The sequence below is a fragment of the Caulobacter sp. UC70_42 genome (assembly GCF_044056025.1).
Lineage (GTDB): Bacteria > Pseudomonadota > Alphaproteobacteria > Caulobacterales > Caulobacteraceae > Caulobacter.
The window spans coordinates 2,931,124-3,382,704 of sequence record NZ_CP171994.1 but is presented as its reverse complement, the minus strand read 5'-3'; the positions used below and the strand labels follow the sequence as shown (position 1 = coordinate 3,382,704).

At 67.8% G+C, this 451,581-nt stretch carries 372 protein-coding genes, 3 tRNA genes, 1 other RNA gene, 85 pseudogenes and 1 riboswitch (2 of these 462 cut by a window edge); of the genes and pseudogenes, 203 read left to right on the top strand and 258 right to left on the bottom strand.

Annotation, left to right across the window (positions count from 1 at the left end; all coding sequences use genetic code 11):
* From ACHMW8_RS16915 to ACHMW8_RS16875, 9 genes and pseudogenes are all read right to left on the bottom strand, one after another.
* Positions 1–455, bottom strand: the 5' portion of a protein-coding gene (locus ACHMW8_RS16915) for an RluA family pseudouridine synthase (RefSeq protein WP_125159645.1). The gene continues 361 nt to the left of window position 1, outside the view; only the first 455 of its 816 coding nucleotides appear in the window; the start codon lies at positions 453–455; its stop codon lies beyond the left edge, outside the window.
* Positions 452–1,754, bottom strand: a pseudogene (locus tag ACHMW8_RS16910) (replication-associated recombination protein A). Before ACHMW8_RS16910 ends, ACHMW8_RS16915 begins: the two are co-directional and overlap by 4 nt.
* A gap of 34 nt (positions 1,755–1,788) precedes the next feature.
* A pseudogene (locus tag ACHMW8_RS16905) lies at positions 1,789–3,226 on the bottom strand (DegQ family serine endoprotease).
* A gap of 79 nt (positions 3,227–3,305) precedes the next feature.
* Positions 3,306–4,557, bottom strand: a pseudogene (locus tag ACHMW8_RS16900) (TCR/Tet family MFS transporter).
* A complete protein-coding gene (locus ACHMW8_RS16895; protein WP_395443167.1) occupies positions 4,554–5,048 on the bottom strand; it encodes an SRPBCC domain-containing protein in 495 nt (164 codons plus the stop codon). The pseudogene ACHMW8_RS16900 and the gene ACHMW8_RS16895 overlap by 4 nt, the downstream one beginning before the upstream one ends.
* Positions 5,045–5,375 (bottom strand): annotated as a pseudogene (locus tag ACHMW8_RS16890) (ArsR/SmtB family transcription factor). The gene ACHMW8_RS16895 and the pseudogene ACHMW8_RS16890 overlap by 4 nt, the downstream one beginning before the upstream one ends.
* Positions 5,372–5,668 (bottom strand): MmcQ/YjbR family DNA-binding protein, encoded by a 297-nt coding sequence (locus ACHMW8_RS16885; protein WP_395443166.1) that lies wholly within the window; start codon positions 5,666–5,668, stop codon positions 5,372–5,374. The pseudogene ACHMW8_RS16890 and the gene ACHMW8_RS16885 overlap by 4 nt, the downstream one beginning before the upstream one ends.
* A 35-nt stretch (positions 5,669–5,703) precedes the next feature.
* A complete protein-coding gene (locus ACHMW8_RS16880; RefSeq protein ID WP_395443165.1) occupies positions 5,704–5,982 on the bottom strand; it encodes a VOC family protein in 279 nt (92 codons plus the stop codon).
* Between the two features lie 209 nt (positions 5,983–6,191).
* Entirely contained in the window at positions 6,192–7,379 is a 1,188-nt protein-coding gene (locus ACHMW8_RS16875) for an ectonucleotide pyrophosphatase/phosphodiesterase (RefSeq protein WP_395445998.1), read from the bottom strand.
* Between the two features lie 281 nt (positions 7,380–7,660).
* Here ACHMW8_RS16875 and ACHMW8_RS16870 point away from each other — a divergent pair.
* The 4 genes and pseudogenes from ACHMW8_RS16870 to ACHMW8_RS16855 all read left to right on the top strand — a co-directional run bounded on the left by ACHMW8_RS16870 (position 7,661) and on the right by ACHMW8_RS16855 (position 10,619).
* A pseudogene (locus ACHMW8_RS16870) lies at positions 7,661–8,573 on the top strand (ABC transporter ATP-binding protein).
* On the top strand, positions 8,573–9,400 hold the full coding sequence (locus ACHMW8_RS16865) for an ABC transporter permease (RefSeq protein ID WP_395443164.1): 828 nt from the start codon (positions 8,573–8,575) through the stop codon (positions 9,398–9,400). Before ACHMW8_RS16870 ends, ACHMW8_RS16865 begins: the two are co-directional and overlap by 1 nt.
* A gap of 2 nt (positions 9,401–9,402) precedes the next feature.
* Positions 9,403–9,948 carry a sugar O-acetyltransferase gene (locus ACHMW8_RS16860; RefSeq protein ID WP_395443163.1) on the top strand — a complete coding sequence of 182 codons (546 nt, stop codon included), beginning with the start codon at positions 9,403–9,405 and terminating at the stop codon, positions 9,946–9,948.
* 116 nt (positions 9,949–10,064) lie between these two features.
* Positions 10,065–10,619, top strand: coding sequence for a hypothetical protein (locus ACHMW8_RS16855; RefSeq protein WP_395443162.1), 555 nt, complete (start codon positions 10,065–10,067; stop codon positions 10,617–10,619).
* A 65-nt stretch (positions 10,620–10,684) separates the two neighbouring features.
* On the opposite strand, the gene rplQ is transcribed toward ACHMW8_RS16855, so the two are convergent.
* The 28 genes and pseudogenes from rplQ to ACHMW8_RS16715 form a co-directional block, all read right to left on the bottom strand.
* A complete protein-coding gene (rplQ, locus tag ACHMW8_RS16850; protein WP_125159657.1) occupies positions 10,685–11,098 on the bottom strand; it encodes a 50S ribosomal protein L17 in 414 nt (137 codons plus the stop codon).
* Positions 11,099–11,299: 201 nt separating this feature from the next.
* Complete coding sequence (locus ACHMW8_RS16845) at positions 11,300–12,316, bottom strand: DNA-directed RNA polymerase subunit alpha (protein ID WP_047413138.1); 1,017 nt, start codon at positions 12,314–12,316, stop codon at positions 11,300–11,302.
* A gap of 77 nt (positions 12,317–12,393) precedes the next feature.
* The gene (gene rpsK / locus ACHMW8_RS16840; protein ID WP_004616890.1) at positions 12,394–12,783 is read right to left on the bottom strand and encodes a 30S ribosomal protein S11; all 390 of its coding nucleotides are present in this window, start codon (positions 12,781–12,783) and stop codon (positions 12,394–12,396) included.
* A 12-nt stretch (positions 12,784–12,795) separates the two neighbouring features.
* Positions 12,796–13,164 (bottom strand): 30S ribosomal protein S13, encoded by a 369-nt coding sequence (rpsM, locus tag ACHMW8_RS16835; RefSeq protein WP_096032935.1) that lies wholly within the window; start codon positions 13,162–13,164, stop codon positions 12,796–12,798.
* A gap of 246 nt (positions 13,165–13,410) precedes the next feature.
* The gene (locus tag ACHMW8_RS16830; RefSeq protein WP_125159658.1) at positions 13,411–13,986 is read right to left on the bottom strand and encodes an adenylate kinase; all 576 of its coding nucleotides are present in this window, start codon (positions 13,984–13,986) and stop codon (positions 13,411–13,413) included.
* Between the two features lie 136 nt (positions 13,987–14,122).
* A complete protein-coding gene (gene secY, locus ACHMW8_RS16825; protein ID WP_125159659.1) occupies positions 14,123–15,478 on the bottom strand; it encodes a preprotein translocase subunit SecY in 1,356 nt (451 codons plus the stop codon).
* Between the two features lie 232 nt (positions 15,479–15,710).
* Positions 15,711–16,196 carry a 50S ribosomal protein L15 gene (gene rplO, locus ACHMW8_RS16820; protein WP_395443161.1) on the bottom strand — a complete coding sequence of 162 codons (486 nt, stop codon included), beginning with the start codon at positions 16,194–16,196 and terminating at the stop codon, positions 15,711–15,713.
* Between the two features lie 186 nt (positions 16,197–16,382).
* Complete coding sequence (gene rpmD, locus ACHMW8_RS16815) at positions 16,383–16,568, bottom strand: 50S ribosomal protein L30 (RefSeq protein ID WP_099579521.1); 186 nt, start codon at positions 16,566–16,568, stop codon at positions 16,383–16,385.
* 3 nt (positions 16,569–16,571) lie between these two features.
* Complete coding sequence (gene rpsE / locus ACHMW8_RS16810; protein WP_096051657.1) at positions 16,572–17,177, bottom strand: 30S ribosomal protein S5; 606 nt, start codon at positions 17,175–17,177, stop codon at positions 16,572–16,574.
* A gap of 10 nt (positions 17,178–17,187) precedes the next feature.
* Positions 17,188–17,538, bottom strand: a complete 351-nt coding sequence (gene rplR / locus ACHMW8_RS16805) for a 50S ribosomal protein L18 (protein ID WP_013078658.1) — start codon at positions 17,536–17,538, stop codon at positions 17,188–17,190.
* 3 nt (positions 17,539–17,541) lie between these two features.
* Positions 17,542–18,075 carry a 50S ribosomal protein L6 gene (rplF, locus tag ACHMW8_RS16800; protein WP_101719243.1) on the bottom strand — a complete coding sequence of 178 codons (534 nt, stop codon included), beginning with the start codon at positions 18,073–18,075 and terminating at the stop codon, positions 17,542–17,544.
* Between the two features lie 18 nt (positions 18,076–18,093).
* Complete coding sequence (gene rpsH, locus ACHMW8_RS16795; protein ID WP_099579526.1) at positions 18,094–18,492, bottom strand: 30S ribosomal protein S8; 399 nt, start codon at positions 18,490–18,492, stop codon at positions 18,094–18,096.
* Positions 18,493–18,502: 10 nt separating this feature from the next.
* Complete coding sequence (gene rpsN / locus ACHMW8_RS16790; RefSeq protein ID WP_047413112.1) at positions 18,503–18,808, bottom strand: 30S ribosomal protein S14; 306 nt, start codon at positions 18,806–18,808, stop codon at positions 18,503–18,505.
* 21 nt (positions 18,809–18,829) lie between these two features.
* Positions 18,830–19,387 carry a 50S ribosomal protein L5 gene (gene rplE / locus ACHMW8_RS16785; protein ID WP_125159661.1) on the bottom strand — a complete coding sequence of 186 codons (558 nt, stop codon included), beginning with the start codon at positions 19,385–19,387 and terminating at the stop codon, positions 18,830–18,832.
* Complete coding sequence (gene rplX, locus ACHMW8_RS16780; protein WP_125159662.1) at positions 19,380–19,694, bottom strand: 50S ribosomal protein L24; 315 nt, start codon at positions 19,692–19,694, stop codon at positions 19,380–19,382. The genes rplE and rplX overlap by 8 nt, the downstream gene beginning before the upstream one ends.
* On the bottom strand, positions 19,694–20,062 hold the full coding sequence (gene rplN / locus ACHMW8_RS16775; RefSeq protein WP_125159663.1) for a 50S ribosomal protein L14: 369 nt from the start codon (positions 20,060–20,062) through the stop codon (positions 19,694–19,696). Before rplN ends, rplX begins: the two co-directional genes overlap by 1 nt.
* Positions 20,063–20,079: 17 nt before the next feature.
* Positions 20,080–20,319 (bottom strand): 30S ribosomal protein S17, encoded by a 240-nt coding sequence (gene rpsQ, locus ACHMW8_RS16770; RefSeq protein ID WP_099579538.1) that lies wholly within the window; start codon positions 20,317–20,319, stop codon positions 20,080–20,082.
* Positions 20,320–20,329: 10 nt separating this feature from the next.
* Positions 20,330–20,521: a 50S ribosomal protein L29 gene (gene rpmC, locus ACHMW8_RS16765; RefSeq protein WP_047413099.1), complete on the bottom strand. Its 192-nt coding sequence runs from the start codon at positions 20,519–20,521 to the stop codon at positions 20,330–20,332.
* A gap of 5 nt (positions 20,522–20,526) precedes the next feature.
* The gene (rplP, locus tag ACHMW8_RS16760; RefSeq protein ID WP_125159664.1) at positions 20,527–20,958 is read right to left on the bottom strand and encodes a 50S ribosomal protein L16; all 432 of its coding nucleotides are present in this window, start codon (positions 20,956–20,958) and stop codon (positions 20,527–20,529) included.
* A 13-nt stretch (positions 20,959–20,971) separates the two neighbouring features.
* Positions 20,972–21,724: a 30S ribosomal protein S3 gene (gene rpsC / locus ACHMW8_RS16755; protein WP_125159665.1), complete on the bottom strand. Its 753-nt coding sequence runs from the start codon at positions 21,722–21,724 to the stop codon at positions 20,972–20,974.
* Positions 21,724–22,104, bottom strand: coding sequence for a 50S ribosomal protein L22 (gene rplV, locus ACHMW8_RS16750; protein WP_010919132.1), 381 nt, complete (start codon positions 22,102–22,104; stop codon positions 21,724–21,726). The genes rpsC and rplV overlap by 1 nt, the downstream gene beginning before the upstream one ends.
* A gap of 2 nt (positions 22,105–22,106) precedes the next feature.
* Positions 22,107–22,385 carry a 30S ribosomal protein S19 gene (gene rpsS / locus ACHMW8_RS16745; protein ID WP_125159666.1) on the bottom strand — a complete coding sequence of 93 codons (279 nt, stop codon included), beginning with the start codon at positions 22,383–22,385 and terminating at the stop codon, positions 22,107–22,109.
* 3 nt (positions 22,386–22,388) lie between these two features.
* Positions 22,389–23,228 carry a 50S ribosomal protein L2 gene (gene rplB, locus ACHMW8_RS16740; protein ID WP_125159667.1) on the bottom strand — a complete coding sequence of 280 codons (840 nt, stop codon included), beginning with the start codon at positions 23,226–23,228 and terminating at the stop codon, positions 22,389–22,391.
* A 4-nt stretch (positions 23,229–23,232) separates the two neighbouring features.
* On the bottom strand, positions 23,233–23,529 hold the full coding sequence (locus ACHMW8_RS16735; protein WP_004616934.1) for a 50S ribosomal protein L23: 297 nt from the start codon (positions 23,527–23,529) through the stop codon (positions 23,233–23,235).
* Positions 23,529–24,167, bottom strand: a complete 639-nt coding sequence (gene rplD, locus ACHMW8_RS16730) for a 50S ribosomal protein L4 (RefSeq protein ID WP_125159668.1) — start codon at positions 24,165–24,167, stop codon at positions 23,529–23,531. The genes ACHMW8_RS16735 and rplD overlap by 1 nt, the downstream gene beginning before the upstream one ends.
* Positions 24,167–24,935, bottom strand: a pseudogene (gene rplC, locus ACHMW8_RS16725) (50S ribosomal protein L3). The gene rplD and the pseudogene rplC overlap by 1 nt, the downstream one beginning before the upstream one ends.
* Positions 24,936–24,948: 13 nt before the next feature.
* A complete protein-coding gene (rpsJ, locus tag ACHMW8_RS16720; protein ID WP_004616952.1) occupies positions 24,949–25,257 on the bottom strand; it encodes a 30S ribosomal protein S10 in 309 nt (102 codons plus the stop codon).
* Positions 25,258–25,270: 13 nt separating this feature from the next.
* A complete protein-coding gene (locus ACHMW8_RS16715) occupies positions 25,271–25,474 on the bottom strand; it encodes a hypothetical protein (protein WP_125159670.1) in 204 nt (67 codons plus the stop codon).
* 404 nt (positions 25,475–25,878) lie between these two features.
* Here ACHMW8_RS16715 and ACHMW8_RS16710 point away from each other — a divergent pair, with 404 nt between their 5' ends.
* Positions 25,879–26,637, top strand: a complete 759-nt coding sequence (locus ACHMW8_RS16710; protein WP_395443160.1) for a hypothetical protein — start codon at positions 25,879–25,881, stop codon at positions 26,635–26,637.
* A gap of 93 nt (positions 26,638–26,730) precedes the next feature.
* Here ACHMW8_RS16710 and ACHMW8_RS16705 read toward each other — a convergent pair whose 3' ends face one another.
* The 5 genes from ACHMW8_RS16705 to ACHMW8_RS16685 all read right to left on the bottom strand — a co-directional run bounded on the left by ACHMW8_RS16705 (position 26,731) and on the right by ACHMW8_RS16685 (position 32,018).
* On the bottom strand, positions 26,731–27,573 hold the full coding sequence (locus ACHMW8_RS16705) for a GIN domain-containing protein (RefSeq protein ID WP_395443159.1): 843 nt from the start codon (positions 27,571–27,573) through the stop codon (positions 26,731–26,733).
* 112 nt (positions 27,574–27,685) lie between these two features.
* Positions 27,686–28,831 (bottom strand): GNAT family N-acetyltransferase, encoded by a 1,146-nt coding sequence (locus tag ACHMW8_RS16700; protein WP_395443158.1) that lies wholly within the window; start codon positions 28,829–28,831, stop codon positions 27,686–27,688.
* A 54-nt stretch (positions 28,832–28,885) separates the two neighbouring features.
* On the bottom strand, positions 28,886–31,204 hold the full coding sequence (locus ACHMW8_RS16695) for an FdhF/YdeP family oxidoreductase (protein ID WP_125159674.1): 2,319 nt from the start codon (positions 31,202–31,204) through the stop codon (positions 28,886–28,888).
* Positions 31,204–31,521 (bottom strand): formate dehydrogenase accessory sulfurtransferase FdhD, encoded by a 318-nt coding sequence (locus ACHMW8_RS16690; protein WP_395443157.1) that lies wholly within the window; start codon positions 31,519–31,521, stop codon positions 31,204–31,206. The genes ACHMW8_RS16695 and ACHMW8_RS16690 overlap by 1 nt, the downstream gene beginning before the upstream one ends.
* A gap of 35 nt (positions 31,522–31,556) precedes the next feature.
* Positions 31,557–32,018: a formate dehydrogenase accessory sulfurtransferase FdhD gene (locus tag ACHMW8_RS16685; protein WP_395443156.1), complete on the bottom strand. Its 462-nt coding sequence runs from the start codon at positions 32,016–32,018 to the stop codon at positions 31,557–31,559.
* 170 nt (positions 32,019–32,188) lie between these two features.
* Here ACHMW8_RS16685 and ACHMW8_RS16680 point away from each other — a divergent pair, with 170 nt between their 5' ends.
* Both ACHMW8_RS16680 and ACHMW8_RS16675 read left to right on the top strand, forming a co-directional pair.
* Positions 32,189–33,805 carry an FAD-dependent oxidoreductase gene (locus ACHMW8_RS16680; protein ID WP_395443155.1) on the top strand — a complete coding sequence of 539 codons (1,617 nt, stop codon included), beginning with the start codon at positions 32,189–32,191 and terminating at the stop codon, positions 33,803–33,805.
* Between the two features lie 13 nt (positions 33,806–33,818).
* Positions 33,819–34,124: a UBP-type zinc finger domain-containing protein gene (locus tag ACHMW8_RS16675; RefSeq protein ID WP_125159677.1), complete on the top strand. Its 306-nt coding sequence runs from the start codon at positions 33,819–33,821 to the stop codon at positions 34,122–34,124.
* Here the strand turns inward: ACHMW8_RS16675 and ACHMW8_RS16670 are convergent.
* From ACHMW8_RS16670 to ACHMW8_RS16655, 4 genes and pseudogenes are all read right to left on the bottom strand, one after another.
* Positions 34,121–34,747: a YdeI family protein gene (locus ACHMW8_RS16670; RefSeq protein ID WP_125159678.1), complete on the bottom strand. Its 627-nt coding sequence runs from the start codon at positions 34,745–34,747 to the stop codon at positions 34,121–34,123. The genes ACHMW8_RS16675 and ACHMW8_RS16670 overlap by 4 nt on opposite strands.
* A gap of 243 nt (positions 34,748–34,990) precedes the next feature.
* Positions 34,991–36,180: pseudogene (gene tuf / locus ACHMW8_RS16665) on the bottom strand (elongation factor Tu).
* Between the two features lie 52 nt (positions 36,181–36,232).
* Positions 36,233–36,306, bottom strand: a tRNA-Gly gene (locus ACHMW8_RS16660).
* Between the two features lie 107 nt (positions 36,307–36,413).
* Positions 36,414–36,498: transfer RNA gene (locus tag ACHMW8_RS16655), tRNA-Tyr, on the bottom strand.
* Between the two features lie 173 nt (positions 36,499–36,671).
* Between ACHMW8_RS16655 and rlmB the strand changes: the two genes are divergently transcribed.
* The 3 genes from rlmB to ACHMW8_RS16640 all read left to right on the top strand — a co-directional run bounded on the left by rlmB (position 36,672) and on the right by ACHMW8_RS16640 (position 40,096).
* Complete coding sequence (gene rlmB, locus ACHMW8_RS16650; protein WP_125156606.1) at positions 36,672–37,508, top strand: 23S rRNA (guanosine(2251)-2'-O)-methyltransferase RlmB; 837 nt, start codon at positions 36,672–36,674, stop codon at positions 37,506–37,508.
* Between the two features lie 107 nt (positions 37,509–37,615).
* Positions 37,616–39,238 carry a stalk-specific protein X gene (locus tag ACHMW8_RS16645; protein ID WP_395443154.1) on the top strand — a complete coding sequence of 541 codons (1,623 nt, stop codon included), beginning with the start codon at positions 37,616–37,618 and terminating at the stop codon, positions 39,236–39,238.
* 120 nt (positions 39,239–39,358) lie between these two features.
* Entirely contained in the window at positions 39,359–40,096 is a 738-nt protein-coding gene (locus ACHMW8_RS16640) for a TerC family protein (RefSeq protein WP_125156604.1), read from the top strand.
* 14 nt (positions 40,097–40,110) lie between these two features.
* Here the strand turns inward: ACHMW8_RS16640 and ACHMW8_RS16635 are convergent, their stop codons facing one another.
* From ACHMW8_RS16635 to ACHMW8_RS16625, 3 genes are read right to left on the bottom strand one after another with little or no spacing between them, the layout of a single operon-like run.
* The gene (locus ACHMW8_RS16635; RefSeq protein WP_395443153.1) at positions 40,111–40,536 is read right to left on the bottom strand and encodes a hypothetical protein; all 426 of its coding nucleotides are present in this window, start codon (positions 40,534–40,536) and stop codon (positions 40,111–40,113) included.
* Entirely contained in the window at positions 40,533–41,537 is a 1,005-nt protein-coding gene (locus ACHMW8_RS16630) for a phosphotransferase family protein (protein WP_395445997.1), read from the bottom strand. The genes ACHMW8_RS16635 and ACHMW8_RS16630 overlap by 4 nt, the downstream gene beginning before the upstream one ends.
* Positions 41,538–41,542: 5 nt before the next feature.
* Positions 41,543–42,649: a hypothetical protein gene (locus tag ACHMW8_RS16625; protein WP_395443152.1), complete on the bottom strand. Its 1,107-nt coding sequence runs from the start codon at positions 42,647–42,649 to the stop codon at positions 41,543–41,545.
* Positions 42,650–42,771: 122 nt separating this feature from the next.
* Here ACHMW8_RS16625 and ACHMW8_RS16620 point away from each other — a divergent pair, with 122 nt between their 5' ends.
* Positions 42,772–43,152, top strand: a complete 381-nt coding sequence (locus ACHMW8_RS16620) for a DUF423 domain-containing protein (RefSeq protein WP_395445996.1) — start codon at positions 42,772–42,774, stop codon at positions 43,150–43,152.
* Here the strand turns inward: ACHMW8_RS16620 and ACHMW8_RS16615 are convergent.
* On the bottom strand, positions 43,143–44,360 hold the full coding sequence (locus ACHMW8_RS16615; RefSeq protein WP_395443151.1) for a multidrug effflux MFS transporter: 1,218 nt from the start codon (positions 44,358–44,360) through the stop codon (positions 43,143–43,145). The genes ACHMW8_RS16620 and ACHMW8_RS16615 overlap by 10 nt on opposite strands.
* A 114-nt stretch (positions 44,361–44,474) precedes the next feature.
* On the opposite strand from ACHMW8_RS16615, the gene ACHMW8_RS16610 reads away from it, so the two are divergent.
* Positions 44,475–45,458, top strand: coding sequence for an alpha/beta fold hydrolase (locus tag ACHMW8_RS16610; RefSeq protein ID WP_395443150.1), 984 nt, complete (start codon positions 44,475–44,477; stop codon positions 45,456–45,458).
* Here the strand turns inward: ACHMW8_RS16610 and ACHMW8_RS16605 are convergent.
* Positions 45,455–45,715, bottom strand: coding sequence for a low temperature requirement protein A (locus ACHMW8_RS16605; RefSeq protein ID WP_125156599.1), 261 nt, complete (start codon positions 45,713–45,715; stop codon positions 45,455–45,457). The two genes, ACHMW8_RS16610 and ACHMW8_RS16605, sit on opposite strands and share 4 nt — an antisense overlap.
* Positions 45,716–45,893: 178 nt before the next feature.
* On the opposite strand from ACHMW8_RS16605, the gene pip reads away from it, so the two are divergent.
* Positions 45,894–46,883 carry a prolyl aminopeptidase gene (gene pip, locus ACHMW8_RS16600; RefSeq protein WP_395443149.1) on the top strand — a complete coding sequence of 330 codons (990 nt, stop codon included), beginning with the start codon at positions 45,894–45,896 and terminating at the stop codon, positions 46,881–46,883.
* 14 nt (positions 46,884–46,897) lie between these two features.
* Here the strand turns inward: pip and rodA are convergent, their stop codons facing one another.
* From rodA to ACHMW8_RS16570, 6 genes and pseudogenes are all read right to left on the bottom strand, one after another.
* The gene (rodA, locus tag ACHMW8_RS16595; RefSeq protein ID WP_125156597.1) at positions 46,898–48,055 is read right to left on the bottom strand and encodes a rod shape-determining protein RodA; all 1,158 of its coding nucleotides are present in this window, start codon (positions 48,053–48,055) and stop codon (positions 46,898–46,900) included.
* Positions 48,052–50,094 carry a penicillin-binding protein 2 gene (mrdA, locus tag ACHMW8_RS16590; protein ID WP_125156596.1) on the bottom strand — a complete coding sequence of 681 codons (2,043 nt, stop codon included), beginning with the start codon at positions 50,092–50,094 and terminating at the stop codon, positions 48,052–48,054. Before mrdA ends, rodA begins: the two co-directional genes overlap by 4 nt.
* Positions 50,095–50,098: 4 nt before the next feature.
* Positions 50,099–50,614 (bottom strand): hypothetical protein, encoded by a 516-nt coding sequence (locus ACHMW8_RS16585; protein ID WP_125156595.1) that lies wholly within the window; start codon positions 50,612–50,614, stop codon positions 50,099–50,101.
* Entirely contained in the window at positions 50,611–51,711 is a 1,101-nt protein-coding gene (gene mreC / locus ACHMW8_RS16580) for a rod shape-determining protein MreC (protein WP_395443148.1), read from the bottom strand. The genes ACHMW8_RS16585 and mreC overlap by 4 nt, the downstream gene beginning before the upstream one ends.
* Before the next feature lie 47 nt (positions 51,712–51,758).
* Positions 51,759–52,803, bottom strand: a pseudogene (locus ACHMW8_RS16575) (rod shape-determining protein).
* 341 nt (positions 52,804–53,144) lie between these two features.
* Complete coding sequence (locus ACHMW8_RS16570) at positions 53,145–54,023, bottom strand: DMT family transporter (protein WP_125156593.1); 879 nt, start codon at positions 54,021–54,023, stop codon at positions 53,145–53,147.
* Between the two features lie 126 nt (positions 54,024–54,149).
* Between ACHMW8_RS16570 and ACHMW8_RS16565 the strand changes: the two genes are divergently transcribed.
* Positions 54,150–54,641 carry a hypothetical protein gene (locus ACHMW8_RS16565; protein WP_395443147.1) on the top strand — a complete coding sequence of 164 codons (492 nt, stop codon included), beginning with the start codon at positions 54,150–54,152 and terminating at the stop codon, positions 54,639–54,641.
* Here ACHMW8_RS16565 and ACHMW8_RS16560 read toward each other — a convergent pair.
* The 3 genes from ACHMW8_RS16560 to ACHMW8_RS16550 form a co-directional block, all read right to left on the bottom strand.
* The gene (locus tag ACHMW8_RS16560; RefSeq protein ID WP_395443146.1) at positions 54,638–56,212 is read right to left on the bottom strand and encodes a 2-isopropylmalate synthase; all 1,575 of its coding nucleotides are present in this window, start codon (positions 56,210–56,212) and stop codon (positions 54,638–54,640) included. The two genes, ACHMW8_RS16565 and ACHMW8_RS16560, sit on opposite strands and share 4 nt — an antisense overlap.
* An 82-nt stretch (positions 56,213–56,294) precedes the next feature.
* Positions 56,295–56,351 (bottom strand): hypothetical protein, encoded by a 57-nt coding sequence (locus tag ACHMW8_RS16555; RefSeq protein WP_199170726.1) that lies wholly within the window; start codon positions 56,349–56,351, stop codon positions 56,295–56,297.
* Positions 56,352–56,446: 95 nt separating this feature from the next.
* Positions 56,447–58,417 (bottom strand): alkyl/aryl-sulfatase, encoded by a 1,971-nt coding sequence (locus ACHMW8_RS16550; protein WP_395443145.1) that lies wholly within the window; start codon positions 58,415–58,417, stop codon positions 56,447–56,449.
* A 49-nt stretch (positions 58,418–58,466) separates the two neighbouring features.
* Here ACHMW8_RS16550 and ACHMW8_RS16545 point away from each other — a divergent pair.
* Positions 58,467–58,649, top strand: a pseudogene (locus ACHMW8_RS16545) (TetR/AcrR family transcriptional regulator); the annotation flags it as partial.
* Positions 58,650–58,762: 113 nt separating this feature from the next.
* Here the strand turns inward: ACHMW8_RS16545 and ACHMW8_RS16540 are convergent.
* Both ACHMW8_RS16540 and ACHMW8_RS16535 read right to left on the bottom strand, forming a co-directional pair.
* On the bottom strand, positions 58,763–59,032 hold the full coding sequence (locus tag ACHMW8_RS16540; RefSeq protein WP_395446076.1) for a hypothetical protein: 270 nt from the start codon (positions 59,030–59,032) through the stop codon (positions 58,763–58,765).
* A gap of 60 nt (positions 59,033–59,092) precedes the next feature.
* A pseudogene (locus ACHMW8_RS16535) lies at positions 59,093–59,831 on the bottom strand (TVP38/TMEM64 family protein).
* Positions 59,832–60,057: 226 nt separating this feature from the next.
* Between ACHMW8_RS16535 and ACHMW8_RS16530 the strand changes: the two are divergent.
* Both ACHMW8_RS16530 and ACHMW8_RS16525 read left to right on the top strand, forming a co-directional pair.
* The gene (locus ACHMW8_RS16530) at positions 60,058–60,726 is read left to right on the top strand and encodes a ParA family protein (protein ID WP_125156587.1); all 669 of its coding nucleotides are present in this window, start codon (positions 60,058–60,060) and stop codon (positions 60,724–60,726) included.
* Between the two features lie 133 nt (positions 60,727–60,859).
* Positions 60,860–62,062 (top strand): pyridoxal phosphate-dependent aminotransferase, encoded by a 1,203-nt coding sequence (locus tag ACHMW8_RS16525; protein WP_395443144.1) that lies wholly within the window; start codon positions 60,860–60,862, stop codon positions 62,060–62,062.
* Between the two features lie 54 nt (positions 62,063–62,116).
* Here the strand turns inward: ACHMW8_RS16525 and ACHMW8_RS16520 are convergent, their stop codons facing one another.
* The 4 genes from ACHMW8_RS16520 to ACHMW8_RS16505 form a co-directional block, all read right to left on the bottom strand.
* A complete protein-coding gene (locus ACHMW8_RS16520; RefSeq protein ID WP_395443143.1) occupies positions 62,117–62,332 on the bottom strand; it encodes a helix-turn-helix transcriptional regulator in 216 nt (71 codons plus the stop codon).
* Entirely contained in the window at positions 62,325–62,777 is a 453-nt protein-coding gene (locus tag ACHMW8_RS16515) for a hypothetical protein (RefSeq protein ID WP_395443142.1), read from the bottom strand. Before ACHMW8_RS16515 ends, ACHMW8_RS16520 begins: the two co-directional genes overlap by 8 nt.
* 90 nt (positions 62,778–62,867) lie before the next feature.
* Positions 62,868–63,503 carry a glutathione S-transferase family protein gene (locus ACHMW8_RS16510; protein WP_395443141.1) on the bottom strand — a complete coding sequence of 212 codons (636 nt, stop codon included), beginning with the start codon at positions 63,501–63,503 and terminating at the stop codon, positions 62,868–62,870.
* A 110-nt stretch (positions 63,504–63,613) separates the two neighbouring features.
* Positions 63,614–63,850 carry a DUF2171 domain-containing protein gene (locus ACHMW8_RS16505; protein ID WP_125156584.1) on the bottom strand — a complete coding sequence of 79 codons (237 nt, stop codon included), beginning with the start codon at positions 63,848–63,850 and terminating at the stop codon, positions 63,614–63,616.
* A gap of 138 nt (positions 63,851–63,988) precedes the next feature.
* Here ACHMW8_RS16505 and ACHMW8_RS16500 point away from each other — a divergent pair, with 138 nt between their 5' ends.
* Genes ACHMW8_RS16500 through ACHMW8_RS16490 form a run of 3 tightly spaced genes read left to right on the top strand, consistent with a single transcriptional unit; the run spans position 63,989 to position 65,299 of the window.
* Complete coding sequence (locus ACHMW8_RS16500) at positions 63,989–64,891, top strand: DUF6807 family protein (RefSeq protein ID WP_395443140.1); 903 nt, start codon at positions 63,989–63,991, stop codon at positions 64,889–64,891.
* A 4-nt stretch (positions 64,892–64,895) separates the two neighbouring features.
* Complete coding sequence (locus tag ACHMW8_RS16495) at positions 64,896–65,072, top strand: DUF4169 family protein (RefSeq protein ID WP_125156583.1); 177 nt, start codon at positions 64,896–64,898, stop codon at positions 65,070–65,072.
* 17 nt (positions 65,073–65,089) lie between these two features.
* Positions 65,090–65,299, top strand: a complete 210-nt coding sequence (locus tag ACHMW8_RS16490; protein ID WP_395443139.1) for a ribbon-helix-helix domain-containing protein — start codon at positions 65,090–65,092, stop codon at positions 65,297–65,299.
* 93 nt (positions 65,300–65,392) lie between these two features.
* Here the strand turns inward: ACHMW8_RS16490 and ACHMW8_RS16485 are convergent, their stop codons facing one another.
* Positions 65,393–65,656 (bottom strand): hypothetical protein, encoded by a 264-nt coding sequence (locus ACHMW8_RS16485; RefSeq protein ID WP_395443138.1) that lies wholly within the window; start codon positions 65,654–65,656, stop codon positions 65,393–65,395.
* Between the two features lie 3 nt (positions 65,657–65,659).
* The gene (locus ACHMW8_RS16480) at positions 65,660–65,920 is read right to left on the bottom strand and encodes a hypothetical protein (RefSeq protein WP_395443137.1); all 261 of its coding nucleotides are present in this window, start codon (positions 65,918–65,920) and stop codon (positions 65,660–65,662) included.
* 93 nt (positions 65,921–66,013) lie between these two features.
* Between ACHMW8_RS16480 and ACHMW8_RS16475 the strand changes: the two are divergent.
* A pseudogene (locus ACHMW8_RS16475) lies at positions 66,014–68,441 on the top strand (UvrD-helicase domain-containing protein).
* Positions 68,442–68,689: 248 nt separating this feature from the next.
* Entirely contained in the window at positions 68,690–68,851 is a 162-nt protein-coding gene (locus ACHMW8_RS16470) for a hypothetical protein (protein WP_199743418.1), read from the top strand.
* Here ACHMW8_RS16470 and ACHMW8_RS16465 read toward each other — a convergent pair.
* Positions 68,848–69,824 (bottom strand): annotated as a pseudogene (locus ACHMW8_RS16465) (low temperature requirement protein A). The gene ACHMW8_RS16470 and the pseudogene ACHMW8_RS16465 overlap by 4 nt on opposite strands.
* Complete coding sequence (locus ACHMW8_RS16460; protein ID WP_395443136.1) at positions 69,767–70,012, bottom strand: low temperature requirement protein A; 246 nt, start codon at positions 70,010–70,012, stop codon at positions 69,767–69,769. The pseudogene ACHMW8_RS16465 and the gene ACHMW8_RS16460 overlap by 58 nt, the downstream one beginning before the upstream one ends.
* Positions 70,013–70,103: 91 nt before the next feature.
* On the opposite strand from ACHMW8_RS16460, the gene ACHMW8_RS16455 reads away from it, so the two are divergent.
* The 3 genes and pseudogenes from ACHMW8_RS16455 (at position 70,104) to ACHMW8_RS16445 (ending at position 73,365) form a co-directional block, all read left to right on the top strand.
* Positions 70,104–70,607, top strand: coding sequence for a hypothetical protein (locus ACHMW8_RS16455; RefSeq protein ID WP_395443135.1), 504 nt, complete (start codon positions 70,104–70,106; stop codon positions 70,605–70,607).
* Positions 70,608–70,646: 39 nt separating this feature from the next.
* Positions 70,647–71,513: a 50S ribosomal protein L11 methyltransferase gene (locus tag ACHMW8_RS16450; RefSeq protein WP_395443134.1), complete on the top strand. Its 867-nt coding sequence runs from the start codon at positions 70,647–70,649 to the stop codon at positions 71,511–71,513.
* Positions 71,514–71,552: 39 nt separating this feature from the next.
* Positions 71,553–73,365, top strand: a pseudogene (locus tag ACHMW8_RS16445) (aminopeptidase P family protein).
* 16 nt (positions 73,366–73,381) lie between these two features.
* On the opposite strand, the gene ACHMW8_RS16440 reads toward ACHMW8_RS16445, so the two are convergent.
* The 3 genes and pseudogenes from ACHMW8_RS16440 to ligA all read right to left on the bottom strand — a co-directional run bounded on the left by ACHMW8_RS16440 (position 73,382) and on the right by ligA (position 76,886).
* Positions 73,382–73,798 carry a DUF2147 domain-containing protein gene (locus tag ACHMW8_RS16440; protein ID WP_125156574.1) on the bottom strand — a complete coding sequence of 139 codons (417 nt, stop codon included), beginning with the start codon at positions 73,796–73,798 and terminating at the stop codon, positions 73,382–73,384.
* A gap of 124 nt (positions 73,799–73,922) precedes the next feature.
* Positions 73,923–74,558: a 3'-5' exonuclease gene (locus ACHMW8_RS16435; RefSeq protein WP_395443133.1), complete on the bottom strand. Its 636-nt coding sequence runs from the start codon at positions 74,556–74,558 to the stop codon at positions 73,923–73,925.
* Positions 74,534–76,886, bottom strand: a pseudogene (ligA, locus tag ACHMW8_RS16430) (NAD-dependent DNA ligase LigA). The gene ACHMW8_RS16435 and the pseudogene ligA overlap by 25 nt, the downstream one beginning before the upstream one ends.
* Positions 76,887–77,019: 133 nt before the next feature.
* On the opposite strand from ligA, the gene ACHMW8_RS16425 reads away from it, so the two are divergent.
* Entirely contained in the window at positions 77,020–78,135 is a 1,116-nt protein-coding gene (locus tag ACHMW8_RS16425; protein ID WP_395443132.1) for an acyltransferase family protein, read from the top strand.
* A gap of 108 nt (positions 78,136–78,243) precedes the next feature.
* On the opposite strand, the gene recN is transcribed toward ACHMW8_RS16425, so the two are convergent.
* The 3 genes and pseudogenes from recN to lpxC form a co-directional block, all read right to left on the bottom strand.
* Positions 78,244–79,941 (bottom strand): DNA repair protein RecN, encoded by a 1,698-nt coding sequence (gene recN / locus ACHMW8_RS16420; protein WP_125156570.1) that lies wholly within the window; start codon positions 79,939–79,941, stop codon positions 78,244–78,246.
* Between the two features lie 83 nt (positions 79,942–80,024).
* A pseudogene (locus tag ACHMW8_RS16415) lies at positions 80,025–80,953 on the bottom strand (outer membrane protein assembly factor BamD).
* A gap of 99 nt (positions 80,954–81,052) precedes the next feature.
* Positions 81,053–81,950 (bottom strand): annotated as a pseudogene (lpxC, locus tag ACHMW8_RS16410) (UDP-3-O-acyl-N-acetylglucosamine deacetylase).
* Positions 81,951–82,236: 286 nt separating this feature from the next.
* Here lpxC and ACHMW8_RS16405 point away from each other — a divergent pair.
* Entirely contained in the window at positions 82,237–84,342 is a 2,106-nt protein-coding gene (locus ACHMW8_RS16405; protein ID WP_395443131.1) for a prolyl oligopeptidase family serine peptidase, read from the top strand.
* 2 nt (positions 84,343–84,344) lie between these two features.
* Here ACHMW8_RS16405 and ACHMW8_RS16400 read toward each other — a convergent pair whose 3' ends face one another.
* Together ACHMW8_RS16400 and ACHMW8_RS16395 are read right to left on the bottom strand one after the other, a co-directional pair.
* Positions 84,345–85,058 carry a squalene/phytoene synthase family protein gene (locus tag ACHMW8_RS16400; protein WP_395443130.1) on the bottom strand — a complete coding sequence of 238 codons (714 nt, stop codon included), beginning with the start codon at positions 85,056–85,058 and terminating at the stop codon, positions 84,345–84,347.
* A 67-nt stretch (positions 85,059–85,125) separates the two neighbouring features.
* Positions 85,126–85,740 (bottom strand): urate hydroxylase PuuD, encoded by a 615-nt coding sequence (locus ACHMW8_RS16395; protein ID WP_395443129.1) that lies wholly within the window; start codon positions 85,738–85,740, stop codon positions 85,126–85,128.
* Positions 85,741–85,870: 130 nt separating this feature from the next.
* Between ACHMW8_RS16395 and ACHMW8_RS16390 the strand changes: the two genes are divergently transcribed.
* Positions 85,871–86,578 carry a hypothetical protein gene (locus ACHMW8_RS16390; RefSeq protein ID WP_395443128.1) on the top strand — a complete coding sequence of 236 codons (708 nt, stop codon included), beginning with the start codon at positions 85,871–85,873 and terminating at the stop codon, positions 86,576–86,578.
* On the opposite strand, the pseudogene ACHMW8_RS16385 reads toward ACHMW8_RS16390, so the two are convergent.
* The 4 genes and pseudogenes from ACHMW8_RS16385 to yajC form a co-directional block, all read right to left on the bottom strand.
* A pseudogene (locus tag ACHMW8_RS16385) lies at positions 86,575–86,929 on the bottom strand (Mth938-like domain-containing protein). The gene ACHMW8_RS16390 and the pseudogene ACHMW8_RS16385 sit on opposite strands and share 4 nt — an antisense overlap.
* Positions 86,929–87,876, bottom strand: a complete 948-nt coding sequence (gene secF / locus ACHMW8_RS16380; protein ID WP_125156562.1) for a protein translocase subunit SecF — start codon at positions 87,874–87,876, stop codon at positions 86,929–86,931. The pseudogene ACHMW8_RS16385 and the gene secF overlap by 1 nt, the downstream one beginning before the upstream one ends.
* Before the next feature lie 11 nt (positions 87,877–87,887).
* Positions 87,888–89,486, bottom strand: a pseudogene (gene secD, locus ACHMW8_RS16375) (protein translocase subunit SecD).
* Positions 89,487–89,543: 57 nt separating this feature from the next.
* Positions 89,544–89,849: a preprotein translocase subunit YajC gene (yajC, locus tag ACHMW8_RS16370; protein ID WP_125156560.1), complete on the bottom strand. Its 306-nt coding sequence runs from the start codon at positions 89,847–89,849 to the stop codon at positions 89,544–89,546.
* A 132-nt stretch (positions 89,850–89,981) separates the two neighbouring features.
* Here yajC and ACHMW8_RS16365 point away from each other — a divergent pair, with 132 nt between their 5' ends.
* From ACHMW8_RS16365 to ACHMW8_RS16355, 3 genes are all read left to right on the top strand, one after another.
* Entirely contained in the window at positions 89,982–90,833 is an 852-nt protein-coding gene (locus ACHMW8_RS16365) for an ATP-binding protein (protein ID WP_395443127.1), read from the top strand.
* A 95-nt stretch (positions 90,834–90,928) separates the two neighbouring features.
* Positions 90,929–91,315: a VOC family protein gene (locus tag ACHMW8_RS16360; protein WP_395443126.1), complete on the top strand. Its 387-nt coding sequence runs from the start codon at positions 90,929–90,931 to the stop codon at positions 91,313–91,315.
* Entirely contained in the window at positions 91,316–92,065 is a 750-nt protein-coding gene (locus ACHMW8_RS16355) for an AraC family transcriptional regulator (protein ID WP_395443125.1), read from the top strand.
* Between the two features lie 66 nt (positions 92,066–92,131).
* On the opposite strand, the gene ACHMW8_RS16350 is transcribed toward ACHMW8_RS16355, so the two are convergent.
* The 9 genes and pseudogenes from ACHMW8_RS16350 to tatA form a co-directional block, all read right to left on the bottom strand.
* On the bottom strand, positions 92,132–94,039 hold the full coding sequence (locus ACHMW8_RS16350; protein ID WP_395443124.1) for a LysM peptidoglycan-binding domain-containing protein: 1,908 nt from the start codon (positions 94,037–94,039) through the stop codon (positions 92,132–92,134).
* A 94-nt stretch (positions 94,040–94,133) separates the two neighbouring features.
* Entirely contained in the window at positions 94,134–94,802 is a 669-nt protein-coding gene (locus ACHMW8_RS16345) for a protein-L-isoaspartate(D-aspartate) O-methyltransferase (RefSeq protein WP_395443123.1), read from the bottom strand.
* Positions 94,799–95,593: a 5'/3'-nucleotidase SurE gene (surE, locus tag ACHMW8_RS16340; RefSeq protein ID WP_395443122.1), complete on the bottom strand. Its 795-nt coding sequence runs from the start codon at positions 95,591–95,593 to the stop codon at positions 94,799–94,801. Before surE ends, ACHMW8_RS16345 begins: the two co-directional genes overlap by 4 nt.
* A complete protein-coding gene (gene serS, locus ACHMW8_RS16335) occupies positions 95,590–96,885 on the bottom strand; it encodes a serine--tRNA ligase (protein WP_395443121.1) in 1,296 nt (431 codons plus the stop codon). Before serS ends, surE begins: the two co-directional genes overlap by 4 nt.
* A 275-nt stretch (positions 96,886–97,160) precedes the next feature.
* Positions 97,161–97,457, bottom strand: a complete 297-nt coding sequence (locus tag ACHMW8_RS16330) for a hypothetical protein (protein ID WP_395443120.1) — start codon at positions 97,455–97,457, stop codon at positions 97,161–97,163.
* Complete coding sequence (locus tag ACHMW8_RS16325; RefSeq protein WP_395443119.1) at positions 97,454–97,603, bottom strand: hypothetical protein; 150 nt, start codon at positions 97,601–97,603, stop codon at positions 97,454–97,456. Before ACHMW8_RS16325 ends, ACHMW8_RS16330 begins: the two co-directional genes overlap by 4 nt.
* A gap of 172 nt (positions 97,604–97,775) precedes the next feature.
* Positions 97,776–98,685 (bottom strand): annotated as a pseudogene (tatC, locus tag ACHMW8_RS16320) (twin-arginine translocase subunit TatC).
* A complete protein-coding gene (tatB, locus tag ACHMW8_RS16315; protein ID WP_395443118.1) occupies positions 98,682–99,290 on the bottom strand; it encodes a Sec-independent protein translocase protein TatB in 609 nt (202 codons plus the stop codon). Before tatB ends, tatC begins: the two are co-directional and overlap by 4 nt.
* A gap of 85 nt (positions 99,291–99,375) precedes the next feature.
* Positions 99,376–99,600 (bottom strand): twin-arginine translocase TatA/TatE family subunit, encoded by a 225-nt coding sequence (tatA, locus tag ACHMW8_RS16310; RefSeq protein WP_099579690.1) that lies wholly within the window; start codon positions 99,598–99,600, stop codon positions 99,376–99,378.
* Positions 99,601–99,881: 281 nt separating this feature from the next.
* Between tatA and ACHMW8_RS16305 the strand changes: the two genes are divergently transcribed.
* Entirely contained in the window at positions 99,882–100,193 is a 312-nt protein-coding gene (locus ACHMW8_RS16305; protein WP_395443117.1) for a hypothetical protein, read from the top strand.
* Here ACHMW8_RS16305 and scpB read toward each other — a convergent pair.
* From scpB to ACHMW8_RS16280, 5 genes and pseudogenes are all read right to left on the bottom strand, one after another.
* Positions 100,190–100,861, bottom strand: coding sequence for an SMC-Scp complex subunit ScpB (scpB, locus tag ACHMW8_RS16300; RefSeq protein WP_395443116.1), 672 nt, complete (start codon positions 100,859–100,861; stop codon positions 100,190–100,192). The two genes, ACHMW8_RS16305 and scpB, sit on opposite strands and share 4 nt — an antisense overlap.
* Positions 100,858–101,683, bottom strand: a pseudogene (locus tag ACHMW8_RS16295) (segregation and condensation protein A). Before ACHMW8_RS16295 ends, scpB begins: the two are co-directional and overlap by 4 nt.
* Positions 101,680–102,704 (bottom strand): annotated as a pseudogene (nagZ, locus tag ACHMW8_RS16290) (beta-N-acetylhexosaminidase). Before nagZ ends, ACHMW8_RS16295 begins: the two co-directional pseudogenes overlap by 4 nt.
* A gap of 12 nt (positions 102,705–102,716) precedes the next feature.
* Complete coding sequence (locus ACHMW8_RS16285) at positions 102,717–103,499, bottom strand: SPOR domain-containing protein (protein WP_395443115.1); 783 nt, start codon at positions 103,497–103,499, stop codon at positions 102,717–102,719.
* A gap of 180 nt (positions 103,500–103,679) precedes the next feature.
* Entirely contained in the window at positions 103,680–104,864 is a 1,185-nt protein-coding gene (locus tag ACHMW8_RS16280) for a deoxyguanosinetriphosphate triphosphohydrolase (protein ID WP_125156544.1), read from the bottom strand.
* Positions 104,865–104,952: 88 nt separating this feature from the next.
* On the opposite strand from ACHMW8_RS16280, the gene erpA reads away from it, so the two are divergent.
* Positions 104,953–105,285, top strand: coding sequence for an iron-sulfur cluster insertion protein ErpA (gene erpA, locus ACHMW8_RS16275; RefSeq protein ID WP_395443114.1), 333 nt, complete (start codon positions 104,953–104,955; stop codon positions 105,283–105,285).
* 56 nt (positions 105,286–105,341) lie between these two features.
* On the opposite strand, the gene ACHMW8_RS16270 is transcribed toward erpA, so the two are convergent.
* Positions 105,342–105,716 carry a hypothetical protein gene (locus ACHMW8_RS16270; protein ID WP_395443113.1) on the bottom strand — a complete coding sequence of 125 codons (375 nt, stop codon included), beginning with the start codon at positions 105,714–105,716 and terminating at the stop codon, positions 105,342–105,344.
* Here ACHMW8_RS16270 and xth point away from each other — a divergent pair.
* The 3 genes from xth to ACHMW8_RS16255 all read left to right on the top strand — a co-directional run bounded on the left by xth (position 105,716) and on the right by ACHMW8_RS16255 (position 109,561).
* The gene (xth, locus tag ACHMW8_RS16265; protein WP_395443112.1) at positions 105,716–106,504 is read left to right on the top strand and encodes an exodeoxyribonuclease III; all 789 of its coding nucleotides are present in this window, start codon (positions 105,716–105,718) and stop codon (positions 106,502–106,504) included. The genes ACHMW8_RS16270 and xth overlap by 1 nt on opposite strands.
* A 54-nt stretch (positions 106,505–106,558) precedes the next feature.
* Complete coding sequence (locus ACHMW8_RS16260; RefSeq protein ID WP_395443111.1) at positions 106,559–107,479, top strand: hypothetical protein; 921 nt, start codon at positions 106,559–106,561, stop codon at positions 107,477–107,479.
* A gap of 114 nt (positions 107,480–107,593) precedes the next feature.
* The gene (locus ACHMW8_RS16255) at positions 107,594–109,561 is read left to right on the top strand and encodes a potassium transporter Kup (protein ID WP_395443110.1); all 1,968 of its coding nucleotides are present in this window, start codon (positions 107,594–107,596) and stop codon (positions 109,559–109,561) included.
* Positions 109,562–109,568: 7 nt separating this feature from the next.
* On the opposite strand, the gene ACHMW8_RS16250 is transcribed toward ACHMW8_RS16255, so the two are convergent.
* Positions 109,569–110,504: a Gfo/Idh/MocA family protein gene (locus ACHMW8_RS16250; RefSeq protein WP_395443109.1), complete on the bottom strand. Its 936-nt coding sequence runs from the start codon at positions 110,502–110,504 to the stop codon at positions 109,569–109,571.
* Positions 110,505–110,619: 115 nt separating this feature from the next.
* Here ACHMW8_RS16250 and ACHMW8_RS16245 point away from each other — a divergent pair, with 115 nt between their 5' ends.
* The 4 genes and pseudogenes from ACHMW8_RS16245 (at position 110,620) to ACHMW8_RS16230 (ending at position 115,946) form a co-directional block, all read left to right on the top strand.
* Positions 110,620–111,669 (top strand): NADP-dependent oxidoreductase, encoded by a 1,050-nt coding sequence (locus ACHMW8_RS16245; protein ID WP_395443108.1) that lies wholly within the window; start codon positions 110,620–110,622, stop codon positions 111,667–111,669.
* A gap of 35 nt (positions 111,670–111,704) precedes the next feature.
* The gene (gene kdsA / locus ACHMW8_RS16240) at positions 111,705–112,556 is read left to right on the top strand and encodes a 3-deoxy-8-phosphooctulonate synthase (protein ID WP_395443107.1); all 852 of its coding nucleotides are present in this window, start codon (positions 111,705–111,707) and stop codon (positions 112,554–112,556) included.
* 369 nt (positions 112,557–112,925) lie between these two features.
* Positions 112,926–114,916 (top strand): annotated as a pseudogene (gene mdoH, locus ACHMW8_RS16235) (glucans biosynthesis glucosyltransferase MdoH).
* 132 nt (positions 114,917–115,048) lie between these two features.
* Positions 115,049–115,946: pseudogene (locus tag ACHMW8_RS16230) on the top strand (cobalamin biosynthesis protein CbiG).
* Here the strand turns inward: ACHMW8_RS16230 and ACHMW8_RS16225 are convergent.
* The gene (locus tag ACHMW8_RS16225; RefSeq protein ID WP_395445995.1) at positions 115,943–117,340 is read right to left on the bottom strand and encodes an MATE family efflux transporter; all 1,398 of its coding nucleotides are present in this window, start codon (positions 117,338–117,340) and stop codon (positions 115,943–115,945) included. The pseudogene ACHMW8_RS16230 and the gene ACHMW8_RS16225 overlap by 4 nt on opposite strands.
* A gap of 293 nt (positions 117,341–117,633) precedes the next feature.
* Between ACHMW8_RS16225 and ACHMW8_RS16220 the strand changes: the two genes are divergently transcribed.
* The 3 genes from ACHMW8_RS16220 to ACHMW8_RS16210 all read left to right on the top strand — a co-directional run bounded on the left by ACHMW8_RS16220 (position 117,634) and on the right by ACHMW8_RS16210 (position 120,027).
* On the top strand, positions 117,634–118,512 hold the full coding sequence (locus tag ACHMW8_RS16220; RefSeq protein WP_395443106.1) for an SDR family oxidoreductase: 879 nt from the start codon (positions 117,634–117,636) through the stop codon (positions 118,510–118,512).
* A 68-nt stretch (positions 118,513–118,580) separates the two neighbouring features.
* A complete protein-coding gene (locus tag ACHMW8_RS16215; protein WP_125156531.1) occupies positions 118,581–118,967 on the top strand; it encodes a VOC family protein in 387 nt (128 codons plus the stop codon).
* 7 nt (positions 118,968–118,974) lie between these two features.
* Complete coding sequence (locus ACHMW8_RS16210) at positions 118,975–120,027, top strand: ThuA domain-containing protein (protein WP_395445994.1); 1,053 nt, start codon at positions 118,975–118,977, stop codon at positions 120,025–120,027.
* Here ACHMW8_RS16210 and ACHMW8_RS16205 read toward each other — a convergent pair.
* From ACHMW8_RS16205 to ACHMW8_RS16195, 3 genes are all read right to left on the bottom strand, one after another.
* The gene (locus ACHMW8_RS16205; RefSeq protein ID WP_125156529.1) at positions 120,024–120,572 is read right to left on the bottom strand and encodes a DUF2239 family protein; all 549 of its coding nucleotides are present in this window, start codon (positions 120,570–120,572) and stop codon (positions 120,024–120,026) included. The genes ACHMW8_RS16210 and ACHMW8_RS16205 overlap by 4 nt on opposite strands.
* Positions 120,572–120,907 carry a GIY-YIG nuclease family protein gene (locus ACHMW8_RS16200; RefSeq protein ID WP_125156528.1) on the bottom strand — a complete coding sequence of 112 codons (336 nt, stop codon included), beginning with the start codon at positions 120,905–120,907 and terminating at the stop codon, positions 120,572–120,574. Before ACHMW8_RS16200 ends, ACHMW8_RS16205 begins: the two co-directional genes overlap by 1 nt.
* A 76-nt stretch (positions 120,908–120,983) precedes the next feature.
* The gene (locus ACHMW8_RS16195; protein WP_125156527.1) at positions 120,984–121,370 is read right to left on the bottom strand and encodes a hypothetical protein; all 387 of its coding nucleotides are present in this window, start codon (positions 121,368–121,370) and stop codon (positions 120,984–120,986) included.
* Positions 121,371–121,524: 154 nt separating this feature from the next.
* Between ACHMW8_RS16195 and ACHMW8_RS16190 the strand changes: the two genes are divergently transcribed.
* Positions 121,525–122,334, top strand: coding sequence for a tetratricopeptide repeat protein (locus ACHMW8_RS16190; protein WP_395443105.1), 810 nt, complete (start codon positions 121,525–121,527; stop codon positions 122,332–122,334).
* A gap of 65 nt (positions 122,335–122,399) precedes the next feature.
* Here the strand turns inward: ACHMW8_RS16190 and ACHMW8_RS16185 are convergent.
* The 5 genes and pseudogenes from ACHMW8_RS16185 to thiC form a co-directional block, all read right to left on the bottom strand.
* Positions 122,400–125,148: pseudogene (locus tag ACHMW8_RS16185) on the bottom strand (TonB-dependent receptor).
* Positions 125,149–125,480: 332 nt separating this feature from the next.
* Positions 125,481–125,834, bottom strand: coding sequence for a DUF1428 domain-containing protein (locus tag ACHMW8_RS16180; RefSeq protein ID WP_395443104.1), 354 nt, complete (start codon positions 125,832–125,834; stop codon positions 125,481–125,483).
* Positions 125,835–125,873: 39 nt separating this feature from the next.
* Positions 125,874–127,262: pseudogene (locus tag ACHMW8_RS16175) on the bottom strand (S41 family peptidase).
* A 157-nt stretch (positions 127,263–127,419) separates the two neighbouring features.
* Positions 127,420–128,394: an Acg family FMN-binding oxidoreductase gene (locus tag ACHMW8_RS16170; RefSeq protein ID WP_395443103.1), complete on the bottom strand. Its 975-nt coding sequence runs from the start codon at positions 128,392–128,394 to the stop codon at positions 127,420–127,422.
* A 70-nt stretch (positions 128,395–128,464) separates the two neighbouring features.
* A complete protein-coding gene (thiC, locus tag ACHMW8_RS16165; RefSeq protein ID WP_395443102.1) occupies positions 128,465–130,303 on the bottom strand; it encodes a phosphomethylpyrimidine synthase ThiC in 1,839 nt (612 codons plus the stop codon).
* A gap of 71 nt (positions 130,304–130,374) precedes the next feature.
* Positions 130,375–130,480: riboswitch (TPP riboswitch) on the bottom strand.
* Between the two features lie 140 nt (positions 130,481–130,620).
* On the opposite strand from thiC, the gene ACHMW8_RS16160 reads away from it, so the two are divergent.
* The gene (locus ACHMW8_RS16160; protein ID WP_395443101.1) at positions 130,621–131,373 is read left to right on the top strand and encodes an alpha/beta hydrolase; all 753 of its coding nucleotides are present in this window, start codon (positions 130,621–130,623) and stop codon (positions 131,371–131,373) included.
* Between the two features lie 68 nt (positions 131,374–131,441).
* Positions 131,442–131,963 (top strand): RidA family protein, encoded by a 522-nt coding sequence (locus ACHMW8_RS16155; RefSeq protein WP_395443100.1) that lies wholly within the window; start codon positions 131,442–131,444, stop codon positions 131,961–131,963.
* A gap of 3 nt (positions 131,964–131,966) precedes the next feature.
* On the opposite strand, the gene ACHMW8_RS16150 is transcribed toward ACHMW8_RS16155, so the two are convergent.
* Genes ACHMW8_RS16150 through ACHMW8_RS16140 form a run of 3 tightly spaced genes read right to left on the bottom strand, consistent with a single transcriptional unit; the run spans position 131,967 to position 133,794 of the window.
* On the bottom strand, positions 131,967–132,815 hold the full coding sequence (locus tag ACHMW8_RS16150; RefSeq protein ID WP_125156518.1) for a neutral zinc metallopeptidase: 849 nt from the start codon (positions 132,813–132,815) through the stop codon (positions 131,967–131,969).
* 11 nt (positions 132,816–132,826) lie between these two features.
* Entirely contained in the window at positions 132,827–133,192 is a 366-nt protein-coding gene (locus ACHMW8_RS16145) for a hypothetical protein (RefSeq protein WP_395443099.1), read from the bottom strand.
* A gap of 44 nt (positions 133,193–133,236) precedes the next feature.
* On the bottom strand, positions 133,237–133,794 hold the full coding sequence (locus ACHMW8_RS16140) for a tetratricopeptide repeat protein (protein ID WP_395443098.1): 558 nt from the start codon (positions 133,792–133,794) through the stop codon (positions 133,237–133,239).
* Positions 133,795–133,940: 146 nt separating this feature from the next.
* Between ACHMW8_RS16140 and ACHMW8_RS16135 the strand changes: the two are divergent.
* Both ACHMW8_RS16135 and ACHMW8_RS16130 read left to right on the top strand, forming a co-directional pair.
* Positions 133,941–134,936 (top strand): annotated as a pseudogene (locus ACHMW8_RS16135) (D-cysteine desulfhydrase); the annotation flags it as partial.
* The gene (locus tag ACHMW8_RS16130) at positions 134,922–135,632 is read left to right on the top strand and encodes an aspartate/glutamate racemase family protein (RefSeq protein WP_395445993.1); all 711 of its coding nucleotides are present in this window, start codon (positions 134,922–134,924) and stop codon (positions 135,630–135,632) included. The pseudogene ACHMW8_RS16135 and the gene ACHMW8_RS16130, both read left to right, overlap by 15 nt.
* Here the strand turns inward: ACHMW8_RS16130 and ACHMW8_RS16125 are convergent.
* Entirely contained in the window at positions 135,622–135,804 is a 183-nt protein-coding gene (locus tag ACHMW8_RS16125) for a hypothetical protein (protein ID WP_395443097.1), read from the bottom strand. The genes ACHMW8_RS16130 and ACHMW8_RS16125 overlap by 11 nt on opposite strands.
* 627 nt (positions 135,805–136,431) lie before the next feature.
* Between ACHMW8_RS16125 and ACHMW8_RS16120 the strand changes: the two genes are divergently transcribed.
* A complete protein-coding gene (locus ACHMW8_RS16120; RefSeq protein ID WP_395443096.1) occupies positions 136,432–138,069 on the top strand; it encodes a pectate lyase in 1,638 nt (545 codons plus the stop codon).
* Here the strand turns inward: ACHMW8_RS16120 and ACHMW8_RS16115 are convergent.
* From ACHMW8_RS16115 to ACHMW8_RS16100, 4 genes are all read right to left on the bottom strand, one after another.
* On the bottom strand, positions 138,066–138,647 hold the full coding sequence (locus tag ACHMW8_RS16115; RefSeq protein WP_395443095.1) for an SRPBCC family protein: 582 nt from the start codon (positions 138,645–138,647) through the stop codon (positions 138,066–138,068). The two genes, ACHMW8_RS16120 and ACHMW8_RS16115, sit on opposite strands and share 4 nt — an antisense overlap.
* A gap of 61 nt (positions 138,648–138,708) precedes the next feature.
* Positions 138,709–138,972, bottom strand: a complete 264-nt coding sequence (locus ACHMW8_RS16110; protein WP_125156510.1) for a DNA-binding transcriptional regulator — start codon at positions 138,970–138,972, stop codon at positions 138,709–138,711.
* Between the two features lie 88 nt (positions 138,973–139,060).
* Positions 139,061–141,889 (bottom strand): ATP-dependent DNA helicase, encoded by a 2,829-nt coding sequence (locus ACHMW8_RS16105; RefSeq protein ID WP_395443094.1) that lies wholly within the window; start codon positions 141,887–141,889, stop codon positions 139,061–139,063.
* Positions 141,890–141,949: 60 nt separating this feature from the next.
* Positions 141,950–142,852, bottom strand: a complete 903-nt coding sequence (locus tag ACHMW8_RS16100) for an SEL1-like repeat protein (protein ID WP_395443093.1) — start codon at positions 142,850–142,852, stop codon at positions 141,950–141,952.
* A 233-nt stretch (positions 142,853–143,085) separates the two neighbouring features.
* Here ACHMW8_RS16100 and ACHMW8_RS16095 point away from each other — a divergent pair, with 233 nt between their 5' ends.
* Positions 143,086–145,536, top strand: coding sequence for a ligase-associated DNA damage response DEXH box helicase (locus tag ACHMW8_RS16095; protein ID WP_395443092.1), 2,451 nt, complete (start codon positions 143,086–143,088; stop codon positions 145,534–145,536).
* Positions 145,533–146,241: pseudogene (pdeM, locus tag ACHMW8_RS16090) on the top strand (ligase-associated DNA damage response endonuclease PdeM). The gene ACHMW8_RS16095 and the pseudogene pdeM overlap by 4 nt, the downstream one beginning before the upstream one ends.
* Before the next feature lie 15 nt (positions 146,242–146,256).
* Here the strand turns inward: pdeM and ACHMW8_RS16085 are convergent.
* From ACHMW8_RS16085 to ACHMW8_RS16070, 4 genes and pseudogenes are all read right to left on the bottom strand, one after another.
* Entirely contained in the window at positions 146,257–146,718 is a 462-nt protein-coding gene (locus tag ACHMW8_RS16085) for a DUF3429 domain-containing protein (protein WP_395443091.1), read from the bottom strand.
* A 3-nt stretch (positions 146,719–146,721) separates the two neighbouring features.
* Entirely contained in the window at positions 146,722–147,510 is a 789-nt protein-coding gene (locus tag ACHMW8_RS16080; RefSeq protein ID WP_395445992.1) for a TIGR02186 family protein, read from the bottom strand.
* Positions 147,507–147,941, bottom strand: coding sequence for a sulfite exporter TauE/SafE family protein (locus tag ACHMW8_RS16075; protein WP_395445991.1), 435 nt, complete (start codon positions 147,939–147,941; stop codon positions 147,507–147,509). Before ACHMW8_RS16075 ends, ACHMW8_RS16080 begins: the two co-directional genes overlap by 4 nt.
* Positions 147,942–148,062: 121 nt before the next feature.
* Positions 148,063–148,320 (bottom strand): annotated as a pseudogene (locus ACHMW8_RS16070) (TSUP family transporter); the annotation flags it as partial.
* Here ACHMW8_RS16070 and ACHMW8_RS16065 point away from each other — a divergent pair.
* On the top strand, positions 148,223–148,423 hold the full coding sequence (locus ACHMW8_RS16065) for a hypothetical protein (protein WP_395446075.1): 201 nt from the start codon (positions 148,223–148,225) through the stop codon (positions 148,421–148,423). The pseudogene ACHMW8_RS16070 and the gene ACHMW8_RS16065 sit on opposite strands and share 98 nt — an antisense overlap.
* A gap of 82 nt (positions 148,424–148,505) precedes the next feature.
* Here the strand turns inward: ACHMW8_RS16065 and ACHMW8_RS16060 are convergent.
* A pseudogene (locus ACHMW8_RS16060) lies at positions 148,506–151,475 on the bottom strand (peptidoglycan-binding protein).
* A gap of 209 nt (positions 151,476–151,684) precedes the next feature.
* Here ACHMW8_RS16060 and ACHMW8_RS16055 point away from each other — a divergent pair.
* Positions 151,685–151,900 (top strand): hypothetical protein, encoded by a 216-nt coding sequence (locus ACHMW8_RS16055; RefSeq protein WP_395443090.1) that lies wholly within the window; start codon positions 151,685–151,687, stop codon positions 151,898–151,900.
* Here the strand turns inward: ACHMW8_RS16055 and ACHMW8_RS16050 are convergent.
* A pseudogene (locus ACHMW8_RS16050) lies at positions 151,897–153,562 on the bottom strand (phosphatidylglycerol lysyltransferase domain-containing protein). The gene ACHMW8_RS16055 and the pseudogene ACHMW8_RS16050 sit on opposite strands and share 4 nt — an antisense overlap.
* A 174-nt stretch (positions 153,563–153,736) precedes the next feature.
* On the opposite strand from ACHMW8_RS16050, the gene ACHMW8_RS16045 reads away from it, so the two are divergent.
* The 5 genes from ACHMW8_RS16045 (at position 153,737) to ACHMW8_RS16025 (ending at position 158,823) form a co-directional block, all read left to right on the top strand.
* A complete protein-coding gene (locus ACHMW8_RS16045; RefSeq protein ID WP_395443089.1) occupies positions 153,737–154,942 on the top strand; it encodes an acyl-CoA dehydrogenase family protein in 1,206 nt (401 codons plus the stop codon).
* A gap of 21 nt (positions 154,943–154,963) precedes the next feature.
* Positions 154,964–155,575: a 2-hydroxychromene-2-carboxylate isomerase gene (locus ACHMW8_RS16040; protein ID WP_395443088.1), complete on the top strand. Its 612-nt coding sequence runs from the start codon at positions 154,964–154,966 to the stop codon at positions 155,573–155,575.
* A complete protein-coding gene (locus tag ACHMW8_RS16035; protein WP_395443087.1) occupies positions 155,575–156,708 on the top strand; it encodes an acyl-CoA dehydrogenase family protein in 1,134 nt (377 codons plus the stop codon). The genes ACHMW8_RS16040 and ACHMW8_RS16035 overlap by 1 nt, the downstream gene beginning before the upstream one ends.
* A 132-nt stretch (positions 156,709–156,840) precedes the next feature.
* A complete protein-coding gene (locus ACHMW8_RS16030) occupies positions 156,841–157,515 on the top strand; it encodes an SH3 domain-containing protein (RefSeq protein WP_125156496.1) in 675 nt (224 codons plus the stop codon).
* Between the two features lie 621 nt (positions 157,516–158,136).
* A complete protein-coding gene (locus ACHMW8_RS16025) occupies positions 158,137–158,823 on the top strand; it encodes a Crp/Fnr family transcriptional regulator (protein ID WP_395443086.1) in 687 nt (228 codons plus the stop codon).
* Between the two features lie 6 nt (positions 158,824–158,829).
* Here the strand turns inward: ACHMW8_RS16025 and pyk are convergent.
* The 12 genes and pseudogenes from pyk to fliL all read right to left on the bottom strand — a co-directional run bounded on the left by pyk (position 158,830) and on the right by fliL (position 175,575).
* A pseudogene (pyk, locus tag ACHMW8_RS16020) lies at positions 158,830–160,260 on the bottom strand (pyruvate kinase).
* Positions 160,261–160,285: 25 nt separating this feature from the next.
* Positions 160,286–162,750, bottom strand: a pseudogene (locus tag ACHMW8_RS16015) (glycoside hydrolase family 3 protein).
* Positions 162,751–163,131: 381 nt separating this feature from the next.
* Positions 163,132–164,151: a LacI family DNA-binding transcriptional regulator gene (locus ACHMW8_RS16010; RefSeq protein WP_395443085.1), complete on the bottom strand. Its 1,020-nt coding sequence runs from the start codon at positions 164,149–164,151 to the stop codon at positions 163,132–163,134.
* A gap of 85 nt (positions 164,152–164,236) precedes the next feature.
* Positions 164,237–165,232 (bottom strand): glucokinase, encoded by a 996-nt coding sequence (gene glk / locus ACHMW8_RS16005; protein WP_125156491.1) that lies wholly within the window; start codon positions 165,230–165,232, stop codon positions 164,237–164,239.
* Between the two features lie 13 nt (positions 165,233–165,245).
* Positions 165,246–167,054: a phosphogluconate dehydratase gene (gene edd / locus ACHMW8_RS16000; RefSeq protein WP_395443084.1), complete on the bottom strand. Its 1,809-nt coding sequence runs from the start codon at positions 167,052–167,054 to the stop codon at positions 165,246–165,248.
* A gap of 5 nt (positions 167,055–167,059) precedes the next feature.
* Positions 167,060–167,767 carry a 6-phosphogluconolactonase gene (gene pgl / locus ACHMW8_RS15995; RefSeq protein WP_395443083.1) on the bottom strand — a complete coding sequence of 236 codons (708 nt, stop codon included), beginning with the start codon at positions 167,765–167,767 and terminating at the stop codon, positions 167,060–167,062.
* Between the two features lie 2 nt (positions 167,768–167,769).
* Positions 167,770–169,233 carry a glucose-6-phosphate dehydrogenase gene (zwf, locus tag ACHMW8_RS15990; protein ID WP_125156488.1) on the bottom strand — a complete coding sequence of 488 codons (1,464 nt, stop codon included), beginning with the start codon at positions 169,231–169,233 and terminating at the stop codon, positions 167,770–167,772.
* A 232-nt stretch (positions 169,234–169,465) separates the two neighbouring features.
* Positions 169,466–172,339 carry a tetratricopeptide repeat protein gene (locus ACHMW8_RS15985; RefSeq protein ID WP_395443082.1) on the bottom strand — a complete coding sequence of 958 codons (2,874 nt, stop codon included), beginning with the start codon at positions 172,337–172,339 and terminating at the stop codon, positions 169,466–169,468.
* Between the two features lie 9 nt (positions 172,340–172,348).
* Complete coding sequence (locus tag ACHMW8_RS15980) at positions 172,349–173,182, bottom strand: MotE family protein (RefSeq protein WP_125156486.1); 834 nt, start codon at positions 173,180–173,182, stop codon at positions 172,349–172,351.
* Entirely contained in the window at positions 173,179–173,784 is a 606-nt protein-coding gene (locus ACHMW8_RS15975; RefSeq protein ID WP_395443081.1) for a DUF6468 domain-containing protein, read from the bottom strand. The genes ACHMW8_RS15980 and ACHMW8_RS15975 overlap by 4 nt, the downstream gene beginning before the upstream one ends.
* A pseudogene (fliM, locus tag ACHMW8_RS15970) lies at positions 173,781–174,922 on the bottom strand (flagellar motor switch protein FliM). Before fliM ends, ACHMW8_RS15975 begins: the two are co-directional and overlap by 4 nt.
* 25 nt (positions 174,923–174,947) lie before the next feature.
* Positions 174,948–175,575: pseudogene (fliL, locus tag ACHMW8_RS15965) on the bottom strand (flagellar basal body-associated protein FliL).
* Between the two features lie 226 nt (positions 175,576–175,801).
* Here fliL and flgF point away from each other — a divergent pair.
* From flgF to ACHMW8_RS15940, 5 genes and pseudogenes are all read left to right on the top strand, one after another.
* A complete protein-coding gene (flgF, locus tag ACHMW8_RS15960; protein ID WP_395443080.1) occupies positions 175,802–176,539 on the top strand; it encodes a flagellar basal-body rod protein FlgF in 738 nt (245 codons plus the stop codon).
* 12 nt (positions 176,540–176,551) lie between these two features.
* Entirely contained in the window at positions 176,552–177,340 is a 789-nt protein-coding gene (gene flgG, locus ACHMW8_RS15955) for a flagellar basal-body rod protein FlgG (RefSeq protein WP_125156481.1), read from the top strand.
* A gap of 4 nt (positions 177,341–177,344) precedes the next feature.
* Entirely contained in the window at positions 177,345–178,124 is a 780-nt protein-coding gene (gene flgA / locus ACHMW8_RS15950) for a flagellar basal body P-ring formation chaperone FlgA (RefSeq protein WP_395443079.1), read from the top strand.
* Between the two features lie 15 nt (positions 178,125–178,139).
* Positions 178,140–178,875: pseudogene (flgH, locus tag ACHMW8_RS15945) on the top strand (flagellar basal body L-ring protein FlgH).
* Positions 178,876–179,015: 140 nt separating this feature from the next.
* Positions 179,016–179,483, top strand: coding sequence for a hypothetical protein (locus ACHMW8_RS15940; RefSeq protein ID WP_395443078.1), 468 nt, complete (start codon positions 179,016–179,018; stop codon positions 179,481–179,483).
* Here the strand turns inward: ACHMW8_RS15940 and dxs are convergent.
* The 6 genes and pseudogenes from dxs to ACHMW8_RS15910 form a co-directional block, all read right to left on the bottom strand.
* On the bottom strand, positions 179,480–181,402 hold the full coding sequence (gene dxs, locus ACHMW8_RS15935) for a 1-deoxy-D-xylulose-5-phosphate synthase (protein WP_395443077.1): 1,923 nt from the start codon (positions 181,400–181,402) through the stop codon (positions 179,480–179,482). The genes ACHMW8_RS15940 and dxs overlap by 4 nt on opposite strands.
* Before the next feature lie 17 nt (positions 181,403–181,419).
* Positions 181,420–182,319 (bottom strand): polyprenyl synthetase family protein, encoded by a 900-nt coding sequence (locus ACHMW8_RS15930; protein WP_125156476.1) that lies wholly within the window; start codon positions 182,317–182,319, stop codon positions 181,420–181,422.
* Between the two features lie 37 nt (positions 182,320–182,356).
* Positions 182,357–182,612, bottom strand: a pseudogene (locus ACHMW8_RS15925) (exodeoxyribonuclease VII small subunit).
* A 98-nt stretch (positions 182,613–182,710) separates the two neighbouring features.
* Positions 182,711–183,391, bottom strand: a complete 681-nt coding sequence (locus ACHMW8_RS15920; RefSeq protein ID WP_395443076.1) for a histidine phosphatase family protein — start codon at positions 183,389–183,391, stop codon at positions 182,711–182,713.
* Positions 183,366–184,287, bottom strand: a pseudogene (locus ACHMW8_RS15915) (histone deacetylase family protein). The gene ACHMW8_RS15920 and the pseudogene ACHMW8_RS15915 overlap by 26 nt, the downstream one beginning before the upstream one ends.
* Positions 184,288–184,290: 3 nt before the next feature.
* Positions 184,291–184,632 carry a helix-turn-helix domain-containing protein gene (locus tag ACHMW8_RS15910; RefSeq protein WP_125156473.1) on the bottom strand — a complete coding sequence of 114 codons (342 nt, stop codon included), beginning with the start codon at positions 184,630–184,632 and terminating at the stop codon, positions 184,291–184,293.
* A 120-nt stretch (positions 184,633–184,752) separates the two neighbouring features.
* Between ACHMW8_RS15910 and ACHMW8_RS15905 the strand changes: the two genes are divergently transcribed.
* From ACHMW8_RS15905 to ACHMW8_RS15895, 3 genes are all read left to right on the top strand, one after another.
* Positions 184,753–185,760 (top strand): zinc-binding alcohol dehydrogenase family protein, encoded by a 1,008-nt coding sequence (locus ACHMW8_RS15905; protein WP_125156472.1) that lies wholly within the window; start codon positions 184,753–184,755, stop codon positions 185,758–185,760.
* 32 nt (positions 185,761–185,792) lie between these two features.
* A complete protein-coding gene (locus ACHMW8_RS15900; RefSeq protein WP_395443075.1) occupies positions 185,793–186,329 on the top strand; it encodes a GNAT family N-acetyltransferase in 537 nt (178 codons plus the stop codon).
* 195 nt (positions 186,330–186,524) lie between these two features.
* Positions 186,525–187,703 carry a VWA domain-containing protein gene (locus tag ACHMW8_RS15895; protein ID WP_395443074.1) on the top strand — a complete coding sequence of 393 codons (1,179 nt, stop codon included), beginning with the start codon at positions 186,525–186,527 and terminating at the stop codon, positions 187,701–187,703.
* A gap of 1 nt (position 187,704) precedes the next feature.
* On the opposite strand, the gene ACHMW8_RS15890 is transcribed toward ACHMW8_RS15895, so the two are convergent.
* Together ACHMW8_RS15890 and ACHMW8_RS15885 are read right to left on the bottom strand one after the other, a co-directional pair.
* Entirely contained in the window at positions 187,705–189,099 is a 1,395-nt protein-coding gene (locus ACHMW8_RS15890) for a calcium-binding protein (RefSeq protein WP_395443073.1), read from the bottom strand.
* A gap of 11 nt (positions 189,100–189,110) precedes the next feature.
* Positions 189,111–189,458 carry a helix-turn-helix domain-containing protein gene (locus ACHMW8_RS15885; protein WP_125156468.1) on the bottom strand — a complete coding sequence of 116 codons (348 nt, stop codon included), beginning with the start codon at positions 189,456–189,458 and terminating at the stop codon, positions 189,111–189,113.
* 156 nt (positions 189,459–189,614) lie between these two features.
* Here ACHMW8_RS15885 and ACHMW8_RS15880 point away from each other — a divergent pair.
* The 7 genes and pseudogenes from ACHMW8_RS15880 (at position 189,615) to ACHMW8_RS15850 (ending at position 195,172) form a co-directional block, all read left to right on the top strand.
* Positions 189,615–190,587: pseudogene (locus ACHMW8_RS15880) on the top strand (glycosyltransferase family 2 protein).
* Positions 190,588–190,729: 142 nt separating this feature from the next.
* Positions 190,730–191,398, top strand: a complete 669-nt coding sequence (locus ACHMW8_RS15875; protein WP_125156466.1) for a TetR/AcrR family transcriptional regulator — start codon at positions 190,730–190,732, stop codon at positions 191,396–191,398.
* 98 nt (positions 191,399–191,496) lie between these two features.
* Entirely contained in the window at positions 191,497–192,321 is an 825-nt protein-coding gene (locus ACHMW8_RS15870) for a transglutaminase family protein (protein ID WP_395443072.1), read from the top strand.
* Positions 192,322–192,352: 31 nt separating this feature from the next.
* A complete protein-coding gene (locus ACHMW8_RS15865) occupies positions 192,353–192,499 on the top strand; it encodes a hypothetical protein (RefSeq protein ID WP_199743414.1) in 147 nt (48 codons plus the stop codon).
* 144 nt (positions 192,500–192,643) lie between these two features.
* Positions 192,644–193,483, top strand: a complete 840-nt coding sequence (locus ACHMW8_RS15860) for a hypothetical protein (protein WP_395443071.1) — start codon at positions 192,644–192,646, stop codon at positions 193,481–193,483.
* A gap of 268 nt (positions 193,484–193,751) precedes the next feature.
* Entirely contained in the window at positions 193,752–194,963 is a 1,212-nt protein-coding gene (locus ACHMW8_RS15855; RefSeq protein WP_395443070.1) for an MFS transporter, read from the top strand.
* Positions 194,960–195,172, top strand: coding sequence for a hypothetical protein (locus ACHMW8_RS15850; protein WP_395443069.1), 213 nt, complete (start codon positions 194,960–194,962; stop codon positions 195,170–195,172). Before ACHMW8_RS15855 ends, ACHMW8_RS15850 begins: the two co-directional genes overlap by 4 nt.
* Here the strand turns inward: ACHMW8_RS15850 and ACHMW8_RS15845 are convergent.
* The 5 genes and pseudogenes from ACHMW8_RS15845 to ACHMW8_RS15825 form a co-directional block, all read right to left on the bottom strand.
* Positions 195,169–195,459: a UvrB/UvrC motif-containing protein gene (locus ACHMW8_RS15845; protein ID WP_125156463.1), complete on the bottom strand. Its 291-nt coding sequence runs from the start codon at positions 195,457–195,459 to the stop codon at positions 195,169–195,171. The two genes, ACHMW8_RS15850 and ACHMW8_RS15845, sit on opposite strands and share 4 nt — an antisense overlap.
* Before the next feature lie 48 nt (positions 195,460–195,507).
* Positions 195,508–196,568 (bottom strand): annotated as a pseudogene (locus ACHMW8_RS15840) (Leu/Phe/Val dehydrogenase).
* Between the two features lie 59 nt (positions 196,569–196,627).
* A pseudogene (locus ACHMW8_RS15835) lies at positions 196,628–197,687 on the bottom strand (lysophospholipase).
* Positions 197,684–198,268: a uracil-DNA glycosylase family protein gene (locus ACHMW8_RS15830; protein WP_125156460.1), complete on the bottom strand. Its 585-nt coding sequence runs from the start codon at positions 198,266–198,268 to the stop codon at positions 197,684–197,686. Before ACHMW8_RS15830 ends, ACHMW8_RS15835 begins: the two are co-directional and overlap by 4 nt.
* Positions 198,269–198,308: 40 nt before the next feature.
* The gene (locus tag ACHMW8_RS15825; RefSeq protein ID WP_125156459.1) at positions 198,309–198,611 is read right to left on the bottom strand and encodes a DUF3253 domain-containing protein; all 303 of its coding nucleotides are present in this window, start codon (positions 198,609–198,611) and stop codon (positions 198,309–198,311) included.
* 121 nt (positions 198,612–198,732) lie between these two features.
* Here ACHMW8_RS15825 and ACHMW8_RS15820 point away from each other — a divergent pair, with 121 nt between their 5' ends.
* A complete protein-coding gene (locus ACHMW8_RS15820; protein ID WP_395443068.1) occupies positions 198,733–199,188 on the top strand; it encodes a PaaI family thioesterase in 456 nt (151 codons plus the stop codon).
* On the opposite strand, the gene ACHMW8_RS15815 is transcribed toward ACHMW8_RS15820, so the two are convergent.
* Together ACHMW8_RS15815 and ACHMW8_RS15810 are read right to left on the bottom strand one after the other, a co-directional pair.
* On the bottom strand, positions 199,172–199,810 hold the full coding sequence (locus ACHMW8_RS15815) for a glutathione S-transferase family protein (RefSeq protein WP_125156457.1): 639 nt from the start codon (positions 199,808–199,810) through the stop codon (positions 199,172–199,174). The two genes, ACHMW8_RS15820 and ACHMW8_RS15815, sit on opposite strands and share 17 nt — an antisense overlap.
* A gap of 68 nt (positions 199,811–199,878) precedes the next feature.
* A pseudogene (locus ACHMW8_RS15810) lies at positions 199,879–201,158 on the bottom strand (NupC/NupG family nucleoside CNT transporter).
* Between the two features lie 222 nt (positions 201,159–201,380).
* On the opposite strand from ACHMW8_RS15810, the gene ACHMW8_RS15805 reads away from it, so the two are divergent.
* Positions 201,381–201,593 (top strand): hypothetical protein, encoded by a 213-nt coding sequence (locus ACHMW8_RS15805; RefSeq protein ID WP_395443067.1) that lies wholly within the window; start codon positions 201,381–201,383, stop codon positions 201,591–201,593.
* Between the two features lie 83 nt (positions 201,594–201,676).
* On the opposite strand, the pseudogene ACHMW8_RS15800 reads toward ACHMW8_RS15805, so the two are convergent.
* The 3 genes and pseudogenes from ACHMW8_RS15800 to ACHMW8_RS15790 all read right to left on the bottom strand — a co-directional run.
* Positions 201,677–201,931, bottom strand: a pseudogene (locus ACHMW8_RS15800) (hypothetical protein); the annotation flags it as partial.
* 229 nt (positions 201,932–202,160) lie between these two features.
* A pseudogene (locus ACHMW8_RS15795) lies at positions 202,161–202,280 on the bottom strand (EF-hand domain-containing protein); the annotation flags it as partial.
* A gap of 197 nt (positions 202,281–202,477) precedes the next feature.
* The gene (locus ACHMW8_RS15790; protein WP_395443066.1) at positions 202,478–204,553 is read right to left on the bottom strand and encodes a S46 family peptidase; all 2,076 of its coding nucleotides are present in this window, start codon (positions 204,551–204,553) and stop codon (positions 202,478–202,480) included.
* 184 nt (positions 204,554–204,737) lie between these two features.
* Between ACHMW8_RS15790 and ACHMW8_RS15785 the strand changes: the two genes are divergently transcribed.
* From ACHMW8_RS15785 to ACHMW8_RS15775, 3 genes are read left to right on the top strand one after another with little or no spacing between them, the layout of a single operon-like run.
* Complete coding sequence (locus ACHMW8_RS15785) at positions 204,738–205,952, top strand: ABC transporter permease (protein ID WP_125156453.1); 1,215 nt, start codon at positions 204,738–204,740, stop codon at positions 205,950–205,952.
* A complete protein-coding gene (locus ACHMW8_RS15780) occupies positions 205,949–206,698 on the top strand; it encodes an ABC transporter ATP-binding protein (protein WP_395443065.1) in 750 nt (249 codons plus the stop codon). Before ACHMW8_RS15785 ends, ACHMW8_RS15780 begins: the two co-directional genes overlap by 4 nt.
* Before the next feature lie 20 nt (positions 206,699–206,718).
* On the top strand, positions 206,719–207,726 hold the full coding sequence (locus ACHMW8_RS15775; protein ID WP_395443064.1) for an HlyD family secretion protein: 1,008 nt from the start codon (positions 206,719–206,721) through the stop codon (positions 207,724–207,726).
* Between the two features lie 120 nt (positions 207,727–207,846).
* On the opposite strand, the gene ACHMW8_RS15770 is transcribed toward ACHMW8_RS15775, so the two are convergent.
* Positions 207,847–208,713, bottom strand: coding sequence for an SDR family oxidoreductase (locus ACHMW8_RS15770; protein ID WP_395443063.1), 867 nt, complete (start codon positions 208,711–208,713; stop codon positions 207,847–207,849).
* 94 nt (positions 208,714–208,807) lie between these two features.
* On the opposite strand from ACHMW8_RS15770, the gene ACHMW8_RS15765 reads away from it, so the two are divergent.
* The 3 genes and pseudogenes from ACHMW8_RS15765 to ACHMW8_RS15755 all read left to right on the top strand — a co-directional run bounded on the left by ACHMW8_RS15765 (position 208,808) and on the right by ACHMW8_RS15755 (position 212,259).
* Positions 208,808–209,644 carry a helix-turn-helix transcriptional regulator gene (locus ACHMW8_RS15765; RefSeq protein WP_395443062.1) on the top strand — a complete coding sequence of 279 codons (837 nt, stop codon included), beginning with the start codon at positions 208,808–208,810 and terminating at the stop codon, positions 209,642–209,644.
* Positions 209,645–209,825: 181 nt separating this feature from the next.
* Positions 209,826–210,730, top strand: a pseudogene (locus tag ACHMW8_RS15760) (SDR family NAD(P)-dependent oxidoreductase).
* Between the two features lie 230 nt (positions 210,731–210,960).
* The gene (locus ACHMW8_RS15755; RefSeq protein ID WP_395443061.1) at positions 210,961–212,259 is read left to right on the top strand and encodes an outer membrane protein transport protein; all 1,299 of its coding nucleotides are present in this window, start codon (positions 210,961–210,963) and stop codon (positions 212,257–212,259) included.
* 55 nt (positions 212,260–212,314) lie between these two features.
* Here ACHMW8_RS15755 and ACHMW8_RS15750 read toward each other — a convergent pair whose 3' ends face one another.
* The 3 genes and pseudogenes from ACHMW8_RS15750 to serB all read right to left on the bottom strand — a co-directional run bounded on the left by ACHMW8_RS15750 (position 212,315) and on the right by serB (position 215,075).
* Entirely contained in the window at positions 212,315–213,421 is a 1,107-nt protein-coding gene (locus ACHMW8_RS15750) for a P-loop NTPase (RefSeq protein WP_395443060.1), read from the bottom strand.
* A gap of 97 nt (positions 213,422–213,518) precedes the next feature.
* Positions 213,519–214,200, bottom strand: a pseudogene (locus ACHMW8_RS15745) (HAD family hydrolase).
* Positions 214,197–215,075: a phosphoserine phosphatase SerB gene (gene serB / locus ACHMW8_RS15740; protein ID WP_395443059.1), complete on the bottom strand. Its 879-nt coding sequence runs from the start codon at positions 215,073–215,075 to the stop codon at positions 214,197–214,199. The pseudogene ACHMW8_RS15745 and the gene serB overlap by 4 nt, the downstream one beginning before the upstream one ends.
* On the opposite strand from serB, the gene miaA reads away from it, so the two are divergent.
* Entirely contained in the window at positions 215,056–215,949 is an 894-nt protein-coding gene (gene miaA, locus ACHMW8_RS15735; protein ID WP_395443058.1) for a tRNA (adenosine(37)-N6)-dimethylallyltransferase MiaA, read from the top strand. The two genes, serB and miaA, sit on opposite strands and share 20 nt — an antisense overlap.
* A 22-nt stretch (positions 215,950–215,971) precedes the next feature.
* Positions 215,972–216,466, top strand: coding sequence for a CinA family protein (locus tag ACHMW8_RS15730; protein WP_395445990.1), 495 nt, complete (start codon positions 215,972–215,974; stop codon positions 216,464–216,466).
* On the opposite strand, the gene ACHMW8_RS15725 is transcribed toward ACHMW8_RS15730, so the two are convergent.
* Complete coding sequence (locus tag ACHMW8_RS15725) at positions 216,463–217,461, bottom strand: serine hydrolase domain-containing protein (protein ID WP_395443057.1); 999 nt, start codon at positions 217,459–217,461, stop codon at positions 216,463–216,465. The genes ACHMW8_RS15730 and ACHMW8_RS15725 overlap by 4 nt on opposite strands.
* A gap of 242 nt (positions 217,462–217,703) precedes the next feature.
* Between ACHMW8_RS15725 and ACHMW8_RS15720 the strand changes: the two genes are divergently transcribed.
* From ACHMW8_RS15720 to ACHMW8_RS15705, 4 genes and pseudogenes are all read left to right on the top strand, one after another.
* Complete coding sequence (locus ACHMW8_RS15720) at positions 217,704–217,751, top strand: hypothetical protein (protein ID WP_175582080.1); 48 nt, start codon at positions 217,704–217,706, stop codon at positions 217,749–217,751.
* A gap of 112 nt (positions 217,752–217,863) precedes the next feature.
* Positions 217,864–219,668, top strand: a pseudogene (locus tag ACHMW8_RS15715) (acetolactate synthase 3 large subunit).
* A gap of 26 nt (positions 219,669–219,694) precedes the next feature.
* Complete coding sequence (gene ilvN / locus ACHMW8_RS15710) at positions 219,695–220,252, top strand: acetolactate synthase small subunit (RefSeq protein ID WP_395443056.1); 558 nt, start codon at positions 219,695–219,697, stop codon at positions 220,250–220,252.
* 3 nt (positions 220,253–220,255) lie between these two features.
* Positions 220,256–221,092: a hypothetical protein gene (locus ACHMW8_RS15705; RefSeq protein WP_395443055.1), complete on the top strand. Its 837-nt coding sequence runs from the start codon at positions 220,256–220,258 to the stop codon at positions 221,090–221,092.
* On the opposite strand, the gene ACHMW8_RS15700 is transcribed toward ACHMW8_RS15705, so the two are convergent.
* Positions 221,070–221,729 (bottom strand): aquaporin, encoded by a 660-nt coding sequence (locus ACHMW8_RS15700; RefSeq protein ID WP_395443054.1) that lies wholly within the window; start codon positions 221,727–221,729, stop codon positions 221,070–221,072. The two genes, ACHMW8_RS15705 and ACHMW8_RS15700, sit on opposite strands and share 23 nt — an antisense overlap.
* Positions 221,730–221,822: 93 nt before the next feature.
* Complete coding sequence (locus ACHMW8_RS15695; protein WP_395443053.1) at positions 221,823–222,731, bottom strand: AraC family transcriptional regulator N-terminal domain-containing protein; 909 nt, start codon at positions 222,729–222,731, stop codon at positions 221,823–221,825.
* Positions 222,732–222,917: 186 nt separating this feature from the next.
* On the opposite strand from ACHMW8_RS15695, the gene ACHMW8_RS15690 reads away from it, so the two are divergent.
* The 8 genes and pseudogenes from ACHMW8_RS15690 to ACHMW8_RS15655 all read left to right on the top strand — a co-directional run bounded on the left by ACHMW8_RS15690 (position 222,918) and on the right by ACHMW8_RS15655 (position 228,328).
* Positions 222,918–223,073 (top strand): hypothetical protein, encoded by a 156-nt coding sequence (locus ACHMW8_RS15690; protein ID WP_199743412.1) that lies wholly within the window; start codon positions 222,918–222,920, stop codon positions 223,071–223,073.
* Positions 223,070–223,309: an Atu4866 domain-containing protein gene (locus ACHMW8_RS15685; protein WP_395443052.1), complete on the top strand. Its 240-nt coding sequence runs from the start codon at positions 223,070–223,072 to the stop codon at positions 223,307–223,309. Before ACHMW8_RS15690 ends, ACHMW8_RS15685 begins: the two co-directional genes overlap by 4 nt.
* A gap of 9 nt (positions 223,310–223,318) precedes the next feature.
* Positions 223,319–223,683, top strand: a transfer-messenger RNA (tmRNA) gene (ssrA, locus tag ACHMW8_RS15680).
* A 193-nt stretch (positions 223,684–223,876) separates the two neighbouring features.
* Positions 223,877–224,362, top strand: a complete 486-nt coding sequence (locus ACHMW8_RS15675) for an SspB family protein (RefSeq protein ID WP_395443051.1) — start codon at positions 223,877–223,879, stop codon at positions 224,360–224,362.
* A gap of 13 nt (positions 224,363–224,375) precedes the next feature.
* Positions 224,376–224,849, top strand: a complete 474-nt coding sequence (locus ACHMW8_RS15670) for a PaaI family thioesterase (protein ID WP_395443050.1) — start codon at positions 224,376–224,378, stop codon at positions 224,847–224,849.
* Between the two features lie 10 nt (positions 224,850–224,859).
* A pseudogene (locus ACHMW8_RS15665) lies at positions 224,860–225,634 on the top strand (C13 family peptidase).
* A 79-nt stretch (positions 225,635–225,713) separates the two neighbouring features.
* Positions 225,714–227,855: a serine hydrolase domain-containing protein gene (locus ACHMW8_RS15660; protein ID WP_395443049.1), complete on the top strand. Its 2,142-nt coding sequence runs from the start codon at positions 225,714–225,716 to the stop codon at positions 227,853–227,855.
* Positions 227,856–227,940: 85 nt separating this feature from the next.
* Positions 227,941–228,328, top strand: a pseudogene (locus ACHMW8_RS15655) (hypothetical protein).
* Here the strand turns inward: ACHMW8_RS15655 and ACHMW8_RS15650 are convergent.
* A pseudogene (locus ACHMW8_RS15650) lies at positions 228,299–228,685 on the bottom strand (RusA family crossover junction endodeoxyribonuclease); the annotation flags it as partial. The pseudogenes ACHMW8_RS15655 and ACHMW8_RS15650 sit on opposite strands and share 30 nt — an antisense overlap.
* Positions 228,686–228,719: 34 nt before the next feature.
* Entirely contained in the window at positions 228,720–229,259 is a 540-nt protein-coding gene (locus ACHMW8_RS15645; protein WP_395443048.1) for a DUF1697 domain-containing protein, read from the bottom strand.
* 86 nt (positions 229,260–229,345) lie between these two features.
* On the opposite strand from ACHMW8_RS15645, the pseudogene fumC reads away from it, so the two are divergent.
* The 5 genes and pseudogenes from fumC (at position 229,346) to ACHMW8_RS15620 (ending at position 232,411) form a co-directional block, all read left to right on the top strand.
* Positions 229,346–230,738 (top strand): annotated as a pseudogene (gene fumC, locus ACHMW8_RS15640) (class II fumarate hydratase).
* Between the two features lie 7 nt (positions 230,739–230,745).
* On the top strand, positions 230,746–231,198 hold the full coding sequence (locus ACHMW8_RS15635; RefSeq protein WP_395443047.1) for a GNAT family N-acetyltransferase: 453 nt from the start codon (positions 230,746–230,748) through the stop codon (positions 231,196–231,198).
* Between the two features lie 2 nt (positions 231,199–231,200).
* A complete protein-coding gene (locus ACHMW8_RS15630; RefSeq protein ID WP_395443046.1) occupies positions 231,201–231,785 on the top strand; it encodes a phytanoyl-CoA dioxygenase in 585 nt (194 codons plus the stop codon).
* A 74-nt stretch (positions 231,786–231,859) separates the two neighbouring features.
* On the top strand, positions 231,860–232,102 hold the full coding sequence (locus ACHMW8_RS15625; protein ID WP_125156426.1) for a type II toxin-antitoxin system CcdA family antitoxin: 243 nt from the start codon (positions 231,860–231,862) through the stop codon (positions 232,100–232,102).
* Positions 232,103–232,411: a CcdB family protein gene (locus ACHMW8_RS15620; RefSeq protein WP_395443045.1), complete on the top strand. Its 309-nt coding sequence runs from the start codon at positions 232,103–232,105 to the stop codon at positions 232,409–232,411. It abuts the gene before it with no gap.
* Here ACHMW8_RS15620 and ACHMW8_RS15615 read toward each other — a convergent pair.
* From ACHMW8_RS15615 to ACHMW8_RS15605, 3 genes are all read right to left on the bottom strand, one after another.
* On the bottom strand, positions 232,408–232,794 hold the full coding sequence (locus ACHMW8_RS15615) for a YccF domain-containing protein (protein ID WP_125156424.1): 387 nt from the start codon (positions 232,792–232,794) through the stop codon (positions 232,408–232,410). The two genes, ACHMW8_RS15620 and ACHMW8_RS15615, sit on opposite strands and share 4 nt — an antisense overlap.
* A 96-nt stretch (positions 232,795–232,890) precedes the next feature.
* A complete protein-coding gene (locus tag ACHMW8_RS15610) occupies positions 232,891–233,484 on the bottom strand; it encodes a hypothetical protein (RefSeq protein ID WP_395443044.1) in 594 nt (197 codons plus the stop codon).
* Positions 233,484–234,494: a polyprenyl synthetase family protein gene (locus ACHMW8_RS15605; protein ID WP_199743411.1), complete on the bottom strand. Its 1,011-nt coding sequence runs from the start codon at positions 234,492–234,494 to the stop codon at positions 233,484–233,486. Before ACHMW8_RS15605 ends, ACHMW8_RS15610 begins: the two co-directional genes overlap by 1 nt.
* Before the next feature lie 98 nt (positions 234,495–234,592).
* Here ACHMW8_RS15605 and ACHMW8_RS15600 point away from each other — a divergent pair.
* Positions 234,593–235,337 (top strand): annotated as a pseudogene (locus ACHMW8_RS15600) (tRNA1(Val) (adenine(37)-N6)-methyltransferase).
* Positions 235,338–235,343: 6 nt separating this feature from the next.
* On the opposite strand, the gene ACHMW8_RS15595 reads toward ACHMW8_RS15600, so the two are convergent.
* Positions 235,344–235,904 carry a nucleoside 2-deoxyribosyltransferase gene (locus tag ACHMW8_RS15595; RefSeq protein WP_125156420.1) on the bottom strand — a complete coding sequence of 187 codons (561 nt, stop codon included), beginning with the start codon at positions 235,902–235,904 and terminating at the stop codon, positions 235,344–235,346.
* 54 nt (positions 235,905–235,958) lie between these two features.
* Between ACHMW8_RS15595 and ACHMW8_RS15590 the strand changes: the two genes are divergently transcribed.
* Complete coding sequence (locus tag ACHMW8_RS15590) at positions 235,959–236,774, top strand: CAP domain-containing protein (protein ID WP_395443043.1); 816 nt, start codon at positions 235,959–235,961, stop codon at positions 236,772–236,774.
* Positions 236,775–236,793: 19 nt separating this feature from the next.
* Here ACHMW8_RS15590 and ACHMW8_RS15585 read toward each other — a convergent pair whose 3' ends face one another.
* From ACHMW8_RS15585 to ACHMW8_RS15565, 5 genes are all read right to left on the bottom strand, one after another.
* Positions 236,794–237,375 (bottom strand): YceI family protein, encoded by a 582-nt coding sequence (locus tag ACHMW8_RS15585; RefSeq protein ID WP_125156418.1) that lies wholly within the window; start codon positions 237,373–237,375, stop codon positions 236,794–236,796.
* Positions 237,376–237,484: 109 nt separating this feature from the next.
* On the bottom strand, positions 237,485–237,811 hold the full coding sequence (locus tag ACHMW8_RS15580) for an SRPBCC domain-containing protein (protein ID WP_395443042.1): 327 nt from the start codon (positions 237,809–237,811) through the stop codon (positions 237,485–237,487).
* A 134-nt stretch (positions 237,812–237,945) separates the two neighbouring features.
* The gene (locus ACHMW8_RS15575; RefSeq protein WP_395445989.1) at positions 237,946–238,305 is read right to left on the bottom strand and encodes an ArsR/SmtB family transcription factor; all 360 of its coding nucleotides are present in this window, start codon (positions 238,303–238,305) and stop codon (positions 237,946–237,948) included.
* A 103-nt stretch (positions 238,306–238,408) separates the two neighbouring features.
* On the bottom strand, positions 238,409–239,428 hold the full coding sequence (gene ilvC / locus ACHMW8_RS15570) for a ketol-acid reductoisomerase (protein ID WP_125156415.1): 1,020 nt from the start codon (positions 239,426–239,428) through the stop codon (positions 238,409–238,411).
* A gap of 253 nt (positions 239,429–239,681) precedes the next feature.
* Positions 239,682–240,548, bottom strand: coding sequence for an RcnB family protein (locus tag ACHMW8_RS15565; RefSeq protein WP_395443041.1), 867 nt, complete (start codon positions 240,546–240,548; stop codon positions 239,682–239,684).
* Positions 240,549–240,654: 106 nt separating this feature from the next.
* Here ACHMW8_RS15565 and ACHMW8_RS15560 point away from each other — a divergent pair.
* The 4 genes and pseudogenes from ACHMW8_RS15560 (at position 240,655) to ACHMW8_RS15545 (ending at position 243,712) form a co-directional block, all read left to right on the top strand.
* A pseudogene (locus ACHMW8_RS15560) lies at positions 240,655–241,216 on the top strand (DUF924 family protein).
* Between the two features lie 81 nt (positions 241,217–241,297).
* Positions 241,298–242,248 carry an SH3 domain-containing protein gene (locus ACHMW8_RS15555; protein ID WP_395443040.1) on the top strand — a complete coding sequence of 317 codons (951 nt, stop codon included), beginning with the start codon at positions 241,298–241,300 and terminating at the stop codon, positions 242,246–242,248.
* Between the two features lie 101 nt (positions 242,249–242,349).
* Positions 242,350–243,189: a thymidylate synthase gene (locus ACHMW8_RS15550; RefSeq protein ID WP_395443039.1), complete on the top strand. Its 840-nt coding sequence runs from the start codon at positions 242,350–242,352 to the stop codon at positions 243,187–243,189.
* A gap of 10 nt (positions 243,190–243,199) precedes the next feature.
* Entirely contained in the window at positions 243,200–243,712 is a 513-nt protein-coding gene (locus ACHMW8_RS15545; RefSeq protein WP_395443038.1) for a dihydrofolate reductase, read from the top strand.
* Here ACHMW8_RS15545 and ACHMW8_RS15540 read toward each other — a convergent pair.
* A complete protein-coding gene (locus ACHMW8_RS15540) occupies positions 243,709–244,134 on the bottom strand; it encodes a hypothetical protein (RefSeq protein ID WP_395443037.1) in 426 nt (141 codons plus the stop codon). The genes ACHMW8_RS15545 and ACHMW8_RS15540 overlap by 4 nt on opposite strands.
* 64 nt (positions 244,135–244,198) lie before the next feature.
* Positions 244,199–245,218: a hypothetical protein gene (locus ACHMW8_RS15535; protein WP_125156409.1), complete on the bottom strand. Its 1,020-nt coding sequence runs from the start codon at positions 245,216–245,218 to the stop codon at positions 244,199–244,201.
* Between the two features lie 348 nt (positions 245,219–245,566).
* On the opposite strand from ACHMW8_RS15535, the gene ACHMW8_RS15530 reads away from it, so the two are divergent.
* Positions 245,567–246,478 carry an SMP-30/gluconolactonase/LRE family protein gene (locus ACHMW8_RS15530; RefSeq protein ID WP_125156408.1) on the top strand — a complete coding sequence of 304 codons (912 nt, stop codon included), beginning with the start codon at positions 245,567–245,569 and terminating at the stop codon, positions 246,476–246,478.
* Between the two features lie 106 nt (positions 246,479–246,584).
* Positions 246,585–247,376, top strand: a complete 792-nt coding sequence (locus ACHMW8_RS15525) for an SDR family NAD(P)-dependent oxidoreductase (RefSeq protein ID WP_395443036.1) — start codon at positions 246,585–246,587, stop codon at positions 247,374–247,376.
* A 203-nt stretch (positions 247,377–247,579) separates the two neighbouring features.
* Here ACHMW8_RS15525 and ACHMW8_RS15520 read toward each other — a convergent pair whose 3' ends face one another.
* The 6 genes and pseudogenes from ACHMW8_RS15520 to ACHMW8_RS15495 form a co-directional block, all read right to left on the bottom strand.
* On the bottom strand, positions 247,580–248,671 hold the full coding sequence (locus tag ACHMW8_RS15520) for an NADH:flavin oxidoreductase (protein ID WP_125156406.1): 1,092 nt from the start codon (positions 248,669–248,671) through the stop codon (positions 247,580–247,582).
* 80 nt (positions 248,672–248,751) lie between these two features.
* Positions 248,752–249,963 carry an acyl-CoA dehydrogenase family protein gene (locus ACHMW8_RS15515; RefSeq protein ID WP_125156405.1) on the bottom strand — a complete coding sequence of 404 codons (1,212 nt, stop codon included), beginning with the start codon at positions 249,961–249,963 and terminating at the stop codon, positions 248,752–248,754.
* A 6-nt stretch (positions 249,964–249,969) separates the two neighbouring features.
* Positions 249,970–250,260 carry a putative quinol monooxygenase gene (locus ACHMW8_RS15510; protein ID WP_395443035.1) on the bottom strand — a complete coding sequence of 97 codons (291 nt, stop codon included), beginning with the start codon at positions 250,258–250,260 and terminating at the stop codon, positions 249,970–249,972.
* 242 nt (positions 250,261–250,502) lie between these two features.
* A complete protein-coding gene (locus ACHMW8_RS15505) occupies positions 250,503–251,624 on the bottom strand; it encodes an alpha/beta hydrolase-fold protein (RefSeq protein WP_395443034.1) in 1,122 nt (373 codons plus the stop codon).
* Positions 251,625–251,778: 154 nt separating this feature from the next.
* Entirely contained in the window at positions 251,779–252,093 is a 315-nt protein-coding gene (locus tag ACHMW8_RS15500) for a hypothetical protein (RefSeq protein WP_125156402.1), read from the bottom strand.
* Positions 252,094–252,192: 99 nt separating this feature from the next.
* A pseudogene (locus ACHMW8_RS15495) lies at positions 252,193–252,889 on the bottom strand (TerB family tellurite resistance protein).
* 270 nt (positions 252,890–253,159) lie between these two features.
* On the opposite strand from ACHMW8_RS15495, the gene ACHMW8_RS15490 reads away from it, so the two are divergent.
* Positions 253,160–254,005: a hypothetical protein gene (locus ACHMW8_RS15490; protein WP_395443033.1), complete on the top strand. Its 846-nt coding sequence runs from the start codon at positions 253,160–253,162 to the stop codon at positions 254,003–254,005.
* A gap of 89 nt (positions 254,006–254,094) precedes the next feature.
* Here the strand turns inward: ACHMW8_RS15490 and ACHMW8_RS15485 are convergent, their stop codons facing one another.
* The 10 genes and pseudogenes from ACHMW8_RS15485 to ACHMW8_RS15440 all read right to left on the bottom strand — a co-directional run bounded on the left by ACHMW8_RS15485 (position 254,095) and on the right by ACHMW8_RS15440 (position 263,873).
* Entirely contained in the window at positions 254,095–254,697 is a 603-nt protein-coding gene (locus ACHMW8_RS15485) for an EAL domain-containing protein (RefSeq protein WP_395445988.1), read from the bottom strand.
* A gap of 202 nt (positions 254,698–254,899) precedes the next feature.
* Positions 254,900–256,198, bottom strand: a pseudogene (locus tag ACHMW8_RS15480) (diguanylate cyclase domain-containing protein); the annotation flags it as partial.
* Between the two features lie 254 nt (positions 256,199–256,452).
* Complete coding sequence (locus tag ACHMW8_RS15475; protein WP_395445987.1) at positions 256,453–257,703, bottom strand: vitamin B12 dependent-methionine synthase activation domain-containing protein; 1,251 nt, start codon at positions 257,701–257,703, stop codon at positions 256,453–256,455.
* Between the two features lie 6 nt (positions 257,704–257,709).
* A pseudogene (locus tag ACHMW8_RS15470) lies at positions 257,710–259,121 on the bottom strand (dihydropteroate synthase); the annotation flags it as partial.
* 149 nt (positions 259,122–259,270) lie between these two features.
* Positions 259,271–260,347, bottom strand: a complete 1,077-nt coding sequence (locus ACHMW8_RS15465) for a homocysteine S-methyltransferase family protein (RefSeq protein ID WP_395443032.1) — start codon at positions 260,345–260,347, stop codon at positions 259,271–259,273.
* On the bottom strand, positions 260,344–261,219 hold the full coding sequence (gene blaCAU / locus ACHMW8_RS15460) for a CAU/MBL1b family subclass B3 metallo-beta-lactamase (protein WP_395443031.1): 876 nt from the start codon (positions 261,217–261,219) through the stop codon (positions 260,344–260,346). The genes ACHMW8_RS15465 and blaCAU overlap by 4 nt, the downstream gene beginning before the upstream one ends.
* Entirely contained in the window at positions 261,216–262,160 is a 945-nt protein-coding gene (metF, locus tag ACHMW8_RS15455) for a methylenetetrahydrofolate reductase [NAD(P)H] (protein WP_125156395.1), read from the bottom strand. The genes blaCAU and metF overlap by 4 nt, the downstream gene beginning before the upstream one ends.
* Entirely contained in the window at positions 262,157–263,134 is a 978-nt protein-coding gene (locus tag ACHMW8_RS15450) for a metalloregulator ArsR/SmtB family transcription factor (RefSeq protein ID WP_125156394.1), read from the bottom strand. The genes metF and ACHMW8_RS15450 overlap by 4 nt, the downstream gene beginning before the upstream one ends.
* A gap of 43 nt (positions 263,135–263,177) precedes the next feature.
* Positions 263,178–263,556: pseudogene (locus tag ACHMW8_RS15445) on the bottom strand (VOC family protein).
* Positions 263,556–263,873, bottom strand: coding sequence for a winged helix-turn-helix transcriptional regulator (locus ACHMW8_RS15440; RefSeq protein ID WP_395443030.1), 318 nt, complete (start codon positions 263,871–263,873; stop codon positions 263,556–263,558). Before ACHMW8_RS15440 ends, ACHMW8_RS15445 begins: the two are co-directional and overlap by 1 nt.
* Before the next feature lie 70 nt (positions 263,874–263,943).
* Between ACHMW8_RS15440 and ACHMW8_RS15435 the strand changes: the two are divergent.
* Positions 263,944–264,228: pseudogene (locus ACHMW8_RS15435) on the top strand (carboxymuconolactone decarboxylase family protein); the annotation flags it as partial.
* Positions 264,176–264,486 (top strand): annotated as a pseudogene (locus tag ACHMW8_RS15430) (hypothetical protein). The pseudogenes ACHMW8_RS15435 and ACHMW8_RS15430, both read left to right, overlap by 53 nt.
* Here ACHMW8_RS15430 and ACHMW8_RS15425 read toward each other — a convergent pair.
* A pseudogene (locus tag ACHMW8_RS15425) lies at positions 264,483–265,450 on the bottom strand (2-hydroxyacid dehydrogenase). The pseudogenes ACHMW8_RS15430 and ACHMW8_RS15425 sit on opposite strands and share 4 nt — an antisense overlap.
* A 285-nt stretch (positions 265,451–265,735) precedes the next feature.
* On the opposite strand from ACHMW8_RS15425, the gene ACHMW8_RS15420 reads away from it, so the two are divergent.
* Complete coding sequence (locus tag ACHMW8_RS15420; RefSeq protein WP_125156390.1) at positions 265,736–266,137, top strand: hypothetical protein; 402 nt, start codon at positions 265,736–265,738, stop codon at positions 266,135–266,137.
* A 36-nt stretch (positions 266,138–266,173) separates the two neighbouring features.
* Here ACHMW8_RS15420 and ACHMW8_RS15415 read toward each other — a convergent pair.
* From ACHMW8_RS15415 to ettA, 3 genes and pseudogenes are all read right to left on the bottom strand, one after another.
* Positions 266,174–266,644: pseudogene (locus ACHMW8_RS15415) on the bottom strand (hypothetical protein); the annotation flags it as partial.
* Positions 266,645–266,656: 12 nt separating this feature from the next.
* On the bottom strand, positions 266,657–272,086 hold the full coding sequence (locus ACHMW8_RS15410; RefSeq protein ID WP_395443029.1) for a hypothetical protein: 5,430 nt from the start codon (positions 272,084–272,086) through the stop codon (positions 266,657–266,659).
* Between the two features lie 149 nt (positions 272,087–272,235).
* Positions 272,236–273,904: pseudogene (ettA, locus tag ACHMW8_RS15405) on the bottom strand (energy-dependent translational throttle protein EttA).
* A gap of 241 nt (positions 273,905–274,145) precedes the next feature.
* Between ettA and ACHMW8_RS15400 the strand changes: the two are divergent.
* Together ACHMW8_RS15400 and lepB are read left to right on the top strand one after the other, a co-directional pair.
* Positions 274,146–276,542: a TonB-dependent receptor gene (locus ACHMW8_RS15400; RefSeq protein WP_395443028.1), complete on the top strand. Its 2,397-nt coding sequence runs from the start codon at positions 274,146–274,148 to the stop codon at positions 276,540–276,542.
* A 169-nt stretch (positions 276,543–276,711) separates the two neighbouring features.
* A complete protein-coding gene (gene lepB / locus ACHMW8_RS15395; RefSeq protein WP_395443027.1) occupies positions 276,712–277,485 on the top strand; it encodes a signal peptidase I in 774 nt (257 codons plus the stop codon).
* On the opposite strand, the gene ACHMW8_RS15390 is transcribed toward lepB, so the two are convergent.
* Positions 277,482–277,817 (bottom strand): hypothetical protein, encoded by a 336-nt coding sequence (locus ACHMW8_RS15390; protein ID WP_125156385.1) that lies wholly within the window; start codon positions 277,815–277,817, stop codon positions 277,482–277,484. The two genes, lepB and ACHMW8_RS15390, sit on opposite strands and share 4 nt — an antisense overlap.
* Before the next feature lie 374 nt (positions 277,818–278,191).
* Here ACHMW8_RS15390 and ACHMW8_RS15385 point away from each other — a divergent pair, with 374 nt between their 5' ends.
* The 8 genes and pseudogenes from ACHMW8_RS15385 to ACHMW8_RS15350 all read left to right on the top strand — a co-directional run bounded on the left by ACHMW8_RS15385 (position 278,192) and on the right by ACHMW8_RS15350 (position 287,480).
* Positions 278,192–279,355, top strand: coding sequence for an SGNH/GDSL hydrolase family protein (locus ACHMW8_RS15385; protein WP_395443026.1), 1,164 nt, complete (start codon positions 278,192–278,194; stop codon positions 279,353–279,355).
* A gap of 3 nt (positions 279,356–279,358) precedes the next feature.
* On the top strand, positions 279,359–280,237 hold the full coding sequence (locus ACHMW8_RS15380; RefSeq protein WP_125156383.1) for a polysaccharide deacetylase family protein: 879 nt from the start codon (positions 279,359–279,361) through the stop codon (positions 280,235–280,237).
* 65 nt (positions 280,238–280,302) lie between these two features.
* Positions 280,303–282,519, top strand: a complete 2,217-nt coding sequence (locus ACHMW8_RS15375) for a DPP IV N-terminal domain-containing protein (protein ID WP_395443025.1) — start codon at positions 280,303–280,305, stop codon at positions 282,517–282,519.
* A gap of 146 nt (positions 282,520–282,665) precedes the next feature.
* Positions 282,666–282,872 (top strand): hypothetical protein, encoded by a 207-nt coding sequence (locus ACHMW8_RS15370; RefSeq protein WP_125156381.1) that lies wholly within the window; start codon positions 282,666–282,668, stop codon positions 282,870–282,872.
* A 97-nt stretch (positions 282,873–282,969) separates the two neighbouring features.
* Positions 282,970–283,356 (top strand): BlaI/MecI/CopY family transcriptional regulator, encoded by a 387-nt coding sequence (locus ACHMW8_RS15365; RefSeq protein WP_395443024.1) that lies wholly within the window; start codon positions 282,970–282,972, stop codon positions 283,354–283,356.
* Positions 283,353–285,029: a M56 family metallopeptidase gene (locus tag ACHMW8_RS15360; protein WP_395443023.1), complete on the top strand. Its 1,677-nt coding sequence runs from the start codon at positions 283,353–283,355 to the stop codon at positions 285,027–285,029. Before ACHMW8_RS15365 ends, ACHMW8_RS15360 begins: the two co-directional genes overlap by 4 nt.
* Positions 285,030–285,094: 65 nt before the next feature.
* Positions 285,095–285,884: pseudogene (locus ACHMW8_RS15355) on the top strand (acyl-CoA thioesterase).
* Positions 285,884–287,480: pseudogene (locus tag ACHMW8_RS15350) on the top strand (amidase). Before ACHMW8_RS15355 ends, ACHMW8_RS15350 begins: the two co-directional pseudogenes overlap by 1 nt.
* Before the next feature lie 3 nt (positions 287,481–287,483).
* On the opposite strand, the gene ACHMW8_RS15345 reads toward ACHMW8_RS15350, so the two are convergent.
* The 6 genes and pseudogenes from ACHMW8_RS15345 to ACHMW8_RS15320 form a co-directional block, all read right to left on the bottom strand.
* Positions 287,484–287,663, bottom strand: coding sequence for a hypothetical protein (locus ACHMW8_RS15345; protein ID WP_125156376.1), 180 nt, complete (start codon positions 287,661–287,663; stop codon positions 287,484–287,486).
* Entirely contained in the window at positions 287,657–288,208 is a 552-nt protein-coding gene (locus tag ACHMW8_RS15340; protein ID WP_125156375.1) for a hypothetical protein, read from the bottom strand. The genes ACHMW8_RS15345 and ACHMW8_RS15340 overlap by 7 nt, the downstream gene beginning before the upstream one ends.
* Positions 288,205–289,603 (bottom strand): annotated as a pseudogene (locus ACHMW8_RS15335) (hypothetical protein). The gene ACHMW8_RS15340 and the pseudogene ACHMW8_RS15335 overlap by 4 nt, the downstream one beginning before the upstream one ends.
* Positions 289,512–291,143 (bottom strand): annotated as a pseudogene (locus ACHMW8_RS15330) (tetratricopeptide repeat protein); the annotation flags it as partial. The pseudogenes ACHMW8_RS15330 and ACHMW8_RS15335, both read right to left, overlap by 92 nt.
* Before the next feature lie 261 nt (positions 291,144–291,404).
* The gene (locus ACHMW8_RS15325; protein ID WP_395443022.1) at positions 291,405–292,628 is read right to left on the bottom strand and encodes an acyl-CoA dehydrogenase family protein; all 1,224 of its coding nucleotides are present in this window, start codon (positions 292,626–292,628) and stop codon (positions 291,405–291,407) included.
* A 15-nt stretch (positions 292,629–292,643) separates the two neighbouring features.
* Positions 292,644–293,759, bottom strand: a complete 1,116-nt coding sequence (locus tag ACHMW8_RS15320) for an acyl-CoA dehydrogenase family protein (protein WP_395443021.1) — start codon at positions 293,757–293,759, stop codon at positions 292,644–292,646.
* Between the two features lie 143 nt (positions 293,760–293,902).
* On the opposite strand from ACHMW8_RS15320, the gene ACHMW8_RS15315 reads away from it, so the two are divergent.
* Positions 293,903–294,454, top strand: coding sequence for a hypothetical protein (locus ACHMW8_RS15315; RefSeq protein ID WP_125156370.1), 552 nt, complete (start codon positions 293,903–293,905; stop codon positions 294,452–294,454).
* Here the strand turns inward: ACHMW8_RS15315 and ACHMW8_RS15310 are convergent, their stop codons facing one another.
* Both ACHMW8_RS15310 and ACHMW8_RS15305 read right to left on the bottom strand, forming a co-directional pair.
* On the bottom strand, positions 294,455–295,105 hold the full coding sequence (locus ACHMW8_RS15310) for an OmpW family protein (RefSeq protein ID WP_395443020.1): 651 nt from the start codon (positions 295,103–295,105) through the stop codon (positions 294,455–294,457).
* Between the two features lie 104 nt (positions 295,106–295,209).
* Entirely contained in the window at positions 295,210–296,118 is a 909-nt protein-coding gene (locus ACHMW8_RS15305; protein ID WP_395443019.1) for a lysostaphin resistance A-like protein, read from the bottom strand.
* Between the two features lie 105 nt (positions 296,119–296,223).
* Here ACHMW8_RS15305 and pepN point away from each other — a divergent pair, with 105 nt between their 5' ends.
* The 6 genes from pepN (at position 296,224) to ACHMW8_RS15275 (ending at position 305,587) form a co-directional block, all read left to right on the top strand.
* Complete coding sequence (gene pepN / locus ACHMW8_RS15300; protein WP_395443018.1) at positions 296,224–298,815, top strand: aminopeptidase N; 2,592 nt, start codon at positions 296,224–296,226, stop codon at positions 298,813–298,815.
* A gap of 213 nt (positions 298,816–299,028) precedes the next feature.
* A complete protein-coding gene (locus ACHMW8_RS15295; RefSeq protein ID WP_395443017.1) occupies positions 299,029–301,569 on the top strand; it encodes an ATP-binding protein in 2,541 nt (846 codons plus the stop codon).
* Positions 301,570–301,688: 119 nt separating this feature from the next.
* Entirely contained in the window at positions 301,689–303,854 is a 2,166-nt protein-coding gene (locus tag ACHMW8_RS15290; RefSeq protein WP_395443016.1) for a TonB-dependent receptor, read from the top strand.
* The gene (locus tag ACHMW8_RS15285; RefSeq protein ID WP_395443015.1) at positions 303,764–304,948 is read left to right on the top strand and encodes a PepSY-associated TM helix domain-containing protein; all 1,185 of its coding nucleotides are present in this window, start codon (positions 303,764–303,766) and stop codon (positions 304,946–304,948) included. The genes ACHMW8_RS15290 and ACHMW8_RS15285 overlap by 91 nt, the downstream gene beginning before the upstream one ends.
* Positions 304,945–305,130, top strand: coding sequence for a hypothetical protein (locus tag ACHMW8_RS15280; protein WP_233586482.1), 186 nt, complete (start codon positions 304,945–304,947; stop codon positions 305,128–305,130). The genes ACHMW8_RS15285 and ACHMW8_RS15280 overlap by 4 nt, the downstream gene beginning before the upstream one ends.
* A 130-nt stretch (positions 305,131–305,260) precedes the next feature.
* A complete protein-coding gene (locus ACHMW8_RS15275) occupies positions 305,261–305,587 on the top strand; it encodes a UrcA family protein (protein WP_125156362.1) in 327 nt (108 codons plus the stop codon).
* Here the strand turns inward: ACHMW8_RS15275 and ACHMW8_RS15270 are convergent, their stop codons facing one another.
* Positions 305,588–306,034, bottom strand: coding sequence for an NUDIX domain-containing protein (locus tag ACHMW8_RS15270; RefSeq protein ID WP_125156361.1), 447 nt, complete (start codon positions 306,032–306,034; stop codon positions 305,588–305,590).
* Positions 306,035–306,037: 3 nt separating this feature from the next.
* Positions 306,038–307,067, bottom strand: a pseudogene (locus ACHMW8_RS15265) (S1/P1 Nuclease).
* 376 nt (positions 307,068–307,443) lie between these two features.
* Between ACHMW8_RS15265 and ACHMW8_RS15260 the strand changes: the two are divergent.
* The 3 genes from ACHMW8_RS15260 (at position 307,444) to ACHMW8_RS15250 (ending at position 310,968) form a co-directional block, all read left to right on the top strand.
* The gene (locus ACHMW8_RS15260) at positions 307,444–307,965 is read left to right on the top strand and encodes a 3D domain-containing protein (RefSeq protein ID WP_125156359.1); all 522 of its coding nucleotides are present in this window, start codon (positions 307,444–307,446) and stop codon (positions 307,963–307,965) included.
* Between the two features lie 89 nt (positions 307,966–308,054).
* A complete protein-coding gene (locus ACHMW8_RS15255; protein ID WP_395443014.1) occupies positions 308,055–310,229 on the top strand; it encodes an acylase in 2,175 nt (724 codons plus the stop codon).
* 76 nt (positions 310,230–310,305) lie between these two features.
* The gene (locus ACHMW8_RS15250) at positions 310,306–310,968 is read left to right on the top strand and encodes a hypothetical protein (RefSeq protein ID WP_395443013.1); all 663 of its coding nucleotides are present in this window, start codon (positions 310,306–310,308) and stop codon (positions 310,966–310,968) included.
* A gap of 21 nt (positions 310,969–310,989) precedes the next feature.
* Here ACHMW8_RS15250 and ACHMW8_RS15245 read toward each other — a convergent pair whose 3' ends face one another.
* From ACHMW8_RS15245 to cobA, 5 genes and pseudogenes are all read right to left on the bottom strand, one after another.
* Positions 310,990–311,724: a phosphoadenylyl-sulfate reductase gene (locus ACHMW8_RS15245; protein WP_395443012.1), complete on the bottom strand. Its 735-nt coding sequence runs from the start codon at positions 311,722–311,724 to the stop codon at positions 310,990–310,992.
* Complete coding sequence (locus ACHMW8_RS15240; RefSeq protein ID WP_395443011.1) at positions 311,724–312,230, bottom strand: DUF934 domain-containing protein; 507 nt, start codon at positions 312,228–312,230, stop codon at positions 311,724–311,726. Before ACHMW8_RS15240 ends, ACHMW8_RS15245 begins: the two co-directional genes overlap by 1 nt.
* Positions 312,214–313,872: pseudogene (locus tag ACHMW8_RS15235) on the bottom strand (nitrite/sulfite reductase). The gene ACHMW8_RS15240 and the pseudogene ACHMW8_RS15235 overlap by 17 nt, the downstream one beginning before the upstream one ends.
* A 3-nt stretch (positions 313,873–313,875) precedes the next feature.
* Positions 313,876–314,241: a DUF2849 domain-containing protein gene (locus ACHMW8_RS15230; protein WP_125156354.1), complete on the bottom strand. Its 366-nt coding sequence runs from the start codon at positions 314,239–314,241 to the stop codon at positions 313,876–313,878.
* Positions 314,241–315,082, bottom strand: a pseudogene (gene cobA, locus ACHMW8_RS15225) (uroporphyrinogen-III C-methyltransferase). The gene ACHMW8_RS15230 and the pseudogene cobA overlap by 1 nt, the downstream one beginning before the upstream one ends.
* A 186-nt stretch (positions 315,083–315,268) precedes the next feature.
* On the opposite strand from cobA, the gene gcvA reads away from it, so the two are divergent.
* Together gcvA and ACHMW8_RS15215 are read left to right on the top strand one after the other, a co-directional pair.
* Complete coding sequence (gene gcvA, locus ACHMW8_RS15220; protein WP_125156353.1) at positions 315,269–316,225, top strand: transcriptional regulator GcvA; 957 nt, start codon at positions 315,269–315,271, stop codon at positions 316,223–316,225.
* A gap of 64 nt (positions 316,226–316,289) precedes the next feature.
* Entirely contained in the window at positions 316,290–316,619 is a 330-nt protein-coding gene (locus tag ACHMW8_RS15215; RefSeq protein WP_395443010.1) for a chorismate mutase, read from the top strand.
* Between the two features lie 37 nt (positions 316,620–316,656).
* On the opposite strand, the gene ACHMW8_RS15210 is transcribed toward ACHMW8_RS15215, so the two are convergent.
* On the bottom strand, positions 316,657–317,484 hold the full coding sequence (locus tag ACHMW8_RS15210; RefSeq protein WP_125156351.1) for a TIGR00266 family protein: 828 nt from the start codon (positions 317,482–317,484) through the stop codon (positions 316,657–316,659).
* A 453-nt stretch (positions 317,485–317,937) separates the two neighbouring features.
* Here ACHMW8_RS15210 and ACHMW8_RS15205 point away from each other — a divergent pair, with 453 nt between their 5' ends.
* The gene (locus ACHMW8_RS15205) at positions 317,938–318,198 is read left to right on the top strand and encodes a hypothetical protein (RefSeq protein WP_395443009.1); all 261 of its coding nucleotides are present in this window, start codon (positions 317,938–317,940) and stop codon (positions 318,196–318,198) included.
* The gene (locus tag ACHMW8_RS15200; RefSeq protein ID WP_395445986.1) at positions 318,185–321,025 is read left to right on the top strand and encodes a TonB-dependent receptor; all 2,841 of its coding nucleotides are present in this window, start codon (positions 318,185–318,187) and stop codon (positions 321,023–321,025) included. The genes ACHMW8_RS15205 and ACHMW8_RS15200 overlap by 14 nt, the downstream gene beginning before the upstream one ends.
* 63 nt (positions 321,026–321,088) lie before the next feature.
* Here ACHMW8_RS15200 and ACHMW8_RS15195 read toward each other — a convergent pair whose 3' ends face one another.
* Positions 321,089–321,427 (bottom strand): Hpt domain-containing protein, encoded by a 339-nt coding sequence (locus ACHMW8_RS15195; RefSeq protein WP_125156349.1) that lies wholly within the window; start codon positions 321,425–321,427, stop codon positions 321,089–321,091.
* 84 nt (positions 321,428–321,511) lie between these two features.
* Between ACHMW8_RS15195 and ACHMW8_RS15190 the strand changes: the two genes are divergently transcribed.
* The 11 genes and pseudogenes from ACHMW8_RS15190 (at position 321,512) to ACHMW8_RS15140 (ending at position 335,491) form a co-directional block, all read left to right on the top strand.
* A tRNA-Lys gene (locus ACHMW8_RS15190) sits at positions 321,512–321,587 on the top strand.
* 228 nt (positions 321,588–321,815) lie between these two features.
* Positions 321,816–323,069, top strand: a complete 1,254-nt coding sequence (locus tag ACHMW8_RS15185) for a M24 family metallopeptidase (RefSeq protein WP_395443008.1) — start codon at positions 321,816–321,818, stop codon at positions 323,067–323,069.
* Between the two features lie 211 nt (positions 323,070–323,280).
* A complete protein-coding gene (locus ACHMW8_RS15180; RefSeq protein ID WP_395443007.1) occupies positions 323,281–324,342 on the top strand; it encodes an efflux RND transporter periplasmic adaptor subunit in 1,062 nt (353 codons plus the stop codon).
* Complete coding sequence (locus tag ACHMW8_RS15175) at positions 324,339–324,536, top strand: hypothetical protein (RefSeq protein ID WP_395443006.1); 198 nt, start codon at positions 324,339–324,341, stop codon at positions 324,534–324,536. The genes ACHMW8_RS15180 and ACHMW8_RS15175 overlap by 4 nt, the downstream gene beginning before the upstream one ends.
* Before the next feature lie 15 nt (positions 324,537–324,551).
* Positions 324,552–326,945, top strand: a pseudogene (locus ACHMW8_RS15170) (efflux RND transporter permease subunit); the annotation flags it as partial.
* 91 nt (positions 326,946–327,036) lie between these two features.
* Positions 327,037–327,684, top strand: a complete 648-nt coding sequence (locus ACHMW8_RS15165) for an efflux RND transporter permease subunit (RefSeq protein WP_395443005.1) — start codon at positions 327,037–327,039, stop codon at positions 327,682–327,684.
* The gene (locus tag ACHMW8_RS15160; RefSeq protein WP_395443004.1) at positions 327,681–330,872 is read left to right on the top strand and encodes an efflux RND transporter permease subunit; all 3,192 of its coding nucleotides are present in this window, start codon (positions 327,681–327,683) and stop codon (positions 330,870–330,872) included. Before ACHMW8_RS15165 ends, ACHMW8_RS15160 begins: the two co-directional genes overlap by 4 nt.
* On the top strand, positions 330,869–332,290 hold the full coding sequence (locus ACHMW8_RS15155; RefSeq protein ID WP_395443003.1) for an efflux transporter outer membrane subunit: 1,422 nt from the start codon (positions 330,869–330,871) through the stop codon (positions 332,288–332,290). The genes ACHMW8_RS15160 and ACHMW8_RS15155 overlap by 4 nt, the downstream gene beginning before the upstream one ends.
* 68 nt (positions 332,291–332,358) lie before the next feature.
* Complete coding sequence (gene pcaF, locus ACHMW8_RS15150; RefSeq protein ID WP_395443002.1) at positions 332,359–333,558, top strand: 3-oxoadipyl-CoA thiolase; 1,200 nt, start codon at positions 332,359–332,361, stop codon at positions 333,556–333,558.
* Positions 333,558–334,721, top strand: coding sequence for an acyl-CoA dehydrogenase family protein (locus tag ACHMW8_RS15145; RefSeq protein ID WP_395443001.1), 1,164 nt, complete (start codon positions 333,558–333,560; stop codon positions 334,719–334,721). Before pcaF ends, ACHMW8_RS15145 begins: the two co-directional genes overlap by 1 nt.
* Positions 334,721–335,491 carry a hypothetical protein gene (locus ACHMW8_RS15140; RefSeq protein WP_125156341.1) on the top strand — a complete coding sequence of 257 codons (771 nt, stop codon included), beginning with the start codon at positions 334,721–334,723 and terminating at the stop codon, positions 335,489–335,491. The genes ACHMW8_RS15145 and ACHMW8_RS15140 overlap by 1 nt, the downstream gene beginning before the upstream one ends.
* Before the next feature lie 6 nt (positions 335,492–335,497).
* On the opposite strand, the pseudogene ACHMW8_RS15135 reads toward ACHMW8_RS15140, so the two are convergent.
* From ACHMW8_RS15135 to ACHMW8_RS15110, 6 genes and pseudogenes are all read right to left on the bottom strand, one after another.
* Positions 335,498–337,315 (bottom strand): annotated as a pseudogene (locus tag ACHMW8_RS15135) (FkbM family methyltransferase); the annotation flags it as partial.
* Between the two features lie 20 nt (positions 337,316–337,335).
* A pseudogene (locus ACHMW8_RS15130) lies at positions 337,336–339,355 on the bottom strand (N-acetylglucosamine transferase).
* A 166-nt stretch (positions 339,356–339,521) separates the two neighbouring features.
* The gene (locus tag ACHMW8_RS15125; protein WP_395443000.1) at positions 339,522–346,709 is read right to left on the bottom strand and encodes an ice nucleation protein; all 7,188 of its coding nucleotides are present in this window, start codon (positions 346,707–346,709) and stop codon (positions 339,522–339,524) included.
* Positions 346,710–347,305: 596 nt separating this feature from the next.
* Positions 347,306–349,609, bottom strand: coding sequence for a glycoside hydrolase family 3 N-terminal domain-containing protein (locus ACHMW8_RS15120; RefSeq protein WP_395442999.1), 2,304 nt, complete (start codon positions 349,607–349,609; stop codon positions 347,306–347,308).
* Between the two features lie 71 nt (positions 349,610–349,680).
* Complete coding sequence (locus ACHMW8_RS15115; RefSeq protein ID WP_395442998.1) at positions 349,681–351,024, bottom strand: dicarboxylate/amino acid:cation symporter; 1,344 nt, start codon at positions 351,022–351,024, stop codon at positions 349,681–349,683.
* Positions 351,025–351,131: 107 nt separating this feature from the next.
* Positions 351,132–351,926, bottom strand: a complete 795-nt coding sequence (locus ACHMW8_RS15110) for a DUF2306 domain-containing protein (RefSeq protein WP_395442997.1) — start codon at positions 351,924–351,926, stop codon at positions 351,132–351,134.
* 142 nt (positions 351,927–352,068) lie between these two features.
* On the opposite strand from ACHMW8_RS15110, the gene ACHMW8_RS15105 reads away from it, so the two are divergent.
* Complete coding sequence (locus tag ACHMW8_RS15105; protein ID WP_395442996.1) at positions 352,069–353,067, top strand: AraC family transcriptional regulator; 999 nt, start codon at positions 352,069–352,071, stop codon at positions 353,065–353,067.
* On the opposite strand, the gene ACHMW8_RS15100 is transcribed toward ACHMW8_RS15105, so the two are convergent.
* Together ACHMW8_RS15100 and ACHMW8_RS15095 are read right to left on the bottom strand one after the other, a co-directional pair.
* The gene (locus tag ACHMW8_RS15100; protein ID WP_125156334.1) at positions 353,064–354,185 is read right to left on the bottom strand and encodes an HlyD family secretion protein; all 1,122 of its coding nucleotides are present in this window, start codon (positions 354,183–354,185) and stop codon (positions 353,064–353,066) included. The two genes, ACHMW8_RS15105 and ACHMW8_RS15100, sit on opposite strands and share 4 nt — an antisense overlap.
* Positions 354,182–354,775, bottom strand: a complete 594-nt coding sequence (locus tag ACHMW8_RS15095) for a TetR/AcrR family transcriptional regulator (protein WP_395442995.1) — start codon at positions 354,773–354,775, stop codon at positions 354,182–354,184. Before ACHMW8_RS15095 ends, ACHMW8_RS15100 begins: the two co-directional genes overlap by 4 nt.
* A 65-nt stretch (positions 354,776–354,840) precedes the next feature.
* Between ACHMW8_RS15095 and ACHMW8_RS15090 the strand changes: the two genes are divergently transcribed.
* A complete protein-coding gene (locus tag ACHMW8_RS15090; RefSeq protein ID WP_395442994.1) occupies positions 354,841–356,430 on the top strand; it encodes a DHA2 family efflux MFS transporter permease subunit in 1,590 nt (529 codons plus the stop codon).
* A gap of 64 nt (positions 356,431–356,494) precedes the next feature.
* Here the strand turns inward: ACHMW8_RS15090 and ACHMW8_RS15085 are convergent, their stop codons facing one another.
* Positions 356,495–357,841 (bottom strand): sugar MFS transporter, encoded by a 1,347-nt coding sequence (locus tag ACHMW8_RS15085; RefSeq protein WP_395442993.1) that lies wholly within the window; start codon positions 357,839–357,841, stop codon positions 356,495–356,497.
* Positions 357,842–358,017: 176 nt separating this feature from the next.
* Here ACHMW8_RS15085 and ACHMW8_RS15080 point away from each other — a divergent pair, with 176 nt between their 5' ends.
* The gene (locus ACHMW8_RS15080; protein ID WP_158624647.1) at positions 358,018–358,185 is read left to right on the top strand and encodes a hypothetical protein; all 168 of its coding nucleotides are present in this window, start codon (positions 358,018–358,020) and stop codon (positions 358,183–358,185) included.
* On the opposite strand, the gene ACHMW8_RS15075 is transcribed toward ACHMW8_RS15080, so the two are convergent.
* Genes ACHMW8_RS15075 through ACHMW8_RS15065 form a run of 3 tightly spaced genes read right to left on the bottom strand, consistent with a single transcriptional unit; the run spans position 358,155 to position 362,025 of the window.
* A complete protein-coding gene (locus ACHMW8_RS15075) occupies positions 358,155–360,062 on the bottom strand; it encodes a hypothetical protein (protein WP_395442992.1) in 1,908 nt (635 codons plus the stop codon). The two genes, ACHMW8_RS15080 and ACHMW8_RS15075, sit on opposite strands and share 31 nt — an antisense overlap.
* A complete protein-coding gene (locus ACHMW8_RS15070; protein WP_395442991.1) occupies positions 360,059–360,523 on the bottom strand; it encodes a GtrA family protein in 465 nt (154 codons plus the stop codon). The genes ACHMW8_RS15075 and ACHMW8_RS15070 overlap by 4 nt, the downstream gene beginning before the upstream one ends.
* Before the next feature lie 2 nt (positions 360,524–360,525).
* A complete protein-coding gene (locus tag ACHMW8_RS15065; protein ID WP_395442990.1) occupies positions 360,526–362,025 on the bottom strand; it encodes an NAD(P)/FAD-dependent oxidoreductase in 1,500 nt (499 codons plus the stop codon).
* Between the two features lie 162 nt (positions 362,026–362,187).
* On the opposite strand from ACHMW8_RS15065, the gene ACHMW8_RS15060 reads away from it, so the two are divergent.
* The 5 genes from ACHMW8_RS15060 to ACHMW8_RS15040 all read left to right on the top strand — a co-directional run bounded on the left by ACHMW8_RS15060 (position 362,188) and on the right by ACHMW8_RS15040 (position 365,248).
* Positions 362,188–362,271: a hypothetical protein gene (locus ACHMW8_RS15060; RefSeq protein ID WP_125156646.1), complete on the top strand. Its 84-nt coding sequence runs from the start codon at positions 362,188–362,190 to the stop codon at positions 362,269–362,271.
* Positions 362,272–362,369: 98 nt separating this feature from the next.
* The gene (locus ACHMW8_RS15055) at positions 362,370–363,461 is read left to right on the top strand and encodes a 3-deoxy-7-phosphoheptulonate synthase (protein ID WP_395442989.1); all 1,092 of its coding nucleotides are present in this window, start codon (positions 362,370–362,372) and stop codon (positions 363,459–363,461) included.
* 110 nt (positions 363,462–363,571) lie between these two features.
* Complete coding sequence (locus ACHMW8_RS15050) at positions 363,572–364,063, top strand: hypothetical protein (RefSeq protein ID WP_395442988.1); 492 nt, start codon at positions 363,572–363,574, stop codon at positions 364,061–364,063.
* 21 nt (positions 364,064–364,084) lie between these two features.
* On the top strand, positions 364,085–364,546 hold the full coding sequence (locus ACHMW8_RS15045; RefSeq protein WP_395442987.1) for a hypothetical protein: 462 nt from the start codon (positions 364,085–364,087) through the stop codon (positions 364,544–364,546).
* Positions 364,547–364,645: 99 nt separating this feature from the next.
* A complete protein-coding gene (locus tag ACHMW8_RS15040) occupies positions 364,646–365,248 on the top strand; it encodes a glyoxalase superfamily protein (RefSeq protein ID WP_395442986.1) in 603 nt (200 codons plus the stop codon).
* Here ACHMW8_RS15040 and ACHMW8_RS15035 read toward each other — a convergent pair.
* A pseudogene (locus ACHMW8_RS15035) lies at positions 365,245–365,869 on the bottom strand (glutathione S-transferase family protein). The gene ACHMW8_RS15040 and the pseudogene ACHMW8_RS15035 sit on opposite strands and share 4 nt — an antisense overlap.
* 91 nt (positions 365,870–365,960) lie before the next feature.
* Here ACHMW8_RS15035 and ACHMW8_RS15030 point away from each other — a divergent pair.
* The 9 genes and pseudogenes from ACHMW8_RS15030 to ACHMW8_RS14990 all read left to right on the top strand — a co-directional run bounded on the left by ACHMW8_RS15030 (position 365,961) and on the right by ACHMW8_RS14990 (position 377,507).
* Positions 365,961–367,295 (top strand): MFS transporter, encoded by a 1,335-nt coding sequence (locus ACHMW8_RS15030; RefSeq protein ID WP_125156323.1) that lies wholly within the window; start codon positions 365,961–365,963, stop codon positions 367,293–367,295.
* A gap of 113 nt (positions 367,296–367,408) precedes the next feature.
* Complete coding sequence (locus ACHMW8_RS15025; RefSeq protein WP_395442985.1) at positions 367,409–368,911, top strand: spinster family MFS transporter; 1,503 nt, start codon at positions 367,409–367,411, stop codon at positions 368,909–368,911.
* Between the two features lie 53 nt (positions 368,912–368,964).
* Positions 368,965–370,275, top strand: coding sequence for an adenylosuccinate lyase (gene purB / locus ACHMW8_RS15020; RefSeq protein ID WP_125156321.1), 1,311 nt, complete (start codon positions 368,965–368,967; stop codon positions 370,273–370,275).
* Between the two features lie 2 nt (positions 370,276–370,277).
* A pseudogene (locus ACHMW8_RS15015) lies at positions 370,278–371,034 on the top strand (2OG-Fe(II) oxygenase).
* Positions 371,006–371,515 (top strand): DNA-deoxyinosine glycosylase, encoded by a 510-nt coding sequence (locus ACHMW8_RS15010; protein WP_125156319.1) that lies wholly within the window; start codon positions 371,006–371,008, stop codon positions 371,513–371,515. Before ACHMW8_RS15015 ends, ACHMW8_RS15010 begins: the two are co-directional and overlap by 29 nt.
* Positions 371,516–371,619: 104 nt before the next feature.
* Positions 371,620–373,614, top strand: coding sequence for a M13 family metallopeptidase (locus ACHMW8_RS15005; RefSeq protein WP_395442984.1), 1,995 nt, complete (start codon positions 371,620–371,622; stop codon positions 373,612–373,614).
* Between the two features lie 112 nt (positions 373,615–373,726).
* Positions 373,727–375,100 carry an ethanolamine ammonia-lyase subunit EutB gene (locus tag ACHMW8_RS15000; protein WP_395442983.1) on the top strand — a complete coding sequence of 458 codons (1,374 nt, stop codon included), beginning with the start codon at positions 373,727–373,729 and terminating at the stop codon, positions 375,098–375,100.
* A complete protein-coding gene (gene eutC, locus ACHMW8_RS14995; protein WP_395442982.1) occupies positions 375,097–375,903 on the top strand; it encodes an ethanolamine ammonia-lyase subunit EutC in 807 nt (268 codons plus the stop codon). Before ACHMW8_RS15000 ends, eutC begins: the two co-directional genes overlap by 4 nt.
* 110 nt (positions 375,904–376,013) lie before the next feature.
* A complete protein-coding gene (locus ACHMW8_RS14990; protein WP_125156315.1) occupies positions 376,014–377,507 on the top strand; it encodes an amino acid permease in 1,494 nt (497 codons plus the stop codon).
* A gap of 56 nt (positions 377,508–377,563) precedes the next feature.
* Here the strand turns inward: ACHMW8_RS14990 and ACHMW8_RS14985 are convergent, their stop codons facing one another.
* Positions 377,564–377,881: a DUF1476 domain-containing protein gene (locus tag ACHMW8_RS14985; protein ID WP_125156314.1), complete on the bottom strand. Its 318-nt coding sequence runs from the start codon at positions 377,879–377,881 to the stop codon at positions 377,564–377,566.
* A 404-nt stretch (positions 377,882–378,285) separates the two neighbouring features.
* On the opposite strand from ACHMW8_RS14985, the gene purC reads away from it, so the two are divergent.
* Both purC and purS read left to right on the top strand, forming a co-directional pair.
* A complete protein-coding gene (gene purC, locus ACHMW8_RS14980) occupies positions 378,286–379,044 on the top strand; it encodes a phosphoribosylaminoimidazolesuccinocarboxamide synthase (RefSeq protein WP_125156313.1) in 759 nt (252 codons plus the stop codon).
* Positions 379,045–379,097: 53 nt separating this feature from the next.
* Positions 379,098–379,337 carry a phosphoribosylformylglycinamidine synthase subunit PurS gene (purS, locus tag ACHMW8_RS14975; RefSeq protein WP_395442981.1) on the top strand — a complete coding sequence of 80 codons (240 nt, stop codon included), beginning with the start codon at positions 379,098–379,100 and terminating at the stop codon, positions 379,335–379,337.
* A 72-nt stretch (positions 379,338–379,409) separates the two neighbouring features.
* Here purS and ACHMW8_RS14970 read toward each other — a convergent pair.
* Positions 379,410–380,037, bottom strand: a pseudogene (locus tag ACHMW8_RS14970) (TetR/AcrR family transcriptional regulator).
* Positions 380,038–380,119: 82 nt separating this feature from the next.
* On the opposite strand from ACHMW8_RS14970, the gene ACHMW8_RS14965 reads away from it, so the two are divergent.
* From ACHMW8_RS14965 to ACHMW8_RS14940, 6 genes are all read left to right on the top strand, one after another.
* Positions 380,120–381,394: a cytochrome P450 gene (locus ACHMW8_RS14965; protein WP_395442980.1), complete on the top strand. Its 1,275-nt coding sequence runs from the start codon at positions 380,120–380,122 to the stop codon at positions 381,392–381,394.
* 10 nt (positions 381,395–381,404) lie between these two features.
* Positions 381,405–381,584 (top strand): rubredoxin, encoded by a 180-nt coding sequence (locus ACHMW8_RS14960; protein ID WP_125156309.1) that lies wholly within the window; start codon positions 381,405–381,407, stop codon positions 381,582–381,584.
* A gap of 79 nt (positions 381,585–381,663) precedes the next feature.
* Positions 381,664–382,149, top strand: coding sequence for a DUF3291 domain-containing protein (locus tag ACHMW8_RS14955; protein WP_395442979.1), 486 nt, complete (start codon positions 381,664–381,666; stop codon positions 382,147–382,149).
* 55 nt (positions 382,150–382,204) lie between these two features.
* Positions 382,205–382,867: a phosphoribosylformylglycinamidine synthase subunit PurQ gene (purQ, locus tag ACHMW8_RS14950; RefSeq protein ID WP_125156307.1), complete on the top strand. Its 663-nt coding sequence runs from the start codon at positions 382,205–382,207 to the stop codon at positions 382,865–382,867.
* Between the two features lie 150 nt (positions 382,868–383,017).
* The gene (locus ACHMW8_RS14945) at positions 383,018–384,892 is read left to right on the top strand and encodes a CocE/NonD family hydrolase (RefSeq protein WP_395442978.1); all 1,875 of its coding nucleotides are present in this window, start codon (positions 383,018–383,020) and stop codon (positions 384,890–384,892) included.
* A gap of 62 nt (positions 384,893–384,954) precedes the next feature.
* The gene (locus ACHMW8_RS14940) at positions 384,955–386,901 is read left to right on the top strand and encodes a CocE/NonD family hydrolase (RefSeq protein WP_395442977.1); all 1,947 of its coding nucleotides are present in this window, start codon (positions 384,955–384,957) and stop codon (positions 386,899–386,901) included.
* A 60-nt stretch (positions 386,902–386,961) separates the two neighbouring features.
* Here ACHMW8_RS14940 and ACHMW8_RS14935 read toward each other — a convergent pair whose 3' ends face one another.
* Entirely contained in the window at positions 386,962–387,156 is a 195-nt protein-coding gene (locus tag ACHMW8_RS14935; RefSeq protein WP_125156304.1) for a hypothetical protein, read from the bottom strand.
* 349 nt (positions 387,157–387,505) lie between these two features.
* Here ACHMW8_RS14935 and ACHMW8_RS14930 point away from each other — a divergent pair.
* The 3 genes and pseudogenes from ACHMW8_RS14930 to ACHMW8_RS14920 form a co-directional block, all read left to right on the top strand.
* A pseudogene (locus tag ACHMW8_RS14930) lies at positions 387,506–387,706 on the top strand (hypothetical protein); the annotation flags it as partial.
* A 118-nt stretch (positions 387,707–387,824) separates the two neighbouring features.
* Positions 387,825–390,032 carry a phosphoribosylformylglycinamidine synthase subunit PurL gene (purL, locus tag ACHMW8_RS14925; protein WP_395442976.1) on the top strand — a complete coding sequence of 736 codons (2,208 nt, stop codon included), beginning with the start codon at positions 387,825–387,827 and terminating at the stop codon, positions 390,030–390,032.
* A 17-nt stretch (positions 390,033–390,049) separates the two neighbouring features.
* Entirely contained in the window at positions 390,050–390,415 is a 366-nt protein-coding gene (locus ACHMW8_RS14920) for a hypothetical protein (RefSeq protein WP_395442975.1), read from the top strand.
* Positions 390,416–390,504: 89 nt separating this feature from the next.
* Here ACHMW8_RS14920 and ACHMW8_RS14915 read toward each other — a convergent pair.
* Positions 390,505–392,304, bottom strand: a pseudogene (locus tag ACHMW8_RS14915) (ATP-binding protein); the annotation flags it as partial.
* A gap of 118 nt (positions 392,305–392,422) precedes the next feature.
* The gene (locus ACHMW8_RS14910) at positions 392,423–393,343 is read right to left on the bottom strand and encodes a M20/M25/M40 family metallo-hydrolase (protein WP_395442974.1); all 921 of its coding nucleotides are present in this window, start codon (positions 393,341–393,343) and stop codon (positions 392,423–392,425) included.
* A 145-nt stretch (positions 393,344–393,488) separates the two neighbouring features.
* Here ACHMW8_RS14910 and ACHMW8_RS14905 point away from each other — a divergent pair, with 145 nt between their 5' ends.
* The 4 genes from ACHMW8_RS14905 to ACHMW8_RS14890 all read left to right on the top strand — a co-directional run bounded on the left by ACHMW8_RS14905 (position 393,489) and on the right by ACHMW8_RS14890 (position 395,453).
* A complete protein-coding gene (locus tag ACHMW8_RS14905) occupies positions 393,489–393,725 on the top strand; it encodes a BolA/IbaG family iron-sulfur metabolism protein (RefSeq protein ID WP_395442973.1) in 237 nt (78 codons plus the stop codon).
* A gap of 9 nt (positions 393,726–393,734) precedes the next feature.
* On the top strand, positions 393,735–394,625 hold the full coding sequence (locus ACHMW8_RS14900) for a hypothetical protein (RefSeq protein WP_395442972.1): 891 nt from the start codon (positions 393,735–393,737) through the stop codon (positions 394,623–394,625).
* Between the two features lie 70 nt (positions 394,626–394,695).
* Complete coding sequence (grxD, locus tag ACHMW8_RS14895) at positions 394,696–395,037, top strand: Grx4 family monothiol glutaredoxin (RefSeq protein WP_395442971.1); 342 nt, start codon at positions 394,696–394,698, stop codon at positions 395,035–395,037.
* Positions 395,034–395,453: a thioesterase family protein gene (locus ACHMW8_RS14890; RefSeq protein WP_125156297.1), complete on the top strand. Its 420-nt coding sequence runs from the start codon at positions 395,034–395,036 to the stop codon at positions 395,451–395,453. Before grxD ends, ACHMW8_RS14890 begins: the two co-directional genes overlap by 4 nt.
* 3 nt (positions 395,454–395,456) lie before the next feature.
* Here ACHMW8_RS14890 and ACHMW8_RS14885 read toward each other — a convergent pair whose 3' ends face one another.
* Both ACHMW8_RS14885 and ACHMW8_RS14880 read right to left on the bottom strand, forming a co-directional pair.
* The gene (locus ACHMW8_RS14885; RefSeq protein WP_395442970.1) at positions 395,457–395,684 is read right to left on the bottom strand and encodes a hypothetical protein; all 228 of its coding nucleotides are present in this window, start codon (positions 395,682–395,684) and stop codon (positions 395,457–395,459) included.
* A gap of 11 nt (positions 395,685–395,695) precedes the next feature.
* A complete protein-coding gene (locus ACHMW8_RS14880) occupies positions 395,696–396,034 on the bottom strand; it encodes a hypothetical protein (protein WP_233586470.1) in 339 nt (112 codons plus the stop codon).
* Positions 396,035–396,172: 138 nt separating this feature from the next.
* Between ACHMW8_RS14880 and ACHMW8_RS14875 the strand changes: the two genes are divergently transcribed.
* On the top strand, positions 396,173–397,315 hold the full coding sequence (locus ACHMW8_RS14875) for a serine hydrolase domain-containing protein (protein ID WP_395442969.1): 1,143 nt from the start codon (positions 396,173–396,175) through the stop codon (positions 397,313–397,315).
* Here ACHMW8_RS14875 and htpX read toward each other — a convergent pair.
* The 5 genes and pseudogenes from htpX to ACHMW8_RS14850 form a co-directional block, all read right to left on the bottom strand.
* A pseudogene (gene htpX, locus ACHMW8_RS14870) lies at positions 397,312–398,249 on the bottom strand (zinc metalloprotease HtpX). The gene ACHMW8_RS14875 and the pseudogene htpX sit on opposite strands and share 4 nt — an antisense overlap.
* A 16-nt stretch (positions 398,250–398,265) precedes the next feature.
* Positions 398,266–398,583: a zf-TFIIB domain-containing protein gene (locus ACHMW8_RS14865; protein ID WP_395442968.1), complete on the bottom strand. Its 318-nt coding sequence runs from the start codon at positions 398,581–398,583 to the stop codon at positions 398,266–398,268.
* A gap of 274 nt (positions 398,584–398,857) precedes the next feature.
* Entirely contained in the window at positions 398,858–399,475 is a 618-nt protein-coding gene (gene rpsD, locus ACHMW8_RS14860; RefSeq protein ID WP_395442967.1) for a 30S ribosomal protein S4, read from the bottom strand.
* A 154-nt stretch (positions 399,476–399,629) separates the two neighbouring features.
* Complete coding sequence (gene fghA / locus ACHMW8_RS14855) at positions 399,630–400,463, bottom strand: S-formylglutathione hydrolase (RefSeq protein ID WP_395442966.1); 834 nt, start codon at positions 400,461–400,463, stop codon at positions 399,630–399,632.
* A 129-nt stretch (positions 400,464–400,592) separates the two neighbouring features.
* Positions 400,593–401,702 carry an S-(hydroxymethyl)glutathione dehydrogenase/class III alcohol dehydrogenase gene (locus tag ACHMW8_RS14850; RefSeq protein WP_395442965.1) on the bottom strand — a complete coding sequence of 370 codons (1,110 nt, stop codon included), beginning with the start codon at positions 401,700–401,702 and terminating at the stop codon, positions 400,593–400,595.
* A gap of 115 nt (positions 401,703–401,817) precedes the next feature.
* Between ACHMW8_RS14850 and ACHMW8_RS14845 the strand changes: the two genes are divergently transcribed.
* On the top strand, positions 401,818–402,708 hold the full coding sequence (locus ACHMW8_RS14845) for a LysR substrate-binding domain-containing protein (RefSeq protein ID WP_395442964.1): 891 nt from the start codon (positions 401,818–401,820) through the stop codon (positions 402,706–402,708).
* Here the strand turns inward: ACHMW8_RS14845 and ACHMW8_RS14840 are convergent.
* From ACHMW8_RS14840 to ACHMW8_RS14830, 3 genes are all read right to left on the bottom strand, one after another.
* A complete protein-coding gene (locus ACHMW8_RS14840; protein WP_395442963.1) occupies positions 402,705–403,997 on the bottom strand; it encodes a DUF1254 domain-containing protein in 1,293 nt (430 codons plus the stop codon). The genes ACHMW8_RS14845 and ACHMW8_RS14840 overlap by 4 nt on opposite strands.
* Before the next feature lie 79 nt (positions 403,998–404,076).
* Positions 404,077–404,493, bottom strand: coding sequence for a host attachment protein (locus ACHMW8_RS14835; protein WP_395442962.1), 417 nt, complete (start codon positions 404,491–404,493; stop codon positions 404,077–404,079).
* Between the two features lie 90 nt (positions 404,494–404,583).
* Positions 404,584–405,390, bottom strand: coding sequence for an RNA methyltransferase (locus tag ACHMW8_RS14830; protein ID WP_395442961.1), 807 nt, complete (start codon positions 405,388–405,390; stop codon positions 404,584–404,586).
* A gap of 77 nt (positions 405,391–405,467) precedes the next feature.
* On the opposite strand from ACHMW8_RS14830, the gene ACHMW8_RS14825 reads away from it, so the two are divergent.
* The gene (locus tag ACHMW8_RS14825; protein WP_395442960.1) at positions 405,468–406,463 is read left to right on the top strand and encodes a serine hydrolase; all 996 of its coding nucleotides are present in this window, start codon (positions 405,468–405,470) and stop codon (positions 406,461–406,463) included.
* Here ACHMW8_RS14825 and ACHMW8_RS14820 read toward each other — a convergent pair.
* Positions 406,460–408,882: pseudogene (locus ACHMW8_RS14820) on the bottom strand (ATP-binding protein). The gene ACHMW8_RS14825 and the pseudogene ACHMW8_RS14820 sit on opposite strands and share 4 nt — an antisense overlap.
* A 325-nt stretch (positions 408,883–409,207) precedes the next feature.
* On the opposite strand from ACHMW8_RS14820, the pseudogene ACHMW8_RS14815 reads away from it, so the two are divergent.
* The 3 genes and pseudogenes from ACHMW8_RS14815 to ACHMW8_RS14805 all read left to right on the top strand — a co-directional run bounded on the left by ACHMW8_RS14815 (position 409,208) and on the right by ACHMW8_RS14805 (position 412,121).
* Positions 409,208–410,420 (top strand): annotated as a pseudogene (locus tag ACHMW8_RS14815) (NADP-dependent isocitrate dehydrogenase).
* Positions 410,421–410,584: 164 nt separating this feature from the next.
* Positions 410,585–411,165 (top strand): annotated as a pseudogene (locus ACHMW8_RS14810) (DUF2939 domain-containing protein).
* Between the two features lie 35 nt (positions 411,166–411,200).
* Positions 411,201–412,121: an AEC family transporter gene (locus tag ACHMW8_RS14805; protein WP_395445985.1), complete on the top strand. Its 921-nt coding sequence runs from the start codon at positions 411,201–411,203 to the stop codon at positions 412,119–412,121.
* A 28-nt stretch (positions 412,122–412,149) separates the two neighbouring features.
* Here ACHMW8_RS14805 and ACHMW8_RS14800 read toward each other — a convergent pair whose 3' ends face one another.
* The 3 genes from ACHMW8_RS14800 to recA form a co-directional block, all read right to left on the bottom strand.
* Positions 412,150–412,545, bottom strand: a complete 396-nt coding sequence (locus ACHMW8_RS14800) for a hypothetical protein (RefSeq protein ID WP_395442959.1) — start codon at positions 412,543–412,545, stop codon at positions 412,150–412,152.
* Between the two features lie 217 nt (positions 412,546–412,762).
* Positions 412,763–415,408: an alanine--tRNA ligase gene (alaS, locus tag ACHMW8_RS14795; RefSeq protein WP_395442958.1), complete on the bottom strand. Its 2,646-nt coding sequence runs from the start codon at positions 415,406–415,408 to the stop codon at positions 412,763–412,765.
* A gap of 380 nt (positions 415,409–415,788) precedes the next feature.
* Positions 415,789–416,859, bottom strand: coding sequence for a recombinase RecA (gene recA, locus ACHMW8_RS14790; protein WP_125156278.1), 1,071 nt, complete (start codon positions 416,857–416,859; stop codon positions 415,789–415,791).
* 278 nt (positions 416,860–417,137) lie between these two features.
* Here recA and ACHMW8_RS14785 point away from each other — a divergent pair, with 278 nt between their 5' ends.
* On the top strand, positions 417,138–418,745 hold the full coding sequence (locus ACHMW8_RS14785; RefSeq protein ID WP_395442957.1) for an EAL domain-containing protein: 1,608 nt from the start codon (positions 417,138–417,140) through the stop codon (positions 418,743–418,745).
* A gap of 57 nt (positions 418,746–418,802) precedes the next feature.
* On the opposite strand, the pseudogene ACHMW8_RS14780 reads toward ACHMW8_RS14785, so the two are convergent.
* Both ACHMW8_RS14780 and ACHMW8_RS14775 read right to left on the bottom strand, forming a co-directional pair.
* A pseudogene (locus ACHMW8_RS14780) lies at positions 418,803–420,625 on the bottom strand (DUF885 domain-containing protein).
* Positions 420,626–420,728: 103 nt separating this feature from the next.
* Complete coding sequence (locus ACHMW8_RS14775; protein ID WP_125156275.1) at positions 420,729–421,106, bottom strand: nuclear transport factor 2 family protein; 378 nt, start codon at positions 421,104–421,106, stop codon at positions 420,729–420,731.
* Positions 421,107–421,169: 63 nt separating this feature from the next.
* On the opposite strand from ACHMW8_RS14775, the gene ACHMW8_RS14770 reads away from it, so the two are divergent.
* The 5 genes from ACHMW8_RS14770 (at position 421,170) to ACHMW8_RS14750 (ending at position 424,947) form a co-directional block, all read left to right on the top strand.
* Positions 421,170–421,691 (top strand): GNAT family N-acetyltransferase, encoded by a 522-nt coding sequence (locus tag ACHMW8_RS14770; protein WP_395442956.1) that lies wholly within the window; start codon positions 421,170–421,172, stop codon positions 421,689–421,691.
* A gap of 101 nt (positions 421,692–421,792) precedes the next feature.
* A complete protein-coding gene (locus tag ACHMW8_RS14765; protein WP_395442955.1) occupies positions 421,793–423,412 on the top strand; it encodes an autotransporter domain-containing protein in 1,620 nt (539 codons plus the stop codon).
* A 138-nt stretch (positions 423,413–423,550) separates the two neighbouring features.
* Positions 423,551–423,862, top strand: coding sequence for a hypothetical protein (locus tag ACHMW8_RS14760; RefSeq protein ID WP_395442954.1), 312 nt, complete (start codon positions 423,551–423,553; stop codon positions 423,860–423,862).
* Between the two features lie 20 nt (positions 423,863–423,882).
* Positions 423,883–424,296: a response regulator transcription factor gene (locus ACHMW8_RS14755; RefSeq protein WP_125156271.1), complete on the top strand. Its 414-nt coding sequence runs from the start codon at positions 423,883–423,885 to the stop codon at positions 424,294–424,296.
* 117 nt (positions 424,297–424,413) lie between these two features.
* Positions 424,414–424,947, top strand: a complete 534-nt coding sequence (locus ACHMW8_RS14750) for a DUF4199 domain-containing protein (protein WP_395442953.1) — start codon at positions 424,414–424,416, stop codon at positions 424,945–424,947.
* 19 nt (positions 424,948–424,966) lie between these two features.
* On the opposite strand, the gene cckA is transcribed toward ACHMW8_RS14750, so the two are convergent.
* From cckA to ACHMW8_RS14715, 7 genes and pseudogenes are all read right to left on the bottom strand, one after another.
* Entirely contained in the window at positions 424,967–427,042 is a 2,076-nt protein-coding gene (cckA, locus tag ACHMW8_RS14745; RefSeq protein WP_125156269.1) for a cell cycle histidine kinase CckA, read from the bottom strand.
* 102 nt (positions 427,043–427,144) lie between these two features.
* Positions 427,145–428,255, bottom strand: a pseudogene (gene flhB, locus ACHMW8_RS14740) (flagellar biosynthesis protein FlhB).
* Between the two features lie 9 nt (positions 428,256–428,264).
* Complete coding sequence (fliR, locus tag ACHMW8_RS14735; RefSeq protein WP_125156267.1) at positions 428,265–429,020, bottom strand: flagellar biosynthetic protein FliR; 756 nt, start codon at positions 429,018–429,020, stop codon at positions 428,265–428,267.
* Between the two features lie 23 nt (positions 429,021–429,043).
* Positions 429,044–429,308: pseudogene (gene fliQ, locus ACHMW8_RS14730) on the bottom strand (flagellar biosynthesis protein FliQ).
* A 142-nt stretch (positions 429,309–429,450) separates the two neighbouring features.
* Positions 429,451–430,701, bottom strand: a complete 1,251-nt coding sequence (locus ACHMW8_RS14725) for a DUF418 domain-containing protein (RefSeq protein WP_395442952.1) — start codon at positions 430,699–430,701, stop codon at positions 429,451–429,453.
* 55 nt (positions 430,702–430,756) lie between these two features.
* Positions 430,757–431,110 (bottom strand): hypothetical protein, encoded by a 354-nt coding sequence (locus tag ACHMW8_RS14720; protein ID WP_395442951.1) that lies wholly within the window; start codon positions 431,108–431,110, stop codon positions 430,757–430,759.
* Between the two features lie 76 nt (positions 431,111–431,186).
* On the bottom strand, positions 431,187–432,560 hold the full coding sequence (locus ACHMW8_RS14715; RefSeq protein ID WP_125156264.1) for a hypothetical protein: 1,374 nt from the start codon (positions 432,558–432,560) through the stop codon (positions 431,187–431,189).
* Between the two features lie 381 nt (positions 432,561–432,941).
* On the opposite strand from ACHMW8_RS14715, the gene ACHMW8_RS14710 reads away from it, so the two are divergent.
* On the top strand, positions 432,942–433,421 hold the full coding sequence (locus ACHMW8_RS14710; protein ID WP_395442950.1) for a ribonuclease H: 480 nt from the start codon (positions 432,942–432,944) through the stop codon (positions 433,419–433,421).
* Here ACHMW8_RS14710 and ACHMW8_RS14705 read toward each other — a convergent pair.
* On the bottom strand, positions 433,418–433,768 hold the full coding sequence (locus ACHMW8_RS14705; protein WP_395442949.1) for a methylglyoxal synthase: 351 nt from the start codon (positions 433,766–433,768) through the stop codon (positions 433,418–433,420). The genes ACHMW8_RS14710 and ACHMW8_RS14705 overlap by 4 nt on opposite strands.
* A gap of 497 nt (positions 433,769–434,265) precedes the next feature.
* Between ACHMW8_RS14705 and ACHMW8_RS14700 the strand changes: the two genes are divergently transcribed.
* Positions 434,266–435,198 (top strand): pyridoxal phosphate-dependent aminotransferase, encoded by a 933-nt coding sequence (locus ACHMW8_RS14700; RefSeq protein ID WP_395445984.1) that lies wholly within the window; start codon positions 434,266–434,268, stop codon positions 435,196–435,198.
* A 42-nt stretch (positions 435,199–435,240) separates the two neighbouring features.
* Here ACHMW8_RS14700 and ACHMW8_RS14695 read toward each other — a convergent pair whose 3' ends face one another.
* The gene (locus tag ACHMW8_RS14695) at positions 435,241–436,704 is read right to left on the bottom strand and encodes an alpha/beta hydrolase (RefSeq protein WP_395442948.1); all 1,464 of its coding nucleotides are present in this window, start codon (positions 436,702–436,704) and stop codon (positions 435,241–435,243) included.
* Here ACHMW8_RS14695 and ACHMW8_RS14690 point away from each other — a divergent pair.
* On the top strand, positions 436,703–438,235 hold the full coding sequence (locus tag ACHMW8_RS14690; RefSeq protein ID WP_233586469.1) for a LytTR family DNA-binding domain-containing protein: 1,533 nt from the start codon (positions 436,703–436,705) through the stop codon (positions 438,233–438,235). The two genes, ACHMW8_RS14695 and ACHMW8_RS14690, sit on opposite strands and share 2 nt — an antisense overlap.
* Here ACHMW8_RS14690 and ACHMW8_RS14685 read toward each other — a convergent pair.
* Positions 438,232–439,830 carry a peptide chain release factor 3 gene (locus ACHMW8_RS14685; RefSeq protein ID WP_395442947.1) on the bottom strand — a complete coding sequence of 533 codons (1,599 nt, stop codon included), beginning with the start codon at positions 439,828–439,830 and terminating at the stop codon, positions 438,232–438,234. The two genes, ACHMW8_RS14690 and ACHMW8_RS14685, sit on opposite strands and share 4 nt — an antisense overlap.
* 339 nt (positions 439,831–440,169) lie before the next feature.
* Between ACHMW8_RS14685 and ACHMW8_RS14680 the strand changes: the two genes are divergently transcribed.
* Positions 440,170–440,307 carry a hypothetical protein gene (locus ACHMW8_RS14680; RefSeq protein WP_199743409.1) on the top strand — a complete coding sequence of 46 codons (138 nt, stop codon included), beginning with the start codon at positions 440,170–440,172 and terminating at the stop codon, positions 440,305–440,307.
* A gap of 3 nt (positions 440,308–440,310) precedes the next feature.
* On the opposite strand, the gene ACHMW8_RS14675 is transcribed toward ACHMW8_RS14680, so the two are convergent.
* Both ACHMW8_RS14675 and ACHMW8_RS14670 read right to left on the bottom strand, forming a co-directional pair.
* Positions 440,311–440,691, bottom strand: coding sequence for a hypothetical protein (locus ACHMW8_RS14675; protein ID WP_125156258.1), 381 nt, complete (start codon positions 440,689–440,691; stop codon positions 440,311–440,313).
* A gap of 146 nt (positions 440,692–440,837) precedes the next feature.
* Positions 440,838–441,167 carry a DUF1491 family protein gene (locus tag ACHMW8_RS14670; RefSeq protein WP_395442946.1) on the bottom strand — a complete coding sequence of 110 codons (330 nt, stop codon included), beginning with the start codon at positions 441,165–441,167 and terminating at the stop codon, positions 440,838–440,840.
* Positions 441,168–441,288: 121 nt separating this feature from the next.
* Here ACHMW8_RS14670 and ACHMW8_RS14665 point away from each other — a divergent pair.
* Positions 441,289–442,213 (top strand): annotated as a pseudogene (locus ACHMW8_RS14665) (hypothetical protein).
* Here the strand turns inward: ACHMW8_RS14665 and ACHMW8_RS14660 are convergent.
* Positions 442,214–443,965 carry a sensor histidine kinase gene (locus ACHMW8_RS14660; protein ID WP_395442945.1) on the bottom strand — a complete coding sequence of 584 codons (1,752 nt, stop codon included), beginning with the start codon at positions 443,963–443,965 and terminating at the stop codon, positions 442,214–442,216.
* 196 nt (positions 443,966–444,161) lie between these two features.
* Here ACHMW8_RS14660 and ACHMW8_RS14655 point away from each other — a divergent pair, with 196 nt between their 5' ends.
* From ACHMW8_RS14655 to ACHMW8_RS14635, 5 genes are all read left to right on the top strand, one after another.
* On the top strand, positions 444,162–444,956 hold the full coding sequence (locus ACHMW8_RS14655; RefSeq protein ID WP_395442944.1) for a sensor histidine kinase: 795 nt from the start codon (positions 444,162–444,164) through the stop codon (positions 444,954–444,956).
* Positions 444,957–444,999: 43 nt separating this feature from the next.
* Positions 445,000–445,440, top strand: coding sequence for a SufE family protein (locus ACHMW8_RS14650; RefSeq protein WP_395442943.1), 441 nt, complete (start codon positions 445,000–445,002; stop codon positions 445,438–445,440).
* A complete protein-coding gene (locus tag ACHMW8_RS14645) occupies positions 445,433–446,383 on the top strand; it encodes a rhodanese-related sulfurtransferase (RefSeq protein ID WP_395442942.1) in 951 nt (316 codons plus the stop codon). The genes ACHMW8_RS14650 and ACHMW8_RS14645 overlap by 8 nt, the downstream gene beginning before the upstream one ends.
* A 54-nt stretch (positions 446,384–446,437) precedes the next feature.
* Positions 446,438–446,887: a PA2169 family four-helix-bundle protein gene (locus tag ACHMW8_RS14640; RefSeq protein ID WP_125156251.1), complete on the top strand. Its 450-nt coding sequence runs from the start codon at positions 446,438–446,440 to the stop codon at positions 446,885–446,887.
* A gap of 84 nt (positions 446,888–446,971) precedes the next feature.
* Positions 446,972–447,274, top strand: coding sequence for an ArsR/SmtB family transcription factor (locus ACHMW8_RS14635; protein WP_395442941.1), 303 nt, complete (start codon positions 446,972–446,974; stop codon positions 447,272–447,274).
* 212 nt (positions 447,275–447,486) lie between these two features.
* Here the strand turns inward: ACHMW8_RS14635 and ACHMW8_RS14630 are convergent, their stop codons facing one another.
* Positions 447,487–448,194 (bottom strand): hypothetical protein, encoded by a 708-nt coding sequence (locus ACHMW8_RS14630; RefSeq protein WP_395442940.1) that lies wholly within the window; start codon positions 448,192–448,194, stop codon positions 447,487–447,489.
* 941 nt (positions 448,195–449,135) lie between these two features.
* Between ACHMW8_RS14630 and ACHMW8_RS14625 the strand changes: the two are divergent.
* A pseudogene (locus ACHMW8_RS14625) lies at positions 449,136–450,307 on the top strand (IS3 family transposase).
* Positions 450,308–450,611: 304 nt separating this feature from the next.
* Positions 450,612–451,361 carry a glucose 1-dehydrogenase gene (locus ACHMW8_RS14620; protein ID WP_395442939.1) on the top strand — a complete coding sequence of 250 codons (750 nt, stop codon included), beginning with the start codon at positions 450,612–450,614 and terminating at the stop codon, positions 451,359–451,361.
* 60 nt (positions 451,362–451,421) lie between these two features.
* On the opposite strand, the gene ACHMW8_RS14615 is transcribed toward ACHMW8_RS14620, so the two are convergent.
* Positions 451,422–451,581, bottom strand: the 3' portion of a protein-coding gene (locus ACHMW8_RS14615; protein ID WP_395445983.1) for a DUF6456 domain-containing protein. 509 nt of this gene lie beyond the right edge of the window; 160 of the gene's 669 nt are visible here — the last part of the coding sequence; its start codon lies beyond the right edge, outside the window — the gene reads right to left on this strand; it ends in the stop codon at positions 451,422–451,424.

Sequence of the window (451,581 nt, the reverse complement as noted above, 5' to 3'; positions counted from 1 at the left end):
CAGACCCGCATATAGGCCTCGCGGCCGATCGACTCGCGGCGCAACGGGCTGTCGATCATGCCGCCCTTGGGCTCGGGCGCGCCCGGCGCGACGATGGCCAGGTAGGACTTGCGGAAGCGCTTGGCCATCATGGCCTCGCCCAGGAAGGCCGCGCCCGGCTTGGTCTTGGCCGTCAGGATCACGCCCGAGGTGTCGCGGTCCAGCCGATGGATCAGGCGCGGTCGAGCCTTTCCCGGCTTGGCGAACGCCCACAGCAGGTCGTCCAGCGTATGGGCCTTGATCCGCCCGCCCTGGCTGGACAGGCCGGCGGGCTTATCCAGCACGATGATCGCCTCGTCCTCGTACAGCACCCATGACCGCGCCGCCTCGATCTCCTCGGGCGTCAGGGTGATCGGGCATTCGACGGCCTTGGGTTTGGCGACGCCGGGCGGACGGCGGAATTTCGGACTGCTCATTTGCCGTCCTTACGCACCTGGCTCCAGGCTTCCAAGCGCTCGCGCACCTTGGCTTCCGCGCCGACCGACTTGGGTTCGTAGAAACGCCGGCGCTCCATGCCGTCCGGGAAGTAGTTCTGGCCCGACACGCCGCCCTCGACATCGTGGTCGTAAGCGTAGCCATCGCCATAGCCCAGCGACTTCATCAGCTTGGTCGGCGCGTTGAGGATATGCGACGGCGGCATCAGGCTGCCGGTCTCCTTGGCCGCGCGACGGGCGGCCTTGTAGGCGTTGTAGACGGCGTTGGACTTGGGCGCCGAGGCCATGTGGACCACGGCCTGGGCCAGGGCCAGCTCGCCCTCGGGCGAGCCCAGGAAGTCGTAAGCGTCCTTGGCCGCCGTGGTCAGCAGCAGGCTGAGCGGATCGGCCGCGCCGATGTCCTCCGACGCCATCCGCACCAGGCGGCGGGCGATGAACAGCGGATCCTCGCCGCCCTCCAGCATCCGCGCCAGCCAGTAGAGGGCCGCGTCCGGATCGCTGCCGCGCACCGACTTATGCAGGGCCGAGATGAGGTTGTAGTGCTCCTCGCGGTCCTTGTCGTAGGCCGGACGGCGCTTCTGCAGGAACTGGCCCAGCTGCGTCGTGTTCAGCGGGCTGTCGGTCCCGATCGAGAACAGGGTCTCGGCCAGGGTCAGCAGGTAGCGGCCATCACCGTCGGCCATGGCGACCAGAAGTCGAACGCGCCTCGGCGTCGATCGGCAGCGGCCGGTTCTCGGCGACCTCGGCGCGTTGCAGCAACTGGTCCAGCGAGTCCTCGCCCAGGCGTTTCAGCACGAAGACCTGGCAGCGCGACAGCAGAGCGCCGTTCAGCTCGAACGAAGGGTTCTCGGTGGTGGCGCCGACCAGGGTGACGATCCCCTCCTCCACGAACGGCAGGAAGCCGTCCTGCTGGGCGCGGTTGAAGCGGTGGATCTCGTCGACGAACAGCAAGGTGCTCTGGCCGGCCGCGCGGCGCATGCGGGCCTGCTCGAAGACCTTCTTCAAGTCGGCGACGCCCGAGAAGACCGCCGAGATCTGCTGGAACTCGTAGCCGCCGGCCTTGGCCAGCAGGCGGGCGATGGTGGTCTTGCCGGTGCCGGGCGGGCCCCACAGGATCATCGAGGCCAGGCGATCGGCCGCGGCCATCCGGCCGATGGGGCCTTCGGGACCCAAGAGGTGTTGTTGGCCCACCACCTCGTCGAGGCTCTGGGGCCGCAGGCGGTCGGCCAGCGGCGCCGGCGCGTGGGGCGTCAGGCCGGCGGCCTGGAAGAGATCGGACATGCAACTCTTCTAGCAGGCCGCCGGGCGCAAGTCGTCAGCCCGAGAAGCGGGCCGTGATCCGCTGACCGTTGCGCTCGATCGTCACCACCCAGTTGCGGGTCGGCAGCTTCGCCGCGGCGTTGAGATCGGCCACCGTATTGACCGCGCGGCCATTGACCTCGCGGATGAAGTCACCCGGCTGCAGGCCGATATTGGCCGCGTAGCCGCCGCCGATCTTGGTCACCAGCACGCCCCTGCCAACGAACGGGTCGACGTCCAGGTCCTGGGCGACGGCCGGCGACAGGTTGACCACCGTGGCGCCGTTGAACGGGTTGGCGCCCGACAGGGTGCGCTCGTCGCGGGCGGGGGTCTCCGGCGCGGCCTCGGCGCGGACGGTGAGCGTCTGCTCGCGGTCGTTGCGATGGATCTGCATCGGCACGCGGTCGCCGACCTTGTGGGTGCCGATCGCGAAGGCGCCGCCGCCCTCGTCGTTCACCGCCCGGCCGTCGATCGACAGGATGACGTCGCCTTCCTTGAGGCCGGCGCGATCGGCCGACGAGCCGGGATAGACCTGAGCCACCAGCACGCCGCGCGGGGTGCTCATGCCCAGGCTCTTGGCGATGTCGCCGGTGACCGGCTGGCCCTTCACGCCCAGCCAGGGCCGCACGACGCTGTGGCCCCCGCCCAGGGCCGCCGAGACGACCTGGCGCACCACGGCCGCCGGGATGGCGAAGCCCACCCCGCTGGACGAGCCCGAGCGCGAGATGATGAAGGTGTTGATGCCGACCAGGTCGCCGTCCATGTCCACCAGCGGCCCGCCCGAATTGCCGGGATTGATGGCCGCGTCGGTCTGGATGTAGCTGCCGAAATTGGCCGCCCCGACGTCGGTCCGGGCCAGGGCCGAGACGATGCCGTTGGTCACGGTCTGCCCGAACTCCGAACGGATTGCCCAGCGCCAGGACGAGGTCGCCGACCTCCATCTGGTCCTGGTCGTCGATGGCCATGACGGGCAGCTTCTCGCCCTTGGTGTCGATCTTCAGCACGGCCAGGTCGGCGCGCGGATCGTCCAGCAGAACCGTGGCCGGGAACTCGCGACGGTCGGCCAGCTGGACGGTGATGTCGCTCATCCCGTCGATATTGTGGTGGTTGGTGATGATCACCCCGTCGGCGCGGACGATGGCGCCCGAGCCCAGCGAGCCCTGCACCTGGCTGCCGCCCTGGCCGCCGCCGCCCATGAAGAAGTCCCAGAAGGGATCGACGCGGCGTTGCACCACCCGGCGGCTGGCGACGTTGACGACCGCCGGGGCGGCCTTCTTCACCACCGGCGAGAACGACAGCTTCATCGACGCCGCGTCGGCCGGGGCGCGGCGGGTCGGCTGCGGCATGTCGGGGACGGGTCCGTTGCCGACCGATTGGGCGTTGGACGGCCCGGCCGGATTCGAGCAGGCGGCCAGGAGGACGACGACGGGCAGCAGGGCGCGAATGGTCTTCAAGAAAAGGCTCCTAACGTTCCTCGGGAACTCAGCCGAGCTTTCTGGCGAGTCTTAAGGCGTTTTGCGCGATGGTAAGGCTTCAGGCCGCCCGCGGTTCCGGCGCGGGCAGCGGTCGGGCCTTGGCGTAGGCTAGCACGCGGTCGAGGCCAGCATCAGCGCCGCGGCGATCAGCACCGGCAGGCCCGGCATGTGCAGGGTCGCGTCGTGGCGGATGGCGAACGCGAACGGAAACAGGAACAGCGGCGGCCCGATGATCGAGGCTATGCCCATCATCGCCGAATTGGCGCCTTGCAGCTGGCCCTGTTCGTCCGGCGCGACGCGGCGGGTCATCAGACCCTGCAGGCCCGGCTGGATCAGGCCCGACAGCGCGAACAGCGGCAGGCCGCACAGGTACAGCATTCCGGTCGGCGCCAGGGCGTAGATCATGAAGCCGGCGAAGCCGGAGAACAGGCCGATCATCAGCGCGCCGCGTTCGCCCACCGCCTTGACGACCCGCCCGACCACCAGGGCCTGGACGATTATGCTGGAAATGCCGCTGGCCATCAGGGTCAGGCCGATGGTCGCCGGCGACCAGCCGTAGCGGAAGCCCATATAGAGCACGAACACGCTGGGCAGGACGTTGTGGGCCAGCTGGAACAGGAAGCCGACGCCGGCCAACCCCAGCAGGCCCGGATGGCGGTTCAGCAGTTGCAGCGAGCCCACGGGATTGGCCTTCGTCCAGTCGAAGCGCGGCTGGCGGCGCTCGGGCGGCAGAGACTCAGGCAGGACGAAGAAGCCGTAGAGCCAGTTGCACAGCGCCAGTGCCGCGCAGACCAGGAACGGCGCCCGATGGTCGAACTGCCACAGCCAGCCGCCCAAGGCCGGACCAAAGGTGAAGCCGACGCCGAACGCCGCGCCCATCAGGCCGAAACCCTTGGCGCGGTTCTCCGGCGTGGTGACGTCGGCGACATAGGCCGAGGCGGTCGAGAAGCTGGCCGCCGTCATGCCGTTGAAGATCCGGCCGACGAACAGCCACCACAGGCTGGGCGCGAAGGCCATGAACAGGAAGTCGACGCCCAGGCCGAAGATCGACGTCAGGATCACGGGCCGGCGGCCGAAGCGGTCGGACATCAAACCCAGGATCGGCGAGCAGAAGAACTGCATCACGCCCAGACCGTGGCGAACAGGATGTTCCAGTCGGCCGCCACGGCCGTGTCGCCGCCGCCGAACTGCTTCACCAGGTTGGGCAGGACGGGGATCATCACGCCTAGCGACAGCACGTCCATGATCGCGGTGACGAAGATGAAGCCCAGCGCGGCCTGACGTTTGGCCCCGGTGATCGGTTGGTTCATGGATCGCCCTCCCCGGCCGCCCCTAGTTGGACGCTGTTCGTCCGGCTCGCAAGACCCGCCAGCAGCGCCCGCCACCATTCCCCATGCCGTTGCAGGAAGACGCGGTCCGGAAAGCCGTGCCGCGCCACGTGCGGGGCCGGCACGCTGTCCCAGCCCCGATGCTCGACGGTGACGCGAGTCCCCGCCTCCACCGCTTCGAACCGGACGTCGACCTCGGTGTCCATGCCCGGCGCGAAGGTCGCCTGCCGCCAGCCGAACACCAGGCGCGCGCCGCGCTCCCAGACCCGGACCTTGCCCACCTCGAACACCTTGCCGGTCGGCAGACGCTCCACCAGCCGACCGTCCTCGAAGGTCATGACGCCCGGCGAACGCGGGGTGAAGGAGAACAGGGCGTTGGGACGCCACCACAGAGCGATGTCGTCGGTGAAGGCGTCGAACACCACCTCCGGCGGGGCGGCGATGCGCAGGGCGACCAGGATCCTGGAGTTCACTTCGATCTGCCCTCGACGTGCGCCTTCAGGGCCGACAGCTGGTCGCCCCAGTGATCCTCGGCCGCCTCCAGCCAGGCCTTGAGCTGGTCCATCGGTTCGGCCCGCAGACGGTAGACCCGGACGCGGGCGTCGAACTCCGGATGGCTCTCCTCCACGAGGCCCGACTGGCGCAGGGCGCGCAGATGCCGAACTCATCGCCGGCGGCGTCAGGCCCAGACTTTCGGCCAGTTCTCCGGCCCGCCGGGGCCGTTCGCGCAGCAGGTCGACCGCCCTACGGCGGTGCGGGTCGGCAAGGGCCGCCAGGGTGCGGTCGAGCGCTTCGCTCAAGGCTGGGCGCCCAGCAGCTTCCTGGGCGCGACATTGCGCCAGGCGTCGTTCAGCGCGCCGCGCGCCGTGGCCTCGTCGCAGGCGGCCAGACGCAGACGCGTAGCCCCGCCCTTGCCCCAGCCGCCCGGCACGGGAACGAACACCTCGGGCTCAGCCGCGACGCGCATCTCCTGCTGATCCGACGTCAGCTTGACCATCGCCCAGGCCGCGTCGGGATTGCCCAGGGTCGCGAAGATCTTCCCGCACCGAAAGTCGACCGTACCCATGTGCGAGCTCTCGATCGCCTGGGGCATCGACAAGGCCAACCGACGAAAGTCCTCCGGCGTGATCATTCCGCGCCGACCGCGATCTTGAGGCCGCTGCGCTTTTCCATCTCGTCTGTCGAGACCGTCTCGACATCGGCCGAGACGGTCCAGATGTGCCCCTCGGGATCGCGGCAGCGATAGGTGCGCGCGCCGTAGAACTGGGTTTCGGGCGGCGCGATGATCTCGGCCCCGGCCGCCCTGGCCCGCTCGCAGTGGGCGTCGACGTCGGCGGCGATGTAGATGTGAACCGACTGGGTGTTCTTCCGCCCACCGAAGCCGGGCTGGCGTGGTGCTCGCTCCACTCGTTGCCGACCATGATCCGCGTGTCGGCATAGTCCATCTGCGAGTGGGCCAGATTGCCGTCGGCGTCCTCGATCAGCAGGGTCAAGTCGAAGCCGAACGCCTTTTCCAGAAAGGCGATCGCGGCCTTGGGATCGCGATAGACGACGGCCGAAACCAGGCCAGGGCGGGAGTCGGACATGACGGCGCTCCTTGCGATATGGGGCAATATTTAACGCATATCACAACTATCTCGGCAAGCCTCTTCAGAGCGCCTCGCCGCCATGGCTAGCGCAGCGCCTGACCGATCACCCTCAACGAACCGTCGCCCTTCTCGGGCTTCACGCCGGTCACCTTCGCCAGCAGCGGATAGACGTCGACATTGTCGAACACGGGCAGCACGACGCCCGGCCTGAACGAGGGGCCGTGGGCCACGAACACCGCGCGCATCCTGACGTCGTAGGGGTCGAAGCCGTGCGCCCCGCCGTCCTTGCCGTCCCACTTGCCGGGCTTCTTCCGAGCTTCCAGCGTCGTCGTGTACCAGCCGGTCTCCGACAGGCAGACGATAGCCGGCACGCGCCTGTTGCGGCCGTAGTGGAAACGGGGCCGGGATCCGTCCCTTCTTCCAGCAGGTCATGTGCGGCGGCGCGCCCTTGAGGAACGCCGCCTCGACCGCCTTGGCCTGGCCCGGCAGGGGCGAGAAGCTGGTCACCGCGCCGTTGGCGACAAGGTGGATCTTCGAGACGTCGATCAGGTCGTCCAGCACCACGCGATGAGCGGCCGGCAGCGGCGCCATGCCGTGATCGGCGACGATGATGAGGTCGGTCGTCTCGAAACGTCCCCGCGCCTTGAGCCCCTCGACCAGACGGCCGATGCAGCGGTCCAGTTCGACCAGCGCCGCCGTCAGCTCCGGCGAGTCCGGACCATAGTGGTGCCCCTCCGTATCGGCGGCGTCGAAATAGAGGGTGGCGAAAGCCAGCGGCGGGCCGTCGGCGCTGTCCACCCAGGCCAGCACCTGGTCGATCCGCGCGTCGTACGGCAGGTCGTGCTGATACTTCATCCAGTGGCTGGGCCGGACGCCGTCGATCGCCGTCTCCGAGCCCGGCCAGAACATGGCAGCGCTCTTCTTGCCCTGCTGCTCGGCCGAGACCCAGAACGGCTTGGCCTGGTTCCACCAGCGCGGGTCGTTGGCGGTCGGGCCGTTCATCACGAACTTGGGCCCGCCGATCACGACGTCCTCCATCTCGTTGCCGACCACGCCGTTGCGGTCGGGGCGCTTGCCGGTCACCAGGGTGTAGTGGTTGGGATAGGTCAGGCTGGGAAACGAGGGTCGCATGGACCCGCGCGCGCCGTCGTCGGCCAGGGCCTTCAGGTTCGGCGTCACGCCACGATCCAGATAGTCGGCGCGGAAACCGTCCATCGACACCAGAAGAGTCAGGTGCGGGGCCGTCTCGCGCGCCAGGACCGCCCCCGGCGGACGTCAGCGCCAGGCCTAGGGCGAAAACCAGGGACAGGACGCGGCGGACCAACATCGACGCACTCTCGAAACCGAAACAGGCCTCCTGATCGACGCAAGGGATTGCAGTCGTATGACAATCAGCGTTCGCCGACACCATGACCGCCTCTTAACTTGGCGGGGGCGAGCCGTCTCGCCATAGTCCCTTCGCCTGCCGACTCGTTTCGGCGCTCGGAACCCCCCGCATGTCGATCGCCCTCGAGGCCGACCGCCTCACCAAGACCTACGGGGCGGTGCGCGCCCTCGACGACTTCTCCATCGCCATTCCGGCCGGCGGCGTGTTCGGGGTGCTGGGTCCCAACGGCGCGGGCAAGAGCACCCTGTTTCGCATCGCGCTGGGCCTCGTGCGGCCCACCACCGGCTCGGCCCGGCTGTTCGGCGCCGCGCCCGGCGACATCACCGCCCTGCGCAAGGTCGGGGCGATGATCGAGACGCCGCGCTACCCCGCCTATCTGACCGGTCGCGACACCCTGAAGATGCTGGCCCTGGAGAGCGGGGCCAAGAACGCGGATGTCGACGGCTGGCTGGAGCGGGTCGGCATCGCCCATGCCGCCGACCGCTCGACCGCCGGCTATTCGGTCGGCATGAAGCAGCGCCTGGGCCTGGCGGCCGCCTTCTTCACCAAGCCCGAGCTCGTCATCCTGGACGAGCCGACCAGCGGCATGGACCCGGCCGGCATCCAGGAGATCCGGGCCCTGATCGTGGATCTGGCCAAGCGCGAGGGCGTCACCGTCATCCTGGCCAGCCACCAGCTGGACGAGGTGCGGCGCGTCTGCGAGCGCGTGGCCATCCTGTCCAAGGGCAAGGTCGTGGCCGAGGGCGGCGTGGCCGAACTGACCGCCGGCGAGGCCCGCCTGCGCATCACCGCCGCCTCACCCATCGCCCAGGTCCTGGGCGTGCTGGGCGCCAAGGGCGTCGCTGACGGCGCGGACGCGGCCCTGGCCGACATCCGCCGCGAGGAGGCCCCCCGCCCTGATCCGCGCCCTGGTCGAGGCCGGGGTCGAGATCACCGAGGCGCGCTGGCGCGACGCCGACCTGGAGGGCGTCTACCTCCGGACCCTCGAAACGGCCCAGCCGTCGAACGAAGGAGCGCTCTGATGCTCGCCGACGCCATCGCCGCCGAACGCTTCCGCCTGCTGCGCGACCGTTCGGCCCTGTTCTGGGGGTTCTGCTTCGCCCCGATCGTGGGCTTCCTGCTCAGCATCGGCGGCGACCTCTTCCTGCACTATGTGGTCAAGAAGCCGATGCCCGGCCTGGGGATCGGCCTGCTCGACCAGATGATCAAGGCCCTGCCGGGCGGGGCCTCGACCTTCGGGGCGCTGTTCCTGATGATCGGCGCAGCCGCCATCCTGGCCGGCGACTATCGCTGGGAGACCTGGCGCCTGCTGACCCCGCGCAACACCCGCCAGAACCTGCTGCTGGCCAAGCTGGTCGTGGTCGGCGAGGCGGTGTTCTGGAGCCTGGCCCTGACCGCCGTGCTGTCGGCCGCCGCGGCGGTGATCGGCGCGGGGATCAACGGCAAGGTCCTGGCCGTCTCGATGTTCGATCGCAACCTGTTCGACGTGCTCGGCGTCCTGGCCATCACCTGGCTTGAGGCCATGACCCTGGCGGCCCTGGCCGCCTGCATCGGGGTGCTCTCGCGCTCGACCATGGGCGTGGTCGTCGCCTGCCTGGGCGTCCGGTTCGTGCAGACCGTGCTGGCCAGCTCGCTACGGATGATGGAACAGGGCCAGTCGAGTTGGAAGCTGCTGGCCATCCCCGTCTATGACGCCGACCTGCTGCGCGCCAGCCTGCTCGAGCCGACCATGCTGGGCCAGACCGCCAGCTCGGCCGGCGCGGCCCTGGCCATGCTGGCGGTGTGGACGGCCCTCTTGACGACCGGCGCGGTGCTGCTGTTCCGCCGCCAGGACCTGACCAAGGAGTAGGCGTGAAGACCCAGAAGCAACGGATGCTGGCCGGCGAGCTCTATACCGTCGACGCCGAGCTGCAGGCCGACCAGCGCGTCGCCCAGAGCTGGATGGATCGCTACAACAGCGCCGGCCTCGACGAGCGCCCGATGCTGCTGGCCCAGGGCCTGGGCGCGGTCGGAGAGAACGTGGCCGTCCGCGCGCCGTTCTTCGTCGACTACGGCTACAACATCCGCCTGGGCGACGGCGTGTTCATGAACTTCAACTGCGTGATCCTGGACGTCGCCGAGGTCACCATCGGCGCGGCCACGGCCATCGGCCCGGGCGTGCAGATCCTGACCGCCGACCATCCGCGCGATCCGGCCCTGCGCCGCACGGGCCAGGAGTCCGGCAAGCCCATCCATATCGGCGCCAATGTCTGGATCGGCGGCGGCGCGATCATCCTGCCCGGCGTGACCATCGGCGACGACGCGGTGATCGGAGCCGGCGCGGTCGTGACGCGGGACGTGGCGGCCGGGGCGACGGTGGTGGGAAATCCGGCGCGGCCGGTGAAGCCGAAGGGCTAGCGGCGGAACTCCAAGATCCACCTCAAGACGCGGACTGCCATATCGCATCTCTAGAGGAGTCTATGCCATGGTGGCTGCAAGCTTTGCTACGCTTGGAAAACTCTATGAAGCTGCGCATGTCTCTGCTCGCCCTGATGAGCCTGTTTCTTCTCGCTGACCCTGCGCATGCCCGTTCGCTGGCGGCGCCAACCACCTCGAACGCCGAGATGACCCGCCTCTACAACGAGGACCAGAGCGATCGGGAGCCTGACGAAATAGATTGGGACAAGGTCACCGCTCGCGACGAACAGCGACGCTTGGCCACCCGCGCGTTGCTCACGGCCGGCGCTCTACACACGGCCGAAGACTACGAGCACGCCGCTTTCATCTTCCAGCACGGCTCGAAGGCGGACGACTACCTGCTGGCCCACACCCTGGCGATGGTGGCGGTCGGCAAGGGTGACAAGTCGTCTCTGTGGATCGCTAGCGCGACGCTCGACCGCTACCTGATGATGATCGGCAAACCGCAGGTTTACGGCACACAGTTCAGGGGCTCGATGGGCCAGGAGCCTTATGATCGTAACCTGGTCTCCGACGCCCTCCGCAGCGAACTTGGCGTCCCGGGCCTGGCCCGCCAAGCCGAGCAACTCGAAGCTCTGCGCGCGGCTCGGGCGGCGGCCGTCAAGCCCTGAGCGCAGAAACGAGAAAGGCCCCGGATCTCTCCGGGGCCTTCGCGTTCAGCTGGCGCTGAAAGATCTTAGTCTTCGGCGTCGTTGACGTAGACCGGACCCGAGTCCTTGCCCTTTTCCGAGACGTCGCGGTCGACGAACTCGATCACGGCCATGGCGGCGTTGTCGCCGTAGCGGTAGCCGGCCTTCAGGACGCGGATGTAGCCGCCCTGACGGTCCTTGTAGCGCGGGCCGAGGACCGCGAAGAGCTTGCCGACTTGTTCGACGTCGCGAACCGAGCTGATGGCCTGACGACGAGCGTGCAGGTCGCCGCGCTTGGCCAGGGTGACCAGCTTTTCGACGATCGGACGCAGTTCCTTGGCCTTGGGCAGGGTGGTGACGATCTGCTCGTGCTTGATCAGCGAAGCCGACATGTTGGCGAACATGGCGGTGCGGTGAGCCGAGGTGCGGCCGAGTTTGCGGTGGGCGTTACCGTGACGCATGTCTTAGTCTCCTGGGCATCGAGCCCGAGCGGCGCAAAATATGTCGAGCGCCTGATTGTCACCAATCCTGGTCCGTCCCGACCGGGTCAGAGCGAAGCGCCGGGGCCCTCGAACCGCGTGAGCGGCTTCAAAAGGCCCAGGCCGCCTCCCCTTCCGAGGAAGGAGAAGCGGCCCGGATTAAGCGCGGTGGCGAAGAGGTTCTTAGATTTGGTCTTCGAACTTCTTGGCCAGGTCTTCGATGTTCTCCGGCGGCCAGTTCGGCACGTCCATGCCGAGGTGCAGGCCCATGCCGGCGAGAACTTCCTTGATCTCGTTCAGCGACTTGCGGCCGAAGTTCGGGGTGCGGAGCATCTCGGCTTCGGTCTTCTGGATCAGGTCGCCGATGTAGACGATGTTGTCGTTCTTCAGGCAGTTGGCCGAACGGACCGACAGTTCCAGCTCGTCGACCTTCTTCAGCAGGGCCGGGTTGAACGGCAGTTCCGGCTTGGACTCGTCGGCCGACTTGGCCTTCGGTTCCTCGAAGGTGATGAAGATCTGCAGTTGGTCCTGCAGGATCCGGGCGGCGTAGGCCACGGCGTCCACCGGAGTGACAGCGCCGTTGGTTTCCACTTCCAGGACCAGCTTGTCATAGTCCAGCGACTGGCCTTGACGGGTCGGCTCGACGCGGTAGGCGACGCGCTTGACCGGCGAGTAGAGCGCGTCGACGGCGATGAGGCCGATCGGCGCGTCTTCCGGACGGTTGCGGTCGGCCGGGACGTAGCCCTTGCCGTTGTTGACCGTGAACTCCATCCGCACCGAAGCGCCGTCGTCCAGCGTGCAGAGCACGTGGTCGGGGTTCAGGATTTCGATGTCGGCCGGGGTTTCGATCTGACCGGCGGTCACCGGGCCGGGGCCCGTGGCGCGCAGGGTCATGCGCTTCGGGCCTTCGGCGTGCATCCGAACGGCCAGTTGCTTGATGTTCAGAACGATATCAACGACGTCCTCGCGGACGCCTTCGAGCGAGGAGAATTCGTGCACCACGCCATCGATCTGGATGGCGGTGACGGCGGCGCCTTGCAGCGACGAGAGCAGAACGCGACGCAGGGCGTTGCCGAGCGTCACACCGAAACCGCGCTCGAGGGGCTCGGCGACGATACGGGCCTTGCGGGTCGCATCGGCTCCGGTTTCGATCTGCGGCTTCTCAGGACGGATCAGCTCGTTCCAGTTTCTTTCGATCACGTGGTCGGGTCCCTTGAACGCGGCTCGCCGGCCGCGTTTTGCGCAGCCGGCGAAGGAGATTAGTGGTCTAAAAAGTACTAGACGCGACGGCGCTTGGGCGGACGGCAGCCGTTGTGCGGGATCGGCGTGACGTCGCGGATGGTCGTGATCGTCATGCCCGCGGCTTGCAGCGCGCGAAGAGCCGATTCACGGCCCGAACCCGGACCCGAAACGTTGACTTCCAGGGTCTTGACGCCGTGCTCGGCGGCCTTCTTGCCCGCGTCTTCCGCAGCCATCTGGGCGGCGTACGGCGTCGACTTGCGCGAACCCTTGAAGCCCATCATGCCGGCCGAGGACCACGAGATCGTGTTGCCTTGGGCGTCGGTGATGGTGATCATTGTGTTGTTGAACGAGGCGTTCACGTGCGCCACGCCCGAGGTGATGTTCTTGCGTTCGCGCTTTTTAACGCGACCCGGTTCCTTGGCCATCGTCAGGCTACCTTATTTCTTCTTGCCGGCGATCGGCTTGGCCGGACCCTTGCGGGTGCGAGCGTTCGTGTGGGTGCGCTGACCGCGGACCGGCAGGCCCTTACGGTGACGCAGGCCGCGATAGCAGGCCAGGTCCATCAGACGCTTGATGTTCATCGAGTTCTCGCGACGCAGGTCGCCCTCGACGGTGTAGTCACGGTCGATCGTCTCGCGGATCTGCAGGACTTCCGCGTCGGTCAATTGATTGACGCGACGGGCTTCCTCGATGCCCACCTTGGTGATGATCTCACGAGCCGACTTTTGGCCGATGCCGTGAATGTACTGAAGCGCGATCAAAACGCGCTTGTTCGTCGGGATGTTGACGCCTGCGATACGGGCCACGTCTAATGTTCTCCTAGTCACGCACTAAAGACGCGAACGGCGCGCCCGGCCGGGTCGGAGACCCAAACCGGCGCGCACGGATCGCGCCCTTTCGCGGAAGCGCCCCGTTATAGGGATCGTTTCGCTTCCGTCAACAACTGAATCCACCAGACATCCAGTGAATCAGGGCTTCTTTAAGCGACGACGCTCCGCGTGACGAATGTCACGCTACCTTTCGGTATTTGGAGCCTGTTTATCTCTGTCGGATCAACCGACCGAGACAGGCGCCAAGGCCTCGTCGATGGAACTGGCGACGGCTTCGACCGAACCCATTCCGTCCAGTTCCGTGAGCTTCCCCTGCCCTTCATAGTAAGGCAGCAGCGGCGCGGTCTGGGCATTGTACTGAGCCAGGCGAGTCACGAAGACTTCGGGATTGTCGTCCGGCCGTCCCTGTTCTTCGAACCGCTTCTTGATCCGCTCGATCAGGGCTGGCTCGTCTACCTTGAGTCGGAGAACAGAGTCGATCTTCTGTCCACGGGCCGCCAACATCTTATCCAGAGCTTGCGCCTGGGCGACCGTGCGCGGGAAACCGTCGAAGATCGCGCCGCCGGCCGCCTCGGCCTCGGGCAGACGATCCTCGATCAGCGCGATGACGATCTCGTCGGTGACCAGCTCGCCGCGGTCCAGCACGCCCTTCACCTTCAGGCCCAGCTCCGAGCCCGAGGCGATGGCGGCGCGCAGCATGTCGCCGGTCGAGAGCTGGACCATGCCACGCTCGGTGACCAGGCGCTTGGCCTGAGTGCCCTTCCCCGCCGCTGGCGGACCGAACAGGATCAAGTTCATGTAAGCCCCTTCGCGCGTCTGCCGAGTCTGCGCCCGGCTGATCTCCCGGAGCAGACCTAGAGCCCCGGGAAAGAAAACGGAAGCCGGTTTTGTGACAAACCGGCTTCCGACGCTTCCAATAAATTTGAAGCTCGGCTTAGCGGCTACGGCCGCCGCGCAGCTTCGACTTCTTGATGAGGCCCTCGTACTGGTGGGCCAGCAGGTGCGACTGGATCTGCGCCACGGTGTCCATGGTCACCGTCACGACGATCAGGATCGAGGTGCCGCCCAGGGCGAACTGGTTCGACTTGACCGCCATCATCACCAGCTCCGGCGCCACGCAGACGGCCGTGATGTAGGCCGCGCCGATCACCGTCAGGCGGGTCAGCACATAGTCCAGGTACTCGGCGGTGCGCTTGCCCGGGCGGATGCCGGGCAGGAAGCCGCCGTACTTGCGCAGGTTCTCGGCCGTCTCCTCGGGGTTGAACACGACCGAGGTGTAGAAGAACGAGAAGAAGATGATCAGCAGGGCGTAGAACACCAGGAACGCCGGGTGGCCGTGCTGCAGCGCGCCGACCACGCCCGGCAGCCATTGGGCCCAGGACGGCAGGTTGGCCGCGTTGATGAACTGCAGGGCCGTCGTCGGCAGCAGCAGCAGGCTGGAGGCGAAGATCGGCGGGATGACGCCCGCGGTGTTGATCTTCAGCGGCATGAACGAGCTCTCGCCGCCGACCATGCGGTTGCCCTGCTGCCGCTTGGGATAGTGGACCAGCAGGCGGCGCTGCGAGCGCTCCATGAACACGATGGCCAGGATGGCGGCCACGGCGCCGATCAGGATCAGGAACAGCGGCGTGTAGTTGCCCGAGGTCTGCGACTGGACCAGCAGCTGGCCCAGGCTCATCGGCAGGTGGGCCACGATGCCGGCGAAGATGATCAGGCTGACGCCGTTGCCGACGCCGCGGCTGGTGATCTGCTCGCCCAGCCACATCAGGAACAGGGTGCCGCCGGTCAGGGCCACGACGGTCGAGACGACGAAGAACACCGGGCCGACGCCCCCGGCCACCAGGCCGGGCTGGGCCGACAGGCCGATGGCGATCGAGGCCGACTGGACCACGGCCAGCACCACGGCCAGATAGCGGGTGTACTGATTGAGGGTCTTGCGGCCCGCCTCCCCGCCTTCCTTCTTCAGCTTCTCCCACGGAGGATACACCGTGCCCATCAGCTGCACGATGATCGAGGCGCTGATGTAGGGCATCACGTTCAGCGAGAAGATGGCCATGCGCTGCACGGCGCCGCCCGAGAACGTGTTGAACATGCCGAGGATGCCCTCGGCGTTGCCGCTGAACAGGCGCGAGAACGCGGCCGGATCGATGCCGGGGATCGGCACGTAGGTGCCAAGGCGGTACACGACCAGGGCGATGATCGTGAACCAGATGCGCTTGTGAAGTTCGGTCGCCTTTTGGAACGACGCGAAATTCATGTTGGCTGCGAGTTGTTCGGCGGCCGAGGCCATTCAGATCCCCACGACTCTGGAGCGTGACGGCCGGACACGATCCGGCGACTCCAACGAAATTTGGCGCGGAGCCTGCTTATCCGTTTCAAAGGATTTGAAAAGGGCAGGCCCAGGTAGAGGGCACAAATAGGTGAGGCTCGCCGTGATGTCACGGCGAGCCTCCTATTTCTGTCATCCCGGTCGAAACGAAGTCCCGAAAAGCGCCAGGCGCTCACCGGGATGACATATGGCCTTAGACTTCGGCTTGCGCCTTGGCCTTCTTGGTCACGGTGACCGAACCACCGGCGGCCTCGACGGCCTTGATGGCGGCTTCCGTGGCCGAATAGACGGTCAGCTTCAGGGCGGTCTTGATCTCGCCCTTGCCCAGCAGCTTCACGCCGTCGAGTTCACGACGGATGACGCCGGCGGCGACCAGGTCGGCGGGCGCCAGCTCGGCGCCGGCCTTGAACTTGCCGGCGGCCACGGCCTGTTCCAGGCGCCACAGGTTCACTTCGGCGAACTCGAGGCGGAAGGGGTTGTTGAAGCCGCGCTTAGGCATACGCATGTGAAGCGGCATCTGGCCGCCTTCGAAGCCGGCGATGGCGACGCCCGAGCGCGCCTTCTGGCCCTTCACACCGCGACCGGCGGTCTTGCCCTTGCCCGAACCCGGGCCGCGGCCGACGCGCATGCGGCCCTTGGTCGAGCCTTCCTGCGGGGCCAGTTCGTTCAGCTTGGTCATATGTGCCTCTCCTTGGAGATCTGCGCCCAGCCAGCGGCTGGACTCGGCTTGAAAAAATCAGAGCGCGCTTAAAACCCTAAAACGCTTCAAAACTCAATGGTGAAATGAGTTTGGGCCAGACAGGATTTCAAACGAAAACCACCCCGGCTTTCACCGGGGTGGCGTATTTCGTCGTCGCGTAGCGGACTACTCGACGATTTCCAGCAGGTGCGCGACCTTGCGGATCATGCCGCGGACCGACGGGGTGTCTTCCAGCGTGGACGTGCGGCCCAGCTTGTTGAGACCCAGACCGGCAAGCGTGGCGCGCTGGTCCTTTTCACGACGGATCGGGCTGCCCGTTTGGCGGACCGTGACTTGCTTAGCTTCAGCCATGACTTAGCCCTCGATGGCTTCCGGCGACGACGCGCCGTCGGCGCGACGGCCGAGGATGTCGCCAACCTTCTTGCCGCGCTTGGCGGCGATCTGGCGGGGCGACGACTGGACCTTCAGGGCCTCGAACGTGGCGCGAACCATGTTGTACGGGTTCGAGGAACCCGTCGACTTGGCCACGACGTCCTGGACGCCCAGGGTTTCGAGAACCGCGCGCATCGGACCGCCGGCGATGACGCCGGTGCCGGGAGGCGCCGCGCGCATCATCACCTTGCCAGCGCCCCAACGGCCAGCGCCGTCGTGGTGCAGGGTGCGGGATTCGCGCAGCGGAACGCGGATCATCGTCTTCTTGGCTTCTTCGGTCGCCTTGCGGATGGCTTCCGGCACTTCACGCGCCTTGCCATGACCGAAGCCGACGCGACCCTTTTGGTCGCCAACGACCATCAGAGCGGCGAAGCTGAAGCGACGACCACCCTTCACGGTGGCGGCGACGCGGTTGATGTGGACGAGCTTTTCGACGATGTCGCTGTCGACCCGCTCTTCGGGGGCGTTGCGGTCGCGACGGTCACGGCGTTGACCGCCTTCACCGCGCTGTTGTTCACCACGAGCCATTCTGTTTCCCTTAGAAGTTCAGGCCGGCTTCGCGCGCGGCGTCGGCCAGGGCTTTCACCCGGCCGTGGAAGATGTAACCACCACGATCGAAGACGACGTCCTTGACGCCCTTTTCGATAGCGCGCTCGGCGACGAGCTTGCCGACAGCGGCGGCGGCATCCTTGTCCGCGCCCTTGCCTTCGGCTTCCAGGGTGGAAGCCGACGCCAGGGTCACGCCGCGTTCATCATCGATGACCTGGGCGTAGATGTTCTTCGACGAACGGAAGACCGACAGACGCGGGCGACCGTTGGCGAGGCTCTTGAGGCGGGTGCGAACGCGCTGAGCGCGCTTGGCCGCCGATTCACGAGGAGAGAGCGCCATGGCTTACTTCTTCTTGCCTTCCTTGCGGCGAACCTTCTCGCCAGCATAACGCACGCCCTTGCCCTTGTACGGCTCAGGCGGACGAATGCGGCGGATCTTCGCGGCAATCTCGCCGACCGCCTGCTTGTCGATGCCGGCGATCTTGATTTCGGTCTGCTTCGGCACAGCGAAGGTGACGCCGGCCGGAGCCTCAACGTCCACGTCGTGGCTGAAACCGAGCTGGAGGCTCAGGGCGGTGCCCTTCATGGCCGCGCGGTAACCAACGCCGACCAGTTCGAGGCTTTCCTCGAACCCGGCGGTGACACCATGCACCATGTTGGCCACCAGCGTGCGGGACAGACCCCACATGCCCTTGGCGCGCTTCGTGTCGACGCGCGGAGTCAGAAGGAGCTCAGCGCCCTCTTGCTTGACTTCGACTTCGTCGGCGATCGTCCACGACAACTGACCCTTGGGGCCCTTCACCGTGACCGTCTGACCCGCGAGCGTGACTTGCACGCCCGAGGGGATTGCGACGGCTTTCTTACCGATACGTGACATGCTCTTTCCCTCCCGCGCCTAGTAGACGCGGCAGAGGACTTCGCCGCCGACATTAGCGTCGCGTGCAGCGGTGTCCGACATGACGCCCTTCGGCGTCGAAAGGATCGAGATGCCCAGGCCGTTCTTGATCGGCTTCAGGTCCTTGATCGACGAATAGACGCGACGGCCAGGCTTGGACACGCGGCTGATCTCGGCGATCACGGGCTCACCGTCAAAATACTTGAGCTCGATCTCGAATTCGGGGAACGCGCCGGGCTTCTCGATCAGCGAGTAGCCGCGGATGTAGCCTTCATCGGCGAGCACGTCGAGGACGCGGGCGCGCAGCTTGGAAGCCGGCGTCGAGACCTTGTTGCGCTTGCGCGTGGCGGCGTTCTTGATGCGAGCGATCAGGTCGCTCAGGGGATCGTTCATCGACATCTGATCGTCCTTACCAGCTCGACTTGACGAGGCCGGGGATCTGACCCTGCGAACCCAGTTCGCGGAGCGCGATACGGCTCATCTTCAGCTTGCGGTAGTAGGCGCGCGGACGGCCCGTGACTTCGCAGCGGTTGCGGATGCGGATCGCCGAGCTGCTGCGGGGCAGCTTGGCGAGCTTGAGGCGAGCCTCGAAGCGTTCCTCGAGCGGCAGGCTTTCGTCGTTGGCGGTCGCCTTGAGCGCGGCGCGCTTCTCGGCGAACTTCTTGACGAGGGCCTTGACGGCTTCGTTGCGGTTGACGGCGCTTTTCTTTGCCATGGTGCTTTTCCCTGCCCGCTCTTAATTGGTGAACGGGAACTGGAATTCCTTCAGGAGAGCCTTGGCTTCCTGGTCGGACTTCGCAGTGGTGCAGACGATGATGTCCATGCCCCAGATCTGCTCGATCTGGTCATAGTTGATTTCCGGGAACACCAGGTGCTCCTTCAGGCCCATGGCGTAGTTGCCACGGCCGTCGAAGCTCTTGCCGTTCAGGCCACGGAAGTCCTTCACGCGCGGCAGCGCGATCGTGACCAGGCGGTCCAGGAACTCGTACATCCGGTCCTTGCGCAGGGTGACCTTGCCACCGACCACCATGCCTTCGCGCAGCTTGAAGCCGGCGATCGACTTGCGGGCCTTGGTGGCGACGGGCTTTTGGCCGGCGATCGCCTGCAGGTCCTTCAGAGCGACTTGGGCCTTCTTGGAGTCGGCCACAGCCTCGCCGATACCCATGTTCAGGACGATCTTGTCCAGCTTGGGGATCTGCATCTCGTTGGTATAGCCGAACTGCTCCTTCATCGCGGCGCGGATGCGCTCGCGATAAACGGTCTTCAGCCGGGGCTCGTAAGCTTGATCAGCCATTGATCACCTCGCCGGTCGTCTTGGCGACACGCACCTTCTTGTCGCCTTCGATCTTGAAGCCGACGCGGGTGGGCTTGCCCTTGGAGTCCACGATGGCGACGTTCGAGACGTGCAGCGCGGCTTCCTTTTGCTTGATGCCGCCTTGCGGCTCGGCCTGGGTCGGCTTGGTGTGACGCGAAACCATGTTCACGCCTTCCACGACAACCCGGTTTTCCTTCGGAAGAACCTGGGTCACAGCGCCTTGCTTGCCCTTGTCCTTGCCGGCCAGAACGACGACGCGGTCGCCCTTCTTGATCTTAGCGGCCATTACAGCACCTCCGGAGCGAGGGAGATGATCTTCATGTGGTTCTTGGCGCGCAGTTCACGGGGAACCGGGCCGAAGATCCGCGTGCCGACCGGCTCGCTCGCCTTGTTCACGATGACCGCGGCGTTCTTATCGAAGCGGATGACCGAGCCATCCTTGCGCTTCAGATTTTGATTCACGCGAACGACGACGGCGCGAAGCACGTCACCCTTCTTCACGCGGCCACGCGGGATGGCTTCCTTCACGGAGACGACGATGACGTCGCCCACGCTGGCGTAGCGACGGCCTGCGCCGCCCAACACCTTGATGCACATGACCCGGCGAGCGCCAGAATTGTCAGCGACTTCCAGGTTAGTTTGCATCTGGATCATGGTCTAAACCTTCCAGATTAAGCCGAAGCCTTGGGAAGCACTTCCCAGGTCTTCAGCTTGGACTTCGGAGCGCACTCGACGATGCGAATAGCTTCGCCGGCCTTGTACGCGTTGGATTCGTCGTGCGCGTGGTACTTTTTGGACTGACGCACGATCTTCTTAAGAACCGGGTGAACGATGGTCCGTTCGACCTTCACCACCACGGTCTTGTCGCCCTTATCGGAGACGACCACCCCTTCGAGGATACGCTTGGGCATATCGTTCTCCTTAAGCCGCGGCCTTGGCGCGCAGCACGGTCTTGATCCGCGCGATATCCTTGCGGATCTCGTTGACGCGGTGGGTCTTCTCGACCTGGCCCGTGGCGGCCTGGAAGCGCAGGTTGAACTGCTCTTTCTTCAGGCTGATCAGGGTGTCGGCCAGCTGGTCGGGGGTCAGACCCCGGATGTCAGCGATCTTCATGAGCCTCAAGCCTCCTGGGCCACGCCCGCGTCGAGGCGGGTGACAACACGAGTGCGGATCGGCAGCTTGGCGGCGCCCAGGCGAAGCGCTTCACGCGCGATATCGTCCGGCACGCCGTCGATTTCGAACATGATGCGGCCCGGAGCCACGCGAGCGGCCCAGTAATCCACGGCGCCCTTACCCTTACCCATCCGGACTTCGGCCGGCTTGCCGGTGACCGGCACGTCCGGGAAGATACGGATCCAGACGCGGCCTTGACGCTTCATCTGGCGGGTGATGGCGCGACGGGCGGCTTCGATCTGGCGAGCCGTGATGCGCTCCGGCTCGACGGCCTTCAGGCCGTACGAACCGAAGTTCAGCAGGGTGCCGCCCTTCGAAGCGCCGTGGATGCGGCCCTTGAACTGCTTGCGGAATTTGGTCTTTTTCGGAGACAGCATGGCGATCTAATCCTTAGGCGCGATCGCGACGGTCACGACGGTCGCCCCGGTCGGGACGATCGCCGCGCTCACGGCCGCCACCTTCGCCGGCGGGGCCGGACTCGGTGGCCAGGCGCTTGTCGAGCGCCATCGGATCATGCTCCAGCACCTCGCCCTTGAAGATCCAGGTCTTCACGCCGATGATGCCGTAGGTGGTCTTGGCTTCGGCGAAACCGAAGTCGATGTCGGCGCGCAGGGTATGCAGCGGCACGCGGCCTTCGCGATACCACTCCATCCGAGCGATTTCAGCGCCGCCCAGACGACCCGAGACGTTGATCCGGATGCCCTTGGCGCCGAGACGCACGGCCGACTGGATCGAACGCTTCATGGCGCGACGGAAGGCGATACGGCGCTCGAGTTGCTGAGCGATCGACTCGGCCACCAGCTGAGCGTCGGTTTCCGGCTTGCGGATCTCGACGATGTTCAGGTGGACTTCGCCCTCGGTCTGAACCGACAGGTCCTTGCGGAGCTTGTCGATGTCAGCGCCCTTCTTGCCGATGATGACGCCCGGACGAGCGGCATAGATCGTGATGCGGCACTTCTTGTGCGGACGCTCGATGATGATGCGCGAGACACCGGCTTGGTACAGGCGCTTCTTCAGGGCGGCGCGGATCGCGAGATCCTGGTGCAGCATCTTGCCGTACTGGGCGCCGTCGGCGAACCAACGGCTGTCCCAGGTGCGGTTTACGCCGAGCCGCAGCCCGACCGGATTGACTTTCTGACCCATTAGGCGGCCTCACCCAGTTCGCGGACCACGATCGTGATCTCGGAGAACGGCTTCTCAACGCGCGTCGCGCGACCGCGAGCGCGGGGCGAGAAACGCTTCATGATCAGGTTCTTGCCCACATAGGCCTCGGCGACGACCAGGGAGTCGATGTCGAGGTTGTGGTTGTTCTCGGCGTTCGAAATCGCCGAGTACAGCGCCTTGCGGACGTCCTGGGCGATACGCTTGTGGCTGAACTCGAGCTCGTTGAGAGCGCGCTGGACGTTCAGGCCACGGATGGACTGAGCGACCAGGTTCAGCTTCCGCGGGCTGGTGCGCAGAGTGCGCACCTTGCACATCGCTTCGGCGGCCGGCAGGCGGCGTTCTTGCTTCTGCTTGGCCATGATTACTTCCTCTTGGCCTTCTTGTCGGCGGCGTGGCCGGGGAAGTTGCGGGTCGGAGCGAACTCGCCGAACTTCATGCCGACCATGTCTTCCGACACGGAGACCGGGATGTGCTTCTGGCCGTTGTGGACGCCGAAGGTCAGGCCGACGAATTGCGGCATGATCGTCGAGCGACGCGACCAGGTCTTGATGACATCCTTGCGGCCCGACGACAGAGCGGCGTCGGCCTTCTTCAGGAGGTACCCGTCGACAAACGGGCCTTTCCAGACGGAGCGGGTCATGGCTTAGCGGCCCTTCTTCGCTTTGTGGCGCGAACGGATGATGAACTTGTCCGTGGCCTTGTTGACGCGGGTCTTGGCGCCCTTGGTCGGCTTACCAGCCGGGGTCACCGGGTGGCGGCCGCCCGAGGTGCGACCTTCACCACCACCGTGGGGGTGGTCGACCGGGTTCATGGCGACACCGCGGACGTGCGGGCGACGGCCCATGTGACGAGAACGACCGGCCTTGCCGAGGTTCTGGTTCATGTGGTCGGGGTTCGAAACGGCGCCGACGGTGGCCATGCACGAGTCGAGCACCATGCGCAGCTCGCCCGAGTTCAGGCGGATCTGGGCGTAGCCGGCGTCACGACCGACCAGCTGGGCGTAGGCGCCAGCCGAACGGGCGATCTGACCACCCTTGGCGGGCTTCAGCTCGATGTTATGGATGATCGTGCCGATCGGCAGCGTGCGCAGCGGCGAGGCGTTGCCCGGCTTCACGTCGACCTTCTCGCCGGTGACGACTTCGTCACCAACCTTCAGGCGTTGCGGGGCCAGGATGTAGGCCAGCTCGCCGTCGGCCTGATACTTGATCAGGGCGATGAAGGCGGTGCGGTTCGGATCGTACTCGAGGCGAACGACCGAGGCCACGCCTTGCTTACGACGCTTGAAGTCGACCAGACGGTACAGGCGCTTGGCGCCGCCGCCGCGGAAACGGACCGCGATACGGCCATTGCCGCCGCGACCGCCCGACTTGGTCAGGCCTTCAACGAGCTTCTTCTCGGGCTTGCCCTTGTGAAGTTCGCTGCGGTCGATCAGCACCAGGCCGCGCTGGCCGGGGCTGGTCGGGTTGAAATGCTTCAAGGCCATCTGATTAGAGCCCCGTCGTGATGTCGATCGACTGGCCGTCGGCCAGGGTCACGATCGCTTTTTTGACGTCGTTGCGACGCCCGACGATGCCGCGGAAGCGCTTGGTCTTGCCCTTGGTCACGATGGTGTTGACCTTGGTCACCTTGACCTTGAACAGCTCTTCGACGGCGGCGGCGATTTCGTCCTTGGTCGCGTCGTTGGCCACCTTGAAGACAACCTTGTTCTGCTCGCTGAGCAGGGTCGTCTTTTCGGTGATCACCGGCGACAGGATCGTGTCGTAGTGGCGAGCGGTGGCGGCCATTAGGCGGCTTCCTTCTCAGCGAAACGGGCCGAGATCGCTTCGACCGCGTCCTTGGTCAGGACGAGGGTCTGGCGACGCAGCACGTCGTAGACGTTCAGGCCGGCGTTCGGCAGGACATCCACGTTCGGGATGTTGCGGGCGGCGAGCTTGAAGTTCGCGTCCACTTCCGGACCGGCGATGACTAGGGCGTTCTTCAGACCGATCTTGTCGAAGTTGGCGCGCAGGGCGGCCGTCTTCGCTTCGGTCAGAATGGCGCTGTCCAGGACGACCAGCGCGCCCGACTTGGCCTTGGACGACAGGGCGTGGCGCAGAGCCAGGGCCCGGATCTTCTTCGGCAGGTCGAAAGCGTGGCTACGGACGACAGGGCCGTGGGCCTTGGCGCCGCCGACGAACTGAGCCGCACGGCGCGAGCCGTGACGAGCGCCGCCGGTGCCCTTTTGCTTGTACATCTTCTTGCTCGTACGAGAGACCTCGTTACGAACCTGAATCTTGTGGTTGCCCGAGCGGCGCTTGGCCAGCTGCCAGGTCACGACGCGCTGCAGGATGTCGCCGCGGATTTCGTCGATGCCGAAGATGGCGTCGTCGAGATCAACGGAACCGGCCTTGCCGCCGTCCAGTTTGATGACGTCGAGTTTCATTAGCCTTCGCCCTCTTCGGTCGCAGCCGCGGGGGCCTCTTCAGCGGGGGTCTCAGCGGCGGCCGGAGCAGCCTCGCCAGCCTTGCGGAAGGCGCCCGGACGCGGAGCGTCGGCGGGCAGAGCCTTCTTCACGGCGTCGCGAACCTTCACGTAGCTGCCTTCGTGGCCCGGGACGGCGCCCTTGATCAGGATCAGGCCGCGTTCGACGTCGACCTTCCAGACCGTGACGTTCAGCGTCGTGACGGTTTCCTGACCGAGGTGACCCGCCATCTTCTTGCCCGGGAACGTACGACCCGGATCTTGGCGGTTACCAGTCGAGCCGTGCGAACGGTGCGAGACCGAGACGCCGTGGGTGGCGCGCAGACCACCGAAGTTCCAGCGCTTCATGGCGCCGGCGAAGCCCTTACCGACGGTCACGCCTTGGATGTCGACCTTCTGGCCGGCGACGAAGTGGTCGGCCGTCAGTTCGGCGCCGACTTCGATCAGGGCGTTCTCTTCGACGCGGAATTCGGCGACGACGCGCTTCGGCTCGACGGCCGCCTTCGCGAAGTGACCGCGCATGGCGTTCGAGGTGTTCTTGGCCTTCTTGGCGCCAGCGCCGAGTTGCAGGGCGGTGTAGCCGTCCTTCTCGAACGGTGCGCACGCCCGTGACCTGGCAACCGTCGAGCGACAGGACGGTGACCGGCACGTGCTGACCGGCTTCGTCGAAGAAGCGGGTCATGCCGAGCTTCTTGGCGAGGACGCCAGTGCGTTGGGTGGGGAGAGTCATGGATCGGCCCTCCTTACAGCTTGATTTCGACGTCAACGCCGGCCGACAGGTCGAGCTTCATCAGCGCGTCCACGGTCTGCGGAGTCGGGTCAACGATGTCGAGAACGCGCTTGTGCGTACGGATCTCGAACTGCTCGCGCGACTTCTTGTCGACGTGCGGCGAACGGTTGACGGTAAATTTCTCGATAAGCGTGGGCAGGGGGATGGGGCCCCGCACCGTCGCACCCGTGCGCTTGGCCGTGTTGACGATCTCGCGCGTGGAATGATCCAACACGCGGTGATCGAAGGCCTTGAGCCGGATGCGGATGTTCTGACGATCCATATCGCTCGGTTTCCTAGTGGGCTGCGCCCGCGTCTCGAACCATTTCAAAGACCAACTCGAACTCCCGAGAGAGCTCGTACGCAGCGTCCGCAAAACAAATGACCCCCGCGGTTTCCCGCCGGGGCTGATGACCAGATATTGCACCACCCTCTCGAGAGAAGGCTTGAGGCGCTATGTCCGGGCGTCTCGCGAACCGCGTTTGAGCCCGAGAGCTCACAGCCGGTCCAACAGAGGCGCGCTTGTACGTTCCAGAATCGGTTTCGTCAAGCGCTGTGCCCGGCTCGTCGCGACTTTGTGGAACGCGACTCGTCGGGCCGGTTCTGAATAGGCGCCCTCCCCCCGCCACGCAAGGCCTTCGGAAAGATAACGTCGGTCCGCTTTTAACCCCATTGTCCCGATGGCTAGCAAGAACGTGCGCCCGCTCGCGCGTAGGCGAAATGCCACCCCGCGCAAGTGTCACAAATTTGTATAAATCCGCCTCGAAGCGTCGCCGACGGCCTTGAGGCCAAGGTCGAACCTCCATAGATGCCGCCCCTCACCGACGGACTGGGCGGCCCCTCCCCCCAACAACGACCGTCCAGCCAGCCGGTGAGCCACTCTTGTGTAAGGGGATACCCCACTATGAATACGAAGCTTTTCGCCACCGCCGCCCTGATCGCCGCCGCCGTCTCGGCCCCGGCCTTCGCCCAGAACATTGGTTCGGTCGGCGCCGCCGTGAACTACACGGACCTGAACACCCGCTTCGGCGGCAATGACGGCACCTCGGCCGTGCTCGACGGCTCGGTCGCCATCCCGCTCTCCGGCGCCTGGACCGTGACCGCCAACGGCGACGTCTCGATCTCGGACAACGACCTGTCGGACGAAACCGTCGCGTCGGGCGCCGTGCACCTGACCACCAAGCTGGGCGACACCGTGCGCGTCGGCGGCTTCACCGCCCTGTCGCGTCCGTCGAACGACACCCTGTGGGCCGTCGGCGCCGAGGCCCAGAAGTACCTGAACAACGTCACGCTGACGGGCCTGGTCGCCTATGGCCAGTCGAATGACCTGGACGCCGACCTTTACGCCGTCCGCGGCGAAGCCCGTTACTTCGTGTCGGACAACTTCCGCCTGAACGCGGGCGCCGGCTGGTCGCGCATCGACACCAACGTCAACGCCGACCTGTGGGACGTGAACGCCGGCGGCGAATACAAGTTCGCCAACACCGGCTGGTCGACCTTCGCCAAGTACACCCACGCGGAATCGAAGGACCTGGCCAAGCTGAACTCGGACGCCGTGAAGGTCGGCTTCCGCTACACGTTCGGCGGCAGCCTGAAGGATCGCGATCGCGCCGGCGCCGACCTGGCCACGGCCAGCGACCTGTTCGGCTTCGGCGTCCGCTAAGGACGACCTGGACCCAAGGTCCGGACGTGACGAAGGCCCCGGGAGCGATCCCGGGGCCTTCACTCTTTATATATGTGTGGCAGCGATCGCCGATCAGCGGCCGCCGATGATCACGTCGCCCGAACCGGCCACGTGCTTCTTGACCGCGCCGTTGACCTTGGCGATACGCACGTCGCCCGAACCGGCGACCGAGACGTCGACATCGTCGGCCTCGCCATTGAAGGCCACGTCGCCCGAGCCCATCACATTGACCTCGACCATGCGGCTGCGGCCGCCCAGGACGGTGATGTTGCCCGAACCGGCGATATTGCCTTCCAGCTTGCCGGCGATGCTGGCCACCTTGATGTCACCCGAGCCCGCGATATTGGCTTCCATGTCGCCAGAGATCGCCTGGGTCGTCACGTCGCCCGAGCCGGCGATGCTGATCTCGACCGACGCGGCGGAACCGGCCTTGGTGTCGCCCGAACCAGCCTGGCTGACATGCAGTTCGCCTCTGGTGTTGGCCACGGTCCAGTCGCCGCAGCCAGCATTGGCCAGGTTGACGCTGTCCGAGCGACCGATGTCGCCGAACACGGCGCCGCCGGCCTGGACCTTGACGTTCATCGGGACGCGCACGGCCACCTGCGGGAAGTTGTCGTAGGACACCTGACCCACGCCGCGGACCTTGACCCAGGTCTTGCCGTCGCGGCTGTTGCAGCTGTTGATCCGGTTCATTCGCAGGTTGCCGTCGACGATCACCTCGTCGCCGTTCTGGCGCACGCTCAGCGGCAGGTCGGCATTGGTGGTGATGAACTCGACCTTCACATCCGAGCGGTTCTCGGGGATGACCACCACGCGCGCGACGGCGTCCTTGATCTTCACGGACGGGGCGGCCTGGGCGGCGCCGGCGGCGGTAACGGCGGCGGCCAGAACGGCCAGGGTGGTCAGAGCGCGCATCGATGTTCTCCCCTCGATTGCGTGTAATTCGATGAGGGGAAGCTAGCGGGGGCCTGACAAGGTTTCGACTTAATTCGAGGTCATGACCGCGATGTCATATAACACGGGTCGACTAGTCGACCATCAGCGCGGCCAGAGTCAGGCCCAATCCCAGCCCTAGACCCACGCCAGCCCCCAGCCTGGGATGGCGCCGCGCCATGGCGGCCATGAAGCCGGTCCCGCCCCGGATCTGACCGACCAGGCCAGGCTCGCACGCCACGATGCGGTCGAACCGCCGCGCCAGCCGAGAGACGCCGAAGCCGCGCATCGACAGCCCCCGTGAGGAGGCTCGCCGCTCGATCAGCCCTTCGAACACCGCCTCGGCCGGGTCTGCGAAGTCGCGCTTGTAGACGTCGGCGTCGACGCCGAAGTCAACGCGGGCGATTCCGCGCGCGGCGACGGCCTCCAGGGTGTCCAGCGTCATCAGGCTGCCTGGCGAGTACTTGGCGAAGGCCGGGTCATAGATCGGGAACCACAGGTGATGCCGCGCGCCCGAACTCAGGCCCAACTCCGCCGCGACGAGCGTATCGCCAGCCTTCAAGGTCGCGAGCCGCAGGCCAAAGTCCGGGGCGCAGATCTCGGCCAGCCGATGCAGCAACGCGACCGTCCACCCGCAGGCGAAGACATCATACTGGTGCGTGCGGGACAGCTGGGCGCGCTTGCGGCCGATGACGAGGTCGATCTCGGCCTTTGTCGGCCGCTCGAAAGCGAACGACAGCGGTCCATGGTCGCGCTCCAGGGCGCGACGGCGGCGGCGCTTGTCCTTCAGGAACCGCGTGTCGCGACTGGCGAGGTAGGCGTTGAAGCCTTGCGAGAGATCCGCGGCCATCGCCCGACGAGCTCTCAACCCCGGCCGGTCCGCCTCCCCCGCGCCGATCAGGCCGCTGACCCGCGCCCGGCGTACGCCCTCCAGGCGCGGCAGCAGCGCGCCGACGGAGAGATTCGGCTCGGCGATCAGACCGTGGAAGTCGCTGAGCGGCGCCGCCAGGGGCTGCAGCAGGCCGCCCCGCAGCTGGAACGGCAGGAATCCGCGAACCGCCCCGTCCTCGCGAATGACAGCGATCCGGGCGTTCGGCGCGACCTGGCTGGCGGCCTCCACGAAGCGCAGGTCAAAATAGGGACTGGCTAGGGCGGGGTCTTCCTCGCGGAAGCGGCTCCAGAGCGCGCGCTCGGCCGCTCCCAGCTCTGAAACCGCCACGGTCTCGACATCCACGCCCACGCGCCCTCTCCCTTGGGTTGGGCGCATTAGACATAGCGGCTCCTAACAACCGCTTTAGTTGCGCGCCGCCGCGCCTTGCCAAGCGGTCTGGTGAGGACGCAGACGCACGGGCGCGGATTTGTAGGCCGGCGTGCCCGAACGCTGGTCGTGGTCATCCAGCGACACCACCACATTCGTCTCCGGATAGTAGGCGGCCAGGCATCCCGGCGGGATGTCGCGCGCCACCACGGTGAAGGCTCGGACGATCCGCTCGCCCGTCTCGTCGAACGCCGCGCCCAGGTCGACGAGATCGCCTTGCGAGAGACCCAGTCGCGCCATGTCGTCGGGGTTGGCGAAAATCACGTCGCGCCGGCCGAAAACGCCGCGATAGCGGTCGTTCATGCCGTAGATGGTGGTGTTGTACTGGTCGTGACTGCGCAGGGTGGTCAGGATCATGACGTCGGGATCGCCCCGGCGCGGATCGCCGCCCCTGGGGTCGAACGGCAGGAAATTGGCCTTGCCGCTGGCGGTCCTCCACACCCGGTTCGACGGTCCGACCTCAAGGCGGAAGCCGCCGGGAACGCGAACCCTGTCATTATAGTCGTCGAAGGCCGGGAAAACCCGGGCGATCAGGTCGCGGATGGCGTCGTAGTCGTCGGCCAGGCCCAGCCAGTCGACATGCGGATCGTCGCCAAAGGTGGCGTGGGCGATCCCCGATACGATGGCCGGTTCGGACATCAGGTGCTCGGACGCCGGCGGGTTGAGCCCGCGCGAGGCGTGGACCATCGACATCGAGTCCTCGACCGTCACCGACTGGCGCACGCCGCCGCGGACGTCCATCTCGGTGCGGCCCAGGCACGGCAGCAGGATCGCTGCCTTGCCGACCAGCAGGTGTGTGCGGTTCGGCTTGGTGGCGACATGGACGGCCATGTCCAGCTTGCGCATGGCCGCGAAGGTTCGCACCGGGTCGGGCGCGGCCACCGCGAAATTGCCGCCCAGGCCCAGAAACATCTTGGACCGGCCGGCTTCCATCGCCTCGATCGTCTCGACCACCGTATGGCCGTGCGCGCGCGGCGGCTCGAAGCCGAAGACGGTCTGGATCGCGTCCGACAGCGCCTTGGACGGTTTTTCCCAGATGCCGACCGTGCGGTTGCCCTGCACGTTGGAGTGGCCGCGCAACGGGCAGATCCCCGCCCCTTCCCGCCCGATATTGCCCTTCAGCAGCAGCAGGTTGACCAGCTGCTGCACCGTGCCGGAACTGTCGCGATGCTGGGTCAGGCCCATGCCGTAGCAGAGGATGGTGGCCTTGGCCTGGGCGTAGACCGCCGCCGCCTCTTCGATCCGTTCGCGGGACATGCCGCTGCCGGCCTCGATCTCGGCCCAGTCCATGGCCTCGAGCTGGGCGGCCAGGATCTCGAAGCCGGCGGTGTGTTCCGCGATGAAGGCGCGGTCCAGGACCCCGCCATCGCGGGCCTCCATGGCCAGCACCGCCTTCATCATGCCCTGCACGAAGGCCGCGTCGCCGCCGATCTTCAGCTGGAAATAGGCCGAGGCGATCGGGGTCGAGCTCAGGGTCGCCATCTCGACCGGATCCTGCGGCGAGGCGAATTTCTCCAGCGCCCGCTCGCGTAGCGGATTGAAGGCCAGGATCGTCGCGCCGCGCCGGCTGGCCTCGCGCAGGGTGGCCATCATCCGCGGGTGATTGGTGCCGGGATTGTGCCCGAAGCACAGGATCAGGTCGGCGTGGTCGAAGTCCTCCAGGGTCACCGACCCCTTGCCCAGGCCGATCGAGTCCGGCAAGCCGACGCTGGTCGGCTCGTGGCACATGTTCGAGCAGTCCGGGAAATTGTTGGTCCCGAACCGCCGGCCCAGCAGCTGATAGAGAAAGGCCGCCTCGTTGCTGGCCCGGCCCGAGGCGTAAAACTCCGCCTCGTCCGGATGAGCCAGAGCCTTCAGGGCCGCGCCGGCGCGGGCGAAGGCCTCGTCCCATGAGATCGGTTTATAATGGTCGTCGGCCGGGTCATAGGCCATCGGCTCGGTCAGTCGGCCCAGATCCTCGATCGCGTGGTCGGTCCAGGTCAGCAGCTCGCTGACCGTGTGCCGCGCGAAGACCTCGGGCGTGGCGCGCTTGGTCGTCGCCTCCCAGGCCACGGCCTTGGCCCCGTTCTCGCAGAACTCGAACGAACTGGTGTGCTTGGGGTCGGGCCAGGCGCAGCCGGGGCAGTCGAAGCCCTCCGGCTGGTTGGCCCGCATCAGGGTCTTGCCGCCCTCGACCACCGTCTCCTGGTCGACAAGCGCGCCGGCCACGGCCTTCAGCGCATCCCAACCGCCGGCCGGATGGGTGTAGGGGCGAACGCCCTGAACCTTGCCAGGCGCGGCCGTATCATCCGCCATCAGACCGACTCCAACTCAGACTCGACAAGACGCTCGCCGCCGGCGAACACCGCGTGGCCGTCGGCCCGGGCCAGGGCGACCAGAGTCAGGTTGGCCTCCTGAGCCTTGCTCACCGCCAGCTCGGTCGGGGCCGACACCGCGACCAGGATCGAACAGCCCATCCGCGCGGTCTTCTCGACCATCTCGAACGAGGCCCGGCTGGTGACGACGACGAAGCCGTCAGCCGCTGAGATCTTTTCGCGCGCCATCAGGCCGGCCAGCTTGTCGAGGGCGTTGTGCCGGCCGACGTCCTCGCGCACCGCGACCAGGTCGCCCACTCTATTGAAGAAGGCCGCCGCGTGGGTGGCGCGGGTCAGGCGCCCAGGGCCTGCTCGGCCTCCAGCGCCGCCAGGGCGCGCGGGATGGCGGCGTGTTCGATACGCGCGCCCGCGCCCACCACTGGCAGGGGCCGCACCGCGTCCGCCAGGCGCTGCACGCCGCAGAGCCCGCAGCTGGAGCGGCCTTCCAGGTTGCGTGGCCGGGCCTTCCGGGCCAGGGCGCCGGGCGCCAGGCGGATATCGACCAGTATGCCCAGCGCCTCGTCCTTGCGGACGATGTCCAGCACGTCGGCGGCGCTGGCGATCCCCTCGGTGATCACGAAGCCCAGGGCTAGATCCTCGACATCCCGCGGCGTGGCCATCAGCACCGTATGTGGACGGCCATCGAACGACAGGCCCACGGCGGTCTCGCGCGGCAGGGGCCGCTCGAGGGCCTGGACGGGGGTCCCCGCGCGCCATTGCAGGACGGGGCGTGGAGTGGCGGACGAACGCGACATGGCCGGAGTCTAGGCCTCGCATCGCGCGAAAGGAACCATTCGATCGAATGGCTCCGTCACGCCACCGCACGAATGTTCAAATTCGTCATCGTTCGGCGGATGACCGCGCGCCGATCCTGACGCAATCTCTCCCCATGGCAGGCTCCACGTTCGACACCCGACGCGCTCAGATGTTTCCCCGGCTTGAGCCGGCCGAGATCGATCGGCTGCGCCGCTTCGGCCAGGTCGTCCACGCCGAGCCCGGCGCGGCCCTGGCCACGGCCGGCGTCGCTTCGCCCGGCCTGTTCGTGATCCTGGCCGGCCGGGTGGCGATCAGCCGCCGCGACGCCCACGACGAGAGCCAGCCGATCGTCGAGCACGCCGCCGGCCAGTTCGTCGGCGAGATCGCCCAGCTGTCGGGCCGCCCGTCGCTGGTCGACGTCAGGGCCCTCACCCAGGTCGAGGCGCTGCTGATCGCCCCGGAGCGTCTGCGCGCCGTGCTGGTCGCCGAGGCCGAGCTGGGCGAACAGATCATGCGCGCCCTGATCCTGCGCCGCGTCAGCCTGATCGAGACCGGGGCCGGCGGCCCGATCATCATCGGCCGCGAAGCCGACGCCGAGGTCATCCGCCTGTCGGGCTTCCTGGCGCGGAACGGCCATCCCTACCAGCACCTCGACCCCGACCAGATGGACTGCGCCAAGGTGCTGATCGAGCGCTTCCAGGTCGACGACAGCGAACTGCCGATCGTGCTGTGTCCGAACGGCGAGATTCTGCGAAAGCCCACCAATCACCAGTTGGGCCGCTGTATCGGCCTGGTCGGACCGATCGACGCCAACCGCCTCTATGACGTCGCCATCGTCGGGGCCGGCCCCGCGGGTCTCGCCACCGCCGTCTACGCCGCATCCGAGGGGCTCTCGGTGCTGGTGCTGGACACCCGCGCCTTCGGCGGCCAGGCCGGAGCCTCGGCGCGGATCGAGAACTATCTGGGCTTCCCCACCGGGATCACCGGCATGGCCCTGATGGGCCGCGCCTACGGCCAGGCCCAGAAGTTCGGCGCCGAGCTGGCTATTCCCGACGAGGTCGCCTCCCTCGTCTGCGAGGACGACGGCCAGCATCGCTACCGCCTGGCCCTCGCCAGCGGCGAGACCGCGCAAGCCAAGACCGTCGTCATCGCCAGCGGCGCCCGTTACCGCCGGCTGGAGGTCGAGAACCTGGATCGCTTCGAAGGCGCCTGCGTCCACTATTGGGCCTCGCCGCTGGAGGCCAAGCTGTGCGCCGGCCAGGAGGTCGCCCTGGTCGGGGCCGGCAACTCCGCGGGCCAGGCAGCGGTCTATCTGGCCAGCCAGGTCAAGAAGGTCTGGATGATCGTGCGCGGCGAGAGCCTGGCGGCGACCATGTCCCGCTACCTGATCGACCGCATCGAGAGCACGCCCAATATCGAGGTCATCGTCAAAAGCGCGATCGTCGACCTCGAAAGCGAGGACGGCAAACCCAACCAGCTGTCGGCCGTGCGCTGGCGCGGTCCGGACGGCGTCGAGACCGTCCAGGCGATCAGCCACCTCTTCCTGTTCATCGGCGCCGCGCCCAACACCGCCTGGCTGACCCATTGCCATGTGGAGCTGGACAATCACGGCTTCGTCCGCACCGGCGCCGACCTCGCGCCCGGCCATCCGCTGCTGCAGACCAGCCGCAAGGGCGTGTTCGCGATCGGCGACGTGCGGGCCGGCTCGGTCAAGCGTGTCGGCGCCGCGATCGGCGAAGGCGCCCAGGCCGTCGCCGCCATCCACGCCTATCTCGCCGAAGCCTGAGAGGATTCCCCCCATGACCTGCACGCACGGCGACTCCATCCATCATGTCACGCCCGGCTCCAAGGGCTGCGAGGAATGCCTGAAGACCGGCGGCTGGTGGGTGCATCTGCGCCTGTGCCGGACCTGCGGCCATGTCGGCTGCTGCGACGACAGCCCCAGCAGGCACGCCACCGCCCATTTCCGCGCGACCAGACACCCGATCATCGAGGGCTACGACCCGCCGGAGGGCTGGGGCTGGTGCTTCATGGACGAGGAATTCGTCGAACTGCCGGACCAGACCCCGCAGGTCGGACCGATCCCGAGGTTCGTGGAGGGTTAGCGCTCGAGCGCGCCCTTGCCGGCGATGATCTTGTCGCGGAACTTCTCGATCCGCGCCGCGCGCGTCGCCGGCTGCTTGGCTTGGTTCAGCGCGAACAGATAGCTCTTCTGGCGGCCTGGCGTCAGCGCGTGGAAGGCCTCGGCCAGCGCCGGATCGGCGTCCAGCGCCTCGGTCAGCTCGTCCGGCACGTCGATCTCGCGCTCGGTCTTTGGCGGCTTGGTTCCGGCTACGGCGTGGTCCATCAGCTGGCGCAGATAGGCCCGGATCACCGGCTCCAGCTCGGCGACCTGTTCGCTGGCCGTGAAGCGGATCATGCCCGGCGTCTGGCTGTTGGGCCCCTGCGGTTCCAGCACGCCCTCGCTGTCGGTCAACAGCCCCGGGTTCAGAAAGCTGAGCCGGAAATCGCCTCGGAACGCACCGAAGATCGCGATGTTGCGCCCGGCGTGCATGTAGCAAGGGTGCGCCCACTTCACCGTTTCCTCCAGCCCGACATCCAGACAGATCCGGCGCAGCGCATTCAGCCCCTCAACCCAAGGCCGGATCGAGCAGTCCGGCGTCGCGAAGCGCTCGCACCGGCCGCAGCCCAGGGTGAAGAAGTCGTCGGGATCGGTGATCATCGCCATGGCCTTCTCCTTCCACCTTTTGCCCGTTTCCAGAACTCAATTGAGTCCGCTAGTCGCGCACATGAGACAACGTACGCCCGCACCCAAGTCAGACATTAGCCCAAGCAAAAGGCCCCGGAGATCGCTCTCCGGGGCCTTCGCTTAGATCAGTTCAGCTGACGCTGAGATCGGTCGATTACTCGACGATCCTGGCCCACCAGAAGCGCTTGCGCTTCTGGTCACCAAACACTGTCGTGAAAATCGTTATTCAACGATCTTGGCGACGACGCCGGCGCCGACCGTGCGGCCGCCTTCGCGGATGGCGAAGCGCAGGCCTTGGTCCATGGCGATTGGGGTGATCAGCTCGACGTCCAGCTCGGCGTTGTCGCCTGGCATGATCATTTCCACGCCTTCCTTCAGCTTGATGATGCCGGTGACATCGGTCGTGCGGAAGTAGAACTGCGGACGGTAGTTGGTGAAGAACGGGGTGTGACGGCCGCCTTCTTCCTTGTTCAGGATGTAGGCCTCGGCCACGAACTTCGTGTGCGGGGTGATCGAGCCCGGCTTGCAGAGGACCTGGCCGCGCTCGACGTCTTCACGCTTGGTGCCGCGCAGCAGCACGCCCACGTTGTCGCCGGCTTGACCTTGGTCCAGCAGCTTACGGAACATTTCGACGCCCGTGCAGGTCGTCTTCTGGACCGGACGGATGCCGACGATCTCGACTTCCTCGCCGACCTTCACGACGCCCTTTTCGATACGGCCCGTGACCACGGTGCCGCGGCCGAGATCGAGAACACGTCTTCGACCGGCATCAGGAACGGCAGGTCAACCGGACGTTCCGGCTGCGGGATGTAGGCGTCGACCGAAGCCATCAGCGCCAGGATCGCCTCTTCGCCGATCTTGGCGTCGCGGCCTTCCACGGCGGCCAGGGCCGAACCCTTGGTGATCGGAATGTCGTCGCCCGGGAACTGGTACGAGCTGAGCAGCTCGCGCACTTCCATTTCGACGAGCTCCAGCAGCTCTTCGTCGTCGACCATGTCGACCTTGTTCATGAACACGACCAGGGCCGGCACGCCGACCTGACGGGCCAGCAGGATGTGCTCGCGGGTCTGCGGCATCGGGCCGTCGGCGGCCGACACGACCAGGATCGCGCCGTCCATCTGGGCGGCGCCCGTGATCATGTTCTTCACGTAGTCGGCGTGGCCGGGGCAGTCGACGTGTGCATAGTGACGGTTGGCCGTCTCGTACTCGACGTGCGCGGTGTTGATCGTGATGCCGCGGGCCTTTTCTTCCGGCGCGGCGTCGATGTCGGCGTAGTTCTTGGCGGTCGCGCCGCCCGACTTCGCCAGCGTGATCGTGATCGCCGCCGTCAGCGTCGTCTTGCCATGGTCAACGTGACCGATGGTGCCGATGTTGCAGTGCGGCTTAGTGCGTTCGAACTTTTCCTTGGCCATCGTCTCTACCTTCGCGCCGGCGGGTGTTGTTGGGGTAACTCATATGGGGAGCTGGAGCGGGTAGCGGGAATCGAACCCGCATCCTCAGCTTGGAAGGCTGCTGCACTACCATTGTGCTATACCCGCCTTATCACCCAATCGTGGGCTAGCGGGGTCGCGATCGGCTCCCGGTCTCTGGCTCTGGGACCCATCTTGCCTTCAGGACGCGCCCGTCTCGGAACTCGTCGCGTGCATGGTGGGGGAAGCAGGACTCGAACCTGCGAAGGCGTACGCCAGGGGATTTACAGTCCCCCCCTTTGCCACTCGGGACATTCCCCCAAGCACGCGACGGAGTTCCGAAGCCGGCGGCCTTTAGCCGGTTCGACGCACAACGGCAAGCCGTTGAACTTCGAACTGGAACAAAAGCTTCTTTGGACGGTGACGGACGATGCTAAGAGCAGCGCCGGCCGGCCTAGAAACCCTTGGGGCCCCAAATCGGAGCGCGTCTTATAGTGTCCTCTCATTCCGAACGCAACGACCGGAAACGTCCTTCTGCACCCGGACGCGATTTTCGTTCCAAGCCCCGGAATAAAAACGAGTTTTCTCGCGGGCAAGGTGACGCCAAGGACTGGATTTGGGGAACCCACGCCGTCGAGGCGGCGCTTTCCAACCCGCTGCGACCGGCGCCGAAGCGCCTTCTGGCGACCGCGGACCGCGCCAAGCGACTCGCCCCCGATTTCCAGAAACTGGCCTGCCTGCAGGTGATGGAGGGCCAGGAGATCGCCAAGCACCTGCCGCAGGGCGCCGTCCACCAGGGCCTGGCCCTGAAGATCGACGAGGCCGAGTCCCTGTCGATCGCCGAGATGGGCGCGCCGGCCAAGGGCCTGCTGGTCATGCTGGATCAGATCACCGACCCGCAGAACATCGGCGCCATCTTCCGCTCGGCCGCCGCCTTCGGCGCCAGGGGCGTGATCCTGCAGGATCGCCACGCCCCGGTGCTCTCCGGCGTCCTGGCCAAGACCGCCGTGGGCGCGGTGGACAAGGTCGCGCACGCGCGCGTGGTCAATCTGTCCCGCGCCCTGGAGGAACTGGCCGACATGGGCTGGCGGGCCGTGGCCCTGGCCGGCGAGGCCGAGGAGAGCCTGGAGGCGGTGCTCGACCACCAGCCCACGGTCCTCGTGCTGGGGTCGGAAGGCGAAGGCGTCCGTCGTCTCGTCGCGGAACATTGCGACGCCTTGGGAAAGATCCCGATGCCGGGCGGATTCGAAAGCCTGAACGTCTCGGCCGCGGCCGCCATCGCGCTCTATGAAGCCTCGAAAGTTCGCGCGCGGGACGAAACTGTTTCGTGAATCCCTCTTAACCGTTTTGATTTCGTCGCAGGCACGTGCTCTTCTCGCGAACAATGGTCCGCGAGCGCTTGCTCGCGGAGGAGTTAGACATGGGATCGGGGGACCCGATGTTTGGACGTAAGGTACGCTTGGCCGCCTTGGCCACCACGGCGGTCGGCGTTCTGATGCTCGCCGGCTGCAGCGCCGGCGACCAGGAGAGCTCGGCGCCGCCGCCCAGCGATCGCCAGGATGCGACGACGCCGCCGGAGCTGATGGGCGCCGCGCCGCCGCCGAGCGCCGACGAGGCCCAGGACGGCCTGCTGGGCGGTCCGAGCCAGGCTCAGGCCCAGGCTCGCGCCGACGCCAGCGTGGATTCGAGCCCGCTGCCGCCGCCTTCGCGCAATTCGCATCTGAAGACCTGGCGCCGCCCGGACGGAACGCTGGTCACGGCCATGCGCCCGATCGCCAATCCGAAAGGCTCCAGCCGCCACGACTACAGGCCGCGTCGCGTTCACGCGACCCTTCCGGCCGCCACCACGGCGCACGCGGCGTCGAAGCCGACGCCCAAGCCGATGGTCGTCGCCAAGCCGGTGACCCCAAGGACGGTCGCCCCGGCGCCCGCGCCGGTCCAGGCCGCCAAGCCGGTCATGCCCGCCGCGCCGCTGGCCAAGCCGCCCGTCGTGGCGGCCAAGCCGGTTGCTCCGCCCGTTCCCGCGAAGCCGGCGACCAAGCTCGAGAAACTGCAGGCCGTCGTCGCGCCCGCCGCCACCAATGGCGCGGTCCTGGCCGCCGGCGAGAGCCTGGGCAAGAACCAGCCCGGCCAAGTGACCCTGTCGCTGCCGGCAACGCTGGGCGACCTGATCAAGCAGGAAGCCGCCAAGCTGGGCCTGACCAAGGCCGCCAAGAAGACCAGCGCCTATGCCGAGCTCTCCGGCGAAGGCTATGAAGTCACTCCGAACGGCCGCCAGACGGCGGTCGTCAAGCCGGGCGAGCCGACCACCTTCGCCTGGCAGGTCAAGCCGGGTCCGGAGGCCAAGGGTCAGCTAACGTCGCGGTTCGGCCTCGAACTGAACGGCGGCAAGACCCCGCAAGGCTTCTCGCTGGGTGAGATCAGCAAGCGCGTCGCCGCTCTGCCGGAACAGGCCAAGAAGGGCATGGGCAAGCTCGACCTGGGCGGCCTGAATGGCGACATCACGCTGCCGGGCTTCGGCCCGACGCCGATCAAGACGGTCCTGGGCGCCGCCCTGGTGCTGCTGGCCATGATCATCCTGGTGGGCGTCTCACGCAGCGCTTCGGCGGCCCGCCGCCGCGCCGAGCGTCAGCGCAAGTACCGCACCCTGACCGACTACGGCCGCAACGAGATGGAGTTCGAGCAGGAGCAGCACGCCCCGGCCTCGACCCACGTCTCGCACGTCAACCCGTTCCTGGCTGCGGCCGGCGGCGCGGCGGCGGGCGCGGCGGTCGCCTCGGCGGTCTCCTCGCACCATGACGACCGCGGTCATGGCCATGACGATCACGGCCAAGATCACGCCAGCCATGGCTACGACGCCCATGCTCACGAAGACCATGGCCCGGCGGCGCAGGACGGCCAAGACCACGACCCGCACGCCGAGGCTCACCCCGAGCCGCACGCGCCGGCCGAGCATGTGTCCTACGTGAACCCGATGGTCGCCGCCGCCTCCGCCCATCCGGCCAGCCATGACGAGCAGGCCCAGAGCGTCCACCACAAGGAACCCGAGCACGCCCACTAGGGCCAGCGCGGAACGAAAAGGCGACGCCCCGGATCGACGGTCCGGGGCGTTGTCGCATTTGCGGTCGACAGCTCCCTTTTGCGCCTTGCATCCCCGCGCGCGTCGCCGCATTGAGGATACATGTTCGAAACGCTGACGGCCCATCTGGGCGGCCTGCAAGGCCCGCTGACCGCCTTGCTGCAAGTGCTGATGATCGACCTGGTCCTGGCCGGCGACAACGCCGTGGCCGTGGGCCTGGCCGCGGGCGGCCTACCCGCCAAGGAGCGCAAGAAGGTCATATTGTATGGCCTGGGCGCGGCGGTTGTTCTTCGCATCACCTTCGCCCTGATCACCACCTGGCTGCTGGGCGTCATCGGCCTGCTGCTGGCCGGCGGCTTCCTGCTGCTGTGGGTCTGCTGGAAGATGTGGCGCGAGCTGCGCGAACAGGCGGCCGAGGCCGACGCCATGGCCTGCGTTGATGGCGATCCGAACACCGAGCCGCGCGTCGCCCGCCAGCCCAAGTCGTTCAAGCAGGCTTTCCTGCAGGTGCTGATCGCCGACGTCTCGATGTCGCTGGACAATGTGCTGGCCGTGGCCGGCGCGGCGCGCGAACACCCCGGCATCCTGATCTTTGGCCTGCTGCTGTCGATCGCCCTGATGGGCCTGGCCGCCAGCGCTATCGCCAACCTGCTGCACAAGCACCGCTGGATCGGCTTCATCGGCCTGGCGATCGTGCTCTACGTCGCCGTGCACATGATCTGGGAAGGCCACCGCAGCGTGGTCATGGACCTGAACCAGACGGCCGCCTACAACGCCGCCGCCCCGGCGCCGCTAGACATCAAGCCGGACGAGCTGGCCCAGCACAACAAGCATAAATAGGGCGAGGATCACGGTCAGCGCGCCGGCAGGGGCGGCAGATCCAGCCGTCGAAGATCGGCCATCCTGACATAGAGCCGCAGGATCGCGTGGTGGCGGACCGTGTCGTCCCGCGCCTCGATCGCCTCGTGCAGGCCGATCAGCGCCGTCCGCAGCGTCGCGTTGACACGGTCGAGCGACGAGACGGTCACCTCCTCCGTGAACGGAAGACCCGCGACGTCCAGCCCATACTCGGCCGCCGCCTCGGCCAGGGTCGCGCGGATCAGGGCGTTCTCCTCGACCCGCGCCGCCACGCCGCGCTCGGCTTCCTGAGCCGCCAGCAACGACAGCAGCGCCACAAGCCCGACCTTGCCGGCCATGAACTCGCCCTGCTGCTCAGGCGGCCCGGGATCGGCCATGCACATGAAGTTGCCGACCAGGATGTCGGGCAGGCTTGGAGTCATGACAGGCTCTCCAGACGCAGCATCGCGGCGGCCAGGATCTGGTCGTGCCGCCGGGCGGTGTACCAGCCCGACACCGCCAGGATCGGCTCCTTGAAACCGCCGTCACGATATTCCTTGGCCGCCGAGGTCCAGATCGCCTGGCCCTTCACGGCGGCGAACAGCGACCACCAAGCCAGGGCCGCCTCATCGACCGTGAGACCGCTGGCCTTCGACCAGATGGTCAGGGCCTCGTCGCGCGGAATCATGGCGGCGACGGTCGTCGTGTCGAAGGGGTTCCAGAGCGGGTCGATGGCCCAGGCAAGGTCTTCCAGCGGGTCGCCCAGATGGACCATTTCCCAGTCCAGCACCGCCAGGATGCGGCCGTCCGGGGCGTGCAGGAAATTGCCGCCGCGATAGTCGCCATGCACAACCCGCACGGCGCTGGGCGGCGGTGGCGGCTTGCGGCGCAAGAGCCGGATGGCGGCGCGGACGATCGGTTGCGGATGCTGCTCGTCGGCCTCGATCACGCCGGCCCAGTGATCGACGGCGATCCGCCAGCAGTCTCCGGGCGCCGGGGTCTCGGCGGCCTTCGCCAACGGCAGGTCGGCGGGATCGGCGCCGGCGATACGGCCCAGGATGTCGAAGAACGCCTCGCCGACCACCCGCGCGTGAGCGCCGTAGGGCATGACCGTGAACGGCGAGACCACCGTCCCGCCCTCGATCCGCTCCATGATGAAGAACGGCCGCTCCAGTTCCGCGCCCTCGGCGTCCATCGCCACGGGACGCGGCGCGGGCACGTGATCGTGGAAGCTCTCAAGGGCCAGGTATTCCAGGCCGCGGTCGGTCTCGATCAGGCTGCCGGGCGGGTCACGGCGCAGGATCAGGGGCCGGACCTCGCCGCCGACATGGGCGGCGAAACGATAGGTCTCGCGGCTGGCTCCGCCGGGGATGCGCGACAGGTCGGCGACCTTGACCGGCTGGCCCCAGATGCGGGTGAGATACGCCTCCAGGCGTTCGGCCAGGCCGCTCAAGGCGCCATATCCAGGATCGAGGCGAAGCCCGAGGTCGCGTGCGGACCGATGGCCAGCTGCTCGAAGACGCCCCTGCCCTTCCGCGTCTTTCCCGCGCCGTCGACATAGGTCACGTCGCTGAGCGCCTGGACATGCAGGAGATGCGGCATCTTTCGGTCGAGCTCGGCGGCGGCGAAGTCCTCGCGCTCGACCTTCAGCGCGCCGTGGTTCAGGCCATGGCCCCAGACGGGGTGGCCGTATCCCAGGCCCAGCATGAAGAACTCGGCCTTGGGCTCGATCGTCACCGCGCCATCGCGACCGAAATCGAGGGTCGCGGCGGCCGCGTGGCGCGTGCCGCTCTTCCAGTCGATGGCGCAGGACGACTGCGCGAAGCCGCCAAAGTCATCCTCCCGGCCGCCGTCCTCCAGCCAGAGCGCGCGGCGGTTCCAGGGCCGGCCCCGGTCGTCGTCATTGGTGTGGAAGAAGAGGCTACCATCCGCGAAATTGCATGGCGCCCACAGCCAGAAGAATTGCGGCGGGACCGGCGGCGCCAGCTCCTGCGGGTCGCGCGTCCCGACGGGGCGGACGCCCCACGACCGATCGCGGGTGCCGATGAAACCGTCGATGCCGGTCCGTACGCCGTCGACCTCGATCCAGCCGCTGTAGCGTCCGTTCTGGGTCAGGCGGGTGTAGTCCAACAGCGTGCGCGGTCCGTTGCGACGCACGAAGCGCGGCTCCTCGATCGGGAAGGATCGGCCCTCGAAGACGATCTCGGCGGCGATCCCCTGCTCCTGGGCGGTCACGGTCAGCTTCAGGCGCCGCAGCGGCTCGAGGACTTCGATGGCGATCGGCCCGACCGTCAGGTCCATCCGCTCCATCTTCAGCCAGCGGCTGGCGTGCAGATTAACCTGCCTGCCGTCCTTCATCACGCAGAAGGCCGCGTCGGCGATGTTGAGGTGCGGATAGACGCCGAACGCGGCGGCGAAGAACAGGTCGGAGCCGTCGCCCTGAGCGGCGTAGCCGTTGAAGAAGTAGCGGTCGTAGAAGTTCCGATCAGTCCCGGCATAGGCCACGGGCTCGGGCGTCTGATGGATCGGGTAATCGTCGCCCCAGGTGAGCGCCATGCCGTCCTCCCTTCTGGACGCGCGAACGCTCTGACTGCTTACGAAGTCGGCTTCGCTTTACGTCCAGATGAACGACGTTAAGGTCGCGCTCGACGATTGCAACGGTGACGGAGCGTAAGCCGATGGAGGGATGGACTCCCCGGACCTGGACGGCCCTGGCGGCGCTGAGCGGCCTGCTGTCCGTGGCCTTCGGCGCCTTCGCCGCCCATGGCGTCGACAGCTGGAAGGCCGTCGAGTGGCTGAAGACCGGCGCCCAGTACCAGATGATCCACGCCCTGGCGGTGTTTGGAGCCTTCGCCCTGCATCGGGCCGGGGCCAAGGGCATGGGGCTGGTCACGGCGCTGTTCTTCTTTGGAACCCTGGTGTTTTCGGGCTCGCTCTACGCCATGGCCCTGGGCGCGCCGAGGATCCTGGGCGCGATCACCCCGATCGGCGGACTGTCGTTCATGGCCGCCTGGGCTCTGATGGCCTGGCGCGGCTTCTCGATGCCCAATCAGGCCTGAGCCTTCCTCGCGCCCGGCAGGGCCAGGAAGAAGATCGCCAGGGCCGAGCCGACCAGGCAGGCGAACATCACCCCGGCCACGGGACGCGCCGTGCCGTCGTGCAGCAGGCCGCCGGCCCACGAGGCCAGGGCCCCGGCCCCGAACGAGGCCGAGCCCATCAGGGCCGAGATCGAGCCGGCGCGGCGCGGGTCGACGCTGAGCGCTCCGGCCATGGTGTTGCCGCCCATCAGGCCGTACAGCGACAGCGAGGCGAACAGCAGCGGCAGCACGGTCCACTGGCCGCCCCAGCCGGTCCAGGCCGCCAGGGTCAGCAGGAAGGCCGCGGCGATCGAGGCGATGCTGGCCTTGCTCAGCACTTCGTCCGGCAGGTTGCGCCGCAGCAGCAGGCGATTGACCTGGCTGGCCCCGATGATGCCGACGGCGTTGAAGGCGAAGATCAGGTTGAAGACCAGCGGCGTGTGGCCATAGGTCCCCATCACCAGGTCCGGCGCGCCGGAGATGTAGGTGAACAACACCGCCCCGTTCAGCGCGCCGGCCAAGGCGTAGCCGACCAGCCGACGCAGGCCCAGGAGGGCGACATAGGCCTTCAGCGGGTTCTCCGACCGCGCCTGGGCCAGGGTCTCGGCCGAGCGGGATTCCTTCAGGCTCGTCAGCACCCAGGCCCCGACGGCGAGACCGAAGCCGACCTGGACCCAGAACACCACCCGCCAGCCGGCGAACGCCTGGATCACGCCCCCCAGTTGCGGCGCCAGGACCGGCGCCAGCCCCATGATCAGCATCATCAGCGACAGCACCCGGGCGGTGTCGGTGTGACCAAAGCGATCGCGCACCACCGCGCGCGCCACCACCGCTCCAGCGCATCCCCCCAGGGCCTGGACGAAGCGCGCGCCGATCAGGGCGTGGATGCTGGGCGCCAGGGCGCAGGCCAGCGACGCGACGATATAGACACCGATCCCCGTCAGCAGGGGTCCGCGCCGCCCCAGACGATCGGACAGGGGGCCATAGATGAACTGACCGATGGCCATGCCCGCGAAGAAGGCCGCCAGCGTGGCCTGGGTCTGGTCCGGCCGCGCCGACAGCGTGCGACCGATCTCGGGCAGGCTGGACAGATACATGTCGATCGACATCGGCGCGAAGGCCGTCAGCGCGCCCAGCAGCAGGACGAGACGCCACGGAACGGCGGCGGGCGGCGAAGTCGTGTCGGTCATGCGGCCTTTTACGCCCGTTCGACCCTACGGAAACCAGAAATGCCGCTTGCCGGGGATCGCGACGGGCTCCAGGGTGAACGGCAATCACCTAGAAACGCGGGAGGACGAGCGGTCATGACGGTCAAGAATCCGGGCCTGCCCGAACCCCAGTACGCCGACGTCAACGGCATCCGCATGGCCTATTACGAGGCCGGTCCGCGCCAAGGCGTTCCCGTCGTCTTCTGCCACGGCTTTCCGGAGCTGGCCTTTTCGTGGCGCCACCAGATCGCCGCCCTGGCCGCCGCCGGCCGCTGGGTGATCGCCCCCGACCAGCGCGGCTATGGCCTCACCCCCGGTCCCGAGGCGGTCGAGGCCTACGACATGGACCACCTGACCGGCGACCTGGTCGGGCTGCTGGACCACCTGGGCGTGGAAAAGGCGATCTTCGTCGGCCACGACTGGGGCGGCATCATCGTCTGGCAGATGCCGCTGCTGCATCCCGACCGCGTGGCCGGGATCATCGGTCTCAACACCCCCTTCACCCCGCGCCTGCCGCTGGATCCGATCGAGATGTTCCGCAACGCCTATGGCGAGGACATGTACATCGTCCACTTCCAGAAGCCAGGCGAGGCCGACGCGCGCCTGGGCGCGGATCCGGAACGGACGATCCGCTTCTTCATGCGCAAGCCCAAGAGCTCACAGGACGAGTTCCTGGGCCGCCCGGCCGAGCGCCGGAGCCTGGCCCTGCAGGACGCCCTGCTCCACTACGACCCAGCGACCGACGATAACCAGTTCCTGGAACCTGACGAACTGGCCTTCTTCGTCGACGCCTTCAAGCGCACCGGCTTCACCGGCGGCATCAACTGGTATCGCAACTTCACCCGCAACTGGGAGAAGGCCGAGACCCTGCCGCGCCGGATCGACGGCGTCCCTTGCCTGATGATCATGGCCGAGCTGGATGTCGTCCTGCCGCCGGCCATGGCCGACCGCATGGGCGACCAGATCTCGGACCTGGAGAAGGTGCTGATCGAAGGCAGCGGCCACTGGACCCAGCAGGAGAAACCCGCCGAGGTGAACGCGGCGATCCTGGACTGGCTGGACCGCCGCTTCCCGCTCTAGTTCCTGGCTGCGATCATCTGGTCCGCCCGGCGACGCATGGCCGCGGCCAGCTGCAGCATGGCCAGGGCCGAGACCTCGTCGCGCTCGCCCGCGCGCAGGCTGTAGACGCTGGCCATGGCGAACAGCGCCTCGGCGCGGTCGACGCCCTCGGCCCCGAACATCTCGCCGATCTGCCGATCCAGTTCCGCCTGCTGCGCCGGGTTCAGCATCGCGAGCAGTTCGTCGTCGGAATAGTCTTCGGGCGCGGGCTGAGTCATGGCGGGCAACATACAGAACCGGATGAAGGGCGAAAACCTCAAGGGTCCGCCGAAGCAGGCCCGTGTGTTTCTTTGACGAAAGGCCTGCTTTTCCGACGCGAGGAAAATCCCCGCGATCGGTCAGGCCTTTTGCTTTCCTCCGTTCACAGCCGGCGGAAAAACACGTTAGGCTCGTTTCATGGATCGTAACGCTTCCGCCGCCGCCATGAGTTCCGTTGGCCGTCGCGGCCTCTTTCGCGAGGTCGAACCGTTCTCGTTCGGCTGGATGCCGACCGGCGGTCCGCACGAGATCTACTACGAGGAATGCGGCAATCCGCGGGGCAAGCCCTGCGTGATCCTGCACGGCGGCCCGGGCGGCGCGGTCAATCCGACCATGCGGCGGTTCTTCGACCCAGCCAAATGGCGCATGGCCCTGTTCGACCAGCGCGGCTGTGGCCGGTCGCGCCCGAACGCCAGCCTGGAAGACAACACCACCTGGAGCCTCGTCGAGGACATCGAGCGGCTGCGCGAGCACCTGGGCGTCGAGAAATGGACCGTGTTCGGCGGCTCTTGGGGTTCGACCCTGGCCCTGGCCTACGCCATCAAGCACCCCGACCGCGTCGCCGGCCTGGTCTTGCGCGGCATCTTCCTGCTGACCGAGCGCGAACTGGGCTGGTTCTACCAGGACGGCGCCTCGATGCTGTTCCCGGACGCCTGGGAGCGGTTCCTGGCGCCGATCCCCGAGGAGGAGCGCGGCGACCTGATGGCCGCCTATCACCGCCGCCTCACCGCCCAGGACCGACGCGTACAGCTGGAGGCCGCCGCCGCCTGGAGCCAGTGGGAGGGCGACACCATCTCCCTACGCGGCCCCGACGCTCGTCCGCCCAAGTTCAACGAAGAGGACTTCGCGATCGCCTTCGCGCGGATCGAGTGCCACTTCTTCACCAACAAGGGCTTCTTCGAGCACGACGGCTGGATCCTGAAGAACATCGACAAGATCCGCCACATCCCCGGCTGGATCGTCCAGGGCCGCTTCGACGTGGTCACCCCGCTGGACAGCGCCTGGAAGCTGCACAAGGCCTGGCCCGAGGCGCGCTTCGACATCGTCTGGGACGCGGGGCACGCCTCGACCGAGCCCGGCGTGATCGACGGGCTGATCCGGGCGACCGAGGCGGCGCTGGTCTCCTAGAGACCAGCCCGCCCCTACATCAACGAGCCCTTGCCGCTGGTCACTTCCGTATAGCGGTGCACGCGCACGGCCTGCACCAGGCCGAAGCCGACCATGACCGTCAGCATGACGGTGCCGCCGTAGGACAGCATCGGCATCGGCACGCCGACGACGGGGGCCAGGCCCATGACCATGGCGCCGTTGATCAGCACATACAGCGAGAAGGTCGCCGTCACCCCGGCCGCGGCCAGGCGTCCGAAGTGGCTGTGGCTGATCGAGGCGATCCGCAGGGCCATGAAGATCACGGCCCCGTACAGGAACAGCACGCCGAAACAGCCGACGAAGCCGAACTCCTCGGCCAGGGTGGCGAAGATGAAGTCGGTCTGCTTCTCGGGCAGGAAGTTCAGCTGGCTCTGCGAGCCGAGGCCAAAGCCCTTGCCCAGCAAGCCGCCAGAGCCCAGGGCGATCTTGGACTGCAGGATGTGGTAGCCGTCGCCGGACGGGTCCTGCTCGGGGTTCAGGAAGGTCAGGATCCGGTTGCGCTGATAGTCGTGCAGCCCGAACATGATGAACGGCGGAATGGCCACGGCCGCCAGCGCGCCCAGGGCCGCGATCACCCGCCAGGACAGGCCGGCCAGCATCATGATCGCCCCGCCGGTGGCGGCGATCAGGATGGCGGTGCCCAGGTCGGGCTGCTTGGCGACCAGCAGGAACGGCACGCCGATCATCGCGGCCGGGATCAGCAGGCGCCAGGACAGCCGGGCGCTGTCCGACGACAGGCCGTGGTAGTATCGGGCGAGCGCCAGCACGAGACCGATCTTCATCACCTCGGACGGCTGGAAGCGCAGCGGCCCCAACTGCAGCCAACGCTGGGCGCCCAGCGAGATGTCGCCGACCAGGTCCACGGCCACCAGCAGGACGAGGCCTACGCCGTAGATCGGATAGGCCGCGGCGAACCACCAGCGCAGGTCGCACATGGCCAGGGCGATCATGATGATGAAATAGACGCCGAAGCGCAGCAGGTGCTTGTCGGCCCAGGGCTCCCACGAGGCCCCGGCGATCGAGAACAGCATCAGGCCGCCGACGCCGGCGATCATCGCCAGCACCAGGCAGAAGGTCCAGTCGACCTCCATGAACTTGATGATCGGCCGGTCGCGTTCGCCGGGCCGGGTCAGGCCGCCGCTCAAGGTCATCTTTGCCCTCCCTGAGGCGTGGTCGGCGGAACGGCCGGCGGAGCGCCGACATCGGGCGCGGGGGGCGCGACGCCCTCGACCGGATCATCCGGCGCGGCGCCTTCCATGACGTCTTCCGGAGCGACCTCGGGCAGCGGCGCGGGGCGCTCGATGCGAGCGCGGATCTCGGGGTCCTTCAGCAGGGCCACGCGCATGACCTCACGGGCGCGCGGCGCGCCGGCGGTCGCGCCGCCCAGCCCGCCGTGCTCGATGATGACCGCCACGGCGTAGCGCGGGTCGTCATAGGGCGCGAAGGCGACGAACAGGTTGTGGTCCTTCAGGCGCCAGGTCGTGGCGTAGCCCTTACGGTTCTTGACCCCGTCATAGCTGCGCACCTGGGCCGTGCCGGTCTTGCCGGCCATCTGCACGTCGCCGAGGCCCAACTGGCTCTGCCTGTAGGCGGTGCCGCGCACGTCGTTGGCCACGGCCGCCATGCCGCCGCGGACATAGTTCAGATGCTCGGTGGAGAACGGCAGGTCGGGCACCGCCGCGCCGCTGGGCTGCTCCACCCCGCCGACCGACTTGATCAGGCGAGGCACCAGGGCCTTCTTGCCATTGGCCAGGCGCGAGGTCATCACCGCCAGCTGCAGGGCGTTGACCGTCAGAGCCCCCTGCCCGATCCCGTAGCTGGGCGTCTCGCCCGGAAACCAGATCTGGTTGGCCGGGTTCTTCTTGAACGCCCGTTTCTTCCAGGCCGGGTCGGGGACATTGCCCCGCTTCTGGCCGGGAATGCCGATGTCGTAGATCTGGCCGAAGCCCATGGCCCGCGCCGCGTTGGCGATCGCGTCGGGACCGATCTTCAGCGACGTCTGATAGAAATAGACGTCGCAGGAATTCTTGATCGCGTCGTGCAGGTTCTGCGAGCCGTGGCCGCGCGGCTCCCAGCACCGCCAGGTCCGGCCGCCATAGTACCAGCTGCCGCCGCAGTTGATGCGGACCTCGGGATCGATGCCGGCGGTCAGCGCCGCCAGGCCCACGGTCGGCTTGAAGGTCGAACCGGGCGGGAAGACGCCGGTCAGCGACTTGTCCAGCATCGGCTTGCGCTCGTACTCGGCCAGAGCCTTGTACTCGGCGCCCGACAGGCCCTTCACGAAGCGGTTGGCGTCGAAGCTGGGGGCCGAGACCATGGCCAGCAGGTCGCCGTTGCGCACGTCCATCACGACGATGGCGCCGCTCTCCTCGCCCATCACCTCGAGGGCGCGGTTCTGGATGTCGGCGTCCAGGGTCAGCAGAACTTCCTTGCCCGGGGTCGGCGGCACGTCGCCGGCCGGATCCAGGCGCACGACGCGGCCCTGCGCGTCGACCTCGGTCTTGGTGGCGCCGGCGCGACCGCGCAGTTCCTTGTCGAAGGCCTTCTCCACGCCCTGCTTGCCGATCCGGAAGCCGGGGTGATGCAGCAGTTCCTGATCCTGGGTGGGATCGTCCTTGGCCGCGGCCAGGTCGCGGTCCGAGACCTTGGCGACGTAGCCGATCACGTGGGCGAAGGCGCCCCCGAACGGATAGACCCGAACCTCGCCCATGTCGGCGGTGACGCTGGGCAGCTCCGGGGCCCGGATGTTGACGCGGCTGAACTCCTCCCAGGAGAGGTCCTCCATCACCACGACCGGGGCCTTGCGCGGGGCGCGGTCCAGCTCCTTGAGCACGCGGGCGCGGCGGGCCTCGTCGATCGGCACCAGCTTCTGGAGGTCGGTCATCACCGCCTCGGCGTCCAGGCCCTTGTCCTTGTTGATGATCAGCCGGAAGTTCGGCCGGTTGGACGCCAGCGACACGCCGTTGCGGTCGCGGATCAGGCCGCGCGGCGGCGGCACCAGGCGGTAGTTGAACTGGTTGCCGGCCGAAAGCTTCTGGTAGCGCTGGGCCTCGACCAGTTGCAGTTGCGCCAGGCGTCCGCCCAGGGCCAGCAGGCCGGCGCCCGTCAGGCCGCCCAGCAGGAACGCGCGCCGGTGGAAGACCCCCTGACGCTCGTTGACCTCGAAGAAGAAGATGGACGGTTCGCTCATGGCCTTACCGGAACCGCACGTCGGCGTCCTCGAAGCGATCGACCAGGCGGTGAGCGAACGGGAACAGCAGCGCCGTGACCAGGAACTGCCAGAACACGGCCAGGAGACTCGGCATGGCCAGGCTGTCGAGCATGGTGAACAGGAAGCCGGCGATCATGGCGACGGCCGTTACGCCGGCGAACCAGGCCCACATCATGGGCCGGCTCTGGCCGGTCATGGCGTTGCGCAGGATCAGGACCATGGCGTAGGCGACCAGCAGCGACAGGCCCCACAGGCCCGTCGGACCGCCCCAGAAGATGTCCAGGAACAGGCCCAGGATCAACAGCGCGAACGGGGCCAGGATCGAGGGGCGGATCATCGCCCAGGCGAAGGCCGGCACCATGGCGAACACCGGCTCGGGCAGCTGCAGGCCCCAGATGCGGATCGGCGCGGCGAACAGCATCGTCGCGAAAATGCACAGCAACATCGGCACGCCCAACCAACGGGCGGGATTGAGCGCTCGCCCGCCGCTCATGCTCATCGCGGCGATCCCGTCGGGACGGGCGTCGCGGCCGTGGCGGGCTTGGGCTGGGCCGGTTTCGGCGCGGCCGGCTTGGGCGTCGCGGGCTTGGGTTGAGCCCCGGCGGGCGGCGTCGCCGTGGCGGCGGCCGGCGGGGTCGTGGTGGCCGCCGGCTTCGGCGCGGGCGGCGTCGGGGCCGACAGGATCGAGGTCTGCGGATCCTCGGTCGTGACCGGCGGCAGGGTCTTGGCTTCCAGCTGCTTCTCGTCGGCCAGCTGGGCGAAGTCCTTGAACAGCAGGATGCGGATGTAGTCGATCGACGACTGGTCGGCGAACAGCACCACGCGCCAGCGGCCGTCCAGCCCCTTGACCGCCGCGCCCACCGGCAGGCCGCGCGGCACGACGCCTCCGTCCCCGGAGGTGACGACGCGGTCGCCCTGCTGGATAGGATCCACCCCGCGCAGGTATTCGAGCTTGGGGTTGGGGCCGCCGTCGCCGGTCAGGATGGCGCGGGCGTTGGTGCGATCGATCATCACCGGCGTGCGCGAGGCGATGTCGGTCAGCAGCAGCACGCGGCTGGCGCCGCGCGAGACGCCGACCACGCGACCGACCAGGCCGCGCTCGTTGAGAACCGGATTGCCGACCTCGATGCCGCGCTCAGAACCGGCGTCGGCCAGGCGGGTGTTGGCGAAGGGACCGCGGCTGTCGGCCACAACCCGGGCCGAGGCCATCGGGATCGGCGGATCGGTGCGCAGGCCCAGCAGGCTCTTGAAGCGTTCGTTCTGGTCTTGCAGGTCCAGGGCCCGGTCGCGCCACTGGCGCATCTCGGCCAGCTCCGACTTCAGGCGACGGTTCTCCGAGGCCGTGAAGAAGTAGCTGCGGACGAAGTCCAGGCCCAGGCCCGTCCACCGACCGGGCGCGGCGATGGCGCCGCTGACCGGCTTGGCGACGACATCCACCGTCTGGCGGGTGACGCCGTAGGCCTGCTCCTGCAGGGTCTCGCGCCGGTCCGCCAGCAGGAAGGCGACGGCGATGACGGCCGCAACGATCAGGGCCACCGCCGCCGTCCAGGTAAGCGGCACTTTCAGGTCGCCAAGGGGACCTTCGCGAAAGGGCACGTAGTTTCTCCCGACGCCCCCCAGGCGCCTCTAGAGCAATACCAGCTTTAGGCCAGCGTGGATTCCAGGACGCCCTTCATCCACTTCGGATGCTCGAGAACCTTGCCGCAGCCCAGGGCCACGCACGACAGCGGATCGTCGGCCACGGTCACCGGCAGACCGGTATGATCGCGGATCTCGGCGTCCAGGCCGCGCAGCAGCGCGCCGCCGCCGGTCAGCATGATGCCCTTGTCGGCGATGTCGCTGGCCAGTTCCGGCGGGGTGGCTTCCAGAGCCACCTTCACGGCCTCGAACGATCTGACCGACCGGTTCGGCCAGGGCGTCGGCGGCTTGCTTTTCGCTGATGCGGACTTCGCGCGGCACGCCCTGCATCAGGTCACGACCCTTGACGTCGATCGACAGCCCCTCGCCGTCGGCCGGCGCGCGGGCGGTGCCGATTTCCTTCTTGATGCGCTCGGCGGTGGTCTCGCCGATCAGCAGGTTATGGTGGCGACGCATATAGCTGATGATCGCCTCGTCCATCTTGTCGCCGCCGACGCGGACCGAGCGCGAATAGACGATGCCCGACAGCGACAGCACGGCCACCTCGGTGGTGCCGCCGCCGATATCGACGACCATCGAGCCGGTCGGCTCGTGGATCGGCAGGCCCGCGCCGATCGCGGCGGCCATCGGTTCGTCGATCAGGCCGACCCGACGGGCCGAGGCGTTCAGGCAGCTGTCGTTGATGGCGCGACGTTCCACGGCGGTGGCGCCCGACGGCACGCAGACAATCACCTTCGGGTTCACGAAGCCCTTGCGGTTGTGAACCTTGCGGATGAAGTACTTGATCATTTCCTCGGCGACTTCGAAGTCGGCGATGACGCCGTCGCGCATCGGACGGATGGCTTCCATGTGGCCCGGGGTGCGGCCCAGCATCTGCTTGGCCTCGATGCCCACGGCGTGGACGATCTTGCGACCGCCGACGTTACGCAAGGCCACCACCGACGGTTCATTCAGAACGATCCCCTTGCCCTTCATGTAGATGAGGGTGTTGGCCGTGCCGAGGTCGATGGCGATGTCGTTCGAGATCACGCCGAAGAGGGAAGAGAACATTGAAAGCCCTGACTGAGGGGTAGGAGGGGCGTTACGGACGGCAGATCGGTGAAGAAGGGGCCTGATCCGTCCCGGAGACGGGGTCGGCGGAGAAGAAAAGGCTCCTACTTCAATTCAATGCGAGGACAACATGATTCCCGCATTTGGCGGATTTCGATCCGGTCAACATGCCTCGATGTTCGGCGGGAGCGCCGCCCCCTGGCCGCGCCGTCGTCCGAACGGCCAAAAGTACGCCGACGCCCGCCCGTTTGCCCTGCGAAAGCGTTGAATTCAAGGTCTATTCGCGGGATTTTCGAAGGCTTTTGCGGTCAAGCCGACCAAGCACCCGAACATGGCGAAATCTAGCCGAGCGCGGCCATGACGACCCCGACCGCCGTTATGCCGCCGGCGGCCATCTGAAAGAGGGTCAGACGTTCCTTGAACAGACGACGTCCGGCGATGGCGGCGACCGGCATTTCGACCACGCCGACCGCCCTCACCGGTCCCACGGGCGACAGGGCCATGGCCGTGAACCACAGGCCCGAGGCCGCCGCGCCACAGAAGCCCGCGCCCAGCGACTGGCGCCAGGCGGCGACCACCGCCTTGAGGGCGTCGGGATTGCGCCAGGCCAGATAGCTGGTCAGGGCCGCCGTCTGGATCGCCTGCACCACCAGCACGGTCGCGAAGGCCGCCGCCGGCGGATGTCCGGGCTCCAGGGCCAGGGCCGCCTGCCGGAAGCAGTTGGCGCACAGCGCGAAGGCCGCGCCCGAGGCCAGGCCGGCCAGCACCGCGCCCTTGCGGATCACGACCTCGCCCCGCGGCCACGACAGGGCGGCCAGTCCGCCGGTCGCCACAAGTCCGCCGGCCCAGGCGATCGGCCCGACATGATCCTTGAAGACCAGGGCCCCGAACACCAGCGCGAACGGCAGGCCGCTCTGCTGCAGGGCCGTGCCCAGGGCGAACGACGAGCGCTGCATCGCCGTCAGCATGGCCGCGGTCGCGCCGATCTGGAACGCCGCGCCAGCGACGCAGGCGATCCAGAACCGGGCTTGCGGATGAAAGTCGAGTCCAGGCGTCGCCAGCACCGCGATCGCGGCGAAGACGGCCGCGAACGGCAGGCCGAACAGAAAGCGCACCAGGGTCGCGCCCCAGGGCCCCGCCCCGCCCATGACCGAGCGCTGGGCGGCGTTGCGCGCCACCTGGAAGACCGTGGCGGCGACGGTGATGGGGATCCAGATCATCTTCGACCTTTACGCCGCCCTTAGGCGGGCGGGCTGGGTTTCGCATCGAACCCTTATGCGCCTCGGGCGCAAGATAAGCGGGTTCGTCGCCGTCGCGCGGCGCTCGTTGAAAAAGGCTTACCGACCATGTCGCCCCACCCGCCCAGGAAAACGTCTCTTCGGCAGGCCGCCCAGTTCCTGCTGGGCGTGCCCACCGAGGGGATCAATCCCGCCCTGGACCGCATGCTGGACCTCGCCGAGGCCACGCCGCTGTGCTTCGTGACCGTCGCCGGCCCCGGCGCCGGCGAAGCCATGTGCCAGCTGTGGCGTCGCGGCTATCAGCGCGTCGAGGCGGCCCGCCGGGCCACCTGCGGCGCGGCTGACGAGCGCAGCGACGTGCTGCTGGTGATGGGCTGCCCCACCCTGGCCGACGCGCGCGCTGTCGTCGCCGCGACCTCCACGATGCTGCGCCCCGGCGGGACGCTGGTCGTGGATGTCGGCGCGCTGCTGGACGAGACGCCCCGAAGGGCCCTCGCTGAAGCCTTGCGAGACCTGGGCCTGGAGGTTCAGCCCCAGGCGCACCTGGGGGCCGAGATCCTGGCGACGCGGCCGTTCAGCCGTGGGCGCGCGGCGGCCTAGAAGCCGCTGGCGATCGCTGCTTCGGGCCGGCTCTTCTCCTTGCGGGCGAAGAGGTTGTTGAGGGCGTTGACGTAGGCCTTGGCCGAGGCGGTCAGGGTGTCGGTGTCGGCGGCCGCGCCGGTGGCGATGCGGCCGTCCTCTTCCAGGCGCACCGAGACCTGGGCCTGGGCGTCCGTGCCCTCGGTCACCGCGTGCACCTGGAACAGGCGCAGGGCCGCGCTGTGCGGCACGATCTTGTGGATCGCGTTGAACACCGCGTCGACCGGGCCGTCGCCGGTGGCCTCGGCGGTGCTGGAGACGCCGTCGACGTCCAGGGTCAGCTCGGCCGACTGACCGTCGGTGCCGGCCACCACGCGCAGGTGCGAGACGCGGATCTTTTCCGAGCCGCGCGCCAGGGCGTCGTCGACCAGGGCGATGATGTCGTCGTCGTAGACGTGCTTCTTGCGGTCGGCCAGGTCCTTGAAGCGGCCGAAGGCCTCCTTCAGCGCGTTTTCGCCCAGCTCGTAGCCCAGGTCCTTCAGCTTGGCGCGGAAGGCGTGGCTGCCCGAGTGCTTGCCCATGACCAGACTCGACGGGGCCTGACCCACCGATTCCGGCGTCATGATCTCGTAGGTCTCGCGGTTCTTGAGCATGCCGTCCTGGTGGATGCCGCTCTCGTGCGCGAAGGCGTTCTTGCCGACGATGGCCTTGTTGTACTGCACCGGGAAACCGGTGATGGCCGAGACGTAGCGGCTGGCGCGGGTGATGTGGGTGGTGTCGATGCCGGTCTGGTAGGGCAGACGGTCGCCGCGCACCTTCAGGGCCATGACGATCTCTTCCAGCGCGGCGTTGCCGGCGCGCTCGCCCAGGCCGTTGACCGCGCACTCGACCTGACGGGCCCCGCCCTGCACGCCGGCCAGGCTGTTGGCCACCGCCAGGCCCAGGTCGTTGTGGCAGTGGGTCGAGAAGATCACCTTGTCGGCGCCCTCGACATTATTGACCATCCAGCTGAACAGGTCGGCATATTCGGACGGATAGGTGTAGCCGACGGTGTCGGGCAGGTTGATCGTCGTGGCGCCGGCCTTGATGGCGGTCTCGGTAGCGCGTCGCAGGAACTCGCGGTCGCTGCGGGTGGCGTCCTCTGCCGACCACTCGACGTCGTCGCGCAGGTTGCGGGCGTGAGCCACCGAGCGGGCGATCACGTCGATGACGGCGTCCGGCTCCATCTGCAGCTTGTGCTTCATGTGCAGGTCGGACGTGGCGATGACCACGTGGATGCGGCCGCGCTGTGTCGGCTTCAGAGCCTCGGCGCAGCGGTCGATGTCGACCTGGTGGGCGCGGCACAGGCCGGCGATGGTCGAGTTCTTGACGATCTTGGCCACTTCGCGGACGGCCTCGAAGTCGCCGTTCGAGGCGATCGGGAAGCCGGCCTCGATGATGTCGACCCCCATCTCCTCGAGGATCTTGGCCAGCTCCAGCTTCTCTTCCAGCGACATCGAGGCGCCGGGCGACTGCTCGCCGTCGCGCATGGTGGTGTCGAAAATGACGACGTTGTCGCGCTTGTCGAAAGCGCCTGCGGATACGGTGGTCATGGAAGTACTCGTCGAATGGGGTGTCTGCGTGCGGGCTGCGGGAACTATCCCCTGTGCGCCCGGCCGCGACGAAGCGCGGCCCCTAGAGCGCCCAGGGGCTGATAAGCCGAAGCGAAAGCAGTGCGCGCGCGACGTTCATGCCGGACTTTCTACACATCGCCCTGGAATCGAGCAAGCAATTTGCGCCAGCCGCGCTATCCGTCGCAGCCAGCGCAAGTTTATTCCAGGTTCAGATTAATTGGGGCGCGTAACGATCGGGAAGTCGGTCGGGAAGGCGTCAAACCATCCCGTCATTCGCCCCAACGCCGCGCGATCGCCCTCAAGCTTGACCTGCCCGGTCAGGATCTTCGGGACCAGCGACTTGCCGGTGAACAATGACTCCAGGAACACGGGCCGGGCCACGGTAAGAGTGGCGTCAGCCTTCTCGCCCTCCCCATTTTCACTTTTGGGGGACGGCTGGGCGACCAGCACGCCGTTGCGCACCTCGACCAGGAATCGCTCGTTCCGGTCGGGGAACACGAAGACGATCCGCAGGTGCGCGTCCTTGGCCTTGTCGGGGTTCAGGCGCACCGACAGCACATCGAAGATCATCCCGCTGTCCAGCGCCGCGAGCATGTCCAGCGGCGTCATCGAGGCCGGCAGCTTGCGCACTCCGCCCCGCAGCTCATCGGCCCCGGTCAGGTAGATGTTCCGCCACAGGCTGTTTTCGGTCTGGTAGCCCATCTGGTCATAGGCCGCGGCCAGCAGGGTTTTGGCCTCCTTGTCGCCATCGTCGGCCATCACCGCGTGGTTCAGCAAGGTCGCGGCCCAGGCGTAGTCGCCCTTCTCCGCCGCCTCCTTGGCCATCGCCTTGACCTTGGCCGCCCCGCCCATGGCGGCGACATAGCGCTTGCCCGCGTCGGCCGGCGGCGCGGGCTCCAGATGGGCCGGATTGGCGTCGTACCAGCCCATGTAGCGCTGATAGACCGCCCGGCTGTTGAAGCTCATCGAGCCGTAGTAGCCACGGTTAAACCAGTCCTTGGCCAGCGCCGGCGGCAGCTGGATCCTGGCGGCGATCTCGTCCCCGGTCAGACCCAGGTTCATCATCCGCACCGTCTGGTCGTGCAGGTATTTGTAGGCGTCGCGATGATCGGCCAGGAAGTCCCGAACCACCGCCCCGCCGAAGCGCGGCCAGCCGTGGCTGGTGATCATGGTGTCGGAGACATCGCCGAACAGGCGGATGGACTCGGTCAGGCCATCGGCCCAGGCCTTGCTGTCGCGGACAAGCGCGCCGCGCGGCGTGAGGATATTGTGCATCGTGACATTGGCGTTCTCGGCCATGTCCAGAATGCGCAGGTCCGGGAAATAGAGGTTCATCTCGGCCGGGGCTTCGGTCGAAGGCGTGTACTGGAAGCGGATCTTCACGCCGTCGAGCGTCAGCTCCTGCCCCGTATGGTCGATGCTGATGGTCGGCGGGATCAGGGTGATCGAGCCCTTGGCGATGGTCTGGCCGATGCCCGAGGTGATCTGCCCCTCGACGCCCGGCGGCAGCATGATGCCGAACTGGTACTGAGCCCGGCGGGCCATGGCGTTGCCGGCCAGGATGTTCTCAGCGGCGACCTCCCGCATGAAGCCCTCGGGCGCGACGATCGCCACCTTGCCCGCCTTGACGTCGGCCTCGTCGACCACCCCGCGCACGCCGCCGAAGTGGTCGCTGTGGCTGTGGGTGTAGATCACCGCCTTGACCGGCAGAACGCCCAGCTTGTCGTTGACCAGCTCCAGGGCGGCCTGGGCCGTTTCCTTCATGGTCAGTGGGTCGATGACGATCCAGCCGCTGTCGCCGCGCACGAAGGTTATGTTGGAGATGTCGAAGCCGCGCACCTGATAGACGCGATCGGAGACCTTGAAGAGCCCGTGCTTGGAGAGAAGTTGCGCCTGCCGCCACAGGCTGGGGTTCACGGTGGCCGGCGGCTCGCCCTTCAGGAAATCATAGGCGGCGAGGTTCCAGGCGACCTGGCCGTCGGCGCGCTTGATCAGGGGATCGGTTCGCGTGCCCAGGAAGCCCTGGTCGGCGAAGGCGAAGTCCTGATTGTCGGCCATCGGCAAGGTCGCCGCGAAGGCCTTCTGCTTGTCGACCGTGATCGCGCTGGCGGGATCCCCCGCCCAGGCCGCGCCCGCGACCATCGCCAGAACCGCGACGCCCGCCGCGAGCATTCCTTTGCGCATTCGTCCCTCCACGTTTTGAAACTTTATAGTTTCATTCTACATAGCACCCATGAGCGGAGTTCGCGAAAGTCCCCCCGACCAAGGCCCCTGTCGCCAGAGGTCGCCCGGCCAGCCCAAGCCTCGGGTCGACAAGGCCGCGCGCGGTCTGGCCGTGCTGGAGGCCGCCGTCGAGGTGTTCGCGGAAAAGGGTCTGCAGGTCGCGACCATGCAGGACGTGGCCGACCGCATGGGCGTGGCCAAGATCCTGATCTACCGGCTCTATCCCTCGCGTCAGAGCCTGATCGACGCCCTGTTCGGCGCGATGCTGGCCCGGATCGAGGCCGACGCCGGCCGCCCCTGGGGCGGCTACGGGTCCAGCATCGCCCGGCTGGTCGAGATGTCGCGCGCCAATCCCAAGCTGGCGCTCCTGCTGCTCAGGGACGCCCGAGGCGCGCCCGAGGCGGCCGTCTGGCGAGCGGCACTGGAAGTGCTGCTGACCAAGCTGATCGAACCGTTCGTCGCGCCGCCGGAGGATGCGTCCGCGGCCCAGAGGGCCGCCTGCAGACACGCAGCCCGCACCTTCATGCCTTTCGTGATCGAGGCCTGGGCGGCCGGGGTCGAAGAGACCGACGGCATGGACGATACGACCCGCACGCGCTGGTTCGGCGAGATCGTCCGAGCCTGGCGCGAAGCGACCTACGCCGCGGCGGGACTTACGACTCCGCCTCTTTCCGCCGCCTCACGCTTCTTAAGCCAGGCGCGGCTGGCCAGGCCCATGGCCAGCCAGATAATGACGGCCAGGGCGATCATGACGATGTGCTGCTTGCCGCCGCCCTTCATCGCCTGGACGATCGAATTGCCGGCGAAGGCGGTCAGGGCGATCTTCGGCACGATGCCGATGGCGGTCCCGGCGGCGAAGTCGCGCAGCTTCATCGGCGTGACGCCGGCGGCCATGTTGACGATGATGAACGGCGCCGAGGGCACCAGGCGCACGATCAGGCTGGCCGTGAAGCCGTTCTTGCCGATCATCCGCATGAACTTGTTGACGCCCTCGCCCGCGAAGTCGCGCAAGATCCGCGCGCCGTAGGCCCGGCCCAGCCAGAAGCCGACCAGCGACGAGACCAGGGTCCCGATCCAGCTATAGGCGAAACCGGTCCACGGCCCGAAGGCGACCACCGCCGCCGCGATCAGCACGAACTGGGGCACGCCCAGGAAGGCCATGACCGCGAAGGCCGCCACGGCCATCGGCAGGGCCCACGGCCCGCTGGCCGCGCCCAGCCAGTGCTCGACCGCCGCCTCGCCATTGACGCCCAGCAGCTGCGCGCCAAACAGGAAAACGACGCCCACCCCGCCGAACAGCACGAACGAGACCGCCACCGTGCGCCAGGCGCGGGCGTCCATATCTGGTCACGAAGTCGATGATGCGGCGGATCACGGCCCCTCCTCGCCCAGGCGCCGGTCAGGGTCAAGCGGCGCCGCGGCAAACGACAGCGGACACCTGCTGGAGAAGAGGGCGCTTTTCCGGCGGGCGCCGCGAAACGCGATCCGGGGACACATGATTCGCCCGTCACGACATTTCGGTTGCGCGGGCTTCACATGACAGCGTTACTTATCCACAGGCCGCAAGGACGGAAAACCTTGGCCCTGTAAGGAGTTTTATAGTGAAGACCCTGGCTGTGATCTCCCGCAAGGGCGGCGCCGGCAAGACGACCTTGGCGGTGAACCTGGCCATTACCGCCCATCTGGCGGGACTGAAGATCATGCTGGCCGATATCGACCCCCAGCGATCGGCGTCGGACTCCCTGCGCGCCCGCACCGGCGACGGCCCGCTGCTGGCCGAGATCAACGCCGGCAAGCTGTTCTCGACCCAGACTCAGGCCCGGCACGGCGACTTCGACGCCCTGGTCGTCGACACCCCCGCCGCGCCCGAGACCGATGTCCTGCAGGCGATCAATTTCGCCGACCTGTGCGTGCTGGTCTGCCGCCCGACCTTCCTGGACATCGCCTCGGTGGTCCGTTCGGCCGAGGCCGTGCGCCGCCTGGGCAAGAAGGGCGTCATCGTGCTCAGCCAGGCGCCCTCGCGCCGCAACGGCGTCGAGCCGCCGGCCGTGATCAAGGCGGCCGAGGCCTTGCGCTTCACCGGGATGCCGCTGGCTCCGATCGGTCTGCGCGCCCGCGCCGCCTTCCAGCAGTCGGTGGCCCACGGCCGATCGGTCTGCGAATGGGAGCCGGGCTCAGCCGCCGCCGAGGAGATCAGCCGCCTCTGGGATCTGATCGCCCCGATGCTGCTGGGCGACCAGGGAAAGACCCTCGCCGCCAACCAGGCCTGACGCGCGCCTTACCGGCCTTCGTCAGAATGTCGCCCAACCGCGTTGCGCCGCGGCGAACGGGCGCGTAAAGACCCCCCGCAATCCTGAAACGGTCCCGTTTGTCGGACCATCAAGCACAGGGGAGTCCTGCATCATGTCGCTCGAGTCCGCCGCCCTGCGGCGCATCGCACCGTCGGCCACCATCGCCATCAGCGCCAAGGCGCGCGCGCTGAAAGCCGCCGGTCGTGACGTGATCGCCCTTTCCGCCGGCGAGCCTGACTTCGACACGCCGGACAATATCAAGAACGCCGCGATCGAGGCGATCAAGGCCGGCAAGACCAAGTACACCGACCCCGACGGCATGCCCGAGCTCAAGGCCGCCATCTGCGCGAAGTTCAAGCGCGAGAACGGTCTGGACTACAAGCCGAGCCAGGTCCACGTCGCCCCGGGCGGCAAGCCGGTGATCTACAACGCCCTGGTCGCCACCCTGAACCCGGGCGACGAGGTCATTATTCCCGCGCCCTACTGGGTCTCGTACCCCGACATGGTTCTTCTGGCCGGCGGCACGCCCGTGTCGGTCGAGACCACCGCCGACAACGGCTTCAAGCTGACGCCGCAGGCCCTGGAAGCGGCGATCACCCCGAAGACCAAGTGGCTGATCATCAACAGCCCCTCGAACCCGTCGGGCGGCGCCTATGCCCGCGCCGAGCTTCAGGCGCTGGCGGATGTGCTGCTGCGTCACCCGCAGGTCTGGGTGCTGACCGACGACATGTACGAGCACCTGGTGTTCGACGACTTCGAATTCACCACCATCGCCCAGGTCGAGCCCAAGCTCTACGACCGCACCCTGACGATGAACGGGGTCTCCAAGGGCTATTCGATGACCGGCTGGCGCATCGGCTACGCCGCGGGTCCGGAAGCCCTGATCAAGGCCATGGGCAAGATGATCAGCCAGACGACCTCCAACCCCTGCTCGATCTCGCAGTGGGCGGCGCTGGAAGCGCTGAACGGCACGCAGGACTTCATCAAGCCGAACGCCAAGCTGTTCCAGGAGCGCCGCGACCTGGTCGTGTCGATGCTGAACCAGGCCGCGGGCCTGCAATGTCCGACCCCGGAAGGCGCGTTCTACGTCTACCCCTCGTGCGCCGGCCTGATCGGCAAGACCGCGCCCTCGGGCAAGGTCATCGAGACCGACGAGGACTTCGCGGGTGAACTGCTGGAAGCCGAGGGCGTGGCGGTCGTGCATGGCGCGGCCTTCGGCCTGTCGCCGTTCTTCCGCATCAGCTACGCCACCAGCAGCGACGTCCTGGAAGACGCCTGCCAGCGCATCCAGCGCTTCTGCGCCAGCGTGAAATAGGCGGCTTCCAGCCGCTGAACGACGAAGGGAACCGGCTCGCGCCGGTCCCCTTTTTCATGGCTGTTCGTCAGGCAGTTGGAACAGCGCCTCGACGCGGGTCTCCAGCACCTTGGCCAAGGTCAGAGCCAGGATGGTCGAGGGCACAAAGACCCCGTTCTCCACGGTGTTGATCGTCTTTCGCGAGACGCCGGCCCGCTCGGCCAGGTCGGCCTGGGTCAGTCCCTTCGCCGTCCGGACGTCACGCAGGCGGTTGTTGAGCCGTTCATGCATCCCGGTAGGCGCGTCGCTCCAGATACGAAAAAACCAGCAGCGGTGCGGCGGTCCCGAAGGTCACGACCATATGCAGCGCTTCGCGGACCGTGACCTCCTCGAACGGACTGAGGAAGTATAGGCCGAAACCCGTCGCCATCATCGTCCAGAAGCCCCAGGCGATGGCGATCCGGCGGTGGGCGAGCGTCGTCTCGTCGTTCAACAGGGGACGCACATCGCGCCCCTGAAGGAAGCCGCCGCCAGTGGCGAGCGCAATCAGCAGCAGCGCGGCGTTCACCGCCCATGCTCCGATCTTGAAGCGCGCCAGCGGGGTGTTCTCGTGCAGAGCGCCATTGGAAAGGTAGACCGCCTGCAAACCCAGGAAGAATACGGCCAGCACCGCGAACATCCTCGCCCGCCGCTTGGCCAGCCGCTCGGCCTTGTCGATCAGACCCACTTCGCTCATCGGATTTCGCCCCAACGATGATGTAACGTTGAGGTTACATGTAACCTGGAAGTTACACGAGGGCAAGTGGGTCGCAGGCGCGACGTCCGCCTAGCCGTCGATCCAGTCGGTCAATCCTTCGCGGGCGTGAACCTCCCGCAGCGCCGGACGCTGGCGGACGCGGTCTAGATAGCGCTTCAGGTTCGGCCAGTCGGTCGCGGGCCTGGGCATGTTGCGCGTCCAGCGGCACAGGGTCGTCGCCAGGAGGTCCACGGTCGTGAAATGGTCGCCGACGAGGTAATCCCGGTCGGCCAGTCTGGCGTCGAGCCGCGTCAGGCCCGTCTCGATCCGCTCACGCGCCGCGGCCCGCACGGCGTCTTGCGCCTCGCCGCCCGCCGGCTCGTGCGGATAGAACCAGGCGCGAAAGTGCGGTTGGAAGCTGTTGGCCAGCCACAGGGTCCAGCTCAGATACTCGGCCCGCTCAGGCGAGGCGGCCGGCGGCGCGAAGCCGGCCTCCGGGTGACGCTCGGCCAGCAGTGTCGCGATCCCGGCCATCTGGGTGATCGGCGCGCCATCGACGATCAGGGTCGGCACGACGCCGTCGGGATTGAGCGCCAGATATTCGGCCGTCTTGTGCTCGCCCTTGTCGAAATCGAGCAGCTTGGCCTCGAACGGAACGCCCAGTTCGAGCAACAGCCAGTGGATGGCCGTGCCGGCCGTGCTGGGCGAACCATAGAGCGTGTACATCGAGACCCCTCCGCTGATGCGGCGGATAGGCGGATGCTTCTAGCGCCCGGTCAAGCAAAAGGCCCCCGCCCTGGCGGACGAGGACCTCGGAAATCGCTAAGCGCTCTGTCTCAGTGCTTTTCGCGCCACTTGGACTTGGCGTCGTCCTTGGTCAGGCTCAGATGGATCTTGTCGTCATTGATGTATTCCACCCAGTCCAGGGGGATCATGTGGTGCTTGAAGCCGGCGCCCAGATCCAGCTTGGCCAGCTCGATCTCACCACCGACGACATGGTCCACGCGGCCGACATGGCCGCCGTCCGAGCCGACCACTTCCTGATGTTCCTTGATCTGCGAGAGGTCGATCATGTGTCGTCTCCAAGGTTGAGCGAGACCGTCACGGGTCCCTCGTGACATGAAACGGCCATGGCCGTGGTCAAGTTTCAGCTTGGCCATGCACGCATGGATTGTTCTTGATACGTTCCAAACGGAGTTTGGGGGTCACGCATGAGCCTACGCGCCCTTCTCGCCTGCGCCCTCCTCCTGGCCGCCGGCCCAGCGCTCGCCGATCCGGCCATTGGCAAGCGGGTCGACGCCGTCTTCGCCGGCGACGCCGTGACCCTGACCGAGGCCGGCAAGACCGTGCTGGTCTACCGAACCAAGCCGCTCGATCCCGCCACAGAACCCGGCCGGGCCAACTATGTCGGCGTGCTCTACGCACCGGACGGAACGGCCTTGACCGAAGACAGGCCTGGAGACCATCCGCACCAGCGCGGTGTCTGGTGGGCCTGGATGAAGGTGCAGACCAGCGGCGAGACCGTCGCCGACGGCTGGTACATGAAGGGCCTCAGCTACTTCGTCCGCTCCAAGACGTTCCTGGGCGACGCCGAGGGCGGCGGGACCCTGACGGTCGAGGTCGACTGGATGGTCAATTCCGGACCGGAGCTGGCCTATGTCGCCCGTGAGACGACCAGGGTCACGGTGCGTCCCCTGAAGAGCGGCGCGCGACGGGTGGAGTTCGACACTACGATCACCTCACGCGTCGAAGCCCTCGGCCTGGGCGGCAGCGAGGACGATCGCGGCTTCGGCGGGTTCTCGATCCGGCTGGTCGATCCCGAGCACCTGACCTTCGCCTCGGGCGGCAAGACGATCACGCCGAACGGCGCGGCGATCAACGCCGGCGGCAACATGGGTTTCGCCTGGACCGGCGAGGCCGCGCCGGCCTGGGCGGTGGGCCTGGCCTGCAAAGCCAATGGCCAGGCGGTGACGCGCTGGATGCTATATAATGATCGCTCGATGCAGAACTGCGTCTTCCCCGGCCGCGCGCCGCTGGTGCTCAAGAAGGACGAGGCGTTGCATCTGCAGGAAACCTTGGTCATTCGTCCCGCACCCAAGAAGAAGTCCCCGTAAGCGCATGGCTGACATCGTCAATCTGAACCAGGCCCGCAAAGCCAAGGCCAAGGCCGATGACAAGGCTCGCGCCGCCGAGAACCGCGCCAAGTTCGGCCGCACCAAGGGCGAGAAGACCCTGGACGCGGCGCGGGCCGACAAGCTCAAGCGCGACCTCGACGGCGCCAAGCGCGAGGATTGAACCGCGATGGATTTCCCATGGCGGGGTTGAAGAAACGCTCGGTGAATCTGGCGGGCCACGCGACCTCCCTGGCGCTTGAGCCGGAGTTCTGGGCGGTGCTGGAGAGCGCGGCGGCCGACGAGGCCGTGAGCCTGGCCGGTCTGATCCAGAGAATCGACCTCGAGCGCGGAGAGCGCCCACTGGCCTCGGCGTGTCGTGTTTTCGCCCTGGCGCGCGCGGCCGCCTAGAACGTGGCTGAAGGCGCGCGGTTTTACGCGCTTCGCGGCTCTGTCTGAAAAGCGGCTGTGTCTGAAAAGAGCCCGCCGTCGGAAGCGCGGGCTCTAATCGCGAAGTTCAGGCGTCACGGCAGGGCGCCGCTGCGTCGGCAGCGGCAGCGGCGGCGGTTGCGGGTTCGGCGTCTGGCGCAACGCCCTCGACATATCGGGCAAGGTCCTGCGCCACTCGGCCCGGTCACCGGCCATCACGCCCAGCGTCCAGGCGCCCCAGACCGCCGACGCCAGTATCGCCAGGACCAGCAGAACAGCGAACACCCCGCCGCCGGTCTCGCGACGCGCCTGTCCGTTATCGGCGAGCGTCCTGGCCATGGATCAGCCCGGCGTCTTGGGCGCGTCGGGAAGCTTCGGCGCGTCCGGCAATTTCGGCGCCGAGGCCGAGATGTTCACGTCGACCTTCTTCTGTTGCGTGAAGCCACCGGAAATCATGAAGAAGGCCAGGACTGCGACAACGACCACCAGGCCGCCCACGATGAACGCCAAGCCAGCGTTTCCGCCGCCGCTGCTGCTAGTTCCTTCGGCCATGAGAAGTCTCCGTGCCTGTCGGCTTTGTTCGTGATGGCGGATGAACGGCACGGGCGCGGGTAGTTCCTTTCCAACACACCTCGTCATCCCTATGCCGCGCCTGTTGGGGCTTAAGCTCCGCGCGGTTTGTGCTACATATGTTCCATGTATCCCGATGATGACTCGCGCGAAGCCGCCGGCGGCTTTCCGGGCGACCTCCCCTCTCCGCGCATCTCCGACCTGGCCAGGCCGCGGCCGCCGGCGCATGGCCACGCGACGCCCGACTATCTCGACGGCCTGAACCCGGAGCAGCGCGAGGCGGTCGAGACGACCGAAGGCCCGCTGCTGGTCCTGGCCGGGGCCGGCACGGGCAAGACCCGGGTGCTGACCACGCGTCTGGCCCACATCCTGGCGACCGGCCGCGCCCGCCCGTGGGAGTTGCTGGCGGTGACCTTCACCAACAAGGCCGCGCGCGAGATGCGCGAGCGGATCACCCACATCATCGGCCCGGAGGCCGAGGGCCTGCGCTGGCTGGGCACCTTCCACTCGGTGGCCGCCCAGATCCTGCGCCGCCACGCCGAACTGGTGGGACTGAAGTCGAACTACACGATCATCGACACCGACGATAACGAGCGGCTGCTGAAGCAGCTGATCGAGGCCGAGAACATCGACGCCAAGCGCTGGACCCCGCGGATCCTGTCGCAGATCATCGACGGCTGGAAGAACCGGGGCTGGACGCCGGATCGCGTCCCGACCAGCGAGGCCGGCGAGTTCGCCAATGGCAAGGGGATCAGCCTCTACCGTCAGTATCAGGAGCGCCTGCGCATCCTGAACGCCTGCGACTTCGGCGACCTGCTGCTGCACAATATCAGCCTGTTCACCGGCCATCCCGACGTGCTGGAGGACTTCCAGCGCCGCTTCAAATACGTGATGGTCGACGAGTACCAGGACACCAACGTCGCCCAATACCTGTGGCTGCGGCTGCTGGCCCAGGGCCGGCAGAACGTCTGCTGCGTCGGCGACGACGACCAGTCGATCTATGGTTGGCGCGGGGCCGAGGTCGACAACATCCTGCGGTTCGAGCGCGACTTCGCCGGCGCCAAGGTCGTGCGCCTGGAGCGCAACTACCGCTCGACCGAGCACATCCTCGCGGCGGCTTCCGGTCTGATCACGGCCAACAAGGGACGCCTCGGCAAGACCCTGTGGACCGAGGCGACCGGCGGCGACAAGGTCCGGGTCAGCGGCGTCTGGGATGGCGAGGCCGAGAGCCGCATGGTCGCCGACGAGATCGAGCGGGCCAGGCGCGCCGGCCGCAAGTACAACCAGATGGCCATCCTGGTGCGGGCCAGCTTCCAGATGCGGGCGTTCGAAGAGCGCTTCGTGATGCTGCAGATCCCGTACAAGGTGGTCGGCGGCCCGCGCTTCTTCGAACGCGCCGAGATCCGCGACGCCCACGCCTATCTGCGCCTGATCCAGTCACCGGACGACGATCTGGCCTTCGAGCGCATCGTCAACACGCCCAAGCGCGGCATCGGCGACACGTCGGTGCAGAAGCTGCTGCAGATCGCCCGGCTGAACGGGGTCTCGACCACCGAGGCGGCGCGCCAGATCATCACCAGCGACGAGTTGCCGGCGCGCACGCGCACGGCCCTGTCGAACTTCATCCGCGACCTGGACCGCTGGCGCTCGCTGATCGGGACCGTTCACCACCAGCGCCTGCTGGAAACGGTGCTGGAGGAGAGCGGCTATACGGACGCCCTGCGTCTGGACAAGGGCCCAACCAGCCGAACGCGGCTGGAGAACCTGAAGGAACTGGTCCAGTCGATGGGCGCCTTCGACACGCTCGAGGCCTATCTGGAGCACGTGTCGCTGGTCATGGACCTGGACCGCGAAGCCACCGGCGACGCCGTCTGGATCATGACCCTGCACTCGGCCAAGGGCCTGGAATTCCCGCTGGTCTTCCTGCCCGGTTGGGAGGAAGGCGTGTTCCCCAGCCAGCGCAGCATGGACGACAAGGGCGAGAAGGGCCTCGAGGAAGAACGCCGCCTGGCCTATGTCGGCATCACCCGCGCCCGCGAGCAGGCCCTGATCAGCTTTGTCGCCAACCGGCAGGTTTACGGCCGCTGGACCAGCCAGCTGCCCAGCCGCTTCGTCGACGAACTGCCGATCGCCCACGTCGATGCGGCGTCCGAGACCGGCTACTACGGCGGCGGCCCCGGGATGCAGTCCACGGCGGCCTCGCGCTGGGACGATCCGGGCGTCAGCGCCTTCCAGGCCGGCAGCAGCTATGACAGCCCCGGCTGGAAGCGCGCCCAGGAACGCACCGCCGGCTTCGGCGAGCGCAACGCCGCCTGGCGCGGTCCCCAGGGCGTCCGCGCCGGGTCGTCCGCCCGTTCGGCGCCCGATCGAGGGCGAAGGTCGCCTGGTCGCCGTCTCGGCCCCCACGGGCAGCGCCTATTCGCGCGGCGACCGGGTGTTCCACGTCAAGTTCGGCTACGGCCAGGTCACCGGCATCGAAGGCAACAAGCTGACCGTGGCCTTCGACAAGGCCGGCGAGAAGAAGGTCATCGACAGCTTCGTCGAGAAGGCCTGAACGACGGCGGATGCTCCCCGCGGCGCATGAGGAGCATCTTTCCCCCGCGCTCCGATGTCGCGGGGGTTGAACGCGACAAGCGGATAACCATATGCTAGTCAGGAAGCAGCCAAACGCTTCAGCCCAAGACGGCTATCGCCCTGGCGCTCCATCGCCCCCCAAACCGTCACCGACGGCTCCGGGCGGATATCTCCACCCTTTATGATCTATCGGGTCCGGCGACACGCCCGACCCCTGTCTGGAACTTTATGAAAACCAACTTTACCCGTAAGGCCGCCACCAAGAGCGCGCCCCACATGCCTTCGACCTTCCGCCCCGCGACGCAAGCGCGCGCCGCCCAATCCGACTGGGTGTGGCCCGGCCTCACCCGCGCCCAACTGCGCGATATCGTCATCGACCAGATCGGCTAAGCGGCGCGACGCGCCTCCGCCAACCACGTCTCCCACGCCCCGACCGCGACCAGGATCAGGGTCGTCGCCACTGACAACGTCAATGGGCTGACATGTCCCGCGACCGGAACCAGCGCCGCCAGCAGGGCCAGGCCAGCGATCCGGGTGCGGGACCACTGCCTGAACACCGAAAGCTTGAACACCAGGGCTCCGAACAGGAACAGCGCCGGTCCGCCAATCACGGCGGCGGCGGTCTTGAAATCCGTATGGCCCAGGGGATGGTGCAGCACCCACTCGTCGCCGACCGCCGCCACGATGACCCCCGCCACCGGTAGAAGGTGGCTGTAGGTGTAGGCGACGCGCGCGATCCGGCCGGGATTGTCGGAATGAGCGATGGCCTCGCTGGCCGCCTCGGCCGTGAACGAAAATAGATCCACCACATGGCGATGCTGCAGACCAGGGCGCTGGCGAAGGCGGCGATCACCTCGAAAGTCCATGGCAGGCCGACCACCGTGGCCCCGGTGACGATGATCGACTCGCCCAGGGCGATGATCGTGAACAGGGCGCAGCGCTCGGCCAGGTGACCGCCCTCCACGACCCAGTCGGTCGAGGCCGAGCGGCCCAGGCCGGGCGTCCAGAAGCCCATGGCCGGCGAGGCGTATTCGATCGCCATGGCCAGAGCCCAGATCAGCAGCCGCATCTCGCCCTGCTGAAAGGCGCCGGTGATCCAGAAGATCGCCGACAAGGACAGCCAGGCCAGGATACGAATGAAGTTCAGCCGGTGGGCCGGCTCGCGCCACACGCCGAGCAGGAAGAACAGGCTCCGCCCGACCTGGATGAAGACATAGGCGCAGGCGAAGACCAGACCGCGCTTTCCGAAGGCGTCCGGGATGGCGGCCGACAGCACCAGGCCCGCCGCCATCAACACGAACAGCATCACCCGCACCGGCGTCCGCTCCGGATCCATCCAGTTGGTGACCCAGGCGGTGAACACCCACGCCCACCAGACGGCCAGCAGCAGCAGGGTTGCGTGCGCAGGCCAAGGCCGGTTGGGTGTCCGATCACCGCGTGGGAAAGCTGTGTGACCGCGAACACGAACACGAGATCGAAGAACAGCTCCACATAGGTGACGCGGGCGTGCTCGTGGGCGTGGCGTTCGCGCAGCAGCGGCTTTTTGGTCATGACGGCCCTCTTCGCGACCAACCTAGAATCCGCGCCCTGAGTCTCGCGAGTGGGATTTCGAACCAAAGCCCTCGTCGCGCGCTATGCCGACATGAACCCGCGGCTCGCACACTTCCTTGGCCACCTGAAGGCCTTCGCCCTCACCCGCCCCGTCGCCCTTGGCGCGCCGGCCTGCGCCGTGCTCGGCGCCGTGGCTGGACTGGCCATGCAGACCGGAGCCCAGGATCGCGGCTACACGCCCGAGATGGAGCCGGCCCAGTACGCCCTGCAGGCCTATGCCGAACCGATCTCGTGGCCATCGGGCAAGGTCCCGGACTATGTGGTCGGCACGGACTTCCTCAAGGCGACGCAGCCCCCGCCGCCGATCCAGTACGCCGACTATGAACCGCCCCCGGCGCCCGAGCTTCCGCCCTATGTTCCGGCCGAACACGGCCCGGCCGCGCCTCCGCCGCCAACGGACGCACCGAACTGGGCGTCCGAGCGCGGCGACATCCTGGACGTCTCCCTGCCCGAGGATCACCAGCCCCAGGCCATGGCGGCGCCCGCGCCTCTGGTGATGGCGGACGCGGCGGCCACCGGCATGACGACACGCTGAAGGCTCGCTTTTTAGCGCCTTTGCCGCTAACGGAGCGGCATGACCGACTATACGCCCCAGCAGATCGTCGCCCGCGGCGCGCGCGCCGAGACCGAGACCGCCGCCGACGCCATCGACAACCATCCCGGCCTGGAAGGCGCCACCTACTCGATCCTGGAAGAGGACGAGGACAAGGGCGTCTGGCGCATCGACGCCTTCCCCACGACCGACGAGGAAGACGCCAGCCTGATGGCGCTGCTGGGCCAGTACGACCTGAAGGTCGTGCGCGACACCCTGGCCGACGCCGACTGGCTGGCCATGGCGCTGTCGGGCCTGCCGCCCGTGCGCGCCGGCCGCTTCTTCGTCTACGGGATGCACGACCGCGGACGCCTGCCGGCCAGCACGGTCAACCTGCGTATCGAGGCCGGCGCGGCCTTCGGCACCGGCCACCACGGCACCACCGTCGGCTGCCTGCAAGCCTATGACCGCCTGATCAAGGCCCGCAGGTTCAACAAGGTTCTGGACGTCGGCGCCGGCACGGGCCTGCTGGCCATCGCCGCCGCCCGCACCGGTTCGAAGCTGGCCGTCGGCACCGACATCGACAAGCCCAGCGTGCGGATCTCCAAGGAGAACGCCAAGGTCAACAAGGCCAACGCCAAGTTCGTCCACGCCTCGGGCCTGTCGAACCCGCTGGTGGCCAACAACGCGCCCTACGACCTGGTGTTCGCCAACATCCTGGCCCGCCCGCTGATCGGTCTGGCCCAGGACATCAAGCGCGCCCTGGTTCCCGGCGGCACGGTCATCCTGTCGGGCCTGCTGCGCACCCAGGAGCGGATGGTCAAGGCCGCCTACCTGTCGCGCGGCTTCAAGGTCGTCAACCGCATCCACCGCGACGCCTGGGCGACGCTGGTCCTGCAACGGCCCTAGGCCTTCCCTGTCGGCGCATGGCGGCCTAAATCGGTAGCCATGCGCCAGACCTTCGACGAATTCCACCGACCCGTCCTTCGGGCCCAAGCACGTCCCGCTGATCCGCGCCGCCATGGCCGAGCAGGGGCTGGACGGCTTCCTCGTGCCGCACGAGGACGAGCACCAGAACGAATATCTGCCCGCCGCCAATGACCGCCTGGCCTGGGCCAGCGGCTTCACCGGCTCGGCCGGCGCGGGCGTGATCCTCAAGGACCGCGCCGCCGTCTTCGTCGATGGCCGCTATACGCTGCAAGTCCGCGAGCAGGTCGACCAAGACCTGTTCGAGATCCTCGACCTCGTCGAGGGCGGCGTGCCGGCCTATCTGGAGACGACCGAAAGGGGCGCGGTGATCGGCTATGACCCCCGCCTCCACAGCCCCTCGGCCTTGGAAGGCCTGAAGGCCGCCGCCAGCCGCGCCGGCGCGATCCTCAAGCCCGTCGCCGTCAACCCGATCGACCTGGCCTGGGGCGAGGCCCGTCCCGCCCAGCCGATGGCCCCGGTCGTGCCGCACCACGTCGAATACGCGGGCGAGGAGTCCAGTTCCAAGCGCGCGCGGGTCGGCGCGGCGATCGCCGCCTTTGGCGCCGACGCGGCGGTGATCACCGCGCCGGCCTCGATCGCCTGGCTGTTCAACATCCGCGGCGGCGACGTCATTCGCTCGCCCCTGCCGCTGGCTCAGGCCATCCTCGGCGCCGACGGCGCGGCCCGCCTGTTCCTGGAGCCGGCCAAGGTCACCACCGACCTGCCGGCCTGGCTGGGCAACCAGGTCTCGTTGGAGACGCCCGACAAGCTTCAGGAGGCGCTGGGCGACCTTTCGGACAAGACCGTCGTGGTCGATCCGAGCCAGTCCTCGGCCTGGTACTTTGACCAACTGGCCGCCGCCGGCGCGAAGATCGTCCGGGCCATGGATCCCTGCGCCCTGCCCCGGGCCTGCAAGAACGGCGTCGAGCTGGACGGCACGCGCGAAGCCCACAGGCGCGACGGCGCGGCCCTGACCCGCTTCCTGCACTGGCTGGCCACCGAGGGGCAGGTCAATCCGCCGGACGAAAAGGAGGCCGTCGCCAAGTTGGAAGGCTTCCGCGAGGCTACCGGCCGGCTGAAGGACCTGTCCTTCGACACCATCGGCGCGGCCAACGGCCACGGCGCCCTTCCCCACTACCACCCGACCGAACGCTCCAACGAGCGCGCCGCGATGGGCTCTCTATTGCTGGTCGACAGCGGCGGGCAGTATCTGGACGGCACCACCGACGTCACCCGCACGGTCGCCATCGGCGAGCCGTCGGCGGAGATGATCCACCGCAACACCCTGGTGCTGAAAGGCCACCTGGCGATCGCCCGCCTGCGTTTCCCGCCCGGCACCACGGGCTCGGCCATAGACGCCTTCGCCCGCGCCGCGCTGTGGGCCCACGGCCTGGACTATGACCACGGCACCGGCCACGGCGTCGGCGTCTATCTGGGGGTTCACGAGGGCCCGCAGCGGATTTCCAAGGCTCCGAACACCATCGCCCTGCAGCCCGGCATGATCGTCTCGAACGAGCCCGGCTACTACAAGGACGGCGAATACGGCATCCGGATCGAGAACCTGGAAGTGGTCATGCCGGCCGAGGACGTGGCGGGCGGCGACCGCCCGATGCACCGCTTCGAGGCCCTGACCCTGGCGCCGATCGACCGCCGCCTGATCGACAAGAGCCTGCTGAGCGCCGAGGAAACAGCGCAGCTCGACGCCTATCACGCTCGCGTATTGCGTGAGATCGGCCCTCGGGTCGAGCCCGAGGTCCGGGCCTGGATGGAAGAGGTCTGCGCGCCGCTCTAGGCGGCGCGCGCGACGCCTACTTCAACCGCGTCCACCGCTGCGTCTTGCACAGCGGGGCGACGATGCAGCCCTTCAGTTTCAGCTCGTTGTCGCTGAGCAGTTCGATCGTGCCCGAATAGGTGCCGCCGTCGTCCGGATTATAGACCTTGCCGCCGGTCCATTTGGTCGGGCCGCCGGTGAAGTCGTACAGCATCTGCAGGTTCTTCAGGGGACGGCCGCGCTGGGAATCGTCCTTGTTCTTGGCGTCCTTCTGGGCCGGGTTGGCCTTGATGTGGTCGGACGTGATCAGCTTGCCGCACAGGCTGTTGCCGCAGCGGGCGATCTCGACCTGGCCGCCGTTGGTCGGCGTCTGCCAGACCCCGGTGACGTCGGCCGCGAAGGCCGAGCCGGCCGTAACGGCCATGGCGGCGGCGAGCAGGATAGTGCGCAGCATTCGGTACTCCCAATAAGTTCACGCATTCGAATGCGTGTTTGAACCCATTCGTTGCGTGATCCGCCCAGTGAGGACAAGGCCGAAGGCGAAAAGGAGGCGGGAATTGCGGTTGCGGCGATGCGCCTCAGCCGTGGACCCGCGCCCGTCGGAGGCTGACCGCGCCCTTGGGCGGCGTATAGCCGTCGTGGCTCAACCGACCGAGGGTCATGCCCAGGCGTCCCGGAAGGTCGCGAACATGCGTCACGCCATTCAAGCTCGCCGCCGCCAGCGCCACGCGCCCGCAGGCATAGGCGTCGGCCGCCGCGTCGTGGTGGGCGAAGTCGACGCCCAGGTGGCCGCAGACCACGTTTAGCTTGTGCGACGACAGCTCCGGCCAGACGCCGCGCGCCACCTGCACCGTGCATAGATAGTCGAAGCTGGGCGGCCGCACGTCATAGTGCTCGCAGGTCCGACGGATCACACTGACGTCGAACGAGGCGTTGTGGGCCAAGACCAGCGCGCCATCCAGCTCGGGGCGCAGCCGCTCCAGCACGTCCGGCCACTCGTCGGCGTCCGCGACCTGTTGAGGCCCGATGCCGTGAAAGGCGATGTTGAACCGCGCGAAGCGATTGCCGGGCGGACGGATATAGTGGTGCTCGATCCGCGCCACCTGGCCATCCTCGATCCAGGCCAGGCCGATCGAGCACGGGCTGGCGCGCTGCTCGTTGGCGGTCTCGAAGTCCAGCGCGATGACCTTCATGCGCCGACCATCGCCAGCCACTCGTCCTCGGTCATCACCTGGATGCCCAGCTCGGTGGCCGTCTTCAGCTTCGAGCCCGCGCCCGGACCGGCCACGACCAGGTCGGTCTTCTTCGACACCGAAGAGGCCACCTTGGCGCCGAGGCTTTCAGCCTGAGCCTTGGCCTCGTCGCGGGTCATCTTCTCGAGAGCCCCCGTGAAGACGATGGTCTTGCCGGCCACGGCAGTGTCGGTCTGGGGCTTGGCGACCGGCTTGATGTCCAGTTCGGCGACGAGATTGGCGACCTTGGCGCGATTGTGTTCCTCGGCGAAGAACCGGGCCAGCGACTGGGCCGCCACCGGACCGACGCCGTCGATGGCGGCCAGGTGCAGATAGTCCTCGCCCGGGGCGCCCGAGGCGGCGGCGGCCAGCCCTTGGGCGAAGGCGTCCCAGGTCCCATACCGCTGGGCCAGGGCCGCGCGGGCCGGCTTGGTCAGCCTGGGCACGGCGTGGCCGATCTTGATCTCCAGGTCGTCGGTCTGGGGCCAGGGGTCGGCGACCAGGCCGCCCTTCCCCGCCTCGACCAGCAGGTCCAGCGCCTTGGGGCCGACGCCCTGGGCCGTGGAAAGCTCCAGATAGGTCTCGCCGGGCAGGCCCTTGGCGGCGGCCTCGGCGGCGGCTCGCAGGTCCTCGAAGCGGTCGAAGTTGCGGGCCAGGACGGTTCGAGGTCGTCTCGCCGATGTCGCGCGCGCCCAGGCCGTAGATCATCCGGTCCATGCCGATCGTGCGGCGGGCCTCGATCCCTCGCACGAGGTTGTTCACCGAGGTCTCCCCATAGCCCTCGCGCTCGCGCAGCGCCGCCAGCTTTTCCTCGTCCTTTGCCAGCTTGAAGATGTCGGCCGGCTCGGTGATCCAGCCCTCGTCGAAAAAGGCCTGCAGCTGCTTTTCGCCCAGGCCCTCGATGTCGAAGGCGCGGCGCGACACGAAGTGGCGCAGATGCTCGACCCGCTGGAACGGACAGGCGAACTCGCCGGTGCAGCGGCGCACCACCGATTCCTGGCCCGAGGCCGTGACCTCGCGGGCCAGCGGCGTTTGCAGCGGACACGGGCAGACTTGGGGGAATTCGTAAGGCGCGGGCGCCGGATCGGGCCGTGCATCCAGGGCTACCTCGACGATCTGGGGGATCACGTCACCGGCCCGCTGGATCACCACGGTATCGCCGAGGCGGACGTCCAGGCGGGCGATCTCGTCGGCGTTGTGCAGGGTGGCGTTGGTCACCGAGACGCCGCCGACCGTCACCGGCTTGAGCCGCGCCACCGGCGTGATGGCGCCGGTCCGGCCGACCTGCAGGTCGATGGCTTCCAGGATCGTGCGGGCGCGCTGGGCGGGGAACTTGCGGGCGATGGCCCAGCGCGGCGAGCGCGACACGAAGCCCAGGCGGCGTTGCTGGTCCAGGTCGTCGACCTTGTAGACGACCCCGTCGATGTCAAAGCCCAGCGTGGGCCGCAGCGTCTCGAACTGGGCGTAGACCTCCAGCAGGCCCTGGGCGTTCTCGACCCGCCTGGCCGGCGGGGCCGTGGTGACGAAACCCCACTCGGCGAGCTTCTCCAGCGCCCCCCACTGGCTGTCGGCGAACGGCTCGGACACCAGGCCCCAGGCATAGCCGAAGAAGCGCAGCGGCCGCTGGGCGCTGATCTTCGGATCGATCTGGCGTAGCGAGCCGGCGGCGAAGTTGCGCGGATTGGCGTAGGTGCGCTGGCCGGCCTCCTCGGCGGCCTGGTTGAAGGCGGCGAAGGCCTCCAGCTCGACATAGACCTCGCCGCGCACCTCGATCACGTCGGGCCAGCCCGAGCCCTTCAGGCGGTGAGGGATGTCGGCGATGGTGCGCAGGTTGGCGGTGACGTCCTCGCCCACCCGGCCATCGCCGCGCGTCGCGCCCTGGACCAGCACGCCCTTCTCGTAGCGCAGCGAGGCCGACAGGCCGTCGATCTTGGGCTCGGCCGTATAGGCGACGGTCTCGGACGGCGACAGGCGCAGGAACCGCCGGATCCGGGCGTCGAACTCGATCGCCTCGTCGTTGGAAAAGGCGTTGTCCAGGCTGAGCATCGGCACGCCGTGCTCGACCGGGGCGAACTGCTCGGCCCGCGCCGCGCCAACCCGCATGGACGGGGAGTTGTCGCGAACCAGGTGCGGAAAGCGGGTCTCGATATCGAGGTTGCGGCGCTTGAGGGCGTCGTACTCGGCGTCGCTGATCGTGGGCGCGTCCTGCTGGTGATAGGCGATGTCGTGCGCGGTCAGCTGGTCGGCCAGGCGCTCCAGTTCCTCGACGGCCTGGGCTTCGGTGAGGTCGGCGACGGGGATGAGGGACACAGCGGCGAATCCGAAAGACGGGAAGTTCCGGCAGGTTAGCAACGCCGTCCTGACGGGGGGAGTCAGCGATGTGATCGCCTGTCAGGGGAAAACTGGCCCGGCCCTTGCGCGGCAAGGCTTGAAGGAGCCCTCGATGTTCAAAGCCGGCACAAATAACGCTCTGCCCGTCCTGTCGCGGGACGGTCCGCTGGACGCCCTGCGGTTCCTGGCGGCGCTGTTCATCGTGCTCTATCACGTGGCCGAGCGCGCGCCGGTGTCGCTGTTCAGTCTGTCGCCGGCCTTCGGGCGCGGCTATCTGGCCACCGACTTCTTCCTGATGCTGTCGGGCTATGTGCTGGCTCGGACCTATGGCCCCCGCGTCCAGGGCTCGGACGTCGACACCCTGACCTTCCTGAAGCGGCGCGTGCAGCGCATCTGGCCGCCCCATCTGGTGATGCTGGCTCTGTTCGTCGCGTTCTTCGTTGGAACCTCGGCGATCGGCCTGGCGCCGCAGAACCCGCAGTGGTTCCAGTGGGACCAATTGCTGCCGCAGGTCTTCCTGGTCCAGGCGTGGTTCGTCCCTGGGAACTCCGGCTGGAACATGCCGACCTGGACCCTGTCGGCACTGATTGCGGCCTACGCCCTGTTCCCGATGGCGTGGCGGCGCGTGGCGGCGACGCGGCGGCCGCTGGCCCTGCTGATCCTCGGAGTCTGCGCCTATGTCGCCATCGACCAGGCCGCCCTGATGGCCTTCGACATCCCCGGCTACCAGCTGCCGCTGCGCTTCGGCCTGATCCGGGGCGTGCCGCTGTTCATGATCGGCCTGCTGGTCGCCCGCCTGCCGGTGACGACCCTGGCGCGCCGCCAGGCCCTGCCGCTGGCCGTGGCGACCCTGACGGCCGTGATCGGCATCCAGGCCCTGGGCCGGTTCGACTATTTCAGCCTGGCCCTGCTGGGCTTCCTGATCTACGCGGCCGGCGCCTCCAAGCCCCGGGCCTGGCGCTGGGCCGGCGCGGCTGGGAAACTGTCGTTCTCGCTGTTTCTGACCAACACCCTGACGGCCGCCGTCTGGTTCGGCGTCGCGCGGATGGTGGAGAGCAAGCTGGGCCTGCCCGCGGCGGCGGCCTGGGCGCTGTGGGCGTTGGCCATCCCGGCGACGATCGTCGTGGCGTGGATGTTCGAGCGGGTGGTGGATGCGCCGTTGCAGCGTTGGATGAAGGGGCGGTCGGCCGCCCAGCGCGTTCCGACCAGCGCTCCTGCGACAGCCTAGAGCCTGTCCGCTTTTGATGGAAACATCAGAAGCGGATAAACAGGCTCTATTTCAAACATTTGGAGCGTGGCAGACGCCGAAACCGCTCACACTTTCGGCTGCCACGCTCTAGGCCATCAGGGCCCGCGCCGCCGCGCGCGCGGCTTCCGTCACCTCGGCACCCGACAGCATACGCGCGATCTCTTCCTCGCGCTCGGACGGGCCGAGCGGTTCGACCTTGGTGCGGGTCGAGGTGTCGTCGCCCGATTTCGAGATCCGCCAGTGGGCGTCGCCCCGCGCGGCGACCTGGGCCGAGTGGGTGACGACCAGAACCTGGGCGTTCGAGGCCAGGCGCTTCAGGCGCAAGCCGACCGCGTCGGCCACGGCCCCGCCGACGCCTTGATCCACCTCGTCGAAGATCATCAGCGGTTGCGGGCCGCCGCCGCGTCCCGCCAACGCCGCCTTCAGGGCCAGAGCGAAGCGCGCAAGCTCGCCGCCAGAGGCGATGGCCTCCATCGGACCGAAAGGCGCGCCGGGGTTGGTCGAGATCTCGAAAGCGATGCGGTCCAGGCCCGTCGGGCCGGCGCGATCCTCGGCCAGCGGCTCGACGGCGACGCGGAACCGGGCCTTCTCCAGCTTCAGCGGGGCCAGTTCGGCCTCGACGGCCTTGGCCAAGGCGTCGCCGGCGGCGCGGCGCTCGGTCGACAGGGCCTCGGCGGCGAACAGATAGGCCTCGCGGGCCTCGGCGGCTTCCTTGTCGGCGGCCTTCAGGGCCTCCTCGGAGGTCTCGATGGCCTGCAGCCGCGCGGCGAACTCGGCGCGCTTGGCCGGCAGGTCCTCGACCAGGACATTGAGCTTGCGGGCCATGCCGCGCAGAGCGAACAGGCGCTCCTCGGCCTTCTCCAGGCGATCGGGCTCGAACTCGAAGCTCTCGGCGACCGAGTCGATGGCGGCGCTGGCCTCCTGGGCCTCGACCAGGGCGCGGTCGACGGCCTCGCAGGCGGCCGAGAGCCGGGTCATGGCCGCGCCATCAGCCGGAGCGCCGGCCTGCAGGGCGCGCTCGCGGGCCCGCTCCAAGGCCCGATAGGCCTGGGCAAGCTTGCCGGACAAGGCGTCGCCGCCCAGGGCGTCCTGGGCCGAAGCGATGTCGATCATGGCCTTCTCGGCCGAACTCAGCAGGGCCCGCTCCTCGGCCAGCGCCTCCTCCTCTCCCTCGCGGGGATCGAGACGGTCCAGTTCGGAGAGGCGGAGGGTCAGTTCCTCGGTCTCGGCGGCGGCGCGTCCAGCGAGGTCGCGCAACTCGGCGGCCGCCTCGCGGGCGGCGCGCCAGGCGCTCCAGGCCGAGCCGACGGCGCCGATCGACACGCCGCCGAACGCGTCCAGCAGGCCGCGATGGGTCTTGGGATCCAGGAGGCCGACGGTCTCGTGCTGTCCGTGAACCTCCAGCAGCAGCGCGCCCAGGTCCTTCAGCACCCCGACGCTGGTGGCCTGGTCATTGACGAAGGCCCGGGAGCGCCCGTCGGGCGACAGCTGCCGGCGCAGGACCAGATCCTCGTCGCGGGCGTAGGCCAGACCCTTGTCGTCGAGATAGGCGAAGGCGGGGTGGTCGGCCGGCAGGGCGAACATCGCCGTGGCCGAGGCGTGACCCGCGGCCCCTCGGCGCACCAGTCCCGCGTCGGCGCGCGCGCCGGTGGCCAGGCCCAGGGCGTCGAGAATGATCGACTTCCCCGCCCCGGTCTCGCCGGTCAGCGCGGTCAGGCCCTCGCCAATGGCCAGGTCCAGGCTCTCGATGAGCACGACGTCACGGATGGAGAGGCCGATCAGCATGACGCGCAAGATCGCCGGGAATCAGGATTTTTCAAAGCGCAAAGGTAGAACGAAACGAGACCAGGCGTCTGGTCCCGTCGCTTCTACATGCCCAGAACGCCCATCAGGCCCTTCTTGGACTTCTTTTCGCCCGGGGCGCCAGGGTGGTGTCCTTGTCCTTCGACAGGACTCGCTCCAGGGCGTTGCGCTTGGCGCCGGCCTTCAGCGGCTCGACGGCGGGGCGCAGGCCATTGTCGTTGAGCAGCTTGTAGGCGTCTGCGTACCAGCGGTCGCCCGGGAAGTTATAGCCCAGGACCGCGCCATTACGCTTGGCTTCCTCGCTCAGGCCGATGGTCAGATAGGCCTCGACCAGGCGGTAGAGCGCTTCAGGCGTGTGCGAGGTGGTCTGGTGCTTTTCGATGACCGTCTTGAAGCGGCCGATGGCGGCCAGGGTCTGGCCGTTCTTCAGGTAGTAGCGACCGATGGCCATTTCCTTGCCGGCCAACTGGTCGTTGACCATGTCGATCTTCAGGCGGGCGTCCTGGGCGTACTCGGTGGTCGGATAGCGCTGGACGACGTCGCGCAGCGCGGCCAGGGCCTGCTCGGTGGCGGCCTGATCGCGGTTCACGTCGACGATCTGCTCGAAATAGCAGATGGCCTTCAGATAGTAGGCGTATTGGGCCGACGGATTGCCAGGATACAGCGAGATGAAGCGGTCCGAGTCGCCGATGGCGTCGGCGTACTGGTTACCCATGTAGTGGGCGTAGCCGGTCATCAGAATTGAACGACGCGACCATTCCGAATACGGGTGCTGGCGCTCGACCTCGCGGAAATAGTCGACGGCTTCGTTCCAGTTGCCGCGGTCCAGGCGGTTCGCGCCCGTGGCGTAGAGCAGCTCGACCGGGCGCTCTTCGTAGGCGAGGGTCGGCTTCTTGGCCTTGCCCGCGCAGCCCGCCACCGAAACGGCGACAAGCATTGCGGCGATCGTGACGGCCGAACGTCCCTTGAAATTACGAAGCACGGAGTCTCTCACCCTCGAAGCAAACGCGCGCCCCAGCGCCGTGCAAGGCTTCTACACCACGCCGTCAAAGGCGCAAATGCGAACGCCGAGCCCGACTCCCGGAGACGCTATCTAGACCGCTTCGGCCAGTTCCGACGCGAGGGCGCGTAGGCGCCAGGCGCGCGGCTGGTTAAGCAACGCCCTAACCACGGCGTTATTGAGGCCGTGGCCGGCCAGAACGCCTTCGAAGCGGCCCAGGAGCGGCTTGCCCAGCACATAGAGGTCGCCGATGGCGTCCAGCGCCTTGTGGCGCACGAATTCATCCGGACGGCGCAGGCCTTCGGGGTTCAGCACGCGGTCGCCGTCGATCACCACGGCGTTCTCCATCGACCCGCCACGGGCCAGGCCGATGGCGCGCAGCGCCTCGACGTCGCGGACGAAACCGAAGGTGCGGCAGTCGGAGAGCTCGGCGCGGAACGAGTTCTTCGTCGACGACCAGATCAACGGCCTGACGACCGATGGCCCGCGAGCCGAAGGCGATCTCGAAGGCGACCTCGAAGCGGTCCGACGGCAGCAGGCAGGCGCGCTTGTCGCCGTCCTCCACCGTGATCGGGGCCAGGATCTCGATATATTGGCGGACGGCTTCCTGCTTGCGGCGGCCGGCGCGGTCCAGGATCTGGATGAAGGGCTCGGACGAGCCGTCCATGATCGGCACTTCCGGACCGTCCAGCTCGACGACGCAATTGTCGATCGACAGGGCCGCCAGGGCCGCCATCAGGTGCTCGATGGTCGAGACGCGGACGTCGTCGCCATTGCCGATCACCGTACCGAGCTGGGTCTGGCAGACCGCCTGGGCGGTCACGGGGACGCGGTTGTCGCGGTTCTGCACATCGGTCCGCACGAAGACGATCCCCGTGTCGGGGGCCGACGGACGCACCGAAACGCGCACGTGCGCGCCCGTGTGCAGGCCGATCCCCGCGAAGATCACCGGTCCTGCGACCGTGTGCTGAAAATAACCCGAAGCCGACACTAGAGACACCTTATCGTTCGACGGACGACTCTGCGGTCGTCCTTTCGCCCCAGCTTCCATCTAGGAAGGATGCTGCGTCGCGGCAAAGCAAAGTCTGTTTCGGATTGTTACGCGCTAAACGACTGACTTGATTACAGATTTGTCACAGAGACGCAGGCGCGGAAACAGACCGTCGGTCGACGATCCGTGCTCGGGAATCTTGATCCCGGGCTCCCCTAGCGGCTCGGCGAAACCAGGACTACGCTCCGCCGCCAAAGCGATAACCGTTTCCGGGAATTTCGGTTTCATGATCAAGAGCTTGCGTCTCGTCGCCCCCATGGCCGCTTCCGCGGCGGTCCTCGCCATCGCCCTCGCGGGGACGGCCCAAGCGCAGGCGCCCGCCAAGTCGCGCGTCTTCACCGCCAAGGACATGGCGAGCCTGGATCGCCTGTCGGATCCGCGCGTCTCGCCCGATGGCCGCTACGTGCTCTATACGGTGCGGACCATGGATTATCCGGCCAACAAGGCCGCGATGTCGCTGTGGGTCGCCGACCTGAAGGCCAGGATGGCGCCGCGTCGGCTGAAGATCTCCGACGGCGGGGCGTCCAGCGGCCGCTGGAGCGCCGACGGCAAGACCATCTACTTCTCGTCCAGCCGCGCCGGCGGGACCGAGCAGGTGTTCAAGACCGACGTCATGGGCGAGACCGCGACCCAGGTGACCGCCGCGCCGTTCGACGTCCAGGCCTTCAAGGTCGCCCCGGACGGCAAGACCATCGTCGTGGGCCTGGCCGTGTTCCCCGACTGCGCCGACTTCGCCTGCACCGAGGGCAGGCTGGCCGCCAAGACCGCGACCAAGGCGACGGGGGTGGTCTATGATCGCCTGTTCGTCCGCCACTGGGATACCTGGAACGACGGGACCAAGAACCACCTCTTCGCCTGGCCGCTCGACGCCAACGGCGTGGCGACCGGCCAGCCGATCGACCTGATGAAGGGCTTCGACGGCGATACGCCCACCAAGCCCTATGGCGACGACGCCGACTTCACGATCACGCCGGACAGCAAGGGCGTGGTCTTCTCGGCCAAGGTCGCAGGCAAGGACGAGGCCTGGACCACCAACTACGACGTCTGGAGCGCGCCGCTGGACGGTTCGGCCAGGCTCCAGAACCTCACGGCCGGCAACAAGGCCTGGGACACCGCCCCGGTGTTCTCGCCCGACGGCAAGCAGGCCGCCTATCGCGCCATGAAGCGCCCCGGCTTCGAGGCCGACCGGTTCGGGATCATCGTCCGCGACATGGCCACCGGCCAGGAACGCGAACTGGCCCCGACCTGGGACCGCTCGGCCGATTCGATCGCCTGGAGCCGTGACGGCAAGACGATCTACGCCACAGCGCTGGACGTCGGTCAGGGCAAGCTGTTCGCCATCGACGTCAAGACCGGCAAGGTCGCCGCCCTGACCGGCGAGGGCCACGTCACCGCTTTCGACGTCGGCCCCGGTGGGCTCGTTTACGCTTCCGACTCGCTGAAGAGCCCCTCGGAGCTGTTCATGACCCTGCCGAAAGGGCCGCCGGCGCGCGTGGCCAGCGTCAGCGACGAGGCCCTGAAGGACGTCGCCTGGGGCGAGCCCGAACAGTTCAGCTTCAAGGGCTGGAACGATGAGACCGTGCACGGCTTCATCGTGAAGCCGGCCAACTTCGATCCGGCCAAGAAGTATCCCGTGGCCTTCCTGATCCACGGCGGCCCGCAGGGCTCGTTCAGCAACAGCTGGTCCTATCGCTGGAACCCGCAGATCTACGCCAACGCCGGCTACGCCGTGGTCATGGTCGATTTCCATGGCTCGACCGGCTACGGCCAAGCCTTCACCGACGCGATCAGCCAGCACTGGGGCGACCGTCCGCTGGAGGACCTGCAAAAGGGTTGGGCCTTCGCCACCCAGAAGTACGGCTTCCTGGACTCCGACCGCGCCTGCGCCCTGGGCGCCTCCTACGGCGGCTACATGGTCAACTGGATCGCCGGCAACTGGAACGCGCCCTGGAAGTGCCTCGTGGACCACGACGGCGTCTTCGACACCCGCGCCATGGGCTTCGCGACCGAGGAGCTGTGGTTCACCGAGTGGGAGAACGGCGGGACGCCCTGGCAGCCCGGAACGACCTACGAGACCTTCAACCCCGCCCTGCACGTCGACAAGTGGGTCAAGCCGCAGCTGGTGGTGCAGGGACAGCTCGACTACCGCATTCCCGTCGAGCAGGGCCTGGCGACGTTCAGCGCCCTGCAGCGCAAGGGCGTGCCCAGCAAGCTGCTGTACTTCCCGAACGAGAACCACTGGGTGCTGAAGGCCCAGAACTCGGTGCAGTGGCACAAGGAGGTGCTGGACTGGCTGGACCAGTGGACGGGGAATACCCGGCCCGGCAAGTAGGTCTAGAGACGGCCCGTCGCCACCGCGAAGGTGAGACGGGCCTTCCTTTCGAGATCACTCATCTCGCGGCCCTTCAGGTGGGGTCGCGCCAGCGCCGCCGGGGCCACCGCCGGGAAGGCCGCAACGGGCAGGCCCCTCACCTCGCCCCGCGCCGCCTTCAGTTGCGCCTCGACGCGCCCGACCACGTCCTCACGCGTCCACGCCTCAGGCAGACGCGACCGCCCAGCCTGTTTCAGCCGCCACAGACCTGTGAGGCCGAACGCCCGCGCCGCGCCCTTGACGGCGTGCGGATCGGCGCTCGCATCCAGCCGCCGCGCCGCCAGCACCGCCAACGCGCCGGCCGTGGCGTCGACATAGGCCAGAACGGCGGCCTCGTCCTTCAGAGGACCTTCGTCCAGATCGGTGAAGCGCGCCTCGGCCAGTGTCGCGAGCGCGTTCGGGTCGAACCGGGACGCGGCCAGGGCCTCGACATTGGGATGCTTGCGCGGCGGCTTGCCGGCGGCGATCTCCTCCATCGCCTCGCGCCACCAGGTGATGCGGATCTCGCCCATCAGGGCGTTGGAGACGCCGCCCGCCACCCGGGCCAGCTCGTAGTTCAGGCCGAAGAGCGCGATAACGTCGGCCCGCGCGGCCAGGTCGCCGATGAACCGGCTGGCCAGCCAGCGGTCGGGATCGACGCGGCGGACGAGATCGTCGAGGGTTTCGGTGTCGGCCATGGTCTCAAAACGAAGAAGGACCCGCCGAGCTGGCGGGCCCTCCCCTTACAGCGTGTCGCCTCGGGCGTCAGCCGAAGACGGTCTGGTTCATCGCCATGGTCGCCAGCATCGGCAGGCTGAGCAGCGTGTTGGTGCGGGAGAACAGCATGGCCAGCTTGGCGGCCTTGGCCTTGGCGTCCGCGTCGGCCTCGACCATGCCCAGCGCGATCTTCTGGTTCGGCCAGATGAAGACCCAGACGTTGAAGAACATCACCGTACCCAGCCACATCCCGGTGCCGATGAAAGTGTACTGCATGTCCACGCCGGGCGTGTAGCCGCCGGCCAGGCCCAGGGTCGCCGCTTCCAGCAGGTAGCCGCGGCTGAAAGCCAGGATCACGCCCATCACCCAGGTGAACAGCGCCGCCCAGCGGAACCAGAACAGCGCCTCGGGCGCGATGTACTTGCTGACCGCCGGCTTCAGCTCGGCCGGGATCTGCGGCATCACGCGGATCTGCACGAAGTTGAAGTAGTACAGCAGCCCGATCCACAGGATGCCGAACATCACGTGCAGCCAGCGGAAGACGGCCTGCAGGAAGATCGCGCCATGCCCGTCGGGACCGTGCGCGTAGCCGATCACGATCACCAAGGCCAGCACGAAGCTGACGATCATGGTGTTGCGGAAGTTGGAAAGCAGCCCGGACATCGTTTCCCCCAAGTCCTTCTGAAAGCTTGGCCCGGACCATAGGACCGTTTTCGGGAGTCGGCAAAGTCGCCGCTAGGGTGCCGTTAAGGCGAATGCCGTAACCTCAAGTTGCGCCAAAGCGAGATCCGCCATGCAAGTGTCGTCCGTCGCCCAGCCCCTCTCCCCGCCGCCCGCCAGCGGTGGCGGCGTCGTCGCCGTGGTTCTGCGCCAGTCCACGATCCTAGCCGACGGCTCCGGCGCCTCGGATGACCAGAAGATCGACGCCTATGTCGCCATCGGCAAGGCGCTGTACGCCTCGGACCAGGGGCGGGCCGACTGGTTCAAGTCCAGCACCCAGGCCGATCGCGACGCGCTGAACGCCGCCTGGAACAACTCGACCATAGCCAAGCAAATCCGCCAGGCCGCCGATGACTTCAACGCCCGGGGTATGCGCACGCCGCGCGAAGGCAACGTGATGGCCGACCAGATCGTCGCCCTGAACCGGATGTCGCCCCAGCAGCAGAAGATGATCTTCGCCGGGACGGCCAGCCTTGAGCAGACCGGGACCCTGGAGAGCTGGAAGGCCTTCCTCCAAACCAATGCCGATGGACGCGAGCAACAGCTGGCGGAGGAGAAGGCTGAAAAGGCCGAGAAGACCGGCAAGGACGCGGCTGTGCAGGTCTCGTTGTCGGACGACGCCAAGGCCGCCCTGGACACCCTGACCGACGAGAACCGCGTCGCCGGCGTCGCCGAGGCGGCCCTGGGCATGCTGCGAAAGGCGGCCGAGGAACGCGCCGAAGCCAAGGCGAAGAAGGATCGCGCCGAAGAACCCGGCGCGACCGTCGACCAGACAGCCTAGACCGCGATCAGCGCCGCCGCCAGCCGCCGGCCTTCGCTGGCCAGGACGTTGTAGGTGCGCGCCGCCGCCTCGGTGCTCATGAACTCGAGACCCACGCCCGCCGCCTTCAGGGCGTCGCGGACGGGACGCGGCGGCAGGGCGTTGTTGAGGCCCGTGCCCAGCAAAACGAACTCCACCGCCCCGCCGGCGGCGAACACCTCGGCGAAGGCCTCGGGGGTCAGCGCGGCCAGGGACGTGGCGGACCAGTCGCGGGGCTGATCGTTCGAGGATCAGCAGCGAGCCGGGCCGCCAGTCGCCGGAGACCCGGAAGCCGCCGCCGCCCCAGGCGTCGATGGACGGCGGCTGACGCATCAGGGACGCGAGGCCGCGCCGAGCTTGATCGGCGTGGCTTCGTCGTCGTTCCGCTTCACGCCCCAGATCAGGATCATCGGCAGGGCGATATAGATCGACGAATAGGTGCCGATGACGATGCCGAAGATCATGGTGAACACCAGCGGGAACAGCACCGGGCCGCCGAACGCCATCGTGCCGCCCAGGGCCAGCAAGGCCGTGGTGCCGGTGATGATCGTCCGCGACAGACGCTCGTTTTCCGACAGGTCGATGATGTCGCGCAGCGGCGTGGTGCGGTACTTGCGCAGGTTTTCCTTCAGACGGTCGAAGGTGATGACCTTTTCGTTCATCGAGTAGCCGATGACCGTCAGCAGGGCCGCGATCTCGGTCATCGAGAACTCGATGCCGCAGACCGACAGCAGGCCCAGGGTCAGGACGATGTCGTGGATCACGGCCACGACGGCGCCCGTGCCATACGACAGGCCGAAGCGGAACCAGATGTAGCCCAGCGTCAGCAGCAGGGCGACGCCCAGGGCCTTGAAGCCGGACATCAGCAGTTCGCCCGAGACCTTGGCGCCCACTTCGGAGCGGCTGGTCACCTTCAGGTCGGGGAAGCGCTTGATCAGCTCCGCCTCGACGTTCTTGGACGCGTCGCTGGGCTTTTCGCCCTCGGCCGGCAGGAACTTGACCATGGCCGAGTTCGGCGAACCGAAACCCTGGACCTGGCCGTCATGGGCGCCGATCTGGTCCAGCGCCGTGCGCAGCTGGGCCAGGGGGACCGGGCGCGACATCTGCACCTCCAGGGCGACGCCGCCCTTGAAGTCGATGCCCAGGTTCAGGCCCTGGAAGATCAGCAGGCCGATCGAGGCGACGATCAGGATCGCCGAGATGACGGCCGCGACCGGCGCCCAGCGAACGAAGCGGAAGTGGGTCGAACGCGGGATATAGCGAATGAGGGGCCAACGCATGGTCGGATCTCCTATGCGATCGGCAGCTTCTTCGGCTTGGTGGCCTTGAACCACCAGCCGATGAGCACTTGGGTGATGAAGATGGCGGTGAACAGCGACGTGAACACGCCGATCACCAGGGTCCAGGCGAAGCCCTTCACCGGGCCCGAACCGAAGCTGAACATGATCAGGCCCGAGATCAGGCTGGTGATGTTGGCGTCCAGGATCGAGGTCAGGGCCAGCTTGTAGCCGTGGTCGGCCGCGGCCATGGGCGTTCGCCCGGCGTTGGCCTCGTCGCGCATGCGCTCGTAGATCAGCACATTGGCGTCGACGGCGACGGCCAGGGTCAAGATAAGGCCGGCGATGCCCGGGAAGGTCAGGGTCGCCTGGGTCATCGACATGATGCCGACGATCAGCAGGACGTTGACCACCAGGGCGATGGCCGCGAAGCCGCCGAACAGGCCATAGGCCAGGATCACGAACACGAACATCGACACCGCGCCGATGGCCAGCGAGATCGAGCCGGCCTTGACAGCGTCGGCGCCGAGCTCGGCGGTCACGGTGCGCTGGTCTTCGATGTTCAGGGGGGGCCGGCAAAGCGCCCGAGCGCAGCAGCAGCGAGAGCTCGTTGGCGCTCTCGGCGGTGAAGCTGCCGGTGATGATGCCGCTGCCGCTGGTGATCGGATCGTTGATCACCGGGGCCGAGATCACCTTTTTGTCCAGGACGATCGCGAACCGCTTGCCAGGGTTTCGCAGGGTGATGTCGCCAAACTTCTTGGCGCCGGAACCGTTGAAAGCAAAGCCGACGGCCGGCCGGCCATTCTGGTCGAAGGTTTGCGACGCATTGGTCAGTTCATCGCCCGAGACGATGGCGCGCTTCTTGACCACGTAGTACGGCGCGTAGCGGTCTTCGCTCTGCAGCAATTCCGAGCCTGCGGGCAGACGGCCGGCCTGGACGTCCTCGGGCGTGACCGTCTCGTCGACCATCTGGAAGGTCAGCTTGGCGGTCTTGCCGATGACGGCGCGCAGCCGTTCGGGATCGCTCTCGCCAGCCGCCTGGATCATGATCCGGTTGGTGCCCTGGCGGTTGATCGAGGGCTCCTTGGTGCCCAGGCTGTCGATACGGCGACGGATCGTCTCGATCGACTGGTCGACGGCCTTGGCGGCGTCGGCGCGCTGGGCTTCCGGCACGAAGGTGACTTCGATGCGGTTGTCGCCCTTGCCCGCGACGGCGACATCCTTGCCGCCGATGACGCCGGCCAGCGGCGCCCGAGGTTCTTGCGCAGCAGGTTCAGGGCGGCCTCGTAACGTGAGGGGTCGCCGATGCGGACGCTGATCACCTCGCCCTGCTGGGCCAGTTCGCCGAACGGGATCTGCTCGCTCCGCAGCTGGGTGCGGGTGTCTTCCATCAGGTCGGACAGACGCTCGCGGTGCAGCGCGTCGGTGTCGACCTCATAGAGCAGATACGAGCCGCCTTGCAGGTCGAGGCCGAGGTTCAGCTTCTGGTGCGGCAGCCAGCCGGGCATGGCGTCCAACGTCTTCTGCGGCAGGACGTTGGGCAGGGAGAACAGGATGCCGAAGATCACCGACAAGGTGACGGCGATGATCTTCCAGCGGGAGAGGGTCAGCATGGATCAGTGACTTTCAGGCGACGTCGCTAGAACGCCTCGCGATATTCTGAGAGCGTCTTAGTTCTTCGCGTCGTTGGCGGGCGCCGGCTCGCCCTTGGTGCGGACTTCCGTGATCATGCCCTTGATGACCTTCACGGTCACGCCGGTGGCGATCTCGACGCCGACTTCCTTGTCCTCCACGCGGACGACCTTGCCGATCATGCCGCTGGACAGGACGACCGTGTCGTTGCGCTTCAGATTGGAGAGCATCGTCTGATGCTCCTTGGCGCGCTTCTGCTGCGGACGGATCAGCATGAAGTAGAACAGCACGACCATCAGCAGGATGGGGGCGAGCTGCAAGAATTGAGCGTTCAGACCGGACATGACGTCTCCAACAAAACCGATGCGGCGCGCCAGCCAAAAAGAGACAAGCTCATAGGGTCGCGCCAAGTCGGCGGAAGCTATGCGTTCGCCTCCCCTTTTGCAATCCAAGCGCACCCGGTATGCAGCGTGCCCATGACAGACGCGCCAAACACCGTGCTTGCTCCCTTGCTGGCCCGCATCACCGAGGCCCTGGAACGGCTGGCCCCGCCGCCGCCGCCCGCGCCGGACTTTTCGGCCGCGCGCCTGTTCCGGCACGAGCCGAAAGACGGCGCCTTCGTCCCGGCCGCCGACTATCCGCTATCTCTGGACCTGTTGGTGGGAATTGACCGGCAGAAAGGCCGTTTCGTCGACAACCTGCGCCGCTTCGCGCTCGGCGTGCCCTGCAATCACGTGCTGCTGTGGGGCGTCCGCGGCACAGGCAAGAGCTCGGTGACCAAGGCCGCCTTCGTCAGCCTGGCCGAAGAGTTTCCGGCTCTCAAGCTTATCGAGGTCGATCGCGACGAGGTCGCCGCCCTGCCCCCGCTGTTCGATCAACTCCGCGCGCGTACGGAGCGCTTCGTGGTGCTATGCGACGACCTCTCGTTCGAGGACGGGGCCGCGGCGGCCAAGGCGCTGAAGTCGGCTCTGGAGGGCGGCGTGTCGGGCCCGCCCGAGAACGTGCTGTTCGTGGCCACCTCGAACCGTCGCCACCTGATGCCCCGCGACCACGTCGAAAGCCAGGGCGCCATCGCCGCCGCCGAGAACGCCGAGGAGGAGATGAGCGTCTCCGACCGCTTCGGCCTGTGGATCGGCTTCCCGCCGATGGACCAGGACACCTATCTGGCCGCCATCCGCGGCTACGCTGAACAGTTCGGCCTGACCGCCCCCGACCTCGACCGCCGCGCCCTGCAGTGGTCGCAAATGCGCGGAGCCCGCTCCGGACGCGTGGCCTGGCAGTTTGTGCGCGACCTGGCCGGCGAACTGGGCGTCAAGCTGCCCAGCTGAGCCGGGATGGCGCGTGATCGGTGATCTTTGGCGCTTTATCGCAAGCGCGCCACGCCGATCCGCGCTTAGCTGAGCCTCCCATCCAGGAGAGCGCCATGCCCGCGACCTTCAGACACTTCGCCATCAACGCCGACGACACCAGCCGCGCCAAGGCCTTCTACGAGAGCGTCTTTGGCTGGCGGTTCGACCCGTGGGGTCCGCCGGACTTCTACCAGGTCAAGAACGCCGGCCAGGGCCTGCTCGGCGCCTTGCAGGGTCGCCGCGAGCTGGTTGCGGGCGTGCGCATGGCCGGCTTGGAGGCCAGCTTCGGGGTCGCGGACCTGAAGGCGACCATCGCCGCCATCGAGGCCGGCGGCGGCAAGATCGTCATGCCGCCCTACCGCATCGAGGGCGTCGGCGAACTGATCTATTTCGAGGACACAGAAGGCAATCTGGTCGGCGCCATGCAGTATGACCCGGGCGTCTTTCCCGAGACGGCATAGGTGAGCGACGGCTTCGACGTCCGCACCTATGCGGCGGGCCTTCACGCGGGGACGCTGCTGCCGGCCCACCGCCACGGGTGGGGTCAGTTGGTCTTCGCCGCCTCGGGCGTGATGCGGGTGGTCACCGACGACGCCACGTGGACGATCCCGCCGACGCGGGCGATCTGGGTTCCGGCGGGCGTGCGCCACGCCATCGCCGCGCGGGGCGAAGTCGCCATGCGCACGCTCTATATCGACCGCCCGCGCGCCGACCCGCTGCCGGTCGAGCCTTGCGTCATCGCCGTGGCGCCGCTGCTGCGCGAGCTGATCCTGCATGTGCTGACGGTCGGCATGCTGAACCCGGACAAGCCCCACCACGACCGTCTGGCCGGTCTGCTGATCGACCTCATCCTCCAGGCCCGCCCGGAAGATCTGGCCCTGCCCCTGCCTCGCGATCCGCGCGCCCTGCGGCTGGCGGAGACCTGGCGCGACCATCCAGCCGACGCGCGCGGACTGTCCCAGATCGCGCGAGAGTCCGGCGCCAGCCTTCGCACCTTACAGCGCCTGTTTCCACGCGAGACGGGCCTGACCCTCGAGGCCTGGCGGCAGAAGGCGCGGCTGGTTCACGCTGTGGAACGTCTCTGCGCCGGCGCCGGCGTGACCGAGACCGCTCTGGACTGCGGCTATCAGAGCCCGGCCGCATTCAGCGAGGCCTTCTCTCGCCAGTTCGGCGTCTCGCCCAGCCGCTTCGCGCCGCGCGGTTTGGTCTGAGGCGAACGGCAGAACGGCCCGCCTCTTTCGAAGCGGGCCGTCGCCGGTTTCAGGGATGGCGTCGCCTCAGCGCGGCAGCACCAGGGCCGGGTCGACCGGCTTGGCCTTGTCCTTGACCGTCGGCGCATAGCGCATCTCGAAGTGCAGCTTGGACTCGTTGGTCCCGCCGGTGGCGCCGACCGCGCCCAATTGCTCGCCCTGGCGCACGGCCTGGCGCATCTTGACGTTGATGCTGGACAGGTGAGCGTAGGCCGTGACCCAGCCGTCGGCGTGCTTGACCAGCACCAGATTGCCGAAGGTCGGGACCTGGTTGCCGGCATAGGCCACTTCGCCGTCGGCGGCGGACAGCACCGGCGTGCCCTGCACGGCGCGGATGTCCAGGCCGTCATTGCGCTGGCCCGTGCCCTTGACGCCGAAGGTCGAGATGATCTCGCCGCGCACCGGCCAGGCGAACTTGCCCTTGCCCGAGGCGATGATCTCGGCCTCGGTCGGGGCGGCGCTGCTCTCGATGATCGGCCGCGCCGACGACGGCGGCGGAGTGACCGGCTGGGCGGCGATCGGCGCGCTGGGACGCGAATAGCTGTTGCCGCTGGGCTGGTAGGGCTGCGGGCTGGATGGCGTCGACGGCGTGGGGGCCGTGGGCGCCGAGCTGTCGACGCGGGCGTAGGTGTTCGAGGGCGTCGACGGCGAAGGCGCTCGTGTCGGCTCGGGACGCTTCGCCACGGTGGTGGTGGTGGTCCGGATCGGGCCCTTGTCCTTGTAGCCGTCGGGCAGCAGGACCTTCTGGCCCTTCTTCACCGAGGCCGTGGCCCGCAGGTTGTTCTCCGCGGCCAGTTCCTTGACGCTGACATTGAAGCGCTTGGCGATGCCGGCCAGCGTATCGCCGCTCACCGCGACATAGGCCTTCTGGGTGGTCGCCGGCCCCTTGATCTTGGCGCCTAGCTTCAGCGGCGTGTCGGTCTTCAGCTTGTTGTCGTCCGCCAGGTCGCTGACGCTGACGCCGAACTTGCGGGCGATGGCCGTGAGCGTGTCGCCCGACTTGACGGTGTGGATCTGGCGCGGCCCCGCGACGGTCGTGACCGAACCGGTGACGCTGAGCGTCGTCGTGCTGACCGGGCCCAGATCGCCCGGTTCCGTCGGCGTCAGTTGATTGGCCGGATGCAGCGATCCGGGCGCCGGGCGCGACGGGGTCGTGGTCGCCGGACGGCTCGGGGTCGGCTCGGCCTCGGCGGAGCTGGGCTGCGAGGCGGGCGCGCCGGCCAGCACGGTCGTCGTCTTGATCGGCCCCTTGTCCTTGTAGCCGTCCGGCAGGATCAGCTTCTGGCCCTTCTTGATCGCCGAGGTGGCCTTCAGGTCGTTCTCGTCGGCCAGGGCGGCGGCGGTGACGTTGAAGCGCTTGGCGATGGCGAACATCGTGTCGCCGGTCTGGACCACATAGGCCTTCTGGTCGTCCTTGGCCGGGCCCTTGATCTTCTGACCCAGCTTCAGGCGATACGGAGGCTTCAGATCGTTCAGCTCGACCAGCTCGGCGCGGGTCGCGCCGAAGCCGCGGGCGATGGCGTCCAGCGCGTCACCGGATTCGACGACACGCACTTGCGGCTTGCCGGGAACATTGACCACGGGACCGGTGACGGTGGTGGTGACCACGGTCCTGGGCGGGGCGGCGCGCAGCTGCGGCGCGGGCGCCGAGGTCGTGGCGCGGGCGGGCGGCGGCAGCTCGGACTGGGTGACCGACGGCGCGGCCGAGGTCGAGATCGGCGTCGGACGCGACAGGGTCTCGGCCTCGTTGGGCGCGGTCGAGACGGCCTCCGACGCGGGCGCCGTGGATTGCGGAACCGGCTGGGCGGCGGGGGGCTGGGTGATCGGGAAGTTCGGCGTGAAGCGCTGGCCCGCGGCGCGCGCGTCCTCCGCATGGGCGCCGAGCGTTCCAGCCGTCAGGGCGATCACCGCCGCGCGCGTCCACAACTGCCTCATAGCCTCTCCTTTCCCGCCGGAGCCACCAAAGGGCTCCGTCAGGGTAAACCAACCTTTAACACCAGAGGCCGCGAAACGCCGCGTCCCCCAACCTTCACTGATCCTTCGCGACGCCGGCCAACAAGGGCACGAAGCGCACGTCGCAGAGAATCTCGACCCGGAAGCCCCCCTTGCCGTCGCCGGCATAACGGCGAAGGCTTTGAACTGGCCCCTTCCCCACCGGCGCGACCAGCACGCCGTTGGGCTTCAGCTGCGAAAGCAGCCGTTTCGGATCATCTTCGGCCGCGGCCGTGACCATAATGCGGTCGAATGGCGCCTGTTCGGCCCAACCCTCGCCGCCATCGCCGAACTTGGTGATGACATTGGTCAGGCCCAGCTTGTGAAAGCGGCCCTCGGCCTCCTTCATCAGGGTCCGGTAGCGCTCGATCGTATAGACGAGGCGCGAGACCTTGCTGAGGATCGTGGTCTGGTAGCCTGAGCCCGTGCCGATCTCCAGCACCCGGCAGCGCGGCTCGATCGTCAGGGCCTGGGTCATCAGACCGACGATATAGGGCTGGCTGATCGTCTGGCCGCAGGCGATCGGCAGCGCCGAATCCTCCCACGAGCGGTCCTTGAAAAGGTCCGGCGTGAACAGGTCGCGCGGCGTGGTCTCGATGGCCTTCAGCACCTGTGGATCGGTGACCCCCTGGTCGCGCAGGGCTTGCATCAGGCGCGGCAGGTCGGCCTTGGCGTTCTCTGCGGCCTTGGACGTCCCTCCGCTCATGGAGCCGCCTTCAGCTTCGGCGGCGCGCCGCCCAGCACGCCCTTCAGCTTGTGGACGGTCTCGTTGTGCGTCAGGTCGATGTGCAGCGGCGTCACCGAGATGCGGCCGGAATAGATCGCCTTCAGGTCGGTGCCGTCGGCGGGCTCGGAGGCCTTGGCCGAGAAGCCCATCCAATAGTAATCGCGGCCGCGCAGGTCGGTGCGCTTTTCCATGTTGCGCAGCAGGCCATCGCGGAAGCCCTGGCGGGTGACCTCGACCTCGGTCACCGCCTCGGGCGCCACGGCCGGGAAGTTGACGTTCATGATCACATCGGCTGGCCACCCCACTTCCAGCAGGCGCTGCACGATACCGGGGCCGAAGTGCTCGGCCGTCTCCCAGTGGGCGACGACCTCGTCGTGGAAGAAGTTCATCGTCTGGGACAGGGCGATCGAGCGGATGCCGTGGGCCATGCCCTCGATCGCGCCGGCCACCGTGCCCGACAGGGTGACGTCCTCGGCCAGGTTCTGGCCGCGGTTGACGCCCGACAGCACCAGATCCGGCGCGGGGCCGTCGATCAGCTGCTGCACGGCCATCATCACGCAGTCGGTCGGCGTGCCCTCGACGGCGAAGCGGCGATCGTCGAGCTTGCGGACGCGGATCGGGTCCGACAGAGTCAGGGCCCGGCTGGCGCCCGACTGCTCGTATTCCGGCGCGCAGATCCAGACATCGCCGCTGAGGGCGCGGGCGATCTTCTCCAGGCTCTTCAGACCGGGCGCGTTGATGCCGTCGTCGTTTGTGAGGAGGATCCTCACGCCGCGCCTCCGATGTGGGTGACGCCGCCCATATAGGGCTGCAGCACGGCCGGGATATGAATGCGGCCGGCTTCGTCCTGGTAGTTCTCCAGCACGGCCACCAGGGTGCGGCCGACGGCCAGGCCCGAACCGTTCAGGGTATGGACGAAGTGGCCGCCCTTCTCGCCGGTCTTGCGGTAACGCGCTTCCATGCGGCGGGCCTGGAAGTCGCCGCAGTTCGAGCACGAGCTGATCTCGCGATACATGTTCTGCGACGGCAGCCAGACTTCCAGATCGTAGGTCTTCTTGGCCCCGAAGCCCATGTCGCCGGCGCACAGCAGCATGGTGCGGAAGGGAAGCTCCAGCTTCTTGAGCACCGTCTCGGCACACTCGACCATGCGCTGGTGCTCGGCCTCGGACTGGTCGGGCGTGGTGATCGAGACCAGCTCGACCTTGTAGAACTGGTGCTGGCGGATCATGCCGCGCGTGTCGCGCCCGGCCGACCCGGCCTCGGCGCGGAACGACGGCGTCAGGGCCGTCAGGCGCAACGGCAGTTCTTCCTCGGCCAGGATCTGCTCGCGGACGATGTTGGTCAGCGAGACCTCGGCGGTGGGGATCAGCCAGCGATCGTCGGTGGTGTGGAACAGGTCGTCGGCGAACTTCGGCAGCTGGCCGGTGCCATACAGCGCCTCGTCGCGCACCAGCAGCGGCGGGCTGATTTCCGTATAGCCATGCTCGACCGTCTGCAGGTCCAGCATGAACTGGCCGATGGCGCGCTCCAGGCGGGCGATTTCCTTCTTCAGGACCACGAAACGCGCCCCGCTCATCCGGGCGGCGGCCTCGAAGTCCATGCCGCCGAGGGCCGCGCCCAGGTCGACGTGGTCCTTGGGCGCGTTCAGGCGGCCGGCCGGCAGCTTGGCGGCGTCGCCCCAGCGGCGCTCTTCGACATTGCCGTGCTCGTCCTCGCCCGCGGGCACTTCCGGAGCCGGGATGTTGGGCAGGCTGGCCAGAAGGTCCTTCAGCTTGCCGCCGACCAGGGCCTCTTCTTCGGCGGCCGTGGCCATGACGCCCTTCAGGGCCTCGACCTCGGCCATGAGGCGGGCGGCCTCGGCCTCGTCCTTCTTGGCCTTGGCCATGCCGATCAGCTTGGAGCTCTCGTTGCGCTTGGCCTGGGCCTCTTGCAGCGCCGTCTGGGCCGCGCGCAGCTGGGCGTCCAGCTTGACCGCCTGCGCGGCCTCGCCCGATCGCCCCTTGGCCGACCATGCGGCTTCGAAGGCTTCGGGATTTTCGCGGATGGCCTTGATGTCGTGCATCGAACGCAAGCTCAGGGATAGGCGGTGGAGAAACGCCCTCTCTAAGGCGCGTCGGCGGGGCGCCAAGCTTTCCGGACGGGGGCGCGCCCTCCCCACGGCTTCGTGATCTCGGCGGCCGGGGGCCAAAACACCGTCACGTTGCTCAGAACCGTCGAAACTTAAAATATGCGACCGGATGACGCAGGGCGCGAAAAAGAGATTCACCCACTTCCGCCAGATGGCGGCACGAACAATCCAACTGTTAACGGAAATTAGCCGCGCTTTCACACGCCGGCTTAATCCCGATCGCCGAAAAGCCGCGCCAACTTCAGTACGCGTCCTTTTTCGGCCCTCCCCGGCCGCCCGATCATTCCAAGGAATTTGAAATCATGAAGTCGTTCGCCGCTTTCGCCGCCCTCGCCATCGCCGCCGCTGTGGCCGTTCCGGCCGGCGCCAAGACCGCCAACGAAGTCCGCGTGTCGCTGACGGGCAAGAACTCGGTCCAGATCGAAAACGAGATCAAGGCCGCCGCCGCTTCGGTCTGCGGCGCCGGCGACGCGACCTGCGTCGACAACGCCCTGATGAACGCTCATCGCCAGCTGGCCTCGATCATGCGCGCGCGCGACATCGGCAAGCCGGCCGCCGTCGAGACCGTCTCGGTCGTCCGCATCTCGCTGAAGGGCAAGACCCAGAACCAGATCCGCGCCGAGATCCGCACGGCCGCCCAGACGGTCTGCAAGGCCCAGCGCCCGAACGTCAGCGTCGTGAACTACCGTCGTGCGTCGCCGAGACGGTGCGCGCCGCCAAGGCCCAGCTGCAGGCGCGCATCGGCGCCGCGGCCTAGTTTCACTCGCCTCTCCAAGTGGAACAGGAGGGCTCCGCGACTGATCGCGGAGCCCTTTTCCATTGGCTCAGACGGTGACGATGTCCTTGCCGGCTTCCTCGTCGTCTTCCCGCTTGCGGCGACGCTCGATCAGCCAGACGCACCAGATCGAAATCTCGTAAAGCAGGCACAGCGGCACCGCGAGGGTGATCTGGCTGATCGGGTCCGGCGGGGTGACGATGGCGGCCACCACGAAGACGGCGACGATGGCGTAGCGACGGCCCGTCCGCAGCATATCCGACGTGACCAGACCCGCCAGGCCGCCCAGAGACAGCACCACGGGAAGCTGGAAGCTGAGGCCGAAGGCCAAGAGCAAGGTCGTCACCAGGGTCAGGTATTCCGAGACCCGCGTCTGCAGGACGACCTTCACGCCATCGCCGACGATCTGCTGGCTCAGCGAGAACCACAGCACGAACGGCAGCATCACGTAATAGACCAGCGCCGAGCCCATCAGGAACAGCACCGGCGAGGCGATCAGGAACGGCAGGAACGCGTTACGCTCCTTCTTGTAGAGACCGGGCGCGACGAAGCGGTAGAGCTGCCAGGCGATGATCGGGAAGGCCACCACGATGGCCGCGAACGCCGACAGCTTGATGTTGGTGAAGAACTGCTCCAGCGGCGCGGTGGCCTGCAAGGTGATGTCCTTCAGGGCGGCGGGCGGCACGTGCTTGATGCCGACCAGGGCCAGAATCAGGTCGAACGAGCCATGATGGCCGCCCGCGTCCTGCACGGCCTTCAGGCCCTCAGCCACAGTGAAGGGGCGCACGAGGAACAGAAAGATCGGCTTCACGAAGGCGAAGCAGACGCCGAAGGCGACGGCGATCGCGCCGACGCAGATGATCAGGCGGGTGCGCAGCTCGATCAGATGATCCAGAAGCGGCGCGCGCGAGGACTTCGATCTCGTCCTCGGGTTCGTATCCGATGGCCTTGTCGTTCACGAGACGATGTCCGAAGCGGTGGAGCCGCCGGCCTTGGCCGCGCGTTTGCGCGGCGTCCGGACGGCCTTGGGGGCCTCGACCGTGATGTCTTTCTTCGTCGAAGCCCTAGCCGAAGCGGCGGGCGTGCGCTTGCGCGGCGCCTTGGCGGTCTTGACGGGCGCCGGCTCGGCGACCGCGACGACCTTCTTGCGCGGCGCGCGCTTGGGCTTCTCGACGATCTGAGCGGCCGGCTCCGGAACCGAATTGTCCGTGCTCAGGGCCGGATTGTGGATTTCGGCTCCGGCATAGGGGTGCATCTGGGTCGCGCCGCTGGACAGCGAGGCGTCGATGTCGGCGAACACCTGGTCGACATGCGGATCCGCGGCCGGCGTCGAATTGGTGAACTGGCCCGAGCGCATGGCCTGCACTTCGCGGCGCAGCTCGTCCAGTTCGGACTGGCGCGCCATCTCGTCGAAGCTGGCGCGGAATTCCGACGCCATGCCCCGCATCCGGCCCACGAACTGGCCCAGCTTGCGCAGCAAAGCGGGCAAATCCTTGGGACCAACCACGATCAAAGCGACGGCGGCGATGACAAGGAGTTCTGTGCCGCCGATATCAGGAAGCATGGACGCGCCTTAGAACGCGGAGCCCGTAAGCTCCCCGCGGGGTTGAACAGATGCGCGCGAAGAACCCTCCCCGCGCTTCAAGGCCTTACGACTTGCGAAGCTCTTCGGCTTCCTGCTCGGTACGCGGCAGGGCGCCCTTGGACTTGTTGTCGGCGACTTCGCTGCTGGTGTCGTCCTTCAGGCCGTCCTTGAACGCGCGAATGCCCTTGGCTGCGTCGCCCATGATGCCCGACAGCTTGCCGCGGCCGCCGAACAGCAGCAGCACCACGACGGCGACGATGATCCAGTGGATCGGACCGAGACTTCCCATAATCGAGACTCCTTGCGACAGCGCCAGATAGCCGCTGCGACGCGTCGTTACAACATGCCGAAGAATATAGGCGCTCGCGGGGCCGGCGACCATCGTTCACCCGAGAGACGCGAGGTCGCGGAGCTCGGCGCGTCCTCTGGGCAAGTTCTGCTCGGCGGAGTTGACCGACCGGCCACGCCTTCAGCGCCCCCTTGTCCGCTAAGGATCTGTAAAGCCTAGCTTCCCGCCCTTGGCCTCTGCCTTGCACAAAGTGTCGCACCCTGGAGTTCGGGAGCGTTTTCATGTCCATTTCGTCCATCGGCGCGTCGGTCTATGCGGGCGCCTACGGCGGCATGTCCGCCAGCAACTCGTCGCCCATCGGCGAAACGTCCGCCAAGGACGAGTTCCTAAAGTACCAGGCGATGACCCCGGCCCAGAAGATGCGGGCCGCGATGCTGGCAAAGCTGGGCGTCACCGAGGAGCAGCTCAAGGCGATGGGCCCCGAGGATCGGGCCAAGATCGAGCAAAAGCTCAAGGACATGATCAAGCAGCAGGTCCAGAACGATCCGGACAAGAAGGACAAGACCGGCCAGATCGCCGACGTCCTCGCCTAGCGATCCGCCTTCTCAGGCTCGCCCAGGAAGTCCTGAGCGAATTCCGGCTGTTCGCCGTCGTCCAGATCCAGCGGGTCCTCGTCATCGACGCGCAGGCCTAGCGGGTCGGGCACGGTGAAGCCTGGCGGCAGGTTCATTTCCAGCAGACCCGCGGCCTTCATCTCGGCGATGCCCGGCAGGTCCGACAGCGCGGCCAGGCCGTAGTGCTCCAGGAAGGCGTCCGTCGTCCCGAAGGTCACCGGCCGGCCCGGCGTGCGCCGGCGACCGCGCATGCGGATCAAGCCCAGCTCCAGCAGGACGTCCAGCGTGCCCCGGCTGGCCTGCACCCCGCGCACGGCCTCGATCTCGGCCCGGGTGACGGGCTGGTGATAGGCGACGATCGCCAGGGTCTCCTGGGCGGCCTTGGACAGGCGGCGCGGCTCCTCGCGTTCTTCGGTCATCAGGAACGACAGGTCGGTCGCCGTCTGGAAACGCCAGCGGTCGGCCACGCAGACCAGTTCGATTCCCCGGCCCTCGTAACGCGTCCGCAGGCCCGCGAGGCCGGCGGCGATGTCGGCGCCCTCCGGCAGGCGCTTGGCCAGATCGACGTCGCTGAGCGGCTCGGCCGCCGCGAACAGCAGAGCCTCGATGCAGCGCTCGACGAAGAGCGGTTCCAGTTCGACGGTCATTCGCCGACCTCTAGCGGCTCCGTCCTGGTCCGCAAATAGATGTCCTGAAAGTGCTCCATCTGCCGCGCCTCAAGGATGCCCTCCTTGACCAGTTCCAGCGAGGCCGACAAGGTCGAGGCCAGGTAGGAGGCGGGCGTGGGGCCGTCCTCCTCCTCCAGCGCCCGCTCGATCGGGGCGACGGTGGAGAGGATCGTCCAGTCGCGCATCTTCGGCAGCAGGCCGCGCAGGCGGTCGCGGGCGTCCTCCAGCGGATAGGCGGTCGGCGGGCGCGGGGCGTAGTGGCGGCTGTGCTCGCGCTTGCGCTGGGTGATGTAGGCGCTCATCAGGCCGTAGAGGTCGCCTTCGAGCCGGGTCGAGGAAACGATGCTCACCGCCTCTGGGTCGCCGCGCATGAAGACGTCGCGCCCCAGGATCGGGCGCTCCTTCAGGGCCTCGAACGGCCTTGCGCATCACGTCCAGCTTGGCCAGGCGGAAGGCCAGTTGGGCGGCCATTTCCTCCGCCGGCGGCTCCTCGGCCTTGGCGCGCTCGGGCTTGGGCAGCAGCAGGCGGGACTTGAGATAGGCCAGCCAGGCGGCCATGACCAGATAGTCGGCGGCCAGGGAGAACCGCACGCGGCGCGCCTGCTGCACGAAAGCCAGGTACTGCTCGGCCAGCTTGGTGATCGACAGCTGCAGCAGATCGACCTTCTGGCTGCGCGCCAGGGCCAGCAGAACGTGCAGCGGGCCTTCGTAGCCGTCGATGTCGATGACCAGCGCCGCGCCGTCCTCGGCCGCCTCGTTGGCGGCCTCGAAGTCGAAGGTCGGCTGGAAGCCCGTGCTCAAGCGTACTTGCCGTCGAACGCCGCGTCGAAGCGGGCGCGGGCCTCGGCTGCGTCGAACGGCTCGGGAACCTTGACCAGGCGACCCATCACGGCCTGGGCCCGACGGCGGGCCTCCTTGCCCAGCCGGCCGACGCCCGACATCACGGCCTTCATCTCGACCATGTCGCCATTGCAATGCAGGACGACATCGCAGCCGGCCGACAGGCTGTCCTTGGCCCGCTGCTTGAAGTCGCCGCTCAGCGCCTTCATCGACAGGTCGTCGCTCATCAGAAGTCCGTCGAAGCCAATGGATTCGCGGATGATCTTCCGGATGACCTTCTTCGAGGTCGTGGCCGGACGGTTGCGGTCGATGGCCGTGTAGACGACGTGGGCGGTCATCGCCATCGGCATGTCCGACAGCACCCGGAACGGCGCGAAATCGCGGATTTCCAGCTCGAGCAGCTTGGCCTTCACGACGGGCAGTTCCAGGTGGCTGTCGCTCAGGGCGCGACCGTGGCCGGGGATGTGCTTGATGATCGGCAGGACGCCGCCGGCCAGCAGGCCTTCGGCGGCCGCGCGGCCCAGAGTCGCCACCTGCTCGGGCGTGTCGCCATAGGCGCGGTCGCCGATGATCTCGTGCCCCTGCGGGTCCGGCACGTCCAGCACCGGCACGCAGTCGACATTGATCCCGATCGAGCGCAGGTCATGGGCGATCAGGCGCGAGCCCAGGCGGGTGATCTCGCGCGCCGTCAGCGGATCGTTGGCGACCAGTTCGCCATAGGCGCGGCCAGGCGGATAGATGCGCCAGTGCGGCGGCTGCAGGCGCGCAACACGCCCCCCTCCTGGTCGATCAGGATCGGGGCGTCGTCACGGCCGACCGTGGCGCGCAGGGCGGCGGTCAGCGCCCTCACCTGCTCGGGATCGGCGATATTGCGCTTGAACAGGATGAAGCCCCACGGCTTCACATCCCGGAAGAAGGCGACCTCCTCGGCCGTCAGCGTCGTCCCGGCGCAGCCGAGAATAGCGGCGGAAGAGGTGCTCAAAGGGGTAGCTCCTTACTTGACGAAGCAGGACTTGCCCGAGGCCGAGATCGCCTCGCAGAAGGCCTTGGCCGCCTCACGCGAAGCGAAGCCGGTCACCGAGGTGCGGTAGAGCGTCGTGCCGTTCTTGTCGATCGCCTCGACCTTCTTGCCCTTGCCGGCGGCCAGGCCCGGGGCGAGGCGCGTGGCGTCGGTCCAGGCCTTGTCCGCCAGGGCCGGAGACGACAGGGCGCCGATCTGCACCATGGCGGGACCGCTCGATGCGGTCGCGGGGGTCGCGGCGACCGGCTTGGCGGGAGCGGCGGCGGCGAGTTGAACCGGCTTGGGCGCCGGCTTCTGGGCGGCGGCGGTGGCCAGGGATTCGATGGTCGGAGCCGGGGCCGCGGTCGGCGCGGGCTTGGCGGCCGGCAGGGCGGCGGTCTGCACCGGGGCGCTGGCGACCGGCGCGACCGGACGGGCCTGCGGCGTCTCGGGCGGCGCGGCGAAGGTGGCCGAGGGCTGCGGATCCTCGTTGTGGTAGATTTGCAGGCCCGCGGCCGGGTCCTGCGGCTGGCTGCCGGCCGGCGGCGGGGTCTTCATCTGGGCCACTTCGGTCCCGACGGTCTGCGGCGGATCGTTCGGGTTCCGCACGCCGCCGCGATAGACCAGGATCACCCCGACGACGAGGGTCACCAGCACCACCGCGCTGATGATCAGGGTCATGGGCAGCGGGCGGGCGCCCCGCACGGGCTGACGCGCGTCGAACGACAACGGCGCGTCGGTGGGCGGCGTATAGGCCCCGCGGTGCGGATCGGACATCTCGGCTAGGCTCCAGATACTTTCGGGCGTCCAAACAAGGGCGCACGGGTCGAACGCATCGAATCAGACGCGCGCGACCCTAGGTTACCCAACGGCGGCCCGTCCAAGAAGCGTCCGCCCCGCTCAGGTGGCAGACGATCGGCCGCTCGCGCCCACGTTCCGGATCCCTGGCCCCAAGGCCTAGTTCCAGACGTCCAGGTGGAACAGCTTGCGGTGTTCTTCTATCGCGAAGCGGTCGGTCATGCCCGCGATGTAATCGCAAACCACGCGGGCGCGGCCGGCTTCGTCGCGGTTCTGCGACTTGGCGAACCAGATGGTCGGCAGGACCTCCGGCTCCTTCAGGAATAGCGCGAACATTTCGCCCAGAATACGGCGGGCCTGGCTGCGGGTGCGGTTGACGCGCCAGTGGCGGTACATGCGTTCGTGCAGGAAAGCGCGCAGGCGAGCCAGGTCCTCGGCCATGTCGGGCGAGAAGGCGACCAGGGCGTGGTCCAGCGCCCGGACATCGTCGGCCGAACCGACGCCGGTGGCCGCCGCGCGCTGCAGCGTCTCGCCCATCACGTCGTCGATCATCGCGCCGATCATGCGGCGGATGGCTTCCAGGTGGGTCAGGCGCGGGTCGAGATCGGGGCGCTCGCTCTTCACGGCCGCCAGGATCGGGCCGATCAGCGGCACGTCCATCAGCTCGTCCAGGGTGAACAGGCCCGCGGTGACGCCGTCGTCGACGTCGTGGTTGTTGTAGGCGATGTCGTCGGCCAAGGCCGCCACCTGGGCCTCGGCCGACGCCCAGGTGTTCAAGCCGAGGTCGTATTCGGCGTCGTACTTCTGGATCGCCTTCCAGGACGGCTTGCCCAGCTTGTTGGTCACCGGACCATTGTGCTTGATGATCCCTTCCAGGGTCTCCCAGGTCAGGTTCAGCCCGAGAAAGTCCGGATAACGGTGCTCCAGTTCGGTCACGACCCGGAAGGTCTGGACGTTGTGGTCGAAGCCGCCGTAGTCCTTCATCTGCAGTTCGAGCTCGTCCTCGCCGGCGTGGCCGAACGGCGGATGGCCGATGTCATGGCCAAGAGCGATGGTCTCGGCGAGGTCGCTGTCCAGGCCGAGCGCCGTGGCCAGCGAGCGCGCCACCTGCGCCACCTCCAGCGAGTGGGTCAGGCGCGTGCGGAAGTTGTCGCCCTCGTGGGCCACGAACACCTGGGTCTTCTCCTTCAACCGGCGGAAGGCCGAGGTGTGGATGATGCGATCGCGATCCCGCGCGAACGGCGTCCGGGTGCGGCTCTCGTCCTCCTTGAACCGGCGGCCCCGCGACTTGAACGGATCTTCGGCGTAGGGGGCGCGCGGAACGAAGTACGGGGTCGAGGTCATGAACCGCCTTTATCGCGTTGGACGATTTGGCCCCTTCCGTAGAGGCCGCGTCACCCTCATATAGGCTCAAGGTGACTTTTCCACAGCCATGACCCAAGTAGACTTAACGCTTTCCGAAAACGCCGCTCGTCGGATCAAGGCCATCGCCGCCAGCGAGGGCCGCCCCCTGATGCTGCGCGTCGCCGTCGATGGCGGCGGATGCTCCGGCTTCCAGTATCGCTTCGATCTGGTCGACGCCGTCGGGGACGACGACCTCAAGGTCGAGCGCGACGACGCCGTGGCCCTGGTCGACGTCGTCTCCCTGGCCCTGCTCAAGGGTTCGGAGATCGATTTCGTCGACGAACTGGCCGGGGCGGAGTTCCGCGTCCGCAATCCGAACGCCAAGTCCAGCTGCGGCTGCGGGGTCAGCTTCTCTATCTAGCGAGCGCCTTCAGGCGAACTGGCCTCCGGTTCGCCACCCGGAAGGCGCCACAAGACCTAAGCCGGCACGAACTGCAGCAGGGTCAGCGTCAGCGCGCCCCAGGCCAGCGGCGCGGCCATGGCGGCCCACGCCAGGGACGTCTGCCCCTTGCGCCACAGGATCCAGCCGGCCAGCGGAGCCAGAAGGCACACCACCCAGAACAGCGCCGCGAAGCCGAAGCCCAGCCAGGCGATCGGATTGAGCACATTGCCCGCCCGGTCGAACACCAGCGGCGTGAAGATGGCCAGGATCGCCCCGACGCCGGCGAAAGCCAGGCACGCGCCGGTCGCCAGCACCATCAGCGCCAGCTGTCTCCGATCGATGGATTTGCCTGCCGGCTTGAGCGCGACCTTCATGGGCTCTAGCCTCCCGCCGCAGTCTGGAGCCGTCAATGCGTATCGCCACCTGGAACGTCAATTCGATCAACGCTCGCCTGGAAGGCGTGTTGGCTTGGTTCGAATCGGAAGCGCCCGACGTGGCCGTGCTGCAGGAGATCAAGTGCGTCGACGAGAAGTTCCCGGCCGAGGCCTTCGAGCGGCTGGGCTACAACGTCGTCGTCCACGGCCAGAAGACCTATAACGGCGTCGCCCTGCTCTCGAAGTTCCCGGTCGAGGACGTCCGCAAGGGCCTGCCGGTTCTGTCCGAGGACGAGGTCGACGAGCAGTCGCGCTATATCGAGGCGGTGATCGCCGCGCCGGTCCCGTTCCGCGTGGTCGGCATCTACCTGCCCAACGGCAATCCGATCGGGACGGAGAAGTTCGACTACAAGCTGGCCTGGATGCGCCGCCTGCAAGCTCACGCCCAGGGCTTGCTGGCTTTCGAGGAGCCGCTGGTCATCCTGGGCGACTACAACGTCATCCCCGAAACCGAGGACGTGGCCAATCCCGAGGCCTGGCTCGGCGACGCCCTGTTCCAGCCCGAGAGCCGCGGCGCGTTCCGGGCGCTGAAGAACCTCGGGCTCACCGACGCCTACATGCAGGTCGACGGCGCGCCGGGCGGCTACACGTTCTGGGACTACCAGGCCGGCGCCTGGCCCCGGAATCTGGGGATTCGCATCGACCATCTGCTGTGCTCGCCCCAGGCCGCCGACCGCTTGACCGATGTCGTCATCCACCGCGACGAGCGCGACAAGGAAAAGCCGTCCGACCACGTGCCGGTCGTCGGTCACTTCCGCGACTGAGGCTTCATGGCCCCTCTGTCCGGGAATCAGGACTCTCGATAGCCTGGGCTCACTATGAGCGAACTCGCGCGTCTTTTGCTGTTCGTGGCCATCGCCGGCTCGGCGGTGACGTTCCTGGGCAGCCTGGCCATCTGGTACGGCGACGAGGACCGGCGCCTGCGCCGGGCCCTGCGCCATGTGCTGAAAAGCGACCCGGAAGGCTTCATCGTGGCGCGCGGCCGGGGCCGGGGCGCCGGCTTCTCGTTCTCGACCAACCTGCTGGCCGTGGCCTGGGACCGAGGCGCCTGGTGCCTGATCTATCGCCTGGAAGAGCTGATGGGCGCCGAGCTGCTGGTCGACGGTCAGGTGATGGGCCGCGTCTTCCGCGGCGAAGGCCGCCGCGCCATCGACCATGTCGCGCCCCAGGCCCAGTCGGTCACCCTACGCCTGATCTTCGACGATCCGCGCCATCCCGACTTCGCTCTCGAGCTCTGGGCGCCCGGCGACGAGCAGCGCCGTGAAAGCCGCTCGCCGGGCGAGCTGGTGCAGGAGGCCAACCGCTGGCTGGCCCGTTGCGAAGCCATCGTCCGCCGGCCACTGCCGCCGCGCCCCGTGAAGCCAGAGGGCGCTCCGGTAGTCGCCGCCCACACCGCGCCGCCGCCAGAGCCGCCCGTGTCCTTCGATCACGACGAAGACGACGAGGACGATTTCCGCGCGCCACCGCCCCTGCCCGACACCCCGCCGCCGCTTGCTCGACGCTCTTCGTTCGACGACGCCCCGCGCGCCGCGCCGGCGCGGCCGGTTTCGCGGCCGACGGCTCCAGCTCCCGCGCCAAGGCCGCTTGTCGAGCCCGACATGTTTGACGATCCGCCGTGGGACGACGCGGACGACGAGCCCCCCGTCCCGCCCGCGGCCCCGACCTACAAGCCCGTTTCAAAGGCCCGCCGCGACACCGCCGCCGACCAGGACGAGTTGCCCTTCGATCTCGACGACTGATCACGCCCACGGGAACGGAATGCCGATCTGTCGAATTTCGATTGCTGCGACGCGGCGACAAGCGTAAATCGCCGCCGCCGGACGTGAGCCGGCGCTTTGGAGCTTCGAGCTTGCATGGCGGGTAAAGACCCCCTCGCCGCGTCCGACTCTGCCACCCCGACAACTCAAGCTTCCCACCACGGCCACGCGGCGTCGCGTTTCTGGGCTTTGGCGCTGGGCAGCGTGGGCGTCGTGTTCGGTGACATCGGCACCAGCCCTCTCTACGCCTTCCGCGACGCGCTGGAGGAGGCCGCCCGCGACGGCCTGGTCCGTCCCGAGATCATGGGCGTGCTGTCCCTGGCGCTGTGGGCGCTGATCCTGGTCGTGACGGTCAAGTACGTCCTGTTCCTCATGCGCGCCTCCAACAAGGGCGAAGGCGGGGTGCTGTCGCTGATGGCGCTGGCCCAGCAGGGCGCCAAGGGCCGCACGGGCCTGATCTTCGCCCTCGGCGCCATCGGCGCGGCGCTGTTCTATGGCGACGGCGTGATCACCCCGGCCATCTCGGTGCTGTCGGCGGTCGAGGGCCTGAAGTCGGTCCGCGGTTTCTCCGGCTGGTTCGGCACGCAGGAGGTGATCGTCACCAGCCTGGTGATCCTGACCGCCCTCTTCGCGTTCCAGGCCAAGGGCACGGCCAAGGTGGCGGGCATCTTCGGTCCGATCATGGTCTGCTGGTTCCTGTGCCTGGGCGCTCTGGGCGTATGGCACATCAAGGACGACCCCAGCGTGCTGGCGGCGATCTCGCCGACCTACGCCATCTATTTCCTCGCCCATCACGGCCTGACCGGCTTCCTGGTCATGGGGGCGGTGTTTCTGACGGTCACCGGGGCCGAGGCTCTGACCGCCGACATGGGCCATTTCGGCCGTGGCCCGATCCAGATGTCGTGGTTCAGCCTGGCCCTGCCGATGCTGGCCCTGAACTATTTCGGCCAGGCGGCCCTCGCCTCGAAGGCGCTGGCCGCGGCCGAGGCCGCCGGGACCGCCCTGCCCAACGCGGACTGGTTCTTTCTCCTGGCCCCGCACCAGTGGCGGCTGGCCCTGGTGCTGTTCTCCGGGGTCGCCACCGTCATCGCCAGCCAGGCGGTGATCACCGGGGCGTTCTCCCTGACCCAGCAGGCGATCCAGCTGGGCCTCCTGCCGCGCATGGACATCAAGATCACCTCGACCACCGAGGCCGGCCAGATCTATGTCGCGCCGATCAACTGGCTGCTGTTCGTCGGCGTCGTCCTGGTGGTGCTGTCGTTCCGCTCGTCCAGCGCCCTGTCGCACGCCTATGGCATCTCGGTGACCGGCACGATGGTGGTCACCACCTTGCTGGCCTACATCGTCGTGCGCCACGTCTGGAAGTGGAGCCTGCTGGCGTCCCTGGCCCTGATCGTGCCGCTGTTCGCCCTGGACCTGACCTTCTTCGTCGCCAACCTGCTGAAGGTGCTGACCGGCGGCTGGGCCCCTCTGGCCCTCGGCGCGGGCCTGTGCCTGCTGATGTCGATCTTCGTCAGCGCCACCGAACGTCTGCGGACCAAGCTCAACAAGGACGGCCTGCCTTTCGCCGACTTCCGCGAGATGATCGCCCGCCGCCCGGCCGCCGCGACGCCCGGCACGGCGGTCTATCTGACCTCGGACCCGGAGACGACGCCGCCGGCCCTGATGCACAGCCTCAAGCACTTCAAGGTGCTGCACGAACGCAACGTGCTCTTGAAAGTGGTCAACGAGACCACGCCCTACGTGCCCGACGACCAGCGCATCGAGGCCAAGACCCTCGACGACCGCTTCTCGCTGGTCACCGTGCGCTACGGCTATATGGAAAGCCCCAACATCCCGCAGGCCCTGGCGGCGTGTCGCAAGCAGGGCCTGAAGTTCGACATCATGAGCACGTCGTTCTTCGTCAGCCGCCGCACGATCGTGCCGTCGGTGGGCACCGACGCCCTGCCCGCCTGGAAGCGCAAGCTCTTCACCTTCCTGACCCGCAACGCGGCCGATCCGACCACCTTCTTCCACCTGCCGCCCGGGCGCGTGGTGGAACTGGGCGCGCAGGTCAGCCTGTAGCGGCGGGTCAGCCCTCGACAGCCTGCTCGACCGCCAGCGCCAGGTCCAGCGCCCGGGCGGCCTCCTCGCCCGTCACGACCGGACGCGGAGCCTCGCCGCGTACGGCCGCGAGGAAGCCGGCGACCGACAGGCCCAGGGGGTCCTTGCCGGCCGGAGTCTCGGTGAAGTTCTCGATCAGCGGGAACGGCGTGGTGTTGCGGAAGGCGCGGGTGAGGAAGTCGATCTCGACCTCGCCCGAGGGATAGACAACCTTCATGGTCCGCTCGCGCGCCTCGGCGACGCGAGAGCTGTCGAACACGGCGATGAAGCCGTTCTCGAACATCGCCTCGACCTTCACCCAATCGAGCGAGGTCGAGCGGGTGATCCCCCCTTCGCCGTCCACGGTCATGGGCTGGGCCTCGCACAGGACCAGGGCGAGATCGATGTCGTGGATCATCAGGTCCAGCACCACCGAGACGTCGAGATTGCGGTCCGAAGGCACGCCCCGTCGCATGGCTTCCAGGCGCAGCGGCTGCTCGGGAATGTCCAGCAGACCCATGGCCTGGAACACCACCCGTTCCTGATGACCGCAGGCCAGCGGGACCCCGGCCTTGGCGGCGGCGGCGACCATCCGGTCGGCGTCCTCCGGCGTCACCGCCAGGGGCTTTTCACAATAGACCGGCTTGCCCGCCTTCAGCGCCTTCAGCGCCGCTTCGGCGTGATGGACGGCGGGGGTTGCGACAGTGACCACGTCAACGGCCGCCAGGAAGGCGTCCATGTCGTCGAAGCCGTTCGCGCCCAGCGGCTCGGCCAGGGCCTGGGCGCGCGACAGGTCGATGTCGAACACGCCGACCAGGGTGACGCCCTCCAGCTCGGCGTATTTCTTGGCGTGGTAGCCGCCAAACACGCCGGCGCCGATGACGCCCGCCCGAAGGGAAGAGGAAGGAGGCAAGGTCTGAGTCATGGCCCGCTGTCTACTCCGCTTCGGCGACGCTTAGAAGCACTGGAGCCTTCCGTAAGGACGCGCTAAACATTCGTTTGAATTAGCAACACTGGCCATGAGCCAGGGAGGAACGACCATGACCATCTCGCGCGAAATCCGCCTGAAGAGCCGTCCCGTGGGCGTGCCCAAGGTTTCCGACTTCGACCTGGCCACGGTCGAGCTGGCCGCGCCGGGCGACGGCGAGATCCAGGTGAAGAACCTCTGGATGTCGGTCGACCCCTATATGCGCGGCCGCATGTACGATCGTCCCAGCTACGTGCCGCCCTTCCAGATCGGCCAGGCCCTGCAGGGCGGCGCTATCGGCGAGGTCGTCGCCTCCAACGATCCCGACTTCAAGCCGGGCGATATCGTCAATTCGATGTTCGGCTGGCGCGAGGCGTTCAACGCCAACCCCAAGGCGCTGGCCGCCGCCGGCATGGGCGCGATCACCAAGATCGACACGCAAGGCGTGCCGCCCCAGGCTTTCCTCGGCGTCGCGGGGATGCCGGGCATGACCGCCTATGTCGGCCTGCTGAAGATCGCGGCGCTGAAGGACGGCGACGTGGTGTTCGTCTCGGCCGCCGCCGGCGCGGTCGGCTCGATCGTCTGCCAGATCGCCAAGCTGAAGGGCCACACCGTTATCGGCTCGGCCGGCGGCCCGGAGAAGGTCGCGTTCCTGAAGTCGATCGGCGTCGACCACGTCATCGACTACAAGGCCACGCCCGACGTCGTCGCCGAGCTGGCCAAGGCCGCGCCCAAGGGCATCGACGTCTATTTCGAGAACGTCGGCGGCGTTCACCTGGAGGCGGCGCTGAACTCGGCCCGTCCGTTCGCCCGCTTCGCTCTCTGCGGGATGATTTCGCAATACAACGAGACCGGTAAGGCCGAAGGCCCGTCCAACATCATCCTGGCCGTCGGCAAGAGCCTGCGCCTGGAGGGCTTCATCGTCTCCAACCACTACGACCTCTATCCGCAGTTCGCCAAGGACATGGGCGAGTGGATCAAGGCCGGGAAGATTACCTGGAAAGAGACCGTCGAAGAGGGCGTCGAACGCGCGCCGGACGCCTTCATCAAGCTGTTCTCGGGCGAGAACATGGGCAAGATGCTGGTGAAACTGGGCGAGTTCCCACCCCGCTCCTGGGCGTAGATGCGGCCTTCGCCTCTACGCCCTTGGAGATTCCCATGCCCGTCGCCCACCTCAAGCGCTGGAACATCGCGATCGGCGACGGCCAGCCGCTGGCCGTGATCGCGGGCCTGAACGTCCTGGAGAACCTGGACCTGGCGCTGGAGGTCGGCCGCGAGCTGAAGGCGGTCACGACCGAGCTGGGCCTGCCCTATATTTTCAAGGCCAGCTTCGACAAGGCCAACCGCTCGTCGATCAAGAGCTATCGCGGTCCGGGCCTGACCGAGGGCCTCAAGATCCTGGCCGAGGTCAAGCGTCAGCTGAACGTACCGATCGCCACCGACCTGCACGAGGTCGAACAGGCCGAACCGGTCGCCGCCGTCGCCGACCTGGTCCAGATCCCCGCCTTCCTGGTGCGCCAGACCGACCTGATCGTCGCCGCCGCCAAGGCCACCGCCGCCCAGCAAGGGATCATGCACGCCAAGAAGGCGCAGTTCATCGCGCCCTGGGACTGCAAGAACATCATCAGCAAGGCCCGCGAGGCCGCGCCGGACCTGGAAATCGTGCTGTGCGAGCGCGGCGCCTCCTTCGGCTACAACAACCTGGTGGTCGACATGCTGGGCATCGCCGAGATGCAGGCCCTGGGCGTGCCGGTCTCGATCGACGCCACCCACGCCGTGCAGCTGCCGGGCGCGGACCCTCGCACGGGCGGCGCCTCGACGGGCGGCCGCCGCTCCGGCGTGCCGATCATCGCCAAGGCGGCGGTGGCGGCCGGCGCCGACGCGGTGTTCCTGGAATTCCACCCCGATCCGGACAAGGCCCTCTGCGACGGCCCCAGCTGCCTGCCGCTGGACGGCGCGGCGGCGCTGCTGAAGACCCTGAAGGTTCTGCACGAGGTCGTGCGGGCCTGACCTCGCGGCTCCGTGATCGCGCGTGAGAATCCGGAGCCCAGGATCCGAAATGCCGCGCGGCGAGGCGCCTTTCAGCATCAAATCGGCGCTCGAAGGCGCTCCCGCGAGGGGGGAACGTGATGGTCTACGCGGCTAAGCTTGCGAACGGATTTCCAATGGCCAAGCTTCTCTTCCAAAATTTAAAGTCCACAGATTCAATTATTTATTGAAATTCCCCATATGAGCGAGCATCCCTGCTCCATACCGTCGCGGAGGTTTTTTCTCGCAACTGCGAAATTCGCGTGATTTCCGGTAGCGAATTTGTGATCGAGGTTTTACTCTAAGAGAGGTCGGCGGCTCTCCACGCCGAAACAGCCCGAGTTCCAAGACATGAGCGATCGCTCCAGCCTCTTCGACGTGCGCTCCTCCACGAGCGTGACCCTCGATCAGGTCGTTCGCCGTGAGACGGTGGAAATCCCCGCCGAGGCGCCGCTAGCCATGCCGGTTCAGCCGCTGGGCTTCTGGCAAGGCGGCTCGCGCCGCGCCGCCGCCCTGGTCGCCGACATGACCTTCCGCCGCTGGGTCGTGGCGCTGGCGACGATCGCCATGGGCTTCGCCGGCTGGAAAGCCACCTTCGACACCATCGCGCTCGGTGGCGTAACCCGCCTGGAAGGCGTGGTCCTGACCCTGCTGGCCCCGCTGTTCCTGGCCCTGTCGCTATGGTTCTGCACCGCCGTGGCTGGTTTCGTGATCCTGCTGGGCAAGCCCAAGGATCCGCTCGGCATCGACGGCGAGGCCCCGATGCCTAAGCTGCACACGCGCACGGCCATCCTGATGCCGGTGCACAACGAGGACGCCGCCGCGGTCTTCGCCCGCCTGCGCGCCATGGACGCCTCGATCGCCGAGACGGGCATGAGCCGCCACTTCGACATTTTCGTGCTCAGCGACACCCGCGACGCGCAGGTGGCCCTGGCCGAGCAGGCCTGCTTCGCCCGCTTCCGCCGCGAGGCCCACAGCAACGTCTTCTATCGCGTCCGCAAGGAAAACACGGGCCGCAAGGCGGGCAACGTCGCCGACTGGGTGCGCCGCTGGGGCAGCGCCTATGAGCATATGCTGGTGCTGGACGCCGACAGCCTGATGACCGGCGAGGCCATGGTGCGGCTGGCCGACGCCATGGAGCGTCACCCCGGCGCCGGCCTGATCCAGACCATGCCGATGATCATCAACGGCCAGACGATCTTCGCCCGCACCTTGCAGTTCGCCACGCGCCTGTACGGCCGTGTCGCCTGGACGGGCCTGGCCTGGTGGTCGGGGTCGGAGAGCTCCTTCTGGGGTCACAACGCCATCGTCCGCACCCGCGCCTTCGCCGAGACCTGCGGCCTGCCGCACCTCAATGGCCCCAAGCCCTTCGGCGGCGAGGTGATGAGCCACGACGCCCTGGAAAGCGCCCTGCTGCGCCGGGGGGCTGGAGCGTCCACCTGGCGCCCTATCTGGAAGGCTCGTACGAGGAGAGTCCCTCGAACCTGCTGGACTTCGCCACGCGCGATCGCCGCTGGTGCCGGGGCAATGTTCAGCACGTGCCGCTGATCGCCCTGCCCGGCCTGCACTGGATGAGCCGGCTGCACCTGGTGATCGGCGTGCTGAGCTACGCCCTGTCGCCGCTGTGGTTCATCGCTCTGACGGCGGGCGTCACCTCACGCGCCCTTATGCCTGAGCTGAAGAAGGCCGCCTTCACCATGGCCGACCTGCAGGCCGCGGCGCACGCCCTGATCGACTGGCGCGAAATCCAGGCCACCGCCTGGGCCATGATCATCACCTTCCTGCTGCTGTTCGGCCCCAAGATCATGGGCTCGATCCTGGTCTTCAGCCGCAAGGCCGAGATCAAGGGCTTTGGCGGCAAGCGCCGCGTCGCCGCCGGCCTGGCCGTCGAGATGCTGCTCTCGGCGCTCGTCGCCCCGATGCTGATGTTCACCCAGACCCGCGCCATCGTGGAAATCATGGCCGGCAAGGTCGGCGGCTGGGCCACCCAGCGCCGCGACGCCGACAAGGTCGCCTTCAAGGAGGCCTCTGCCGCCATGGGCTGGATTAGCGTCACGGGCCTGATCCTGGGCGGCGTGTTCTGGTTCACCCCGGACCTGTTCACCTCGACCGCCCCGATCCTGTTGGGCCTGGTCCTGGCCGTGCCGCTGACCATGCTGGGCGCCAACAAGATCGCCGGCCTGAAGGTCAAGACCAACGGCCTGTTCATGACCCCGGAAGAACGCCGCCCGCCGGCCATCGTCCGCGCGGCCCTAGGCAGCGCCTGCGAGCCGCCGATCCGCTGGTTCGCCCGCGACGGCCGCCCGATCGGCCCGACCACCCGGATCCGCGACGCGGCCTGATCCTCAGCTCAAACGCCGAGAGCCTGTCCGAAAGGACAGGCTCTTTTTCTTTTGGGCTTAGCGGCGGGCTGGCCGTGGGGTTCGCGCCGGAGTAGAAGCGCGGCTCCTGTCCTTCCCGGGGAGCCGCGTACCGTGTCGCGTCTGTTCAGCGCCTATGTGATCGTCGACTGGAGCGCCGCGGCCAAGCCGACGACGGGCGCGGACTCCATCTGGATTGGCGTGCTCAAGCGCGACGTGCGCTTCCGCCTGACCTTCGAGAGTTATAATCCCGCGACGCGCGGCGAGGCCGAGACGCGGCTGGCCGCCATCCTCGACGACCTGAAGAAGCGCGGCGAACGGGCCCTGGTGGGCTTCGACTTCCCGCTGGGCTTCCCGCGCGGGCTTTCCAAGGCCCTCTCGCTGCCGGGCGAAAACGCCCTGGCGCGCGGTATGGGACCAGCTGGCCAAGATGGTCAAGGACAAGGCCGACAACACCAACAACCGCTTCGGCGTCGGCTCGGAGATCAATCGTCGCCTGACCGGCGGCCCCTTCCCGTTCTGGGGCTGCCCGCCCAAGGACGCGCTGACCACCCTGCAGCCCAAGCGCCCGCGCGAGCACGGGCCTGACGACCTGCCGGAGTTCCGTTACGCCGATGAGGCCGCCAAAGGCGCTCACTCGATCTGGAAGCTCTACTACAACGGTTCGGTCGGCGGTCAGGCGATCATGGGCATCCCGGCGGTGCGCCGCCTGAAGGACGCGCGTGGCGACGCCGTACGGGTGTGGCCTTTCGAAACCGGCTTCAAGGCCCTGACCGAGGCCGATCTCGATGGCGTCGCCGTGGTGGCGGCCGAGGTCTATCCGTCGCTGCTGAAGGTCACGGCCACGCCGGGCGAGGTCAAGGACCTGACCCAGGTGCGCACCCTGGCCGAACACTTCGCCAAATTGGACGAAGCGGGAAAGCTGGGGGCGTTGTTCGACGCGCCGAAGGGCCTCTCCGAGGACGCGCTGGAAGCGGCTTCGACCGAAGAAGGCTGGATCCTGGGGGCTTAGGCCTCCTCGCCCGCCAGCTTCCGATCCCGCCAGTCCAGCATCCTGAACCTGAAGAGCAGGAAGCCGGCGGCCAGGAAGCTGGTGATAATGATCGAGATCAGCACCCCGTTCAGGCCCATGCCGCGCGGGATCGCCAGCCACCAGGCCAGCGGGCCCATGACCAGCGCGTAGCTGATCAGGTGGGTCACAGTCGGGATCCACACCTCGCCCCGCGCCCGCAGCGCCTGGGCGGCCACTACCTGCACCGCGTCGGGCGCGAAGAACAGGCAGGCCAACGCCATCGCCGGCAGGATCAGCGTCATGGCCGCCGGGTCAGTGGTGTAGGCCAGCGCCACCCAGTGCTTGGCCGGATAGAGCAGAAGGCCAAACAGCGTCCCGATCACCGCGATAACAGCGAAGGCGATCCAGCCGGCCCGCTTCATGCCTTCCGGGTCGCGCGCGCCATAGGCCCGGCCGACCTGTACGGCGGTGGCCGTCGCCACGCCCAGCGGGACCATGAAGACGATAGCCGAGACGTTCAGCACCACGGTGTATGCGGCGACGGCAAGGCTGCCGATCCAGCCGCAGATCAGGTTCATGCCCGCGAAGGCCGAGACCTCGAAGAAATTGGACGCCCCGGCGCCGTAGCCAATCTTGCGCTGCTCGATCTCGGCGGCCTTGTTGTGGGCCGGCTTGTCGAAGACGCCCAGTTCGCGGGAGTCCTTCATGCGCAGGACGTAGATCGCCAGGGCGATCGCCAGGGCGGTGCGAGCCACGAAGGTCGACCAGGCGCCGCCGACCGCGCCCATGGCTGGCAGGCCGAAGGTCCCGGGCACGAACAGCAGGTTGGCGGCCAGGTTCACGACATTGGCCAACCACATCATCACCGCCCCCGGAGCCGGCCGCGCCAGGCCCTCCAGCCAGAAGGTCAGCACCACCGAGATCGCATAGACCGGCAGCGACAGCGAGAAGACGATCAGCGGCGCGGTCGCCCCGTCGGCCAGGCCGTCCTTCAGGCCCATGGCGTGCAGGAACAAAGGCCCGAACAGGGCCAGCAGCGCCGCCGAGCCGACGCCCAGCCAGGCGCCGTAGCTGAGGCCTCGCCGCAGCACCGCGCCGGTCTCATGCGGCTTGCCGGCGCCGATCGCGCGGGCGGTCATCACCTGCACCCCGACCAGCAGGCCGACCGTGGCGGTCACGAACACCGAGGTCGGGGCCCAGGCCATGGCGTGGAAGCCCAGTTGCCGGGCCGAGAAGTGGCCGACGACGATGGCGTCGGTCAGGCCCATGACCATGATGCCCAGGCGCGACAGCACGACCGGCCCCGCCAGACGGAGCAGTTCGAGGAGGTCGGTCAGGATCGGGCCGCGCGGCCGCCCCGAGGGAAGCGCCGCTCCGGCCGCGTCGCGCGGCATGGTCTTCACCCCGAAATCTGGAAGGCGGTGGTCGAAGAAGGGCGCGCAAAGTGGCTCATGCCCGATTTGTGGGCAACCCGCTTTCGGCGAGGCTTGGAACATCGCGAGCGGCCAACGGTTCTTCGGGCTCAGTCCCCGAAAGGAGCGCGCCATGGCCGACACCCAGACCCCCGAGTTCGAGCACACCAGCGATCAGGTCGCCAAGGCCTATCGCGAGATCCAGGCCCCGCTGGACGCCAAGGAGGAACGCTCCTTCCAGTCCAAGGACGAGGCCAAGGACGCCGAACGCAGCCATGCCATGCAGGCGGGCGCCCCGCCCCTACCCCGCTCCGCCCTATCCCGAACAGCATCAGGCCAAGCCTGGCGACGAGGCCGCGCTGAACCTGGCCCCGATGTACGACGCCCCATTCTACAAGGGCTCGGGCAAGCTGGAGGGCAAGGTGGCCCTGATCACCGGCGCCGACAGCGGCATTGGCCGGGCCGTGGCCGTACTCTTCGCCCGCGAGGGCGCGGATGTCGCCATCGGCTATCTCAACGAGGACGACGACGCCAACCTGACCCGCATGGCCGTCGAGCAGGAGGGCCGGCGGGCCATCCTGCTGCCGGGCGACGTCGCCGACCCGGCCTACGCCAAGGCGGCCGTGGAAAGGACGGTGGCCGAGTTCGGCCGGCTCGACATCCTGGTCAACAACGCCGCTTTCCAGGAACACGTGCTCGACTTCGAGGACCTGACCGAGGCGCACTTCGACCGCACCTTGAAGACCAACCTCTATGGCTATTTCCACATGGCCAAGGCGGCGGTGAAGCACCTGCCCAACGGCGGCGCGATCATCAACACCGGCTCGGTGACCGGCCTTCTGGGCAACAAGGACCTGCTGGACTACTCGATGACCAAGGGCGGCATCCACGCCTTCACCCGCTCGCTGGCCACGCACCTGATCGACAGGGGCATCCGGGTGAACGCCGTCGCGCCCGGCCCCGTCTGGACCCCGCTGAACCCGGCCGACAAGCTGGGCCCCGACGTCGCCCAGTTCGGCGCCAAGACCCCGATGAAGCGGGCGGCCCAGCCGGAGGAGATCGCGCCGGCCTATGTGTTCCTGGCCTCGCCCCAGACGGCCAGCTTCATCACCGGCGAGATCCTGCCGATCATTGGCGGCTATGCCGGAGGCTAATGGCCTGACCACTTTCCTTCCCGGCGGGAACGGCTAGGCTCGCGCGTCCTTCAAGCTCGAGTCCCGCCATGGCCCGCCGCGTCGCCCTCGTCTCCCTGCTGGTCGCCGACTACGACGAGGCCATCGCCTTCTATGTCGGCAAGCTCGGCTTCACCCTGGTGGAAGACACCGACATGGGCCACGGCAAGCGCTGGGTCGTGGTGTCGCCTGGGAGCGAGGGCACGAACTTTCTGCTGGCCCGCGCCACCGGCGATCAGGCCGAAGCGATCGGCCGCCAGGGCGGCGGGCGGGTCTGGCTCTTTCTGCACACGGACGACTTCGCCGGCGACCACGCCCGCATGAGCGCCGCCGGCGTCACCTTCCTGGAAGAACCACGCCACGAGGCCTACGGCACGGTGGCGGTGTTCGAGGACCTTTCCGGCAATCGCTGGGACCTGATGCAACCCAAGGGCTGAGATGATGATGCGCCGATTGCTGCCTTTATTCGCGGCGGTCGCCGCGCTTTCTGGTCCGGTCGCCCAGGCCGCGCCCGCGAAGATCCGGGTGCTCTATCTCGATCAGTCCGTCGGTTTCGTGCACAAGCCCGTCTCGCGTCCCGCCAACAGCAACGGCCCGACTCCGTCCGAGATCGCCCTGGCCGAAATCGCGGCCAGGACCGGCGCCTTCACCGTGGAGTCCACGCAGAACGCCCGCGTGATCACACCCCAGAAGCTCAAGGACGTCGACGTCCTGATCTTCTACACGACCGGCGAACTGCCGATTTCGGCCGAGAACTGGGCCGCCGTGCAGCGGTGGGTCGAGAGCGGCAAGGGCGGCTTCGTGGGCCTGCATAGCGCCACCGACACCCATTGGGACTATAGCGGCCCCGGACAGACCTACACCGCCTTCATCAACGGCAAGTTCGCCGGCCATCCCTGGACCCAGGGCACGCCGATCACCGTCCAGGCGCTCGGTCAGAAAGCGGGGGGCGGCAAGGATCCCGTCAACACCGCCTGGCCCGCCCGCTTCACCTATGCCGAGGAGATCTATCAGTACTCGGACTATGATCCGGCCAAGGTCCGCGCGCTGCAGGCTCTCGACTTCACCGACATGCCCCTCAAGCGCCCATGGTTCGTGCCGGTCACCTGGACGCGCCAGATCGGCCAGGGCCGCCTGTTCCACACCAGCCTGGGTCATACGCCCAGCACCTGGAACGACCCGCTCTATCGCGCCCAGATCCTGGACGCCGTACGCTGGACCGCCCATCGCAAGCCTGGCGCGGCCAAACCCAATCCGGACGAGCAGGCGCTGTGGGCGCTTCGCTCGCTGCTGGCCTATGACGGTCGGCCCAAGGCCGAGATCGAGGCGCGCCTGACCAGGCTGGCCAAGGCCGATCCCGCCTGGCTGAGCAACGCCGCCGCCCGCACGGCCGCCCTGCGGCCGCTGTGGCCCGCCAAGCCCGACAGCGACAAGGCTCCGTTCGACACAGCCTACAAGGCCGTGCTGGACGAGGTCGTTGCGAAGTCCGGCGGTTAAGCCTCCCCGAACGCCTCCGCCGCATAGGTCCGCAGCTGGGCGGCGATGTCCCCCGGCCAGGCCTGGATCCGGGCCTCGAAAGCCGCGTCATCGCCAGCGAACAGGGCCCGCATGGCCTCCTCGAACGCCGGCAGGTCGCCGCCGATCGCCGAGGCGAAGCGATAGGCCGCCTCGCGGGCGGCGCGGACGCGGTCCGGACCTTCGCTGGCCCGGCGGGCGGCCTCCACCAGCTTGCGCAGGGCCACCGACGCGCCGCCGGGCTGCGTGGCCAGCCAGTCCCAGTGGCGGGGCAGCAAGGTCACCTCCCGCGCCACCACGCCAAGCTTAGGCCGGCCTCTACCGCGCGGCGTCTCCGCGGGCGGCGCGAGACGCGCGGCCAGGACGTCCGGCCCGCCGCTGAGATCAAAGTCCACCGAGCGACCCGCGGGATCGAAGATCAGCACCCCCGCCTCGCCGACCAGCCTCTGGGCCGCCAGGGCCGCGTCGAGGCGCGAGCCGACCGCCACGCGCGTCGGCCCGTGGAAAACGACAAACACCTCGTCCATCAGTTCAGCCCCGTGGCGTTCAGCGTCGCGATCCAGTGGGCGCGACGATCCTTGAGCTTCGAGGCGCGCATGGCGCCGTCAAGGTCCGCGACATCGACCGCCTCGACGGCCTCGAACACGAAGGCGTCCGCGCCATGGCTGTTCCAGGCCGCCTGCAAGCTCTTCTCGCGATGGGAGCCGAGGCGCAGCGAGAACCAGACACCGTTCTGGCGATTGGAGAGGTCCGGCGCCGCGCCGATCCACACCGCACCCGTCGGGACGCAACGCACGGCGTAGATCCCGGCCTCGACCTTGCGTTCCTTATACTCGCGCAGCAGCGCCTTGCGGTCGGACATGCCAAGCTCCTCCAGAGGCTACCGTCTGACGCGCCTTTTACCCGGACGAAACTTCAAGTCAATATTGCCCGGGTAATTATCCGTCAGCAGCGCGGTAGGCCACATAGCCCCGCTCGACCAGACGCCGAGTGGCCTCGTAGACCGCCGCCAGTTCCTCATAGGCCGAACGCAGGTGAGCCAGGCGCGCGACCTGGGCTTCTGAGAGCGATGCGCTAGCGTCGGTCATCGCCGCGGCCTCGGCCACCCACTTGGCGCGGGCAGTCGCGGTGGCCACGGCCAGGCGCTGGAAGCGGCCGGCTTCGGCTTTCGGCACGATCGCGCCAAGCACCGCCTTGTTCGAAGCGTAGGCCGTATAGTCGATCTGCTCCAGATAGCCGCGCAGGCGGCGCTGGACCTGGGGATCGGTGTCGGTGGGCTCGAAGTGGTCGCCTGTGCGGCGCGTGCTGGAAGTCATGGTCGCCATGACGGCCTCCGATCCGCCGAGAGCGGCGGTTCTAGCAGGAAGCGTGCGCTTGAGAGTTTAATGACGCGTTGAGCCGCGATGCGACCAATCGACTAATGCCTAGGTTGATTTATTACAGACGTAGCTTAGAAGTCTCGATACCTAAGGAGTGCTCATGCGCTGGATCGCCGCCTTCTCCGTCGTCGCTCTGGCGATCGCGCCCATGCCGGTCCTGGCCGCTAGCCAGACGATCACCCAGTTGAAGGTTTCCGAACAGGAAGCCCAGGACCAGGAGGTCCTGAAGAAGGCCTACCAATCCGGCTCGCTGCAGGCCGCCAAGGCGTTCGAAAAGGACCTGACGACCGTTCTCAGCCACGCCCCGGCCAGCTATCCGCAAATCGAGCGCAGGGACGACCTGACCGTCATCCGCGCCCAGTCCCGCACGGCGGCCATGAGCGGCGCGATCCTGGTCAGCACGCTCAACAGCAGGGAGGGCAAGGCCGGGACGGTCGCCACCAGCCTCAACACCTATCCGATGGCCGCCCTGCTGCTGGGCTCGATCGCCAACGAACAGCGCGACCCGCGTGGGGCCATCGCCTATCTGGACAAGGGCCTGGCCCTGCAGCCCGACAATCTGGCGCTGATCACCGAAAAGGGCGGCGCCCTGGTCGTACTCAAGCGCTTCTCGGACGCCCTCGACCTCTACGAGCGCGCCGAGAAGATCGATTTCATCACCAAGCTGCTTGAGCCTGGCGGCGAGGCGCGCGTGCTGCGCGGCAAGGGCTTCGCCCTGATCGAACTGAAGCGCCTGGACGAGGCCCAGGCCGCTTACGAGGCGGCGCTGAAGCTGGAGCCCAACCACGCCGGCGCCAAGGCCGAGTTGGAGTACATCAAAAAGCAGCGCGGCGGCGGCGCTCAGGCCGACATCGGCCTGGTCACCGGCGACAAGGCCAAGGACGGCGACGCCGCCCCGCCCAAGCCGTAGGCGCTAGAGCATTTTCCGATGAAATGGATACCGGTCCGTCGTCAGAAAATACGTCAAAACAAACCCTAGAACAGCTTGCGGAAGCCCAGGCGCACCGTCCGGCCCAACGGGTCCAGATAGTCGCGCTGGTAGGCCTGGGGCGTTGCGCCGCTCTGGTCATGCACCGACTGCTTGGAGTTCGAACAGGTTCTCGAAGTTCAGCGACACCTGGGCCCCTTTCAGGATCGGGAACTTGTCGACCATCGGCTTGCGCGCGGGCGCGCCGAAATTGGCGAACAGGTTCACGCCCAGCGTCGCCAGGTCCGAGAAGTACAGGGTCTGGCCGCCGGTCGAGCCGCCGTCGACCCAGGTCGAGGCCTTCCAGGCGCCGTTGAAGCGGAAGCCCAGACCATCCTTGAAATAGCCGCCCTGGATCGAGACCTCGTGGCGCGCCTGGCCGTTGCGGGCGCTGATCGCCGCGCCGTCCAGCTGGTCCAGAACGGGCATCCCCTTGCGGACGGTGATCTCGTCGCTGAGGCGCCACGTGTGATAGACCGACAGCTGGAACAGGCCCTGGCCGGGACGCATCATGCCTGGGGGCGGGCCCATCATGCCGCCGCCGGGACCGCCGCCGCCGCCCGGCGGACCGCCAGGACCGCCGCCGCCCATGCGCATCATGCCGCCGCCGGGCGGGCCGCCGCCCGGGCCGCCGAAGCGCCCTCCGGGACCGCCAGCCGCGCCCGGCGTCGGCTTGCCGATCGCCTTGAACAGGTTGAAGCCCCAGCGGATGTTCTCGTTCTGCGCGCTGGCGAAGTTCACCGGCCGGGCGTCGATCGACAACAGGCGGCCCGAGGCGTCGCGCACGAAACGATCCGGGAAGGCGCGCTCCAGGTCCGGCGTGATCGCGGGGAAAGACGCGATCACGTTCTTGGTCTCGGCCCGGGTGTAGGTGGCGTTGAAGGTCAGCTCGATGCTGGTGAACGGCTTGTAGTTGACGCCGAACTTGCTCACCCGGCGATTGTCGTTCAGCAGGTTGGCGTTGCCGCCGTCGGTACGGCTGATGATCACGGTCTGGCCGGTCGTGAAGTCGAACACCGAGACGTTCGGCGTCACCACCAGAGGGTCGTTGATCTGGTTGGTCGTGGGCGCGCCCTCTTCGTCGGTGTAGCTGGCGATGAAGCTGATCGGCTTGATCGGCGACCAGTTGAAGCCGCCCCCGAGGGTGGTCAGCCCGCCCAGGTCCGACAGGTTGTCATAGCCGGCGTTGAAGTTGGCCGAGAGGTCGCCCAGCTTGGCCAGAACGTTGTTGCGCGTGCTGGTGATCGGCAGGTTGAAGCTGCTCTGGAAGCTCTCCGTTGTGCGGGTGATATCGCGCTTGGTGGTGACGCCCGAACGGACCGTCTCCGAGTTCAGGCCCTTGCTGTTGGCCCCGACCTTGAACGTCGTCTGCAGGCCGCCGGCCGGCAGCATGAAGAGGTTGCCGTTCAACACCAGTTCGGCGCTGGCCGCGGTCGAGATCGAATGGGCCGTGTCCGGAGCGACGGCCTTGTAGAGGCTGGACGCGATCACGCCGAACGGATTGACGGTCGGATCGCCCGCCGCCACCGCCGCCTGAAACGCCGAGGGCGTCTAGACCGCGACCGGTCTCGGTGTCGGTCTTGGTGCGGTCGAAGTCGCCGGTGACGTTCCAGCGCCAGTCCTTGACCCGGCCGTTGGCGGCCATGCTGACCTGGGTGCGCAGGGTGTCCACGTCGCGCGACAGGGCGCCCGGCGCGTCGATGTAGCGATAGCCGGTCACGGCCTGCGAGAACGGCGAGAACGGGCTTCCGGCCGGCAGGGCGAAGCTCACGCCCGGCAAACCCAGCAGGGCGTGGCTGCTCGTGTCTTCCAGATTGCCGCTGAGGGTCAGCTGGGTCTGCTTGTTGAGGTCGCGGCTGATCGAGCCCCGGAAGGTGCCCTTGTCGGACTTGGAGATCAGGGAGCGGCTGGCCGTCAGGTCGCCGGTATTGTAGCGGCCGGCCAGCGGACCGAAGTCGGCCAGCGGCGCGCGGCCGTTCACGGCCGAGTCCGGCACGCCCGCGAAGCTGGCGGGAATCGTCGGGTCGAGGGCCGCGCCGTTCAGGCTGGCGACATTGCCGACCAGATCGAACGGCTGGCCGTTCGGCGAGCGGACGATGTTGCGGTCAGTTTCCAGCAGATAGGGGTCATGCGATAGCTGGACGTCGACGTTCCAGCGCTTATCGCCGTTGATGTTCACGCGGTTGCCGCCACCGCCGCCTGAAACCCGGCCGCCGTCGGTGGCGACCGTCGCCGCCGCCTGCACTGCAGCGCGTTGTAGTTCTTCTTGAGGATGATGTTCACGACCCGCTGGTCGGCCTTGTAGCCGTAGCTCAGCGCCACCTCCTCCGGAAGTATCTGGAATCTCTCGATGGCCTCGGGCGGGATGCCCTGGATCTCCTGGAAGCCCGAGATACGACGGCCATTGATCAGCAGCACCGGTCCGCCGCTGTCGCGGCCGCGCGTGCTGGTGGTCTGGGGCGTCAGCATGGTGAGCAGTTCGCCGATGCTGGTGGCGCCGAAGCTCTTGATCTCTTCCTCGTTCAGCTCGAGTTCGGGCTCGATATTGCCCTCGACCTTGCCGCGCGGGTCGGCCTGGACGACCAGACCCTCGACCTCGTTGGGGCCGTCATCCTTGACCTGCGGCTTCTTCGGGTCGGTGTCGGCGACCGCCTCGGCCGGCGACGAGACGGGGGGCGCCAGCGCGGACGAGGCCGCGGTCGCGGGGTCGAACGCGGCCGAGGCCAGTCCATACAGCAGGATGGTCGAAAGGGTCATCAGGCCCGAAGAAAACACGAGTGACAGGAACGTCGACGCTCGGCCGCGCCAACGCTGGGTTGTCGCTCCTTACGGGGGTGCGCCCCCTCCGCAACGCCCCCCGGCGTTAAGAAAAAGCAATGCGCTATAAAGCGCACACTCGTGTGTCTTTCGACGCTCAAAGAGCGTTCACCCATTGAAATATCGTCACATTTTCGACAGCCACGTGTTGCACATCGAAACGATGTTGCAGCTTGGCAATAAACCGCGCCACCCGGTCGCAGGTGTTCTCCTCGCGCGGATTCGAAGCGTCGCCTGGCGGCGTCTCCGCGCGAGAGCACAATCCTAACGAGTTACCTTTCCAGGAAACTCTCGAAGCCGCCATAGATCATTCGCTTGCCGTCGAACGGCATGTTGGCCATGCCCGCCTTCAGGCGCTCGTCGGACATGACCTTGGCGTTGATCTCATCTCGACTGGCGCGATCCTTGTAGGTGATCCACGAGAAGATCACGATCTCGTCTTCCTTGGCCTGGACGGCGCGCGGGAACGAGGTCAGCTCGCCATAGGGCACGTCGTCGCCGATGCACTCGACATACGACAGCGCGCCATGCTCCATCCAGACCTCGGCCCCGAGCCGGGCCATGGCCTTGTAATCGTCCAGCTTGTCCTTGGGCACGGCGAGCACGAAACCATCGACATAGGCCATGACGTTCTCCCTTGGTCGTCGTTGACGGGACAAGGACGCTCAGCGGCTTCCCGTTCCGACACTCCCGTCGCGAATTTTCGTGATCAGGCCGGCGATCGCCTTGGCGTGGCCGCCGGAAAGATCCGAGTCCGGAAAGATCGCCATCGGCACGTCGGGAACGAGCCCCCTGCCCTCCAGGTCCTGGCCTTCGGGTCCCTTGTAGAGCTCGGCCGGCAGCGCCATCGTCCAGCCGTTCGGTAGCGGCTTGGGCAGCTGGTCGGAGAACGCGCCGCGGGTCGCCCCGCCCACCTGGGTGACATTGGGCAGGGCCTTCATCATCAGGGTGAACGTCTCGCCGGCGCTGACAGTGATGTCGCTGGTGACCAGATAGACCGGCCCGGTGAAGCCGGCCGCGCTGGCGGGCTCGACCTTGACCGGCTGCGGCGGCGCCTTGGCCCCGACCGGGACCTTGGCGTAGGCCGCGCGCGGTTGGGCGGCAAAGCGGGCGGCGATCCGCTGGCCGATGGTGTCGTAGCCGCCGCGGTTGTTGCTGACGTCGACGATGACCGCCTTGGCCCCGGCGAAAGCGGCCATGGCCTCGTCGAGCACGGGATCCAAAGGCCGGGGATCGTCCGGCGCGGCGTTGCGGGCGAACGCGCCCATGGTGACAATGTTCATATAGCCGATGTCGTCGACCCGGCCCCAGAAGACGCGGTTGTTGGCCGCCTGTCGCCCGCGCCCTTGCAGGATCCCCGTCAGGATCCCCTCGCGATAGGCCTCAGCCACGCCTTCTCGTCGCCCTGCGGATCGGCGGCGTGGACACGGTTCAGGGTCGGAGACTCGCCGGGCTCCAGGTCGCGCCGGGAACCGGCGACCATGCCGTGCAGCTCGACATGCGGGTCGTTCGAGGCCGGCCATCAGGCCCGAGAGCGCCGTCCACAGCTGGGCGTCGGTGGCGCTGGGACCGACCTGGTCCAGGGCGGCGGCCTTGCGCGCCGGCCAGTCCAGCCTGCGCTCGGCCGAACGCGGGTAGTAGGCGGCGAAGGTGTCGGCGGCGAAGGCGACGATGCGGTCCGGCGTCCAGGCCGCCGCCGCGATGCAGGGCGTTGGCAGGTTGGGCAGCTTGTCGAACAGGTAGCGCGTGCCGTCCTGACTGCCGGTCAGGGTGATCGTCCCCTGCCCCTCGGCGCGCCAGAGGGACAAGACCCCGTCGGGATCGGGCTCCCGGCGCGGATCCGGATAGCAGGCCTCGCCAGCGCGCTGGAACAGTTGGGCGCCGTCGGGACCGAACAGCACGATCCAGCCGTAGCCGCGCGATTTCCAGGCGCCGCGCAGCTCGGCCGCCACGGGCGCGCCCTTGGGCTGCACCGGCCAGAACGGACTTTCGGCGAGCGCCGGCGCGGCGAAGGCAAGAACGGCGGCGGCGGCCAGAAGACTCAAGCGTTTCATGGGCGCGACGGTGGAGGCGTCTCCGCCGCCGCGCCAGTGAAATCGCCGCGACGCCCGACGCTAGCGGAGCAGAACGGCCTGAGGGCCGCGGCGCAGGGAGCGCGGCAATTCGGGTCCATAGCCGAAGCGGACGACGAGATCGGGGCGTTTGGCCGGCTCACACAGCCATGCGGCCATCCGGCGGCGCGTCGCCGGATCCTCGAACCGGCTGATTGAGGAAGGCCAGCTTCAAGCCCGCGGCGGTCGCCGTCAGTGCGAACCGGGTGAAGGCGCGCCCCACGGCGATCCAGCTGGCGGGCGTCTCGGCCGGACCGGTGAAGATCGCCGCGCCCGCCGAGCTCCTCATCCAGCCCGCGAGGCGATCGGCCTCGCCGTTCTTCGTCATGACCATGGGCAAAAGCCGCTCGCCCAGCCAGCGCGGCGCCGTGATGTTGCCGGAAGCGGCCGTGAACAGGCCGTCCCGTCGCGCCAAGGCTTCTCCGGCGTCGAAACGGATCCAGTCGGTAAGTTCGCGCATGAAGGCGGGATTGGCGAGCTGAGCGCTGTTCCCGGCGACGATCATGTCCGTCAGGCGAGCCCGCGCGTCAGGCTCCAGCACCCATCGAAGCCCCACGTCCTGTCCAACGGCGGCTTCAAGCCGACGGAGCGTGGCCGCGTCCACCGGTCTTCCGTCGTACTTGGTCCGCGTCGACGCGCGACGGGGTATGGACTGGAACAGGGCGTCGGGACGCGCCGGCGCACTGGAGAAGGTCACACGGACGCCGCCTCCCGGCAGAAGCTCCGGCTCGCCCGCCCAGCCATAGCCGAGCCCTGCCCGCAGCAGGGTCTCCAAGGCGCAGCCGAGGCTGACGAACAGGTGATGGTCGTCCGGATCCACCACCGGGGTCCGTCGCGAAAAGTCCGGCAGGATCTCAATCGCGCGGGGCTCGATTCGAAAGCGCCAGGGCTGGGTGTTGTGCCCGTTCGCGGCCAGCGTCGCGGCACGGATCAGGGCGATCATCGGAACGCCGCCGCCGCCCAGGTCCGGCAGCCGCCAGAGGTCCCGGACCGCGCGGTCGTAGGGGCTTTCACCGCCGGAACAACCCGCGACCAGCAGCGGCATGGCGGCGATCAGGGCGCGACGGGTGGGCATGGCGGCGGCTCCGAAAGCCCAAGCTGTAGCCGCCGCCTCCTGCCTCACCTTGCGGTGGGTCAAACCCGCCCTATTCGGTTTTCAGATAGATCTCCGAGCCCTGTTCCTTGAACTTCTCGCTCATCTCGGCCATCCCCAGCGCCGCGTCGTTCGGTGCGATGCCGGCCGCGAAGTCACGGACCTCGTGGCTGATCTTCATCGAGCAGAACTTGGGACCGCACATCGAGCAGAAGTGGGCGGTCTTGTGCGCCTCCTTCGGCAGGGTCTCGTCGTGGAACTTGCGGGCCGTCTCCGGATCGAGGCCCAGGTTGAACTGGTCTTCCCAACGGAACTCGAAGCGCGCGCGGCTGATGGCGTCGTCCCACATCGCCGCGCCGGGATGGCCCTTGGCGAGGTCGGCGGCGTGGGCGGCCAGCTTGTAGGTGATGACGCCGGTCTTGACGTCGTCGCGGTCCGGCAGGCCCAGGTGCTCCTTGGGCGTGACGTAGCAGAGCATCGCCGTGCCGAACCAGCCGATCATCGCCGCACCGATGGCCGAGGTGATGTGGTCGTAGCCAGGCGCGATGTCCGTGGTCAACGGGCCGAGGGTGTAGAACGGGGCCTCGTGGCAGTGCTTCAGCTGCTCGTCCATGTTGGCCTTGATCTTGTGCATGGCCACGTGGCCCGGCCCCTCGATCATCACCTGGACGCCGTGGTTCCAGGCCACCTTGGTCAGCTCGCCCAAGGTGCGCAGTTCCGAGAACTGGGCCTCGTCATTGGCGTCGGCGGTCGAACCCGGGCGCAGGCCGTCGCCGAGGCTGAACGACACGTCGTAGGCGCGCATGATCTCGCAGATGTCCTCGAAGCGCTCGTAGAGGAAGTTCTCCTTGTGGTGGGCCAGGCACCACTTGGCCATGATCGAGCCGCCGCGGCTGACGATGCCGGTGACGCGCTTGGCGGTCATCGGGATGAACGGCAGGCGCACCCCGGCGTGGATGGTGAAGTAGTCGACGCCCTGCTCGCACTGCTCGATCAGGGTGTCGCGGAAGACCTCCCAGTTCAGGTCCTCGGCCACGCCGTTGACCTTTTCCAGCGCCTGGTAGATCGGCACCGTGCCGATGGGCACGCTGCTGTTGCGGATAATCCAGTCGCGGATGTTGTGGATGTTGCGGCCGGTCGACAGGTCCATGACCGTGTCGGCGCCCCAGCGCGTGGCCCAGACCAGCTTGTCGACCTCGTCGGCGACGGTCGAGAGCACCGCCGAGTTGCCGATATTGGCGTTGATCTTGACCAGGAAGTTGCGGCCGATCGCCATCGGCTCCAGCTCGCCGTGGTTGATATTGGCCGGGATGATGGCGCGGCCGCGGGCGATTTCCTGACGCACGAACTCGGGGGTCACAAAGTCCGGGATCGAGGCGCCAAAGTCCTCGCCGTCGCGCACGCACGGGCGGTCCTGCTCGCGGCGCAGGTTCTCGCGGATGGCGACATATTCCATCTCGGCCGTGATGATCCCGGCGCGGGCGTATTCCAGCTGGGTGACCAGCTTGCCGGGCTTGGCGCGGTAGATCGGACGGCTGTTGTCCGGGAATTCGGGGGCCAGATGCTTGCCCTGGGCGAAGCCGTTGTCCTCGGGCTTCACCTGGCGGGGATTGGAGACCAGCTCGACGTCACCGCGCGCCACGACCAGGGGCTCGCGCGTGCGCGGCAGCCCCTTCTCGATGTCGATGGCGACAGTCGGGTCGCTATAAGGACCAGACGGGTCGTAGATGGTCACCGGCGGTTCGTTGGCCGACGGGTGGACAGCCACCTCGCGGAACGGCACGCGGATGTCGGGGAACAGCTGGCCGGCCTGGTAGACCTTGCGCGAGCCCGGGATCGAGCCGGTCGAGATGGTCTCGGCCACGGATTTGATGGTGGTCTGGATGTTCATTTCGGGCGCTCCTTCGGCTTCGAGGAGACCCGGACGTGCGCGCTTGAGTCGGTTTACGGACGGACGAAAAGCCCTGATCCGCGTTCCCTCCCTTCGCCGGCATGACCCGGATCAGGTTCTACGGGTCAGGGCCAGAGCCCAATCTCAGCCGCGCGAGCGACCCCCCGGTGAACAACGGCCCGACACTAGGCGCGTTGACGCCAAGGTCAAGCGTCGCGCGCCCTGGCGATCACGAAGTCGTCAACCTCGTTACCCTTGGCCTTGCCGGCGCGAATGGAGCGTGACCGCCTCTGGTCACCACCGCCGAGGGCATACTCATGAACGCCATCCCCAATCGCCGCGCCGTCCTGTTGGGCGCGCTCGCCGCAGGCCTCGCCACGCCGGCCCTGGCTCGAACACCGGCGAAAAACATTGTTCTGGTCCACGGAGCCTGGGCTGATGGCTCGTGCTGGAACGAGGTGATCCCTTCGTTACAGGCCAAGGGCTTCAACGTCACGGCGGTGCAGAACCCTCTCACCTCGCTGGCCGACGACGTGGCGGCCACCCGGCGGGTCCTCGCGCGGCAGGACGGCCCGACCGTGCTGGTCGGCCACTCGTGGGGCGGCGTGCCAATCACCGAAGCCGGCGTCGACCCGAAGGTGACGGCCCTGGTCTACGTCGCCGCCCGTGCGCCGGACGCCGGCGAGGACTTCAACGCCCTGGCTGCGACCTATCCGACCATGCCGGTGCGGGCCGGAGTCGTGACGACCGACGGCTATTCATGGCTGACCCAGGACGCCTTCGTCCGCTTTTTCGCCGGCGACGTCGAACCGGCCCGCGCTCTGGCGCTCTTCGCGACCCAGCAGCCGATCGCCGCCAACCTGTTCGCCGGCAAGACCACGGTCGCGGCCTGGCGCGAGAAACCCAGCTTCTACGCCGTCTCGGCCAACGACCAGACGACCAACCCGGACCTCGAGCGGTTCCTGGCCAAGCGCATGAAAGCGACGACCATCGAGCTGCCGTCCAGCCACGTGTCGATGATCTCGCATCCCAAGGCGATCGTGGATCTGATCATCCGCGCCGCCGGGTGACGGTTAATTCACTTGCGGCCGGCGGCCGGTCACGCGATCCGGAGACCCGCGTTCCATGGAGATCCCCCATGACCTTCCGCCGCCTGGCCTTGCCCATCCTCTGCGCCCTGATCGCCGCGCCCGCCCTGGCGCAGGAGACCTATCCCAAGACGATCCCGTCCTCGGGCGGCGAGGTGATCATCCCGTCCGAACGTCACCAGAAGTCCTATGACGAGTTCAAGTACGCCCCTGCCCGCCGGGCCGGCGACATGCTCTACGTCTCGGGCGCGGTCGCCGGGCGCGCCAAGGACGAGGGCACGGACCCGGAGTCGTTCAAGCGGCAGGTCCGCCGCGCCTTCGTCGCCCTGGACAACACGTTGAAGGCCTCGGGCGCCACCTTCGACGACGTGGTGATGATCAACAGCTTCCACGTCTGGGAGGGGCCCGATCAGCCCGCCCCGCGATGGGAGCAGCTGGCCATGATCAACGCCGTCAAAAGCGAGTTCATCAAGGGTCCAAACCCGGCCTGGACCGCCGTCGGGACCAGCGGTCTGCTGCCCGCCGGCGGGATCGTCGAGATCCAGCTGATCGCCTACGCCCCGAGGAAGTAGACCCTAGAGGCGGCTGGCCGAGAAGGTGTCGCAGGCCGACGGATCGCCCTGGTCGTAGCCGCGCGTGAACCAGCGCATCCGCTGGGCGCTGCTGCCGTGGGTGAAGCTGTCGGGCACGACCTGGCCTTGGGTCTGCTTCTGGATGGTGTCGTCGCCCACCGCGGCGGCGGCGCCCAGGCCGTCCTGGATGTCGGCGCGGTTGATGACGATCTTGCCGCCCGAGGCCTCCCCCGCGTGGGCCGCCCAGACGCCGGCATAGCAGTCGGCCTGCAGCTCCAGCCGCACAGAGCCGCTCTCTTCGCCCCGCGCGCCCAGGCGGCGGGCCTGCTGGTCCGCGCCCAGCAGGTGCTGCACGTGGTGGCCGATCTCGTGGCTGACGACATAGGCGCGCGCGAACTCGCCCTTCGCCCCGAAGCGGCCTTCCAGTTCCTGCCAGAACGACAGGTCCAGATAGACCTTCTGGTCGGCCGGACAATAGAACGGCCCCATGGCCGACTGGCCCGTGCCGCAGCCCGTGCCGGTGGCCTGGTTATAGAGCACGATGGCCTCGGGCGGCCGGTAGTCGACGCCCTCGTTGCGGAAGATCGGTGTCCAGACCTCGCGGTTCGATGTCTCTATGACATCGATGAACTGGCCCTCGCGATCGGACACCTGGCCGCGCGTCCCCTCCTGTTGGGCGGGTTGCTGCAGGCCCTGCGTCGCTTCCATGGTGGTGCGCGGATCGATACCGAACACGAAATAGCCGATGGCGGCCAGCACCACCGCGCCGATGCCGCCGCCGGCGATGCCGACAGGCCCCAGACCGCGCCGATCCTCGATATTGCCGGACCGACGTCCGCCTTCCCACTCCATGCCGTCCTCGCTCAGTTCGGTTGGCTGGCGGGCTTGATCGCCCGCATGCGCGCATTGCTCTGGTCCAGAGCGTCCTGCGTCAAGCGTTCCATGCGGCTGATCGAAGCTGAAAGCTCCGCGTCACGGCGCGCGGCGTCGTCGCGCGGCGGGAGGGTCCCGCTTCGCTGATCGTTGAGGTCGCGCAGGATCACCTGGGTCCTGGCCCGCTCGTTGGCGTTCGAAACGTCGATCTGGTTCGACAGCATGTCGCGCCGCACGTCGTCGACCGCCTGGGCCGCGGCGTTGCGAGCCTGGATGTCGCGCAAGGTCGTCTGGGCCTGGGCCGCGCCGCCCAGCGCCGCCAAGCCTATCGTGAGCCAAAGAACCGTGCGCGTCATCGGGATGCTCCTACAAACGGGGCGAGCCGACGACGCGCCGCGCGTCAGGGCCGCTTGACCGTGAAACGCGCGAGTTCGGTCTTCGGCGCCGGCCAATCGGGCTTCAACTGGGCCGCTCGCGAATAGTCATTATAGGCCGCGGTCAGGTCGCCGAGCCCTTCATTGGCCAGGCCGCGATTGAAGAAGGCCTTTTCCGGCGCCCTTACGCCCATGGAAAGGCCCTTGTCGATCTGTTCCACGCCCTCGCGATAGCGCTCCTCGCCGACGAAGGTCGCGCCGCGGTTCACATAGGCCTCGCCCAGGTTCGGATCGATGGCCGAGGCCTGGTCGAAGTCGGCGCGAGCGGCGTCGAACTGACGCTGGCGCATCTGCAGGACGCCGCGGTTCACATAGGTCCGGGCGCGATCGCGGAAGCTCAAAGTCTCGACCTCAAGGGCGGTGGTGCAGGCCAGGACGGCGCGGTTGTCCGTGCGGCCCTTTTCCGCCGCGTCGGAGCATTCCTGGGCGGAACCGCCGCCGATGATCAGGCTCGAAGCGCCAGCGGCTCCGGCGGCGGCCAGCATGGCCGTAGCGCAGAGGGCGGCGACAGGGATCGCTCGCATATGTCTTCCTCCCATCGGGCCGGTCTCTCTGGCCGGCCGCTTATGCTGCGATCATAGCACCGTCGCGCGGCGGCTCGAAGCGGCGCCATCGCATCGGGGGCGGGTCGTGCTAACAGAGGCGGCGACTCCGTCAGGGACTTCCGCTCATGCACCTCGCCCGCTTTCCCCGCGCCCGCTTCGCCCACCTGCCGACCCCGCTGGAGCCGCTGCCCCGCCTGAGCGCGGCGCTCGGGATCGACCTCTGGGTCAAGCGCGACGACTGCACCGGCCTGGCCGGCGGCGGCAACAAGACCCGCAAGCTGGAGTTCCTGCTGGGCGAGGCCCTGGCCCAGGGCGCCGACACGCTGGTCACGCAAGGCGCGGTGCAGTCCAACCACGTGCGCCAGACCATCGCCGCTGGCGCCCGCTTCGGCCTCAGGACTGAAGTGATCCTGGAAGAACGCACCGGCTCCAAGGCCAGCGACTACATGGGCAACGGCAATGTCCTGCTCGACAAGCTGCTGGGCGCGGCGATCCGCTACGTGCCCGGCGGCGCGGACATGGTCGCCGAGCTGGAAGCCACCGCCGACAGCGTCCGCCAGCGCGGCGGCAAGCCCTATGTCATCCCGGGTGGCGGCTCGAACACGGTCGGCGCGCTGGGCTATGTCGACTGCGCCCGCGAACTGGTGGTCCAGGCCGACGGGATGGACCTGAAGATCGACCGCTTCGTGACCGCCACGGGCAGCGCCGGCACCCACGCGGGCCTGGTGGCGGGCTTCGCCGCTTTGTCGGTCGACATTCCCATCCTGGGCTTCGGCGTGCGCGCCCCCAAGCCTAAGCAGGAGGAGAACGTCTTCAACTTGGCGCTCGCCACCGCCGAGAAGATCGGCGCGGCCGGCCGCGTCAATCGCGAGATGGTCGTGGCCGACTGCGACTATGTAGGCGAGGGCTATGGCCTGGTCGATCAGGGCGTGATCGACGCCCTGGCCCTGGCGGCCCGGACCGAGGGCCTGCTGTTCGATCCGGTCTATTCGGGCAAGGCGCTGAAAGGCCTGATCGACCAGGCCGCCAAAGGCGCATTCAAGAACGAGCGGGTGGTGTTCCTGCACACCGGCGGCGCCCAGGGCCTGTTCGGCTATCAGTCCGTGCTGGAGCCCGCCCTCCGATCAGCAAGAGTTCCCCAGAGCAAGGTCTTGGGGGTGCTGGGCGGCATGGGCCCGGCGGCGACCCTGGACTTCCTGGCCAAGCTGCAGGCCGCCACGCCGGTCAAGCGCGAGCAGGACCACCTACGGGTGCTGGTCGACATCAATCCCAAGGTGCCGGACCGCAATGTCAGCGCCTCGGACCCGGGCCCCGTGCTGGCCGCCATGGCGGCGGGCCTGCGCGACGGCGGGGCCCAGGTGCTGGCCATCGCCTGCAACACCGCCCATGCCTATGCCAACGAGGTCCGCGCCTCGGGTCTGCCGCTGGTCGACATGCTGGAGACGGCGGGCCTGGCCGCCCAGGCCAAGAGCGCCGGCGTCGTCGGCGTGCTGGGCACCGGTCTGGCGCTCGGCCTCTATCGCGACCGCTTCTCGCATATGGGCCTGGAGGTGGTGATGCTGGACGACCACGAGCAGGTCGAGTTCATGGCCCTGCTCTATCGCATCAAGCAGGGCCACGTCGGCCCGGACTCGCGCGAGACCATGGCCGCCCTTGCCCACCGCCTGGTCGGCAAGGGCGCGCAGAGCGTGGTGGCGGGCTGTACGGAAGTGCCGCTGGTGCTGAGCGCGGCCGACCTGTCGGTTCCCTTCCTCGACGCGACGGAAGAGCTGGCCAAGCGCTGCGTGGCGGTCTGCCTGGAGGGCGTTAGCGCGTAATCGAGGGCTGGCCGTCTTCGCGCGAGGCTTCGAACAGCCCCAGCAGGGCCGCCGCGCCGCGCGAAGCCTGGGCCATGCGCAGCAGCGCCGCCCGGACATGAGCGGTCTCGGCGATCTCGGCTTGTCGCTCGAGACGCTCGGCTTCGCTGAGATGATCGTTGCTGTTCCCCATGGGGCGAACATTTACAGGACATGAACAGAGCCACCATGCGACCGCTGGACGCACACCGTTCATTAACCATCGTTTTGCGTGCGCCCAATTGTCACAGAATGTTAAATTCGCAAGCATGACGCGCGAATGAAAACACCCCCAGACCTGGAAGGTCCGGGGGTGTCGTCCTGTTCCCCAACAGGACGGCGTCGGCCGCGCTGACATCGAGCGCAGCGGCGTCGCCTCGTAAACTGGCGCCATTGCTTTCGCCGAACGCGGATCCTTAGGCAACGCGTCGACCTGTCGCAGGCCCCATTTCGGGGACGCTACGGGGCTTGAAATCCTTTGCACAAAAGGGGTTTGAGCCGGGCCGCGGCGCACTGACGCGGCCATCCCAGAATGAGAGAACTCGTCGCAAAAAGTGGGTAGCCAAAAGCTATGACACCGGTAGCATGTTAACTGAAACCGTTGCATCAGACGACGGAGCCATCATGGCCGGGAGAAACGCCAAAAGCCGTCTAGCGCGACAGTCGAAAATGGATGCCGATTTCGGCGCCTATCACGCTCCAGGCTTTGAGATGGAACCTGTCCAAACAGGCTCTAGCGGCTTTCCGATCGTCGACGGCTCCGCCTCATCCGGAGTCCCGCATGCCGCTCTCCCCCCTCTCCCGTCGCCGCCTGATGGCCACCACGGCCGCCGCCTTCGCCGCCGCGGGCCTGCCGCTGAAGGCCCTGGCCGCGCCGACCAAGGCGGACGCCTTGGGGACCATGAAGAAGGCGGCCAGGTTCATGGTCGAGAAGGCCGCCTACAAGGGCGGCTATGTCTGGTCCTACTCGGCCGACCTGTCGCGTCGCTGGGGCGAGATGGAAGCCTTTCCGACGATGATCTGGGTGCAGCCGCCCGGCACCGGCACGGTCGGTCACCTGTTCCTCGACGCCTATCACGCCACCCGGGACGAATATTACTACGACGCCGCCCGCAAGGCCGCCGACGCCCTGATCGCTATCCAGAACCCGGCCGGCGGCTGGAACTATATCGGCGACTTCGCCGGCGAGGCCTCGCTGAAGCGGTGGTACGACACGATCGGCAAGAACGGCTGGCGCCTCGAGGAATTCCAGCACTACTACGGCAACTGCACCTTCGACGACGAAGGCACTGCCGAGTGCTGCAAGTTCATGCTGCGCATGTACGTCGAAAAGAAGGATCCGAAGTACAAGGCCGCCTTCGAGAAGGCCCTCAAGTTCGTGCTGGAGAGCCAGTATCCCGTCGGCGGCTGGCCGCAGCGCTATCCGCTGAAGAACGAGTTCCACCACCACGGCAACCCGGACTACACCAGCTTCATCACTTTCAATGACGATGTGATCGGCGAGAACATCGAGTTCCTGATCATGGTCTACCAGGCCCTGGGCGATAAGAGCGTCCTGGAGCCGATCCGCCGCGCCATGGACTGCTACATCGCCTGCCAACAGCCACAGCCGCAACCGGCCTGGGGCCTGCAGCACACCATAGCCGACCTGAAGCCGGCCGGCGCCCGCACCTACGAGCCCAAGGCGTTCGCCACCCACGCCACGGCCAGCTGCCTGTCGCAGATGATGACCTTCTACCAGCTGACCGGCGACCCGAAGTACCTGACCCGGGTGCCCGAGGCCTTGGACTGGTTGGACTCCGTGCGCCTGCCCGACGACGTCATGCCCGGCAAGCCGCGCTATCCGACCTTCATCCAGATCGGCAACGGCCGACCGCTGTACGTGCATCGCACCGGCTCGAACGTGGTCAGCGGCCGTTACTTCACCGACGAGAACCCGCACAACACGGTCACCCACTACTCGTCGTTCCGGAACGTGGATGTGAAGGGCCTGCGCGCCCGCTACGAGACGCTGAAAGCCACGCCGCCGGAAGAGGCCAGCAAGCACTCGCCGCTGAAGGGCCAGCGTCCGCTGCCCAAATACTTCATGGTCAAGGACATCTCGGTCGAGGACCTGTCGGTCGGCGGCGACCTGTCCAGCTCCGCCCCCAAGGCCGTGTCGGCCGACGCCGACAAGGTCGCCAAGCTGACCGTGGAGCTCAACGCCGAAGGCTGGTGGCCCACGCCCCTGACCTCGACCAGCCATCCCTATGCCGGCGAGCCTCCGGCCGAGCCGACGCCGGGCGACTTCTCGGAGACCAAGGTCGGCGACAAGTACGATACCTCGCCCTATCCCGATCCGAACCCGAAGATCGGCGTCTCGACCGCCGCGTTCATCGCCAACATGGCCACGCTGATCAAATATATCGACGTCGCCTAACCCTGCTCGCAGGCGCGCCGGAGGTTCATCAGGACCTTCGGCGTATCCTTGCGCAGCGCCTCGCGCATCATGGCCTTGGGGACGGGCCAGTCGACCGCCAGGCGGTTGTCGTAGAACACCCGCGTGCCGCGCCCGCCGTCCAGCGGCTGCAGCCGCCACTCGCCCTGCTCGACCTTCAGATCCCCCTCCACGAGGTGGAAGCGGATCCGGCTGACCGGCTCGTAGTCCGAGCGGAACACGATCCGCATCCCCGGAAAGACGAAGGTGCGCCGCGTGACGTGCTCGCGGATGTCCCAGCCCCTGCGCTGGTCGCCCGAAATGATGCGGCAGCTGGCGAGGTTGGTGATCATCCGCCCCGCCGTGGCGCAGTCGGTCATGATCGCCCAGACCCTCTCGGGCGGCGCGGCGATGTCGACCACCGCCCGCACGCGGCCTGAAACGCCATCCGGATCAGGCGTCACCTCGGCATAGGCCTCCCCCTTGGCGAGGGCCGCCTGGGCCTTGACCGTCAGTTCGAAGGCGTGGGCGGACCCGCTCAAGGCCCAGACCATCCCCGCCATCACCATCCATCGCCGCATGTATCCGCTCCTTGCCTGGAGCAGCTACGTCGGCGGCGGGCTGATGGACGCTAAGGCCGCGCTAGAGATCCGAGCGTTCCAGCGCCTCGCGCACTACGTCGGGGGCGTGGTCTATGACGCGGAGGTAGGCGGTCAGGGCGGCGTCGGGGCGGACGTCGCCGTGCTCCAGGTCTTCCAGCAGCTTCCGGTCGATGTGGAAGCTGCGCGCGAAGTCGGCCTGGCTCAAGCCTGTGCGCCAACGGACCGCCTGAACCAGGGCGCGGGCGGACCGAGCCCGCGAGGGGGCGGCGGCTTCATCGATCGCGGGGTCGGCGGGTCTGATCATCGGTACGCTCCTACGGCCTATCCCCGAGGAGGGCTTCTAGGCTCCGTCGATTGCAGAAATTCGACGGCTTTGAGTCAGGGCGAAGTCTTCAGGCGCCTTGTTTGGCCAGAAAGGCGGCCGTGGCCTCGATCGCCTCGACCAGGCTGACCCTCTCCAGGGTCACGCCCTCGGGCAGGCTGGAGAACAGCCGGGTCGGCGCGGCGGCGTCCAGCATGACGAACACGCCCTTGTCGTCGGCGCGGCGAATCAGGCGGCCGAAGGCCTGGCTGATGCGGGCGCGGGCCACGGCGTCGTCATAGCCCTTGCCGCCGAAACGCAGGCGGCGGGCCTTGTGCAGCACGTCCGGACGCGGCCACGGCACCCGGTCGAAGACCAGCAGACGCAGGGAGCGCCCCGGCACGTCCACCCCGTCGCGGATGGCGTCGGTGCCGAGCAGGCAGGCGTCCTCCTCGGCCCGGAAAATGTCGACCAGCGCGCCCACCTCCAGCGGATCGACGTGCTGGGCGTAAAGGGCCAGCCCCTGGTCGGCCAGCGGGGCGGCGATGCGCTCGTGCACGGCCTTCAGCCGGCGGATGGCGGTGAACAGGCCAAGCCCGCCGCCGCCGGCGGCCAGGAACAGCTCGCGCATGGCGGCCGAGACCTGGCGCGGGTCTTCCTTGTTCACGTCGGTGACGACATAGGCCTTGGCGTTGTTCTCGTAGTCGAACGGCGACACCAGCCGCAGCACCTTGGGCGCGGTCGGCAGGCGGGCCGCGCCGGTCCGCATCTCCGCCAGCGCGAACGGATCTTCCAAAGCCGGGTCGACCAGGGTGGCGCTGGTCACCAGCACCCCGTGGGCCGGCGATAGCACCGCCGCGCGCAGCGGCTCGGTCGGGTCCACCCAGTGGCGGCGGCAGGCGGCGTCGACCACGCGACCGTACAGGAACGTGGCCTCGAACCAGTCGACGAAGTCCGGATCGGTCTCGCTGGGCTCGACGTCGTCGTCCTCGATCGCCTTCAGGATCGAGCGCCAGGCCGGCAGGGTCATGCGGGCGCGGCGGTCCAGACCGCGCAGCGCGCCTTCGATCCGGGCGCGTTCGGAGGGGCCCAGGTGCTCGGCGTCCTCGTCCAGCACGTCTTCCAAGGCGCGGGCCAGAGCCAGCAGCGGGGCCTCGATGGCGGCCAGGGCCTTGGCGGCCTCCGGCGCGCGCTCGCGGACCAGATCGGTGGCGGGTCGAGCGTCGCATTGCAGGCCCAGATCCGCGCCGCCGCCCCGCTCGCCGACGCGGGCCCGCAGTTGCTCGATCACCGCGACCAGGAAATTCTCGATCGGCCCGATCGGATTGATCTGGCCGTCCGGCGGCGCCACCCGACCCGACCAGCCCTCGCCCGGCAGGGCCGCCGCGGCGTGCAGGGCCTGAGTCATCGCCCCACGCGCGCCCTCGCGGTCGCCGAGGATGTCGAGCAGGCGCGCCTCGAGCCCCCGGCCGCGCCGACCGCGCCCCTCGGGCCCGCGGATCCAGCGGCGCAGCTCGGCGGCCTCGGCCCCGGACAGGGCGGCCGAGAACGCGCTGTCGGCGGCCTCGAACAGGTGGTGGCCCTCGTCGAAGACGATGCGCTTGAGGCTGGTGGTCTCGTTGTCGCCCTTCAGGCCCCGCGCCGTCCGCGCGCCGTCGAAGGCGGCCTGGGTCAGGACCAGGGCGTGGTTGGCGATGACGATGTCGGCGCGCTTGGACGCCCGCACGGCCTTCTCGATGAAGCAGATGCGATAGTGCTGGCAACCGGCGTGGATGCACTCGCCGCGCCGATCGACCAGGTTCGACGGGCTGGCCTGGGCCGAAGGCGGCACCGCCGACAGCGTCGGCAACCAGGCGGGGAAGTCGCCGCCGGTCATGTCGCCGTCGCGGGTCGCCCGCGCCCACCGTGTCGTCAGCGCCAGGCCGATCAGATCGCCATTGCCCAGCTGGGCGCCGTTGATCTGCTCCTGAAAGTTCAGCAGGCAGAGATAGTTCTCACGCCCCTTGCGAACGACGGCCTTCCTGGCCCGCTCCTTGGGGTCGGGATAGATCGAGCGGCTTTCGCGCTCGATCTGGCGCTGCAGGGCGCGGGTGTAGGTGCTGACCCAGACCGACGGTCCGTTGGCCTCGGCCCACAGCGAGGCGGGCGCCAGGTAGCCGAGCGTCTTGCCGACGCCGGTGCCGGCCTCGGCCAGCATCATGCGCGGCTCGCCCTCGCGCTCGCGGGGCTGGAAGGCGAAGGCCGCCTCCTTGGCGAAGGTGACCTGGGCCTCGCGCACCTCGTCCAGGCCGGAGCGTTTCAGCAGCTCGGCCAGGCGCTCGCCGGCGCGTTCAGGATCGATCGGCCGCGAGCCGGGCTCGCCGGGCGGGGCCTGGTCTTCCCACTCGGCAAGACGCGCCCAGACATCGAGGCCCGAGCCGCGAAACTGGTTGCCGGCCTGAACCGAGCGCAGCGCGCCGATCACGGCGGGGCCCCACGACCAGCCGGCCTTGGCCAGGGTCTCGGCGACGGCCAGGGCTTCCTCGCGCGACGGGACAGGCGCCAGGGCCAGATCGCGCAGCAGGGCGTCGGCGCTCTCGCGCAAACTCTGGGCCTGCTCTGCGGCGCCATGCGGTTCACGCAACCCCAGCGCCATGGCCAGACCCACGGCCGACGGGGCGCAGAAGGTCGCCGGCCGGACGAAGGCATAGAGCTCCAGCACGTCAAACAGGCGGGCATGGCGCGAGGGCGGCGACAGGTTCAGGCGGCGGGCGGTCATGGCCGCGTGGGCCACCAGCACCGGGCCATGCTCGAACAGGTCGCGGGCGTCCGGCGGGCGCAACATCCGCCCCTCGCCCGCCCCGTCGGCCACGCCCGCGCGCGGCCCGGGCAGCACGACGAGCGCGGGGGCGAGATCCAGAGTCGGCGGGAAAGCGGTCACCCGACTCCGTTAGCAGAAACCGCGACGAAACAGAATAAGAACAAGCGCTTCCCTAGCGCCTCAGACGACAGGCACCTCGTCATCGTCGTCGACGCCCTGCAGGCGGTTGATCGCCTTCTGGGCCTTCTGGCGCAGGTCGGCGTCCTTGCTCTCGGCCGCCTTGCGATACATCCGCAGCGCCAGGTCATCGTCGGCCTTGATGCCCTGCCCGCGCTCGCACATGACGCCGAGGTCGTACCAGGCCTCCAGATAGCCCCGATCGGCCGCCATCTGGAACCAGCGCATGGCCTCCGTGTAGTTGACGGGAACGCCCTCGCCGTTGTGGTGCGCGACGCCCAGGTTCGCCATGCCGGCCGCCAGATCGTTGGCCGCGGCGGCGCGGTAGAACTTCAGGGCCTCGGCGGGGTCGAGGCGCACGCCCGTCCCCTCCGAATGCAGCCGGCCCATCTCGTTCATGGCGTCGGGCGAGCCCATCTCGATCGCCTTGCGCAGCAGGGCCACGCCCTTGGGCGTGTCGACCGGCGCGCCATCGCCGTCCAGATAGGCCTCGCCGGCGCTATAATAGCCGCGCGCGGACCCGGCGGCGGCGGCCTTCAGGTACCAGGCCAGCGCCAGGCGCGGGTTCTCGGGCAGCCCCTCGCCGCCTTCGTAGGCGACGCCGAGATTGTACATCCCATTGGGATCGCCCAACCGGGCGGCCTGGGCGTAGAGCTTCATGGCGGCGCGGCGGTCGATCTTCACCCCGTCAGCGCCGTCGAAATAGATATTACCGAGCTCGACCATGGCGTCGGGATCGCCGCCGGCCACGCCCTTGCGCAGCCAGGCCAGGGCCTGGGTCACGTCGCGATCGACGCCTTCGCCGTCCAGGTAGAGCTTGGCCAGGTCGACATAGCGCGTGGCGTCGCCGTCCTGGGCGCTCCTCAGAAGTCGCGGCGAAGGCCGCCTTGGCTTCGGCGGCGCCATCGACCCGCGCGAAAGCCGCGCCGCCGCCCATCGATAAGGACGGCGACAACGCCAAGGCCAACATCGCGGGCAGCACTCTGGTGCGCATCAGGTCCCCACCGTCCCGGATCGTCGCATCGGCGGCCGGGGCGTCAAGGCAGACAACCGCGCGCTCGGCCCCGCGCAACCGGACTCGCCCGATACGGGTTCAAAAGACAGATGAAACAGAAGGGGAACATGCTATATCGCGGTCAATGCTCGCGGCTGACGCCCTTCCTCCCAGGTTTCGAGACTGGTTCGCCGCCCGCGGCTGGAGCCCGCGCGAGCATCAGCTGGCCATGCTGGAGAAGGCGCGCGAGGGACGCGGCGCCCTGCTGATCGCCCCGACCGGCGGCGGCAAGACCCTGGCCGGCTTCCTGCCCAGCCTGATCGAGCTGTCCGAGCGCCCGCCGCGTAACACGCCAGCGGGGGTGCATACCCTCTACATCTCGCCGCTGAAGGCCCTGACCGTCGATGTCGAGCGCAACCTCCTGACCCCCATCCGCGAGATGGGCCTGAAGATTGTGGCCGAGAGCCGCACGGGCGACACCGGCGAGGCCCGCAAGGCCCGCCAGAGGGTGAGACCGCCGGACATCCTGCTGACCACGCCCGAACAACTGGCCCTGTTCTGCGCCTGGGAAGGCGCGCGCGAATACTTCAGCGACCTGCGCTGCGTGATCATCGACGAGGCCCACGCGATCTGGCCGAGCAAGCGGGGCGACTTGCTGGCGCTGGGTCTCGCGCGCCTGCAGCAGTTCGCGCCGTCGATGCGACGGGTGGGGCTGTCGGCGACGGTGGATGATCCGGACCTGGTGAGGAGGTGGCTGGGCGACGGCGGCCGCGACAGTATCGACCTCGTCCTCGGCTCCGGCGGCGCCCAGCCTGTTGTCGAGGTGCTGGTCTCCGGCGGCCGCGTCCCCTGGGCCGGCCACACGGCCGAGCACGCCATGGCCGAGGTCTACGAGATCATCAAGTCGTCGAAGACGGCGCTGATCTTCGTCAACACCCGCTTCCAGGCCGAGTTCGCCTTCCAGCGCCTGTGGGAGCTGAACGAGGACGACCTGCCGATCGCCCTGCACCACGGCAGCCTGTCGGCCGAGCAACGGCGCAAGGTCGAGGCCGCCATGACGCGCGGCGCGCTGCGGGCCGTGGTTTGCACCTCGACCCTGGACATGGGCATCGACTGGGGCGACGTCGATCTCGTCATCCAGCTGGCCGCGCCCAAGGGGGCCTCGCGGATGGTGCAGCGGATCGGGCGCGCCAACCACCGCCTGGACGAACCCAGCCGCGCCCTGTTCGTGCCCGCCAGCCGCTTCGAGATGCTGGAGTGCCGCGCCGCCGCCGACGCCATCCTGGAGAACCATTTGGACGGCGACCCGCCGCGGGTCGGCGCGCTGGATGTCCTGGCTCAGCACGTCATGGGCTGCGCGTGCTCGGAGCCCTTCAAGCTGACCGAGCTCTATGACGAGGTTCGCTCGGCCGGTCCCTATGCCGAGCTCAGCTGGGAGGACTTCGAGACCGTCGTCGACTTCGTCTCGACGGGCGGCTACGCCCTGCGCACCTATGACAAGTTCCGCCGCATCGTGCAGAACGCCGACGGCCTGTGGACCGCGCGCAACGCCCAGGCCCGCCAGCAGCACCGGATGAATGTCGGCGCCATCGTCTCGCCGGGCATGATCAACATCCGCATCGGCGGCGGCAAAAGACCTATGGGCGGCCGCAAGATCGGCGAGGCCGAGGAAGGCTATTTCGAGCAGCTGACGCCGGGCGACACCTTCGTCTTCGCCGGGCAGGTCTGGCGCTACAACAGCCTGGTCGGCGCCGACGCCTTCGTCTCGCCCGCCCCCAACGACGATCCGAAGATGCCCAGCTGGGGCGGCTCGAAATTCCCGCTATCCACCTATCTGGCCAGCCGCGTGCGCCAGATGATGCACGACGAGCGCGAATGGGCCGCCCTGCCCGCCGACGTCCAGGAGTGGCTGAACTGGCAGAAGGTCCGCTCGGCCATTCCGGGCGATGGCGAGATGCTGCTGGAGACCTTCCAGCGCGGCAAGCGCTTCCACCTGGTCTGCTATCCGTTCGACGGCCGGCTGGCCCACACCACCCTGGCCATGCTGTTGACCCGGCGACTGGACCGCCTGGGCGTCGGGCCGCTGGGTTTCGTCTGCAACGACTACGCGCTGAACATCTGGTCGCTGCGGCCGATGGACGGTCTGGATCTCGACGAACTGTTCGCCCAGGACATGCTCGGCGACGACCTGGAGGCCTGGCTGGACGAGAGCTTCATGATGAAGCGGGCCTTCAAGCACTGCGCCCTGATCGCCGGGCTGATCGAGCGTCGCCACCCGGGCGCCGAGAAGTCAGGGCGACAGGTGACCTTTTCCACCGATCTGATCTACGACGTGCTGCGCAAACACCAACCCGATCATCTGATGCTCCGCTGCGCGCGCCATGACGCCGCCACCGGCATGCTCGACATCGCCCGCCTGGGCGACATGCTGACCCGCGTGCAGGGCCATATCCGCCACGTCCAGCTGGATCGTGTCTCGCCCTTCGCCGTTCCGATCATGCTGGAGATCGGCCGCGAGCGTGCGCCGGGCGACGCCGCGGGCGAGATGATCCTGGCCGAGGCCGAGGAAGACCTGATCGCCGAGGCCATGTCGTGACGCGTTTCGAACCCTCGCTCTGCGGCGGCCTGCGGATCGCCCTGGCCAATGTCGAGGTCATGCTGCGCTGGTCCGGCGCCCTGTGGCTGGAACGCGAGAACACGCTCGTCGTCGCCGACCTGCACTTCGAGAAGGGCAGCAGCTATGCCGCGCGCTTCGGCCAGATGCTGCCGCCCTACGACACCCGCGAGACCTTGGACCGCTTGGACCGCGAGATCGCCCTGCTCTCGCCCGGGACGCTGATCTTTCTCGGCGACAGCTTCCATGACGGCGGCGGCGAGTTCCCGGCTGGCGGCGGACGACTATCGACGGCTGGAAGGCCTGGCGGTCGGCCGGGAGCTGGTGTGGGCGGTCGGCAACCACGACGCCGACGGCCCCAAGGTCCTGCCGGGCGAGATCATCGACGAGGCGGCTGTCGCGGGCCTGACCCTGCGCCACGAGCCGGTCCCGGGCGTCCAGCTAGGCGAGGTCGCTGGCCACTTGCATCCGGCGGCCAAGATCACCAGCGGCCGCGCCACGACGCGCCGCCGCTGCTTCGTCACCGACGGGCAGAGGCTGGTGCTCCCGGCGTTCGGTGCCTTCACCGGCGGGCTGAACATTCTGGACGAGGCGTTCTCGAACCTGTTCGCCGGTCCGCTGCTGGCCGGCGCGCTGGGCCCCAAGCGGGTCCACGCGGTGGGCCGGAAGTCGCTGCGGCCGGACTGAGCGGCCGAGGACTGGTCACATATGCAGCGCCTGCTCCAGCGCGAAGGCCAGGGAGATGGCCGCGCCGGCGGTCAACAGGGTGCGCATCCGCGGACGCCAGGTTGGGCCGTCGTGGTCGGTGACGTCCCAAACCCATTGCAGCAGGAAGACCAGCAGGAAGCCCGACAGCTGCCAGGCCGGATCGAACTTCAGCTCGCCCAGCAAAAGGCCAAAGCCCGCGAGGGGAAACAGCAGCGAAATGCCCAGCACCGACCAGCGCGGACTGGGGTTCTCGATCTCCAGCCCCGTCCGCACGCCGCCGAAGTACGAGACCATGGCGGCCGAATAGGACAGCAGCGCGATCAGCGACGACCTCTGGATGCTGCCGGGGCCATAGCAGAACAGCACCGACGAAACGAAGAAGGGAATGAGGGTCGATAGACCAAAGACCCATACCGCCGGCGGAACCGGCGTCCGCTCGCCCGCGGACTCGTTCATGACTCAACTCCTTCGGAAGGCGACCGAAGCCGCCCACCCTGCCCCGAGCGCGACTATTACCGACACGAGCCCATAGGTCCACGGACGATCTTTGGCGAACACATAGAGCGCCCGCTCGGCGCCGGCCTTCTCGACCACCAGGGCGCGGTCGCGGATCGACACCGGCTTGCCGTCCTGGAACAGCACGATACGGGCCGTGTACTGGCCGATCGGGGCCTCGGCTGGCAAGTCCAGCTGGGCGCGGAACAGACCCTTGTCGACGAACCGGACGCCTCGCGGGTCGGCGGCGTAGAGGCCGGCCTTCTCCTTTAGGCGCACCACGGCGCGCCGCCAGTCGAGATAGTCCGCGCCCAGGCGGCTGACCACCACGTCGCGAACGCCATAAGTGGTCTCGACCCGCTGCTCCAGCGGCGCGGCGATGGCCAGGTGCTCCAGCCCCGCCCCCAGATGGCGCAGCGGCGCGAAGCCGGCGATCTCCTGAAGCTCGCGGGTGGAGGCCACGCGGTAGAATCCCGGCGCGCCGCGGAACACCACGGGACGGCTGTTCAGCCACAGGCCCGCCACCTGGGTCTTGCGGGCGATGCGCAGCGGCTGATCGGGACCGCGGACGATGACGACGATGTCGCTGGGCCGGTCCTTGGGATCGAAGACCGCGCCGTAGAGCACGATCCGAGCGCCCCGGAAGCCAGAGCTGACGCGAATCTCGGTGTCGGTCAGGGCGGCGGAAACCGCCGGCGCGGGCGGCGCCTGAACGAGGGGAGGCGCCGGCGGCGCTTCGACGAGCGGGATCATCGCGTCGCCCCGGTCATCAGGACGAAGGCTTCCTCGGGCTTGATGAACAGGTCCGCGCCCATGCGCAGGCCGACCAGCAGCACCAGTAGGGCCAGGAGCGCCCGCAACTCCTCGGCGCGGAAACGCCCCGAGGCCCGGGCGCCCAGTTGCGCCCCGATCACCCCTCCGATCAGCAGCAGAGTGGCCAGCACGATGTCGACCGTCTGGTTGCGGCCGGCCTGCAACACGCTGGTCAGCGAGGTGGTGATGACGATCTGGAACAGGCTGGTGCCCACCACCACCGGCGCGGGCATGCGCAGCAGATAGATCATGGCCGGCACCAGGATGAAGCCGCCGCCGACGCCCATCACCGCCGATAGAATGCCGACGAACACGCCCAGCAGAATCGGCGGGATGACGCTGATATAGAGCCGCGAGCGCGGGAAACGCACCTTGAACGGTAGGGCGTAGAGCAGCGCGGGCCGCCGGTCGCGGCGCGGTTTGGGCGGCTGACCGCTCCGGCGGCGCAGGATCGTCCCCCACCGACTCCGTCAGCATCAGCCCGCCGATGACGCCCAGGAACAGCAGGTAGGACAGCGACACGGCGAAGTCCGCCTGGCCGATCAGGCGCAGCCAGCGGAACACCTCGACCCCGATGAACGAGCCGATCGCCCCGCCACAGGCCAGCACCCCGCCCATCCGGAAGTCGACGGACCGCTTCCTGCTATAGGCGATGACGCTGGAGACCGACGAGGCGGCGACGTGGTTGGCCTCGCTGGCCACGGCCACGACCGGGGGGATGCCCATGAACACCAGTACCGGCGTCATCAGGAAGCCGCCACCGATGCCGAACATGCCTGAGATGAAGCCCACGAGCCCGCCCAGCACCACCAGCAGCAGCGCGTTCACCGACACCTCGGCGATGGGCAGGTAGAAGTGCAAGGCGCGCGCGACCCTCTCGACGTCAGAGAGATCCCTGATTGCCGGGTGGGCGCGGTTGCGTCAACGCACAGTGGTCAGCGGGCGTAAACCGACAGACGGTTCAGGGTCTCGCCGTCCATCGCACCCGACGCCGGCAGGCCCTGGTCGCGCTGGTAGGCGGCGATGGCCATGCGCAGGGCCGGCGATGCGACGCCGTCGCGCGGACCTTGATAGTAGCCGAGTTGCGACAGCACTTTCTGGGCCATGCCGAGGTTGGCGTTAGCGGCCGGAGCCGATGCGGTCAGGCTGGCCGTCTGGGTCTGGGTTTGCGGACGGAAGGCCAAGGCCGAGCGGTCGGCGGTCTGCTGGGCCTCGGCCGTCAGTTGAGCGCGCAAGGCGTTGGCGCGGCTGCGGGCGGTGGCGTCGCCCGAACGGCCGGCGATCACGTACCACTTGTAGGCCTCGGCCGGGTTCTGGCTGACGCCAAGGCCGCTTTCATAGAGCTGGGCCAGGTTGAACTGGCTGTCGACCAGACCGGTGTCGGCGGCCTTGCGGAACCAGGTCGCCGCCGTGGTCGAGTTGCGCGGACCGCCCTCGCCCTTGAAATAGTAGAGGGCGAGATTGTGCATGGCGCGGGGGTCGCCGCCGGCGGCCGCGCGTTCGCTCCAGCGGCGGGCTTCCGGCATGTCCTGCTTCACGCCGCCCTTGCCGCCCTCATACATCTTCGAAAGATAGAACTGGGCGGCGGGATAGCCGCCGTTGGCGGCCTTGCGCAGCGTCTCGAGGCCCGAGCGGTCGCCGGTCTCGATCTTGCGGACCCCGTCCTCGAACAGGGCCTTGGCGTTGTCGGTGGCGACCGGCGCGGCGGGGGCGTCGGCCTGGACGGGCGCAGCGCCCGCGGTCAGGGCCACGGCGGCGCGCGGCTGGCCCGGCGTGGTGTCGGCTTCCGGGCGAGTGACCTCGACGTCCGACTTGCGGCCGGCGATGGCGTCGGCGACGCGCGTCGGGGTCGCCCCGCTGCCGTCGGCGCTCAGCAGCATGAATCCGCCGACCATGGCGCCCAGGGCGCCGGCGCCGCCAAACACCATCACGGCGGTGGCGACGGTCGCGCCCAGGCGGTTCTTGGACTTTTTGGCGAAGCCGAAGCCGCTGAACAGCGGCGTTCCGGTCTTTTCCCCCTTCGCGGCCTTGGGGGTCTTGGCCTTCTTTTCCGGCTTGGCCTTGCCCACGACCTTAGCGTCGGCGGCCGCGGCGGCGCGCGCGCGGCGGCGCGGGCCTGCTCGATGATGTCGCGGGTGGACATCGGCCGGGCGGGCTGGGCCGGCGCGAAGTCGGAGACCTCGGGCTCGACCTCCTCGTAGCGCGGCGCTTCCGGCTCGAAGCCGTCTGCCAGGGCGTAGTCGTCATGCGCGAAGGCGCGCTCTTCCGGTTCGGCGGCCGGGAACTCGGCGATCTCGAAGCTGGGCTCGCGCGACGGGGCGACCGGCGCTTCGAACACGTCCTGATCGTCGTCGAACGAAGACGACTGGCTGAACGAGGCGGACCGCCCGAAATAGGGATCGTCGAACGGCGAGACCGCCGGGGCCGGCGCGACACGGGCCGGCGCGGGAGCGGGCGCGGGAGCGGGCGCGACCGGCGGCGCCGCGGCTTCCAGCTTGCGCTGGGCGTCGTGCAGGCGAGTGTCGATCTTTTCGCGCGCCTCTTCCAGCATGCGGAGCGTACGTTCCTCGCTCTGGCGGATGCGGTCGACCAGCTCCTGGCTGGAGCGTTCGTGGCGTTGGTTCAGGCGCTCGGTGACGCGGGCGACCTGCTCGCCGACATCGTCGATGGCCAGGGCGTTGCGGCGCTCGGCGCTGCCGATACGCTCGGCCAGCTTCTCGGTGATGCGGGCGATTTCCGCGCCCAGCTTTTCCAGGGCTTGCGCCTGGACGCTGTCGGCGCGGTTCAGCTTGTGCTCGACGCTGGCGGCGATGCGCGCCACCTCGCCGCCGACCTGCTCGATGGCCGTGGCGTTGCGCTGCTCGGCCGCCTGGACGCGGCGATTGAAGGCGTCGGCGACGCCGACCACTTCGCGGCCCATGCGCTCGATGGCCTGGGCCGAGCGCTGCTCGGCGGCCTGAACGTGGGCGGCCATCTCGCCCAGCTTGCGCTCCATGCGGTCGAAGCGACCGTCGGCGGATTCCTTCAGCTTGGCGGCCATCTCCAGGCGCGCGGCTTCCATCTTCTGGGTCAGGCTGACGGCCAGGCTGTTCGAGGCGCTCCTGCACGCCCGCGGCCGGATTGGCGCCCTCGACCGCGCCCAGACGCTGGTCCAGCGCCGAGAACGACGAGCTCATGTCGCGCAGGGCCTCGCTGGTGCGGGTCTCGGCGGCTTCCAAGCGTTCGCTGAGGCGCGCCACGACGGCGTCGACCAAGGCGGTGGGATCCTGCGGCGCCGACGTCGCGTTGACGCGGGCTTCCAATGCGGCGATCGCCTCGCGGGTGCGGGCCTCGCCGTCATAGAGGTGGCTGGCGACCTTGCCCAGGGCGCCTTCGAGCGCACGAAGCGCCTCGGCCGAGCGCGGCCCGGCCGCCTCGGCTTCCATGCGGCGCGTGCGCTCGGCGGCGCGCGCCTGCTCGGTCTTCAGTTCGTTCACGGCCCCCTCGAAACGGGCGGCGACGGCGATCTGTTCACGCTCCGACTGTCCCAGGCGCGCGAGCGCGTCACGGACGGAATGGTCGATGCCGGAGATGGCGGCGGCGTTGCGGCCCTCGGCGGCCTCGATGCGCTGGGTCAGCCGGTCGAGGGCCAGGGCCACGCGGCCGACCTCGTCGGCCGGATGCTCGGCGATCTCGATACGCGGGGGCGCGTCTTCCTTGACGATTTCCAGATAGGCGCGGCTACGCGCCTCTTCCCGATCCGCGGGCTTGTCCGAGAACTGATCCGCCGCCTGACCATCACCCTCGATGATCATGCGATTGAGCCATTCCCCCAGGGTCATGCCGGAGCGACGCGCGAGGTCCTTGGCGACCTCCCGTGCCTTGGGGTCGATCCCCTTAACGCTCCATGGCGACGCCGCAGTCATTGCGAATCGATCTCCTCGCATCTGAGGAAAACGCTAGTCACCGATTCCTGGGGTGTAAACGCGACCAAAACGCCAGATGTAGTGGCTGCACGATTCACTGTGGAGGAATCGGGACAGAGTCCCAAGGTTCTGTAGCGTGGTTAAAACGCAAGAGGGTTAACGCGGGTTAACCATTTGCCAGGCGGATTGTCGCAGGCCTAGAAGCGGCCATGGACCTGACCCTAACCATTTCCGCCGCGGTTGCGTTCCTTGCATTTGCACTCGTCTTCGGGTGGCTCGGCGCGCGCCCCATCAACGTCCTAAAGGGTCCGCGGATGGTTCCGTGGCGCCCGCTGATGATGGCCTGCGTGGTCGGCCTGATGCTGATGCTGGTGCATCTGGCGAACCTCCTGGGCGTGCAGACCGGCAACCAGCAGCGCTACTAGGTCGCAGGCGCCGCTGGGGCTTTCTTGGGCCGCTTGGTCAGGCCGGACATGCCGCCAGAGGACAACAGACCGATGTCGGCGAGCAGGAAAGGGATCGCCCATTTGTGGGGCGCGGCAATGTAGCGCGGCTGCCAGACGGGATCGTACTTGTCCTTGTACCGCCGCACGCCCTGGAAATTGTAGATCTCCTCGCCGCGCTCGTAGAGCAGCCGGCCGACGCGCGACATGATCGGCGCCAACGGCCGATCCTCGAGTCCCGCCAGCGGGGCCATGCCGAACTCGAACGCTTGGTAGCCCTCGTCCTTGCCCCACTGCAGCAGCTCGACGAACAGATAGTCCATAACGTTCTTGGGCGCCTCGTCGGAGTAGCGCATCAGGTCCATCGAGAACGAGGTCTTGCACGCCGTCAGCCACAGGGTGGCGAAGGCGACGATCTTGCCCTCCTCGCCGCGCACCACCGCGACCGGGAACTCGGCCACGTAGCGCGGATCGAAGCCGCCCATCGAGAAGCTCTTCTCGCCGCCGGCGTGGTGGCTGAGCCACGCGTCGGAGATCGCCTTCAGCTCGTCCATGATCGCCGCGGCGGCGCCGACCGGCAGGATCTCGAAGGCCGCCCCGCCCTCCCCGGCCTTGCGCCAGTTGCGGCGCAGGACCTCGCGGCGGCGGCCAGCCAGGCTGAAGGCCTCCAGCGGCACCGCGGCGCTCTCGCCGGTCTTCTGGATAGCCAGGCCGAGGTCCACGGAGTCCGGCAGGTCGTCGGGGCCCAGGCCATAGAAGCCGGCTCGCGCGGCGTGGGCGTCGGCCAGTTCGCGGAAGCGCCAGAAGAGCTCCATGCGCTCCTCTTCCTTGCCGACCGGCGCGCCCAGGGCGATCCACGACCGCCCTCGCACGCCGAACATCAGGAAGCTCTCGCCCGAGGCCGAGAACAGAAAGCGCTTGTCGCCCAGCAAGGCCAGGTTGGCGCTCGGCTCGGCGTCCTCGGCCTTGGCCAGGATGGCGCGGACGCGGTCGAAGTCCGGATCGGTGTCGTCGACCACGGCGGGCGTGGCGGCGGTGGCGACCAGCCGCCAGACGCCGACGGCCAGCAGCGCGATGGCCGCGGCGATCGAGGATCGGATGGCGCGCGCCGCCTCGTCATGGTCCTGCAGCACCCGGATCCAGGACTTGTCGGCGAACTCGGTGTGGTGGAACGACCACCAGCCCAGAAGGCTGGCCCCGACGATGGCGGCGGCCGCCGACAGCAGCCAGCCGGGCGTGATCTCCATCTTGGTCAGGGCCGCCTTGCGCGGAAAAGCGTCGTGGAACGGCAGGATGAGCAGGAAGCACACCGACAGCATGGCGGTCTCTTCCCAGTTCAGACCCTTGAAGATCGCCAGGACCGCCGAGGCGGCCAGCACGGCCAGCGCCGCCCACCAGGCGGCCCCCAGCCGCGCTCGCAGGCCGAACGCCAGCAGCAACAGGACCAGGCCCAGGATGGAAGAGAAGAAGTGACTGATCTCGATCAGCAGATCCGGCGCGAAGGCCAGCAGCAGCAGGAACCGGGTCGGCTCCGACGGCGTGGCCCCTGAAGCCAGCAGCATAACGCCAGCCGACGCGGTGGAGAATCGCCGCCAGGGTCGGGGCGATCGCCAGGGCCGCGGGCCTGAAAACTGTCGAGGACATCCAGATCCCGAAGTGACGAATCCCCTGCGGGATCCAACAGCGAGCCTCTCTATACCGCGCAAACCGTGACACGGTCGCCAGCCAAGACGCGAACGATCGTTTGAATCGACTTGCCGCCGTCGCCGGGCGGCGTAGTGTGTCGGCCAATAACCGTCCGCTTAGGGAGATGAGACGATGGCCGATTTCGGGGGAACCGAGCTCGACGCCTTCCGCGCCGAGACCCGCGCCTGGCTCGAGGCCAACTATCCGCCGTCCCTGAACGCGCCGATGAGCGAGGACGAAGCCCCGTGGGGCGGCCGCAAGATGGTCTGGAAGAACCCCGACGCCAAACTGTGGCTGGACCGCATGGCCGAGCGCGGCTGGACCGCGCCGATGTGGCCCAAGGAGTACGGCGGCGGCGGTCTCTCCAAGGCCCAGAACAAGGTGCTTGAGCAGGAGCTGCGACGCCTGAAGGCCCGCCCGGCCCTGATGAGCTTCGGCATCTGGATGCTCGGCCCGGTCCTGCTGGAATACGCCACCGAGGAGCAGAAGCAGCGTTTCCTGCCGCAGATCGTGCGCGGCGAGATCCGCTGGTGCCAGGGCTACAGCGAACCCGGCGCCGGCTCCGACCTCGCCTCCCTGCAGACCAAGTGCGAGGACAAGGGCGATCACTACCTGATCAACGGCCAGAAGGTCTGGACCAGCTATGCTGACCAGGCCGACTGGATCTTCTGCCTGGTGCGCACCGACACCAGCAAGAAGCACGAGGGCATCTCCTTCGTGCTGTTCGACATGACCTCCCCGGGTGTCGAGGCCCGACCGATCAAGCTGATCAGCGGCTCATCGCCCTTCTGCGAGACCTTCTTCGACAATGTGGAGGTTCCGAAGGCACAGCTGGTCGGCAAGCTGAATGGCGGCTGGGACATCGCCAAACGCCTGCTCCAGTACGAGCGCCAGAACATCAGCGCCTCGGGCTTCGGCGGCGGCGGCGGGCTCTCGCCCGTCGAAGCGGCCAAGAAGGAGATCGGCGTCGACAGCGAAGGCCGGATCGCCGACGGCGACTTCCGCGCGCGTCTGGCCGCCCATTCGATGGACGCCCACGCCTTCATGCTGACCGTGCGCCGCGCCGAGGCCGAGTCCAAGCAGGGCTCGGGCCCCAGCGCCGCCGTCTCGATCATCAAGTACGCCGCCGCCAAGATGAACCAGGAGCGCACCGAGCTGCTGGTTGAGGCGCTGGGCTTGCAGGGTCTCGGCTGGGAGGGCGAAGGCTTCGCGTCGGAAGAACTGGCCGCCCCGCGCGCCATGCTCCGCGCCAAGGGCAACTCGATCGAGGGCGGCACCAGCGAGGTGAACCTCAACGTCGTCGCCAAGCGGGTTCTTGGCCTGCTGGACCACCAGTAGGGCCATGATCGAGTTCTGGCCATGTTAGAGTTCTGGTACGAGTTCGCCTCGACCTACTCCTATCCGGCGGCCATGCGCATTGAGCGGCTGGCCGGCGACAAGGGGGTGGCCGTGGCCTGGCGGCCGTTCATCGTCGGCCCGCTGTTCCATGAGCAGCAGGGGCTGAAAGACAGTCCTTTCAACGTCTTCCCGGTGAAAGGCGAGTACATGTGGCGTGACCTGGAGCGGGTCTGCGACCAGCAGGGTCTGCCCCTCAATCACCCCAGCCAGTTTCCGCGCAACAGCCTGCTGGCCGCCCGCGTGGCCCTAGTCGGGCTGGAGGACGGCTGGACGCCTCAGTTCAGCCGCGCCGTCTACCAGGCCAACTTCGTCGACGACCTGGATATCTCCAGTCCCGAGGTTCTCGCCCCGCTGATCGCCGAGATCGGCGCGGGTCCCGAGCACGTCCTGGCCGCCGCTCAGTCCGATCCGATCAAGGCCCTGCTCAAGGACCATGTCCGCATGGCCAAGGAGCGTGGCCTGTTCGGCGCGCCCAGTTTCCTCACCGCCGACGGCGAGCTCTTCTGGGGCAACGACCGTCTGGAACAGGCCCTCGACTGGGCCGTCCGTCATCAATCCAGGGAGCACGCCTGATGGCCGTCCTGACCGAAGAACAGACCATGCTGCGCGACGCCGCCAAGGGCTGGGCCAGCGAAAGCGCGCCCGTCGGCGCCCTGCGCAAGCTGCGCGATGGCAAGTCCAAGCAGAGCTTCGATCCCAACGCCTGGGCCGAGATGGGCCAGATGGGCTGGGCCGGGGTGATCGTGCCGGAGGACTATGACGGCTCGGCCTTCGGCTATCTGGGCCTGGGCCTTATCCTGGAGGAGACCGGACGCACCCTGGCCGCCTCTCCTCTGCTCTCCACCGCCCTGATCGGGGCCTCGGCCCTGCGGTTGGGCGGTTCGGACGCCCAGAAGTCGGCCTGGCTGCCCAAGATCGCCACCGGCGAGGCCGTCGCCACCCTCGCCGTCGACGAGGGCTCGCACCACAATCCGGCCCGCACGGCCCTGACCGCGACCAAGAGCGCCTCCGGCTTCGTGCTGAACGGGACCAAGACCTTCGTGTTGGACGGCGAGGCCGCCGACCTGCTGATCGTCGTCGCTCGCACCGGCGGCGCGGTGGGCTCGACCGAAGGCCTGACCCTGTTCCTGGTCGCTGGCGACGCGCCCGGCGTCGTCCGCACGCACCTTTCCCTGATCGACTCGCGCGGCGCGGCCCGGATCGCCTTCGACGGCGTCGAGGTCGGCGCCGACGCGGTGCTGGGCGAGGTCGACAAGGGCTGGGCCGTGCTGGAGCCGGTCCTGGATCGCGCCTATGCCGGCCTGGCGGCCGAGATGCTGGGCAGCGCCTCGGCGGCTTTCGACATCACCCTGGACTACATCAAGACCCGCACCCAGTTCGGCCAGGTCATCGGCACGTTCCAGGCCTTGCAACACCGCGCCGCCAAGTGGTTCACCGATATCGAGACCACGCGCTCGTGCGTCGAGGCCGCCTTGGAAGCCTTTGATGCTGGCAGCGACACTCGGGCGCTGGCCTCCCTCGCCAAGGCCAAGGCCAGCGAGCTCGTCCATCTGGCCAGCAACGAGATGGTCCAGATGCACGGCGGCATCGGCATGACGGACGCCCACGATGCCGGCCTCTACATGAAGCGCGCCCGCGTCACCGAGGCCCTGTTCGGCGGCGCCAGCTTCCACCGCGACCGCTATGCACGCCTGATGGGTTTCTAGGATCGGACGCCTACCCCCAGCCCTGGGGATAGGCCCCGCCCGCGCGCTGCCGATACCGTCGTTCTCGAACTGACGGACCGGGGTCTCGCGGGGAGCGGGTTTCATAGACGGCTTCCGTCCAGGGGAGCCATCATGACCAAGACCATCACCACTGCTTTCGTCCAATTTGGCGCCGTGCTGGGCCTCGCCCTCGCCGCCACCAGCGCCCAGGCCCAGTTGCAACTCAGCTATCCGGCTGACGCGACCATGACCTGCGACCAGATCAGCGCCGAGATGGTTCGCATGGACCAGATGATGGGCGTCTCCAACAACGCCATCGCCAGCGCCGAGGCCGGCGCGCGCGGGGCCGAGACGGCCGCCAGCCTGGGCGTCAACGCGGCGCTCTATAGCGGAGCCCTGGGCCGCGTACCGGGCCTGGGCATGTTCGCCAACGCCGCCGCGGCCCAGGCCAAGGCCGCCGCCGCGGCCAAGGCCCAGCGCGAAGCCCAGAATATCCAGCTCGCCCAGCAGCGCCGGGCGGTCATGGGCGGCCTCTATCAGGGCAAGTGCGGCGCGGCCGCCGTGACGCAAGTTTCGTCCGCCATGACCACCGCCGCACCGACCGCGTCCGCGGCGCCGAACCTGCTGGCCACGACCCAGGAAATCTCCTTGCGCGGCGCCGCCTCGCCGACCGGCGCGATCGTCGGCAAGGTCAAGGCCGGCGGCGTGGTCTATCCGACCGGCCAGCGCAACGGCGTCTGGATGGAAGTCGACGACGAGAACGGCGCCCGGGGCTGGATGTCCTCGGCCTTCGCCAAGCCGAAGTAGTTCTGAACGGCGGAGGCGCTCGGCGGTGCGCCTCCAACAAGGCCGATGGCGTACGAACCTTCGCCTTCTGGGTAGCTGACGAGGGCTCGCACGCGTGGGACCAGATCGCTCGAACCCCTCCCGTCCCCGGGTCAGGTTCGGCGGCCTGGGGCGCGGGAACCGCCGCCCGCGCCAACGGCTCTTCCTTGCGATTCCCCGATCGCGAGGAAGGCCGACCATGCCCACACCGGTCAGGGTCAGGGCGGGACCTGGCCAGGGGCGACGTCGCCAGCGACCGTCGGAGCGCGAGCCAACAGCACGCCGCCGTCCCATTCCTTGTTCCGAACCGTCTTCAAGCCGCCCTCTCGAGGCGGCTTTTTCTTTGCCCGCTTCAGATCAGTTCAAGTCGCCACGCACCTAGATTGAGTAGTTATGTCGACCACCCGACAGACACTCAAAATGCCAAATGATGGCGAAAAGCAGACTGTTTCGTGGACTCTTCTGTTTTTACGACCGTCCTGACTGCATTGTGTCGGCTAAGCGACGGCGCCCAGCAACGCCCCCACCTATAGCTTGCAACCCTTGCCGTGAGACGGCGTTCGATTCCGCATGACTGGGCCGTTGGCGACCTTGAAGAACCGCTTGCTTTCCGCGCTGCCGTCCGAGGACAGGGCCCTTCTCGCGCCACATCTGTCCGCGATCGATCTGGAGAAGGGGCGCCTCCTCCATGATCCGGGCGACCAGATCGATCAGGTCTATTTCCCGAACGATTGCGTCATCTCGCTGATGACCCTGATGGAAAACGGCGCGGCCATCGAGTCCGCCACCATCGGCCGCGAAGGCGCCCTGGGCCTGATGGCCGCCGTCGCGCCGCGACAAGCTCTGAGCCGCGCCATTGTCCAGGCTCCGGGCTCGACCCTGCGGATCGCCGCGGCGCCCCTGCATGAGGTCTGGAGGCGAAGCGCCGCGCTGCGCGATCTGGTGGATCGTCATAACGAGGCGCTGTTCGGTCACGCCATCCAGTCGGTGGCCTGCAACGCCCTGCACGCCGTCGAGGCCCGCTTCTGCCGCTGGTTGCTGGGCTGCCACGACCGCATCGACGGCAACACGGTCAACCTGACCCAGGAGTTCCTGGCCGACATGTTGGGCGTCCAGCGCACGACCGTCACGGCCGTCGCCGGCTCACTGCAGAGCAAGGGTCTGATCCGCTATCGCCGCGGCGTGGTCGACATCCTGGACCGCGACGGCCTCGAAGCCATGGCCTGCGAGTGCTACGGCGCCGTGCGTCGCGGCTACGAGCGACTGCTGCCAGCGTCTTTCGCCGGCTAGCCGGGGCTACCGCCGGCGGGACGGCGCGGGTGCATGGGCCAATCGCAGCAGGTTGGCGGCGCCCGGCGCGCCGAACGGCGTTCCCGCCACGACCAGCAGGCGTTCGCCCGGCGCGACGAGACCCAGGTCCAGCGCCTTGCTCGACGCGTCGGTGGTCACGACCTCCAGGCTGTCGGGCTGAGCGCTGACGCGCGGCTCGATCCCCCAGCACAGGGTCATGCGGCGCACGGCGTTGATGTCGGGCGACAGGGCCAGGACCGGCTGCAGGGGCGTTCGCGGGCCAGGCGGCGCGCGGTCGCGCCCGTGGTGGTGAAGGCCACCAGGCACTTGGTCGAGCCGGACTTGGCCGCGCCGGCGGCGGCGACCACCAGCACGTCGGCGTCGTCATCGTCGTGGCGCTGTTCGGCCTGCATCAGCTCGGGCCAGCGCGGGTCGCGTTCGACGCGCTCGATGATGCGATTCATCATCGACACCGACTCTTCCGGGATAGTCGCCGGCCGCCGATTCCGCCGACAGCATCACCGCGTCCGCGCCCTCGTAGACCGCGTTGGCCACGTCCGAGGCCTCGGCGCGGGTCGGGGTCGGCGAGTTGATCATCGATTCCAGCATCTGGGTCGCGACGATCACCGGGATGCCGCGCTCGCGCGCCGCCCGCAGGATTTCCTTCTGGGCCACCGGCACCTCTTCCGGGGCCATTTCGACGCCGAGATCGCCGCGAGCCACCATCACCCCGTCGCAGAGGTCGAGGATCGGCCCCAGCACCTTCAGGGCCTGGGGCTTCTCGATCTTGGCCAGCACGGCGGCGCGACCTTCGACGATCCGGCGCAGCTCGGCCATGTCCTCGGGCGCCTGTACGAACGACAGGGCGATCCAGTCGACGCCGAGACGCAGCGCGAAAGCCAGGTCCTCGCGGTCCTTGGCGGTCAGGGGCGACATCGGGATGACGACATCCGGCACCGCCACGCCCTTGCGCTCTGACAGCTTTCCCCCATTGACCACGGTGGTGTTGGCGTAACCCGGACCGGCGTCGGTCACGGTCATGCGCAGCTTGCCGTCGTCCAGCAGCAGGGTCGCGCCCGGCCGCATGGCGGTCAGGATCTCCGGATGCGGCAGATGCACCCGCGTTTCGTCGCCCGGGGTCGGGTCGCTGTCGAAACGGAAGGCCTGACCGGCCTTCAGCATGACCGGACCTTCGGCGAACTTGCCGACGCGCAGCTTGGGGCCTTGCAGATCGGCCAGGATGCCCAGCGGGCGGCCCACGGTCTTCTCGGCCTCGCGGATCGCCGCGTACACGGCCGCGTGAGTCTCGTGGGCGCCGTGGCTGAAGTTCAGGCGAAAGACGTCCGCCCCGGCCCTGGCCAGGGTGACGATCATTTCCGGCGAGCTCGAGGCCGGACCGAGGGTGGCGACGATGCGCGAGCGACGGGCGCGGATCATGCCGTCGCTCCTTCCTGGTCTTGAATCAGTCCGGCGGACAGAAGGCGTCGCCCTCGTTGGAAGCCAGCTTGATTTCGGTGAACGACAACGTCATGCGTCCGGCGGTGGTCAGCGCGAAGGGGGACGAAACATGCGTCATGTCCGCGCCCTTGGCCTTGAAGCAGGAAAGTTTGATCTTGGCCGTACGCCATTCGCCGCGTTTCACACCTGACAACGTTGACGTAACGTCTACCGTCGCCCCGCAGGATTCGCCACAGGCCAAACCCAGGGACACCGGTTTCTCTGGGGACGCATCCACCCTGTACCGGATCGTCACCGCCATGTCGCCGGTGGTCTGGCGCGAAAGATCGACCGGCGGGCCGGCGATCGTCAGGCTCCCGGCCCCCTCCCGCTCCATGTCGCCTGGCGGGCGTTTTCCTGCGCGCCGGCGTCGATGGTCTTCAGCGAAACGGCGCCGCTGGCGTTCAGGGCCCACGGCGGCGGCGCGCGGCCGGCGGCGAAATAGCGGTCCACATTGACCGCCGCTGTCGAAGCGACGCCGGCGTCTTCGGACAACACCGCGACCTTGCCGGGCTTGGCGTAGCTCAGGCCGTAGCCATAGGCGAACTGCGGATCATAGTTCTTGTCGCCGACATTCAGCGGCTCCTGGTCGGCCCGCTTGGGCCACGAGAACGAGAGCTTGCCCCGGAAGTCATGGCGCGGCTTGCCGGCCGCGTCGCCGATCAGCACGTCGGCGACCCCGCCGCCTTCCGAGCCCGGCAGCCAGGCCGCGACGAAGGCGTCCGAAGCGTTGATCTCGGGATTGGTCCATAGCGGCCGGCCGCTGAGGAACACCGAGACCACGGGGATCCCGGCCCCCTTCAGCTTCTTGAGCAGGGCCAGGTCGGACTTGTCGCCCGGCTGGTACTCGACAGTGGCGATGTCGCCCTGGAACTCGGCGTAGGGGTTCTCGCCGAACACCACGATGGCGACGTCGGGCCTGGCCTTGAAGTCGCCCGAGGTCGACAGCTCGGCGCTACCGCCGCCCGCCTTCACCGCCTCGGCGATGCCGGCATAGATCGACTGGCCGTTGGGGAAGTCGCTGTTCTTGTTGCCCGTGCCCTGCCAGGTCAGGGTCCACCCCCCGGCGGCCTTGCCGATGTCGTCGGCCCCGTCGCCGGCGACCAGCACGCGGGCCGAGCTCTTCAACGGCAGGACGCCGTCGTTCTTCAGCAAAACGAGCGACTTGCGGACGGCTTCACGCGCCACGGCGCGGTGGGCGGGCGAGCCCAGAAGGTCATATTTGCCCTCGAGCGGGCGCTTGTCTTCGAACAGGCCCGCCTTGACCTTGACCCGCAGGATGCGGCGCACGGCGTCGTCGATCCGCGCCATCGGGATCTGGCCGGCCTTAACCTGGGCCAGGGTGTTGTCGTAGAGGCCCTTCCAGCTGTCGGGGGCCATGATCATGTCCATGCCGGCCAAATAGGCCTGGGCGCAGTTGGTGTTGGTGCAGCCCTCGACCTGTCCGTGGGCGTTCCAGTCGCCGACCACGAAGCCCTCGAAGCCCAGCCGTCCCTTCAGCACGTCGGTCAGCAGGCTCCTGTTGCCCGTGTGCTTGACCCCATTCCAGCTGGAAAACGAGACCATCACCGACAGGATGCCCGCGTCGATGGCCGGCGGGTAGCCGGCGGCGTGCAGGCGAACGAGATCGGCCTCGGAGATCTGGGCGTCGCCCTGGTCCTTGCCGCCCGTGGTGCCCCCGTCGGCCAGGAAGTGCTTGGCCGACCCGGCGACGTGGCCCTCGCCCAACGGCTTGCCGGCGATCAAAGGCCCCTGCAGGCCCAGGGTCATCGGGCCGGAATAGGCCTTCACCACTTCCGGATCCTCGGCATAGCCCTCATAGGCGCGGCCCCAGCGTTCGTCGCGCGGCACGGCCACGGTGGGACCAAAGGTCCAGTCGGCGCCCGTCGCGACCATCTCCTCGGCCGTCGCCTCGCCGATGCGACGGATCAGGTCCGGATCGCGCGCCGCGCCCAGGCCGACATTGTGCGGGAAGATCGTCGCGCCCACGACGTTGTTGTGGCCGTGCACGGCGTCGACGCCGAACATGATCGGGATTTCCTGGTGGCCGCCGCGCTTCTCCAGGGCCGCGGCGCGAAAAGCGCGGATCCACTCGACCCAGCGCTGGGGCGTGGCGCGGTCATTGCCGTCCGGCGCGCTGTTGCCGCCGACCAGCACCGAGCCGAGGCGATACTTCGCCAGCTCTTCGGGCGTGATCGACGCGCCATCGGCCTGGATGGTCTGGGCGACCTTATCCTCGACGCTCATCTGGCTCATCAGCTTGGTGATGAAGGCCTCGGTCCTAGCATCGGTGATCGTCGCGGGGCTGTGGGCCTTGGGCCAGACGCTGGGATGGGCCGTCGCGGCGTTCTGCGCCGGGGCCGAACCCGCCAGGCCGCCAGCCAGGATCAGGGCCAGGGCGGACGCGCGGACGAGGCTGGATGCGGACATGGTTCTTCCCAAGGATACGCCGCCCCCGGGCGGATCGCGTAAATTGAAGCGGAAAAGCGCTCGACGCGGCGCTTGCGGGTAACCGCGCCGAGCGAAAGATGAAGCGGTTCAGGGCCGCTTGGAGGGGAGTGATCGTGCGTCGAGAGCGCGCGAAACGCGCTCTTCTCCAGGGAGAGCGAGCCTGCTGATCCGGTTTGAATGGAGACATTCAAACCGGGCAGGCTGCACGACGCGACGGGCGCTGTCGGGCGAAGTCATTGGCGTTTCCTCCGACGCCGCCTTCGTGGACGACCGTCTTGATCGCAATGATGTCGCGCCAATTGGACAGCGCTGTCAAGTTCAATATGATTGCGGTAACACATGACCCGAGGCTCCATCGCCTTAGCGGAGCGCCGGTCCGGTGGATTCTCGGACCACCAGTTCGAAATCCAGCACGCGCGAGGGCGGCGGCGCGCCCTCCTCCCGCTCCACGCCATGCATCAGCATGTCGGCGGCCGCGCCTGCCATGGCGAAGATCGGCTGGCGCACGGTGGTCAGCTGCGGCCAGGTGATCTTGGCGCCGGGCGTGTCGTCGAAGCCGGCGACCGACAGCTGGGCCGGCAGGTCCAGGCGCAGGCGGTTGGCGACCGCCATCACGCCCAGGGCCATGTCGTCGTTGGAAGCGAAGATCGCCGTCGGACGATCGGCGCCGCCCAACAGCTTCTCGGCCGCGTCGAAGCCCGAGCGGAACGAGAAGAAGCCCTGCTCCACTCGATCGTCGCGGACGATCAGGCCGCTGTCGCGCATGGCGTCCAGGAAGCCCTGGTGGCGCAGATGCGAGGCGCCATGGTCGGGGTGGCCGATGATGAAGCCGATGTCGCGGTGGCCCAGCCCGATCAGGTGCTTGGTCATCTCGTAGGCGGCCAGGCGATCGTCCATGCTGACCCACGGGGCGCGGTCCATATCGCCGCCCGGCGCGATGCGGACATAGGCGACGCCCGCCTGCTCCAACGCGGAGAGCACCAGCGGATGGTCGCTGAGCGGCGGGGTCAGGATCACCCCGTCCATGCGCAGAGTGGCCAGCATCGGCTGGACCTGTTCCTGGATGTCGCCCGTCGAGTCGATCGGCTCGACGATTAGGTGGAAGCCCTCCTGCCGGCACCGCGCGATGGCTCCCAGCTGCACGTCGGTGACATAGCCAGGGCTGGGGTTGTCGAAGAAGACGCCGATCAGATAGGCCTTCGAGCCCGCCAGGCTGCGGGCCGAGATGTTGGGCCGATAGTTCAACGCCGCCACGGCGGCCTGCACCCTGTCGCGGGTGTCGGCCTTGACGTTGGGCTCACGGTTGAGGACCCGCGAAACGGTCTTGATCGAGACCCCGCTTTCGCGGGCTACATCGTGGATCGTGACTTTGGCGCTCAATTCCGTCCCTCGTCGCGCCGATTCTCTCCGGCGTGGCGGATACTAGGCCATGACAGGGTTGTCATGGCGAGCCCCAAGAGAACGACTAGGAGACCGCCGCCCGGCCCTCCGGCGTCAGCGCCACCGCCGCGCCGATGAGGGCGGTGTGCGGGTGCAGGATGACGTGCGTCGGAATCGACTGGGTGTAGTGCGACAGGCGCCCCTTGGCGTCGAAGCGCTCGCGGAACGGGCTCTTCTCCAGGATGTCGATGATCCGGGGCGCGATGCCGCCGGCGATGAACACGCCGCCGCGCGCGCCCAGGGTCAGGGCGATGTCGCCGGCCGTCGAGCCTAGCACCGCGCAGAAGCGGTTCACCGTGGCCAGGCTGTCGGCGCAGCCCTCGACCGCGCGCTCGGTGATCTGCTTGGCGGCCAGGGTCTCGACCTTGCGGCCCTCGGCCTCGGCCAGGGCCACGTGCAGGTCTTCCATGCCCGGCCCCGACAGGATGCGCTCGACCGAGACGCGGCCGCCGTCCAGTTGCCGGGTCAAGGCGCGCAGCACCTCGATCTCGATGGCGTCGACCGGCGCGAAGGCGACGTGGCCGCCCTCGGTGGCCAGCGGGATCTCCTGACCATGACGACGCACGAGACCGGCGACGCCGAAGCCGGTGCCCGGACCCAGGATCGCCAGATCCCCCTCGCCCGAGGTCGGCAGATGGCCGACCTGGCGCAGGTCCTTGGGGCTGAGGCGCGGCGCGGCCAGGGCCTGGGCGGTGAAGTCGTTGATCAGCTTGGCGTTGCGGAAGCCGCCGGCGCGACGCAGGCTGTCTTCCGAGATCCGCCAGTCCAGATTGGTCATGTGGACCGAGCCGTGCTCAATCGGACCGGCCACGGCTACCACCGCCTGGTCGGGATGGCGAACGCCGACCTTCTGCAGGTAATGCTCGATGGCGTCCTCGGCCGTACCGTAGTCCTCGCCCTTGTAGGTCGTCGGCTCGATCAGGCGCGGGTCCTGACCATCGAATTCGACCAGGGCGAAGCGGGCGTTGGTGCCGCCAATGTCGCCGACGAGGCCGAGCCCCACGCTGTGATTGCCGTCCATGCTGCGTGCTTTCCTAGGCGAAGACGGACGCGCCGGCGTCGGCTGCGCCGACCCCGCTGCGCATCCATCCAAACAGTTCCCTACCAAAGCCCGGCTTGGACGCCGGGACGTTCGCTGGCGTACGGGCGCGTAGAACCGCCTCGTCCACCAGGATCTTCAATTCGCCGGTCTCGGCGTTGACACTGATGACGTCACCGTCCTGGACATACGCCAGCGGCCCGCCCTTGGCGGCTTCCGGCGTCACGTGGATGGCGGCCGGCGTCTTGCCCGAGGCGCCCGACATGCGGCCATCGGTGACCAGGGCGACCTTGTAGCCGCGATCCAGCAGCACCGAGATCGACGGCGACAGGTTGTGTAGTTCCGGCATGCCGTTGGCCGACGGGCCCTGGAAGCGGACGACGATGACGACGTCGCGGTCCAGCTCGCCGCGCTTGAAGGCGGCGATGAAGTCTTCCTGTTCCTGGAACACGGCCGCCGGGGCGGTGATCACGTGGTGCTCGGGCTTCACGGCCGAAATCTTCATGACGCCGCGGCCCAGGTTGCCGGCCAGCAGGCGCAGGCCGCCCTCGGGGCTGAACGGATCGGAGACTGGGCGGACGATGGCGGTGTCCAGGCTTTCGGTTGCGCCCTCGCGCCACTTGAGGACGCCGTCCTCGAGATGCGGCTCCTGGGCGTAGAGCGACAGGCCGGGGCCGGCGATGGTCTGGACGTCGTCATGGACAAGTCCGGCCTTCAGCAGCTCGCGGATGATGAAGGCCATGCCGCCGGCGGCCTGGAAGTGGTTCACGTCGGCGGCGCCGTTCGGATAGACGCGGGCCAGCAAGGGCGTGGCCTTGGAGATGTCGTCCAGGTCTTCCAGCGTCAGCTGGACGCCGGCCGCGTGGGCCATGGCGACGATGTGCAGGGCCAGGTTGGTCGAGCCGCCGGTGGCCATCAGCCCGACCACGCCGTTGACGATCGACTTCTCGTCGATCATCCGGCCGACCGGAAGGAACTCGTTGCCCTTGTTGGTCACGGCGGCGGCGCGGCGCGCGGCTTCCTTGACCAGGGCCTCGCGCAACGGCGTGTTGGGATGCACGAAGGCCGAGCCGGGCAGATGGAAGCCCATCAGCTCCATCAGCATCTGGTTGGTGTTGGCCGTGCCATAGAAAGTGCAGGTGCCCGGGCCGTGGTAGCTGGCCTGCTCGGCTTCCAGCAGCTCGGCGCGGCCGACCTTGCCCTCGGCGTAGAGGGCGCGGATGCGGGCCTTCTCGCTGTTCGGGAGACCCGAGGTCATCGGACCGGCAGGCACGAACAGGGCTGGCAAGTGGCTGAAGGTCAGGGCGCCGATGACCAGACCCGGCACGATCTTGTCGCAGACGCCGAGATACAGCGCCGAGTCGAAGGCGTCGTGAGTCAGGGCCACGGCCGTGGCCATGGCGATGACCTCGCGGGAGAAGAGCGACAGCTCCATGCCGGGACGGCCCTGGGTGACGCCATCGCACATGGCGGGTACGCCGCCGGCGAACTGGGCGGTGGCCCCGACCTCGCGCGCGGCGGCCTTGATCAGCGCCGGATACGCTTCCAGCGGCTGGTGGGCCGACAGCATGTCGTTATAGGCCGAGACGATGCCGATGTTCGGCGCGTTCGGGTCGAGCGCGCGGACCTTGTCGACGCCCGGCGAGGCGGCGAAGGCGTGCGCCCAGTTGGCGCAGGACAGCTTGGCCCTGCCCGGCTGGCTGTCGATCGCGTGCTGCATGTTGGCCAGATACGCCGCGCGGCTGTCCTTGCTGCGCTCGACGATGCGGGCGGTGACTTCGGCGATGACCGGGTTCAGGCTCATGGCGATTACTCCGCCCACAGGATGCGGACCTTGGCGCGGTCCTGGTTCAGGACGGCGGCGATCGGCAGGGCCGGATCGACCTCGCCGTCCAGCAGGGCGCGCTTGGCCTGGCCGGTGATCAGCAGCACGATCAACGCCGACTGGGTCAACGCCTGGAAGGTCAGGCTGATCCGGGGAATGTCCGGGGCAGGATCTCCCGGCGGCACGGCCAGCACCAGGCGGTCGGACGCGGGGTCGAGACCACGCGCCAGCACCGGCGAGCCGGGGAACAACGAGGCGAAGTGGCCGTCGGGGCCCATGCCCAGCAGCACCGCGCCGAACGGCGCGGCGGACGCGACGCCCGCCTGGGCCTTCAGCGCCGCCTCCTCATGGCTGACGCCTTCGAAGTATAGCGGCGAGAAGCCGGCGCTGGCCGCGCGCCCCTTCAGCAGATGACGACGCACCAGCCGTTCGTTGCTGCTGGGATCGGTCGGCGGGACCCAGCGCTCGTCGGTCAGGGTGACCATGACCTTGTCCCAGGGCGCGGTCAGGGTCGCCAGGCGATCATAGACCGGGGCCGGCGTGGAGCCGCCGGTGGCCGCAAAGCCGGCCACGCCATGCTCGGCCACGGCCGTGGTCAGGGCCTCGACGATGGTCGAAGCGGCGGCGTCGTAGAGCGCCTCGCGGGTCGGGAAGGCTTCGATCTCGGGCCTGGGAAGCGGGGATTGGGCCATGATCACGCCTTCCAGGACCGACCGCCGGGCGAGATCAGCCCCTGCGCCGACTGCGGGCCCCAGGTGCCGGCCGCGTAGTGCGCCGGCTCGATATTGGCGTCGGCCCAGGCGGCCGAAACGTCGTCGATGAACTTCCAGGCGGCCTCGACCTCGTCGCGGCGCACGAACAGCGTGCTGTCGCCGCGGAAGACGTCCAGAAACAGCTTCTCGTAGGCGATGCGGCGGCGGCCGCCGCTCTGGCTGAACGACAGCGACAGCGGCAGCGACTGCAGGCGCATGCCTTCTTCCGACAGGCCAGGACGCTTGTTCATCACCGTCAGCACGATGTTCTCGTCCGGCTGCAGGTCGATGACCAGGCGGTTGGAGCACAGGTCGCCGGTGGTCGCCGGGCCGAAGATGTTGTGCGGCAGCGGCTTGAACTGGACGACGATCTGGGTGCGGCGGTCGGGCAGGTTCTTGCCGGTGCGCAGGAAGAACGGCACGCCGTCCCAGCGCCAGTTGTCGATCGCCACCTTCATGGCCACGAAGGTCTCGGTCTTGGTGGGCTTGCCGACTTCGTCGACATAGCCGACCCGCGCGGAGCCCTCGACGACGCCGGCCACGTACTGGCCGCGCACGGTGTCGTGGGCCACGCTATCGCGGGTGAAGGGGCGCAGGCTGCGCAGAACCTTGACCTTTTCGTCCCGGACGGCGTCGGCGTCGAAGCCCGACGGCGCCTCCATGGCCACCAGGCACAGCAGCTGCAGCATGTGGTTCTGCACCATGTCCCGCAGCGCGCCGTACTCGTCGTAATAGGGCCAGCGGTCGCCGACCTTCTCGGTCTCGGCGATGGTGATCTGCACGTGGTCAATGGTGTTGCGGTCCCACAGGGGCTCGAACAGCACGTTGGCGAAGCGCAGGGCGGTCAGGTTCTGGACCGTCTCCTTGCCCAGATAGTGGTCGATCCGGAAGATCTGGCTTTCGTCGACGATCGCCCCGACCGCGGCGTTGGTCTTCCTGGAGCTTTCCAGGTCGCGGCCGATCGGCTTTTCGAGAACCAGACGCGTGTTCGGACCCGTCAGGCCGGCCGCCTGCAGCGCCACGCAGGCCGCGCCGTACAGGCTGGGCGACAGCGAGAAGAATATCACCATGGTTCCATGCGGGCCGATCCGATCGGCCAGGCGCTGGGTGTCTTCTTCCTTGGTGATGTCGACGGCGACATAGTCGAGACGGGCGGCCAGGCGGTTCCAGGCCGCCTCCTCCACCGTGGCGCGCTTGCCCAACTGCTCGCGGACCAGGGCCTTGTAGCTCTCGGGCGTATGGTCCGCGCGGGCCACGCCGACGATGCGCAAGTCGTGCGGCAGCAGTCGGTCGACTTCCAGGAAATACAGCGAAGGCAACAGCATCCGCAGGGCCAGATCCCCCGCACCGCCCAGCAGCACCAGCACTTCGCGCCCGTTATCGGCGTCTTGGTTGTTCTTAGCCAATGTCGTCCACCCTATGACAACGTTGTCATGACACGCTCGCGGCGGAAAGGCAAGCGGCCGCCGGCCGCCAGCCCCTTCGAACCCTCGGGCGAGCCCTAACTAGGCCAAACGCCCAGAGCCCGCCATAAGACCAATCCGCTTTGGCGGGCGAATTTTCGATGACGTGGGCCGCGCCAAGGCTGATCGTGCCTTAGCCCTCCGCGAAAACGAGCTGTTGGGGAAAGTCCCTGCCCTATTTGCCTGCGCGGGCGGGCGAGCCGGCGGGCTGGCCCGTTCGGAACCTGTCCTTCATCCGGCCGATCCAGCCGTTGAAGGCCTCGTTGTCGGCGGTGACGCGGCTGAAGTCCGAGGCCGACAGCGATTCGACATTCATGCCCTGCAACGCGACGCGCAGACCGTCCGGATTGCTGGCGTTATCGACGAAGCCCGACCAGCGCTGGCGCAGGCGAGCCAGGGACTTGTCGTCGTCGGCCAGGCTGTAGGCCACGGCCGAGCGCAGCAGGCGGGCCTCGTCGCCGGGACTCAGCGCGCCCGGGGTCTTGAAGCGATCACCCAGCGAACGCTCGTACAGCGCACCGGCCGTCGGCCAGGTGTGCTGCTTCCAGGCGATCTCGGCGCGGATCTCCTGGCCGTCGCGGCTGGCGTCCCTGTCGATCAGCTCCAGCGCGTCGTCGAAGCGGCCCAGGCCCATCAGGGCGCGGGCGGTGGCCAGGCGACGCTCGACGTTCAGGGCCGGCGGCAGGATGGTGGTGCGGGTCGCGTTGATCGCGTCCAACGCATCCTCCGGCTTCTTGTTCATCAGGTAGATCCAGGCCAGATCTGTGGCGACCTGGGCCTTGGGCACGCCGTTCAGGCGGTTGTCGACCTGATACTTCAGCAGCTTGGCGGCGTCGTCCAGCAGGTCGACGTCGACAAGGCGGCGCACCAGGTTGCGGACCATCTGGTCGCCATCGGCGCCGATCGGGGTCAGGTCCTGGAAGTCATAGAACAGCCCCACGGCCTGGACCGGCTGCATGCCGTCGGCCAGGCCTTGCAGGAACAGCTGCCGGAAGGTGTTCGACAGATCGTTCTGCAGCGCCACGGCTTCGGGGCGGTCGGGCAGCTGGCGACCCGCCGAGCGCAGCACTTCCAGCGCCTCCCGATAGCGGCCCTGGTCGATATAGAGGCGGCCCAGCGAACGGATCACCTCCAGCTCGACGCCGTCGCCGCGCCAGCGGTAGCGGAGCTGGTTCAGGACCTCGGCGGCCTTCTGAGCGCTGATCTGGCCCTTGGCGTAGCCCAGCTCGGTGGCGTGCAGCATGGCCGGCGTAGCAATGCGGTCGTACGGCGCCTTGGCGATAGCCTCGAACATGCGGCGGGCGCGGACCTTCTCGCCCTTGGCCTCGAAGATGCGGGCCTGGGTCAGGCGGATATCCAGTTGATCCTCGACCGGAACCTTGGGTGTATCCAGCGCCTTCGTCACCCATTGCATCGCGCCAGTCACGTCGCCGACGCCGAGCGCCGCCTGGGCCTGGGCGTGCAGGAAGCGCGCGCGCCAGATCGGCGGAAAGAGATCCAGGGCCCGGCCGCCGCCGGCGAACTTGGCGCGGGCGTCGGCCCACTGCCCCTGCTTGGCCGAGATGTAGCCGCGCCACAGGGCGCTGGACGGATCGTCGGCCAGGACGGGCGAGGAGAAGTCGGCGTCCGCCTCGTTCAGGCGACCGGCGAACACCTTGGCCACGCCGCGCAGGCCGCGGAACTCGGCGTCGCCCAGCAGGGTCTGGTGCTTGCGGCCCGCGGCGTTCAGGACGCCAATGGCCTCGAACGACATTTGCGAGCCGACCAGGAAGCGGGCCAAAGCCATGCGCGCGGCGCGGTCGCTATCCTTGCCCTCGCCCTCCGGCGCGGCGGCGACGGCGCCCTGCAGAGCGTTGTAACGGGCCAGGAAGCCGCCCGAACCGGTCTTGGGCCAGGCGTCGAGGTCGATCAGGGCCGGCATCGACATCGGCTGCGGCGCGCCGGCGGCGGCCTCTTCCGGCGGGGTGTTGGCCGATATCGGCGAAAGGATCAGGCCCTTGGGTCGGCCGATGCGCAGCAGGTCGCCGCTGGCCTGGACGACCAGGTCGCTGGCATAGGCCTCGGCGGCCAAGCCCTGGGCCGACTGCAGCAGCGCCATCTCGACATAGTCGCGACGCGACGGCAGCCCCTTGGACGGCCCCAGCGCCGGGGCCACCATCAGCTTGTCGCCCACGGCCGGGTCGGCGACCCAGACCGGCTTGGTGACGCCCGAGACGGTGGCCGACAGGGTGGCCGGTTGGACGCTCTCGTCGCGCGCCACCTTGATGACGTCCGGCGTTTCCTGCGTGCCCGGACCGAGGCTGATCTTCCACGACCCGCCCTGCCCCACGGCCACGTAGGGCGTGCCGGCCTGGGTGACGATGCGCAGGGCCGTGTAGTCCGGGCCCTTCAGGGCCTGGATCTTGGAATAGCGAACGCTGGATGACGGCAGCTTGGAGATATCCAGCCGCGCGGGCGTGTCGAACACGATCCACACCGCCTCGCCGCGCCGGAAGACGGCGGCGCCGGCCGGCGCGGCCCAGTCGAATGACAGCGTGACCTGCTGGTCCTCGCGGTCGAAGCCGACCTTGACCACGCCGCCGGCGGGCATCGGGTTGGGACGGCCGATCGGAGCGGCCGGGGCCGGCGTCTGGCTGGCGGGCGGCGCGCCGGGACGAGCGAACAGATTGACGAAATCGACGCCATCGGCATTGCCGAGCCGGGCGTCGGCGTCATCCGTCAGTGTGATGACGATCTCCAGCGCGCCGTTGATGTGGCGGACCTCCGCGGCCTTCAGCCAGCGGGGCGGCGCGATCTTCAGGGTCGAGAGATCGGGATTGGCGTCGCGGTTGAACCGCAGCACCAAGGTCTGACCTTCGCGATGGGAAACAAGCTTCGCGCCGCCGCTCCAGTGGAACTCGATGCGCGAGAAGTCCGCCGCCTGCGCCACGCGCACGTCCAGCGACGCGCGCGCCGCGGGGGGCGGCGGCGCGGCGTATCCGGACGGCGCCAGCGTCCCCGCGATGACCGCGGCGGCGACGCTGGAGCGCAGGAGCTGGCGAAGGGTCATGGGCCTCCCTTAACCGGCCTTCTTGGGCGCCGACTTGGCCTTGGGCGCGGCGGGATCGGCCGCGCCGGCGAGACCGGCGTCGGCCTGTTGCTTGTTGGGCGCGGCGCCCGGGGCGGCGGGCGTGGCGGCGTTGTCGGCGATCGCGGCCTTGCCCTTTTCGACGGCCGGATTGGCCATGCGCGAGGCCAGGCGTTCGGTCAGGATCTTGGCGTCGGCCGGAGCCATGTTGGCCAGGATCTGCGACAGGGCCCGTTCCTTCATCTTGGCGGCGATCGGCAGGCGGACCTCATCCGACAACAGGGTCATGCGGGCGGCGGCGTCCTTGGGCTTCATACCCTGATAGACGACCACAAGCCGGTCGACCTCGGCTTGCTTCTGGGCGTCGACCTGGCCCAGCAGGCCCGAGATGTCGCCCTTCAGGCCGGTCAGGGCCTTCATCTTGGCGTCCAGCTTGGCTTCGGCGGCGGCCAGCAGTTGCAGTTGCACGTCGATGTCCTGCTCGCGCTGGTCCAGCTGCCCGCGACGGGCGCCCAGGCTCTGCAGCACGCGCAGTTCGGCGGGCGAGAGACCGGCTTCCTTGGCCAGGGCGTCGGCCGAAGGGGCGCAGACGCGCGGCGGCGGCGCGTTGGCGGCGGCGGGCTGGCCTGCGCTCTCGGCCGAGGCGGCTTCCTCGCCGCCCTCGGTCTTGGCGTCCTTCTTGCCGGGCTTGGCGACACCCTCGGCGAAGGCCTTGGCCCCGCCCACGAGGTCGGGCAGCGACTTGGCGCCGGCCATGGCGTTGATCGCCAGCACGCCGCCGACGGCGACGCCGACGAGGGGGAGAATGCGCGGAACGTTCTTCATCGGCGGGGAGCCCTGGGGTTGGCGGACGGGCTTTCGCCCGGTCCGTCGAAGAGGTCATCATCGATCCGCGCCCGTGAACGCGGCGTTTCGTTGGTCTGGCTAGGCGCGACGCCCGGACGCGAGGTCGGGCGCGCGATGGGCTCGCCGCGGGCGGCGCGCTCGACGCGGTCCTCGCGATCCAGCAAGCGCTCGAAGTCGGCGGCCGACAGGCGACGCTCGCCCTGCGGAGCGGTGGCCGGCGGGGTCTCGCGGCCAAGGCGCGGCGCGGGACGCTCGGCCGGGACTTGCGGCTGAACCTTCGACGCCAGGCTCGGAGCCTGCGGCGGGCGGCTGACCAGTTCGCCTAACTGGGCGGCCAGGGCCTGGGCGCGCTCGATTCGCACCGCCAGGGTCTCGGCCGCCTCGTCGGTGGCCGCCCGCAGGTCGGCCAGGCCTTGCTCGGCGCGGGCCGCGGCGTTGTCCAGGTCGGCCACCGCCTTGGCGAAGCCCTCATGACTGTCGCGCAGCGCCTTCAGACGGCGCTCGAGGCGCCAGCCGAAGACCAGCGCCGCGATCAGCAGCACGACCAGGAACCCGTTCATGGCGAAGGCGACGAGGCTCATTTCAGCTTCTGCACGGCCTTCTTGGCGGCGGGCGTCAGCGGCGCCTCGGCCCGCACGGCGATCGAATGGTTGCGGCGCCCATGCGCCCCCGCGTCAGCGGGATGGCCCCGGCGCGCAGCTCGACCAGGCTGTCAGGCGTGGCGTTCAGCATCAGCGTGTCGCCGATCTGCATGTTCAGCACGCGCGACAGCGGCACCTGCTGCTCGTCGAGCACGGCGCGAACCTCCATCTGCGTGGTCCACAGCTCGGTGGCCAAGTGGCCTTCCCAGATGTTGTCGCGGCCGAACTTCTCACCCATGAACTGCTGCAGCAGCATCTTCCGGATGGGTTCCAGCGTCGCGTAGGGCAGCAACAGCTCGATACGGCCGCCGCGGTCTTCCATGTCGATGCGCAGCTTGACCAGGATCGCGGCATTGGCGGGCCGGGCGATAGCGGCGAAGCGCGGGTTGGTCTCCAGGCGGTCCAGCGAGAAGCTGACCGGATGCAGGGGCTCGAAGGCGCTCTTCAGATCGTGCAGCACCACCTCGATCATCCGCTGCACCAGCACGCGCTCGATCGTCGTATAGGGACGACCTTCGATGCGCATCGCGGCCGTGCCCCGACGCCCGCCCAGCAGCACGTCGACGATCGAATAGATCAGGTTCGAATCGACGGTCAGCAGGCCGTAGTTGTCCAGCTCCTCGGCGCGGAACACCGCCAGGATGGCCGGCAGCGGGATCGAGTTCAGATAGTCGCCAAAGCGAATCGAGCTGATGTTGTCGAGGCTGACCTCGACGTTGTCGGAGGTGAAGTTCCGCAGGCTGGTGGTCATCAACCGCACCAGGCGGTCGAAGACGATTTCCAGCATCGGCAGGCGTTCGTACGAGACCAGCGCCGAGTTGATGATGGCGCGGATGCCCGTGCGGTCCTCGCCGCCGTCGCCAGAGAGATCGAAGCCCAGCAGGCTGTCGATTTCGTCCTGGTTCAGGATGCGCTCGGAGCCGCCTTCGCCGCCGCCGTCGTCCCAGCCGCCCATGCCGCCGGAAAAGTCGCCGAATTCGTTCGTGCCGCCGCCGGCGTCGCCTTCACCGAAGGCGCCGGGGGGATTTTGCGAGGCCCATTGGGCCATCGCGGCCTGATCGTCGAGTTCGTCCGCCATGATCGTTCGCCCAACAGCCCGAGGGCTAGTTGATCAGCATCTCCTCGATGAGGACCGCATTCACCTTCGCCGGCGCGGCGACCAGGTTCACCCGGCGCAGCAGCTCGTAGCGCAGCTGGTAGGTGCCCTGGCTGCCGTTCAGATCTTCCGGGCGAAGCTCGCGCAGGAAGGCCTGGAACATGTCCTGGAGCCTCGGCAGATTCGGCGTCAGCTCTTCGGCCGTGTCTTCGTCCGGCAGCTCGAAGGTCAGTTTCAGCTTCAGGAAGGTCGACTTGCCGTCGGCGGCCTGCATGTTCACGACGATGTCCGGCAGAGTGTAGAAGACCACGCCGTCGGGCCCCTCCTTGATCACCGGCGCGGGACCGCCGGCCGCGGCCGCGCCGCCCTCGCCTTCCTTTTTCTCGCCGTGACCGCCCTTTTCTTCCTTCTTTTCCTTTTTCTTTTCCTTCTTTTCAGCCCCGTGCTCGCCCGCCTCGGCGGCCGGTTTCGGCTTCATCAGGAAAAAGGCCGCGGCGCCGCCACCGCCCAGCACGAGGACGCCCGCGGCGATCGCGATGATCAGGATCGGCGGCTTCTTCTTGGCGGGGGCTTCGCCTTCGGCGCCCTCTTTCGCCTTCGGGAGCCGGAGCTTCCTTTTCGGGTTTCTTGGCCACGCGCGCGGTTCCTTGGAATCTATACCCGTACACATGCGGGGCACATGGTTAACGATCTGTTCTTGAGGCCATTTGGTCGCAGGCTGAATCTGCCCGGCAAACTCCGACCAACACCCGGCCATTAACCTTCCTATTCGTTGATTTATAAGACCTTTCAGCACTGGCACGAAGGTTGCTTCAAGGGTTTCGGCGCATTTGTCGCGCCAGCCGCCCGAGTTAACTCGCCATGGACAACGCGCTCTACGTCGGCCTCTCGCGTCAGATGACGCTGCGCCGCCAGCTCGACATCGTGGCCAACAACATCGCCAACGCCAACACCACCGGCTTCAAGACCGAGGACCTGATGGTCCGCACGGAACAGGCCAAGCCGGCCAAGACCCTGGACGGCGCCTCGCCGGTGAAGTTCGTGCTGGACGACCGCGTCGCCCGCGACTTCACCCAGGGCGCCATGACCAAGACGGGCGGCGATTTCGACCTCGCCATCGAGGGAACCGGCTTCTTCCACGTCCAGACCGCCGCCGGCGATCGCTACACCCGCGACGGTCGCTTCACGACCAACCCCGAAGGCCAGCTGGTCACCCAGGAAGGCGCGCAAGTGCTGGACGACGGCGGCGGCCCGTTGCTGATCGACCCGGCCCTGGGCCGGGTCTCGATCGGCAAGGACGGCACGGTCAGCCAGGGCGCGGTTCGCGTCGGCCGGCTGGCCGTGGTTCGTCCCGACGACCTGGCCTCGATGGCCAAGGACGGCGACAACCTCTACCGCAACACCGCCAACACCACCCTGCAAGCCGCGCCGGACGCCCGCGTCCACCAGGGCATGTTGGAATCCTCGAACGTCCAACCGGTCATCGAGATCACCAAGCTGATCGAGATCCAGCGCGCCTACGAGGGCGTCGCCAAGATGATGGACAACACCGCCGAACTTTCGCGCAGCGCCGTCGAGCGTCTGGGCAAGCTGAATTAAGGGGCCTAGCCGATGCAAGCTCTCCGCACCGCCGCTTCGGGCATGTCAGCGCAACAGCTGAACGTCGAAGTCATCTCGAACAACATCGCGAACATGAACACCGTCGGCTTCAAGCGCCAACGGGCCGAGTTCCAGGACCTGCTCTACCAGCAGGTGGAGCGCGCCGGTTCGCAGTCGTCCAGCGACGGCAGCATCGTCCCGACCGGCGTCCAGGTCGGCGGCGGCGTCAAGGCCGGCTCGGTCTACCGCATCACCGAGCAGGGCACCCCGACCCTGACCGACAACCCGCTGGACGTCGCGATCCAGGGCAAGGGCTACCTGCAGATCCTGCTGCCCTCGGGCGAGACGGCCTATACCCGCGCCGGCAACTTCTCGACCAACGACCAGGGCCAGATCGTCACCGAGGACGGCTACACCGTCCAGCCGGGCATCACGGTCCCGCAGAACACCACCGACATCACGATCAGCAAGACGGGCCTGGTTCAGGTCAAGCTGGACGGCCAGCCGCAGCCGCAGACCATCGGCCAGCTGCAACTGGCCACCTTCATGAACGAGGGCGGCCTGGAGCAGATCGGCGACAACCTGCTGCTGGAAACCGCCGCCTCGGGCGCCGCCAACCTCGCCGCCCCCGGCGAGCCGGGCTTCGGCACGCTGCTGCAGCACTATACCGAAGCCTCGAACGTCGACGCGGTGACGGAAATCACTTCGCTGATCACGGCCCAGCGCGCCTACGAGATGAACTCGAAGGTGATCACGACGGCCGACCAGATGCTCCAAGCCACCTCGCAGCTGCGGTCGTAAGCTCATGAAGGCCTTCCTCCTCGCCGCCGCCGCTACCCTGGCGCTGACCATCCTCTCCGCCCCCGCCCACGCCGGCACGCCGGTGACCCTGCGGATGGACACCACCGACGCCGACGGCCGCATCACCCTGGGCGACCTGTTCGACGGCGTCAGCGGTCCGGCCGCCAACGTCGTCGTCGCCCCCCGCATCGGTCCAACGGCCGTGCTCGAGGCCGGCCAGGTGCAAGTCTCGGCCCGCCGCGCCGGCTTCGACTGGAGCAACAGCAACGGCATCCGCCGCATCATCGTCCGCGAGGGCCAGGACAACGGCGGCGTCTCGGCCGGCGGCAAGACCCTTGCCGGCGCCCCGCGCGGCAATGTGGAAGTTCTTGCCTACGCCCGCAGCCTGTCGGCCGGCGAAATCGTCCAGCCCCAGGATCTCGTCTGGGTGAAGATGGCCGGCGCCCCCATGGACGCGCCGCGCGACGCGGACGCCGTCATCGGCCTGGCCGCCAAGCGCCCCCTGCGTGAAGGCGCCGCAGTCCAGAGCCGCGACGTGGCCGCCGCCCAGGTCATCAAGACCGGCGACCTGGTCACCGTCACCTATGACGACGGCGGAATTTCCCTTTCGCTTCAAGGCAAGGCCATGGCCGCCGCCGCGACGGGCGACCTCTTCGCCGTTCAGAACACGCTCTCGAAGAAGATCATCCAAGCGGTCGCCACCGGCCCTGGCGCCGCCGCCGTCGGCCCGCAGGCCCAAGGCTTGCAAGCCCGTTCGCAACCCGTCCGTTTCGCCGCTCGCTAAGAGGTAGTCCACCCCATGCGTCGCCCCGTCATCATCGCCGCCGCCGTCCTGCTCGCGCCGCTGGCCGCCTGCTCCACCGTCACCGAAGCCGTGAAGGGGCCGCAGCTGGCCCCGGTCGGCTATCCGGCCGAACTGGCCCCGATGCAGCAGCAATATGTCTCGGCCCGCGAACCCGCCCCGCAGGCGGCCTCGGCCAACTCGCTGTGGCGCGTCGGCGCCCGCGCGTTCTTCAACGACCAGCGCGCCAGCCGCGTCGGCGACATCCTGACCGTCATGATCGACATCGACGACAGCGCCAACACCAAGAACCAGACCGCGTCCTCGCGCACCTCGAACATGAAGGCCGGCGTGCCGAACTTCCTGGGCCTGGAGTCCAGCCTGGGCAAGGTCCTGCCGGGCGGCTTCGATCCGGCCAACGCCGTGAACACCAACTCGGCCACCACCAACGCCGGCGCGGGCAGCGTCCAGCGCTCGGAAAAGATCAGCCTGACGATCGCCGCCGTGGTCAGCCAGGTCCTGCCGAACGGCAACATGGTGATCCAGGGCACCCAGGAGGTCCGCACCAACGCCGAGCTGCGCCAGCTGACCGTGGCCGGCATCGTGCGCCCGGAGGACATCTCCTCGGCCAACACCATCAAGCACACCCAGATCGCCGAAGCCCGCATCAGCTACGGCGGCCGCGGCGACATCAGCCGCGTGCAGAAGACCCCCCGCCGGCCAGTCGCTGGTCGAGAAGTTCTCGCCGTTCTAAGCGCGCCATTTGGGCGGAAACGTCCCCCCCCTCAAGGACCCGCAAGTTCGTCGGGCGCGGCCATCGCAAGGTGGCCGCGCCCGATGCGTTTCAGGAGCCATTCAGGTTCCGGCTGCGTTGATCGGAGCGAGGAGAGCTTCATGGGACGCCGCATCACCGCCTTCGCCGCGCTGGGTTTGGCCGCCGTCCTGGCCGGCTGCGCCCATGAGAAGGTCGCGCTGGACGGCTATCGCTGGGCCTATCTTGCGGACGGCGCAGAAGCCCCTCGCCTGGCCTACGGCCGCCCCAACACCGACGATGTCGTGCTGATGATCAGCTGCCGTCCCGGCCAGGATCAGGTGAACGTCTCGGCCGTGGGCCTGTCCGGCGGCGAAATCGTCCTGGCTTCGGGCCGGGCGGAAAGCCGCTTCTCCGCCGCCCGAGTGGACGACGCCCTAAGCCAGGGCGGCCTCCTGGAAGGACGCGGCAAGGCCAGCGCTCCGGCCCTGGACGGTTTCCGCAAATCCGGCGACCTGGCCCTGCTGACCAAGGGCGAACGCCATAGCCTTGCCGCGGACGCCGCCGACCGGGGCAGCATAAAGGCCTTCTTCAAGGCCTGCGGGGTTTAGGCCCGGCGGCCGGCGCCCGCGGCGCTGACATTGTCCATGCCCATGGCCGACAAGGCCCCGCGCAGGATGCCCTCGGCGTCAAGGCCGGCCTGGGCGTACATGGCTTCGGGCTTGTCCTGGTCCTGGAAGACGTCGGGCAGGCACAGGGTGCGGATCTTCAGGCCGCGATCCAGCGCGCCGTGCTGGGCCAGGGCCTGCAGCACGAAGGCGCCGAAGCCGCCCGTCGCGCCTTCCTCGACCGTGACGATCGCCTCGTGCTCGCGCGCCAGGCGCAGCAGCAGATCCAGGTCGAGCGGCTTGGCGAAGCGGGCGTCGCAGACGGTGGCCGAGAGGCCACGCGCGGCCAGCAGATCAGCAGCCTTCAAGCTCTCCGACAGACGCGTGCCGAACGAGACGATGGCGACGCTGGTCCCTTCGCGGACGATGCGGCCCTTGCCAATCTCCAGGGGTTCGGCGATCGCGGGAATATCCAGGCCCAGACCCTCGCCGCGCGGATAGCGGAAGGCGCTGGGGCGATCGTCGATCTCCGCAGCGGTGGCGACCATGCGGGCCAGCTCGACCTCGTCGGCGGCGGCCATCAGCACCATGCCGGGCAGAGCGCCCATGAAGCCGATGTCGAAACTGCCGGCGTGGGTGGGGCCGTCTGCGCCGACCAGACCGGCGCGGTCCATGGCGAAGCGCACCGGCAGACCCTGGATGGCCACGTCGTGCACCACCTGGTCGTAGCCGCGCTGCAGGAAGGTTGAATAGATCGCCGTGAACGGCTTCATCCCGTCCGCGGCGAGGCCGGCGGCGAAGGTCACCGCGTGCTGCTCGGCGATGCCGACGTCGAAGGTGCGCTGCGGGAAAGCCTTCTGGAACAGGTCCAGGCCCGTGCCCGAGGGCATGGCGGCGGTGATGGCGACGATCTTGTCGTCCTTTTCCGCCTGCTTGATCAGTTCCTGGGCGAAGACCTTGGTGTAGCTGGGCGGACCAGCGGCCGCCTTGTGCTGCTGGCCGGTGACCACGTCGAACCTGGCCACCGCGTGCAGTTTGTCGTCGGCGCCCTCGGCCGGAGCGTAGCCCTTGCCCTTCTGGGTGACGCAGTGGACCAGCACCGGCTTGTCCTCGAACGCCTTGGCGTTCTTGAGCACGCTGACTAGGGCGTCCATGTCATGGCCGTCGATCGGGCCGATATAGTAGAAGCCCAGCTCCTCGAAGAAGGTGCCGCCGGTGACCATGCCCCGGGCATATTCTTCCGCCTTGCGGGCGGCTTCGCGCATCGGGGTCGGCAGTTTCTCGACCACCGTCTTGCCCAGCTTGCGCACCGAGCGGTAGGCGCCGCCCGAAACCAGGTTGGCCAGGTACGCGCTCATGCCGCCGACCGGCGGGGCGATCGACATGTCGTTGTCGTTGAGGATGACGATCAGGCGCTTGGTGGTGTCGGTCGCCGCGTTCATCGCCTCATAGGCCATGCCCGCGCCCAGCGAGCCGTCGCCGATCACGGCGATGACGTTGTTGTCCTCGCCTTTCGCGTCGCGCGCGGCGCAGAAGCCCAGGGCTGCCGAGATCGAGGTGGCCGCGTGGGCCGCGCCGAACGGGTCGTATTCGCTCTCGGCCCGCTTGGTGAAGCCCGAGAGACCACCGCCCTGGCGCAGCGTCTTGATGCGATCGCGGCGCCCGGTGAGGATCTTGTGCGGATAGGCCTGATGTCCGACGTCCCAGATGACGATGTCCTTGGGCGTCTCGAAGACGTGGTGCAGCGCCACGGTCAGCTCGACCACGCCCAGGCCCGCGCCCAGGTGGCCGCCCGTCACCGACACCGCGTCGATGGTCTCGGCGCGCACCTCGGCCGCGAGCTGTTTCAGCTCCGCGACGGAAAGGCCGCGCGTGTCGGCTGGCGAAGCGATGGTGTCGAGCAGTGGCGTTTTGGAGGACATGTCGGAAGAAAGCGCGGTCAGTTGCGGCGGTCCAGCACGAAATCAACGCTTTCGCGCAGATGTTCGGCTCGTTCGCCAAAGATTTCGAGATGGGAGCGGGTTTGGTCGGCCAGAAGCGTCACGCGCTCCTTGGCCGCGTCCAGCCCCAGCAGGGTGACGTAGTTGGCCTTGCCCTTGGCGGCGTCCTTGCCGCCGGTGGCCTTGCCCATGGTCTTGGGATCGCCCTCGGCGTCCAGGATGTCGTCGACGATCTGGTAGGCCAGGCCCAGATCCTGGGCGAACGCCATCAGGGCGGCGCGCTCGGCTTCCTTGGCGCGGGCGATGATCAGCGGGATCTCGAAGGCGAAGGCGATCAGGGCCCCGGTCTTCAGCCGCTGCATCCGGGCCACCGCGCCGAGATCGTCGCGAACCCCGAGAATGTCGATCATCTGACCGCCAGCCATGCCCTTGGCGCCCGAGGCGATGGCCAGCTTGCGCACCAGTTCGGAACGGACGTGGCCGTCGTCGTGGGTGTCGGGGTGGGCCATGATCTCGAAGGCCGCCGTCTGCAGCGCATCGCCCGCCAGGATGGCCGTAGCCTCGTCATACTGCTTGTGCACGGTCGGACGACCGCGGCGGACGGCGTCGTCGTCCATGGCCGGCAAGTCGTCGTGCACCAGGCTGTAGGCGTGGATGCACTCCAGCGCGCAGGCCGCACGCAGCACCGGCCGCTCGGGCAGGTCGAACATCTTGCCGGTCTCGAGCGCGAAGAACGGACGCAGGCGCTTGCCCGGCCCCAGGGCCGCGTAGCGCATGGCCTCGGTCAGGCGGGTTTCCGGACCGTCGGCCCGCGGCAGCAGCTCGTCGAGCGCCACGGTGACGATGTCGGCGGCCTGGACGATCCGCTTGGCCAGGTCGGACGGGGCGAGATCTGTCAAGGGCGGCTCCCCTCGGTCCGCGCGCGGGCGCCCGTCATCAGTTGAACTCGGCCGCTTCGGCGGTCACGGCCCCGCCCTGGCCCAGGACGATCTTCTCGACCTTCAGGCGCGCGGCCTCCAGCTTCTTCTCGCAATGGGCCTTCAAGGCCGCGCCGCGCTCATAGATGTCGATCGAGCGCTCCAGCGGAGCCTGGCCCAAACTCCAGCTCGGCCACGATCCGCTCCAGCTGCGCCAGGGCTTCCTCGAAGCTCAGGGCGGCGATATCGGCGGGATTGCTGGCGGCGTCGGTCATTTCAACTCTCAGGTGAACAGCCGTCAGCCTAGTGGCGACAGGCGGCGCGGGCAACGGCGTAGAGCCAAGGCGTGGTTAAGGGAAAAGTCTTCGGCCCGTCAGCCGCGACGGAAGCGCTTGAGGCTCCAATAGGCGTGGCCTTCATCGAGCAATTTGATCAGCCCCCGCGCCTTTAGCGCATCGGCGATCATCCAGTTGAAGAAACCATGGGCCACGACCAGCACATCCTGGCCCTGGTCGGACAGAGCCACCAGCCGGTCGGCGACCTCGTCGGCCCGGATCTCCGCCTCGGCGCGGGTCTCCTGGCCGCCATGGTTGTTGAAGAACCACCACCAGAAGCGGGCGAAGAACCCCAGGCGCTTGGGCGACATCCGCAGCCACAACGGCCAGGGCGGCGGCGGCAGCGGGGCCTCAATGAAGGTCTCGTCAGTGACGAAGGCGCGATCGCCGACCACCGCCTTGGCGGTCTCGATGGCGCGACGGCGGGTCGAGACGATGATCGCGTCGGCGTCGCGGGCGATCTGGATCAGCCCAGCCGGCGGAGTCTGTCCTTCCTTGAGCCCCCCTACCTCGTAGCGAGCCCACCACTCGCCGTATTCGGGCGCGTTGAGGCGAACCTTCCGCGACAGCGCGGGTTCGCCGTGGCGGGCCAGGGTGATGGTCCCCGGCTTCACGGGCGAGGACGCTTGGTCGGCGGTGGTGACGTCGGCCATGTTGAAGAGAAGTCGTTGGGCAGAAAGCCGTCCCGTCCCCTCACCCCTCCTGAAGAGCGCGCACATGCGCGGCGGCGGAACGCCCCAGCGCCTGGAGGTCGTAACCGCCCTCGAGCGAGGACACAACCCGGCCCTTGGCGCGGGCGTTGGCCACCGAGACGATCGCCCGCGTCGCCCAGGCGAAATCGTCCTCGTCCAGGCTCTGGGCCGACAAGGGGTCCCGGACGTGGGCGTCGAAGCCTGCCGAGACGATCAGCAGTTCGGGCGCGAAAGCGTCGACCTTGTCCATCAGTCCCTCGAATCGCGACCGCCAGGCCTCGCGCGGCGCGTGGGGCGCCACGGTGGCGTTGGCGATGTTGCCCAGCCCCGTCTCGGACGGATCGCCCGTGCCGGGATAAAGCGGCGACTGATGGATCGAGGCGAAGAACACGGTCGGGTCGTTCTCGAACACCGCCTGGGTGCCGTTGCCGTGGTGAACGTCGAAGTCGACGATAGCCACCCGCCTCAGCCCGGCCGCCTGGGCCGCGCGGGCCGCCACGGCGACGCTCGAGAAGACGCAGAAGCCCATCGCCACGCCAGGTTCGGCGTGGTGACCGGGGCGGCCGGACGGCGCAGAAGGCGCGGCTGGCCTCTCCCGCCGCGATGGCCCGCACCGCCGCGACGCCGGCCCCGGCCGCGCGCCGGGCCGCGGCCAGGCTGCCGCTCGACATCACCGTGTCGGGATCCAGCGCCAGGCGACCCGACTTCGGGGCGGCCTCGAACACGGCGTCGACGAAGGCCTTGGGATGCACCCGCAGCAGGTCCTCGACGTCGACCAGCGGCGCGTCCAGCGCCTCCAGCGCCAGGTTGGGATCGTCGTTCAGCGCGTCGACCACGGCCCGCAGCCGCTCGGGGCTCTCGACGTGGCCATGGCCGGGCCGATGATCCAGCATGTCGAGATGCGTGTAGAGCGACAGGGTCACGGATCAGCCCGCCTTGCGAACCGGCTCGGCCTGGACGCCCAGCACATTGGCGTCGCCCCAGGCCTTGAGCGCGCAGATCACCGGCTCCAGGCTCCTGCCCTTGGTCGACAACGCATATTCGACCTTGGGCGGCACCTCGGCATAGACGGTGCGGACGATCAGGCCGTCGCGCTCCAGCTCGCGCAGTTGCTTGGTCAGCATGCGCTGGGTCACCGCCCCCAGCTTGCGCCCCAGGGCGTTGAAGCGCAGGCGGCCGCTGAGCAGGTGGTACAGGATCACCCCCTTCCACTTGCCGTCGATCAGGTTCAGCGCCGCCTCGACGCCACACTCCTTGGGATCTTCCACAGCCGCCTCACGGTATACTTTAGGGTACTACATACAGAAAATGACCGTACTTGCGAAGATCGTAGCATGGCGCGATCTCCTGGTCGCGGCCTGAGACCGCCCTCTTTGCTGGAGACCATCATGAAGATCGTCGGCTTCCGTGACTTGCTGCCCGCTACCGATCCCAACGCCCTGCTCGACCTGGAAGCGCCCGATCCCATGGCCAGCGGACACGACATCCTAGTGCGGGTGAAAGCCGTTTCGGTGAACCCCGTCGACACCAAGGTGCGCAGCCGCGCCCAGCCGGCGCCGGGCGAGGTCCGGGTGCTGGGCTTCGACGCCGCCGGCGTGGTCGAGGCGGTCGGCGAGGCCGTCACCCTGTTCGCGCCGGGCGACGAGGTGTTCTACGCCGGCGCCATCGGCCGCCAGGGCTCGAACGCCGAACTGCAGCTGGTCGACGAGCGCATCGTCGGCAAAAAGCCCAAGAGCCTGGACTTCGCCCAGGCCGCCGCCATGCCCCTGACCTTCATCACCGCCTGGGAACTGCTGTTTGACCGGTTCGGCGTGGCGCGCGACGGCGGCGAGGGCCAGACCCTGGTGATCATCGGCGGCGCCGGCGGCGTAGGGTCGGCCCTGATCCAGCTGGCCCGCAAGCTGACCCGGCTGAACGTCGTCGCCAGCGCCTCGCGCGACGAGACCCGGCGCTGGGTTGAGGACCTGGGCGCGCACCAGACCTTCGACCACACCAAGCCGCTCGCCGACGAGCTTGCGCGCCTGGGCCTGGACGCCCCGGCCTACATCGCCTGCCTGACCCACAGCGCCCAGCACTTCCCGCAGGTCGCCGACGCCATCGCCCTGCAGGGCAAGATCGGGATCATCGAGGCCGACGGCGACCTGAACATCCGCCCGCTGCAGGCCAAGGCCGCTTCGATCCACTGGGAGTACATGTTCGCCCGGCCGCAGGGTACGCCGGACATGATCCAGCAGCACCGGCTGCTCACCGAAGTCGCCGACCTCGTCGACCAGGGCGTTCTGCGCACCACCCTGACCCAGGTGGTCGGCAAGATCCGCGCCGCCGACCTGCTGGAAGCCCATCGGATCGTCGAAAGCGCCCGCACCATTGGCAAGGTGGCGCTGGAAGGCTTCTGACCGCTGAAGGGCTCATATTGAAGGCGGGGGTCATGGCGGCTACTCAAGTCGCCATGACCGACAAGCTCCGCCGCGCGACGATCGAAGACGCCGACACCGTATCCAGCCTGGGCGCGCGCACCTTCACAGAGACCTTCGCCCATCTCTATCCGCCCGAGGACCTGGAGACCTTCCTGGCCTACGCCTACGGCCTGGAGCGGACCCGCAACGATCTCGCCCATCCCGACAAGGCGACCTGGCTGCTGGAGGACGAGGACGGTGAGGCCATCGGCTATGCCCTGGCCGGCCCCTGCGACCTGCCGCATGACGAGGTGAGGCCCGGCGACGGCGAGCTGAAGCGCGTCTATGTGCTCAAGAGCCATCAGGGCGGCGGCCGCGGCTCGGCGCTGCTGAACACCGCTCTGGACTGGCTGGAGAAGGACGGCCCGCGGCCGCTCTGGATCGGCGTGTGGTCGGAAAACTTCGGCGCGCAAAGGCTTTACGGCCGCCTGGGGTTCGAAAAGGTCGGCGAATACCACTTCCCGGTCGGCGAGACCCGGGACCTGGAGTTCATCCTGCGGCGAGGGTGAGCGCCCCTTCCGCCCCCCTCCGGGGGCGGACGACCGCGCATCGCGCGGTCAGGTGGGGGCAAGTAGGGCGATTACGCTCCGCACTTGCCCCCTCCGCGCCTTCGGCGCTCCTCCCCCAGAGGGGGAAGAAGGCCATTGTTGCGTCTGCTTTCAGAACCCTCCATTCTTCCGAACATCTGTTCGAAAGCCGCGCCGATGTTCCTTCGCTTCTTCTCCGAGCTCCGTCAGGCCAAGGTGCCGGTGAGCCTGCGCGAATACCTCCTGCTGATGGAGGCCCTCGACAAGGACGTCATCGATCGCACGGTCGAGGACTTCTACTTCCTGTCGCGCGCCAGCTTGGTGAAGGACGAGAAGAACCTCGACAAGTTCGACCGCGTGTTCGGCCATGTCTTCAAGGGGCTGGAGACGGTCAACGAAGGCCTCGCCGCCGACATCCCGGAAGAGTGGCTCAAGGCGCTGACTGAGAAGTTCCTGACCGACGAGGAAAAGGCCCAGATCGAGGCCCTGGGCGGCTTCGAGAAGCTGATGGAGACCCTGCAGGAGCGTCTGCGCGAGCAGAAGAAGCGCCACGAGGGCGGAAACAAGATGATCGGCTCGGGCGGCACCAGCCCATTCGGCAACAACGGCTACAATCCCGAGGGCGTCCGGATCGGACAGGACAAGAGCCGCCATGGCCGGGCGGTGAAGGTCTGGGATAAGCGCGAGTACAAGAACCTCGACGACAGCGTCGAACTGGGCACCCGCAACATCAAGGTCGCCCTACGCCGCCTGCGGAAGTTCGCCCGCACCGGCGCGGCCGAAGAGCTTGATTTGAACGGCACGATCAAGGGCACGGCCGAAAAGGGCTATCTAGACATCCAGCTGCGTCCCGAGCGCCGCAACGCCATCAAGGTGCTGATCTTCTTCGACATCGGCGGCTCGATGGACGGCCATATCAAGCTCTGCGAGGAGCTGTTCAGCGCGGCCAAGACCGAGTTCAAGAACCTCGAATTCTACTACTTCCACAACTGCCTGTACGAGACCGTGTGGAAGGACAACAGGCGCCGCAACACCGAGAAGATCCAGACCTTCGACGTGCTCCACAAGTTCCCGGCGGACTACAAGGTGATCTTCGTCGGCGACGCGACCATGAGCCCGTACGAGATCACCTATCCGGGCGGCAGCGTCGAGCACTGGAACGAGGAGCCCGGCGCGATCTGGATGCAGCGGGTCACCGATATCTATCAGAGCTGTATCTGGCTGAACCCGACGCCCGAGCGGCACTGGGACTACACCCAGTCGATCGGCGTCATGAAGCAGATCCTGTCCGACCGCATGTACCCGCTGACCCTGGAAGGCCTGGACAAAGCCATGCGCGAACTGGTTCGCGGCTAGATTAGCGGACCGGCGCGTCGCCGAAGTGGCCGGCGTCATTCGACGGCTGGCCGATCAGCGGCACTTCCGGCGCCGCGGTATGATCGTTGGCGATCATGGTTCCGATCCGGAAGGTGGAGCTGTTGGCGCCGCCCAGCAGGATGAAGACGTCTTCGCGCCCGTCGCCGTCGATATCGAAACCGACGCGGGCGCCCGACACCGCCTGGCTGACGTCCGTGGCCTGCGTGAGAGCAGCGTCGTTCAGCGCCTGGACCTGGGCCGCCAGCACGTTGCTGACCGCGGCGGTGCTGACCACGGTCGCGCGCCCCTCGCCCATCACGGCAAGATGGTCGCCCTTGGCGGCCGAGTAGTCGAGCACGACACCCAGCAGGGCGGCCAACTTGTCGGCCGGTCGCGCGGCGGAGATCAAGAAGGTGTCGGCGCCCGTCCCACCGGTCGCGACCGCGCGGGCGTTCATGACGATGCGGTCGGCGCCTTCGCCGCCGTCCAGGTGATCGACCTCGCCCTTCGGGGCGCCTCGGCCGTCGATATAGTCGTCGCCGGCGCCGCCCCGGATCGTGTCGCCGCCGGCCGTACCGTACATGACGTCGGCGCCGGCCGTGCCGACCATGACGGTCCTGGTCGCGGCCAAGCCCTGGCCGCCCACGTCCTCGACCACCGCCTTATCTTCCGAGGTGGGGGGCAAGTGGCCAGAGGCCCAGGCCTGCTGAGGTTCCGGCGCGGGAGTCGCCGCCAAGTGCGAGATCTTGAACGCCGACAGGCCCTGCGGAGCCTCGCTCGGCGCCTGGATCGTGATCGCCTCGGCGCCTTGCGGCTTGACCGCCGGCGGCGGCAAGGCTTCGCCGGCCACGGCGGCGGGCGTATGCGCCTGCGTACGGTCCGATTCGAGGTTGAGGGCGGCGATCAGCTTGGAGGCCAAAGTCTCGATAGCCGGATCGTCGGCACGCGGCAGGTTCTCGAAGGTCAGGCGGCCCGCCTCGCCCAGGTCCGCGCCGCGCATCTCGAGATAGAGACCGACGGCGATGACCAGCGACAGGAACGACTGGGCCTCGCGGCTGGCGGGATCGAAGGCGACGACCGTGCCGCTCTGCTCCGGGATGCCCGAGGCCAGCACCTGGCGCAGAGCGCCCCACAGGCTGCCCACCTGGTGGAACATGTCGATCGCCGCGTCGTGGACGACGAACTGGCCGTCGATGCGAGCGATGTGGACCAGAACGTCCTGGTTGGAATCGGTGACCACGTACCAGGGGTCGCCCGAGTCGGTCTGGCCGAAGATCCCGTCGACCTCGCCATAGGCCGCCTCCAGCTGCTGCGTCAGCAGCATCAGCAGGCCGCGCTCGTTGGCGGACCAGTCGCTGGCCGGAGGCCGCGGGCTGAAGGCTAGGATCTCACCCATTTCGTCGCTCGTCAGGCCTGGGCCGCCCGTTCAGTCACGACCGGCTCCGCCTCTTCGGCGGCGCCGTCGAACAGAAGCCGGTACAGCTCAGGTTCGTAATATCGCAGCAAGGTGCGGGCGAACTGGCCCGGATCAAGACCCAAGCTCTCGGCCCAGACGGCTTGAGCCTCGATCGGAACGCGACCTAGACCGTTCTCCACCTGCGAGACGAAGGTGTAATAACGCAACCCGGTCTTCTCGGCCAGTTCAGCCTGAGTGAGGCCAGCGGCCTCGCGCGCGGACTTCAGCCAACGCCCCGCCTCGCGGCGCAGAGTCTTGGTAAGAGCCGCCTTGGCGGGATTCATGGCCGTTCTGGACATCGCTAAGCCGCTTCCTCGCCCCGTACGCGGGCGCTCCCTAGTTGTTACACAATGCGTAAAAACGCAACAATCGATCGTCGGCCTCGCAAGAGGCCTTGCGGATGATCTTCGACCCACATACAGTTTTTATGCAACTATTTTGAATGTATCGACCGCATGTACGTTTCGATCGCCGCCACCCACGCCCGCTCGGCAGCCCCGCTCCCACAGGAGTGGCGCGTTCCGCCGCGCCTGTCGCTGATCATGGTGGTCTACATGACCGGTCCGACCTTAATGGAGAGCGTGCGCCACGCCCTGGCCGAGCCTAGGGTCGAGGAGTTCGTCATCGTCGACAATGGCTCCTCCCTGGCCGACGCGGCCTGGCTGCGCGACCTGGCACGCCGCGAGCCGCGCGTGCGCCTGCTGCAGGGCCTGGGCAATATCGGCTTCGCGCGCGCCGCCAATCTGGGCGCGGGCGCGGCCAAGGGGGAAGAGCTGATCTTCCTCAATCCCGACGCCTTCCTGACCCCCGGCGCGGTGGCGGCCCTGTCCGAGGCCGCCCGCGATCGCCCTTCGCCCTGCGTGATCGGGGCCCGGGTGTTCAATACCGACGGAACCGAACAGCGGGGCGCGCGGCGCGGCGAGATCACGCCCGTCACGACCCTGCTCACCCTCTCGAAGCTTAGCGCCCTTCTGCCCCCGCTGCGCCGCTTCGAGATCCACCGGGAAAGCGAAGTCCCCCCCTTCGCACCCGGTGGACACCCCTACGATCTCGGGCGCCTGCTTCTATATGCGGGCCACCGATTTTCACGCCCTCGGCGGCTTCGACGAGGGCTATTTCCTGCATGTCGAGGATATCGACCTGTGCTGGCGGGCCCGCCGTCAGGGCGGCAGCGTGCTGTTCCAGCCCGACGCCCGCATCGTCCACGTGGGCTCAACCAGCAAGGAGAACCCGCTGGTCGTCGAGTGGCACAAGGGCCGCGGTCTGGTGCGCTACTTCCTCAAGCGCGCCGATAGCCTGCCCCGCAAGGCCCTGGCGCTGCTGCTGGCGCCGCTGATCCTGGGCGTGGCGGTGGGCCGGCCGCTGCTGCGCCAACTGCGCCGCGGCCGGATGGGTCGCCCCGTCGAGCGTCTCGCCGCCGTCGGTTGAACGCCCGCTGGAGAGCGGAGCAGCGCGCGTTTCGCGGAAAATGCCGCCAACAACCGTCCATCCGCGTTCAGACGATGATCTTGACGCTTGCGCCAAATTCGAACGCCCGTAAGACTTCCCCACGGGTAAAGGGGAACATGTAGTGAGTCCGACCACCGACGTCGCCGCTTCCAACGAAGTCGAGGCGGCAGAGACCGAAGCCGCCACCAAGAATCTGGTCTTCGTCGCCGCCGAGCGCCTGTTCGCGCTGCACGGTTTCCAGAATGTCTCCGTGCGCGACATCACCGCCGCCGCCGGCGTGAACCTGGCCTCGGTGAACTACCACTTCGGGTCCAAGGACGCCTTGCTGTTCGAGATCTTCCGTCGCCGCACGGCCGAGCTCAATCGCGAGCGGGCCAAGATGCTGCACGAGGCCAACGACCGCAACGACGGCGCCCCGCCGCTGCGCGAAATCCTGGCCGCCCTGCTGACCCCTCCCCTGCGCTGGCTGGCCCCGGACCACGAGCGCCGCATCTCGCTGCAGTTCCTGATCCGCGCCCGCAGCGAAGGCACCGACGAGATTCGCACCGTGCTGAAGACCGACGTCTCGCACCTGCGACGCTTCTCCGACGCCCTGCTGCGCGCCCGTCCGGACCTGTCGCCGGAAGACGTCTACTGGCGGCTGCACTTCACCCTGGGCATGCTGCACAACAACCGCTTCGCCGAGTTCGACCGCCTGAACGTGCTCTCGGAGGGCCAGACCAGCGAGGCCGATGTCGTGGCCCTGCTGGGCCGCATGCTCGCCTTCGCCGAGGCCGGTTTTCTCGCCTAACGCGTAGTCCGGAACCCAGTCACGGCCGGCGCGTTCTGCGTCCGGCATGGGACGGCTGCGGATCCTTCACGAGAACTCGGTACTATTATGAACGGCCGGTGCGGTTCGGACCGCAGCGGCTGATGATCCGCCCGCGCGACAGCCACGCCCTGCGCATCGTCGAGGCCTCGCTGCGGCTGTTTCCGCCGGGCGCCACGCGGTGGAGCTATGACGCCAACGGCAACTGCGTCTGCATTTTCGAACCGACAGGCCAAGCCGACGCCATGCGTGTGGCCAGCGAGCTTGTCATCGACCGCTACCCCGCCCCGCTGGCGCCGCAGCGGATCGAGAACCCCGACACCCTGACTCCGATTGTCTATTCCCGCGAAGATCGGATGACGCTGGAGCCGTTCATCGCCCCCGTCACCGACGACCCTGACGCGGTGCTGCTGCGCTGGCTGCGCGACATCCGGGCGCATCGCGACGAACCGGCCCTGGCCTTCCTGCTGCGCATCAACGAGCTGATCCACAGCCAGTTCGAATATCGCACGCGCATGGAAGAAGGCGTGCAGACGCCGGTCGAGACGCTGCGGAAACGCAGCGGGGCGTGCCGCGACCTGGCCTGGCTGATGGTCGAGGGCCTGCGACGCCTGGGCTACGCGGCCCTGTTCGCCACCGGCTACATCCATTCGCCCGGGACGATGATCCGCGGCGCCGGCGCCACCCACGCCTGGTGCGAGGTCTTCCTGCCCGACCTGGGCTGGCTGGAATTCGACCCCACCAACGGCTTGGCCGAGTCGCCGGACTTGATCCGCGTGGCCGCCACCCGAACGCCGGCCCAGGCGTTACCGGTTTCCGGGGCGATCATCGGCGACCCGGGCTCGGCGCGTCTTCACGTCTCCGTGGAGGTGCGCCTTATCGATCCCATTAACCATGCGGCGTGATACAGTGAGTGCGCGTACGGGAGGAAAAGCCATGACCAGCGGCTTCCAGCACCAGGACCCCATGCGGAACTTCAGCTTTCCCAAGGCGGAGCCCAAGGCCCAGCACGGCCAGAAGCCCGATCAGGAATGCCTGAAGGTGAAGGAAAAGCGGACCTTCGAACCCAAACCCGGGCACTGAATTGTAAAAAAGGCTCACGACCACCCCCTCGGGGCGCCCCTGTCACGCGAGCGATCTATACAGACACTCGCGGCGTCTTTAACTTTTGACGCCTGGGGAATGGGGAGCACCACGAGTATGCGACGCGTCGCGCTCGGATGTCTGTTGGCGACGGCCGGTCTGGCGGTGGTGAGCGCCGCGACGGCCCTGTCGACTCGCGCCCCAGAAGAATTCAACCAGACCCTGACCTTGGCTGGCGGACCTGAGGCTGGCGGAGCGGACGTCCGCGCCCCGGCGGACGATCCCGATGCGCCGATCGCGACGGCGCGCTATGGCGGCGAGCGGTCTCGCGTCGCCGCCCCCATGGCCATCGCCGCCGAAACCCACGCCGTTCCGGCCGTGGCGACGGTGGCCCTTGCCGGCGGACCGCAAGACGTCAGCGTGGCCGGCGACGCGCCTGCCGTGGCCATCGCCGCCGCTCGGACAACCCCGCCTTCCGCTCCGGCCGCCGCGCGTCCGGCGGCGCGTATCCTGGCCGAGGCTTCGACCGCGCCGCGCCGTCCGGTGCTGGCCCTCACGCGGGTCGAGCATCGCCGCCCGGCCGGCAAGATTCTGCAGATGCGGGTCGACGACCAGCCACTGGCCTTCACGCCCATGGGCCTGCAGTCGGGCGCGGTGAAGCGCCTGACCCTGAACGCCTCGAACCTGATGTCCAAGGCCAGCGCCTCGGCCGAGGATCTGCGCCGCGGTCGCTGGATGCTGTACGCCGCCAGCTCGGGCAAGGCCTACGGCCTGAACCTGATCCGCGACACCTTCGGCGGTTGGCGCAACGCCGGCTATAGCGAAGAGAAGATGGCCCGCTTCGGCAGCCGCCAGATCGGCGTGGGCTATCGCAAAGGCAATAGCCTGATCTCGCTGAGCGCGACGCGCCGCAAGCTCAATTCGATCGACTATTCCGACAAGGACACGGTCGTCGGCGTCAGCGTCTCGGTGCGCGGCCGCTAGGGTCCATATTCGATCGAAGCTTGGAGACCATAGAATTCAAGGCTTCCAGCGCTTGTCATCCCGGAAGCCTCGTAGAGGCTGTCCGGGACCCAGGGGCCGGCGCATTGCGGTTTCCCCTGGGTCCCTGCTCTCCGCTTCGCTGCGGGCGGCATGACAAGAAAGGGGCTGCTCCCTACTGCATCTGGCCGCTAGCCGCCTGTCTCGGTTCTGCAAGGATGTAATGCGCGCGCGTCTGGACCCTCGCCATTCAGGGGCGTAAAGCGCCCTCGTGTCCGATCCATCTCCCGCATCCTCCCCGCTCGCGACGCGCCTGATCTCGATCGCGGTGGCCAGCGCGCTTCTGATGGAGTTCATCGACTCCACGGCCCTGTCGACCGCCCTCCCCACCCTGGCCCACGCCTTCGCGGTCGATCCGATCCACCTGAAGCTGGCCCTAACTTCCTACATTCTCGCCCTGGCGGTGTTCACGCCGGCCAGCGGCTGGGCGGCGGAGCGGTTCGGGGCGCGACGGGTGTTCCTCTCGGCCATGACCGTCTTCCTGCTGGGCTCGGCCCTGTGCGGCCAGTCACGAAGCCTGGAGACCTTGGTCGCCTCGCGGATCGTCCAGGGGATCGGCGGGGCGATGATGACGCCGGTGGCGCGGCTGATCGTGGTGGGGTCCACGCCCAAGGACAAGCTGCTCACCGCCATGGGCTGGTTCACCATGCCCGCGCTCGTTGGGCCCTTGATCGGCCCGCCGATCGCCGGGCTCGTGCTCAGCGTCGCCGACTGGCCGTGGATCTTCTACATCAACCTGCCCGTCGGCCTGCTGGGCGTGATCGCCGTCATGCGCTTTGTCCCCCGGAGCGAGCCCAAGCCTGACCTGGGCCGCTTCGACACCACCGGGTTCGTCCTGTCGGCCCTCGCGGTCAGCGGCCTTGTCGTGGTCGCCGAGACGGCGGGCGTGGGCCTGTTGCCGCCCTGGGCCCAGATCGCGTTGCTCGCGCTCTCGATCGCCTGCGGCTTTGTCTATCTGCGCATCGCCAAGCGAACCGGCCGCCCGATCCTGGATCTCACTCTCCTGCGCTACCCGACCTATCGCGCCAGCCTGGTCGGCGGGACGCTGGTGCGGCTGGGCATCGGCGCCAGTCCGTTCCTGATGCCCCTGCTGCTGCAGGTGGCGCTGGGCTGGAGCCCGCTGAAGGCCAGCTTCGTCACCCTGGCCACTGGCGTCGGCGTGCTGTCCGCGCGTCCGTTCGCGAGCAAGATTTCTCAAGCGTTTCGGCTTCCGCACCGCCCTGACTGTGTTCGTCACCCTGACGGCGCTGTTCACCGCCGCGCCCGGCTTCTTCCGTCCGGCCACGCCCATGGCCGTGATGATGATCGCCCTGCTGCTGGGCGGCTTCTGTCGGTCCAACCAGTTCATCGCCACCAACACCATCGCCTATGCCGACGTGCCGGAAACCTCGACGGCGGCCGCCTCGAACCCTATCGGCCGTGACGCAGCAGATCGGCCTGGCCCTCGGGGTCAGCTTCGGCGGCATGATGCTGCACCTGGCGCGCGGCGCGGGCGGCGCGCTGACGCCCGACCGCTTCACCTTCCCGTTCCTGGCGATCGGCCTGGTGACCCTGCTGGCCCTGCCCGTCTACCTGTCGCTGGACAAGGACGCCGGCGCGGCGATCAGCGGCCGCAATCGGGCGCCGGCCTAGGACTTGGTCCGGCGGCCGCCCCGCGAGTGGTTGGCGGTCATCGGATCCGGCTTCTTCGGCGGGACCCAGCCTTCGGGTTTGCGTGGTACGGGCTGGTCGGTGCCCAGGCCCATCCGACCGGGGACCTGACGCTGGAAGTACGACGCTTGCGGACGCTTCTCGACGTTCCGGACCAAGGCGCTGCGCTGGATGCCCTCGATCTCAACGCGAAGCCGGCCGGCCGTCTCGAAATCCTGGGCCGCGACCGCCTCTTCCAGCTGTTCCTTCAGTTCGTCGAGATGGGACATCGGCGCCTCCATGGGTCAGCTTCCATGGAGAACGCGCGAGGTCGTGGTTTAGCCGCGCGCCGCCGCGATGCGCGCGCGGGCGATCTCGTCGGCGACCAGGTTGGCCGGGCGTTTCTCGGCGATCGACTGGTCGATGACCTCGGCCAGGGTCTGGGCCAGGCGGTCCAGCTTGGCCGCCACCCAGTCGCCGTCGAAGGCGGCGCCCGCTTCCAGGCCCCGGATCTCGGCGGCCACGTTGATGATGCCGCCGCCGTTGATGACATAGTCGGGGGCGTAGAGGACGCCGCGATCGAACACGGCCTGGCCGATCATGGCGTCGGCCAGCTGGTTGTTGGCCGCGCCGGCGATGATCCCGGCCTTCAAGCGCGGCAAGGTCGCCGCCGAGATCGCCCCGCCCAAGGCGCAGGGCGCGAAGACGTCAGCCTCGACGTCGAAGATGGCGTCGGTCGACACGATCGTCGCGCCGGTCTTGGCGGCGACCGCGTTCAGGGCCGCCTGGTTGACGTCGGCGATGGTCAGGATCGCGCCGGCGGCGTGCAGCTTTTCCGCCAGATAGCCGCCGACATGGCCAACGCCCTGGATGGCGACGCGGACGCCCTTGAGATCACGGTTCAGGGCGCGCTCGACGCACAGCCGCACGCCGCGGAACACGCCCTCGGCGGTGACTGGCGACGGGTCGCCCGAGGCGGCAGCGTGACCTTCCAGGCCGGCGACGAAGCGGGTGGTCTTGCGGGTGCTTTCCAGGTCGGCCGGCGAGACGCCGACGTCCTCGGCGGTCCAGTACTTGCCGTTCAGGCTGTCGACCGCACGGCCGAAGGCCTCGAAGAGTTCCGGGGTCTTCTGGCTGCGGCTGTCGCCGATGATCACGGCCTTGCCGCCGCCCAGATCGAGCTCGGCCATGGCGTTCTTGTACGACATGCCGCGCGACAGGCGCAGGGCGTCGGTCACGGCGGCGTCGGCGCTGGAATAGTCCACATGCGGCAACCGCCGGCGGCCGGGCCGCGCGCGGTCGAGTGGATCGCGACAATCGACTTCAGACCAGTTTTTTCATCGAAGAAAGCGTGGACGCCTTCATGTCCCTCGAAATCGGGGGAATCGAACAAGGTCATGCCGTCGGTCTCGCCTATGCCAGAATGAACGTGGCGGCTTTACGCCCCCTCGCCCCGCCTCACAACCCCGAAGACCGACGCGAGGGAGTCTTGCGTTTGGCCGGCTTGGGCGGATCCAACGCCGCCATCTCCGTCACGCTGGACGGAATGGGCGGCGCGCCCGAAGGCGGCCAAGGCCCCGGCGCGTCGCGCAGGAAGGCCTCGGCGTCGCCCCAGACATTGGCGGCCTGCCGGTCGACCAGCAGCAGGTGATAGCCCTTGGCGTAGTAGGCCGTCCGCGCGCCCGGCTTCAGACGGCCCGCGGCCTCGACCCGTCGGCTCGCGCGGGATGATGTGGTCGTTGGCGCCGTAGAACCACGCGACCGGGACATTGATCGCGCCCGTCGACTTCCAGGCCCGCTCCATCAGCCCGACCAGGCCGTAGATGGTGTCGGACCGCGCACCCCAGATCATCAGCGGGTCGCGACCCATGCGACGCAGCTCGTCGATATTGTCCGAGGCCATGACGTTGCGGACCAGCCAGTCCGGCGGCTTGACCACCCACTGGCCCAGCACGTGCGCGGTGACCCAAAGGCTCATGCGGTTGGGCAGCGGCTGGTTCGACCAGCCCCAGACGGCCGGGGCGAACAGCATCAGCTTGTCGACCGGCGGCGGATTGTCGGAGGCCATGGCGCTGATCGCCAGAGCGCCGCCCATGCTGACGCCAGCCAGGGCGACCTTCGCCCCCGGATGACGCTCGCGCACGACCGTCACCAGGGCCCGGACGTCGTCCAGCACCAGTTCGGTCGGCGCCCAGACGCCGCGCTCGGGCGAACGGCCAAAGCCCCGAACGTCCAGGGCGTAGGTCGCGATCCCCTTCCCCGCCCACCAGCCGGCGGCCAGGTGGAAGGCGTTCGAGTAGTCGTTCATGCCGTGCAGAGCGACGATCACCCACTCCGGCTCGCCCGTCGGCAGCCAGCGCATCAGGCCCAGGCGCGCGCCGTCGAAGCTCACGAAGGCGTCGGTCTCGATCCGAGGCCCGCGAAAGCCCAGGGGTCCAAGGCCTGGCCCTTGTCGCAGCGGCGCGCAGGCCGAGAGCACGGCGGCGGACGCGGTCAGGATCAGGGCGCGGCGGTTCATCGCCCCAGAATGTCCGCGACCCGCTGTCGAAGGAAGGGAACGACGTCCTCCTCGAACCAGGGATTGCGCTTCAGCCAGGCGGTGTTGCGCCACGAAGGATGCGGCAGCGGCAGAACATTCGGGCCGAACTCGCGCCAGCGGGCGATGGTCTCGGTCATGGTCTTGCCGGTCCGGCCCGGCAGCGCCCAGGTCTGGGCGTAGCTTCCGACCAGCAGGGTCAGCTCGACATTCGGCAGGCCCGCCAGCAATCGAGGTCGCCACATCGTCGCGCAGCGCGGCGGCGGCGGATAGTCGCCGCCCTTGGGATTGGTCCCCGGAAAGCAGAAGGCCATGGCCGCCACGCCGATCTCGGGCCGGCCATAGAAGGTCTCGCGGTCGACGCCCATCCACTGGCGCAGACGGTTGCCGGAAGGATCGTTGAACGGCAGGCCGGTCTCGTGGACCAGCCGCCCCGGCGCCTGACCGGCGATCAGGATGCGGGTCTCCGCGCGCACCCGCGTCACCGGCCGGGGAACATGCGGCAAGTACGGCGCGCACGCCCGGCAGGCGGCGATATCGGCCAGGATTTCGTCGAGCGGCATCAGCGGGATTTAGGCGCGCGCCTCCGGATGCCAAGCGTGACTAGTCTTCGTCGCCCTCGATATCGTCCGGCACGTTGTCCTCGAAGCTGGTCGGGTCGCCCTCAAGCCGCGTGCGGATGCGATAGACGCCGCGGAATTTCTCCGGATTGACCGGCTTGTTGTGGCGCAGGATCACGACCTTGCCCTCGCGGGCCAGTTCGATGGCGTTGGTGCGCACGTGGCCCAGCAGTTGCTGCCAACGCTCGGGCTGGATGGCCTTGGCGACGTTCATCGGGTCGATCGACTTGCCTTCGGGCAGCGCCGCCAGTTGAGACAGGATGGTGTCTTGGATCGGGGAGGTCATGAGCGCTCCCTTGCCATGGATTGTCAGCAGAGGCGAGAGCGTGGACAGGACTTGGCCGCTTGCGCCCAGCGCCGCGCCCTTCTAACTGAACAGCGATAAGAACAAGCGGAGGGGATGCGCCATGGACGGCGGAAACGAAATCTCGAGCGGCCCGCGCCTCGTCCAGGCGGGCGACTGGGCCGGCTGGAGCACGTGGTCGGGCATGGACCCGTTCGAGGACCAGTCTGGCCCCTTCTATTTCCGTGAAGACGAGAACGGCCGGGTCACCACCGCCTTCCGCGCCGAGACCAAGCACATGAACGGCGGCGGCTTCATGCACGGCGGCTGCATGATGACCTTCGCCGACTTCTCCCTGTTCGCGATCGCCTGGAAGGAACTGGCCGACAGCCGCGCGGTGACGGTCAGCCTGAACGGCGAATTCGTCGGCCCAGCCCGCCCCGGCGATCTGATCACCGGGACGGGCGAAGTGATCAAGGCCGGCGGCTCGCTGCTGTTCATCCGCGGCCTGATCTCGACCGGGACCGGACCGATGCTGAACTTCTCGGGCGTGGTGAAGAAGATCAGGGGGCGGGTCTAGGGGCGGGCATCCCGGCGGCCGCGGCGGGGCGCGCCAGCATTTCGGCCAGCCAGCGGTTGACGTGGACCAGATCCTCATCGGGTCGGAAGTCGATCATCCGGCCGAAGTCAACGCCCGTGACGGTGACGATGTCGGCGATGGTCACCCGCTCGCCGCCGATAAACGGGCTTTCCGCGAGTCGCGTGTCGAGAAACTTCAGCGCCCGCTTGGCGCCGGCGAGATTGTTCTCGCCGACCTCCCGCACCTGCTGCTCCAGGGCCGCCATATTGGGGTTGGTGTGTCGCACGGCGAGCGCCAGGGGCGTCACGATCATCATTTCCGTGCGCCGCTGCCACATCTCGATGACCGCCGCCTCCCTGGCGTCGCGCCCAAACATGTTCGGCTCGGGATACAGACTTTCCAGGTAGCGGCAGATGGCGACCGACTCGGTGATCACCGTCCCGTCGTCCAGCTCGAGGGCCGGCATATGGGCCACGCCAACCTTCGTCCGGTATTCAGGCGACTTGTGCTCGCCGCGCATGATCGACAGCGTCACCACCTCGATGTCGGTGATGCCCTTCTCGGCCATGAACCAGCGGACACGCCGAGGATTGGGCGCGCGGAGACAGTCGTAGAGTTTCAAAAGAAAATCCTCCCGGCTTTTGACCAGGAGGATGATCTCATTCCGCAGCGGAACGGAAGTGCGAGCTTTTACAGCCCGAACAGGCTCCGGGGCATCAGGCCGATCAGGGAGCCGGTCAGGCAAGTGGCCAGGAAGCCGGCCATCATCGCCTTCCAGACCAGGCTCAGCACCTCGGCGCGGCGTTGCGGCACCAGGACCGAGAAACCGGCGACGTTCATGCCGACCGAGCCGATGTTGGCGAAGCCGCACAGCGCATAGGTCATGATCATGCGCGTGCGCTCGTCCAGCGCAGCGCCGCCGACCTTGGCCAGCTGGATGAAGGCGGTGAACTCGGTGAGGATCAGCTTGACGCCCAGCAGGCCGCCGGCCGCGCCGGCTTCCTTCCAGGGCACGCCCATCGACCAGGCCAGCGGCGAGAAGACCACGCCCAGGCCGCGCGCAATGCTCATCGGCTGACCGCCGACCATCGGCATGGCGCCCAGGATCTTGTCGACCATGGTGGCCAGGGCGACGAAGACGATCAGGGTCGCGCCGACGTTCAGTGCGATCTGCAGGCCGTCGGTGGTGCCCTTCATCACCGCGTCGATCGAGGAGCCGTAGGTCTTGTCCTCGACCGAAAGATCCAGGTCGGCGCCCTTCTCCATCGGGTCGGACGGCACGATGATGCGCGCCAGCAGCACGCCGGCCGGGGCGGAGATGATCGAGGCGGTCAGCACGTGGGCGGCGGCGTTGGGCAGCACGCCGGCCAGGATGGTGGCGTAGGCGACCATGGTCGAGCCCGAGACGCAGGCCATGCCAACTGTGATCAGCATGAAGAGTTCCGAGCGGCTCAGCTTGTCGAGATACGCGCGAATGAAGATCGGGCCTTCGATCTGGCCCATGAAGATGGTTGCGGCGGTCGCCAGGGCCGGCGGTCCGCGCAGGCCCAGCGTCTTCTGGAAGATGAAGCCGAAGCCCTGGGCCAGCCACTTCAGGATCTTCCAGTGCCATAGCAGCGCCGACAGGGCGCAGACCACCAGGATCACCGGCATGACGCGGAAGGCGAAGATGAAGCCCGCGCCCGGATTGCTGACCGGATACGGCTGGTCGCCGCCGGCCAGGAAGCCGAACACGAAGGCGGTGCCGGCCTGAGTCGAGCTGGCCAACCCCTCGACGGCCCCGTTGACGCCCTGCAGCAACTGGCGCGCCTGGGCAGGCCGAACAGCACCACCACCAAAAGCACCTGCACGACAAGGGCGGCGATCGCCAGAACCCAAGGGAATCGCCTGCAATTCTCGGAAACGAGCCAGCAGAGGCCCAAAGTGAGCGCCAGACCCGCCAGGGCCTGAACGTTCTCGGGACGGAACATCAAGACGACAACCTTAAAAAGAGGCGACGCCCCCGCGACGCCGATCAAGGGGCGAAGAATGACACCAACTCCGCCGTCGCACGCAAGCAGGTTCGGGAAGGTTTGTTAAGGAAGGAGTCGATTGCCTAAGTCAGAAGCTACTTACTAACTTGATCTCGCCATCCCAGGCGGTCCCGACGGGCCATCCAGGATGGCAAGCTGGAGTTCTAGGCGGTCACGTTCGTGCCGCCGCTGACCGAACCGCCGCTCGACGACGCGGACGAGGTCGTCATCGCCGCGTCCAGCTGGGCCAGCAGCTTCTGCATCAGGTCGGCGGCGGCCGTGGAACCGGAGATCAGGCTGGCCAGGGTCGAGGGCGCGTCGGTCCCCGTCGACTTGCCCTGCTCGAGCATGGCGGCGAACTCGCCGCCGCTCAGCGTCCCGTCGCCGTCCTGATCAGCGGTCTTGATCAGGTCGGAGGCGGCGCTGGTTCCGTTCGCACTGTCGCCGCTGGCGGCGGCCAGTTCCTCGGCCGAGACCGTGCCGTCCTGGTTGGTGTCGAGAACTCTCGAACACGCCGCTCGAAGCCGACGCCCCCTCCGCGCCGCCGGAGGGGGGCGGACCGTGGTGGTGGCCTTGCGCGCCGCGCGTCGCCTGGGTGGACGACTGGTTCGCGGCGGCCGTGGTGATCGCCGATGAGATCTCGCTCGACGACAGATTGCCGTCGCCGTCGGTGTCGAGGGCCGACATGATGTCCGACGCCATCTTGTCCTCGATCCCCTCGCCCTTCGCACCTTCAGGGGCGTTGGCGGCGAGGGCCGAGGAGAGTTCGCTGGCGCTCATCTTGCCGTCGCCATCTGCGTCGCCGGCCTTCATCAGCGCGCTGGTCAGGTCGTCGACCGACTGGGTCGAAAGCAGCGACGAAAGCGTGTCACCCTTGAAATGTTGGCCGGGGCCGCCGCTCCCGCCCATCGGCGGTGGGCCCTGCTGGCCTTCCGCCCCCTGCACATTTTGCCCGATGGACTGGAATTCGGTCAGCGAAAGCTGCCCATCGCCGTCGGCGTCCGCGGTCTTGAAGGCCGCCTGCTGCAGTTGGCGAAGCTGGGCCAGACTCGTCGATGAGCCAGCGCTGGTTACGGTCATAGTGCTCACCCTCTGTAGGGAGGCCGCCTGCGTGGGCGAGCCCCTTCCTTCGCGCCGAGCGTCGGCGCCCGAGGGGTCACGCGAGAAACATTCCAGTTTTCAGCATGTTGCAGTTAAGACATGAGGCATTTCGCGGGCAAGGTTAACGCTGCACGGCCTGCGCGAGACAGGCCTTTACGGCTCGCGCGGAGCGCGTGCTACGGACCAGTCAGTTCGCGGACCAGGGCCGTGCGGTCGTAGACCTTCGTCAGCGCCTCGACGATGGCCGCGGACGACACCGACACCGTCCGGTTCTTGGTTCCGTCGTAGCCGTAAGCGCCGCCAAGCGAATGGATGTTGCCATCGAAGGCCAAGCCGAGCATCCGCCCCTTGGCGTCCAACACCGGCGAGCCGGAATTGCCGCCGATGATGTCGTTGGTGCTGACGAAGTCGAACACCGTGCCGGATTTCAGATCGTCCTTGGCGTCAAGCCAGCGCGGGGCGGCGGCGAACGGTTCGGCGCCGGTGATGCGGTCGTAGAAGCCTGCGAAGGTGGTGACGGCCGCAACCGCCCGCCCCTGCTCGCGCCAACCGGCGACCTGGCCAAAGGACAGGCGCAGCGAGAAGGTGGCGTCCGGATAGACCGCGTCGCCCAGCACGGCGAAACGGGCTCGGGCGATCTTCTCCGCCGCCTTGTCGACCGGTCCCGAGACCTCGGCCTCGTAGGCGGCGCGGGCCGCGCGGGCCAGCGGATCGACGCGGCGGACGAACTGGATCAACGGGTCGTCCGAGGCCTCGATGGCTTCCAGCCCGCCTGTCCACAGCGCCTCACGCACGGCCGGATCGCCGAGCCGGCTTTCGGCTAGGCGTTCGGCGATGGCTTCGGGGCTCTCATGGCCCAGCAGGGCCCGGACCTGCGGCGCGTCGACGGTCAGGACCTCGCGGGTCTTCAGCAGCCAGTGCTCCAGATAGACCCGCTCCAGCACCGGATCGACCGGCGGCAGGTCGGCCAGCCTGCGTTCGATCATCGGCAGGCGGCTGTCGGCGTATTCGGGCAGCCGCGAGGCGTTGGGCTTGGTCCGCTCCTGCGCCGCCCGGACCAGCAGGCGGGCATAGTAGAAGAGATCCGAACCGCCGCCCGCCCCGCTCTCCAGCATCCGCCAGGCCGGATAGAGCTCGGCCGCCTGGGCTTGAGCCTCGGCGATCTGGTCCCAGGCCGCGCCGGTCTCCGCCGCCAGTTTCGGATCGGCGGCCACCTTGGCGCGCAAGGCGTCCTCGGCCGCGCGCTTGGCGGCCAAGAAGGCCTGGTCGTTAAGCGCGGCCTGCTTGCCCAGCCCCGCCTTGTAGCCGTTCTCGACCCAGGCCAGGCCTTGCGCCGCGGCGCGAGCGTGATCGTCGTCCTGTTGACGTAGCTGGATCAGGCGGCCGCGCAGTTCGGACCGTTGCAGCTGCTGCATCGGCAGGACGAGGTCGCGCTGGGTCTCCAGCTGGGAAACCGTCAGCTGCCGGTCGGTCGCGCCGGGATTGCCGACCACGAAGGTCGGCTCGCCCTCGACCGGGGCGCTGGTCCGCAAATGCAGGAAGCCCGGCGTCGCGGCCGGTTGGCCGTCGGCATAGAGCCGCACGAACGCCGCATCGAGCGCGTAGCGGGGGAAGTTGTAGTTGTCGGGGTCGCCGCCGAAAGCCGCCGAGGCCCTTTCCGGCGCGAAGACCAGGCGCACGTCGTCGTAGCGCCGGTACTTGTAGACCTTGTACTGGCCGCCCCGGAAAAAGCTGATCGCCTGGCAGCGCAGGCTCTGGTCCTGGCCGCAGGCGGCCAGTTCGGCGAGCGCCAAAGCGCCCTCTCGGGCCTGGACGAAGTCGCGGCCGCCCTTGCCCTCCACCGCCGCCCGCACCTGGTCGGTCACGTCGGTGATCGTCAGCAGCACCTCGGCCCGCAGGCCGGCGCATTTGCGCTCGTCCTCGCGCCCGTCGGTCAGGACGCCGTCCTTGACGTGGTCGCTGCCGTCGTCCGAGAGGGCCTGGGCGCAGTCGGCGACGCAGTGGGCGTTGGTGGCGACGAGGCCCTCGGGACTGACGATCCCACCCGAGCAGCCATTGGTCAGCCGCACCGCCGCGGCCTGGGCGGCGTCCAGCCAGACCTGGTCCAAGACGACGCCATAGGCCTGTCGGATCGCCTCGACCGGGACCTTGTCGAAGGTCCACATCCCCTCGTCCGCCCGCGCCGATCCCGTCGCGGCCAGCGCAAGGGCCAGGACGCTGATATGGGCGGACGCTGTACGAAGAACCGTCATGAACCCGTGGGTCGCTGCACTCTCCCTTGCCGCTTAACGCCGGCGCCGGGGACTAGCCAGCCTCCTTCCGCGCACCTGTACAATATTTCATGCCCGCAACGCCGCCTTACCCCGATTTAACTTGGCCGCTCGGTGATCGCCGTTCATTGCTGCAACCGTCGGTTTGGGGGAGCTAGAGTTCCGAATGTCGTTGGCCTTGGCCACTCTTCTCTATGAGTGGCGTCGTTACATGGCGGCCGTGGTCGCCCTCGCCTTCTCGGGCCTTCTCGTCCTGGCGCAGGTCGGCATGTTCGTCGGCATCGGCAAGGGCTTCACCGCCCAGATCGACCGCGCGCGCGCCGACATCATGGTGCTGGGCCCGGGCGCCAAGGCGCTGTTCGGCGGCCCATCGGGCCTGCCGCGCCGCATGATCCCGCTGGTCTACAGCCATCCCGAGGTCACCCAGGTGGCGCCGCTGGACGGCTCCGGCGGCCGCTTCCAGAACATCCTCAGCCCCGAGCAGCAGGCCAAGGAAGAGGCCCGCGCCAAGAAGGCCGGCAAGGGTAAGGGCAAGGGTGGCGGCGGCGCTGGCGGCTCGGCCCGCAAGAGCGAGTTCGTCAACGTCACGGTGATCGACGCGATCCCCGGCTATGTGACCGTGCCCACCGACTACACCCAGTCGATGATCGAGGCCCTGCGCCGCCCCTACGCCGTGGCGGTGGACGAGACGGCCCTCAAGCGCCTGGGCGTCAAGAAGGGCGACAAGGCCCTCTATAATGGCAAGACCATCAATATCGCCGTCGTCACCCGCGGCTATCCGAACATCATCCAGCCTACCCTGGTCATGTCGCGCGACACCCTGCGGATGCTGGGCGAGGCCGACACCGGCCAGCGCGTCGGCCCGCTGATGGTCGAGATCCAGGATCCCTCGCGCGCCGAGATCGTCGCGGCCCAGCTCAACAAGAAAGCCGACGGCAAGTTCCGCGCCTGGACCCGCCAGGAGCTGGCCGACGCCAATTCCGGCGCCATGCTGGACGACCAGATCATCGGCATCATGCTGGGCTTCTCGGCCTTCCTGGGCCTGCTGATCGGCGTGGCCATCACCTGGCAGACCCTGCGCGGCGCGATCATGGCCAACATCAAGGAGTTCGCCTCCCTGCGCGCCCTGGGCGTCTCGATGGGCGACCTGCGCAACATCGTCATGGAGCTGTCCTTCTGGGTCGGCATCGTAGGGGTGCTGGCCGCGGGCCTGCTGACCTGGCTGGTCTCGCTGCTGGCCGTGGCCGGCGGCGTGCCGATGTACTTCCCGCCGACGCTGGTGATCATCGTCGCCGTGTTCCTGATCGTCATCGCCATGCTCTCCGGCTTCCTGTCGCTGGGCATCCTCAAGAACAGCCAGCCGGCGGACCTGCTGCGATGAGCAACGATCACAGCCACAAGCGCGGCCAGAGCGCGCTCACCGCCAAGGGTCTGGTCAAGCGGTTCAAGACCGGCCGGACCTTCATCGAGGTGCTCAAGGGCGTGGACTTCGACGCCAAGCACGGCGACGTGACCATGGTCATGGGCCCGTCTGGCTCGGGCAAGTCGACCCTGGTCGCCGCGCTCTCCGGCCTATTGATGCCCGACGAGGGCAAGGTCTCGGCCTTGGAGGCCAAGGACCTGTGGGCCCTGCCGAAAGGCAAGATCGACAAGTTCCGCCTCGACCACTGCGGCTTCATCTTCCAGGGCTTCAACCTGTTCCCGGCGCTGACGGCCAAACAGCAGGTGATGACGGTCCTGAAGTACCAGGACGTCGGTCCCGGCGAGGCCGCGCGCCGCGCTCAGGCGGCGCTGGAGTCCGTGGGCCTGGGCCCGCGCGTCAACCAGCGCCCTTCGGAACTGTCGGGCGGCGAGAAGCAGCGCGTGGCCATCGCCCGCGCACTGGCCAAGAACCCGAACCTGATCTTCGCGGACGAACCGACCTCGGCCCTCGACGGCAAGAGCGGCGAGATCGTGATCAAGCTGCTGCGAGCGGCCGCCACCGAGCGCGGCGCGGCGGTGATCTGCGTGACCCACGACCCGCGGCTCGAGGCCTATGCCGACCGCGTCATCCACATCGAAGACGGCCGGATCCTGGACGACGTGCGTAGAACGCCCGACGCCGATCCCGCGTCGCTCAGCCACTGATTTCCTGGGGGAACCTTAGAATGCCCGCGTTTCTGCGCCGACCCGCCTTCTGGATCGCCATCTTCGTCGTCGTGCTGCTCGGCGGCGGCTTCTTCTACATGAAGGGCCAGGCGGCCGAGAAGAAGAAGAAGCTCGAAGCCGCCGCCGCCCAGGAGGAGCCCTCCCCCTACGCGGCCATCGCCCAGGGCAAGGCCGACGTCGAGGGCGGCGTGATCCAGGTGGCCGCGCGCCGCCAGGGCATCGTCCGCGAGGTCTACGTCCAGGAAGGCGACCAGGTCGTCGCCGGCCAGCCCCTGGCCAAGCAGGAAGACGACGAGCCACGCCTGGCCGCCCAGACGGCCACGGCCAACCTCGCCTCGGCCCGGGCCCAGTTGGCGCTGTATCAGGTGCAGCTGCGAACGGCCCAGCGCGAGTACAAGCGCCTGCAAGGCCTGGCCGCCTCGAACTACGTCGCCGCCCAGAAGCTCGACGCCGCCCAGGACGCGATCTCGCAGGCCAACGCCAATATCGGCGCCCAGTCGGCCGCGATCCAGGTCGCCGGCGCCCAGCTCAGCCAGTCGAGGTACCAGCAGGAGCTGACGGTGATCCGCGCGCCGGCCAACGGCCGCATCGCCCGCCGCTACGCCAATCCGGGCGCCGGCGCCTCGACCCTGAACGTCACCTCGATGTTCGACCTCGAGCCCAACACCCAGCGCATCGTCCGCGCCGAGATCGTCGAGGCCGACATCCCCAACGTGACCCCCGGCCAGGAAGTCGAGATCCAGCCGGAAGGCGATCCCGACAAGACCTATGTCGGCAAGGTCCTGCGCACCGCCCGCGTGTTCGGCGCCCGCAAGCTGGCCTCGGATGACCCCAGCCAGCGCAGCGACGAACGCGTCGTCGAGGTCGTGGTCAGCGCCGACAGCGCCCCCTTCCTGGTCGGCCAGCGCGTGCTGGTGAAGTTCATGAAGCCCGGCCAGAAGGCTGGCATCAAGCGCGACAAGCCGACCCAGCCGGTGGCCGGCGGGATGACGAAGAAGAAGGCGTAGGACGGAGAATAGGCGAACGGCCACAAGGATCCTCTCTCTAACGGAGAGGGTTTCCAGGACAGGATCCCTTGAGCCGTGCTCCGGCGCGCCCAGAGGTCCGCTCAGGCCCCCTTCGCCGATCTAGAAGTAGCCGGCGTTCTCCAGGTCCTCGGCCAGGCTCGGGCCGATGGGCGTCCAACCCAAGGCCTCGCGTGTCCAGGCGGCCGAGGTCGCCGCGTCCATGCCGGCGAACATGGCGAACCAGCCGAAATGCTCGCTAGGGCGGCTTTCGACGGGAAGGGACAGGCCCTTCCCGATCGCGGCGGCGATGTCCTTGAACAGAACGCCCTCCTCGGCGACGGCGTGATAGCGCTCACCGCCCGCGCCGCGCTCGATGGCGAGACGGTAGAGGCGGGCGGCGTCCGAACGATGGACAGCCGACCACCGGTTGTTTCCCTCGCCGATATAGGCCGCCACGCCCTTTTCGCGGGCCAGAGCGATCAGCATCGGCACGAAGCCGTGGTCGCCCGCGCCGTGCGTCGTCGGCGCGAGGCGAACGACCGAGGCGCGAACACCCTTCGCGACCAGGTCGTCGGCCCCGCTTTCCGACATGCGCGGCGACGGGCCCGATGGGCGATCGGCCTCGGTCGCGACGCGGCCTTGCGCCAGCATGGCCGTTCCGGAGGTCACCAGGATCGGCTTGGTCGTGCCTTCCAGCGCGCCGCCCAGAACCTCGATGGCGCGGCGGTCCTGCCGAGCGTTTTCGGCGAACTTCGAGAAGTCATGATTGAACGCGGTGTGGATCACGCCGTCACAGCCGGCCGCGGCGCGGGCCAGGACGTCGTGGTCATCGAGCGTGCCGCGCACGACCTCGGCCCCGGCCGCTTCCAGCTGGCCTGCGCCGGCGTCGGAGCGCGACAAACCCAGAACCCGATGCCCGTGGGCGATCAACTCTTGGACGACGGCCGAGCCGACGAATCCGGTGGCGCCGGTGACGAAAACACGCATGGGAGAGACCTCGAAGGATTTCACTTCGGTCAGACTGCGCGCTAAGATTATCCTGTTAAAGTAGTGAGATTATACAGGTATAAGGCCTAACAGGATGAACGCGCCCCTCCTCGGCGAAAACAAGCTCGGCGCCTATCTGCGTGATCGCCGGGCCCGACTGGACGCCGCCGCCCTGGGCTTTTCCAGCCCGCGCCGCCGCACGCCGGGCCTGCGCCGCGAGGAGGTTGCCCAGCGCGCCCATATCAGCGCCACCTGGTACACCTGGCTTGAACAGGGTCGCGGCGGGGGTCCGTCGGCCGACGTTCTGGACCGCATCGCCCGCGCTTTGATGTTGACCGAAGTCGAGCGCGAGCACCTGTTCCTGCTGGGCCTGGGTCGACCGCCGGAGGTCCGCTACCGACAGGCCGAAGGCGTGTCGCCGCGCCTGCAGCGGGTGCTCGACGCGCTGGACCCCAGCCCGGCCATGATCAAGACCCTGACCTGGGATGTCGTGGCCTGGAACCGCGCCGCCACCGTGGTGTTGGCCAACTACGGCGATCTGCCGGTCGAGGAGCGCAATATCCTGCGGCGCATCTTCTGCGATCCGCGGTCCCGGGCGCTCAACGAGGAATGGGAGCACGTGGCCCGCTTCGTGGTCGCCGCCTTCCGCGCCGATGTCGCGCGCGCCGGGGCGGGGGCCGAGACCTCGGTCAACGCCTTGGTCGACGAACTCAGCCGGCGCAGTCCCGACTTCGCGGCCATGTGGGCGGAAAACGACGTCCGCTACTACGGCGATGGCGTCAAACACCTTCGCCACCCGGCCCTAGGCAAGATCGCCTTCGAATATTCCGCCTTCGCGATCGACGGCCGGCCGGACCTGGGGATGATCGTCTACACTCCGGCGACGCCGGAAGAGTTCGAGCGGGTGCGGGCGTTGGTGGAAGCGAGTTGAGCTGAATCCAATCCTCCGGGCGTCGCCCGGGCGCTCCGCTTCCCTTCCCTGCCTTCAGCGGCCAGCCGCGTGAAGTCGAACGCGCGTGCGCCTCACGCAGGAGGATCGCTCCCCTTGACGCCCCCTCTCCCGCGCCGCACAACACGGCCAAACCAAACACGCGTTTGAGGGAGACTTGGGCATGGCGGACATCCGCTTCGACGGCAAGGTGGCGATCGTGACGGGCGCCGGTGGCGGCCTTGGCCGGCAGCACGCCCTGGAGCTGGCGCGGCGCGGCGCCAAGGTCGTGGTCAACGACCTGGGCGGCAGCGTCGACGGCTCGGGCGGCTCGTCCGAGGCGGCCCAGAAGGTGGTCGCGGAGATCGAGGCGTTCGGCGGCGAAGCCATCGCCCACGGCGCTTCGGTGACGGATGACGCGGGTGTGGCGAACATGGTCCAGACGGCCATGGACAAGTGGGGCCGCATCGACATCCTGGTCGCCAACGCCGGCATCCTGCGCGACAAGACCCTGACCAAGATGGAGCTGGCCGACTTCGAGCTGGTCATGCAGGTGCACGTGTTCGGCACCTTCAAGCCGATCAAGGCGGTCTGGGACATCATGAAGGCCCAGAACTACGGCCGCATCGTCGTGACGACCTCGTCTTCGGGCATGTACGGCAACTTCGGCCAGAGCAACTACGGCGCGGCCAAGATGGCGGTGCTGGGCCTGATGAACACCCTCAAGCTCGAGGGCGCCAAGAACGACGTTAAGATCAACGCCATCAGCCCGGTTGCGGCCACCCGCATGACCGAGGGCCTGATGCCGCCGGAAGTGCTGGCCAAGCTGGCGCCGGAATATGTCACCCGGGCGTCGTCTATCTGTGCTCGGAAGAGGCGCCCACCGGCGCGATCCTGACCGCCGGCGCCGGCGCCTTCGCCCTGTCGCGCATCTACGAGACCGAGGGCGTCTATCTGGGCGAGGACGGCCTGTCGGCCGAGGAGGTCCGCGACAACTGGGACAAGATCACCGCCGAGGACGGCCAGAAGGCCTACTTCAACGGCGGCGAGCAGGGCCAGAAGTTCTTCCGGAAGATGGCCGGCGGCTAAATTGGCATAAGCATTGCCGCTTTCTCACCAAGTCACGTGCGGCTTTTTTGACATAACGACGATTGATACGGGGCCTTCGCGGCCCCGTATCTTTATCAAAACTGACAAAATTCATGTTCTGGACAATTTATAGCAACGGTATTTGAACAGATGCGTTAAACGCGGCGCTCCTCGAGCGCCCAACAAGCGTTCGGCGAGCCTCTTCCTCCCCAAGAAGGTCGCACGTCAAAATGTCTCTCTCGCGTACCAGCCTCGCCGCCGGCGTCGCTCTGCTGGCGCTCGCCGCCGCGTCCCAGGCCTCCGCTTCGGCCTTCTACCTCCAGGAACAATCGGTTCGCGGCACCGGCCGCGCCTATTCGGGCGAAGTCGCCGACAAGGGCGTCGGCAGCCTGTGGTGGAACCCGGCCTCCATCGCCGGCATCCAGCGCAACGAAGGCTATATCGGCCTGAACATGATCCAGGTGGACTCCAAGGTCACCAACACCGGTTCGACCATCACCCGTCCGGTTCCGCCGGCAGGCCTGACCACCCCGATCGGCGGCGCCAACACCGCCTATGACCCGATCAACGACGGCATCGTGCCGAACGCGGGCGTCGCGTTCCGCGTCAACGACAAGCTGGCCTTCGGCGTCTCGGTCGCCGCGCCTTACAACTTCACCACCGAGTACAACACCGACAGCTGGACGCGGTACGACGCCCTGAAGTCGCAACTGCGCACGGTCAATGTCGACGGGGTCGTCGCCTATCGCGTCAACGACATGATCGACCTGGGCGTGGGCGTCACCGCCCTCTACGCCGACGCCAAGCTGACCAACGCCCTGCCGAACATCTCGCCGCTGCAGGCCGATGGCTCGCAGTCGCTGAAGGGCGACGGCTGGGCCTATGGCTACACGGTGGGCGCGCAGATCCACCCGAGCAAGGCCCTGACCATCGGCGCCAGCTATCGCAGCAAGATCGACCAGAAGCTGGACGGCACCGTGACGGTCGGCGGCCTGCTGGCCCCGATCCCGGCCGCCAACAACTTCTCGGTCGACGGCCAGGCCAAGATCACACTGCCCTGGATCGCCAATGTCGGCGCCCGCTGGGCGGTGAACGACCAGTGGACCCTGAACGCCTCGGTCAGCCGCGTCGGCTGGAAAGAGTTTGACGCCATCCGCGTCACCTTCCCGGGCGGCGCCTCGACCAGCGTCCAGAACTACAAGAACGTCACCACCTACGCCGCCGGCGTCGACTACCAGGCCTCGCCGCGCCTGACCCTGCGGGCCGGCGTCCAGTACGACCCGACCCCGACACCGGACGTCGGCCGCACCGCCCGCGTGCCGGACGGCGACCGCATGATGTACGCCGCCGGCGCCACCTGGGCCGCGACCGACAACATCAAGCTGGACGCCGCGATCAGCTACATCAGCTTCGATGACAGCAAGATCAACCGCACCGACGTGACGGCGACCAGCTCGACCGTCCGCCTGAATGGCGACGTCACCGGCTCGGCCGTTGTGCTGGCGACCGGCGCCCGCTTCAGCTTCTAAGGCTGACGCACCGCTGAAAAGAGAAGCCCGCCCGGAGCGATCCGGGCGGGCTTTTTCATGGCTGGTGGCTGACCGTGGCCCATAGCGTCTTCGCCGCTGCGACGAAAACCTCGGCCGCCTGGCCCTTGGGTTCGGAAATCACCGCCGGAACGCCCTCGTCTCCGCCCAGGCGGACGGCGATCTCGATCGGCACGCGGCCCAGGAGCGGCACGCCCAGGCGCTCGGCCTCGGCGACGCCGCCGCCCTCGCCAAAGATCGGGATCGGCGCTCCGGTCGAGGGATCGGGGAAGAAGGCCATGTTCTCGATCAGGCCCAGGATCGGGGTGGCCGTCTTCTGGAACATCGAGGCGGCCCGGCGGGCGTCGATCAGGGCGATTTCCTGCGGCGTGGTGACCAGCACGGCCCCGTCGATCCGCAGCTTCTGGACCAGGGTCAGCTGGACGTCGCCGGTGCCGGGCGGCAGGTCGACCACCAGCACGTCCAGCGGCTGGGCTTCCGAGCCCCAGGCCACGTCGTGGATCATCTGGCGGACGGCCGAAGAGGCCATCGGCCCGCGCCAGATCATCGCCTTGCCCTCGTCGACGATGAAGCCGATCGACATCAGCTTGACGCCGTGGGCCTCCAGCGGCTGGAGCTTCTCGTTCTCGAACAATGGATCGCCGTCGACGCCCATCATCTTGGGGGCCGAGGGGCCATAGATGTCGGCGTCCAGCAGGCCGACGCGCAGGCCCATCTTCGCGAACGCCACGGCGAGATTGGTCGAGACGGTGGACTTGCCCACCCCGCCCTTGCCCGAGGCCACGGCGATCACGTGGCGAACGTGGGCGGGCTTCTCGGCCTCCGGCGGCGGGACCACGCGGGCCTGCGGATCCTCACTGATCTTGGCGCCCTTGCGCACCCGCGTCGCGCCCTCGGCGGCCTGGGCGGTGAGCACGACCTGGGCCGTCTCCACGCCCGGCAAGGCGGCCAGGGCCTTCTCGGCGGCCTCGCGGACGGGGGCATAGGCGGCGGCCTGGCTGGCCGGGACCTCCAGCATGAAGCCGGCGCGACCATTGCGGACCACGAGGCCCTGCACCAGGCCGGCGGCGACCAACCCCCGTCCGCTCGCCGGGTCGACGATGCGGTCCAGCGCCACGCGGGCGTCGTCGAGGGTAGCAATCACGAGCGGGCCTCCAGTTGCGAGGGCCTGTATCCGCGCGACCGCCCGCCATTACAAGTGCGTAGCGCCGCGTAACGCGTGACGACGTCCCGCCCGAACGCTAGGCCGCCCGCTCCTCGACCGAAGCCTTCAGCAGGTCCAGCACGTGGTGCAGGCTGTCGGCGATGTGCACGCACTTGTCATGCATCTCCTCGTTCGGATCGAGGATATCCGGCACCATCACCGTCATCATGCCGGCCGCGTGGGCGGCGCGGACGCCCGGGTGGCTGTCCTCCAGCGCCAGGCAGTGGGCGGGATCGACGCCGATGCGCTGGGCGGCCAGCAGGTAGGGATCCGGGTTGGGTTTGTGCCGGGTGACGTCCTGGTGAGCGACCACCGCGTTGAACCGGCCCAGCAGGTCGAAGCGGCCCAGATACTTTTCGACCGCGACCATGCCGTTCGAGGTGGCGATGCCGCGCGGCAGGCCCAGATCGTCCAGATAGTCGAGGATCTCGATCACCCCGGCCTTCAGCTTGGTCTCGGCCGCCAGCAGGTCCTCGAACATCCGCCCAGACCCGCTCGAAATAGGCCTGGACCGGAAATTCTTGGCCATAGAGTTCGCCCAGCATGACGCCGCACTCCGGCGTCGTCTTGCCCACCATGGCCGCGTAGGTCTCGCCGGTGAAGTGGACGCCGAAGACGGAGCCGGCCTCGATCATGGCGGCGCGGTAGACGATCTCGGTATCCAGAAGAAGGCCGTCCATGTCGAAGACGACGGCCTCAACGCGGCGGGGAAAGCTCACCGATGGAACTCCTCGGTCCTGTAGCCCTGGAAGTAGAGCAAGGTGGTCAGGTCGGTATGGTCGACCTTGGCGTCCGCCTCGGCGGCCACGATCGGCTTGGCGCGATAGGCCACGCCCAGGCCCGCGGCCTCGATCATCGCCAGGTCGTTGGCGCCGTCGCCGACCGCCAGGGCGTCGGCCGGGGTCAGACCCAGAGCCGCCGTTTCCGCGTTGAGGGCCGCCAGCTTGGCTTCCTTGCCCAGGATCGGATCGCCGACCTGACCCGTCAGGACGCCGTCCAGCTCGATCAGGGTGTTGGCGCGGTTCAGATGGAAGCCCGCGGCCTCCGCCACCCGGCTGGTGAAGAAGGTGAAGCCGCCCGAGACCAGGGCGCAGCGCGCGCCATGCTTGGCCATGGTGCGAACCAGGATCTCCGCGCCCGGATTCAACCGGACCCGCTGGTCGTAACAGCTTTGCAGCGCCTCGACGCCCAAGCCCTTCAACATTCCGACCCGCTCGCGCAGGGCGCCTTCGAAAGCCAGCTCGCCGCGCATGGCGCGCTCGGTGATCTCGGAGACCTGTTCCTTCACGCCGGCGAAATCTGCCAGTTCGTCCAGGCACTCGACATTGATGATCGTCGAGTCCATGTCGGCGATCAGCAGACGTTTCCTGCGGTTCGCGACGGGCTGGACCGCGACGTCGACCGGCAGGTTCGCCAGGTCGGCCTTGAGCGCGCTCGGATCCCCGTCTTCGACAAAGAAGTCGGCCGCCAGCGGCCCCAGCTCCTCGCGACGGCTGGACAGCCTGGCTTCGACGCGCGAAACGGCTTGTGCATAGGCGTCGGGGTCTGCCCCCACGACGGTGAGGACGGTCGGAATGGTGGAGAGTTCGGACATCGCGCCCCGCATCTGGCTGATCGCGGGCCCGACCGCAAGCGGCAAGTCCGCCCACGCGCTGCAATTGGCCGAGTGGACCGGGGCCGAGATCGTCAACGCCGACTCCATGCAGATCTATGCGGGGCTGCGTGTGCTGACCGCGGGCCCGTCTCCAGAAGAGAAGACCAAGGCGCCGCATCACCTGTTCGAGGTGGCCGACGCCGCCGTTGGCTGGTCGGTCGGCCGCTGGCTGGAGGCGGCGACCACGGCGATCGCCGAGATCGAAGCGCGCGGCAATCCGGTCATCGTGGTCGGCGGCACCGGCCTCTATTTCCGCGCCCTGACCCATGGCCTGGCCGACGTGCCGCCCGTGCCCGAGACCCAGCGCGAGATCTCCGGCCTGCTCTACGCCGCCCGGGGCGAGGAAGCGTTTCGCGAGATTCTGAAGCCCCTCGACCCCGAGGCCGAGGCGCGCATCGAGGTCGGCGACCGCCAGCGGCTGGTCCGCGCCCACGCCGTGGCCGTGGCCACCGGCAAGTCTCTGACCTCGTGGCAGACCGACACCAGGCCGGCGCTGAAGCCTGGAACATGGGAGGGCCGCGTCCTCGATCCGCCCCGCGCCGAACTCTATGCCCGCTGCGATGCGCGCCTGTCGGCCATGGTCGAGCAAGGCGCCCTGGACGAGGTGCGGGCCATGGAGGCGCGGGGCCTGGATCCGTCCCTCCCCGCCCTCAAGGCCGTCGGCTATCGCGAGTTCGCCGCCCATCTGCGCGGCGAGACCACGCTGGAGCAGGCCCTCGACGCCGCCCGCCAGGAAACCCGCCGCTACGCCAAGCGCCAGCTGACCTGGTTCCGCAACCAGACGCCGGACTGGGAGCGCATCAGCGCTCCGTGATGGTCCCTACGAAAGAAGCATGATGTCCGACCTCAACGCCCTCGCCGAACGCGTCGCCGCGCTTCTGATCGCCCGAGGCGAGACGATCGCCATCGCCGAGTCCTCGGCCGGCGGTCTGATCTCGGCGGCCCTGCTGGCCGTGCCGGGGGCCTCGAAATTCTATGTCGGCGGGGCCGTCGTCTATACCGCTCGCGCTCGCCTCACCCTGATGGATATCCCGCAGAAGGCCATGGACGGCCTGCGTTCGGCCAGCGAGCCCTATGCGGTGATGCTGGCCCGCGTGGCCCGCAAGAACCTGAAGGCGACCTGGGCCCTGTCGGAAACCGGCGCGGCCGGTCCTGACGGCAACCGCTATGGCGACGCGCCGGGCCACTGCTGCATGGCCGTGGTCGGCGAAGAGGTGTCTGTCAGCACGACGGTGGAAACCGGCAGCGACCGGCGCGCCTCCAACATGCAGGCCTTCGCCGCCGGCGCGCTTGGCTTCCTGGCCCAGACCCTGGACGCGCTGGAGGCCTAGACCGTCCCGAACAGACTGTAGGCGAAGTCGTCCATCGCCTTCTGGGAAATGCTGGTGTTGTTGAGCAGCACGACGGTGGTCTGGTCATCGAAGCGGTGGCCCAGCACCGAGCGATAGCCGGCCGCCCGGCCCGTCTCCCAGGCGAAGACGCGCGGCATGCCGTCGGCGAACAGGCTCTTCACCCGACCGCCCAGGGCGTAATCCTGGTCCGGCCAGCTCACGGTCAGCAGCGCCTTCTTGCTGGCGGGCGCCAGGAAGCCGCCATCGAGGATCGCGTGCGCGGCCTTCAAGAGGTCGCCCGCCGTGCTGACATAGCCGCCGCTGGCGGCCATGAATGGGAAACGGTCATTACGCTGTCGCGTCAGGGGCTCCAACGTCCGATACGACAGGGCCATGTTCGCCGGATCGGTCGGCGTGGTCCGGGTCAAACCCAGCGGCCCCAGCACCAACTCGCTCATCGCCTGGGCGTAGGCCTCGCCCGTGACCGTCTCGATGATCGCGGTGATGAGGATCCAGTTGGTCAGAACATAGTCGAAGCGCGTCCCCGGCTCGAAGATCAGGTCGCCCGAGCACCACAGCTTCACCGCCTCGGCGGTCGTGAAGGTCTTTTGAAACAGGTCCGGATCGGGATTGGCCTTGGTCCACGTCGCGAAGCCATTCGGCACGCCGCTGATGTTGGTCATCAGGTGGCGCAGCTTGACCTTGGCTCCGGTGTCGGCGCGGTAGTCGGGCAGCCAGGTCGAGATGGGCGCGTCCAGATCCAGCTTGCCCGCCTCGACCAGCTTCAGCAGCGCGGTCGAGGTTAGCCATTTGGAGATCGAGGCGATGACGTAGGGCGTGTCCAGCGCGGCCGGCTTCCTGGCTTCGATCTCGGCGAACCCGACCGTCCGGGCGTAAATCGGCTTGCCGGCCCGGCCGATCAGCACCACGCCCTGGAACGGCTGAGTTTTGAGGAACGCGTCGACCGCGCGGTCCGCCGCGCCGCCCGTAAGCACGCTGGCGCCCGCCTTTTTCGACCAAACCGAGCGCCGCCGCGCCCGCCAGAAATTCACGCCGTCCGAACACCGATGCGCTCCTCCGTTGCAGGAGCGCCAACGTGGAGGGAAAAACTGCCCATGTCACGTGAAACTACGGTAAGATCACACCACCGAAAAAGGCACAACCTTGCGGCAAAGAGCGCCTTGACGCTCCAACGGGCGCATGTCATGACCCATTCCGTAGCTTTGGAGCAAGACTCGTGCGCAAAACCATGACCGTACTTATGGAGCGGCCGTTCGCGGGGTGACCTAGAAGTCACGTCGTAGCTCGGTCGCGCGCGCAAAGGTCCTTCGGGACCTTTTTTCTTTCCGCTTCCCTCCAGTTCAGTTTCCCGCCCCTTCCCCACTCGGACCTCTCCCATGACCGCCCATCAAACCATCGAGAGCCAAGCTCCCGCCGACACCATCGATCGCGCCATGACCGGCGCCGAGATCGTGGTTCGCGGCCTCGTGGACCAGGGCGTCGAGGTTCTCTTCGGCTATCCGGGCGGCGCGGTCCTGCCGATCTATGACGCGCTGTTCCATGAACCGCGCCTGCAGCACATCCTGGTCCGGCACGAGCAGGGCGCGACCCACGCCGCCGAGGGCTACGCCCGCAGCTCGGGCAAGCCGGGCGTCGTTCTGGTCACCTCGGGCCCCGGCGCGACCAACGCCATCACCGGCATCATGGACGCCCTGATGAACTCGATCCCGATGGTCGTCATCACCGGCCAGGTTCCCACGCACCTGATCGGCACCGACGCTTTCCAGGAAGCCGACACCGTCGGCATGACGCGCTCGTGCACCAAGCACAACTACCTGGTCAAAGACGTCCGCGACCTGCCGCAGATCATCCACGAGGCCTTCAAGATCGCCACCACCGGCCGTCCGGGCCCAGTGCTGATCGACATTCCCAAGGACGTCCAGTTCGCCAAGGGCGAGTACTTCGGCCCGACCGAGATCAAGTCGACCCATGCCTATTCGCCGCGCACCAAGGCCGACGCCAGCCGCGTCGCCGAGGCCGTCAAGATGATCGCCGGCGCGCGCCGGCCGATCTTCTACACCGGCGGCGGGGTGATCAACGCCGGTCCCAGGGCCAGCGAGGCGCTGCGCGAGTTCCAGGCCCTGACCGGCGCCCCGTCACCTCGACCCTGATGGGCCTGGGCGCCTTCCCGGCCGCCGATCCGGCGTGGCTGGGCATGCTGGGCATGCACGGCACGTTCGAGGCCAACAACGCCATGCACGACTGCGACGTCATGATCTGCGTCGGCGCTCGCTTCGACGACCGCGTCACCGGTCGCCTGGACGCCTTCTCGCCGGGATCGAAGAAGATCCACATCGACATCGATCCGTCGTCGATCAACAAGAACGTGCGCGTCGAACTGCCGATCGTCGGCGACGCGGCTTCGGTGCTGGAAGACCTGATCGCCGCCTGGAAGGCCGCGAACCTGCAGCCGAACAAGGTCGCCCTGACCGACTGGTGGGCCCAGATCGACCAGTGGCGCGCCCGCGAATGCCTGAAGTACCGGGCGTCCGACACGGTCATCAAGCCGCAGTACGCCATCCAGCGCCTGTACGAGCTGACCAAGGACAAGGACGTCTACATCACCACCGAGGTCGGCCAGCACCAGATGTGGGCGGCGCAGTTCTTCCGCTTCGAGGAACCGAACCGCTGGATGACCTCCGGCGGCCTGGGCACCATGGGCTACGGCCTGCCCGCCGCCCTGGGCGTGCAGCTGGCGCACCCGAACAGCCTGGTCGTCGATATCGCCGGCGAGGCCTCGATCCAGATGTGCATCCAGGAGCTGTCGACCGCGATCCAGTTCGACCTGCCGGTCAAGATCTTCATCCTGAACAATGAGTGGATGGGCATGGTCCGCCAGTGGCAGCAGCTGCTGCACGGCGAGCGCTACAGCCACTCCTATTCCGACAGCCTGCCCGACTTCGTGAAACTGGCCGAGGCCTATGGCGCCCACGGCATCCGCTGCTCGGATCCGGCCGAGCTGGACGCCAAGATCCTGGAGATGATCAACAGCGACAAGGCGGTGATCTTCGACTGCCGCGTCGAGAAGCACGAGAACTGCCTGCCGATGATCCCCTCGGGCAAGGCCCACAACGAGATGATCATGGGCGAGGTCGAGGATATCGGCAACGTCATCGGCGAGGCCGGCGCGGGGCTGGTTTAAGGTACGGGACGGGTTAGAAACGACACATGACCAGCAACACCCAACCCGCCCCCGCCTCGGCCTACGACCTTAGCCCCATGGGCGAGCCGGAGCAGACCGCGACCTTCGCCCTGCTCGTCGACAACGAGCCTGGCGTGCTGCACCGCGTGGTCGGCCTGTTCGCCGCGCGGGGCTACAACATCGAGAGCCTCACAGTCGCCGAGACCGACCGCAAGGCCCACACCAGCCGCATCACCGTGGTGACCCGCGGCACGCGCCAGGTGCTGGACCAGATCGAGGCCCAGCTGAACAAGGTGGTCAACGTCCGCCGCGTTCACGACGTCACCCGCGACCCCAACGGCGTCGAGCGCGAGCTGGCCCTGGTCAAGGTGCGCGGGTCTGGCCCGGATCGCGTCGAGGCCCTGCGCATCGCCGAGATCTTCCGCGCCAAGCCGGTCGACACCACGCTGGAGAGCTTCGTGTTCGAGATTTCGGGCGCGCCGTCCAAGATCGACAAGTTCCTGGACCTGATGCGCCCCTTGGGCCTGGTGGAACTTTCCCGCACGGGCGTCCTTTCCATCGAGCGGGGCGTCGAAGGGATGTAGCGAATGAGCGGCCTGACCGGACTGATCGCGGGCCTGGCCCTCGCCATCCAGCAGGCCCCGCCGCCATCCGATCCGTCGACCTGGTGGTCGCCGGAGGTTCGACGCCCGACCGCCGAGCAGGATCCGCTCTACGCCCGCCGGCTAGGCAAGACCGAACAGCCCACCCCGATCGACAATGGCGTCGAGCCCCTGCTCTACCGCCTCTGGGGCCTGCACCCGCTGCAGAGCCAGGCGCTGCGCAAGGGCGAGCTGATCCTTGAGGTCTGGGCCCGTCCGGCCGGCGATGTGCGGCAAGCCGTCGTCCGCCTGACTCTGCGCCGTGACGGCCGCGCCTTCGTCCAGGCGCGCGCCGGCCTGGGCTGTTGCACCCCGGAGATCGGCCGACGGGTCGACATCAACGCCGAATTGGCCGAGCCCCGGATCGCCGCGCTGAGAGCGGTCTCCGCCGATCCAGCCTGGAGCCAGCCGCGCGCCGTCATCGTGGACTATGGCGGCGGCGCGGTGTCGGCGGTCTGCGTCGACGGCGTCTCATGGGACGTGACCCTGGTCATCCCCGGCCAAGCCCGCCATCTGCGCCGCGCCTGCGACGACGCGGAGGTCGGTTCGATCGCCGGGATCCTATCGGCGGCGATCGGCGCGGCCGTTGGACGCGACCCACGCTTCGACGCCGTCCTGCCCCGAGGCGCCGACTTCTCGCGCCAGCAGCGGGCCTATGACGACCTGCTGGCGTCGGGAGGCCGATTGAGGTCGGACGCATCCGACCGGCCCCAGCCGCCCGCCGTCCCGCCTCCGCCGGACGACGAGCCGCCAGCGGACGTCAGCCGACCTTCAGGATCTTGAAGCGGTAGAGCAGCGCGCCGAGGATCGCCCCGATCGCGGGAGCCACGAAGAACAGCCACAGCTGCGCCAGCGCCTGCCCGCCAGCCAAGAGCGCCGGACCGAAACTGCGGGCCGGATTGACCGAGACGCCGGTGACCTGGATGCCGACGATATGGATCACCGCCAGGGCGATGCCGATCCCCAGGCCAGCGAAACCGGGCGCGGCGTCGGCTCCGGTCGCGCCGAGAATGACGATGACGAAAAGCGCCGTCATCACGACCTCGAAGACAAAGGCCGCGTGCAGCGGATAGGCCCCGAGATAACCCGCCCCCCAGCCGTTCTGGCCCAGATTGGTCGTGCTTCCCGCGATACAGGCGAGCACCGCCGCGCCCGCCAGGGCCCCGACAAACTGGGCGATCCAGTAGAGGACCATCTCCTTGGCGCCCATTCGACCCGCGACGAACGCCGCGAGACTGACCGCCGGATTGACGTGGCAGCCCGAGACCGGACCGATGCCATACGCCAGAGCGATGATGGCGAAACCGAAGGCCAAGGCGATGCCCAGCTGCCCGACGTGTTCTCCCCCTAGAACCGCCGCGCCGCAGCCGAATAGAACCAAAGCAAATGTTCCGATGAATTCGGCAACAATTTTTGACATTTCAAGCCCTCCCGATCGAATTTCATAAAGTTCACTGCAGACAGTGAACTAATATGCATCCTACCGGCGAGTCCAAGAATATCTATACTGCCTCTAAGCGCCAGCCACAGGCTCCGGCTGCTCCCGCAGGCGCGCCACATCCCTCAGGGGCGGCGCGCCAAACAGGCGGGCGTACTCACGGCTGAATTGCGAGGGGCTGTCATAGCCGACCGTGTGGCCGGCCGTCGCCGCGTCCAGCCGCTGGACCAGGATCAGGCGGCGAGCCTCTTGCAGGCGGATCTGCTTCTGGTACTGCAGCGGCGACAGCGAGGTCACCGCCTTGAAGTGCTGGTGCAGGGCTGAGGCGCTCATCCGCGCCTCGTCGGCCACGGCGTCGATGCTGAAAGGCTGGTCGAAGTTGCGCTTGATCCAGCCGATGGCGCGGTTGACCTGACGCAGGCGGCCGTCGCGGCGGGCGATCTGGGCCAGCCGGGGGCCCTGCGGCCCGGTCAGCAGGCGATAGAGCATCTCGCGCTCGATCAGCGGCGCGAGGATCGGGGCGTCCTCTGGACAATCCATCAGGCCGACCATCCGGCAGGCGGCGTCGAACAACTGCGGCGTCATCGCCCCGGCCGACATGCCGCCGACCAGCGGCGCGGCGGCGTCCAGCCGCGCGGCCAGGCCGCACTCCATGATCATCTCGCTGATCAGGTTGGCGTCGAGCACGACGCGAAAGGCCAGATAGGGCTTCTCGGGCGAGGCCTCGATCACCTGGCCGGCCACCGGCACGTCGATCGACGACAGGAAGAAGTTCACGTCGTCGTATTCGTGGACGGCGTCGCCGACCAGCACGCGCTTGCGCCCCTGAGCCAGCACGCAGAAGGACGGGTCGTGGACGGCGTGCATGGGCTCCGTCGGCGCGTGGACCCGGTAGAGATTGACCCTGGGGCAGCAGGTCTCGACCGGACCCTCATCCGGCGCGAATCGTTCAATCAGGGCGGCCAGGGCCTCGCGCGTACTCATGCATTTTCCCTTTTCCGAGTGAGGCTATTCGTACGCCTTGCACGATCCTCCGTCACGCGACGCCGTTCGGTTCTGGATTTTCGTGCAATCATGCCGGAGCATCGATCTACCGGCTGGACGGACCTGTGCGCCATAGTGGCCTCGTTCCGCTTCCCAACGCGGCAACCCCCAAAATTCAGGTGCGCCTTGCGACGCTACACGCCCCGACGCGGCGTGGCGGCTCCGCGCTGGTTCGTCGCCGCCCTGCTGGGCGGGACGGCCGCGCTGACCGCCATGACCTCCGCCCTTCCGACCGTTTCGGCCGCTCCGGCCGCCTCCTCTTCATGGAGCATCGCCCGATGATGATGTCCGCCATCGTTCCCCACATCCCCGTCGCCGGCGTCTGGACGTCGCCCGACGGCCACGTTTCACTGGAGCTGCGCGCCGACGGTCGCTTCATCGAGACCCGAGCCGACTTCCCTGACGTCTTCACTGGCGTCTACGTCCTGGTCGGCGAGCGGCTGAAGCTGTTCGAGGACCACGGCGCGGTCATCAGCGGCACGTTGATCGACGGCCGCCTGAACCTGGGAGCGGCCTGAGCCTTCGCCGCCCTTCCCTTGGCGGGTCGAACCCCCTATCTGGAAATGTCCGGTTTCGGCCGGACTATGGGGATAAACGCGCACGTAATAAGCGGACTGGACCCGGGTGCGATTCCCGGCGGCTCCACCAAATCTCTCCCAAGTTATCATGGGACTGCATGGGGCCGATCAGCATCGACAGACGTGTAAAGGTGTCTGCTTTCCCTCGGCTTGATCCACCGTTTCGGGTCATTTTTCTAAATGCGAACGATAACTTCGCTGAAGAGTTCGCCGTCGCCGCGTAATGCGGTGCAGGTGAATTCGCCTCTTAAGTCCTAGGGGTTCAGATCCCTAGGCGGGGCCCGGAGGGAGCCTGCCAACAGAATCCCTCCACCTTCCACGACATCGCCGGGCTCCCTCCTCTCTATTCATTCCAGAAAGGGAATGGGGGAGCCTGCCAACAGAATCCCTCCACCTTCCAAGACATCGATTGCGCTTGTTCGGAATTCGCAGCCGCCCGCTTTGCGTGGGCGCTTCGACGCGCTAGGTTCCAAGCTTCGTTCTCAGTTCGAAGTATCGACTCCAGGCATGTCCCAGACCAATCCGCCCGAAGACCTCATGCAATACGAGGCCATGGCCCAGGACGCCCTGCGCGGCGTGGTCAAGGCGGCCTTGAAGAAGGCGGCCGCACCCGGCGGACTGCCCGAGCCTCACCATCTTTATATCACCTTCAAGACCAAGGCGGCGGGCGTCTCGGGCCCGCAGGACCTGCTGGGCAAGTACCCGGACGAGATGACCATCGTCCTGCAGCACCAGTATTGGGACCTCGCGCCGGGCGAGACCTTCTTCTCGGTGACCCTGAAATTCGGCGGCCAGCCCAAGCGCCTGTCGGTCCCCTATGCGGCCCTCACCCGCTTCTATGACCCCTCGGTGCAGTTCGCCCTGCAGTTCTCCGCCCCCGAGGTGATTGAGGACGAGCCGGAGCCCGAACCCGAGGTCGAAGACAAGACCCCCGCCCCGACCGGCGAGGAAGGTCCCAAGATCGTCTCCCTGGACCAGTTCCGGAAAAAATGAGCGCCCGCAAGAAATGAGCGACGTCGCCTCCGACGCTCCCCAGACCCTGAGCGACGAGGCGATCCTCGCGCGCTTCCGCGCATCCAAGAACGCGCCCACCGGATCCCAGACACTGGGCTTCGAGCTCTTGGCCGTGCGCCAAGCCGATCGCGAGGTCGAGGTCGGTTTCACGGCGCGCGCCGAGCTGCTGTGCAACCCGATGGGTCAGATCCAGGGCGGTTTCGTCTGCGCCATGCTGGACGAGTGCATGTCGGTCGCCGGCATGATCACTTCGGGCATGACCCACGTGGTTCCCACCCTTGAGATGAAGACCAGCTTCCTGCGCCCCACCATGCCCGGGTCATTGCGCGGCGTCGGACGCGTGGTCAAATGGGGCCGGACGGTCTGTTTCATGGAGGGCGAGCTCCGCGACTCCGAGGGGCGCCTGCTGGCCACGTCCACGGGCACGGCCATTCCAACGCCCTTCGCCAACTTCAAGAAGAAGTAGGGAGGCAGCGATGCGGGGGGCGGCGGCGGTCATTGAACTTCTGGCTTTCCTGCTCGCGCCGCTCTCGTCCGCTTGCGCGGCTGGACCGTTCGCCAATTGGGCGGCGGTTGTGGTGGCCGGGGACTTCCACGCTCACTCCGGCGCCCCGACGGAAGCCTTCGACAACGCCCGCCGCGATGTCTCCAAGACCCTTGTCGACCTTGGCTTCGACAAGGCCGCGATCCAGCAGTTCTCGGTGCGCCCCGAGCGCTATCCGGCCGACACGCCCGGCAAGTCGGAAGCCCGGGCCGTCTATGAGGCCCTCAAGACTCGGGCTTCGACGGCGGCGGCGGGGTGTCTGTTCTACATCAGCACGCACGGCAGTCCGGAGGGCGTGATTCTGGGCCGGCAGATGCTGCGCCCCCAACTGCTGGCCGCCCTGCTGGACGACGCCTGTCCCAACCGGCCCAGCGTGGTGGTGATTTCCGCCTGTTTTTTCGGGCGTCTTCGTTGGGCCGTTGCAGAAGACCAACCGCCTGATCCTGACCGCCGCCCGGCCCGACCGCGCCTCGTTCGGTTGCGGCGTGGACGACAAGTATCCCTATTTCGACGACTGCTTCCTGTCGGCCGCGCCCAGCGCCCATGACTTCGCGGCCCTGGGCGCGGGGGTCCAGGCCTGCGTGGCGCGCCGCGAAAAGGAGACCGGGGCCGAGCCCGCCTCCGAGCCGCAGGTCTGGATCGGTCCGGCCCTGCGGCCGATGCTGCCGCTCTATGCGTTCAATCGGGGCAAGCCGGCTCCACCTTGACCGGTGATCGGGTTTGACCCCCGCGCCCAGCACGTTACACAAACCCTAGGGGTTCTTCCGCTTTGCCCAGGGGACATCGTTGACGTTGCGCGTATCGCCCGCAGCCGCCCTCGCGGCGGCCTTCATCGCACTATGGTCTATCACCGGATCTGAGGCGCGGGCCCAGGACTCGTCTCCGCCCGTCGCCGACGAACCGACGCTGAACGCCGCCCCCCGTCCCTATAACAGCCTGCGCCCTCGCCGGGTGCGCCCCCGCCCCACCGTGGCGGCCACGCCGCCCAAGCCCGTCGCGGCTCCGGCCGTCGCCGCCACGCCTGCGCCTACCGCGCCCGCCATCCCGGCTCCCACGCCCCATACGCCCATGTCGGCGCCGGAGCTGGAGGCCTTCGTCGATGGCGTCGTCCGCCGCGCCATGAGCCGCGACCACATCGCCGGCGTCACCCTGTCGGTGGTCCAGAACGGTCAGGTGGTGCTCAAAAAGGGCTACGGATTTTCGAATCTGGGCCAGCGCAAGCCGGTTGATCCCGATACCACCCTGTTCCGCATCGCCTCGATCTCGAAGACGTTCACCTGGATCACCCTGATGAACGAGATCGAGTCAGGCCATATGCGCCTCGATGGTCCGGTGAATCTCTATCTGCCCGAACCCCTGCAGCTGAAGGACCAGGGCAAGAAGACCCAGGTGCGCCTGCGCGACCTGATGACCCACACCGGCGGGTTCGAAGACCGTTCGATGGGCCAGCTGTTCGAGCGCGATCCCAGCCGCGTCCGCACCCTGGCCGACTACCTGCGCCAGGAACGTCCGCGCCGGGTGCGCGAGCCGGGGCTGCTGCCCAGCTATTCGAACTATGGCGCGGCCCTGGCGGGCGCCGCGGTCGCCAATGTCACCGGCAAGCCCTACGAGCAGTTGGTCAGCGAGGAGATCATCCTGCCGGCCGGCATGCGCCACACCACCTTCCGTGAGGCGCGCCCGTGGCGCGACGGCCTGCCCGCGCCGATGAACGGAGCCCTCGCCGCCGACCTATCGGACGGCTTCTCGTGGACGCCGATGGGCTGGAAGACCCAGCCGCGCGAGTTCATGGGCCAGGCGGCCCCCGCCGCCTCGGCCTCGAGCACGGCCGGCGACATGGCGCGCTACATGACCCTGCTGCTGAACGGTGGCGTGATCGACGGCAAGACCATCTTCTCGCCCAAGACCGCCTTGGCCTTCCGCACTCCGATGTACCGCCCCGCTCCGGAAGCGGCTGGCTGGAACGCCGGCTTCCAGGACGGCCCGATGCCCGGCAATCGCCGCGGCTATGGCCATCAGGGCGCGACGCTCTACTTTCATTCCAACATGGTGATCGTGCCGGATCTGGGCCTGGGCGTCTTCGTCTCGGTCAATACCGACAGCGGCGCGAACCTGCCCGCCACTCTGCCCGCGACCATCGTCGAGCATTTCTACGCCCCCGCCCCGGCCGTCCCGGCCGACAGCGCCATCACCTACGCGCAGGCCAAGGCCTATGAAGGCGACTACCTGACCACTCGCCGCGCCTATGGCGGGCTGGAGGGCTTCATCAACCGCATCACCGGCCGCGCCAATGTCCGCGCCACCGCCGATGGCCGCCTGACCGTGACCGAGGGCGGCGTCAGCAGCCTCTATAACGGCACCGAACGCCCCGGCGTGTTCAAGGCTATCGACGGGCCGCTGATGCTGGTCTTCGACGCCAATGGCGACCGGCCGTCGCGCTTCTACGCCGCGCGCGGCTTCGCTACCTATGAGCGGATCGGCTTCTTCCGGTCAGCCAGCCTGCTGAAGTGGACAGCGGTGATCGCGGGCTTGGCCAGCATCGCCACCATCCTGGGCGTCCTGTTCCGCAACCGCCGCGAGGCCCGCCAGACCCCGGTCCAGGCGCGCGCCGCCCAGATGCAGACCATGCAGGCGGTGCTGTGGCTGATCTCGGCCGGCTGCATGGGCGTGTTCTCGGCCAAGGCCGCCGACCAGACCGTCGTGTTCTTCGGCTGGCCCTCCGGTTGGCTGCTCAGCGGCTCGGCCTGCGCCCTGGTCGCCGCGGCGCTCAGCATTCTCACCCTCGGCGCCCTGCCGATGGTCTGGCGCGGCGGGCGGCGGGTCGACAGCTGGAGCAGCGGCCGCAAGCTGGCCTTCACCTTCACCGCCCTGCTCTTCGTTCTGCTCAGCGTGCTCCTGGGCCTGTGGGGCTACCTGCTGCCGAAAAGCTAGTCCTGTCACCGTCCGCTCCTCGGCTCATTTTCCGGCGCCTGGCTTGCAGAACGCCGTTTGGGGAGACGAGCGAGGGAGACGCGACGTGTCAAAACTGGACGGTCTGGCGTTTGGGGGAACGGGGCTGGCGGCCTGGTCGGCGGCCACCCTGTTTTATGCCGCTTTCGGCGGAGGGCTTCTGGAAAGCGCCTTCTGGTTCTACGCGATCAACGCGTTCGCGGCGGCCGCCGCCGTGACGTTCGCCTTCCAGGCGGTCGCCCGGCTCACGCACACGCCGCGCCGCCGCCGTCTGTTCGCGATGATCCTGTTCTCGACGCCCGGCCTTGTCGCGGGGAGCCTGGTGGTCTCGCGCTACGCCGAAATCATGCCGTCGGGCGATCCCGTCAGCGTCGGCCGCTACGGCGCCTTCCTGGTGGTGCTGTACGTGGCCGTGGCCGCCTCGAGTCTTCGAGCGTTCGCCGCATAAGGCTTGAGTTCAGCTTCCGCACCTGGATGATGATCCGCTCGCGCTCGCCCGGACGCCGCTCGACCAGCAACCGGGCGACCTGGGCGTCGTCGTGAAAGGCGTAGCCCTTGATGGCGTCCAGGAGGGCCTTGGCCAGGTTGTCGAGGTCCATCCACGGCGGCTCGCCCAGATATTCCATGCCGATCTCGACGCTGAATTCGCCCCAGGCCGGGCGAGAGCCGCGCCACGACTTGCGGAAAAACTCGTAGATCAGCGGCTTGTAGTATTTGCCCTGGGTGGTCAGCCCGTCGACCACGATGGTCAGTTCGCCTCCGGCCTCGCGGGCGCGGACCTTGCCGTGGTGGGTCCAGTCGTCTTCGAACAAGCTTTCACAACCTTGAGCCTGGGGGACCGAGCGCCTAGGCGCCCATCATTTCGGCCAGCTTTAGCACGGTGTTCCAGTTCCGCGTCGTGCCGACCGGATTGCGCTTCGTCTTCTTCCAATCCCGATCCAGCAGCGAGTCGGCGATGCTGATCGGGAAGTCGATATAGAGCTCCCGCGCCGCGACCGCGAACCGCTCCGGTCCGGTGTTCGCCGCTCTCAGGATCTCTTCGTCGCCCTTCGGCAAAGGCGCCTTCAGGAAAGTGACGATCAGGTGGCTGGGATGGTCCTCGGCCTCGGCCTTGAACGGATTGCCGTCGATGATCGCCCGCAGGTCCGCCGGCGAGCGAACCATGAAGTCGGTGCGCAGGCCGATGCGGGCCTCAAGGGCGTCTTCAAGCACCTGCTCCAGCGCGGCCCCGCCCTCATGCTCCCCCCAAAGCAGGAGATTACCGCTGGCCAGATAGGTCTTGGCCTCCGTGAAGCCGACGTCCTTGGCGATGCCCAGCAGGTCTTCCTTCAGCACCTTGCGCTTGCCCGTGTTGATCGAACGGGGCAGCGCCAAATAGGGGATCATGCGGGGTCTCCTTCGCGCTTGCGAACATTGCCCTCTCGCCGCTCAAGGTCTAGACCGCGCTCGACCGTTTTTCCGGAGATCGCCGCATGACCGCCACGCGCATCGAGACCGACACCTTTGGCCCGATCGAAGTCGCCGCTGACCGCTATTGGGGCGCGCAAGCCCAGCGCAGCCTGGGCAACTTCAAGATCGGCTGGGAGAAGCAGCCCCTGCCGGTCGTTCGCGCCCTGGGCATCGTCAAGCGCGCCGCCGCCGAGACCAACCTGAAGCTGGGCAAGCTGGACGCCAAGATCGCCGAGACGATCATCGCGGCCGCCAACGAGGTGATCGACGGCAAGCTGAACGACCACTTCCCGCTGGTCGTCTGGCAGACCGGCTCGGGCACCCGAGTCGAACATGAACGCCAACGAGGTGATCTCGAACCGCGCGATCGAGATGCTGGGCGGCGAGATGGGCAGCAAGAAGCCCGTCCACCCCAACGACCACGTCAATATGAGCCAGTCATCGAACGACACCTATCCGACGGCCATGCACGTGGCCTGCGCGGAACAGATCGTCCACGACCTGCTGCCGGCCCTGAAGCACCTGCACGCCGCCCTGGAAGCCAAGACCAAGGCCTGGGCCGACATCATCAAGATCGGCCGCACCCACACCCAGGACGCGACGCCCCTGACCCTGGGCCAGGAATTTGGCGGCTATGCCCAGCAGGTCGCCAACGGCATCGAGCGCATCGAAAGCACCCTGCCCAAGCTGATGCAGTTGGCCCAGGGCGGCACCGCCGTCGGCACCGGCCTGAACGCCCCCATTGGTTTCGCGGAAGGCGTGGCCGAGGCCATCGCCGCGATCACCGGTCTTGAGTTCACCACCGCCCCGAACAAGTTCGAGGCCCTGGCCGCGCACGACGCCATGGTCTTCAGCCACGGCGCGATCAACACCGTCGCCGCCAGCCTGTTCAAGATCGCCAACGACATCCGCTTCCTGGGCTCGGGTCCGCGCGCCGGCCTCGGCGAGCTGTCGCTGCCGGAAAACGAGCCGGGCTCGTCGATCATGCCGGGCAAGGTCAATCCGACCCAGTGCGAGGCCCTCACCCAGGTCTGCGTGCAGGTGTTCGGCAACAACGCCGCCCTGACCTTCGCCGGCAGCCAGGGCCACTTCGAACTGAACGTCTACAATCCGGTGATGGCCTATAACTTCCTGCAGTCGGTCCGACTGCTGGCCGACGCGGCGATCAGCTTCACCGACAACTGCGTCGTCGGCATCGAGCCGCGCGTCGACAACATCAAGAAGGGCGTCGAGAACAGCCTGATGCTGGTCACGGCCCTGAACGGCCGCCTCGGCTACGACATCTGCGCCAAGATCGCCAAGACGGCGCACAAGAACGGCACCACGCTGCGCGAGGAAGCCGTGGGCGGCGGCTATCTGACGAACGAGGAGTTCGACCAGTACGTCCGCCCGGAAAAGATGGTCTCGCCCGGTTGAGGCTGACTTGCTCCAGCTCGTTCGCCTCTTCGACGAGCTGCCGGATGGCTTCGACGACCTGATCGCCGAGGCCTCCGACGAAGGCGTGCGCAACATGGCCCTGCTGGCGGACGGCTGGGCGCCAAAAGACCAGGCGCGCGGCGCACGCTTCCAAGACGACGGCGAGGCCATCCTCGCCGCGTTCCTCGTGGGAGAGTTGGCGGGGATCGGCGCGCTCAGCGTCGAACCCGCCGCTCCCGAGCCGGCCCGTCGCCTGCGCCGCTTCTACGTCCGGCCAGCGATGCGCCGCCGGGGCGTGGCCAGCGCCCTCGCCGCGGCCCTGATCCATGAGGGTTTCGACAGCGTCGGCCTGCTGACGGTCAACGCCAGGGCCTCCGAAGCCGCCGGCCCATTCTGGGAGGCGCAGGGGTTTGTTCCGGACACCAGCGGGCCCTGGACCCACGTGATGCGGAAGACCTGACGATGCGCGAGACGCTCGAGCGCGACGGCGCTGTTCTTGCCGCCGATTTGCTTTCCAAGCCGCATATCGAGGCGCTACGCGCCCTCGCCAATGACGCCATCGGCGCGCGCCCAGGGGCCCGCTTGCGCGGCGATGTCGCGCTCGACTCGATACTGGCGTCCAACGGCCCCGTCGGAGCCTTGGCGGCCCGCCTGACGTCCAGCGCGGCCCGCCCCGTCCGCGCGGTGATGTTCGACAAGACGCCCGAGGCCAACTGGATCGTCGCCTGGCACCAGGATCGCGTGATCCCGGTGCGGGAGCGTCGTGAGGTCGAGGGTTTCGGCCCCTGGTCGACCAAGGACGGCGTCCTGCACGTCGCGCTCGGCTCCCATCGCCTGGGGCGTGTCCCGGCCGAGGCGGCGACGCGAGAGGCCGAAGCCCTGCGCCAGTTGGTCTGCCTGGCGGACACCGCCGACGTCTGGGCCTATTCGACACCGATCCTGCACGCTTCTGACCGCGCCGAGCCGCCGCGCCGGCGACGCGTGCTGCAGGTCGACTACGCCGATTTCGATTTGCCAGGCGGCTTGGAATGGCTAGGTGTCGGCTGAAGAATCGACTGGCCATTCCGCCGGCGCGCGACCGTCTGATTTCCCGTCGACCTAAACCGCGATATGCTCCGCCCATGGACGCGCCCGAACTCGACCTCGGCATCGACCCCGAACTGCTGGTCCAGGCCAAGCGGCTGGGCATTTCCGTCTCAGGCATGAGCGAGACGCAGCTGCGGTTGCATCTGCAGAAGGTCGACCCGGCCGGCGCAGAGGAACGAGCCCGGCGGTGGGCCGAGGAAAACGCCGAAGCGATCAAGGAGCACAATCTCTTCATCGAAGAGCACGGCCTTCTCTCGGATCATCTGCGGACCTGGTGAGTGCGCCAGTTCGATCTGTACGAGAACCCGATTTCCGCGATGCGGGCGGCCGTGCCGTTCGTGCTCGTCCTCTCGTCGCACTATGCGACCGGACTGACCGAAGCGATCGTCGCGCCGGTTCTGAGAGGCAGGACGGCGCCTGTCACCGCATTCGAAATCCCATTGGAACGCGATGATGAAAGTCTGCTCATCAGCGTGACCGGCATGATCGCGATCCGTCAGACGGATCTGCGTCGCCAGGTCGGTTCGGCAGTCGAGCACGAAGACGCCATCCGTCGCGCGCTCGACCGCCTGTTCACCGGCTTCTAGTCGACCCGCGCCACGTCCCGGCCGATGGGCGCCAGGGCGATGTAGGCCAGTTGCAGGTCCTTGATCGCGAACGGGATGCCGATGATCGTGATCGCCTCGGCGACGGCGACCACCACGTGGCCCAGGGCCAGCCACCAGCCGGCCAGGATGAACCAGATCACGTTCAGGACCACGCCCAGCGGCCCAGAGCCCAGGCCGACCTCGCGGACGACGATCTCCTTGCCGAACGGCCAGAAGGCGAAGCCGGCAATGCGGAAGGCCGCGCCCGCATAAGGCAGGCCCACGATGGTGATCGCCAGCAGCACGCCGGCCAGAAGCCAGCCCAGGCCGGTGACCAGACCGCCGAAGAAGAACCACAGCACGTTCAGGATGAAACGGATCACGTCCAAAAGTCCCCAGCAAAGGCAAAGCGCCCCGGCCCTAGACGTGGCCCCGCCCGCCCTTTCTGTGAAGAGCGTTACGGCGAATTCACCTCAGGGCTAGGACTTGATCAGCTGCCACTTGCGCGCCCAGCGTCCCTTGCCAAAGCGGCTGAGCGTCAGAAGGTAGACGCCGGCATAGAGCACGGTCCCGACGCCGATCAGCACCCAGCCCCAGGTCCCCGGCATGCGCAGGGCCGGCGCGGTGGTGATCCAATCGTGCCGCGGCGAGGTGAACTCCAGCCACAGGCCCCCGACCCAGATCAAGGCGAAGAACGCCACGACCGGATAGCGCACGATCGGGCTGCGCTGAATCAGCAGCCATGCCTGGACGAGCGCAGCCACGACGCCGACGGTCAGGCCCGCCAGACAAGCCCACAGCGGGCCAGGGACGAGCCGCGCGACGCGCAGACCGGCCCAGACGGGCGCCCACAGGATCGGGCCCAGCATCAGAATGATCAGCAAGGCGCCAATCAGCAGGCCGAGGCCGCCGCCGATCACCTTGCCGGCGACTTCTCCGGCCTCATGCGGCCGGATGTTCGGATCGCCGCCAGGATTTTCCGGCGACGACGCGACAATGGTCTGGAGACGCGGCAGGGTCTGGCCAGGCCGCACCGGAGGAAGCCCGCCGTAGGATGACTTCCGCTTGAACATCAGGTCCTGCGACTGACCGCGAAATCGGCCAGGTCTTCCAGCGCCTCGCGCCAATCGTTGGCCGGGAAGATCGCCAGCGCCGCCTTGGCCTTGTCGGCATAGTCGGCGGCCAGGTCGAGCGTGGCGTCCAGGGCGCCCGAGCCGACGATCAACTCGCGGGCGCGGCGGAAGTCGGCCTCGGTCTGTTCGCGGCGGCCGATGGCGCGCTCCCAGAATTCCGCCTCGCGGGGCCCCGATCGGGCGATGGCCAGCAGCAGCGGCAGGGTCGCCTTGCCTTCGCGGAAGTCGTCACCGGCGTTCTTTCCCAGGGTCTCGGTCGTGCCCCCGTAGTCGAGCGCGTCGTCGACCAGCTGGAAGGCCAGGCCGAGATTCAGGCCATAGGCCTTCAGGGCGTCGGTCCGGGCGGCGTCGACCCCGGCCGATACAGCGCCGGCCTCCGAGGCGGCGGCGAACAGTTCGGCGGTCTTGGCCTGGATGATCTCGAGATAGACGGCCTGCGACAGGTTCAGGTCGTGGCTGCGCATCAGCTGCAGCACCTCGCCCTCGGCGATCACGCGGCTGGCGCGGGCCAGGATCTCCAGCGCCTTCATCGAGTTGGTCTCGACCATCAGCTCGAAGGCGCGGGCGAACAGGAAGTCGCCCACTAGCACGCTCTGCGCCGCGCCCCAGATCAGGTGCGCGGCGACCTTGCCGCGGCGCAGCTGGCTGCCGTCGACCACGTCGTCGTGCAGCAGGGTCGCGGTATGGATGAACTCGACGGCCGCGGCCAGCTTCAGGCAGTGGTCGTTGTCCGACTGGGCCAGGCGTGCGGCGGCCACGGTGAGCAACGGGCGAAGACGCTTGCCGCCGGCGGCGATCAGATGCTCGGCCAGGGCCGGGATGATCGGCACATCGCTCTGCATCCGGTCCGTGATCAGGGCGTTGACGCCCTTCATGTCGGCCTCGGCGAGGCGCACGAGACGATCCACCGAACCCGGCTTACGGGTGAGGGTCGCTGCGGCTACGTCCAAGACCATGATCTCCTTACGGCGGCCCCCCACGAACCATTGCGAGGGACAATGGTGGCGGGATAGGTCACGGTCAAGGCGAGCACAAGGCCTAGAAAGCATTGGACGATCAGCAGGTGACGGAGGATCGGGTTCTGGGAGGCCGCGTGCGGCTGCGCCAGAAGCCCGACGGGTACAGGGCCGGCATGGACGCGGCCCTGCTGGCGGCCGCCTGCGACGCCCTGCCCGGCCAGCGCGTGATCGAGCCCGGCTGCGGGGTCGGCGGCGCCCTGCTGGCCGCCGCGACTCGCCGGCCCGAGTTCGCTCTTCCAGGGCGTGGAGCGTGATTCCGCCGCCGCCGCCCTGGCTGCCGGCAACGCCGCGCTCAATGGCCTGGATCACCGCGTCAGCGTGGTCGAGGGCGACGTCGAGGCTGGCTTTCGCGCCCTGGCCCTGCCGGTTTTCGACGCGGTGATGACCAATCCCCCGTTTTTCGACGACCCGGCCGCCTTGCGCGCCCCCGCCCCTGCCAAGAGCGGCGCCTGGATGGCCGACGGCGGACTGGCCGCCTGGACCGGCTTCTGCCTGAAGGCCGTGCGCGAGGGCGGGACGATCACGATCATCCACCGCGCCGACCGCCTGGCCGATCTTCTTGAACAGCTGGCCCCAAAGGCCGGCTCGTTCCGCATCCGCCCGATCGCGCCCTTCGCCGACGTCCCGGCCAAGCGGGTGATCGTCCGGGCGATCAAGACGGGAAAGGCGCCGCTGGTCCTGCTGCCGCCGCTGGTCCTGCATGATCGCGCGGGCGGCAAGCATTCGGCCGAAGCCGAGGCGATTCTGCGCGGGGAAGCGGCGCTGGATTGGTGAGGCGTCCTACTCGGCGTAGAGCGCCAGGGCTCCCAGGCACAGCTCAAGCCCGGTCAGGTCTCGCAGCGGGTCCTGGGTGACGATCACGAACAGCCGCCGGGCCTCGCCCCACAGCATGACGGTCTCCGGCAGGCCGTTGTCCTCGACCACGCAGCCGTCGCCGTCGCGCCAGATCCGCGTGGCGTCCAGGGTCGCGCCCAGCAGGGTGTCGACCCGGGCGACATACTCGGCCTGGACCTCGCTGGTGACATTGAGATAGGCGAAGATCGGCCGGCCCAGGCCCGCCAGCACGCCCGCCTCGAACACCGTCGCGGTGTCGGCCGAGGGGCCGCGAAACGGCGTCAGGTTGACGACGGCCGCGTCGGCCTGGCGCAATTGCGCCATGCGGGCGGCGTAGAATTCCCGGGCCGCCATCTCGTCGCCGCCCTCGCCGGGCGGCAGGCGGGCGGGAACAATGGCTTCCAGGCCAGCCTCCAGGCACAGGGCGCGCTGACGCGCCGCCTGGGCTTCGCTGTCGGGGAGCCACGATTCAGGGCCGGCGAGCCAAAGGGAACGGACTGGGCGCATACCCTCTTAGGTCTGGTCCCGGACCCTCGCTGTCAATGTATGTCGGAGAACTCAATGGCGTCGATCGCGCGCAGAACCTTGTTGACCGGCGGCCTGGCCCTGGTCGCCGCGCCCCTTTTCACCACGTCCGGGCTGGCCGCTTCGCCCCAGCCGTGGATCGCCTATGACCGCCGCCTGAGAGCCTTGCTGGCTGACCCGCCCGAGGGCGGCGATTTCGACGCCGACTTCGAGCAGACCCTGTTCGACCTCAACAACATCTTCCGCGGCCGCCAGGGCCCGCGCGCCTTGGCCTGGGACAAGGGCCTGGCCCTGGCGGCCCGCGCCCATGCCGCCGACATGGCCGTGACCGGCGACTTCGACCATATGACCCGCGAGGGCTACTCCCCGGCGGGCCGCGTCGGCCTGCTGGCCCGCGACCTGGTCGGCGCGCCGGGCGAGAACATCGCCATGCGCCGCAACGTCGCCACCGTCGTGCGGCCCGACCAGATCATGGAGCAGTGGCGAACCAGCCCCGGCCACCGCGCCAATCTGCTGGCCCCAGGCTTCACCCATGTCGGCTACGGCGTCTACCGCCAGGGCCAGCGCGTCATCGCGGTCGGAGCCTATGCGGAGGTCGCCGCGCGCCTGGCTGGTCCCGCGCCGCTGCGGGTGGCCTCGGCCGAGGCGATCGCCGCGGCTCTGTCGCATGCGGCCCCGGCCATCCAGCAGTTCTCGGTATCCGAACCCGGCGGCGAAGTCCTGACCACGACCTATGTCGAGGGACGTCCGGAAAGCGCGTTGCCCCCCGGCGCCTGGCAGCTGCGCCCGCACCTGTCGACCGGTGAGCATCGCTACGAGGTGGCCTGGGGCCCGGTGTTCGTACTGGGGTAGCAGCACTACCCCAGCAGCTCTATTGCGCCACCGCCAGCGTCTCGATGCGGATCGCGACGTTGTCGCCGATCGCGCCCGCGCCGCCGGCGCTGCCGAACGCTTTGCGGCTGATAGAGCCGGTGATGGTGAAGCCGGCCATCTTCTTGGGCCCCATCGGACCCGTGCCGATCTTGTTGAGCTTGACGTCAAGGGTGACCGGTTGCGTCACGCCCATGATGGTCATGTCGCCGGTGACCTTGGCCGTGTCGGCGCCGGTCTTGACCACCTTGGTCGACTTGAAGGTCATGGTCGGGCTCTTGGCGGCGTTCAGCCAGCGCTCGCCCTTGATGTGCTCGTCGCGGGTCGGGTTGGCGGTCAGCAGGCTGTCGACGGAAACCGTGGCCTCGACGCGCGACTTCTCCGGCGCGGCCTCATCAAGCCAGATCGTGCCTTCCGACTTGGCGAAGATGCCGAGGATCGAGGTGAATCCGAAGCGGTCGATCGAGAAGCTGGTCTCGGTATGGGCGGTGTCGAGCTTGTAGGCGACCTCGGCGGCGAAGGCGGGCGCGGCGGCGGCCGTCAGGGCCGCGCCAGCGGCGATGGCGGCGAGCAGGCGTTTCATGAAACGGTTCCTCCGTCCCCCGACGGGACCGGCTTGGACTTTTCCCCGCGCCCGGCGACCGCGCAAGCGGGAAACGAAGCCCCGGTCCAAGCCGAGGGCTTCACGCCGATCAGGCCGCCAGCTCGACCAGTAACGCGTCCAGTTGCTCGAACTGTTCGGGCAGGCCGGCGGCGGAGCCGGTGATGGCCTCGTCGCAGGCTTCCTTGCTGGGATAGAGCTCGCTGAAGGTCAGCAAAGTCTTGCCGCCCTGATCATCGAAGGTGACGGTGGTCACCGTGATCTCGCCGGCCTCCTCGTTGGTCCAGACGATCTTCGAGGGCGGCGTCACCTCGATGTACTTGCCGAAGAAGGCCATAGAATTGGCCGCGTCCAGCCCGAACTCCAGGCGGTAGCCGCCACCCGTGCGGACATCCATCTCGCAGGCCCGCAGCGGCACGCCCAGAGTCTTCGGGGACCCACCAGCGCTGAAACAGCTCCGCCTTGCTCCAGGCCTCGAACACGATGTGCGTCGGGCCATCGAACAGGCGGGTGACCACCAGTTCCACGTCGGACTTGCGCTCCACCCTCGTCTCATTCTTCGCGGACATTCTGACTTTCCCTCTGTTTCAATTCTTCGACGACCTCGTCCAGCGCCTCGAAGCGCAGCTCCCAGCGGCGGCGATAGCGCTCGATCCACGCGGCTTCCTCTTCCAGCCGCGCAGGGCTGAGCCGGCAGGTCCGCACGCGCCCGACCTTCTCGGTGACCACAAGACCCGCCTGCTCCAACACGCTGACGTGCTTCCTCATGCCCGTGAGGGTCATGTCGAACCGCTCGGCCAGCGTCGTGATCGAAGCCTCCCCACGCCCCAGCTGCTCCAGGACGCCACGGCGGGTGGCGTCCGATAGCGCGGCAAACGAGGCGTCGAGGCGGACAGCTGAATACTGAACCATATAGTTCACCATTAGGCGCCAATCCCTCGCCCGCAAGCCCAAAACGAAAAGCCCCCGGCCTGGGAGGGCCGAGGGCTTCGTGGGATCTGATGGGTCGTGAAGCTTAGTTCTTAGCCTGGTCGACCAGCTTGTTCTTGGCGATCCAGGGCATCATGCCGCGCAGGCGGCCGCCGACTTCCTCGATCTGGTGCTCGGCCGCGCGGCGACGGGTCGCCTTGAAGCTCGGCTGGCCCACCTGGTTTTCCAGCATGAAGTCGCGCACGAACTTGCCCGACTGGATGTCTTCCAGCACGCGCTTCATCTCGGCCTTGGTTTCCGGCGTGATGATGCGCGGGCCGGTGACGTACTCGCCGTACTCGGCGGTGTTCGAGATCGAGTAGTTCATGTTGGCGATACCGCCTTCGTACATGAGGTCGACGATCAGCTTCAGCTCGTGCAGGCACTCGAAATAGGCCATTTCCGGCGCGTAGCCGGCTTCCACCAGTGTTTCGAAGCCGGCGCGAACCAACTCGACGGTGCCGCCGCACAGGACGGCCTGTTCGCCGAACAGGTCAGTCTCGCACTCTTCGCGGAAGTTGGTCTCGATGATGCCCGAGCGGCCGCCACCGATGGCCGAGGCGTAGGCCAGGCCGAGGTCGAGGGCGTTGCCAGTGGCGTTGTGGTGCACCGCGATCAGGCAGGGCACGCCGCCGCCCTTCTGGTACTCGCCGCGCACTGTGTGGCCCGGGCCCTTCGGCGCGACCATCAGGACGTCGATGGTGTCCTTCGGCTCGATCAGGCCGAAGTGAACGTTCAGGCCGTGGGCGAACAGCAGGGCCGCGCCGTCACGGATGTTGGGGGCGATCTCGTGCTTGTAGATCGCGGCCTGATGCTCGTCGGGCGCCAGGATCATGATCAGGTCGGCCCAGGCGGCGGCCTCGGCGACGGTCATGACCTTCAGGCCTTCGCCTTCGGCCTTCTTGGCGGTCGGCGAGCCAGCGCGCAGGGCGACGGCCACGTTCTTGATGCCCGAGTCCCGAAGGTTAAGCGCGTGGGCATGACCTTGCGAACCATAGCCTACGATCGCGATCTTCTTGTCCAAGATGCGGGCGAGGTCGGCGTCGCGATCATAATAGACGCGCATGTTTTATCTCCAAGGACTGGTCAATTTGGCCACCCCGCGCAACGGCGGAGCGACAAAGGCCGGGCGTTTGAGCGTTTTTTTGCCGTTTCGTCAAGGCGAAGCCGACAGAACGCCGAAAAGCCGAGGCCTTCGCGGCTTCGTTCTAGGCGCTCGCGCGGTCGTGCGCCATGCCGACGGCGAAAAGACGGGCGAGCCATCAGGCCCGCCCGTCCGCCACGCTGGTCTCCTCACCTGCGGGGAGTGAGGATTTTCGCTACCAGAAAAGGTCGTAATAGACGCTCAGGACCTGGCCGCTCCAGATATCGACCAGCAAGGCGTCGTCGCCGACCCGGACCCACTCGCAGCCGATCGGCGGCAACGGCAGGCCGTACGCGCCCCAGTTCAGATAGTAGGAGCTGCCATACCAGCCGCCCGGCAGGTAGTCGCCGAACGACCAGCTGCGCGCGTACCAGCCGCTGGGGTAGCGGTAGGCCGGGGCCCTGTAGCGTTGAGGCGCGTGATAGCTGGGGCGGTAGTAGCCGCGGTCGTACTGGTGGCGACCGCGGTCACGATCGCGGTACTGACCCTGGCCGGGACGACGGTCGTTTCGATCCCAGCCGCCACGGTTGCCATCCCAGCGATTGTTGTCCCAACGGTTGTTGTCGTTGCGATCCCAGCCGCCCCGGTTGTCATTGCGGTCCCAATTGCCCGGACGGTCGCCACGATTGTCGTTGCGGTCGGGCCGGCCGCGATGGTCGTCGCCGCGATTCCAGCCGCTCCGGTTGTCATTGCCGCCACGGTTCCAACCCGAACCGCCGTTGTTCTGCGGTTGTTGGGCTTGAGGCTGAGGCTGGGGCTGCTGTTGCGGTTGGGTTTGCGGGCGGTCGCCACGGTTCCAGCCGCCGCCGTCGCTACGCGGCTGGGCCTGGGGCTGCGCTTGAGGCTGAGATTGCGGGCGTTCGCCCCCGCCGTTGCGGTTCCAGCCGCCGTCACCGCCGCGATCCCCCCTGGGACCGCCATCGCCGTGATCGCGTTGGGCGAACTGTTGTCGCTGAGCCACCACCCCGGCGGCGGCTCCGGCCTCGGCCGCCGCGCCGCCCAGCAGCGAAAGCGCCAGGGCGGTCGTGATCAGACGTTTCATTTCTTGCTCCGAAGGGCCTTGAAGCGCGGCCCGGGCTTGTCCCTTGATAGCAGTGTCGGACTCGCCCGATGAACCGTGCTTGAACGAAGAACGCGTGAGGGCCTTGATGAGCGCGCACTACAACGACATCGTCGCCTTCTGGCGCGGAGCCGGGCCCAAGAAGTGGTTCAAGAAGGACCCCGCCTTCGACAGCGCCATCGCCCTGAAATTCGAGCAGACCCACTACCGCGCGTCCATGCGTCGCTACGACAGGTGGACCGAGACGCCCCTGGGCTCGCTGGCCTTGCTGATCCTGCTCGATCAGTTCCCCCGCAACATGTACCGCAACACCCCGCACGCCTTCGCCACCGACCCGCTGGCCCGGATGTTCGCCCACGAGGCCATCGCCGCGGGTCATGACACGGATCCGGCCATCGACGCGGACCTGCGACCGTTCTTCTACCTGCCGTTCGAGCACTCCGAGTCGCTGGTCGACCAGGAGCTCAGCGTCCAGCTGTTCGCCGCCCTCCAGGCCGACACCGGCGATGAGGAGTTCGATGAAGTTCGCGATCATCCATCGCGACATCATCGCCCGCTTTGGTCGCTTCCCCCACCGCAACGCCGGCCTTGGTCGCAAGACCACCGAGGCTGAGCAGGAGTTTCTCGACGAGGGCGGGTTCGCCGGTTAACCCCCTCTCAATCTTGGCGCGACCGTCCCTCGCCTGTAGGGTGACGCCTCAAATTCGGGGACACACCGGGGAACACCACGTATGAAAGCCTTCCGTAGCGCGCTTGCCGTTGGTCTGGCGCTGACCACCTTGACGCCTGTCACGGTCTTCGCCCAGGCCAAGGCCAGCAAGGGCCAGACCATGCAGACGCAGGCCTCGGCGGAGGTCCCGCGCTGCGCCCGCAAGCTGGGCACGCTGTCGATCGTCGACGGCGACGATTCCAGCGGCTGGACCCAGTACAACCTCGCCTCGCCGCAGAAGGTGCTCCGCGCCATCGTCCAGCGCTCGGGCTGCTTCAACCTGGTCGACCGGGGCGCCGGCCTGGGCGCGGCCCAGAAGGAGCGTGAGATCGGCGGCAATCTTGGCCTGCAGCGCGGCTCCAATGTTGGCCAGGGCCAGGTCAAGGCGGCCGACTACGTGCTGGTCGCCGAGGTCCAGGGCAGCAACAGCAATGTCGGCGGCGGCGCCGTGGCCGGCGCCCTCGGCGGCATCATCGGCGGTCGCGTCGGCGGCCTGGTCGGCGGCATCAAGACCAAGAAGCTGGAAGCCAACACCGTCCTGTCGCTGACCAATGTCCGCACCACCGAGACCATGTCGGTGTCGGAAGGCTATGCGGTGAAGAACGATATCGGCTGGGGCGCGGGCGGCGGCCTGGGCTTCGCCGGCGCGGTCGGCGGCGGCTACGAGGACACCGACATCGGCCGCATCGTCACCCTGTCGTTCATCAACGCCTATTCGAAGATGATCGGCGATCTGGGCCTGCTGGCCGAGGGCGGCCCGGCCGCCGCGGCCGCGCCGACCAAGACCTTCGCCGCCCAGCGCCCCGTCGCCATGCGCGCCACCCCGGTCGCCGGCGGCAAGCTGATCCGCACCCTCCCCGCCGGCGCCATCGTCTATCCGACGGGCAAGCAGCAGGACCTGTGGTGGGAAGTGGCCGACGAGAACGACAATGTCGGCTGGGTGCTGAACACGGGTCTGGCGCCGAGCAAGTAAGGCCAAGCTCCCGAAAAACGGGGAGAAATGACGATCGATTGTGGACGCCCGTCAGGCTCGTACTGGCGGGCGTTTCGATTCGGCGGCACTCTGTGTCCATCATGAGCACCGCCGTCCTCGACGCCCCCAAAGCCGCCGCCGATCATCCCGAGCGGCAGTACCTGGCCCTTCTCGCCGACATCCTGGCGAACGGCGTCCAGCGTGGCGACCGTACCGGCACCGGCACGCTCGGCGTATTCGGTCGCCAGATCCGGTTTGATCTGGCCAAGGGCTTCCCGGTCCTGACCACCAAGAAACTGCACCTGCGCTCGATCTTCATCGAGCTGCTGTGGTTCCTGAAGGGCGACACCAACATCGCGTATCTCAAGGACAACGGCGTGCGCATCTGGGACGAGTGGGCCGACGACAACGGCGACCTCGGCCCGGTCTATGGCAAGCAGTGGCGCTCGTGGGCGGCTCCGGACGGTCGCCTGATCGACCAGATCGCCAACCTCGTCGAGAACCTGAAGACCAATCCCAACAGCCGCCGCCACATCGTCACGGCCTGGAACCCGGCCGATGTCGACGACATGGCCCTGCCGCCCTGCCACTGCCTGTTCCAGTTCTTCGTCGCCGATGGGAAGCTGTCCTGCCAGCTCTACCAGCGCAGCGCCGACGTGTTCCTGGGCGTGCCGTTCAACATCGCCAGCTACGCCCTGCTGACCCTGATGGTCGCCAAGGTCGTCGGCCTGGAGCCGGGCGAGTTCGTCCACACCTTCGGCGACGCGCACCTTTATCTGAACCACCTGGACCAGGCCCGCGAACAGCTGACCCGCGAGCCCTATCCCTTCCCGGCCCTGAAGATCGCCGACAAGCGCGACCTGTTCGCCTTCGACTACGAGGACTTCACCCTGGAAGGCTATCAGGCCCACCCGCACATCAAGGCCGAGGTCTCGGTTTGATCGGTCTCCCATGAGCGCGATCCTCGCCATCGTCGTCGCCCGCGCCGCCAACGGCGTTATCGGTCGTGACGGCGACCTTCCCTGGCGGCTGAAGTCGGATCTGGCTCTGTTCAAGGCCAATACCCTGGGCAAGCCGATCATCATGGGCCGCAAGACCTGGGAAAGCCTGCCCAGGAAGCCCCTGCCCGGCCGCACCAACATCGTCCTGACCCGCGACCAGAGCTTCGAGGCCGCGGGCGCCGTGGTCTGCGAGACCTGGATGGAGGCGGTGCAGATCGCCCGGGAGCAGGCAGCCGACGACGGGGTCGAGGAGGTCTGCGTGATCGGCGGCCACGCCCTGTTCGAGCTGGCCCTGCCCAAGGCCAAGCGCCTGTACCTGACCGAGGTCGCCGCCGAGGTGGAGGGCGACGTCCGCTTCCCTGACTTCGACGAGGCGGCCTGGACCGAAGTCCGTCGCGAGACGCACCCCGCCGGCGAAGGCGACGACCATGCCTTCGTGTTCCGGGTGCTGGAGCGGCGCTAGTTCGCCGGTTCTGTCGCCAGCGGACGCGGCTTCTTCTCGAGCTCGGCCCGTTTGTGCGTCTTCAAGTACTTGCCCGTGCAGGCCTGGAAGACGACCTCGACCTCACCGCCCTTGCCGACATCGGGCATGGCGTACTTGGCCGGGCCGATCCGCTGGGCGGTGATCACGGTATCGCCTTTGTCGGTCTTGCTCCAGGCGATCCGCGAATGGACGCCGGTGTCGCCGAAGCGCTTCTGAAGATCGCGGTCGAAGGTCTTGTGGACCGCGCCCTCGACGATCGGCTTCCACTGCTCGGTCTTCATCGCCGGGCAGCTTGGCCGCGTCGGCATCGCCGCCGACTTCGACCACGGCAGGGAGGGCATGGCCGCGCAGGCCGTCAGCATCACGCCCACCGCCGCGACGGCCACCACAGATACCCGCATACCCAGAATCCCTTGTCCGTACTTCACCCCACGCTCACCGCGAAATCGTGGCGGGCGCAAGGCCTCAGTCGTCGGTGAAGTAGTCGGCGATCGCCGCGTCCACCGTTTCCAGCTCGAACTTCGGCGAGGCGGCGCGCTCCAGGGCCCGGCGGATCTGCCAGGCGCTACGGCCGACATGGACGCCCATGCCGCGCAGCTCGGCGACGATGGCCTCGCGGGTGGCCTCGTCGACCGACTTGTTGTTCTCCAGCCGCGCCTGGTCCAGCCGCCAACCGAAGAAGGTGTCGGGCGTCAGTTCGACCACCGCCCCCGGCGCGGGCAGCCACTCGTAGATCGCGCTCTGCCGGTCGACGGCGTAGTCGACATAGTTGGCCAGGCAGTTGCGGTAGCGGCGGGCCGCGTCGCGGATGGCCGCGACCGTCTCCAGCGGCCGCAGGCGCTCGGTGCCCGGATGGGGCGGTGGGGGCAGTTCGCGGCGGAAGTCCTCGGCCACCAGGGTGAACAGCGCCTTGGGCGTCGGGACATGACCCCAGGCGGCGATCCGCTGGGCCAGCAGTTCCGGCGACAGGCGCTTCTTCAGCACCGCGTGGGCCTCGGCCAGCAGGGCGGCCTGGGCGGGGCTGACGCGCAGGGCCACCCCGCCGACCTCGCGCAGGTCGGCCGGCAGCGCCGCCAGGGCGCGGACCAGGTCCGGGGTGATCGCGTCGGCGTGGCGCAGGGTCTTGGCCGGCGCGGGGTCGGCCAGCAGATGCACCAGCGCGCGGTAGTCCTCCGACGCCCAGGCGATCTCGCCCAGGCGCTCCAGCGCCCGGCGCAGACCGGCGGGCGCGGCGTCCTCCAGGGCGAGCGCGATGGCCTTTCGCAGCGACAGGTCCATCAGGCCGACGACGTCGATCGGGGGACCGCCGTGAGGCTCGGCGGCCAGCATCAGGCAGATCAGGTGCCGCCGCGCCGCCGGCGCGGTGACGAAGGCGGTATGGGGCGCGGGCCACAGGGCGGCCAGCACATCGGCATAGGCCGGCGCGATCAAGCGTAGCAGGGGCGAGGCGACGGAGGTCGTACTCGCGAGAGACAGGACGGTCATTGAAGAGCTCCGGCGGCGGCCGGAGCGGCCGCGGCTAGCGGTAGATGCGCAAGGGGCGAGCGGTGGATCGGCGGCGCGAATTCGACGGCGCGCGCCAACCCGCCTTCGGCGGTGCGTTGGTCTGTGCGGCGACGAGTTTCATGCGGCGGATCGGCTCCCGGAGCTGGTTTCGAGGCTGGCTGATCCCACAGGCATCGACTCGCGACAAGCCCCGAGAACGCCGTTCGAGCACGCGCGCCGGTTGATGTGGCGCTCATGACACGGTTCGCCGAACGGAACCCTCGCCAGGTTCAAACGAGCGTTTATAGTGATCCCCAACACCCGCTCAGAGGTGTCAGGGAGACGTCGATGGACACCCAATTGGTCGCCGAAGGTCTGCAATTCCCCGAAGGTCCCGTGGCCATGGCCGACGGTTCGGTGATCCTCACCGAGATCCAGGGTCAGCGCCTGACCCGGGTCTGGCCGGACGGCCGCAAGGAAACCGTGGCCGAAACCGGCGGCGGGCCCAACGGCGCGGCGATCGGCCCGGACGGCGCGCTCTACGTCACCAACAACGGCGGCGCCTTCCAGTTCTTCGAGGCCAACGGGCTGAACATCCCCGGCCCTACCCCGCCGACCCACAAGGGCGGCTCGATCCAGCGGATCGACATCGCCACCGGCGCCGTCACCACGCTCTACACCGCGTGCGACGGCAAAGACCTGGTCGGCCCCAACGACCTTGTCTTCGACAAGCAGGGCGGCTTCTGGTTCACCGACCACGGCTGCTCGACGCCCGAAGGCCGCAAATATGGCGCACTCTACTACGCCCTGCCCGACGGCTCGAAGATCACCCGCTGGCGCGATCACTTCGTCTCGCCCAACGGCGTGGGCCTCTCGCCCGACGAAAAGACCGTCTACATGGCCGACACCATGCTGGGCCGCCTGTGGTCGTTCGAGGTGACCGCTCCCGGCGTCCTGGCCGATCCCCTGCCCCTTCAGCCTGGCGACGTGGTCTGCAACCTGCCGGGTTACCAGTTGCTGGACAGCCTGGCCGTCGAGGCCGGTGGCAAGGTCTGCGTGGCGACGATCATCAATGGCGGCATCACCGCCTTCGACCCGGACGGTTCGACCGAGCACTATGCCTTCCCGGACGTGATCGTGACCAACATCTGCTTTGGCGGGGCCGACATGCGCGACGCGTGGATCACCGCCTCGGGCACCGGCAAGCTCTACAAGGCCCGCTGGCCGCGCCCAGGCCTGAAGCTGAACTTCAACGCCTAGGCGTCCAATCGATGAACTGAAGTCACAAGTCCTGTGCCAAGTCACGGCGTAGTCTGGCGTCGTGGCGGGCCCATCTGTGGAGCCGTCAAAGCAACGGAGCCCAGCGATGGACCTCAAACTGAACGACAAGACCGCGCTGGTGACCGGCTCGACCGCCGGGATCGGCCTGGAGATCGCCCGCACCCTGGCCGTCGAAGGCGCCAAGGTGTTTGTGACCGGCCGCACCCAGGACAAGCTGGACGAGGCCCTGGCCAGCATCCGCGCTTCGGGCGGAGCCAAGGTCGAGGGCGTGCTCGCCGACGCGGCCACGGCCGATGGCGCCGCCGCCATTCTCAAGGCCGTCCCCTCGGTCGACATTCTCGTCAACAACCTCGGCATCTACGAGATGAAGGCCTTCGCCGATATCCCGGACGAAGACTGGCTGCGCCTGTTCGAAGTCAATGTGATGAGCGGCGTGCGCCTGTCGCGCGGCTATTTCCCGGGCATGCTGGAGCGAAACTGGGGCCGGGTGATCTTCATCTCATCGGAGTCGGGTCTGGCGATCCCCGGCGAGATGGTCCACTACGGCATGACCAAGAGCGCCCAGCTGGCGGTCGCGCGCGGCATGGCCCAGCAGACCAAGGGCACGGGCGTCACGGTCAATTCCGTCCTGCCGGGTCCGACCCGCGCGGCCGGCATCTTCGAGTTCCTGAAGAGCGTATCGGCCAATCCGAACGGCACGGCCGCTGAGCACGAAGCCGAGTTCTTCGAGAAGCACCGCACCTCGTCGCTGTTGCAGCGGATGATCGAGCCGCAAGAGATCGCCAGCCTGGTGGCCTATGTCGCTAGTCCGCTGTCGGCGGCCACCAACGGCGCCTCGCTGAAGGCCGAGGGCGGTCTGGTCACCACCATCGCCTAGGATGAAAGCGGCGGGAGGAGCGTCAGCCCCCGCTCCCCCGCCTACTCCCGCAGGAAGGCGCCGGCGACCAGCAAGGCCATGGCCAGCAAGGCGAGCAGGCCGGACAGATAGGGCAACCAAGTCATCGACGCCTCCCGCTGGTGAGCGAGACGACGATGGTCCGGGGCCGGCCCAAGGCACAGCCCCGGAACAGGGGGTGTCGGCTAGTACAGCGCGCCCAGGGCGGCGCGCTCGAAGTTCTTCAGCTCATCATTGCGGCCTTCGCGGATCTTCACGACCCATTCCGGGTCCTGCAGCAGAGCCCGGCCGACGCCGACGAGGTCGAACTCGCCGCGCTCCAGACGCTCCAGCAGGCCGTCGATCGAGGCAGGCTGGCTACCCTCCCCGCCGAACGCGGCGATGAACTCGCCCGACAGGCCCACCGAGCCGACGGTGATGGTCGGGGCCCCGGTCAGCTTCTTGGCCCAGCCGGCGAAGTTGAGGTCGGATCCCTCGAACTCCGGCTCCCAGAAGCGGCGCTGCGAGCAGTGGAAGATGTCGGCGCCGGCGTCGGCCAGCGGCTGCAGCCAGGCTTCCAGCTCGCGCGGGGTCGAGGCGTTCCGGGCCGTGTAGTCCTGCTGCTTCCACTGCGACAGGCGGATGATCACCGGATAGTCCGGGCCGACGGCGGCGCGAACCGCCTTCAGGATCTCGGCGGCGAACCGCGCCCGCTCGCCAATCGTCGGGCCGCCCCACTTGTCGGTGCGGATGTTGGTGCCGGCCCAGAAGAACTGGTCGATCAGATAGCCGTGGGCCCCATGCAGCTCGACCGCGTCGAAGCCCAGGCGCTTGGCGTCGCCCGCAGCCTGGCCGAAGGCGGCGATGGTGTCGGCGATATCGGCGTCGGTCATCGGTTCGGTGAACGGCTCGCCACCGGCCTTCGAGATGCCCGAGGGGCTGTCGACCTTGCCCAGCTGGGCCGGCCCCTTGGCCGAGCCGACGTGCCAGAGCTGCGGGGCGATCAGGCCGCCGGCCGCGTGGACCTCGTCGACCACCTTCTTCCAGGCGGCCAGTTCCTTCTCGCCGTGAAAGCGCGGCACGTTGGCGTCGTTCAATGAGGCCGGCCGGGCCACGCCCGTGCCCTCGGTGACGATCAATCCGACTTGGTTCTCGGCGCGGCGGCGGTAGTAGGCGGCGACCTCGTCGGTGGCCACGCCGCCGGGCGAGAACGACCGCGTCATCGGCGCCATCACCACCCGGTTAGGCAGCTTCAGCGACTTGAATTCGAACGGCTTGAACAGGGCGTCGAGCGACATGAGGGATTCCGAAACAGGAGAGGTTACCGGCGATCCAAACACGCGTTTGGATCGCCACGCCATCCAGAAAAACTGAGGCGCTAAAGCCCCAGCACCATCTTGGCCATGATGTTGCGCTGGATCTCGTTTGATCCCGCGTAGATCGAGGCCTTGCGGTAGTTGAAATAGGCCGGCGCCGCGGGCGCCGCGTAGTCTGGGCCGGCGCGCCGCTCGTTGCTCTTGGACCAGGGATCCTCGACGAATGGCGCAGCGTAGGTTCCAACCGCCTCCAGGGTCAGCTCGGTGATCGCCTGCTGATATTCCGAGCCCACGCACTTCAGCATCGACGAGGCCGGGCCGATCGCCTTGCCGGCGGTGCGGCTCGAGAAGATCCGCAGCTCGGTGGCGTTCAGCGCCTCGACCTGGATCTCCAGATTGGTGATCTTGCTCCGGAAATCGGCGTCGTCGAGCAACCGGCCGCCGTCGTCGGCCAGCTCCAGCGCGGCGATGCGCTTGACCTTCTTGAGCATGTTCATCAGGCCCGGCGCATAGGCGTTACCGCGTTCGAACTCGAGCAGGTACTTGGCGTAGGTCCAGCCCTTGTTCTCCTCGCCGATGCGGTTGGCGACCGGCACCCGCACATTGTCGAAGAAGACCTGGTTGATCTCCTGCTCGCCGTCCGGCGGGCCGTCCAGGGTCGGCAGCGGCTTGATCTGGATGCCGGGGCTGTCCATGCGCAGCAGCAGGAACGAGATGCCCTCCTGCGGCTTGCCCTGGTTCGAGGTGCGGACCAGGCAGAACATCCAATCGGCCCACTGGGCGTGGGTGGTCCAGATTTTCGAGCCATTGAGGACATAATCGTCGCCGTCCCGCTCGGCCTTCATCTGCAGGCTGGCCAGATCCGACCCCGAGCCTGGCTCGGAATAGCCCTGGCACCACCAGATGTCGGACTTCAGGATCGGCGGCAGATGCTGGGCCTTCTGCTCGGGACTGCCGAACGCCATGATCACCGGCGCGACCATCTTCAACCCCATCGGCGAGGAGGTCGGCACGCCGGCCAGGCTCATCTCCATGTTGAAGATGTAGCGCTGCGAGGGGGTGAACCCCGCCCCGCCCAGCTCGACCGGCCAGTCCGGCGCGGCCCAACCGCGCTCGGCCAGCTTCTTCTGCCAGGCCACCTGGCCGGCCTTGTCGAGATAGCCGTTCTTGGATTGGCTGAACTGCTTCTTCAGGCCGTCGTCATAGGCGGTCGCGATCCAGTCGCGGACCTCCTGCTGGAAGGCCAGGTCCTCGGGCGAGAAGGCCAGATCCATCGCCGTCTACTCCACGGCGTCCAAATATTCGATCTCGGGGCGACCGGCCATGAACGGTCCCATCGCCGCGCCGGCGGCCTTGAAATACTCCGTGCCGCCGTGGTGCTTCAGCGCGTCCTCGGAGGCGTAGAGCTCCAGGACCTTATAGGTCCCGACTTCGGTCTTGGACTTGGTCAGCTGGTAGACGAGGCAGCTCGGCTCGTTGGCCTTCACCTTGTTCTGGAGATCCAGGAACACCTTCTCGAAATCCCCGGCCTTGTCCGGCTGGACCCTCAAAACCGCGACGACGCCAATCATGCTTGCCTCCCAACATTTGTTTGAAAGGCAGGATGCGGGAGCAAGGCGATGGGAGCAAGGGGGACGTGGCGGAACGCGCCTTCATGCGCCCAGCCTCTTAACCGTCATTTCCCGCCACACCGGCGGGTATTCACCAAAACCAACAATTGCTTACAGTCACGATCCCCCCTCAACTCGTGCGCGACCAAGGTGCGATCGGTGACGGTCGAGATCAAAAGGGCGCGCCAGCCTCCTTCGGATTCCTATGGGACGCGCAGGGCAAGAGCCGTCGTGCCGTTCAGGCTGATCTCCATTTTCCTGGCAAGGCCATCTCCAGCGTCGAAGATGATGCTCGCGTCCACGCCTCTGATGAAGAACCGGTCCATTGCCTCCGCCAGTAAGCCGGCCTCGTCGCGCCCGTCGACTTTGAAGACAAGGCCATCCTCGTCCTCAGTCACCGTGACATGTCGATGATCGGCGAGTTCGTACACGCCCAGGTACCGCTTCAGCCGCTCTGCCGAAAGCTCAACCGAATTCGGACGACGCATGAGATTGTCGCGGGGCAGCAGGAAGGGGAACGCGGCGTTAGGAAGAGCGGGATAGTAGGAGATGTGCTGTTCGCCCTCGAACGCCTTGGCCTGGAGCAAAACGCCTTGCACGCCGCTTAACGCCCGGATCACCTGCCGCGCGCCGTCGATCATGTAGGCGTTTTCGTCGCCTCCGTAGCCCACGAAGACCCGACGGGGCGAATTGGCGATCCGAAGGGCCCGAAGACGTTCGACGACACCAGGGTCGGCCCAGACCGACGGGCTAGCGATGAGGTAGGCGGCAAAGTCCGAGGGATGACTAGCAAGGACGTTGGCCGTGAAAAGTCCAGACAAGGAATGCCCAAACAGCATCGACTTGCCGCCATCCACCGGGTAGCGCGCTTCGACGAACGGCTTCAGTTCCTCTACCAAGAAACGGCGGAAGGCGTCCGCGCCTCCCCCCTTGTGAGCGAAGCCGTCCGGGCTGGTCGCGGATGTGGACAGCAGGTCCACGCCGCGCGCCGATGCTCCCGCTGGATACCCCACCGTCACGATATAGGCCGGGGCCATCACGCCCGCCGCGCCAAGCATATAGCCCGCCGGGCCGGCTAGGTCGTAGCCGCCGTCTAGGACATAGACCACGGGCGCGGTCTGCCCAGGAAGGATCGGTGGCGTGCGCGGCGGCGTGACCTCGATGACGAAGTCTCGGCCGACGATCGCGGAGTGGACCGTCAGGCTGATGGCGTCGGCGATGACGACAGGCCCTTCAGCCTTGATGGACAGAGATGACGAGGCGGCCATAGCGGGTGCGCAAAGAGCACAGATGAGTAGCCAAGCGGCGATCAGATGCGTCTTCATGGAGCCCCCTAAATCCAAGGGGAGATTTACCACTGTAGATTGCGCCGTCAATCTTGAGTCGGTCTTGCCTGCGCCTATCGGCGATGAGGGCGCCAGTAGCCGTAAAGCCTTTTTTCGGGGCTAGAAGACAGAATATTCTGCTGACTGTTTGGCTTTAAGGCCGCTCGTTCCAGCCGTAGGCGACCCACGAGTGGCCGCCGACATTTCGGGCCTCGATCAGGCTGGGATCACCCGTCGGCGCCTTGGCGACCTTGCGGCCGCGGAAGGCGAAAGCGGCGAGACCAAAGAGCGCGCTGCCGAGGAAACCGACGGCGACCACGGTGGCGGCGAACACCACCGCCAGCACCGCGCCGATCAACACCGCGACCGAGGTCGCCAGAGCCCCGGCCATCCAGGCCAGGCTATGGAAGGGCGAAGCTGCGACGCCTTGGCTGCTCATCGTAATCCTCTCGTCCACGCTCATGATCAACGAAGTTGGTTCACAAGCGCTGAACCGCAACTGAACACCCGACGGCCTCGGATGAAAAGCCCTATTCCGGCCCCTTACGGAGCGACGGATCGTCTCGGCTCAACCCGCCGCGGCCAAACCCAGTTCCTTGCGCTCGCGCATCACCGTCGAGAAGGCGGCGTTGATGGCGGCGGCCTTGGTCTCGGCCAGGGCGATGAAGTCGGCCGGCAGGCCCCGCGCCCGCGCCCGGTCGGGGTGGGCGTTGGACAGGGCCAGCTTCCAGGCCTTGCGCACCGTGGCGTCGTCGGCGTCGGCCGGCACTTCCAGGATGGCGTACGGATCGTCCTTGCCCACGCCCAGATGGGTGGCGCGCAGACGGCGGAAAGACAGCGGCGACATGCCGAACAGGTTCGAGAACTCGCTCCAGATAGTCGAGCTCGTCCTGGGTCACGACGCCGTCGGCCTTGGCGATATGGAACAGGCCGTCGACCACGTCCTCCAGCAGCTGCGGGCAGGTGCTATAGCGCTTGGCCAGACGCTTGGCGTAGCTCTCGAAGCCATGAGTCGTCTGGCGCGCCAGGTCGTATAGGCGGTGAATGTTCTGCTCCGAGGCCGGGTCGGGCTGGAACACCTCGGTGAAGGCCAGGAACTCGCCACCGTCGGCGCGGCCATCGACCTTGGCCAGCTTGGCGCCCAGGGCCGTCACCGCGGTTGAGAACGCCGGATCCTCGCCCGGCAGGCCGCTCGGACATTCCGTGCAGTCGGCCAGGTCCAGACGCCGGGCGGCGATACTCGCAATGTTGCGCCAGAAGGTCATGAAGCGCCTCGAAACCAGCGACGGACGAAGAAGGTACGCATGACGGGTCCTTTCGGATCACCCGCCAGCTCGCTTCTAGCACAATGAGAATGATCGTTCACATGACTTTAGTGCAATGCGGCGAAACCGCCCGATCACGCGACGAGGGAGCCGATCGGTGCTTCGTCCGTTATGGCCGCGCTTGACCTCTTATGGTCACGCAACGGTCCCATTCTGGATCGAAATGCTCTAGTCAGGCTCGACGTATTTTTAAAAAGGACATCCGCCCGCATGGCGAACGCCCTCTTCCTCGCCCTCGCCCTCTTCGCCCAGGACGGTCAGGCCAGCCAGTCGCCCAATGCTCCGCCGACCGACGAGTACGGCTATGTCGCCTGGTGCTACGGCGCCCTGGGCGGCTACGCCAATCTCTATGATCGCGTGATGCCCGAGGTGACGCGGATCGAGAAGGCGTTCCCGGGTCCCGACGGCGTCGCCGCCTCGCTGAAGACCTATCCTGAAATGCGCGAGCAGGCGCAAAAGGACCTCAAGGTCTTCGCCTCGGCAATCACGGCGGCCGAGAAGGCCAGTCCGCGCCCGATCTCGGAATATGGCGGCGCCCAGGTCAAGCGCGGCCAGTCCGTTTGGCAAGGCGCCGACACGGTCGACAAGGCGCGCCTGGCGCAGATGTGGATGAGCTGGAGCCCCCCCGGCGACTGCGAAAAGCGCGCGAGGGCGCTGGAGACTCGCTCGACCATCCTGGGCAAGGCCCTGAACTACAACAACGCCGCCGCGGCCTCGAAGAGCGCGCCGCCGGCTGAAGCCTCCAACCCGGCGTTCAACGCCACGCCGGCCACAGAGCCCGCCGCGCCGGTGTCCGAGCCGACGCCCGCGCCGCCTGCCCCCGCGCCGACGCCGGTCGCCCAGCCCGAGCCGGCGAAAACCGCTCCGGTCAAGACTGTGAAGGCCGAAACCAAGCCGACCGCCGCCAAGCCGCTGCCCAAGGCCCCTGCCGCCAAACTGCCGCCAATCGGCGGCAATGAGGTGATCGTCGACCCGGTCAATCCGATCCCCTGCGCCGGCAGCCTGGTCCCCGCCAAGCGCGGCGGCCGCGACGTGCTGATCTGCAAGGCGGACTGACGCCCGACTGGTCCTTCGCCCTCCATCTTATCGTTGGGCGAAGGATGCAGGCGCCGCAAGGCGATCCTCCCCAGCTGGGAGGATCCGGACTAGTGGACCTTCGCCGCCTCGCGCGCCCCGGCGATCGCATCGGCGGGCATCGGGCGGCCCAGCAGGTAACCCTGGAACTCGCTGCAGCCCAGTTTCACCAGGGCGTCCAGCTGGCCTTGGGTCTCGACGCCCTCGGCCGTGGTCTTCAGACCTAGTGACTTGGCCAGGCTGATGATGGCGCTGGCGACAGCCATGCTCTCGCTGTTGCCCGGCAGGCTGGAGACGAACGAGCGATCGATCTTCAGCTTGTCGATCGGATGGCGGCGTAGATAGGCGAGGCTGGCGTAGCCGGTGCCGAAGTCGTCCAGGGCCAGACGGAAACCCAGGCGTTTGAGGCGACGCAAGGCGTCGTGAACGCCATCGCTGTCCTTCAGGAGCGCCGTCTCGGTGATCTCCAGCAGGAAGACGTCGGCGCGGGCGCCGGTCTCGGCCAGGGTGGCGACCATCTCGTCGACGAAGCCGGGGCTGGACAGCTGGATAGCCGAGACGTTGACCGACACCTCCAGCCCCGACCAGCGCAGGCTGTCGTAGCAGGCGCGGCGGAACACCGCCGCCCCGACCAGGCCGATCAGGCCGCAGGACTCCGCCAACGGGATGAAGATGGCCGGCGAGATTTCGCCGCGTTCGGGATGGGTCCAGCGGGCCAGGGCCTCGAACGCCGATCATCGCGCCGCGCGCGTCGGTCAGCGGCTGGTAGGCGACGGCCAGGGATTCGCTCTCCAGGGCCGCGCGCAGGTCGCGCTCCAGACCCTTCCGCAGGCGAAGAGCCGCATCCATCTCGGGCTCGAAGAAGGCGAAGCGACCGCGACCGGCTTCCTTGGCGCGATAGAGCGCGACGTCGGCCTGGCGCAGCAGTTCGGCCTGCCCTTGATCGGCGTCGGAGACGACCGATACGCCGACCGAGCACGACAGGTGCGCCCGGCCGATGGAGAGGTCCACCTCGCCCGACAGGCCGTCGACCACACGCTGGGCCAGGGTCGCCGCGCCGGACGGGGTCGTGTCGGGCTGGATGATCGCGAACTCGTCGCCGCCTAGTCGGCAGATGGTGTCGGTCTCGCGGCAGATGTTCACCAGCCGGCGGGCGACCTCGCGGATCAGCTGGTCCCCGGCGTCGTGACCATAGCTGTCATTGACCTCCTTGAACCGGTCGAGGTCGATGCACAGCACGCCCAGGTGCCCCGGCTTGCGACGCAACAGGGCGTGGGCGTGGACCAGGCGGTCGGTGAACAGTGTGCGGTTGGCCAGGCCCGTCAGCGGGTCGTGCAGCGCCAGGTGCTTGGCCTCGGCCTCGCTGAGCAGCAGCTTCTTGGCCGCCCGGCGGGTGATGCGGAACAGCAGCAGCGAGCCGGCCGCTGCGGCCAGCACGGCCAGGGCCAGCATCGGCGTGGCCGACTTCAGCAGTTCCTCGCCCGGCTTGCGCGGAGTCCAGCTCAGGACGACGCGTCGGCCGTCCGCGGCCCGGCCCAGCAGGGCCTGGGCGGCGTCCGTATTGGCCTCGCCCGGCATGGCCACCTCGATACGCGCGTCGCGCAGCAGGAAGCGGTCGGAGAAGGTCTTGATCACGCTGTTGGCCACCGGGATGCCGGTCACCAGCAGCGGGGCGCGGGGCCCCCGGGTCTTGGCCTTCAGGTCCGGGCGGATCAGCGAGACGGTGATCAGCACGGGCTCGTCGCCGATCAGCTCGACACGACTCGTGTGGACGGCGCGCAATTTGGCGACCTTCTTGGGATCGGCCTCGATCTCGCGGATCGCGGTGACCAGACGGGCGGTCGGTGTTGCGTATCGGGCATAGGCTTCCGGCGCGACATCCTTGCCGTTGATGTGGCCGTAGATCGGCTTGCCGTCGGCGTCGAGAACGAAGACGACCTTGTAGCCCAGGGCTCCGCCCAGCGAGGCGCCGATGTTCTGGCTGGCCCAGGCCTGGTCGTACTGGTTGTCCAGCTTGATGATCGCCTCGTCCCAGATGACGTAGGGATTGAGCGCGGTCTGTATTTCCTTGCCGCGCTGGCGCAGGCCATTGCCGACAAGGGTCTGTTCGTACTGGCGTTCGCGCAGGTCGGCGTGGCGGGTGGCCACCGTCAGGGCCACACCGGCGAGCAGCATCATGCCCGCCGCCATGCCGGCGATCAGGCCAAAGATCTTCAGCTCGATGTTCCGACGGTCCATCTCACTCCCCTGAGATGGCGCATCCTTCATGGGAACCCTTGCCGAATTCCTTATCGTGACGCCCCCGTGGACAAATTATCGCACAGTGTTACGCGATTTGGGTTTCACGGTTCCCGTCACCCGACGCCCCCCACGCCGGAACCCGCCCGATCGGCGTCCGACGTCGTCGGCGGGACGGGCCCGGCGCCTCGTCAGGCCGCCGCCCCCCGAGTCCGCGCGGCCGGGTCGTAGTTGAGGATCGGCGCCAGCCAGCGTTCGGCCGTGGCCACGTCCCAGCCCTTGCGGCGGGCATAGTCCTCGACCTGGTCCGCGTCGATCTTGCCAACCCCGAAATAGTGCGCCTTGGGGTGGCTGAAATAGAGACCCGAGACCGCCGCGCCCGGGGTCATCGCGTAGCTCTCGGTCAGCTTCAGGCCGGTGGCCGCCTCGGCGTCCAGCAGCTTGAACAGCGCGCCCTTCTCGGTGTGGTCGGGCTGGGCCGGATAGCCGGGCGCGGGACGGATGCCCTGATAGGTCTCGGCGATCATCACGTCGGTGTCGGCCGCCTCGTCGGGCGCGTAGCCCCAAAGCTCGACACGCGCCTTGTAGTGCAGCCATTCAGCGAACGCCTCGGCCAGGCGGTCGGCCAAGGCCGACGCCATGATGGCGCTATAGTCGTCGCCGGCGTCCTTGAACATCTTGACGATCTCGTCCTCGCCGTGGCCAGCGGTGACGGCGAAGCCGCCGATATAGTCAGCGCCCTGTCCGATCGGCGCGACGAAATCCGACAGCGCCACGTTCTGCTTGCCTTCGCCCTTGTCCATCTGCTGGCGCAGGGTGTGGAAGCGCGAATATTCGGCCGTTCGGGTCTCGTCCGTATAGAGAACGATGTCGTCGCCCTGGGCCTGGGCCGGCCAGAAGCCGATCACGCCCTTGGCGCCGAACCACTTCTCGGCGACCACCCTGTCCAGCATCTCGCGGGCTTCGCGATAGAGGTCGGTGGCGGCCTGGCCGACCACGTCATCCTCCAGGATTTGCGGGAAGCGCCCGATCAGCTCCCAGCTGGCGAAGAACGGCGACCAGTCGATGAACGGAACCAGCTCCTCCAGGCTCGGCTCGAACGTGCGCGCGCCGATGAAGCTCGGTTTGGGCGGCACATAGCCGTCCCAGTCGATGACGAACTTCCGAAGCCGCGCCTCGGCGATGCTGGTGCGCGCCTTGGCCGTCTGGCCGCGGGCGTACTGCTCGCGGATGCGGACATATTCGGCGCGGGTCTCGGCCTGCAGACGGTCGCGCTCGGTCGGCGACAGCAGGCCCGAAACCACGCCCACCGCCCGACTGGCGTCCAGCACATAGGTGGTCGAGCCCTTGCGATAGGCCGGTTCGATCTTCACCGCCGTATGGGTGCGGCTTGTGGTGGCGCCGCCGATCAGCAGCGGTATGGTGAAGCCCTGGCGCTCCATCTCGGCGGCCACGAACACCATCTCGTCCAGCGACGGCGTGATCAGGCCCGACAGGCCGATCATGTCGACGTTGTGCTTCCTAGCCTCGTCGAGGATGCGGTCGGCCGGGACCATCACGCCCAGGTCGATGACCTCGTAGTTGTTACACTGCAGCACGACGCCGACGATGTTCTTGCCGATGTCGTGGACGTCGCCCTTCACCGTGGCCATCAGGATGCGGCCGGCCTGCTCGCGCGGCTTGCCGGCCTTCTCGGCCTCCATGAACGGCTCCAGCCACGCCACGGCCTGCTTCATGACGCGAGCCGACTTCACCACCTGCGGCAGGAACATCTTGCCCGAGCCGAACAGGTCGCCGACCACGTTCATGCCGTCCATCAGGTGACCTTCGATGACGTGCAGCGGCCGCTCGACCGACAGGCGCGCCTCTTCGGTGTCCTGGTTGATGAACTCGGTGATGCCGTGGACCAGGGCGTGGGTGATGCGCTCGTTCACCGTGCCCTTGCGCCATTCCAGGTTGGCGGTCTGGACCTGGCCCTTCTCGCCTTTGTAGCGCGGGGCCATGTCGACCAAGCGCTCGGTGTTGGAGACATTGGTCCGCTGCGGCCGGTTGAGGATCACGTCCTCGACGGCCTCGCGCAGCTCGGGATCCAGAGCGTCGTAGACTGGCAGGTCGCCGGCGTTGACGATGCCCATGTCCATGCCGGCGTTAATGGCGTGATACAGGAACACCGAGTGGATCGCCCGGCGCACCGGCTCGTTGCCGCGGAAGCTGAACGACACGTTCGAAACCCCGCCCGACACGCGGGCGTAGGGGCAGCGTTTCTTGATCTCGCGCGTGCCCTCGATGAAGTCGACGGCGTAGTTGTCGTGCTCCTCGATGCCCGTCGCCACGGCGAAGATGTTGGGGTCGAAGATGATGTCCTCGGTGGGAAACCCACCTTGTCGACCAGGATGCGGTAGGCCTTCTCGCAGATCTCGATCTTGCGGGCGGCGGTGTCGGCCTGGCCGACCTCGTCGAAGGCCATGACCACCACGGCGGCGCCATAGCGCAGGCACAGCTTGGCCTGCTCGATGAACTTGGCCTCGCCTTCCTTCATCGAGATCGAATTGACGATCGCCTTGCCCTGGACGCACTTCAGGCCCGCCTCGATCACCTCCCACTTGGAGCTGTCGATCATCACCGGCACGCGGGCGATGTCCGGCTCGGCGGCCATCAGGTTCAGGAAGGTGATCATGGCCTGCTTGGAGTCGAGCAGGCCCTCGTCCATGTTGACGTCGATGACCTGGGCCCCGGCCTCGACCTGCTGGCGCGCGACCGACAGCGCCTCGGGGTAGTTCCCCTCGACGATCAGCTTCTTGAACTTGGCCGAGCCGGTGACGTTGGTGCGCTCACCGATATTGACGAAGACGGGTCTCATGGTCGGTCGATCCAAATAAACCCGCCTTCCTCGCCCTTGTGGCGAGGACCCAGGGCGCCGCTGACTCGGCGCCTGGAAAGTCGGGCTCCGCATCAGCGGAAAACTAGGTCCTGGGCGCAAGGCCCAGGAAGGCAGAAGAGAAATAGCGGCTAAGCCAGCTCGAACGGCTCGAGCCCCGCCAGGCGCATGGCCTTGGGGCGCTCGGGGATCTCGCGGGGCGCGACACCGCGCACCTCGTCGGCCACGTGGCGGATGTGGTCCGGCGTCGTGCCGCAGCAGCCGCCCAGGATGTTGACCAGGCCGTCCTTGGCCCACTCGTGCAGGGCGTGGCCGGTCTGGTGCGGCTCCTCGTCGTACTGGCCCATGGCGTTGGGCAGGCCGGCGTTGGGGTAGGCCGCGACAAGCGTGTCGGCGATGCGGGCCATCTCGGCGATGTGCGGGCGCATAAGGTCCGCCCCCAGGGCGCAGTTGAAGCCCACCGCGAAAGGCTTGGCGTGCTTGATGCTGTTCCAGAACGCCTCGGCCGTCTGGCCCGACAGGGTGCGGCCCGAGCGGTCGGTGATGGTGCCGCTGATCCAGATCGGCAGCTCTTCATGGCCCTCGTCGCGCAGGTCGAGAATGGCCTTGATGGCAGCCTTGCAGTTCAGGGTGTCGGTGATGGTCTCGATCAGGAAGAGGTCGACGCCTCCTTTGTAGAGCGCGTCCACCTGCTGGCGGTACGCCGCGTAGACCTGGTCGAAGGTCACCTTGCGCGCGCCCGGATCGTTCACGTCCGAGGACATCGACAGCATCACGTTCAACGGCCCGATCGAGCCGGCGATGAACTTTGGGCTGGCCGGATTCTGCGCGTTCCAGCGGTCGGCCACCGAGCGGCCGATCCTGGCGCCCTCGAGATTGATGTCCCAGACGTCCTGTTCCGACAGGTGATAATCGGCTTGGGCGATCGTGGTGCCCGAGAAGGTGTTGGTCTCCGAGATGTCCGCGCCGGCGGCGAAATAGGCGTCATGCAGTTCGGCCACGAGATCCGGCCGGGTCAGGCACAGGATGTCGTTATTACCCTTCATCTGGCCGTTGTAGCCGGCGAAGCGCTCGGCGCGGTAGTCGGCCTCGGTCAGGCCCTTCTTCTGGAACATCACGCCCCAGGAGCCGTCCAGGATCAGGATCTTCTGCTTGGCGGCGGCCTTGAGGGCGGCCACGCGGTTCGCGCGGATGGAAAGGTCGGTCATTTCCGGACTCCGGAAGCCGCCGCCTGCTGGCGCGCGAGCTCTTCATTGAAGGCGGCCTCCGAGTCGGCGACGTAGCGCGTCAGCTCGGTCGGATCGACGAAAGCGTTGGGGTCGCCGCGCAGCTGCTTCTTGCGCTTGGCCAGCAGGTCGCCCTGCTCCTCGTGCGCCGGCAGCATCACATCGGTCGGGATGGCCCGCAGCTTGGCGAAGCTGCCACGATAGTCGGCGACGATGTTTCGGTGGGTCTTGTTGCCGACCAGCACATTGCCGGCCACGGACAGCGAGCACGGGAAGGTGACGGTCAGCGGCCGCCCCTTCTCGATCACGGCGGTGGTCCAGCTGGTGCAGCCGATCGTGTGGCCGGGCGTCAGGTGGGCGACCAGCGCCGTCTCGCCCAGCTTCAGCTTCTGGCCGTCGCCGAACGCCTTGTCGACCTTCGCCGCCGGCATGGGCGTGGGGCCGTTCTCGTTGTCGCCGATATGGTGGCCCTGCTCGATCGCCGGCTCGTCGCCGCGCGAGATCCACAACTTGGCCGTTGGGATGTCGGCCTTCAGCTGAGCCAGACCGCCGGCGTGGTCGTAGTGGGCGTGGGTGTTGATCAGGATCTTCACATCGGCCAGCTGGAAGCCCAGCGCGGCGATGTTCCGCTCTATCTGCTTGCCGACCTCGGCGTTCGGCCCGCCGTCCAGCAGCACATGACCTTCGGACGATGTGATCAGCCAGGACGAGATGCCCTCGGTCCCGACGTAATAGATGTTGCCCACGACGCGGTAGGGCTTGGTCGGCTTGGTCCAGTTGGCGGGCATGTCGGCGTGGGCCGCCGGGGCCAGGGCCAGGACCGACGCCGCCAGGGCGATCAAAAAGCGCTTCATGCCGCCGCCTCCGCCGGGGCCGGTGAAACCTCGCGAACGCCCAGCACACGGCAGATCGCATAGACCAGGTCGGCCCGGTTCAGGGTGTAGAAGTGGAAGTCCTCGAAGCCCTGCTCCTGCAGCTTGGCGCACATCTCGGCGGCGACCGAGCAGGCGATCAGGCGACGCGTCTCGGCGTCGTGCTCCAGGCCGTCGAACAGGTTGCCCAGCCACGATGGGATCGCCGTCTGACAGGCGGCGGCCATCTTCTTGAGGCCCGCGAAATTGGTCACCGGCATGATCCCCGGCACGATCGGGATCGTGATCCCGGCGTCGCGGACCTTGTCGACATAGCGCAGGAAGGCGTCCAGATCGAAGAAGAACTGGCTGATGCCCAGCGTCGCGCCGGCGTCGACCTTCTGCTTCAGCACATCGATGTCGTGCTCCAGCGACGGACTTTCCGGATGCTTCTCAGGATAGACGCCGACCAGCACCTCGAACGGCGCGATGCCGCGCACGGCCTTGGTCAATTCGGTGGCGTTGGCGTAGCCGTCGGCGCGCGGGACATAGACGCCGCCGATGCCGCCCTCGCCCGGCGGCGGGTCGCCGCGCAGCGAGACGATGTGGCGAACGCCCGTCTCCCAGTACTCACGGATCACCTCGTCGACCTCGTCGCGCGAGGCGCCGACGCAGGTCAGGTGGGCGGCGGGCTTGAGAGTCGTTTCGTCCAGGATGCGCTTGACCGTGCGGTGCGTGCGCTCGCGGGTCGATCCGCCGGCGCCGTAAGTCACCGAGACGAAGGCCGGGTCCAGCGGGGCCAGGCGGGTGATCGCCTGCCACAGGCTCTCTTCCATCGCCGGGGTCTTGGGCGGGAAGAACTCGAACGAGACGCGCGGACGATAGGTGCGCTCGCCAGCGCGGGCGACGGGACCGATCACGCGGCGGGTGGGCGGAAGGGTCATGCGGCGTTCCTCTCGGCCACGGCGGCGACGGGGCGCCGGGCCGTCCAGATCTTGACGGTCAGCCCCTCGGCCGTGGCCGGCGGCAGGGCGATATTGCTTTCCAGATGCAGGCCCGCGGCCTGCAGCCAGGTGACGATCTCGACGTCGTCGAAGCCCAGGCGGCGGTGCTGGTGAACCTCGCGCAGGAACTCGTGGTCGTGCGGGGCGAAGTCGGCGATCAGCAGCAGGCCGCCGGGCGTCACCAGCCGCGCGGCCTCGGCTACCGCGTGGGCGGGATCCGAAAGGTAGTGCAGCACCTGATGCACGGTGACCAGATCGGCGCAGCCGCCCGGCAGGCCCGTGCGGAAGATGTCGCCATGACGCAGCTCGCAGCGGGTCAGCCCGGCCTTGGTCACCTCATCGCGGGCGATGTTCAGCATCTGCTGCGACAAGTCCAGGCCCAGGGCGTTGCTGACCCGCTTGCCCAGCAGGGTCAACATGCGACCCGCGCCGGCGCCCAGATCGACCATCTCGTCGAAGGGGCCCTCCCCCGCGGCCCGCAGGATCGCGGCCTCGACCTCGGCCTCGTCGACATACAGCGAGCGGATCTCGTTCCAGCGCGCGGCATTGCGGGCGAAATAGGCCTGGGCGTCCGTCGAGCGCTCCGCCCGCACGGCCGACAGCTTGTCGGCGTCCAGGCGCACGACGGGATCGGTGTCGTCGATCAGGTCCAGCGCCTGCTCGACCAGGAAGCGGCCCGGCGACTTGGCGGCCAGGCGGTAGAATACCCAGGCCCCGTCCGGAAAACGCTCGACCAGGCCCGCCTCGGCCAGCAGCTTCAGATGCCGCGAGACGCGCGGCTGGCTCTGGTCGAGGATCCGGCACAGCTCCAGCACCGACAGCTCCTCGGCCGCCAACAGGGCCAGCAGGCGCAGGCGCGTCGACTCGCCGGCGGCGCGCAGCACTTCGACAACCTGTTCGGCGGTGAGCTTCATGAGGACATAAAGATATCTTTATGTCCGATTTGGCAAGGGGAATTTATGCCTCGGCGTCGGCCGCGGGCGGCTCCCAGAGCTCGATTTTAACCCCGGCCGGGTCCATCAGCCAGGCGAAACGACCCATGCCGCCCTCGTCCTGCCGGCCCGTCGGCTCAACGCCCTCCGCGGCGGCCGTGGCCAGCACGCCGTCGATATCATCGACCACGAAATTGATCATGAACGGCGCGGCGGACGGCGCGAAATATTGAGTGTCGGCTCCGAACAGCGCCCAGTTGGTCGTCGCGGTCCTGGGAGACTTGAACACCGCCCCACCCCACGAGTGGATTTCGAAGCCCAGCACCCGCGCGTACCAGTCGCGCGCGGCTTGCGGATCCTCGGCCTTGTAGAACACCCCCGCCCAGCCCCAGCACCTTGGCCATCACCGATCCCCTATCGCGCTCGCCCAATCCTCGGACCACCTTAGCAGAGGCCACAGCGCCGCGATCAAGTCCGACCCGCGCGGGCTGAGGCGATATCCGGCGTCGGCCGCCACGATGTCGGCCGCGCGCAACTCCGCCAGCCGTGTGTTCAGCGTGCCCGGCGGCAGTTCGGCCGCCGCCTGCAGGGCGCGGAAGGTCAGGACGCGGCCTTCGCGCAGCTCCCAGACGATCCGCAGCGCCCCGCGCCGGCCCAGCAGGTCCAGCGCCGCCATGATCGGCCTGCCGCTGTCCGAGCCACGAACCGCACGCCCCGGCAAGGTCGCTTCATTTTTTGTAGCGTCTTCGGAATTTTCCATGTTACAAATTTTGTAGCACGGAGCACCACCGATGTCGCCACGGATCGAACCCGCCCAAGCCCCCTACCCGCCGAGCGTCGCCCGCACGCTGGAGCAGTTGAAGACGCCCGGCGACCAGCCGCTTTCGCTGTTTCGAACCCTGGCCCGCGACGAGCGCCTGTTCGCCCGCTTCACCGGCGGCGGGCTGCTGGACCCGGGCCATTTGACCTTGCGAGAGCGCGAGATCGTCATCCATCGCATCTGCGCTCTGAACGGCGCGGCCTATGAGTGGGGCGTCCACGCGGCGCTCTTCGCCAGCGCGGCCGGTCTCCGCGCCGAGCAGCTCGCCGCCACCACCGCCCCGGGAGTCGCCACCTGCTGGGGACCGCGCGAGGCGCTGCTGATCGGCTTCTGCGACGCGGTCAACGCCCGCGCCGACATCGACGACGCCCTGTGGGCGCGCCTGGCCGAGGCCTTTTCCGAAGGGGCCCGGATCGAGCTGATGATGCTGGCCGGCTTCTATCGGACGGTCAGCCTGCTGGTGAACGGTCTGCGGTTGGAGCCCGAGCCCTTCGCCGCGCCGTTCCCGCCCTAGGCCGCCACGGGAGTCGCCAGCGGCTCGCCGTGGAAGTAGCGGCGCAGGTTCTCCAGGGTCAGGCTGACCATGGCCGGGATGCTGTCCAGGGTCGCGCCGGCCGTGTGCGGGGTCAGCACCGTGTGCGGCACGTTCGCCCAGCGCGCGGCCGGGTCGGCTCCTGCGCGTACACATCGAGGGCGGCCATGCCGAGCGCGCCGCTCTTCAGGGCCTCGATCAGGGCGTCCTCGTCGATCAGGGCGCCGCGCGCGACATTGACGATCAGGCCCTGCGGCCCGACCGCCTCGATGACAGCCTGGTTGATCAGGTGATGGTTCGACGCGTCCGAGCGCGAGCAGACCACCAGCACGTCGCTGTCGCGAGCCAGGGCCAGCAGGCTGTCGGCGCGGGGATAGTCGGTCTCCTTGGGATGCGGCCCCCACCAGGCGATCTTCATCTCGAACGCCGTTAGGCGGTTGGCCACCGCCTCGCCGATATGGCCCAGGCCGACGATGCCGGCCTTGCGGCCGCGCAGACCATGGCGCGGGGCCATGCGCTCGGCATGGGTCCAGTGGCCCGAGCGCAGGCGATGATCGCCCTCGACAATGCCGCGCCAAGCGGCCAGGACAAGGCCCACCGCGTGATCGGCGACGTCGGCGGCGTTCAGGCCGGTGGAATGGGTGACGGCGATGCCATGGGCCTTGCACCAGGGCACGTCGACGCCGTCATAGCCGACGCTGACGCAGGCGATCAGGCCCAGTTGCGGCATTTCCGAGAGCATGTCGCGGGAGAGCGCGAACTCGCCGGCGTGAACGATGGCCCGAACCCGCCGTCCCGGCCCCTCTAGAAAGGCCATCCGGTCGGGATGGTCCCATAGTCGATGCACCTCGTAGGCGTTCTCCAGCAGCGGCTGCAGCGGCAGCAGCATCTCGTGCGAGAGCAGGATGTGAGGCTTGTCGACGGGCGCCTTCGGGGAATCCGGCATGCATGTCCTCCAACTGCGCGGGTCGTTGAGCCCGCGGCGGATCTTTGTCTCGCCCCCGGCGCCTCGGTGGAAACGCCTATTGAGAAGCTAGGCAGAGCCCTGCGCTGACGCCAGTGTCGGTCACATCACGCTGTGGTGACGAAGCCGGCCCGCGCGGCAAGAACCCGATCCCGGACGCGGCGGTTCCGCCAAGCGCCATTTTGCAAGGCCAAGCTGTGAACAACCGCCGCCGCGAGGGGTTTTGCTGACGGCGCCACCAGGCGCTTCAGATCCGGAGAATTCCAGATGTTGACCAAGATGCTCGCCGCCACCGCGGCCCTGTCGATGTTGGCGTGCGGCGGCGTGGCGCTGGCCGCCCAGGCCAAGTCGTCGGTCCAGACCGGCCCCAAGCAGCCGATCCCCTATTCGCAGCTCGACGCCTACGACAAGGCTTCGCCCAAGGCGCGGGCCAGCAAGGACTGGTGGGCCGGCTCCGCCAGCGCCTCGACCGGCATGTCGACCGACACCAGCGCCACCCTGCCGCCGGCCACGTCGAGCGCGCCCGATACGGCCGTGAACCCAGCGCCGTCCGCCTCCCCCAGCTTGCCGACGACGCCACCGACCAACGCGCCGATGACCGAGGATAAGATGACCCAGCCCGGCGCCGCGGCCACCCCGCCGATGTCTTCGCCGGCCGATCCGAAGTAGGCCCTTGGCCGGGACGGCCCGCGCCGTCCCGGCGGCTTAGCCGCCGAAGATAAAGTCGGCCTTGTAGTAGCCGTTGGCCGGATCCAGGATGTTGACAGCGAACGGCGCGGAGCCGTCGGCGAGGTCCATCAGCCAGGCATCGTTGGACTTGGCCATGACCCCGAGGTTCTCGGTCGCCGCCGCCGCCAGCAGGAAGCCGACCATGGCCGCCTTGGTGCCGATGCCGGCCGCGCCATCACCGCCATAGTAGGCGAGGTAATCGACCCGCGTGTCGATCAGCGCGTGAACCTTGGCGTCGGTCGGCGTCCCTCCGAAAATCGTCGCATAGGCCTTCTTCGTTGCTTCGAACAGCGACAGCGACCCGTAGGTGGCCGCGAAGCTGTCCTTGGCCTCGCCGTTCTTGCCCAGATTGACCGCGAAGTTGATGTAGCGGTTCACCGTATCGAACGTGGCGTAGTAGGCGCTGTTCAGGTTGGTCGGGTTCGGACCGGTTGGCGAAACAAGGAAGTCTACGCCTCCCTAAGTCGGCACCTTGCCCGTAAAGAACTGGTAGCTCATCGACGCGACCGAGGTGGTGGCGTCGGCGGCGTTGACGATTGCGGCCGTGACCTGGACGTCCGAAAGCTGCCCCACGCTCCACCTCACCAACAGGTCCGCCGCCAAGGTCGACACGGCAGCCGTGTTACTCTGCCGAAGGATAGCGTTCATCTCGGAGGCGATCTCTGCGCTCGACGGCGGGTTCGGGAAGAGGATGCTCTCAATATTTAGCAGTCTGTCGGTCCCGTCTGGCGAGCCGGCGCGGAGGTCGGTCACGGTCGTGGAACCGTCGCTGTTCTGGACCACCGAATAGTTGGCCTTGCCGCCCAGGTAACGGGCCGTATCAGCGCCCGCGCCGCCGTCCAGAACGTCGTCGCCGCCACCGCCAATCAGCACGTCGTCGCCCGCTCCGCCCTCGATCTGGTTGGCGCGCCCATCACCCGTCAAGGTGTCGCCGAAGGCCGAGCCGACGAGGTTTTCGATGCTGACCAAGGTGTCTGCGCCCGCCCCCTTGGTGTCCTGGCTGGACCCGCTCAGCAACAGGTTCACGGTCACGGCGACGCTCGCGCTACCATAGTAGGCGGTGTCGACGCCCGCGCCGCCGTCCAGCCGGTCGGCGCCGTCGCCGCCGATCAGGCGGTCGTTGCCGGCGTCACCGTAGAGCTGGTCGTCGCCAGCTCCGCCGTTCAACACATCATCGCCGGCGAAGCCCTGCAGGCGGTCCGCGCCCGCGCTGCCGGTGAGGGTGTCAGCGCCGTCCGTACCGCCGTCCGCCTTGAGGACGGCCATGTTGACCGAGACCGCGCTCTTGCCGTCGAAGACGATCAGCCGCGCGCCGTCATTGCTGAGGATGACGCGGTCGCCATAGGCGGCGCTGGCATAGTTGGTGTCGCCGCCGTTCGGCGCGATGTCCACGTCCAGCGAATAGACTTGCTCTATGCCCCAGGTTTCGGTGGAGAACTTGAAGACCCGATCGGTCATGGAGTCGACGACGAGCAGGTGCTTGCCATCGGCGCTGAAATCCATGCCGAAAACCGACGAAAGCTCCGGGTGCAGGCTGCTCAGATTGACGAGGTATTTGAGCGAGCCGTCGTAGACGTGCAGCTTGTCCGTATAGTGGGCGATACGCGAGCCATCTCCCGATATCGCTTGGACGCCACGGTTGGGGCCGTAGACCCCGTCCTTGTACAGGTCGTGCGCGGCGGCTTGCGCGCCACCCTTCAGGATAAAGAGCGGCGCGGCCGTCGAGCCGGTCTCCGCCAGCAGGACCGTCTGGTGGTCGTCGGTGACCGACAGCACGGGCTGGGTATAGGTGCTGGATCCGCGCGTGAACAAGCCCGACGTGAGATCCAGCGTCGTGACCGGCGTCCAGCCCGACCCGCCAAAGCCCTGCGTGAACATGACTTTGCCGTCGCTGGTGAAGGCCACGTCGGCGAAGCCGCGGTCATAGCCGGTGACCGTGGTCGCATAGTCCGTGACCTTGCCTGTGATGGTGTCCAGCAAATGGACCTTGATCGTAGCCTTGTAGCCCCACTGGTCTCCGGTCGGGTTCTCCAGCACGCCATCGGTGACCATGAGATAGCGACCGTCGGCGGACACATCCATGCCGCCCAGGATGGAACCAACCTTCCAGCGGCCAGAGATCTCGCCGCTCGAGGCGCTGTAGCCGGTGACATAGCCGTCGCTGTTGGCGACATAGACCGTCAGGCTATCGGGCGAGAGCACAGCGTCGGCGAACGTCCCGGTGGCTATGGTCTGGGTCGAGCCAACTTGGGTGAGGCTCTCGATCGTCGCGTTAGTCGCCGACCGCGACAGCGTGACGGTCCGGTCGGTGAACCTGAGAGCCTCGACGTTCAGCAGCGTGTCGACGCCTTGAGCGCCGCGCACGGTCCATGAGCCGTTGTCGTTCAAAGTCCAGGTGTAGGCGCCGGAGGCCCCCGCATAGATGGCCGTGTCGAAACCCGCGCCGCCGTCGATCAGGTCGTCTCCGGCCCCGCCCTCGAAGCTGTTGTCGGCCTTGTCGCCCCGCAGGATGTCGGCGAAGACCGAGCCCTTCAACCCTTCGAAGCCTGTCAGCTTGTCCAAGCCGTCGCCGCGGGTGTTTTGCAGCGTTCCGACCTTGGACAGATCGACCCGCACCCCGGCGGTCGCATTCTCGTAGGACGCCACGTCGAAGCCCGCGCCACCGTCGAGCGTATCGTCGCCCGCGCCGCCATTCAGGACATCGTCGCCCCCGCCGCCGTCGATCCGGTTGCCCGTCGCGTCGCCGATAAGCTTGTCGCCGAAGCTGCTGCCGACCAGGTTCTCAATCGAGACGAGCGTGTCCAGCCCCGCTCCCTTGGTATCCTGGGCGACGACGATCTTCAGGTCGACCGTGACGCCCGACGACACGCCGCTGTAGTCGGCGGCGTCGACGCCCACGCCGCCATCCAGCAGGTCATTGCCATCCCCGCCCAGCAGCCGGTCGTCGCCAGCGTCGCCATAAAGCTTGTCGGCGCCGGCGCCTCCGCTCAGCACGTCATCGCCTGCGAAGCCTTGCAGGCGGTCGTCGCCCGGCCCGCCGGAGAGGTTGTCAGGACCGTCGGAGCCACCGTCCGGCGTCAGACCACTCAGCTTGACCGACACGACGCTGACGCCGTCGAAGATCATCAGGCGCGATCCGTCGTTGGAAAGCAAAACGTGGTCGCCGTAGTTGATGGCGTTGACGTTGGCGGACGCCGGCAGAATATCCACGCCCAGGCTGTAGACCTGCTCGACCTTCCAGGTCACGGTGGAGAATTCGAACAGTCGGTCAGTCGTCTGATCGACGACGAAGAGATGCTTGCCGTCGGCGCTGAAATCCATGCCGTAGACCCCGATCAGCTCGGGATAAAGCTTGGTCAGGTTGACGAGATAATTCAGTGAACCATCGTAAACGTGCAGCGCACCCAGATACTGGGCCACGCGCGAGCCGTCGCCCGAAATGGCCTGGAAGCCTTGGTTAAAGCCGCCGACCCCGTCCGCGTACCAGTCGTGAGAGGCGGTTTGAGCGCCGCCTTTGACGATATACAACGGGGCGTCCGAACTGTTGCCTTGCGTGAGCAGGATCGTCTTGTGGTCGTCCGAGGCCGAAAGCGTGCCGGTCGTCAGCGCCGTCTGCGTCAACGCGCCCGTGGCCGGGTCCAAGATCGTCGTTGGCGTCCCCGTATAGGCCGTGTCGCGTGTCAGCAAGATCCTGCCGTCATCAAGAAAGGCGACATCGGCGAAGCCGTTCTTGTAGATGCTGCCCTCGATTGCGTAATCCGCGATCTGGCCGGTGACGGTGTCCAGCACGTGGACCTTGATTCTGGCGTCAGAAATGGCCGGATCCAGGGCGCCGTCGGCGGCCACCAGATACCGGCCGTCAGCGGACATATCCATTCCGCTCAAGGTCAAACCCATTTTCCAGCGGCCCGCAAGCTCGCCCGTCGTGGTGCTGAAAGCGGTAACGTAACCCTCGTTGTCGGAAACATAGGCCGTCTGGCCATTCGGCGAGAGCACCGCATCGCGGTACGCGCCCGTGGCCAGAATCTGGACCGCCCCGGCCGGGATCAGGCTCTCGATCGTCACATTGGCCGCAGAGGGAGAAAGCGTGATGGTCTTGTCGGTGAACTTCAGGCTTTCGACGTTCAGCAGAGTGTCCACACCCTCGCCCCCGCGCACGGTCCAAGAACCGTTGGCGTTCTGGCTCCAACTGTAGGCGGCGGACGCACCGGCGTAGATGGCCGTATCGCCCCCCGCACCACCGTCGATGAGATCGTCTCCACCGCCTCCCTCGAAGGTGTTGTCGCCACTGTCGCCCTTCAGTGCGTCGGCGAAGGCCGAACCCTTCAACCCTTCGATGCCGGAGAGCTTGTCCAGGCCGTCTCCGCGGGTGTTCTGGACGGTCCCGACCTTTGTCAGATCGACCCGCACGCCGGCGATTGCGGCTTCGTACGAGGCGATGTCGAAACCGTCGCCGCCCTCAAGCGCGTCGTCCCCTATGCCGCCAATCAACAGGTCATCGCCTGCCCCGCCGACTAAAGTGTCGCCGCCGACGCCGCCGCGCAGCGTGTCCGCTCCTGCGCCGCCTTCGAGACGATTGGCGTTCGCGTCGCCGGTCAGCTTGTCGTTGAACGCGCTGCCGATCAGGTTCTCGATCCCGACCAGGCCGTCGTAGCCCGCCCCGCCGGTGTACTGGCCGTTGGTAATCGTCAGGTCCAAGGTCACGGCGGACGCGGCGCCGCTGTAGTCGGCGGTGTCGACGCCCGCCCCCCCGTCCAGAACGTCGTCTCCCAGGCCGCCGATCAGGCGGTCGTCGCCATAGCCGCCGTAGAGCAGGTCGTTGCCGGCCCCGCCGTCGATCACATCGGCCCCGCCATAGCCCTTCAGCGTATTGGCCGAGGCGTCGCCCGTCATCGTCTCGGCGGCGTCGGAGCCGCCCATGGCGACGGTCGACAGCTCAATGGTGTTCAGCTTCGTGGCGTTCAAGACCAGCAGGTACTTGCCGTCCGACGTCAGGGTCAGCCCGTCGCCGTAGCGGACGCCGCCGTTGAAATAGGAATCCGTCGTCGAGAGCCCGGATGAGAAGCTGCTCTGGATGGACCAGTCCGTCGTCGATAGCTTGAGGATCTGGCCGTCGTTTCCGTTCAGGACATAGAGGCTGCCGCCGTCGGTGCTGAACGCTGCGGAGAAGACGAAGATCAACTCCTTCTGGAAGTCCGAGAGCAGCCCCTTGTAGTTCAAGGCGCCATCATAGATCACGCCGTACTTGCTGGTCGAACCGCCCTGGAAGATCAGGTTGCCGGCGGGCGAGATCGCCTGGACTCCGTAGTTGAAGCCGCTGATATTGTCTTTGTAGCCTTGGTGACTGGCGATGATGCCCACCCCGGTCTGGTAGAGCCAGATCGGCATGTCCGAGATGTTATCCTGCGCAACGATGACCCTCGTGCCGTCCGGCGAGGCCGAGAATGCGCCGTTGAGATAGGAGTTGCCGGCCGTCTTGAAGACGCCTGTGCTGGGATCAAGGGTCACATTGCTGTTGGAGAGCAGGATCTTGCCGTCCGCGGTGAACACTGCGTCGAAAAAGCCGCCGGAATAGCTGCTGCCTTCCATCACGAAGTCGCGGACCTGACCGGTCGCTAGCTCCATGACGTGGACCGTAACGGATATCGTCGTGGAGCCACCGGTGGGCTGCGTAAAGCTGCGCTCGGTCGCGACCAGGGACTTGCCGTCTTGGGAGATATCCATGCCCCCCAGCGTCGTCCCGACCTTCCAGCGCCCGGCCGCCTCGCCGGTGGCGACATTGAAGGCGCTGACGAAGCCGTCGCCGCTCGACACATAGGCGATCTTGCCGTCGTTGCTAAGGACGACGTCCTTGAGATCGCCCGTGGCGATCGTCTGGAAAGTACTCACGAACCCCACCCGACTTCGAACGCTTGGAGGTCCGCACTACACTATGTTGAGTTGAGGCGCATCAACCCACTAAATCGCCGGTGACGATCCCTACGAAAAAAGCCGCGGGTCACCCCGCGGCCTTCGATCGCCTGCCATTCGGCCCGTTTTTACCGCGCGAACTTCTGGAACTTGATGCGCTTGGGAATAAGGCTGTCGGCGCCCAGGCGGCGCTTCTTGTCTTCCTCGTACATCTCGAAGTTGCCCTCGAACCATTCGACGTGGCTGTCGCCCTCGAAGGCCAGGATGTGGGTCGCCAGGCGGTCCAGGAACCAGCGATCGTGGCTGATGACCACGGCGCAGCCGGCGAACTCCTCGAGCGCCTCTTCCAGGGCCTGGAGGGTTTCGATGTCCAGGTCGTTGGTCGGTTCGTCGAGCAGCAGCAGGTTGCCGCCGGTGGCCAGGGTCTTGGCCAGGTGGACCCGGTTGCGCTCACCGCCCGACAGCAGGCCGACCTTCTTCTGCTGGTCGCCGCCCTTGAAGTTGAAGCTGCCGACATAGGCGCGGCTGTTGATCTCGCGCTTGCCGACGATCATCACGTCGGTGCCGCCGCTGATCTCTTCCCAGATGGTCTTGTTGGGGTCGAGGGCGTCGCGCGACTGGTCGACGTACGAGAGCTTGACGGTCTCGCCGACCTTGACCGTGCCGGCGTCGGGCTGCTCGCGGCCGGTGATCAGCTTGAACAGGGTCGACTTGCCGGCGCCGTTCGGGCCGATGACGCCGACGATGCCGTTCGGCGGCAGGCGGAACGACAGATCCTTGAACAGCACCTTGTCGCCATACTCCTTCTCCAGGCCGTTGACCTCCAGCACCAGATTGCCCAGGCGCGGGCCGGGCGGGATCTGGATATGGGCCTGGGTCTGAGCGGCGCGGGCGTTCTCCTGCGCGGCGACCATTTCCTCGTACGAGGCCAGACGGGCCTTCGACTTCGACTGACGGGCCTTGGGCGAGCTGCGCACCCATTCCAGTTCGCGGGTGAGCGCGCGCTGGCGGGCTTCGGATTTCCGACTGCTCCTGGACGACGCGCTTGGTCTTCTGCTCCAACCAGCCGGAGTAGTTGCCCTCGTAGGGCACGCCCTTGCCGCGATCGAGCTCCAGCGTCCACTTGGTGACCTGATCCAGGAAGTAGCGGTCGTGAGTCACCAGGATGACGCAGCCCGGGAACTCTTCCAGGTGATGCTGCAGCCAGGCCACCGACTCGGCGTCCAGGTGGTTGGTCGGTTCGTCGAGCAGCAGCATGTCGGGCTTGCTGAGCAGCAGGCGCGCGAGCGCGATGCGGCGCTTTTCGCCGCCCGACAGGCTTTCGATATTGGCGTCGTTGGGCGGACAGCGCAGGGCGTCGATGGCCATCTCGACCTTCGAGTCGATGTCCCACAGGTCGCGGGCGTCGATGATCTCCTGGAGCTTGGTCATCTCCTCCATCAGCTCGTCGGTGTATTCCTCGCCGAGCTGGGCCGCCAAAGCGTTGTACTTGTCGAAGATCTGCTTGTCTTCGCAGTCGGCGATGACGTTGCCCCAGACGTCCAGGGTCGGATCCAGCACCGGCTCCTGCGGGAGATAGCCGCGCTTGATGCCGTCGGCGGCCCTGGCCTCGCCCTGGAATTCCTTGTCCAGGCCGGCCATCACCTTCAGCAGGGTCGACTTACCGGAGCCGTTGACGCCGACCACGCCGATCTTGGCGTCGGAATAGAACGACAGCCAGATGTTCTCGAAGACCTTCTTGCCGCCGGGATAGGCCTTGGTCAGGCCCTGCATCTGGAAAATATATTGCTGCGCCATGAGGGCTCGCGTTCTCGCTGGACGAGGGTTTCGGGGATTGGGCGCTGAAATAGCGGTCCGGAGAGCTTCGCGCAATCGTGGCGGGGTCCGCGCGGCCGGATCGGGGCGGGACGGCCGTCACGGTTCCGTCGCCAGACTGTCGGACAGCCGACACGGCTCCGTCGCCTCGCCGTCGTCGACCGCTGTTACCGCAGGCTCCCAACCGGCCCCTCCCTTGTCTCGGGCCGGATTGGGGACAGTCATGAAAAAGCACGCCTTGTTGCTGAGCGCCGCCGCCTGCGCGCTCGGCCTGTTCGCGCACCCGGCCTTCGCGGCCGACGACGCCAAGCCCGCCGACGCCGCCGCCGACGCCGCCGCCGCGGCGCCGACCGCCGCGCCGGACGTCTCGGAAGTGGACGCCATCATCGTCCTGGGCCGTGGCGAAAGCCGCCAGGTTCAGGTCGTCAACGAGCAGCAGGTCGCCCTGCAGGCCGCCGGCTCCAGCCCGCTGAAGGCCATCGAGAAGCTGCCTGGCGTATCGTTCCAGTCGGCCGACGCCTTCGGCGCCTACGAGTGGTCGACCCGCATCTCGATCCGCGGCTTCGACCAGAGCCGCCTGGGCTTTACCCTGGACGGCGTGCCGCTGGGCGACATGAGCTACGGCAACTACAACGGCCTGCACATCAGCCGCGCCATCGCCAGCGAGGACATCGGCAAGATCGAGCTGGCCCAGGGCGCCGGCGCCCTGTCGACCGCCTCGACCTCGAATCTCGGCGGCACGTTGCAGTTCTTCTCGCGCAACCCGACCGACGACTTCGGCCTGCAGGCCAACGCCACGGTCGGCTCGGACAACATGCACCGCGTGTTCGGCCGCATGGACACCGGCGCCATCGAGTCGCTGAACGGCCTGAAGGGCTATTTCTCGGTCGCCGAGCAGAAGGCCGACAAGTGGAAGGGCGGCTCCAAGCAGAAGCAGCTGCAGATCGACGGCAAGGTCGAGCTGCCGCTCGGCGAAAATGGCTCGCTGACGGCGTGGTGGGACCACTCCGAACGCCGCGAGCAGGACTACCAGGACATGTCGTTCGACATGATCAAGCGCCTGGGCCGCGACTTCGACAACTTCCAGCCCGACTGGGCCAAGGCCGTCGGCGTCGCCTCGGTGCTGAACAACCCGGCCAACTACGCCGGCGCCACGCCGCTGCTGAAGGGCGGCTACTGGACCGGCGTGGGCGTGAACCCGTACCGCGCCTACGGCGTCGACACCCCGGACGACGCCTACTACGCCGGCGCCGGCATCCGTGACGACGACCTGTTCGCCGCGACCTTCAAGCAGAAGATCGGCGACAACGTCCGCGTCGACCTGACGGGCTATGGCCACAAGAACAAGGGCCAGGGCCTGTGGTACACGCCCTACACGGTCAGCCCTGGCTACGGCACGACGGGTTCGACGGCGGCCCCGCTGTCGATCCGCACCACCGAGTACGACATCGACCGCAAGGGCCTGATCGGCAACCTGGTCGTCGACCTGGCCAGCCACCGGATCAGCGCCGGCTTCTGGCACGAGGACAACGACTTCGCCCAGGCTCGCCGCTTCTACGCCGAGACCCTGGCGGCCCCGTCGCGTGACCCGCTGGACTTCCAGTCCAACCCGTTCACCACCTCGTGGGAGTACAAGTTCAACACAAAGACCACGACCGGCTACGTGCAGGACGTCTGGTCGGTGACCGACGCGTTCAAGGTCAACTTCGGCTTCAAGGCCCTGAAGGTCGAGAACGAGGTCAAGGCCGTGGTCGGCGCGATGAACGGCAAGATCGAGAGCAAGGACAGCTTCCTGCCCCAGGTCGGCGCCGTCTACAGCCTGGACAACGGCGTCGAAGTGTTCGGCGGCTACACCGAGAACATGGCCGCCTTCGTGTCGGCCGCGACCTCCGGTCCGTTCGCCTCGCAGAACCAGACGGTCGTCGACTATGTCGCCAAGAACCTGAAGCCGGAAACCTCAAAGACCTTCGAGGGCGGCCTGCGCGTCAAGACGAGCCGCTTCCAGGGCGTGGCGGCGCTCTACCACGTCAAGTTCGACAACCGACTGGACAGCGCCTCGACGGCCCCGCCGATCCTGGGTCTGCCGGCCGTGCTGTCGAACGTCGGCTCGGTGACGACCAAGGGTGTCGAGGTCGCCGGCGAGTTCCGCATGACGGACGAGTGGTCTCTGTACGGCTCCTACAGCTACAACGACTCCAAGTATGACGACGACGTCCCGGGCGCCGGCGGCCTGGTGGCCATGAAGACCAAGGGCAAGGACGTGATCTACACGCCCAAGAACCTGCTCAAGGCCGAGCTGAAGTACGATGACGGCGGCCTCTATGCCCGCGCCGGCCTCTGGTATGTCGGCTCGCGCTGGTACACGTTCGAGAACGATGGCGGCAAGGTCGACAGCTATACGGTCGCGGACCTGACGGTCGGCTATCGCTTCAGCGACAGCGCCGCTCCGATGCTCCGCGGCCTGGAGATCCAGGCCAACGTCACCAACCTGAACGACGAGGACTACATCTCGACGGTGGGTTCGGGCGGACCGGCCAAGGCCGACCCGGGCGGCACGGCCATGACCCTGCTGCCGGGCGCCCCGCGCCAGGCCTATCTGACGATCAAGAAGCGCTTCTAGACCCGAAGCCTTGTCATCCCGGCTCTCCGCTTCGCCGGGGGCGGATGACAAGAATAAAATGCAGGGCCGGGAGCGCGTATCCCGGCCCTTTTCTTGTCCGGACACGAATTTTCGCCGTCCGGACAGGCCTCGGCTGGCGCTTCGGCGTGGCGCGGGGCCTTGTCGGCGCATGACCGATATCCCCTCCCCCGACACCGCACCCAGCAGCGCCAACGCCTGGCGCGAACTGCTCGAGATCCTCCGCACCGTGGGCTTGGCGCTCGCCATCGCCCTGGTCCTGCGGGTCGTGATCTTCCAGCCCTTCACCATCCCCTCGTCCTCGATGGAGCCCGGGTTGGTGACCGGCGACTACATCGTGGTCTCCAAGTCGTCTTACGGTTGGAGCCGGGCTTCGCTTCCGTTCAATCCGCCGCTGTTCAAGGGCCGGTTGCTGGGGCGCGCGGCCCAGCGCGGCGACGTGGTGGTCTTCCGCCTGCCGCGGGATCCCTCCCAGACCTGGATCAAGCGCGTGATCGGCCTGCCCGGCGACCGGATCCGGGTGCGCGAGGGTCAGGTGTTCGTCAACGACGCGGCCATTCCTCAGACGCCCATGGGCATGACCCAGGATCACGACGCGCCGGATCGCGCCGTCCTTCAACTGGGCGAGCGCACGCCGAACGGACGCGCCTACGTCACCTATGACGGCGGTCCCGGCCTGCCGGGCGACGACACCGGCGTCTATGTCGTGCCGGCGGGCCAGTACTTCGTGATGGGAGACAATCGCGACAACTCGCTGGACAGCCGCTTTTCGCCGTCGGCGGGCGGCGTCGGCCTGCTGCCGGCCGAGAACCTGGTCGGCCGGGCGAAGTTCGTTCTGGTGTCGTGGCGCCAGGGCGCGTCGCTGTTCAAGCCCTGGACGTGGCTGGACCTGCAGTGGGACCGGCTGCTGAAGCCGATCCGTTAGCGCCCGCTGAATTCCTCGAAGCTCAGATTGCCATCGTGATTGGCGTCGAGGCGTTCAAAGACCGCGTGCGAGGGCGTGGTCGGACGGGCGAGCGAGGGCGCGGCCACCGCGCCGACGAAGAGACCGGCCAGGGCCGCCGCCAGGGCTCGCCACATGAGGCCATGCGTGCGCGGCTTCGCCGTGCGTCCGTCCAGCTCCTGGTCGATGAAGATCCGCACCACCTCGCTGGCCGTGCGGTCCGTCTCGCGGCAGCGGGCCATGAAGGCGGTCTTGGTCTCGTACGGCAGACGAACCTCGAGCACTTCGCTCTTCTTGGGCTTGGCGACTGTCATATGCGGAACCTCGCGTCGTTAGCGCCCTGACTAGCATCTTTCGCGACGCGCAAAAAGAAAGCCCGGCCAAACGACCGGGCTTGAAGTCAATAGGGAGGAAACGCCCAGGAAGGGCAGAGGCGCTCGGCGCCTCACGGATCTCTGATAGCGCTAACACTCCGGATGGCGCAACCTCTTTTCGACGGCCGCGACGGCCTGCCGCATGTGGCCTCGACAATCATCCGCGAACGGCGGCGCTTTACGGCGACCGCGAGAGGTCATACCAATGTTACCGCTACCGATGCCGCAAAGTCGGAGTGGGGAGAAAACGTCGATGAAGATGCTCGCGCGGCTGGCCGTATTCGGCGCGGCCCTGGCCCTCGCTTTCCCGGTTCATGCCGAGCCGATCAAGTCTCCCCGCTGGGTCGGCGCCTGGGCCAGCGCCCAAATCGGCGCCGGACGAGAAGAATCGCCTCGCCGCCGAGGACTATCCGGACACCACCCTGCGCCAGATCGTGCGCCTGACCCTGGGCGGCGAGACGCTGCGGGTGCGCCTCTCCAATGCCTTCGGGACCGCGCCGCTGACGATCAAGGCCGCCCACGTCGCGGTCTCGTCCGATCTCGCCAGCGCCCGCATCGACCCGGCCACGGACCGCGCCCTGACCTTCTCCGGCCGCGCCGAGGTGACCATTCCCGCCGGCGCCGACTATTGGTCCGACCCGGTGAGCCTGAAGGTCGCGCCGCTGACCAGCCTGGCGATCAGCCTCCACTACGCCGCCGCGCCCAGCGTCCAGACCGGACACCCGGGCTCGCGGGCCACCTCCTACATCCTGGCCGGCGACCACGTGGCCGCCCCCGATCTTCCCGGCGCCAAGACCGCGGACCGCTGGCTGCAGATCTCCAGCGTCGACATCGTCTCGGCCAAGGCCAAGACGGTCGTGGCGCTGGGCGACAGCATCACCGACGGCTACGGCGTCCAGCCCAACACCAACCTGCGCTGGACCGACGGCCTGATCGAACGCCTGAAGGGCAGGAACATTGGCCTGCTCAATCTCGGCATCGGCGGCAACCGCGTGCTGCTCGACGGCCTGGGTCCCAACGCCCTGGCGCGGTTCGAGCGCGACGTGCTCAGCCAGTCCGGCGTCACCCACGTCGTGCTGCTGGAAGGCGTCAACGACCTGGGGACCCTGACCCGCGAGGCGCCCGCCACGCCCGAAGCGCACAAGGCCCTCGTTGAGCAGGTCATCTCCGGCTACCGCCAGATGATCGACCGCGCTCATGGCCGGGGCGTCAAGGTGATCGGCGCGACCATCCTGCCCTATGGCCGTTCGGCCTATTACCATCCCGGACCGCAGAGCGAGGCCGACCGCCAGGCGATCAACGCCTGGATCCGCGCGCCCGGCAACTTCGACGGCGTGATCGACTGGGACAAGGCCCTGCGCGACCCCGCCAACCCGACCCACCTGCTATCCGCCTATGACAATGACGGCCTGCATCCGAACATGGCCGGCTACAAGGCCATGGCGGACGCCGTTCCGCTGAGCCTGTTCGGGAACTAAGCCATGATCGCCGCCGCAGTCCTTCTTCTAGCGTCCCCGGCGCCCGTCATCGCCTTCACCTGGGACGACCTGCCGGCTCACAGCGCCCTGCCGCCCGGCGTCACGCGCGTGCAGGTCGCCGCGGATCTGCTGAAGGCGGCCGCCGACGCCAAGGCCCCCGCCTTCGGGTTCATCAACGGCGTCCAGACCGAGCGCGAGCCGACCTCGACGCCGGTGCTGAAGATGTGGCGCGACGCCGACCAGCCCCTTGGCAACCACACCTGGTCGCACCAGAACCTGAAGGACCTGACGCCCGAACAGTTCGCCGCCGAGGCCGCCCGCAACGAGCCGATGCTGAAGGACCTCATGGCCGCCGAGGACTGGCGCTGGCTGCGCTATCCGTTCCTGTCCGAGGGCGACACGCCCGAGAAGCGCCTGGCCGTCCGCGCCTGGCTGGCGGCCAACCACTACAAGATCGCCAGCGTGACGATGAGCTTCGCCGACTACGCCTTCAACGAGCCCTATGCCCGCTGCATGGCCAAGGGCGACAAGGCCGCCGTGGTCGAGCTGGAGAAGCGCTATCTGGACGCCGCCGCCGCCGTCGCCGACCGGGCGCGGGCGATGAGCAAGACGCTGTACGGCGCGGACATCCCCTATGTGCTGCTGATGCATGGCGGAGCCTTCGACGCGCGCATGGCGCCCCGCCTCTACAAGCTCTACGCCAGAAAGGGCTTCGGCTTCACGACCCTCGCCAAGGCCGAGAGTCATCCGTTCTACCGAACCGACGTCGACCCCGGTCTGCCGCCCGAACCAACCTCGCTGGAGGACGCCCTGAAAGCCAAGGGTCTGCCGGTCCCGCCCGATCCGGTGGATGTGAAGGCGCTCGACGGGATGTGCCGCTAAGCGTTTCAGCCCCGCAACAACTTCCCTGCTGACAATGGCGACGCTCCCGCATAGCGTCCCGCGCCATGATCAAGCCCTCGCTTACGGCGCTCGCGGCCGTCCTCGCCCTCACCACCCCTGCCATGGCGGAAAAACTCACCCCACAGCGCGTCTTCGCCGACCCTAGCCTGAGCGGCCCGACCGCCAAGGGCGTGGCCTTGTCCCCCGACGGCAAGCGCGTCACCTATCTGAAAGGCAAGGCCGAGGCGGCCAATGTCCAGGATCTGTGGGCGGCCGACGTGAAGGGCGGCGAGCCCTATCGCCTGATCGACTCGGCGGCGCTGTCGTCCGGGGCCAAGGAACTTTCGGAGGCCGAGAAGGCCCGTCGCGAACGCGCCCGCGTCTCGGCCCGCGGCATTGTCGAGTACAGCTGGGACAAGCAGGGCCGCTTCATCCTGGTGCCGCTGGACGGCGACCTCTATCTGGACAGCATCGCCGACGGCAAGGTCACCCGCCTGACCGAAACCCCGGGCGACGAGGTCGACGCCAAGGTCTCGCCCAAGGGCGGCTATGTCAGCTATGTCCGTGACCAGAACCTCTACATCAAGCCGGTGAGCGGCGGCCCCGAGAAGGCCCTGACCACCGAGGGCAAGGACGCCCTGTCGTTCGGCGTCGCCGAGTTCATCGCCCAGGAAGAACTTTCCCGCGCCACCGGCTACTGGTGGAGCCCGGACGAGGCTCGCATCGTCTATGCCCGCGTCGACGAGAGCGGCGTCGACATCGTGCCACGCGCCGACATCGGCCCGACCGGCGCCACGGTGGTCAACCAGCGCTATCCGCGCGCCGGCCGCCCCAACGCCGTGGTCGACCTGTTCGTCCGCGACCTGGCCTCGGGCAAGGTCGTGCAACTGGACCTGGGCGCCAACAAGGACATCTATGTCGCCCGCGTCGCCTGGGCCCAGGACGGCAAGACCGTCTATGTCCAGCGCCTGTCGCGCGACCAGAAGACCCTGGACCTGATCGCCTTCGACCCGGCCACCGGCGCGGGCAAGACCATCCTGACCGAGACCGACCCGCACTTCATCGAGCTGCTCGACAACTTCAAGGCGCTGAAGGACGGCACCTTCCTGTGGGGCTCGGAGCGGGACGGCGCCAGCCACCTCTACCGCTACGCCGCCGACGGCAAGCTCATCGCCCAGATCACCAAGGGCGACTGGCCGGTCGACAGGCTGGAAGGCGTCGACGAGACCCGTCAGGTCGCCATCTTCGGCGCCTCGATGGACAGCCCGCTGGAGCGCCGCATCTATGAGGTAAGCTACGCCAAGCCCGGCAAGCCCAAGGCTCTGACCTCGGGCGGCGGCTGGTGGTCGGCCAAGGTCGCCGACGCGGGCGGCGCCTTCGCGGGCTCCTACAGCGACCCCAAGACCCCGCCCCAGACCGCGCTCTATTCGGCCGACGGCAAGCGGGTCCGCTGGATCGAGGAAAACAAGCTGGCCGAGGGCCACGCCTACTGGCCCTACGCCTCGACCCTGCCGGTTCCGGAATACGGCTCACTGAAGGCCGCCGACGGCTCGGCCCTGTACTACGAGATCCTCAAGCCCATCGGCTTCGATCCGGCCAAGAAGTACCCGGCCATCGTCTCGGTCTATGGCGGCCCGCACGCCCAGCGCGTCACCAAGAGCTGGCATAGCCCGAGCGAGCGCACCTATCTCGAAGCCGGCTACGTGGTCTTCAAGCTGGACAACCGCGGCAGCGGCAATCGCTCTGCGGCCTTCAAGCGCGCCCTCGACCGCAACCTCGGCACGGTGGAGGTCGACGACCAGCTGCAGGGGGCCGAGTTCCTGCAAAGCCTGCCCTATGTCGACCCCGACAAGCTGGGCGTGATGGGCTGGTCGTACGGCGGCTTCATGACCCTGATGCTGCTGACGGCCGACAACACCCCGTTCAAGGCCGGCGCGGCTGGCGCCCCGCCGACCGAATGGAGCCTCTACGATACGGCCTATACCGAGCGCTACATGGGGACGCCCGCCGACAACAAGGCCGGCTACGCCTATTCGGACATCAATACCCGCCTGGACAAGCTGAAGCCCGGCAGCCTGCTGCTGCTGCACGGCATGGCCGACGACAACGTGATCTTCGAGAACAGCACCCGCGTCATCGCGGCCCTGCAGAGGAAGGCCATCCCGTTCGAGATGGCGCTCTATCCTGGCGAGCGCCACAGCGCGCCCGGCAGCAAGACCAAGGGCCTCAGCGTGCTGAACACGCACCTGGAGTTCTTCGACCGCAAGCTGAAGGGCCAGTAGCCCCTTCCGCGCCCCGCTCGCATCCAAGGGCTCCTTGGTCGAGCGGGGCCGCGACGGAATGCGCCACCCGGACGCCACTTTGTCGCGGGCCTGAACCGCGAACCACTCTCTAAACTCCGCCAGTATTGATCCTGGAGGAGCGGGCCATGGCGAAGACCACCGACGAAGCCATCGAGCAGCTGATCGCGACCGTAAAGGAAGCGCTGGAGGACGGCCGCGCCTCCGCCTCGGAGCTCGAGGAATGGCTGCTGGCGGCGATCATGCTGGAAGAGATGGCGCTGGAAGAACAGCGCGACGAACGCGACAACCGCACGTTCTCCAGCTGGATGCTGGCCAGTACGACGCTGCACTAGGCCGCTCCGACATTACGCCGAATTCACGCATCGCAGGCTAGTCGCGCTACAGACGTAGCGCTACACATGTAGCGGACACCGGATAGCGGAAGCCGCCATGATCGAATCCCTGCCCCGACGCGAACGCGAGGTCTTCGAGACCCTCTGTCGCCTGGAGACCGGCGCCGTCGCCAACGTGCGTAGCGCCCTGTCCGACCCGATCAGCGACTCGGCCATCCGCACCATGCTCTCGCGCCTGGAGGCCAAGGGCCTGGTCGAGCGCGAGGCCGGTCCCGACGGCTTCGTCTACCGCCCCGCCCCGCGCCCCGAGGCCGTCGCCGCCAGCGCGCTGAAGCGGGTCATCGACACCTTCTTCGCCGGCTCGGCCGCCAGCGCCGCCACCGCCCTGCTTGGCCTTGGCCAGCGCCTGACCACCGAGGAAGCCGCCGCCCTGGAGCGGGTCATCGACAAGGCCGTGGAGCGGCCGGCGGAGGATCGGTCGTGACCTGGACGCTTCTCCTGTCGCTGCTGGTCAAGTCCAGCCTCGTCGCCGGCGCGGGCCTGGCCTGCGCCCGCTTCCTGGCCCAGCGACCGATCGACCGCGTGGATATCCTTCGCGCCACGGTCGGCCTGCTGTTGGCCATTCCCGTGATCATGAATGTTCTGCCGACCCTGGACCTGGCCCTGCTGCCGCCGATCGCGCCCTACGTCCCGGCGGAAGGCGCGAGCATGGCCGCCGACGCCGCTTCGGCTCCCGTCGCCCCATCCTGGCCGCCCTCGGCCCAGATGGTCGGCGGCCTGTGGCTGCTGGGCGTGGCGGCCGTGGTCGGCCAGTTGCTGCTGGGCCTGCTGACCCTTGACCGCTGGACCCGCCAGGGCCGTCCGGTCGAACAGCGGGACTGGCTGCGGCCCCTGGAAGAGCTTTCGCCGGAAGAAGACCGTCCGCGCCTGATCGCAAGCCAGCGCGTCGCCAGCCCGCTCAGCTGGGGCGTCGCGCCGGGCTTCATCGTCGTCGACCCGGCCAGCCTGGACGAGCGGCAGGCCGCCCGCGCCATCCTGGCCCACGAACTGGCCCACCTGCGTCGCCAGGACTGGATCTTCCTGATCCTGTCGCGCCTTGCCCTGGCGGTGTTCTGGTTCAATCCCCTGGTCTGGCGCCTGCACGCCGTGCTGGCCGAACGGTCGGAGGAAACCGCCGACGCCGTCGCGCTCGAGACCGTCGATCGCACCCTCTACGCCCGGACGCTGGTGCGCCTGGCGTCTCACCCCACCGCCCGCCTGATGAGCCCGCGTCCCGCGACCGCGATGGCCGCCAGCGCCCGCACGCTGAAGACAAGGATCGCCCACATCATGACCCACACCGCTTCACGTCGTCGCCCCGTGACCGTCGCCCTCAGCGTCGTCGCCCTGGCCGCCGTCGCCACGCCGCTGGCCGCCCTGGGCCTGACGCACCAGGAATGGGTCGCTCCGCCGCCGCCTCCAACTCCCCCGTCGCCGCCCGCGCCGATGGCCGCGCCCCCGGCTCCACCCGCCCCGCCGGTCAGCGCGCCCGCCGCGCCGACCCCGCCGGCGCCCCCTGCCCCGCCGCCCGAACCGCCGGCCTACAAGTCCGGCTACCTCTACAGCTACTTCCGCGAGGCGACGCCCGCCGAGCGCATGGCCGCCGACCAGGCGCGCGCGGAAGCCCAGCAGGCCCGCATCGAGGCTGACCAGGCTCGCATCGAAGCCGACCTGGCGCGCCGCCAGGCCGACCAGCAACGGATCCACGCCGACGAAACCCGCCGCCTGGCGGACGACGCCCGAGCCCAGGCCGACCTCGCCCGCCAGGCGGCCGAAGGCGCGCGCCGAGGCGCCGAACAGGCTCGCCTCGCCGGCGAGCAGGCGCGGATCATCGGCGAGCGGGCCCGCGAGCAGGCCATGCGCCAGGTGGCCAACGCCCGCATCCACATGGCTACTGGCGCGGTGCAGATGCGGCGCGGCGCTCAGCAGATGCGCGAGGAAGCCGTCCGCCTGCGTGACCCGGCCTATCGCGCCAAGCAGATCGCCGAGAACCGCGAGCGCGGCGGCGTCGTCACCGACGCCGAACTGCGCGAGCTGGCCGAGACGCTGCCGGACAAGGCCAAGGACATGGAGCGTCGGGCCGACGAGCTGGAAGCCCGGTCGCGCAAGCCAAGCTGAGATCCCCAATCCGAGGCGACGACGGCGCTTGACTTCCGTAGCGAAAGAAAACGAACCTCTTTCGCATGACGCTCTATACCGATCTGATCGCCGCCGTCGCCGCCACCGAGTTCCGGCTTTTCCGCCTTCGTCACCGACGACTGGAAGCAGGGGCGCACCACCTATGGCGGCCTTTCGGCGGCGCTCTGCGTCGAGGCCGCCCAGCGCACCTTTCCGGAGGCGCCGCCCCTGCGCTCGGCCCAGTTCGCCTTCGTCGGCCCCGCGTCTGGCGAACTGGCCATCCAGGTCAAGCCGCTGCGCCAGGGCAAGTCGACCCTGTTCGTCGCTGTCGACCTGGTCGGCGAGCAGGGCGTGGCCACCCACGGAGTCCTGACCTTCGGCGCGGCGCGGGCCTCGACGCTGTCGCATAGCGAGGTCCCCGCCCCTGACGTCGTGCCGCCCGAGGCCTGCGAATCCTTCTTCCCGGAAAGCCGCCAAGGCGCGCCGCACTTCTCGGCCCAGTTCGAGGTGCGCAAGGCGGGCGGCACGCGACCGCTGGCCGGTGGGGACCCCGAATACCTGCTGTGGATCCGTCACCGCGACCCGGCGGCCCGCTCGCTGTCGGCCCTCATCGCCCTGGCCGACATGCCGCCGCCCCCGGCCATGGCCCTGTTCACCCAGTTCGCCCCGATCTCGACCATGACCTGGGCGATGGACGTCGTCGGCCTGCCCGCTGAGGAGGATGACGGCTGGCGCCTGCTGCGCACGCGCGCCGAGACCGTTGGCGAAGGCTATTCCACCCAGGAGATGCACCTGTGGGACCGGAATGGCCACCCGCTGGTCCTGGCGCGCCAGAACGTGGCGGTCTTCGCCTGATCGCGCGCGAACGGGCCGCGAGGCCTTGGCGATCGTGGATTTTTGACCTCATCCTCCGCACCGGCCCGCGCTCGAGGCGCGGCCGTTCGGGGGACACGCTTCATGACCAAGTTCGCCTTTCTGGCTGGCGCCGCCGCCGTCGCCTTCCTGACCGGGAGCGCCTCGGCGCAGACCGCCGAACAGGCGACCAAGGCCTATCTGGCGGTTATCAAGGACAAGAACCCCGTCCTGCACGCGGTGATCGCCACCAACCCCAACGCCCTGGCCGAGGCGAAGGCCCTGGACGCCGAGCGCAAGGCCGGCAAGGTCCGCTCGCCCCTGCACGGCGTCCCGATCCTGCTGAAGGACAATATCGAGAGCGCCGATCCGCTGCCGACGACCGCCGGCTCTCTGGCGTTGAAGGACAACGTCACCGGCCGCGACGCGCCCATCGCCAAACGTCTGCGCGACGCCGGTCTGGTCATGCTGGGCAAGGCCAACCTGTCGGAATGGGCCAACATCCGCTCCAGCAAGTCGATCAGCGGCTGGAGCGCGGTCGGCGGCACGGTGCGCAACCCCTACGTCCTGGACCGCAGCGCCTGCGGCTCGTCCAGCGGCTCGGGCGCGGCGGTGGCGGCGGGCCTCGCCCCGATGGCCATCGGCACCGAGACCGACGGCTCGATCACCTGCCCGGCGGCGATCAACGGCCTGGTGGGGCTGAAGCCGACCGTGGGCCTGGTCTCGCGCACCCATATCGTGCCGATCAGCCATAGCCAGGACACCGCCGGCCCGATGACCACCACGGTCGAGGACGCCGCCAAGGTGCTGACCATCATCGCCGGCAGCGACCCCGCCGATCCCGCGACCAAAGAGGCCGACGCCCGCAAGACCGACTATGCGGCCGGCCTCTCCAAGGACTCGCTGAAGGGCGTCAAGCTGGCCGTGGCGCGGTTCTACACCGGCTATTCGCCCAAGACCGACGCGGTGTTCGAGCAGGCGCTGAAGGATCTTCAGGCCCAGGGCGCCACCCTGATCGACGTGAAGGACTTCGACGAGGGCCCGATCGGCAAGGCCGAGGGCGTGGTGCTCTACACCGAGCTGAAGGCCGACATGGCCGCCTATCTGGGATCGACCGATCCCAAGAAGGTCCCCAGCCGTACGCTGGCCGACCTGATCGCCTTCAACAAGGCGACCCCGAAAGAGCTTGAGTGGTTCGGCCAGGAGAGCTTCGAGAAGGCCGAGAAGACCAAGGGCCTGACCGATCCCGACTATCTGAAGGCCTTGGCGGACTCGAAGCGTCTGGCCGGCCCGGAAGGCGTCGATCGAATTTTGAAGGACACCGGCGCGGTGGCGATCATCGCCCCGACCACCGGCCCGGCGTGGACCATCGATCCGCTGAACGGCGACAACTACGGCGGCTCGTCGACCACCCTGCCCGCCGTGGCCGGCTATCCGCACCTGACCGTGCCGATGGGCGCCGTGACCGGCCTGCCGGTCGGCCTGTCGTTCATCGGTCCGGCCTGGAGCGAGAAGCTGCTGCTGAACCTGGGCTACGCCTATGAGCAGGCGACGCACCACCGCAAGGCGCCGACCTTCATCAAGACGATCGCGCCTTAAAGCCTACGGGACCTTCGGTCGGACCACCTCGATCGACGGCGGCGGCGGCGTGACCTCGTGCCGGTTCGGGGCCGAGGGCGGTGGCGGGCCGGACGGCGGGTCGTATGGCGCGTACGGACGCCCGTCCGCGCAGGCCGCCACGGTCAGCGCGGCCAGGATCAGCAGGGCCGCGGGCCTCAGCATCGACGCCCGCCGGCGCTGGGCGGACCGAACAGGCCCGTGCCCGACCGGAAGCAGTAGTTCTCGTAGCGCGGATCCCAGACGTCGGTCCGGCCGTCGGCGCGGGTGAACTGGTAACGCTCGCCGCGATCGTCGCGGCCGCTGAGGGTGACCTGGCCCGGACGGTCGGAGGTCACCCCGTAGGACTCGCCGGTCAGGCCGTCGACCGCGCAGGACGACACCAGGCCCGGGCGGCTGAGATCGCCCGACAGGCCTGCGGCCGATCCGGTCTGGGCGTTATAGGCGGCCACATCCGTGCCGCCGCCCCGCGTCCCGCCGACGAACACCTGGGTCCCCGTGGCGCTGTCGTAGGTCATGATGTCCGGCGCCTGGCCGGTGATCGGCGCGCCGCAAATGTCGCGACGCTTGGGCGCGTAGCCCTGTGGAGGGCCTTGAGGGGCGGCATAGGTCGGCGCGTAGCCGCCGCCCTGCTGGGCGAAGGCCGGGGTCGAGATCAGGGCCGAGGCCGCGACGGCGGCGGCGACCAGGCCATGGACCAGCTTGCTCATTTGGGGGCTCCCCCTTTTTGCGGCGGCGCGCCGGCCAGGCCGGTGGCGGCCGCGTCATTGGCCAAGTCGCCGGGACCGGCGCTGACGGCCAGCGGCGCGGGGCCGATGGGTTGGGCCGGCCAGTAGGCGTCGTAGTCCAGGCGGGCCCGGTCGCGCTGGGTGCGATAGAGCTCCGGCGCCTCGAACCACGGGCGGCAGGTCAGCTCGCCGTCGAAGAAGCCGCTGACCAGCGCCTTGCACCCCTCGGGGCGGGCGTAGATACGGTTGTCGACCGCGCGGATCTGGCCGCCGGCGTCGGCATAGATGCCTGAGCGCATGACCCCGACGATCTTGTTGTTGGCGGCGTAGACCACGCCCGAGGCGACGTAGAGGCCGACATCGGTCGCCTCCAGCTCGGCCTCGTTGAGGCGCAGGTTGGCGTTCTCGACCGTCACGGCCCAGTCGCTGTCGCGCACCACGGGGCGCAGCAGGGGTCGTTTCGTCGCCGCCGCCGATATAGACGCCGCGCGAGAAGCCATCGACATACAGGCGGTCGATCGTCACCAGTTGCTGGCGGTTCATGCCGCTGAGCACGAAGCCGGCCGAGTTGCGGGTGCGCGACGAGCCTGTCCAGTCGCCGAGGCGGACAATGCGGATGTCGCGCAGGCGGCTGTCGCCCGAGGTCTCGAAGGCCCCACCGATGGCGGCGGCGGCGATCTCGACGTCCTGGGCCATGATCGTGCCGGTGGCCTTGACCACGGCGGAGCGCGTGCGGCCGATGAAGGCCACGCCGGCCAGTTCGATGCGGCTGTCGCCCACGTCGAAGGCCGAGGCGTCGCCGTCATAGCGGACCGTGACGTTCTTCAGGGCGATCTCGGTGGCGCGGCCGGTGATGCACGAGGAAGAACCCGCGCGCGAGGCCTCGATGCCCAGGCCTTCCAGCACGACATATTGCACGCCCGGCTGGATGCGGATGCAGGGCTGGCCGGTCGGGGCCACCAGGATCGGACGGTCCAGGCCGGGCGAGTAGTTGCGCACGACGATGCTGACCGACTGGGTGATGTTCAGCGAGTCGACGCAGGCCCCGCCATTGGTCGAGGTCAGGGTCAGGGTGTCGCCGTCATAGAGCCGCGCCAGGGTCTGCGAGACTTGGCCCGGATAAGCATAGTCGCAGTTGATCTCGCGCGGGGCGTAGCCGCCATAGCCCGGACCATAGCCGCCGCCCGCCACGCAGCGGCCACGTGAGCGGTAATAACCGCGGGCGCAGGGACGCGGCTTGGCGTAGCGCACCTTGCAGCCCTGCGAGAGGTTCGGTTGGATCAGCAGGCCGAAGCACGGCCGGATCTGCTGGTCGATCTTGGCGTCCGGCGAGGCGATCGCGATCTCGGGCGCGGCGGCCGCGACGCCGAGGATCAAGGCGGCCCAAAGCGCCAGCAGGCGGCTGAGGCTGCGCATCTAGAAGTCCCTTTCGCTGTACGGACGGCCGCGATCGGCCGCGGGCCGGGGCGGCCGCGAGACCTGGGCCAGCAGCTGTTGCAGCCGATAGGCCGATGGCTTGAAGCCCGAGAGCGCGCCATCGATCTGGTAGACCACCGCCTTGGCGCGATCCTGATCCGCCACGCCCTGCAGACCCAGGGAGAAGAAGGTCGACATGGCGTACTTGGCCTCGGCCGAGCCCTGGCGCTCGGCTTCCTCGTACCAGTGATAGGCCCGGGCGTAGTCGCGCGGGACGCCGACGCCCTCCGAGTACATCACCGCTAGCACCAGCTGGGCCTTGGACGAGCCGTTGACCGCAGCGTACTGGATCGCCCGCACCTTCTCGATCGACGAGAGTCGCCCGTTGGCGGGCCGGCCCAGCATCGATTCCAGCGTCTGGGCGTCATTGACGCTGAGCAGCTTCTCGTCGAGCACCGCCGACGGGATCACCCGCAGATACGCCAGGGCCTCGGCGACATGGACGAAGGGTAGTTCGTTGATCCGGCTCAGCGCCGCCTCGCGCGCCTCGCCCGAAAGGTCGGACTCGTCGGAGTGCGGCACGCCCGAGTCGGCGATTCCGGCGGATAGAACTCGTAGGGTGGGATCCAGCGCTTGGCCTTGGTCTCGACGAACGAACCGTAGGAGGCCCGCTGCGGCGAGCTGCGCTCGAAATCCTTGAGCATCACATAGGCCGACACATCGCCGGTCTGCACCGCCAGATAGTTGTAGAGATAGGCGTCGACGTCGTTGCGGCGGAACAGGTCCAACGCGGCCGGCGCGCCTGGCTGGCTGGGCTTGCCGTAAGCCTGGATGGCCTGGAGGTTGTCGGACGGCTCGCCGAAGGGGCCGAAATAGGCGTCGTGGATGCGCGCCAAGGTCCGGAAGCCGTCGGCGCCCTGGGCCGACAGCACGTAGATCACCCGGTTGCGGACCTTTTCGCGCTCTTCGGTCGACATCCGCGACAGCAGGCGGTCGAGGGCGAAATAGGCGCTGCGGCGCTCGAAGGCGCGGCAGTCGTCGAAGCGCGACACGGCCTTCGATTCCGAGCCCCGGCGCTCATAGGACGAGATCGGCGCGTAGCCGCCGGCGTTAGCCAGGGCCATGGCGTACCAGACGGCCGCCTCGACCGGATCCTCGAGGTTCTTGTCGACCGCGCGCTGACCTTCGTAGCGGCGAGCGAGCTCCAACTGGGCGAAGAAGTCGCCGCGGAAGCCGCCCTGGCGCAGGGCGCGAATCTCTTGCTGCTGCTGGTTGAACTGGCCCGATACGCCCTGGGCCGCCTGCGGCCGCGGACACGCGCTGGCGCGCTTGTGAAACCAGAAGCCCGGGCCCGTGTCGCAGCCCACCAGGGGGATCACCACCGCCGCCACGATCGCGCCTACCGGGGCGCGACGCAGCAGGGGGAGCGGCTGGCGAACGCGCGCTCGGCCGCTCCACGGAGCATCCGAAGGCGCGCAAATGCGTCGCCGGCCTCGCGCATGAATCCCCCTTCAGCCCAGCCCGTTAACCATAAAACAATGATCTCTCATGTGCCCGGGAGTGATGACTGTCAAGCTCAGCTCAACCCATCCAGCAATGAAGACTTTGTCACGACAGTCCGGGTTCGCCCGGCAGGCGAATTTCCCGGATTTCGCGCGACTTCACCGCGCACTGAACATCTTCCCAAACATCGAGAAGCCGACAGCTAACCTCGTCAGCTGTCGGCTTCAGTGTATCGACGGAAGACGAAGATTCGACGAAATCAGCGCCCGGTCGGCATGTCCTTGAACGGCACATCCTTGTCGACGCGCACATCGCCGGGCAGGCCCAGCACCCGTTCGGCGATGATGTTCTTCAGAATCTCATCGGTGCCGCCGGCGATGCGCAGGCCCGGCGCCCACATCAGACTCTGCTGGAACGCCGCCTCGGCCGGGGCTTGGTCGGGATCGACGAGGATACCGTACTGGTCCTCCATCTCGACGGCGGTGTTGGCCATCTCCTGCAACTGGTTGGCCGAGATGATCTTGCCGATCGAGCTTTCCGGCCCCGGCGTCTGGCCGCGCGACAGGGCGGTCATGGTCCGGAAGCGGGTGAACTTCAGCCCCTCGGACTGCACGTACCAGTCGGCCAGCTTCTCGCGGAACGCCTGGTCCTTGATCGCCGGACCGGTGGGGCCGGCGAGATCCTGGGCCAGCTTCATGACCTCGCGATAGTTCGGACCGGCCGAGCCGCCGACCGCCAGGCGCTCGTTCATCAGGGTGACGAGGGCCACCTTCCAGCCGTCGCCGACCTCGCCCAGGCGCTGGCTGTCCTTGACGCGCAGGTCGGTGAAATAGACCTCGTTGAACTCGCGCCCGCCCGACATCTGGTGGATCGGCCGGCACTCGACGGCGGCGTCCTTCATGTCGATCCAGAACATGGTCAGGCCCTTGTGCTTGGGCACATCGGGGTCGGTCCGGGTGAGCAGGATGCCGTAGTCGCAATAGTGGGCGCCGGTCGTCCAGACCTTCTGACCGTTGATCACCCACTCGTCGCCGTCCTTGACGGCGCGGGTGCGCAGCGCCGCCACGTCGGAGCCGCCCGCCGGCTCGGAGAACAGCTGGCACCAGATCTCCTCGCCCTTTACGGCGGGCGAGACGAAGCGTTTCTTGGTCTCGCTGTCGGCGAAGGCCATGACCGTGGGCACGCACATGCCCAGGCCGATGGTGAAGTAGCCATAGCCCAGGCCCGCTCTGCCCTCTTCCTGGCCGAAGATCACCGACTGGATCGGCGTGCCGCCGCCCCCGCCGATGGCCGCGGGCCAGGTGATGCAGGCATAGCCGGCGGCGGCCTTGGTGGCCTGCCAGTCCTTGGCCGCGGCCATGTGCTCGGGCGTGTTGGGCTTGAGTTCGCCGAACTTGGCGCGATGCGCGGCGGCGTTCTCGGCCAGCCAGGCGCGGGCCTTCTCGCGGTAGGCGGCTTCCTCGGGGAAATCGTTGAAATCCATAGTCGTTTCCTCGCCTTACGCCGCGTTCTTCTTTTCGAGTTCGCTCACCAGCCGCTCCTTCCAGAGCTTCGGCGCGCCGGCCACCAGGCTGAGCTGCCGCGATCGACGGTAATAGAGGTGGCAGTCGACGTCCCAGGTGAAGCCCATGCCGCCATGGACCTGGATGTTCTCCTTGCTGGCGAACCAGAAGGCTTCCGAGGCGGCGATGCGGGCGGCCGAGGCCGCGATCGGCAGTTCCGGCGCGTCGTCGTTCAGGGCCCAGGCGCCGTAATAGGCGTTGGAGCGGGCGACCTCGTTCTTGACGTACATGTCGGCCAGCTTGTGCTTGATCGCCTGGTAGCCGGCGATCACGCGCCCGAAGGCGTAGCGGCCCAGGGCGTATTCCCTGGCCATCTCAAGGCAGCGATCGGCGCCGCCGAGCTGCTCGAAGGCTAGGAGGACGGCGGCGCGATCGAGGATCGCCTGGACGATGTCGAAGCCGGCTCCGGCCTCCCCCACCCGCTCGGCGACCGCGCCGTCGAAGACGATCTTGGCCACGCCCCGCGTGGGATCGAGGCTCTTCAGAGTCTCGCGCTTCACGCTCGCCTGCTTCAGGTCGACCAAGTAGAGGCCGGGACGGCCGCCGTCACTGGCCAGGACCAGCGCGGTGTCGGCGACGTCGCCGTCGGTGACCGGGATCTTGGTCCCCGAGAGCTTGCCGCCCTCGACCCGGCACTGCAGTGTGTTCGGGCCCACGACGCCCGGGCCTTCCGAGGTCGCCAGGCAGCCGATCACCTCGCCGGCGGCGATGCGCGGCAGGATCGCGGCCTTCTGGCCGTCCGCGCCGTGGGCCATGATCCCTTCGGCCAGGATGTAGACGGTGGAGGCGAACGGGATCGGCGCGACGGCGCGGCCCAACTCCTCGGCGATGGCGCACAGCTCGATACGCCCCAGGCCCAGCCCTCCGTGCTCTTCGGGGATAGAGGCGCCCAGCCAGCCCTGCTCGGCGACGCCCTTCCAGAGTTTCTCGTCGAACGAACGGTCGGCATTGTCCAGCACGCCGCGCACGACGGCGACGTCGCAATGGCTGGCGAGGAACTTGCGCGCCTCGTCCTTCAGGAACTTCTGGTCGTCGGAATAGTCGAAATCCACTGGAGCCTCCCTGGACCGCGCTCTTCGGCGGGTCGCGGGAGTCACACTGAACGACGTTCACGCGAAGGGAAAGATTGACCCGGCGTCAAGAATTTCAGGTTCTTATGCGCGCCTGTCAGCGCATTCGGACGTTACTCAACGGCATGGCTAAGACCGTCTTCCAGAAGAACCAGAGGGTATGGGTCGAGAGCGTCGGCTGCTGGGCCACGGTCGACAGGATCGTGCCCATCTGGGCCAAGGGCTTCGACGAGCCCGTGCGGGTCACCTACGATGTCGGGCTGAACCGCGAGTTCCAGGCCCACGAGCTGAAGGCCGAGGACAAGGTCGATGCGCAGGATGGCGGCCTCGACTCCAATTGGCGAGTGCTGCGGGCCCGCAACAAGTGGCAGCAGGAGGGCGACTGCGCCCACCATCCCTATCCGGGCACCTATCCGGTCGTGGTCACCGACGCCCAGGACTGGGGCGGCTGGCGCACGCCGGGCGCGGAGTACGACCGCGACCCGCACAAGATGGAATATCAAGCCCGGCTGATCGCCAGCGCCCCGCGCCTGCGCGCCATCGCCCGGGAACTGCTGACCCTGGTGGCCGACAGTCCCGAGGACGCGCCGCCGGCCCTGACGGGCCTGGCCCACAAGATCGCGGCGATCGAGCGCTACCTGCAGGAAGCGCCCGCCGCCGGACCGAGCTCGGACTAGTTAGAAGCGCCGGCCGAAGCCGACCGAGAACACCAGCGGGTCAAGCTTGACCTTGGACTTCAGCGCGCCGCCGTTGATCTTGGCGTCGGTGTCGAACCAGATCTTCTTGACGTCCAGGTTCAGGCTGTAGGCGGCGTTGATCGGGATGTCCGCGCCAGCCTGCAGGGCGTAGCCGAAGCCGTCGTCCAGATCGACCGTGAAGCCGTTCTTGTCCTTGCCGCTGTAGAACAGCATGTAGTTCAGGCCCGCGCCGACATAGGGGCTGAAGCGCGCGCCCGGCAGCGGGTGATACTGCAGCGAGACGACCGGCGGCAGGACCCAGGTCTTGTGGACGGCGACATCCGTGCCCGGCCCGACAGCCTTGACCGTGTGCTGGGTGGTGCCGGCGATCACTTCGATGGCCAGCTTGTCGGTCAGGAAGTAGCTGAGACCGATCGTCGGCTTGATATCGTCCTTGACGTCCGCCTTCAGGCCGGTGGCGGCGCCGGCGGCGGTCAGGATCGGATCGCCCGCATCCGGCGCGACGTCGGTCACCCGGACGTTCAGGACGATGTCGCCCTTGGCCTTGGGCGTCACGGGCTCGGCGGCGAAAGCAGGCGCGGCGCTCAGGCCGGCGGCCACGGTCAGGGCCAGGAAGAGTTTGGTGGTCATCGGTATCCCCTTTACGACCTCGTTGTGTCGAAAGGGGTTTGCGCCTGTGTCGGGTCGGTTTCGTTGACGCGGCTCAAGAAAAGACCACAAAAAACCTGCGGTTATTACGTAGTCGCGTCCGGCCTCGCCTTGAAGTTTCCCTGCTTCCAGGCCAGCCACAGCACGATAATCGCCACCAGCGTGCCGACGACCATGGCCGGCAGCGAAGCTTCGGGGCCGAAGGCGCCGCCGCTCAGAAATTCCGGCGCGCCGGGCTTGGGCTTGCTGACCAGCCAGCTCTCGGTGACGGGGATGCCCGACACAGACGCGCCCCACACCCAGCCCTGGGTGAAGTTCCAGGCCGCGTGAACGCCGACCGACATCCACAGACGTCCGGTCAACAGGTAGAAGCCGGCCAGCATCAGCCCCGCCTCGACGGCGATGGCCGCGGCGGCGACCGGCGTGGCGTTGGGATTGGCCAGGTGCAACGCCCCGAACAGGGCCGCCTGCACGATCAGCGCCGGCCAGATCCCGAAGGCGCGCATGAGGAGACGCAGGAGAATGGCGCGCATGATCAGCTCCTCCATGAAGCCGGACTCGATGGCCATGGCGACGGTCGCCCAGGCCGAGGCCGCGCGCGGACCACTGATGTCGTAGACGCCCAGCAGATAGAGACCGCCCACGGCCGCGCTCAGCATCAGCGCTCCGATCACCAGGCCGATGGCCAGCTCGACCGGCATCCGCCGCAGGTCCAACTCCTCCGGCCATCGCCCCTCGGCCAGCCTGACCACGCCCGCGTAGAGGCCAAAACCCGCGCAGCAGATCGCCAGCACCTCCAGCACTTCGAGGAGATGACCGCCCTTCTTGAACATCGGGTTGGCCACCATCTGGGCGCCCGCATAGACGATGCTGAACAGCACGAAGAGCAGAACCATCCAGCCCAGCGCCCGCAGCCAACGCAGCGGTCCCGGGTGCAGGAACCGCTTGCGCCCGACTTCCAGCCCCGCCTGATCGCCCGTGATTTCGCTCGTCATCGCCAAGCCCCTCCCGCCTAAGCTCAAGCCGGCACTGACCATTAATTTGGGCTTGGCCGTCAAGGTCCTCTCGCGGAGGTCGCCCGGTACGACTAAGTTGGACGGATGCGCACCGACACGCCCCGAGCCGTCCGTCTGGCGGACTATCGTCCGTTCCCGTTCACCATCGAGACGACCCGGCTGGTCTTCGACCTGCATCCGTCGCAGACCCGGGTGAAGGCCGAACTCGCGGTGCGCCGGACCGGCGCGAAGGACGAGCCGCTGGTGCTGAACGGCGAGCGGCTGAAGCTGGTGTCGGTGGCCGTGGACGGCGAAGGCCTAAGCGCCAACCAGTATGTCGTCGACGCCGAGCGCCTGACGATCCCGGACCTGCCCGACCAGTTCGTCCTGACCACCGAGGTCGAGATCGATCCCTCGGCCAACAAGGCCCTGATGGGTCTCTACATGTCGGGTGGCCGCTTCTGCACCCAGTGCGAGGCCGAGGGCTTCCGCACGATCACCTACTTCCCCGACCGCCCCGACGTGCTGAGCCGCTACAGCGTGCGCATCGAGGCCGGTCGCGAGTTCACGCACCTGCTGAGCAACGGCAACCTGGTTGGTTCCGGCGCGCTGGAGGACAATCGGTTCTTCGCCGAGTGGGAGGACCCCTTCCCCAAGCCCTGCTACCTGTTCGCTCTGGTGGCCGGTCACCTGGATGTGCTCGCCGACAAGTTCCTCACCATGAGCGGTCGCGAAGTGGCGCTGCGGGTGTTCGTCGATCCCGGCCAGGCCTCGCGCGCGGCCTACGCCCTGGACAGCCTCAAGCGGGCGATGAAATGGGACGAGGAGGCCTTCGGCCGCGAGTACGACCTGGATCTGTTCATGATCGTCGCCGTCCGCGACTTCAACTTCGGGGCCATGGAGAACAAGGGGCTGAACATCTTCAACAGCTCCCTGCTCCTGGCCGATCCGGAGACCGCGACGGACCTGGACTACGAGCGCATCGAGGCGGTCGTGGCCCACGAGTACTTCCACAACTGGACGGGCAACCGCATCACCTGTCGCGACTGGTTCCAGCTGTGCCTGAAGGAGGGCTTCACGGTCTTCCGCGACCAGAGCTTCAGCGCCGATCAGCGCGGCGCGACGGTGCAGCGGATCAAGGACGTCCGAGCCCTGCGCGCGCGCCAGTTCGCCGAGGACGCCGGTCCCCTCGCCCACCCGGTGCGGCCGTCCAGCTACATGAAGATCGACAACTTCTACACTGCGACGATCTACGAGAAGGGCTCGGAGATCATCCGCATGCTCAAGACCATCCTGGGCGCCGAGGCGTTCCGGAAAGGCAGCGACCTCTACTTCGAGCGCCACGACGGCCAGGCGACCACGGTCGAGGCCTTCATCGAGTGCTTCGCCGAGGCGTCGGGCCGCGACCTTTCGGACTTCTTCGGCTGGTACGAACAGGCCGGCACCCCGGCGGTGACGATCGAGACCGCCTATGACGCCGACGCCCAGGCCGTGACCCTGACGCTGACCCAGTCGACCGCCCCCACACCGGGCCAGCCGGACAAGAAGCCCCTGCCGATCCCGATCGCGATCGGCCTGCTGTCGGAGACCGGCGCGGTGCTGCGCGACACCGAGGTGGTGCTGCTGGACCGAAACACCCTGACGGTTCGCTGGGACAACGTCGCCAGCGAGCCCGTGCTGTCGGCCCTCCGCGGCTTCTCGGCGCCGGTGAACCTGTCGACCGATGCGCGACCGGCCGAGCGTTATGTGCTGTTCGGCTCGGACCCTGACCTGTTCAACCGCTGGGAGGCCGGCCAGACCCTGGCCCGCGACCTGATCCTGGCCCGCGCCGCCGGAGCGCCCGACGAGGTCGGCGAGGAGCGCTACGCCGACGCCCTTGGCCGGGCTTTGGTCGACGACGCCGCCGAGCCGGCCTTCAAGGCCCTGCTGCTGGCCCTGCCGTCCGAGCCCGACCTGGCCCTGATGTCCGAGGCGGCCGACCCGCCGGCCCTGCACGAGGCTCGCAACGCCCTGCGCACCCGCGTCGCCGTCCATCTGGGCGACCTGCTGCGCCGCCTGCATGGCGAGATGCAAAGCGACGCCGAGTTCTCGGCCAGCGCCGAAGCCGCCGGCCGCCGCGCCCTGCGCAACGCCTGCGCCGAGGTGCTGTGCTCGGATCCTCACGCCGACAACCTGGAGCGCCTGACCGCCCACTTCAACACCGGCCGCAACATGACCGACGCGATGGGCGGCCTCTTTTCCCTGGTCACCATCGGCGGCCCGGCCCGCGACCTGGCCCTCAGCAAGTTCCATCGCGCCTGGCGGAACGAGCCGCTGGTGCTGGACAAATGGTTCGCCGTCCAAGGCCGCGACCCGAACGAGGACGCCCTGGACCGGGTGATCGCCCTGACGAAGCATGAGGATTTCGAGCCGACCAACCCCAACCGCCTGAGGGCCCTGGTCTCGACCTTCGCCAACTTCAATCCGGCGCGTTTCCACGACCCCAGCGGCGCGGGCTACCGCTTCCTGGCCGATCAGATCCTGGCGGTGGACGGCTTTAACCCGATGACGGCCGCGCGTCTGGTCGAGCCCCTGGGCAACTGGCGGCGCTACAAACCCGAACTGGGCAAGCTGATGCGCGAGCAGCTGGAGCGGGTCGCGGCCCACCCGGACCTGTCCAAGAACGTGCTGGAGCTGGCGACCAAGGCGCTTGGCTGACGCCGCTTTTCGGGATTCGTTCGGCCTTGAGTTGCGACCAATAGGCTCACACTTGCCGAATCCGCCTTTCCGGCGGTGACGGAGCGGTTTGCGGTACGGTAGATTCACCATCTCGGCGAAGTGACTCGCCCCGAGGTCTGTCGCTGACAGGCCTCGGATTTGGGATTGGAGCGCGCCCTGGCGCGCTCCGGGGATCGACGGGAGCCGCGCAGTTTGGACACGGGCTTAGCGAGACACGGGGGGACGGCGTCCGCCGGACCGACCGCGCCCGCGGCCGTGCGCGCCAAGTCCGTCCAGGCCCCGTCGCAAGGGTTCATCCGCGTCGCCATCCTGGCGGCCCTGCTGCTGCTGGCCGTCTACACCGCCTTCGGCGTCAAGCGCCTGCAGCAGGAGGCCTCGGCCCAGCCGGGCGGCGCGCCGCTGTCGGCCAAGGCCGGGCTGATCGCCGGGCGCGTCGAGGCCAACCTCGCCGCCCAGCGCGCCGGTCTGTCGGCGGCCGCCGATATGCTCAAGCGCGATCCGGGCGCGACCATGGACGCCGCCGAGACCGCTCTGCGCGCCGCCGGCGGCGAGGCCGCGGCCGTCGCCGTGGTCAGCCCCTCCGGCGTCGTCTCGGTCGCCGGCCGCGACGACGGCGCCGACTGGAAGGGCGCGGCCCAGGCGGCCGCCGCCTCGGGCCGCACCACCTGGACCGGCTCGGTCGGCGAGACCGGCCGACTCTACGTCGCCACCACCGCCCCCCTCGACAAGACCCGGGCCTTCGTCATCGCCAGCGGCGACGCCACGCGCCTGATCGACGAGCCCGAGAAGGGCGACAGCGGAGCCCTGGCCCTGCCCAGCGGCGCGCTGATCGCCGCCCGGGGCCGCGCCGCGCAGGGCGCCGCCACCATCCGCGAGGCCTTTGCCCTGTCGCCCGAGGATGTCGTCGGCGGTCCCGTCGCCCTGCGCGGCCAGGCCGCCGATGGCGCGGCGCTGGACATCGCGGTGCGCCCGGTGGCGGAGGGCGCCTTGCTGGTTCTGGCCGCCGCCCCGACCCACAGCGTCGCCAATGTCGACCGGCAGGTCATGGAAGGCGCGATCAACCTGCTGGCCCCACTGGCCGTCGGCATCGCGCTCGCGCTGCTGCTGATGATCCAGAGCCGCAAAGCCGAGGTCGCCCACCGCGAGTTCATCGACAGCGAGCAGCGCTTCCGTCTGGCCGTCGAAGCCGCCCGCTGCGGCATCTGGGAATGGGACCTCAACGCCGACCAGGTCTTTCTGTCCGACGTCACCGGCGCGATGTTCGGCTGGGGCGGCGGCGGCGTCGTCTCCGGCCAGGACCTGCTGGAGCGGATCTCGATCGACCACCGTGAGCGCGTGCGCCAGGCCCTGGCCAACGCCGCCATGTACGGCGCCTTCGACGTCTCGTTCCGCGTGCCGGCCACTGAGCATGGCGCGCGCTCGCTGTGGATCGACGCCCGCGGTCAGGGCTTCGGCAAGCCCGGCGCGGACGGCTATGTCCGCATCATCGGCGTCGCCCTGGACGTCACCGAGGAACGCCTGGCCCAGGCCCGCGCCCAGGCCGCCGAGAACCGGCTGCGCGACGCCATCGAAAGCGTGTCGGAAGCCTTCGTCCTTTGGGATCGCCAAGGACGGCTGCTGATGTGCAACCGCAACTACCGCAGTGTCTTCTCGCTCGAGCCCAAGCTGCTCAAGCCCGGCGCCGCCCGCGCCGAGGTCAACCGCTTCGCGGCCCTGGCCATCAAGCAGGACCACCCCGCACCGGACGGCGCCAGGGGCGTGCGCGAGGCCGAGATGATGGACGGCCGCTGGATCCAGATCAGCGAGCGCCGCACGGCCGAAGGCGGCCTGGTCATGACCGCCGCCGACATCACGGCGATCAAGACCCAGGAAGAAGCCCGCCGCCTGAACGAAGAGCAGCTGCAGAACGCCATCACCGGCCTGGAACGCAGCCAGGAACAGCTGGCCGAGCTGGCGCGCAAGTACGAGACCGAGAAGGTCAAGGCCGAGAGCGCCAACAAGGCCAAGAGCGAATTCCTGGCCAACATGTCCCACGAGCTGCGAACGCCGCTGAACGCCATCAACGGCTTCTCGGAAATCATGATGAACGAGATGTTCGGCCCCTTGGGCGACGCCCGCTACAAGGGCTACAGCCAGGACATCCACTCGTCGGGCCAGCACCTCTTGGCGTTGATCAACGACATCCTCGACATGTCGAAGATCGAGGCCGGCAAGATGAACCTCAAGTTCGAGCCGATGCACCTGGAGGACGTGACCGAGGACGCCGTACGCCTGGTCCGCAACCGCGCCGAGGCAGCCGGCTTGAAGCTCAATGTCGCGTTCCCGCACCTGCCGGAGATCGAGGCCGACTACCGCGCCGTCAAGCAGGTGCTGCTGAACCTGCTGTCGAACGCCATCAAATTCACGCCGCGCGCCGGCAGCGTCACGGTCAGCGCTGAGCTCCGCCGCGATCCGTTCGGCGACAAGGTCAAGGTGTCGGTCATCGACACCGGCATCGGCATCGCCAAGGAAGACCTGGCGCGCCTGGCCAAGCCGTTCGAGCAGGTCGAGAGCCAGTTCTCCAAGACCACGCAGGGCACGGGCCTGGGCCTGGCCCTGACCAAGTCGCTGATCACCATGCACGACGGCCTGCTGGAGATGCACTCCCAGCCCGGCGAAGGCACCACGGTCAGCTTCACCCTGCCCGTCCGCCAGAGCGAACACAAAGCCGCCCGCGATTTCGTGGCGGCTTAGCCTCCCGCCTCCCCCTTACGTAGCTGAAATCGCCGCCCCACCCTCCTGAAAAGGTTCGGGCTATTGTCATAGCCTGGGATGGAAGATATTGCGACGCACTCGCAATATCAGGATCCGTCATGTCCCGTCGCCTCGCTCTCCTTCTGTCGTCCGCCATTCTCGGCGCCGCCGTGGCCAGCCCGGCCCTCGCGCGACAGACCGAGGAGACGAAGGTCGACGAGGTGGTGATCACCGGCTCGCAGGTGCGCCTCCCCCCTGTCTATTCGGGCGGCCAGGTGGCGGCCGGCGCGCGCGTCGGCCTGCTCGGGGCGCTGGACACCATGGACACCCCGTTCGCCATCACCAGCTACACCGAGGAACTGATCCGTGACCAGCAGGCGCGCAGCATCGCCGACGTCCTGCAGAACGACCCGACCGTCCGGGTCTCCAAGGGCTTCGGCAACTTCCAGGAGCTGTACGTCGTTCGCGGCTTCCCGGTCTATTCCGACGACATGACCTATAACGGCCTCTACGGCGTGCTGCCCCGGCAGTTCGTGGCGGCCGAACTGGTCGAGCGCGTGGACGTGTTCCGCGGCGCCAACGCCTTCCTGAACGGCGCGGCTCCGGGCGGCAGCGGCGTCGGCGGCGCCTTCAACCTGATGCCCAAGCGCGCCGGAACCGCGCCCCTGACGCGCCTCACGACGGGCTGGGACGGCGGCTCGCAATTCTACGGCTCGGCCGACGTTTCTCGCCGCTTCGGCGAGAACAACGCCTATGGCGCGCGCCTGAATCTCGGCCTGCGCGACGGTGAAACGGCCGTCGACAACGAGAAGCGCAATCTGAAGGTGGTGGGCCTGGGTCTTGACCGTCGCGGCGACCGCGCCCGTTTCTCGGCCGACCTCGGCTTCCAGGATCACCACATCGACGCCCCGCGCCCGACCGTCACACCGGCCGGGGCGATCCCCAAGGCGCCGGACGCCGGCGAGAATTTCGCCCAGCCCTGGACCTATACCGACGAACGCCAGCTGTTCGGCGCGGCGCGCGGCGAGTTCGACCTGACCGACACTGTCAGCGCCTGGGCCGCGATCGGCGGCCGCAAGGGCAAGGAAGACAACGTCCTGGCCAACCCGACGGCCCAGCCGAACGGCGTGATCAGCGCCTACCGTTTCGACAATGTCCGCAAGGACGAGGTCATCTCCGCCGACGCCGGCCTGCGCGGCAAGTTCCAGACCGGTTCGATCGGCCACAGCCTGGTGGCCTCGGTCGCCTCGGTCAGCCTGAAGTCGAAGAACGCCTACGCCTTTTCGAACTTCGCCGGCTTCGCCAGCGATCTCTATAGCCCCATCAATGTCGCCGCCCCGAACCCGAACTTCTTCGTCGGCGGCAGCAAGTCGGACCCAAACGTCACCGAGCGCGCCAAGAACCGCAGCGTCGCCGTCGCCGATACCCTGTCGTTCCTCGACGACAAGCTGCTGCTGACCGCCGGCCTGCGATATCAGGACGTCGAGACGCGCTCGTACGACTACAACACCGGCGCCCGCAACGCCGCCTATGACGGCCACGCCACCACTCCGGCGCTGGCTGCGGTGTTCAAGCCCAGCGACCAGGTCTCACTTTACGCCAACTACGCCGAGGCCCTGGTCCCCGGCCAGGTCGCGCCGGCCCAGGTCAACGGCGTCGCCGTGGCCAACGCCGGCGACATCCTCTCGCCGTTCCGAGGCAAGCAGGCCGAGGTTGGCGCCAAGTACGACCACGGGACCTTCGGCGGCGCGATCTCGCTGTTCCGCGTCAAGCAGCCCAACGCGTTCTTCGTGGCCAGCAGCCGCCAGTACACCTCGGGCGGCGAGCAGGAGAACAAGGGCGTCGAGTTGACCGTCTACGGCCAGCCCGCCGAGGGCCTGCGCGTCCTGGGCGGCGCGACCTGGCTGGACACCAAGGTCAATCACGCCCTGGACGCCACGCTGGAAGGCAAGTCGCCGATCGGCGTGCCGGACTTTCAGGCCAATGTGAACGTCGAGTGGGACGTCAAGGCCGCCCCCGGCCTGACCGTCGAGGGCCGCATGGTCCACACCGGTTCGCAGCCGGCCAACGGCGCCAATACGGTCGACCTGGCCGCGTTCACCCGCTTCGACGCTGGCGTCCGCTACGCCTTCGAGGCCGGCGGCAAGGCGATGACGGTCCGCGCCCGGGTCGAGAACCTGGGAAACAAGGACCAGTGGGTCGCGGTCGGCGGCTATCCGAACGCCAACTACCTGACGCTGGGCGCGCCGCGCACCCTGCGGCTGTCGCTCACCACGGACTTCTAGACCGCATGAAGGCCCGGACGCTCCGCGCCTGGTCGTGGGTTCACAAGTGGTCGAGCCTGGTCTCGACCGCCTTTCTGCTGATGCTGTGCGTCACCGGCCTGCCACTGGTGTTCAAGCACGAGATTGAGCATGTCCTGATGCGCGAGGCCTGGGCCCCGGCCCATCCGGACGGGCCTCGACTGAACCTCGACCAGGTGCTGAACGCCGCCCTCGCCCGTAAGCCGGGCGAGGTTCCGGCCTTCATGAGTTTCGACGAGGACCGGCCGGTCGTGAATGTCACCAGCGTTAAGCCCGGCGACAGGGCGGGCGTCTACAGCTTCCAGCCCATCGACCAGACCAGCGGCGAGCCCGCCCCCTCGGTGGCCGGCCACCCGGTCATGGAATTCCTGCTCCAGCTGCACACCGACATGTTCCTGGGCCTGCCGGGGATGCTGTTCCTGGGCGCGATGGGCCTGTTGCTGATCATGGCCCTGGTCTCGGGCGTGGTGCTCTACGCGCCGTTCATGCGGCGGCTGCCGTTCGGCGCCGTGCGGGCCAGCAAGCAGGCGCGCACGCGCTGGCTGGACTACCACAACCTGCTGGGCGCCGTGACCCTGGCCTGGGTTCTGGTCGTCGGCGCGACCGGCGTCGTCAACACCCTGGCGACGCCGATCATCGACTACTGGAAGAATACGGCGCTGAAGGAACTGACGCAGGCCTATGACCAGCCAGCGCCGGCCGGCCAGCGCAGCTCGCTGCAGGCCGCCGTCGATCGGGCCAAGCTCGCCCTGCCCGGCATGCGGCTGCAGTTCGTGGCCTTCCCCGGCTCGACCTATTCGACCGAGCACCACTACGCGGTGTTCTTCCATGGCGACACGCCGCTGACCGCGCACCTGACCACCCCGGCCCTGATCGACGCCCGCACCGGCCAGTTGGCCGCCGTCGCCCCGACGCCGTGGTATGTGAAGACCCTGTCGCTGTCGCAACCGCTGCACTTCGGCGACTATGGCGGCCTCCTGCTGAAGATCCTCTGGGCGCTGCTGGACATCGCCACCATCGTGATCCTGGGTTCGGGCCTCTATCTGTGGCTCGCCAGGCGGAAACCCGCACCATGAGCAAGGGCCATCACCTCACCCTCTGGCAGGTGTTCCGCGCCCCGGCCGCGATCGCAGCGCTCAGCCTGTTCGGCCTGGTCGCCGCATTGCTGGGCGACGGGGTCTGGGACGCCGTCGGCGCGCTGGCCCTGGCCTCCTCGGTCGCGGCGACGGTCTGGGCCCTGGCCACGCGCAGGCGCTGAATATTACTTTCGTTTCATAGACTTAAATCGACGTCATGAAGCAGTCGTAACGGGTGTTCCGCGGCGCCGGCGACTACACCCTCATTCAACGGATCGCCACCGGCGGCCACACGAATTGAGGGACAAGATCATGAGCAAGCTCGTCAACCGCATCGCCGCCATCGCCGCCCTGGCCCTGGCCGCCACCCCGATCATCGGCCTGACCGCCGCTCACGCCGCCGAGCCGGCCACGCCCATCGCCCGCATCCGTGTCGGCGACCTGACCCTGTCGAACCCCGCCGACGCGCGCGAGTTCGCCCGTCGCGCCCACGCCGCCGGAACCCGCGCTTGTGACGCCAAGGGACTGACTGGCCTGTCGGCGAGGGCCTGCCTGATGGACTTCCACCAGGACCTGCGGCAAGCGCTGACCAAGCAGCAGGCCGCTCAATTGCGGATCGCCAAGCGCGCCGGCGCCTGATCAGCCCCGACGCAGCCAGGCCGCGACCGCCCACGAATGGGCGTCGTGGCGGAGGGCGACCACCGCATCGCGCGGATCCAGCCAGACCAGCTTGTGGTCGTCCTCGACCTTCAGGCCCGGGGTCTCCCCGATGACCTGGACGACATAGACGCCGCCGAAGTTACGCACCGGCTGGCCGTCGGACTTCAGGAACAGCTGCGAGACCATCTCGACTAGCGCCCCAGCCTCGACCACCAAGCCGGTTTCCTCGCCGAACTCGCGGACCACCGCTTCCCGCTCGGTCTCGTCGCCGTCCACCGCTCCGCCAGGCAGGTCGAAATACGGCGCCTTGCCGGGCTTGGTGACCTGGGCCAGTGCGATCTGGCCCAGGCTGTTCTCGGCGATACCGAAGGCGGCGGCGCGGTCCATATAGGTCTTGCCCGCGACGGGCGCGCCGAAAGCCAGCATCCTTTAGTCCTTGCCGTAGAGGTCGTTCCAGGGATCGGCCTTGCCGGACGCCACGTCCGCCACGCTGATCTCGGGACGATAGCCGATCGTGCCATTGGCGCTCGCGCTCCAGGCGTCGACGACGAGGTCGCGCAGGGCCGCCGCGCCAGCCGCGATGCGGGCCTGGACGAAAGCCTTGGCGCGCGGATCGGTCTCGACCATCCCGCCGGCCTTTTCCAGCTGGTACAGGGGCTCGGTCTGCTTCCAGGTGTCGGTCAGATAGCCGACCACGCGGGTCTCGATCGAGCAGTCGCAGGCCTTGTAGGCGGGGACCAGCGCCTTGACCGACGCCTCGTCGCCCAGGGCCTTGGCCAACGGACCTTCGAACTGGAAGTGCGTCGAGCGCGCGTTGGTGTAGCCGTTGGGGGTTGGGATAGTCGCCCCAGCCGTTGTAGTGCACCGACAGATGCAGCGGCTGGCTGCCGTCGCCAACATAGTGGGCCCAGACGCCCAGATCGCGCAGCAGCAGCGCCTCGCGACGGATCAGGTCGGCCTTGTAATAGGCCAGGCGGGTCTTGTCCTTCTCCAGCTTCACGGCTGCGGTCAGCACGCGCCAATAGGTGAAATCCTTCACCAGCTGCTGGTAGCCGTCGATGATCGCGTACGGGAGGTAACCGGCCTTCCAGCTGTCGACGCCGGCGGCCTGCAGGGCCTTCTCATAGTCGGCGCGGGTCGGCGGCAGGGTCGCCACCGTGAACATCGGACCGCCGTACATGCGGCCCTGGTCGTCGATGTCCAGGAAGTGGGCGGCGTCCCGGTCGGTGTCGTGGATCTTGCCCGAGCCCTTCCAACGGTCCGGTTCGCGGGCGTATTCGCCAATGGCGGCGATGGCCGTCGGGGTGCGCAGGAAGGCCGGCACGTCGGCCGGGAAGCTCTCGGCGCCGACCACGCCCACGACGCGGTGGCCCGAAGCTCCCCAGGCGAACGCCGAGGCGGCTGGCGCCGACAGGGCCGCGGCGAGGACGAGGACTTTCAGGCTGGACGAAAGGCGCAAGGCAGAGGCTCCGAAGATCAGATAGGCCAGACAAGCCGGGTGTAAGGCGCCAGGACGCTGTCGGCCAGTGTCGCGCGCGCCGAGACCAGAGCCGCCCTGTATTGCCGCCGTATTTCGGATCGCGCGTGGCGCGCCGGAACCGAATGGCGAGTCGCGAAGAGCACGCTGTTCACGGCCGGGTTCCGTCCGAGACGTCAAAAAAAGGTGAAAATCGACTCTTCCAAGGCTCCGCTTCAAGCGGCTGAATCCATGTCGCTTTTTCGCTTATCTGGCGAAAGGGGTCCGTGGCGTATCGACTTCTCGGGGTTGTCACGGGTGCGTGATCCGAATATCCAAGCCGCCAACCGACAGACACGCCGATAAGAGGACACCCTCGATGCGACGCAAGCTCGCCGGAATTTTGGCCACCGCGGTCATCTCCGCATTCGCCATTCCCGCCCTCGCTCATGCCGCTCCCGCGGATTCCGCGCCCGCTCAGGCGACGCGTGTAGACCCGCTCGGCGACCTGATCACCTCGGCCCTCAGCGGCGGCGCCCTGCCCGGCTCGGTCGAGTTCACGATGAAGGCGACGATGTACCACGCCGGGGCGAAGGGCATCCGCGCGTTCGACTCGCTGGGCTGCAAGGTCGCGGCCATGCGCACCGTCGCGGTCGATCCCAAGGTGATCCCGCGCCGCACCGTGATCTTCATCAAGGAAACCGTCGGTCTGCCGATGCCGGACGGCGGCAAGCACGACGGCTACTGGTACGCCTCCGACATCGGCGGCGCGATCAAGGGTCTCAAGCTCGACCTGTTCAGCGGTGTCGGCGCCAGCTCGATGAAGGCCCTGCGCGGTCTCGACCTTTCCAGCCTCTCGGTCAGCAAGGTCGGCGAATTCAAGGGCTGCCCGCCGCAATAGCAGCCACCGCGCGCCGCGCGGACTAGAATTGTTCTCCGGACTCGGCTTGGATCCCCGCCTTCGCGGGGATAAGCGGTCCGGGGTCTATCATGCGCAATCTATCCATCAGCGTCCTGGCCCTCGCGGCCGTGCTCGCCGCCGCGCCCGCTCACGCGGATGATCTCTCCCGCCTGAAGACCCGGGCCGCCAAGGTCCAGATCATTCGGGACGACTGGGGCATCGCCCACATCCACGGCAAGACCGACGCCGACGCGGTGTTCGGCATGGCCTACGCCCAGGCCGAGGACGACTTCAACCGCGTCGAGACCAACTTCATCACCGCCCTGGGCCGCACCGCCGAAGCCGAGGGCGAGAAGGCGATCTGGGCGGATCTGCGCCAGAAGCTGTTCATCGATCCCGTCGTGCTGAAGGCCGACTACGCCAAGAGCCCGGTCTGGCTGAAGGCGCTGATGAACGGCTGGGCCGACGGCCTGAACTTCTTCCTGGCCACCCATCCGAACGTGAAGCCGAAGGTCATCACTCATTTCGAGCCGTGGATGGCGCTCAGCTTCTCGGAAGGCAGCATCGGCGGCGACATCGAGCGCGTCGCCCTGACCCAGCTGGAGACGTTCTACGGGCAGCGCCAACTGGCCATGACCGCCGACGAGAAGGGCCTGCTGTTCAAGGAGCCCAAGGGCTCGAACGGGATCGCCATCGCCCCGTCCAACACCCTGGGCGGCCACGCCCTGCTGCTGATCAATCCGCACACCAGCTTCTTCTTCCGCTCGGAGATGCAGGTGGCCAGTGACGAAGGCCTCGACGCCTATGGCGCCACGACCTGGGGCCAGTTCTTCATCTACCAGGGCTTCAACGCCAAGGCCGGCTGGATGCACACCTCCAGCGGCGTCGACGTCGTCGACGAGTTCGCCGAGACCATCGTCGAGAAGAACGGCCAGCGCTTCTACAAGTACGGCTCGGAACTGCGCCCGCTGAAGAGCGAGGTGATCGCCGTTCCCTATCGCGCCGCCGACGGGACGATGTCCACGAAGCGCTTCACCGTCTTCAGGACCCATCACGGCCCGATCGTCCGCGAAGAGGCCGGCAAGTGGATCAGCATCGCCCTGATGAACAAGCCGATGGCGGCGCTGGAGCAGTCGTTCCTGCGCACCAAGGCCACCGACTACGCCAGCTTCATGAAGGTGGCCGAGCTGAAGGCCAATTCGTCGAACAACACCCTGTTCGCCGACAGCAAGGGCCAGATCGCCTATCTGCACCCGCAGTTCATCCCGGTGCGCGACGATCGCTTCGACTACACCAAACCGGTGGATGGGTCCGACCCCGCCACCGACTGGAAGGGCCTGACACCCTTGGAGAAGATCCCTCAGGTGTTGAACCCGCCCACCGGCTGGGCCTTCAACACCAATAACTGGCCCTGGACCGCCGCGGGTCCATACAGCCCCAAGAAGGCCGCCTATCCGAAGTACATGGACACCGCCGGCGAGAACCCGCGTGGTCTCCACGCCGAGCGCGTGCTGAAGGACGTCAGGAACCTGACCTTGGGCGGTCTGATCGACAAGGCCTACGACCCGTACCTGACCGCCTTCGCCCGGCTGGTTCCGATATTGGAGGCGGCTTACATCGCCACCCCCGACGGCGACCCGCTCAGGACCAGGGTCGCCGAACAGGTCGCGGCGCTGAGCGCCTGGGACCGCAAATGGTCGGCGCGCTCGACCGAGACCTCGCTGGCCGTGTTCTGGGGAGAGGCGATGTGGGCCAAGGCCGCGCCGGCCGCCAAGGCGTCGGGGATGAACGTCTACGACTACATGGCCGACAAGCTCTCGCCCGCCGACAAGCTGGCCGCCCTGGCCGAGGCCTCGGACCGCCTGACCGCCGACTTCGGCTCGTGGAAGACGCCGTGGGGCGAGATCAACCGCTTCCAGCGCAACGACGGATCGATCGTCCAGACCTTCGATGACGACAAGCCCAGCACCCCGGTGGCCTTCACCTCGGCCCAATGGGGTTCGCTGGCCTCGTTCGGGGCCAAGCGCTGGCCGGGGACCAAGAAATACTACGGCACCTTGGGCAACAGCTTCGTGGCGGTCGTCGAGTTCGGCGACAAGGTCCGCGCCCGCGCCGTCTCGGCGGGCGGCGAGAGCGGCGACCCCGCCTCCCCGCACTTCAACGACCAGGCCCTGCGCTACAGCCTGGGCAACCTGCGCGACGTCTATTTCTATCCGGAGGACGTGAAGGCCCACGCGGTGAAAACGTATACGCCGGGGGAGTGAAACAGCCTCGCCCATGACGATCACATCCATTGCCAACAACCTTTAAGGCAGTCTATGGCATAGGTCTGGAGGCGAGATGTCCGGTCCTTTTAATATGCTCAACGATACAATTGGAGCCATAAGTGCAAAAGGCGCTATAGAGCACCTTCTGCCTATCATTGTATTCGCGTCAGCAGTGACAGCTCTAACCGCCCCTATAAAGGGCATATTCGGCCGTTTCGACCGGAAAATTCAAGCAATAGCAGCGCATCTTGGACGAGAACTAGCACGTCAAGTTCTCCAGAGAATTCCCGCCCGAAACTCGTACGGCAAAGATGGCGTTTCCGAATTTCAAGTAAATAGCCAAGATGACAGGCACAACGCGGATAATATTAGAAAGTTCGCCGCAGAATTTGTAGCCACAATATTTCTAGCTATTTTTGCTGCATTTTCTGCATTTTCTATAAGGAATGCTCTTCTTTTTTGGCTATGGCTTACCGAACAGTGGCCAAAGATTGAGCCTTTGTTCCCCTACTTCACTGTCGCGTTCGGCGTAATAGTTGCACAAATATTCTTTTGGCTCAGAGATTTTAATCCCAAAATATACGGCTCACTCGAAATGATTATCGGCGCAGTTGGCATGTATTTCGCACCGAAATCGCCAGATACATTTACCGCATCACTGGCATTTGCGGGCGCTGTATACGTATTTGTCAGAGGTAGAGATAATTTTTCAAATCGGAAAAAGAAATACAACTAGAATAATACTTGTCTATTAATCCTAGATATCACCGCCCACGTTCGGCGCCGCGCCGGGCGCGCGGGCGACATGGATGCCGCACTCGGTCTTTTCCTGGCCGGCCCAGCGCCCGGAACGACCGTCTTCCGACGGCTGGGTGCAGGGCCAGCAGCCGATCGAGGCATAGCCCTGGGCGACCAGCGGGTGGGACGGCAGGTCGTGCTCGGCGACATAGGCCTCGAGTTCGGCCTTGCCCCAGTTGGCCAGGGGATTGAACTTCAGCTTGCCGTCGGCCGCCTCGACCACCGGCAGGCTCAGACGGTCGCCGCCATGGAAGCGCTTGCGGCCGGTGATCCAGGCGTCGAAGCCGCCCAGGGCGCGGTCCAACGGCAGCACCTTGCGGATGTGGCAGCAGCCGTCGACGCTGGTGCGCCACAGGTCCGACTTGGGGTCCTGGGTCGCCAGGTCCGCGAACGCCGGACGCAGGTCGCGCACGTCGGTCAGAGCGAAGCGCGACGCCAGGTTCTTGCGGTAGTCCAGCGTCTGGCCGAACAACATGCCGGTGTCGAGGAACAGAACCGGAATGGCCGGCGACACCTGCGAGACCAGATGCAGCAGCACGGCCGACTCCGCGCCGAACGACGAAACCAGGGCCAGGCGGCTTCCAAAGTGCTGGTAGGCGGCGCGCAGGATCGTCAGCGGATGGGCGTCGCGCAGCTCGGCGTCCAGCCGGGCGGCGAGACCCGCGGCGCTCCCCCCGATCTGGTCGTAAGCCATCAGGAGGCCCTTTCATCGAACGCGACCGGCTTGTCGTCGACGGCGCGCTGATAGACGTGGCGGAAGCGGCTGGCGGCCTTGGTCCAGGCCTCCGGCGTCGCACCGTCGGACGGCTCGAAGGCGTCGAAGCCGCAGCGGACCATGAAGCCGGCCTGCTCCTGCAGCACGTCGCCCACGGCGCGGATCTGCCCCTCATACTTGAAGCGCTCGCGCAGCAGGCGGGCCGAGGTGTAGGCGCGGCCGTCGCGGAACTTCGGGAAAGCCAGGGCCACCACCGCGATGCGCGGCAGGTCGTAGGCCAGGACCTCGATCTCCTCGTTCGACTCGACCCGCACGCCGACGCGACGACTGTTCGAGGAGAGCAGGCCATCGCCCTCGGCCTCGAAGCGAGCCAGGGACAGGATCACGTCGCCGCTCGAAGGGATGGCGTCCTCGTCCGTGACGTTGACGAAAGCGTCGTCGGCCCAATGGGCCTGGCCGTCCGTCAGCTCAATCAGCCTGGGCATAGACCGCCTCCTTGAAGGGCTCAAGGCCGACGCGGCGATAGGTGTCGAGGAAACGCTCGCCGTCGGCGCGGACGCTCAGATAGGCGCCGACCAGCTGGTCGACGGCGGTGGCGACCCGGTCGGCCGGCAGCGCCGGGCCGAGGATCTTGCCGATCGAGGCGTCCTCCGCGCCCGAACCGCCCAGCGACAGCTGGTAGAACTCCTCGCCCTTCTTATCGACGCCCAGCACGCCGATGTGGGCCACGTGGTGGTGGCCGCAGGCGTTGATGCAGCCGCTGATCTTGATCTTCAGCTCGCCGACATGCTCGGCGCGATCGGGGTCGGCGAACTGGCGGGCGATATCCTGGGCGATCGGGATCGCGCGGGCGTTGGCCAGGGCGCAGTAGTCCAGTCCCGGGCAGGCGATGATGTCGCTGATCAGGTCGATATTGGCCGTCGCCAGGCCCGCCGCCTGCAAAGCCGCGAACACGGTCGGCAGGTCGTCCAGCTTGATGTGCGGCAAGACGAGGTTCTGCACATGGGTGACGCGCAGGTCGTTGAAGCCGTAGCGCTCGGCCAGGTCCGCGACGACCTCCAACTGGTGGGCCGAAGCGTCGCCGGGCGTCTGATCCGGGGCCTTTAGCGAGACCTCGACGATCGCATAGCCTGGTTGCCTGTGCGCCTTGACGTTGTTGCGGACGAAACGGGCGAAGGCCGGGTCGTTGGCCTTGGCGGTCTCGAAGGCTTCCGAGCGGGCCGGCAGGGTCTCGAACGGAGTCGCGGCGAAGGCGGCGCGGATACGCTCGTATTCGGCGGCAGGCAGGTCGGCGCGCTCGGCGTCGATCTTGGCCCACTCTTCTTCCACCTGGCGGCCAAACTCCTCGGCGCCCAGGGCGGCGACCAGGATCTTGATGCGGGCCTTGTAGATGTTGTCGCGGCGGCCGTGGCGATTGTAGACGCGCAACACGGCTTCCAGATAGCTCAGCAGCCGGTCGGTCGGCAGGAACTGCTTGATGGTCGGGCCTACATAGGGCGTGCGCCCCTGGCCGCCGCCCACGATCACCTCGAAGCCCAGTTGACCCTCGCGACCCTGGCGCATCAGCAGGCCGATGTCATGCACCTTGGCGGCCGTGCGGTCCTTGGCCGAGGCGGTGATGGCGATCTTGAACTTGCGCGGCAGGTACGAGAATTCCGGGTGCAGGGTCGACCACTGGCGGATCACCTCGGCCCAGACGCGGGGATCGTCGACCTCCTCGGCCGTGGCGCCGGCATAGGGGTCGGACGTGGTGTTGCGGATGCAGTTGCCGCTGGTCTGGATCGCGTGAAGGTCGACCTCGGCCAGCCTGTTCGAGGATTTCCGGCGCATCCTTCAGCTTGATCCAATTGAACTGGATGTTCTGGCGCGTGGTGAAGTGGCCGTATCCCTTGTCGTAGTCGCGGGCGATCTCGGCGAGACGGCGAGCCTGGGTCGGGTTCAGCGAGCCATAAGGGATGGCGACCCGCAGCATGTAGGCGTGGAGCTGCAGTAGAGGCCGTTCATCAGCCGCAAGGGCTTGAACTGGTCCTCGGTCAGTTCGCCAGCCAAGCGGCGGGCGACCTGGCCTCGGAACTCGGCCGAGCGGTCGGCCAGGAATTCCTTATCGATGAGGTCGTACTGGTACATGCCCTACTTCCTGCGGATCAGGTCGACACGGCCAGTCGAGCGCGCCGCGCCGGAGGCATGGCGCAGGGCCTCGACCACGTCGCCGCCCTCGGCCTGCTTGCCGTGCGTGGGTTCGTTGGTGGGGCCCAGGGCCCGGATGCGTTCGCGGTAGCTGACCGGCGCCCAGTGGCCTTCCGACGGGGTCAGGTCGATCGGATAGACGTCGACGACCACGGTCGGCTGGCCCTTGCCGGTGGCGACGGCGGCCTCGAGCTCGGCTTCGGCGGTCTCGTCGAACAGCTGGGCGTCCCCGAAACGCTCGACCCATTGGCCGGCCTTCCAGAACACGACATCGCCGTCGAGCAGACGGTTGGCGGTGATAGCTTTCATCAGCGCGAGCTCCGCTCGAACGACAGGGTTTCGGCAACTTCGGGCGTGGCCGTGACCGTGTCGGCCATGGCCATCGAACTCGCCGACCATCAGCAGCGCTGGGCCTTTAACGCCCTGGGCCGCCTCGGCCAGACCCGCCAAGGTGGTCAGCACGCGGCGCTCGTCGGCGCGGCTGGCGTTCTCGACGATCAGGGCCGGAGTTCGGACCGGCCCGGCCGGCGCCGATCAGCCGCTCGGCGATCAGGCCGGCGGTCGAGACGCCCATATAGACGACGACGGTCTGGTTCGGCCGGGCCAGGGAGACCCAGTCGAGATCCGGCTCGCCCTGAGCGGCGTGGCCGGTGACGAAGGTCACGGCCTGGGCCGCGCCGCGATGGGTCAAGGGCGCGCCGGCGCCGGCGCTGGCGGCCAGGGCGGCGGTGACGCCGGGCACCACGTGGCACTCGACGCCCGCCTCGCGGCAGGCCAGCAGCTCCTCGCCGCCTCGCCCGAACAGGAACGGGTCTCCTCCCTTCAGGCGCACGACGTTCAGGCCATCCAGGGCCAGGGCCACGATCAGCTGGTTGATGTCGTCCTGCGGCAGGGTGTGGCGCGACTTGCGCTTGGCGACGTTGATCCGGCGGGCGCGGCGCGGCGCCAGGTCCAGGATCTCGTCGGACACCAGGCCGTCATGCACCACGACGTCGGCGGCGCGCAGGGCGTTGAAGGCGCGGAAGGTCAGCAGGTCCGGGTCGCCCGGACCCGCGCCGACGAGCCACACCGCGCCGAGCGCGCGACGGGCCCGCGTCCCGCCTACGACGACGAGACCGGGCTTGCTCCTGTGGGCCGGCGAGCGGGCCATGCTGTTTAGAACCTCTATCAACGCGCTTGGAATAAAACTCTGGAACGCAAGGCGGGGCCGCCCCTAAGGACGACCCCGCTCGCGCGCGCCGGCGAAAAGGGCCAATCCGCCAGCGAGCCCTTGCAAACTCGACGCGAAGGGCTCAATTCGCAAACAAGGACTTCTGCCGGGGCGTTCAGTAAAACTATGGAAAGACCCAACGAGCGCCGCCGCCTGCCGCCGCTCAATGCTCTGCGCGCCTTCGAGGCCGCCGCTCGTCACCTGAACTTCAGCCGCGCCGCCGACGAACTTTCGGTGACGCCCGGCGCCGTCAGCCAGCAGATCCAGAATCTGGAGGACTATGTCGGGGCGGCCCTGTTCAAGCGCACCCCCAAGGGCCTGTTGCTGACCGACGCCGCCCAGACCGCCCTGCCCGCTCTGCGCGAGGCCTTCGACCGCCTGGCCGAGGCCGCATCCCTGTTGACCGCCGCCGTCGACGGGCGCCGCTTGACCCTGACCGCCGCCCCCTCCTTCGCCGCCAAGTGGCTGGTGCCGCGCCTGGGCAAGTTCGAGCAGGCCCATCCGCAGGTCGACGTCTGGCTGTCGGCCGGCATGGAGGTCGTGGACTTCGCCACCGGCGAGGTCGACATGGCCATCCGCTACGGCTCGGGCCGCTATCCCGGTCTGGAAGTCATCCGTCTGATGCACGAGACCGTGGTGCCGGTCGCCAGCCCGGAACTGCTGGAGACCAACGCCCTGGAGCGTCCCGAGGACCTGGCCCACCACATCCTGCTGCATGACGGCTCGCCCGACGCCGACGACAGCTGCCCAGACTGGGCGATGTGGCTGGCGGCGCGCGGCATCAAGGGCGTCGATGGCGCGCGGGGCCCGCGCTTCAACCAGTCCAGCATGGTCATCGAGGCCGCCGCCAACGGTCGCGGCGTGGCCCTGGCCAAGCGCACCCTGGCCCAGGCCGACCTCGACTCGGGCCGCCTGGTCATCCCGTTCGAGGCCTCCACGGCGGTCGACTTCGCCTATTACGTCGTCCATCCCAAGGCCAAGGGCCGCCTGCCCCAGGTGAAGGCCTTCGTTAACTGGCTGAAGACCGAGGCCGAGGCGCACGAGGCGGCGCTCCAGACCATGGACAATGGTTCAGGGATCTAGGGGCTGGGGGATTTAAGCCCTTACGGTACTGGTTTTGGCGGCCGGAACCGGCTTAAAGGAGCCCATGAAAATCACGACTCTCACAGTCGACGAGCACCTCGCTCCCGCCGACTGCCAGACCATGGCCGATGTGCGCCAGGGCGTGGACGCCCTGGACCGGGCCCTGGTCCAGCTCCTGACCGAGCGTCAGGGCTTCATGGACGCCGCGGCCCGCGTCAAGGCCGATCGCTCCAAGGTGTTCGACCGCGCGCGGATCGAGGACGTGGTGACGAAGGTCAAGGCCGCCGCCCGCGAGACCGGCCTGTCGGAAGCCATAGCCGAACCGGTCTGGCGCACGCTGATCGACCGCTGCATCGCCTACGAATATGACAGCTGGGACAAGACCAAGGGCTGACGAAAAAGCGCCCCCCTGACGAGGGGCGCTTCCGCTCTTAGTTCCCGTCGATCATCCGGCCCAGGCCGCCCAGAATCGAGCCTTCGCCCTGGTTGCCGCCTTGATGGCTGGCGGCCTGCAGCATGCGGCCGGCCAGGCGCGCGAAGGGCAAGGACTGGATCCAGACCTTCCCCGGCCCGCGCAAACGAGCGAAGAACAGGCCTTCGCCGCCGAACAGCACGCTCTTCACGCCGCCGGCCATCACCAGGTCGAAGTCGACGCCCGGCGTGTAGGCCGCCAGACAGCCGGTATCGACGTGCAGTTCCTCGCCGGGACCAAGCGTGCGCTCGACTAGCGTGCCGCCCATCTGGACAAACACCCAGCCGTCGCCTTCCAGGCGCTGCATGATGAAGCCTTCGCCGCCGAACAGGCCGGTCATCACGCGCTTCTGGAAGTGGAGGCCGATCGACACGCCGCGCGCGGCGGCCAGGAAGCTGTCCTTCTGGCAGATCAGCGTCCCGCCCAGTTGGCCCAGGTTCAGCGGCAGGATGGTGCCTGGCGTCGGCGAGGCGAAGGCGACGCGCGCCTTGCCGGAGCCCTGGTGGGTGAAGACCGTGGTGAAAAGGCTCTCACCGGTGACCAGGCGCTTACCCGCGCCGAGCAGCTTGCCCATGAAGCCGCCGCCCTGGTCGGCAGAGCCGTCGCCGAACACGGTGGTCATCTGGACGCTGGCGTCCTTCCAGACGAAAGCGCCGGCCTCGGCTACCGCGCTCTCGCCGGGATCCAGCTCGATCTCGACGAACTGCAGGTCCTCGCCCTTGATTTCGAAGTCGATATCGTCGGCGACGCTGGCGCTGCGGGTGTGACTCCAGGGGCTGGGGGGCATGGAAAGGACTCCTCGTCTTGGGAAACACCGTTCTAGCCAACCGCCGCCCGCCGCGCCAATGAAGCATCTTTCATATGCGTCGCTCTGCCCCCGGGATCGGCCGATTGGAGCGTTGCTTTGTAGCCTCGCCTCGGTGTCGTCCGTCGCGGTCGGTCATGTCGCTGACAGGCGGATGGCCTTACCATTAGTCCGACTATTGGCGACCAAGCCCATGGCGCGGTCGTCTTCGGGACGTCGCAATGATCGCGGTTTCCCAGCAAAATCAGCGTGCAGCATCGGGCCGGCGGTGATCGCGCACTCTTCGTCGGGAGACCCGTCCGCATCCTCAGGTTTGGCCTGACCAAGAACCCCATCACCTCCTTAAGTGGCATTACCAATTATTGACAATGCGGCAAACTGGTCGGATAAGTTCGGTCAAGGGCGCCAGGTCAGTGCGCCGGGGGAGGCAATTTCATGAACCATGCTCGCAACACGTTCGCTCTTCGCGCCGCGCTGATGGCGTCGTGCGCCGCTCTGGCGGTCGGCTCGGCCGCCCAAGCCCAGGACGCCGCCGGCGACAAGAAGGCCGAGCCGGACACCGTTGAAGCCGTCGTCGTCACCGGCTTTCGTCAGGCCTACGCCAACGCCATCTCGACCAAGCGCGAGACTTTGGAAATCTCGGACGGCATCTCGTCGGACGGCCTGGGGCCGTTTCCCCGACCTGAACGTCGGTGAAGCCATCCAGCGGATCCCCGGCGTCCAGATCAACCGCGAAGCCGACAGCCGCAACGCCACCATCAGCCTGCGCGGCCTGCCGGGCTCGTTCGCCCGCACCACCCTGAACGGCGGCGCGTTCGCCGACCCGATCCTGAACGGCTCGACCCCGCTGGGCGCCTTCAACTCGGACATCTTCACCGCCATAAACGTGATCAAGTCGCCTTCGGCGTCCAATCTGGCCGGCGGTCTTTCCGGCAATATCGACCTGCGCATCAACCCGGCCCTGGCGCGCAAGGACGGCGGCTTCGCCAAGGTCTCGTACGAGTACAATGACCTGGGCAACCTCGGCAGCCCGCTCGCCTCGCTGGGCTACAACAAGCACCTGTCGGACGACTTCGCCGTGTTCGGCGTCGTCGCTTGGAAGGACGAAAAGTTCCGCCGCGACTCGATCACCGTGAACTCGTGGAACAACCGCCTGGGCTCGATCCAGGTGGGCAACCAGGCCGCCGCAGGCTCCAACCCAGTCTACGACGCGCTGATCGCCGCCAATCCGGGCGGCGTCTACTATCCCAGCCAGACCCGCCAGTTGGTAAAGTACAACCGCGGCACCACCCTGTCGGCGGCGACCGGCTTCGAGTGGCGGATCAACGACGCGTGGAAAGTCGGTGCGAACGGCTTCATCACCAAGCGCAACCTCAAGGACGCCACCAACAACATCCTTTATATCGACGCGGGCCCGGGCAACGGCTCGACCGGCGGCCTGAGCTCGACTTCGGCGGTCGCCCGCATCACCCAGATCGGCACGCCCTATATCGTTCGCCGTTCCGACGGCGATCGCGCGTACATCAACAGCTTCTCGGCCGAGAACATCAACACGTTCGACTCGATCCGCTCCGAGCCGGCCGAAAACCAGACCTGGGCGATCAACCCGACCCTTGAATTCAACAACGACACCTGGAAGGCCACGGCCAACCTGACCGTGTCGAAGGCCAAGACCCACGCCAATCAGATCGAACTGGACATCGTCCAGAACCCCTACCGCAACCTTGGTCCAGCCGGACTGAACGGCATCAAGACCTCGGTCGATGTCGGCGGCTCGGACCTCTCGAACTATACGGCGATCCTGACCACGCCGCACGCCACTCACCTGCCGACCGGCGGCTTCACGATTCCGGCCACGGCGACCGCGACCACCCAGGCGGGCGCCCCCATGCCAGGGCAGGCCGCCACCGTGGCCGGCGACAAGTTCGGCGTGACCGGAACCAGCGGCGCCGCCGAAAACGAGCTCGACTCGTTCCAGCTCGATTTCGACCGCGCCCTGGACGGCTCGCTCCTCACCAACTTGCAGTTCGGCGGTCGCGCCGAGCATAACAAGTTCACCTCCACCGGCTCGCGCAACTCGGCCCTGGGCGCCCTGACCCAGAACATCACCCCGGACATGGCTTCGCCGCTGTCGTACGGTCGCGACTTCTTCGGCGGCAAGGCGGCGGGTCCGACAAGCAACTGGATGAACCTGGACGTGGATCGTATCCTGGCGGCGATCACCCCAGTCAACACCCAGCTCCGCAGCGCCACCAACCCGAACGGTCTGCCCGATCAGTTCGCCCTGGGCTCTCCGGGCGTTTTCCTGACACCCTACGGCGTGGTGAACAACTATACGGACGGCAACTACTGGAACAACAACTTCAGTAACGAGAACGATGTCTTCTCGGCGTACCTGACCGCGAAATTCAAGACCCAGCTGTTCAACGTCCCGGTGCGCGGCACCGTCGGAACGCGCTACGAATACACCAACAACAAGATCGTCTCGCTGAACTGCCAGAACTGCACGACCGCCCTGTCCAATCAGGCGGGACCGATCAATCATTCTCTGTCCACCCGGACAACCAAGAACAACTACGACTACTGGCTGCCCTCGGCGATCCTGGTCGCCGATCTGCGCGACGATCTGATCCTGCGCGCGGCGGCTTATCGCACCTATGTGCGTCCGCAGCCGCGCGACAACGTACCGACCACCTTCGTGCAGGTGCCGGTCGACGTGAACCCGCCAACCAACCCGGTCTACACGGTCACGCTCGGGGCGACGGACCTCAAGCCCTACACCTCCGACTCCTACGACGTCTCGCTGGAATGGTATAACCGCCCCGGCGGGCTGATCTCGGTCGCAGCCTACCGCAAGGAGATCAAGGGCTATATCGGACCGATCCTCGACGCGGCGATCCTGTGCCCCTCGAACGGCAAGATCGACGGCCTGGACGTCAATCTGGGAACGCTGACGGTCGATAGCTCGGGCAAGTGCATCAGCTCGAACCAGTTCGTCGGCTCCACCGGCGCCCTGACCAACGCCGAGGTGCGCATCAGCGGCAAGACCAACCAGTCGCCGATGACGGTGACAGGCTTCGAGTTCAACATCCAGCAGAACCTCGACTTCCTGCCGGGCTTCTGGAAGAACTTTGGTGGTGCGTTCAACTACTCGTATACGAAGATCGACGGCAAGGACACGGCCGGCAACAAGATCACCTTGCCCAGTGTCTCGAAGAACAACCTGAACCTCATCGGCTACTACGAGTCGACCAAGTTCGGTGTTCGCCTGGTCTACAATTGGCGTGACAAGTATGACTTGGCCGCCGGCAACTCGTTCGTCGGCGACGCCCGCACCGTCAAGGCGCGGAGCCAGTTGGACGCCTCGGCCTCGTACAACCTGACCAAGGACCTGACGATCTCGGTCGACGCCTTCAACCTGACCGACGCGACCCGATCGGAATACGAGAACGACCCGATGCTGCCGCGCCGCATCGACTACGACGGCCGCACCTATCAGGTGACCATGCGCGCCAAGTTCTAGACGCGAGCGGATACCCTCTCCCCTGCGGGGCCGAAGTTCGCTTCGGCCCCTTTCTTTTGGCCATTATCCCTTCAGCGATCGCAGGGCCTGTTCGTGGGCGTAGGCGGCGATGTCCATCAGGGCGATGTCGAGGGCCGTCTTGACCGCTTCCAGGCTATCCCGCCCCGCTTCGCAGCGTTCGCAGACCTCGCCCAGCTGGAAGGCTCCCACCCCGCGGGCCGCGCCCTTCACCGTATGGACCGCGTCCCGCCAGCCCGGATGGGTCGGATCCAGCATCGGAGTCCACAGCGCCGCCTGCTCGCGAAACAGCGCCAGCACCTCGTCGACGACCCCGAAATCCCCCGCCGCGAACCCTTCCAGGTAAGCGAAATCCACGGCTCCGCTAATATCTCGTCTGGCCATGAAAAAAGCGCTTGCGCTCCCAAAATCATTGCGTATGTTCCGCGCCTCGCCGCCGGGGCTCGCAAGTGCTTCGGACCGTCGAATGGGTGTATAGCTCAGTTGGTAGAGCAGCTGACTCTTAATCAGCGGGTCGTAGGTTCGAATCCTACTACACCCACCATTTCCTCAAAAATCTGAACGGCTTAGAGATTTCCCCTTCGGGGACCCATAGCCCTTTTGCGCCACTGGAACCGCCGCGCGCGCAACGCCGTCGACGGATGTTGGCCGCCGATCCAGGCCGCCAAATCTCCTCCGATCCAGGTCTTGTCAGGCCAAGCTTCCCGGGCTCACAAAAGGCCTTCCGACGCGAGCCGCGTCGCGGTGGGCTCACAGGGTTTCGAGGACCGACATGACCGCATTTCAAGACGTGGGCCGGCGCGGCTTCCTGACCGGCGCCGCGGCGAGCGCGGCCGCGATGGGCGCGCCGGCGTGGGCGCGGCAGGCGAGCGTCAAGAAGATGACCGACGGGGTCGCCCTGATCGGGCCGGCCGAACGCCAGGCGAGACTCGAGCGCGCGCGGGCGCTGATGGTCAAGCTGGGCCTGTCGGCGATCGTGACCGAACCCGGCTCTTCGATGGACTACTTCACAGGCGTGCAATGGAGCCGCAGCGAGCGGCCGTGCCTGGCGATCATTCCGCGCGAGGGCCAGGTGGGCATGGTTGTGCCGAAGTTCGAGGAACCCTCGATCCGCCAGAGCCTGGGCGTGCCTGCCGAGGTCCGCACCTGGGAGGAGGACGAGAGCCCCTACGTGATCGCCGCCGACCTGCTGGCCGACCGCAAGCTGGCGGCGGGCAAGATCGGCGTGGAGGAGACGATCCGCGCGTTCATCGTCGACGGCCTGACCGGCGCCCTGCCCTCGGCCCAGGTCGTCTCGGGCGCGGCGGTGTTCCGCGGTTGCCGGATGATCAAATCGCCCGCCGAACTGGCCCTGATGCAAGTGGCCGCCGACATCACCGTGGCGGCCCTGCGCCACACCCACGCCAATGTCGGGGCCGGCATGGGCCCCAAGGATATCGGCGCCCTGATGGCCGAGTTCACCGTGAAGCAAGGCGCGCGGGTCAGCTTCAACCTGATCCTGATCGGCGAGGCCAGCGCCTACCCGCACGGCTCGCGCCAGCCCCAGGTGCTGGGCGAGGGCCAAGTCGTGCTGATGGACTGCGGCTGCAATGTCGGCGGCTACGAGTCGGACATCTCGCGCACCTTCGTGTTCGGCGAGCCCACCGCCCGCCAGCGCAAGGTCTGGAACGACGTGGCGCGCGGCCAGCAGGTGGCCTTCGAGGCCGCCCAGATCGGCGTCGAGGCTGGTTCAGTCGATCGCGCCGTTCGCGCCTACTATGACAGCCTCGGCTGGGGCCCGCGCTACAAGCTGCCCGGCCTGTCGCACCGCACCGGCCACGGCATCGGCATGGACGGCCACGAGCCGGTGAACTTCGTGATGTCCGAAACGACGAAGCTGGCGCCGGGCATGTGCTTCTCGGACGAGCCGGGCATCTACATTCCGGGCGAGTTCGGCGTGCGGCTGGAAGACTGCATCCACATGACGCCGAAGGGGCCGCAATGGTTCAGCGAGCCCCCGACGACGCTCGACAAGCCGATGGGCTGATCGAGGCCTTTGCGGGCTTCGCGCAATGTGGCGGCAATCCGACGCATAAGCGGAGCCATATCGAGGCTCGATCATTTCAGATCTGCAAACCGGCGCACATGTTCGACCTCTAGGGGACTTAGCGTCCGTCTGCTCACGACGGCGCGTTCCCTTGGGCGGCCAGTCGCCGCCCGCTCACGCCGCGCCGCGCGCGGCCGTTCGAAGGCTGACGATGACTGACTTTCACGCCCCGCGTACGCCCCCGCGCCGCCGGACGCTGATCCTCGGCGGACTGATCGCGATCCTGGCCCTGGCCGGCGTGGTCTGGTTGTCCTGGTCTCTGCTGCACGGCGACAAGAGTGGCGAAGGCGGTCCGGGCGGCGGATTCGGTGGCGGCGGTCGTCGCGGTCCGGCCAGCACGGTGGCGGTGGCCACGGCCAGCGCGACGGATCTGCCGATCGTCATCGAGGCGCTGGGCACGGTGAAGCCGGCCGCGACGGTGACGGTGCGCCCGCAGGTCGGGGGCACGATCACCCAGGTGATGTTCCGCGAAGGCCAGGTGGTCCAGCGCGGCCAGGCTCTCGTTCAGATCGATCCTCGTCCCTACCAGATGGCGTTGCTGCAGGCGCAGGGCAATCTGACCCGCGACCAGGCCCAGCTCACCACCGCCAAACTGACCCTGAGCCGCTATCAGACCCTACTGACCCAGGACTCGATCGCCCGCCAGGAAGTCGACAATCAGGCCGCCACGGTCAAGCAGCTGGAAGGCACGGTCATGGCCGACCAGGCGGCCGTCGGCACGGCGCGCCTGAACCTGGGCTTCGCCCGTATCGTCGCGCCCGTCTCGGGGCGCGTGGGCCTGCGCGTCACCGACGTGGGCAACTATATCGGCGCGGGTGACGCCAACGGCGTGGCGGTGATCACCACCGTCTCGCCGATCGATGTCGAGTTCACCGTCCCGCAGGACGACGTCCCGCGCATCGCCGCCCGCCAGGGCCGCGCTAATCTGCCCGTCATCGCGCTGGACCGCACCCGCACCCAGACCCTGGATCGCGGGTCGTTCTCGACGCTGGACAATATCGTGGACACCGGCACCGGCACGGTGAAGGCCAAGGCGCGTTTCCCGAACGCCGGCAACAGCCTGTTCCCCCAGCCAGTTCGTCAATGTCCGCATGGAGCTCGACACCATCAAGGGCGCGATCGTCGTACCGGCCACGGCCGTGCGCCAGGGCGGCGACGGCGCGTTCGTCTGGTTGCTCGAACGCCGACCAGACCGTCTCGAAGACCCCGGTGAAGACCGGCCAGGCGACCGGCGTGCAGGTGCAGATTACGCAAGGCCTGAAGGTCGGCGACAAGGTCATCACCGAGGGCGGCGACCGCCTGCGCGACGGCGGCAAGGTCCAGCTGCCGGGCGCCAAACCCGCGGGGCAAGGCAAGGGCAAGGGCGACGGCAAGGGTCGTCGCCAACACAAGCAGCGGCCGGAATAGCCGGATCCGCGCCCGATGAACCCCTCGCGTCCCTTCATCCAGCGGCCGGTCGCCACGGCCCTGTTCATGGCGGCCATCGTCCTGGCGGGCCTGGTCGGCTTCCGGCTGCTGCCGCTGTCGGCCCTGCCCCAGGTCGACTATCCCACCATCCAGGTTCAGACCCTCTATCCCGGGGCCAGCCCCGAGGTGATGAGCCAGACGGTCACCGCGCCGCTGGAGCGCCAGCTGGGCGAGATGTCGGGCCTGGCCCGGATGAGCTCGGTCAGCACGGCCGGGGCCTCGGTCATCACCCTGCAGTTCAATCTCGGCGAGACGCTGGACGTCGCCGAGCAGGAGGTGCAGGCGGCCATCAACGCCAGCAGCTCGCTGCTGCCGGCCGACCTGCCCGCCCCGCCGATCTACGCCAAGGTCAACCCGGCCGACGCGCCGGTCCTGACCCTGGCGATCACGTCGGACACCCTGCCGCTGACCGAGGTGCAGAACCTGGTCAACACCCGCCTGGCCCAGAAGATCAGCCAGGTCTCGGGCGTGGGCCTGGTGTCGCTGTCGGGCGGCCAGCGACCGGCCATGCGCATCCAGGCCGACACCCAGGCCATGGCCAGCTACGGCCTGACCCTGTCGGACGTGCAGACCGCGATCAGCGCCGCGAACGCCAACAGCGCCAAGGGCAGCTTCGACGGTCCGACGCGCAGCTACACGATCAACGCCAACGACCAGCTACTCAGCGTCGACGACTACAAGAACCTGATCGTCACCTATAAGGACGGCGCGCCGATCCGCCTGTCGAACATCGCGCAAGTGGTCGAGAGCGCCGAGAACACCCGCCTGGGCGCCTGGGCCGGCAAGACCCCGGCGATCATCGTCAACGTCCAGCGCCAGCCCGGCGCCAATGTCATCAAGACCGTCGACGCCATCAAGGCCAAGCTCCCCGAGCTTCAGGCCGGCCTGCCCGCTACCCTGGATGTCCAGGTCCTGGCCGATCGCACCACGGGGATCCGCGCTTCGGTGCACCATGTCGAGATCGAGCTGCTGCTGGCCGTGGCGCTGGTGGTGCTGGTGATCTTTTTCTTCCTGCACAGCCTGCGCGCCACGGTGATCGCCAGCCTGGCCGTTCCGATCTCGCTGATCGGCTCGTGCGGGGTGATGTATCTGATGGGCTTCAGCCTCAACAACTTGAGCCTGATGGCCCTGACCATCGCCACCGGCTTCGTCGTCGATGACGCCATCGTGATGATCGAGAACATCACCCGCCACCTGGAGAAGGGCGAAAAGCCAATGGAAGCCGCGCTGAAAGGCGCGAAGGAGATCGGCTTCACGATCATCTCGCTGACCATCTCGCTGATCGCCGTGCTGATCCCGCTGCTGTTCATGGGCGACGTGGTCGGACGCCTGTTCCGCGAGTTCGCAATCAGCCTGGCCATCACCATCCTGATCTCGGCGGTCGTTTCCCTGACCCTGACGCCCATGCTGTCGGCCCGTTGGCTGAAACCGCACGAGGGCGAAGAGGCGAAGGGAATCGGCAAGAAGGCCCAGGACCTGTTCGCCAAAGTCGAGGCTCGTTACGAGATCGCCCTGAATTGGGTGCTGGAGCGCCAGGTGGCGACCCTGGTGGTCGCCGTGGGCACGCTGGTCCTCACCGGGCTGCTCTACCTGATCATTCCCAAGGGCCTGTTCCCCACCCAGGACACCGGCCAGCTTCAAGCCCGCACCGAGATGGCCCAGTCGGCCTCCTACGACCGCATGGCGGCCCTGCAGCAGCAGGCGGCCGAGGCGATCCTGGACGATCCGGCGGTGGAGAACGTCGCCTCGTTCATCGGCGTCGACGGCGCCAACAACGCCATGCTCCATACGGGCCAGATGCAGATCAACCTGAAACCCGACCGCTCGGGCTCGCAGGAGAAGATCATGCAGCGGCTGCGCGAACGCGTGGCCAATGTCCCCGGCGTGACGCTGTACCTCCAACCCACCCAGGACCTGACCATCGACGCCGAGACGGGGCCGACCCAGTACCGGCTGTCGCTGGAGGGCGCCGACACCGCCACGATCAAGGAATGGGCCGGCAAGCTCACCGCCGAACTGGCGAAGGTGAAGGCCGTCCGCAACGTCTATTCCGACGCCTCGGCCACCGGCCAGGCCGCCTATGTCGACATCGATCGCGACACCGCCGCGCGCCTGTCGATCACGGCTTCCGACGTCGACGACGCGCTCTACAGCGCCTTTGGCCAGCGGATCGTCTCGACGATCTTCACCGAGACCAACCAGTACCGGGTGATCCTGGAGGCCAAGCCCGGCGTCCTGGTCGACCCGACCACCCTGGGCAACCTGAACCTCAAGACCGGCGGCGGCTCCCCCACCCCGCTCGCGGCGTTCTCGACGATCAAGACCCAGCAGTCGCCGCTGCAGGTCACCCACGTCGCCCAGTTTCCAGCCACCACGATCGGCTTCGACACCGCCCCCCGGGGTCTCGCTGGGCCACGCGGTCGACGAGATCCGCAAGGCCATGACCCGGATCGAGATGCCGGTCGCCGTCACCCACACCTTCCTGGGCGCGGCCGGGGCCTATCAGAACTCGCTGTCCAACCAGCTATGGCTGATCCTGGCGGCCGTGGTCTGCGTCTACATCGTGCTGGGCGTGCTTTACGAGAGCTACGTCCACCCTCTGACCATCCTGTCGACCCTGCCCTCGGCGGGCGTCGGCGCGCTGCTGGCCCTGTGGATCACCGGCAACGACCTGGGCGTGATCGGGATCATCGGCATCATTCTCCTGATTGGCATCGTCAAGAAGAACGCGATCATGATGATCGACTTCGCCATCGAGGCCGAGCGCGAGGAAGGCAAGAGCCCGCGCGACGCCATCTTCCAGGCGGCCATCCTGCGCTTCCGCCCGATCCTGATGACCACCCTGGCGGCCCTGTTCGCGGCCATTCCGCTGATGCTGGGCTTCGGTGAAGGCGCCGAACTGCGCCGCCCGCTGGGCATCGCCATCTTCGGCGGCCTGCTGCTCAGCCAGCTCCTGACCATGTTCACCACCCCGGTTGTCTACCTGGCCTTCGACCGCCTGGCCCCGACCGCCAGGCGCGAGCGCCGCGATGACGGCCCGCACCCCGATCGCATCGATCCCGAGCCGATCCCGGGGGCGCCCTCGTGAACCTGTCGGGACCCTTCATCCGGCGGCCGGTCGCCACCATCCTGCTGACCATCGGTCTGGCGATGGCGGGCATCGCGGCCTTCTTCGTGCTGCCGGTCTCGCCCCTGCCGCAGGTGGATTTCCCGACGGTCTCGGTGTCGGCCAACCTGTCTGGGGCCAGCCCCCAGACCATGGCCTCCAGCGTCGCCACCCCGCTGGAGCGGCGGCTGGGCACGATCTCGGGCGTCAACGAGATGACCTCGCAGAGCTCGACGGGCTCGACGCGGATCACCCTGCAGTTCGACCTCAACCGCCAGATCGACGGGGCCGCCCGCGAGGTGCAGGCCGCGATCAACGCCGCCCGCGCCGACTTGCCCGCGACGCTGCGCAGCAACCCGACCTATCGCAAGGCCAATCCGTCCGACTCGCCGGTGATCATCCTGGCCCTGACCTCGGACTCAAAGACGCCCGGCCAGATCTATGACGCGGTCTCCAACGTCGTGGCCCAGCGCCTGGCCCAGGTCAGCGGCGTCGGCGACGTCGAGATCGGCGGCGGTTCACTGCCGGCTGTCCGCATCTCGGCCAACCCGTTCCTGCTGAACCAGTACGGCGTCGCCATGGAGGACGTCCGGGCGGCGATCCAGTCGGCCAACGCCAACCGTCCCAAGGGCGCGCTGGAGGGCAACGGTCAGCGCTACCAGATCTATACGACCGGCGCGGGCCGCAAGGCGGCCGACTATGCCGGCCTCGTGGTGGCCTGGCGTAACGGCGCGCCGATCCGCCTGTCGGACGTCGCGCAAGTCACCGACAGCGTCGCCGACACCCGGACGCTCGGCCTGTTCAATGGCAAGCCGTCGATCATCGTCCTGATCACCGCCCAGCCGGGCGCCAACATCATCGAGACGGTCGACAGCGTCCGCGCCGTCCTGCCAGAGCTTCGCGCCCAGCTGCCCTCCGACATCACGGTCGACGTCGCCAGCGACCGCACCAATTCGATCCGCGCCTCGCTGCACGAGATCGAGGTCACCCTGCTGATCTCGATCATCCTGGTCATCGTAGTGGTCAGCGTCTTCCTGCGCAGCGCCCGCGCCACCTTCATTCCCGCGGCGGCGACCATCGTCTCGCTGCTGGGAACGTTCGGGGTCATGTACCTGCTGGGCTTTTCCCTCAACAATCTCAGCCTGATGGCGATCACCGTCGCCACCGGGTTCGTGGTCGACGACGCCATCGTCGTGCTGGAGAACACCGCCCGCCACATCGAGAAGGGCATGGACCGCTTCGCGGCGGCCCTGCTGGGCGCGCGCGAGGTCGGGTTCACCGTGCTGTCGATCAGCATCTCGCTGGTCGCCGTCTTCATCCCGCTGCTGTTCATGGGCGGCCAGGTCGGGCGTCTGTTCCGCGAGTTCGCGGTCACCCTCTCGGCGGCGGTGCTGATCTCGCTGGTCATCAGCCTGACCACCACGCCGATGATGTGCGCCTACCTGCTGCGCCCCGAGAAGAAGGACAAGGAAGGCCGCCTGTCCCGCTTCTTCGAGACGGCGTTCAACCGCGTCCACAAGACCTACGAGCACAGCCTGGACTGGGCGCTGCACGCCAAGCCGCTGGTCATCGCCCTGCTGGTGGCCGTGATCGCCATGACCGCCTGGCTCTATATCGCCGTCCCCAAGGGCTTCTTCCCGCAGCAGGACAGCGGCCAGTTGATGGCCGGCATGCGCGCCGACCAGTCCGTCTCGTCCCAGGCCATGCAGAAGAAGCTGCGCCAGGTGGTCGGCATCATCCACAAGGATCCCGCCGTCGACACCGTGGTTGGCTTCACCGGCGGCGGCCGCGCGGGCGGCGGCTTCATGTTCGTGAACCTCAAGCCGATCGGCGAGCGCAAGGAGAAGGGCTCGGCCGTCATCGCCCGCCTGCGTCCGCAGCTGCAGCGCGTGACCGGAATCAGCGTGTTCCTGAACCCGGTGCAGGACTTGCGCATGGGCGGCCGGCAGAGCAACTCGACCTACCAGTACACCCTGACCAGCGACAACAGCGCCGCTCTGAAGGAGTGGGCCGCCAAGCTGGCCGAGGCGATGAAGGCGCGCAGCGACGTGCTGACCGACGTCGATTCCGACCAGCAGGAGAACGGGGTCGAGACCCTGGTCACCATCGACCGCGACAGCGCCTCGCGGCTGGGGATCACGCCCCGGGCCGTCGACAACGCGCTCTACAACGCCTTCGGTCAGCGTCAGGTCGCGACCATCTACGAGGACGTCAATCAGTACGCCGTGATCCTCGAGTGGCAGCAGAAGTTCGCCCAGGGACCCGAGGCGCTGAACGACGTGCACGTGCCGACGCGGCCGTCCGGGACGGCGAAGGCCACCGGTCCAAGCGTCAATCCGGCCCTGCGCGACCAGTCGACCGGCTCGGCCCTGAACACCTCGGCCACCGCCATGACGCCGCTGTCGGCCATCGCCAGCGTCGCCCAGAACGCGACCCCGACCTCGGTCAACCACCAGAACGGCGAGCTGGCCACCACTGTCTCGTTCAACCTGGCGGACGGCAAGTCGCTGAGCGACGCCCAGGCCGCCGTCGCCCAGGCCGAGGCCGAGATCGGCATGCCGACCTCGGTGCGCGGCAGCTTCCAGGGTCAGGCCCGCCAGGCCAACGACCAGATGAAGCAGCAGCCGCTGCTGATCCTGGCCGCCATCGTGGCGATCTACATCGTGCTGGGCATCCTCTACGAGAGCTACGTCCATCCGATCACGGTGCTCAGCACGTTGCCCGCCGCCGGCGTCGGGGCGGTGGTCGCCCTGCTAATCTTCAGGATGGAGTTCTCGATCATCGCGCTGATCGGCGTGTTCCTGCTGCTGGGCATCGTCAAGAAGAACGCCATCCTGATCATCGACTTCGCCCTGGACGCCCAGCGCAGCCGGGGCCTCTCCGCCCAGGAAGCCGTGCGCGAGGCCAGCCTGCTACGCTTCCGCCCGATCCTGATGACCACCTTGGCCGCCGCCCTGGGCGCCCTGCCCCTGGCCATCGGCTTCGGCGAAGGCGCCGAGCTGCGCCGCCCGCTGGGCGTGGCCATCATCGGCGGCCTGATCGCCAGCCAGCTGCTGACCCTGATCACCACCCCCGTGGTCTATGTCTATCTCGACCGCCTGCGCGGGAAGACGCGCAAGGACGAGCGGCATCTGACCCACCACCCGACCGCGCCGGAGCCCGCTCGATGATCCGCCTTTCGCGCCTGATCGGCGCCGCCTCGCTCCTCGCCCTCGGCGCCTGCTCGATGACGCCGGCCTACGAGACGCCCGCGCTGAAGTCTGCGCCGCCAGCTCAGTTCAAGGCCCTGGAAGGCTGGAAAACCGCCACGCCGTCCGACCATCTGGATCGCGGCGACTGGTGGACCCTGCTGGGCGATGCGCAGCTCAATGCCCTGGCCGAGCGCGTGAAAGTGGACAACCAGACCATCGCCCGCGCCGAGGCGGCCTATCGCCAGGCCCGCGCCCTGGTCCGCGAGCAGCGCGCCAGCCTGTTCCCGACCGTCGACCTATCGGGCTCAGCCACCAAGTCCGGCGGCGGCGGCACCAAGACCACGACCTCCGTCGGCGGCGCCACCCGCGCGGGCGACACCCAGCGCTATCAGGTCGGCATCGGCGCCAGCTGGGAGCCGGACGTCTGGGGCCGCATCCGCGCCGGGATCAGCGGCGCCAAGTTCAGCGCCGAAGCCAGCGCCGCCGACCTCGCCGCCGCCCAGCTCTCCGCGCAAGGCGAGCTGGCGACCAGCTATCTGGGCCTGCGCCGCGCCGACGCCGAGATCGCCATGGTCCGGGCCACGGTCGAGGGATACCAGCGCAGCCTGCAGATCACCACCAACCGCTACAACGCCGCCATCGCGCCCAAGTCCGACGTACTGCAGGCCCAGGTCCAGCTGGCCAACGCCCAGTCGACGCTGGAGGGTCTGGTCCAGGATCGCGCGACCTTCGAGAACGCCATCGCCGTGCTGGTCGGCGAGCCCGCCAGCAGCTTCCGCATCGCCGCCGTCAGCGACTGGAAGCCGGTCGTGCCGGAGATCCCGATCGGCGTGCCGTCGACCCTGCTGGAGCGTCGCCCCGACGTCGCGGCCGCCGAGCGCCGCGTCGCCGCCGCCAATAACGACATCGGCGTGGCCCGGGCGGCCTTCTTCCCGACCTTCAGCCTGTCCGCCAACGGCAATTCGACCTCCAGCGTCCTGGGCGACCTGCTCACGACCTCGGCCAACACCTGGTCGCTGGGCCTGTCGGCCGCCCAGACCCTGTTCGACGCCGGGGCCCGTAGGGCCAGGGTCGCGCAGTCGCGCGCGGCCTATGACGCCACCGCCGCCGACTATCGCCAGACGGCTCTCCAGGCCTTCGAGGACGTCGAGAACCAGCTGGCCGCCGCGAGGGCTCTCGAGCGGCAATACGCCCTGCTGCTGACCGCCTCCCAGGCCGCCGACCAGACCGAGCAGATGCTGTTGAACCAGTATAAGGCCGGTCAGGTGGCCTATACCGACGTCGTCGCGGACCAGGCCTCGGCCCTGTCGGCGCGGCGGACGCTGTTGCAGACGACAGTGGCGCGTCAGACAACGGCGGTGGCGTTGGTCCAGGCCCTGGGCGGCGGCTGGCGCTGAAAACTTGTTGAGGCTGGCGCCTCGCGACTCTAACACTTGTTTGAGCGCGACGATCCGGGAGCCTTCGCATGACCACCGCCTATCTCTGTGACGGCATCCGCACGCCCATTGGCCGCTATGGCGGCGCGCTCTCCAAGGTTCGGGCCGACGACCTGGCCGCCATCCCGCTGAAAGCCCTGGCCGCGCGCAACGCCGGCCTCGATCTCGAGGCGATTGACGAGGTGGTGCTGGGTTGCGCCAACCAGGCCGGCGAGGACAACCGCAATGTCGCCCGCATGGCGCTGCTGCTGGCCGGCTATCCGGTCGGCGTGCCGGGCGTGACCGTCAATCGCCTCTGCGCCTCGGGCCTGGAGGCGATCGGTTACGCCGCCCGCGCGATCCTGGCTGGTCACAATGATCTGCTGATCGCCGGCGGCGTCGAGAGCATGAGCCGCGCGCCGTTCGTGATGGGCAAGGCCGACAGCGCCTTCTCGCGCAACGCCGAGATCTTCGACACCACGATCGGCTGGCGCTTCGTCAATCCGGCCATGCGCAAGGCCTATGGCGTCGACTCCATGCCCGAGACCGCCGAGAACGTCGCCGCCGACTACGGTGTGAGCCGCGAGGACCAGGACGCCTTCGCCCTGCGCAGCCAGCAGCGGGCCGCCGCCGCCCAGGCCAACGGCTTCCTGGCCGGCGAGATCGCCCCGGTCGAGATCTCCGGCAAGGCCGGCCCGACGATCGTCGAGCGCGACGAGCATCCGCGCGAGACCACTCTGGAGGCCCTGGCGAAGCTGAAGCCCGTCGTCCGCGAAGGCGGCACGGTGACGGCCGGCAACGCCTCGGGCGTCAATGACGGCGCGGTGGCCTTGATCGTCGCCTCCGAGGAGGCCGTGAAACGCCACGGCCTGACGCCGCGCGCTCGCATCACCGGCTACGCCACCGCCGGCGTCGCGCCACGGGTGATGGGCATAGGCCCCGTGCCCGCGGTTCAGAAGCTGCTCGCCAAGACCGGTCTGTCGATCGGCGACTTCGACACCGTCGAGCTAAACGAGGCCTTCGCCGCCCAGGGGCTGGCGGTGCTGCGTCAGTTGGGCCTGCCGGACGACGGCGCGCACGTGAACCCGAACGGCGGCGCCATCGCCCTGGGCCACCCGCTCGGCGCCTCCGGCGCGCGGCTGGTGCTGACCGCCCTTCGCCAATTGGAGGCGACCGGCGGCAAGCGCGGCCTCGCCACCCTCTGCATCGGCGTCGGCCAGGGCGCGGCGCTCGCCTTCGAGCGCGTCTAGTGTCGCTGGTGGATCCGGAGTTGATCGAGGCCCTGCGCCAGACGGTGCGCGCCCTCTGCCGCGACTTCCCGCCGCCCTACTGGCGCGCCCTGGATCGCGAGAAGGCCTATCCGACCGAGTTCGTGGCCGCCATGACCAAGGCCGGCCTGCTGGGCTTGCTGATTCCGGAAGACTACGGCGGCGGCGGTCTCGGCCTGACGGCGGCGGCGGCGATCCTGGAGGAGGTCCACGCCAGCGGCGGCAACGCCGCGGCGCTGCACGCCCAGATGTACACCATGGGCACGGTCCTTAGGCACGGCTCGACGGCGCAGAAGGAGACCTGGCTGCCCCGGATCGCCGACGGCTCGATCCGCCTGCAGGCCTTCGGCGTCACCGAGCCGACGGCCGGCACCGACACCACCTCGATCTCGACCTTCGCCCGCCGCGAGGGGGATGCGTATGTGGTCAACGGTCAGAAGGTCTGGACCAGCCGCGCCGAGCACTCCGACCTGATGGTCCTGCTGGCTCGCACCACGCCCAAGGACCAGGTCGCCCGCAAGAGCGACGGCCTGTCGGTCTTCCTGGTCGACATGCGCGAGGTCAAGGGTCGCGGCCTCTCGATCAGCCCGATCGCCACCATGCTGAACCACGCCACGACCGAACTCTTCTTTGACGACATGGTGATCCCCGCCGACAGCCTGATCGGCGAGGAGGGCAAGGGTTTCCGCTATATCCTCGATGGCATGAACGCCGAGCGGATCCTGATCGGGGCCGAGTGCCTGGGCGACGCCGCCTGGCTGATCGACAGGGCGCGCGACTACGCCAACAGCCGCGTGGTCTTTGGCCGCCCGATCGGCCAGAACCAGGGCGTTCAGTTCCCGATCGCCCGGGCCTACGCCCAGGCCCACGCCGCGCGCCTGACCATCTACGACGCCGCCGCCCGCTACGACGCCGGGCTTCCGTGTGGAGAGCAAGCCAATATCGGCAAGATGCTGGCCTCGGAGGCCTCTTGGGCGGCCGCCGACATGTGCCTGCAGACCCACGGCGGCTTCGGCTTCGCCGAGGAGTACGACATCGAGCGCAAGTTCCGCGAGACGCGGCTGTACCAGGTGGCGCCGATCTCTACGAACCTGATCCTGGCCTATGTCGCCGAGCACGTGCTCGGCCTGCCCCGCTCGTACTGATGCAAAGGCGGCGGACGGCGGTCCTGGCGGCCTCGGACCTGGCCCGGCTGGCGGCAGTGCTCGACCGCCCGACGCCCGATGAAGTCCCGCCCGCCTGGCACTGGGGATGTCTGGCCGAACCGATCCCCCGAGCCGATCTCGGCCCAGACGGCCATCAGAGGCGCGGTCTGTTCCTGCCAGCGATCGAAGCGCCTCGGCGGATGTTCGCGGCGGCGGACATGACCTTCGCGGGTCCCCTCATCCCCGGCCTCGAAACCGAGCTCGTCGAGACCGTCGCCAAGATCGAGGAGAAGCCAGGCGCGAGCGGCCCCCTGACCTTCGTCACGGTCGACCGGACGTTCAGCCAGGCCGGCGAGGTCCGCGTCACCGAGCGCCAGACGATCGTCTACACCGCCGCGCCGCGCGCGCCGCGCGCGCCTGACGCTGAAGCCCGACCCAACGCCGAGTGGTCCAGAGAAACGCCTACCGATCCGGTGTTGCTATTCGCCTTCTCGGCGGCGACCTCGAACAGTCACCGCATCCACTACGACCTGCCCTACACGACCGAGGTCGAAGGCTATCCGGGCCTCGTCGTCCACGGCCCGCTGATCGCCCTGCTGCTGCTCGAGGCCATGCCCGCCCGGCCGCTGAAGCGTTTTTCGTTCCGGGCGCTGAAGCCGGCCTTTGCTGGTGAGACCATCGCGGCGAAAGGACATCTCACTGACGACGGCGCTGCGTTGTGGGCGGAGGTCGATGAGGCCGTGGTGATGAAGGCGACGGCCACCTTCTAGGCCGCCCTACTCCTCCAGGGTCGACGTATCGAACCCGTGGTAGAGCGACAGGAACCGGAACGGGTGCCCCTCGACATATTCCTTGAACATCACGTTGTTGATGTCGCTCTGGGTGTCGAAGGTCCCGATCTTCGCGCTCGGGGCGTGCAGCTCCAGGTGACGGCGGGCCAGGTTCAAGGCGACCTGGTCGATCCAGCGAGTGACGGTGTCGCGTGACAGTCGCGCGTCCAGATAGGCCCGCAGCCAGCGCAGCAGGATGGATGTCTCCGGCGTGGGACGCGCCAGCAGCAGGTTGGCGGTGATCCGCGAGCCGGCCTGGAAGTTCTTGTCGTTCAGGTTCAGCACCAGGTCGGCGTCGGCCCACCGCTCCAGCAGGTCGGCGACGCCGCGTTGGAGCAGCAGATCGATGTCGGAGACGAAGACCGGTCGTTGCAGCAGATCCAGCAATCCGCCCAGGCGCTGGAAACGCACCGACTGGTAGTGGGCGACCGGGATCTCGATCAGCCCCTTCGGCGGGGCCTCGAAGCACTTCGTGGTCACCGCCGAGGCGTCGAAGTCGTCGCCGACGAACACTACCCGCGGGTCATCGATCCGCACCGTCGCGGCGGCCTCGGCCAGCTTGCCGGCGCCGCCGATCACATGGATCACCACCAGGAACGGCGTGTCGCTGTGCTTGAGCACCGACAGAGCCAGCCAGCGACCATACAGCTCGACATAGCGAGGGTCGCCAGCGGCGAAGAACACCACTTCGACCCCGAGGGCGTCGGCGTGGGCCTTCAGCCCCTCGCCATCAAGGGTCCGGCCATCGCCAGTCAGAAAGGTCTGGGGGCCGTCGTCCGGCGCTGGCGGGGTCGGGCCGTTCAGGTCCGCGCCGGTCAGGGCCTCCATCACCGCGCGGTAGTGATTGACCCAGTCGCCCCACTCCGGCCCCGGCGACTCCATGCCCATGGCCGCGGCCTCGGCCAGCAGCAGTTCGAACAGTTCGAGGCGCTCGCGGGTCAGGGGCTCGCAGAGGATCAGGCTGACAGCGTCGTGATAGAATTTCATCCGGCCTAGCGGATGCAGGCCCGACTGCGTATCGCGGGCGGTGGCGATGGCCTTGGTCAGCTCGGCGGCGACATCCAGCGCCGGTTCGGTCGGTAGCGCGACGGGGGGCGCGGGCTCGGTCGGCACGCCCTCGAAGAAGCGCCCGAGCAGGGCCAGGGCCTGAGCGCCGACCGGCAAGGTCCCCTCACCCAGCATGACCGCGAAGTTCAGGCCGCCGCGCCATCCGACCTGCAGCTCGAACCGTTGCGGGGCCTGGGCCCAGACGGCCTCGCCCGGGAAGGTCAGGTGCTCGAGCAGCGGGGTCTTGGGGGCCAGCACCAGGGCGCCGTCCAGGTGGTCGGCGGCCCAGCGGTGATGGGCGAAGCCGCGGTAGGCCCCCTCGGGCTTGAGCGCCTCGAGATAGCGCGACGGCGTGGTGATCCAGCCGGCCTCGGCGATCAGCGGCAGGCGCTCCAGCAGCGCGGACGGCCGGGCCAGGGTCTGGACCACGTGCGTGGCCAGCACACAGTCGAAGCGACCCTCGCGCGCGACATGGACCAGGACGGGGCCATAGGTCTCGGGATCGGAGAGGTCGCCGGGGAAATCGGCGCCCTTCCCGCCTAGCGTGGCGTCGCGCAAATCTTCCGGCCAACCGGGCGGCCCCTCGCCGACCAGCAGGACTCGAAAGTCCAGGTCCTCCGCCTTGCATCGCCGGAGCTGGGCCACCAGCCCGGACAGGTCGCCCAAGCTCGCCAGTTGGCCGAACTGCGCGGGCCGCGTCGTGCGACGCCCGAACAGATCGCCAAGCGGAACTTGGCTCACGAAGCGCCGCCTTCCCAGAGCCGGCCATCGGCGGGGATGGCCTTGACCCGGTCGCGCCGCGTCAGCTCGTGGCGATAGATGGTGTGAAGATCGGGCTCGGTCTGCATCTCGCGATCGTCACGGTCCAGCGACAGGCCGATGCGGAAGTAGGTGTCGAGATTGGTCAGGTTCGGACGCGGCCTCTGGCCCGCATGATACTCGGCGATCATCTCGCGGTAGAGGTCTTCCAGCTTGCCGGCCAGCAGGTCCATGTCGAACAACACGCAGCTGTCGCGGTTGGCCTCCAACGTCTCGCGCAGAGCCTGGGCCTTGGCGCGATCGACGCCGATCTCGACGGCCTTCTCGACATAGGCCCGCGCGCTGTCGACGACCAGCTCGGGCAGGCCGGCGCTGCGCACTAGGCTGCCGCAGACCCGCGAGGCGAAGCAGCGCCCCGACCAGGTCAGGACCGGCACGGCCATCCACAGCGCGTCCGAGGCCGTCGTATGGGCGCCGTAGGGCGTGGTGTTCGAGGAACAGGTCGGCGAGGCGGTAACGAGCCAGATGGAAGGCGTTCTGCAGCTTCTGGGCGAAGACCAGGCGGGTGCGATCCACGCCCCGCACCTCGGCCGCGTCGCGCAAGCGGGCGTTGGTTTCGGGATTGCTGTCCAGCAGCCACAAGACGCTGCCGGGCGTGCGCTTGAGGATCTCCATCCAACGGTCGAAGACGTGGGGCGTGATCTTCTGCGTGGCGTTGAAGCAGCAGAACACGAAGGCGTCCTCGGGCAGGCCGGCCTCGGCGCGGGTCGGGATCGTCTCCTCCACCTTCCGGCGGCGATCGTTGGGCTGATAGCAGGGGATTCGGCGCACGGCCTCCGAGTAGTAGAGCTCCATCTCCGGCGGAATGATCCACAGGTCGGCGATGATGTAGTGGTGGTAGTCGCTGCCCATCGTCCCAGGGTAGCCCAGCCAGTTGACGATGATCGGGGCCGGACGGCGGGCGAAGACCGAGGTGCGAGCGTCGCGGGTGTGGCCGTTGACGTCGACCAGGATGTCGATCCCGTCGTCGGCGATGCGCTGAGCGGCCTCGTCGTCCGACATCGGGCGGATGTCGGTGAAGTGCTCCACCGCCGCGCGGATGCGGGTGTTCAGGCCGTCACTGGACTCCGGCCCGCAGTAATAGGCGAAGACCTCGACTTTCGACTTGTCGTGAACCTCGAACAGCTCGGCCATCAGGTAGCCGACGGCGTGATCGCGCAGGTCGGAGGAGATGTAGCCGATGCGCGGACGACGGCCGTTGATGTCGATCGGGGCGTCACGGCGGTCGAGACGGATCTGTTCGGGCGTAACCTTGGCCTCGCGCTCGACGAAATGGTTGCCCGCGGCCAGCAGCAGCAGCGGGTCGTCGGTATAGGCGGCCACCGACAGCGGATTGACGCCTTCCAGCAAGGTCTCGCGCGGGACGCGCTCCGTCGGCTGCAGGGCCGGCCACTTGCATAGGGACAGGCGCGTGGCGACCAGCTGGCCGATCACGTCCATGGCCGAGGGATCCAGTTCGGCGGCGCGCTGCAGGGCCAGCTCGGCGCGGGCCGACTGGTGCATGTCGCCCAGCAGCCGCGCGATCTGCTTGAGGCAGGTGAAGGCGTAGCCCGCGCCCACGCCGCTGATGACAACCTGGCGGTTGGCGCCCGCCTCCCAGGTGGCGACGGCCAGCTCGCCCAGCCCGGCCCGCTCCTGGATGCCGCCCAGGTTCACATAGGCAGGAAGGAAGTCGGGATTGAGCTTGATCGCCTGTTCCAACGAGGCCGCCGCGCCGGGGTTGTCGCCCAGAGCCGCCTGCAGGACCGCGCGGTTGAACAACGCCACCGACAACTGCGGGTGCTCGGCGTTGAACTTGATCCAGACCTTGTAGGCCTGGTCGGCGAGCGCTGGCTGGCCTTCCGCGCCAAGTTGCGAGGCAAGGGTGATGAGGTCGCCGAGCGAACAGTCCTCGGCGGTCAGCGTGCTGAGCAGGTTCAGCGTATCGACGTCAGCCATTGTCTTCCTGAAACCGATGGGCGGCGGACGGGCGCGCGCGAAAGCGGCGCGCGAGTCAGCGCTGCGTGATCATGGCATGGGGTTTGGAACTCGACCAATGCTCGAGAGCAAGGATCGCAAGCGGTCCGCCGTCCGCGCCTCGGGGAGGCGCGGACGGCGGCCGGGATCAGCTCACCGTCAGGTAGGCCGCGATCTGGGCGTCGCTCAGGCTCTGCACCTGAGCGGTGGTCAGGGCGTTGGCCTGGGTCGTGGTCAGCGCCGCGATGTTGGTCGTCGACAGATAGTCCAGCTGGGTGGCGGTCAGGCCGGAGATCTGAGTGGCTTGCAGCTGGCCGATCTGGGTCGTGCTCAGCGCGTCGATCACGGTCGTGCCCAGCGCGCCGAGCTGACTGCTCGTCAGGGCCGCCAGCTGCGTGTCCGCCAGCTCGCCCACGTCGGTCACCGACAGACCCTTCAGCTGCGAAGCGGTCAGACCCTTCATCTGGGTCGTGGTCAAAGCGGCGGTCTGGGTGGCGTCCAGGGCCGAGACGTTGGTCGCCGAGAGGGCCGCCAATTGCAGGATGCTCAGCGCCGCGATCTGGGTGTCGATGAACTGGCCGACATCGGCCGCGCTCAAGGCCGCCAACTGGCTCGGCACGATGCCCTTCACCTGGGTGCTGGTCAGCGCGCCGACCTGCGTGCCCACCAAGGCCGAGAAGGCCGTGGTCGACAGCGCGCCGACCTGGGTCGCGGCCATCAGGGCGATCTGGGCGGCCGACAGCGTCCCGGCCTGGGCCGCGCTCAGGGCCCCCACCTGGGGCGCCGTCAGGGCGGCGACCTGGGTGTCGGCCAAGTCGCCGATGTCGGTGGTCGACAGCCCCTTGACCTGGTCGAGGGTCAGACCCTTGACCTGGGCCGCCGTCAGCGCGGCGGTCTGGGCGGCGTCGAGGGCCGAGATGTTGGTCGTCGAGATCAGCGCCAACTGGGTCGGGGCCAGGCTGGCGACCTGGGTCGTCGTCAGTTCACCGATGTCGGTCGTGGTCAGGCCCTTCAGCTGGTCGGCCGTCAGCCCCTTGACCTGGGTCGTCGTCAGCGCGGCCACCTGGGTGTCGACCAGGGCCGAGAAGGCGGTCGCGCTGAGGGCGCCGATCTGGGCGGGCGACAGCGCGCCGATCTGGGTCTCGTCGAACTCGGCGACGTCGGTGACGGTCAGCCCCTTGATCTGAGCCGTCGTCAGGCCCTTCAGCTGTACCGAGGTCAGCACGCCCACCTGGGTGGCGCTCAGGTTCGAGAAACCGGTCGGCGTCATGCCGCCCAGCTGGGTCGAGCTGAGAGCCTGCACCTGCGTATCGGCCAGGGCGGCGATGTTGGCGGTGTTGAGGCCGCCCATCTGGAGCGCCGTCAGGCCCTTGATCTGGGTCGTCGACAGCGCGGCCAGCTGGGTGTCGCGCATCAGCGAGACATTGGTGGACGAAATCGCGCCCAACTGGGTGGCCGTGAGGCCGCCGACCTGGGTGGTCGACAGTTCCTGCAACTGGCTCGGGACCAGGGCGCTGATCTGGGCCGGCGCGAGCTGGCCGATCTGGGTCGCCGACAGCTCATCGATGTCGCTGACCGACAGACCCTTCAGCTGGGTCGTGTTCAGCGCCTGGAGCTGGGTGTTGGCCAGAACCGCGACCTGGGTGTCGGCCAGGGCCGAGATGTTGGTCGCCGACAGCTGCTTCATCTGGTCCGCAGTCAGGGCGCGGATCTGGGTGGTCGAGAACTCTCCGATGTCCGTGACCGTCAGGCTCTGCAGCTGGCTGGGCGCGATACCCTTGATCTGGGTGGCGTTCAGCGCCGCGACCTGGGTCTGGCTCAACTGCGAGAAGCCCGTGGTGCTGAACGCGCCCACCTGCAGGGCCGAGAGCCCTTGGATCTGGGTGTCGGCCAGACGGTCGAGCGCGCCGCCCGAGGCTAAGCCCTTGATCTGGGTGGCGGTCAGGCCCTTGACCTGGGTCGAGGTGATGGCCGCGAACTTCGTGTCGTTCAGGCTGTTCAGGGACGTGACGTCGAAGCCGCCGAGCTGGGCGCCGCTCAGCGAGCCGATCGCCGTCTCGCTCAGTTGCGTAACCGGAGGGCCCATGCCGGTGATCTGGGTAGCCGTGAGGCCCTTGACCTGGGTCGTGGTTAGGGCGCCGGCCTGTGTCGCGCTCAGCGATCTCAGGTTGGTCGCCGACAGCGCGCCGATCTGGGTGGACGACAGCGCGGCGACGTTGGTGTCGCCGAAGCTGCCCAGGATGCCCTGCGGCAGCGCGCCGATCTGGGCCGTCGTAAGACCGGGGATCTGGGTCGCTTCTATGCTCTGGTAGAAGGCGCCGGCAAAGTTACCGATGGCTTCCTTCTTGATCGCGCCGATCTGGCTCGCGGTCAGCGACTTGACCGCAGTGCTGCTGAGCGACGTGATGTTGGTCGATGTGAGCGCCCCCACCTGCGCCGTGGTCAGACTAGCAAGCTGCGTGCCCGTCAGCTCGTTCAGCGTGCCCCCCCCGACCCCCGCCAGTTGGGTGACGGTCAGCGCCTTCAGCTGGCTGGCCGTCAGCGCTTGGGTCTGCGTCGTGCTGAGGAAGTCCAGCATGGTCGTCGGCAGGGCCGACAGCATGCTGGTTGACATCGCCGCTGTCTGTGTCTCGTCGAGAGCGTCCACGAAGGAGAACCACAGGCCGTTCGCCTGCGTGCCCGTCAGCCCGCCCATCTGGGTGGTCGTCAGAGATCCGATCTGGGTCGAGTTCAGACTGTTCAGGGCGGTGGTGGTCAACGCCCCCAGCTGGCTGGCGGACAGCTTGGCCACCGCGGTCGAGAACTCGAAGGTGTTGAAGGCGTCCAGGGCCTTCAGCTGGGTGGCCGTCAGGCCCTTGACCTGGGTCGCGGTCAGGCTCTGCACCTGGGTCCCGTCCATGGCCAGGAAGGCGGTGTTGCTGAGCGCGCCCACCTGGCTGGCGGTCAGGCCGGCCAGTTGGGTCGTCGACAGCTCCTGAACCTGGGTGTCGGCCAGGGCGCCGATCTGCAGCACCGAAAGCGCGCCGATCTGGTTCGCCGACAGCTCGTCGATGTCGGTGACCGACAGGCCCTTCAGCTGGGTGGCGTTCAGCGCCTGGATCTGGGTGTTGGCCAGAACCGCGACCTGGGTGTCGGCCAGGGCCGAGATGCTGGCCGCCGAGAGGTTTTTGACCTGGTCGGCCGTCAGGGCCTGGATCTGGGTCGTCAGCAGCTCGCCGACGTCGGTGACCGTCAGGTTCTTCAGCTGGTCGGCCGTCAGACCCTTGATCTGAGTCGTCGTCAGGGCGGCGACCTGATTGGCGTCCAGCGCCGAGAAGCCGGTGGCCGTCAGCGCGCCGACCTGCGCCGCCGAGAGCGCTCCGACCTGGGTGGTCGACAGTTCACCGACGTCCGTGACCGTCAGCGCCTTCAGCTGGTTAACCGAGACGCCCTTGATCTGCGTTGTCGTCAGCGCACCGACCTGGGTGGCGTCCAGAGCCGAGAAGCCCGTCGCCGAAAGCGCGCCCAGCTGGGTCGGCGTCAGGGCCTTGACCTGGGTCGTCGAGAACTCGGCGATGTCGGTGGCGTTCAGCGCGCCCAGCTGCGAGGCGGTCAGGCCCCGGATCTGGGTGTCGTTCAGCGCGCTGACCTGGGTGGCGTCCCAGGCGGCGAACTTGGTCGCGCCCAGCGCGCCGATCACCGAGGCGCTGAGGCCCGAGATCTGGGTGGTGGACAGGTCCGCGACGTTCAGCGCCGCGATCTGGCCGCTCGACAGCGCGCCGATCTGGGTCTGGTTCAGTTCGCCGATGTCCGTGACGCTCAGGCCGGCGATCTGGGTGTTGGTCAGACCCTTCATCTGGGTCGCCGTCAGGGCGGCGGTCTGCGTCGCGTCCAGGGCCGAGAGGTTGGCGGCCGAGAGGTTCTTGATCTGGTCGGCGCCCAGGGCGCCGATCTGTGTCGCGGACAGTTCGCCCACGTCGGTGAGGGACAGGCCACTGATCTGGGTGGCGGTCAGGCCCTTCATCTGGTTCGCCGTCAGCGCCGCCACCTGGGTGTCGACCAGGGCCGAGAAGTTGGCCGCCGACAGCGCGCCGATCTGGACGGTCGACAGGGCCGACAGCTGGGTCGTGTTCAGCTCGCCGATGTCGGTGACCGAAAGGCCCTTGATCTGCGCGGTCGTCAGGCCCTTGATCTGTGTCTCGTTGATCAGCGAGACCTGGGTCGAATTCAGGGCGGAGAAGCTGGTCGCGGCCATGGCGCCCAGCTGGCTCGCGCTCAGCGCCTGGATCTGCGTATTGGCCAGGGCGGCCACGTTGGTGGTGGTTAGCGCCGCCACCTGGGCGGTGGTCAGGCCCTTCAGCTGGGTCGAGGTCAGGGCGCCCATCTGGGTGGCGTCCATCAGGCTGAAATTGGTGGCCGTGATCGCGCCGACCTGCGTGCCGTTAAGGGCGCCCAGCTGCGTGGTCGAAAGCTCCTGAACCTGGGTCGAGGCCAGGGCGGTCAGCTGGGCGGCCGACAGCGCGCCAACCTGGGTCGCCGACAGCTCGTCGATGTCGGAGACCGACAGGCCCTTGAGCTGGGTCGTGTTCAGCGCCTGGATCTGCGTGTTGACCAGGACGGCTATCTGGGTGTCGACCAGGGCCGAGATGCTGGCCGCCGAGAGGTTCTTGATCTGGTCGGCCGTCAGGGCCGAGACCTGGGTGGTCGACAGCTCGCCGATGTCGGTGACAGTCAGGTTCTTCAGCTGATCAGCCGTCAGGCCCTTGATCTGGCCCGTCGAGATCTGCGCCATCTGGGTGGCGCTCAGGGCCGAGAAACCCATCGAGGTCATGGAGCCCAGCTGGGTCGCCGTCAGGGCGCCGATCTGGGTGTCGGCCAGGTCGCCGATGTCGGTGATCGACAGGGCCTTCAGCTGCGAAGAGGTCAGTCCCTTCATCTGCGTGGTCGTGAGGGCCGCCGTCTGGGTCGCGTTCAGCGCGGTGAAAGCCGTCGCCGTCAGGGCGCCGACCTGGGCCGCGCTCAGGGCGCCGACCTGGGTCGCGGCCAGCTCGCCGATATCGGCGGCCGTAAGAGCGGCCAGTTGAGCGCTGGTCAGGCCTTTCACCTGGCTCTCGGTGAGCGAGCCGACCTGCGTGGCGTCCAGGGCCGCGAAGTTCGTCGCCGACAGCGCACCGACCTGCGTGGCGGTCAGCTGGCCCAGCTGAGCCGTCGAAAGGCTCTTCACGTTGGTCAGGTTCAGGGCCGACAGCTGCGAGGTCGCCAGGGCGCCGATCTGGGTATCGGCCAGTTCGGCGATGTCGCTGGCCGTCAAGGCCTGCAGCTGGGCCGCGGACAGACCCCTCACCTGCGTGCTGCTCAGCACCGCGACCTGGGTGTCGACCATCGCCGAGACGGCGGCCGTGCTCAGGTTCTTGATCTGGTCGGCGCTCAGCGCCTTGACCTGGGTGGTGGTCAGCTCGCCGATGTCGGTGGTCGTCAGGTTCTTCAGCTGATCGGCCGTCAGACCCTTCACCTGGGTCTCGGTCAGGGCCGCCATCTGGTTGGCGTTGAGCGCCGAAAGATTGGTCGTGGACATCGCGCCCAGCTGGGCGGTCGTCAGGGAGGCGACCTGGGTGGTCGAAAGCTCGCCCACATCGGTGGTCGTCAGCGCCTTGATCTGGTTGGCCGTCAGGCCCTTGATCTGGGTTTCGTTGATCAGCGAGACCTGGGTGGCGCTCAACGCGGAGAAGCTGGTCGTCGAGATCGCGCCCAGCTGGGTCGACGAAAGTCCGCCAATCTGGGTGTCGGCCAGATTGCCGACATTGCTCACCGTCAGGGCGCCCACCTGCTGAGCGGTCAGGCCCTTGAGCTGCGTCGTCGTCAGAGCGCCCAGCTGCGTGGCGTCCATCAGGGTCAGGTTGGTAGTGCTGACCGCGCCCAGCTGGGTCGAAGTCAGGCCGCCGATCTGGGTGGTCGTCAGCGCCTGCGCCTGGGTGGTGGCCAGGACGCCGACCTGGGCGGCCGTCAGGGCGCCGACCTGGGTCGAGGACAGCTCACCGATGTCGGTGACCGTCATGCCGCGGATCTGGGTCGCGCTGATCCCAGCGATCTGGCTGTTGTTCAGCCTTGCGACCTGGGTGTCGGCCAGGGCCGAGAAGGCGGCCGCCGTCAGCGAGCCCAGTTGAGTCGGCAGCAGGGCCTCGACCTGGGTCGTGGACAGTTCGCCGACGTCGGCGGCGCTTAGCCCCTTCAGTTGATCGGCCGTCAGACCCTTGATCTGAGTCGTCGTCAGCGCCGCCACCTGGGTGTCGGCCAGGGCCGAGATGTTGGTGGAGGTGATGGCGGCCAACTGGCTGTTCGCCAGGGAGCCGATCTGGGTCGTCGTCAGCTCGCCAATGTCGGTGGTCGTCAGGGCCTTCAGCTGGTTGGCCGTCAGACCCTTGATCTGGCTCGTCGACAACGCCGCCACCTGCGTGGCGTCCAGGGCCGAGAACGCGCCGGTGGTCAGCGCGCCTAGCTGGGTCGCGCTCAGGAAGCCGACCTGCGTGGAGGTCAGCTCGCCGACGTCGCCGACGCTCAGGGCGGACATCTGCTGGGCCGTCAGGCCCTTGATCTGGTTCTCGGTCAGGCCGCCGACCTGGGTGGCGTTCAGGGCCGCGAAGGCGGAGGTCGACAGGGCCGCGACCTGGGTCGAGGCCAGTACCCCGATCTGGTCGGTCGAAAGCGTCGCGGCCTGGCCCGTGGTCAGGGCGCCAAGCTGAGCGACGCTGAGGCCGCCGATCTGGGTCGAGGACAGCTCACCGACGTCGGTGACCGTCATGCCCTTGATCTGGTCGGCGGTGACGCCCTTGATCTGCGTCGTCGTCAGCACGGCCATCTGCGTGTCGGCCAGGGCCGAGAAGCTGGCGACGGTGAGCGCGCCGAGCTGAGCCGCCGAGAGCGCGCCGACCTGCGTCGTCGACATCTCGCCGACATCGGTGGCGGTCAGGCTCTTGATCTGCGCGGCGGCCAGGCCGGCGATCTGGGTGGTGGTCAGCGACGCCATCTGGCTGGCGTCGAGGGCCGACACGTTGGTGGTCGACAGCGCCGCGACGCGATCCACGCCAAGGGCGGCGATCTGGGTGCCGACCAGTTCGCCGACGTCGGCGACGGTCAGCCCCTTCGCCTGGGCGACGCTGACGCCCTTGATCTGATCCTGGCTCAGGGCGGCGATCTGCGTGCCGACCAGGCCCGAGAAGTTCGTCGCCGACAGGGCGCCGATCTGCGTCGAGCCGAGGCTGGCGATATGCGACACATCGAGGGCCGCAAGCTGGGTCGAGGTAAGCGCCGAAACCTGGTTGGTCGAGAGTTGCGTCAGTTGGGTGACGTCGAAGACCACCGATGTCGCGAACTTCGGGATCTGAGTGGTGGTGAGCGCCTTGACCTGGGTCGCGCTGAGCGCGGCGACCTGGGTGTCGGCAAGCGCGCCGATCCCCCGTCGCGCTGATCGCGGCGATCTGGGACCCGTTTAGGGACTGGATGTCGGTTGTGGACAGCCCCTGGATCGCCGTGATCGAGAGGTTCGAGATCTGCGCTGCAGAAAGGCTCGAGATCGACATTCACCCACCCTTGCTGGCCGACACGCACCTGCGCGCCCGGACGCAAACCATGGAGACGCCCCCCGAAAACTCAAGCGCCCCGCGACAAGCCAGACTATGGCCCGATTCCGGTAACCATATTTCCTTTCCAAGTCCTTTCAACGAGACATGCCGACGCAGCGCTATACATGCCACGCGAGTTTACGGGCGCGCCTATATTTCGGCCCGCCGGAAGCGCGCATAAGCCTTATGAAGTAAGGTGTTAGCTTCGCGTTGCGCCGCCCGCTCACAGCGCCTGGACAGGCGACGTCAAGCTTAGCGCGCGCTTAACACGAATGCTTTGAAGCGAATCGTCGGCCGCTTTTAGGCCCAAACTCCTAACGTCACCGATTCGGGTTCAACCCTGGCCGGCCCCTAGCAGCTCGAAACTGGCCATCAGGCCGTCGACGGCGGAATTGGCCAGCCAGACGTCGAACATCCCCGGCTCGGCGATCCAGTAATCGTTGTCGCCGACGAACATCAGGTTCTCGCGCTTCAGCTCGAACCGCACCTCGCGCTCGGCTCCAGGAGCCAGGGAGACGCGCTGGAAGCCCTTCAGCTCGCGCACCGGCCGGGTGCGGCTGGCGACCCGATCGCGGATATAAAGCTGGACGACGTGGTCGCCGTGCAGATTGCCGCTGTTCCTGACCTTGGCGGTGATGTGCAGCGTGTCGGTCCACCCCAGCCGCGCCGTCGACAGCTTCATATCGGTGATGTCGAAGCGCGTGTAGCTGAGCCCGAAGCCGAACGGATAGAGCGCGTCGTTGCGGATCGAGCGCCAGCGCGCCTTGTACTCCTGGCCGTTCGGATCGACTGGGGCCGGGCGGCCGGTGGTGCGGCCGTTGTAGAAGAACGGCTCCTGGCCGCTGTCGATCGGGAAGCTGACCGGAAGTCGGCCCGAGGGGTTCACCACGCCGAACAGCACATCGGCCACGGCGTTGCCCATCTCGCTGCCCAGGAACCAGGTCGCCAGGATGGCCGGGGCGTCGCGGACCACGCCCTCCAGCTGAATGGCGCGGCCGTGGCGCAACAGCACGACGACCGGCTTGCCCGTCGCGGCGATCGCCTCGGCCAGGCGCTGCTGGACCGGCGGGATGCGGATATCGGTGCGCGACTTGGCCTCGCCGGTCATGTCCTGGCTTTCGCCGACGGCCAGCAGGACGATGTCAGCGGCTTGAGCCGCGGCGACCGCGCGCTCGAAGCCGCCGGCGATGGTGGTCTCGACCTCGCAGCCGCGCTCGACGATCAGGCTCCCCGGGTCGACCAGTTGGGCGCGAAGGCCGGTGGCCAGATCGACGTTAAGGCGGCGGTCGGCGAAGAATCCGCCCCAGGCCCCCAGCACATTGTCGCGGTCGTCGGCGAACGGACCGATCAGGGCCAGACGCTTGCCGGCCTTGGGCAGAGGCAGCAGGGCGCCGTCGTTCTTCAGCAGCACGATCGAGCGCGCGCCGGCCTCGCGGCTCAGGGCGCGCAAGGCGGGCGTGGCGGTTCGCTGCGCCTCCGCGCGGGGGTCCAGCGAGCGGTAGGGATTGTCGAAAAGACCGATCGCCTCCTTCAGGGCCAGCACCCGGCGCACGGCCGCGTCGACCGTGGCCATCGGCACGGCTCCCGAGGCGACCAGTTCCGGCAGGTAGCGGTTGTAGAGGCCGCTCTGCATGCTCATGTCGACCCCGGCCAGGATCGCCAGGCGGGCAGCGTCGCGGTCGTCGGCGGCGAAGCCGTGAGCCACCAGTTCCTGGTCGGCCGTGTAGTCCGAGACGACCACGCCCTTGAAACCCCACTCACCGCGCAGAATGTCGGTCAGCAGCATCTTGTTGGCCGTGGCCGGGATCCCGTTGACGTCGTTGAAGGCCGACATGGTCGTCAGGGCCCCGGCCGCGAAAGCGGCCTGGAACGGCGGCAGGTGGATCTCACGCAAGGTCGCGTCCGAGACCTCGACGGAGTTGTATTCCAGGCCGGCCGTCACCGCGCCATAGGCGGCGAAGTGCTTGGGCGTGGCCAGCAGACTGTCGTCGGCCTTCAGGTCCTTGCCTTGGAAACCACGCACGCGGGCGGCGGCCATCACCTCGCCCAGATAGACGTCCTCGCCCGCCCCTTCCGCCACCCGGCCCCAGCGTTGATCCCGGGCGACGTCGACCATCGGCGCGAAGGTCCAGTGCAGGCCCGAGGCCGTCGCCTCCAGGGCGGTGGCGCGGGCGGTGCGTTCGGCCAGGTGCGGGTCGAAACTGGCGGTCTCGCCCAGCGGGATCGGGAACACGGTGCGGAAGCCGTGGATCACGTCGGCGGCGAACAGCAGCGGGATCTTCAGGCGGGAGCCCTCGATCGCGGCCTTCTGAGTATCGCGCGCGGCCTGGGCGCCGACGCCGTTGAACAGCGCGCCGATTCGGCCGGCCTTGACCTCCGCCAGCAGGATCTGGGCGTTGCGGATATTGACTAGCGGATTCATGTCGCCGATCGGCGGCCGGATCATGTCGGCGAAGCACGACAGCTGGCCGGCCTTCTCCTCGACCGTCATCTGGGCCAGCAGCCCTTCGACGCGATCCGAGGCCCGGGCGAAGGCGCGGGGGGCGGTGACGGCGAGGCCCGACAGGGCCGTGGCGCCGGACAGGAAGGCGCGCCGGCTTGGCCCCCGGGGGCCGCCGTTCGTCGTCTTCAAAGCCATGGAATCCCCCGGGGACGCTTCACGAGGCCGGCAAAATTGCCGCTAAAGCGTCCTGGCGCAACCGCGCTCGCCTATTCGGCGGGATGCAGGACCGTCTCGGCCGGAACGCGAGCGGTGTTGTAGGTCTCAAGGTCCAGGATCCCTTCGCGCTTGGCCACGATGGTCGGGACCAGCACCTGGCCGGCGACGTTCACGGCCGTGCGGCCCATGTCCAGGATCGGGTCGATGGCCAGCAGCAGGCCCACGCCTTCCAGGGGCAGGCCCAGGGTCGACAGGGTCAGGGTCAGCATCACCGTCGCGCCGGTCAGGCCCGCCGTGGCGGCCGAGCCGATCACCGAGACGAAGACGATCAGGAAGTAGTCCGACCAAGCCAGGTGCACGCCGAAGAACTGCGCCACGAAGATCGCCGAGATCGCCGGATAGATGGCCGCGCAGCCGTCCATCTTGGTGGTCGCGCCGAACGGCACGGCGAAGGCGGCGTAGGCGCGCGGCACGCCCAGGCTGGTCTCGGTCACGGCCTCGGTCACAGGCAGTGTGCCGACCGACGAGCGCGAGACGAAGCCCAGCTGGATCGCCGGCCAGGCGCCCTGGAAGAACTTGATCGGGTTGAGACCGTTCAGGGCCAGGATTGTCGGGTAGACCACCAGCAGCACCAGGGCCAGGCCGATATAGATCGCGCCGGTGAAGGCGCCGAGCTGACCCAGCGTCGTCCAGCCGTACTGCGCCACGGCGTTGCCGAACAGGCCGACGGTGCCGATCGGAGTCAGGCGGATCACCCACCACAGCACCTTGCGCACGATCGCCAGGGCCGAGGCGTTGAACTTCAGGAAGGCCTCGCCCGCCTCGCCGACCTTCAGGGCCGCGACGCCTGTGACCAGCGAGATGACCACGATCTGCAGCACGTTGAACGACAGGCCCGTGGTCGCCGCGCCCTCAGTGATCTTGGTCGAGGCGGCCAGGCCAAGGATATTGGCGGGGACCAGGCCGGTCAGGAAGTCCAGCCACGAGCCATGGGTCTTGGGAGCCTTGGCAGCTGCGGCCTCGACCGTGGTGTGCAGGCCCGGCTGCAGGATCAAACCCAGCGCGATACCGATCAGCACGGCGATCAGGGCGGTGACCGCGAACCAGAACAGGGTCCGCCAGACCAGGCGCGCGGCGTTCTGCAGCTGGGCGATGTTGGCGATCGAGGCGACGATAGCCGTGAACACCAGCGGCGGCACCAGCACGCGCAGCAGCTGGACGAAGATCGCGCCAACCTGGTGCAAGGTCTCGGCCAGGACGTAGCCCGCCTGGCCTTCGCCCGGTCCCAGGTTGCGGGCCAGCAGGCCCAGCCCGAGGCCCAGAGCCATGGCGACCAGGACCTGGACTCCGAACCCGCTGATGAAACGGCTGCTCTTCGGCTGGGCGACGGCCATGCGCGATCCTCGACAAAGGTGAGGGTGGAATGTCGTGCCGCGCGGTGGGATTTACGAGCGAGGTTTTCCGGTGGTCGCCCCCAGGAAAACTGAAACGGAGCCTGTGCCTAAAGACGCGGCAACCACAGTCCCAGAGTGGCGAAGACGCCGCCCGCCGCGGTCGCCAGGGTGACCACCGCCATGCCGCACGCCATGGCCAGCCTGGCCCCTACCCCGCCCCGGTCTCGCGCCAGCAGGTAGAGCTCCAGGATTGCGACCGGGACCAGCACGTGACCGAAGGCCAGGGCGATGTCGAACGGTCCGTCGAACGCCTCGGTGTGCCCCACCGGTCCCTGGTTGGCGGCGAACCACAGCATCATGCCCAGGCGGTAGAAGAACACGCCCAGCATCAGCACGAAGGCCCGCAGCGCCCAGCGTCCATGTAGGTCGAACCGCTTCTTCCGCGCGAAGCGCAGCGCCTGGCCCGCGCAGAGCATCAGCAGCACCGCGTTCAGCGTGTTGCCGATCGCCATATAGGTTCCGGCCACCGCGCCCCGGGTGAAGGCGATGAACAGGCCCGACAGCGCGATGGCGAAGGCCACGGCGATGAACGCCCGCCCGTTCCAGCGGTGAAACCTCGGCGCTTTTCCGCGGATCGCCGGAACCAGTTGCAGCGAGCCGGCGAAGGTCACGAACACCGCCATCAGCAGGTGGACGCCCAGCGCAAGGTTCCCGGCCGTGTCGCCATGATTGTAGCCATGCCCCGCCGGCAGCACCGCGTTCCAGCGATCCCAGTCCCCGGTGACGGCGCCCACGCCGTAGAGCCCGACGATATAGATCCCGAACGCCCATAGTCCCGCGACCAGGGCGACGAACCACGCGGTCGCCGAAACGCTCAGCGCCCGGCCAGCGATCTTCTCCATGTGCACGAACTCGCCAACGCATCCCTCGGCCGCAGGCTTAGAGAGCGCGGCCCAGCCAAGCCATGACGCGTGGCGACACGAACTTGACCCTGGCGATCACCCTGCTACCGCTCGCGCCATGGCCAGCAGTCTCGAGGCAAGCGTGGTGCAAGCGACGGTGTCGGGCGGGTTCTTCAAGGGCCTGCTGGAGTTCGCGGCGTCGCTGGGCGCGGACCGCGCGGCGCTGCTGGAGCGAACCGGCGTCACCGAGACCGATTTCGCCGACCAGGACGCCCGCATCCCGCTGGAACGCTACAAGGCGCTCTACCGCGCCGGCCAGGAGATGACCGGCGAGCCGGCCCTGGCCCTGAAGCTCCCGGAAGCCACCCGCTTCGAGCAGATCTCGATCGTCGGCCTGATCTGCCAGGCGGCCGACACCATGGGCGGGGCCCTGAAGCAGTTGAACCGCTTCTCGCGCCTGGTGGTGGAAGTCGATGGCGTCTCGGACGGTCCCCGCTTCCAGCTAACGCCGCGCAATGGCGAACTCTGGCTGGAGGACCGTTGCGCCGAGGACTTTCCGGAGCTGATCGAGGCTGCCCTGGCTCGCTTCACGTGCGAGATGACACGGCACTATCCGGACTTCACCTTCGCCCTCGCCGTCCACCTGACCTGTCCGCGCCCGGCCCACGCCGCCGAGTACGAGCGGGTGCTGCGCGCGCCCGTCACCTTCGGCGCGGCCTGGAACGCCCTGCGGATCGAGCCTTCGTGGCTGAACCTCGCGATCCAGCGGCCCAACCGCTACGCCTTCGGCATGTTCAACGGCCATGCCGACGCCCTGCTGGCCAGCCTGGAGCAATCCAAGACCACGCGCGGTCGGGTAGAGGCCCTGCTGATCCCGCTGCTGCATACCGGCGAACTGGCCATGGACGCGGTCGCCACCGCCCTGGGCCTGTCGCGCCAGACTCTCTACCGCCGCCTGAAGGCCGAAGGGGTCGGTTTCGACCAGGTGCTGGACGATCTGCGGCGGCGGATGGCCGAGACCTATCTGGAAAAGCTGTCGGTCAACGAGACTGCCTATCTGGTCGGCTTCTCCGAAACCAGCGCCTTCTCCCGCGCCTTCAAGCGCTGGACCGGCGCCAGTCCGCGCGGCCGCAAGGCTTAGCTCTTCAGATTCACTTTCACGGTCGTCGACAGGCCCGGCCGCAGGCGGGCGATGTCGGCCTGACCCGGATCCAGGCGGATGCGGACCGGCACGCGCTGGACGATCTTGGTGAAGTTGCCCGTGCCCGGCTCGAACGGCAGCAGCGAAAACTGAGAGCCCGAGCCCGGGGCGAAACTCTCGACGCGGCCCTTCAGCGCCTTGCCGCCCAGCGCGTCGACCTTGATCGTCGCCGCCTGCCCGGGAAGCATCCGCTCGACCTGGGTCTCCTTGAAGTTGGCGACGACATACAGCGCCTTGATCGGCACGATGGTCATCAGCCGCGTGCCGGGCTGGACATAGTCGCCGGGCTCGGCCTGGCGGTCGCCGACCACGCCGTCTATCGGCGAGACAATGACGGTGTGGCTCTGGTCCTGACGGGCCAGGATCAAGGCGGCCCTGGCGCGGGCCACCGCGGCCTCGGCCTGGGCCAGGTTGGCCGTCAGGGTGGCGCGCTTGGCGGCGGTGACGGCGGCTTGGTCCTGGCTGACCGAGAGCTGGGCGCGGCTGCGGTCGGCGGACGACTGCGCCCCGACGGCGGCGGCGCGGAAACGCTCGACGTCACGTCGGGCCACCGCGCCGCTGTCGGCGAGATCCTCGTAGCGCTTGCGGTCGGCCTGGGCGCGGACATTCTCGGCGTCGGCGGCCGCGATGGCGGTCTGGGCGGCGCGGATATTGGAGCCGGCCAGCCGCTGCTCGGCGTCCAGCGAGATCAGGGCGGCGCGGGCGCTGGCGACGGCGGCCTCGGCGTTGCCGACATCGGCTTCGGCGGAAGCCACGCGGGCGTCGAACTCCTCGGGGTCGATGCGGACCAGGGCGTCGCCCCGCTTGACGGCCTGATTGTGGTCGACCAGCACTTGGGCGACCAGGCCCCGCACCTTGGGCGCCACGCTGGAGCTGTCGGCCTGGACATAGGCCGCGTCGGTCGAGACCGCGCCTTTGGGCATGGCGATCAGGGCCGAGCCGCTGGCGGCCACGATGATCGCCCCGCCCACGGCCAGCACGGTCTTGCGCGAGAACGGCGACTTCTTCGCCTTGGTGACGGACTGGGCGGCCGCGCCCTCGAACGTGGCGTCGGTCATTGGTCGGCCTCCAGGCCAAGGCGGCGCTTCAGGTGCGCGCGGGAGCGTTCAAGAATGGCGTCGGAGCGGTCGGCATCGGGCTCGGCCCGGGCCAGGGTCAGGGCCCCGACCAGTTCGGCGAGGGTCGAGCTGGCCTCATCCTCGGCATGGTCGCGGCCCAATGCCGACAGATGGGTGGCGATGATCCCCGTCAGGTGCGCCACGCCCCTGGCGTAACGCTCGCGCGAAGCCTGCGACAGGCGCGGCGCGTCGACCGCGAGGTAAGGCAGAGGACAGCCGCCCGAGCGCGAGTCGCGATGGCGGGCCGACAAGTAGAAGTCGATGTAGCCCGTCAGGGCCTCGCGTGGCGGCGCGCCCTTCACCTTCTCCAGCATGGCCGTCGGCCCGCCCTCGAACATGTGGGCGATGGCCTCGGAAACGAAGGCCTCCTTCGACGGGAAGTGAGCGTAGAAGCCGCCGTGCGTCAGGCCCGCGCGGGCCATGACCCCGGCCACGCCCAGGCGGTGCGGACCTTCCTCGCGAATGGCCATGGCGGCCTCGTCCAGGACCCGCAGGCGGGTCTTCCGCTTGTGCTCCGCGTCGTAGCGCATGCTTGCGTCCTCGATTACATGATACATATAATATTATAGCCATCATACTTTCAAGGGGCGCTCCCGTGAGCTCAGCCGCCGCCAAGCCGCCCATCGATCCAGGCGCCCTGCCCACCCGGACCAAGTTCCTGATTTTCGGAGTGATGGCGTTCGGCCAGTTCATGGCCCTGATCGACATCCAGATCGTGGCCGCGTCGCTGAACGACGTGCAGGCGGGGCTCTCAGCTGGACCCGACGAGATCAGTTGGGTGCAGACCGGCTATCTGATGGCCGAGCTCGTCATGATCCCGTTCGCGGCGTTCCTGGCCCAGTCGCTGTCGACGCGATGGCTGTTCGCCCTGTCGGCCGGCCTCTTCACCCTCTCCTCCGCCCTATGCGGCATGGCCTGGGACATCGACTCGATGATCCTGTTCCGCGTGCTGCAGGGCTTCACCGGCGGGGCCATGGTGCCGACGGTGTTCGCGACGGGCTTCGCCATGTTCTCCGGACCGCAGCGGGCGATGATCCCGGCGATCCTGGGCATGGTCTCGGTGCTGGCCCCGACCCTGGGCCCAACGGTCGGCGGTTGGCTGACCGAGGCGGTCGGCTGGCGCTCGATCTTCTACATCAACATCGCGCCCGGAGCCCTTGTGACGATCCTGGCGATCACGGTGATCAAGGTTGATCGGGCCAGGCCCGAGATGCTGAAGACTATCGACTACGCCCACCTGGCGGCCATGGCCGTCTTCCTGGGCGGGCTGGAATATGTGCTGGAGGAAGGTCCGCGCCAGCAGTGGTTCGAGGATCCGGCCATCGCCATCGCCGGCTGGGTGACGCTGGTGGCCTTCGCCCTGTTCGTCGAGCGTTCCTTCCGGTCCGGCGGACCGGTCGTGAAGCTGTCGCCGTTCCGCAAGCCGACCTTCGTGTTCGCCTGCGTGTTCAATCTGGTGATCGGTTTTGGCCTCTATTCCTCGACCTATCTGATCCCTGTCTTCCTGGGGCGGGTGCGGGGCTATGACAGCCTGGAGATCGGCACGACGGTCTTCGTCACCGGCATCGCCCAGATCCTGTCGACCGTCATCGCCGCCAGACTGTCGACCCGCGTCGACCAGCGGATCGTGGTGACGGTGGGCCTGTCGCTGTTCGCCGCGGCCTTGTGGCTGACCTCGCACATGACCAGCCAATGGGGCTTCGCGGCCCTGCTGGCGCCCCAGGCCCTTCGGGGCTTCGCGATCATGCTATGCATCGTGCCCAGCGTGAACATGGCGCTGTCCGGCTTCGAGATGGCCGAGCTGCGTTACGCGTCCGGCCTGTTCAACCTGATGCGCAACCTGGGCGGAGCGATCGGCATCGCCGTGGTCAACACCTGGCTGGGCGACAACGCCCGCGTCCACGTGGCCCGCTTTGGCGAGGCGCTGGGCGAGGCCGGCCGCTCGGGCGATGCGGCGCTGGAGGCCCTGGCCGCCCGCATCGCCGAGCGCACCCCCGACGCCGCCCAGGCCGCGCTGATCCTCCAGGCCGAGCTGGCCAAGGTGGTCGGGCGCGAGGCCCTGACCCTGGCCTTCAATGACGTCTTCCGGGTGATGGCGGCGCTGTTTGTGCTGGCCCTGGTCATGGCCCCGTTCTGCAAGCCCCCGCCCCTCGCCGGCGCCAAGCCGCCGCCGGATGCTCACTAAGCAAAAAAAGCCCCGGGAGGACGAGCCTCCCGGGGTGCGCTTGCAGGAAGTTGGAGTGAACCGGTCAGTGCGCCGCGGCGGCCGGCGCGGCTTCGAGCGTCTCGGCGGCATGGACAGCTTCGACCGGCTTGCGGGCCGACCAGCCGAAGGCGGCGATGATCAGGTAGCAGATGGCCGGCACGAACATCGCCAAGCCCAGGCTGCCGATGTGGTCGGCGACGAAGCCGGTCAGCGGTGGGATCACCGCGCCGCCGACGATGCCCATGCACAGCAGGCCCGATGCGGCCGGCGTCTTGCGACCCATGCCCTCGATGCCGAGCGTGAAGATGGTCGGGAACATGATCGAGTTGAACAGGCCGATCGCCAGCAGGCTGTACCCGGCGGTCACGCCAGACGTCATGGCGGATGTGGTGATCAGACCCACCACGATCAGGGCGCAGACGGTCAGCACCTTGCCGGGCGAGACCCGCGCCAGCACGAAGGCGCCGATGAAGCGGCCGACCATCGCGCCGCCCCAGTACCAGGACAGCATGGCCCCGGCCTTCGACAGCGGCAGGCCCAGGGTGCTGGGCTGGGCCAGATAGTTGGTCATGAAGGTGCCGATCGCCACCTCGGCGCCGACATAGACGAAGATGCACAGCACGGCGAAGGCCAGGCGCTTGTGCTTCATCATGCCCAGCATCTCGCCCAGGCCCGTGGCGGCCTCGGCCTGCGGGGCCTTGTCGTTGTTGCGCAGGAACCAGAACAGCAGCGCCAGCACCAGCAGGCCGCCGGCGATGATCATGTACGGCGCCTGGACGGCATGGGCCTGGGTGTGGCGCAGGGCCTCCAAGGCGGCCGGGGTCAGGGTCGCCGGATCGGGCGCCTTCTCGATGTGCCGGAGGATCAGGGCCGAACCCACGAACGGCGCCAGATAGGTGCCGAACGAATTCAGGAACTGGGCGAAGGTCAGGCGGCTGGAGGCCGTCTCGCTCTTGCCCAGCAGGGCCACCAGCGGGTTGGCGGCGACCTGCAGCAGGGTGATGCCGGAGGCCAGGATGAACAGAGCGCCGAGGAAGCCGTAATAGACGCCGGTGTTGGCGGCCGGGGCGAACAGCAGGCAGCCGATCATCATCACGACCAGGCCCACCACGACGGCGCGCAGATAGCCCAGGCGGCTCAGCAACCAGCTCGACGGCAGCGACATCAGGAAATAGGCGCCGAAGAAGCAGGTCTGCGTCAGGGCCGTCTGGAAGTTGTTCAGCTTGAACAGCGACTTCAGCGCCGGCGCCACCAGGTCGACCAGGCAGGTCGAGAAGCCCCAGGCGAAGAACAATAGAATTACGAAAGGCAGCAGCACGCCGCCCGACTTGCTCGTTCCGTCTTGGCCAGTCCCGCCCGATGGCGCGAGTCCGCCGCCCATACCCGCCATGCCCTGAAGCTCCCTAGTGACGCTAGATTTGTGAATCCGTCTTTGCGCGGACGCGCCATTCACAGGAAGCGTGACAACGTTGTCAACCACGCGCGCGCTTTTTCAATGGCTGATAGCGCTACCAGGGGAACCGCCTACCGCTTTCGCGGCTTGATCCGGAGAACCGGGAGTTTCTCATGTCCGCGCTGATGGTTCTTCTGATGTCCAGCCTGTTCGTGCTGGCGGCGATGGTCGGCTTGGCCGACGCTCTGGTGCACTTCCTGGCCTGGAGCATCGAGCGCCTCAAGGCGCCGCGCGAGACCACCAAGGCGTCTCAGTCACCGGCGCAGGGAATGACCGCGTAGCGGCTGGCCTTGAGGGCGCGGAGCGCGCCCCGGTCGACCTGATCGCGGGTGAACGGCGCCTCGGGCGTCCAGTCTCGCGCCGCCAATTCGGCGGCCAGCGGCGGGGCGTCGTCCCAGCGCGGCCAGATGATCCAGGCCGGCGCATCCGACGCCGCGCAGAAAATCCGGACTTGCGCCAGGCTCGGCGGCGGCAGGCGGCGTTCCGGCGCCGTCAATGGTCGAATGAAATCCTCGCCCGCCAATCCCAGGTTCGTCAGGCGCTCGGCGCGATCGCGAATCTCAAGGGCCATGGGTCTCGAGAACACCACACCGGCGCCCTGCACGCGCGTTGACCAATTGGGTCGGCCCAGCAGCAACCAGGACTCCATGTCGCCGACCAGCCACAGCACTGGCCCGGGCCGCGCGGCGGTCATGGCGACCAGTCCCTGATCTCTCCCCCGGTCACGCGCGCGGATGTAGTCGGAACGGTCGTCCCACAGGAGGATCGCCAGCACGCAGACCGCCCCCACCCCGACGATGCGCGCCATGACCGGCGGCGTCGGTCGGCCGAGGGCCAACCAGACGCCGATCGCCACCGCGATGGCCAGGGCGGGCAGATCGCTGAACCAGACGATACCCTCGCTATAGCGCCCCGCTCTCGCCAGCTTGTTCGCCAGACCCGCGCCAGCCAATCCGGCATAGCCGATCGCCGCCACGGCCAGCAGGCCGAGCGCCAAGCCCATGTAAAGTCTCGGACGCGTAAAGCGCGACTTGCCGTCCATGGCGACAAGCAGCAGGCCCGACGGCGCCGCGAGCAGGCTGAGCTCGCCGACATCGCGAAACAGCCAGGCCAAGCCGATCAAGGACGTGCCCAGCAGCCCTGCCGGCCCGCGTCGGGGCAGTTCGGCGACCAGCAGCGCCAGGCAGGCCAGGGCCAGGACCGCGACGGGTTGCAGGGTGCGCCAGCTCTGGATCTGCAGGAAAAGGATCAGCGACAGACGTTCGCCGAGCATGGCCGCGGCGGCGACGCCGACGAGACCGGCGATCAAGGCGCCCAGCACCAGGCGACGCGGCGCGCCCTGGAGCAGAAAGACCGCCGCCGCCGCCGTACAGATCTGTACGGACAGAAGGCTCCAGGCCTCGAGCGGCCAGAGCGAGGGGAACAGGATTGGGCTGCGGGTCTCGACCACCGCCCGCCAGGCGGGATCCATGATGGTCACCAGACGGTCGGCGATCGGCAGGTGCGCGAGCCCCGCCACGGCGACGACGGCGACGCCCGTCAGACCCGCCCATAGCCAACGGCGGTCCTCCAGGCAGAGGGCGGCGCCGATCGCCGCGACCGAGCACAGGCCCATGATCGGATGGAACAGCATGCCGACGACGCAGAGTCCAAGTCCCCGCCGGGGGCGTCCGGACAGATAGGCGGCCATGCCGGCCAGGCCTGCGGCCTCGACCAGCCCGCGCGGCGTGGCGTAGGGCTCGCCGAAACCGATGACGTTCAGAGGTCCGTAAAGGGAGGGCAGCGAAACCACGAAGACCAACGCCGCCCAGCGCAACGCCGGCGGCCGGTCGGCCAGGAGCCGCTCGACCATCAAGGCCGCCGCCGCGAACCACAGCGCCAGCGTCAAGGCCACGATCGCCATCGTCGCGGCCGAAGGACCCAGGACCGCGATCAGCCTCGCCAGTATCGGCGTATAGAGGCTGAAGCCGAACTGCCCGTCATGGACGAACATCAGGTCGCGCCCGACCCCGCCTGGGTCTAGCTTGGCCAGGGCGTCGGCCACATAGAGGCGGCCGTCGTGATAGATCCCGGGATAGGGACGGCTCAGCAGGAACAGGCCAAGCGCGGCCAGCCATCCAAGCCAGCGGCCATCGGCGAACTTGTCGAGGCGGCTCACGGCTGGACGGGGTCGACGCGCGGAGCCTTGAACAGCAGCGCCCGGCGGACGGTGAAGTTGAATATGAAGACGATACCGGCGGTCGGGATCTTGGCCACGCCCGGATGCAGGCGCAAGACCTCGACCCAGAGGGCCATCAGGCCTTGGGTCAGTATCAGGCCGGCCAGGCCCACGCCGACGAAACCGACGAACTCTCGCCGGCGGTCCGCGACAGGACGGTGGCGGAAGACCACCGAGACCGACAGCAGATAGGTCACCGCAATGCCGCTGACGAACCCCGTCGCCGAGGCCGCCAGATAGTTGACGCCCAGCGCCGTCAGCGCCAGCAGCAGACCCCAGTCGAGACCGAGCGCCAGGGCGCTGGCCAAGCCATAGAGCATCAGCTCGCGCAGCCCCCCGATCAGCCCTGCCGGCAAGCGCCGCCAGATCCGAAGGCGACCGTGGCGCGGCGCGAAAGCCATGATCAGGCGGCGACCTTGGCCGGGACCAGGCGCTCGCCGCGCAGGGCCTCGCGGGCGCCGGAGACGCCGGCCTCGCCGTACTCGGCGTCCTCGTTGACCTCCCACACGTCGTGCAGGGTCTCGCCGGCGATGATGTTCTCGGCCGTCAGTAGGCCGGTCATCATGGCGTGGTCCTGGTTGTTGTACTTGTGCATGCCGTTGCGGCCCACGAGGTGCAGGCCCGGGAAGTGCATCTTCAGGTCCAGGCGGACCATCTTGATGTGCTCGGCATAGGCGTCGTCATAGACCGGATAGGCCTTGTGCTGGCGCACCACGCAGGCGTCGTAGACGTCCGCCGGGTCCATCAGGCCGATCTTGGCGATTTCGCGCTTGGCCTGGACGATCAGGTCCTCGTCCGAGGTGGTCCACAGGCCGTCGCCCTCGAAGCAGAAATACTCAAGACCGAGGCAGGTCGAGACGCCATCCGGGATCATTTCCGGCGACCACGAGCGGAAGTTCTGCACGCGACCGACCTTTACCGACGGGTCGTGGATGTAGATCCAGTTGTCCGGCAGTTCCTTCTGCGGCTTGCCGATCAGCACCACGGTCAGGAAGTCGCGGTACATCAGTTCGCCGGCGTGGAAGACACTGATCGGCGTCGGGCTGATCGACTGCATCAGCTCGCGGATCGGGGCGGACGAGACGACGTCGTCGGCCGTGTAGATCTCCTTCCTGCCGTCGGCGCACGAGACGCTGACGGTCCAGATCTTGGCCAGCTTGTCATAGTGCAGACCGTCGACCTTGCGGCCCATGCGGACCTGGCCGCCCAGGGCGGCGATCTTCGCCGCGCAGGCCTCCCACATCATGCCGGGGCCCTTGCGAGGATAGCGGAAGCTCTCGATCAGGGTCTTGGGCGCGCCCTCGCCTGTCTTGGCCTTGACGCCCAGCGAGCGCTTGACGCCGTCGATGATGGCCGAGGCCAAGTCCAGACCCTTGATGCGCTGGCTGGCCCAGTCGGCCGAGATCTCATCGCAGCTCATGCCCCACACCTTCTCGGTGTAGGTCTTGAAGAAGATCGAGAACAGCTTCTCGCCGAACTGGTTGCGGACCCACTGGTGGAAGGTGGTCGGATTGGCGATCGGCTTGACCTTGGCCCAGCCGAACGAGGCCATACACCTGGTCGCCGTCCAGACGCCCAGGTTCGCCAGGGCTTCGAAGGCCTTCAGCGGGTAGGCGTAGAACTTCTCGCGGTAGTAGATGCGCGACAGGCGCGGCCGGTCGATGAAATCGTCGGGCAGGATCTCGTTCCACAGGTCGACGATCTCCTTGCTCTTCGAGAAGAAGCGGTGGCCGCCGATGTCGAACTTGAAGCCCTTGTAGTCCACGGTCCGGCTGATGCCGCCGACATAGGTCGGGTCCATCTCCAGCACGGTCACGCCGCGGCCGGCCTTGGCCAGGGTGTAGGCGGTCGTCAGGCCGGCCGGGCCGGCGCCGATCACCAGGGTCTCCACGTGCTGGCCCATGCGGCCGTCTCCTATCCCGTTTCGAGACAAGATGCGGGCGGATGGTTAAGGCGGGGTCGCGAGGCTTGGTGAATCCCGATTAATCGTGAATCCGCTACGATCGGTCGCGGCGGTTGCTTATCAGGGGTGACAGACGCGAAAGGCGACACTAGGTTTGCCGTGATGACCCTCGCCGCCAGCCAACAGCTGTTTTGGTATTTTAGCTATCCGACGCCTCTGGCGCCGGGAGGGTTTCGTTCGGCCTGACATCAGGGCCACAAAGAACACCTTCACCAGCCGCCAGGGGTTCCCCGGGCGGCTTTTTTGATGGCCGCCGGACCTCGCAAGATCTTCCGGAGTACGCCATGCCTTCCACCGCCCATCTCGTCTCGCTGCCCGTTCCCACCGACGATCTGCGCATCGAGAAACTGCAGACGCTCAGCCCGCCCGCCCAGGTGATCGGCGAGGCGCCGGCCAGTTCGTCGATCGCCGAGGTCGTCGGCGAGGCCCGCGCCGCCGTCCACGAGATCCTGCACGGCCGCGACGACCGCCTGGTGGTGGTGATCGGCCCCTGCTCGATCCACGATCCCAAGGCCGCCCTCGACTACGCCCACCGCCTGGCCGCCGAGCGCACGCGCCACGCCGGCGAGCTGGAAGTGATCATGCGGGTCTATTTCGAAAAGCCCCGCACCACGGTGGGCTGGAAGGGCCTGATCAACGACCCCGACCTGGACGGCGGCTTCCGGATCAACGAGGGCCTGCGCCTCGCGCGTCGGGTGCTGCTGGACGTCAGCGCCCAGGGCCTGCCGGCGGCCTGCGAGTTCCTGGACGTGACCACGCCGCAGTACATCGCCGACCTGGTGGCCTGGGGCGCGATCGGCGCGCGCACGACCGAGAGCCAGATCCACCGGGAGATGGCCTCAGGCCTCTCCTGCCCGGTCGGCTTCAAGAACGGCACCAACGGCGACGTGAAGGTAGCGGTCGACGCGGTCACCGCCGCGTCGCAACCGCACCACTTCCTGGCCGTGACCAAGGAAGGCCGCGCCGCCATCGCCACCACCACCGGCAACGCCGACTGCCATGTCGTGCTGCGTGGCGGCAAGGCGCCCAACTACGACGCCGCCAGCGTCGCGGCGGCCGCCGAGGTCCTGGCCAAGTCCGGCCTGCCGGCTAGGATCATGGTCGATGTTAGCCACGCCAACAGCGGCAAGAACCACGAGAACCAGCCGGCCGTGGTCGCGGACGTCTGCGCCCAGGTGGCGACCGGGACCTCGCCGATCATGGGGGTGATGATCGAGAGCAACCTCGTCGCGGGCCGCCAGGACATCGTCCCCGGCCAGCCCCTGACCTACGGCCAGTCGGTCACCGACGCCTGCGTCGACTGGGACACCTCGGTGCGTCTGCTCGACCAGCTGGCCGCCGCCGTGAAGGCCGGCCGTGCGGCACGCAAGGCCTAGGCAAAACACGCGAGCGGCGGGGCTTAAGTCGACATCCCGCCGTTCGCGCATCCTTCTGTCGACGAGACGCGTTGTGAAGCCCGAGGGACCTTCACCAAGGCGAAGTTCACATGACCCGTCTCGTCATCATCGGCCTGGCCATCGGCGCCATCGCCCTTCCCGCGACGCTGGCGCCCACCGACGCCGACGCCGCCACCTGCCGCAGCCGCAAGGCCACCGGAACCGTCATCGGCGGGCTGGGCGGCGCCCTGGTCGGCAACGCCATCTCGAAGGGCGGCGGCGGTCTGCTGATCGGCGGCGTCGGCGGCGCCCTGGTCGGCCGCGAAATCGGCAAGAGCGGCTGTCGCACCCGCACGGCCTATTATAGCTCCGGCTCCAGCTATCGCGCCGCCTCGCCGGCGCCGGCGCGACCCGCGCCCGTCCGTCAGGTCTATTACGACCACATGGGCAACCCGGTCGCCACCGGCGAGGTCCGCAACGGGACCTTTCAGCAGGTTTCCGCCACCACCCCGACTGGCGGGACGTGCCGCAACGCCACGATCTCCTACTACGACGAGCGCGGCCGCCTGGCCCAGCGCCCGGTCCAGATCTGCCCCCGCTAGAAACGCACGGAAATCAAAACGATGATCCGCAAGCCCGTGATGGCCGCCCTGGCCCTCGCCACCCTCGCCCTGGCCGCCTGTGAAAACGGGCATGAGGCCATGTCCAATCCGAAGATCTGCGCCGACTTCCGCAACAACGCGGGTCCCGGCGCCACGGCGGCCTCGGATCCGTCGACTCCGGTCGACGAGTGCGCCCGCCGCTGGGCCTACAGCCTGGCCGGCTCCAAGGACGGCGCCGAGATCGTCGCCGACGCGGTCGTGGCCGCCTGCGCCCCGGTGCTGAGTCGCTGGAACCAGGCGTCGCTGGGTCAGACCGCCAATAGCGGCGAGCAGGCCCTGAGCCTGACCACCGGCCAGCCGACCAATCCGCTGGCAGAGCACAGCAGCTTCGCCCAGGGTCGCGCGCTGTTCTACGTGGTCCAGGCCCGCGCCGGACGCTGCAAGCCGCCGCCGGTCACCAACGGCGTGCCTGCGGGCCTCTAGAACTGTCGATTTCCCTGTGGCAGGGTCGGAGCCGGACATCGCTCCACATCGGGCAAGCGCACCGTCGCCCTTGCCCTTTCCACAGGGAAACCGCGAGCGATGACCTTCTCGACCTCGAACATCAAGTTCGGCCGTCTGGCCGCTTCCGCCTTTACGCGTGACATCCAGGCCGCCTGCGCATTCTATTGCGACATCCTGGGCTTCAAGAAGACCTTCGAAAATGGCGATCCGGTCGGCTTCATGATCCTTGAGAAGGATAGAGCCGAACTGCATCTGAGCCTCGTGAAGGACCACAAGCCCTCGACCGCCAATATCGCCCACCTGATCGTCGACGACGTCGACGCCCTGCATGAGGTCCTCGTCGCGACCGGCGTGCGGATCATCAAGGCGCTTCAGGACAAGGACTACGGCCTGCGAGCCTTTGTCTTCGCCGACCCCGACGGCAACCGCATCGACGTCGGTCAGCCGCTCGAAGCCGAAGCCCCGCGTTTCAAGACCCGCAACATGGCGGGCGCATCCTTTGTCGATTGCCGCCTGGCCGGGGCGACGTTCGAGGATATCGACCTGTCGAAGGCGCGCTTCAACAACGTCAATCTCAGCGGCGTCACGATCGACGACGCCAAGATCGACGGGCTGACGATCTTCGGCATGGACATTCAAGCGCTGATCCGTGCCGAACTGGCCCGCCGGCGCGAAGGTTAAGCGAGCGCGGCGCGCTCCCATTCCAGGAACTCCGGCGTCGCCAGCAGGCGATCGGCATAGGCCTGCGCCGCGCGGGGTATCGCCGTAGTCGGCAGGCTTGATGCCATACGTGCGGAAGCGCGTCGCCACCGGCGTGTAGAAGGCGTCGGCGATCGACCAGTCGCCTAGCAGGAACGGTCCGCCGGACCGCGTCAGCAGCCGGTTCCAGCGCCCTACGATCGTGCGGACGTTCTTCTGGGTGGCTTCGGAAATCTCCAGCGTCGTGCGGATGTCCAGCGCCATTGGGCACTCGCCGCGCAGGGCTTGGAAGCCGCCATGCATCTCCGCCGCCGCCGAACGGCCCAGGGCGCGAAGAACCGGATCGGCCGGCCACAGCTTAGCCTCGGGGAAGGTCTCGGCTAGGTACTCGCAGATGGCCAGCGAGTCCCAGATGGTCAAGTCGCCGACCTTCAGCACCGGCACCTGCCCGCTCGGCGAATGCTGGGCGATGGCCGCGTCGGTGGCCGCGCCCTGGCGCAGCTCAATCTCGATTTGCTCGAATGACGCGCGGGTGCGCTTGAGCGCCAGCCACGGCCGCAACGACCAGCTGGACCATCTCTTGGTGCCGATCACGAGTTCCATGGCGCGTGCTCCCTGATGCGATTGCCGCCCGGCTTACCCTGCGTCTAAGGTGGCCTCAACGATTAGAACAACTGTTCGAGGGAGAGCGCTCATGGCGGAAGCGGCCACGCCGTCACCGGTCATCAATCCCGTTTCGACGGGCTATCGCCGGTACGCCCTATGGGTGCTGCTGATCATCTACACCCTGAACTTTCTGGACCGGCAGGTGGTCAACATCCTGGCCGAGCCGATCAAGCGCGACCTTGGCCTGGCCGACTGGCAGCTGGGCATGATGACGGGCCTGGCCTTCGCCATCTTCTACACGGTGCTGGGTATCCCGATCGCGCGGCTGGCCGAGACCAAGAACCGCCCCTTCATCATTGGCGCGTCGGTCGCCGCCTGGAGCGCCTTCACGGTGCTGTGCGGCTTCACCCAGAACTTCTGGCAGCTGATCCTGGCGCGGATCGGGGTGGGGGTCGGCGAGGCGGGCTGCACGCCGCCCGCCCATTCGCTGATCACCGACTATGTGCCGCGGGAGAAGCGGGCCAGCGCCATCGCCTTCTACTCGATCGGCACGCCGCTGGGCACTCTGGCCGGCATGGCCATGGGCGGCCTCGTCGCCGACGCCTACGGCTGGCGGGCCGCCTTCATGGTGGCCGGCGCGCCGGGCGTGGTCTTCGCCTTGGTCGCCGCCTTCACCCTCGTGGAGCCGCGCAAGAAGCTGGCCGCCGAAATGGCCGCCCGCGCCAGCTCGCAGATCAGCCTCGCCGCCGCCCTGGCGGTGCTGGCGACCAAGAAGACCTTCTGGCTGGTGGCCCTGGCCGCCTCGATCAAGGCCTTCATCGGCTATGGCCACGCGCCGTTCACCGCGTCGTTCTTCTTCCGCAACCACGGGCCGGAAATCGCCCAGTTGGCCGCGGGCTTCGGCCTGAAGTCAGCAGGGTTCCTGGGTCTGGCCCTTGGCCTGATCGGCGGCACGGCGGGCGTCATCGGGGCATGGCTGGGCGGGGTGTTCGCGGATCGCCTGGGGGCCAAGGACCTGCGCGCCTATGTGACCGTGCCGGCGGTCGCTTCGCTGATCACCATCCCGATCTTCATCACCGCCGTCAGCCTGGACACCCCGATGACCGCGATCTGCCTGCTGGCCGTCAACGCCCTGCTGGGAACGCTGTGGTACGGGCCCGTCTACGCCACCGCCCAGAGCATCGTCGACCCGGCTCTGCGGGCGACCGCCTCGGCCGTGCTGCTGCTGATCATCAACCTGATCGGCCTGGGTCTCGGCCCCTTGGCCGTCGGCATCCTCAGCGACGTGCTGTCAGGCCACGCGGGCCTCGGCGAAGCGCAGGGCGTGCGCTGGGCGCTGATCGTCTCGGCGACGCTGGGCCTGGCCGCGTTCGGCCTGTTCTGGGCGGCCCGCCGCAGCATCCGTGAAGAGATGGTCGCCTAGGAGCTCCCCCGCGGTGCGGGAGGGCCGCGCAAATTAGCCCCTGGCGCTTTGCCTTCCGCTCCGTCACAGTCCCCTCAAAGATTAGAACAAATGTTTGAAGGGAGAGAGTCAGCATGGCCGACGCGCGTGCGTCCGGCGGCGAACGGCCGCTTTATTCGAATGGCTACAAGGCGACGGTGCTGGGACTGCTGCTGGCCGCCTACACCTTCAACTTCATCGACCGGACGATCATCGCCACCATCGGCCAGGCCATCAAGGTCGACCTGAAACTGACCGACACCCAGCTGGGCTTGCTGGGGGGTCTCTATTTCGCCCTCCTCTACACCGTCCTGGGCATCCCGATCGCGCGTCTGGCCGAGCGCTGGAACCGCGTGACCATCATCTCGCTGTCGCTGGTCGTCTGGTCAGGCTTCACGGCTCTATGCGGCGCGGCGACCAGCTTCGCCCAGCTGGCCCTGTTTCGTTTCGGCGTCGGGGTCGGCGAGGCCGGCTGCTCGCCGCCCAGCCACTCGCTGATCAGCGACTACTACGAGCCCAAGAAACGCGCCTCGGCCCTGTCGATCTACTCGTTCGGCATCCCGCTGGGCACCATGTTCGGCGCTGTCGCCGGCGGCTGGCTGGCCCAGGAGTTCAGCTGGCGCGTGGCGTTCATCATCGTCGGCCTGCCCGGCGTGATCCTGGCCCTGATCGTCAAGCTGGTGATCAAGGAGCCGCCGCGCGGCCATTCCGAGATCGTCGAGCGCCCGATCGAACCCGAGAACCTCGTGGTCGAACCCGCGCCCAAGCCGGCCTTCTCGATGACGACCGAGTTCAAGGAGCTGTGGGCGGTCTTCAAGATCCTGTTCTTCAAATGGCCGGTCCTGCACATGGTGCTGGGCGTGACCATCGCCTCGTTCGGCTCGTATGGATCCGGGGCCTTCGTGCCGTCCTACTTCGTGCGGGCCTTCGGCCTGGGTCTGGCGCAGGTGGGCCTGATCACCGGCCTGATCGGCGGCTTCTCGGCGGGCGTCGGCACCCTGATCGGAGGCTTCCTCAGCGACTGGGCCGGCAAGCGCAGCGTCAAATGGTACGCCTGGGTCCCCGCCATCGGCCTGATCATCTGCACGCCGATCTACATCCTCGCCTACCTGCAGAGCGACTGGCAGGCGACGGCGATGATCCTGCTGATCCCCGGCATCTTCCACTATGTCTACCTGGCCCCCACCTTCGCCGTGGTTCAGAACTCGGTGGAGCCGCGCCGCCGGGCCACCGCCACGGCGTTGCTGTTCTTCTTCCTGAACCTGATCGCCCTGGGCGGCGGACCGGTGTTCACCGGCTGGCTGATCGACCATCTCGCTCAGTACCACTTCAACACCCCTGACGCGGCCGGCGTTGTCCACAGCCTGCTGGGCTCGTTTGGCGTCGAAGGCGGCCAGAGCTTCGCGGCGACCTGTCCCGGCGGCATCGCGCCCAAGGGCTCGGCGCCCGAGCTGGCGGCCCAGTGTCGCTCGACCCTGGCCCTGTCCAGCCAGCAGGGGATCATCATCTCGCTGTGCTTCTACGCCTGGGCCGGCGTCCACTACGCCCTGGCCGCCATCGGCATGGTCAAGCACATGAAGTCGCGCGAAGCGGCGTAAGTAATAAGCCTCTTCCCTTGACTCCCGGGGCGGGCGGGCCGAAACGCCCGCTCATGATCAGCCGCTACGCCCGCCCCGAAGCCGCCGCCATCTGGTCCAGCCAGACCAAGTACAAGATCTGGTTCGAGATCGAGGCCCACGCCGCCGACGCCATGGCCGAGATCGGGACCATCCCGAAGCTCGCCGCCGAGACGATCTGGGAAAAGGGCCGCGACGCGGTCTGGGACAGCGACCGCATCGACGAGATCGAACGCGTCACCAAGCATGACGTCATCGCCTTCCTGACCCACGTGTCGGAAATCGTCGGCCCGGAAGCCCGCTTCCTGCACCAGGGCATGACCAGCTCGGACGTGCTGGACACCTGCTTCGCCGTGCAGCTGTCGCGCGCCACCGATCTTCTGCTGGAAGACGTCGACCTGGTCCTGAAGGCGCTGAAGCGCCGCGCGCTCGAGCACAAGATGACGGTCTGCGTCGGCCGCAGCCACGGCATCCACGCCGAACCGATCACCTTCGGCCTGAAGCTGGCCGGCTACTACGCCGAGTTCCAGCGCGCCAAGGAGCGCCTGGCCATGGCCAGGTTCGAGATCGCCACCTGCGCGATCTCCGGCGCCGTCGGCACCTTCGCCAATGTCGATCCGCGCGTCGAGCAGCACGTGGCCGACAAGATGGGCCTGGCCGTCGAGCCGGTCTCGACCCAGGTGATCCCGCGCGACCGCCACGCGGCCTATTTCGCCGCCCTGGGCGTCGTGGCCTCGTCGGTCGAGCGCCTGGCCACCGAGATCCGCCACCTGCAGCGCACGGAGGTCCTCGAAGCCGAGGAGCCGTTCGATCCGGGCCAGAAGGGCTCGTCGGCCATGCCGCACAAGCGCAACCCGATCCTGACCGAGAACCTCACGGGCCTGGCCCGCCTGGTTCGTTCGGCTGTGGTCCCGGCCATGGAGAACGTCGCCCTCTGGCACGAGCGTGACATCAGCCACTCGTCGGTCGAGCGCGGCATCGGCCCCGACGCCACCATCCACCTCGACTTCGCCCTGCGCCGCCTGGCCGGCGTCATCGAGCGCTTCAACATCTATCCCGACAACATGGCCAAGAACCTGGACAAGCTGGGCGGCCTGGTCTTCTCGCAGCGCGTCATGCTGGCCCTGACCCAGGAAGGCGTGTCGCGCGAGGACGCCTATGCCGCCGTGCAGGGCAACGCCATGAAGGTCTGGCGCGGCGAAGGTCGCTTCATCGACTTCCTGAAGGCCGACCCGGTCGTCTCCAAGGCCCTGTCGGACAGCGTGCTCGAAGAGCTGTTCGACTACGGCTACCACACCAAGAACGTCGACGTGATCTTCAAGCGCGTCTTCGGCGAGCAGGCCTGAGCATGAGCGAACCGCCGGTTCTCCGCCTCAATCCGGCGCTGGATCCGGCGGCCTTCGCGCAAGCCTATGCGCGCGAGGGCGTGGTGCGTATTCCCGAGGCGTTCGAGCCGGCGGTCGTCGATCGCCTGGCCGGCATTCTCGAACAGACCATCGACTGGGACATTATCTGCTCGAATGAGCGCGGCGGGGCCGAGATCATCACCCGCGCTCGCCGGGCCGAGCTGGGCGACCCGGTGGTGGCCGGCAAGCTGCAGGCGGCCACGGTCCGCGCCCGCGCCGGCTTCGCCTATGTCTATCTCGGCTATCCGATGATCGACGCCTATGTCGAAGGCCGCGACCCGGGCCATCCGATCCACGCCCTGACCCAGTTTCTGAACAGCCCCGAGTTCATCGCCTTCGGCGCCGCCGTCACCGGCGAGAGCGGGATCACCAAGATCGACGGCCAGGCGACCTGCTATCGTCCTGGCGACTTTCTGACCCAGCACGACGACACCGGCGTCGGCGAGCGCCTGGCCGCCTACACTCTGGGCCTCACCCGCCAGTGGCGCCCGACTGGGGCGGCCAGCTGTTGTTCCATGACGATAACGGCGACGTCGCGCGCGGCTTCGCGCCGGCGTTCAATGTCCTGACCCTGTTCAAGGTCCCCCGGCAGCATTCGGTGGCCCCCGTCGCGCCCTATGCCGGCGCCCGCGCCTGACGGTCACCGGCTGGCTGCGCAACGATCCGCCCAATGGCGCCGGCGCCCCCATTGGCGGCTAAGCGCGGCTTCCCACCGGTCGTCGACGCGAACACGCGTGTTCTCGTGCTGGGCAGCCTGCCCGGCGAGGCCTCGCTCGCAGTCAGGCAATACTACGGCAATCCGAGGAACGCCTTCTGGCGGCTGATGGAAGGCGTGATCGGCGCGCCGCTCGCGCCGCTGGCCTACGAGGCCCGGCTGGCGACGCTGCTCGAACACGGGGTCGGCCTGTGGGACGTGATCGCCGAGGCCAAGCGCGAGGGCAGTCTGGACGCGGCTATTCGCGACCCGGCGGCCAACGACCTGCAAGCGCTGATCGAGACCTTGCCGGCGCTGCGGTGTGTCGCCTTCAACGGCGGCGCGGCGGCGAAGCTCGGCGCGCGGCTGATCGGCGAGCGGACGCCGACGATCGCCCTGCCTTCGTCCAGCCCCGCCCACGCGGCGCGGAGCTTCGGCGAGAAGGCGGACGTGTGGGCCCGCCTCAAGACTTTTCTCGTCTCATAGTCCCGGTTCGGGCGAGCCGGCGACGACATTACGGGAAATTCATCTGCGCGTCGGCCGCGCTTGGGGCAGCATCCCCGGCTCAGAGGGGTATTGGGATCCTACACATGCGCATCTTCCTACTGGCCGCCGTTTCCGCGGCTGCGATTTCCGGCGCGGCCTTCGCCGCCGATAAGCCGATGTACGGGACCTGGGGCGTCGACCTCACCGCCCGCGACCTGGCGGTGAAGCCGGGCGACGACTTCAACAAGTTCGCCAATGGCGCCTGGGAAAAGCGCACCACCATCCCGGCCGACCAGGCCTCGGCCGGCGTCGGATACGACGTCTACAACCGCTCGCAGGATCAGCTGCGCACCTTGATCGAGACGGCCGACGCCTCGACTCCGATCGGCGCGCTCTACAAGAGCTTCACCGACGAGGCCAAGGTCGAGCAGGTCGACGACGCGCCGCTTAAGGTCGATGTGGCGGCGATCCAGGCGATCTCGTCCAAGGCCGAACTGGCCAAGGCCATGGGCCGCGCCCACGGGGGCTTCGGCCCCGACCTGTTCTCGCTGGACATCTATGCCGACGCCCGGACGCCTGAGATCAACACCCTCTATATCGGCCAGTCGGGCCTCGGTTTGCCCGACCGCGACTACTATCTGACCGACGGCTTCAAGCCTCAACTGGACGCCTACAAGGCCTTCGCCGAACGGGCGCTGAAGATGACCGGTCATGCCGACCCGGCCAAGGCCGCCGCCGACGTGATCGCCTTCGAGACCGCCATCGCCAAGGTCAGCTGGCCGGTCGCCGACCGCCGCGACATCGAGAAGTCCTACAACCCCGTCACCCTGACCGAGCTGCAGGCCTATGCGCCCGAGGTTCCGTGGGCGGACTATCTGGCCGCGGCGGGCATTACTGGCCGTGACCAGGTGGTGCTGGGCGAGAAGACCGCCGTCCGCGACATCGCCAAGCTGTTCGCCGCCACGCCGCTGGAAACCCTGAAGGCCTGGCAGACCGTGCAGGGCGTCCAGGAGATGTCGCCCTATCTGTCCAAGCGCTTCGTCGACAGCCGCTTCGAATATGTGAAGGTGCTGAGCGGCCAGACCCAGCTGCGCCCCCGCTGGAAGCGCGGCGTGCAGCTCGTCGACGGCAGTCTCGGCGAGGTGGTCGGCCAGACCTATGTCGCCAAGTACTTCCCACCCTCGTCCAAGGCCCAGATGGTCGAGCTGATCGCCAATCTGAAGATCGCCATGGCCGAGCGGATCCAGAAGGCGCCGTGGATGGCTCCGGCCACCAAGCAGGCGGCGCTGACCAAGCTGTCGAAGATGACGGTGATGGTCGGCTATCCGGACAAGTGGCGCGACTATTCGGCCCTGAAGCTGGACGCCGGCGACCTCTACGGCAATGTCCGCCGCAGCGGCGCCTTCGAGTGGGCCTATGCCCTGAACGACCTGGGCAAGCCCGTCGACCACGCCAAGTGGGGCATGACCCCGCAGACGGTGAACGCCTACAATGGCGGTCTGGAGAACAAGATCGTGTTCCCGGCCGGCATCCTGCAGGCGCCCTATTTCGATCCGGCCGCCGACCCGGCGGTGAACTACGGCGCGATCGGCGCGGTGATCGGCCACGAGATCAGCCACGGCTTCGACGACCAGGGCCGCAAGATCGACGAAACCGGCAAGCTGCGCGACTGGTGGACGGCCGAGGACGCCAAGCGCTTCGACAGCCAGGCCGCGGTTCTGGGCGCGCAATATGACGCCTACGAGCCGGTGCCCGGGATGCGCATCAACGGCCAACTGACCATGGGCGAGAACATCGCCGACCTCGCTGGCCTGCAGGTGGCCTACGACGCCTATCACGCCTCGCTGAAGGGCAAGCCCGCTCCGGTCGTGGCCGGCATGACCGGCGACCAACGCTTCTTCCTGGCCTTCGCCCAGGCCTGGCGGGACAAGTCGCGCCCCGACTCGCTGAAGCAGCAGATGGCCTCCGACCCGCACGCGCCGTCGAATTTCCGGGTCATCGGCCCGACGCGCAATGTCGACCCCTGGTACGCGGCCTTCGGCGTCAAGCCAGGCGACAAGTTCTACCTGCCGCCGGAGAAACGCTCGCGCATCTGGTAGCCGCGGAACTGACCAACCGAAAAGCATGGGCGGGGGCGTCGCATCGGCGCCCCGCTTCGTGTTTGCGGCTCCGCCTTTCTCGGCGCACCCTCTCTGCGACCTCGGAGAGAACATGACTTTCGCCTCGACCATCGGCGCGACAACATGGCGGTTCGACGGCCTGGCCGATCTGCTGGCCAAGGCTTCTCCGCCGCGCTCGGGCGACGCCCTGGCCGGGATCGCCGCGACCAGCGCCCAGCAGAACGTCGCCGCCAAGCAGGCTCTGGCGGACGTCCCCCTGAAGGCCTTCCTGTCCGAGGCCCTGATCCCCTACGAGATCGACGAGGTCACCCGTCTGATCCTGGATAGCCATGACCCGGCGGCCTTCTCGCCCGTGTCATCCCTGACGGTGGGCGAGTTCCGCGACTGGCTGCTTTCGGAAGCCGCGACACAAGCCGCCCTCGCCCGCCTCGCGCCGGGCTTGATCCCCGAGATGGCCGCCGCGGTCAGCAAGATCATGCGCAACCAGGACCTGATCCTGGCCGCCAGCAAATGCAGGGTCGTCACGAAGTTCCGCAATACGATCGGCCTGCCAGGGACCATGGCGGTGCGGCTGCAGCCCAACCACCCGACCGATGATCCGACCGGAGTCACCGCCTCGATCCTGGATGGGTTGCTGTACGGGTGCGGCGACGCCGTGATCGGCATCAATCCGGCCAGCGACAACCTGTCGGTGCTGGGCGACCTCCTGCGGCTGATGGACGACCTGATCCAACGTTTCGAGATCCCCACCCAGTCGTGCGTCCTGACCCACGTGACCAGCGCCGTGGACCTGGTCGAGCGCGGCGCGCCGGTGGATCTGGTCTTCCAGTCGATCGCCGGAACCGAGGCGGCCAACGCCAGCTTCGGCGTCACCCTGGCCCTGCTCAAGGAAGGGCTGGACGCCGGTCGCTCGCTCAAGCGCGGCACGGTCGGCGACAACGTCATGTATTTCGAAACCGGCCAGGGCTCGGCCCTGTCGGCGGGGGCCCATCACGGCGTCGACCAGCAGACGCTCGAAGCCAGGGCCTACGGCGTTGCGCGCGCGTTCGAGCCGCTGCTGGTCAATTCCGTCGTCGGCTTCATCGGCCCCGAGTACCTGTATGACGGCAAGCAGATCATCCGCGCCGGGCTTGAGGACCACTTCTGCGGCAAGCTCCTGGGCGCGCCGCTGGGGGTGGACGTCTGCTACACCAACCACGCCGAGGCCGATCAGGACGATATGGACACCCTGCTGACCCTGTTGGCCGCGGCGGGCGTCACCTTCGTCATGGGCGTGCCGGGGGCGGACGACGTGATGCTGAACTACCAATCCACCTCGTTCCACGATGCGCTCTATGTCCGTGAGCTGCTGGGCCTGAAGCGCGCGCCCGAGTTCGAGGCCTGGCTGGAGCGGCTGAGGATCACCGAGCCCGACGGTCGCCTGGCCTCGCCACGGGCCGGCCATCCGTTGCTGGCCAGCGCATGAGCCGGCTGGTTCCGCCCGATCCCTGGTGCGCCTTGCGCGCGCGCACCCCGGCCCGCATCGCCATTGGTCGCTCCGGGTCCAGCCTGCCGACCCGCGAGGTGTTGGCCTTCTCGCTGGCCCACGCCCAGGCCCGCGACGCGGTCCACACGCCGTTCGCGGCCGAGCAGGTCGCCGCCGGGATCGAGGCGCTGGGCGTCCCCACGCTGCGCGTCGACAGCGCCGCGCCCGACCGTGCGACCTATTTGCGCCGGCCGGACCTGGGCCGCCGCCTTTCCGACGCCAGCCGCATCGCCCTGGCTGCGGCGCGCGGTCCGGCCGACCTGGCGATCGTCGTGGCCGACGGCCTTTCGAGCACGGCCGTCCACGCCCACGCCGCGCCGCTGATCGCCGCCCTGCTGCCCTACGCCAGAACCGAAGGCTGGAGCCTCGCGCCCATCACCGTCGCCAGTCAGGCCCGCGTGGCCCTCGGAGACGAGGTCGGCGAGCTGCTCGGCGCGCGGCTCGTGTTGCTGCTGGTCGGCGAACGGCCGGGCCTGTCCTCGCCCGACAGCCTCGGGGCCTACCTGACCTTCCAGCCGCGCGTCGGGCGCACCGACGCCGAACGCAACTGCGTCTCCAACATCCGCGCCGAGGGGCTTTCCTATGATAGGGCCGCCTTCAAGCTGGCCTGGCTGATGCGCGAGGCCTTGCGCCTGTCGGCCACCGGCGTGTCGCTGAAGGAAGAGAGCGACATCGAGGGTCTGCCTGAAGCCATCGCGCAACCGGCGATCGCCCGCGATTTGGACGAACCGCGTTCGCCGTGATGAAATAGTAAACGGCGATCGGGGTCGGGCGACCGACAGATCCTCCAGGACTCGTCCGCGGACGGACGCGGGGCGCACCCTCGACGTCCAAGATCATGGAGGGACGGGTCATGAGCGAACCAGGACCGGGCGGCGGCGTCAGCTACGAGACCGTCGACGACGGCTATTTCGAAAAGCGCGGCCTCAAGCGCTACGCGGGCGTGTTCTCGCTGTGGGCGCTGGGCGTCGGCGCCGTGATCTCGGGCCAGTTCTCCGGCTGGAACCTGGGGATGGGCGTCGGCGGCTGGGGCGGCATGCTTGTCGCCACCCTGATCATCACCGTCATGTATCTGGGCCTGACCTTCTCGATCGCCGAGATGGCGGCGGCCCAGCCCCACACCGGCGGCGCCTATTCGTTCGCGCGCTCGGCCATGGGTCCCTGGGGCGGCTTCATCACCGGCCTGTGCGAGAATGTGGAATATGTGCTGACCGCGGCCGTGGTCTGCTTCTTCATCGGCAGCTATCTGGGCGGGATCTTCGAGACGCCGGCCTGGGTCCAACCGCTCTACTGGATCGGGGCCTATGTCGTGTTCGTCGGCCTCAACGCCGGCGGGGTGGCGATGTCGTTCCGCTTCACGGTGTTCATCACCCTGCTGGCCCTGGCCTGTCTCGTCGTGTTCTGGGTCAGCGCCTTCCCTCACGCCGACTTCGGCAGGTACGCCCTGAACGTCGGCCCCGGCGGGACCGAGCTGAAGGACGGCCACGGCCCCTTCCTGCCGGCCGGGATCGGCGGCGCCCTGGCCCAGCTGCCGTTCGCGGTCTGGCTGTTCCTGGCCATCGAGCAACTGCCGCTGGCCGCCGAGGAATCGCACACGCCGCAGCGCGACCTGCCCAAGGGGATCATCCTGGGCATGCTGACCCTGATCGTCTCGGCCCTGCTGGTGCTGTGGCTGAACAGCGCGATCCCCGCCGGGACCTTCGCTCTCTCCAAGTCGGGCGAACCGATCCTGGACGGCTTCCGGGCGATCTACGGCGGCTCGCTGGCCAAGCTCCTCTCGGCGATCGCGGTGGCGGGCCTGGTGGCCAGCTTCCACGCGATCATCTTCGCCTATGGCCGGCAGATCTATTCGCTGTCGCGGGCTGGCTATTTCCCGCGCGCCCTGTCGGTGACCCATGGCGTGCGCAAGACCCCGGACGTGGCCCTGATCACCGGCTCGCTGGCCGGCCTGGCGGTGATGCTGGTCGTCTGGTTCGCCCTCGGCGCTGAGAAGGGCGCGGCGGTGATCGGCGGAACCCTGCTGAACATGGCCGTCTTCGGGGCCATGCTGTCCTATGTCGCCCAGGGCGCGTCCTACATCCTGCTGCGCCGGAAGCTCCCGAACCTGGAACGGCCCTACAAGAGCGTGTTCGGCGTGGCCGGGGCCGGCGTGACAGTCATCATCTCGCTGGTCACGATCTTCTACCAGCTCAAGGATCCGGTCTATCGGACCGGTGTCATCGGGGTGGCGATCTGGTTCGCGGTGGGAATCGCCTACTTCGCCGCCGTCGGCCGCAAGAAGCTGGTGCTGTCGCCCGAGGAGGCCTTCGCCATCAACGGCGGCAAGGCGGCCTACGAGAGCCACTGACCATGAAAAAGGCCGCCCCTAGGGGCGGCCTCGTTCAGATCATCAAGGCTTGAGGCTTATTCGCCGGCCTTGATCTGCTCGCGCGCGACGGCCAGCAGTTCGTCCATCTTCATGCGGACCTCGCCCTCGGAGGCGGCGACGCCCGAGCCCTTGAGGTCCTCGAAGACCTTCCGCAGCACGTCCTCGTCGCCCGGCTGTTCGAAGTCGGACTTCACCACGGCGCGCGCGTATTCCTCGACGGTGGCCAGGCCCATGAGACCAGCCGCCCATTCGCCCAGCAGGCGGTTACGGCGCGCGGCCGCCTTGAACTCGATTTCCTGGTCGTGCGCGAACTTGCGTTCGAAACCCTGTTCGCGTTCGTCGAAGGTGGTCATGAAGGCCCCAAAGTCGCCGAGACCCCGTCGCGGCCAAATAAAAGTATCTGGCGCGATAGGCTCTAATTCCAAACGTTTAGAGCATGATGGTCGCCGAAACCGGCGTCCACTTTCGACTATCACGCTCTTACGCCGGCTGCATATCCTGCGACGGTCTCCGCCGCAATCGGCGGATAAGCCGCAGATGACGTTTCCAATCATAACCTAGCCCAAAACACCGGCCGAAAGTTGTCCTTCGTTTGCGCGGCTGCGCTGATTCAGGTAGGTTCCGCGCGACATTTTCCAGTGAGCGGCCTTGAGTCGAACGCCGCGCGCAGCTATCCGCCGCGCGCGCTTTTCGTTTCTCCGGAAGATTCCGGACTTGAGGAGCGGCGCGCGCTTACAGAAGGGCCTCGACGAGAGCCATGACGACCCGTCGCAAGAAGATCTACGAAGGCAAGGCCAAGATCCTCTACGAGGGCCCCGAGCCCGGCACCCTGATCCAGTACTTCAAGGACGACGCGACGGCCTTCAACGCCCAGAAGAAGGCCATCCTGGAAGGCAAGGGCGTCATCAACAATCGGATCAGCGAGTACATCATGACTCGCCTGAACTCGATCGGCGTCCAGAACCACTTCATCCGCCGCCTGAACCTGCGCGAGCAGCTGATCAAGGAAGTCGAGATCGTCCCGCTCGAGGTCGTGGTGCGCAACATCGCCGCCGGCTCGATCGCCACACGCCTGGGCCTGACCGAGGGTCAGCCCCTGCCCCGTTCGATCATCGAATTCTACTACAAGGACGACAAGCTGGGCGACCCGATGGTCTCCGAGGAGCATATCACCGCGTTCAACTGGGCCGCGACCCAGGAGATCGACGACATGATGGCCACCGCTCTGCGGGTGAACGACTACCTGTCGGGCCTGTTCAGCGCGGTCGGCATCACGCTGGTGGACTTCAAGATCGAGTTCGGCCGCATCTACGAGGGCGACTTCTCGCGGATCATCCTGGCCGACGAGATCAGCCCCGACAGCTGCCGCCTGTGGGACACCGTCACCAACGAGAAGCTGGACAAGGACCGCTTCCGTCGCGACCTGGGCAATGTCATCGAGAGCTATACCGAGGTGGCCCGCCGCCTGGGGATCATGAAGGAAATGCCAACCGTCATCCAAGGCGGCGTGCACTAACCCTTCATCTGGAAGCAGCGCGGCCCGGAGCGCCGCGCGGGGAGAATCTGTCAGTGAAAGCCACCGTCCACGTGTTCCTGAAGCCCGGCGTGCTCGACGTTCAGGGCAAGGCCGTCGAGAACGCCCTGCATGGCCTGGGCTGGCCGTCGGTGAAGGACGCCCGCGTCGGTCGCGTCATCGAGTTCGACCTCGACGCCGCGGACGCCGAAGCCGCCAAGGCCGAGGTCAAGACCATGTGCGAAAAGCTGTTGGCCAACATGGTCATCGAAAGCTACCGCATCGACATCGCCTAGAGCCCTTTCGCTTTAGATGGAGTCATCCAAAGCGTTCAAAAGGGCTCTAAATGTCTCATTCTAGAGCGCGATCTAGGCGCTGAAGCTGGCCCTCAGCGCCGCCAGGCTGGTCTCCCGGATGGGCTCCAGGTCCATGCCGGGATCGACCAATAACTGGGTCGAGAGCCCCAGCAGCAAAGACCCCACCATCAACGCGACCGCGTCGGCGTTCAGCCCGGCGCGGATCACGCCCTCGCGCTGCCCCCGCAGGACCAACGCCTCCAGGCGGGTCTCGACGTCCCTGTGCGCGGCCGCGAACGGCGCGCGCAGGTCCGAGACGTCGGACACCGCCCCGGCCATCAGCGTGAAATAGGCCCGCATCTCGCCGTCGCGCGTCAGGTTGCGCAGGAAGACGTCGACGAAGCCCAGCACGGCCTCCAGGCCGTCAAGGGTGTCCAGCTGGCGGGCGTCCAGCAGCGCCTCGAACCCGCGCCCCCAGCCGCGCGATCAGCGCCTCGATCAGCCCCTGCTTCGAACCGAACCTCTGGGTGACCAGCCCCCGGCTGTAGCCAGCGCGCTGGCCGATGCTCTCGAAGGTGGCCGCCGCCACGCCGCGCTCGGCGATCAGCTCGGCCGCCGCCCGCAGGAGCTCGCTCTCAGATTGCTGGCGGCGATCGAGCTGGGTTCGGCGCGCGGCGGGCGCCTTAAGGGTTGTCGTCATCTTGCGGAACATAGTTATTTGTTGGACAACAAGCAAATAAGAAGGACGGCCCCTAGGCCGCCGGGAGGAACGAGGAGCCGCCATGACGATCTCGACCGACATCGCCAACACCATCGTCGACCCGAAGGCCTATGCCGACGGCGATCGCGTCGACCAGGCTTTCGCCCAGCTGCGCCGCGAAGCGCCGCTGGAGGTGGCCCAGCCCGACGGCTTCGATCCGTTCTGGGTGGTGACCCGCCATGCCGACATTCTCGAGGTCGAACGCCAGAACGAGCTGTTCCACAACGGCGACCGCGCCACCGTGGTGACCACGATCGAGGCCGACAAGAAGGTCCGCGAGATGATGGGCGGCTCGCCCCACCTGGTCCGCTCGCTGGTCCAGATGGATAACCCCGACCACTTCGCCTACCGCAAGGTCACCCAGGGTTCGCTGCTGCCGCAGAACCTGCGGGCGCTGGAAGCGCGGATCCGCGAGATCGCCCGGGGCTTCATCGACCGCATGGCCGAGCACGGCGACCGCTGCGACTTCGCCCGCGACGTGGCCTTCCTCTATCCCCTGCACGTGATCATGGAGGTGCTGGGCGTCCCGGAAAGCGACGAGCCCCGGATGTTGAAGCTGACCCAGGAGCTGTTCGGCAACGCTGACCCGGACCTGAACCGGTCCGGCAAGTCGGTCACCGACGTCAACGAGGGCATCGACAGCCTGCAATCCGTCGTCATGGATTTCATGATGTACTTCAACGCCATGACCGAGGACCGCCGGGCCAAGCCGCGCGACGACCTGGCCAGCATCATCGCCAATGGCAAGATCAACGGCGAGCCGATGGGACATCTGGAGGCGATGAGCTACTACATCATCGCCGCCACCGCCGGCCACGACACGACCTCCTCGACCACCGCCGGCGCGCTGTGGGCCCTGGCCGAGAACCCCGACCAGTTCGCCAAGGTCAAGGCCGATCCGTCGCTGATCCCCGGCCTGATCGAGGAGTCGATCCGCTGGGTCACGCCAGTGAAGCACTTCATGCGGACCGCCACCGCCGACGCCGAGCTGGCGGGCCGCAAGATCGCCAAGGGCGACTGGATGATGCTGTCCTACCCGTCCGGCAACCGCGACGAGGCGGTGTTCGAGGACCCGTTCAAGTTCCGGGTCGATCGCACGCCCAACAAGCATGTGGCCTTCGGCTACGGCGCCCATATCTGCCTGGGCCAGCATCTGGCGCGGATGGAGATGCGGGTGCTGTGGGAAGAACTGTTCGCTCGCCTCGACAGTGTCGAACTGGACGGCCAGCCCACCCGCATGGTCGCCAACTTCGTCTGCGGCCCGAAGTCGGTGCCGATCCGCTTCAAGATGCACTGAGGGCGGGACGATGAGCGCGGAACCCTTCAAGGTCTGGCAGTGCCGCACCTGCGGCTACATCTACGACGAGGAACAGGGCGATCCGGACGAGGGCTTGGCGCCAGGAACCCGCTGGGCCGACATCCCCGATGGCTGGATCTGTCCGATGTGCGGCACGCCCAAGTCCGACTTCGACATGATCGAGCTGTAGGAAATCTCCACCGCCCCTCTTCCGCCCGAAGCTTCGCGGCACAATGTTCGGCGGGCGGGCGGACGAAAGGGAGACGGCGATGAGCGCGAAGTTCCATCTGGCGCAGGTCAATGTCGGACGCTTGAGAGCCCCGATCGATCACCCGATGATCAAGGACTTCGCCGACAATCTCGACCGCATCAACGCCCTGGCCGAATCCTCGCCGGGTTTCGTCTGGCGCCTGAAAGGCGACGGCAACAACGCCACGGATCTGGCGATCGATGACGATCCGCTGTTCATCCCCAATCTGTCTGTCTGGGAAGATATCCCGTCCCTCGGCGCCTTCGTCTACCGAAGCGTCCACATCGAAATCATGCGCCGCCGCCGCGAGTGGTTCGAGTCTATGGATCTCTACATGGCCCTCTGGTGGGTCCCCGCCGACCACACGCCGACGGTCGAAGAGGCCTTGGAGAAGCTCGCCCTGCTCGAGGCCCACGGCCCGACGCCGGCCGCCTTCACCTTCAAGTCGCCCTTCCCGCCGCCTACGGGCGAGACGGTCGAGCCCGAGCTCGACGAGTGCGCATGACTTTCCCGCCGCGCGGGACTGACATCCCGGCCGAACGGTGCTACAGGCCCGCGCCATGAAAGCCGCCGTCGTCGTATTCCCCGGTTCGAACTGTGACCGCGACTGCAAGGTCGCCATCGAGCGCTCCGCCGGCGCCCGCGTCGAGATGGTCTGGCACCAGGAGACGGCGCTGCCGGACGACCTGGACCTGATCGTCCTGCCCGGTGGCTTCTCGTACGGCGACTACCTGCGCTGCGGCGCCATGGCGGCGCAGAGCCCGGTCATGAAGGAAGTGGTCGCAGCCGCCGACAAGGGCGTGGCGGTCGTCGGCATCTGCAACGGCTTCCAGGTCCTGACCGAGGTCGGCCTGCTGCCCGGCGCTCTGCTGCGCAACGCCGGCCTGAAGTACGTCTGCAAGGCCGTCGACCTCGATATCGTCAACGGCCAGACCCGCTTCACCGCCGGTTACGGCGAGCAGCGCGAGGCGGTCATGACCGTCGGCAACGGCGAGGGCAACTACTTCGCCGACGAGGAAACCCTCGACCGGATCGAGGGCGAGGGCCAGGTGGTGTTCCGCTACAAGCAGAACCCGAACGGCTCGGCCCGCGACATCGCCGGCATCGTCAACAAGGGCGGCAACGTGCTTGGCCTGATGCCCCATCCGGACCGCGCATTCGATCCGGACTTGGGCTCGGAAGACGGCGCGGTGCTGTTCCGCAGCATCTTCCAGAGCGCCTGAGCTCGCCTTCCGCCCGCGGAGCAAAAAGTGGGCTGAAGACCGCTGTTACAGTGTAGCAGCCCCAAAGTCCCAGGCCTAAGGTGCCCGCCTCTTCAGGAGGGCCAACCATGAGTTCTCGTCTCCACCCTGCGCGCCGGCCTGCTGGCCGCCGTGGCCATCGCCGCGTTCGGCGCGACCGCCCACGCCCAGACGCCGCCGCTCGCGCCGGACATCGCCGGCAAGTACGTCGCCGCCAAGATCAACTACGACTACGAAAAGCGCGTCGTGATGGTCCCGATGCGAGACGGGACCAAGCTCTACACCGTCATCGTGATCCCCAAGGGCGGCAAGAATCTGCCTATCCTGCTGACCCGCACGCCCTACAACGCCGCCAAGCGCGCCGCACGGAACGACAGCTCGAAGATGGTCGCGGCCCTGGCTCAAGGCGACGAGGTTTTCGTGGCCGACGGCGGCTATATCCGCGTGTTCCAGGACATTCGCGGCAAGTACGGCTCGGAAGGCGACTACGTGATGACGCGCCCCCTGAAGGGCCCGCTGAATTCGTCCGAGGTCGACCACTCCACCGACGCCTACGACACCATCGACTGGCTGGTGAAGAACGTGCCGGAGACCAACGGCAATGTCGGCATGTTGGGGTCCTCGTACGAGGGCTTCACCGTCGTCATGGCGCTGGTCAATCCGCACCCGGCGCTAAAGGCCGCCGCGCCGATGAGCCCGATGGTCGATGGCTGGATGGGCGACGACTGGTTCCACCACGGCGCCTTCCGCCAGCCGAACTTCGACTACTTCACCGGCCAGACAACCGTGCGCGGCGCCGGCGAGGGCGTGCAGCGCCAGGGCTATGACGACTATTCCAACTTCCTGAACGAGGGTTCGGCCGGCGACTACGCCAAGAACCACGGCCTGGACGCCCTGCCCTTCTGGAAGAAGATCAGCGAGCACCCGGCCTATGACAGCTTCTGGAGCGAGCAGGCCCTCGACAAGACCATGGAGAAGACGCCGCTGAAGGTGCCGACCATGTGGATCCAGGGCCTTTGGGACCAGGAGGACATGTGGGGCGCGGTGCACTCGTACCCGGCGCTGGAGTCCAAGGACAAGAACAACGACATGAACTACCTGGTGCTGGGCCCATGGCGGCACAGCCAGGTGAACTACGACGCCTTCAACCTGGGCCCGTTCAAGTGGGATGGCGACACCGCCCTGCAGTTCCGCCGCGACGTGCTGAAGCCCTTCTTCGACCAGCACCTGAAGGGCGCCGCCAAGGCCGACACCCCGCCGGTGCTGATCTACGATCCCGGCCAGAACAAGTGGAACCGCTACGCATCGTGGCCGCAAGGAAAGACCAAGAACCTCTATCTGGAAGCCAAGGGCGGCCTGGGCTTCGAGGCCCCGGCGGCGGCCAAGGGCGCGGGGGCCTATGACGAGTACGTCTCCGATCCCGCCAAGCCCGTGCCTTACATCCCGCGCCCGATGCAGTTCGGCGACCGCAGCCGCTGGACTCAGTGGCTGGTCACCGATCAGCGCGGCGTCGACGGCCGCCCGGACGTCCTGACCTACACCTCCGAACCGCTGAAGGAGCCGTTGAAGATCGCCGGCGTGCCCAAGGTCAATCTGGTCGCCTCGACCAGCGGGACGGACAGCGACTGGGTGGTCAAGCTGATCGACGTCTATCCGGACGAGGTTCCCAGCCAGCCGGAACTGGGCGGCTACCAGCTGGCCGTGGGCATGGACATCTTCCGCGGCCGATATCGCGAGAGCTTCAGCGATCCCAAGGCGATCAAGCCGAACACCCCGCTGAAGTACCAGTTCATCCTGCCGACGGCGAACTATACCTTCCAGCCGGGCCACCGGATCATGGTGCAGGTCCAGTCCAGCTGGTTCCCGCTCTACGACCGCAACCCGCAGACCTTCGTGCCGAACATCTTCTTCGCCAAGCCGGCCGACTATGTGAAGGCCACCCAGAGGGTGTTCCACAGCGGCGCTGACGCCAGCTTCATCGAACTGCCAGTGGTGGACGCCAAGTAGCGGTCCCGCTGGTTGCCAACCCCAGCCGGACGCGCCAACGTCCGGCTGGGAAGGGGACCATCATGACCATCGTAAAGACACTGGGCGCCGCGGGCCTCGCGGCGTTGCTGATGACGAGCGCTGTTCACGCGCAGAAGGCGCCCAAGCCGAGCGCCTATAACGAGACGCCCGCCAAGCTGATCGAGTCGACCGAGGGTTTCGACTTCGAACGCAGGGACGTGATGATCCCGATGCGCGACGGCGTGAAGCTGCACACCGTCATCCTGGTCCCCAAGGGCGCCAAGCGCGCGCCGATCCTGCTGACCCGCACGCCCTACAACGCCACGGAGCTGACCAGCCACGCCGCCAGCGGCACGCTGTCCGCCGTCCTGCAAGGCTACGACAACGCCGCCGACGTCATCGTCGAGGGCGGCTATATCCGCGTCGTCCAGGATGTGCGCGGCAAGTATGGGTCGGAAGGCGACTACGTGATGAACCGGCCCCTGCAGGGGCCGCTGAACCCGACCAAGGTCGATCACGCCACCGACACCTACGACACCATCGACTGGCTGGTGAAGAACATCGCCGAGACCAACGGCAAGGTCGGGATCCTGGGCATCTCGTACGACGGCTTCCTGCCGCTGATGGCGCTGGTCAATCCGCACCCGGCCCTGAAGGTCTCCGTGCCGATGAACCCGATGGTCGACGGCTGGATGGGCGACGACTGGTTCCACCACGGCGCCTTCCGCCAGCAGAACCTGCCCTACATCTGGGAACAGCAGGCCACGCGCGACAACAGCGCCAAGTGGTGGTCCAACACCCACGACGACTACGACCTCTATCTGCGCGCCGGGTCGGCGGGCGAGTTGGCGCGCCAGCGCGGCCTCGACCAGCTCGGCTTCTGGCGCAAGATCGTCGAGCACCCCGCCTACGACGCCTTCTGGCAGGAGCAGGCCATGGACAAGGTCCTGGCCAAGCAGCCGCTGAAGGTTCCGGTCATGCTGGTCCACGGCCTGTGGGATCAGGAGGACATCTATGGCGCCCCGGCGGTCTACAAGGCGCTGAAGCCGCTCGACACGGCGGGCGACAAGGTCTTCCTGGCCATGGGTCCTTGGTTCCACGGCCAGCAGATCGAGGACGGCTCGACCCTGGGCGCGATCAAGTGGGATGCCGACACCGCCAAGCAGTTCCGCCATGACATCCTGGCCCCGTTCCTGGCGCGTTACCTGAAGGACGACGCGCCAGCCGCCGATATCGCCACCGTCAACGCCTTCGAAACCGGGACCAACACCTGGCGCAAGCTGGCCTCGTGGCCGCTCTCCTGCGAGACCTGCGCGGCCAAGCCCAAGGCGCTGTACCTGCAGGCTGGCGGCAAGCTGTCGTTCTCACCGCCCGCCGTAGGCGGGACAGCCTACGACGAATATGTCTCCGACCCCGCCAAGCCCGTGCCGAACCGCGCGCGGCCCAGCCAGCCGGTCGGATACGATCCGCCGTTCACCTGGACCCAATGGCTGGTCGACGACCAGCGCGAGAGCTCGGGCCGAACCGACGTCCTGACCTTCACCACCGATGTACTGACAGCTCCCGTGCAGATCTCCGGCGAGCCTCTGGTTAATCTGATCGCCTCGACCAGCGGCACGGACAGCGACTGGGTCGTGAAGCTGATCGACGTGTATCCGGACATGGTCCCGGCCCAGCCGGACATGGGAGGCTACCAACTAGCCGTATCGATGGACATCTTCCGCGGCCGATATCGCGAAAGCTACAGCGATCCCAAGGCCATCACGCCGGACAAGCCCCTGCCCTATCGGTTCGGCCTGCCGATCACCAACCATGTGTTCAAGCCCGGCCACCGGATCATGGTGCAGATCCAGTCCAGTTGGTTCCCGCTCTACGACCGCAACCCGCAGACCTTCGTGCCGAACATCTTCTTCGCCAAGCCGGCCGACTATGTGAAGGCGACGCAGCGGGTGTTCCACAGCGGCGCGGACGCCAGCTTCATCGAACTGCCGGTGGTGGACGTGAAATAAGACAGAGAAAGGCCGGCGGGGTCGCCGCCGGCCTTCCTTCTACGGAGAGGATCAATCAGGTCAGCGGTCGCCGCGCCTGACGTTCTCATCCTGCGGGTTGGCCTGACCGCCGGGGTTGCGGCCCTGCTCGTCCTGCCTGACGCCGTCTTCCCTCGCCCCGTCTTGCCTGGGCTGGCCCTGCTGCTGTTGCTGGCCGGGCGTTCGGCGTTGCTGGTCGTTCTGCTGCTGCGGCGGATTGCGGTTGTTGTCAGCCATCGGGCTTACTCCTTCTACACAGCGCGCTCGTGACGCACGGAGATAGAACGAGCTCGGACTTCGCGACGTTCCTACGGTCGAGTCGCCTTAATTCAGGCTAAGCTTCGGAATCTAAACAGCTTTGCCAGAAATCTCCGTCGCGCTGCCTTGATTGCCGGCGACCGAAACGTTCTTCCCGCCGGTCGCGTCCTTCAAGGCAAAGCTTTCGCCTCCAGCGTGAGATTCAAGGTTAATTCGCACTTGCCGGGGGAGAGGACTGGAACCCTCGTTTCGCATCGCCCAACGTCGCCCCAACACTGAATGGGGAGGCGTCGGCGGAGCCTTCCGAAGACGCGCAGAGTCAAACACCATGGCCGACCCCGAAGTTCGGTTCCCCGAGACCTATGTCAGCGGCGTCCCCGTCTGGGCCAAGCGCCGCAAGCGTTCCAACGTGCATCCCCTGCTGAACCTGACCCTGATCCTGCTGGCCCTGTTTGGTGCCGTGGTCATCGGCGTGTCGCTGCGCATGGGTTCGGTCGAGAAGGGCGGCGTGGTGATCGATCATTGGCTCGGCGAGGGCGGCGCCCTGACGGAGCGGCTGATCAGGTCGATGTAGCCGCGGCGGTCGGCCGGCAAGAAACGCGACAGGCTGTGGCGGAATCTGAACGAGCGGGTTAGAAGGCGCGCCCATGAGCACGCCCCAAAAGCCCATGGCCGAATTGGCCGCCGAGTTCGGCCTGAAACCCGCCGAATATGACGTTGTCCTCAAGCGCCTGGGGCGAGAGCCCAACCTGGTCGAGCTGGGCGTCTTCTCGGTGATGTGGTCCGAGCACTGCTCGTACAAGTCCTCGAAGAACCAGTTGAAGAAGTTCCCGATCGACGGTCCCCGCGTGATCTGCGGTCCGGGCGAGAACGCCGGCGTCATCGATATCGGCGATGGCGACGCGATCATCTTCAAGATGGAGAGCCACAACCACCCGTCCTACATCGAGCCCTATCAGGGCGCGGCGACGGGCGTGGGCGGCATCATGCGCGACGTCTTCACGATGGGCGCGCGGCCGATCGCTCTGCTGAACGCCCTGCGCTTCGGCGATCCGGAGCACCCAAAGACCAAGCGCCTCGTCGACGGCGTGGTCGCGGGCATCGCCGGCTACGGCAACTGCGTGGGCGTGCCCACTGTCGCGGGCGAGACCAACTTCCACAAAGGTTACAACGGCAACATCCTGGTCAACGCGATGTGCGTGGGCTTGGCCAAGGCCGACAGCATCTTCTACTCTGCCGCGCCGGGCCCTGGCTTAGCGGTCGTCTATTTCGGCTCCAAGACCGGCCGTGACGGCATTCACGGCGCGACCATGTCTTCGACCGAGTTCACCGAGGATTCCGAGGAAAAGCGCCCCACCGTGCAAGTCGGCGACCCCTTCGCCGAGAAGCTGCTGATCGAGGCCACCCTGGAACTGATGGCCACCGGCGCGGTCGCCGCCATCCAGGACATGGGCGCCGCGGGCCTGACTTCCTCGTCGGTCGAGATGGCGGGCAAGGGCGGCGTCGGCATCGAGCTGAACATGGACATGGTCCCGCAGCGCGAGACCGGCATGTCGGCCTACGAGATGATGCTGTCAGAAAGCCAGGAGCGCATGCTGGCGGTCCTGAAGCCCGGTCGCGAGCAGGACGGCCACGCCATCTTCGAGAAGTGGGGCCTGGACGCCGCCGTCATCGGCCACACCACCGATACGGGCCGCCTCGTGCTCAAGCATCATGGCGAGACGGTCTGCGACGTGCCGCTGGCCCCGCTGTTCGACGACGCGCCGCTGTATGACCGCCCGTGGGTGCAGCCCAAGCTGGATGCCCGCCTCGACCCCGCGACCATTCCGGCTCCGACCGACTGGAACGAAGCGGTCCTGAAGATCGTCGGCTGCCCCGACATGGCCTCCAAGCGCTGGCTTTGGGAGCAGTACGACCGCCACGTGATGGCCGACACCCTGGAAGACAGCGCTACAGGCTGCGACGCCGGCATCGTGCGCATCCACGGAACGGGCAAGGCCATCGCAGTCACCAGCGACTGCACCCCGCGCTACGTCCAGGCCGACCCCTACGAGGGCGGCAAGCAGGCCGTCGCCGAGGCCTGGCGCAACCTGACGGCCGCCGGCGCCCTGCCGATCGCCATCACCGACAACCTCAACTTCGGCAGCCCCGAAAAGCCCGAGACCATGGGCCAGATCGTCCGCGCCACCGACGGCATGGCCGAGGCCTGCCGCGCGCTGGACTTCCCGGTCGTGAGCGGGAATGTCAGCCTCTACAACGAGACCAACGGCGTCGCCATTCCGCCGACCCCGACCGTTGGCGCCGTGGGCCTGCTGGAAGACTACGACCTGCGCACCGATTTCTCCGGCGTCGCCGAGGGGGATGCGCTGGTGCTGATCGGCGAGACCCGCGGCGAACTGGGCGCCTCGATCTATCTGCGCGAGATTCTGGGCCGCGAGGACGGCGCCCCGCCGCCGGTCGATCTGGCTGTCGAGCGCAAGAACGGCGACTTCGTGCGCGGCCTGATCAGCTCGGGCCTCGTCGCGGGCGTCCACGACCTGTCGGACGGCGGCCTGCTGATCGCCGCGGCCGACATCGCCCTGGCCAGCAAGGTCGGCGTCACCCTGAACGCCACCAGCACGACCAATGCGCACCCGTACCTCTTGGGCGAGGACCAGGCCCGCTACCTGATCGCCACGCCGGACCCGGACGCGGTGCTGGAAGCGGCCAAGGAAGCTGGCGTCCACGCCCATGTCGCCGGCGTCGCCGGTGGGAACGACTTCGCGTCGACGGACCTTTTCAGCGTCTCGCTCGACGCCCTGCGCACGGCCCACGAATCCTGGCTGCCGGGCTACATGAACGCCCCCAAGGCCTAGCCGAAGGCTCCAGAACCATGCGTATTCTCGCCCTGACCGCCGCCATCGCCGCCCTGACGCTGAGCGCCTGCGCGGCTCCCAGCGCTCAACAGGCCGCCGAACCGGCCGCTCCGTCCGCCCAGACCCTGGCCGCCCAGTGCTCGGCCAGGGGCGGTGCGATCCAGCCGGTCGGCAAGGCCCAGATCCCGACCTGCGTCGTGCCCTATGCCGACGCTGGCAAGGCCTGCACCGACAAGAGCCAGTGCGAGGGCGCGTGCATCCTCGAGGGCAACCTGGAACCCGCGAGCGACGTCACCGGCCAGTGCCAGAAGACCAATCGCCAGTTCGGCTGCTACGCCAAGGTCGTGAACGGCAAGTCGACCGGGGCGATCTGCGTCGACTGAACGTCTCCGCTGTCCCGCATCCCGGAAGGCTCACTGGCTCCACGCTTTTCCGCGCCGGGTTGAAAGGTCTGGTCAAGCCGCGTGCGTCCGCCCGACCACCGCGCCACCGTCTCCAGCAGCTTCGTTGGATTGATCGGCTTGCCCAGGTGATCGTCCATGCCGGCCGCCAGGCAGTTGGCGATCTGTTCGGGTAGGACGTTGGCGGTCATGGCCACGATGGGGGTGGCCGCGCCGCGCGCGCCCTCCATGGCCCGGATCTCGCGGGTGGCGGTCAGGCCGTCCATGACCGGCATCTGCACGTCCATCAACACCAGGTCGAAGTGGCCCTGGCGCATGGCCTCGACGCCGGCGACGCCGTCATTGGCGGTCTCCACGTCCACGCCGAACGGCTCCAGCATGGTCTTGATCAGTTCACGGTTGACGGCGTTGTCCTCGACCAGCAACAGGCGCACGCCGCCCTCGCCGTCCAGCAGCGGCGCGGCCTCCTCCTCCGGCGCGGCCAGTTCGGCCAGCGGCCCACGCACCTCGAACCAGAAGGTCGAACCCCGCCCTTCGACGCTGTCGACGCCGATCTGGCCCTCCATGCGCTCGACGATGCGGCGCGAGATGGCCAGGCCCAGGCCCGTGCCCCCGAACCGGCGCGAGACAGCCGCGTCGGCCTGCGAGAAACGGTCGAAGATGTTGTCCAGGTGCTCGGGCGCGATTCCGATGCCGGTGTCGGTCACCGCGCCACGCAACAGCGCCGCGTCGCCCTCGACCTTCTGGCTAAGCGCCACCGTGATCGAGCCGTGGGCCGTGAACTTCACGGCGTTGGACAGGAAATTCAGCAGCACTTGCGACAGGCGCGGCCCGTCCAGGTTCATGGGCCTGAGGCCCTTGCTGGCCTTGACCTTGATGACCAGGCCCTTGGCGACCGCCCGCTCCTCGACAAGCGCCGCGCAGGACGAGGCCATGGCGGCGGGATCGAACGGCGCCGGGTCCAGCTCCAGCCCGCCGGCCTCCAGCCGCGAGAAGTCCAGCACGTCGTTGACGACGCTCAGCAGGGTATTGCTGGCGTCGAGGATGTGGCCGACCTGACGCGCGGCGGTCTGGCTCAAACCGCGCGAGCGGCGCAGCACCTCGGCGAAACCGATGATGGCGGTCAGCGGCGTGCGCAGCTCGTGGGTCATGTTGGCCAGGAAATCGGACTTGGCCGCCGACGCCGTCTCGGCCAGCTCCAGCGCCTTGGCGATATCCAACTCCAGCTGCTTGCGCTCGGTGATATCGCGCGAGGTGACCAGCAGGATCCCCGAGCCGTCGCCCAGCAGAGAATAGGCGCTCTCCAGCCAGATCAATGTTCCGTCCTTGCGCGTGCACTCGTAGTCGGCGGTGGCGGGCGGGCCGCCGGGCGTCAGGCCGCGGATCAGCTTCTGGACTCGCGCGAAGTCGGCCTCGCTGACCATGGCCTGGGGCGGCAAGGCCATGAACTCGTCCAGCGTGTAGCCGGTGATCCGCTGGATGCTGGGCGAGCTATAGACGCGCTCGCCCTTCGGCGACCACAGGGCCACATGGTCGGTCAGGTTGTCGCTCAGCAGGCGATAGAGGCGTTCGGCCTCCTCAGCCTCGACCCGGCGACGGTCGGCCTCCTCGATCGCCTCCTGCTTGGCGTCGAGACTGGCGGAGAGGTCGTCGCGCAACCGTTCCAACCTCTGGCGCTGGCTTGTCAGCCAGTAGGAGAGCGGCGCGGCCACCACCAGCGCGATCAGCAGGGTCGAGACCGGCGTGTAGGCGTTCGGCGTGTTCAACAGGACGATGTTGACCAGATAGTCCGTCGCCATGACCGCGCACACGATGAGAGCCACCGTAGGCGCGGTTCCAAAGATCCGATCTTTCAAGACGCCCAGGTTGATCGCGCGCTCCCGCTGCTGACTGATTCACGTTGGACCTCTCCAGAATAAGGAGAGATTGCGTGGCTTAGCCAGCCGCGGCGACAATTCGTCGCGCGGAAATCCAAATCAAACCCGAGGTTTAGCGCCCAGAAGCCTTGGCCACGCCGTCGAGGTCCTTTTCGAGCGCCAGGCTGGCCTGGACGACGGTCGCCACCGAACGCTTGAAGAAGTCCTGAGGCACGGTCGCGAAATCATCCGTGGGCCTATGATATTCGGGATGGTCCTCGACCCCGAAATAGACCCACGGCACGCCCTTCTCGCCGAAGGCGTAGTGGTCGGACTGAGTGGCCCAGTTGTTTTCCTTGCCGTCGGCGTCGGTGTCGTGACCCAGCTTCAGCGTCACCTTCGCTGTGGCGGCGACCTTGACCAGGATCGGCTTCAGGAACGGGAACGGCGAAGCGCCCGAGACATAAAGCTCGTTCTTGGCGTTCTTGCTCAGCATGTCGAAATTGACATCGAGTGCGATGCTTTCCAGTGGAACCGGCGGGGCGGCGGCGAAGGCCTTGGCGCCGCGCAGGCCGCTCTCCTCGGCGTCGACCACCGCGAAGATCACGTCGTGTTTGGGCCGCTTGGCCTTGAACGCCTCGGCCACGGCCAGCAGACCCGCCACGCCCGAGGCGTTGTCATCGGCGCCATTGTAGATTTCGCCGTTGCGGACGCCCAGATGATCGTAGTGGGCCGAGACGACCATCGCCTTGCCTGGCCTGGTCCCCTTGATGCGGGCCACCAGGTTGACGCCCCGCAGCTTGGTCCCGTCGCGCTTGGCGAACTCGAAGGGTTGCTCGAACGTGTCGCCGATCGGCGAGAGGCCGATCCGCGCGAAGCGCGACACGATGTAGCTCCGCGCCTTTTCCGAACCCGGCGTGCCGGGCGCGCGGCCCTGCATATCGTCGGCCGACAGGATGCGGATATCTTCGATGGCCCTGTCGCCAGGAGCGGCCAGGGCCGGCGCGGCGGCGGAGAGGATCGCGGCGGCGATCAGCGCGGAAAAACGGATCATGTCGCCTACATGCCGTGCGCGAAGTGGCGAATTCAATTAAATCTCGCCCATATCGCCGTGGACCGCCGTGACCAACGCTGTCAGCGTAGGCTCGTTGTTAAGGAATCCCGGCCACATAAGCCCTTCAGAGACCGGAGCCTTCCCAGTGCCCATGTCCCGCGCCGAGCTTGAGGCCCGCCTTACTACGGCCTTCCCCGATTCCGAGATCGTGCTGACCGACTTGGCCGGCGACAACGACCACTGGAAGGCCCGCATCGTCTCGCCGGCCTTCAGGGGCCTGCCGCGCGTGCGCCAGCACCAGCTGGTGAACAAGGCCCTGGCCGACGTGCTGGGCGGGACGCTGCACGCCCTGGCTCTCGAAACCGCAGCGCCAGCGGAATAGGAGAAGCGCGTGCGCTACCGGCCCTTTGGCGCCTCGGGCATGGCGGTCTCGGCGCTCACGCTGCGCCTGGCCGACAGTTCGCGCCTGCGGGCCAGCGAATGGCGCGCCCTGATCTTCACAGCGCTGGAAAACGGCATCAACAGCTTCCAGGTCGAAGGCGACTCGCCGGAGTTGCTGAAGGGCGCGGCCGAGGCCTTCGCCAGTGTCGAGCGGCGGCTGCTGTTCCTGACCTGGCGGGTGCGCGGCGACGCGGCGCCCCTCAACCATCAGGCGGTCGACGGTCTGCTGAAGTCGGCGTTCGACGATCTTTCGCTCGACTATCTCGATCTCGTGCTGATCAACGACCCGCTGACCCCGGCCCTGCCGCCCGCCTTCGAGGCCGGCCTGCGCTCGCTGTACGACAGCCACGCGATCCATGGCCTGGGCATAGCCAGTCGCGGCGACATCGATCCGCATCTGCTGAAGAACGGGATGGTCACGACCATCTCCTCGCCGTTCAACCTGTCGTCCGGCTGGGCCGAGCGCCACCGCATCCGCCACGCCTCGACGCACGACTTCGCGGTGATCGGCGAGGACTTCTGGCCCCAGGCCCTTCGCGAGGGCGGCGAGATGGCCGCTCCGAAACCGTCCCTGTGGCGGCGCCGATCCGATCCTCTGGCGGATATCGGCGGCTACGAGTTCCTGCACGCGACGCAGGGCTGGAGCGGCGAGGACATCTGCCTGGGCTACGCCCTGACCGAGCCGTCGCTGTCGACCGTGCGCATCACCGCTGATACTCGCGCCGACGTCGAGCGTCTGGCGGCCGTGGTCGAGCGCGACTTGCCCAACGGCGTCTGCGCCCAGATCGAGATGGCTCGCTTCTCGGCGCAGGAACGCGAGAAGGCGGCCAATCGTACTTGATAAACAAGGCGCACTTGACCCGGAGCCTGGCGGCGCCTAGCTGAAAGCCTTGCGTTCCAGGACAATCCCGATGACCGACGTCGCCTCCTCCCCCGCCCTCGACTTCATCGCCAAGACCGTGGCCGAAAATCCGGTCGTGGTGTTCATGAAGGGCGTGCCGGACCAGCCGCGCTGCGGCTTCTCGTCGGTCGTGGTCCAGATCCTCGATCACCTGGGTGTCGAGTTCATCGGCGTCGACGTCCTGCAGGACGACGACCTGCGCCAGGGGATCAAGACCTTCACCGACTGGCCGACCATCCCGCAGCTCTATGTGAAGGGCGAGTTCGTCGGCGGCAGCGACATCATCCGCGAGATGTTCCAGTCGGGCGAGTTGAAGACCTTCCTGACCGAGCAGGGCCTCATCGCCGCGTGAGTCGGGTCTTCGTCCCGCCTGCGGACGCCTATTGTCTGACCTTCGAGCCCAAGGCGTCTGACATTGACGCCAACGGCCACGTCAACAACGTGGTCTATCTGGCCTGGGCTCAGGACCTGGCCATCGCCCATTGGGAAGCCTGGACCAGCGAAGAACAGCGCGCGCCCTGGAGCTGGATCGCGCGCCGCCACGAGATCGACTATCGCCGCGAGCTGCTGCCGGGCGAGATCGCCACGGGCTATACCTGGGTCGGCGAACTGAAGGGCCCGCGGTTCGAGCGCTATGTCCGCATCGACGGCCCGGACGGCGAGATGTGCGCCCAGAGCCGCACTGACTGGGTGCTGATCGACATCGCCGCCAAGCGCCCCGCGCGCGTCCTGCCCTGGATGATCGAACGCTTCACGCCGAAGGGGTGAGTCTCAGGCCTGTGGCGTGGCGGAACGATAGATTTTCAGGATCCGGAAGCCGTTGCACTTCGAGCACGTACCCAACGTGTATTTGGTCCCGGCCGCGCCGTATCTAATGCCGCCCACCGAGGTGAGCGATTTCTGGTGGCCACACTTGGTGCACCGGATCTTCCACTCGCGCGACTGGCGGGCGATGTCCTCGGCGAGATTGCCAAACCCCTTGCGGATAAAGTCGAACACGCGCGCCCTCCTCAGGGAACCGGATTAGCGATGACGATGCGGTCGGCGTGAGTCAGGCCCAGTTCGTCATAGCTGAACCGAAGCTCCGCCGCGCCCGTCGGCCCCCTGCAGGTCTCCAGCCGCCGCCGCGCGAAGGCCACCACGGCGTGGCCGGCCTTGCGATCGACGCGGAACACGAAATCGGCCTTGGCCGTGCACCCCTTCGAGGCGACGCGGATCGTCAGGACGCGCGGACCGGTCTTCGCCGCCAGCAGCGGCTCCAACTCCGGAAAGATCTCGCCCGGCGCGGCGGCCAGCAGCGCGGGCGTCGTCGCGCAACCGGCCAGCGTTAGGGCTGTTCCGGCGAGCACAAAACCTCTACGCGAAAGAACGACGCTCATCGACCTCTGTACGAACCGCCCGACTTGAGGTGAAGATCGCCCAGCGCTGGCGACCTGACCAGCCCCGAAGCCCGCGGGGCTTCGGTCTTCAGACAGTCGGAGCGTATCGTGCGTTTTCGTTCAGCCTTCCTGGCCGCGTCGCTGGCCAGCGCTTTTGCGGCGCCCGCGGCGCATGCCGCTCAGGACTACCAGAAATTTGACGCCGAGATCGATCGGCTAATGGTCGCCGGCAAGATACCCGGCGTCGCCGTGGCCGTGATCGACGGCGGCAAGGTCCGCCATGTGGTCGCCCGGGGCGTGCGCAACGAAAAGGGCGATCCGCTGACCACCGATACGATCATGTATGCGGCGTCGCTCACCAAACTGACCTTCGCCTACTACGTCCTGATGCTGGTCGACGACGGCAAGATCGACCTGGACAAGTCCATCGCCGAGTACCTGCCCAAACCGCTGCCCGCCTATCCGAAATATGCCGATCTCGGGGTCGACGAGCGTTGGAAGACGATCACCCTCCGCCGTCTTCTGACCCACAGCTCGGGCTTGGCGGACCAGCGGTTCTACGACCCGGAGAACAAGTTCCGGTTCAATCTGGAGCCGGGCGCGCGCTACGCCTATTCCAACGAAGGCGTCAATCTCGCACAGTTCGTCATCGAGGAAAGCCTGGGTCTGAAGGTGGGCGACGAGATGAACCGTCGGATCTTCCAACCCTTGGGCATGACCCGCTCCAGCATGATCTGGCGCGACGATTTCAAGGCCAACCTGGCCGACGGCATGCACGAAGACGGCAAGTGGGAGGAGCATGACGACCGCTCCAGCGTCAAGGCGGCAGGGTCCCTGGACACCACGATCAGCGACATGGCCAAGCTGGCGGCGGCCCTGGTGTCGGGCTGGGGTCTGTCGGCCAAGACCCGCGCCGAGTTGGACAAGGCGAGCTTCCCGATCGTCAGCGAAAGTCAGTTTCCGCCGTTCCTGATCAAGGACAGTCCCGCCAACGCCAAGATCGGCTTGGCCGCCGGCATCGGCGTGGTGGTCTATGACGGCCCGCAAGGCCACGCCTTCTTCAAGGGCGGCCACAACGACATCACCGACAACCACCTGGGCTGCGTCGAGAAAGGCAAGCGTTGCGTCGTGCTGCTGAGCAACAGCGGCGTGGGACAACGCCTCTACCCGACCCTGGCCAAGATGGTGCTGGGCGACCTGGGAACGCCTTGGGCGTGGGAGTATAGCCGGCAGCTGCCGATCGCACCTTAGCCCCAGGGACCGGCGTTTCGCCCATCGCTGGGCGGAACCAGGGTGTGGACCGACACTGGACGCCGCGCCGCCGCCCCCTGACCGACGCCCAGCCGCATCAAGGCCTCGACGCGGTTGCGGGTCGCCGGGTGGGTCGAGAACAGGTTGTCGGCGCCCTTCCCGTTCAGCGGGTTGATGATGAACATGTGGGCCGTCGCCGGATTGCGCTCGGCCTCGTAGTTCACATAGCCGCCGCGGGCATAGGCCTCGATCTTCTCCAGCGCGCGGGCCAGGGCCGCCGGGTCGCCGCCAATCGACGCGCCGATGCGGTCGGCCTCGTATTCGCGGGCCCGGCTGATGGCCATCTGCACCAGCATGGCGGCGATCGGAGCCAGGATGGCGATGGCGATCGCACCGATCACGCCGCCCGGCCGCTCCTCGTCCCGCGAGCCGCCGAAGAAGAACGCGAAATTGGCCAGGGCCGAGATCGCGCCGGCGATGGTCGCCGTCACGGTCATGGTCAGGGTGTCGCGGTTCTTCACGTGGGCCAGTTCGTGGGCCATCACGCCGCGGATCTCGTCGCGGGTCAGCAGAGATAGCAGACCCGTCGTCGCGGCGACGGCGGCGTGAGCCGGATCGCGGCCGGTGGCGAAGGCGTTGGGCTGATCGCTCTGGATCACCGTCACGCGCGGACGAGGGAGACCGGCCTTGGCGGCCATCTCCACCACGTCGATCACGTAGTTGCGGATCAGCGGCTCCGGATGGCTCTCATCCACCACCTGCGCGCCATAGGTCCGCAGCACGATCTTGTCGGCGTTCCAGTACGAGAAGGCGTTCAGCGCCACGGCGAAGGCCAGGGCGATCAGCATTCCCGTGGACCGCCGATCGGATAGCCCGCGGCCATGAACAGCGCGGTAAGGCCCGCCAGTAGCAGATAGGTCTTGAAGTGGTTCATTGGTTTATCGGTGTCGTCAGTCGAAGATGTCGAACAGGTCGAAGCGCTTCTTCTTGTGGCCGTGCTGGCCCGGGCGGCGATAGCGATCGTCGTCATTGTCGCGGTAGCGCCCATGGTCGTGCTTGTGGTGATCGTGGTGGTGATCGGGGCGCGTATAGGGACGAGGCTCATTATAGATAGCTTGCGTCTCCTCGCGCTCCAGGGACATCAGCTTTTCAAGCTCGCCCCGGTCCAGCCAGACGCCGCGGCAACGCGGGCACATGTCGAACTCGACGCTGGCGCGCTGCACGGCCTGCATGGCGCCGTCGCAGTTGGGGCACATCAGAAGGGGCATACAGAAACCTCCGGTCCAAGGGATGGAACGGGTGTCCTCGATGACAGGCGGCGCCTTTGGGGGAGGGGCGGTGGCGGCCGGACCCAGACATCGAGAACACCCGATGCGGTCCGACATCACGAGTGCTTGCATCACTCGCCAGAGGGGCCCGGTCCCGCCTTCTAAAGCTGGGATAGCGCCCGGGGTCTTTCAAGAGGCGCGAAGCCCTTAAGGACGCAACAAAAAAGGCCCCGGATCGCTCCGGGGCCTTTTCCGTATCTTTCGGATCCGACGCTTACGAAGCGTAGAATTCGACGACCAGGTTCGGTTCCATCTTCACCGGATACGGAACTTCCGAGAGTTCCGGAGCGCGGACGAAGGTGGCCGACAGGCCCTTGGCGTCGACCGAGACGTACTCGGCGAAGTCGCGCTCGTTCGAGGCGACAGCTTCCAGGACCAGGGCCATGTTGCGCGACTTTTCGCGGACCGCGATCACGTCGCCCGGCTTGCAGCGGTACGACGGGATGTTCACGCGCTTGCCGTTCACGGTCACGTGGCCGTGGTTCACGAACTGGCGGGCGGCGAACACGGTCGGCACGAACTTGGCGCGATAGACGATGGCGTCCAGGCGCGATTCGAGCAGAGCGATCAGGTTCTCCGAGGTGTTGCCCTTGCGGCGGGCGGCTTCCTCGTAGGTGCGCGAGAATTGCTTCTCGGTCAGGTTACCGTGGTAGCCCTTCAGCTTTTGCTTGGCGCGCAGCTGCAGACCGAAGTCAGAAACCTTGCTCTTGCGGCGCTGGCCGTGCTGGCCGGGACCGTACGAGCGTTGGTTGACCGGGGACTTCGGACGGCCCCGCAGGTTTTCACCCATGCGGCGGTCGATCTTGTACTTGGCGCTATGGCGCTTCGACATAGTCGTTCTTTCTAACGATCCGGGCCGGCTCCCCCTGAGGAGGTGCGATTGCAACGGCGGCTTCGGGTCAATCCGTCATAAGGTCATCGCGCCGTCCGGCGAGCCGGCAGCGTGAAGGGGTGGCTTATGCCGAAGGGGCATATCGGTGTCAATGTCAGAGGCGCGGCGCGTGAAACGCCACGTGATCGCCAATGAAGGTCGCGATGAAGAAGTAGCTGTGGTCGTAGCCCTCTTGCCGGCGCACCGTGACCTTGCGACCGGCCTTGGCGGCGGCGGCTTCGATCAGCTCCGGCTTCAACTGGCTTTCCAGGAAGCTGTCGGCCAGGCCCTGGTCGATCAGGATCTCGTCGAACGCGCTCCCCGCCCCGTCCTCGATCAGCGCGCAGGCGTCATGCGCTCGCCAGGCCGCGCGGTCGGGGCCGAGATAGGCAGTCAGGGCCTTGTCGCCCCACGGGCAGCTCAAGGGCGAGACGATCGGCGAGAAGGCGCTGACCGACTTGAAGAGCTCGGGGTGCTTCAAGGCGATGGTCAGGGCGCCGTGGCCGCCCATCGAATGGCCGAAGATCCCCCGGCGGGCCGTGTCCAGCGGGAAGGCGCCGTCGACGGCCGCCAGCAGGTCGCCGGTGATGTACGAGTGCATCATGAAGTGCGGCGCCCACGGCGCCTGGGTGGCGTCGACATAGAAGCCCGCCCCCTGTCCAAGGTCATAGGCCGGGTCGTCGGCCACGCCGTCACCACGCGGCGAGGTATCGGGCGCGACGATCGCCACGCCGTGCCTGGCGGCGTGTTCGTAGACGCCGGACTTCACCGTGAAATTGTCCTCGGTGCAGGTCAGACCCGACAGCCAGACGAGATAGGGAAACGGCCCCTCGCCGTCAGGAACCCACACCGTGAACTTCATCGGCGTGCCGGTGCTGGTGCTGGCGTGCTTGCAGTAGCGCAGCGTTCCGCCGTGGACGCGGTGGGTGGAGAGGGTTTCGACGGTCATGATCACTCCTGCCACTCGCCCCCTCCGCGCTTCGCGCTCCTCCCCCGGAGGGGAAGAAGGTTCACCTTCCGCCCGCCTTTGGGGGCGGACGACCGCGAAGCGGTCAGGTGGGGGGAGTATCGCCTCTAACTAGAACGTCACCACGGTGCGGATGCTCTCGCCGGCGTGCATAAGGTCGAAGGCCTTGTTGATGTCTTCCAGCGGCAGGACGTGGGTGATCATCGGGTCGATCTGGATCTTGCCGTCCATGTACCAGTCGACGATCTTGGGCGTGTCGGTGCGGCCGCGCGCGCCGCCGAAGGCCGTGCCGCGCCACACCCGGCCGGTGACCAACTGGAAGGGACGGGTGGAGATCTCCTTGCCCGCCTCGGCCACGCCGATGATGATGCTCTCGCCCCAGCCGCGATGGCAGGCCTCCAGCGCCTGGCGCATGACCGTGGTGTTGCCGGTGGCGTCGAAGGTGTAGTCCGCGCCGCCGTCGGTCAGGGCCACCAGGTGCGCGACGAGATCCCCGTCGACGGTCTTGGAATTGACGAAGTGGGTCATGCCGAACTTGCGGCCCCACGCTTCGCGCTCCGGATTGAGATCGACGCCGACGATCATGTTGGCGCCGACCAGCTTCAGGCCCTGGATGACGTTCAGGCCGATGCCGCCCAGGCCGAAGACGATGGCGTTGGCGCCCGGCTCAACCTTGGCGGTGTTAGTCACCGCGCCCACGCCCGTGGTCACCCCGCAGCCGCAGTAGCAGGCGGTCTTGAACGGCGCGTCGCGGCGAATCTTGGCCACCGCGATCTCGGGCAGCACCGTATAGTTCGAGAAGGTCGAGCAGCCCATATAGTGGGCGATGGCCTGGCCCTTGTACGAGAAGCGGCTGGTGCCATCGGGCATCAGGCCCTTGCCCTGGGTGGCGCGGATCGCCGTGCAGAGATTGGTCTTGCCGCTGAGGCAGCTTTTGCACTGGCGGCATTCGGGCGTGTAGAGCGGGATCACGTGATCGCCGACCGCCACCGAGGTGACGCCGGGCCCGACCTCGACCACCACGCCCGCGCCCTCGTGGCCCAGGATCGAGGGGAAGATGCCCTCGCTGTCCAGGCCGTCCAGGGTGTAGGCGTCGGTGTGGCAGACGCCGGTCGCCTTGATCTCGACCATCACCTCGCCAAACTTCGGCCCCTCCAGGTCGACCTCGACGATCTCCAGCGGCTTCTTGGCTTCGAAGGCGACGGCGGCGCGGGTTTTCATGGACAGGCTCCCTCGAGATTTGCGTGATCTTGGTACGCCGCGCGGCCCGCGTCGATAATCCCGATCTGCGCAAAACATTGTTGCTCACAAAGAATAATCGGCGCATCCCTGCCGCATGAGCCGCTGGGACGGGATCGACGAATTCGTGGCCACGGCCGAGGCCGAAAGCTTCTCCAAGGCCGCCCTGCGTCTGGGCCTGTCGACCTCCGGCGTCAGCCGCGCGGTGGCGGGACTGGAAGAGCGGCTGCAGACGCGCCTGCTCTATCGCACCACGCGCCGCGTCAGCCTGACCGACCCCGGCCGCGCCTTCCTCGCCCGCTGCCGGCAACTGATCCTCGACCGCGACGAGGCCCTGGCCGCCGTCGGCGAGGAAGACGGCGAGCTGAAGGGCCTGCTGCGCATGACCTGCTCGACGGCCTATGGCGAGAGGTTCGTGACCCCGGCGGTGAACACCTTCATGCTGGCCCACCCCAAACTGTCGATCCTGATCGAGTTGGACGACGCGGTGCGCGACATCGTCAGCGAGGGCTTCGACCTGGCCATACGCTTTGGCCGCCTGACCGACAGCCGGCTGATCGCCAAGCGCCTTGCCTCGCGCACCCGGCGACTCTGCGCCGCGCCCAGCTACCTGGCCCGCGCCGGCGCCCCGCAAGCCATCGCCGACCTCTCGCGCCACGCCTGCGTTCTGGGCGCGGTCGACACCTGGCCGTTGCGCGAGCATGGCCCGGACGGCGAGCGCGAGATCGCCTTCAAGCCGCAAGGGCGCTGGCGCTGCAACAGCGGTCAGTCGGTGCTGGACGCGGCGCTGCAAGGCCTGGGGATCTGCCAGTTGCCGAACTTCTATGTCGACGCCCCCATCGCCGACGGCCGGCTGGTCCCGCTGCTGGAGGCCAACCGCCCGGCCGACGAGGGCGTCTGGGCCGTGTATCCGCACCTGCGCCTGCTGCCCGCCAAGGCCCGCCTGCTGGTCGAGCACCTGGAACGCAGCCTGGCCGAGGCCGGCTAGACCTTGACCACCGCCGGCAACCGGAAACGGCCGTCCAGAAGTTCCGCCTTGGGCAGGTAGGCCCGCAGATACATGGCGAACGGGCCGGACTTGGGCGCGGGCAGCCAGTTGGCGGTCTTGTCGCCGCCCGGGTCGGCGCGGCCGATCCAGAGGTCGAGCGTTCCGTCGGCGTTGCGCTTCAGCCCTGGCGTGCGATCGCCGATCGCATAGCGCTTGAGCGGGTTGTCGGTGAAGAAGTACTGGCCGTCGGCCGTGGCCTCGTACATCGACAGCGACCAGAAGCCGTCCAGCGGCAGCTGGGCCGGCAGGCTCAGGCGATAGGGGCCGTCGCCCGTGAAGCTCCCCGCCCCGTCGTCGCCGGCCGCCTTCAAGTACACGGCCTCGGCCACCGGCAGAGCGCCCAGGCCCTGCAGGGCGACGATGGCGCGATAGAGATAGTCCTGGCCGTAGTCGCCGAGGTTGGGCCTCGGATACGACCAGCCGCCGGTGAACACCTGCCGCCCCTTGGCGAAGACGGTGATCATCTTGGCCTCGTCGACGCCGTCGACGGCCGCGGTTTCTCTGAACGGACCCGCGCCCAGGAACGCGCTCGTGCGGCGCAGGATCTTCAGGTCGGTCGGCGGGCCCGGATCGCTGGCCAGCAGGGCCCGCGCGGTCGCGAAGTAGTCGGCCGGTTTGGCGTCGCGGGCCGCGTAGGCGGCGATCGGACCGCCAGCGGCCCCCTTCAGCACGAAGCCGTCCTGGGCGTTGTGGGTGGCGGCCAGGTCCTCGCCGCCGTCGGTCAGGATGCGGATCAGCATCCAGGCGTGCGGCGTGGCTATGCGGACGGGGTTCGGCCCCGTCGAGGCCTGGCCCGGCCCGACCAGGGTGAAGGTCCCGCCCTCGCCGCCGATCGTACGCGTCCCCAGCACCACGTTGTTGTTGGTGAACATGTCCATCACCGCCACCGAGTAGTAGCGCTTGCCCATCGGCGGGATGGTCAGGGTCCCGGCCCCCTTGGAAAGATCCAGGAAGGCGGATGAATAGAGGGTGTCGTTGTTGGGCGTCGTGACCCAGCGGGCCGTATGATCCGACAGGGCGCGGGTGTGGCTCAGCCTGTTGATAGCCGCGCCGGGGGTCTTGAGGAGGCGCGCCCGGGTCGTGGCCATCTCGATCAGGGGCAGGGCGTAGAGATAGGCGTCGCGCGCGGCGGTGGCGTCGCCGTCCATCTTTTCCTGGACAGCGGCGCGCGCCAAGCTTGGGGCAAGCCCCAAGGCCCCGGCCAAGGCCAGCAGTTCACGACGGTTCATGCCGCCCTCCCCAACATTTGTTTGAAGGGAGTGAACGCGGGAACGGCGCGGGACGCAAGCGTCGCGCGCCGTCAAATGTTCAGGCCGCGCTGGCGAAACGCGCGGCGTGAACGACACTTTCCAGGGTGATCAGCGTGGCGTCGACGCGGTCGTGCGCATCCGAGCCGACGACCTTCTTGGCGACGGCCGACGACAGGGCCTCGCGCAGGTGCCCCAGAGCTCGGGGCGGCGCCACGAGGATCACCTGATCCAGGCCATGCTTGGCCATCAGGGCCTCCACGCGCCTGGCCAGATCGGCGAGGAACGCCTTTTCGGCCCGATCGCGCGCGTCGCCCGAATGGGTGATATGGCTGGGCGCGGCGTGATCGTGATGTTCCTTAACATCGGCCAGCCATTCGGGCCGATCGTGCAGCGGTCCATCGATCCGCGTCTGCTCCAGCAGCCGGGCGCGACGTCCGTCGGCGACGACGATGAGGGTTGTTGCATCGGGGGTCATGGAAGCTCCTTGCTTGGCCATGACCACAGCGTGCGCCCGCCGGAGCGCCGCAAGGATGATTAAAGTCAAATTCGCGCCGCGGCCCGATCCTTAAGGAGCCTCGCTCTTGGCGGCCTTGGCGGCCAGCTTGGCCAGAACGCGGCCGCGCCCCTTGCTGAGCGCGGTGATCACGCCGCGGAAGGTGCGCACCTCCTGGTCGGTCAGGCGGGCGCGGGCCAAGGGGACGCGCAGGTTGCGGACCATCGAGGGCCGCTTCTCGGGCGGATGGTAGAAGCCGGCCTTGTCCAGTTCGCCCTCGAGATGTTCGTAGAGGCCCATCAGGGTAGCCTGATCGGCGGGTTCCTCGACGTTCTGCTCGAACTTCTTCCAGGGCCGGTCGTCCTGGGTCATCTTCCATTCGTAGGCGTTGATCGACACCGCCTGGGCCAGGTTCAGGGAGCGGAAGCGCTCGTCGATCGGGATCGAGACGATGGCCTGGCAAAGGGCGATGTCGTGGGTTTCCAGACCCGCGCGCTCGCCGCCGAACAGCAGGCCGACGCCGCGCCCCAGGTCGACCTCCTCGGCCAGGTGGCCGGCGCTTTCACGTGGCGTGTAGACCGGCAGCCGCGTCTCGCGCGGGCGGGCCGTGGTGGCGTAGACCAGCTTCAGGTCGGCGATCGCCGCTTCCAACGTGTCGAACACCTTGGCGTCGTCCAGCGGCCAGCTGGCACCCGAGGCGCTTGCCCAGGCCCGCTCCTGCGGCCAGCCGTCGCGTGGTCGCACCAGGCGCAGGTCGTAGAGCCCGAAATTGGCCATGACCCGAGCCACCGCGCCGATGTTCTCGGCCAGTTGGGGCTCGTTGAGGATCACGCAAGGCGGCGTGACTTTGGGCGGGACGGACTCGAAGTCTTCGGTCATCCGCACCCTTTGCCGCCGACCGCGCACCGTATGCAAGAGGCAGCGCAGCCGAACCGCCACGGCCGCGTTTAGCGGGGATGTCACGCCGCGCCTTTCTGACCGCCCTCCTCGCCCTGCCCGTGCTGGCCTCTTGCGGCGAGAAGCCGATGCTGGGGCAGGAAGAGCCGGCCATGAAGCCAAAGAACCTCCAGAAGCGCATCGAGGCCATCGCCGCCCGCGCGGCGCCCGCCGTGTTGGGCGTGGCGGTCGAGGATCTCGGCACGCGTCAACTCTGGGCGTTCAACGGCGACCGGCCGTTCCCGCTGGGCGGCGCCGCGCGCATCCCGATCCTGGCGTCGGTGATGGCCGAGACCGAGTCCGGGCGCCTGCCGCCCGGCGAGATCCTGTCCGTCCGCGATGTCGACCTTTCGCCGCCGCCCAGCGCCGTGGCCGACGCCTGGCCGGGACGCCAAACCTGGAGCGTCGCGGAGCTGGAGACCCTGGCCCGGGAAGGCGACAACACCGCGCTCGACCTGTTGACCAGGCGGGTCGGCGGACCGGGCGGTGTCAACGGATGGCTGGACGTCAAGCGGCTCGAGCACGTCAGCGTCGACCGCTACCGCCGCCAGATCGCCACCGACGCCCGCGGCCTGGCTTCATTTCGCGCCGACTGGAAGGGCGACGTCGCCTGGCGCAAGGCGGTCGACGCCGTGCCGGCCGACGCGCGCGCTCGCGCGGCCCAGGCTCGCGCGACCGACCCGCGCGATACCGCCACGCCAGTCGGGCTGGTCCGCTTACTGGAGGCCTTCATCAATCGCGAGCTGTTGTTCGAGCCCGACCCGGCGCGCCTGCTAGGCCGCGATCCTGGCTACCTGGCCAACGCCCTGCCCGACGGCGCCAGCATCATCCAGTCGGCCGGCGCCCCCCGGTCGGATCTCGGCGTGCAGCCCACCAACCACGCCGAGGCCTTCGTCGAACTGAAGGACGGCCGCCGGATCGCCTTCGTCGTCTTCCTGACCGCCTCGACCGCCGACGCCGCCCAGCGCGAGGCGATCATCACCGACGTCGGCCGGGCGGTCTTGAAGGAGTTCTAACGCTTCCAGGCCCGCGCCAGGGCTTCCAGCAACTGCGCAGGATGCAGCGGCTTGGCCAGGTGCAGGTCGGCGCCGGCGGCCTCGGCGGCGGCGATATGGTCCTCCATGGCGTTGGCCGTCAGCATGACCACCAGGATCGGCGGCGCGCCCGAGGCGGCCTCGCGAGCCCGGATCGCGCGCGTGGCCGTCAGTCCGTCCATGACCGGCATCTGCATGTCCATCAGCACCGCGTCGAAGCTGGCCTCGTCCAGCGCCCTTAGCGCCGCCTCGCCGTCCCCGACCATGGTCAGGTCGACACCGAACGGCTCCAGCACGATCTCGACGACCTTACGGTTGGTGGGATGGTCCTCGGCGACCAACACCCGCATGCCCTCGAGCGAGATTTCACGGTCCTCCTCGACGGCGGCCTCGGCCACGGTCGCGCAGCGCTTCAGCGGCAGCAGCACCTCGAAGCGCGCGCCGCGCCCCGGCGAGGCGTCGGCGCTGATGCCGCCGCCCATCATCTCGGCCAGGGCCGCGCAGATCGACAGGCCCAGGCCCGTGCCGCCGAACTGGCGGGTGATCGACTGGTCGGCCTGGACGAAGCGCTTGAAGAGGCGATCGCGTACGCCCTCGTCAAAGCCGACCCCCGTGTCGCGCACGACGAAGCGGATCTTGTCATCCACCCGGTCGACCTCCAGCGACACCTCGCCCCGCTCGGTGAATTTCACGGCGTTGGCCAGGAGGTTCGAGAGGATCTGGCTGATCCTCCCAGAAGTCGCCCTCATAGGTTCCTTCCGTGTCGGGCGAGACCGACCAGCGGAAGACCAGTTGCTTGGCTTCCGCGGCGGCGGCGTGCAGCTCGGCCATGCCCCGCACCAGCTGGGTCAGGTCGAACGGCCCGGTCGTCAGCTGGAACTCGCCGGCCTCGATCTTGGAAACGTCCAGGATGTCGCCCAGCACCTGCTCCAGCAAGCGCCCCGACGAGGAGACTAAAGCCGCCAGTTCGCGGCGGGCGATCGGGTCTTCCTCGTCGCCCAGGCGGTCGCCGATGGCGATCACGCCGTTCAGCGGCGTGCGCAATTCATGGGACATGTTGGCCAGGAACACCGACTTGGCCTGGTTGGCCCGCTCCAGCTCGGCGGTGCGCTCGGCCACGCGATCCTCCAGCGAGCGGCGCAGTTCCTCATTGCGCTCCCGCTGGCTGCGGAGCGCTCTGGCCAAGGAGCCGATCTCGTCGGTGCGGGCCTCGATCGGCTGGGCGGCGGCCGGGTCGCCCCGGCGCTGGGCCTCGGCCAGGGCCTCCAGCGGCGCGGCCACCATCTGGTTGGTCAGGCGGTAGAGCAGCAAAACCTCAGGGCTACGCCGAAGAAGCCGAACAGCAGCACCCACGAGGCGGTCTTCAGCGACGACCAGACGATGTCGCCCGGCGGGAAGGTCATCAGGAACCACCAGCCCGGCTCGACGAGTCGGCCAAAGGCCACCAGTCGATCCCCCTGGGCGTGAGGACGGCGCCCACGTCGCGCTTCTGCGCGCGGATCGTGTCCACCAGGTTCTTCAGGTCGTTGTCGGTCTCGAACTTGCGCAGCAGAGCCGCGTCGACCACGCCGTCCCGAGCCAATCCCTGGGCGCCGATCAGTTCGCCATCGTCGGCGACGATCAGGTTACGCCCGCCCGGCAGAGCATCGGCTACGGCGCGCAACAGGTAGCTGTCGAGCGACAGGCTGGTGCCGAACGCGCCCATGAACTGGCCCTTGTAGTAGAAGGGCGTCATGCAGGCCGCGTTCAACCCTGGACCGCTGGGATCCGAGATCAAGCGCCGCAGCTTGGTGCACTTCATCACCCGGTCCGGATTGTTCTCGGGCAGGGTCAGGAGGGTCATCTCCTCCTGGCTGATGTCGAGGCTCGGCGGGGCGTCGCGGCGGTAGTAGAGCAGCTTGTCCGGCCGGTGGGGCCCGAACATCACCATCCGCGTCCTGGGCGTGAAGAAGTAGAAGTTGTCGTAGTGGCGGATCCCCGCCTCGCCGGTCGCGGCCACCACGTCCGTGGCGGCGACGAACAGCTGCTGCTCGGGCAGGCTCATAGCGTCGGCGCCGGGCAGGTAGCCGCCTATGCCATAGACGTAGCGGTCGCCGATCCGCGCGCCGTTGAACAGGCCGTCGGCCGAGCGCCGGGTGCCGTCGCCCTTCTCCGGGAACAATCGCTCGAACTGGGCATGGATCTCGGGGGCGTCGCCCACGTCCAGGCGTCGCGTCAGCGCCTCGCTCGCCGCGTCGTGGACCTTGACCAGGTCGGAGAACAGGCGGTCCTCGGTCTTGACCCGCTCGCCGACATACTCGGCCAGGTGGCGCGTCTGGGTGTCGGCGGCGCTCTTGCGCACGAAGACGAAGGCGGCCGCTGTCGCGACGCCCGTCACCGCGATCGACAGAATCGCCACCATGGTCAGGAGCCGCCGCGCCAGCGGCGTCGTCACGCTCGTGACCGCTCCGGAACTCGTGTTCAAAAACAGCTCCCCCAAGCCCGCCCGTTACAGACCGTCTCGCGTCCTCGAGAAACGAGGCCACGCCTCACGAAACACGGTCAGGCCCCGCCCTGGGCCGTCGCGCTCGAAACTCCACGCCGAAAAGCTGAACTTGATCACCAGGTCCAACCGACCCGCTTTTCCCCCGCGACGCAACAGTCTATAGCCTCCCGGACCGCGCCGCTTCCTGGCCCTGTGCGCCAGATCGCCACAGGCGCGCCACCGCCAGAGGAACATCCCCGCAATGGCCAAGATCAAAGTCGCCAATCCCGTCGTCGACATGGACGGCGATGAAATGACCCGCATCATCTGGAAGCTCATCAAGGACAAGCTGATCTTCCCGTATCTCGACCTCGAGCTGGACTACTATGACCTGTCGGTCGAGAACCGCGACGCCACCGACGATCAGGTGACCATCGACGCGGCCAATGCGACCAAGAAGCATGGCGTCGCCGTCAAGTGCGCCACCATCACGCCGGACGAGGCCCGCGTGAAGGAATTCAATCTCAAGAAGATGTGGAAGTCGCCGAACGGCACGATCCGCAACATCCTGGGCGGCGTGATCTTCCGTGAACCGATCATCTGCCAGAACGTGCCGCGTCTGGTGCCGGGCTGGACCCAGCCGATCATCGTCGGCCGCCACGCCTTCGGCGATCAGTACAAGGCCACCGACTTCCTGTTCCCGGGCAAGGGCACGCTGACGATCAAGTTCGTCGGCGAAGACGGCGCCGACGATCGAGCACGAAGTGTTCAAGGCCCCGTCCTCGGGCGTCGCCATGGGCATGTACAACCTCGACGACTCGATCCGCGACTTCGCCCACGCTTCGTTCGCCTACGGCCTGGGCCGCGGCTATCCGGTGTACCTCTCCACGAAGAACACGATCCTCAAGGCCTATGACGGCCGCTTCAAGGACATCTTCCAGGAAATCTACGACGCCGAATACGCTGAGGCCTTCAAGGCCAAGGGCATCCACTACGAACACCGCCTGATCGACGACATGGTCGCCTCGGCGCTGAAGTGGTCGGGCGGCTACGTCTGGGCCTGCAAGAACTACGACGGCGACGTGCAGTCGGACATCGTCGCCCAGGGCTTCGGCTCGCTGGGCCTGATGACCTCGGTGCTGATGACGCCGGACGGCAAGACGGTGGAAGCCGAAGCCGCCCACGGCACCGTCACCCGCCACTATCGCCAGCACCAGAAGGGCGAGAGCACCTCGACCAACTCGATCGCCTCGATCTTCGCCTGGACGCGTGGCCTGGCCCACCGCGCCAAGCTGGACAACAATCAGGACCTGGCCAACTTCGCCCTGACCCTGGAAAAGGTCTGCGTCGACACCGTCGAAAGCGGCTTCATGACCAAGGATCTGGCGCTGCTGGTCGGCGACAAGCAAGGCTGGCTGACCACCGAAGGCTTCCTCGACAAGATCGACGAGAACCTGAAGAAGGCCATGGCCTAAACCTTTCGGGCTAAAGCCTGGACGAGAGCGCCCCGGAGGACAGCCTCCGGGGCGTTTTTTGTTCCCCGCCCAGCCCCTCTTCCATCGTCCGCGCCTCTCGCGCGAGCGGCCTTGCGGAGAACGGCGATAGCTGGGATATCCGGCGTTAACCTTTCGGAGGCGGCATGACCCTGCAGAAGCGGATCTGGGACCTGATCGTTCTAGCGATCTTTGTCTTCGCCGCCGCCTTCGCCACCGCGCCTTGGTTCGCCTTCCGCGCCCTGAAGGCCGCCGCCCAGTACGAGGACGTGCAGGCGATCGGCGAATTGGTCGACTTCCCCGCCGTGCGTCGCAGCCTGACCGGCCAGCTGGTGGCCGACGCGCCGGTCGCCCCAGCCGGAAACCCCGTCGATCTGGCGCGACCCGCTCAGCGCCTTCAAGAAGGCCATCGAACCCCTCGCCCCGCCGGAGCCCAAGGTCGACCGCTACCTGACCGTGGCCGGCGTCTCGGGCCCTGACCCGCGGCTACGCCCCGGGCAAGGCTCCGCCCGCCATGTCCCGCGACACCTCTCTGGGCGGCCAGGTCAAGGACACCCTCAAGGGGCCCTATCCCAGTATCGCGTACTGGGACCCCAACCGTGTGCGCATCGCGGTCAAGCGGCCGGACGGCAGCGGCAGGGTCACGATCTTCACCTTCGAGCGCAGGGCGTTGTTCACCTGGAAGCTGGTGCATATCCGCCTGCCCGGCGACGAGCGCCAGGGCTGATCCGCCTCTCGTGACGCACCTCGTCCTCGAACGTTCTGTCCCGGGTCTGGCCGTTCTTCCTGCTGGTCGGCGTGGGCGTGGCCCTCGTCCGGCTGCGCCTGCTGGACGGGCGGATGACCCAAGGTCTGTCGGCCTATGTCTATTGGGTCGGCTTTCCCGCCCTGCTGATTCACTCGCTGTCGCGCCTGGGTCGGCCCAGCCATGACCTGTTCCTGGGCCTGGTCGCCTATGCCTGTATCGGCCTTCTGCTGATGGCCGCGACCGTGGCGGCGGGCCGTACGCTGGGCTGGAACCGGGCCGAGCGCGCCGGGGCTGGCATGGCGTCCGGGGTCGGCAACAGCGCCTTCCTGGCCCTCCCCGTCACCGCCGCGGTCCTCGGGGCCGAAGCCGCACGGCTGGCCGCGGGGGTGGTGGCCATCGACTTCGCGGTGCTGGCGACCGCCGGCGTGGGTCTGCTCGGCTGGGCGGCCGGTCGGTCGGTCTGGCGCTCGACCGTGCAGGCGTTCCACAATCCGGTCGTGATCGCGGCCGTGGGCGGCGTCGCCCTGGCCCTGCTGGACATCGCCCTGCCGGAGCCGCTGGACCGCGCGGTCGGCATGGCCGCCGTCTCAGGCAGCCCCGTCGGTCTGGTGGCGCTGGGCGCGGCCCTGGGTCTGAGCGAGGCCGATAACGAAGCCGCTCCCGCGACCGCGCCGGTGGTCCTGGCCACGCTCGTCAAGCTGGCCGCCTTCCCGCTGCTGGTCTGGCTGGCCATCGGCCTGACCCCCGCCCCGTCCCTCTTCCGCGCCGGCGCGACCCTGCTGGCGGCCGCGCCGACGGCGGTGAATGTCTTCATCCAGACCCGAACGTACGGCGTCTGGCCGCGCGGCGCGGCGCGGATCGTGGCCCTGACCACGGCGCTCTCGGCGATCACCCTGTCCGTTGTGGCGCTGCTGCTGACGGCCCGCGTCAGCTAGGACGCGTCGGTCCCTCTGGAGGGGCAGACTAGACCTTGGGCGCAAGCAGGTTCGAGGCGGGGCCGCCGCCGACCTTGGCCTGATCGCCGGCCTTCCAGCCGGCGGGGCAGTCACCGAGCCGGCGATAGCGACGTGCCTGAACGACCGTGCCGATGTCGGTCTGGAGCGGCTGCAGGGCGAAGCGGACGGTGAAGTCGCTGGCCCGGTCACCCTGGGTCGAGACGTAGAGGCCGTAGCGCTGTCCGTTGGCCTCGCAGCGTCCAGCATAATCGGTCGGCGTGTCGGTCGCGGGCTTGCCATAGGGCTTGCACGGCTGGCCGGCTATGCTGGGCTCGGCGCGCGAGAAGGCGGCGAAGATCTCCGGATTGGCGCAGACCTCGACCGCGCCGGTCTGGCCGCCGGAAGTCCTCGACGATCTCGACACGCCAGAAGGACGGCGGCGGGATGGCGTTCGAGGGGGCCGGGGCCTGATCGCAGGCGGTCAGAGCGGCCAACAGCGCCAATCCGATCCCGTTTCGCATCTCGCCGCCCCATGAGACTACAGAGGTAAATCAACGCGGAAGCGGGCGCGCCGTCAAGCGTCGGGCATGAAAAGGGGACGCCTCGCGGCGTCCCCATCGTCATTCGAACCGTCAGGTCGATCAGCCCGCCAGGATCGCCTTCACGGCGGCCAGGCCTTCGTTGGCCTTGCTGTCGTCCGGCGCGCCGCCCTGGGCGAAGTCGGCCTTGCCGCCCGCGCCCTGGCCGCCCATGGCGATCACGGCGGCCTTGGCGAGGTCAGCGGCGCTGAACTTGCCGGTCAGGTCGGCGGTGACGGCCACGGTGACGGCCGCCTTGCCGTCCGACGTGCCGACCAGGGCCACGACCCCCGAAGTCAGTTGCTTCTTGAACTCCTCGGCCACGCCGCGCAGCTCCTTGCCGCCGACGCCGTCCAGGACGCGGGCGATCAGGGCCGTGCCGTTGACATCTTCAGGACCCGCCGCGGCTCCGCCGCCGCCGCCCAGGGCCAGCTGCTTCTTGGCCTCGGCCAGTTCCTTCTCGAGACGCTTGCGGTCGGCGATCAGGGCGTCGACACGAGCGCCCACTTCGGCGACCGGGGTCTTGAACTGGTCGGCCAGCGACTTGGCCACGCCCGCCTGATCCAGCAGGAAGCGGCGGGCCGCCTCGCCGGTCAGGGCCTCGATGCGACGCACGCCGGCGGCGACGCCCTGCTCCGAGACGATCTTGAACAGGGCGATGTCGCCGGTGCGGGCCACGTGAGTGCCGCCGCACAGCTCGACCGAATAGGCTTTGGCCTCATCGCTCAGCGACTTGCCGAGCGTGAGCACGCGGACGCTGTCGCCGTACTTCTCGCCGAACAGCGCCACGGCGCCGGCCTCGATGGCTTCCTGCGGCGCCATTTCCTTGGTCTCGGCCGGGACGTTCTGGCGGATGACCGCATTGACCTCGGCCTCGATCTTGTCCAGCTCCTCGGCCGTCAGCGGGCCGCCGTGGCTGAAGTCGAAGCGCATGCGCTCGCCATCGACCATCTGGCCCTTCTGGGCGACGTGCGGACCCAGCACGTGGTGCAGGGCGGCGTGCACCAGGTGTGCGGCAGAGTGGTTGGAACGGGTGGTGTGGCGGCGCTCGGCGTCGACCGAGGCCACGACTTGGTCGCCGACCTTCAGGTCGCCCGAAAGCTCGACGCGGTGAACGAACAGGTCGCCGGCCTGCTTCTGGGTGTCGATCACGCGGTTCTCGCGGCCGTTGGCCTCGAGCACGCCGGTGTCGCCGGCCTGGCCGCCGCTTTCGGCGTAAAAGCTGGTGCGGTCCAGCAGCACCTCGACGGTCGTCCCGCCCGTGGCGCCTTGGACTTCCACACCATCGACGACGATCGCCTTGACCACGCCCGTGGTCTCGGTGGTCTCATAGCCGACGAAGTCGGTGGCGCCGGCCTTTTCCTTGATCGCGAACCACGCGGCCGCGGCGCCTTGCTGGCCCGATCCGGCCCAGTTGGCGCGCGCCATGTCGCGCTGTTTCTGCATCGCCGCGTCGAAGGCGTCGGTGTCGACGGTCAGGCCCTTGGCGCGCACGGCGTCCTGGGTCAGGTCCAGCGGGAAGCCGTAGGTGTCGTAGAGCTTGAAGGCGGTCTCGCCGTCCAGCACGCCGCCGGCGGTCAGGTTGGCGGTCGCCTCGTCCAGCAGGCCCATGCCGCGGCCCAGGGTGACGCGGAAGCGCTCTTCCTCCTGCCGCAAGGTCTCGACGATCGAGGCCTCGGCGCGGCGCAGCTCCGGATAGGCCTGCCCCATCTCGGCCACCAGGGTCGGGGCCAGGCGGTGCATCAGGGGTTCCTGCGCGCCCAGCAGATAGGCGTGGCGCATGGCGCGGCGCATGATCCGACGCAGGACGTAGCCGCGACCTTCGTTCGACGGAGTGACGCCGTCGGCCAGCAGGAACGAGGACGAGCGCAGGTGGTCGGCGATGACGCGGTGCGACGGGGCCTGATCGCCCTCGGCCTTGACGCCTGTCAGCTCGACGCTGGCGGCGATCAGGGCCTTGAACAGGTCGACATCATAGTTGTTGTGCACGCCCTGCAGGACGGCCGCGACACGCTCCAGGCCCATGCCGGTGTCGATCGAGGGCTTGGGCAGCGGGACGCGCTCGCCCCCGACCATCTGCTCGAACTGCATGAAGACGAGGTTCCAGATCTCGATGAAGCGATCGCCGTCCTCGTCGGGGCTGCCCGGAGGGCCGCCCGGGATGCCTTCGCCGTGGTCGAAGAAGATTTCCGAGCACGGACCGCAGGGGCCGGTGTCGCCCATGGACCAGAAGTTGTCGCTGGTCGGGATGCGGATGATGCGATCGTCGCCCAGACCGGCGATCTTCTTCCACAGGTCCGCCGCCTCGTCGTCGGTGTGGTAGACCGTGACCAGCAGCTTTTCCTTCGGCAGGGCGAAGTCGCGGGTCAGCAGGGTCCAGGCATGGTGGATCGCCTGTTCCTTGAAGTAGTCGCCGAACGAGAAGTTGCCCAACATCTCGAAGAAGGTGTGGTGGCGGGCGGTGTAGCCGACATTGTCCAGGTCGTTATGCTTGCCGCCGGCGCGGACGCACTTCTGCGAGCTGGCCGCGCGCGGATAGGCGGGCGTCTCGGCCCCCGTGAACACGTTCTTGAACGGCACCATGCCGGCATTGACGAACAGCAGCGTCGGATCGTTCTGCGGCACCAGCGGCGCGGACGGGACGACGGCGTGATCGGCCTTGCCGAAATAGTCGAGGAAGGTGCTGCGGATCTCGTTCAGGCTGGGCATGAGCGTCTCAAGTCTGGGCGTCCGGCGAGCGGCCGGGAGTCGCGCGCTGCATAGCGCGGTTTTTGGCGAAGGGGAAACCGATCCACAGATGGGGACCCTAGACCGGGCGGAAAAGGCGGGTTGAGAGGCTGAAGACGCCCCCCCGCGCCATCTGGAGCGACCGAGGGGGTGATGTGGCATGCGTCCATCTCGCCCGCTCTGGCCCTTTGGGCGACCTCCCCCGTATCGCAGGGATGATCTTCGTCCGCTGAACGAAAAAGGCCGCCTGGCATGGGGTCCAGGCGGCCTGCGATCGCGGCCCTCGCGGCGGTCCGGCCGCGGGCGTGTTGAAGGCGGGGACGCCCGGGGTCGGGCGAGGGCCGCGAAACCTTGCGAGGAGACTATTCCTCCTCGCCATCCTCCGGACCGCCGACCAGAAGCTCTTCCTCGATCTTCTGCGACGATTTGCGAACCGCGGCCTCGATGGAGGCGGCGACGTCGGGATTGGACTTCAGGAACTCGCGGACATTATCCCGGCCCTGGCCGATGCGCTGGCTGCCGTACGAGAACCACGAGCCCGCCTTGTCGATGATCCCGGCCTTGACGCCCAGGTCGATGACTTCGCCCAGCTTGGAGATGCCCTCGCCGTACATGATGTCGAACTCGACCTCGCGGAACGGCGGGGCGACCTTGTTCTTGACCACCTTCACGCGAACGTTGTTGCCGATAATCTCGTCACGCACCTTCACCGAGCCGGTGCGGCGGATATCCAGGCGCACCGAGGCGTAGAACTTCAGCGCATTGCCGCCCGTGGTCGTTTCCGGGCTGCCGTACATCACGCCGATCTTGTGACGGATCTGGTTGATGAAGATGACGATGGTGTTGGCCTTGTTGATCGAGGCGGTCAGCTTGCGCAGCGCCTGGCTCATCAGACGGGCCTGCAGGCCCGGCAGGCTATCGCCCATCTCGCCTTCGATTTCAGCCTTCGGCGTCAGGGCCGCGACCGAGTCGATCACGACGATGTCGACGGCGCCCGAACGCACCAGGGTGTCGGTGATCTCCAGGGCCTGCTCGCCGTTGTCGGGCTGCGAGACCAGCAGATTGTCGAGATTGACGCCCAGCTTGAAGGCGTAAGACGGGTCGAGCGCGTGCTCGGCGTCAACGAAGGCGGCGGTGCCGCCAGCCTTCTGGACCTCAGCCACCACGTGCAGGGCCAAGGTGGTCTTGCCCGAGCTTTCCGGGCCGTAGACCTCGATGATCCGGCCCTTGGGCAGACCGCCGATACCGAGCGCGATGTCCAGGCCGAGCGAGCCGGTGGAGACGGACTCCATCTCGACCTTGCCCTTTTCGCCCAGCTTCATCACCGAGCCCTTGCCGAACGCACGGTCGATCTGGGCGAGAGCCGCCTCTAGAGCGCGTTGCTTATCGCCTTCTTCCTTGGCCACGAGTTTCAATGCCGCCTGACTTGTCATGTTGATCCGCCCTCTATCCCATGATTCCGGTCGCTCGATCGGCGCTTCCCGCGCCCCGCCACAACGACCTGTGGAACACCCTTAATGCGTACGCCCTTTGTTCCGGGTTCGCAAGATGTTCTCATCGGGAGAAACGACCGTTTCTGTCGTAGGCCATAATGTCGCACCGTGGCGACCGGATATGGGGTCGCTCCTATCCGCACGAAACGGCTCTTTAAGTCCCGCCGTGCCAGCTTAGCCGCTTCTTGGGGGCCCGGTGTTCTGGGGGGATTGCCGACTTGTCCATCGATCCGCGTCGCCTTTTGGGCCTGGCGTTCGCCAGCGCCGATCTCCTCGTCGAGCTGCAAAATGGCCGCGTGCGCCTGGCGCTGGGCGCCGCGCAGAAAGTCATGGGCCAGAGCGAGGCCGGGCTGACCGGCAAGGTGTGGCCGCACCTGTTCCACGCCGACGACCAGCCGCTGATGGACGCCATGCTGAATTGCGCCGACGACGGCGTGCGCCGCGGTCCGGTGGTGCTGCGCCTCGGCGGTCCGGGAAACCGCCACGTCCGCGTGATCCTGCGCGCCCTGCCCGAGAACGACGGCAGGGTCTCGCTGGCCGTCACCGCCGCCCAGTCGGCCGGTCCGCCGTTGACGGCCGGCACGCTGCATCCCCGCGAGTCGTTCGACGACATCGCCAAGGGTCTGTTCGAGGCCGCCCGCGTCACCGGCCTGGAATTGGAGCTGGCCATGGTCGAGTTCGCCGGCCTGGAGACGATGCGCGGCGGCCTGACGCCCGGTGAGGCGGCCGCCCTCGACCTGCGCGTCGCCAGCGCCGTGCGCGCCGAGTCGCACGGCGGCTCGGCCGCCACCCAACTGTCGCCCGATCGTTTCGCCCTGCTGCGCACCCGCGACGACCGCCCCGACAACATGATCAAGCGCTTGACCCGCATGGTCAGCGCCGAGGCCCGCGCTCACATCGTACCGCTGGAGGCCGGCGGCGGCTCGGCCCGCGCGCTTCGCGCGCTTCGCTACGCCCTCGACGACTTCCTGCGCGAGGGCCTGAAGGACATGCCGCCGATGACGCTGTCGGAGGCGATGAACCGGTCCGTGAAGCGAACCCTGGCCCGCGCCGGCGCACTGGGCGTGGCCGTCAGCCAGCGCCGCTTCAACCTCGCCTACCAGCCGGTGGTGTCGCTGGCGACCGGCCAGGCGCATCACCACGAGGTGCTGGTGCGCTTCGAGGACGGCGGCAGCCCGTTCGCCCTGATCCGCATGGCCGAGGAATTCGACCTGATCGAGGAGCTGGACCACGCCATCGTCGAACAGGCGGTGAAGAAGCTGGCCAACGACCAGGACCGCAAGCTGAAGCTGGCCGTGAACGTTTCGGGGAGAACGATCGTCAACGAGACCTTCGTCGATCACATCGGTCGCCTGCTGTCCAGACATGACGAGGCCAAGGGTCGGCTGATCTTCGAGGTCACGGAAACCGCCGCGATCGACGACCTGCCGCGCGCCAACCGCCATATCCAGAGCCTGCGTAGCCTGGGCTCGATGGTCTGCCTGGACGACTTCGGCGCGGGCTCGTCGTCGTTCGCCTATCTGCAGCAGCTGTCGCTCGACATCGTCAAGATCGACGGCCGCTATGTCCGCGAATTGGCCGACAACGGCCGCGACGGCGCCCTGGTGCGTCGCCTGGTCGAGCTGTGCCAGGACCTGAAGATCCGCACCGTGGCCGAGATGGTCGAGACGGTGGAGGTAGCCGACATCGTGCGCGCGGCTGGCGTCGACTTCGCCCAAGGCTGGCTCTACGGCAAGCCGGCCGACAGGCCGAGCCCGCCCCTGCGCCCCGCCCCGGCGATCGCCGCGGTGGCGCGCCGGGCTGGAGCGTCGGAAAGCTGGGGCTAGACGAAAAACGGAGGGGCGAGGCCCCTCCGTTCCGCTTCAGCCATTCGTCCTTCAGGCTCAGGCCTTGCCGCCCTTGCTGACGATGTAGTCGTCGATCACGCGTTCCAGCGTGGTCAGCGGGGTCATGCCCGAGAGCAGGCCCGCGTCGTGGAACTCGCGGATGTCGAACTTCTTGCCGAGCGCCTTCTGGGCCTTGGCGCGGGCGCGCAGCCAGACGATCTTGCCGATCATGTAGCTGAGGCCTGACCCGGCCACACGACGTAACGTTCGATCTCGGTGATCGAGCCGCTTTCCTCGTCGCCCATGGTCTCGGCCATGTACTTCACGGCCTGCTCTCGGCTCCACTTCTTGTAGTGCATCCCTGTGTCGACCACGAGGCGGACGGCGCGGAACAGGGCGTCGTGCAGCATGCCGATGTGACCGCGCGGGTCGGTCTTGTAGATGCCCATCTCGACGGCCAGCTGCTCGGAATAGAGCGCCCAGCCCTCGGTGTAGCCCGAGAAGCCGATGATCTTGCGGATCATGGGCAGGCCCTTGGCCTCGTTCGAGATCGACAGCTGCAGATGGTGGCCCGGGACGCCCTCGTGCACCGTCAGGGTCGTCAGGGTGTACTTGGCCTGCTCCTTGGTGTCGCGCAGGTTGATCCAGTAGATGCCCGGGCGCTTGCCGTCGAGCGAAGGCGAGTTGTAGTAGCCGCCCGGCGCGCCAGCCTCGATGGCCTTGGGAACGCGGCGGATCTCCAGCGGCGCCTTGGGCAGGGCGCCGAAATAGGCCGGAAGCTGCTTCTGGATCCAGGCCGCCTTGGCGTTCAGATCCTTGATAAGCTGCTCCTTGGCCTCGTCGGTGTTCGGATAGATGTCCTCGCCCAGCTTGGCCATGCGCTCGCCGACCGTGCCCTGGGTCATGCCGATGCTCTTGAACAGCTTGTCGGCCTCGGCGTTGATCGACTTCACCAGATCCAGACCCAATTGGTGGATCTCATCCGGCTTCATGTCCGAGGTCGTGTAGTTCTTCAACGACACGGCGTAGTAGTCGGCGCCGTCCTTCAGGCGCCACACGCCAGCGTCATGCGTGGCCTTGCCACGGACGCTCTCCAGCAGGGCGATCTGGCGCTTCAGGGCCGGCAGGACCGAACCTTCGTAGATGCGCGAAGCTTCAGCGGCCCAGTCGCCGGCGATGTTCTTGTCCTTGGTCCGACGGGCGATCGACTTGACCAGCGGCGCGTCGGCCGTCGGGGTGTCGGCGAAGGCCTTCATCTGGACCAGGGTCTTGTCGATGATGAAGTCCGGCGGGATCACGCCGTCGGCCATGTCCTGCCTGGCCAGGGCGGTTTCCTGGTCCATCAGGCGGGCGAAGCCCTCCATGCGCGACAGATAGGCGTCGGCGTCGGCCTTGGTCTCGATGCTGTGCTGGGTGTCCAGGAAATCCGGCATCTGCTGGTAGCTGCCGGTCAGCTGGCTGAGGACGTAGGGCGCGCCCGAACCGCCGCCGCCGTAGCTGAACTTCTTGTTGCCCTCGTCCTGCACCGCCAGCACGAACTCGACAGTGTCGTAGTTGGCGGCGTCCATGCCCTTCAGAGCGCGGCGGTCGATGCCGCGCAGGGCGGCCAGTTGCTGGGAGGTCTGGGCCGCGCCCGACTTGATGGCGGCGAACGAGCGGTCGCTGAGCAAGCCCTTGGTCCAGGCCAGGTCACCGCTGTCCAGACCCAGGCCGGTCGCCGTCTCGGGCGACTGGCGCAACTGCTTGGCCATGATCTCGTCGAACAGGGCGTTGAGCTTGGCGACCTCGCCTTCGCGGGCGAGGGCCAGGGACGGCGCGCCGCCGGTGGCGGCGAAGCCGGCCGCGGCGGTGGCGAACATCATTTGACGACGGTTGAGCAAGGCTTTTCCTCCCCAGGGCCCTAATTGAGGGCGAAGGCGTAAGCCCCCGCCCGGCTTTGGCGAAATTAATTCCGCGTCATGCGGGCGATTACAATCACCAAGCTCACGCTAGCGTCACGAACAGCTCGTTCTCGATCACCCACTGGCCGGTGACCTTCTTCCAGGTAGCCAGATAGGTCCCCGATTGCTCGGAGGCGTCCTTCCATTGGCCGACCCAGCGGCCACGCTCGGCGGCGCGGGTCCCCTCGGCGTTCAAGCTGATCTCCTCCGTCGTTCGGACGTACGCCCCGAAGCCCTTGTCGGCGAACTGGCTGGCGAAGGCGGCCAGCACGTCCTCGGCCCCCAGCAGCAGCGAGCCGTCGCCGGCGATCAGGGTGACGCGCGGATCGAAGAACGGCCGCAGGCGCGCGGCGTCCTTGGCGGCGATCAGCTTGTTGGTCAGCTTGCGGCGGGCGGCGATCGCGTCTTCCGGCTTGGTCATGGTCTTCCCTACTCTGCGCGCCGGTGTAGCTTGCTCACTGTTCGACGCAAACTCAGAGCCGCGATGCCCGCCCCAACCCTGACCACCGCCCGCCTGACCCTGTCGCCCCCGACTCTGACCGACTTCGAGGACAGTCGCGCCATGTGGGCCGATCCGGTGGTGGTCCGCCATGTCGGCGCGCGCGCGTTCACCGACGAGGAGACCTGGACGCGGCTGATGCGGGCCCGGGGCCTGTGGGAGGTGCTGGGCTTCGGCTATTGGGCGGTGCGCGAGACCTCGACCGGCCGCTATGTCGGCGAGGTGGGTTTCGCCGACCTGCGCCGCGACATCCAACCCAGCCTGTATGGCCTACCGGAGATGGGCTGGGTGCTGGCGGCCTGGTCGCATGGTCAGGGCTTCGGTACGGAGGCGGTCCGCGCCGGCCTGGCCTGGATCGACGAGAGCCTGGCGCCGCCGGTCGTGCCCTGCATCATCGATCCCGAAAACGCCGCCTCCCTGGCCCTCGCCGACAAGGTCGGCTTCACGCTGAAGACCCACACGACGTTCAGGGGCTCCCCGATCATGGTGCTGGAGAGACGTCGATAGAGCTTGTACAGTTTTTATGAGACTTCGGCTTGATCCGGGCTCTCGCCCCTCATAGGTTCCGCCGCGTCGCGGGGGCGCGATCGCTTACGGAGTCCAAGTAAGTGCTGAGTTCTGCTCACCGGGCTGGCGCTCGCGCGCCGGCCACGGGTCGATTCCGCGCGTCGACCGCGCTCTCGGCCCTCCTCGCCCCCATGATGCTGCTGACGCCCGCGGCGGCCCACGCCGACGATCCGCCCAAGGCCAGCCCGGTCTTCGGTGACAAGCTGCTCACGGACGGGGACGACGAAGTCACCAGCAACGGCGCCGTCGACCTGACCGCGGACGTCGATTTCCTTGCCGGCTCCGACACGCTGCTGAACAATGGCGTCCTCACGGTGGGCGCCGGCGCGACGTCCCCCGTGAAGGTGTCCTTGCTGTCGCTGGACGCTCTCAAGAACCAGGGCCTGATCGACCTGCGCAACGGCCATGTCGGCGACGTCCTGGCGATATCCGGCGACTACAATGGGGTCGCTGGCAAGGCGCGCCTCGGCCTCGATGTCGGGCCGACCGGCGCCGACATGCTCGTCGTCGGCGATGTCGCCAACGGCGGCACGCAGATCCTCCTGGGCGGCGTTTCGGGAAAGACCGCGGTCCTGACCGGGGACAGCGGCACCATCCTGATCCAGGCCGGCGCGGACTCGAAGGCGGACGCCTTCCGCATCGAAAACAACGAAATCGGCCTGATCCGTTACGGCCTGCTGTTCGACACCAAGACGTGGACCTATCGCCTGAAGGGCGTGGCGGGTCAGCGAACCTACGAGGCGCTGAAGATCTCCGAAGGCGCCAGCAGCGTCTGGCGCCAGTCGGCGGACGCCTGGAGCACGCATGTGGCGAGCCTGCGCGACGCCGGCTCCGCGGCCAATGGCAAGGGCGTGTGGGCCCAGACCTATGGCGGACGGCAGGACCGCGATGACGACATCGCCGCCTCGGCCCAGCACACGGTCGCCGTCGACTACGAGCAGACCACCTATGGCGGCCAGATGGGTCTCGATCTCCTCAACGCGGGCCTGGACGACGGTCGCATCGCCCTGGGCCTGACCGGCGGCTACGCCGACGCGAAGATGCGGTTCAGCGGCGTGGCGGGTCAGGAGGTCAAGCTGAGCGTAGTGAACTTCGGCGGCTATGTCGCCCTGACCCAAGGCGGCTTTTTCCTCAACGCCCTGGCCAAGGCCGACCGCCAGTCGATCAAGGCCCGCAACGATGTCGACGGCATCGACGCCAAGTTCGACGGGACCGCCTACGGCGCCCAGGTCGAGACCGGTCATCGGTTCGGCGACGGCGACCTGGCCTATGAGACGCTGCTGGGCGTCAACTATGTCAGCACGCGCCTCGACGACATGAAGACCCTGGGCCAGCGCCTGGACTTCGATCGCGCCACCGGCTTCACCGCCAGGGCGGGCTTGCGCGGCGCGGCGCGGAACGACCTGCTGGGCGGCGCCCTGACCACCTATGGCGCGGCGTTCGTGGTCCACGACTTTACGATCAAGAACGGCCTCACCCTGGTCAGCGGCGGCGAGCGCGAGCACCTGTCGAAGGACGGCGGCCGCACCTTCGGCCAGGTCGCCGTCGGCGTCAGCTATCGCGCCTCCAGCGGCGCGATCACCTTCGCGGAAGCCGGCGGCGACTATGGCGGCGGTCGACACGGCGGCGGCCTGCGGATCGGCGCGCGCTTCGGCTTCTAGCGCGAGGCCGCTGGACTTCTCCCAAGGTCCGGCGGCCAACGCCGCCCTCTCCTAGACGGGCTCCAGGCCCTGCTGTTCGACCACGGTCCTCATGGACGCATGATGGGAAGTTTTCCCATCCGGTGCTAGGACGCGTCCATGGTTCGCAAAGTCACCGCCAAAGTCATCAAGGATCCGACCGCCGAGGCCGACCGCGCCTGGTTCGAGGCCCATCCCGAGCGGCGCTTTCGCCTGCGCGATCCGGCCCCGGTCGAGTTCAAGGATCCGCTGGGGGATCCTGGCGAAGGCTTCTCCTGGCGCGTGCTGATCGCCCGCCTGCCCGACGGCGGCCGCCTGCGCCTGCCGGTCTCGCTGTCGTGGGAACTGCACAACGACCACGCCAAGGACCAGCATCTGAAGATCCTGTTCGACCAGGTCGCGCCGCCCGAGGCCAAGGCGCGTCTAGGCTGAACCGCGCCATGCGGGGGGAGATGATCCGCACGATCCTCCTGTGGGCGCTGGTCCTGGCGCTGGGCGCGTTCGCGCTGCAGTGGCTGGAGTACCGGTTCGTGGCCCGCGCCTTCTCCTGGCAGATCTATGTCGGCCTGATCGGCGCGGCCTTCGCGGCCGGCGGTGTCTGGGTCGGCTGGAAGCTGGCGGCGCGGGCGCGGCCCGAGCGCTTCCAGCGTAACGACGCGGCCCTCGCCGCCCTGGGCCTGACGGGCCAGGAGGTGAAGGTGCTGGAGCGCCTGGCGGCGGGGCGCTCCAACAAGGAGATCGCCCGCGACCTGGGCCTCTCCCCCAATACGGTCAAGACTCACGTCGCCAACCTCTACGCCAAGCTCGAAGTCAGCCGCCGCACCCAGGCGATCGGCAAGGCCCGGGATCTGGCGCTGATCCCCTAGCTTGACCGCCGCCCGTTAGGACGAAACTGTCGATCTCACCCTTTCGGGCGATACCGTCGCGGACACGGCGACGGCAGCCTTGGGACGCGTCGCGGGGCGGCGCGGAGGAGAAATTCCATGACACGCACCATCCTGACCTACGGCCTGATCTCGGGCGTCATCATCATCCTGGGCATGATCGCCACCATCGTCTTCTCGGCCCAGCACAGCCTGTGGCTGGGCTATCTGATCATGCTGGTCGGACTTTCCGCGATTCTGCTGGCGATCAAGTCGCACCGCGACAGGGCGCTGGGCGGGGTCATCAAGTTCTGGCCGGCCTTCCTGGTCGGCCTGGGCGTCGCCGTGGTCGCCGGGATCGCCTATGTCGCCATATGGGAAGCCTATCTGGCCATCACCCACTATCGCTTCATGGACGAGTACACGGCCAGCATCCTGGCCTCGAAGAAGGCCGAGGGTCTTTCCGGCGCAGCCTACGCCAAGCTGGCGGCGGAAATGGCGGAGATGAGGAAGAGCTACGCCAACCCGCTGTACCGAATGCCGATGACCTTCATCGAGATCTTTCCCGTCGGCCTGCTGGTCGCCCTGGTCAGCGCGGCCCTGGTGCGAAACCCGCGTTTCCTGCCGGCCAAGACCTCCGTCGCTCCACGATAGGGGAAGCGCCCAACGAGCCTCAAGCCGCCTGCAGCTGCTGCTTGACCCGCTCGGCCAGGGTCTTGATGTCGATCGGCTTGGGCAGGAAGGTCACGCCCGTTTCGCCTTCCAGCAGATCGCTGAACTCGGCCTCGGCGTAGCCAGAGATGAACATCACCGGCGCGTTGCCCAGATAGCCGCGAGCCTTCTTGAGCAAGGTCGGTCCGTCGATGCCGGGCATGATCACGTCGGAGATCAGCAGGTCGATCGTGCCGGCGTGCTCCTCGGCGATGATCAGGGCCTCCTCGCCGTCGGCGGCTTCCAGCACCTCGTAGCCGCGGGCGCGCAGCAGGCGAGCGGCGACGCTGCGGACGGCGTCTTCGTCCTCGACGAACAGGATACGGCCAGCGCCCGACAGGTCGCGGGCGGCGCGCGGCTTGACCGGCTCGGCGGCGGCCTGGACGGCGGCGACGCCCGCAGGAGCGTCGTAGATTGGCAGGAAAATGCGGAAGGCCGCGCCCTCGCCCGGCCGGCTGTGAACATGGATCCAGCCGTCGCTCTGCTTGACGATGCCGTAGACGGTGGCCAGACCCAGGCCGGTGCCCTCGCCCACCGGCTTGGTGGTGAAGAAAGGATCGAAGATCTTGCCCATGACATCGGGCGGGATGCCGGGGCCGTCATCCGACACCTCGATGAAGGCGACATCGCCCTCGGCCGCCGGGAAGCCCAGGCCGATGGCCTCGTCCCGGGTCAGGCGGGCGGTGCGGATCCGCACGATGCCGCCGCCCTTGGCCGCGCGCACGGCGTCGCGGGCGTTGACGGCCAGGTTCATGACCGCCGTCTCGAGCTGGCTCTTGTCGGCGCGCACCTTCGGCAGGTCGCGGCCGTAGTCGGTGATCAGCTTGACGTCTTCGCGCAGCAGGCGGCGCAGCAGGACCTCGAACTCCGAGATCAGCTCGCCCAGGTCCAGCACCTCGCGCTGAACGGTCTGCTTGCGCGAGAAGGCCAGCAGCTTGCGGACCAGGTCGGCGGCGCGCACCCCCGTTTGACGGATCTCGTTCAGGCCCTCGTACGACGGATCGCCGACCGGGTGACGGTGCAGCAACTCGTCCAGGCGCAGCTGGATGGCGGTCAGCAGGTTGTTGAAGTCGTGGGCGACGCCGCCGGCCAGTTGGCCGATGGCCTGCATCTTCTGCGACTGGGCCAGCTGAAGCTCCATCTGCTTCTGCTCGGAGACGTCGATCATGTAGGCCACGACGCGCCCCTCGGCGCGGTAGAGATAGAGATGGGCGATGCGGGTCTGGTCGCGGGCCAGGCGCACCTCGAACGGTCCGGCCTTGCCCTCGTTCAGGCGGGTCTCGGCCTCGGCGCGCGAGGCCGGGTCGATCAGATCGCCGAACACCATGCCCGCCTTGCCGCCGGTCATGGTCGTCAGGGCCGGATTGACCTCCAGCACCTTCGACCTGAACGGGTCCAGCCCTTCAAGCAGCGCCGCGCCGAACGGCGAGGCCCCTGCGAAGGCGTCCAGTGTGGTCGGCGGCGGGGCGACGCGCTCGGCGACCGGCGCGGTCGCCAGCGTCTCGACCACGCGTTCAAGCTCGACGATCGGCGTCAGACGGATCAGCAGGCGACCGCCCGCCAGGCGCGAGACATTGGCCGTGTGGTCGACGCCACTGGCCCGCAGCACGCCCTGAGCCATCTCGCCCTTGCGGGCCTGGACCAGGGCGGCGAACAGGCTGGAGCCGGCCACACCCTTGGGCAGGCGGCGCTGATCGCCCATCACCTCGCGCCAGGACAGGTTCGCGGCCAGCAGGCGACCGTCCGGCGCGGCCAGGGCCGCCGGCTCGCTGAGGGCGTCGATGAAGCCCTCGGCCTGGTCGACGTCGGCGCCCGTCACCGCCGAGCCGCGGATGGCCACCAGGCCCAGGATCGCCACGCCGGCCACGCCCAGCAACAGCAGCAGACCGGCCAGGGTCACCGGTCCGGCCTTCAGCGCCGGCGCCACGGCGAACGCCGCAGCGGCCACGAAAAACACCGCCGCGCCCACCAGCCACGGATCGAAGCGCCGGCGCGGCGCGCCGGTCGGAGCTTTGTCCTGAAGCTGGAAATCGGCCATCGGCTGGATTGTTACCTTTGTTACGGCGAAGCCGCGACTCACCTGTAGTCGGAAAAGAATAGCCTTTCCCGACTGCTAGGTCAGTTTTCTGGAAATTGAGTCTTATAGAGGACGCGCGCGCTGCCCAGCGCGCCCCTGAGGCCGCGATTGGGGCTTCTTTCCGTTCATGATGAAGCTGATGACCTTGGCGACCGCCTCGAAGTGCTCGACCGGGATCTCCTGGTCGACCTCGACGCTGGCGTAGAGGGCGCGAGCAAGGGGCGGATCCTCCAGCACCGGCACGCCATGTTCCTCGGCCAGGGCGCGGATCTTCAAGGCCAGTTCGTCGACGCCCTTGGCCACGCACATCGGCGCGGGGGGTCTCGCCGGCCTCGTACTTCAGCGCGACCGCGTAGTGGGTCGGGTTCATGACGACGACGGTCGCCTTGGGCACGGCCTGCATCATCCGCTGGCGCGAGCGCTGCATCTGGATCTGGCGTCGCTTGCCCTTGATGTGCGGGTCGCCGTCCGACTGCTTGAACTCGTCCTTGACCTCCTGAAGGGTCATGCGCATGCGGTTCATGAACCGAATCCGCTGCCAGAAGTAGTCGAAGGCGGCGGTGGCGACCAGGAAGATGATCACCATGATCAGCAGCTTCTTGGACAGCTTCAGCGCCTCGGGGATCAGCAGCGAGACGTCCATGCCGACCAGGTTGCGCACCTCGCCGACATTGGGCTTCAGCACCATCCAGGCGATGAAGGCCGTAACGCCGATCTTCAGGACCGACTTGGCGAACTGCACCAGCCCGTCCATGCCGAAGATCCGGGTAAGGCCCTTCAGCACATTCAGCTTGCTGAAGTCCGGCTTCAGCTTATCCGGCGTCAGCATGAAGCCCGTCTGCGAGACGTTTGCGATCACGCCCATGGCGGCGGTGACGATCATGACCAGCAGCAGCGGCGGCAGGGCGGCCATCACCGCCTGCTTCATGATCAGCACGGCCCCGCCGCTGGAGATCTCGATCGTGCCGGCGTGGGCGATAAACGGATAGAGCGCGCTCATCAGATCGCGCGTCAGCCAGCCGCCGGCGATCAGGATCACCGAGACCGCGCCAGCCAGCGAGGCCAGCTGCGGGATGTCGGCCGACTTGACGACGTCGCCCTTGGCCCGCGCATCCGACAGCTTCTTGGCTGACGGTTCTTCTGTTTTCGACTCGGGATCTGAATCTTCCGCCATGCCGCGCCCCTAGTTGAACACGGCCAGAAGTTCGCGGTAGCGGTCGGTCCAGACCATGGCGATGCCGCCAAGCGACAGGGCCAGCAGGGACAGGCCCAGGATCACGCTGAGCGGCGAGGTCACGAAGAAGATCTGGAACGCGGGCATGACCCGGCCGACCAGGCCCGTGGCGAGGTTGAAGACCAGCGAGAACACGATCACCGGCGCGGCCAGCTGGATGCCCAGCGAGAACGACTGCGCCACCGTCCGCACCGCCAGAGTGACGGCGTCGTTGATCGGTACGGCGCGGGTGAACGGGAAGATCGTGTACGACTTGACGATCGCGCCAATGAACAGGTGATGCAGCCCCGTGGCCATCACCAGGGTCAGGCCCATCATCGACAGGAAGGTGGCCACCGCCGTGCTCGAGCCCTGCATCGAGGGGTTCACGCTCTGGGCGAAGGACAGGGTGGTCTGCATCGAGATGATTTCACCGGCCGTGGTCAGGGAGCTCATGAACAGGCGCAGCACCGAGCCGATCATCAGGCCGATCAGGATCTCGTGGATCACCCCGCCGACCAGGCCGCCCAGGGTGGTCGGGATCGGCGGCGCGGTGTTCTGGACCAACGGCCCCAGGATCAGGGCCATCAGCAGGGCGAAGGCCAGGCGCACGCGCGGCGGCACCGACTGTTCGCCGATGCCCGGCATGGTCATGACCATGGCCCCGACCCGCGCGAAGACGAGGCCGGCGACATAGACCTGGAACGCCGTGGCGAAGGAGTTCACCTGAAGGTCCCTGCCCTTCTGACTTACATGCCGGCGATGCGGGCGGCGATCTGGCGCATGAAGCCGCTCATCAGCGCGCCCATCATCGGCAGGAAGATCAGCAGCGACACGAAGATGGCGACGATCTTGGGGGCGTAGACCAGGGTCTGCTCCTGGATCTGGGTCAGGGCCTGGAACAGGCCGATGGCGACGCCGATCACCAGGCCGACGATCAGGCAAGGCGCACACAGGCTGCAGGGTCAGCCAGATCGCGTCCCGGCCGACATCAAGAACCTCTGCGCCCGTCATGCGAAGCCTCGTGGGAATCGGCCGTACTGGCCGCGTTGTTTCGAGGTCCGAAGATGGGCGAAATATGGTTAACAGGGCGTTAGGGGTTGTCGCCCGAACGCCTGGATAAGCGGGGCGCGACGGTGGGTCGCGGGCTTAGTGTTCAGGCCGCCGCCGCGCCCGCCGCGCCTTTCCGGATTGGCAGCAGGCGGCCCATGGTCAGGCAGCGCCAGATCCACTCGAAAGGTCCCATTTCGAACCGCTTGAGCCACAGCGGCGACCAGGTCAGCTGCAGCGCCCAGATCGCCAGGACGATCCCCCAGAGCGCCGGCCGGTCGACCTGCCCCATCAGCGCGCCTCGGCCGCCGTAAAAGATGCACGTCATGATCAGTGACTGGGTCAGGTAGTTGGTGAAGGCCATCCGCCCCGCCGCCGCCATCGGCGACAGCACCACCGCCGCGCCGGCCTTCAGCAGCAGGATCAGCACGCTGGCATAGGCCAGCGAAATGAATGGCGTCAGCACCCTGCCCAACACGTCTCCGCCCAGGACCGGCGCGCCGGCCATGACCGCGCGCCACTCCAGCCAAGAAACGATCGCCAGCCCAGCAGCGCCCGCAGCGGCAACCGCCGCATAACGCCTAGTACTCGAGCGCCCCGCCAGGAAGCCGGACTTGAACAGCGACAGGCCGATCATCATCAGGCCCAACGTCGCGGGCAACAGGCGCGGATAACCCGACAGCAGCCGCTGATATTCCTTGGTATTGACGCGATAGGCCCCAGCCCAGGAACTCTTGGCCTCAGCCAGATCGGCCCCGGCCTTGCGCTTGGCGATGGCGGCGGGCGGCGGCGTCAGTTGAGCCTCTGCTCTCGCTCGAGCCTCGGGCGGCGCGAAAGGCAGGGCGCCCGGCGGCAGATGCTGCAGCGTCATGGCGCCGTAGAGCAGGACGCCGGCGATCATCAGCGTCCGCGCCGACAGCGAGCGGCAGAAGAACATGATCGCCCCCGTCGAGGCGTAGAGCGTGAGAATGTCGCCCCACCAGATCCCGAAGCCATGGATCATGCCCAGGATCAGCAGCACCGCCAGGCGCCGCGCCAGGAACTTGCCGCGCGTCCTGTCCGACAGTTCGCCGCCCACCAGGAACAGCGAGACGCCGAACAGCATCGAGAACAGGGTGACGAACTTCTCGTGGAAAAAGGCCTGGACGATCCAGAAGGCGATCGCCGTCCAGCCCTCGTGCGGGAACGGCCAGGTCGCGGGATTCAGCGAGGCCAGCATCGGCGCGGCGAAGCCGTCGGCGTTCACCGCCAGTATGCCCAGGATGGCCAGGCCGCGGATCAGGTCCAGCGCCTGGATTCGCACCTTGGATTTGACCGGCGGAGACGTCGTTCCCCAGTTCGCATCAACCGCCGTCATCGCCGTCCTCCAAGCCACGGCCTAGTCTGGCCGGGCTTGGGGCGGGCTGTCGCGTTTATTCCGCGTCATGAAGGGATGGATGCGCCGGGACGCCCCACCCGCGTCTTAACGAATGCGGGATCCGCACCGGCACCTGGATGTACGACCCCGCGCGGCTCTTGCCGTCCGGGCCCAGCAGGTCGACCTGGGTCTGCGAGATCATCGACAAGGCGGCCTGGCCGACGCCGAGGTCGTTCGGGCTCTCTTCCTGGACAGTGCAGGCGGTCAGGTAACCGTCCTGCTTGACCATGCAGTTCAGCAGGGCGACGGCGACGCGCGGCTCGGACACGGGGGTCAGCAGGTCCGACGGAGCCTTGGCTTGAGCCGGGGTGGCGACGACGGCGGCGGCGAGAGCGAGCGAAGCGATCACGAGTTCATCCCTTACTTATCTTTGTCGGCCGGCCTTCCGCCGCCCCTCTCCCGCTTTGGGAGTGTTCCGTTTCGGATCAGGCGGCCTGGGCCTGCTTCAGGCGTTGCAGGCCCTGTGCCGCCAGGTCCGTGAGCGAGCGCAAACCCAGCTCGGAAAAGACGTCGAACGCGCAGGCCAGGGCCGCGCCGGCGCGGGCCAGGCGACCATCGTCGCGGCCCGTGATCTCGACCCGAGCCTCGTAGAGGCGGGCCAGGTTCATCTGGGCCACGGCCCAGCTGGCCGGGTCTCGGCCGCCGGGAGCGGCGGCCAGCTCGGCCTTGAACGCCAGCTCGGCGGCATCCAGCACCGCCAGATCCGCGGTCAGCTCGGCGCAGCGGGCCAGGCACAGGGCTCGGTTGTTTGCGACCACCGCGCGCAGGGCGAGGGCCGGTTGAGCCTTCAGCACCTGGGTGGCGCGGTCATAGGCCGAAACCGCCTGCTCGAAGGCGCGCTCGCTGGTCGAGGCTTCGCCAAGGGCCTGAAGCCCCGCGCCCAGCGACGCGCCGGCCCGCGCCCAGTCCATCGGGCTGTGCTCGATCGACAGCACGTCGACGGCGGCGAAATGGGCCTCGACCCCCTTGGTGATGTGGCTCAACTCGCCATCCAGCTCTCCCAGCAGGACCAGCGCCTGACCGCGCAAGCCTTCCAGGCGGGCCCAGGCCAGGGGTTCGAAGTCGGAGTCGAGCACGCTGGCGGCGGCCTTGGCCTCGGCCGCGGCCAGTTCGGCCAGGGCGCGATCCTTCAGGCGCTCGGCGCAGGCCAGGATCAATTCGATACGGGCGGCGCGCTGGTCGGCCAGTAGCAGACGGGCCGATCCGCCCTTCACCCGCTTGACGGCCGCCAGGGCGCGCAGCGGCGCTTCATAGGCCTGAACCGCGGCCAGGGCGCGGTCGACGTTGTTCTCGGACAAGGCGGCGCGGCCTTCGAGACCGGCGGCCAGGGCGATGCAAAGCGGCGTGCGCTGGTTGACCGGCGTGCGCGCCAGGGTGGCGGACGCGGCGGCGATCAGGCCCTCGTCGCCAAACAGGTCCGCGCCCAGAATGGCCAACAGCGCCTGCTCGCAGCGCGCGGCGGCCAGGGCGTCCGAACGGCGCTCAGCCTCGAAGATCTTCACGCCGGCCTCGGCCTGGGCCGCGCCCTTGCGCAGCGCGGCGGCGTCGCCGCCGCGGCGGGCCAGCTCGCGCCAGACGACGGCGGCCTCCAGCAGACGCGCGCCGCGATCCTTGGCGCCGATCCGGCCGGCGACCACGTCGGCCGAGCGGGCCTCATTGTTCAGTAGGCGCAGGTCGAGCAGTTCGAGCAGCGAGGTGTCCCCGCCGGTCAAACCCTCTCGCCAGGCCCCCTTGGAGTCGGCGTCCACACCAAACAACCGCTTCAGATCCCGTCCGAACTCGAACATCGCCTTGCGCACTCCGCCTACGGATCGTCCCACGCCGGGACAGCCCGACGGAGGTTCAACGCACAATCAGCAAAACCGGAGCCAGCGACTTTAACAAGTGGTTAACAGGTGTTTACGGCGCGTTAACCATAAATATTTTCCATATTTTTACACCTTGTTTATTATTTCAACCAATTTGGTTGACTATGTAGTGAATTGGCACACTTCTTGCTTTGTCGAATACAAGCAGAGCCGCGAAGCGACATCCGTTATTAGAACTTCGTTCATTGAACTTAAAATGACGTTAACTCTAAGATTTAATTCTTAGTTTACCTTTCGTTCACGGGCGCCCTCCCCCTTCTCGCGGCGAAGCAGGCTAGAACGCAGCCAGGAACGCCTCTCCGGGAGCCCATCATGGCCGCCGTCACCCTATGGATCACCAGCCTGTGCCGCGCGGAACCGGGCTATGGCGGCTGGTCGTATGTGCGACGGCTGGACGGCGAAACCGGCGCCGCGGCCATCAAGGGCGCGGCCGGCGGCGAGCGGCGGACCAGCGCCGCAAAGATGAGCCTGACGGCTCTGTCCGAGGCGCTGGACAGCCTCTCGGACCTGCCGAAGGACACACGAGTGACCCTACGCTTCGCCGATCCTGATCTGGCCGCGCAACTGGTGACTTCGGACGGCGCCTACGCCACGGCCGAGCCAGACGCCTGGGCCGCCGCCCGCGCCGCGCTCGCGGCCCGTCCCGTTCTGGAACTGGTCCCAGCTTCGACCTCCGCACCAGCGGCCGGCTTCCTCGACGCCTGGGCCGAGTTCGGGCTGGACACGGCCAAGTCGCGCGGCAGCTTCAAGGCCGCGATCCCCAAGCCGAACCTGCTCAAGTTCCCGGGTTAGCTCGCGCCGCTCACGATCAGATCCGCCGTCGCCGGATTACAGGCGAACGGAATGTCGGCCAGGGTCGCCATCCGGATCAGCGCCTTGACGTCGACGTCGTGCGGCTGCGGCGACAGCGGATCGACGAAGAAGATCAGCACGTCCAGCCGCCCCTCGGCGATCATCGCGCCCAACTGCTGGTCGCCGCCCAGCGGGCCGCTCTTCAACCGCGTCAGATTCAGCTTCGGCAAAGCCTGAAGAATACGCCCGCCGGTCGTGCCGGTCGCGAACAGCGCCTTGTCCTTCAGGAACCCCTGGTGCGCCTCCGCCCACGCCACGAGCGCGGCCTTCTTGTCGTCGTGGGCCACGAGACCGATGGCGAGGGGGCTGGGCATGGGCGACTCCCTGAGCTTTCAAGCGTCGCACTCATTTCGCGCCCGCGCTCCCGTGGCAAGCATTGCTCTGCTCGCGGCTTGAGCAAGGCGCTCTTTTGCGACGACCGCCTCTTGCGCCCGCCGTCGCGGAGGTTCGTCCTGCGCCTGTCGGGCAATGGGGAGAACGATCATGACCAAGCGGATGACTGGCGCGCCGGCCCTGGGACGCCGATCCTTCCTGCGTAACGCCGCCTTCCTGGCGGCCGCGGCGCCGATCCTGACCGAGGCGCAGTTGGCCATGGCCGCCGCCCAGACCAGTGCGCCGCCGTCCGGCATGGCCCTGCACGGCCAAAGTCCCAATGCGCCGCCAGCGAACATGACGCTGATCAACGCCAACGAAAATCCGCTGGGCCCCAGCAAGGCGGCGTGCGACGCGATCGCCCGGGTCGCCCCCTTGGGCGGGCGCTATGACCTGAACGGGCGAGACCGACCTGCTGGCGCGAACCTTCGCCGCCCAGAACGGCCTCAAGGTCGAGAACGTCGCCGTCTATGCCGGCTCGTCCGAGCCCCTGCACTACAGCGTGCTGGCCTTCACCTCGCCGACGAAGAGCTTCGTCACGGCGGATCCGTCCTACGAGGCGGGCATGTACGCGGCCAAGACCAGCCAGGCCAAGGTGGTGAAGGTGCCCCTGACCGCCGACTGCGCCCACGACGTCAAGGCCATGGTCAAGGCCGACGCCCAGGCCGGCGTCATCTATATCTGCAATCCCAACAACCCGACCGGCACGCTGACCACCAAGCAGGACATCGTCTGGGCGCTGGAGAACAAGCCGGCCGGTTCGGTCCTGCTGGTCGACGAGGCCTATATCCACCTGACCGACGCTCAGGACACCCTGGACCTGGTGGCAGCCGGCAAGGACCTGATCGTCCTGCGGACCTTCTCGAAGATCTACGGCATGGCCGGCATCCGCTGCGGCTTCGCCGTCGCCCGGCCCGACCTGCTGGCCAAGCTGACGCCGTTCGGTCAGAACGCCATGCCGATCACCGGCTCGGCCGCCGCGCGCGCCTCGCTTGAGGACACCAGCTTGGTCCCCGAGCGCCGCAAGATCATCGGCGACACCCGCCGTGACACGATCGGCTGGCTGAGGGCCAACGGTTACAAGGTCATCGGCGACCCGCAGACCAACTGCTTCATGATCGACACGGGGCGCAACGGCAAGGCCGTGTTCGCGGCGATGAAAGCCAGGAACGTCCTGATCGGTCGCACGTGGCCGATCTGGCCGAACGCCGTCCGCGTCTCGGTCGGCACGCCCGAGGAGATGGCCAAGTTCAAGGTGGCGTTCAAGGACGTCATGGACGCCAAGCCGCTGGTGCTGGGCGACCACGTCCAGCACGCGGAACTGGACTATCACGCGACGCTGTAGACCCCAGGCCGGCGAAGACGACTCCGCCGGCCTACCTACCCGTCAAGCCAGCTTGAACTTCGGCGGCGGCAGGCTCGACCGGGTGTCGGCGACGGCGTCACCGCGGAAGAACCGCACCAGCAGGCCCTGCACGTCGGGATGAGCCTCGAAGACGTTGTGACCCGCGTTCTCGACGATCACCCTGGACTTGCGCTTGAACTGAGCCGCGACCTCGTCCTGTTCGGACATCGGCGTGCGGCCGTCCAGCGTGCCGGCGACCAGAAGGGCCGGATGGTCGATCCGCAGCGGCGTCCGGAAGGTTTCGCCCAGGTCCACGCCTGGGACCGCCCCTAGCAGTTGCGGCATCGGAAAGTTCAGCGCCTCGCCCAGCACGGCGGTCTTGGCCTCGCGCCGCACCAGGGCCAGCCGCCCGGGCGAGATGCCCGACGCCAGGTCCGTCGCCTCGGGCATGCCGGCGATGCCGAGCTGCCCCGCGAACTCGCCCACGAACGGCTTGAGCACGTCCGTGTTTCCGGCGTCCAGCGCCAGATAGAGCCCCGGCAGCATGACCAGGGTCTGCGGATTGGCGATCATCCCGCCAGCCATCAGCTGAATGGCGAAGCCGCCCAGCTTCAGCTCGACCGGCTTGCCGTTCAGCGTGGCGGCCATGCTGACCGGCGCGGTCTCCATCTTGGCGTGCACTCGCCGCATCAAGGCCGGCAGGTCCGGGATCGCCGCTCGGACGGCATGGTCGGCGGCCAGGAGGCTGTCCACCTGTCGCAGCATCGCGTCGACCGCCGCCGGCCGCTTCACGGTCTGGTCCTGACCTTCCAGGCTGGCCAGGGCCACGCGGTTCACCCGCTCGCCGTGCCGTTTGAGCATGCTGAGCGCCAGGTGGCTGCCATAGCTGATGCCCCACAGATCGACCTTCTCGGCGCCCAGATGGCGTCGCAGATCCTCGATGTCGTCGGCGTTCTGTTCGGTATTGTAGCCGGTCATGGCCACCCCGGCCTTGGTCCAGTCGGCCCACGCCTCCTGGAAGTCCCGCCGGAAATAGGACGTCAGCCCTGCCTCGGTGAACGGCGGGGGCGGGCGCGTCGAGGCTGGGCGCTCGGGGATGTGGTTGGACAGGCCTGTGCCACGCTGGTCGAAGGCGATAACATCCGCCACCTCGCGCAGGGCCATGAAGATGGGATAGCGCGGTCCGCCCGCCGCCCGCGTCGCCAGGCCGCCCGGTCCGCCGGCCAGATAGATGATCGGCGGCCCAGGCTTGGCCGCCGTCGAGGCGAACCGGACATAGCTCAGGCGGATCTTCCGCGAGCGAGGATCGCGACGGTCCTCCGGAACCTCGAAGAAGCCCCGCTCGGCGTCGGTCTCCTGGCCCTTCCAGCCCTTGAAGCGGAACGGACCGGGCGGAGGCGAGGACCGCGCGGCGGCCTGGGCCAGCGCCAGGCCAGGAACGGCGAGACCAGGGAGAGCGAGGCCGGCGGCGAGCACGGCGCGGCGATTGAGGAATGCATGGGTCATGACGGCAGCTGAGCCGATCAGCGGGGCCGTCCGCCACACCACTTCGGTCAACGGCGGCTGGCGATCGGTGAACGGTGGCGCGCCTCGGCGAACGGCGCTCTACAGTGACGCCATGTGGCGAACCCTGCTTCCGATCCTCTTTCTGACAGGCCTCGCGACTCTGGCGCGGGCCCAGGACCTGGCGTGGGAGGCCTGCCATGGCGCGGCCAGCGTGACGGGACCCGTGCTGAGCGATTGCCGTCCAATCGGGGACTTCGTCGATCCCCAAGGCCAGGAGCTCTGGATCCGAGCGACGATCCCCGCTCCGAGCGACACCCAGCCGCGCGCCCTGTACGTGGCGGGCGTCGCCTCGTCCGAAGCCTGGCTTAATGGCGAGCGGCTGGGATCCAACGGCCGCCCTGGGGCGTCGGCGCGGGACGAGATCCCAGGACGCTATCAGGCGACCTTTCCGATCCGCGAGACCGCCTGGCGCCCGGACGCGAACACCCTGGTGGTGCGCCTGTCGTCCTTCCATGGCGGCCTGCGCTTCGCCGGCCCCATGACCGCCATCACCGTTCTGCCCTTCCCCTACCCACAGCGCGCCGCTCTGTTGGCCGTGACCTTCGTGGCGACCGGGACCCTGCTGGCGGCGGCGTTCGGGTTTGGCGTCATCCACGCCCTGAGACGGACAGGCTCCAGCCTCATCCTGGCCGCCATGGCGAGCGTCGCGGCCGCGCAGTCCATCGTCGAGAGCCTGCGGCCGCTCTTCAACTATCCCTATCCGCTTCATGCTTGGCGGATGAGCGCCATCTGGGGGCTGGCGGCCGCCTTCGCGATCCTGCTGGTCGCCTATGTGACCAGCCGCTTCCTGCCCAAGGCGCGGGGCCTGATGATCGGCCTAGCGCTGGGCGGGGTCGGCGCCACGGTCCTGCTTCCTGGCTTCGACAACAAGACGGTCTGGGCGCTGATCCTGGGCGTGGCGCTGGCCGTGGCGCCGGCGGTCGCGGGCGTGCGGCGACGCGTCCCCGGCGCCCGGCCCGCCCTGGCCTATCTGGCGCTGTTCCTGGCCCTGGCCCTCGGCTTCCCCGAATGGCTGGCCGACTTCTCCTACTTCCTGCTCGCCGCCAGCCTGGTGCTGCCGCTGCTGATGGTCGAGGTCGTACGGCTGGGCCGCGAGGACCGCGGCCGCGAAGCCGCCCTGACCCGCGCCGTCAGCCTTCCCGACCGCCTCACGGTGGCCTCGGCCCGGGGCGTCGAGCTGGCGCCCATCGCCGAGATCCTGGCCGTGGTCGGGGCCGACGATTATGTCGAGCTGCGGATGGTCGGGGGCCGAAGCCTGCTACACGCGGCGCGCCTTGACGGGCTGACGGCCCAACTGCCGGCGAACTTCCTGCGTATCCACCGGTCAGTGATCGCCAACCTGGCGCACGTCCAACGGTTAGAGCGCGAGGGCGACCGCTGGCGGCTGCATCTGAGCGAGGGCGCGCCCCTGCCCGTCAGCCGTTCCCGCCAGCCCGCCGTGCGCGAGGCGCTGGAAGCGGCTAGCGCCTAGGCCCGTTCCTTGGTCCGCTCGAAGCGCACCTTCGGATAGCGCTCGGCGACATAGCCGATTTCCCAGGACGACTTGCCCAGGAAGACCGGCTGCTCGTCGATGTCCTGCCCCATGGCCGACTTGTGCTTGTTCACGAAGTCCTCGACGTCGGCCTTGTCGCCGCCCAGCCATCGGGCCTCGGCATAGGGGCTGGCTTCGAAGATGCATTCCAGCTGGTATTCGTTGGCCAGGCGATCGGCCATGACCTCGAACTGCAGCTGGCCGACAGCGCCGACGATGAAATCGCTGCCGATCATGGGGCGGAACAGCTGGGTGACCCCCTCCTCGGCCAGGCCTTCCAACGCCTTCTTCAGGTGCTTGGCCTTCAGAGGATCCTTGACCCGCACGCGGCGCAGGATTTCCGGGGCGAAGTTGGGCAGGCCGGCGAAGCGCAGGGTCCCGCTTTCGGACAGGCTGTCGCCCACCCGCAGGACGCCGTGGTTCGGGATACCGATCACGTCGCCGGCGAAAGCGTCCTCGGCCAGCTCGCGGTCGCTGGCGAAGAACATAATCGGCGCGTTGACGCTCATGGCCTTGCCGGTGTTCTGAGCCTTCAGTTTCATGCCGCGGGTGAAGCGACCGCTGGTCAGACGCAGGAACGCGATCCGGTCGCGGTGATCGGGGTCCATGTTCGCCTGGACCTTGAAGACGAAGCCCGACACCTCGCTGTCGCCCGGGGCGACGTGGGTCTCGACGCCGTTGCGGGTGGCGGCCGCCGGCTTCGGCGCGGGCGCGTAGGCGCCGATGCCGCCCAGCAGCTCTGAAACGCCGAAATGGCGCAGGGCCGAGCCGAAGAACACCGGCGTCATGTGGCCTTCCAGGAAGCTCTGCACGTCGAACGGCTTGCCGGCCTCGGTGACCAGCATGGCGCTGTCTTCCAGCTCGGCCTTCTCCTCGGGATCGAGATACTGGACCACCGCATTGCCTTTGAAGGCGACCGGGTCGGGATGGCCCTCGTCGTCGGTCGAGCTCTTCTTGGCGTAGGGGATGAACTTGTCGGCGCGCAGGTCCAGCATGCCTTTGAAGCGGCCGCCAGAACCGGCCGGCCAGTAGAGCGGCGCCGGGTCCAGGGCCAGCTTGGACGAAACCTCGTCCAGCAGCTCGAACGGGTCCTGAGCCTCGCGGTCCATCTTGTTGATGAAGGTGATGATCGGGATGTCGCGCAGGCGGCACACCTCGAACAGCTTCAGAGTCTGGGGCTCGATGCCCTTGGCCGCGTCCAGCACCATGATCGCCGCGTCTGCGGCCGTCAGGGTGCGGTAGGTGTCTTCCGAGAAGTCCTCGTGGCCCGGGGTGTCCAGCAGGTTGAACATCAGGCCGTCGTGGTCGAACGTCATCACCGACGCCGAGACTGAAATGCCGCGCTCGCGCTCGATCTTCATCCAGTCCGACTGGGTGCGGCGGGTCTGGCCGCGCGCCCGCACCGCGCCGGCGGCTCGGATCGCCCCGCCGGCCAGTAGCAGGTTTTCCGTCAGGGTCGTCTTGCCCGCGTCGGGGTGGCTGATGATGGCGAAGGTGCGCCGACGGGCGGCTTCAGCGGCGGGGGAAGTGCTCATGGCCGGGGACTAGCCCCATCGGCTCTTCTTGTCACCTTCCACCTTACCGACCGCCGTCGTCACCATCCCCAACGCTTCCAAACAAGGACACCTCCGCGACACGGATCGCTTGCACATTCCTAAATTGAATTCGATCGCTGCGGACAAGGCGACTCGGCCCTCTTTCCGCGCCCTTTCAGTTCGGCGCGATCGAAGCACGACCAGGTTTCCATCACGAACGCGGCAATTCGCCCGGAAATGGGTCAGAATGCCCCTATTCGAAGAATGGGTTTGGAGTCATGCTTTCCTCATTCCGCACCGGCGGCGTCAGATCGTCGGGCGAATGGAGGAAATCGAACGATGGCCCTGCTCGATCATCACCGCGCGCCCAGCCGACAGCATCCGGCGAACAGCGCGCTCTGCTTTGGCGTCACCCTGGCCGGACTGGTCGTCCTGGCCGTGACGCTTGGCTGGCTGATGACCCTGGTTCGTTTCTGAGGCCTAGGCGGCCAGACGCCGCCAGACCTGACGATCGGCCTCAAGGTTGGTGAGCGCGCCGGAGTTCTGGCGCTGCAGCAGCGTCGCCATGACTTCGAGGCTCAGCTGCGCATAGCGAACCTGAACGTCTTCCTTGCGACAGCCGCGGCCCGGCGCGACAAACAGCGCGGCATTGACGTCCGGCGCCTTGGCCACGATCAGCGCCGCGAGGCGCTCGACCCGCTCACGGTCCTTGTGGTGCAGCAGCGGTTCTTCCGCGAACAGTTCCTTGCCCAGTTCGCCGACATAATTGAGCGATAGCGCGGCGAAACGGTCGCGCGTCATTGGCGGCGAGAGTTCGGCCGCGTCAAAGCTCAAAATGACGTCGTTCATGAGGAAAAGCATGGCGGATACTGGCTGCTGAACTTTTGGGAGGGGTTCGAAAGCTCGCGCAGCATGCCCAAAATGGGCTTTAGGTCCGGTTTAGGAGCAGGGTTAACGGCGCTCTGGAGTCGCGTTCTCCACAGCTCCTCCACCGATATCGCGAGCGTTTAGGCCTCGACCGGTTCGGTCAGGAAGTGGCGGCCGTCCCGGCCCTCGATCTCCACCACCCAGACGTCCGGGTCGATGCGGGCGGCGCGCTCGACATAGGCGTCGAGATCGGGTTCGAACTCGGAACGGACCGGCTGCATCCAGAACCGCTCGCCGTCGCCGCGCGTGGCCTCGCTATAGAGCCGCGCGGTCCCGGCCCGACGGTCGACGATCTTGACCAGCACCGCGCCGGCCCGTGCATCGCCCTTGCGGGCCACCGTGGCGAAGGCGCCGCCCAGCTCGGCGCGGCGGATCAACGCGCCGACCCAGATATCCGTCGAAAGAAGCATCGCTAACCGAACCGCAACCCGTCAGGCGTATAGCTCGCCCCTTAGGTCTCGAACCATACGAGAAACACCGCCCCAACACCCGCCTTTTAGGCGGGCGCCGCTTTCAGGAGTTAGAAGCGCGATGGCCGCCGAAACCGGCTTCCCCTTTCGGCTATCGCGCCTTGGGGCACACCCGAAAGGTCGCGGGGCGCGATGGATCGGGGCGTTGATCGGGTTGGCGGCCATGGTCGTTCCGACCGCGCTGTACGCCAACGCCGCTGACCAGCTCTACGAACGCACGCTGATGACGGCGGCCGACGGCCGTTGCCGGCTGTTCTCATCCACTGTCTCGGCCGCGCTCGACGCCTCGCGGGCCCAGGCGCGCGGCGCGACCCTGCGCTCGGGCGCCAGCGAGCTGCAGGTCGCGGCCCTGGAACAGCGCGCCCGCGCCAAGGCCGCCGGCGCGGCGTGCGATTCCAAGGACCTGGCCTTGGCCGCCTCGCGCGTGAAGAAGGCCTTCGAAGGCTATTCCCAGATGCTGGCCATGAATTATCCGGGCGACGTCGCGTCCTGGAAGGCCGAGCGCTCTGTGTCGGCGACCATCCCGGTCTGGCGGCTCTCCCAACCAGCGACCTTCGGCGGCGACCGCCTGATGTTCGGCCTGGCCGGCCGCGCCAAGGCGATGATGGCCGTGGCGACCTTCGACAACGGCCAGCGCCCCTATGCGGCGCGAATCCTCCGCGCGGGACACGAGCAGGACCCTAGGGCCCTACATCGCCTCCAACGCGGGGCGAAATCTGGCGAGCAAGGTCGCGCCGCGCAACGCCAACCTGGTGTTCACCGCGCAGACTCGCGAGGAAGCGCCCCTCACCCTGCTGCCAACCAGCGCCAAGACGGGCCTGGCCTTCCGCTTCCCGCCGGCGGCGATCGACGCCATGTTGCGGCTGGATCCGCGCGAGGCGGTCACCGTGGAGTTCGTGTTCCAGGGCCGCGGCGGCGACGAGGTCACCCGCAAGGCCTATATCGAGGTAGGGGATTTTGCAGCGGGCTACGCGTTCCTGCGCTGATCAGCGCGGCGCGAAGGCGATGACGTTGTCACCCAATGCGGTCGGCGCGGGCTTGGGCTCGACCTCGACCTGCGCCTCGGCCGGCGGCGTGGACTCGGTCAGGCTTTCCAGCGTCACCGACTTCAACGGGGCCAGCAGCACCGGCAGACGCACGGACACGCTTGTGCCGGCGCCCAGGCGGCTCTCGATGGTCATCTCGCCGCCGTGCAGCTTGGCGAAGGCGCGGACCAGCGACAGGCCCAGGCCCGTACCCTTGGCCCGCTGTTCGACGCCGCCGGCCTGCTCATAGGGACGCCCCAGGCGTTCCAGGTCCTCGGGGCTGATGCCGACGCCGGTGTCGGCGACGATGATCTCCAGCACACCGTCATAGCCGTGGGCGGTGACCGTCACCTGGCCGCCGCGCGGCGTGAACTTCAGGGCGTTGGAGACGAGGTTCAGCACGATCTGCTTCAGGGCGCGACGATCGGCGTCGACTTCCAGCTCGCCCGGCGGCAGCACGCCGCGCAACTGGACGCCGGCGCCGTCTGCCTGGACGCGCAGCAGACGCATGGCCGCCTGCACCGCCTCGCGGGCGTCGAACACGCCGCGCTGCAGCTCGAAGCGCTCAGCCTCGATCTTCGACATGTCCAGCACGTCGTTGATCAGGTCCAGCAGATGTCCGCCGCTCTCGTGAATCAACTCGGCATATTCGGCGTAACGATCGCTGAGGGGGCCGAACATCCTGGCGCGCATGATGTCCGAGAAGCCCATGATGGCGTTCAGCGGCGTGCGCAGTTCGTGAGACATGTTGGCCAGGAAGCGGGCGCGGCCGGCGGCCAGGGCCTCGGCGTCGACGCGGGCCTGGTCCAGAGCGGTCTCGCGGTTGCGCTCGGCGGTGACGTCGCGCAGCACCCCGACCAGCTGGTTGGGCGCGATACGGGCCAAATCCAGGGCCACGGCGCGCTCGACGCCCAGGGCCGGATTGAAGGTCAGGCTGGCCACGCCCTCGCGGTGGGCGGCGGCGATGGCGGCGGTCAGGCGCTGGCGATCGCCCGGGGCGGCCGCGCCGGTCAGGCCGCGATTGACGAGGTCGACGGTGGTGACGCCGCGCGGCGGCGCGCCGCGCACGGCGGTCACCTGACCTTGCCCGCGAATCGCGATCGCCAGGTGCGGCAGGCCGTCCAGAAGGCTCTCGAGCCCGATGATCTCGGAGGCATAGCGGTCGTCGCGCGCGCCCTGGCGGCGACGGCCGATCAGGAGGCCCGCGGCAAGGCCAAGGCCCGTGGTGACCAGGGCCAGAAAGCCCAGCACGAAGGCCAGCGGACCGGTCGGGGCCGGCGGGGCCAGGCCCGAAAGCTGGGTCAGGGCGGCGACGCAGCCGCCGATCAGGGCCAGGGCCGCGCCCTCGGCCAGGCGCTTGGGCTGGTCCAGGGTTGAGGCCGCCGCGACCGGCGCTAGGCACCAGGCCGCCATGGCGCCGGAGACGCCGCCCGTCAGCACCGCCGCCAGCGAGCCGCCCACGGCCCACAAAACCAGAAGCACCGACTGGGTGCGCTCGTCGTCGCGCGAAAAGATCAAGGCCACGAGCGCCGGGACCGCGCCCGCGCCCAGAGCCGCCCAGACGGGCCAGCCGCCCCCGCTATTCGCGAACAGCGCCGCGGCCGCGGCCAGACAGATGGCCGCCAGCCAGCCCAGACGCCACGCGTACGCGGGGTCGAACCCCGCCGGAGGGGCGGGGCGTCGGATCGGGTCTGGAAGCGTTTCGAATTCCAAGGGCCGGTCGACTTGCAAGCGCGGCGGGAGGCGCCGTCGTCAAACCTTAACGCGAGGGAGCCCTTCCCTCCAAGGCCGCACAATCGCTAAGCGATCTTTCCTCGTGGAAGCGCTGTGGACGGAAACGGAATCGTAAGCGCGAGCCGGCATCCTCCGGGCCTGAAATCATCACGGACAGAAGGTCCGGGAGCCCCTCATGCCAGAACCGGTGTCCCTGGACACGCTGTCCGACCGCACCTTCGCGGACCCTGCCCTGGTCGATCGCCGGGCGGCCGCGAACGAGCGCCGTCGTCTGGCCCTCGACGATCGCAAGCGCTCGTTCCTGCGCATGGTCAGCCACGAACTGCGCACCCCGCTCAACGCCGTGATCGGCTTCTCCGAGATCCTCTCGCACGAACTCTACGGGCCGCTGGGCAACCCGCAGTACAAGGAATATGCGGGGATCGTGCACGAAAGCGGCATGAAGCTGCTGAAGCTGGTCAACCAGATCGTTGAGATCGCCCGCCTCGAGGGTCACGTCACCGACATCGAGATGACGCCCGAGCCTCTGGACGAAGCGCTCGACGACGTGATCGACGGGCTGAAGGCCGAGATCCGGCGCCGCGACGTCATCGTCCACGTGGTCAATCAAAGCGCCCTGCCCTCGGTCCTCGCCGACAGCCGAGGCCTGCGGACCATGCTCACCAACCTCCTGCAGAACGCCGTTACGCACTCGCCCGCCGGGGGAGTCGTGCATGTCGCCGCCGGCAAGATCGGCGGCGAGATCGAGATCACCATCCGCGACCAGGGCCCCGGCGTGGAGAGCGCCGAGCTGCCCCGACTGCTGCAACCGTTCGAACAGGGCGGCTCGGCCCTGACCCGTTCCAACGAAGGCGTCGGCCTGGGCCTGCCGATCGTCGACCTGCTCTCGCGGGCCATGGGCGGGCAACTGAAGCTGTCGTCCAGCCTGGGCGCGGGCTTCCTGGCGCGACTCATCCTTCCCGTCGCGTAGGCGCGCGCTTGCCTTGAACCGGCGCGCCGCCTAATTGGCCGCCATGACCAGTCCGATCGACGCCGCCCTCAACGACCTCGCCGACGAGTTCGAACTCCTCGGCGACTGGGAAGAGCGCTATCGCTACGTCATCGAGCTGGGCAAGGAACTGGAGCCCCTGACCGACGCCGAGCGCTCGGAAGACAACAAGGTGCGCGGCTGCGCCAGTCAGGTATGGCTGGTCACCCTGCCCCAGGCCGAGGGGACCCTGGCGTTCAAGGGCGACAGCGACGCACACATCGTCAGCGGCCTGGTCGCCATCATGCTGCGGCTCTATTCCGGCCGCGCCCCCGCCGACATCGTCGCCTTCGACGCCAAGGGCGCGATGGACAAGCTGGGCCTGTCCGAAGCCCTGTCGTCGCAGCGCTCGAACGGCCTGAAGTCGATGGTCGCCCGCATCCAGCACGACGCCCAGAAAGCCCTTGGGAAATCCCGCCTTGGCTGAGTATCGCGTCGCCGCGCTCTATCGCTTCACGCGGTTCGAGGATCCGGCGGCGATCCAGGGCCCGCTGGCGGCCTTGTGCTGTGGCCTCGGCGTCAAGGGCACCCTGCTGCTGGCCCGCGAAGGTATAAACGGCACCATCGCCGGCGAGGACGCCGCTATCGAAACGGTGCTGGAGCACGTCCGCGCCCTGCCCGGCTGCGCCGATCTGACGCCCAAGACCGCCTGGGCCGAGCGCATGCCCTTCCACCGGATGAAGGTCCGGCTGAAGAAGGAGATCGTCACCCTGGGCCAGCCGGACCTAGATCCGACCGACGCGGGGACCTATGTCGATCCTCGCGACTGGAACGCCCTGATCGCCGATCCCGACATCCTGGTGATCGACACCCGCAACGATTATGAGGTCGCCGTCGGATCGTTCGCGCGCGCGATCGATCCCAAGACGACGAGCTTCTCGGAGTTTCCAGCCTGGTTTCGCGACTACCGCGCGGGCCTGGAGGCCGCGCGTGGTCCGAACGCCGCTCCGCTGAAGGTGGCCATGTATTGCACGGGCGGCATCCGCTGCGAGAAGTCGACCGCCTTCCTGAAGGCCGAGGGGGTCGAGCAGGTGTTCCACCTCAAGGGCGGCGTTCTCGACTATCTGGAGCAGGTGCCCGAGCCGGAAAGCCTCTGGCGCGGGGAATGCTTCGTGTTCGACGAGCGGGTCGCGGTCGGCCACAGCCTGTCGCCAGGGACACACGTCCTGTGCCGCGGCTGCCGGATGCCGGTCAGCGCCGAGGCCCAGACCTCCCCGCTGTATGTCGAAGGCGTCGCCTGTCCAACCTGCCACGACCAGCGCAGCGAGGACCAAAAGGCCCGCGCCGCCGAGCGACACCGCCAGGCCCAGCGCTGCGAAGCCCTGGGCATCGAACACGTCGGCGCCACTTTTCCTTCAAGGCCAAGCTGAACGCTTCGCGGTCGCCCCGCGTTGACCCGGCTCCCCTTCTGTAGGAGCCGCCCCATGCATACGAACGAAGACCACATCAAGCTCGTCAATGGCCTGGTCGAAACCACCATCGACAGCGCCGACGGCTATGCCGAAGCCGCCAAGGACGCCGACGCCTCGCGCTACAAGGATCTGTTCGAGCGCCGCGCCCAAGAGCGCCGCTCCGTCGCCTCGGAACTGCAGAACGAGGTTCGCCGCCTGGGCGGTGAGCCCAAGGACGACGGCACCATCCTGGCCGCCGCCCACCGCGTCTTCCTGAACCTGAAGGACTCGATCACCAAGGGCGACGAGGCCGTGGTCAATGAGGTCGAAGCCGGCGAAGACCACATCAAGGCCAAGTACGAAAAGGCCCTCCAGGACACCGACGTCGACGCCCAGACCCGCGCGGCGATCGAAAAGGCCTGGACCTCGGTGAAGTCCGGCCACGACCAGATGCGCGACCTCAAGCTCTCGCTAAAGCACTAGTTCAGCGTCAGAACGGCACGGGGCGGGACCGAAAGGCCCCGCCCTTTCGCATGCGGATTTGCCTCCGCGCTCGACCGATCGCATATGAAGGCCATGGAAGACGCGCCGCGCCCCGTTCTCGATGAACGCCAGATCAATCTGATCGCCAAGGCCCTGGCCGAGCCCCGCCGCCGCCAGATCCTCAAGGAGGTCGGCGCCGACAGCGAACCAACAGCCTGCGGGGCGCTGGCCCAGCACGTGGCGGTCAGCGCCGCCACCTTCTCGCATCACATGAAGGAACTGGAAACGGCAGGCCTGATCAACATCTGCCGCCAGGGCAAATTCGCCTTCCTGATCCTGCGGCGCGACGTCCTCAACGCCTACCTCGCCCAGCTGGCGGAGATCTGAAGACGGCGCGATAGGCTCTTCTAAATAGCAGGGCTGCGGGGTGGCATGGTCGTCTGCCGGAGCCCTGACTTATTTGAAGGGCGTGTGCGACATGCCGGGCGGCTCAAACACCGAGGCCCGCATGGCCGCATCATAGGTCGCATCCAGCCGCGATCGTTTCGCGGACCATCGCCGCCATCGCCATGCTGTCGTGCTGAAGCGCTTGATCCTCTCTACGCCCTAGACGTGACCCGCACGCCGCTGAAATGGGCCAGCGTGCCGGGGCCGATCCACAGCGCCACGGCCCCCTTGGCGTCGGCGCCGTGTTTGAGGTCGCCGACGATCAGGGTCGGCTGCTCGGCGCCGTCGACATGCAGCCGGGCCTTGGAGCCCGCCACCACGATCCGCACATGCGTCCATCGGCCTGGTTCGAGATCGACATAGGTCTCGTATTTGGCCGGGGCTTCGGCCCGCAGCCGCTCCCAGGGATGGTCGGGGTGCGAGATGTACTGGACGGCATGGTTGCGGCGTAACTGGTCGTCGGCTCGGCCGTTGGTCGGACGCAGATAGATGGCCTCCAGCTTGGCCTCTTCGTGCACCCGGAACGCCACGCCCACGAAGCCTCGCGCCGTGGCGCTGGCCGTGGTGGCCGGGGCGCCGCTAATCCAGGCTTCGATGACGCCGTCGCCGAAGGCGGGCGTGTCCAGCACCACCAGACGGTCGAGCTCGGGGACGTTTTCCAACGCCGTGGCGCGCAGGGCGGGATGGCCCCGATAGTCCGTCCGCGCCGTCTCAACGCCGATGGCCCGGATCGCTCCGATCTCCAGGCCCGTCCCGACGGCGACGCGTGGCGCGGCGAGGGCTGCCAGGGAGCTGGCCGAGGCTATCGACAGCGCGGCGCCGCCGATCGCGGCCCGACGGGTTTGAGCATTGCCGGACATTTGAGGCTCTTGGTGGTGGGACCACGCCACTTTCATCGTCACGCATGGCCGCATCAAGGCCATGCTTGGCGGGCGAACCCGACAAGCCCGTGTCGGCGCAGGTTTGATCTGTCCCTTCAACGCGGCTGTTTTTGCGGCGGTACTCAGACCGGACAAATTGACCGTACAGCTTACTGCTGTCCGCGAACCGACTGATCCAACCTAAGTCTGTCCTCTCAAGGCCATGCCTGCCCGAACTCCGGTCGCCAACCTGGATAAAATACCGGCGACAGCGCCTCCCCCCATCTCTCGATCGCGACATTTGACCGGAGCCGAGCCAACACGCTCCAATGCCAAATGAGATCGCATCCGGACGGCAGCCGGTTGTTCCTCAGGTCGTTACAGCGCCTATGCTTGAGCAGGCCATTGCCGACGCTGCGCAGCCCGCCGAGCTCGCGCGGGTCGACGTGATCGAAAGTGGGATACGTTGGCGCCCGCTTGGCCTTTCCTCTTATGGCCATCGGCTTCCCGCATCCCGCGGACTCCTCCCTGCGCCCAATGGAGCATCTCACGCTGCCTTTGACGCCGGACGCGATGTCGCTTCATGCTTCCCATCCTGTCTGAGCTAAAAGGCCAAACCGGCGCGACAGAACCGGACGCAGCCAACTTCACAGAAGGGTGGTGTTGGGCTGTCCCGCATCACCGACGAGCGCACGTCACGCTAGCTGAGCCGTTGACAAACCAAGCCTAACGACAGAGCCTAGAGTAGCTGCGACACAGGATCGGCAGCCCATACGTGTATCGCTGAACCGGTGAATCGAGAGGTGTTGTTCGAATGAGCACAGCTCACGTTCATCAGAGGTGGTGCTTGGGTTAGGGACAGGGGTTCGAATCCCCCCGTGATCCTCCCTCGCTTGAGTGGACACCCATGCTAGCTTTTCGGAGCTGGAGAGGAGTGTCTGATGAGCGTGAAGCGTCGGGTCTTTCCGGAGACCTTCAAACGATAAGCGGTTGACCGTGTCGCCAGCAGCGGCCTGTCGGCCGGCATGGTGGCCCGGGAGTTGGGCCTGCACGAGACGGTCCTGCGACGATGGATGATGCAGTACGGGACGCAGGTGATGGGGCCGGCGCGGCGCGCCCACACGCAAGCGCCGGCCCCGTCGCCGTCTGATCTGGCCGCCGAGAACGCCCGCCTGCGTCGCGAGAACGACCATCTGCGGATGGAGCGCGACATCCTAAAAAAAGCCGCGCTCATCTTCGGAGCGGCCTCCCGATGAAGTTCGGGTTCGTCGATGAGCACCGCGGCGCCTGGCCGGTTCGGGTGATGTGTCGGGTCCTGGGTCTGTCGGCCAGCGGCTACTATGCCTGGCGCGTCAGGCCCGAGAGCCGGCGGGCGGCGGCCAATCGCGCGCTGACCGAGGACATCCGCCTGATCCATGCCGAGAGCTGTGGGACCTATGGTTCGCCGCGCGTCCACGCCGTCCTGCGCGGTCATGGGCGCCGCGTTGGGCGCTCGCGGGTCGAGCGGTTGATGCGCCGGGCGGGCTTGCGCGGCCTGGCCGCGTTGCCTCGCCGTACCCGCACCACCGACAGCCGCCATGGCTATCCGATCGCGCCCAACAGGCTCGCCCGCAACTTCCAGGCGGCGGCTCCAGGCCAGGTCTGGCTGGCCGATCTCACCTACATCCCGACTGGCGAAGGCTGGCTCTACCTGGCCGGCGTCCTCGACATGCACACCCGCAAACTCGTCGGCTGGTCGATGCGCGACACCCTGCACACCCAGATCGCCCTGGAAGCCCTGACCATGGCCATCGCACGCCAAAAGCCCGCGCCCGGCCTCATCCATCATTCGGATCGCGGCATTCAATATGCCGCCGAGGCCTATCGCTCGGCCCTGGCCCAAGCCGGCATCACCCCCTCCATGAGCCGCAAGGGCGACTGCTGGGATAACGCCCCGATGGAGAGCTTCTTCCACACCCTCAAGACCGAGCGCGTCCATCATCGGATCTACGCCACCCGCGCCGAGGCCCGGCGCGATCTGTTCGGCTATATCGAGGGCTTCTACAATTCCCGTCGCCTGCACTCGGCTCTAGGCTATATCAGCCCCGCCGAGGCCGAACGTAGAGCGGCTTAACCCCGTCCACTCTCTCGGGGGAAGATCAAAGCGAGGGAGGATCATAGGTGTTAGGCGATGGAACGTCGGGTTGCTGGAGGCGCACCAACGTCAGCAACTGGCGCTTACGCTCCTCTGCCGCGTACAATCCAGACTCCTTGCAACTGCCTCGCAGTTTTGACAGCCCTAACCTGTTTCCGGGACACTTCTAGCCTGTACCGACAGCCCATCAGAAAATCTCTCGAGCCTCGCTCATTGAATCATTTCGATGATTATCTAAATGTCGAAGCATGCGCCGTTAGGGCGCCGAAGAGTGAGAGAGATCATGAGCAAGCTTGCTGGCAAGACCGCCGTCGTCACGGGCGCCTCGAAGGGCATCGGCGCGGCCATCGCCAAGGCCCTGGCCGCCGAGGGCGCAGCCGTCGCCGTCAACTACGCCTCCAGCCGCGAGGGCGCCGACAAGGTCGTGGCCGAGATCGCCGCCGCCGGCGGCAAGGCCATCGCGGTCCACGGCGACGTCGCCAAAAGCGCCGATGTCACCCGCCTGTTCGACGAGACGGCCAAGGCGTTCGGCGGCGTCGACATCCTCGTAAACAACGCGGGCGTCTACGAGTTCGCCGCGCTGGAAGAGGTCACCGAGGAACACTTCCATCGCCAGTTCAACATCAACGTGCTGGGCCTGCTGTTGGCCACCCAGGAAGCGGCCAAGCGCTTCGGCGCCGGTGGCGGCAGCGTGATCAACATCAGTTCGGCAGCGACCACCGTCGATATCCCGACGGCCTCGGTCTACACCGCCACCAAAGCCTCGGTGGACTCGATCACCCGCGTACTGGCCAAGGAGTTGGGTCCGCGCAAGATCCGCGTCAACGCCATCTCGCCCGGCGCAGTCGAGACCGAAGGCACCCACACCGTGGGCATCATCGGCAGCGACCTGGAGGCCCAGATGATCGCCCAGACCCCGCTTGGGCGCCTGGGCCAGCCGTCGGACATCGCGCCGGTGGCGACCTTCCTCGCCTCGCCTGAGAGCTTCTGGATCACCGGCGAGATCATCGCCGTGGCTGGCGGCAACCGCTAACCGTTCGTCTGGAGCGCATCCGGGCGGCGAACCGCGCACACTTCGCCTGACGCGCTCATGTCACGCCATCCGATAATGTCGCGCCAGGCGCTGCAGGGCGAGTTTCAGGACCGTCTTGCCCGCCCGGCGCGGCAGCTTCAGCGACCGCTCGGCCATCTCCAGCGCCGAGCCGAGCAAACAGACCCGTTCCAGGATTTCCCGAAGCCCCGGGCCGACCGCC

What these genes read in the sequence shown, in the direction of transcription:
- ACHMW8_RS15290 (WP_395443016.1), top strand. Translation starts at nt 301,689, where the DNA reads ATGTCCCGTCGCCTCGCTCTCCTTCTGTCGTCCGCCATTCTCGGCGCC.
- ACHMW8_RS16330 (WP_395443120.1), bottom strand. Translation starts at nt 97,457, where the DNA reads ATGAGCGTTCATCAGGGCGTTGTCGACGCAGGTCGCGTCGCCGGCGCC.
- rplB (WP_125159667.1), bottom strand. Translation starts at nt 23,228, where the DNA reads ATGGCCTTGAAGCATTTCAACCCGACCAGCCCCGGCCAGCGCGGCCTG.
- ACHMW8_RS15625 (WP_125156426.1), top strand. Translation starts at nt 231,860, where the DNA reads ATGGACGCGCCCGAACTCGACCTCGGCATCGACCCCGAACTGCTGGTC.
- ACHMW8_RS14920 (WP_395442975.1), top strand. Translation starts at nt 390,050, where the DNA reads ATGCGTATTCTCGCCCTGACCGCCGCCATCGCCGCCCTGACGCTGAGC.
- ACHMW8_RS15205 (WP_395443009.1), top strand. Translation starts at nt 317,938, where the DNA reads ATGAACCATGCTCGCAACACGTTCGCTCTTCGCGCCGCGCTGATGGCG.
- rplE (WP_125159661.1), bottom strand. Translation starts at nt 19,387, where the DNA reads ATGGCTGATCAAGCTTACGAGCCCCGGCTGAAGACCGTTTATCGCGAG.
- ACHMW8_RS16585 (WP_125156595.1), bottom strand. Translation starts at nt 50,614, where the DNA reads ATGAGCATGAGCGGCGGGCGAGCGCTCAATCCCGCCCGTTGGTTGGGC.
- rplN (WP_125159663.1), bottom strand. Translation starts at nt 20,062, where the DNA reads ATGATCCAGATGCAAACTAACCTGGAAGTCGCTGACAATTCTGGCGCT.
- rpmC (WP_047413099.1), bottom strand. Translation starts at nt 20,521, where the DNA reads ATGAAGATCGCTGACATCCGGGGTCTGACCCCCGACCAGCTGGCCGAC.
- recN (WP_125156570.1), bottom strand. Translation starts at nt 79,941, where the DNA reads ATGCTGATCGGCCTCTCCATCCGTGACGTCGTGCTCATCGAGAGCCTG.
- miaA (WP_395443058.1), top strand. Translation starts at nt 215,056, where the DNA reads ATGGTGGAGAGTTCGGACATCGCGCCCCGCATCTGGCTGATCGCGGGC.
- ACHMW8_RS15325 (WP_395443022.1), bottom strand. Translation starts at nt 292,628, where the DNA reads ATGGATTTCAACGATTTCCCCGAGGAAGCCGCCTACCGCGAGAAGGCC.
- rplX (WP_125159662.1), bottom strand. Translation starts at nt 19,694, where the DNA reads ATGGCCGCTAAGATCAAGAAGGGCGACCGCGTCGTCGTTCTGGCCGGC.
- blaCAU (WP_395443031.1), bottom strand. Translation starts at nt 261,219, where the DNA reads ATGAAGCGCTTTTTGATCGCCCTGGCGGCGTCGGTCCTGGCCCTGGCC.
- ACHMW8_RS15825 (WP_125156459.1), bottom strand. Translation starts at nt 198,611, where the DNA reads ATGACCTCCCCGATCCAAGACACCATCCTGTCTCAACTGGCGGCGCTG.
- ACHMW8_RS16145 (WP_395443099.1), bottom strand. Translation starts at nt 133,192, where the DNA reads ATGACGCGCACGGTTCTTTGGCTCACGATAGGCTTGGCGGCGCTGGGC.
- serS (WP_395443121.1), bottom strand. Translation starts at nt 96,885, where the DNA reads ATGCACGACATCAAGGCCATCCGCGAAAATCCCGAAGCCTTCGAAGCC.
- ACHMW8_RS15195 (WP_125156349.1), bottom strand. Translation starts at nt 321,427, where the DNA reads ATGGCCAGACGAGATATTAGCGGAGCCGTGGATTTCGCTTACCTGGAA.
- ACHMW8_RS15365 (WP_395443024.1), top strand. Translation starts at nt 282,970, where the DNA reads ATGATCGAATCCCTGCCCCGACGCGAACGCGAGGTCTTCGAGACCCTC.
- ACHMW8_RS16350 (WP_395443124.1), bottom strand. Translation starts at nt 94,039, where the DNA reads ATGAGGCAGTTGTGGACGCGCGCGGCGGTGATCGCCCTGACGGCTGGA.
- ACHMW8_RS14985 (WP_125156314.1), bottom strand. Translation starts at nt 377,881, where the DNA reads ATGACCACCTTCGACGAACGCGAACAGGGTTTCGAACGCAAGTTCGCG.
- ACHMW8_RS16205 (WP_125156529.1), bottom strand. Translation starts at nt 120,572, where the DNA reads ATGGACGAGGTGTTTGTCGTTTTCCACGGGCCGACGCGCGTGGCGGTC.
- ACHMW8_RS15420 (WP_125156390.1), top strand. Translation starts at nt 265,736, where the DNA reads ATGTTGACCAAGATGCTCGCCGCCACCGCGGCCCTGTCGATGTTGGCG.
- ACHMW8_RS14680 (WP_199743409.1), top strand. Translation starts at nt 440,170, where the DNA reads ATGGCCCTGCTCGATCATCACCGCGCGCCCAGCCGACAGCATCCGGCG.
- ACHMW8_RS15555 (WP_395443040.1), top strand. Translation starts at nt 241,298, where the DNA reads ATGAAAGCCTTCCGTAGCGCGCTTGCCGTTGGTCTGGCGCTGACCACC.
- ACHMW8_RS16440 (WP_125156574.1), bottom strand. Translation starts at nt 73,798, where the DNA reads ATGCTGCGCACTATCCTGCTCGCCGCCGCCATGGCCGTTACGGCCGGC.
- ACHMW8_RS16830 (WP_125159658.1), bottom strand. Translation starts at nt 13,986, where the DNA reads ATGAACTTGATCCTGTTCGGTCCGCCAGCGGCGGGGAAGGGCACTCAG.
- ACHMW8_RS15340 (WP_125156375.1), bottom strand. Translation starts at nt 288,208, where the DNA reads ATGAGCAAGCTGGTCCATGGCCTGGTCGCCGCCGCCGTCGCGGCCTCG.
- purQ (WP_125156307.1), top strand. Translation starts at nt 382,205, where the DNA reads ATGAAAGCCGCCGTCGTCGTATTCCCCGGTTCGAACTGTGACCGCGAC.
- ACHMW8_RS15790 (WP_395443066.1), bottom strand. Translation starts at nt 204,553, where the DNA reads ATGACGGTTCTTCGTACAGCGTCCGCCCATATCAGCGTCCTGGCCCTT.
- purL (WP_395442976.1), top strand. Translation starts at nt 387,825, where the DNA reads ATGAGCACGCCCCAAAAGCCCATGGCCGAATTGGCCGCCGAGTTCGGC.
- ACHMW8_RS15180 (WP_395443007.1), top strand. Translation starts at nt 323,281, where the DNA reads ATGACTGACTTTCACGCCCCGCGTACGCCCCCGCGCCGCCGGACGCTG.
- ACHMW8_RS14990 (WP_125156315.1), top strand. Translation starts at nt 376,014, where the DNA reads ATGAGCGAACCAGGACCGGGCGGCGGCGTCAGCTACGAGACCGTCGAC.
- ACHMW8_RS15630 (WP_395443046.1), top strand. Translation starts at nt 231,201, where the DNA reads ATGCGCGAGACGCTCGAGCGCGACGGCGCTGTTCTTGCCGCCGATTTG.
- ACHMW8_RS16345 (WP_395443123.1), bottom strand. Translation starts at nt 94,802, where the DNA reads ATGAGCGGAGGGACGTCCAAGGCCGCAGAGAACGCCAAGGCCGACCTG.
- ACHMW8_RS15050 (WP_395442988.1), top strand. Translation starts at nt 363,572, where the DNA reads ATGACCCGTCTCGTCATCATCGGCCTGGCCATCGGCGCCATCGCCCTT.
- ACHMW8_RS14910 (WP_395442974.1), bottom strand. Translation starts at nt 393,343, where the DNA reads ATGATCCGTTTTTCCGCGCTGATCGCCGCCGCGATCCTCTCCGCCGCC.
- ACHMW8_RS15775 (WP_395443064.1), top strand. Translation starts at nt 206,719, where the DNA reads ATGCCCGCGTTTCTGCGCCGACCCGCCTTCTGGATCGCCATCTTCGTC.
- ACHMW8_RS14690 (WP_233586469.1), top strand. Translation starts at nt 436,703, where the DNA reads ATGACGGCAGCTGAGCCGATCAGCGGGGCCGTCCGCCACACCACTTCG.
- ACHMW8_RS14755 (WP_125156271.1), top strand. Translation starts at nt 423,883, where the DNA reads ATGATCCGCACGATCCTCCTGTGGGCGCTGGTCCTGGCGCTGGGCGCG.
- ACHMW8_RS16100 (WP_395443093.1), bottom strand. Translation starts at nt 142,852, where the DNA reads ATGGCGCCGCCGAAGCCAAGGCGGCCTTCGCCGCGACTTCTGAGGAGC.
- ACHMW8_RS16200 (WP_125156528.1), bottom strand. Translation starts at nt 120,907, where the DNA reads ATGTCCGACCGCAAGGCGCTGCTGCGCGAGTATAAGGAACGCAAGGTC.
- ACHMW8_RS15450 (WP_125156394.1), bottom strand. Translation starts at nt 263,134, where the DNA reads ATGAAGCTCACCGCCGAACAGGTTGTCGAAGTGCTGCGCGCCGCCGGC.
- ACHMW8_RS16510 (WP_395443141.1), bottom strand. Translation starts at nt 63,503, where the DNA reads ATGTACACGCTCTATGGTTCGCCCAGCACGGCCGGCACGGCCATCCAC.
- yajC (WP_125156560.1), bottom strand. Translation starts at nt 89,849, where the DNA reads ATGTCCGGTCTGAACGCTCAATTCTTGCAGCTCGCCCCCATCCTGCTG.
- ACHMW8_RS16180 (WP_395443104.1), bottom strand. Translation starts at nt 125,834, where the DNA reads ATGGCCTATGTCGATGGTTTCGTGCTCGCCGTGCCCAAGGACAAGCTG.
- ACHMW8_RS14835 (WP_395442962.1), bottom strand. Translation starts at nt 404,493, where the DNA reads ATGACCCCCGATGCAACAACCCTCATCGTCGTCGCCGACGGACGTCGC.
- ACHMW8_RS16460 (WP_395443136.1), bottom strand. Translation starts at nt 70,012, where the DNA reads ATGACCAAAAAGCCGCTGCTGCGCGAACGCCACGCCCACGAGCACGCC.
- ACHMW8_RS16035 (WP_395443087.1), top strand. Translation starts at nt 155,575, where the DNA reads ATGGCCGTCCTGACCGAAGAACAGACCATGCTGCGCGACGCCGCCAAG.
- ACHMW8_RS16225 (WP_395445995.1), bottom strand. Translation starts at nt 117,340, where the DNA reads ATGCCGCGCGACGCGGCCGGAGCGGCGCTTCCCTCGGGGCGGCCGCGC.
- ACHMW8_RS15230 (WP_125156354.1), bottom strand. Translation starts at nt 314,241, where the DNA reads ATGAAAGCTATCACCGCCAACCGTCTGCTCGACGGCGATGTCGTGTTC.
- ACHMW8_RS15465 (WP_395443032.1), bottom strand. Translation starts at nt 260,347, where the DNA reads ATGACCGACCTTTCCATCCGCGCGAACCGCGTGGCCGCCCTCAAGGCC.
- ACHMW8_RS16095 (WP_395443092.1), top strand. Translation starts at nt 143,086, where the DNA reads ATGCTCGCGGCTGACGCCCTTCCTCCCAGGTTTCGAGACTGGTTCGCC.
- ACHMW8_RS14825 (WP_395442960.1), top strand. Translation starts at nt 405,468, where the DNA reads ATGTCACGCCGCGCCTTTCTGACCGCCCTCCTCGCCCTGCCCGTGCTG.
- ACHMW8_RS16495 (WP_125156583.1), top strand. Translation starts at nt 64,896, where the DNA reads ATGGCTGACATCGTCAATCTGAACCAGGCCCGCAAAGCCAAGGCCAAG.
- rpmD (WP_099579521.1), bottom strand. Translation starts at nt 16,568, where the DNA reads ATGGCTGAAGCTAAGCAAGTCACGGTCCGCCAAACGGGCAGCCCGATC.
- ACHMW8_RS15540 (WP_395443037.1), bottom strand. Translation starts at nt 244,134, where the DNA reads ATGCGGGTATCTGTGGTGGCCGTCGCGGCGGTGGGCGTGATGCTGACG.
- rplP (WP_125159664.1), bottom strand. Translation starts at nt 20,958, where the DNA reads ATGCTGTCTCCGAAAAAGACCAAATTCCGCAAGCAGTTCAAGGGCCGC.
- rplF (WP_101719243.1), bottom strand. Translation starts at nt 18,075, where the DNA reads ATGTCACGTATCGGTAAGAAAGCCGTCGCAATCCCCTCGGGCGTGCAA.
- ACHMW8_RS15940 (WP_395443078.1), top strand. Translation starts at nt 179,016, where the DNA reads ATGGGACGCCGCATCACCGCCTTCGCCGCGCTGGGTTTGGCCGCCGTC.
- ACHMW8_RS16635 (WP_395443153.1), bottom strand. Translation starts at nt 40,536, where the DNA reads ATGACTCCAAGCCTGCCCGACATCCTGGTCGGCAACTTCATGTGCATG.
- ACHMW8_RS15210 (WP_125156351.1), bottom strand. Translation starts at nt 317,484, where the DNA reads ATGCCCCCCAGCCCCTGGAGTCACACCCGCAGCGCCAGCGTCGCCGAC.
- ACHMW8_RS15890 (WP_395443073.1), bottom strand. Translation starts at nt 189,099, where the DNA reads ATGGGTGAGATCCTAGCCTTCAGCCCGCGGCCTCCGGCCAGCGACTGG.
- ACHMW8_RS16365 (WP_395443127.1), top strand. Translation starts at nt 89,982, where the DNA reads ATGACAGACGCGCCAAACACCGTGCTTGCTCCCTTGCTGGCCCGCATC.
- grxD (WP_395442971.1), top strand. Translation starts at nt 394,696, where the DNA reads ATGACCGACGTCGCCTCCTCCCCCGCCCTCGACTTCATCGCCAAGACC.
- ACHMW8_RS14620 (WP_395442939.1), top strand. Translation starts at nt 450,612, where the DNA reads ATGAGCAAGCTTGCTGGCAAGACCGCCGTCGTCACGGGCGCCTCGAAG.
- ACHMW8_RS16055 (WP_395443090.1), top strand. Translation starts at nt 151,685, where the DNA reads ATGGACCTGACCCTAACCATTTCCGCCGCGGTTGCGTTCCTTGCATTT.
- cckA (WP_125156269.1), bottom strand. Translation starts at nt 427,042, where the DNA reads ATGGCCGATTTCCAGCTTCAGGACAAAGCTCCGACCGGCGCGCCGCGC.
- rpsJ (WP_004616952.1), bottom strand. Translation starts at nt 25,257, where the DNA reads ATGGATCGTCAGAACATCCGCATCCGGCTCAAGGCCTTCGATCACCGC.
- ACHMW8_RS15670 (WP_395443050.1), top strand. Translation starts at nt 224,376, where the DNA reads ATGAGCGACGTCGCCTCCGACGCTCCCCAGACCCTGAGCGACGAGGCG.
- rpsD (WP_395442967.1), bottom strand. Translation starts at nt 399,475, where the DNA reads ATGTCGAAGCGCCATAGCGCCAAGTACAAGATCGACCGCCGCATGGGT.
- ACHMW8_RS15900 (WP_395443075.1), top strand. Translation starts at nt 185,793, where the DNA reads ATGGCGGCTACTCAAGTCGCCATGACCGACAAGCTCCGCCGCGCGACG.
- ACHMW8_RS16455 (WP_395443135.1), top strand. Translation starts at nt 70,104, where the DNA reads ATGAACCCGCGGCTCGCACACTTCCTTGGCCACCTGAAGGCCTTCGCC.
- ACHMW8_RS16885 (WP_395443166.1), bottom strand. Translation starts at nt 5,668, where the DNA reads ATGCCCCAGGCGATCGAGAGCTCGCACATGGGTACGGTCGACTTTCGG.
- ACHMW8_RS15845 (WP_125156463.1), bottom strand. Translation starts at nt 195,459, where the DNA reads ATGTCCCATCTCGACGAACTGAAGGAACAGCTGGAAGAGGCGGTCGCG.
- ACHMW8_RS16425 (WP_395443132.1), top strand. Translation starts at nt 77,020, where the DNA reads ATGTTCAAAGCCGGCACAAATAACGCTCTGCCCGTCCTGTCGCGGGAC.
- purB (WP_125156321.1), top strand. Translation starts at nt 368,965, where the DNA reads ATGATCAGCCGCTACGCCCGCCCCGAAGCCGCCGCCATCTGGTCCAGC.
- ACHMW8_RS15215 (WP_395443010.1), top strand. Translation starts at nt 316,290, where the DNA reads ATGAAAATCACGACTCTCACAGTCGACGAGCACCTCGCTCCCGCCGAC.
- scpB (WP_395443116.1), bottom strand. Translation starts at nt 100,861, where the DNA reads ATGACCGTCGAACTGGAACCGCTCTTCGTCGAGCGCTGCATCGAGGCT.
- ACHMW8_RS16610 (WP_395443150.1), top strand. Translation starts at nt 44,475, where the DNA reads ATGACGGTCAAGAATCCGGGCCTGCCCGAACCCCAGTACGCCGACGTC.
- ACHMW8_RS15730 (WP_395445990.1), top strand. Translation starts at nt 215,972, where the DNA reads ATGTCCGACCTCAACGCCCTCGCCGAACGCGTCGCCGCGCTTCTGATC.
- ACHMW8_RS15530 (WP_125156408.1), top strand. Translation starts at nt 245,567, where the DNA reads ATGGACACCCAATTGGTCGCCGAAGGTCTGCAATTCCCCGAAGGTCCC.
- ACHMW8_RS14685 (WP_395442947.1), bottom strand. Translation starts at nt 439,830, where the DNA reads ATGAGCACTTCCCCCGCCGCTGAAGCCGCCCGTCGGCGCACCTTCGCC.
- ACHMW8_RS16680 (WP_395443155.1), top strand. Translation starts at nt 32,189, where the DNA reads ATGTTTCCCCGGCTTGAGCCGGCCGAGATCGATCGGCTGCGCCGCTTC.
- ACHMW8_RS15590 (WP_395443043.1), top strand. Translation starts at nt 235,959, where the DNA reads ATGGCGTCGATCGCGCGCAGAACCTTGTTGACCGGCGGCCTGGCCCTG.
- ACHMW8_RS15390 (WP_125156385.1), bottom strand. Translation starts at nt 277,817, where the DNA reads ATGACAGTCGCCAAGCCCAAGAAGAGCGAAGTGCTCGAGGTTCGTCTG.
- ACHMW8_RS16640 (WP_125156604.1), top strand. Translation starts at nt 39,359, where the DNA reads ATGTTCGAAACGCTGACGGCCCATCTGGGCGGCCTGCAAGGCCCGCTG.
- ACHMW8_RS16565 (WP_395443147.1), top strand. Translation starts at nt 54,150, where the DNA reads ATGTCGCCCCACCCGCCCAGGAAAACGTCTCTTCGGCAGGCCGCCCAG.
- ACHMW8_RS15505 (WP_395443034.1), bottom strand. Translation starts at nt 251,624, where the DNA reads ATGAAGACGCATCTGATCGCCGCTTGGCTACTCATCTGTGCTCTTTGC.
- ACHMW8_RS15030 (WP_125156323.1), top strand. Translation starts at nt 365,961, where the DNA reads ATGGCGGAAGCGGCCACGCCGTCACCGGTCATCAATCCCGTTTCGACG.
- ACHMW8_RS14935 (WP_125156304.1), bottom strand. Translation starts at nt 387,156, where the DNA reads ATGGCTGACAACAACCGCAATCCGCCGCAGCAGCAGAACGACCAGCAA.
- rodA (WP_125156597.1), bottom strand. Translation starts at nt 48,055, where the DNA reads ATGACCTTGAGCGGCGGCCTGACCCGGCCCGGCGAACGCGACCGGCCG.
- ACHMW8_RS14750 (WP_395442953.1), top strand. Translation starts at nt 424,414, where the DNA reads ATGACACGCACCATCCTGACCTACGGCCTGATCTCGGGCGTCATCATC.
- ACHMW8_RS15275 (WP_125156362.1), top strand. Translation starts at nt 305,261, where the DNA reads ATGAGCAAGCTCGTCAACCGCATCGCCGCCATCGCCGCCCTGGCCCTG.
- ilvN (WP_395443056.1), top strand. Translation starts at nt 219,695, where the DNA reads ATGACCAGCAACACCCAACCCGCCCCCGCCTCGGCCTACGACCTTAGC.
- ACHMW8_RS15765 (WP_395443062.1), top strand. Translation starts at nt 208,808, where the DNA reads ATGAACGCGCCCCTCCTCGGCGAAAACAAGCTCGGCGCCTATCTGCGT.
- ACHMW8_RS15920 (WP_395443076.1), bottom strand. Translation starts at nt 183,391, where the DNA reads ATGTGCGCGCTCTTCAGGAGGGGTGAGGGGACGGGACGGCTTTCTGCC.
- ACHMW8_RS15375 (WP_395443025.1), top strand. Translation starts at nt 280,303, where the DNA reads ATGATCAAGCCCTCGCTTACGGCGCTCGCGGCCGTCCTCGCCCTCACC.
- ACHMW8_RS14865 (WP_395442968.1), bottom strand. Translation starts at nt 398,583, where the DNA reads ATGCCCCTTCTGATGTGCCCCAACTGCGACGGCGCCATGCAGGCCGTG.
- purC (WP_125156313.1), top strand. Translation starts at nt 378,286, where the DNA reads ATGACGACCCGTCGCAAGAAGATCTACGAAGGCAAGGCCAAGATCCTC.
- ACHMW8_RS16065 (WP_395446075.1), top strand. Translation starts at nt 148,223, where the DNA reads ATGACGCTGGAGACCGACGAGGCGGCGACGTGGTTGGCCTCGCTGGCC.
- ACHMW8_RS15820 (WP_395443068.1), top strand. Translation starts at nt 198,733, where the DNA reads ATGGACGGCGGAAACGAAATCTCGAGCGGCCCGCGCCTCGTCCAGGCG.
- ACHMW8_RS16280 (WP_125156544.1), bottom strand. Translation starts at nt 104,864, where the DNA reads ATGACCTCGACCCCGTACTTCGTTCCGCGCGCCCCCTACGCCGAAGAT.
- ACHMW8_RS15185 (WP_395443008.1), top strand. Translation starts at nt 321,816, where the DNA reads ATGACCGCATTTCAAGACGTGGGCCGGCGCGGCTTCCTGACCGGCGCC.
- rplR (WP_013078658.1), bottom strand. Translation starts at nt 17,538, where the DNA reads ATGGCGCTCTCTCCTCGTGAATCGGCGGCCAAGCGCGCTCAGCGCGTT.
- ACHMW8_RS15515 (WP_125156405.1), bottom strand. Translation starts at nt 249,963, where the DNA reads ATGGATCTGGCCTTCTCGCCCGAGGACCTGGCCTTCCAGCAGGAGGTC.
- ACHMW8_RS16250 (WP_395443109.1), bottom strand. Translation starts at nt 110,504, where the DNA reads ATGACTCAGACCTTGCCTCCTTCCTCTTCCCTTCGGGCGGGCGTCATC.
- ACHMW8_RS16605 (WP_125156599.1), bottom strand. Translation starts at nt 45,715, where the DNA reads ATGACTCAGCCCGCGCCCGAAGACTATTCCGACGACGAACTGCTCGCG.
- ACHMW8_RS15985 (WP_395443082.1), bottom strand. Translation starts at nt 172,339, where the DNA reads ATGACCCTTCGCCAGCTCCTGCGCTCCAGCGTCGCCGCCGCGGTCATC.
- ACHMW8_RS15005 (WP_395442984.1), top strand. Translation starts at nt 371,620, where the DNA reads ATGCGCATCTTCCTACTGGCCGCCGTTTCCGCGGCTGCGATTTCCGGC.
- ACHMW8_RS15315 (WP_125156370.1), top strand. Translation starts at nt 293,903, where the DNA reads ATGGCTAAGACCGTCTTCCAGAAGAACCAGAGGGTATGGGTCGAGAGC.
- ACHMW8_RS16500 (WP_395443140.1), top strand. Translation starts at nt 63,989, where the DNA reads ATGAGCCTACGCGCCCTTCTCGCCTGCGCCCTCCTCCTGGCCGCCGGC.
- ACHMW8_RS15280 (WP_233586482.1), top strand. Translation starts at nt 304,945, where the DNA reads ATGAGCAAGGGCCATCACCTCACCCTCTGGCAGGTGTTCCGCGCCCCG.
- ACHMW8_RS16625 (WP_395443152.1), bottom strand. Translation starts at nt 42,649, where the DNA reads ATGGCGCTCACCTGGGGCGACGATTACCCGATCCATCAGACGCCCGAG.
- ACHMW8_RS14960 (WP_125156309.1), top strand. Translation starts at nt 381,405, where the DNA reads ATGAGCGCGGAACCCTTCAAGGTCTGGCAGTGCCGCACCTGCGGCTAC.
- ACHMW8_RS16450 (WP_395443134.1), top strand. Translation starts at nt 70,647, where the DNA reads ATGACCGACTATACGCCCCAGCAGATCGTCGCCCGCGGCGCGCGCGCC.
- pepN (WP_395443018.1), top strand. Translation starts at nt 296,224, where the DNA reads ATGCGCACCGACACGCCCCGAGCCGTCCGTCTGGCGGACTATCGTCCG.
- ACHMW8_RS16735 (WP_004616934.1), bottom strand. Translation starts at nt 23,529, where the DNA reads ATGGCCGCCACCGCTCGCCACTACGACACGATCCTGTCGCCGGTGATC.
- ACHMW8_RS14955 (WP_395442979.1), top strand. Translation starts at nt 381,664, where the DNA reads ATGAGCGCGAAGTTCCATCTGGCGCAGGTCAATGTCGGACGCTTGAGA.
- ACHMW8_RS15975 (WP_395443081.1), bottom strand. Translation starts at nt 173,784, where the DNA reads ATGAGCCTCGTCGCCTTCGCCATGAACGGGTTCCTGGTCGTGCTGCTG.
- ACHMW8_RS16865 (WP_395443164.1), top strand. Translation starts at nt 8,573, where the DNA reads ATGCTCGCCGACGCCATCGCCGCCGAACGCTTCCGCCTGCTGCGCGAC.
- fghA (WP_395442966.1), bottom strand. Translation starts at nt 400,463, where the DNA reads ATGACCGTCGAAACCCTCTCCACCCACCGCGTCCACGGCGGAACGCTG.
- ACHMW8_RS15115 (WP_395442998.1), bottom strand. Translation starts at nt 351,024, where the DNA reads ATGGCCGTCGCCCAGCCGAAGAGCAGCCGTTTCATCAGCGGGTTCGGA.
- ACHMW8_RS16080 (WP_395445992.1), bottom strand. Translation starts at nt 147,510, where the DNA reads ATGATCCCGCTCGTCGAAGCGCCGCCGGCGCCTCCCCTCGTTCAGGCG.
- ACHMW8_RS15040 (WP_395442986.1), top strand. Translation starts at nt 364,646, where the DNA reads ATGACCTTCTCGACCTCGAACATCAAGTTCGGCCGTCTGGCCGCTTCC.
- ACHMW8_RS16360 (WP_395443126.1), top strand. Translation starts at nt 90,929, where the DNA reads ATGCCCGCGACCTTCAGACACTTCGCCATCAACGCCGACGACACCAGC.
- ACHMW8_RS15270 (WP_125156361.1), bottom strand. Translation starts at nt 306,034, where the DNA reads ATGCTGGCTTTCGGCGCGCCCGTCGCGGGCAAGACCTATATGGACCGC.
- ACHMW8_RS16710 (WP_395443160.1), top strand. Translation starts at nt 25,879, where the DNA reads ATGAATACGAAGCTTTTCGCCACCGCCGCCCTGATCGCCGCCGCCGTC.
- edd (WP_395443084.1), bottom strand. Translation starts at nt 167,054, where the DNA reads ATGAGCCTGAACCCGGTCATCGCCGAAGTCACCGCCCGCATCGTCGAG.
- ACHMW8_RS15080 (WP_158624647.1), top strand. Translation starts at nt 358,018, where the DNA reads ATGTCCGCGCTGATGGTTCTTCTGATGTCCAGCCTGTTCGTGCTGGCG.
- ACHMW8_RS16540 (WP_395446076.1), bottom strand. Translation starts at nt 59,032, where the DNA reads ATGCCGTCGGTCTCTTCGACCCCGGCCGCCCAGGCCTCGATCACGAAA.
- pip (WP_395443149.1), top strand. Translation starts at nt 45,894, where the DNA reads ATGGATCGTAACGCTTCCGCCGCCGCCATGAGTTCCGTTGGCCGTCGC.
- ACHMW8_RS15595 (WP_125156420.1), bottom strand. Translation starts at nt 235,904, where the DNA reads ATGCGCCCAGTCCGTTCCCTTTGGCTCGCCGGCCCTGAATCGTGGCTC.
- ACHMW8_RS16190 (WP_395443105.1), top strand. Translation starts at nt 121,525, where the DNA reads ATGCGCTGGATCGCCGCCTTCTCCGTCGTCGCTCTGGCGATCGCGCCC.
- ACHMW8_RS15865 (WP_199743414.1), top strand. Translation starts at nt 192,353, where the DNA reads ATGACCAGCGGCTTCCAGCACCAGGACCCCATGCGGAACTTCAGCTTT.
- ACHMW8_RS15385 (WP_395443026.1), top strand. Translation starts at nt 278,192, where the DNA reads ATGCCGAGCCGATCAAGTCTCCCCGCTGGGTCGGCGCCTGGGCCAGCG.
- rplD (WP_125159668.1), bottom strand. Translation starts at nt 24,167, where the DNA reads ATGAAACTCGACGTCATCAAACTGGACGGCGGCAAGGCCGGTTCCGTT.
- ACHMW8_RS16045 (WP_395443089.1), top strand. Translation starts at nt 153,737, where the DNA reads ATGGCCGATTTCGGGGGAACCGAGCTCGACGCCTTCCGCGCCGAGACC.
- glk (WP_125156491.1), bottom strand. Translation starts at nt 165,232, where the DNA reads ATGGACGGCAATCACAGCGTGGGGCTCGGCCTCGTCGGCGACATTGGC.
- lepB (WP_395443027.1), top strand. Translation starts at nt 276,712, where the DNA reads ATGACCGATATCCCCTCCCCCGACACCGCACCCAGCAGCGCCAACGCC.
- ACHMW8_RS16125 (WP_395443097.1), bottom strand. Translation starts at nt 135,804, where the DNA reads ATGGGGAACAGCAACGATCATCTCAGCGAAGCCGAGCGTCTCGAGCGA.
- pcaF (WP_395443002.1), top strand. Translation starts at nt 332,359, where the DNA reads ATGACCACCGCCTATCTCTGTGACGGCATCCGCACGCCCATTGGCCGC.
- tatB (WP_395443118.1), bottom strand. Translation starts at nt 99,290, where the DNA reads ATGCTTCCTGATATCGGCGGCACAGAACTCCTTGTCATCGCCGCCGTC.
- flgG (WP_125156481.1), top strand. Translation starts at nt 176,552, where the DNA reads ATGCAAGCTCTCCGCACCGCCGCTTCGGGCATGTCAGCGCAACAGCTG.
- ACHMW8_RS15905 (WP_125156472.1), top strand. Translation starts at nt 184,753, where the DNA reads ATGAAGATCGTCGGCTTCCGTGACTTGCTGCCCGCTACCGATCCCAAC.
- rpsS (WP_125159666.1), bottom strand. Translation starts at nt 22,385, where the DNA reads ATGACCCGCTCCGTCTGGAAAGGCCCGTTTGTCGACGGGTACCTCCTG.
- ACHMW8_RS16390 (WP_395443128.1), top strand. Translation starts at nt 85,871, where the DNA reads ATGCAAGTGTCGTCCGTCGCCCAGCCCCTCTCCCCGCCGCCCGCCAGC.
- ACHMW8_RS15245 (WP_395443012.1), bottom strand. Translation starts at nt 311,724, where the DNA reads ATGGCTTACGACCAGATCGGGGGGAGCGCCGCGGGTCTCGCCGCCCGG.
- ACHMW8_RS16040 (WP_395443088.1), top strand. Translation starts at nt 154,964, where the DNA reads ATGTTAGAGTTCTGGTACGAGTTCGCCTCGACCTACTCCTATCCGGCG.
- ACHMW8_RS16255 (WP_395443110.1), top strand. Translation starts at nt 107,594, where the DNA reads ATGGCGGGTAAAGACCCCCTCGCCGCGTCCGACTCTGCCACCCCGACA.
- ACHMW8_RS15380 (WP_125156383.1), top strand. Translation starts at nt 279,359, where the DNA reads ATGATCGCCGCCGCAGTCCTTCTTCTAGCGTCCCCGGCGCCCGTCATC.
- tatA (WP_099579690.1), bottom strand. Translation starts at nt 99,600, where the DNA reads ATGGGAAGTCTCGGTCCGATCCACTGGATCATCGTCGCCGTCGTGGTG.
- serB (WP_395443059.1), bottom strand. Translation starts at nt 215,075, where the DNA reads ATGTCCGAACTCTCCACCATTCCGACCGTCCTCACCGTCGTGGGGGCA.
- ACHMW8_RS16525 (WP_395443144.1), top strand. Translation starts at nt 60,860, where the DNA reads ATGTCGCTCGAGTCCGCCGCCCTGCGGCGCATCGCACCGTCGGCCACC.
- ACHMW8_RS15070 (WP_395442991.1), bottom strand. Translation starts at nt 360,523, where the DNA reads ATGGCTTTCGCGCCGCGCCACGGTCGCCTTCGGATCTGGCGGCGCTTG.
- ACHMW8_RS16670 (WP_125159678.1), bottom strand. Translation starts at nt 34,747, where the DNA reads ATGGCGATGATCACCGATCCCGACGACTTCTTCACCCTGGGCTGCGGC.
- ACHMW8_RS16395 (WP_395443129.1), bottom strand. Translation starts at nt 85,740, where the DNA reads ATGTCCGGGCTGCTTTCCAACTTCCGCAACACCATGATCGTCAGCTTC.
- ACHMW8_RS14650 (WP_395442943.1), top strand. Translation starts at nt 445,000, where the DNA reads ATGACCAGTCCGATCGACGCCGCCCTCAACGACCTCGCCGACGAGTTC.
- ACHMW8_RS15345 (WP_125156376.1), bottom strand. Translation starts at nt 287,663, where the DNA reads ATGCTGAGGCCCGCGGCCCTGCTGATCCTGGCCGCGCTGACCGTGGCG.
- ACHMW8_RS15260 (WP_125156359.1), top strand. Translation starts at nt 307,444, where the DNA reads ATGCGACGCAAGCTCGCCGGAATTTTGGCCACCGCGGTCATCTCCGCA.
- ACHMW8_RS16110 (WP_125156510.1), bottom strand. Translation starts at nt 138,972, where the DNA reads ATGATCAGACCCGCCGACCCCGCGATCGATGAAGCCGCCGCCCCCTCG.
- ACHMW8_RS15100 (WP_125156334.1), bottom strand. Translation starts at nt 354,185, where the DNA reads ATGACCGACGCCACGTTCGAGGGCGCGGCCGCCCAGTCCGTCACCAAG.
- ACHMW8_RS16505 (WP_125156584.1), bottom strand. Translation starts at nt 63,850, where the DNA reads ATGATCGACCTCTCGCAGATCAAGGAACATCAGGAAGTGGTCGGCTCG.
- ACHMW8_RS15535 (WP_125156409.1), bottom strand. Translation starts at nt 245,218, where the DNA reads ATGACCGTCCTGTCTCTCGCGAGTACGACCTCCGTCGCCTCGCCCCTG.
- ACHMW8_RS16470 (WP_199743418.1), top strand. Translation starts at nt 68,690, where the DNA reads ATGAAAACCAACTTTACCCGTAAGGCCGCCACCAAGAGCGCGCCCCAC.
- rpsQ (WP_099579538.1), bottom strand. Translation starts at nt 20,319, where the DNA reads ATGCCCAAGCGTATCCTCGAAGGGGTGGTCGTCTCCGATAAGGGCGAC.
- ACHMW8_RS15055 (WP_395442989.1), top strand. Translation starts at nt 362,370, where the DNA reads ATGCCTTCCACCGCCCATCTCGTCTCGCTGCCCGTTCCCACCGACGAT.
- ACHMW8_RS15980 (WP_125156486.1), bottom strand. Translation starts at nt 173,182, where the DNA reads ATGAAGAACGTTCCGCGCATTCTCCCCCTCGTCGGCGTCGCCGTCGGC.
- kdsA (WP_395443107.1), top strand. Translation starts at nt 111,705, where the DNA reads ATGCCCGTCGCCCACCTCAAGCGCTGGAACATCGCGATCGGCGACGGC.
- ACHMW8_RS16615 (WP_395443151.1), bottom strand. Translation starts at nt 44,360, where the DNA reads ATGACCGACACGACTTCGCCGCCCGCCGCCGTTCCGTGGCGTCTCGTC.
- ACHMW8_RS16560 (WP_395443146.1), bottom strand. Translation starts at nt 56,212, where the DNA reads ATGACCACCGTATCCGCAGGCGCTTTCGACAAGCGCGACAACGTCGTC.
- ACHMW8_RS15830 (WP_125156460.1), bottom strand. Translation starts at nt 198,268, where the DNA reads ATGCCGCTCGACGAAATCCTGGCCGATATCGCCGCCTGCCGGGCGTGC.
- ACHMW8_RS14845 (WP_395442964.1), top strand. Translation starts at nt 401,818, where the DNA reads ATGAGCCGCTGGGACGGGATCGACGAATTCGTGGCCACGGCCGAGGCC.
- ACHMW8_RS15545 (WP_395443038.1), top strand. Translation starts at nt 243,200, where the DNA reads ATGAGCGCGATCCTCGCCATCGTCGTCGCCCGCGCCGCCAACGGCGTT.
- pgl (WP_395443083.1), bottom strand. Translation starts at nt 167,767, where the DNA reads ATGGCCCAATCCCCGCTTCCCAGGCCCGAGATCGAAGCCTTCCCGACC.
- ACHMW8_RS15060 (WP_125156646.1), top strand. Translation starts at nt 362,188, where the DNA reads ATGACCCTCGCCGCCAGCCAACAGCTGTTTTGGTATTTTAGCTATCCG.
- ACHMW8_RS16195 (WP_125156527.1), bottom strand. Translation starts at nt 121,370, where the DNA reads ATGGCGACCATGACTTCCAGCACGCGCCGCACAGGCGACCACTTCGAG.
- ACHMW8_RS15510 (WP_395443035.1), bottom strand. Translation starts at nt 250,260, where the DNA reads ATGATTGGCGTCGTCGCGGTTTTGAGGGTCCAGCCGGACAAGGCCGGG.
- ACHMW8_RS14850 (WP_395442965.1), bottom strand. Translation starts at nt 401,702, where the DNA reads ATGAAAACCCGCGCCGCCGTCGCCTTCGAAGCCAAGAAGCCGCTGGAG.
- ACHMW8_RS15770 (WP_395443063.1), bottom strand. Translation starts at nt 208,713, where the DNA reads ATGCGTGTTTTCGTCACCGGCGCCACCGGATTCGTCGGCTCGGCCGTC.
- ACHMW8_RS14670 (WP_395442946.1), bottom strand. Translation starts at nt 441,167, where the DNA reads ATGCTTCTTTCGACGGATATCTGGGTCGGCGCGTTGATCCGCCGCGCC.
- ACHMW8_RS16155 (WP_395443100.1), top strand. Translation starts at nt 131,442, where the DNA reads ATGACCTTCCGCCGCCTGGCCTTGCCCATCCTCTGCGCCCTGATCGCC.
- ACHMW8_RS15675 (WP_395443051.1), top strand. Translation starts at nt 223,877, where the DNA reads ATGTCCCAGACCAATCCGCCCGAAGACCTCATGCAATACGAGGCCATG.
- ACHMW8_RS16645 (WP_395443154.1), top strand. Translation starts at nt 37,616, where the DNA reads ATGTTTGGACGTAAGGTACGCTTGGCCGCCTTGGCCACCACGGCGGTC.
- ACHMW8_RS16685 (WP_395443156.1), bottom strand. Translation starts at nt 32,018, where the DNA reads ATGTCGCGTTCGTCCGCCACTCCACGCCCCGTCCTGCAATGGCGCGCG.
- ACHMW8_RS15085 (WP_395442993.1), bottom strand. Translation starts at nt 357,841, where the DNA reads ATGGCGGGTATGGGCGGCGGACTCGCGCCATCGGGCGGGACTGGCCAA.
- thiC (WP_395443102.1), bottom strand. Translation starts at nt 130,303, where the DNA reads ATGAACATCCAGACCACCATCAAATCCGTGGCCGAGACCATCTCGACC.
- ACHMW8_RS15370 (WP_125156381.1), top strand. Translation starts at nt 282,666, where the DNA reads ATGGCGAAGACCACCGACGAAGCCATCGAGCAGCTGATCGCGACCGTA.
- ACHMW8_RS15585 (WP_125156418.1), bottom strand. Translation starts at nt 237,375, where the DNA reads ATGAAACGCCTGCTCGCCGCCATCGCCGCTGGCGCGGCCCTGACGGCC.
- ACHMW8_RS16260 (WP_395443111.1), top strand. Translation starts at nt 106,559, where the DNA reads ATGAGCGAACTCGCGCGTCTTTTGCTGTTCGTGGCCATCGCCGGCTCG.
- ACHMW8_RS14655 (WP_395442944.1), top strand. Translation starts at nt 444,162, where the DNA reads ATGCCAGAACCGGTGTCCCTGGACACGCTGTCCGACCGCACCTTCGCG.
- ACHMW8_RS16115 (WP_395443095.1), bottom strand. Translation starts at nt 138,647, where the DNA reads ATGCGGCGATGGATGGTGATGGCGGGGATGGTCTGGGCCTTGAGCGGG.
- ACHMW8_RS14830 (WP_395442961.1), bottom strand. Translation starts at nt 405,390, where the DNA reads ATGACCGAAGACTTCGAGTCCGTCCCGCCCAAAGTCACGCCGCCTTGC.
- ACHMW8_RS16210 (WP_395445994.1), top strand. Translation starts at nt 118,975, where the DNA reads ATGCGCCGATTGCTGCCTTTATTCGCGGCGGTCGCCGCGCTTTCTGGT.
- ACHMW8_RS14635 (WP_395442941.1), top strand. Translation starts at nt 446,972, where the DNA reads ATGAAGGCCATGGAAGACGCGCCGCGCCCCGTTCTCGATGAACGCCAG.
- ACHMW8_RS16405 (WP_395443131.1), top strand. Translation starts at nt 82,237, where the DNA reads ATGATCAAGAGCTTGCGTCTCGTCGCCCCCATGGCCGCTTCCGCGGCG.
- gcvA (WP_125156353.1), top strand. Translation starts at nt 315,269, where the DNA reads ATGGAAAGACCCAACGAGCGCCGCCGCCTGCCGCCGCTCAATGCTCTG.
- eutC (WP_395442982.1), top strand. Translation starts at nt 375,097, where the DNA reads ATGAGCCGGCTGGTTCCGCCCGATCCCTGGTGCGCCTTGCGCGCGCGC.
- ACHMW8_RS15610 (WP_395443044.1), bottom strand. Translation starts at nt 233,484, where the DNA reads ATGTTCAAGCGGAAGTCATCCTACGGCGGGCTTCCTCCGGTGCGGCCT.
- ACHMW8_RS16245 (WP_395443108.1), top strand. Translation starts at nt 110,620, where the DNA reads ATGACCATCTCGCGCGAAATCCGCCTGAAGAGCCGTCCCGTGGGCGTG.
- rplQ (WP_125159657.1), bottom strand. Translation starts at nt 11,098, where the DNA reads ATGCGTCACGGTAACGCCCACCGCAAACTCGGCCGCACCTCGGCTCAC.
- ACHMW8_RS15010 (WP_125156319.1), top strand. Translation starts at nt 371,006, where the DNA reads ATGGCGCCGGCGCCCCCATTGGCGGCTAAGCGCGGCTTCCCACCGGTC.
- ACHMW8_RS15755 (WP_395443061.1), top strand. Translation starts at nt 210,961, where the DNA reads ATGTCTCTCTCGCGTACCAGCCTCGCCGCCGGCGTCGCTCTGCTGGCG.
- ACHMW8_RS16675 (WP_125159677.1), top strand. Translation starts at nt 33,819, where the DNA reads ATGACCTGCACGCACGGCGACTCCATCCATCATGTCACGCCCGGCTCC.
- ACHMW8_RS15700 (WP_395443054.1), bottom strand. Translation starts at nt 221,729, where the DNA reads ATGTCAAAAATTGTTGCCGAATTCATCGGAACATTTGCTTTGGTTCTA.
- alaS (WP_395442958.1), bottom strand. Translation starts at nt 415,408, where the DNA reads ATGCCCAGCCTGAACGAGATCCGCAGCACCTTCCTCGACTATTTCGGC.
- ACHMW8_RS16520 (WP_395443143.1), bottom strand. Translation starts at nt 62,332, where the DNA reads ATGCATGAACGGCTCAACAACCGCCTGCGTGACGTCCGGACGGCGAAG.
- ACHMW8_RS14840 (WP_395442963.1), bottom strand. Translation starts at nt 403,997, where the DNA reads ATGAACCGTCGTGAACTGCTGGCCTTGGCCGGGGCCTTGGGGCTTGCC.
- ACHMW8_RS15645 (WP_395443048.1), bottom strand. Translation starts at nt 229,259, where the DNA reads ATGATCCCCTATTTGGCGCTGCCCCGTTCGATCAACACGGGCAAGCGC.
- ACHMW8_RS14725 (WP_395442952.1), bottom strand. Translation starts at nt 430,701, where the DNA reads ATGACGGCGGTTGATGCGAACTGGGGAACGACGTCTCCGCCGGTCAAA.
- mrdA (WP_125156596.1), bottom strand. Translation starts at nt 50,094, where the DNA reads ATGAGCGAACCGTCCATCTTCTTCTTCGAGGTCAACGAGCGTCAGGGG.
- rpsE (WP_096051657.1), bottom strand. Translation starts at nt 17,177, where the DNA reads ATGGCTCGTGGTGAACAACAGCGCGGTGAAGGCGGTCAACGCCGTGAC.
- ACHMW8_RS15065 (WP_395442990.1), bottom strand. Translation starts at nt 362,025, where the DNA reads ATGGGCCAGCACGTGGAGACCCTGGTGATCGGCGCCGGCCCGGCCGGC.
- ACHMW8_RS16550 (WP_395443145.1), bottom strand. Translation starts at nt 58,417, where the DNA reads ATGCGCAAAGGAATGCTCGCGGCGGGCGTCGCGGTTCTGGCGATGGTC.
- ACHMW8_RS15000 (WP_395442983.1), top strand. Translation starts at nt 373,727, where the DNA reads ATGACTTTCGCCTCGACCATCGGCGCGACAACATGGCGGTTCGACGGC.
- ACHMW8_RS15525 (WP_395443036.1), top strand. Translation starts at nt 246,585, where the DNA reads ATGGACCTCAAACTGAACGACAAGACCGCGCTGGTGACCGGCTCGACC.
- rplO (WP_395443161.1), bottom strand. Translation starts at nt 16,196, where the DNA reads ATGACCAAGCTGAACGAACTGGCCCCGCAGGAAGGCTCGACCAAGGGC.
- ACHMW8_RS15475 (WP_395445987.1), bottom strand. Translation starts at nt 257,703, where the DNA reads ATGGAGCGCCAGGGCTTCACCATACCGCTGCTGATCGGCGGCGCCACC.
- ACHMW8_RS14630 (WP_395442940.1), bottom strand. Translation starts at nt 448,194, where the DNA reads ATGTCCGGCAATGCTCAAACCCGTCGGGCCGCGATCGGCGGCGCCGCG.
- ACHMW8_RS14965 (WP_395442980.1), top strand. Translation starts at nt 380,120, where the DNA reads ATGACGATCTCGACCGACATCGCCAACACCATCGTCGACCCGAAGGCC.
- flgF (WP_395443080.1), top strand. Translation starts at nt 175,802, where the DNA reads ATGGACAACGCGCTCTACGTCGGCCTCTCGCGTCAGATGACGCTGCGC.
- ACHMW8_RS16215 (WP_125156531.1), top strand. Translation starts at nt 118,581, where the DNA reads ATGGCCCGCCGCGTCGCCCTCGTCTCCCTGCTGGTCGCCGACTACGAC.
- ACHMW8_RS15550 (WP_395443039.1), top strand. Translation starts at nt 242,350, where the DNA reads ATGAGCACCGCCGTCCTCGACGCCCCCAAAGCCGCCGCCGATCATCCC.
- ACHMW8_RS15565 (WP_395443041.1), bottom strand. Translation starts at nt 240,548, where the DNA reads ATGAAACGTCTGATCACGACCGCCCTGGCGCTTTCGCTGCTGGGCGGC.
- ACHMW8_RS16705 (WP_395443159.1), bottom strand. Translation starts at nt 27,573, where the DNA reads ATGCGCGCTCTGACCACCCTGGCCGTTCTGGCCGCCGCCGTTACCGCC.
- rplV (WP_010919132.1), bottom strand. Translation starts at nt 22,104, where the DNA reads ATGGCCAAGCAGAAGCAAGAACGCCGCCTGCCGGCCGCCGAAGCGATG.
- ACHMW8_RS15250 (WP_395443013.1), top strand. Translation starts at nt 310,306, where the DNA reads ATGTCCGGTCCTTTTAATATGCTCAACGATACAATTGGAGCCATAAGT.
- ACHMW8_RS16695 (WP_125159674.1), bottom strand. Translation starts at nt 31,204, where the DNA reads ATGGCGGATGATACGGCCGCGCCTGGCAAGGTTCAGGGCGTTCGCCCC.
- flgA (WP_395443079.1), top strand. Translation starts at nt 177,345, where the DNA reads ATGAAGGCCTTCCTCCTCGCCGCCGCCGCTACCCTGGCGCTGACCATC.
- ACHMW8_RS15895 (WP_395443074.1), top strand. Translation starts at nt 186,525, where the DNA reads ATGTTCCTTCGCTTCTTCTCCGAGCTCCGTCAGGCCAAGGTGCCGGTG.
- ACHMW8_RS14770 (WP_395442956.1), top strand. Translation starts at nt 421,170, where the DNA reads ATGCCCGCCCCAACCCTGACCACCGCCCGCCTGACCCTGTCGCCCCCG.
- ACHMW8_RS14710 (WP_395442950.1), top strand. Translation starts at nt 432,942, where the DNA reads ATGGCCGCCGTCACCCTATGGATCACCAGCCTGTGCCGCGCGGAACCG.
- ACHMW8_RS16490 (WP_395443139.1), top strand. Translation starts at nt 65,090, where the DNA reads ATGGCGGGGTTGAAGAAACGCTCGGTGAATCTGGCGGGCCACGCGACC.
- ACHMW8_RS15095 (WP_395442995.1), bottom strand. Translation starts at nt 354,775, where the DNA reads ATGCGCTACGACGCGGAGCACAAGCGGAAGACCCGCCTGCGGGTCCTG.
- ACHMW8_RS16030 (WP_125156496.1), top strand. Translation starts at nt 156,841, where the DNA reads ATGACCAAGACCATCACCACTGCTTTCGTCCAATTTGGCGCCGTGCTG.
- ACHMW8_RS16140 (WP_395443098.1), bottom strand. Translation starts at nt 133,794, where the DNA reads ATGCGAGCGATCCCTGTCGCCGCCCTCTGCGCTACGGCCATGCTGGCC.
- ACHMW8_RS14940 (WP_395442977.1), top strand. Translation starts at nt 384,955, where the DNA reads ATGACCATCGTAAAGACACTGGGCGCCGCGGGCCTCGCGGCGTTGCTG.
- ACHMW8_RS16120 (WP_395443096.1), top strand. Translation starts at nt 136,432, where the DNA reads ATGCCGCTCTCCCCCCTCTCCCGTCGCCGCCTGATGGCCACCACGGCC.
- ACHMW8_RS14675 (WP_125156258.1), bottom strand. Translation starts at nt 440,691, where the DNA reads ATGCTTTTCCTCATGAACGACGTCATTTTGAGCTTTGACGCGGCCGAA.
- metF (WP_125156395.1), bottom strand. Translation starts at nt 262,160, where the DNA reads ATGACCCTTCCGCCCACCCGCCGCGTGATCGGTCCCGTCGCCCGCGCT.
- ACHMW8_RS15110 (WP_395442997.1), bottom strand. Translation starts at nt 351,926, where the DNA reads ATGGAGAAGATCGCTGGCCGGGCGCTGAGCGTTTCGGCGACCGCGTGG.
- ACHMW8_RS16285 (WP_395443115.1), bottom strand. Translation starts at nt 103,499, where the DNA reads ATGTCCGATCCGCACCGCGGGGCCTATACGCCGCCCACCGACGCGCCG.
- ACHMW8_RS16875 (WP_395445998.1), bottom strand. Translation starts at nt 7,379, where the DNA reads ATGGACGGTTTCCGCGCCGACTATCTGGATCGTGGCGTGACGCCGAAC.
- ACHMW8_RS16485 (WP_395443138.1), bottom strand. Translation starts at nt 65,656, where the DNA reads ATGGCCAGGACGCTCGCCGATAACGGACAGGCGCGTCGCGAGACCGGC.
- ACHMW8_RS15120 (WP_395442999.1), bottom strand. Translation starts at nt 349,609, where the DNA reads ATGGCTTTGAAGACGACGAACGGCGGCCCCCGGGGGCCAAGCCGGCGC.
- dxs (WP_395443077.1), bottom strand. Translation starts at nt 181,402, where the DNA reads ATGTCCTCCAAAACGCCACTGCTCGACACCATCGCTTCGCCAGCCGAC.
- ACHMW8_RS14695 (WP_395442948.1), bottom strand. Translation starts at nt 436,704, where the DNA reads ATGACCCATGCATTCCTCAATCGCCGCGCCGTGCTCGCCGCCGGCCTC.
- ACHMW8_RS15780 (WP_395443065.1), top strand. Translation starts at nt 205,949, where the DNA reads ATGAGCAACGATCACAGCCACAAGCGCGGCCAGAGCGCGCTCACCGCC.
- ACHMW8_RS16160 (WP_395443101.1), top strand. Translation starts at nt 130,621, where the DNA reads ATGAACGCCATCCCCAATCGCCGCGCCGTCCTGTTGGGCGCGCTCGCC.
- ACHMW8_RS14775 (WP_125156275.1), bottom strand. Translation starts at nt 421,106, where the DNA reads ATGACCAAGCCGGAAGACGCGATCGCCGCCCGCCGCAAGCTGACCAAC.
- ACHMW8_RS15705 (WP_395443055.1), top strand. Translation starts at nt 220,256, where the DNA reads ATGAGCGGCCTGACCGGACTGATCGCGGGCCTGGCCCTCGCCATCCAG.
- ACHMW8_RS15240 (WP_395443011.1), bottom strand. Translation starts at nt 312,230, where the DNA reads ATGCCCAGGCTGATTGAGCTGACGGACGGCCAGGCCCATTGGGCCGAC.
- ACHMW8_RS15045 (WP_395442987.1), top strand. Translation starts at nt 364,085, where the DNA reads ATGATCCGCAAGCCCGTGATGGCCGCCCTGGCCCTCGCCACCCTCGCC.
- erpA (WP_395443114.1), top strand. Translation starts at nt 104,953, where the DNA reads ATGACCCAAGTAGACTTAACGCTTTCCGAAAACGCCGCTCGTCGGATC.
- ACHMW8_RS14760 (WP_395442954.1), top strand. Translation starts at nt 423,551, where the DNA reads ATGGTTCGCAAAGTCACCGCCAAAGTCATCAAGGATCCGACCGCCGAG.
- ACHMW8_RS15695 (WP_395443053.1), bottom strand. Translation starts at nt 222,731, where the DNA reads ATGAGTACGCGCGAGGCCCTGGCCGCCCTGATTGAACGATTCGCGCCG.
- ACHMW8_RS16305 (WP_395443117.1), top strand. Translation starts at nt 99,882, where the DNA reads ATGTCCATTTCGTCCATCGGCGCGTCGGTCTATGCGGGCGCCTACGGC.
- rpsC (WP_125159665.1), bottom strand. Translation starts at nt 21,724, where the DNA reads ATGGGTCAGAAAGTCAATCCGGTCGGGCTGCGGCTCGGCGTAAACCGC.
- ACHMW8_RS15400 (WP_395443028.1), top strand. Translation starts at nt 274,146, where the DNA reads ATGAAAAAGCACGCCTTGTTGCTGAGCGCCGCCGCCTGCGCGCTCGGC.
- ACHMW8_RS15305 (WP_395443019.1), bottom strand. Translation starts at nt 296,118, where the DNA reads ATGACGAGCGAAATCACGGGCGATCAGGCGGGGCTGGAAGTCGGGCGC.
- ACHMW8_RS15490 (WP_395443033.1), top strand. Translation starts at nt 253,160, where the DNA reads ATGGCGAACGCCCTCTTCCTCGCCCTCGCCCTCTTCGCCCAGGACGGT.
- ACHMW8_RS16085 (WP_395443091.1), bottom strand. Translation starts at nt 146,718, where the DNA reads ATGAACGAGTCCGCGGGCGAGCGGACGCCGGTTCCGCCGGCGGTATGG.
- ACHMW8_RS15885 (WP_125156468.1), bottom strand. Translation starts at nt 189,458, where the DNA reads ATGTCCAGAACGGCCATGAATCCCGCCAAGGCGGCTCTTACCAAGACT.
- ACHMW8_RS16515 (WP_395443142.1), bottom strand. Translation starts at nt 62,777, where the DNA reads ATGAGCGAAGTGGGTCTGATCGACAAGGCCGAGCGGCTGGCCAAGCGG.
- ACHMW8_RS16855 (WP_395443162.1), top strand. Translation starts at nt 10,065, where the DNA reads ATGTCTCTGCTCGCCCTGATGAGCCTGTTTCTTCTCGCTGACCCTGCG.
- ACHMW8_RS15140 (WP_125156341.1), top strand. Translation starts at nt 334,721, where the DNA reads ATGCAAAGGCGGCGGACGGCGGTCCTGGCGGCCTCGGACCTGGCCCGG.
- ACHMW8_RS14640 (WP_125156251.1), top strand. Translation starts at nt 446,438, where the DNA reads ATGCATACGAACGAAGACCACATCAAGCTCGTCAATGGCCTGGTCGAA.
- ACHMW8_RS15575 (WP_395445989.1), bottom strand. Translation starts at nt 238,305, where the DNA reads ATGGTTCAGTATTCAGCTGTCCGCCTCGACGCCTCGTTTGCCGCGCTA.
- secF (WP_125156562.1), bottom strand. Translation starts at nt 87,876, where the DNA reads ATGCGTTGGCCCCTCATTCGCTATATCCCGCGTTCGACCCACTTCCGC.
- ACHMW8_RS15785 (WP_125156453.1), top strand. Translation starts at nt 204,738, where the DNA reads ATGTCGTTGGCCTTGGCCACTCTTCTCTATGAGTGGCGTCGTTACATG.
- ACHMW8_RS15025 (WP_395442985.1), top strand. Translation starts at nt 367,409, where the DNA reads ATGGCCGACGCGCGTGCGTCCGGCGGCGAACGGCCGCTTTATTCGAAT.
- ACHMW8_RS15155 (WP_395443003.1), top strand. Translation starts at nt 330,869, where the DNA reads ATGATCCGCCTTTCGCGCCTGATCGGCGCCGCCTCGCTCCTCGCCCTC.
- rpsK (WP_004616890.1), bottom strand. Translation starts at nt 12,783, where the DNA reads ATGGCCAAGGAACCGGGTCGCGTTAAAAAGCGCGAACGCAAGAACATC.
- ACHMW8_RS16400 (WP_395443130.1), bottom strand. Translation starts at nt 85,058, where the DNA reads ATGGCCGACACCGAAACCCTCGACGATCTCGTCCGCCGCGTCGATCCC.
- recA (WP_125156278.1), bottom strand. Translation starts at nt 416,859, where the DNA reads ATGACAAGTCAGGCGGCATTGAAACTCGTGGCCAAGGAAGAAGGCGAT.
- xth (WP_395443112.1), top strand. Translation starts at nt 105,716, where the DNA reads ATGCGTATCGCCACCTGGAACGTCAATTCGATCAACGCTCGCCTGGAA.
- secY (WP_125159659.1), bottom strand. Translation starts at nt 15,478, where the DNA reads ATGGCCTCGGCCGCCGAACAACTCGCAGCCAACATGAATTTCGCGTCG.
- ACHMW8_RS16220 (WP_395443106.1), top strand. Translation starts at nt 117,634, where the DNA reads ATGCCATGCAGGCGGGCGCCCCGCCCCTACCCCGCTCCGCCCTATCCC.
- ACHMW8_RS16570 (WP_125156593.1), bottom strand. Translation starts at nt 54,023, where the DNA reads ATGATCTGGATCCCCATCACCGTCGCCGCCACGGTCTTCCAGGTGGCG.
- ACHMW8_RS15165 (WP_395443005.1), top strand. Translation starts at nt 327,037, where the DNA reads ATGACCCGGATCGAGATGCCGGTCGCCGTCACCCACACCTTCCTGGGC.
- ACHMW8_RS15520 (WP_125156406.1), bottom strand. Translation starts at nt 248,671, where the DNA reads ATGTCGCTCGACGCCCTGTTCAAGCCGTTCGAATTCAAGTCGCTGAAG.
- ACHMW8_RS15255 (WP_395443014.1), top strand. Translation starts at nt 308,055, where the DNA reads ATGCGCAATCTATCCATCAGCGTCCTGGCCCTCGCGGCCGTGCTCGCC.
- ACHMW8_RS16150 (WP_125156518.1), bottom strand. Translation starts at nt 132,815, where the DNA reads ATGGAGTGGGAAGGCGGACGTCGGTCCGGCAATATCGAGGATCGGCGC.
- ilvC (WP_125156415.1), bottom strand. Translation starts at nt 239,428, where the DNA reads ATGCGCGTCTATTATGATCGCGACGCCGACCTCGCCCGCATCTTGGAC.
- ACHMW8_RS16620 (WP_395445996.1), top strand. Translation starts at nt 42,772, where the DNA reads ATGGAGGGATGGACTCCCCGGACCTGGACGGCCCTGGCGGCGCTGAGC.
- rpsN (WP_047413112.1), bottom strand. Translation starts at nt 18,808, where the DNA reads ATGGCAAAGAAAAGCGCCGTCAACCGCAACGAAGCCGTCAAGGCCCTC.
- rpsH (WP_099579526.1), bottom strand. Translation starts at nt 18,492, where the DNA reads ATGTCGATGAACGATCCCCTGAGCGACCTGATCGCTCGCATCAAGAAC.
- ACHMW8_RS15685 (WP_395443052.1), top strand. Translation starts at nt 223,070, where the DNA reads ATGATGATGTCCGCCATCGTTCCCCACATCCCCGTCGCCGGCGTCTGG.
- ACHMW8_RS16170 (WP_395443103.1), bottom strand. Translation starts at nt 128,394, where the DNA reads ATGCCCACCCGTCGCGCCCTGATCGCCGCCATGCCGCTGCTGGTCGCG.
- ACHMW8_RS15310 (WP_395443020.1), bottom strand. Translation starts at nt 295,105, where the DNA reads ATGACCACCAAACTCTTCCTGGCCCTGACCGTGGCCGCCGGCCTGAGC.